Here is a 458451-nt window from a genome sequence, read left to right on the forward strand (position 1 = left end):
ATGCTTTGCACCGATTTTAAAAACAGCAGCAGTGGGTTGCCTTCGGGTTCAATGCCGTACACGCTGACATTGGTTGAAATGGTGGGCAGCAGCATGTCGCCGCTGATCATCAAGTCCAGGCTTTTGCACACCAGGGCAATGTGTTCAGGGCTGTGACCAAAACCCGCGTGGCATTGCCACACATGGCCGCCAATGGTGATTTCGTCGCCATGTTGAATGCGTTGGTAATTCAGGGGTGGTTCAGGCACCAGCCTTGAAAACATGCCGCCGCGTGCCTCCAGGGTTTCGTCGGCTTTTTTCTCGTTCACCAGACCATGGCTGGCCATGAAGGTACCCAGGGTGTTGCCGTCAAAGCCAGGCAGGTTGGCACACAAGCCCCGCGCCATGAAGTATTCGCCAGTGGACATGTGCACATGCACCCCGTGGCGGCGCGCCAGCGGGCCAGCCATGCCAATGTGGTCGGGGTGGGCATGGGTGCAAATGATTCGACCCAAGGGTTTGCGCACAAACAGGGTTTGTTCGATTTCTTCCCACATGGCGGCAACGTCGGGCAAACCTGCTCCGCAATCCACCAGTGTGTATTGGTTTTCTTCCTCGATCAGCCACACATTGATGTGGTCGAGTGCAAAGGGCAATGGCAAACGCAGCCAGAGTACGCCGGGTGCTACCGGGGTTGGCTGGCCCAAAACGGGCGGTTCAAACAAACGTTCAATTCCCATGTGTTTTCTGGTGACTTTTCAGTCATTTGTGTGGGTGAAGGGGCTGATTGTAGGGCATCATTTCGGAAAAGCATAACTTCTGCGGAGACTTTGATATGTTGAATTTGCCAGGACTTCAGTTTGATCTTGGAGAGGACATCGACGCTTTGCGCGATGCAGTACAAACTTTTGCCCAAGCTGAAATTGCCCCATTGGCTGCAGAAATGGACAAAACCGACCAATTTCCCATGCATTTGTGGCGAAAAATGGGCGATATGGGACTGTTGGGTTTGACCGTTGAGGAAGAGCTGGGCGGCAGTGGCTTGGGTTATTTGGCCCACATGGTGGCCATGGAAGAAATTTCGCGCGCCAGTGCCTCGGTGGCATTAAGCTACGGCGCGCACTCCAACCTGTGTGTGAACCAGATTCGCCGCAACGGCAGCGACTGGCAGCGTAAAACCTTTTTGCCCAAACTGATTTCCGGCGAGCACATTGGGGCGTTGGCCATGAGCGAACCGGGTGCGGGGTCGGATGTGGTGAGCATGCAGTTGCGTGCCGACAAAAAGGGCGACAAGTATGTGCTGAATGGCAACAAAATGTGGATCACCAATGGCCCCGATGCCGATGTGCTGGTGGTGTATGCCAAAACTGATCTGGCCGCCGGGCCACACGGTATTACAGCCTTTTTGATCGAAAAAGGATTCAAGGGTTTTTCGATTGCGCAAAAACTGGACAAGTTGGGCATGCGCGGCAGCCACACCGGCGAGCTGGTGTTCGAGGACTGCGAAGTACCCGAAACCCATGTGCTGGGCAAAGTGGGTCGTGGTGTGAATGTGCTGATGAGCGGGCTTGATTTCGAGCGTGCGGTGCTTTCCGGAGGCCCGTTGGGCATTATGGCGGCGGCCATGGATGTGGTGGTGCCCTATGTGCACGACCGCAAGCAGTTTGGTCAAAGCATTGGTGAGTTTCAACTGATTCAGGGCAAGCTCGCTGACATGTATTCTGTGATGATGGCCACGCGTGCTTACGTGTACCAAGTGGGCAAAGCCTGTGACAAGGCCACGCCTGAAACCGTGCGCAGGCTGCGCAAAGACTGCGCGGGTGCCATTTTGTTCTCAGCGGAAAAAGCCACCTGGATGGCGGGTGAGTCGATCCAGATTCTGGGCGGCAACGGCTACATCAACGAGTACCCGTGCGGACGTTTGTGGCGCGACGCCAAGCTGTATGAAATTGGCGCAGGCACCAGCGAAATTCGCCGCATGTTGATTGGCCGCGAATTGTTTGCTGAAACCATCTAAACGCTTATTGAAGCGGGGCAGGCCCGGCGGATTTGAATACCCGTTTGTCCTGCCCAATCACCACTTCACTTTCCCACAAGTAACTCAGCCTGGGGTGCGCGGTTTGCAGCACTTTCAGCGCCTCAGAATCTCCCCGCAAATGGTAGTTCATCCAGGCCAGTGAGTACTGCGCTGCAATTTCTCGCCCCCAGGTGGAGGTGGGCAGCAGTGGGTAGTTGGTGTGTTGGGCGTGGCTGGCAGCATCGGCCACAATGAAGGCGCGGTCGCTGGTCAGCTTGTCGTAAACCGGGCGCACCACGGCGGGGTTTACCGCAACGATTGGGGCAATGGGCCCATCGTGATCACCGGTTTGAATCATCACCGGAATGGGGTTGCTGTTGAACACCGATTGAATTTCACTGATTGGCGCGGCAGCCACAGCAGCCTTCAAACGCGGCTCCACTGCCTGTAAACCCATGGTGGCAATGGCGCCCATGCTGTGGCCGATTACACCAATGCGGGCGGAGTCGATAAACTCGCGCACCGGCGAATTGTTAAGCAGGTAGCTCAGGGCGTCTTGCGCTTCTTCAATGTTATTGCTTGGGTCACCCTGTACTTCGTCAGCAGAGCGGCCCTGTCCGGAAAAGTCGAACGCAAACACCAAATAGCCTGCGTCGGCAAACAATTGGTGCCACCAGCGGTACATGGCGGTGTTGGTGTTCAAACCTTCCAGTGCCAGAATAACCGGGTATTTTTGGGCGGTGGCCTGGGTTTGCCCACGTTTGGGCAACACAATTTCGCCGTGCAGGCGGGTGCCATAGCGGTTTTGAAATTCCACGGGAACCAAGGCCACCGACTTGTTGTTTTCGGGGTGGCCGTACCAGTGGAATACCTGGTCGATGCGTGAACCGTCTCTGAGCTGCGCAGCCATGGCGCGAATTTGAAATTCAAGCAAGGCGGGGTCGGTGATGTCGCTCAGCGTGTAGCCCAAAGCAATCGGGTCTACAACGCCGACCAGTTGCTGACGCGGTAGCATGTCGCTGACCATGCCCAGTTGAAACAGCACGTCGTCGCTTGGCACAGGGCTCTCGGGCGGGTTTTCACCCTGTACAGACATGGGCCAGCCAAATGCTTCAGACGATTGAACAGTGTTGCGTGTTGCGCTACCAGCGCTGTTTTCACCATTGCAGGCCCATGCCAGCAGGGGCAGCAACGCCAGGCACATCAATTTCAAACGACTTCGCATGTCAACTTCCTTGTTCAACGTCTCAATCATACTAAGTTGGCGCAGGTTTTGGATTTTCTTGGGCAAATACAGAAGGTATCTCGTAGAATCGGTGGTTCATCAATTGGAGTGAAAGCAGCTTATGAGCAGCCTGCCCTTGGACCTGAAAACCCTGGAAGAAGACTTTGGTGAGCTGAGTGAAACCAGCCACCTGAGTGAGGATGAGGAGCGCGAGCTGTCCAAAAAGGTGGCCAGCGATATTTTGGCGGGCTTTGACAAGCACTATCGCCTGTTTCGCTATTGCGCACAGCAAACCAAAAAGTTGTTTGAAGAAGGCGACTGGCACCTGATTCAACAGCTGGCCCGCGACCGTATCGATTTTTATGACGAACGTGTGAAAGAGGCTGTGGATTTGCTTCGCAGAAATTATGGTTCGCTGTTGATGAGCGAATCGGTGTGGGCAAAAATCAAAACCCGATTCGTGACTTACCTGGTGGATCACAAACAGCCTGAACTGGCGGAGACATTTTTCAACTCTGCGGTGACAAAAATTTTGCACCGGGATTACTACCACAACCGTTTTTTATTCGTGCGCCCAGCGGTGAGTACTGATTATGTGGAAAGTGATCCGCCCTCGTATCGCAGCTATTACCCGGCCAACCCGAAAAGCGGTGGCTTGCGTAAAACTTTAAAGCGATTGGTGCGCGACTTTTCATTGAATGCCGATTTTGTGGATTTGGAACGCGACCTGCGCTATGTGGTACACGCTGCAAGGCAGGTAATGCCGCGCCCCATTAAGGTAGACCCGGATTGTCAAATTCAGGTGCTCTCCAGCCTGTTTTTCCGCAACAAAGGTGCGTACATTATTGGCAAGTTTATCAATGCCAACATGCCGCAACCTTTTGCCATTCCCATTCTGCGTGATTCGGCCGGCAAACTTTACATTGACACTGTTCTGTTCAATGTTCAGCAAATTGCCACTTTGTTCAGTTTCACGCGGGCTTACTTCCTTGTGGACATGGAAACCCCAGGCGCGTATGTACAATTTTTGCGCACCTTGTTGCCCAACAAGCCCAAGGCCGAGATGTACACCATGCTGGGTTTGCACAAGCAGGGCAAAACTTTGTTTTATCGCGATTTTTTGCACCACCTGAAACACAGCCACGATGAGTTTATTGTTGCGCCCGGTATCAAGGGTTTGGTGATGGCGGTGTTCACGCTGCCCTCTTACCCTTATGTGTTCAAACTGATCAAAGACAAAATAGCACCCAGCAAGGAAATTGATCGCGCGGGTGTAATGCGCAAATACCAGTTGGTGAAAGAACATGACCGCGTGGGCCGCATGGCCGACACCTGGGAATACAGCCATGTAGGTTTGCCGCTGAACCGTTTTTCACAAGAATTGATTGACCACTTGAAGGACACTTGCGAAAGTTCGCTGACCTTTGAGGACGACACGGTGGTGATCAAGCATGTGTACATTGAGCGCCGAATGACACCGCTGAATATTTACTTGCAACAAGGCACGGACTCAGATGTGGAGCATGGCATTGCCGAATACGGCAATGCGATCAAACAGCTTGCGGCGGCGAATATTTTCCCGGGCGATATGTTGTTCAAAAACTTTGGTGTTACCCGCTTGGGCCGAGTTGTGTTTTACGATTACGATGAAATTGAGTACATGACCGATTCCAATTTCCGTCGCATTCCGGAAGCGCCCAATCCGGAAGCAGAAATGTCTGCGGAGCCGTGGTACACCGTGGGCCCGAAAGATGTATTCCCCGAGGAGTTCGGGCACTTTCTGTTGGGTGACCGCAGGGTGCGCAAGGCGTTTTTAAGCAAGCACCGCGATTTGCTGGAATATGAGTTTTGGCAAGAGCGCAAAGATCGCATTACCCAGGGCCATATCGAAGATATTTTCCCGTATTCCGAAGCGGTGCGATTTACCAACCGGTTTATCAAGAAGCGGTGAGCGGCCAGGGTGGTTTCTTGCCAACTCGGCGTGGGTTACTTGTGTCGCCTGTAATTGGTGACTTTTGATCTGAACTTGAATGGTCACCGCTGCCCGAAAACTTGGCATATCGGCCTGTCTGCTTGAGCCTGCACTAAGCCAAGCCCTCCAAAAGTAACGGTCGGGTCTTGGCTTTCGCGCAAAGGCGCGATCGCTTGTCTCGGCACGCCAAGCCGGCAAGTTTTCTGACTGGTCATCGTGCGACCCATTGCAAGTTCAGCTCCTGAGTCACCGGCGCCGGCGTCTCTCCACCACCGCGCAACTCACTGCTGGGTTCAACGCCCAATCGGCGGCGGTGTTTCGATCGCCTCGCCTTCAAGAAAACCTGCCCGTTTGAATTCAACCGCCACGGTCGGCCATCGGCCGGCACCGAGACTCGGCCCGCCCTTTTGCCGAGCGAGGTGAGTCAGGGTGAATCTCAAAAAGGGAAATACAGGTTTTCAGGCGAGAGATTGAAACCCAAGCCGATCGGGCTGTTAACCGAAAGGCGAGTTATCGGAACCCAAGCCGATCGGGCTAAATAAGCCCGCCCTCGCGTGTTTATGCCCCGCGCTTGGACAGCATCAACGCACTCGCCGCAATTTTCTCCGGCTGAAATTTGTTGACCGGCACATCCTGCTCATAGCCAATGGCCACGCCACACAGCAAGTTGTATTGCTTGGGAATGTCAAAGTGCTTGTCCAGGGGGGATCGGAACAAGCCCAGTGCGCCTTGTGCACAAGTGCCCAGACCTTCGTTGGTGGCCGCCAACATCAGGCTTTGCAGAAAAATACCGGCGTCAAGCGCGCTGTAAATGCCCACGCCTTCGTGTACAAACACAAATGCAGCGGCGGGCGCCCCAAACATGCGGAAATTTTCGGCCATCGCCTGGTCGCGTGCTTTCAGGTCGTTGCGGGCCACGCCCAAAACGCCGTACAAGCCTTTGCCACATTCCACCCGGCGGGCCTGCAAATCCTTGGGGTAGTTCATCACGGGTTTCACATCGCCATCAGGAATGCCCTGGCTACGTGTCAACAATCCCTTGATTTGGGCCAGCTTGCCGCCGCGCTGCTGTTTGATGGTTTCCTGAAATCGACCATACAGTTCGCTGCGCAAGCTTTCCAGTACATCGCCGGTGGCCAGTGCGATGCGGTAGGGGTGGGTATTCGACCAACTTGGTGACAGTGCAGCCTGTGAAAGTAGGCGTTGAAGTGCTTCTTCTGGCACGGGTTTGGGGTCAAAAGCACGTACGCTGTGCCGCTGTTTCAGTGTTTCAAGAAATTCCATTTTTCCTTGCTCTGTGTAATAGTTAGCCCAGTTTAGAGTATTTCTTACTAGCCAACAGACCCGGCTCGCCACTATTCTCTCAACTGACAATATGAAAAGTCACATAGACGGTCACATTAGGGGGACAAAAAAATGAACAATCCACACGTAGACGTACTAATTATTGGCGCTGGTTTGTCTGGCATTAGTGCAGCATGCCACATCAAGCAGAACTGCAAAGGCAAGACCATCAAAATTCTGGAACGTCGCAAAGCCATTGGCGGCACTTGGGACTTGTTCCGCTACCCCGGTATTCGCTCTGATTCCGACATGTTCACGCTGGGTTACAGTTTCAAGCCTTGGAAAGGTGAAAAGGTTTTGGCCAACGGTCAGGAAATTCGCGAATACGTGACTGAAGCCGCCAAAGAGAACAACGTCACCAAAGACATTCAGTTTGGCCTGAAGGTGATCTCGGCCAACTGGGATTCCGATGCGAACCAGTGGACCGTGGAAGGCATTATTGAAGAAACTGGTGAAAAGCAGGTGTTCACCAGCAATTTCTTGCTGGGTTGTACCGGTTACTACAATTACGACAAGGGTTACAGCCCGGAATTTCCCGGCATCAAGAATTTCAAGGGCACCGTGGTGCACCCCCAGCAGTGGCCAGAAAAACTGGATTATTCCGGCAAGCGCGTGGTGGTGATTGGCAGTGGAGCAACCGCCATTACGTTGGTGCCGGCCATGGCCGACGATGCTGCGCATGTGACCATGTTGCAGCGTTCACCCACGTACATTGCATCGATTCCTTCCGTCGATCCGGTTTCCGTGGTGCTGAAAAAATTCATGCCCGACACCTGGGTCTACAACATTGGTCGCGCACGCAACATTGGCTTGCAGCGCCTGATTTTCAAGTTGAGCAAGCAACGCCCCCAAGCCATTAAACGCTTGTTGTTGGGTGCAACCCGTGCGCGCATGGGCAAGAATTTCGACATGAAGCATTTCACGCCGAGCTACAACCCATGGGATCAGCGCCTGTGTGTGGTGCCCGATGGCGACCTGTTCAAGGTACTGAAAAAAGGAAAGGCCGACATTGTGACTGACCACATCGACACCTTTGTCGAAAACGGTATCAAGCTGAAAAGCGGGCAGGTACTGGAAGCGGACATCATCATTACTGCAACCGGCCTTGATCTGCAAATTCTGGGTGGTCTCACAGCGCATGTGGACGGCAAGCCTGTGAATGTGGGCGAAGTCATGAGCTACAAGGGCGTGATGATGAGCAGCATCCCCAACTTTGCCATGGTGTTTGGTTACACCAATGCATCGTGGACGTTGAAGGCCGATTTGGCAGCCGAGTTTGTGTGCCGTGTGTTGAATCACATGGACAAGCACGACTTTGCCCGCGTGGTGCCCAATGCAGACGGCGTAGAAACGGATGACACCCCCATGTTTGATCTGGATGCAGGTTACATGAAGCGTGCCGCCGACCGTTTGCCCAAGCAAGGCCCTGCCGCACCTTGGACTGTGGTGAACAACTACCTGGCCGACCGCCCGGTGTTGAAGAAAGGCAAGCTTGAAGATGGCGTGCTGGAATTTGCGAAAGCAGGGGCAGCAACGGGCAAGAAAACATCAAACCGCAAAGCGCAGACCAAGCAGGCTGCGTAAGCAATCACTTTTCCGATTAAGAAGGGCTGCGGTGCCGCAGCCCTTTTTCAGTTGAATCCACTGCCATAACTCAAGCGATTCAAACCCCGCGTAGCCCGAACCGCGCGTTCGCCCCGGAATTGCACAACCTCTTCCTTGTCCACCTCGAACTCGCCGCCCAAGGGTGTTTCCAATGTGCCGGTGTCAAAGCTGTCCAGGCTGCGGTTCAGGCCCAGCAGGTCGTCGCGGCCAATGGTCAGCAGTGCCTTGCCCAGCGGGAAGTTACCCTGTGCGCGAATGTCGTCTCGCAGGGTGCTCACTGCCAGAATTTCTTCCCCGTTTACAAAGTAGTCGATCGGGCGCGGCACGTCGGGGAAGCGCTCAGCCAAAGCGGGCTGTGCACACAGGGCAGCGGCAGATATGAAAATCGGGGCAACAAATTGTTTGAGCATGGCGACTCCTGGTGGCGGCTGAATGTGGCAAATGCGTCATCACCTAGAGTGATGCTTTGGTGGTGATGTTGTCCATCGGGCTTACCCTTCGCTCGAAAGTGGTATGCCGCATCATGGCTGCACTCAAATTCGCCTAAGATGGGGTGCCTTTATTCACAGCCATCCAATTGAACAAGCCTGCCGACCAAGATGAATCGCTGAAAGAACTGCCCTACGCGTGGCGGCGTGTGGTTTTGTTCGCCGACAACATGGCGCAAGCCACTGTGGCCGATGCAATTGGGCGTAGCCCGAAACAGCAGCTCACCTGGATCGGCTTGGCTGCGTTGCCCCTGTTGTTGCCTTTTGGGATTCCCGGAATTGCCACCACCTTGGGTTACCTTACCTTTTTGCTCGGTGTGGGGTATGCGCTGGGCTTTGGTGTGCCAATTCCCAAGAAGATCGGTGAAAAGCGACTTCCACCCAAAGCGACTGGCGTACTCAAGAAGTTTCTGGGAATCTTTATTCGCAGGGTGGCACCCCACAGCAAGCCAAGACTTTTTCTCATGAGTCATCCACGCATGCGGCCCATCAACGGCATGGTGCTGGCATTTGCCGGGCTCACCATGGCCGCACCTGTGCCCTTTGCCTCATTCGACAATGTGTTGCCCGCAGCGGCCATGGTGTGCATTACCTTTGGTTTAAGGGTTCGGGATGGCCGGTTGGTGCTGGCGGGCTATGTTTTCACTGTGCTGGCCGCATTGCTCGTGGTGTTGCTGTGGTGGCGTGGCTATGCCGTGTTTGTGTGGGTTTCAAAGCAACCATGGGCCAGCCAGTGGCTGGGTTGGCTTTTTTCCTGACAAGGCGCAAGCTTGGGTCGGAACTACGCCCCAAGTTCGATAGAATCACAGGAACGCCCTCAATATGGAGCCAAAAATCACCATGACTACCAAACAAACGATTGATTTCTTTTTCGACCTGACCAGTCCTTACAGCTATGTGGCTGCTGAGCAAATCGAAGAAATTGCAGCCGCGGGCAATCGCACCGTAAATTACAAGCCCACCTTGCTGGGCTTTGTGTTCAAAAGCACAGGCAACACGGCACCCATGATGAACCCGGCCAAGGGCAAATACTCGGCGAAAGACTTTGCCCGCACCGCGCGCTTCCATGGTTTGAAAATCAACTGGCCCAAGAAGTTTCCGATCAATGCCACCACGGCTTCACGTGCCATTTTGCAGGTGCTCAATACACAGCCTGACAAGGCAGGTGAACTGACCCGCGCCTTGTACAAGGCGTATTTCGTGGAGGGCTTGGACATTACTGAAGACGCAGTGGTTGCCCAGGTGGCCAGCTCGATTGGTCTGGATGGTGCGGCGTTGGTCGAAGGCAGCCAAACCGATGCACTGAAAGAGCAATTGAAAAATGCTGTGCAGGAATCCATCGACGCGGGCATGTTCGGTGCCCCGTATTTTGTGGTGGATGGTGAGGCCTTCTGGGGGCAGGACCGCATGGAGCAATTGCGCCGCTGGGTTGCACAAGGGCCGTTCTGAACATGGGCGTGCTCGATTCCAACAACGTTAAAAATCGCCCTGATTTTGCAGCCAATCAAGCCGCGCTTAAAAAGCTGGTTGACGAACTGAAAGCCAATTTGGCGGTGGTGGCACAGGGCGGCGGCAAAGTGGCCAACGACCGGCACACCGCACGCGGCAAGCTGTTGCCCCGCGAGCGTGTGGCTGGTTTGCTGGATCCCGGCTCGCCTTTCCTTGAACTTGCACCACTGGCAGCATGGGGCATGTATGGTGGCGCCGCGCCCGGTGCGGGGGCCATTGCCGGCATTGGCCGGGTTAGCGGTGTGGACTGCATGATTGTGTGCAACGACGCCACCGTGAAAGGCGGCACGTACTACCCGCTTTCCGTGAAAAAGCACCTGCGTGCGCAGGAAGTGGCGGCCGAGAACAACCTGCCTTGTATTTACCTGGTGGATTCGGGCGGGGCCAACTTGCCCAACCAAGACGAAGTGTTTCCTGATCGCGACCACTTCGGTCGTATCTTCTTTAACCAAGCCAACATGAGTGCCCAAGGCATTGCACAAATTGCCGTTGTCATGGGCTCTTGCACAGCCGGTGGCGCCTACGTTCCGGCCATGAGCGATGAAGCCATCATTGTGAAAAACCAGGCCACCATTTTCCTGGGTGGCCCGCCCTTGGTGCAAGCCGCCACAGGCGAAATTGTAAGCGCCGAAGAACTGGGTGGTGCCGACGTGCACACGCGGCTTTCTGGCGTAGCCGACCACCTGGCTGAAAACGATCAGCACGCCTTGGAAATTGCGCGTCGCATTGTTGCCAATTTGGGGCGCCCTGAAAAACGCTACCCGTGGGTACTGAGCGAGTCGAAAGAGCCCTTGTACAGCGCTGAAGAAATTTACGGCATTGTGCCGACCGATGCGAAGAAGCCGTTCGATGTGCGCGACATCATTGCCCGTGTGGTGGACGGCAGCGAGTTCGATGAATTCAAAGCCCGTTTTGGCAGCACGCTGGTGTGTGGTTTTGCGCGTTTGTATGGCATGCCCGTGGGCATTGTTGCCAATAACGGTATTTTGTTTTCTGAATCCGCCCTCAAAGGCACCCACTTCATTGAATTGTGTTGTCAACGAAAGATTCCCCTGATTTTTTTGCAAAACATCACCGGTTTCATGGTGGGCAAGAAAGTGGAAAACGAAGGCATTGCACGCCATGGCGCAAAAATGGTGATGGCGGTGGCCTGCGCCAAAGTGCCCAAATTCACCGTGGTCATTGGTGGCTCCTTTGGTGCCGGCAACTACGGCATGTGTGGCCGTGCATACAGCCCGCGCTTTATGTGGATGTGGCCCAATGCCCGCATCAGCGTGATGGGTGGTGAACAGGCTGCAGGTGTATTGGCCACAGTAAAGCGCAACCAGATCGAAGCCAAAGGCGGCACTTGGAGCAAGGAAGAAGAAGCCGAATTCAAGGCCCCCACACTGAAGCAGTTTGACGAGCAAAGCCAGCCTTACTACGCCACAGCAAGGTTGTGGGACGATGGCTTGATCGACCCCGCAGACACGCGCCGTATTTTGGGCATGGCCATTTCAGCCAGCCTGAATGCCGACATTCCCGAAACAAAATTTGGCGTGTACAGAATGTAAATGCGCACAACAATAAAAACGGAGACACCGCAATGACTGAGCAGTCCAATGAAAAACCCGTGATTGAAACCCGCAAGGGAAAATCCGTGTGGCTGACACTGAACCGCCCTCAAATTAAAAATGCGATGAATGGCGAAATGATCGCCATGCTGGTGGAAGCATTTCAGCGTTTGGGCAACGACCCGGATACCCGCGCCATTGTGTTGGCAGCGAATGGCGATGCATTTTGCTCAGGCGCCGACCTTGGGTACATGATGCAAATGGCCCAGCAAGCCGCCAGCAACCAGCAAAGCGGCATTACCCTGACCAGCCTGTTCCGTGGCATTGCCGAATGCCCCAAGCCCGTGGTGGCCCGGGTGCATGGCCTGTGCCTTGCGGGCGCCACAGGTTTGGTTAGCGCAAGCGACATTATTGTGGCCAGCAACAATGTGAAATTCAGCCTGCCCGAAGTCAAGCGCGGTTTGATTCCAGCCACCATCAGCCCCTATGTGGTGCAGGCCATGGGTGTGCAGGCCGCACGGCGCTACTTCATCACCGGCGAAACATTCACGGCTGAGAAGGCCTACGCCTTGGGCATGGTGCATGAACTGACCACGCCCGACACGCTGGATGCCAAACTGGAATCCATTCTGGCCGAGCTGGACAGTTGTGCGCCCGATACCATGGCCGCCTGCAAAAAGCTGGTGCGAGACGTAAGCCGCATGGACATCACCGCCGATGAAACACATGCCGAAGTGGCCGCACGTCTTGCCGCCGTGCGCGGCAGCGCCGAGGCCGCCGAAGGCATGATGGCTTTCATGGAAAAACGCAAACCGAAGTGGGTCGGCTAACAGGGTTATTCAAAAAATGTTCACCAAAATACTGATTGCCAACCGGGGCGAAATTGCCCGCCGAATTAACCGCACAGCGCAGGCCATGGGCATACACACGGTGGCTGTTTATTCCACTGCCGATGCGCAAGCACTGCATGTACAGGAGTGCAACGAAGCGGTGTGCCTTGGCGAACCCGAGGCTGCGCAAAGCTACCTGAACATCGAGAAAGTGATTGCCGCTGCAAAGCAAACCGGTGCGCAGGCCATTCACCCTGGTTATGGTTTTTTGTCCGAGAATGCCGCGTTTGCGCAGGCTTGTGCCAATGCGCACATCACATTCATCGGTCCGGGTGTGGAAGCCATTCGAATCATGGGCAGCAAAAGCGAAGCCAAGGCCTGTGCGCAGCCCGCGGGCGTGCCGCTGATTCCCGGTTATTTCGGTGCCGACCAATCGCTGAGCACCTTGCAAACCGAGGCCGAGCGAATTGGCTTTCCGCTGATGATCAAGGCGGTGGCTGGCGGTGGTGGCAAGGGCATTCGCATTGTGAACAATGCAGGCGATTTGCAGGCGGCACTTGAAAGCTGCCAACGCGAAGCCAAAAACGCATTTGGCGATGCCACCGTGATGCTTGAAAAACAAATCATCAAACCCCGCCATGTGGAAGTGCAGGTGTTTGCCGACACACACGGCAACGTGGTGCATTTGTTCGAGCGCGATTGTTCAGCGCAGCGCCGCCATCAAAAAGTAATTGAAGAAGCCCCTGCGTTTGGTCTCACTGAAGCGCAACGCGAAGCCTTCGGGCGCACAGCGGTACAAGTGGCCAAGGCCGTGAGTTATGTGGGCGCGGGCACCGTGGAGTTTTTGCTCGATGCGCGCGGCGAGTTTTATTTCATGGAAATGAACACGCGCTTGCAAGTGGAACACCCTGTCACCGAGATGATCACCGGCTTTGATTTGGTGCAGTGGCAAATCGAAATTGCAGCGGGGTTGCCTTTGCCCGCTACGCAAGAAACCATTCACATCGATGGCCATGCGTTTGAAGCACGCTTGTATGCTGAAAACCCCGATCAAGGTTTTTTGCCAGCCATTGGCACCGTTGAGTTGTGGGAAGCACCCGATGCGATCGAGTTTCGCACGGGTACCCACGCAGGCAGAACCGCGGGCATTCGCCTCGATTCTTCCATGCGTTCGGGCTTGGCGGTGTCGCCTTACTACGACCCCATGGTGGGCAAGCTGATTACCTGGGCGCCCACCCGTGAAGCGGCGTTGAAAAAACTTGCCGATGCATTGGCGCAATTGCGTTGTGTGGGTGTAAAAAACAACCTGGCTTGGTTGCGTAGTTTGTGCTTGCACCCCGAATTCGCAGCCGGTGGCTATGACACAGGGCTGATCGACAGAATGACTGAGCGAACAAACACAGAGCACGGGCAGCAAATTGAGTCAGTCACATTGCAAGCGTTGGCTGGCCTTGCACGCTGGGCTTTGCACCAGCATGCGAACAACAAGAACAGCAGCGACCCCCTTGCCATGCTCGACGGGTTTTATTCCAGTGCCCCCCCGTTGCGTGAAGACCGTTGGTTAAACCGCGATATTGCCTTGGCCACCCACACGCATGTGTCGGTTCAAGGGCAGCAGGCGACGATTCAATGCGCAGGTTCCGCTTTGTTTGCAACGCTGACAAATCATGGCAATGGAAGTGGTTTGGCTCGAACCAAAGGCCTTGTCAACACAGGCCCACACGCAGGCAGCCCTTTCGATTTGATTTGGCATGGCGACAACCTCAGCATTCATGTGGGTACGGAACAAACCAACCTGCACTGGCAAAACCCGGCGCACATTCGCGCCGATCAGGGGCACGACGCACACGGTGTGGCAGCACCCATGCCGGGCAAGGTGTTTGCAGTGTTTGTGAAAGTGGGCGATGCTGTTAAAAAAGGGCAGCCCCTGATTGGTCTGGAGGCCATGAAAATGGAACACACGCTGAACTCCCCTTGCGATGGTGTGGTGCAAGCCATTCCACACCCCGTGGGTGATCAGGTGACCGAGGGCACCGAGCTGATTCATTTCTCCGAAGACACGAATTCAAAATGAGCATGATCAAACTTCCAGCCCAAGTGACCTTGGTTGAAGTGGGCCCCCGCGATGGCCTTCAAAATGAAAAAACGCCCATTTCCACCGCAATCAAGGTGGAGCTGTGCAAACAGTTGATTGAGGCGGGTATTCACCGGCTGGAAGCTGCTGCTTTTGTGTCGCCGAAATGGGTGCCGCAAATGGCCGACGGTGCTGATGTGTTGGCAGGGCTGCAAGCCATGACCGAGTTGCAGGGCCGTACCGTGTCTTATTCTGCCTTGGTGCCGAACCTGAAGGGCATGGAAGCTGCCATCGAGGCGGGTGTGCAAGAGGCGGTGGTGTTCACCGCTGCGTCTGAGGCCTTCACGCAAAAAAACATCAACTGCACCATTGCAGAAAGCATTGAGCGATTCAAGCCCGTGGCTGAACTGGCGCGCGCGCACAATATTCATTTGCGCGGTTCCATTTCCTGCGCACTGGGTTGCCCCTACCAGGGCGAAGTACCCGTTCAAAGCGCCGCCGAGGTGGCCTTGCGGCTTCGCGATATTGGTGTGCAAGAATTTGATGTGGCCGACACCATTGGTGTGGGCACGGCCTTGCGTGTTAGCCAGGTGTTTGAAGCCGTTGGCTACAGCGTGGGCCTGCAACATGTGGCAGGTCATTTTCACGACACCTACGGACAGGCTTTGGCCAATATTTTGGCAGCCTTGCAGTTGGGTGTTTCAACATTCCACAGCTCAATTGCCGGGCTGGGTGGTTGCCCGTATGCCAAAGGGGCAACCGGCAACGTAGCCACTGAAGACGTGGTGTACCTGTTGCAGGGAATGGGCATTGAAACCGGTCTGAACCTGAACAAACTGGTGCAAACCGGCGCATGGATTTCCGGCAGTATTGGCAAGCCCTACATAAGCCGTGCGGGCCGTGCGGTGTGGAATAAACTGAATCAGGAAACACAAGCGTAAAGCGCGTTGCCAGACCGGCCTATTTTTTGCGCAATCTTGGAATGGCCATGAACACTGCCACACCTTGCCCCTGGCTGTTTCGCCCGGTGTAAAGTTCAATGCGAATGGCCTTGGCCCGAATTTTCATGTGAGCAAGGCCGCGCCCACGGCCCAGCGTGTTGTGCGGCATGCCCACGCCATTGTCGCTAATGTTCAATAACACCTTGTCCTCGGTTTCAGCCCACCGAACACTTAATTCAATCTTGGTGGCTTTGGCGTGTTTCAGGCTGTTTGCGAAAACTTCCTGCACTATTCGCAGCAAATCGAACAGGTCGCGAGAGCTGTAACCTTCCAGTTTTGGAATGTCCGCGACACTCCACAGCAAGTTCACGCCGCTGGCTTTCAGGCGACGCTCGTAGCGCCACCGGAAGTTGCCCAGCAGAGCAAGCAAATCATCGCTTTGGGGATCAAGGGAATCAATCGCCATACGCAAATCGTCCAGGCATTCCTGCAGCACATCGCGCATTTCATCCTGACCCAATGGCTTGGTCTCACTCAGGTTCAGGGCTGACACCAAACTGGAACCCACGCCGTCGTGAATGTCTTGCATGATTCGCCGGCGTTCGTCGTCTTGTGCGCGTTGCTGCTCAATTTTTCGCAGTAAATTGAATTGGCGAAATAGCTGCTGTTCGCGAATGGCCAACTCGGAATTCAGCGAGTCGTTGGAGGTTTTCAGTTCTTGCAACAAAGCGCGATAGCGCCTGAAAATAATCCAGCAGGCTGATACAAAGAGCAAAATGCCGGTGTACTGCGACAACAGGATTGACTCAATCGGCAGCAAGTTCAGCATGGTGGCCAAATCACGAATGCTGAGCAGTACAAACAACAGGGAGCTGCAACCCAGAATGGCCCCTTCAAAATTGCGTGTACGCCAGGAATGGCTCAACAACAGCACATTCAATATAAACACCACAGGAATGATCGGCAGCAACAGCCAAAAGGTGAAGTTCAGGATTTGATCGCTACCCGCAGCAAAGGTAATCAGCGACACCGCCACTGCGTAAGCCAGCAGACCCTTGGGAATCCAGACCCAGCCCAGGTGCATGTAGCGAATCAGAAACAGCCCATACAAACAGGCAAACCAGGCATGCAGGCTGTGCACCAACTGGCCCCACTGTGCATGGGGCAGGGGAATCCAGTCCATGAAATAGCCCGTGTTGCGAACGGCAAATACAATCACGGCAAGACTCAAGAACAAGAAACCTTCCTGTTCCCGAAAAATTCTCGCGAACACCAGCAGCAACAGGCCACTGGCAAAAGCCACAAGGGTGGCCAGCATGGATCCAGTGACCTGCCACCGGTATGACGATTCATACATGGGTTCGAGCAATTGCCGGGGCCCCATCCAAACCCGGCCCAAACCACTGCGGTAGTTCTTGTAGCCCGCTACCTGAATCAACAGGGTGTTGTTGCCAGTGGTGAGCAGGTCGGGTGAAAACTGAAACAGATAAGGGTAATTCCAGTGCCGGGTAATCTCGCCTTCCAGGGTGCCCAGTCCGCCGATCCAGTGGCCATTCAGGTAGGCGTGGGCATTCATGATGGCCTTGGGCATGAATACAGAATCGGGGGCTGGTTTGCCCGGGTCAAGCTGAAAATCAATTTGATACCAGCCTTGCCCTTCAAACCCGGGTTGGGTGACATCCCAAGAGTCGGGTAGCACCACGGTTTTTTTCGTATTCAGCGACATGACGTCTGCAGCGCTAAGCGTGGCGTCGCTTGAGAACAGCACTTTGGCCTGTTCAAACAAATGGGCTTGTTCTTCGGTGTTGGCGTTGCCCAAGGCGGGTAACGGGGCTTTGAATGTTCCCCACAAGGCCACTGCCAGGGTGAGCAGAAAAAGAATGGAGAAACGCCAGGAAAACAGGCGATCAGTGATTTCCGGATTCGGACTCAAAGGTCAAGAAGCCCCAACAGGGTGGCTTCATACACCGCCTCAGACCGGCTGTGCACGTGCAGCTTCTTGTAGATACGCTTCACGTGGGTGGCCACTGTGTGGGTAGAAATTCCCATTTGCGCTGCAATTTCCTGCGCAGTGAAACCGCGGGCTACTTGTTGAATTACTTTCAATTCCCGGTCTGTAATACTGCAGGCTTTTTGTGATTCATCCTGCCCGGTTTTTGCTTGTGCAAAGTCGCTTTCTGCAGGCCGTGCTGTTTGCATTTTTGACAGCAACTGCCGAGCAATCAAGGGGCTGATGGGCGAGCCACCGTTGGCCACTTCAAGAATGTGCTCAATCAACTCGTCGTTTGAATAATCTTTCAGCAGGTAGCCGCTTGCACCCGCCTCAAGACTTCTCACCACATGGTCTTCATCACCAAAAGCGGTAATCACCAGGCATTCTGTTTCGGGTTTGTGTTTGCTTAGCCATTCAATGACTTCAATGCCCGATGAGTCCGGTAAACCCAGGTCAATCAGGGCTACCTTTGGGTTGGTCATGAACAACAGGGAGTACGCGTCTTGAACTGAGCTGGCCACACCCAGCAATTTCATTTGTGGCGAGGAGTCGATCACACGGACCAAGTGGTCTTGCGTGGCCGGTTCGTCCTCGACCAAGATCACGCCGATTGGCTTGGCTTCAAAGTGATCAAGGTCTCGCGCGTTCATGATTTGCCGGTTTAAGTGTCCAAAGGTAATCTGAGCAGAAAGCGGGTACCTTGCCCAGCTTCGGTGGTCATTTCGATACTGCCACCCAAAGCAGCTGCACGTTGTTTCAGGTTTTTAAGGCCCCTGCCATGCTGGCTTCTTTCCAGCACAAATCCTACGCCGTTGTCTTGAATCTGAACACCCACATATTTTGGTCCCCTGGAAACATGCAGGCTGACTTCGCTGGCATTGGCATGCTTCAAAATATTGGTAAAAATCTCTTGAACAATGCGCAAAACATGCAGGCAGTTGCGGGCATCCAGGTAAGGAATGGGCGGTATGTCTTCATCAATCACCCAATGCAGCCGTATGCCTGCACTGCGCATATTGTCGGCGATCCGGTAGCGAAAAGCGCCCAGCAGGGTGGTGAGGTCCTGTTCAATCGGTTCCAGCGAGTCGATTGTTAGCTGCAAATCCCGCAATCCGGATTCAAGCAGGTTCAAGGTGTTTTTCCGATTGAAGTTGGAGGACTGCAAATGGTGAATTGCAGCCACCAGGTGGGCCCCCAGGCCATCGTGCATGTCGGCCATCAAGCGTTGGCGCTCGGCCATTTTTACTTTCTCTTCATCAATTTTCTGCATGCGTAGGTACTGCGTTGCCAATTCGACTTCGCGTTCCATTAGCCTGTTTTGCAGCGTTTCATTGAAGCTGTCGGATTCAGCCAGTAAACCGCTGTAGCGATCAATCAAGAAGTAGCTCATGGCCAAAAACATGGCAATGCCCATGTATTGGTTCAGAAAATAACCGTCGAATGGAAGAATTCCCGCGAGAAACAGGAGGTCAGAGGTGCTCAGGGCCATGTAGCAGAGCAAACCGAATCCGAAAGCGTGCGGCGCCAGGGATTGTTTGCTGTTTCCATGTCGCATCAGCAGTATCACGTTCCAGCTGTACATGCACAAACCGAGAATGCCGTAGTAACCCACCAGGCGCAGCGCCCAGTTTTCATTAATGATGAGCAACACCGGAAAACTCAGGGAGTAAGCCCACCATATTTTCCATTCCAGCCTTTGTTTGGGCACCCGGCAGTAAAGCAGTATCAGCAATACAATTGCGCTGGCAAACACCAACAATCCGCCTTGGGTAATCTGGATCCACAAACCATGTTCAAATGGCGGCACGGTGGTCAGAAATGCAAGGTTCCGAATGCCCCACAGAAAACAGGTGGCGGCAAGCAGCATGAGCAGTCCGCTGCGGGTTTTGCCCATACCGATCAGTATGGTCAGCACAATGCCGGCACCCAACACAAAGGCGGTGCTCAGGTAGACCGAAGTCACCTGAACCTCGTAACGTGAACGGTAGGCTTCGCGAAGGTTTTCATCGGAGCCGAGCCAAATGGTGGACAAGCCAGCCAGGTAGTCGGGAAAGGCGCGTACTTGAATGGCCAGGGTGTTTTGCCCCAGCTTTAGTACATTGGCCCCAAGGTTCACTATTTGCGGGCGATTCCAGTTTCGCTCGGCAAACTCACCGGTCATCGGGCCGTAAAACCCAATGCGCTCACCATTCAGGTACACCTCCGCATTCATGGCAAAGCGCGGAATGTACAGCGCCTCAATACGACTCTCGGGTAACACATCGAAATCCAGCTCATACCAGTAAAATCCGCCAGGGCCCCGCAGCATGTCGTCAATTCTGTGGGGCAGCTGTACCACGGGTGCTGTGGCCAAGTGCGCAGGTGGCGAGGTTTGGTAGTCGGTGTGTGCGGCGAAGCTTGCCATGGTTAATTCAATGGCACTGGGATCGGTTGGCGTGGCTTTGGCGATTTGGTAATACAGCATGGCCGCGCCACACAGTGCAATCAGCATGGCCAATGCATAAAACAAAGCAAGTCGTTTTGCCCAGTTGTCTGTGGGCGTCAGTGGTGCGCTCGCCATTGTTTCAGCAGTCTTTCAGATTGATCAAACCCAAAGCGTTGGCGCGATGAACCGCACTGGTGCGGGAATTCACTGCCAGCTTTTTGTAAATACGTTTGACGTAGGTGCTGATGGTGTTGATGGACACGCCCAGAAGGTCGGCGATTTCCGCTTGCATGAAACCCTTGGCCACCATTTCCAGCACTTGCTGTTCCCGTTCAGACAAGGGTGTGAATGCGTGATTCACCGTGGCTTTGCTGGTAGGCAGTTGGTCTGGGGTGGACACGCCGCGAAAACGGTTCAGCAGTCGCCGTGCAATCACCGGGCTAATGGGTGATCCACCCGCGCGCAGTTGTTTCAAACGATCAAGAATGTCGGCAGTGCGTGTGTCTTTGGTCAGGTAACCCGTGGCCCCGGCTTCGATACTGGAAATAACATGTGATTCATCACCAAACACGGTCAGCACCATGCTTTCGCAACCGGGCATGTGTTGGTGAATGTGGGCAATCAATTCCAGGCCACTGCCATCGGGCAAGCCCAGGTCAACCAGCACCACCTCGGGTTGCAATTCGTTGACCACGGCCATCGCTTCCCTTAGCGTATAGGCCTGACCGACCAGGTGCAACTCAGGGTGGGTTTCAATGGCCAGTCGCAGTGCTTGCTGAATTCGGTCATCGTCGTCGACCAGCATGACGCGGATGGTCTCTTGTCCAATTTCTGTTCGGCTTTGTATGTTCATTGGATCAGTTGGTTGACTTCAATAATCGGCATCATCACCGCCAGCACAATCAATAACACAATCAGGCCCATCACCAAAATAAGTATGGGCTCCATCAGGCTGGTCAGCCACATGGCCTTGCGTTCTACCTCGGTGCGCTGACTTTCCGAGGCACGTTCCAGCATAGCAGCCAGTTGCCCGGTGGCCTCGCCGCTGGCGACCAGGTGGGTCAGCACGGGCGGAAACAAACCGCTTTTGCCCATGGCTTTGCTCAGGCCGCTGCCTTCTTTCACGCGCTCTTGTACATCGACCATGGCCAGTTGCAAGGCGCTGTTACCCAATGTGCGGTTGGCGGCAGCCAGCGCCTTCAAAATGGGAACGCCGCTGCCCACCAAAATGGACAGGGTTGAGGCCAGGCGCGCTGTATTCACTGCACGAATAAAGGGCCCCACCACAGGAATAGTCAGCACCGTTTCATCAAATCTTAGTTTGAAGGCTTTGTTTTTCAGTGCGTTGCGAAACAGGTAAACAGCGATCGCAATGATCAAAGCCATCAACCAGCCCCAATCGCGCAGCAGATCCGACAGCGCAATCATCACCACGGTGATTGTCGGCAATTCTTGATTGCTGTTTTCAAACACCGACACCACTTGCGGCACCACATAGGTCAGCAGGCCGATCACCACCATCAAGGCGACCAAGGTAACAATTGCCGGGTAAATAAATGCAGCGCTTACTTTTTGCTGCAAAGCCTGGCGAGCCTCCAGTGCGTCGGCCAGTTTGGACAGTACGCCGCCCAGGTCGCCGGTATTTTCGCCAGCGGCCACAGTGGCCACGTACATTTCGGGAAAGGCTTTCGGGTACTGTGCCAAGGCTTGGCTTAGTGGTGTGCCGGAAACAACTTCGGAACGAATGCTGTTAATGCGTTCACGAATCAGGGGTTTTTCAGCCTGCTCCACCAGTGCGGCCAAGGCTTGCGCCAGCGCCAGGCGGGCTTGCAACAGGCTGGCCAGTTGGCGGGTCATCAGCACCACTTCACGGTTGCTCAATTCCCGATCAAAGCGGCCCGCTTTTTTGCCGGTCATTTTGGCGCTGCCCACCTCAACGACTTCAATGGGTGTCATGCCTTGCATGCGCATTTGGTTGCGCGCAGCCCGAGGGGAATCGGCTTCCATCGAGCCTTTGACTGTTTTACCTTGGGCGTTTAACGCCTCGTATCGAAAAACTGCCATGGGTTTTTAGTCTCGCGTCACTCGAAGCAATTCTTCAAGCGTGGTGGTGCCGCCTTCAACCCAGCGTTGGCCGTCTTCACGCATGTTCTTCATGCCTTTGGCCTGCGCACGCTGGCGCATTTCTGCTTCTGAATTTTCATTGTGCACCATGGTGCGCAATTCATCGTCGATGGTGAAGAGCTCGTAAACGCCGGTGCGGCCAATGTAACCGGTGTGCCCGCATTGGTCGCAACCGTTGGCATGCCAGTGGGTGTGGCCCTGTTCATCTACCGTGCTGGTCTTGCAATTCGGGCAAAGCCTGCGCACCAGGCGCTGGGCCAACACGCCCAACAGGCTTGAAGACAGCAAGAAGGGTTCTACACCCATGTCGACCAGGCGGGTTACCGCACTGACCGAATCGTTGGTGTGCAAGGTGGCCAAAACCAAGTGGCCCGTCAGCGAGGCTTGTACCGCAATTTGTGCGGTTTCCAGGTCTCGGATTTCACCAATCATGATCACATCCGGGTCTTGGCGCAAAATCGCGCGCAAGGCCTTGGCAAAGGTCATGTCGATTTTGGCATTCACCGGGGTTTGGCTAATGCCGGGCAAATCGTATTCCACCGGGTCTTCTACGGTCATCACATTGGTGGTGGAAGAATCGATCCGCGACAGTGCCGCATACAGTGTGGTGGTTTTACCGGAACCCGTTGGGCCAGTTACCAAAATGATGCCGTGCGGCATATTGCACAGGCGGTCCATTTCTTTCAAGGTGTGCTCGGGCATGCCAAGGCGGCTCAGTTCAAGCCGACCCGCTTCTTTGTCAAGCAAGCGCAGCACTGCGCGTTCGCCATGGCCTGTGGGCAGCGTAGAAACCCGCACGTCCATGGGTTTGCCGCCAATGCGCAGGGTGATGCGGCCATCTTGGGGCAGGCGTTTTTCAGCAATGTCCAGGCTGGCCATAATCTTGATGCGGGAAATCAGCGCCGAGTGCAATTCACGGCGAGGTTGCAGCACATCGCGCAATGTACCATCCACGCGGAATCGCACAGCCGAATGCGTCTCAAACGCTTCAATGTGAATGTCGGATGCGCCATCCCGGCTGGCCTGTGTCAGCAGCGCATTGATCATCCGGATAATTGGTGCGTCGTCCTCGGTTTCCAGCAAGTCTTCCACGGCGGGAATGTCTTGCATCAACTGGTCAAGGTCCAGGTCGCCAGCCACTTCATCGGCCACGGCTGCCGCACTTGTTTCCTGGCTGGAATAGGCCTGGTTGATTGTTTTTTCCAGCACCACTGCGTCTTCGCAAAACACCCAGTCAATGGGGCAGGGCGCCACGCGTTGCGCTTCAATCAGTGCATGGCTGGGCGTGCGCGGGCTAAACGCCAGGCGCCATTGCTCGGCATGTGCATCAAGGCACAACACCTGGTTTTGACGCGCAAAGCCATAGTGCAGGCGGCCAACAGTTTGTGGGTTGAAGCGCAACTCACTCAAGGCCTGTTACCCCCGCTGGGCGCGGTGCCCGGGCTAGAGCCCGTGTTGTTGCTATTGGTGCCACCACGAACGATTCGCCCACCATTTGAACCCACATCGGGGTTGCTGCTGCTTTCAGCCGCGCGCGGAATCACCAGAATCCGGTTGCTGGGCGTCAGGTTGATGGAATCACCATTGTTCTGCGTCGGGGCCACTGAATTGGGGCGTGCCACATCGGCCGGGCGGCGGCTTGGCAACACAGGCGCTTCCATATTCGGTAAGCCAAACCGGCGCTCGGGCTGGTTCTCTTGTTGCAACTGGCGCATGTAATCGTATCGGTTGGTCACAATGCTTTGGGCCTGGTCTTCATTTCGAACCACCACGGGGCGCAAAAACACCATCAGGTTGGTTTTCTGGCGACGGCGGTTGTCGTAGCGGAAAAACTGCCCCAGCACAGGCACATCGCCCAGGCCCGGCACTTTTTCCTCGTTGCCGGTTACCCGGTCTTCAACCAGGCCACCCAGCACAATGATGTTGCCGCTCTCAACCAGCACATTGCTTTCAATGGACCGTTTGTTGGTGATAATGCCCGACACATTGGTGCTGTCCACCACCGAACTGACTTCCTGAAAAATACCCAGCTTCACGATACCGCCTTCCGACACCTGCGGTTTTACACGCAAGGTCAGGCCCACGTCTTGTCGCTCAATGGTCTGGAACGGGTTGACCGTGGCGCCGTTGCCACCGCTGTTGGTGAATTGCCCGGTAATGAAAGGCACGTTCTGGCCGATCACGATTTTGGCTTCTTCGTTGTCCAGCGTCAGAATATTTGGCGTTGAAAGAATGTTGGCGTTGGCTTTGCTTTCCAGTGCGCGGGCCAAAGAGCCCAAATTGGAAATGGTGCCAATGCCGGGAATGTTCACTTGCCCATCAATAACCCCGATGTTCAAGCCTCGGCCCACTGATCCCAAATTGGCAGCTGCACCCAAGATATTGCTGCCCGAGCCGGGTGCGTTAAAGTTGGTTCCACCAATTACGCTGACTCCGTCACTTCCAACACCGGACAGGCCTTGAAACTGAATGCCGAACTCGGCTGCTTTGTCGGTGGACACTTCAACAATCAGTGACTCCACAAACACCTGCGCGCGGCGAACATCCAGTTTCTCAATAATCGAACGCAGGTTGCGATAAATCGGTTCAGGCGCGGTAATGATCAGCGAGTTGGTCGACGGATCTGCCTGCACAATGCCACCGTTGTTCAAGTCCACATTGCCTGAAGCCGCGCTAAGTTGTCCGCTGGACGTGCCGCCACCCAGTGAGGAACCCAAACTGCTTCCGCCCCCCAGGCCTGGGCTGCCGTTGGTGATGTTGCGGGTGCTGTTGTTTGATGAGTCGCCCAGCCCACCGGCCAGGCCGCCACTGGACTGCGAACTCAGGCCAGACGAGCTGTTGTCGGAAATCGGGCTGCTGCTTAGTACCGCCTGCAATGTTTTGGCCAACTTGGCGGCTTCCGCGTTTTTCAGGTAAACCACCCACACATTGCCGGGCTGCTTCGTGGGTTGATCCAGTTTGGCAATCAGGGCTTTGGCCAAATTCAAGCGTGCCTTACTGGGTGTGCGCAACAGCAGTGAATTGGTGCGTGGGTCTGCCATCACTGACAAACGTTGGCCAGCATCCACTGCCGCACCGGTTCCCCGGTTTCCTTCGTCCAGCATGCGGGCCAGGATCGCTGCCAGGTCCACAGCCAGCGCGTGTTCAAGGGGCACCACCTCCAGGTCGCCAGAATAGGGGCCATCGATACTGGCAATAATGCGGGCGATTCGCTGCAGGTTGTCTGCGTAATCGGTGATCACCAGGGTGTTGTTATTGGGGTAGGCCGCAATGGTGTTGTTCGGTGCAATCAGCGGGCGCAGCACGGGTACCAGTGCCGTGGCCGATTCATAGTTCAACTGAAAAACCTGGGTCACAATGGCATTGCCGCTTTGGTTCATGGCCTTGCGTGGGTCCACGCTTTCAGCCTGTACTTTTGCATCGTTCTCGGGCAATACGCGTGCCACACCGCCGCTTTCTACAATTGTAAAACCTTGCAGGCGAAGCGCTGCCAACAGGGCATTTTTCGCATCTGCGGCACTCAAGGGTTCAGGTGAAACCAGGGAAATGGTGCCACGTACACGCGGGTCCACCACAAAGGTTTGATTGGTAAACGAGCCGATTGCACGCACCACGGCGTCAATGTCGGCGTTCACAAAGTTCAATGCAAATTTGTCTTCCTGGCTGTTTTGCACCCGTGCCGTGCTTTGCAGGCTCAGGTTTTGTGCATGGCCTGCAACACCCAACCCAAGGCCCATAGAAGCCAGCGCAATACTCAAAAGCGAGCGTTTCATTTGTCCCATGCGTGCAGTGTTCAAGCTCACTGTTCCTTTTATTTTTGCTTCTTTCATCAAAATACACCCAAGCGATAGCGATCGCCTTCAAGTCTTCCCATCTGGCTGAGCAATCCAGTCAACGCGTCTTTGCTGCGTTCTTGTGCACTGGCATACCCATTGAATACAAATCGTTGTCCGTTTGTCCACTGGCCAGTTCCCTCCAACATCAAGGGGCCTTTGGCGGTCGCCAGTGTCATGTCTATTCTTGTATCAGGGTTTCCTGTCACGGTGATGACATATTCGCCCAAGGGCCTGATGCTGGCTAGCGCGGATTGTGCGTCCAGCCATTTCAAGGTGGCATTTACTGCCTTGCCACTTTCCCAGTCAAGCCAGCTTAACTGCAACAGGCCCTCGGGTCGAATGGTATTGAATGGCGCCCCGGTTGCGCCCAGCCAGGCTGCGGGCAAGCGAAGTTCGCCACCTTTGACAGTAATACCTGCGCCATTGAATCCCAGATGCAAAGGTTGCACGAATTTTGGATGCTCGATGGCGATTGCAAGCCAGTTTCCGTCAAGCCCAATCTTGAGTTGCCACTGCACAGGCTCGGGTATCGAGTACAAGCGGGAACCATCAGAAAGACCCAATTGCATTTTCCCAGCCCACACGGAGCCACTGCTACTCAACACACGCACCTTGCCGCCACTGGCCGACTCAATGTTGTCGGATATCGCATACACCGGGTAATTCCAAACCAGCACCACCAGGGCAAGCAATACAAATGGCCACCCGCTACGCCAAAGCTTCATCGCGGCGTGCCCGTATTTCCCTGCGCGGCTGGCAGAAAGGTGACATAACCTTTCAGTACACCTGCTTCCGGCTTTTCCACTTCAGCCACGTTCATGTTGATGCTTGAAATAGATTCTGCCCGCGACAGCCAGGCCAGAAAACCGCTGGCCGACACATTGTTGAACTCCACACGAATGTCACCTTCTTCGGTGCGAACAAGTGTGGTTTGCTCAGCAATTCCCTGTTCCTCCAGCAGTTGCTGCAGGCGGGCTTGCAAATCGCTTTCTGGCACCACCACGCGCGATCTTGCACCGCGTAGCGCATCCAGGTCTTCGGCGGCACGCATTACCTGGCCGGCTTTGTCCACCAGTGCTGCTTGATTGGCGGGCCCTTGTTGCACCGTCAGCAAGGCGGGTTCAATCAAAACAAACCAGGCAATCAACACGGCAGCAAGTGCACCGCCGTAAGTCACCAGTTTTCGTTCGCGGCCATTGAGCTGGTCGAGTTGGGCCTGTGCCTTGTTCAGCAAATCATTTGGTTTCATCGCGCAACCCCCTTCTTCACCTGCAACACAGGCAAATTGGATTGCGCACCGATCAACCACTTTGCGTCCAGTCTTCGCGCTTTCAGTTTTTGCAGGGCCGCGCCTTGCTGGTCCTCGGAAATATTGGCATTGAACCGAACATTCAGTGTGTTCTCAGCCCAGGCAAAATCGACCATGCTGTTAAACGGTGCCTGCTCCATGGCCAAGCCCACCTCGTGTAGCAGGGCGCTTGCACCTTGGGCGTTGCTGGTGTCGAGCCCGGCGTTCAGGTTGCGTTTTTCACGTTCAATCAACAACAAGGGGTCAGCCACCATGGGTGTGTTGGGCAGTGCTTTCGCATAGCTTTCGGCAATTTGGGCTTCAATTGCGGCATTGGCACTTTCAACCTTGAAGGCCAGTGCATTCAAGCCCAGTACTGCAACGAACAATAGCGTCAAGGCTGGTGCAAGCAGTTTACGAAGACCCGCCTGATTCGCCATGGGGCGCATGCCCATTTTGCGAAGTTCATCTGCATTCAGCAAACTTTTGTTCAGCAATCGGGGCAATGGTTCTGTGGGCGCGCGTTCCGCAGCCCGAATTTTATTTTCGCCCAAGGCGCCATCGACCTGCTTGCCAAGCCAGGCATAGTCGGTGTTGTTCAACTCAATCACTGGGGAACCCAGCAGTTGCAGGCGGCGTTGCAGCATTACCTTCAATACCGCCGGTTGGGCAGCGGGAGTCAACAGTGGCGTGTCGATGCCGTCGAGCAAAATGAAATCCTGCCCACTCAACCAGGCGGCCCCCTCGCTGCCGGTGCGTTCCCGCAAAGTCTCGCAACTCAGCCCGGCCAACTTCAACTTTTGTTGTGCGCAGGCACTCACAATGCTGCGTGCCCGGATTTTTCCCAACACGGCAGCCAACTTCGCACCGCCAGTGTGGTTGGGCAGGTTCGCCCAAAGGCTTACATGGTTTTCCTCTGGCTCGTTCAACAGGTAGGGCTCGACCAGAAAAGGCAGTGCCTCTTTCAGCTTGTTGCCGCTCAATTTTGGGGGTACCACGGCAAACAGGCCCACTTCTGTGGGGTTGACCAGCACCAGGCAGGGCAGGTCTTTCGGCAGTTTGTTCAGCGCTTCTTCGCCACCGTGCAGTTTGTCGCCATTTCTGGCCAGTACTTCATAGCGCAGCCGAATCATGCGGCCTTCTTCTTCCGCGCGGGTTTGGTCCAGGGCTTTGGGCCACCAAATCACCAACAAGGGTTGGTTGTTATTCAATTATTGTCTCCACATCACATACACGCGCTGGTCTCGTCGCTCGAGCAGGGCCCGGGTTCGAATCAACGCCTCCTCCACCTGCGCAGTACCTTCCGCCAGGAAGAAATTGCTGCTCACGGTTATTAAATCATTGTTTATGGTCACATTCGCATTCAAGGCAGCCCGAATATCCGCCACATTGCGGAAAGTGACCCTTTCACGTTGAGCCAGCAACCGTTGTGCATCGCTAAAACTCATCTCTTCTACTACCGCGTAAAGCACCTCGGCAGATGCAGTATTGGCATTCACCTGGCTTGCCTGGGGCAAAATCACCACATAGGGGCGAAGCTGATTCCATGTGTCTTCTGAAATGCCGTACTTGCCCCGAAACTCCTCCCACCGCAAAGCAGGGTCAATGGGCAGCGCGTTTGGATCAATGCCCTGTTCTTCAGGATTGGCCAGCTTGGGCATGAACATGGTGCTTAAGGTTTGTACCAACAAATTACGCTGGTCTGCGGGCACACTGAGCAGGTCGCTTAGCTTGGTAAAGCCCGCCAGCCAGGTCTTTTGGCGGGAATTGTCAGCGCCCAGATTGCGCAGGTTAAATCGGCCCTGCGCGTCTTCAATTCGGCCTGTCAACACCACCTCGCGGTCATCCACGTCAGTCGCATTTTCTTCTTTGCGCATCAAGCCTTCATTGATGCGGCTCTCAGCCAGTGGAACCGCCCAAGGTTCGGTCAGCGTGTCAGTGGTCGACACCCGGCCATCTTCACGCAAAATAACTCGGGCCCAGTCCACGCCACTGCGGCTAACAGCATCCGCCTGGTCTCGGGCGGCAGCCACTGAAATGGTTTTGGCGGTTGCAAACAGATTCCAGATCAACGGGCTCACTGCCAGGGTGCACAGCACCACAATGAACAGTGCCATGACCACTGCGGCGCCCTGTTGCCTGTGTTGTAGCGCGTGTTGCATCAATACACCCCACCTGTCAGAAATACCCGCGTAACCACCTGGTTGTTGGGCTGTGTCAAACTGATTTCAACGGCCCGTACCAGGCTTTGTAAAGTCTGTCCTGTCGTCGTGCCAGGCGTTCCGGGGTTCTCACCATCATCTCCCGCAGGGGGTTGGGCTGTTGGCGTGCCTGTGTTCAACTGCAGTGCAGGGCCCTGCAATTCAAGGTCAGTGCGTTCCTGCACCACATGGTTGCCAAACACCACTGGGCTGCTCCAGCCACCCGGTTCCCGTAGCAAGCGCACTTGCATGCCCCGGGTGGCAATGGGTTCGCTAATTGATGCTTGGTCTGGGTTGGACGGGCGGCGGGCAATTCTCAACAGCGTGGCGCCGTCGAGTACCCATTCCACACGTTCACGATAGGCAGGTTCGCTGGTGTTGCGTTGGGTAAACTGAATGAGCAAGCCGTTGCCTGTCACCTCAATCAAATCGCCCTCAGGCGTGGGCCCATCCAGTGTCAATTCAAGGGCAGCAAGGTCTTTTTCCAATTGGGAAAACACGGCTGTCACGGTTTGCACCTGTTCATCCACAGCAGTCACCCGACCGGCCGAGCGGAGTACTTCTTGCAAACCCTGCCAGGACAAAATCGAAATCACCGACACGATTCCCAATGCAATCAGTACCTCGAGTAGCGTAAAGCCTTGGGCTTTTTGCTTGCTCATGGCGCACTGCTCAAGAAAATCACCAAACGAGCCAACTGGTTGCCCTTGTCGCCTTCAAATGCGTCTAGAACCTGAATTTCGACCCGACGAAAATTTGGATTGGGCGTATTGGAAATGTCGACCCGACACACAAAACGGAAATTGCCCTGTGGGCAGGCGTGCTGTGCGGTTTGGGCGCTGGGGAAAACGCCTGACACGCGAATAAAGTTGGCCGCATTTTTCGCGCTCCATTGCGCATACTGCCGCTTGATCATTTCATCTTGCTGAATGTTCAAGTTGCCAGCGGCTTTCAGGCATGCGATCAAGGCGACGGCAATAATGGTCATGGCCACCAGTGCTTCGATCAAGGTAAAGCCACGTTGCTGCTTCATGGGTTCTGGTTGTTCCGGTTCAACACCCTGATGGGTTTGCCTACCTTGAACACGCCACTGGCCTGGCTTTCTAGCACCACCTGCACCTCGTTTCGTTGAAGAACAATGGCCTGGCGTTTCAGGCCTGTCTGGCTTTCCAGGGTCAGAAAGCGGTTTTCAAGTCCCTCGTTGATCAAGGTTACTTTAAAAGGGCCGTTGTCCCACTGGCGCGGCCGCAACAGGGGTTCGGTCGTCACAGGCACCCAGCGGCTGCCCGTGAATTCCTCGAAGGCATAGCCCTCATCGCCCGCAACAAAACGAATGTCTTTGGATTTGAGAAGCGATTCTTGCTGCGCAATCCGAAGAAGCTGTGCCAGTTTCTTGGCGTCTGACTCCAGGTAATTGGAGTCGCCAGGGGTGCCGCGCACTACAATAAGCCCAGCGGCGATCGACAAAACGACGATCACCACCAGCAGTTCAAGCAGGGTAAAACCCTGCTTAGAGGCTCCAGGAACCAATGTCGGCATTCACGCCCTCGCCGCCGGCCTTGCCATCTGCGCCAAAGCTCATTACATCCACTTCACCGTTAATGCCCGGGCTCAAAAACTGGTAGCTGCTGCCCCATGGGTCAACCGGCAAACGAGACAAATAGCCGCCCTGTTTGTAGTTGCGTGGCACTGGTTCTGTGGTGGGGGCGGTAACCAAAGCCTGCAGGCCTTGTTCCGTGGTGGGGTATCGGCTGTTATCCAGGCGGTACAGGTTGAGCGCCTGCATAACGGACGCAATGTCCTGCTTGGCCGCAACAGCGCGGGCCTCGTCAGGGCGTCCCATGATCTTCGGAACCACCAGCGTTGCCAGAATTCCCAGAATAACGACCACAACCATGATTTCAATCAGGGTAAAACCCTTGTTTGATTTTTTGCCTTGAAGCGAATTTAGTTTTTTCATATACAACCGTAGAGAAGATCCAGAATTATCCTTGTCGAAGGTTACACCTATTTTATGAATATTTGACAGCAGCCCGCCTCACCCTTGCCACCAGCACAACAACCCCCTTGTTTTCGGGTAACCAGTAAAACCATTATCTTTGTCACGTAAATAGGGTCTTTCGTAGGTGTTCTTGCATGAGCATACTGCTGGTGTGGGTGATTCATATCACCGACAACCCTTGAAGCATGGCTTAAAAACCGGGCACCCTTGCGGGTTGTCCGGTTTTTTTTTTGAATTTCTGCCTTTTCGCAGGTTATGATGCTTTTCAGCATGTCACTTCACTTTGCCCCATGAAATTTGCATTGAAAACCCCGGTTGCCCAATTCAGCTTATCGCCAAGGCTTGTTCAGGCTTTGCGCATGGTGTTGTGGCTAGGTGCCGTGGGCTTGGCGGTGTGGGTGCTTATTAAACTGTTTGCGCCTGCGCCTGTGGTCGCACCCGCTGTGCCCGCACAGGCCTCAGCGAAATATCAAATAGACCAGTCCCCGGAAGCACGGTTAATGGGTGTCGAGACCGCGGGCGGTTTGACACCACCCTCTGTGAATTTGTTGGGTATTTTTGCCAACAGCGAAGGCAAAGGTGCCGCTGTCATGTCAATTGAAGGTCAGCCCGCACAGTCAAAGCGTGTGGGCGATGAGGTTGCCAATGGCTGGACTCTCGAAGAGGTGGGGCCAACCTTCGCAGTCATGCGGCGCAGTGGTCAACGCCATCAAGTGAACTTGCCGATTCTTGGCGCCGACCCCAATTTGCTTCGACGCGTGCCTGCGAACGGCTAAGAGCCTATTGAAATCAAGGTTTGAGTCAAAGCCTTGCCATCCGCGTCCTGAATTTCGATTTTTGCGGGCTGCCACTTCAAATCTTTGGCATACCAAATGCGCACAGTTTCGTCGCCTGCTTCTTCGGGTTTGGTCTCAAATTGCAGCGTGCTGACCCTGCGCTCACCTTTGCCCAGGTCCAATGTCAGGTCTTCCAGTTTTTTCAGCACAAACACTTCCTTGGCAACCCGGCCCGTGCTCATCACACGCATTTCCAGGGTGTCTCCGATATTCAGGTCTGCATTGCAGCGCAAACGCGCTGAAATTTGATAAATCATGCTGATTCGGTCTTGAAGGCCTTTCTCGTAGGGTGCAGATTCCCCGTTGCGCTTGAACACAACCTGCTGGGTTTCTGCGTTCAGCATGCTTTCGGCAACCGGTTTTTTGCCGCGTTGTTCAGCATAGTAAAAGGGGGTCAAGCCCAATTGCGAATCAACAAGCCCCTCACTTTTTTGAGTCAGTTGACCTGAATAAAGCAAGGCCAAAAAACCTTTTGCCTGCGAAGTCGACTGCAGTTTGTATTGCGTACCAGCCACACGCATTTTGTGGGTGCTTATTGCCAGTTCCCCGGGAATTTGGCTGTGGGTCAGTGAAAAGCGCAGGTCCGAGTCAATCACCTGTTTTCCCATGCCTTTGCAACTTGCATCGGCAGCCCAAGTGCCGCTTGCAAAGCCCATGCTGAGCAATGCAGCCAAGGTCATTTTGACTGTTGTTTTTCTTAAGTTGTTCATCGCTTCACAATACCTTCCAGATAACCTTCGTCTTTGCTGAAAATGCTCAAGCATTCCCGCCTGGGTTCCTGGCCCAAAGGCGCAGCCGATACATGCACCCATTTGCCATATTCCAGAATCAGTTGATCAAATTCACATGGCAATTGTGCAATTGCCAAGGCCAAATCGCAGGGGCTACCAAATTCAGGGCAAATCACATCGGCCGCCAGGCCCATGCAATGCTGCGAATTGGGCACACCACCTACCTTCTCGTTCAGGGCTTCAGCCCTGAAACCACTGTTGATCTTTAACGCACCATGACCAATATTCAGGGACCGCTGAATGCTCCCAAGCAAGGCAGACAGCCGGCTCAGGTTGACCAGCAACTCGGGTGGGCAGTTGTTGTCTAGACCGCACCGCAGGGCGGTGTCAGAATGGCACAAGGTGTCCTGACAAAATTCAGGATGAAAACTTAACTTCAGGTTCATTCGTTTTGCGCATTCGTTATATTCGTCGTCCCCATGCAGGTTTGTCCGGCAAAGTGTATTTGCTCGACCTGGACAACACCCTTCATCATGCATCTACCCACATTCTGCCCGAGATCAACCGGCAAATGACACGCTATCTGGCCGAGCACCTGGAGTTGGAGCACCAAGAAGCCAGCGAGTTACGCACCCGTTACTGGCTTCGTTATGGTGCAACCCTGTTGGGCATGATGCGCCATCACAAGACAAATCCCCATCATTTTCTGGCCAGCACACACCGTTTCGAGGGTTTGAAAAAACTCAGTTCTCGCCACGGCAGCGTTCCCCACCGTTTGAGCAAGTTACCCGGCCTGCGCATCATGCTGACCAACGCCCCCCGCGCCTATGCCGTTGCATTGTGCAAGGAAATGGGTTTGTACAAACATCTACACGCCGTTGTCGCGATCGAAGACATGGTGGTTCATCAAACCTGGCGGCCCAAGCCCGCCGCCATACTTTGGCCAAACCTGAAAAGCAAATTAAAGGGCAAGCGGGCCATGCTGGTCGACGACACCTTTGGACACCTGCAACAAGCGGCAAGGCACGGTATTCAGACCAGCTGGATCACCTTTCCGGGCTTGGGTTTCAAGCCCCGGCAGCTCACTGGCAAAGTCAAACATCGAATACGCCAGTTTGAAGCAATTCGCACCGCAAAATTTTAGCCGGTCCAATGTTCTACTGGCTGCAAACCCCGCACTTGGCGTCTTTGCGAATTTTCATTTTGGTGAACTCGCAGCTGCGCGAATCGTAAATTTGCAGGGTGCTGTACATGGGTTGACCAAAACCAGCAAGAATTTTCAGTGCCTCGCTGGCTTGCAGAGTGCCGATTACGCCAGTGAGGGGGGCGAAGACACCCATGGTGACGCAGCGAACCTCAGAAACATCGTCACCTTCCGGAAACAGGCAGTGGTAGCACGGCGCCTCAGGATTATTCAATTCGAACACGGCCAGTTGACCGTCCAGCCGAATGGCAGCGCCCGATACCAAGGGCTTGCCAAACTTCACGCAGGCGCGGTTCACTGCATGGCGGGTTTTAAAGTTGTCGCAACAGTCCAGCACCACATCGACCTTCGCAACCAGTTGCTCCAGCTCCTCGCCCTCAAGGCGGTGGGCAATCGGCACGATGGTGCTGCAAGGGTTGAGTTCATTCAGGTGGGTTTTTGCGGACTCAACCTTGGCCATGCCAACACGGGCAGTGGTGTGCAACACCTGCCGTTGCAGGTTGGTCAGGTCGACCTCGTCGTCATCGGCAATGTAAATGGTACCCACGCCCGCACTGGCCAGGTACAGGGCGCTGGGGCATCCCAGTCCGCCTGCGCCCACCACCAGCACCTTGGCACCGGCAATGCGTGATTGCCCTTCAATGCCGATTTCATCCAGAAGAATATGACGGGAGTACCGAAGTAACTCCTCGTCATTCAGATCGCGCAGTTCCATGCCGGGCTGCTTCTTACTTGCCTGCGTTGGCGGTTTGAGCAGCCTTGCGGTTTTGCACAACAGGCTTGCCTTTTAGATAATTCAAGGCTTGTTGTAGCTGGTAGTCGTCTTTGTCGCCAAAAACGATTGGCTTCATGTCCGCGTTTTTGTTGGTGTCTGAGCCTTTCGAGCTTGGCGTTTCCTCGCCCTTCTCGTTGCTCAAGTGGCGGGTCAGGTCGGCCTCGCGAACGCGTTCAACAATGTCGCCTTCGGGGGTTTCAGTGACCACGTAATCGGGTTCAATGCCCTTGGCTTGAATACTGCGGCCGCTCGGTGTGTAGTAGCGTGCAGTGGTCAACTTGATGGCCGTGTTGTTGTTCAGCGGCAAAATGGTTTGTACCGAGCCCTTGCCGAAAGTCTGGGTTCCCAGCACTTTGGCACGGCCGTGGTCTTGCAGGGCGCCCGCTACAATTTCAGAAGCCGAGGCCGAGCCGCCATTCACCACCACAATCATCGGCACCGTTTTGGCGATTGGGCTGAGCTCTTTCAAATAATCTTTTTCCCGGCCACGCAAGTAGTCCTCGGGCCCGGCCACCAGCTTGCGCTGAGAATCTTCGGTGCGGCCATCGGTGGATACAACCAAGGTATTTTGTGGAAGAAAGGCCGCACTAACGCCGACTGCAGCGTTAAGCAAGCCACCCGGGTCGTTGCGCAAATCGAGTACCAAGCCCTTCATGGGGGTTTTGGTTTGCAGGGTGTTAATTGCCTTCACCAGGTATTCGCCGGTGTGTTCCTGAAACTGGGTAATGCGAACGTACCCAATGCCATCGTCCAGCATTTTCGACTTCACACTTTGCACCCGAATAACGTCGCGAATAATCTTCACTTCGATCGGTTTGTCTGCATTTTTGCGCAGCAAGGTCAGGCGAATTTCGGTTTTGGGTTTGCCGCGCATCAGGTTAACGGCGTCGGACAGGCTCATGCCTTTTGTCGGTTTGTCGTCAATCTTCACGATCAAGTCGCCGGCTTTCACGCCCGCTTTTGCGGCGGGAGTGTCTTCAATTGGCGAAATCACTTTCACAAAGCCGTCTTCGGTGCCCACTTCAATGCCCAAGCCGCCAAATTCACCTTGCGTGCCTACACGCAATTCCTTGAAAGCCTCAGCGTCCAGATAACTGGAATGCGGGTCCAGGTTGGCCACCATGCCGCTGATCGCGCCGTTGAACAGCTTGTCATCGCCCACGGGCTCTACGTAAAAGCTTTTGATCGCGCCAAAAACTTCGGTGAACTGGCGTAGCTCACTCAAGGGCAGCGCTTCGGGCTGCTGCCGTTGGGCCACTGCGCTGATTCCAACGCTGACCAACACGCCGGCCACTACACCGACGGATACCAAACTGATTTGACGCAATTTTTGACGCATAATGCCTACCGACCTTTGGTCCACGAAACAGGATCGAAGGGTTGTCCCTGATGCCTTAGTTCAAAATATAAACCTGTATCAAGATTACCACTGCTGTTGCCAGTTTCAGCAATGGTGTCACCCGCTTTAACGGAATCCCCTGATCTTTTCATTAATTTACCATTGTTGCCATAAACGCTCAAAAACTGGTCGCCATGGTCAATGATCACAATTTCACCAAAACCGCGCAGCCATTCCGAGAACACGACCCGGCCTGCCGAAACCGCCCGAACTGCTTGCCCGGCCTCGGTGGCAATGAATATTCCTTTCCAGGACGGACCTTGCCCGTCTTTCGACCTTGTCTGGCCGAATTGCCCCGCCACAGTGCCTTGCACAGGTAACACCAGTCGCCCTTTCAGTTTTGCAAACTCACCCGTACTGGGCATGGGGGGCGGGGAAGAATAATCCGGTTTACTCGGTGTTTTGGCTGTATTTCCTGACTGCCCCTGTTGTTTTTGCTGTTGCGCAGCCAAGGCTTGCTTGCGTTTTGCCTCTTCAATGGCGCGGGCCAGCTCGGTAATCACGTTGCTTAATCGAGCCTCGTCCCGTTGCAGGCGCTTGCGTTCAAGCTCCTGGTTTTTCAGCTTCGAGCTCAGGTCCGCGATCAACTGATTGCGTTCCTCGCGCTGTGCAACCAGCTCCCGCTGGCTTTTGTTTTGGTCGGCAATCGTGTTTTCAAGCCGGTCCTGTTTTTTCTCAAGACCCTGTCGAATCGCCTGCAGTTCACGGGCTTGGGCGGCCTGTTGGGTCGCCAAATCACGCTCTGCGGCTGAAATACGTTCGTACCAATAACTTTCCCGTGCAGCCTCGCTGGCCGACTTTCCAGCCAACCAGGCTTGCGTCGGGTTGATTTCCACCCTGCGGTACTGGTTGCGCATCACCTCGGCCAAGCGCGCTTGCGTACTTTCCAGGTCTTTCTGAAGCTGCGCTTCCTCCTGGCCAAGCTTCTTGATGTCTGTTTCCAGCGCATCCCGGTCTTCGTCCAGGGCTTTTAAACGGGTTTGAGTTTTTTCAAGTCGCTGTTCAAGCAGGTCAAGTGCCTTCGCAGCCTGCTTTTTTTCGCCGCTGGTTTCATTGATCTCTTTTTTCAATGCATCCAGTTTGCGTCGTACCTCGTCGCGTTCCTGCTTTGCGCCCGCCGGGTCGCGAAGGCCGCTCTGTGCCCAGGCGGGCTGGGCGGACGTCAGGGAGAGAATGAGCACCAAAGCGCCAATTCCCCCGCCTGTACAAAAAATTAACCTGAAATAGTTTCGCACCTGTGCTTACTTGGCCTTTCCCTGATTTTTTACGGCAGCCATGGCTGCTTCAATTTCGGCTTGGTCGCCCAAGTAATAATTGCGAATCGGCTTCAGGTTTTCATCCAGCACATACACCAAGGGGCGAGCGGTCGGAATATTTACCTTCAAAATGTCTTCTTCGCTCAGGTTGTCCAGGTATTTGATCAGCGCGCGCAATGAATTGCCGTGGGCTGCAATCAATACCTTCCGGCCAGCCTTGATGGCAGGTGCAATGCCGTCTTTCCACAGGGGAATTACGCGGTCAACCGTGTCTTTCAGGCACTCGGTCAATGGAATTTCCTCAGGCTTTAGCTTGGCGTAACGTGGGTCTTTGCCAGCAAAACGGGGGTCGTCCACTTTCAGTGGGTTGGGTGCAATTGCATAAGCACGGCGCCAAATCAACACCTGTTCTTCGCCAAACTTGGCAGCGGTCTCTGATTTATTCAGGCCTTGCAAATCGCCATAATGGCGCTCGTTCAGGCGCCATGCGTGCACCACCGGCAACCACATTTGGTCCATTTGATCCAGGGCAATCCACAAGGTGCGAATAGCGCGTTTCAGCACAGAGGTATAAGCCACGTCAAAGCTGTAGCCCTCGGCTTTCAGCAGGTCGCCTGCCTTGCGTGCTTCTTCGCGACCTTTCTCGGTCAGGTCCACATCGGCCCAGCCAGTAAAACGGTTTTCCAGGTTCCATTGGCTTTCGCCATGGCGCATCAATACGAGTTTGTACATGTTTGTGGCCTTTAAGTTTGCTGTCTAATTAGGCAAACCTCCATTTTAGCCTCGATTCAAGGGGATATAATGACCAATTCATCAAGACCCACTCATTGCAGGATTTATGTCGCAGGAATTTCTGATTCAAAACAGTTGGCTCATCGCCTTGGCCTTTGGTTCTGGCCTCATGTTGATTTGGCCTTTGTTAACCAAAGGTGGCGGCACTCGCCTTACCGTGCCCCAAGCCACACTGTTGATCAACCAAAAGAAAGCAGTATTGGTTGACATTCGAGACGACGATTTCGTTAAAAATTCGGGTGTTGTGCCCAACTCAAAACGAATCGCCATCAAAGACCTGAAAGAAAAAGCGGGCACTTTGGCCAAAACCAAGGAAACACCGTTGATCGTGTTGTGCCAAACCGGTGCGCGTTCTGGTGCAGCCGCCACAGTACTGAAGACCGCCGGTTACACCGACGTATTTGTGCTCGATGGTGGCCTGAACGCCTGGAAAGAAGCAGGCTTGCCGGTTAAAAAGGTGCAAGACGTTGCTGAGGTAGCGCCTAAAACCAAAACACCCAAGGCAACCAAGCAGGTCAGCAAATCATGAGCAATATTCAAGCCCCAGTCCGTATGTACACCAGCGCGGTGTGTCCGTTTTGCGTGCGTGCCGAGCGCTTGTTAAATGAGCGTGGTGTGCAGAATATTGAAAAAATCCGGGTTGATCTGGATCCGTCGCAAAAAGAAAAAATGATGGCTGAAACAGGCCGCCGAACTGTGCCGCAAATTTACATTGGCAGCACACATGTGGGTGGCTGCGACGACCTGTTCGACCTTGACCGTGTCGGCAAGCTGTTGCCTTTGTTGGGGCAGGCGGTTTAACCGGCCTGCACTTGCCTCGTTACTTTACTCATTCAATCCATAGGAGCCAGCAAATGGCCGAACAGAATTCAGAAGCAGTATTTCAAATGCAACGCGTGTACATCAAAGACGCTTCTTTGGAATTGCCCAACGCCCCCCAAATTTTCCTGGAAAAGAATCCACCCAAAATTGAAGTGGCTGTGGATGTGGGCGCACAGCGCCTGGCCGAAAACATTTTTGAGTCCGAAGTAACAGTCACAGTGACTGCCAAAATCGACGAAAAAGTGGCGTTTTTGGTTGAATGCAAACAGGCGGGCATCTTTGAAATTTCAAATGTACCCGAAGATCAGTTTGACCCCCTGTTGGGCATTCTGTGCCCCAACATGATCTATCCCTATCTGCGTGCCAACGTGGCCGATTTGATTACCCGCACAGGTTTCCCGCCCGTGCATTTGTCAGACATCAACTTCGAACAGTTTTACCAGCAACGCCTGGCCGCAGCTCAAGAGCAGGCTGCCAAGCAAAACGGTTCCGGCATTATCACCACAGCCTGATCGGTGGCGCGCATGAACATCACCGTGTTCGGTGCGGGGGCATGGGGCACCGCAGTGGCTGCCCACATGTCGTTTGCGCACAATGTGGTGTTGTGGGGGCGCGATACCGATGTGCTGCAATCCATCGCCACCCAGCGAGAAAACCCGCGTTATCTTGCGGGCATCAAACTTTCTCCAACCCTCAAGGTTCAGGCTGATTTTTCGGCCGCCGCCCGGCATGTGCTTGGGCAAACCGATGCACTTTGGGTGCTGGGTACGCCCATGGGCGCGTTGCGTGAAACTCTGATGCAGTTGTTGGAAATTGCCCCCATTGAACAGTGGCCCCCGCTGGTGTGGTTGTGCAAAGGCTTTGAAGTGGGCAGCGGTTTAATGCCACACCAAGTGGTCGAAGAAGTGTTGGGCAAACCCTATGGCGGCGCGCTTACTGGTCCGTCTTTTGCAGCCGAAGTGGCGCGCGGCTTGCCGTGTGCACTGACTGCGGCCAGCGCCGACGAGGCCACGCGGCAAGCGATGGGTCGTGCCGCACACCATGCGGCCTTGCGGGTCTACGAGCTCGACGATCTTGTGGGTGCTGAAGTGGGCGGCGCGGTCAAAAACATCATGGCCGTTGCCACTGGTATTTGCGATGGCATGCAACTGGGGTTGAACGCCCGCGCAGCCTTGATTACCAGGGGCATGGCTGAAATTAAGCGCTTGGCTGTGGCCTTGGGCGCACAAGCTGAAACCTTGAACGGTTTGTCGGGTTTTGGTGACTTGATTTTGACCTGCACTGGCGATCTGTCGCGCAATCGGAGGGTTGGTCTTCTATTGGCTCAAGGCAAGTCCTTGGACACCATTCTCAAAGAACTCGGTCAGGTTGCCGAGGGCGTTAAATGTGCGCCGGTGGTCAAGCAGCTTGCTGCGCAGTTGGGTGTCGACATGCCAATTACTGCGGCGGTGAATTCCGTGTTGTTCGACGGGTTGAGTCCAGTGGAGGGCGTGATGCGATTGCTCTCGCGCGAGGCGAGGTCTGAAGATTCAGTGTAATTGGGCGCTGAACTTGAAGGGTCACCGCGGTGTTTCCTTGCCAACTCAGCGTGGGTTACTCGTGCCGCACTGAAAACCGCTGAATCCCTTTTTGAATTCATTCTTGCTCACCGAGCTCGGCAAAAGGGCGGGCCGAGTCTCGGTGTCGGCTTGAAGCCGACCGCTGCGAATAAACTCAAACGGGGCGGTTTCCTTGAAGTGCGTCCCAAGCAATCCCACTGCCGAGTTGGCTTAAACCTCCCGTGCGCGACCACTTGCAAGTTCAACGCCCAATCGGCGGCGGTGTTTCGATCGCCTCGCCTTCAAGAAAACCTGCCCGTTTGAATTCACCCGCCACGGTCGGCCATCGGCCGGCACCGAGACTCGGCCCGCCTTTTTGCCGAGCGAGGTGAGTCAGGGTGAATCTCAAAAAGGGAAATACAGGTTTTCAGGCGAGAGATTGAAACCCAAGCCGATTGGGGCAGCTAACCAGCAGTTGAGTGAGCAACAACCCAAGCCGATCGGGCCGTTAACCAGCGGTGAGCAAAACGCTCAGCTTCCGCCTTCAAGCCCCAACTGTCGCCAAGCCTCATACACCATCACCGCCACCGAATTGGACAGGTTCAGCGAGCGGCTCTCCGGGCGCATTGGCAATCGAAGCCAGTTTTCCCGGGCAAACCAGTTTCGCACGTCTTCTGAAAGCCCCCGGGTCTCGCTGCCAAACATCAGGTAATCGCCAGCTTGAAATTGCACATCAAACGGCGAATTCTTTCCTTTGGTGGTCATCGCAAAGCTGCGTTGCGGGTCGGGTTGGCAGCGGTCTAAAAAGGCCTGCCAGCTTGGGTGCACCAACATGTTTGCATACTCATGGTAATCCAGCCCGGCGCGGCGCATGCGCGCATCTTCAAGCGGAAAGCCCAAGGGTTCAACCAAATGCAGTTGCACGCCCGTGTTGGCACACAAGCGGATAACATTGCCCGTGTTGGGCGGAATTTCAGGTTCAACCAATACCACATTAATCATTCTGGGGTCCTGCACACTGCCATGGTTACAATTGACTCAGCGCCAGCCTTGCGAAGGGCGGCCGCGCAGCTTTGAAGGGTGGCGCCGGTGGTGATTACATCATCGATCAAGCCAATCCGGATCCCTTTGGGAATCAAGCACGTTGCCCTGAATGCGCCCTCCAGGTTTTGAAGCCGGTCTTCCCGGCTCAAGGCCGCTTGTGCGCCAAGTTCCTTGGTTTTGATCAGCCAACCGTTGTGGACAGGTCGATGAATATGCCTGCCCAAATGCCGAGCGATCAAAGCGGCTTGATTATAGCCGCGCTGCTTTAATTTGTCCGGGCTCACCGGCACCGGAATCAGTACGTCAGGCAACTCCATGCCCAATTCCATCACCCTGGTTCCCAGCCAATGCCCCAGAAATCGCGCCATGCCATGGTTGTTACCGTACTTCAGGCGTGCAATCCATAGATCAAATGGCGCCAGGTAATCGCTGCACACCACGCATTCCAGGGGTGCCTCGGCCTTGCATTCAATCAGCGGCTTGCAATGTCTGCAATGTGTCCAGCCAAATGCTTGCGGCCGGGGGCCAAGCGCCAGCGCACAGCGTTTGCATCGAAGCGGTTCCTGGTGGTCAATCATGGGTTGGCAGCCACCACACACAAAGCGACCCAGTGCATGGGTTTGATCTTGCAATGGGCTTTGGCAGGCCACGCAGCGCCCGGGCACCATCGCGCCGCCCATACTCAAGCAACTTCTATAGAATAGAAAGCACCAACTTTTTGCTGAAATGGCTAGCCGCACAATGTCCTCGCAGTTCTGGAAAATTCCCCGATCAAACGCCGCATTGGCCCACCAATGGTCACGGCGTGTTCACCAACCCTTGCCGTTTATCCTCGAAGAGGTCAACCAGCGCATGGTGAACCGAGCGCAAATCATGCGCCCGGTCGAGGGAGGGGTAGTGCATCAGGGCTGGTTACACCCATCGGCACTGCTGCCGGTCAAAACCTTGTTTGTAGGGCGTGCATTCTCGGTATTTGCGCCGAAAGCCATTGATTTGCCTGTGGCGCAAGTTGAACAGGCCGCAGCATCTTTTCTGGCCAAGTTGTGGCCTGGCAGGGCTGCGCCCAAGCCGTCTGCGGCAATACCGTTGCCCATTAACAGCCCGTTGCCCTTGCCAAACGAAAGCCAGGCCATGGTTTGGTCGCCCTTGTGGTTGCATGCCGCAGGCGATCCCGGGCAATGTCTGTCCGAGTGGTTGCGGGTATTGAAACCAGAGGGTGGCGTGTTTTTCAGCTGTTTTGGACCGGATACAGGGCGTGAATTGCAGGCAGTTGCGCAAGTGTTGGGCGAATCTCTGCCTGATTTTGCCGACATGCACGACCTTGGCGACCTGATGAGCAAGCAAGGCTTTTCCGACCCGGTGATGGAAATGGAAAAATTGACGCTGACTTACAGCTCGCCCGCAAAACTACTCGATGATTGGCGCGCACTTTCAGGCAATCACCTGGAGCCGCGTCAAAAAGGTTTGCGAACTCCGCGCCAGCTGGAAAAAGCCCTGCAGGGGTTGGAGCAACTGCGAAACCCCGAAACCGGGCGTATTCCGCTTACCCTCGAATTGATTTATGGGCACGCCTGGAAGGTTAAAAGAAAACCCAAAACCGATGTTGCAACCGTGAAAATATCGGACATTAAAGGGCGCAAAGGATCGAATTAACGTGCTGCTGCGCAACATTTTCAAATGTAGCGCATTGTTTTCAACTTATTTCTGGGAAATCAGGCGTGGATTGCACCTGTCTTATTGCTTGCTTTGGAGCCTTGGGCCTATAATTCGAAGGTTTTAATGCACTCTTTTGGGGGTGCGTCGGGTCTGAATGACTGCTCTCTAAGAGGTAAATGGGCATGATTCCAGAAATTTCAAGCTCAGCTAATGCACCACACGGCGCGCCACAGGTAGCGTCGCAAAGTAGTAAGTGGATATTCAGGCGCAATTGTTCGCTCAGTCCCAAACAGCTTTTGCAGTGGTATTTAAGTTTGTGTGTAATCACCTTGGTGATTGCCACGGGTTTTTTGCTGGCAGGTTTCTGGATAGTGTTGCCGTTTGCCGGGCTTGAGTTGTTGTTGGTGGGAACGGCATTTGTAATCTACGCGAGGCATGCTGCCGATTACGAAATGATCGAACTTCAGCCTAATCAGCTAAAGCTGGTGATGGTCGATGGCACCAAGCTGACCCAGCTTGAATGGTCACCCCAATGGGCCAAATTAAGCTACAACGGAAAATACAAAGCGCCGCTGTTATTTAGTCACAGGGGCCAACAAGTAAAAATAGGCAAATTTATTGCCGAGAAAGACAAGTCAGCGCTGCACCGTGAATTAAAGGCAGCGTTGGCCAGGGCAGCATGTGCAATATAGGCATGCGGCTTCCACCAGTTTGATATTTTTTTTGAGATTGAGGATCGCCATGTTGAAGTCGTCCTTGGGTATTCGCAAAGCAGTGGCAACCGCTGCCGCAATTGCGATGACATCCTTCGGAGGTGCTGCGTTTGCCGAGAATGTTTCTGGGCAACCCCTGCAATACAACCTCGTTGAACCGGTTACCGAAATCGCGCGTCAAATCTATGATTTGCACACGTTGATGTTGGTGATCTGTCTGGTTATTTTCGTTGCCGTGTTCGGCGTGATGTTTTACTCAATCTATGCGCACCGCAAATCAAAAGGCGCAAAGTCAGCTTCTTTCCACGAAAGTGTAAAAGTTGAAATTGCGTGGACCATTGTGCCGTTCCTGATCGTGATCGGTATGGCATTGCCCGCAACCAAAACCGTGGTTGCCATGAAAGACACATCGAATGCCGATCTCACCATCAAGGCCACTGGTTACCAGTGGAAGTGGGGCTACGAATACCTGGCCGGTGAAGGCGAAGGCATTTCTTTCCTGGCCACCCTGTCGACTCCGCGCGATCAAATTGAAGACCATCAAGGCCAGGCTGTGGCCCGCGGTGAAAACTACCTGATGGAAGTAGACAACCATGTTGTAGTGCCCGTGAACAAGAAAGTTCGCGTGGTTACGACTGCAAACGACGTGATTCACGCCTGGATGATTCCCGCTTTTGGCGTGAAGCAAGACGCGATTCCCGGTTTCGTGCGCGACACCTGGTTCAAGGCCGAGAAAGAAGGCATTTACCGCGGTCAGTGTGCTGAGTTGTGTGGCAAAGACCACGCTTACATGCCCATCGTGGTTGAAGTCGTGTCCGAAGAAAACTACTCCAAGTGGGTTCAAGCCAAGCTGGAAGAAATGAAAGCCAAGCAGGACGATCCAACCAAGGAATGGACCAAGGAAGACATGGTTGCCCGTGGCGAACAGGTATACAACGCCAACTGTGCTGCCTGTCACCAGGCTTCCGGTGAAGGCATCCCCGGTGCATTCCCTGCGCTAGTCGGTGCGCCTTCAGTGAAAGGCCCGCAGGCGGATCAAATTGCGATTTTGCTGAACGGCAAGGGTGCAGGCATGCCTGCATGGAAGCAGTTGAGCGATGTTGAAATTGCCTCCGTGATTACTTACACACGAAACGCTTGGGCCAATGCAGGCACAGGTACCGACCCGGTTGTTCAGCCAAGTGCTGTTACGGCTGCACGTTAATATTGCTTAGGAGATTTATTACATGAGCACTACCGCGGCAGATTTAACCCACGGACATGGTCACGACCATGACCACGCGCACGACCACCCGCATGGTTGGCGCCGTTGGTTGTACGCAACCAACCACAAAGACATCGGTACCATGTACCTGATTTTCTCATTCATCATGTTGCTGGAAGGCGGCGTGTTGGCCCTGATGTTGCGTGCTGAATTGTTTGCACCCGGCCTGCAACTGGTTCAACCCGAGTTCTTTAACCAGCTCACAACCATGCACGGTTTGATCATGGTGTTTGGTGCGGTAATGCCTGCGTTTGTAGGTTTTGCCAACTGGATGATCCCATTGCAAATCGGCTGTTCAGACATGGCGTTTGCCCGAATGAACAACTTCAGCTTCTGGCTGATGGTGCCTGCTGCGATCATTTTGACCGCTTCATTCTTTATGCCGGGTGGCGCAACCGCTGCTGGTTGGACCCTGTATGCACCTTTGTCCGTGCAAATGGGCCCCGGCATGGACGCCGCCATTTTCGCGATGCACATTCTGGGTGCCTCGTCGATCATGGGCTCAATCAACATCATCACCACCATCCTGAACATGCGCGCTCCTGGCATGACCCTGATGAAGATGCCGATGTTTGCCTGGACCTGGCTGATCACTGCTTACCTGCTGATTGCTGTAATGCCCGTGTTGGCCGGTGCCATCACCATGGTGTTGACTGACCGCCATTTCGGCACGTCATTCTTCAACGCTGGCGGTGGCGGTGACCCCGTTCTGTTCCAGCACGTTTTCTGGTTCTTCGGTCACCCAGAGGTGTACATCATGATCTTGCCCGCGTTCGGCATCATCAGTCACATCGTGCCCACCTTCGCCCGCAAAACGCTGTTTGGTTACAGCTCCATGGTTTACGCCACATCGTCGATCGCGATTTTGTCGTTCATCGTGTGGGCTCACCACATGTTCACAACCGGCATGCCTGTAACCGGCCAGTTGTTCTTCATGTATGCCACCATGCTGATCGCGGTGCCCACCGGCGTGAAAGTATTTAACTGGCTGGCCACCATGTGGAAAGGTTCGATGACATTCGAAACCCCCATGCTGTTTGCCGTCGGTTTTATTTTCGTGTTCACCATGGGTGGCTTTACGGGTCTTATTCTTGCCATTGCACCGGTTGATATTCAGCTGCAAGACACCTACTACGTGGTGGCTCACTTCCACTATGTGTTGGTAGCGGGTTCACTGTTTGCCTTGTTTGCAGGTACCTACTACTGGCTGCCCAAGTGGTCTGGCCGCATGTACAGCGAGAAGCTGGGCAAGTTGCATTTCTGGTCATCGCTGATCAGTTTCAACGTGACCTTCTTCCCCATGCACTTCTTGGGATTGGCCGGTATGCCACGTCGCTACGCCGACTACGCCACACAGTTCACTGACTTCCATGCCCTTGCCACCATTGGTGCGTTCTGGTTCGGTTTGTCACAGTTGATCTTCCTGTGGTGTGTGCTGCGGGCATGGTTGTTCCAGCAGGGTGAACAGGCTCCTGCAAGCCCATGGGAAGGTGCAGAAGGTCTGGAGTGGACAGTTCCATCACCAGCACCGTTCCACACTTTTGAAGTTCCACCCACAGTGAAGTAATTCACCGCGGGGTTCACAACGGGGGTTTGGCTCAGTCCAACCCTCCGTTGTGTAAAAAGGCTTCCATGCAGAGGCTTTTTCACACAACGAATTGGTTCAGTAAGGAAGTAAGCGTGACACCTGAAGAGAAAAAGAAATCCAGGCAAAACAGGCGTACCGGTTTGATTTTGCTCTCGGTGGCGGCTGTTTTTTTTATCGGTATCCTGATCCGCAAAGTGATGGAGCCGAGCATTCTGAATCTGATGAATTGATTGTTTGATTAGCAGTAGAGGTGAAGCAGCATGGCACAAGGAAATAACCAGAGAACAGGTGGTTTGCACAAGCAAATGCTGATGCGTCTGCTGGTGATTGTGGTGGCCATGTTTGCCTTCGGTTACGCACTGGTGCCAATTTACAAGGCCATATGCGAGATCACCGGGATCAACGTGCTCACGCCGCAAACTAAAAATGCAGCCGAGATCGCCAAGAACACCCAGGTGGACACAAGCCGAAGCATCGAAGTGATTTTTGATGCAAATGAGCGGGGCAAGTTTCAGTTCAAGCCCGAGACCAATCGAATGATGGTCCACCCCGGCGAGTTGGTGACGATGAATTACGTGGTTCACAACAACCTGCCCAACGATACGGCGGGTCAAGCGATACCCAGTTATTTGCCCAGCAAGGCAGCTGCGCATTTCACCAAACTTGAATGTTTCTGCTTCAAGCAGCAGCCGTTCAAGTCGGGTGAAACCAAGGAATTTCCGGTGGTGTTTGTGATCAACCCCGAGTTGCCACAAGATGTACACACCATCACGCTGAGTTATACATTTTTTGAAGTGGCCGGCGCGACAGCCATGGCTGCAGAATAATGTCGGAAGACATCAAAGAGGCCGCATCGCGTAAAGCGAGCAAAGCCACTTTTCTGCAAACCTTGTCGGCTGTGCTGTGGTCGTTTTTTGGTGTTCGCAAGGGTAAAAGTCACTCTGATGACATGCAAAAGTTAAATCCGGTCCACGTGATCATCGTGGGCCTGCTGGCAGCCGCAGGGTTTGTGATCGGGTTGCTGGTGTTGGTGAATTTTGTGGTGAGTTCCGCTTGAGCCGTACGGAACCCGCTGTTGCAGTATTGAAGCATCTAAATTAAAGAAATAGGAGAAACCACCATGCGTGCGAATGCACCATATTACTTTGTGCCCGGCTTGTCCCATTGGCCTGTGCTTGGCGCAGTGGCCATGTTCTTTTTTGTCCTGGGCATGTCCCAGTGGGTAAATGGCGCTGAAGCAGGCCCTTACCAGTTTGCACTCAGCATGGGTATCCTGATTTATGTGTTGACCGGCTGGTTCAAGCACGTGGTGGGTGAATCTCAAAGCGGCCAGTACAGCGATCGGGTCGATGTATCCTTTCGCTGGTCCATGGGCTGGTTCATTTTCTCTGAAGTCATGTTCTTCGCAGCGTTTTTCGGCGCATTGTTTTATGCCCGTCAAATTGCATTGCCCTGGCTTGGCGACATCGACAACAAGGCGTTCTTGTGGCCTGACTTCACTGCCAACTGGCCCAATACAGGCCCCGCTGGTACTGTGGATGCATTCCAAACCATGGGCCCTTGGCCAATTCCAACCATCAACACCGCATTGCTGCTGACCTCAGGCTTGACCCTGACTTGGGCTCACCATGCCTTGATCGCCAACAAGCGTTCTCAGTTGATTTGGGGCTTGGCGCTGACCGTATTGTTGGGCGCAATCTTCATGGGCTTTCAGGCCTATGAATACATTCACGCGTACCGCGACCTGAACCTCAAACTGACCTCTGGTATTTTTGGTTCAACGTTCTTTTTGCTGACCGGCTTCCACGGTTTCCACGTCACCATCGGCGCAATCATGTTGTTCTTCATCATGATTCGTTGCATCAAGGGCCACTTTACCCCCGACAGTCACTTCGCATTCGAAGCGGCTGCCTGGTACTGGCACTTCGTGGACGTGGTATGGTTGGGCTTGTACGTGGTGGTTTACTGGCTGTAAGCAGGGTTTATTCCCACCAGGCTGTAAAAACTACAAATAGAAAAGCCACTGGAAAACTCCGGTGGCTTTTTTTTGGATTTTGAACTTATCGAATGCCTGTTGACTCTATCCAGCCCATGTACCAGGCAAGCAGAATCAGAAGAAATAGCGCAATGGACAAGCCGATGCGCATGGTTAACGCGTTTACAGTACGGCTGGATTTGCTTTTGTCTTTCATGAGAAAGAAGAAAGCTGAACCCAAGCTTGCCAGAATGCCCAGAAATGCCAGGCCAATGATCAACTTCATGGTGAACACCTTTTTAAAACTAACCGTGTACAGCACACAAGTGGAAGTATGTCATGGTTAATGCAGTGAAAACACCCGGCAAAGTCAAGCTGATCTTCACCCTGTTGATCGGGTTTGGCTTGGTGTGGCTGACCTTCAGTTTGGGGCAGTGGCAAACCGGGCGCGCCCAGGAAAAACAAACCCTGTTTGATGCGCAGGCCCGTGCGCTGGCCGCCGAGCCTGTGTCTCCGGCCAGTGGCCAGTTGGACTTGGACAATTTGTCCTACCGAAAAATCGATTTGAAGGGTAGGTTCGAGGCCAAAGCCCTGATATACATAGACAATCGTCAGGTAAATGGTCGACCAGCGGTGCAGGTAGTGCAAGGTTTCAGGCCAGAGGGTGCCAGTTTTCTAATACCGGTGGATCGTGGTTTGTTGTTGCGCAACCCCGCAGAGCCCCGGTTGGCACCCGATATGCCCGCCAATGCCCCAATGGCCGGTGAACTGTTTGATTTGCAAGGCACCATTTTGCCGCGCTTTGCCCAGTCTGCTGAATTGCGTGGCATGGCTTTGGGCGAAGCTGAAAGCATCGTCATGGCTCAAAGCAATGGTTTTGATGTGTGGTCGAATTTTAGTGTGAGCGAATTTGAAAAGCTGAGCGGCGAGCCGGTGAGCAACTTTGTGGTAACCCAGCAGCCGGTCGCGCAAACAGCAGGCCAGCAACAGCAAGCCAGCATGGTGGGGGGCTTTTATCACCTGGCAGTACCGCTGCAAGAACAGGTGGCCAAGCACAAGGGTTACGCATTTCAATGGTTTACCATGTCGGCGGTGTTGGTGTTGCTGACTCTGTTTTTTGTCTACCGAGAGTTTTTTCGAAGCGAGTTTTACAAGGAAAATAAAAAATGAACGCAGCCAGCGCACCCGCGAAGCTGAACAAAAGCCGGATCACCATTTTGTTGGTATTCCTGACATGCGCCTTGCCCATTGTGGCGGCTTTCTATTTGTACTTTTTCAACAAGCCAGATGGCACCAACAATTACGGCACCATTCTTGATCCGCAGGTGAACGTGTCCACTGATGTCTTCAAAAACATCAATGGCGATGATTTCAGCATGAAGCAGGTGGCCGACAAATGGGTGCTGATTCAGGTCATCAACAGCGATTGCGATGAAGTGTGTCAGAACACCATGTACTTCCAGCGCCAGGCCCGTGCGTCCAAAGGCAAGGAGCAAGGTCGGATTGAACGAGTTGTTTTTGTAACCGACAATGGCCCGCTTGAAACCCTGCTGTTGCGCCAATTCCCGGATGTGCATTTTGTACGCGCCAGCGAAGATCAACTTAAAAGCTGGTTGCCACTGGAGCAGGGCATTGTGGGCAACAAAGGCAGCGCTGACATTGGTACCGTGCGCGATCACGTGTTTGTGGCCGATCCATTGGGCCATGTAATGATGCGTTTCCCACCCAACAACACCCTGCAATTCGACAAGTTTCGCAAAGACATCAGCCGCCTGTTGTGGGCTTCAAACATCGGATAAAACGAGAGCAGCATGAGCAGTTACAAGCGTTTGGTCGCATTCACCACAGTACTTACATTCCTTTTGATCATGTTGGGCGCGTTTGTGCGCTTAACGGATGCGGGTTTGGGTTGCCCAGACTGGCCGGGCTGCTACGGCAAGCTCACGCCGACACATGCCGCCGAGGAAATTGCGCAGGCTGTTGAAGTTCAGGGTGGAACGCATGGGCCGGTTTCCATGCCCAAGGCCTGGAAAGAAATGGCGCACCGGTATGTGGCCACCTTTCTCGGCTTTCTGATTATCGGCATTATGGCCATGGCCTGGAAAAAAAAGGCGGAGCTCAGGCAGTCGCCGGCCCTCGCCACATGGCTGTTTTTTGCAGTGTGTCTGCAAGGTGCTTTTGGCGCCTGGACAGTCACCATGTTGCTCAAGCCCGCCATTGTGACCGGGCACCTTATTGGCGGCATGACCATTCTTGGCATGCTGACCTGGTTGTGGTTGCGTCAAACCAGCCCTGCACGCAGCCTTGCACCCCCCCGTGATGGGGGCGGTTTGCGAATTCTGGCGCGAGTGGGTTTGGTGGCAGTGATTGCTCAAATTATTCTCGGTGGCTGGGTTAGCACCAACTATGCTGCGGTGGTGTGCACTGATTTCCCAACCTGCCAGGGCAGCATGTGGCCGCACATGGAATTCAAAGACGCATTTCACATTATTCGGCACTTGGGTGAAACGCCCAACGGTGAAATTCTGAATGTGGCCTCGCTCACTGCGATTCACTTCATTCACCGCATTGGCGCCGTGGTGGTTACCGGTATTTTGGGTGTTCTCGCGTTTGCCCTGTGGCGCAACCCGGGCACCAAGCCTTTGGCCATTAAAGTGGCGGCGGTGCTGACTTTGCAAATTGCCATGGGTATTGGTAACGTGGTGTTTCAATTGCCTTTGTGGTTGGCCGTGGCGCACAATGGGGGCGCCGCGCTGTTGCTGGTCACCCTGATCTTGGTAAACTATCGGGTTGCGGGCAATCGCCATCGAATTTCATAAGGCCCAACATGCCATCAGCTCCACCCAAAGCAGACAAAGCCAAAACCGTGAGCAGTTTTGCTCACGTGGCCAAACAGTACTGGACATTGACCAAGCCACGTGTGGTGGCCTTGATCGTATTCTGTGCGGTAATTGGCATGTTTTTGGCAACCCCCAGTTTGCCCAATGTCCAGGTTCTTATTGCTGGCACCTTGGGTATTTGGCTGGTGGCTGGTGCTGCGGCTGCGTTCAATTGCCTGGTCGAGCAGCAAATTGATGCCAAAATGGCGCGCACGCGTGCCCGCCCTTTGCCACGGGGTGAACTGAATTCTGTCCAAACGCTGGTCTTCTCCAGCATGGTTGGCGGCGTGGGTGTGTGGATTTTGTATGTGTTCGTGAACCCGCTCACCATGTGGCTTACCTTGGCCACCTTCGTGGGTTACGCAATCATTTATACCCTGTTGCTGAAACCCAATACCCCTCAAAATATCGTGATCGGTGGCGCATCGGGTGCCATGCCGCCGGTGTTGGGTTGGGCTGCGGTTACCAACAGTGTGTCTGCCGAGGCACTGGTTTTATTCCTGATTATTTTTGTGTGGACCCCGCCACACTTCTGGGCGCTCGCCCTGTACCGCACGCAAGAATACGCGCGCGCGGGCCTGCCCATGTTGCCGGTAACCCATGGCGCTGCATTCACACAGTTCCATGTGTTTTTGTACACCATCATGCTGGCAGCCACCACGTTGATTCCCTTTGCCATGAAAATGAGCGGCCTGATATACCTGATCAGCGCGGTCGTGCTGAATGCAATTTTCATTGGGTATGGCTACAAGATCTGGAAAAACTACAGCGATGCCTTGGCCAAAAAGGCATTTACGTATTCCATCGCCTATCTGGCGTTTTTGTTCGCGGCCTTGTTGGTCGATCACTATGTAACGGTGTAAGCAGTATGCGCAGTGTATTCAAGCAGTTTCAGCAGGTAAGCAAGGTGTTGGTTTTTGGCGCAGTGGCGCTACTGGCCGCCTGCAATACGGGCCCCGCCACTTTCACGAATACCGACATTACGGGTTCATCCCTGGTGGCCAACTTCAAGCTGAAAGACCTATCGGGCACTGAACGCACCATGGAAAGTTACAAGGGCAAGGTGGTGGCCATGTTTTTCGGCTACACCCATTGTCCCGATGTGTGCCCCATTACCATGCAGCAATGGAGCTAGGTGAAGGCCAAACTGGGCGAAAAGGGAGACAACTTGCAGGTGTTGTTTGTGTCTGTTGATCCCGAGCGCGATACACCCGAACTGTTGAAAAAATATGTGCCCCAGTTTGATCCTTCGTTCGATGCGCTGACCGCCGAGTCATCTGAAGAATTAAAGCCTTTGCTGGCTGGCCTGCGTGTGTTCGCTGGAAAAGTGGAAGGCAGTACGCCAGACAATTACCTGATGGACCACACCTCGGCCAGTTATGTGTTTGACCAGCAAGGTCGTGCCCGTTTGCTGGTTCGTCACAATGCCGACTCCGCGCCTGTGGTCAGCGACGTTGAGCAAATTCTCGACGGCAAGTAACTAATCCTTTCGTGCGGTAATTACACTGCAGCTTAGTTGCGTCAGCTTCAGTGTGAGTTCTTTCTCAAATTGGGCAATTGTGCGCCGCTTGTTTTGTGGCTGCGCGCCAGCCTGTTTCGACATCACGGTGTCTTCATCAACACTGAAGATCACTTCCCATTCCAGCAAAAGTGGTTCATCTTCTGTCGCGTTGTTGAGCAAGGCAATGACGGGTCTGCCTTCGAATAACTCGTTCTGAATCAATTCAAGTGTGGTTTGCACGGTGTTGCCCGCATACCAGTTGGCATTCAACTCTGCCTTGCGCAGTGCTTTAAGCAGTTGGGCCGGTGAAGTGCCCATGGTGCCGCTGAGTAGGTCGGGGCATGCTGCCCACCGCATTATTTCGAGAATATATAGGTCGTTTTGGGGATGGCCGTGCCGGTCTTTGGGTATGTGATTCCAGCCAATTTGATGGTGGTGAAGTACCATGCCTATCGCACAAGGTCCGCTTGCGCGCTCAATGCCTTCCGGTGCCGAAAATTCATAAAACGGGCTTAGGTCAAACTTGGCTTGTGCCTGGAGTTCGCGTGGGGCCTTTGTACCGACAATGGGTTTGGCTTCAGAAAAATCAATCTCGAAGCGCGTGTTGCCGTTCATAAAAACACATGTCCTTTGCTGCTTGACTCAACCCACATCTTATTCAGGGAATGTACGGATTCATGCCGTGCATAGTTCTATGCACAAAGCTTATTCCGTTGTGCAGAACAGAGGCTCGAACTTACTCGGTGGGCAGGTTGGGGGTGTTGCTGGTTTGCAAAGGTGCAGGCAGGCTGCCCAAAGGGGAAGGGGCGCCCAAGGTGGAAAGCAGGCCATCCAAGGCGTCAGTCACGGGGCTCAATACTGCGTCGAGTGGGCCGGCTTCTGGCTCGGGCTCAGGCTCGGGTTCAGGCTCCGGGTTTGTGTTGGGCGGTGGGTTGCTGGCACTATTGCCTGGGTCGTTGTTGTTGCCCGATTCGGCGCTGCTGGTGGTGTCAGTGGTACTCGTGTTGTTGTCTTCGTTGTCGCTGTATATGGCGGCAGTGGCACCCAAAAATACAAGGCTTTCCAGCACGGGGTAGCCAGTGGAGTCACCGCCTTCGGCACTTGTGTCAAACAGGCCGAACAGGTCAGGCGTGTCCGTGGTGCTTGCAGCATTCTCGGGCGGTTGGCTTTCAAAATACACGCCTTGGCCGTACAGGTCGGTGGCAATCCACTGCGGTACCTGGTCCAGTGCAACCACTTCAAGATTGAATGTTGCGGCCGCACCATTTTCAATCACCAATGCGTCTTTTACACCAGTGAATTGAATAATTGCTTTGCTGGCAGGGTCGCTGACCACGCGGTCGCCCGGCAATAACATCATGCCGGGTTGCGCGGGCAGGAAAAAACCATCCCGAACCAACTGCACATTGCCGTTGACCTCGGTAATTTTTGCCTGTTGTTCAATGGACGTGGTTGCTGCGTTCATGAGCACTAAGCGTAATTGTAGGGGCCACCCACTTCAAGGGCTTTTCCAAAACTGGGCATGGCATGTATGCGTTTCACGTAGGCCGCAATTTTGGGCATACTTTTAATGCTGTCCGCCCGGCTCATTGCAGCTTCAAGCGGAAAACTCATCATGAAGTCAGCACCCGTCATCTCGCTGCCGCAAAACCACTCATTCTTGGTCAACACGCTTTCAATGTAGGCGAACTGCTTTTCAAGATTGGGGTTGATGAAATTGCTTTTAACCTGCTTGGAAATGCCGCGCGCTATTGGCAGCACGATCGGCTTGAGCAATGCGGGTACCGGCGCGTTTTCAATTTTGTTGAACACCAGCGTCATGACCAGCGGTGGCATGGCTGTGCCCTCTGCAAAGTGCATCCAGTAGGTGTAATCGCGGTGTGCCTGTGTGCCAGCTTCGGGGCGCAATTTGCCGCCTGCCTTGTCGATCAGGTATTCCACAATGGCACCGCTTTCTGCCACGGTAATGTCGCCATCGGTAATCACGGGCGATTTCCCCAAGGGGTGAATCTTCAGCAGTTCAGGCGGGGCCAGGTAGGTTTTTGCATCACGCGCATAGCGCGTTACCTTGTAGGGCAGGCCAAGTTCTTCAAGCAACCAGATAATTCGTTGCGAGCGTGAGTGTTCCAGGTGGTGTACTTCGATCATGGTCATAAAAAAGGGCTTGTTGCCAAGCCCTTAGTGTAGGTTAGTTTTCACCCGAAATGATTACTGCTTTGTTTTAAACCTCACCGTGTTCGTACTTCAACAAGGCCGTTTTCATTTTTTTCATGGCCTGGGTTTCAATTTGGCGCACCCGTTCAGCCGATACGCCCAGCTCGGCGGCCAGATCATGCAGGGTTTTGGCGTTGTTGCCAGCCAACCAGCGGCTGGAAATAATGCGTTGGCTGCGTTCGTCCAGACTGGCCAGTGCCAGGTCCAGCCCTTCACTGTGCAGGCGTTCCATGTTGGCGCCTTCCAGCACTTCGGTGGGTTCGGCACCCTCGGCGGCCAAATAACGCACAGGGTTGTAGCTGTTTTCCTCGCTGTCTGCGTCTACAACAGGGTCCAGGCTGAATTCATGGCCCGCCATGCGGCGTTCCATGTCGTACACGTCTGCAGGGCGTACATTCAGCTCACTGGCCACCTCGTTGATTTGGTCGGGTGACAGGGTTTGGCCGTACTTCTTGAAGCTGTTCAGGTTGAAAAACAGCTTGCGGTGCGCTTTGGTGGTGATCATTTTCACCATGCGCCAGTTACGGATAATGTATTCGTGAATTTCGGCCTTGATCCAATGCAGGGCAAAGCTGACCAGGCGCACACCACGCGACGAGTCGAATCGCTTTACAGCCTTCATCAAACCGATATTGCCTTCCTGAATCAGGTCAGCATGGGGCAAACCATAGCCCAGGTACTGGCGTGCTACGGCAACCACCAGGCGCAGGTGGCTAAGCACCAGGCGGCGGGCAGCTTCCAGGTCGTTGTCGCGCTGCAGGCGTTCGCCCAACTCCACTTCTTCCTCTTGCGTCAGCATGGGAATTTGGTGGGTGGCGGAAATGTAAGCATCCAGGTTGCCAAGCGGGCCACGGGCGACCAACGCCCATGGGTCGCGCACAGCAAGGCTGTTGCCCATGGCGCGGGTGTTAGCAAGAGTTAACGCAGTGGTCATGATTGCGGTTTTCTCCGAATTAATGAACCAATTTCCAGTTAATTTTAGCACTCCTTGCTACAGAGTGCTAATCGCCCGGAAAGTTCACGAACAGCTGGCTTGACCTGACAGAAACTTTAAAGCACATTGGTATGGCGTCGGTGACCGGTGTGAGCCTTGGGCAATGCAACTATTTTTGGGTGGTACAGCTGTGCAATCTTTTGGACTGATGCTATTGCTAGTCTGCGTTTCTGCCTGTGCTGCGAGTACGCCACGCACAGCGCAGCAAATCTGCGCAAGCACGGAGGCCGGTGCAATGGGCCAGCTGGAATGTGAATTCAAGACGATGGTGTTTGAAGTGAAAACCGAGATCAAGGAGTTCAAGATTCTCGGCGAGGTGCATCAAATCAAGAAAATCGAACTGGTCGATCCCGATGGGGCTCGCATGAAGCTCACCGAGCTGGCAAAGAAGTATGTCGAATTTAAAACGATCCGGATCTTGATGCCGGGGACCATGGTCACCATGGAGTACCTGGAGGATCGCATTAACTTTCAGTTCGATGAGCAGGGCATGCCAAAAAGTGTGACACGTGGATGACAAAAAATCACTGCGCACCTGGGGCATTAATTTGAAGTAATAGTTGAAGCAGGGGTTGTAATGAAGTACTCGGCAATTCTCGGTGTTGCAATGGTGACATTCAGCGCCTACGCACTTTCTGTTGATGTGTTGGCGCAAACAGTCAAGACGAAATCCAAAACGATAGCAACTGAAAGCGTAGACGCCGCAAGGCCACTTGTGCCCGAAGAAAAGATTCTTTTTCTCGAGCTGGCAGACGAGAGCTTGCGGGTTCTTCCCAATGAGGCAAGTCAACCTTTGGTTAAAAAGGTATTGGCTGATACAAAAATCAATGCTGCAGTGGGCGGGCGACTACTCAAAAGATTCTGGGTGGTTAATGCAAAGGACATGCGTACTACGGCAGACCGGGCTCAAGTTCTCAAGCTGCTTCGCGCAAACTCTTCGGTGCGTTCGGTGTCCGAGAACCGAATTTACAAGCCTTTTATTTTCAATGACCCGGGATATCCCAATCAAAAAAATCTATACACCGGCGCGAATCAGACATCGAGCCCTGTGTACGACTCTGAATTTGTAAAGCTGCTGGAGCGCACGCCATCTAGCGCAGAGTCGATGGTTCGGGTTGCCGTTCTCGACACGGGTATTGCACCAGCCCCAGATTTAAATAATCAGTTTGATGTCGAAGCGAATTTTGTGGAAGGTGTTGATTACGATTTCAACAATGAGCGCTTTGTCAGCAACAGTGCACTATTTGCCGATGCAACCGAACCCGCCACATCTGGCGCAAATGGCGGTGAGCCTTTTTATCACGGCAGTAAAGTTCAATCGCTGATTAATGCAGCGGCTGACAACAGCAGCGGAATCGTTGGAATGGACCGTGAGCTTAGGGTCAGTCAAATTCGCGTGTTGAGTGACAGCGGCGGGGACTCCGTCAGCGTCATGTTCGGCGTGCTGTGGTCAGTTGGCCTGTACGACAGGTTTGTGGTTGAGTCGGGCGAAGATCCAAACTTTGAGTTTTTTGCGCGTTTGCCCCCCAACAACAATCCGGCCAATGTGGTTAACCTGTCATTGGGGGGCAATGCAAGCTGTTCCTCTTTTGAGCAGGCTGCCATTGATTTTGTATTGAACAACAGCAGTACCTTGATCGTAGCTGCCGCTGGCAACAGCGCGCTGTACGGTGAACAAGTGCCTTTCGCGCCAGCCAATTGCAACGGTGTCATTTCGGTGGGCGCATCAACCACACGTTTTGGCGATGCGTCATACGGCAATGTAAGCCCCGCGTTGATTACGTCTACATTGGGTGGCGAACCCAGTGTGGGAGACAACCTGCCTGTGACCGAGCCCAGCATTCTAAGGTCCATGAATGGCGTCAGTTTCGCATCAGGAACCAGCTTTTCAACCGCGTTGGTCAGTGGTGTTCTGGCGACCGCGCTTCGACTGGGTCTCAGTGAAGGGGTCACCTCCGCCAGCCTCATTCAAGCGCTGAAGGACACCGGCCATGAGTTTCAGGATCCTGAATCCTACTGCGTTCAAATTAGCGATCCCGTGAGTAATCCGCGACCCTGCGGCACCATTCTGAATACATCAGCATTTCTGTTGGCGGTGACTGGTGTTGACATTAGTGGCACAACAACTTCACCACCGGCGTCCGACGAAGTTGTTGAGCCTGCGCCGGACGAGGACACCTCAAGCAACCAGCCCATTAGCGATGGTGGTGAACTGCCCAGTGAACCAGAGGAATCCAACCCAACAGAAACAGCCAGTTTTCAGTTCTCTGGCACAGTCAATAACGTCGATGCGTCTTCAATTGGTCTGGTGGCCAATGATCCCGCTGTGGATCCCTCAAGCTACTCTGTGTCGTTTGCACGGGATAGCAGTAGTTTTGTGATCAACCTCTCAATTCCGGGTGTTTATCGTTTGAGCTTCGAGGCGGATCGGGTGAGCGAAAGCTCGGAAGTTCAAGCGGCCTCTGCGGGTCAAACACTTTTTGTGAGCGACGTGACTCTGGACTCGGACTCTCGCCAAATTACCGCAACTGACCCGATGGCTCAGGAAACTGCGGATGGTTCGCCTTCCTCTGGAACCACCGCATCATCAGGCGGTGGGGGCGGCGGTGGCGCAATTAACCTAATGGGCTTGCTGGGCATGTTACTGCTGCTGGGCATCGCGAAATTTAGCGGGCCCCAGAAACTTCAACTTTGAACTCCTGTACCGCAATGTGGTGATTTGATTTTCGTGCATTTTGAATTCTTTACATAACTAAACATTTCATTTAATAATCGCACGAATAATTCGCATAAAAATTATAAATATCGCCACGTTGATAGCCGTACTTTTAGGGATAGGGGTTTGAAGAATTTATTGATACTGGAGGATCATCCGACTTCGGCCATGGTCGTTGAAGAAATTATTGGTGCAGTTGTTCCCGGGCTAACGACCCGCATTGTCGAATCGGTGGATCAATTGCACCACATCGAGCCTGCCGATTTTGATTTGGTGGTGTCCGACCTGGTGTTGCCCAACAGCAAGCCTGCCGAGGTAATTGACTTGGTCTCACAGCGCTTTCCGAGTTCATTCCGTATGTTTTTTACAGCGTTGAGTGATGTAAAAATTGAACGACAGATCGTCGACTCAGGCGCATTGCTGCTCTCAAAAAGTCAGCACTACAAAGAGCTCATGGTTCAGGTTCAATCTTTCCTGAAACGCGATTCAGTGAACCTGAATTCAATTTCTCAACGCAACGAGTTTCAAAGCCTGATTCAAATGCCCGGTAGCCCCAAGCCCTTGACCATCAAGCAGGCGCAGGTCATGGAACAGGTGTCCCTGGGTAGAACAGGCAAGGAAATTGCAAAGATACTGGGTATGAGTCCCGACACGGTAAACGCACACATCAAGGAGGCCTTCGGGCGGCTGGGTGTTCAAAACCGTGGCGAGGCAGTGAGCAATTATTCGGTTGCAAGAAAGCTGGCGGCCCGCCTGCATGGGGAGGTCGCACTGGCGCACTTGCAGCCCAACGCCGATTAAACTGTTTGCATGAACCTGAAACGCTATTTGCTGGTGCGAATGATCACCCTGGGCCTGTTGTGCTGGGTGTTGATTTCCGCCTATGTGGTGTTGCGCACGGCCAATGAGGTAGACCAGGCCTTGGCCAGCGACGCTGCCCGCCTGCACGAGATGGTGGAATACTCCATGTACAAGCGGCAAATCAACCCGGAAATTGAAGGGTCGCCGGTGTTGGTGGGCAGCCAGTATGGCTTGTTGCTGGCACCGTACTGCATTCGCTATGAAGGCTGGAACGGGCAGGTGCGGCAAGAGGGCTGTGACAACCTGGTTCGCCACCCTGTTGAAGCAAAGTTAATGCAGCTATTGGGTGTGCAAATTGAATCCGCACCCCAGGCGGTGGGGTTGTGGGGGCAGCCGTTTGGCGAGTTGACCATTACTGCTGATCCGCAATTGGTGCTGGCAAAGTTTTGGCACACTCTGCGAGACTTGCTACTGCTCAGTAGCCTGATTGTAGCCAGTCTTGCAGCCCTTTCCTATGCGGTGATCGGGCGCGCCTTGCAGCCAGCAGCCACCTTGGTGGAGAAAATTGACTCCATTGCCATTTCCGAGGACAGCCCGCCCCCCGAGCAATTGCCTGATGTACAGCCTCGCGAGTTTGGCCGCATTGCACAAGGGGTGAATCGCCTGAATGATCGCCTATGGCGCCTGACCCAAACCCGCCGCAGCCTGATGATGAAATTGCTGAACGTCCAGGAAGAAGAACGGCGGGAATTGGCGCATTGGGTGCATGCAGATCTGGGCCAGTCATTAAGTCTGATCGCCGTCAATTGCGCACAACTGCGTGCGCAGTTAAAGGGTGGCTATACCGGGGTGCAGGAAAAGCTGGAAGAAATTGATCTACAAATTGAAGGTGCATTCGAGCGCATGCGCGCAGTCTTGGTGAACAAGTGCCCGCCCGTGTTGGAGGGTGCCGACTTGGGCATGGCCATTCAAGACCTGTGTACCCGCTGGGAGATTAATGCCGGCAGCGGTTGGACTGTGAACCTGAGTCTTGACCCTGTTGCGCTGGGCAAGTTGGACAAAGACCGCGCGCTTTGTGTTTACCGCACGGTCGAGGAGTGCCTGGCCAACGCTCGGCGACATTCAGCGCCTGGCGGTTCTGCCGTGAAAGTAAGTTTAATCTTGGATAAAAAGGTGTTGGAACTTCGTGTTGAGAACACCATGCATCCATCTTCTAAAACACCTGCGCCCTCGGGCGGCATGGGTCTGAATTTGCTGGCTGAACGGGTGCGGGTGCATGGCGGTGTGTTCAACGCCCAAATTGAAGAAGGGCAGTTTGTGGTCTCAGCCCAATTTCAGCAACAAGGTGCCGCATGAATAACACCGACTGCAATGTTTTGCTGGTAGACGACCACGCCGTGGTGCGCGCAGGTTACCGGCACTTGCTGGAAACGCAAGGCGGTTTTAGTCAGGTTCGCGAAGCGGAAAACGCACAAGAAGCTTTTGCCGCCTGCCAGAAGGAATTGCCGGTCTTGATCATTTGCGACATCAGCATGCCCGAACCGGTGGGCTCGAGTTTGATTCAGCGGGTGTTGGGGCGTTGGCCTGACGTAAAGTTTCTCATGTTCACCATGCACAATTCGATCGAATTGGCCCGCGCGTGCATGGACGCTGGTGCAAAAGGTTATGTGACCAAAAGCAGCCGGCCCGAGGTGCTGTTAAGGGCGATCGGTGAGGTGTTGGCTGGGCGCACCTTCATCAGTGCCGACTTGTCGCGTTTAATGGCGCTGTCACGCTTGCGTGACAACCGGGGCGGGCTGGGTGAACTCAGCAGCCGGGAGTTCGAGGTGTTGTGTTTGCTGGTTGCGGGGCAATCTGCCGAGCAAATTGGTGAGCTGCTTTTTCTCAGCGCAAAAACCATTCACAACATTCATTACCAAATCAAAAAGAAATTGCAGGTCAGTAATGACATTGAACTGACCAAGCTGGCCATTGGGTGGGGATTAACCAGCCCTTTGATTTAATTGACACCCCCTTATGTTCTGATCTGACCTTGTTGTTTTGAATCCATTGTGTTGAAAAAAAAGTAATAAAAACAAAACACTAATTAAATTCAGAGCGGTGGGGGGGACTATGACTAAAGATATTTCGCGGTCAGCATGGGGCATGTGTTGTGTAACTTTGGTATTGAGCCGTTGTTTAGGCGGAGGTGATGCGGTTACGCCGAATGCTGGTAATCGAAGCCCCGTAGCGCCAAATGAAGAAGATACCCTTGCTACCCAAACTTCAATTCCCAGGGCTCAGTGTCGTGAGGGTGATCGGGCTGAGTCTGCACTTCAAGGTCAGGTGCCATTGAGCGAGAGGCTGGCCGGGTTTCAAGGAAGTAATTGCAATATTGATTTGGTGTCGCAGTACGAGGGTGAGGGCGCAAGTTGGATGCATACCTCCTATCGCAACTGCTCCTATTATGGCCAGGCATTCGCGGCCACAGCAGTGTCTTCGCCCAGTGTTCCCAGAGCAAATTTGCAGCGACCCGGCACGGTCGTGATGGACGTGAGCGATTCAAGCAACCCCGTCGATGCTGGGCGCCTTACCAGCGTGTCAATGCTTGATCCATGGGAATCCTTGAAGGTCAACGTGCAGCGTGGTTTATTGGCGGATGTCAATGGCACAAGTGCTGGCGGTGGCCCAGAGTTTGATGTTTACGACATATCCAAAAACTGCGTGCAGCCAAGGTTGCTCTTCAGTGGTCCTTTGGCAGACGACACCGTAATTGGTCATGAGGGCGAATGGGCTCCTGATGGCTTGACGTATTACGGTGGTGATCTGAATCAGGGGCAATACTATGCAATTGATGTAACAAATCCATCGTCACCCGAATTCATCACGAAATTTACCCCGCCTGTCGGTGTGCATGGTTTGTCAGTTAGCGCGGACGGAACACGTGGTTACGTCACCTTGTCTGGTACCGCGCGCAATGAAGGTAACAATACCAACGGTTTTGCGATTTATGATTTCACGCCGATTAGTCGGCGGATGACAGACCCAAGTCCGGTACTTTTGGCAGAGGTTTACTGGGCAGATGGATCGGTGGCACAACACACAATTCCTGTGAAAATTGCCGGCAAAGACCACCTGATTACTGTGGATGAACTGGGCTCTGACGGAGTCAATGCCGCAGCGAGTCGCATTGTTACCTGTGGCTCAGGTCGCTTGCCGTTTGGAATCCCGCGCATATTTGATGTCAGTGACATCAGCAACATTCGATTGCTGTCCAAGCTTACGCTTGAAATTAATCAGCCTGAAAATTGCGTTGAAGCCTCTGCAGACACAGCGGGGTTGGCCCTGTTTGGATATGACAGTCATTATTGCCAGGTAGATGATCCAAATGACGCGAAACTGATGGCTTGTAGCTACTTCAACTCGGGGCTAAGGGTATTCGATATTTCAAAACCAAATTTGGTTAAAGAAATCGCTTACTTCAATCCAGCAATGAGTCCAGGTCAAAAAGGTGGTTCTACTTTCAATGTGACGGGTAATTGTTTTGGCGCAGATTGGACTTCTTCGCAGCCACGATTCATTCTTGAAAAAAATGAGATCTGGTTTACTTCGCAGTGTGCAGGTTTTCAAGTGGTCAAATTAGATCCCGCAGTGTTGCCCAAATAATCGTGAATATGGGCAAGTATGGATTGTTTTTCCTGGGGCTTTTGCTGGGGTGGTGGCTTGCTCCCCAGGCAGATACCCGCGCACCTTTATCTCCTGAGTCCGCAGTAGAGAATCGGATTGATATTGATATCGGGTACGCGCAAAGTATGTTGGTGCATCACCAGCAGGCCTTGATCATGGCAAGTTTGATGCAAGGCGATCAACAGTCTGCAGTTCAAGGATTGGCTAGCCGCATAGTTCGCGAACAGTCCATGGAGATGGAGAGCTTAAAGGGCTGGTTGGCTGGTCAGCGTGCGGCCTCTTTGCCTGCGAGCGGTGATTTGATGGGGTGGATGAAAAACAATTCCCAGTTGTTGAATGTCAATGAAGCACTGTACCTGGAGCGTTGTGAGCGAAGTCCGTTGGGCATGGCTGGTCTGGTGGAATCTTCATCAATCAAGAAATTGGGGGATGGGTCGATGACGCTGAAGGAAAGGGAAGCGAGTTTTCTAAAATTGATGATCGAACATCACCAGGGCGCTGTCAGCATGTCGACCCTGCCATCGCGTGCAGCAGGCACCCCATTTATTCGAAACCTGGCGCAGCATGTTTTGCAGAGACAAACGCAAGAACTTGCACAGATGATGGCGATGCTGGAACAATAACAACTTAGCTCGGGCAAAATTCCTGAGCAGGGTTTAGTAATCTAATGACATGGCAAAAACACCTGCCTGCCCAAACAACAACATTGGAGAAGTAGACATGAGCTGGACCACCCCACAATTTGTAGACATGCGTTTTGGTTTTGAAATCACCATGTACATTGCCAACCGTTAATTTTTTCGGTTGTTGCTTCAAGAAAAAGGAAGGTCAAGCAGAGTTGGCCTTCCTTTTTTTTATGCGCGACGCAGCTGCTCGGTCGAATTCATGGTGAGTTTAAGGCCTTGCTCCAACAAGGACTTTGCAATGCTTTCGTCGCCAAAGCCGTAGGGTGCGGCCGGTGCATGGTCATACAGCAAACCCAGGTAAAGGTAGGCTGCACCGTCGTTTGGTGCCAGTGAAATGGCACGTTCAAATGACGCTTTTGCATGGGCCTGAAATTGCAGCGCGCAAAGCCCACCCAACGATTTTGCATATCCCGTCAGTACAATACCGTTCCAAAGCAGAACCTTTGCGTCATTTGGGTATTGATGCGCCAATTCCTGTGTGGTTTCAGCCAGGTGACACAACATGGCGTCGCGAGTGCGGCCAAAGTCACATCGAAGTGCTTGGGCCCAACTGGATTGAATGGTTTCAATACATTGATTCGTTGCGGTTTTTGTACGCGCTGTGCGGGATGCCGCACTGGCGTCAATTACGTTAAATACGCGTCTCATAGGTGACTCCTAAACGACGTTAATCCTGGTGATATGTTGCATGATGGCAACCGTTTCGTTGATTAACGCGGAAAATTCGTTTAGGAGTACAAACGATCAAAAAAACTTGCTTAGCCGGGTATGTCCAACGACCCAACTGACTTTGGCGACACCATGACACCCCAAGGCATGTTGCCCTCCGGAATGTCTTTGATCACATTGCCTGTGGCGTAGTCCAGCACCAAAATATTGTTGCTGCGACCGCAGGCCACTATCAATTTTTTGTCATTGGGTGTGAAGCTGAAGTGCCAGCAGCGTTCGCCCACTGGCATTTCGCGTTTAAGTTCCAGCGTTTTGGCATCAAATACCTGAATCGCTTTGCCACGCGCCAGCGCCACTACAATTTCAGAACCGTCGCGGGTGTAGGTAACACCGTAGGGAACTTCGCCGGTGGCGGCCTCGTTAATCACATTGTAGTTTTTGTCCAGAATCAGCATTTTGTTACCGTATTCCAGGGTCACCACAAACTGTTCGCCATCGGGTGAGCGCTTCACGCCACGGGGCCGAATGCCGTAGCTTTCCGTGTCGATCTGTTTGATTTTCTCACCGGTTTCAATGTCGTGAACCGACACATTTTCATCGGCTTCATTGGTCACAATAATGTGTTTGCCATCGGCAGAAAACTCGATGCCCTCGGTTTCAAACCCGGCTGTAATTTCCTTGATTTTCTCGCCTTTCACCAAGTCGATAATTGCCACCTGTGCGGGTAGTTCATCCCCTTCCTCGCGTTCTTTCTCAATGGCCTTGGCTTCCGCAGAGCCAGGCTTGGGTGGGGGGCCACCTTTCGATGCCGGTTCATAAGCCACAAAGGCCAGGTTGCCAAGTACGCGTACAAATTCGGGGTTAATGCCCACGGGCACGCGGCGCACCACCTGGTTGGTTGCGGTGTCAATGATGGCCAGGTCTTTGGTTTCTTTCACGGCCACCACCAGCAGTTTGCCGTCGTCGGTTAAACCCACACCGCGACCACCTTCGCCCACGTTAATTTCGCCAATCTTGGAATAGTCGGCCAACGAGTAAATGGTCACCGGGCCGTCTTGGTGTGTAATGTAAGCCACTGCCTGCGGCGCAACCTGCTCGACCGGAACTGCAGCTTCAGGGGGCACAGTTTCTTCTTTTTTAGAACAGGCCGCCATGGCCACTGTCATGCCCAATGCAACCACACTTACTTTGAATTTCATGTCTTGTTTTCTCCCTGCTGAATGCTTCGACGCTACGGAAGTTTCCCTGTTTTGTCTCGGGAATATTTCCTGAAATATGAATTGTCATTGTGACAGGTCATGTGGGCAATTCCTTCCAAACGTTGATTTAACGCCGTTTCTGCAAGCATTTTGAACCTTTGTGACAATTTGGTTTCAATACACTGTGTAGTGTGACCCGTAACCCTTTTGTAAAGAAGTGCAGCCATGAAGTATGTTCAAGAAAAACAAAACCCGGTTTTGGAGTCACGGTTGATGCCACGCGTGGCATTGTCCGCCTCCATGGGTTTTGCGGCCTATTGGACCTACCTGTACTTCAGCCAGACCAGGCACATATTCAGCCCCGCTTTGAAGCACCACGAAGTACTGACCCACCATGCGCACGAATTCACCGAATTGCGTTTGCAGGTGGCACCGGGCATTGAACTGGAAGGTTGGGTTCGCATGCCTACGGGCATGGGCGGCGCAGGCAGCAAAGCACCCTGTGCCATTTATTTTGGTGGCCGCAGCGAAGACGTGCGCTGGTTGCTGAACGAAGCACAAGGTTTTAAAAACCTGCCCTTGGTGTTCTTCAATTACCGGGGCTACGGCAACTCCAAGGGCAAGCCCATGGAAAAGCATTTGGTGGCCGATGCACGCGCCATTTACAAATGGGTGGCTGAACAACCTTGGTGCGACCGCAATCAAATTTCGGTCATTGGGCGTAGCCTGGGTACAGGCGTGGCCATGCAGTTGGCAGCCAGCACACCCGTGCACAAACTGGTGTTGTTTACGCCTTACGACAGTTTGATCAGCATTGCCAAAAAGAGAGTACCCCTGGCACCTGTCTCGCTGTTGTTGCGCAGCAAGTTCAAATCGCATGAATGCGCTGTGAATGTGCGCAATCCGACCTTTGTGTTGCTGGCTGAAAATGATCAGGTGGTGCCGCACGATTCTTCGTTGCGGTTAATGCAGCACTTTGCAGTGAAACCCTTGGTGGCTACAGTGAAAGGAACTGACCATGTCAGCCTGCCGCACGACACCGATGCGCAAGGTTTGGTCAGTCATTTTTTGACGACGTAATTCACCCACTCCCGGTATTCGCTCGGCGTTTTGCCGGTCAGTTTTTTAAATGCACGCGTGAAGTTGGCGCGGTCTTGGTAACCCACACGCTGGGCTATTTCATCCACGTTCAGCTTCGTGGTCTCAAGCAACAGGCAGGCATCGCGTTGAATGACCTCGCCCAGTAAATCGCTGAAGTTTCGCCCTTCGTTTTGTAATTTACGCTTCAAGGTGCGTACCGACATGTGCAGGGTCTCGGCCATGTCTTCAAGCTGCGGGTAGCGGCCGTCCCGGCAAATCAGCAGGTTTTTCACGCGCCCGCTTAAATTGTCGCCTAGGCCCAGGGCAATCAATTCCTGCTCGCATTGTTGAATCACCATTTGCGCTGTGGTGGCATTGGCGGTGGGCAAAGGCAGGTCAAGCCATTTGGCGGGAATTCGAATTTGATTGCCTGCCGCATTGAAACGGCACTTGGGCAGGCTGCTGGCGTAACTCGCGTAATAGGGCGGTTCAGGCCAGTCAAACCACAGCTCGATACCACTTGCCTCGCTTTTGCTGCCCATGGGGTTGAACAGGCTTTCGAACAGGCGCCACACTTCAATTACAAAGTTTTCGATGGCGAATTTGCGCACGGGCTCAAGCGGCATGGCCTCGCGAACATGGCACACCAAAGTGCGTTCGTCTTCGCTGGTGTCAATGGTGTAGAAGGGCACTTTGGTGGGCAAAAACCGAATGCCCAACTCGATCGCTTCACGCAGGGTGGCGCAACTCATCAAACCAAAGCCGATCATGCCGGCTTTGGTCAGGCTGCTTTGCAAACCCATCTCGATGGCAATGTGTTCGCTTTGAAACAGCGCCAGCAAATTCATCACAATAATGCCGTGCTGTGCCGCGGCAATGCGGCTGTTGGGCACCTGTAACTGGGCAAGGGTCAGCCCGCTGTGTTCCAGAATTTGTTCAGCCGCGAAACCACGCTGCACCGCATAGTTCACGAAAAACAGCGGATAGGCTTGCGCCACCGTGGTTTGTTCCAGCAGCCTAAGCTGCGGCAGGTCTTTCAGTTCCATGCCCAGTAAACCAGGGTGGCCGCTGCCACCAGCAGTTGCACGCTGTTAATGATCACGCTAAGCCGGTGCTTGCTGTTGAATTCAGCACCAGCGGCTTTGTCGCCCGCCAGTTCCCGGTCGCGCAGCTCATTGATTTGAAGCATCAACACTTGCCGGGTGTACACACTGGCTAAACCCACCAAAGCCGAGGGGAACAACACCCAAAAGCTGCCGCCCGAAAGCCCTGCAAAAATTGCACTGAGAAAGCCAAACACGATCACGTACAGGTAGTACCACGGGAACACTGCCCGAATGAATGGCCCAGCTTGTTCCATGGGCAGCTTTGTGAATACCAACGGGGCAAACAAGGCCGAGAACGCCAAAATACCGCCGAACAAACCACCCAAGGCCAGGGTTGTGAGCGCTTGAAACCATTCCATGTTGTACTCCTCTGCTGCTAATTCAATTAGTGGTCAGTGCATGGCCTGCGCCACGAGTTTGACTCCAAATGCAGAGCATACTTTGCTCACGGTCTCAAATCGCGGTGAGGCATTTTTTCGAAGCGCTTTGTAAAGCGCTTCGCGAGTAATTCCCGTGCACTTTGCAACATCACTCATACCTTTTGCACGAGCGATATCGCCCAAGGCAGCGGCTAAAAGGGCGGGGTCATTGCTCTCAAGAATATCCGTCAAGTACGCGGCGATGGTCTCTGGGCTATCTAGGTGCTCAGCGATTGAGAAGTCGTCAAGCTCATCGAGTGTCAGTTTGATTTTTGTCATTTGAGAAACTCCTTATTCAATCGAAGTCGCCCAAGAATCGCGCCTTTCACAATTTTGTCTTCGAGTGATTCTAGCCAGTCTGTGAACGTGGGAAGACTTTTTAGTTTAAACATCAGTTGAGTTATTGTAATCGATCGATTACATGCATGGAAGAGTCAAAAAGACCATTTTTGTAACTTTAAAAAGCAAACAGTTCATGAGCTTGGCCCAAATTGACTCCAAAGTCGTCACTTTTCACACTCACGCCTGTTGCACCCAAGCCCCTACACTGCAACTCATCGAAAACCACTACAACACGAGACAGCACACATGGCCAGCTCAAAAAAAGAAGTACAAAATATTCTTGAAGTTGCAATCGTCGGCGCAGGCGTTTCAGGCTTGGGCATGGGTATTCAACTGCTGAAAGCAGGTGAAACCAATTTCAAGATTTTCGACAAAGGCCACGATGTGGGCGGCACCTGGCGCGACAACACGTATCCCGGTTGCGGTTGCGACGTAAAAAGCAGCCTTTACAGCTATTCCTTCGAGCCTTGGGCCGAGTGGAGCAACAGCTACGCCAAGCAAGGCGAAATTTACAAATACCTGCGCCACTGCGCCACCAAGTACGGCGTGTACCCTCACATTCAATTCAACACCAGCATCAGCGGTTCTGTGTTTGATGAAGAGGCTGGGCTTTGGAATATCACCACAGCCGATGGTAAAACCATTCAGGCTCGCAATGTAGTCACCGCGGTTGGCCCGTTCAGTGCACCCAAGGTGGCTGAATTCAAAGGCGCTGAAAAGTTCAAAGGCAAAACCGTGCACACAGCTGCATGGGACCATTCTGTTGAACTGGAAGGCAAGCGTGTTGGCCTGATTGGTACTGGCGCCACAGCCGTGCAGGTTGGCCCAGCCATTGCAGACAAGGTGAAAAACCTGGTGGTGTTTCAGCGCACAGCCAACTGGATTATGCCGCGCCCAGACCGCAACATTGAAGAAGCGGAGAAAGCACTGAACCGCAAAACCCCGCTGAACATGAAAATGAATCGCTTGGGTGTTTACTGGTTCAATGAACTGACTGCGCCGTTTTTGATTTTGAAGTACGACATGTTCAAGGCCCAGCCTGAAAAAATGTCCAGCAGCTATTTGGCTCGCAAGGTGAAAGACCCCGAGTTGCGCAAGAAGCTGACCCCCACTTTCAAGTTCGGTTGCAAGCGTGTATTGGTGAGTTCCGATTGGTACCCCACCATGCAAAAAGAGCATGTGCATTTGGAAACCAACGCCATTGATTGCATCACTGAGAAAGGCATTCGCACAGCCGATGGTGTGGAGCATGAGCTCGACGTGATCATTTACGCCACAGGCTACGAAGTACGCCACACTGGTTCGCCCATCGATACCAAAGGCATTGGCGGTGCAAGCCTGCACGAGAAGTGGAAAGACGGCTCAGAAGCCTACCAAGGCATTTCAACCGCTGGTTTTCCAAACCTGTATTTCCTGGTTGGCCCCTTCACCGGCCCCGGTCACACCTCGGTAATCGCTTACGCAGAGGCACAAATCGGCTATGTCATTCAAGCGATTAAACTGCGTCAAAAACGCAAGTTGAAAGCAATTGTCGTGAAGCCCGAGGTTGAAAAGAAGTTTGTGAACACCATGGACTTCCGCAGCGACCACACTGTGTGGAAAAGTGGTTGCGCCAGTTGGTACCTAAGCCCCAATGGCCGCAACAACACGCTGTACCCCGGCTTGAATGCCGAGTACCGCATGCGCGTTGCACGCTTTAACCCGGCTGAATATGTGCTCACCGGCAGCAATGGCAAAACCGTGAAGCCGAAGGTGACAGACCATATCAGCACAGGTTTAATGGCACTGAAGGTGGCCTGAAAAAAAACAGTCAATACTATCCAGAATGGATAAAAGTATTGATATTGAAATCTAACAGGCAGACACTGATCGTTCCCCCAAAAAAGGAGAACGCCCATGTCGACCCAAGGCACCAAAGCATCTGACTTATTCGTTCGGGCCCTGGAGGCCGAAGGTGTCAAGCACATTTTCGCAGTACCCGGCGAAGAAAATCTCGACATGGTTGAAAGCCTGCGCAACAGCAGCATCAAGCTGGTGCTTACCCGCCACGAGCAAGGGGCGGGTTTCATGGCCGCCACCTACGGGCGTTTAACTGGTCGTGCCGGTGTGTGCATGGCCACACTGGGGCCGGGCGCCACCAACTTCACCACCCCGGCAGCGTATGCACACTTGGGTGCGTTTCCGCTCATCATGATCACCGGGCAAAAGCCCATCAAAAAGTCCAAGCAGGGCCAGTTTCAAATCATTGATGTGGTCAATCTGTTCGATCCGATCTGCAAAATGAGCAAGCAGATTGTTCATGGCAACACCATTCCCGCTTTGGTTCGCGAGGCATTCCGCATTGCCGAAGAAGAACGCCCCGGTGCTGTGCTGCTGGAATTGCCCGAAGACATTGCCGCTGAGCCCACCAGCGCACCGATTATTCCCCGTAGCGAAAGGCACTATGCCGTGGCCGACGACGTGGTGCTCAACGAAGCGGTGTCCATGATCCGCTCCGCCCGCATGCCCTTGGTGTTGCTGGGCGCGGGTGCAAACCGCAAGCAGGCACGCTTGGCCTTGCAGGAATTTATTGAAACCACAGGAATTCCTTTTTTCAGCACGCAAATGGGCAAGGGCGTAGTCGACGAAGGCTCACCCCATTTCTTGGGCACCGCTGCACTTTCTGATGGTGATTATCTGCACTGCGCCATTGAGCGGGCCGACCTCATCATCAATGTGGGCCACGATGTCGTCGAGAAGCCACCGTTCTTCATGGCCGTTGGCGGAAAAGAAGTAATCCATGTGAATTACCGTTCAGCCAAAGTCGATCAGGTGTATTTTCCGCAGTGCGAAGTGGTGGGCGATGTGGCCCGCTCGGTGCAAAAACTGACCCAGAAAATTGGTGGCAAAGTGGTGTGCGATTTGGCTTACTTCAACCGCATTCGCGAAGAAGTTGAACTGCACATCAAAGAAGGCGCCGACGACGACCGCTTTCCGGTTATTCCCCAAAGGCTGGTGGCTGAAACCCGCCGTGCCATGGGCGCCAAAGACATCATTGCGCTGGACAACGGCATTTACAAACTGTGGTACGCCCGAAATTACAAAGCTTACGAGCCCAACACCGTGCTGCTGGACAACGCGCTGGCCACCATGGGTGCAGGCCTGCCGTCTGCCATGATGGCGGCCATGCTGTACCCCGACAGGCGGGTGATGGCCATTTGTGGCGACGGCGGGTTCATGATGAATTCTCAAGAAATTGAAACTGCCGTACGCCTGAAGATGAACCTGGTCGTTACCATTTTGAATGACAGTTCTTACGGCATGATCCGCTGGAAGCAAGAGCACGCTGGCTTTGCCGATTGGGGGCTTGAATTTGGCAACCCCGACTTTGTGAAGTATGCCGAGGCCTATGGCGCAACAGGCCACCGTGTGGGCAGCGCAGCCGACCTGGTGCCCACCTTTGATCGGGCATTTCAGGCGGGCGGTGTGCACATTGTGGACGTTCCCGTGGACTACTCTGAAAACAAACGCGTGCTGATCGATGAATTGGCCGCAAAGGTGTGTTTGATATGAGCAACTCAGTGAACAACGCCACTTTGGAAGTGGTCAATCCCTTTGATTTGAAGCCGATTGGCGAAGTGAAACTGGTCGATTGGCAAACCATTGATGGTTGGTTAAACACCGCCCACCAGCTGCACAAAACCCGCTCGGGATGGTTGCCCGCCCACAAGCGCATCGCCATTCTGAAAAAAACAGCGCAGCTTATGCAAGGCCGGTTCGATGAACTGGCTTTTCAAATTGCCAACGAGGGCGGCAAGCCCCTGATGGACGCCAAGGTGGAAGTAACCCGCGCCATTGATGGTGTCGAACTGTGCATCAAAGAGCTGGGCCACCTCACAGGCAGTGAAATTCCCATGGACCTGACCGCCGCTGGTTCTGGCCGCATGGCGTTTACCACCCGTGAACCCATTGGCCCTGTGGTGGCGGTATCGGCATTTAACCACCCCCTGAATTTGATTGTTCACCAGGTGGGCCCCGCCATTGCCACCGGCTGCCCTGTGCTGGTGAAGCCAGCCAGTGCCACCCCCTTAAGTTGCCAGGCCTTTGTGAGCATGTTGTATGAAGCGGGCCTGCCCGAGGAATGGTGCCGCTTTGCGCCCTGCAAAAGCGATGTTGCTGAACAAATGGTGACCGATCACCGCGTGGCGTTTTTCAGTTTCATTGGTTCTGGTGCTGTGGGGTGGCGGCTAAAAAGCAAATTGGCCCCTGGCACGCGCTGCGCACTTGAGCACGGCGGTGTTGCTCCAGTCATTGTTGATGATTGCGCCGATCTCGACACCATGATCCCCGCGCTGGTCAAGGGCGGTTTTTATCATTCGGGGCAGGTGTGCGTCAGTGTGCAGCGCGTTTATGCGCCAGAAGACATGGCCACAGCCTTGGCGCAAGCCATTGCTGACAAGGCTTCCCGGCTAAAAGTAGGCAATGCAATTTTGGCCGACACCGAATGCGGCCCCTTGGTCAACCCGAATGAAGTCAAGCGCGTTGAGCACTGGGTAAATGAAGCTGTAACAGGTGGTGCACAGGTGTTGTGTGGTGGCCAAAGGCTGGGTGACACAACTTATGCACCCACCGTGCTTTTAAACCCGCCCCGCGATGCCAAAGTCAGTACCCAAGAAGTGTTTGGCCCCGTGGTGTGTGTTTACGGCACCGAATCGCTGGCCGATGCAATTGAACAAGCCAACAGCTTGCCAGTTGCGTTTCAGGCGGCGGTGTTTACCCAGAAGTTAAAAGTGGCCATGCGCTGCGTGCGTGAAATTGATGCCACCGCAGTCATGGTCAACGATCACACGGCGTTTCGCGTTGATTGGATGCCTTTTGCTGGGCGGCGGCAGTCGGGTTACGGGGTTGGCGGAATTGGCCCCACCATGCACGACATGACGCAAGAAAAAATGGCGGTCATCAAGTTGTAATTACAAAGTAAATTCAAAACACTATGGCACTGAAAAAAATAAATCTGAGTGACGTCACCGTGCTGATCCGCACGCGCAGGCGTGAACTGGGGCTGACCCAGAAGCAGCTGGGTGAAAGGCTTGGCATTGATCAGCGCACGGTGTCGTCTCTGGAAAAAAACCCGGGGTCGATCAGCGTGAACCGCCTGTTCGCCGTGCTCGACGCCTTGCAGGTCAGCATGTATTCCCCCACCGATCCCCGCGATGAAAGCAGCCTGGCCCGGCTTACCGTCGACCAGTTGTTTAGAAACGCAAAAATCGTCTGAACCGCATATTCTGAAAGCCGGGTGCTCACCCCATCACCCGGCTACCATCACCCAAACTGATTCAATTCGCTGAAATCCAGGCAGGCAAGTAACTTCGCACGGTTATTCGCCCGCGCTGCTTTCATGAATTTCGTTCAAATTCCCGTTTTTGGTCAATCGGTCAAGCCTGGTTTGGGGCTGCGGTTTCGCGGCAACTATTGGGCTTTTTTTGACAAACGCACCGAGTTGTCGCCTTGGTTGGCCTTGCACCGCGAGTCCATTAACGACACCGAACTCGATGAGCTCATGCTGCACGGCTTTCCGCGCACGCGCACCGGCGACACTGTGGATTGCAAGGTGCTCAGTCATTTCGGATTGGTGCAGGGCGATTTGTATGCAGACGTCTTTTTCGTTGGCCGCAGCGAAAGGCAACGCACCGCCGCATTCACTGGCGATTTGCTGGTGGTCAAATTTCCGCTTTCAGCAGATCCGCAAAAAGACCTGCTTAACTCCAACAGCATTTACTGGGCCAACGAAGCCAAATTGCAAGCCCACCCTGTGGGCAGTGCCGAGCACGAACGTGGCAAAGCGCTGGTTGAAATGGCCAGTATTTTGCTGGCCCGCTGGCGCGAACACGATTCACAAAACCTTGAATTCAAGGTCAAGAGCAGAATTGTCGAATTGTGGAATGAAGGCAAAGCGCTTGGTCAAGGCGCGGGCGCCGCAGCCATGGGGTTTATTCAAGGCCTTTGGGACTTGATCAAAATAAGTGTTGAGTTCACAGCCAATGCAGTAAAAGCCACCTGCGCTGGGTTCGAGACGCTGATCAATTCCAACTTTGCGCAAATTCAGCAAATGTTGATTGGCGCTGGCATGGCCGCTTACGGCACAGCACAAGAAATGATCGCCACCTTGAAAGAGGGCATGCGGCTGTTCAACCTGATCGGCTCAGACCACCTGCTGCGTGCGGGTTTGTTCGAATTTCTCGATGGCTATTCCGAAAGCGTGCCCCACCTTCGGCGCTTGAGCAATGCGGCCACCGTGGTGGTGGTCATTGGCATTGAAGTGTTGCTGGCCTTGGCCACATTGGGTGGAAGCATTGCTGTGGGGGTTGCGCGGGCCGGTGCCAATGTTACCCGCGCAGCAAGCCACGTTGGCCCCTTCACCATGGCGGCAATTCGGCATTTGGCCAATTACGCCAAGGCGGTAGAAAAAGCAAAGGCCCACAAGTTGCGCGCCACTGCGGGCTCGCCTTCTGCACCCGCGCCCGCCAAACGGGGTGCCGCACCCGCAGGTGAAAAAAATACCGACACCAACAAAACACCCACCCAAACTTCGCAAGGGGCAAGCACACCCAAAGTAGCCGACACCACAACAGCGGGCGAACCCATCAGCATGATCAACGGCGAGGAGTTGTTGCAGCTGCAGGATTGTTCGCTACCTGGGTTGGTGGGCTTGAACTGGCAACGCACTTACCGCAGCAGCCTGGCTGAACAGGGCTTTAATGCAGGGTTGGGCGCGGGTTGGGCGTACCCGCTTGCGCAACGCATTGAAACCGAACCGGCTGGCCTGAACTACATCGACGACGAAGGCCGCACGGTTTACTTCAAACCCTTAAAGGTAGGCCAGCGCTGCACCAACACCAGTGAATTTTTAACGCTGGTACGAACGGGCGAACATTCATTCCAGCTGCAAGCCAGCAACGGTTTGGGCCTGCGAAGGTATTTTGAACACGGGGCATTGGTAAGTATTGCCGATGCCTTTGGCAATTTCCTGCACATCGACTACACCGATGGAAAAGCCACACGAATTCAAAGCAGCCAAAGCACCTGGGTGCTGGGCTACAACACCCAAGGTTTAATTGAGCACATTGCGCAACTGGCGCAAGGCGGTAACAACCAGCTAACGCTGGTGCAATACCGTTACAACCTGCAAGGCCAACTGGTGGGTGCGCTGGATGCCGCTGGCTTTGAGGAACGCTACACCTACAACAGCGGCAATGTGCTCACGCAGCGCACCTTGAAAAGTGGCTACAACATTTATTTTGAATGGGAAAAAACAGAGTCAATTTCCCGCTGTGTGCGCCAGTGGGGCGACCCTGTTCTAGGTCAGCCCACTTACCGCTACCAGTTTGAATGGGGTACTTACAACACCGCCATCGACAGCCGCGGTGGGCGCACCGCCTATCAGTTCAATGCACAGGGTTTGCCGGTGTTCGAGAAGAACCCTGAAGGCGCAATTACCCGCACACGCTACAACAACAACGGGCAAGTGTTGGAACGCGTAGATGCACTGGGTCACCGGGAGCAGTTTCAGTACAACAGCCAAGGTTACTTGGTGGCTTACACCAACAAGCTTGGGCTGGTGCACCGGTTTGAACTCAACCCGCAAGGGCAGGTGCTAAAACACACCGATGCCGCAGACCATGTGCGCTTGAACACCTACACCCCCGAGGGTTTGCCAAGCAGCCACACCAACGCAACCGGTGCCACCACCCGTTACCGGTACAACGCCCTGGGCTTGCTGTGCGAAGTGATCAACCCCTTGGGCCACAGCACCCGGCTGTTGTACAACGCCCAAGGGCAGTTGCAGGCGCAAACCGATACCTTGGGCAGCAGCACCACTTACCAGTTCGACGCATGGGGCAGGTTGGCCAGCGTTTGCAACCCGCTGGGGCGCACAGCCGATTACGCCTACGATTTAATGGGCCGCTGCACCCGGGCCAGCAACCATGAAGGGTTGACCACGCAGTACAGCTACACCCCACTGGGGCAACTGCAATGCATCACCGACCCCACAGGCCGAAGCACGGTGTATGAATACGCAGACCGCTTAAGCCAACCCACCGCACGCACTGATGCACAAGGTTTTACCTTGCGTTACCGCTACGACAGCGAACGCAATTTGGTCGAACTTCAAAATGAAAATGGACAAAGCTGCCATTTTGAATACGACCTGGCCGAGCGCCTTGTGAAAGAAAGCGGCTTCGACGGCCGCGTGCAAACCTACCAGTACAACGCAGTGGGTTATCTGCTCGAAAGGCAGGAATGGGGCGTATCGAGCAATCAACCGCTGGCTTGCACGCGTTACACGCGCGATGCATTGGGGCGTTTAACCAAGGCAGCGCATAGCGATGGCGAAGAAGCTTCCTTTGCCTACAACCTTCAGGGCCAGCTGATACAGGCCAACAACGCACAGCGCAATCTTCAATGGGAAGTCGATGCCGAAGGCCGCGTGCTGGCCGAGCTGCAAGACCAACATCGCATTGAACACCAATACAACCCGGCTGGCTGGTTAAAGCAAAGCAGTTGGAGTGCCATGGCAGGCGGCGCAATTGCCGCGGGCAATTTGGCCTACCAATACAATGCGCTCGGCCTGCTTGGCGAAATCAATTTCAATGGCGAATTGTTGGCGCAGTTTGAGCGCGACACCCTGGGTCGCGAAGTGGTGCGCAAGCGAAGCAATCAGGTGCACACCCAAAGCCTGTACGACCCACAGGGCAGGTTGGTGGGGCAGGTCAACCGGCGTGAAAAACCGGGTGACCTTTCACCCACCGTTTCCCGCAGGCGCTACTGCTACAACCAGCGCAACCAACTGGTGCGCATTGACGACCAAGGCCACGGCACCAACCTGTACCACTACGACTTGCTGGATCGCCTGCGCGTGGTGGAAGGCCCCAACCCCGAAGCGTTTTTGTTCGACCCCGCCAGCAACCTGCTTGAGGCACTCGACGGGCAAGACGCCACCGATGCGCAGGCCAACAAGGCTTTGCCTGAACCCACAAGCCCCAACGCCCGAAGGCCGCAACAAACGCCGGGCAATCGCTTAAAGCGCCAAGGCGACAGGCTGTTTAGTTACGATGCACGTGGCAACCGCATTGAAGAAATTATTGAGCGTGGCGCACGCCAAGGGCAGGTAACACGCTACACCTACAACGCCCAAAACCAGCTTGTTGAAGTGAATGTGGCGGGTGCTGTAACCCGCTACGCCTACGACGCACTAGGCAGGCGTATTTCAAAAACCAGCGAGGGTAGCAGCACCACCTTCTTCTGGAATGGCGATGTGCTGTTGGGTGAGGTGGGCAGCAACGGTTCCCGCACCTATTTGTTCGAACCGTTCAGCTTCAAACCGCTTGCACTGCTTCAAAACGGTGACGTGTTTCACTACCACACCGACCACATTGGCACCCCGCGAGAAATCACAAATAGCAAGGCGGAGGTGGTGTGGTCTGCTCGGTTTAAAACTTACGGCGCACTGGCCCTTGCAGCCGTGACCGAAGTAGACAACCCCTTGCGGTTTCAGGGGCAGTATTGCGACGAAGAAACAGGGCTACACTACAACAGGCACCGGTACTACGACCCCGAATGCGGACAGTTCACCACACAAGACCCGATTGGTTTGATGGGTGGGATGAACGCCTACCAGTACGCACCGAACCCAATGACATGGGTGGATCCGTGGGGGTTGCGTTGTAAAGATGCGAAATTCGGACGTGTTCCAAATCAGGTTACGACCAGTAGCGGTGTGATTTTTTATCCGAATCCGAATCGAACTACTACGATTTTGGGTAGCTACCAAAAAGATATGAACGACATAATTAACAACCAGTTGGAATACCCGAAAACTACAGACTTTGCCGAGAAAAAAGGTGCTTTTAACGTATTAAATGTTCCTGACGATATGTATAAAAATCCGGAACAGTTTTGGAATGAAGTGAATCGACCATTCTTGGATGAGGCGATTAGTAGGGGTGACGATATTGCTTTGGCAACTAGACCCACTGCAGATGTTTTATTCAAAGCGGATAACTCATTGACTGGGTATGGTCGTGAGATAAAGCATCTTTCTGAGGCGGGTTATGAGGTTGACCCGAGAACTGGGTATATGACAAAAAATTAACGGAGCTCGCATGAAAAAATCACTGATTGCTTTGATTGATTCGTATGACGATTCGATAATTTCGCTTGGATTAAAAAGAATTCCAGTAAGTTTGAGTGGTGAGATCAAGTTCGAGGGAGGGGGTTGGGTCTTGGTCTTTATGACGGATCGATACTACTCTGATGGTTTGGTCATAAACCTTATTGATGTTGGTGCGAAAGAATACTCGTTATCTATTTTGAAAGAAGCAGTCAAAGAGTTTGAATCCGATTCGGTCGCTATTCTCAGAGAGCAAAGCACAGATTACCCAATGTTTGCTGAAATCCGAGACGACAACTTGGAGGGTGTCGAAGCAACGTTAATAGACCTAATTAAGTTCTTAGTAGAGAAATTTACGTTAATCAAAAAAAATCAAAGAAAAATCGATTCAATCTATGACACGCTCGCTAACAAAAAATTACGTGAAATTGGGCTTCGATTTGTGGGGGAGTAGTGTCTTTATTTAAGTGAAACGCCCCGAGTTAACTAGACACTTGTAGGTCTCGCAACCCAGCTTTCAGATCGCAATCCCGACACCCTGGAAAACTCACGCAAATTGTTTGTGACCATGATCAGTCCCTGGCTGCGTGCGTGCCCCGCAAGCATCACATCGTACGAGCCTATAGGGGTTCCACATCTCGCGAGTTCGGCTTTTATTTGCGCGGTTTGTATAGCAGCCGCCTTGTCATATTCCAGCACATCAAGGCGCGCCATGAAACCTTCGATAACGTTCAGGTTTCGTTCCACGTTACTCGACTTTTCTGCGCCGAAGACCAGTTCCATCGCAGTAACAGCACTAATGCAGAACTGGCCGTAATGATGCTCGAATGCGCGTTTAACTTCAGCAGGTTGGTTTTTTATTGCGTAAATACAGATGTCGGTGTCGAGCATGTACTTCAACATCAAAATGATTCTCTTTCTTGTGGTTCAGGCTGATCTCGATCCGACATGAAGTCATTGGTCACCCCCAGACCGTTGAACCAACTGTCCCAAGACTCACCCGCTGGTGAAATAATGCGGGTTCTGCCTACTGCAATTACGTCGACAACTTTCACATCTGCTGGCAAAGCCACGGCTTTGGGTAAGCGCACTGCTTGAGTGCGACTGCTCATGAATACGGTTGATTTTTCCATAATACCCTCATGGGATATGCAAAGTGAATATCCCATTTTATTGCTTGCTAATCCCATCGTCAACTCCCCCATTCATACACCCGTTATTACCTCAATCGCAAACGTTCCGAGGTAGTACCCATGAAGTTCTTTAAAATCTTAAGCGCAGCACTAAGCACATTCGCATTCACCAGTGCCGCATTCGCCTGGGGTGGTGGTGATTACGGCTATTGGGAGCGCAGCAAACAAGAATATTGGGATGGCCCTTGCCGCGTCAAAATTGAGTCAAAACCTTACGAGTACAAGAAAGAAGTGAAGTGCGAAGATGGTTTTTCACCCGTGGCCGATGCGCCCTGGAAAGAGGAATATCAAGACGGTGAATGCAGGGTTAAACGCGAGGCGAAGTACGACGAGTTCAAAGAAGAAATCAAGTGCCGTTGATTTTTTTCAATATATTGCGAAGTGACAGCACAGCGGTCACTACAACTGCGGGTGCGGTGTCATTCATGTTCATGGCGCGCATGCACTTTTCCAGCCAGTCTGGCTTGTCCAGTAGTTTACCAATTGCCTTTTCAAGGTCTTGTCGAATGCTCGCGCCGTAGGCAGTTTCAGCCTTGGTGCATGCTTTTGCAAATGCGTCGTGCGCTGGCTTCATCATGGCCAAGTCAATCAGATCACGATTGAATACGCCTTCATCTGCCCAACGGTCTGAGTTCGCCAGCAATTTGCTTGCGACCAAATCAGCACGGCTTAAGGCTGTAACGCCACACACCGTGTCATCGTCGCTTGGCGTATCAAACTCAATTCGACCTTCCAGCACAATTTCAAATTTAATCATGTGCTGCCCCAAGCCAATGGCAGTTCGAATACCGTATTGATCTGCACGCACTTCACGCAACTGGGACACCAGGGTGGTGTTGTCTTTAAAGAGTACCAACACATTCAGTGGGCTTTCAATAACTCTGCATTCATCAAGCGAAGCACTTGCTCAATGGCTTGGTGGTGTGTGCGTTTAAACATTCAAATTTTGTCCTTTGAGCCAGGTTCAAACGTCGCACGCAGTTGATCAATCAACTTTCTTTCTTTCGCAGAAACTGCTGCTTCATCAATATGCCGCCAGTTGCGTACATAAATGTCCCAAGCCTGTTGCGGTGTAAGCCAATCCGTGCCCTGCACATGCCAGGCCAGCAGTTTCAGTTGTGGATATTTTTTTAAATCGATGTTGCCGGAAACCGCATCGGCCGCAGTGGTGCCCTTTGCAACAATTCCGCACGTCAAGCCCAATGCTGCAACCGCGGCCCAATAGGCCCCGGCAGCCACAGAGGCTTCGCCCAGTTCAATTCGGTGCAGGGTCGTGCGGGAAAGGCCGGCAGCAGTGGCCACCGCATCGGCACTTAGCTTATTGGCCTTGCGGTGTTGCTTCAATTGTTGCCCCAAGGCAAGCAATTGCTCGCGGGGCGCTGAGGTTTTTAGATCAAATTTGGCTGGCATCTTGTTTCCCATTCTATACAAAAATCAAATTTTGTATAGAACCAGAAACAAGTTGTGGTTTATTCCACCGAAAAGCTTGATCCACACCCACAGGTGCTTTTCGCTTGCGGGTTGTTGAATACAAAGCGTGAAGCCAGGGTGTGGGCTTCGTAGTCGATCGTGGTGCCCTCCAGGTACGGGGCGCTCACCGGGTCTACATAAATGTGAATGTAGGGGTTGATTTGCAGCAGAATGTCGTCCTCGTCGGTTTCGCGGGCCAGGTCGATTTTGTATTCAAAGCCCGAACAGCCGCCCCCCTGCACATACAGGCGGATCATCGCCGGTTTGTGCATGTTGTCGCGCAGGTCAAGAATTCGTTCCTGGGCTGCGTCGGTCAGGGCAATGTTACAAGTGGGGGTTGCGGCTTCGGTGCTCATGTCAAATCAGGTCGGTTTCCGCTTTCTCGGTCTCACAGCTGGAAATCCTCCAACTGCCGTCCGGGCGCTTCTGCAACACGTAGTATACGTTCCACAGGGTTTTTTGGCGGTCGATCATTTGCACAGCGTGTAGAGCGTTGCTTCCATCGGTCTCGAATTTCACAAAACGCACGGTCACCGGTTTCACGACCACGTCGTAGCCCTCACGCACCATTTGCATGAAAGTTTCGGCATCGCCAAACATGGTTTGTACATTGGGAGTTGCGTAGGAAAAGGCCTTGGGGCCATCGTCTTGCCTGAAGGCTTCGAGCTGGGCTTCGATTACTGCACGGGTTTCTCGCCTGTCACCGGTTTCGTCCGCATGGGTCAAGCTGGCTGTAAACGCTGCTACAAGGCCTGCTGCAAAAATAAGCAGCCAGAGTTTCCATATTCGTTGTCGAAAGCTGTTTTCTTTGTCTAGTCTGTACTTACGCCTGGGAACTTCTTTGGTTTGATTCGACATTTACTAACTACCTCCAATGGAATCAATCGCTTGGCGTTCAAGTTTGCCACGAACATTCCGGCCGAACAAGTCAAAATATCGAACCCGCCTGAAACGCCCATCCCGCTTTGTTGAACACTTGTTCAGGATGACATATTTCTTTAAAAAAACTCACACAACCTTGTAATACAGCGACCAGACAATCCTCGAGTCTTACATGGAGGTCGAGATGTCATCAATCACTAAAAAAGAGCTGGAAGTGCTTTCCAGCCCAACATTCCAGCAAATCATTAATCATCACTTGGAAAACCCCTCACGCCGGAGCATTTTGAAAGGTTCCGTGGGCGTAGCCGCATTGGGTTTTCTGGGTTTGTCCGGTTGCGGTGGCGGTGGTGATGGTGCGGTAGCCAGCACACCCGGCGCAACACAACTGAACGCCGTGGGTTTCAGTTCCACACCATTGAGCATTGCAGACTCCGTTCAAGTGGCTGAAGGCTATCAGTTCCAGGTGCTGTACAAACTGGGCGACCCCATTGCTTCGGGCGTTTCCGAGTACATGAACGACGGCTCCGACGCAGCCAACAACCCTTCTGAATTCCAGTTCCGCTCTGGCGATCACCACGACGGTATGTACTTTTTTGGTCTAGGTGCTGATAACACATGGGATCCAGAGGCGGGTGACCGCGGCTTGCTAGTCATTAACCACGAGGCGATTACCGAGCTTTTCCTGCATGCCAACGGCCCAACCAGCGTAGCGGGTGTGCGCGATTCAAACGAAGCGCTGAAGGAAATGTACATTCACGGTGTGTCGGTTGTCGAAGTGCGCCGTGGCAGCGATGGCCAGTACAGCGTGGTGCAAAACAGCGCATTCAACCGCCGCATTCATACATTGACCGACATGGAAATCAGTGGCCCCTTGCGCGGCGTAGCAGCCATGGTCACCAAGTACTCTACAAACGGCACCCGCACTCGCGGCACCATTAACAACTGTGCTTCCGGCTACACGCCTTGGGGCACTTATTTGACCTGTGAGGAAAACTGGGCTGGTTACTTCGGTAACAGCAACAACACAGGTCGCAGCGAGAACGATCAAGCCTCCATGCGTCGTTATGGTGTTCGTACATCCGGCAATGGCCGCGAAGGTTGGAACACGGCCAGCGAAGTCGGCCAGGTTGGCGAACCGTTTAGCCGCTGGAATGTTGGCATTGTGGGCGCGACAGCAGCCGACGACTATCGCAACGCAGCATTCACCTACGGCTGGAACGTAGAAATTGACCCATTCCGCCCAACCACCACACCGAAAAAGCGCACCGCCATGGGCCGTTTTGCTCACGAAGGCGCATGGGTAGGCCCAGTTGAGGCGGGCAAGCCCGTGGTGTTCTACATGGGTTGCGATTCCCGCTACGAATACATCTACAAGTTTGTATCTACTGCCAACTGGGACCCAGCCGACATGAATGGTGGTTTGCAGTCTGGCGACAAGTACCTCGACTTCGGCAAGCTGTACGTGGCCAAATTCGATGCTGATTTCACGGGCGACTGGCTCGACCTGGCCACAGTGGCCAACGGCACCATGATCACTTCAGTGCGTGGTTCTGGCTCGCTGAGCACAGCTGCCATTAACTACACTGTGACCGATGCCAACGAACAATTCCTGAACACACGCTTGCTGGCAGACATTGCAGGCGGTACACCCATGGATCGTCCAGAGTGGGGTGGTGTCAACCCACGCAACGGCGAGGTTTACATGACCTTGACCAACAACACCAGCCGCCGCGTGGCCGACCCAGCCAATCCACGTGTTTACTTTGATCGGGATGACGATGCGGATGGCATTGGTGATTCTGGTTCACAAGGCAACGTGAATGGTCACGTAATCCGTTGGAAAGAAGACGGCAGCGAGCCGGCTGCCACCGGATTCGAGTGGGACATCTACCTGTTCGGTGCAGAGGACGACGACATCAACAATCCGAACGTCAACCTGTCTGGTTTGACTGAAGAAAACGTACTGTCTAGCCCAGACGGTTTGTGGTTCTCTGAAAAAACCGGCGTGCTCTACATTCAAACCGACGACGGCGCCTTTACCGACACCACCAACTGCATGTTGGTGGCTGCGGTCCCAGGCGAAGTAGGCGACGGCGAAACAGTGACCGTCGACAACACCAAGGCAGGCGGCGGAACAGTGTCCACGCGAATTGGTACCGTTGGCACATTGCGCCGCTTGGTAGTGGGCCCTCGCGACTGTGAAATCACAGGTTTGACTGAATCTCCCGACGGCAAAGCGCTATTCATCAACATTCAGCACCCAGGTGAGGACACGGATGACTTGAATGCACCGACCAGCTCATGGCCTTATGCATTGGCTGGCGGCGGGTTTGGTAACCCGGCAGCAGGCGAAATGCCCAACGCAGGAAGTCGTCCACGTTCAGCCACCATTGTGCTGACACGTACCGATGGCGGTGTGATCGGTCAATAAACCAGTCAGCAGTTCATGTAAGTTGATGCAGTACCCCATTCACCCCGCAGTGTGCACGCGCTGTGGGGTGAATCCGTTCTAAGTCTTTCGCGGTAAGAAGTAGTGGCCGGTTCGGCTTACAAAAGCAGGGGACAAACTTGAAGCAGTGTGTTGTCAAATATTCCATAGTCGCCTTGTTGGCAGGTGCCGTGTGTACCACAACAGCTTTTGCTCAAACAGCCGCGCCCACGCCCACACGCTGGGTTATCAACGCAGCTGGCGCAACGCCCAATGCCATGCCCAGCGGCATGATGCAGCAGCTTCAAACCACACTTGGCGTGCCTGTAAAAATGGTGCGCCCTTTGCTTCAGCCCAACAGCTACCTGGTTGAAATGCAGAGTCTGCCCGTGCTGGGCAGCCTGCAAACGCCGCAAGCCATTCGTACTGCGCTTCAGGCCCTGCCCGGCGTGCGTTTTGCAAGCCCCGATATTCAATTGCAGCGCACCGCAGTGCCTGCGCCCAACGACGGCAGCTACGCAGCCAACCAGGCCAGTTACATGAACACGGGCGCCTATGCTTCGCTGCGCATGCAAGAAGTGTGGGAGCAAACACGCGGAAGCAGCAACGTGGTAATCGCAGTGCTCGATTCGGGTGTGTTGTTCGAGAACCCGGAACTGAAAGGCCGCCTGTTGCCGGGCTACGACTTTGTCACCCGCGCCACCCCACCCACAGGTGAACGCGAATTGGGAACCGTCATCAATTCGGGTTCCAACGATGGCGATGGTCGCGACCCCGATCCCTCTGATCCTGGCGATGCGCCGCCCCCCGGCTTTACCTGCCCCGATGGTTCAACCACCAGCTCATGGCATGGCACCACTGTGGCGTCGGTGGCTGCAGCCCAATCCAACAACGGCCAGTTTTTGGCGGGCATGGACTGGAATGCCAAGGTGCTCCCCGTGCGGGTCTCTGGCCGGTGTGGCATTGCCACCAGTTCCGATATTGTCGATGCCTTTTACTGGGCCACAGGTTCTGGCCGGGTCGACCCCACCATTGGCGTGAACCCCAACCCTGCCAATGTGATCAATTTAAGTTTTGCCACCGACACCCCCTTGCTTGGCGGCGGTTGCGCCGCCGCTGACATGGTGGCTTTGGCCATTGCCGACGCGCGGGCTCGCAATGTGTCGGTTGTCATTTCTGCAGGCAATAATTCCGGTGGCGCGGTGCAGTACCCTGCCAATTGCGCAGGCACCATTGCTGCAGGCGCGGCTGAGCAAGATGGCCAACTGGCCACTTACACCGCCAAGGGTGGCAGCAGCAGTTTTTTAACCTTGCATGCACCAGGCAACAGCAACGGGCGGTATGTGGGGGCCAGCAACACCGGTGAATCCACGCCCAACCCAAATGGCAGTAGTGCATTTTTGTTCGCAGGCACCAGCTTTTCCGCACCCATGATTGCAGGCGCCATTTCTTTGCTCAGGGCCGCACGGCCCAGCCTTACGCCCAGCGAAATCGAGACCATTTTGCGCAACAGCGCCTTGCCTTATCCAGCCAACGCAGACTTCACACAAGGCCTATTTGGTTTTGCACGCCGCAACTGCACCAGCACAGCCTGTGGCGCAGGTTTGTTGAATGTGGTGGGTGCTTTGCAAGCCACGCGTGAATCAAGCAATGCCTTGCCCGTGGCCAATGTGCAGCAATCTGCAGTGGTGGCCAGCAACGGGCCGTTCACGCTGAATGGTGACTTGTCGACCAACAGCGCCGGGAGTAGCGCCAACCTAAGCTACAGTTGGCAACAGGTGTTTGGCAACCCAGTGGCGCTGGCTGGCACCACAAACAGCAGCTTACAGGTGCAATCGGGCATGGCGGGCAATATTGCCGAATTCGCACTTACGGTAACCGACACGGCGACCAACCGCAGCAACACCAGCGTGGTTCGCCTGGCCAATGTCAGTGCCAACGAACGTACATTTACCCCCAGCGTCGATTCTTCTGGTGGTGATACCTCCACAAGCACAAGTCCGGTTTCTGCCACGCAGGGCGGTGGCGGCGGGGGTGGTGGTGCCATGGGCCTTGCAGGTCTGTTGGGGCTAGGCATCTTACTGGCGGTTTGGCGCCGTATCCTTGGGGTGAACTGATCAAGTTGGGATAGAATCGGGAAAACCTTGGTCATACCTAACCCAACAAGCAGCCAAGAGATTCCATGTCCAACCCCGCACAGCATCAAAACAATCACGCCATTCGGTGGGAGTACGCCGCCGTAGTTGGCATACTGGCCATTTGGATCAGCATGTTGAGCCTGAAAATTGGCGTGGGCCTTATCGCTGGCCTGGCCATTTTTGCGCTTACCCGTTTTACCCGCCGGGGCTTTGTGTACCTGCTGCAGCCCCACATCAATAAATTCAACGGCCCCTTCATGCGTGGGCTGTTTGGCTGGCTGCCCACATTTTTAACCACTGCGGTGGTGGCAGCAGCGGTGGTGTTGTTGGGTATCGGGGTTAACAGCGGCGTGCGTTTTGTGCTGGCCACCATGGCGCAGCAAGGTCCGCAATTGATAGAAGAAGCACTGCGCAACCTGAACTCGGTCACAGCCAGCCTGCCAGACGCCATTCGTGAACACATTCCCGGTAAGCCCAGCGAATTGTTCCGCATGATCAGCAAAGACGACAGCGATTTCGTGGGCTACATTCGCAGCTTTGGTGGCGCCAGCTTTTTCATATTCCTGCAGTTTGTATTCGCGCTTATTTTGGGTGTGTCTGCCGCTTTAATGGCACCCGCTTCGCCTGGCCACAGTGGCCCCTACAAACCCCTGGCACAGGCCTGGCTAGAAACACTCGAACGTTATGTGCGCTGCTTCACCTTGCTCATGGGCGCGCAGGTGTATGTCAGTATCTGGAATACCTTCTGCACCGCCGTGTTCATCTACGGCATCTTGCCCGCATTCGAGGTGGTGCTACCGTTTCGCGAACTGCTCTTGATGTTCACCGCCGTGGCCAGTCTTATTCCCGCAGCCGGCAACATCATGGCCAATACCCTTATTTTGGTGCTGACCATTCGCTACGGTGTTTTTGTGGCCATGGGGTCGGTGCTTTACCTGTTCATCATTCACAAGCTTGAATACTTCGTGAATGGCTACATCATTGGCCGCAACGTGCGCGCCAGCGTGCCCGAAATGCTCATCGCCATCATTCTCGGCGAGGTTGCCTTTGGTTTACCCGGGCTAATTACAGCGCCAGTTACTTATGCATTTCTTAAAATGCACTGGCAGCGGTGGGGGTGGGTTTGAGTTTTGTTCAACGGGTCAACCCGGCCTGGTTTTTAGCGGGGGCAGCGTTTTTTTTGCCGATTAAACCTGCGCCTGTTAATTTGTTGCTGGCGTTGGCTTTGGTGTTTGTGCTGGTCAATCAATCAACGCGAAGTCGCCTTGCAAGTTTATTCAAACACCCAATTTCTCTTGCAGCCTATGCACTCATCGCATGGCTGCTCATTACGCTTTTTTTCGAAACAAGTAATTTTGATTCAGCGCGCGACTATCTCAGCAAATATCTTCGGCTTTTGCTTCTGCCTTTCCTGGCTGCAGCCTTTCTAAACAAGCAAGAAACCGTCACCGTGCTTGATGTTTTTTGCATGGGTGTATTTGTTAGCGTACTTGGCAGTTTTGCTGTGGCGTTTGGTTTTTTTCCATGGCCCGAAGGTTCTGAATCGCCTTTGTTATTCAAGCTGCACATTACCCATAACTTTTTCATCGCCCTTGCAACTGGTTATGTGGCCTATCGATTGCGCATGCAATGGTCAAACATCCAGGTGTGGGTTAAAGCAGTGGTGTTGGTGGCATTGGCACTGACCTTGTACAACTTCTTCTTTATGGTAGAAGGTCGGTCTGGCTGGGTTGCCATGGCAGTGCTTCCTGTAGTTGTTGCTTATCAACGTATCGGGTTCAAGGGATCCTTGCTTGCAGCTGTAGCGGTGTCTGTTGTTTTGTGTGCCTTGTATTTTGGTTCAGACTTTTTCCATACACGGGTCAATGCAGTGTTTATCGAAGTGCAACAATGGGTCGATGGGCAAGCCATTGCGCAAGACACCAGCAATGGGCGCAGGTTAAGCTTTTGGTTACATTCACTCGAAGCTTTTGTGCAAGCGCCGTGGTTCGGTTACGGCATGGGTGGTTTTGAGTCGGCTGTAACGCCCCATGCACAAGCTGCCGGTTTCACATTTGAATTCAATAATCCACACAATCAGTACCTGTTGTTCGCAGTGCAAGGTGGCCTACTTGCCTTGGTGCTTTACGGCATTTTTATCGGTGCGGTATTGCTGCGCAATCAATCACAGCACCTTGTATTGCTTCATGGATTCATATTGGCCTACGTATTGCTGAACATGCTTAATTCGTTTCACTACGATTTTGCAGAAGGTGTGTTCTTTGTGCTTGGTTTGGCCGCACTGGCTTTTCCTGTAGATCAATCATGAGCAAGCCAAACAACTCAAAATCTGTCTTGTTTTTAAGTCAATGGTTTCCGCCTGAACATGCGCCCATGGGTTATATGCTCAAAGAGCTTGCGGAAAACCTGGCCGCACAGGGCTGGGAAGTTGAAGTTGTCACTGGCTTTCCCAATCACCCCAGTGGCAAAGTGCAGGCACCCTATGTCAAGCAGCGCATTCTGCGTGAAATGATGGGCAATATAAAAATTACCCGGCTTTGGTTGTACACCTCTGAAACACGAAGCTTTATTAGTCGTGCACTGAATTTTCTAAGCTTTGTGCTCAGTAGCTTTTTCTACCTGTTAAGTTGCAAAAAACCCAACTTGGTGTTTGCGGTGCTTCAACCATTGCCGTTGGGCGCCACGCTTACCCTGCTGGCCAAACTGCGTGGTTTCAAACTGATCTTTAATGTTCAAGATCTACATCCTGATGTATTGGTTGATCTTGGTTTGATCAAAAGCAAACCTGTTATCAAGGCATTGAAGTGGATTGAACAAACCGCTTACCGGCAAGCCGACGGTTTGGCAGTAATTTGTCAGGGTTTTAAAACCCATGTCGAACAACATGGTGCTTCAGGTTCAATCGCAGTCATTCCAAACTGGATCGACATTGACGAAATAAAACCCCAGCCCGAGCAAGGGCTGCTTGTTCGTCAAATGGCCCGTATTCCCAGCCATGCAGCTGTGGTGCTTTACGCCGGAACCATCGGTCATGTGTCTGGTGCGCAAGTGGTTGTGCAAGCTGCAAAACTGGCCGCTTCCAACAGCAATTTACATTGGTTGTTTGTAGGCGATGGCCCCTTGCTGCCTCAGTTGCATCAGTTGGCGCAAGAATTGCCAAACGTGCACTTTCTGCCATTTCAACCGCGGGAACTGTTACCCGCAGTTCAAAATTGCGCAACCATTTCAATGGTCAGCTTGTTGCCGGGTAAGGGTACCTTCTCTGTGCCCAGCAAAGTACTGGGCTACATGGCGGCTGGCAAAGCCGTTGTGGCCAGTGTCGATGTACAAAGTGAAACTGGTCGCTTGGTTCAGCGGGCCGAATGTGGTGTGGTGGTTGAACCCGGTAGCCCGCAAGCCTTGTTGCAGGCTGTTGAGCAGTTGCTTTCCAATCCGCAAGGCATGTTCATTGCAGGAGCAAACGGACGCCAATATCTTGAACAACACTACAGCCGCACACAAGTGTGCGCACAGTATGCTGATTTTTTTCAGCAAACCATTCAAGGGCCGGTGCAATGAACACGCCTGCGCCTATTCAAATTCGTCCGGCCCAGCCCAATGACATTTCACAAATGGTGCAAGTACATTTGCAAGCGTTCCCCGGTTTTTTTCTCACATTAATGGGGCCACGCTTTCTAAGCCTGTTGTACAGCGGTTTTCTGAATCACCCCAGCGGAATTTCATTGGTGGCTTGCCCCCAAAACAATGCAGCCGAAGTGCTTGGATTCGTCGCAGGCACTACCCAACCGCAGGGGTTTTTCTTGCAACTGCTCAAGCAACGCTGGTTGGCGTTTGGGCTGGCTTCCCTGTGGCCTTTGTTGCGAAAACCAAACCTGGTGTTTATCAAACTGTGGTCAGCCTTGTTTTATCGTGGCGAGTCTCTGCCCGATTTACCCAATGCGGCTTTACTCAGCAGCCTGGGTGTTCAACCTGCTGCGCAAGGTCAGCAAATCGGCCAACAATTGGTCAACGCATTTCTGGCCCATGCGCAAACTGCCGGGGCCCCTGCCGTGTACCTTACAACCGACCAAAGTAACAACACCAAAGCCAATCAGTTTTATACACGGCTTGGCTTTAGGCTGGCGGGCACCTGTAAGCGTCCGCATGGTCGTATACTCAACCGATATTCAATCAAGTTAAACGCATGAGCACCCAACCATTTTTGCCTTTTGCATTGCCAGAAATTGGCGAAGAAGAAATTCAGGAAGTGGCCAACTGCCTGCGTTCAGGCTGGTTAACCACCGGTCCAAAAACCCGCCAGTTTGAAACGGATTTCGAAGCCATGTTGAACGCGGCAGGCGGTGGCATGGCGACCGGCGGTCAGCCCGTTCAAGCCATCGCTGTAAACTCTGCCACCGCAGGTTTGCATTTGGCGCTTGAGGCAATTGGTATTGGCCCCGGCGATGAAGTAATCGTGCCCACGCACACCTTCACCGCCACAGCCGAGGTGGTGCGTTATCTGGGTGCCGACCCAGTATTTGTCGATGTGCTTCCCGGTAGCTTGAATATCAACCCAGCCTTGGTTCGCAGCGCAATTACTCCCAAAACCAAAGCAATCATGCCTGTGCATTTCGCGGGCCTGGCCGCCGACATGGCGGAAATCATTGCCATTGCCCGCGAACATGATTTGAAAGTAGTGGAAGACGCCGCGCATGCTTTGCCTTGCCTGGTCGACGGCATTGCGGTGGGTAATTTGCAAACCGATGCGGCCGTGTTCAGCTTCTACGCCAACAAAACCATTACCACCGGCGAAGGTGGCATGGTGGTTTCGCGCAATCCAGAATTGATCAAACGTTGTAAAACCATGCGCCTGCACGGCATTAACCGGGATGTATTTGATCGTTTTACATCCAAAGCGCCCAGCTGGTACTACGAAGTGGTGGCGCCCGGTTTTAAGTACAACCTGACGGATTTGGCCTCTGCCATTGGTATTCATCAGCTAAAAAAAGCCGAACTGTTTCGCGCAAAACGCCAAGCCATTGTTGATCAATACAATCAAGCCTTTAAAAACCTGCCGGTTGTTTTGCCTGAAGGTGCAGCCAGCAATGGTCTTCATTCCTGGCATCTGTATGTGCTGCGTTTAAGCGATGCATGCACGCTTACGCGCGATCAATTTGTTGAGGCACTGTACGCCCAAGGCATTGGTTGCAGCGTGCACTACATCCCTTTGCATTTGCAGCCCTATTGGCGAGAAAGCTACCACCTTAAGCCCGAGCAATTCCCGGTCAGCCAAAAGGCGTTTGAACGCATGGTGTCCATTCCCCTGTATTCAAAAATGACACAAGCGGAAGTGGATCGGATAATTGTTGCTATTCAACAAACCCTGGCTTGAATCACGTGCTCAAACGAACCTTCGATTTCGTACTCGCGTTGTTTGGTGTGCTCTTGCTGAGCCCCATGCTCTTGCTTGTGGCTTTACTGATCAAACGCGACTCGCCTGGCCCCGTATTTTTTCGGCAAGAACGAATTGGCCGACACGGCAAGCCTTTTCGAATCCACAAATTTCGAACCATGACTGTGGCGCAACCGGGTGCGGCCATGCAAATTACAGTGGGTAACGACTCGCGAATTACCGAAATTGGCACGTTTCTTCGACATTACAAAATTGACGAGCTGCCCCAGCTAATCGACGTACTGCAAGGCAGCATGAGCCTTGTGGGGCCACGCCCGGAAGTACCCAAATACGTGGCCTTGTACCCAGAGCCCACCAAAAGTATTGTACTTTCAGTGCGACCTGGCATTACTGACCTGGCCAGTATCGAATACCGTAGCGAAAGCGAGCTACTGGGCAAAAGCAGCAACCCGGAACAAACCTATGTTGAAGAAGTAATGCCCGCGAAACTGGCCTACTGCGTACAGTATGTGCAGCAGCAAAGTGTGTGGCTGGACATTCAAATTATTGTGCGCACCTTTCTCGCTATTTTGAAATAGAAGTCAGGGCGTCATAAGTCTCACTTTCTGCCTGATAGCCGTCTACCAAGCGAAGCAACAGGTTCTTCAGTTCGGGTACATCGCGCGTTTGCAATATGTTTTGCAAAGCTTCAACTTCTTCATCAAGCGCACTGTTACTAATGCTTTTCTCGTTGGCTTTCATAATGCGTGGGTGCCCGGTTGGTTTGGGATCGTTGCCTATCAATAATTCTTCATACAGTTTTTCGCCTGGGCGCAAGCCAGTCACCTTAATTTCAATATCGCCTTCAGTTTGTCCGGGCTCCTTCACCGTGTAGCCCGCCAAAGTGATCATGCGTTTTGCCAGGTCGATAATTCGTATGGGCTCACCCATATCAAGCACAAACACATCACCACCTTTGGCCATGGCACCAGCCTGAATCACCAATTGTGCCGCTTCGGGAATGGTCATGAAAAACCGGGTCACCTCGGCGTCGGTAATGGTAACCGGCCCAAGTTTCGCAATTTGTTGGCGAAACAACGGCACCACTGAACCGCTTGAACCCAGCACATTGCCAAACCGCACCATACTGAATCGGGTTTTCACATCGGGTTCATCTGCCAGGCTTTGTAATGCCAATTCAGCAAGCCGTTTGCTGGCGCCCATAATATTGGTGGGGCGTACCGCTTTGTCGGTACTGATCAAAACAAAATCGTCCACCCCCAACTCATTGGCTACCTTGGCGGTTAACCGGGTTCCAAGAAAGTTGTTTCGAATGCCTTCAAACGGGTTTAACTCAACCAGTGGCACATGCTTGTAGGCTGCAGCGTGGTACACGGTGTGGGGCTTAACCGCGCTGAACACTTCACGCAGTCGGTGGGCATCGCGCACATCGCCCAACACAGGCGACAGCTGAACCTCGCGGTAAAAGGAATTCACTTTTTGTTGTAGCTCGTGGTGCAGGGCGTACAGCGCAAACTCATTGTTCTCGAATAGCACCAAGCGGGCAGGGCGGGTTGCCAATATTTGCCTGCACAATTCTGATCCAATGCTGCCTCCTGCACCCGTTACCAGCACCACCTTGTTGTGGTTCTTCAGGTTAAGCAGCTCTACGTTTGGTGGAATGTGATCCCGGCCTAGTAGGTCGTCGATATCCAGCTCACGAATGGAAGAATGTTGACTATCTAGGGTTAGGCCCGCCGTTTGAATGTGAACGGGCAAGCCTTTGCATTGCTCAATAATTTGTCGGCGGGTACCCTGCGCACCGCTGCCCAAGGCTATTACCAGGTCAGACACCTCGTAGTTCTCAATGATTTTCCGCAATTCATTCAGCGAGAACACGCGATAGCCCGCCATGTTTCTGCCAATTAGCTGGGTATCGTTTGTTACAAAACCAATTTGAATGTATTCAGGCGAGCCTTTCAATGCGTTGGCCAATTGCACCGCATCATCCCCGGTGCCTACAATCAGCAGGCGGCGACGAAGTACCCGTAAGCGCGGGTCGATGTTGCTTGAAAGCAGCCAAAACCGCGCAAACATGCGCACGCCCACAATAAAGGCACTCAAAATGAAAGGCTGCAGAATGCCAATTGACCGCGGGTTGGGTGGAATATAAAAAGCCAGCACCACAGTTGTGTAAATAGCGGCATACACAACCACTGCTTTCAAAATTTGCTTGATCGCCGCTAGGTCGGTGTAGCGAAAAATTGCCCTGTACAAGCCGAAGTGAATAAATATTGGCAAAGCCAGCAAAGGGCCAAACCAATAGGGAATCCATTCATTGCTGTGGGGCACGTGCATGCCATCAATGCGCAGGCTGAACGCCAGCCAGGTGGCTGCAATGCCCAGCGCGAAGTCTGCAGCCATTACCAATATTTGCTTGGCCCAGCGCGGTAGGCCGATTAGGCGTTCAGATTTCAAAGTGACCTTTGAACAAAAGTAGATTGATCAGAAATTTACTCGATGATAATACTAGATGCTCTGCGCAATGCGTCTTGCCGATGTTACAGGGTAAAATAAAGCAATCCACAAAATGACCCGTTCAATCAATGGCAACTCAAAATGCGGTACTTCTGCTGGTTTTCAACCGGCCAGAAGTCACCGAGCAAGTTTTTCAAGCTGTACGGGAAGCCCGTCCACCGCGCTTGTACATCGCGGCCGATGGTCCGCGCCCTAGTCGACCAGACGATCAGCACACAACAGCACAAGTGCGCGAGGTCTTTGCTCAAGTTGATTGGCCTTGCCAGGTGCATACTCGATTTCTGGAAGAAAACCTGGGCTGCCGTAATGCAGTTTCAAGTGCAATCGATTGGTTTTTTAGTCACGAAGAGCAGGGTATCGTGTTGGAAGATGACGTACTGCCTTCCCCAGTATTCTTCGAATTCTGCGACACCATGCTCGAACGTTACAAACACGACGAGCGTGTGTTTTCTGTAGTTGGCAACAATCTGGTTGAGCCATGGTACAAGCACCCGGAAAGCTATTTTTTCTCAAAAGTGTTTTTCGTGTGGGGGTGGGCAAGTTGGCGAAGGGCCTGGCAGCACTACGATGTAAATATGGCACGCTGGCCCACTACTAAAAAGAAGCAAAATTTGCTGCCGTTAATGCCTAAACACAGGCTTCACGCTGGCTACTGGAAGCTTGTATTTGATCTGGCTTACAAAAATCAAATTTCAACCTGGGATCATCAGTGGACCTACACGCATTGGGAAAACCAAGCGTTGTGCGTTACTCCCTCCCAAAATCTTGTTCGTAATATCGGGTTTGGTGTTGATGCTACGCACACATCAGGAAGTGATCCCGAGTATATAAAGCGATTGCAGGTGGCATCGCAAATAAACACAGGCAATACAACCTCCGCTGTAACCGATAACGTTCAGTACTATGAACATATGTCCCAACGAGTATTGGGCATTTCGGTGCTCACTTGGATAAGGCTCTCGCTTAGGCGGTTCCCCAAGTTCTTTAGCCAACTGAAGAAAATATCAAATAAGCTTCGAGCTGCGTAAGGAATTGAAGATGCCAAGTAGTAATTGCCTGGTTAGTATTGTGATGCCCACGTGGAATAGCATGCGTTACATCCAAGAATGTATTGCAAGTTTGCTGGCACAAACACACAATAACTATGAATTACTTGTGTGCGACGGCGGCTCAACAGATGGCACATTGGAATATCTTGAATCAATTGGTGATCCGCGGATACAAATTGTCTCAAGGCAAGACACTGGCTTAGTCAATGCTTTAAACATCGGTTTTTCGAAGACAAGTGGCGACATATTGTGTTGGCTTAATTCCGACGATCGCTACTTGTGCAACAACACCCTGGCTCGGGTGGTCGATAAATTAAAATCTGGTGATCTTCAGTTTGTTATTGGCGGGTGTGCCATGTTGGCAGAAAACGGTCGAATAATGCGTTACCTCTTGCCATGGATCCCTCAACCGCCTTTCAAATACCGCGGGCATAGCAATTGTTTTACAGGCAGTCTTTTTTTTAAAAAAGCAGCTTGGGCCAAATTCGGGCAATTTTCCGAGCAGAATAAATATGCATTTGAATATGAATTGGCTCGTCAGTTGATGGCATTTCCCCAGCAGGGTTGCATTCTGACAGGCGCCCCTGTCGCAGGCTTCAGACTTCGACCCGATTCCGTCAGTGGTGCAAATAGTCACGCAATGGCGCTCGAAAGAAATACGGTTGTTGGAAATATCGTCCATGAAAATGCACCGCTGAAGCATCAGTTAATCCGTTTGTACTCCTATGCAATACTAGGCTTGCTGCCCACGTTCATTCGATACCTGCGCGCAAATCGCAACACAATGGCAGTGCGCAATGTTTGGAAAAATTAAGCAAACACTAACTGGTTTGTCTCAGCGCCCCAATTTAATGGCTGCCTTGCGCAATCTTGGTTGGTTGGGGTTTGATCGTGTCTTCAGATTGGGGGTCTCATTTGTTGTCACGCTGTGGCTGGCCCGGTATCTTGCCCCGGAATTGTTTGGGGTATACAACTATGCAATCGCCTTTACCGCTTTATTCTCAGTACTAGCTGCGCTTGGATTGCAGGGCGTAGTTGTTCAATTGTTAATTGATAAGCCAGATCAAATCGGTGAAACACTGACAAGTGCGTTCGTTCTCCAATTCATCGGAGGAGTAGTTTCAGTACTGGCTGGTCTCGCAATTGCGATTTTCCTACATGACTACGAAGACAGTATTTTGGTCGCTGTCTTATCCCTTAGCGCAATCAATTTGTTTCGTTTTACAGACACGATTCGATTCTACTTTGAGGCCAAAGTGCAGTCGAAGCAGTTAGTTATATTCGAAGGAGCTGTATTTTCATTGATCGTGCTATTAAGAGTCATATTTATAGTTACGGCATGGCCTTTGATGTATTTTATCTGGTTACTTGTATTGGAGGCTTTCTTAACTGCGGTTGCATTTGCAGTATTGTTCTTCAAAAATTTTGATGTCAGAAAACTTGCTTTTGTGCGTGATAGTTTTTTTGGGCTTTTAAAAATGGCATGGCCATTAACATTGGCCATGATGGCTACGATGCTTTACATGCGGACGGATCAGGTTATGTTGGCGTCCATGTTGGGTCAGCAAGCCGTGGGTATATATTCTGCGTCTGTCCGACTCACTGAAATTTGGTATGTTTTGCCCAGCATTGTTGTCAGTTCAGTATTCCCGAGAATTTTACTTGAAATGCGGAGTAATCTAGATCGTGCCAACCGAGCTACAGATCTGCTGCTGTTTGGTTTTGCAGTAGTGTCACTTCTGGTCGCTGCCGCGGTATCAATATTTTCGATAAACATCGTTTCATCTCTATTCGGACTCGATTACCTTGAAGCAGCTCCGGTATTGAGCATTCATATATGGTCTTCACTGTTTGTATTTTCAGGATTGCTAAGTAGTCGCTGGCTAGTCGCTATGTCAATGCAACAATTTGTACTGATATCAACCGCGCTGGGTGCGATCGTTAATATTGGATTGAACTACTTGCTAATCCCCTTGTATGGAGTCGCGGGTGCTGCTTGGGCCACATTGATTGCCCAGCTTGTTTCCAGTGTGCTGATTAATGCATGTCACCCCGTTTCTCGTCGTTTTTTCATTGCCCAGATTTCGGCCTTGAGTCTAGTTTCCGGTTTAAGTTTGCTGAGATGGTGGCGACTAAATTCAAGTGCAGCTAACTCTTTGGGTGGCAAGAATTCAGAATGACTCTCTGATAAAGGTTTTCGTGAAGACGGGCAACGTTAGTGTCCAATACCTTGTCTCGGATAGAGTTGGCCACGCGAGTTTGAGAGTCCTGAAGGCGCGACAACGCAATCGCTTGAATAATACATTTTTGCAAGTCAAGCGTATCGTACGGAGTCGCTAGATAGCCGTTATTGCCATGGTCCACAATATCTTTCAGGCCACCGATATTGAATGCGGTTATAGGCGTTCCGCACGCTAGAGCCTCTGTTGCGGTTTGTCCGAATACTTCTTGTCTGGACGGAACAACCATTACGTTCGCCGCGCTGTACGTCAGACGTAGTGAAGCATCATCATGAAGATGTCCCATGTAATGCGTAATGAATCCTTGAATGACTTCTTGCGAAGGTCGGCTTTGTCCAAATATCACAAGTTCATATTCATTTCCGCTTTCTCTTAGGTGTTCTAGTGCATCTCTCAATAGTGAGAAACCTTTTCTCTTGTCTGCGTGGCCGCCAAGCGCGCCAAACAAAATTAGCTTCTTGTCGATCGGTAGCTTCAGTATCTGTCTTGCAGCGACGCGATCAATTGGGGTCCATGATGTAGTATCCAGTCCATTCGGAATTATTTTGGTCTGCCATTTTGAAGTCAATGGGCTGCGTTGAGTACAATCGGCTAACCATTTACTAGGAGCAACAATCGTGATGTTGTCACACCAGTATTTGTTTTTTCTGTTCCAAACCCAACGATCAAGGACATGATTTTTACTCAATGCAGGTAACGCAACTTGTACTGAATAACCCGTTTCCCAGTCATCGTTTTCCGAATAATGCTCTGCGCCGCAGAATGGCCACATATCGTGGAAGGTCCAAACGATTGGTTTTTTGATCGCACTAATGTCTCGGATCGAGAGCATTTCTCTATTGATCCAGTGAAGGTGAACCAAGTCAGCGTTAGATCTATTTATTCTTTTTACCCATTTGGACGGTAACAGGGCAAATGAAAGAAATGATCGCTCGCGCTTTTTGGAAAAGAACTTTGGTAGCTGACCGAGATAGGGGCGAATTTTAGTCAAAATCCTATCGAGACGACTTTCAGGTTGAAAGACCGTCGGTAGATCGGAGATTTTTTCATCAACCCATAATTCTGAATCTATACCGATCTTTAGTAGCGCTTGATGTAGGCGCATTGAGGCCCTTGCAGCACCTCCATTCAAATCGCTCGATGAAAGATGCAAGACTTTCAATTGACGTTGACCTCCAACTTAAATCCGAATGCTTATAATTCTGAATGCCAAAGTAACTAATGGACCTACTACCTTAGCAACAACGTTTGCTGTAAAAGCCAACCTCTTTTTGAGTTCTCCTTTGCGAACAAACATATGGGCGTGAGGCGTACCCTCTACCGTTCCAATGTAAACCATCCCCATGGTACTCATCACATATTTAAAAGTGTGGCGTAGATAGAATGTACGTGGCAAGTGGCAATCAATCACAGGAAAAAAGCAGTTCGCAAAAACTGCAATTCCTCCAACGTGTAGGTGCTTACAAATTTCGTAAGCTAAAGTAATCGGGTTCTCAACATGTTCCAGAATGTCCTGCGCAACAATGCAGTCATAGTTTTCTTGGAGGTTTGGGCGCATGTTGATTGATGGAATCGACGAAACGCGATACGTGCCAAATTTCGAAGGAAAAGGTTCGATTACATCGATCTCTATTGTTGGGTTGGTTTGTGCGATTTTTAACGCAAGCTCGCCAAAGCCACCTCCAAAGTCAGCCACTCGTTTTGCTTTTAGTTTTGAGATGGCAATAGCGATGGATTGCCTGTGTGCAGCACTTTCAGGGTCAACAGAGGTGAAAATGCCGTTCACTATCCATACAGGGTGTGAATAGAATTCACCGATATTCTGCTCTGAAAGTTTTTTGCGATTATTCAATTTAAGGTTATGCCAAACCTTATCGAGCTCATCACACACCCATTGAACGTCGGGAGTTTCCTCCGGTAGGTCTTTGAGATAGTTAGCCTCGTTTGTTGAAAGAAATTGCTCAGGAATCTTGAATCCCCAGATATCAAGCTCATTCGACGCGTCGGTGTTGAAATTCACTTTTGGCGACTCCATCGCTGAGTTATTAATGAGAATCTATATCGGAGCGATGCCATCAGCCTGTTGATGGTCCAAGAATGCATCTGAATTTCGAACACCTGATCAAGTGTCCATTTGTCAGCTTTTTCCGAAGCGGCTACTGGTTCCGGGTGCTTTATTCGCCAATCGAGCTCCCCTGTTTGAACATTGGCAAGCTTGCTCTCTGCACTTGTGGTGTGTGTTGCATTGGGGCCGAAACCAATATTGGTCACCAAATTACGTTTTGGAATACAACTAAGCCAACCGTTCTTGAAGCAAGTAAATACCCATTGGTAGTCCCAAGTGTCTATCTCGCCTTGGTGCACCTTCGCAAACACTGTGCTCCAGTATTTGACCGCTTTTCGATTGTCTGCAAAAACTTGAGTTTCAAGAAATTGTGGGCCAAGGCTTGGCCAATCAGACATTCCAACATCGTATTCTTTCCACGCTCGTCGCCATGTGGCCCAACCCCAAATGTGGCTAAACTTTGAAAAGTAATAGCTTTCTTCAGGTGTCCAAGTTGAGGAAATAAAATTGTCCCCGGTTATAGAGCCTACCTTGGGTTCGTCGCGATACTTCTCGAGAAGTTCATCACAAAATCTAAAAAAATCTGGCGCAGGCAAGCAATCATCCTCAAGAATGATTCCTTCAGGTTCATTGTCAAAAAACCAATCAATTGCACTGCTTACCGCTTTTTTGCATCCCAGGTTTTTGCTGCGCAGTAGGGTCTTGACCTCGCAGGGCCAGTCCACTTCTTGTGCTATTTTGCGGGTGTGCTCACAAATGTCGGCTTCGCCTGCACGGCTTTCTCGTGGCCCGTCTGCCGCAATGTAAAGCCGTGCTGGCCTTGCCTTGCGAATGGAATCGAACACTCTAGCGGTAGTGTCCGGGCGGTTGAAGATCAAAAATAATATCGGGCTTCGAGTCATCAATATTATGCAGGCAGATTTTTGAAGTATTCGATCGTTTTTTTCAACCCATTTTCCAAATTCACCTTTGGCTCCCAACCCAGCTTGTTTTTAGCCAATTCAATATTGGGTTGACGCTGCTTGGGATCATCTTGCGGCAATGGCATAAAGGTCAGCTTGCTGCTTGAACCTGTTAGTTCAATTACTTTTTCGGCCAACTCAAGCATTGTGAATTCACCTGGGTTGCCCAGGTTCACCGGCCCGGTAACACCGGGATCGGTGTTCATCAAACGAATAAAACCTTCAATCAAATCGTCTACGTAGCAAAAGCTGCGGGTTTGGCTGCCGTCGCCAAATATCGTAATGTCTTGCCCCTTCAAAGCCTGCACAATAAAGTTGCTCACCACTCGGCCATCATTGGGGTGCATACGCGGGCCATAGGTGTTAAAAATGCGGGCAACTTTAATTTCCAGGTTGTGCTGGCGGTAGTAATCAAAAAACAAGGTCTCGGCGCAGCGCTTGCCCTCGTCGTAGCAACTGCGAATGCCAATCGGGTTTACGCGCCCCCAATATTCCTCTGGTTGCGGGTGTACTTCCGGGTCGCCATACACCTCGCTGGTGCTGGCCTGGAAAATTTTTGCTTTAACACGCTTGGCCAGGCCAAGCATATTGATTGCGCCGTGCACACTGGTTTTGGTGGTTTGCACTGGGTCGTGCTGATAATGCACCGGGCTTGCAGGGCAGGCCAGGTTGTAAATTTGATCTACCTCGATGTAAAGCGGAAACGTTACATCGTGCCGAATCAATTCAAAGTAGGGGTTGCTCAGCAAGTGAGCCACATTTTCCTTGCTGCCCGTAAAGTAATTGTCTGCACAAATTACCTCGTTTCCCTCGGCCAGCAGTCGCTCGCACAGGTGCGAACCCAAAAAACCTGCACCACCAGTTACCAATATTCTGCTTTTCATTCGTTCGTGTTCCGCTTTTGTGCTTTGCGCAATCCGTTATTCTAAAGCCATTCAACATTCACAGGGCGCTAGCCCAGCATACTCATGAAAATAGCAATTGCAGGCACGGGCTATGTAGGTCTTTCAAATGCCATGCTTCTAGCCCAGCACAACGAGGTTGTGGCCTTGGACATTATTCAGGCGAAGGTGGATTTGTTAAACCAAAAAAAGTCACCCATTCACGACGCTGAAATTGAAGACTTTCTGACCAACAAGCCACTGAACTTCAAAGCCACCACCCACAAAGAAGAAGCCTACGTGGGCGCAAGCTTTGTAATTATCGCCACCCCCACCGATTACGACGCGCAAACCAACCACTTCAACACCAAATCGATTGAAGCGGTGGTGGCCGATGTGCTGGCCATTAACCCACAAGCCACCATGGTGATCAAAAGCACCATACCTGTTGGTTACACCGAGCAACTGCGCAAAAAGCTGAATACAAGCCAAATCATATTCAGCCCTGAATTCTTGCGTGAAGGCAAAGCCCTGTACGATAACTTGTACCCCAGCCGCATTGTGGTGGGTGAACAAAGCGAGCGTGCCCAGCAATTCGCAGCCCTGTTGCAACAAGGTGCCATCAAGCAAAACATACCCACCCTGTTCACTGGAAGTACCGAGGCAGAGGCCATCAAACTGTTTGCCAACACCTACCTGGCCATGCGCGTGGCCTACTTCAACGAGCTAGACACCTATGCCGCAACGCACGGTTTGGATACTCGCCAAATTATCGATGGCGTAAGCCTGGACCCCCGCATTGGTAACCACTACAACAACCCAAGCTTTGGTTACGGTGGGTACTGCTTGCCCAAAGACACCAAACAGCTGTTGGCCAATTACAGCGATGTTCCGCAGAACATGATTCAAGCGATTGTGGAAGCCAACACCACGCGTAAAGACTTTATTGCAGCCGACGTGGTGGCAAAGAACCCGAAGGTGGTGGGTATTTACAGGCTTGTTATGAAGGCTGGAAGTGATAACTTCAGGTCATCTGCAATTCAGGGAATCATGAAACGCATCAAGGCCAAGGGCATTGAGGTGATTGTGTACGAACCCGCGCTGCAAGAACCGGAATTTTTCCGAAGCAGGGTGGTGAACAACCTGGAACAGTTCAAACAGCAAGCCGACATTATTCTGTGTAACCGGCATGTTCAAGCACTCGCCGATGTGGAGCACAAGATATACACCCGTGATTTGTTCGGAAGCGATTAATTTCGAAGCCAACGCTAGCGATGTTCAAAAGGATTCAACTGCACCACACCAAACCTGTGAAAGTCTTTGGTGTTGCGGGTCACCACAGTCAACTTATTCGCCAAGGCGGTAGCTGCAATCATGGCGTCTTCCAGTGCTGTGTCGGTTTCTCTGTGCATCAATTTCGCCCATACTCGAAAGCACTCTGCATCCATGGGCAGCGCTTTAAAGGTTGCCTGCAATTTATTCAGCCACCGTTCTATTTCCTCGGCTTTGTTCTCATCTTGCTCTCGGGTTCTTTCGATTCCGCTTTGAATTTCGGCCAAGGTAAATGCACTGAGGTAAAGCAAATGCTCGGGAATGTTCTTGATCCAAGCCAGAACTGCGCCGTGGGGTTTTGCCTTTCGGAGTTCGGAAATCACGTTGGTGTCCAGTAGGTACATGGTTCAGCCTTCCAGTCCGCTTAACTTTCGGCGCTTTAGATGCCTCCTGGGTGGCACAAGGTATTCCGTACGTGCTTCCTCGGCAAGTAGCAAGCTTTTCAGGCTAGGTTGGTTTTGTTGGGTCAGTCTGATCCATTCCGCGATAGGCACTAGCACTGCTTGTTCTTCACCGCGTCGGCTAACAGCTTGTGGGCCATCGCGAAGGCAGGTGTCGAGCAGTTCGCTGAATCTGGCTTTTGCGTCTTGAACGGGCCATGTTTGCATTCAATTTCCCTCAATGACTAGTTATCTGACTAGTTTAAATAAGCGAGTATCTTCACGCAACTGCTAGAGGCAATAACCCCCCATTCTGGTTACGTACCCAGCCCCATTTTTGCCTCTCGCCCCACCCAGTGCTAGCGTGTTCGTTTATCTCAAACGCACAGGCTTAGACCATGCACCGCATTCTGCTCGCCTTGGTATTGCTGCTGCCCCTTGCACCCCTGCCCACGGAGGCTTTTGTGTTCAAAAAAATTGTGTATTGCTCACCAATTGAAGGGCTTATTCATTGGCAGGGAAAGCCGCTGGCCAATGTTATTGCCACACGTGAACTGTACAGCGGAGGTTTTGAGGGGGGGAAGTTCACCGACACAGCCACGACCGATAGTGAGGGGCGCTTCAAGTTTGAAGTGGTTCAGGAGCGCAGGTTTTTGAGGCCAGATTTGCTGTCGGCGAATCCACGGGTGAGTCAATTTTTGATCGTAAAGCATCAGAGTTTTGACTATTTGGTTTGGACCTTCGACAAGCTCGATTCCAATTTTGGGACTGAGTCTGCCGGGAGTGTTCTAACGCTTGATTGCGATCTTTCTTCTGCCAAGGAAGAGTCAGATCTACGTATTGTTCGCTGTAAAAATAATGGGATAAGAAAACTATGATTGAATTAAACCCAACTCAAATTCATGATCTGTGCCGTATCGCGTATAACTCTGAATCTGTGAGCCGTCGTCTATTCAAAGGGCAGGTGGAGCGAGAATTGTCCTTCGTCGACAAGGAATCCGTCAAAATCATCACCGCCACCTCTGGCCTCATCACCCCTGTTGCCAGCGGCTTTGGTTTCATGGCCCAACTCAACGGTGGTCGTTCTCGCGAAATCGTCATCGCCACCCGTGGCACAGCCACTTGGGCTGACGCTGGTACCGACATCAACGCAATCCCAACTCTTGGGCTCACCGGCCACGCCATCCACAAAGGTTTCGGCACCACCTTTAAAAGCTACGTTCAGCAGCTCAACGAATTCATCAAGCAACAAAACTTGGGTTTCAAGCCCACTGCGGTCCACTGCATGGGCCACAGCCTGGGCGGCGCGCTGGCCAACCTCAATGCTGCGGCTTGCGCTGAGCTCGGCTTGAATTCATACCTGTACACCGTGGCTGCACCGCGGGTGGGCATGGTGCCGTATGCCGAACACCTCAGCAAAAAAATGAATGCAGCGCATGTATATCGCGTAGCCAACGAGGCCGACATTGTCACCATGGTGCCGTGCTACCCCTTTGTTCATGCACCCTACGTGCATGGCACCTACTTGCTCGATGCCGGTTGGTTGAACATCAACCCCGCTATGCACAAGCTTGCCACCGGCTACAGCAGCATGGTCAACAGCACCTGGAAACAAATGCAAAGCCACACGCGTGGCAAGCAACAGCAACTTGAAAACTCCATGTACCCGGCCAACAACGCTGAGGCAGGGCGGTTCGAACAACTCGCCAAAATGCCCGGTGCCATGTTCAGCGGGCGCTTGCTGAAACTTATCAACAAAGCCATTCACGACATGCTTTCCCGCTTGGGCGCACAAAGCCTGCTCAGCGTTGGCCACTACGGCACAGGCGCATTCACCGTGCTCGATCAAATGGCTGAAATTCTCGCCCGCTACGCACAAGCCAGCTACAAACAAAGCAAAGAAGTTGCAGGCATGCTCAACGCCATCATGGCTTACCTGGGTCGCCCAACTCACGCCTTGGCCGATGCCTCGGTGGCCACCATCCGCTGGGTATTCGGGCTGCTGCACCAGTCAGTCAACACCATGGCCAAACAGGCCATTCAACTGGTGGGGCGATAATTTTCGCAAGTTATTGCTGCGTTTTGATGTGTATTCCAACCCAGGTAACCGCAATCTGACAGTTGTGTCGTTGATTGATGAACAGGTCAGAATAATTTCAGCCCTCGGTTTTTTGTTTCAGGGTTATTAAAAAACTGATTCACCTCCGTGGTAAAACAAGCCACTCCACCAAATTACAGCTGTCACTTAGCCCATCTTGGCTGTTCTGTAAGTAAAGTTACGCCCCCTCATTTAGGTCAACAAGTAAATGCATCCACCAGCATGAATGCAGAGTAACAAAGGGCGACAAGCGATTTTGAAAGTTGAAAGAGGGTTAAATCTAGGTGGTATACTCGAAAGTATATGACAGTCACAAAACTGCCATGCTGCGTGTGCACAATTGCTGGGCGCTGTGGCAGGAATGCAGTTTGCTTAACACCTACAAAAATTTGTTGTCAACGGAAGTCATTCGCTGCCGTTTGGCCCTATTGGAATATTAAAACCAGTCGATCGGTCTTTTTTCGGGTCGGCAACACCAACACATCGGGAGCATCATGCAATCCATCGAGGCTATTAAAGTCTTCTGGCCAGCAGCGTTAACGGGAATTATTTGCTCCTTACTGGCCAGTCTGCTTATTGTGGCCACCAAGCGCTGGCATGGCGCTTTCAGTATGGACGGCACCAATGGCGTGCAAAAATTTCACACTGCGCCCACGCCGCGTATTGGCGGTATTGCACTGGCCGCTGGTTTCCTGGGCACCTGGTTTGCACTTCCTCATGGTTTTACTCAAGGCACAGCCACACTGCTGGGCTTGATTCTAATTGGTGGTATTCCTGCATTTGCGGCTGGTTTGCTTGAAGATTTCACCAAAACAGTGTCGGTTAAAGTGCGCTTGTTCGCCACTGCAGCCAGCGGTTTGTTGGCCGCGCTAATTACGGGCTATTGGGTGAACAGCGTTCACATACCTGGCATTGATTCGCTGCTGGCATTTGCCCCGGTTGGTATTTTGTTTACTGCTTTTGCAATCGCTGGTATTGCAAACAGCGTGAATATTATCGATGGGTTCAATGGCTTGGCCAGCGGCGTTGTTCTTCTTATGTTGCTTACCATTGGCGTTATCGCGTACCGGGTCGACGATACCGCCGTGCTGAACCTGGCCATACTTGGCGCGGCTGTGGTTGCCGGTTTTATGGCGGTTAATTACCCCAAGGGCTTCATTTTCCTGGGCGATGCGGGCGCCTATAGCCTGGGCTATTATGTGGCCGTGCTGGCCGTGGCCTTGGCCATGCGCAACCCGGCAGACGTCAGCCCCTGGGCCATGTTGTTGGTGTGCGGTTACCCGTTTATTGAAACCTTGTTCACCATTTACCGCCGTGCCAGCCGCAAGCGCAAGCACAACCCCGGTTGCCCCGATGCCTCCCATTTGCACAGCCTTATTTACCGCCGTGTAGTTAGCCGCAAGCTGTTGCCTTACGCCCCAGCCTGGAAGCGCAACGCCTATACCTCGCCTTTTTTGTGGGTTTACTCATTTATTCCCATGTTGGGCGCAATTTTCTGGCCGGAAAGCCTGGGAATGGTGGTGGCTTGGCTGTTGATCAGCTTTGTGGTTTACCAGCGCATGTACCGGCGCATGTTGCGCTTAAGCATTTACTTCAGAAATCGCAAGGAAATGGCGAGCTAAAGCAGCTTTCTGCTACCCTTTAAGCCAATATGCCAATTGTAGTTTTGACCCGTCATTTCAATTAATAGAGTTAAACGATGTATTTATCAGCTTTCGGCCAAAAGATCCGATACGCAATGGTTTGTGTTGCACTGGTGGTCAGCGGCAGCGTATTTGCACAAGCACCGCTGGGTTTGGCTGGCTTTGTAAACGATCAACAACCTAACCGTTCAAATACTGACCGTTTTAACGCGCAACCTAATAACTTGCCTGCGAATGCTGGTGCGGGTCTTGTTGGCAAAGCCAATTCGGAAGCAAACCCGGCGAACAATATTGATGGCCAGAATGGCGAGGAAATGCAGCAGCCCCAAGCGCAGCCTTTGCCCAATCGACCCCTTAGCTTGTTTCAGCGTTTCGTATTTGAAAACACTGGCAAGTTGCTTTATCCATTTGGCACGTCTGCACTCAAGGCCGACTTAAAACAAACGCAAGCTGAAAACGCACCAGTTTCCGCCGACTATGAAATTAGCGCTGGTGATCAAATTTTGGTGCGGGTGTGGGGCGCTATCGATGTGAACCACACCGCCGTGGTCGATCGCGATGGTCAGCTCACCATTCCTTCAGTGGGCACCTTCCCGGTTGCCGGTGTGCGTGCCCGCAATCTTGATCAATTCCTTACTGCTGAAATCAGCAAGTACTACAAAAACTTTAACTTAAGCGCCACCCTGGGCAAGCTAAGTGGTGTCAGCATTTACGTGGCGGGCCAAGCGTTGGCCCCAGGTATGCACACGGTAAGCAGCACCAGTACTTTGGCCTCAGTTGTGTTTTCTGTGGCGCAGCCTGGTGTCAACGGCAGCTTTCGCAATGTGCAGCTGAAACGCGGTGGTGTTACTGTGGCCACCTTCGACCTTTACGATTTGCTTCGCAAAGGCGAACTCAACGACGACCGTAAACTCCGGGCGGGCGACGTAATCTTTATCGGTCAGGCTGGCGCTCGCGTAGCGCTGAATGTAGCCGGCCCTTCCGCCGCAATATTCGAATTAAAGCCAAGCGAGGGGTTAAGCGACATTCTCGATATTTCTGGTATCGACCGCACCTTGCTTCGTCAAGATTCCGTTCTCATTGAAGGGTTTAATCCAGATAACTTCAAGGCACCCCGTGCAGTGGAGCAGCTTAGCTACAGCCGCGCCTTGAACCAGGCCGCCCTGAAAGACGGCGACATTGTTACCCTGTTCCAAACTCGCCGAGAATTTACCAACGCAGTTACCTTGAAAGGCAATGTGGCCACGCCCGCCCGCTACCCGTATTTCGAGGGCATGCGAATTGCCGACCTTATACCCAATACCGATGCCTTGATTCAAGACAGCTACTTTAAAAAGAAGGGCGCGCTGGTTCAATTCAACAAAGACGACGCCGAGCGATCAGTTAAAGATCCAACGCTGAAAAGTCAATTGAACATTGACGATTCCAAACTGTTCAACAAAACCGACCAAGGCGAGGAAGGTGAGCAAAAAATTGAAGTAGTTGAAGACACCATTTCAAACATGCTTTCCCAAATTAACTGGGACTACGCGGTTATTGAGCGGCTCGACCGCCAAGAATTGCAAACCCGCTTAATTCCGTTCAACCTGCGCAAGGCCATGGCTGGCGACCCCAACCAAAATCTGCCGTTGCAGGCTGGCGACGTGGTTACCGTATTCAGTGCCAACGATGCTCAAATTCCACGTTCGCGCCAAACTGCGTTAATTAAAGTGACCGGCGAGGTAAAAGCCCCCGGATACTACCAAATTGCCCCGGGCGAATCGCTGCGAGATGTCATTGTAAAAGCTGGTGGCTTGGCAGAAGACGCCTACCTGTTTGGTACCAAACTAACCCGCCGGTCAATTGCGGTTGAGCAAGAACAGCAAAAACAGAAGGCACTTGAACAAGCGGAACGCATGTTGGTGTCTGCCCAGGCCAGCAATGCAGCTTCCGCTATTTCGGCTGGCGATGCCGCCAACGCTCAAAAGCAAGCCCAAATTCAAGGGGCATACCTAGAGCGCCTGCGTAAAATGAAACCCGAAGGCCGTGTGGTGCTCGACATTAAACCAGATGCACAAGGCATTGCTGAATTGCCACCGTTGGCGTTGATCGATGGAGACGTGGTGTCCATTCCTTCACTACCCGGCCAGGTGGCAGTGTTGGGCTCCGTTTACAGCCAGGGTGTGTATGCGTTCGAGTCGGGTAACACGGTGTTCGACTACCTGGGCTTGGCTGGTGGCGCAGCAAAAGGCGCAGACGATGGCTCAATTTTTGTAATACGCGCCAATGGCACCGTAGACAGTGCGCAGCAAGGCTGGTTGCCTTTCGTAAGCGGCTTGTACGGTAAACGCGCCTTGCCCGGCGACGCAATTTATGTTCCCGAAGATTTCGAACGTGTGTCGCTAACCAAAACCCTGATCGACATTTCCCAAATTTTCTATCAGGTTGGTTTGGGTGCCGCTGCGGTTAACGCCATTCGGGATTAACGGGAAACACGCATGAATTCGAATATTGATTCCCAGCCAATTGGCGATTACGACGACGATGAAATTAGCCTGGTTGAGCTGGCCACCACCCTGGGCGAAGAAAAAAAGCTGATCTTCGGTTTGCCTTTTGTAGTGGGCATTGTGGCCATTGTGGTTAGTTTGTTTCTAACGCCGATATTTACCGCAAAAACCACGCTGCTGCCACCACAGAACAGTGGCGGCGGTGGTGCAGCCGCTGCCTTGGCCAGCTTGGGTGGTTTGGCCGGTTTGGCTGGTATTAGCACGGGCGGAACAACAGCCGACACGGTTATTGCCATGCTGCAAAGTCGCAGTGCGAAAGACCAAATTATTGATCAGTTCAATTTGGTCGAATATTACGAAGCCGAACTGCGTACAGACGTATATGGAACGCTGAATGAAGTGGTTCGGGTAAGCAGCGACAAAAAATCGAATTTGATCACTATCGAGGTCGACGACAAAGACCCCGATCTGGCTGCCAAAATGGCCAATGCCTATTACGGGGTGTTGAAAGACCTGATGACCCGTGTTGCAGTTACCGAGGCACAGCAACGCCGCCAGTTTTTTGAAGACCAGTTTGCAAAGTCGAAAGAAGAACTTTCTGCGGCGGAAGTAAAGCTTAAAGAAACCCAAGAACGCACCGGTTTGGTTGAACTAAAAAGCCAGGCCGAGGCCACCATTGAGGCTGTGGCTCGCCTGCGTGCTGAAATTGCACAGCGGGAAGTGCAATTAAGCGCCATGCGCACCTTTGCCACGCCCGAGAATTCAGATTACCGCCGTGTTGTGGCTGAATTGAATGGCCTGCGCGTAGAACTTAAGAAGCTGGACAAAGGGGGCACAGGCGGCGAATTGGGTTTGGTGTCGGCTGGCAATTTGCCCGAACAGGGCCTTGAATACGTTCGCGCTTTGCGCGAAGTGAAATACCAGGAAGCGGTGTTTGAAATTATGGCCAAGCAGTTTGAACTGGCCAAAGTCGACGAAGCCAAAGACGGCGGCAATGTGCAGCAGTTGGACATGGCCGCTGTGCCTGAGCGCAAAAGCAAGCCCAAGCGCGCCCTGATTGTGGTGCTAAGCGTGTTGGCAGCGGGCTTTTTGGCAGTGCTAATCGCCTTGTTGAAGGGCGCCATGCGCAAAGCGGGCAGCGATGAAGAATCAGCCACACGCCTTCAGGCTTTGAAAAAAGCCTGGCGCCTGCGTGGCGAATAGTGTTGTAAGTAAACTATCTCCCTTTAAATATGGGGTGGTGTTAACGGCAGTTTTGTTGTAAGTTTTATGTTGCGCGCGTTTATTAATCCTATCCAAGGAGAATTCTCTATGAAAAAATTTCTAGCTATCCTGGCTATTGCCGGAATGAGCATGGGCACTGCTTTTGCCCAAAACACAAACTCTATCCCAACTGGTCAAGCCAATGCAAACCCCAACGCAGCAAATGCTGGCTCTCCATGCGGTGGAGCAGGTGCAGGCGCCGGCGGTGCTGGTGCGGGTGCAGCTGGTGGCTTGACTACCGCTGGTGGCTTGGCAACAGCTATTGCTGTTGCCAACGACAACAACAACATCCCCGTGTCTGTTTCAGCATCGCAATAAGCTGCAACACATAAAAACGCCTCCTGACAGGAGGCGTTTTTTTTTGCCCAACTCATTCGTATTTGCAAAGTAACCCACAGTGCCAACAATGAATCGCAACCTTGTATTGCCCCTTGCCTGCCTTGGCTTAAGTGCATGCGCGTCAAATTTTACAGCTGCATACAAAATGGCTCAGGCATTAGACACAACCAACCCCACGCGGTTTGAGCAATTTCAAATGAACCCCAATTTGCAGTACCTGGAAGCGCACACCGTGGGCGCCCAGGCCATGATGGTGTTGGGCTACGTGGCCACGCCCAAACAACAGCCCCCGGTGCAAACCTGGTACGACTCGCAACGCGAATTGCTACGGCTGCAAAACGGGTTCTTGGTCAGTATTACCGGTGTAAACAACTACATAAGCACCACCGAATACACTTGGGCTGCCCCTGACCAGCAAGGGGTGCAATTGCCCACCAGCAAAACTTACAGCCAGCCCGATCAACAAATTTTTAATAAAACTGTGGCCTTGCGTTTTCAGCTAGTGCCCGAATCAACGGTTAATACAAGCAACAGCGTGTTGCGCAAACGCCTATTAGAAGCCGCACAACAAGGCAGGCAATCTTTGGTGTGGTTTCAGGAAGTACCGCAGCCCAACAGTGAAACTCCTTACAGCCTGCATGCATTTGCCAGCAACGGAAGCCCCGTGTATGGCAGCCAGTGCCTAACCCCCAGTGCCTGCATAGAATGGCTGCACCGAACCAACACAGCACCCAAGCCATGAAACTTAAAACAACCGCAGCCCTGGCCTTGTTGATTGCCCAGTTTGGTTGGGCCCACGCGGAAAGCATATACACGCCAAAGCAGGGCGAGCGCCTTTCAGAGCTGCTTATGCGCGAGCAATTATTGCCGGGCAGCGCCACCAATAGCGAAGGGCAAACCCTGCAACTGGGCAGCATGCTGTTAAAGCGTGCTGAACTGTACAACAAACAAGCACTTCAAAAAACGCAACTTATTACGCTGCTTGGCATGCAGCCTGCAGGCAAAGTGCCTGCTTATTTAAAACCATTGGTGGAAAGTTTACCCACCACGGGCCGGCAACTGCTGCCCACGCAAGACGGCCATGAAATGGCAGCCAAAATAAACCTGGACCCGGTGTTGCAAGCCAATGATTCTGTAGTACTGCAACCCACAGCCAACCACATTGCCGTGCTGGGTACGGGTGGGCAGTGTGTGGCTGCGTTTAAACCGCAGGTGTCGGTAATTGCTTATTTGCAGCAATGCTTTCCAAAAAGCAGTTGGTACACCTTTGGCGAAGGTTTTGACCATGCCTGGCTGGTACAACCCACCGGGCAAATGGTTAAGCTGAATGTGGCGCTGTGGAACCAAACCGAGCAAACCCTGCCGCAACCGGGTGCGTGGGTGTGGGCACCAGCACGCAATAGCGGCTGGGCCGAGCAAGAAAGCCTGCAACTGCTTGAGTTTTTGCAAACCCAAGGGGCATTTAAACAGGCCAACAACGCTACACCAGTGGTGGCAGCACCCACGGAAACTATTACACCGGCCAGCAATACGCCTTTCAATTACACCGTGCGCCCCACCCGCAGCGATTGGGGCACAGTGGGCCTGCTTCAAATGCCCAGCGCCCGCATGGCCGAGGAAGGCACCATTAGCCTTACCGCCAGCCGGGTTGAACCTTATTCTCGTTACTCATTCATTTACCAACCCTTTGAATGGCTGGAAGCGGGTTTTCGGTATTCCATTATTACCAACCGCCGTTTTGGTTCTGATGCCTTCAGTGGCGACCGCAAATACCAAGACAAAAGCGTAGATGTGAAACTACGCCTGTTAAATGAAACAGCTTACCTGCCTGAATTGGCCGTGGGTCTTCGCGATATTGGCGGTACGGGTTTGTTTTCCAGCGAATACTTTGTGGCCAACAAACGTGCGGGCCAGTTCGACTTTACCCTTGGTTTGGGCTTTGGCAACATGGCCACCGGGGGCGGTATATCAAACCCTTTCGGTTTTATTACCGATGAGTTTGACACACGCCCCAACATCGACTTTGGCGTGGGCGGCCAAGCCAACAGCAGTGCTTATTTCCGTGGCGAGGCCGCACTGTTCGGCGGTGTTGAATGGCAAACTCCTTGGCATGATTTGATTTTGAAAGTGGAACTGGATGGCAACGACTATTCCAATGAACCGCTGAGCAACCCGCAGGCACAAAGCAGCAACATTAATTATGGTGCGGTGTACCGCATTAATGACTACATCGATTTCAGCGTAAGCGTGCAACGCGGCAACACCATGGGTTTTGCCTTGTCGTTTAAAGAAAATGTAAGCAAATATGCAGTGCCCAAAATAACTGACCCCAAACCTGTGGTGGTTACGCAAGGCCCACGCCCTGCCAGCACCAATTGGGAAAAAACCGTAAAACTGGTGGAAGAGCAAACCACCTGGAATGTTGAAAGCGTTCAACAACGTGGCAGTGAAGTGCAGCTTACGGTTAAAAATGCCGACGTTACCTACCCAGCCAAGGCTGTGGACAAAGCCACCGCAGCCCTGCATGAAAACGTGGCAGAAGGCATTAACTGGTTCAGCTTTACCTACAAAAATCGTGGTGCAAATATTGCAGAGCATGTAGTAGACCGCAACAAGTGGGCTGAAGACAAAACCCAACTTCCTGTGCAACAAACAAACGGTAACCCCGTGGCGGCCGTTGAACCCAATGGCTACCCTTACAAACCCCTGCACACGGAATACGACCCTTGGTACAACGGCGCGGTTGGCCTGGGTTACGAGCAAACTTTTGGTGGCGCCAATGGCTACCTGTTTCAGTTTACGGCCTACGCCCGGGGCGAAGTTGAGTTAACAAACAGCACCTGGATAACTGGCCGTGTAGACCATGTATTGGGCGGCACATTCGACAAGTTTACGCAAAACAGCGTTAGCAACTTGCCGCCTGTGCGTACCGATTTCCGCGAGTACTCAATCGCCTCGGACACCAAACTGAGCAACTTGCAACTTAACCACGTGGGCCAGCTTTCACAAAACCATTTTTATAGCCTGTATGGCGGGTATTTGGAAAGCATGTTTGGCGGCGTGGGCGGTGAGTATTTGTACCGCCCCATGAATTCACGTTGGGCCTTGGGGGTAGATGCCAACCGCGTAAAACAGCGAGCCTTTGAACAAGACTTTGATTTCAGAAATTACACCGTGAACACCGGCCACATTACGGCTTACGTGGACACAGGTTTTGAAGACATACTGGCCACGGTCTCAGTGGGCCAATATTTGGCTGGAGACAAAGGCGTTACGGTAGACCTTTCACGCGTGTTTGACAACGGCGTTAAAATTGGCGCCTATGCCAGTAAAACCAATGTGTCGGCTGAAGATTTTGGTGAAGGAAGTTTTGACAAGGGCATTTACCTGCGTGTGCCTTTTGATGCGCTATTTAGCAGCACCGTACCGGGCGATGCCAGTTTTAACTGGGTGCAGGTAACGCGAGATGGTGGGGCGAAGTTGAGAAGGGCTTTGAGTTTGTTTGAAGAAACAAGTGTAAGGAGCCCTAGGGCGTTGCAATTTAAACCAGCGCTGCCGTAATTTGTTGTACGGTTTTTTGCACTGAAAACTCGCGTTCAAATAATTGTTTGCAACGGCTTGGTAATCCACTATCGGTTTGAATTGAGTCTAGCAAAATGCTGCATAACTGAAGCAACTCTTCAATAGAGTTGCTTTCGCAGACCTGCCCAACCATTTCTGTACGAATTAACTCGGCCAAATCATTTCTACTGTTGATGTTGGCCAACACTGGCAAACCGCTTTGCATGTAGGTTAAAAACTTGCCAGGTATATTGTGCGATTTGTGTCTTGGGTCTAGGGCAACGATACCTGCACTGCATTGGGTATATAGGTCGGGAATTTCGTCTGGGTGTATTTCATCAAAGAAAACAACATTATGAAGCTGCTTTGTTTGTACCGCCAATTTTAGTTTGGTAGCCTCGCTACCGCGCCCAACAAAAACAAAGCCCATATCAGTGCGTGTTAAAAGCCTTTCGGCTAAATTCAGCAAAATGTCCATGCCCTGCGCCACCCCCATGTTCCCGGCGTACACAAACACTTTGCGGCCTGCCAGCTGTGTTTCATTTACACGGATGGTGCATTTGGTTTGTGTGGGTTTGTCGAGCCAATTTTGTAGTACCTGGAGTTGCCTGCCGCGCTGTTGCTGCCACCTGTCAAAGTAAGTTCTATTTCCTGGTGTTTGCACTCCAATTATGTTGGCTACAGAATATTGATAATTAGCAATCAACTTAAAAAACAGGTACGGAAGACCACGTCCCATCAGCCCCATGTCTACTGCCCATTCGGGAAATATGTCCCTAATAATCAGGTAGCATTTACAACGACTCGACTTTTTAAGCGTGCTTACTAGCGGTCCGTGGAATATGGATGGGGCGTACCACACAACCCCTTCCCACCGGCAATTCGCTAATGGACTTCGTTTCAAATTACGAAGCATGGCAAATGGCATAGCGAACTCGGCAAGCGTGCGCCTAACATAGCCAACGTCCTTGGTTTTGGGGGCTTTCAAGCGCAATACCTGTGCACCATCAAATTGCTCGAGTTGAAAGCGTGTTTGCAAGGCAGGCTCGGGCAACAGAACAGTGACCTCATGCCCTTGGCGGGTAAATTCCCGCACCAGGTCTCGCAATTGAACTGCGCCAGAAGTGCGCATTGGCGGAAAGGTATCCGCAACAAGTACCAGTTTCATAAGGCGTGGTTCAGTACTTTTTCCAAACTACGCGGTTTACGTAGTCGGTGTAGCTGTGAATAATGCGAACAACTTTGTCGCTTACATTGGGTGCACTGTAGTCGCTAACAAGTTGTAGCAAGCGCTTATCGCCACGCGGTTGAGTTTCCAAAATAGCCAAACCTTGTTGTACGCGCTCTACCTCCAAACCGACCATCATCACTGCAGCTTCTTCCATGCCCTCTGGGCGTTCATGGGCTTCACGAAGGTTCAATGCCGGGAAGTTAAGAATTGACGATTCCTCGTTGATGGTTCCGCTGTCTGAAAGCACAGCCTTGGCTTGCATTTGCAGGCTAACATAGTCGTGAAAACCCAGTGGTTTCATCAACCGTACCAGCGGGTGAAATTGCGCGCCTGTTGTGTCAACACGCTTTTGGGTACGGGGGTGTGTTGACACCAACACCGGCATTACGTACTGCTCTGCAACTGAATTGAGCACCTCAACTAGCTTGGTGAACGACGTGTCTGATTCTATATTTTCTTCCCGGTGAGCACTCACTACGAAGTAGTTCTCAGCCTTAAGGCCCAATCTGTTTAACGCATCAGAAGCCTTTATTTGTGGCAGGTAGTGGTGCAGCACTTCAAACATCGGGCTGCCGGTTTTTATGATTTGGTCGGGCGGTAGCCCCTCGCGCAAAAGGTAGTCGCGGGCAATGGTGCTGTAGGTTAAGTTAATGTCCGCCGTGTGGTCTACAATGCGGCGGTTTGTTTCCTCGGGTACCCGTTGATCAAAACAGCGGTTGCCCGCTTCCATGTGGAAAATTGGCACCTTACGCCGTTTGGCAGGTATTACTGACAAGCAACTGTTGGTGTCGCCCAGTACTAGCATGGCATCGGGCAACACTTCGCCTAACACTTTGTCAACCGAGGTAATCAGGTTACCAATCGTGTTTGCCGCACCAGTGCTACCTTCTGCGCTGTTCAAGAAATAATCAGGCTTGCGTACACGCAAGTCGTCGAAAAAAATCTGGTTTAGTTCGTAATCGTAATTCTGGCCCGTATGGACCAACACGTGTTCGCAGTGTTGGTCGAGTGCTGCCAACACACGAGAAAGGCGAATTATTTCAGGCCGTGTGCCCACTACAGACATCACTTTGAGTTTTTTCATTTTGTTAAACCTTACTGGCAACCGTGTCGGGTCGCTCTCGATCAAAGTTCTCGTTGGCCCACAGCATCACGATCATCTCGTCGCTGCCAACATTCGTAATGTCGTGCGCCCAGCCTGGAATTGTGTCTACCACCTGCGGTTGGTCTCCGCTTGTCAGCAGCTCGACTGTTTCATTGGTGATCAAATGGCGGAATTTGAACAAAGCCTGACCTTTAATCACCAAAAATTTTTCAGTTTTTGAATGGTGGTAGTGACCACCCCTGGTAATGCCGGGGTGTGCCGTGAAATAACTAAACTGGCCACTGTCTGGAGTTTTAAGCATTTCTACAAACACCCCACGGGGGTCGGCATGTTGCGGCACTGGGTAGGAAAATTTTTCGTTAGGCAGATAGCTTACATAGGTTGCGTAAAGCGCCCGAACAAATCCGTTACCAACCCGCTCGGTGAGCAATGTAGTGCGGTAGTTTTCAAAGGCCTTTATCTGCTCAGCCAATTCACCGAGGGTGCATTCATATTCTGGTTTCACCGCGCCTATTGAAAGCCCTGTGCATGGCGATTCAATTGCATTTATAAGCGCCGTAACTACGTCGTCTATGTACGCCAGTTTTAAGCGGGCTGAAGGATCGTTGATTTGAATTGGCAAACTACGTGCAATGTTGTAGCAGAAGGTCGCCACAACAGAGTTGTAATTGGGCTTGCACCATTTACCGAACACACCCGGCAAGCGGAATATAACAGCAGGATTACCTGTGGCTGCCACTAATTTATGGACTGCTTCCTCGGCAGCAAGCTTGCTATGGCCGTACGGGTTGTCCAGTTCTGCCTGCGTAGATGACGCCAAAATGAATGGAATGCGTCGCCCGGTGGTTTTAATTGACTGTGCTATAGCTGCGCACAGCGCTTCAGTTAACCTTGCATTAACCGTGGCAAATGCGCTTATATCCGTTGGGCGGTTTTCCCCTGCCAAATGCACCACTGCATCTGCCTGCGCTACTAGCTCTGGCAAGGCTTCTGGATTGTCGCCACGCACAAAACTACTAACGGCGTACCCAGGTAGTTCACCGAGCCGTACCAATAGGTTTTTACCGATAAACCCGTTTGCACCGGTTATTAATATGCGGCGGGTGGTTTGGGTCATTCCTTTTACTCCTCCGGCTCGGCGTGTTCACCTCGCACTGTGGCTTGCATGAAGCGCAGTTTCATTAACAGGGTTTTCATGCCTTCGATATCAAGCCGTGTTGTGTTGTGTGAATTGTATTCTACGGCCTCGGAAATTCTTACCTCGCCCTGTTCAACGTACTTACCATAGTTCAAATCGCGCAAATCGGGAGGCACGCGGTAGTATTGCCCCAGATCTTGGGCGGCAACCATTTCCTCCCGACTTAGCAAGGCTTCAAACAGCTTTTCACCATGGCGTGTACCAATTACATTGATCGGGTGCTTGGGCGCACCCAATAAACTGGTTAGTGCCTGTGCAAGCACTTCAATTGTGGCGGCGGGGGCTTTTTTCACAAAAATTTCACCAGGCTGTCCATGTTCGAAAGCAAACAACACCAAATCGACCGCGTCGTCTAGCGTCATCATGAAGCGTGTCATGTTTGGATCGGTAATAGTAATTGGCTGTTCGGCACGAATTTGATTTGTAAACAACGGAATAACCGAACCACGCGAGCACATCACATTGCCATAGCGGGTCACGTTGATTACAGTATTATTGCTGCTGCGCGACTTGGCCACGGCAACCTTTTCCATCATTGCTTTGCTAATCCCCATGGCGTTGATGGGGTAAACCGCTTTGTCAGTACTTAATACCACAACACGTTTAACGCCGCAGCTGATGGAGGCCTCAAGCACGTTTTCGGTGCCCAGCACGTTGGTTTTAACCGCTTCTATTGGATGAAATTCGCAAGATGGAACCTGCTTAAGCGCTGCTGCGTGATAAATGAAATCTACACCCCGAACCGCAGTAAGTACGGATTGGTAATCGCGTACATCCCCAATATAAAACTTCAGCTTGGGGCTGTTGTACTTCTTGCGCATGTCGTCTTGTTTCTTTTCATCGCGACTGATGATGCGAATCTCCGACAGATCGGATTCTAAAAAACGACGAAGTACAGCGTTGCCGAATGAGCCGGTGCCGCCGGTGATAAGAAGCTTCTTCTCAGTGAACATAAGTTAGGCCCTTCAGGGTCAAAAAAAACTACTCTACATTTCAGAAAGAATCGTAAAAGACTGGAACATTCTAAGATTCGCCGTTAGCGAGGTATCTCCGTCAAGATAACGCGAAGCATAATCATGTGCGGCTAGGCGGAGATTTTCCTGCTCTTGAGGTGTACGTACTGCTGCATGTTCAATCGCCATACGCCAGCTCTTAACGTTATCAAGAGATAATGTTTTAACGGCACCCGCATCGTCAGGATGCCATGGGGTTCTATCGCTGAGTAGGACTGGCGTTCCGGCGCGAAGGGCCTCAAAGATGACATGTCCAAAATTCTCACCTTGGGTGGGGAAAATGAAGAGGTCGTATCGCGCGAAAGTGTTCGAAATCTCGTCTGGCGCTATTGGCCCACGATATTGCACCTCTATATTATCCGGCAAAGTACTTAGTCGGTATTGCGAAATTCAGTTTTCAACTGTTACCAGTCTCGCTTGATCCAGCCCGAAACGGCTGGATTGCTCATTTTTCACGGTTTGCATGATGTTTTTCATCCAAGCCATCACCGCAAATAAGGGTAAATAAAGGGCAATCGCCCTCATCAGCCACTTCAGGTTAAAGCCTGCCGCACACAGCACCACATGCAGTGCATCACCAGATGCCCCTTTGAGCCACGTTCTTCGCATTCCGTGATCCGCTTTCAAGTGCCCGATCGTCGGTTCAATGGCCTGCCTGCGTCTCAGTCTCTTTCTGTCCGCTTTGATCATCGATTTGTATTTGCCTCGGTGGATGATTTCCACATCTGGATTTGCATAATCCACCCCACGGTAACCCAAATCCACGTACACCTGCTTGATCGGTGTGTTGTGCTCTTCGGTGAGAATCCTGGCTTGTTCTAGTTGTTCTGCCAGCGTGTGACCATCGAAAGGGTTGCCAGGAAATGTTCTCGCACCAACAATCAAACCCCTCTTGTGAGTCACTGCAAAGCCAGCTTTGACCCCAAACTCATAGGGCTGTCGGGCCTTGCCCTTTCCAATGCACTCTACTTCAGGGGCATGTAAAGCGTACAGCTTGTTCTTGTCTTTCGGTTTCTGATTCACAAGGCGCTGCGCTCGTTCAAGCAAGGTGTTCATTCTTTCCAGTGCCGCTGAGCTTTCCAGATTCAGGACTTTGAGCTTGCGCTGTACTTCCCGAATCACAATGCCCACAACGGTTCGCTGACGTTTCAATGTTCGCCTCAGGCGTCTGAATTGTTTGGCATGGGCATAACCGGCTGCTTTGCGTTTCAGTTGTTTGCCTTCCATGGCAAAGGTCTGCTTGAATTTGATTCCAACGTGTTTGGCGTTCTTGATCAACTGGTACCGGGCGATTTCCAACAGCCTGCTGTCAGTCGGATAGGCCACTGCCTTCTCAACCACAGTGCTGTCGACAATGACTCGTTCAAACTCGCTTGGGCGAATGGCTTTCATCTTCACCGCTGCATCAATGGTCGCCTTGAACAACTCTTCAACCCCAGCCTCTCCAAGCATTTGGCGAAACCGGGTGATCTGGGCCGGATCACATGGAAACTTGGTCTGGTAATACTCCATGCCGCTGAAATACTGCCACTGCACATTCTCGGTCCAGCGCACCACCAACTCCCGGTCACTGACATCATAGGCGTGTTTCAAATACAGCAATGACACCATCAACCGGATTGGCAACCGAGGGCGTCCGGCGTTGCTCACCCCCGCACCTGCTATCTGTAGATTCTGGCCAAACATGTCGTCTGTGAAAAACTGACGACCTTTACGGTCACGATGTTCAAACACCGGCCTCAAAGACTCTTCCAACCCATCCCAGGGCATCTTCTGCGACAACACCGCCAACGGGTGACGAAGGTCAATCATCTGATCCAAACGGGAGCGGAAAAAATCGTCAGTGGCCATCAACATAAAGGGACAAAATCCCTCAGATTTCTAATACCCATATTTTACTTTCTGGGGGATTCGCAACCCACTCAGACATGCAAAACACCAGAAATCATGCGGGTTTCGAACATTTTGCAAGGCCGACTACTTACTATCGTTTCACATTTCTGCCAATAGTATTTGTCTTCGATCGGGCCGAATATGTCGAGATCTACTATCGCATGCACGTCGCTCAATAGTTCTAACAACCTATCAAGATTCTTTATAGGAGAGATCCTCGAGATAAAAATTGCATTTAGTTTATTGGCTTGCTTACCAATTCCACTGGGAAACTCCCTGAGAGAATCTGCAACAACTGGATCTGGCGCAATATGGATACGCAACTCAGAACCCGGAAACTGCCGAAGAATGTCACGTGATTCTAAGTCTGTTGATGCGTGCCAGTGGACGACCCGATAAAGACCAAACATTCGAGCGAACCAGATAAATATCCGTTTCTTAGCTGCCTTTACAGAAAGTGCACCAGACGAGAATTCCCCCCTTGGGGCAATCAGAATGGGTAGATCGGGTGCGATCCAAGACCGTAATAGTTGGGGAAGTATAGAAGATCTTGGACTAAAGAAACTGTTGAGATATAAAAGATGAGCCGGCCGTTTTTCGAGCGCCATTCGTAGGCCACTGGGGCCAAAAGCATCAGGTGTTGCGTAGAAAACTGCTCCATCTGGTGTTTCCATCCAACAGTTCGTCTCAATATGCGGATATGGCTCTGAAGCGCCAATATCTCGATCTCGGGTGAAAATCGAAAGGGCAACTTCACTGGCAATCTGCTTACGCATGTTAGCAAGCGTGGTGATCGGTCCGCCACCTTTGAAGCCAGGGAGGAAATAGTCGGAAACACAAAGTACATTCATCATTGAATTTAAATATTTATTTTCGATATTTTTGAATAAGCTTTTAAGTTTTATCGCTGAAACAATTGTTCTAATTAGTGTATTTCTTGGTTGGTGAAGGTGGCTATCTTTACTATTTGGTCAATGCATGACCGCCAGTTATGCTTGGATTTCACAATTTCTCGACGCTGTTCAAGCCTTGCTAATGATGAAATCTTCTTCTCGTGGGTAAGCACATTGGACAAATCTGAAAGATCATCCGAAACAATTCCCATGTGCTCGCGCAAAGAGGACGGAAGCGCATAAAAATCGTTTCCGACGACCGAGCCCGGAGCGCACACGACGTTGAACAGTTTCGATGGAAAAAAATATTCTTGTTTAAGCCCTTCGCTGTAACGCAGACAGAAATTCCATCGTGCTTTGAGTTGCCATTGCAAGATGATTTCTTCAGGCTGCAATCCGTGAAAAACGATTTTGTCCGAGCACTTCGCTGCCTGTTCTACATGATTTTTGAGCGAGCCTCGACCAAATACGTGCAATGTGTGCTCGATCCCACAGGTCAGCCATTGATTAATTAAACGATCAATGCCGTTGTGGGGCTCAAGGGCGCCGGCGAATACACCGATGTCAGCCAACGGTCCTTGTCGAGCGTACATGAGTTGTGCTGCAAACGCAGTAAGTCCACCTTGAAAGACAAAACAACGTGAAGGATCGAACTTGAAGTCCGTGATTATCGATGAACTGATCGGTACGATAAGATCAAAGGAACGCGATAAGCCTAGAGAAAGCCGCTCGGAAAGGGAGCGTAAGCCACGTCGAGAAATCTGGAATACACCTTTATCTATGTGAATATCCTGAATAATAGTGGCCAGAAAGCACTTCGGCCTAAACAACCGGAACAGCAAAAGGATGAGATTCTCAAAAAAATACGAGTTATATTGAATGCATAACGCTGGCCGTGAGCGAAGCAACCGCATCAAGAGTCTGGCTGAGAAAACCAGATGCTTCAGTACCGGAGCGTTTAGATATCCGATGTACTCCACCGCATTCTCATGCCGGGATCTGGTGATCAGTTCGCCACGGGGCCAAGCTGGGATAGGAGACATTGAGTAGCTGGTCGTGTCACCACATGTGTGATCTTGCAATTCCTTAATAATCTGTCGTTGCACTTGGTCTCCTGCTGCTGACGCAGCGAGATTACCGAAGTTCGTTGTAGGCGAGAAATGACCGATAAATACCGTCTTCATAGTATTCCATCCTCAAGCGGTATAGCAGACCCGTCGTGGCTAACCTCAGCAATTTGCTTGCGTAAGCGTTTCTGATTGTTCCAGAGACCGTCCATCAATAATATTGCAACAAAGTCGACAATTTTGAGGTTATTCATCGTTCAAATCGCTATCTCGATCTAACTAACTGGCTTTTGCTTTGCTTTATTTGTCGTAGATCGACCATCAACCTGTCCGAGTATTCCGAAAAGCAAAAGATAAGTACCTAAAAGACGATAGTCGTCGATCACAGTGTTGATCAAGAAAGGAGCTATGAATACTAAGAATAATAACACTTGCGACTTGCGACGGGGTAAGACGAAATATAAGAGCAATGGAAGAGCCAAAAACCCGTAGGATAAATTAATGCGTATGAGGTCGGAGTGCGGTCGAAATTCCGCACCTTCTTTTTGAAGATGGTATCCCGATCCAATCGGCATAAAATTGAAATTCTCTAAGAAATATTTGTACTTGCTAGAGCGACCACCGCCTAAGTCCTCCTCCTGGTCGAAGCGCGCATCAAAGATTGAATAGGCTTGTTTAACCTCCTCGCTGTAAAACAAAACTAACGTCCATAAGACCAGACACGAGCTGATGATCACTAGCAATTTCTTGTACCGTGGCACTTTCAGACTGCTACTAAAGTAAAGAAGAATCACAGCAGCAGCTACGTAGGCGCCGCGTGATTGGGTAGCCAAGATACACATGATTGCCATAGTCGAGCAAACGATTCCCCAGTTTAATTTGCGCTCGATAGACAAGTATCCAACAAAGGTGAAGCATATTAAATATGCTGCCGAATTCGGATCTGAGAAGAAGTATGCAAAACGGAGAATATCTAAATTATTTTCAAGCTGATCTAGAGATTCAGGGTAGATCATGGCCATGACTTGCTGATAAATGCCCGGCTGCAAGTAAAAAAGTAGCATAGTGCCAAACGTCCAAACGTAAAAACATCGCAGGACCTTCACCAGAATCGGTCGAACATTTTCGGTATCAAACCGAAAGAACGAGTAAAGCAGAATCGTGAAGAGCTGAATTGCACGCTTAAGACTTTCGTCAGGAGCCAAATTCTGTCCAGTTGCTGCTCCATAGAGCACACTACAAAGCATCAAAACTAACAGCCCTATAGCGATCAATAAACGCTTCGATGGCAGAGGTCGAAAGCAAAAATCTATCAGAATAATAAATAGGGATATTGGGACTCCAAATGCAAACATTAGCCTAGGAAAAAACAGCAGATCTACAAAAATAAAAGTATGAATCAAAACAGTCAGATTCGATGATTTTGCGTTGTTCAATACTAATATTTGCTTCATTGGTTTGTGTGCTTTTGCAAAATTACATTTATTTTAATCTTTGGGTAATTTAAAGACTCTTAAAAACCCTAGTACAAATCTATCAATGATTTTAAAGGCAGCAAAATAAAGTGATTTTTTTATTCCTGGTATATAAGACTCGTAATATTGAATAAGCATAAAATTATATTTGTAGTTTCGGATGCGCGTTAACTTTCTTATGGTGTTTGTCTCGGTCAAGTGGCATGCCAAGGCTTCTTCAGTCTGTCGATAATATTGAAAATTTATCTCGACGGGCTTGAATTTTAGGGGTATTTCAATAATTTTTCCTTCGCTTGGCTTTGGCGTTATTGCGTACCTCCTCTCTTTTAAAAGATCAATTGGTTTTATATTGTGGAAGTCAATATGCAGATCTGATTTCTCAATTAATTTACCTTCAAATAAAAAATCACAAATCGGTTCCATAAATGCATCGTAATTTGCAGACTGCTCAATACTGTCGGCTAATTTAAACTGATGATTTATATTTGAATTGGAATATAATGGTACTTGTAATACTTTTAGTCCGTTGGTTGAGTGAAAGCCTCCAATATCTGCACAGTTGCTTGTCAATGACCTGTAAGGGTAGATGAAAAACTTATTAGATTGCGATATATATGCCGAAAAATATTTTTTCCAAGATGATTCGGGCCATTTTTTAACAGTATTTGGCAGGTTGGTAATATCTTTTATCGATTTTGAGTTTGAGTTGTCTTCATACCATTTTCTAAAATCAACCCATTGGTCCCGTGTCCAAGCTTGCCCCCATGAACTGGGCACTTGCATAAAATACTGATCGCATTCTATCTCCAAGGGGCTAAATGGGGTGTTTGCATATTCGTTATAGGCTTGCGCATAAAGGGATATCCCTGCTACAAAATTTTTACCATGATAAAAAGAAAGACACTGCTTGGCAAATATATAAAATAGTGGGGCCACAACAAGATCATCCTCGAGTAAAATTATCGCCTCGTGGGTAAGCACCTTGTCTCCGCACCATAAAATATGCTTTCTTAGTCCGAGATTTTCATTGTGTTTTACTACCGTCTTCTGTCCACCTTTAAATTGAAATGAGTCAGCACACCTGTCGACCTCTTCGGTATGGCCTCCATCAAGAGATATTATTAGATTCACCTTGTTTGGGTATACTGCTTTATTTAATGAATTCAAAAGTCTTTCCAATGACAGGTGTCTTTTGTATCCGGTTACATAGATTGCTGGTTCGTATATTTTCATTTTACTTTTATGTTTTAATTGTTATCTTGGTTTAAATCAAATTTTGTTGAAAATAAAAAAATGATGATAGGGGTTTTCCCATACACGATACGTTTTAACTAATTCAATCGAATCGTTTTTAAGAAATTCTTTCATTACTTTGTTCAACTCATAGCCTGATTTATTTATTTCCCAGTAGTGTTCGCCATCAAAAGTATGGATAGGAGCTTTTAATCTTGGCTTAGGTATTGAAAACTTTATAGGACCAATCTTTGGCAGAGTCATCGAAATGGACCATCTTGTCGAGCAGTTTGGCAGCGAAATAATCACAGTTTTTTTTGCAACTCTGCACATTTCCGAAAAGGCATTTATACTCTTTTCGAAAGGAAGATGTTCTAGCATCTGAAATGCACACACGATGTCATAATCCCCATCCTCAAATGGCATGTCGAAAACTGAACAAATATGATCAGGATTGAGATCTTGATCGATATCCAATGTTTCAACACGAATTCCTAACACTTGTGCAGTCGCTTTAACCACTCCAGGTCCAGGTCCTATTTCAAGCACGCTACTTGGGGATAACCTGATAATTTCATCCAATTGATGCCATATACTTGACCATCGTTGCTTGTTTAGATATCTATTGAATTCATAATGTGATTTTTGAACTTGTTTTTGCATATTCTTGATTACTTCGCCCGATGTAAAATCCATATGATCATTGCAATATATGCGGTAGCTCCGGCAACTGAAAAAAGGGCTATTGCCCAGAGTTCACTGTTAAGCCAGTAGAATCCAATAAAAAGACCGAGTAATTTACTCCCGGTGCTTAAAAGTTCGTAAAATAGGAGCCCACGCTGAATACCGAGAACCGGCACAGCGGCAACGGCCGGCTTGTTGATGAAGTTGAACAAAAAGAACAAAGCCAACCAACGGGCATAATCGCCTGAAGTAGTCCAGCTGCTTCCAAATACAGCACCAAATAGCCACGGGCCGAAGAGAGCGACTAATCCGAAAGGCACAGCACTTATACCGAGCAACATAATTGTTGCGTTCATAATTTGACGGTGTAAGTTTTCACCACAATGATTAGCCTCAACTATCTTTGGGTAGAACACGTCGTTCACAGCTTTACCAACTAGGTTCGAAGGTACTCCCATGACCATGTTGGCCAACGTATAGAAGCCAGCCGCAACTGGACCGAATAAGGCGGCAAGCATGAATACTGGAAAGCTTTGTGAGACGGCGTTGATGAAGTTCTGGGGTGCACGGTACAAAGGAAAGTCTTTATATTTAATTATTATTTCCATCAATACCGTGTGTTGTATTTGGTCTTTTACGGGTCTTTCTACCTTGTGTAGTTTGCGTGCTTTGAGAAATAGGGTGGCAGTATGAAGAGCGTTACTTAAAATTGTAAGTGTGATCAGCAGGGCTGCACTTGGGTGCATGTAACCTAAGCTCTTGGCAGTATTCAAGATCAACGAATGTCCCACAGCGTTCCGTGCCACCACGCTGAAACTTTTCTTTCTTATCAACCACTGTTGTGCAATTTGCACCCAATTAGCGAAGAGCATCGCCAGAGGGATCATGAGCAGGTAATCTCTTATGGGTTGGGCACCAAATATCGATACAATTGAATTCCCACCTGCCCATATTAGAGCAGCAGTTAGCAATGAAACTAAAATAGACAAGTAGACCGATATTCTTACCAATACTAACGCATCGCGGTCCTCCTTTGGCAAAACTATAGCGATTGGGTATCCGAATGCTGCGATCGGTATTGCAACAGTAACTATTGCCATAAAAGTACCTAGCAGTCCGAAAGCTTCAGGCCCATAAACACGCGTAATAAATGGCGCAAAGGCCATCGTTATTACCTGCGCCCCAAAAGCACCTGAAGCAACGGTAACTACATTACGAACAAAACGGCTGTGCCATAACCTATTTAGCCCTATTCGTGATAAGGGGCTAAAGCTATTCATGCAAGCCAATCCGTGAAAAAGCTTCATCAACGGTTGTCAATTCAGTCATGCCCGAACAAGTCTCGTGTGTACATTTTTGTTAGGTTGTTCGCTAGTTCCTGTGCGCATCGGTTGGCAATGATCACATCTGCTTCTTGAACAAATACCTGCAAGTTATTCAACACTCGGAGTGGTGGAATGAGGTCGCCTGCAGAGTTGGTTCGTACACAATCACATCAATGCCCTTGGCCTTGATGCGTTTCATAACGCCTTGAATGGCGCTAGCACGGAAGTTGTCGCTACCCGCCTTCATTACTAGGCGGTAAATGCCCACCACAGGTTTTCTGCCGCTGTTTGCAGCTTTGGTTTCGGCCAGTTGGACAACTTCTTGCGCAATGAATTCTTTCCTCGTAGTGTTGGCTGCCACTAGTGCTTGGATGATGTTTTGTGGAACTTCGCGGTAATTGGTCAGCAGTTGCTTAGTGTCTTTTGGCAAGCTGTAGCCGCCATAACCAAGGCGCGGATTATTGTAGTGTTCGCCCACTCTAGGGTCTAGGCAAACACTTTGAATAATCTGCTTGGTGTTCAGGCCGTGGGTAGAGGCGAAGGTGTCAAGCTCGTTAAAATAGGCCACTCGCATTGGCAAGTAGGGGTTGGCAAACAATTTAATGGCTTCAGCTTCTGTGCTTTCAGTGAACAGTGTCGGTATGTTTTGCTTCACCGCCCCTTGCTGAAGCAATGCAGCGAACTGTTCTGCTTCAAGATCGCGTGCTCCCACAACAATATGGGGTACGGGTTATCGTGAAGGGTTTTGCCTTCTCGCAAAAACTCGGGGCTAAAAACAATATTTTCGGTGTTGAAACGTTGCCGAAGGCTCGGGGTGTAGCCCACGGGCAGGGTGGGCTTTATGACAAGTGTGGCGTTTGGGTTGATGGCCAACACATCGGTTATCACGCCTTCAGTACTGGTGGTGTTGAAATAATTTGTTTGAGGATCGTAATCAATGGGCGTAGCAATAATTACAAATTCCATTCCTTTATATGCATCTTCCTTGCTGGCAGTGGCTTTGAAGTTCACTTGCTTATGGGAAAGGAAGTGTTCTATGTCAGCATCTTCGATTGGTGACTTCTTTTGATTTAACTAATCAACTTTGGCTTGAACAATGGCTAGCGCGACCGCCTCGTTGTGTTGTGCCAGCAACATGGCGTTAGAAAGGCCCACATAGCCAGTGCCAGCAATTGCTATTTTCATGTGGTTCCTTCTTTGCTGTTGGAATTCTGCTTTGTTTCTTGATTGAGTTGTTCTATCTCGATCTTTAATAATTCGTACTCTTCCATTTTCCGTTTCAAAAAAGCGCTAGTAAGCCTCGCTTTTTCAGCAATACCCCTTGGGGTTAGCACGTATACATACCCAAACTTATTCTTGCTGTTGGCGAAGTTTTGCATCTTCACCAGGCCTTTTTCAGTCAATGCCTTCAGGCAGTAGTTAAGCCCGCCCACGCTTACGCCCAGCTTTTCAGCCAGTTCGCGTTGGGTAAGGTCTGGGTTTTCTTCCAGCAGCCGCATAACGCGGTAGTAGGTGTCTTCTTGAAGTTTGGCTTGGCGACTGGTCATGTTGAGAGTGTTTTGGGCACGCTACCGCCGTGCTGTTCAACGATCAGCAAGCGCGGGTTAACACGTAGCTTAACCAAGTTTTGTTAAAGTTTGAACAATCAAAGTCTGTCGAAGGCAGTTTTTTCACAGGTCCCCGCAATTGCGGGGAAGGAGCAGTTTGTAGGCTCGGCTTTAGCGCAGCACCAAATCCGAAATGGCCCTTTGAATACCAACACTATTCTGTTTAAGTTGGATTAGTCTTCTTTCAAGTATTTGCAGGTATTGCTGCAGGTGTTGCTCTTCAAACGGTTTAAGGCCTGTTAGCGTGGCTAAAACACCTTTCGCGCTTGTTTCAAGCATATCGATTTGCTTTGCAAACCGCTGGCTGACCAGTTTGCCGGGTAGCCCACATGCGTGTGCAAAGCAGGCTAGGTCGTAGGTGCTGGGTAGGTTGCCATTGTCCAGAAATTCATCTCCTAGCCCCATGGCCCAGTCGTGAGCAAAGTCGAACAGCAGCACATTCACCAGATCGTAGAAAGGGCTCAATTCAATACCTTGCGTATCCACGAAAAAGCTGAGGTTTTTTGCATGGCAATCGGCATTGCCCACCAACAGGTTAAAAATTGTCCAATCCAGCAGTTGCAAGGTGTGCTTGGCGGGTTGTTTGGCCCACTGTTGTGTGGCAAATAGCTCAGGAAAAGAAACGCCATCGCGAATGTGGCGGGTGTGTTTACCATGGGCAAGCGGGCGTTCGTATTTTTGCATGGCATCGCGGTTCAACAATTGACAACCGTCGATTGTGTGTTTGCGTTGTACCAGGGTGTGGTCATGGTTGAAACGCCTGTCAAAACGTTCAACCAACAACGCACTGTGCTCGCCAATTTGTATTTTTTCAGCCCGGTTAACTGGCAAGCCAACTGCTTTGGCCAATTGAAGTGTAAACAACTCATTAACAACCAAGCCGGGTGCTTTAGCTGACTCAAATTTTAGCAGGTGGGTCGATGCCCAAGCCCCGTCTGCAAAGCCCAGACCTTGTGTGGGGTGTTTCATCACATTAAGTTTGTCTTGTACGCCAGCGGCTGACAGGCGTACTTTTCCGTTCCAAACAGCCAGGTTTCTGTCGTTCTCGTTGAGTCGTTTTTCTAGCTCGCACAAATCAAGGGGCTGGAATTGTGCCGGTTGTTGGAGTTGTTCAATATTTGCTGCCAAAGCCAGTGAGCCCGGGGCTTCAAGGCCAAGTGTGCCCAGAATTGCAAAGTGGTTTTCTTTGCTGATGGCGAGGTACTGCAGGGCTTTGTCGAACACGTTGCCTTCAGGGAACATGTTGCGTAGAAAAAGGTTGGCTTCTTTTTCGCTTGCCGGGCCGTGCAACGGCAGGTGCGGTGAAAGTGCGAAGCCTTGTTCTCGCCATTCTGGGGAGTATTCAAAGCGATGAATGCGCGTGTACTCAAAATGTACGGTGGCCACATGCTGTTGGCCCATGTACAAGCCAAGGGTTTGGTGTTCAGAACCAGCCATCGTTACCCCCGGTTGGCGTGTTCTGCAGCTGGGCACGTAGTTGCACACCCAAGCTGTTCAGAATTTTGAAAACCGTGGCCAGCTTTAAGGTTGCGGTTTTATTTTCGGCGGCAACAAAAGTACCAAGGCTGACGCCACCGAGTGCAGCGGCCTGCTCAATGGTTAAACCCTGTTGAGTACGGGCTGCTTTGATGAACAGGCCAAGTGATGCCGGGTCGCATGGGCTGCTGGAACTGGGGCTAGGGGTTGGATTGACTTTTTTCATAAATTCTACTCAATTAGAATTATTTCCAATCATACTATCTAATGTGTAAAAATTCCAGCGTATTAGAATATTTCATTCAGGCAGTTCCACGGTTTATTTAAATTCCACTATATTGGAATATATTCAAACCCCAATACAAGGGGTTGCGATACCCGAGCCGGGCGTTGTTGGTACACCAGGCAGGCCTGTAGCTGGCCTTGCGCGATGAAGGGCTGCAGGTGTTGTAAAAGCTCAATTTCTGCAATAAAGTTTTTGCAGTAGGTGCGTGCTACTTCATGCAGAACTTGTACAAATTTGGTTCGGTTTTCAGCCAGCGCAGTGAATTGTTGTTGGTTCAGGTTCAACACTGCATGCACAGCCTCGAGCCCATATAACTGCTGAAGGTAATTGTCCATGTCGGGGCGTGGGTGTTGCACCCATTCGCCAATGTGTTGGGCGCGCAAAGCCCAGCGCAAGCCTTGCAATCGGTTATTGGGGTCGGCTTGTTTTTTAATGTGTTGAAGTGTTTGAATAAGCGGCCAGCAACTAGCGTGGTGTACCAAGGTGTCTGCAAATGGCTTGCGGCCTTGAATTGCAATTAACGCGCGCTGGCCCGGTGTAAGCGGCGGGGGAGTTCGCAAGGGTGGTTTGACCACAGGGTTGTCGGGGTTGGCAAAGCTGAGCGAGCCCAGTTGTTGGCCGTTGAGTTGTTGCAGTTGGGTAAGGTGGTCAGCGTGCAAACTGGCGTGCTGTGCAAACACCGGAAACAACTCAGCCTGTTGGTAAAAGTTGGTGCTGGGTGGCATCAGCAAACTGACCCACTGTTGCTGCGGGCTGTTGCTGCTGTAATGAAACCAAAACCCATTGCTTGCGTGGCCCAACCAACCGCAGGGCTTGCCGCTGTTGAACACTTGCAGTAGTTGAATGGGTGTGGTGCCGCTCACCGGGTTTGAAAGTGTTGTTGTGCGTTGCTCAAGGTGGGCCATTGCACAGGTGCGGCGCTCAGCCCAAGCCCAAACACCCGAAGCACCGCCATTGCGGTTGAAAATGAAACGTCTTCCCCGCGTTCAATTCGAAAAATGGTGTCGCGGCTAACCCCGGCCAATTCAGCCAGGGTGTCGGCAGTCATTTTTCCGCCCTTGGGGCCGGCTTGCAGGCGTTGGCTGCGCACCAGGGCGGCCAGGTCAAGCTGATTTTTCAGCAAGGGGTACTCATTTGGTTTGTCGATTAAATGCATTGAAAATGTAAATTTAATTAAAACGATGTATTAATCATACTAAAAGTTGGTCTTGCACGCTTGGAACTTTTACCCCGGCACCTTAAGCTTTCGCTTTGAATTCAATTAAAGCAAGGCACCTAGCAATGACTAAAGTGGCGTTAATTACCGGCGTAACCGGGCAAGATGGTTCGTACCTGGCTGAATTTTTGTTGAGCAAAGGCTATGAAGTGCATGGCATTAAGCGCCGTGCTTCGCTGTTCAACACCCAGCGCGTGGACCACATTTACGAAGACCCGCACGTAGAAAACGCCCGCTTTAAACTGCACTACGGCGATCTTACCGATTCTTCAAACCTGACCCGGATTATTCAACAAGTGCAACCCGACGAGGTTTACAACCTGGGTGCACAAAGCCATGTGGCGGTTAGCTTCGAGGCCCCTGAATACACGGCCGATGTTGACGCCATGGGCACGCTGCGCCTGCTGGAGGCGATCCGCTTTTTGGGCCTTGAAAAGAAAACCCGTTTTTACCAAGCCAGTACTTCCGAATTGTATGGTTTGGTGCAAGAAACTCCGCAAAAGGAAACTACACCCTTTTACCCGCGCAGCCCGTATGCAGTGGCAAAAATGTACGCCTACTGGATTACCGTGAACTACCGCGAAAGCTATGGCATGTATGCCTGCAACGGTATTTTGTTTAACCATGAAAGCCCGCGCCGTGGCGAAACCTTTGTAACCCGCAAAATTACGCGCGGCATGAGCAACATTGCGGTTGGCCTGGAACAGAGCCTGTATATGGGCAACATGGATTCTCTGCGCGACTGGGGCCACGCGAAAGACTATGTTGAAATGCAATGGCTGATGCTGCAGCAAGAAACCCCCGACGATTTTGTAATTGCCACCGGTGTGCAGTACAGCGTGCGTCAGTTTATTGAAATGACTGCGGGCGAGTTGGGTGTAACACTGCGCTGGGAAGGCAAGGGCGTGGATGAAAAAGGCATCGTGGTGAAGGTAGAAGGCGACAAGGCCCCTGCATTGAAAGAAGGCGATGTGGTGGTGCAGGTTGACCCACGTTACTTCCGCCCCGCGGAAGTTGAAACCCTGCTGGGTGACCCAACAAAAGCGCGCGAAAAGCTGGGTTGGGTGCCGCAAATAACGCTTCAGGAAATGGTGCAGGAAATGGTGGAAGTGGATTTGAACGCAGCACGCCAGCATGCATTGTTGAAGCAGCACGGTTACAGCGTTGCAGTGAGCCGCGAATGAACAAGGGTGCAAAAATTTATGTGGCAGGCCACAGGGGCATGGTGGGCAGCGCCATTGTGCGCCGCCTGAATGCCTTGGGTTACACCAACATTGTTGTGCGCACTCATGCTGAACTTGACCTGTGCAACCAGGCTGCGGTCAATGAATTTTTTGGAGCCGAGAAGCCCGATGCCGTTGTGCTGGCTGCAGCCAAAGTGGGTGGCATACACGCCAACAACACGTACCCGGCTGAATTTATTTTTCAGAACCTGATGATGCAATGCAATGTGCTGCAAGCCGCGCACGCCAGCAATTGCCAGCATTTGCTGTTTTTGGGTTCAAGCTGTATTTACCCCAAGTTGGCTGAACAGCCCATGACAGAAACTGCATTGCTAACCGGCACCTTGGAAAGCACCAACGAGCCTTACGCGGTTGCAAAAATTGCAGGCATTAAATTGTGCGAGAGTTACAACCGCCAATATGGCCGCAATTACCGCAGCGTAATGCCCACCAATTTGTACGGCGAGAACGACAACTTTCACCCCGAGAACAGCCATGTAATTCCCGCCATGATGCGTCGCTTTCATGAAGCCAAATTGCGTGGCGACACCGAGGTGGTGGTGTGGGGCACCGGCACGCCAATGCGCGAATTTTTATATGTCGACGACATGGCCGCAGCCAGTGTGCATGTGTTGCTACTGGATGAACAAACCTACAAGGCGAATACACAGCCGATGCTAAGCCACATCAATGTGGGCACAGGCGTTGATTGCACCATTCGCGAACTGGCCGAGACCATGCAACGTGTGGTGGGTTTTGAAGGTAAGTTGGTATTCGACACCACCAAGCCCGATGGCACGCCGCGCAAGTTGATGAACGTGGATCGTTTGAAAGATCTGGGTTGGCAGTACAACATTGATTTGGAAACCGGTTTGAAAAAAACCTACGACTGGTTTTTGAATAACGTGGAAGGACTAAGGCAGGTATGAACAACAGCAATCGAATTATCCCCGTGATTCTGTGCGGCGGCGCAGGCACCCGCTTGTGGCCTTTGTCGCGCAAGAACTTTCCGAAACCATTTTTGAAAGTGGGCGCAGAAAGCCTGATTGCGCAAACCGTGCGGCGTGCCGCGGCGGTGGTGAAAGCTGCGACATCAGAAGACATTTTGCTGGTGAGCAATGAAAGCTATCAATTCCTGCTGCAAGACGAATGCATGCCCGTGCTACAAAGCGAAGGCGGCAGCATCATGGCTTTGCACCAGTTGCTGGAACCACAAGGCCGCAACACGGCACCCGCCATTGCTTTGGCAGCACAGTGGGCACAGGCGCGTTACCCCGGCGAGAACCCGGTGTTGCTGGTGTTGCCTGCTGACCATTTAATTAACCCGGTTGCCGAGTTTGTGCGTGTTGCACAGCAGGCGGTGGCAGCTGCCCGCAAGGGTTGGCTAACCTGCTTTGGTATTACACCCAGCACGCCTGAAACCGGCTTTGGTTACATTCAGCAAGGCGCACCGGTAGATGAAATTAACGGCGCATTTGCGGTGCAGCGTTTTGTTGAAAAACCCAAGCTGGAGGTGGCCATGGAGTACTTGGCCAGCGGCCAATATGTGTGGAACGGTGGCATGTTTGCCCTGCGCACAAGCGACCTGTTGCAGGCTTTGGAAAAAAATGAGCCCGCCGTAGCCACCCAAGCACAAACCGTGTGGGCAGGTGCGAAGGAAAGTAAAAATGCCAAGGCCAGCGGCAGTGTGTTTACGTTTAACAAAGACGAATTTGCGAAACTGCCCGACATCAGCATTGACTACGCTGTGATGGAAAAAGCCAGCAATGTGGCTGTGGTGGCAGCCAGTTTTCAGTGGAGCGACATTGGCAGTTGGGCCGCGCTGGCCGAGCAATGCACACCCGATACCCAAGGCAACACGGTTCAAAAGGAAGGCGAAGGTCAGCTGATTTCAATCGACAGCAACAACACGCATGTGCGCTTGGGCAACCGTGCTGTAGCCACTTTGGGTGTTGAGAATTTGCTGATCGTAGACACGCCCGACGCATTGCTGGTGGCCGACAAAAGCCGCCACCAAGATGTTAAAAGAGTAGTTGAAACCTTGAAGGCGCAAGGCAGCGAGCTGGTGAATTTTCACCCCACAGTGCACCGCCCTTGGGGCACCTACACAGTGCTGGAAGATTCCACGGGCTACAAAATCAAACGCATTGAAGTAAAGCCGGGCGCATCGCTTAGCTTGCAAATGCACCACCACCGCAGCGAGCACTGGATCGTGGTCAGCGGCACGGCTGAAGTCACCAATGGCGACAATGTGTTTTTGGTGCGCAAGAATGAATCAACCTACATACCCGCGGGCAACAAACACCGCTTGGTGAACCCGGGTGTGTTGAACCTGGTAATGATCGAGGTGCAAAGCGGCGACTACCTGGAAGAAGACGACATTGTGCGCTTCGATGACGTGTATGGGCGGGCTTGAATTACAATCAAACGAAAAACATGGGAACCGAACGCGTATGGAACGTTTGAATGAAAGGTCTGCTGATTTTCTGAAAGCCAGTCAAAGGTTGTCTGAGGCTTGCGCGCAACCCCTGGATTCATTTATTCGCGACTCGGTTATTCAGCGCTTCGAGTTTTGTTGGGAGCTTGCGTGGAAAACATTGAAGCTTCGGCTTGAAATGTTGGGAATTGTGGCTTTGAATCCTCGAGATGTATTCAAGGAGGCCTTGGTGGCCGGGTTGATACATGATGGAAACGCATGGAGCGAAGCCCAACGAATGAGGAATCTGTCTAGCCATACTTATGATGAAAAATTGGCCGATCAGGTATATGGGTTTGTGAAAAATCGCGGCGACCTGTTGTTTCAGGAATTGGCCAATGAAGTGCGGCAATGGGGTAGGGCCGAGCGATGAAGTATGGTCTTTCCGTTCAGGTGATTGATCAGCTCAGGGCCGTATTTAGCCGCTATCCCGACATAAAGCTGGTGTATTTATTCGGCTCACGTGCGGCAGGAAATTTCAGGGACGGAAGCGATATAGACCTGGCAGTTCTTGCGCCTACCATGACCGAATCGGCTTTCACTGCCCTGTGGAACGAGATCGATTCGCTGCCGCTGGTTTTCAAGGTGGATTGCATTCACTTTGAGCAATTGGAAAATGCAGCCTTAAAACAAAAAATTCTCGATAGCGGTGTTAGGTTTTATCCAGCCTGATTTTCCAACTCTGGCATTTAACTTGACATCAACTCACTCAAGGTAGTGCGCAGCTGAACCCCACTCAGCGGTTTGTGCAAAATCTGGAAGCCAGAACTTCTGGCCTCTTGAATTCGACTGGGTGCGGTATCGCCAGTCAATATTACAGCGGGTACATTGCCTAGCTGTGCCTGTAATGCCTTGATCGCCTGCACGCCAGTGCTTTTGTTGCGCAGGCGGTAGTCGGCCACAATGGCGTCGGGCATGCGGCCACGCGCCATTAAAATGCGCAGGGCAGTTTCAGCGTCTTCGGCGGCAATGGTTGAGCAGTGCCAACGGCTTAGCATTTCGGTCACGCTGGCGCGCACCAAATCATCATCGTCAATCAACAGCACGGTTTTACCGGTCAGCGGTGTTTTGTTGCTGGCCAGTGTGCGGCCAGGTTCGTCGAGCAGGTGGTTGGCATCGCCTTGGGGCACTGTGACGTAAAACATCGAGCCCTTGTCCACGGTGGAATTCACGCCAATGTCGTGGCTCAGCAATTTGCCCAGGCTGTGGGCAATGTACAAGCCCAGCCCCAGGCCTTTGGCCTTGTCGCGCTCGTGGTTGCCCAATTGGTAAAACTCTTGAAATACGGTTTCTTGTGCGCTGGCGGGTATGCCAATGCCGGTGTCGTGTACCTCGATCCGAATGTGCGTTCCTTTGGTTCGGCAACCCACCAACACGCGACCTTCGGGCGTGTACTTGATTGCATTTTCAATGTAGTTGCGAATGATCAGCTCGAGCAAGGCGGGGTCGGTGTAGGCGCAGGCCTTGGTTTTTGCCACGCGAAGATCCAGCCTTTTGTGTTGCGCTTGGGTGGACAGTTCATTGCAAATACGTTTCAGCAAAGGTGCCAGCTGAACGTGGCGCGGCTTGGCAGTAATGGCGGCTGCGTTTATTTTTGCAGAATCAAGCAAGGCATTGAGCAAGTTGCGCAGGCCGTGGCCTGCCTCTTGAATTCTGTCCAGCAAACCTTTGCTGGGGTGGTTGGCCAGGTCTTCGCCAAGTGCATCAACCAAAAGCTCAATGGCTTGCACGGGTTGCCGCAGGTCGTGGCTGGCTGCCGCCAGAAAGCGGGTTTTGGCGATGCTGGCTTGCTCGGCCACGCGTTTTTGCAAAGTGAGTTCGCTGATTAATTCTGCGTTTTGAAACCGCAGGCGAATCGATTGAATCACCATGTTTTGCAAGTTGCGGCCGTAGTGAATATTGATCAGCACATACACAAAGGCCACGCTGCCAAGTACCCAGAAAAAGGGTGTGTTTTCCCAAAAGCAACGCGCAATGAATGGCAGCGAGGCAGGCAGTGCAAATGCCATGTACGCAGGGGTGTAGCAAGCATGGGAAGACACGGCACCGGCCACCATGGCTGCGATGAAAATGGTCAATGCCATAAGTGCCATGGGTTCGGTTGAAAAAAACACGACCCCCGCAAACCCCCACAAAATGCCCGACGCGGCTGTGAACTGAATGGCCACGTTGACCCAGTATTTGGGATCGAAATGAGCACCAAGTTTGTTGAAGTGCCTGCGCACCCACCAGCGCAAACCGGTCAGCAGGTAAACCGCCAACAACCACAGCAACAATGCGCTGCCTTGGCCGGTGTGCCACAGCACGGCAACCAGGCCAGCCGACGAAGCCAATACCCCGTACAACACGAAGGGCAAGTGTTCAAATAAAAGCTTGGTTTGCTCGCGCAAAATGGAGAGTTGGTGCGGGTCTTCGGGTTTCATAAATAATGCAATAAGTAGTTAGCACTAAGCATAAGTGGTGAAGTGCGCGGCGTGCAATGTCTAAATGGGTGACCCCCGGTTTTTGTAACCCAAATTGTGGCTTCTCACCTGCCAAGGTTTCCACGTATGTTGGGTGCCCCACACCAACCAACTGCACCGGAGGTTTGTTTGCTTCTACTTATTCCACGCCTTGCTGTGTGCATGGCAATACTGTTGACTGCTGCGTGCGCAAGCAAAACGCCCTTGCAAGCCGAGGGCCTTGCCACCACGGGCAAGCAGTACACCAGCACTTTGAAAAAGGTCAACGGTTTTGCACTGGCGCACACCCTTGAGTTCACCGCTGATTTGTTGCCCAACTTGCCACGCGACAACACAACCTTGGTGCAACACACCGAGACCATGCAGAAACGAGCCGCCTTGTTGCACGCCGCAGGCGATTACCTGGATACGCAGGCCCTTTACTTTGCCGAGCTAAGTGCACTGGCCAAAGGCGACACCAGCACCGGCACCACGCGTGCGCTGAAAAAGCTGGTGGAGGCCTTGAACAAGTCACCTGACTTGGGCGGCATACCGAGAGTACAAAAAGATGCCTTGGCTGGTTTGGCCGGGCATGTGGCCAGCTGGAAGCATGGTGCACAAGTGCGCGAAGAATTACAGCGCAGTGCCGAACCAGTAGCGCAAGCACTGTTGTTGAACCAGCTGATTCTGGAAGAACAGATTCAGTGGATTACCCAGCGCGAGACCTTGGCGCGCCAGGTGGAATACCGCGAGAAAGTATTGAAGCCTTTTTTGGGCGACAAGAAGTTGGGTGAAACATGGAAAAAAGCCTGGATGGAAAATATTAAAAAGCCACCCACCATTGAGCTGCTGGAACAAGCGAAAGCCGCCAGCATCGACATGCAACAGGCTTGGGTGAATGTGCTGCGCGGCGAAGGAAGTTTTGAGCATTTGCAGGGCGTTTTTGATCAACTCAATTCAAATATTCAGGCAGCCACCACCCATGAGCCCAACCCCCATGAACCCCGATGATTTCAAGTTGATGCAGCACAATGTGCATGCCGTATTTTCTGCCTTGTATTTGATCGATGTAGACCACTTGAGTAGCGATGAGCGCAAACAGCATCAATATGCTTTGGCCGCTGCCTACCTGGCCTATGTGAATGCCGAGAATACAAAGTTTGATGAATTAAGCAGCAGCGCAAAAGGCGAGCTGGCCGAATTAAACGGGCAAGTAATCCGCATGCGTGAAGGTGTGGCGGGGCTGGCCACGCCCACCGAAAAACTGGGCGTGTTGGCCAAGGGGCTGGATGCCTTGGCGCGGTTGGCGCAAACCCTGCAAATTCCGTAAACTGGCGGTAGAACAACAAACGCAGGTTAAAAAATGAACCGCAAAGGCATTGTGTTGGCAGGTGGGCAAGCCACCCGCTTGTACCCGGCCACTGCCGCTGTCGGCAAGCAACTGCTGCCAGTTTACGACAAGCCCATGATTTACTACCCGCTGAGCACCCTGATGTTGGCTGGTGTGCGCGAGGTGCTGGTGATTTCAACCCCACACGACACCCCTCGGTTTGAGCAGTTACTGGGCGATGGCAGCCGTTGGGGCATGCGAATAGACTATGCCGTGCAAGCCAGGCCCGGCGGGGTGGCGCAATCGCTGATTGTGGCCGAGCCCTTCTTGCAGGCCGAGCCCTGTGCCTTGGTGTTGGGCGACAATTTGTTTTATGGCCAAAACCTGGTGCGCCAAATGCGCTATGCCTATGGGCAGAAGAAAGGTGCCACCGTGTTTGCCTATTCGGTGGCCAACCCGCAAGCCTATGGTGTGCTCGAACTGAACAGCGAAGGCACTGTAATTGGTGTGGAAGAAAAGCCCGCACAGCCAAAAAGTAAACAGGCAGTAACCGGCTTGTATTTTTTTGATGGGCAGGCCGCTGAAATTGCGAAAGGCCTAAGCCCATCGGCACGCGGTGAGCTGGAAATTACCGATGTGATTCGAACTTACTTGACCATGGGGCAACTTGAAGTGCAGCACATGGGGCGCGGCCAGGCCTGGCTAGACACCGGCACGGCAGACAGCCTGTTGGATGCTGCCAATTTCATTCAAACCATTGAGCGCAGGCAAGGCCTGAAGGTAAGTTGCCCCGAAGAAATTGCATGGCGCAACCAGTGGATTACTTCTGCGCAATTGGCTGCGCTGGCAAAACCACTTCGCAACAGCGGCTATGGCGACTATCTGCTCGGCTTGCTTGTGGCGGGGGGTTGAACAACTTCGTAACTTGCTCGAATGATTTTCTGAAATTCGGGCGAAATGCTGTGCCAGTCGACTAAATCGACTTTCCAGGGTAAATCAGATTCTGAAAAGGCTTCTGCCAAACTGGCACGGGTGTCCAAGGGAATTGGTTTGTTGTCGACCAAGGCCAAGTCCAGGTCTGAAAAGGGTTTTGGATTGCCCTTAACCCTTGAGCCAAAGGCCCACACTTCACAATGCGGCACTATCTCGCTGAGAATTGTTTGAACCAAGGCAAGCTCTTTGTCTTGTAGTTTCAATTGTTCCTCGAGTGAAGTTGCGCATTCAGAAATTTGGCTTCTTGCAAGAAGGCAGGAATTTCGGCCACAACCTGCAAAGCCACCGATTCGTCATAGGTGTGGCTGGTTCTTGCGCGCGTTTCCCGGTACTTTTTCCATTGTGTCCAGTCGCTCAGAAGCAGGCCTTGTTCATTGCCCGTGCGGATTAGGTCTTGGAACGCCAACTCATCAATTTCGGCTGGGTTGGGTGATGTGGATTCCAGAAACCGTTTCAGCATTTTATGGCCAAGCTCGTAGGTAAATTCGAAGCGTTGAATCAAGCCATCCCGAATTTGGGTGTCAGTAATGTCTTTCTCATAGCGCTGAATACCTTCATCGAGTCGAAGTATGGCATTGTCGAAGGAGCTGAGTTCTAGGATCATTCTGGAATTATCTATTGGTGATACACATGAATTGTAACCTTACCCCTTTAAACGGTTTATTGCTTTTAACGCCTGCGGTGTACACCGATGCCCGCGGCCATTTCTTTGAAAGCTTCAATGCGAAAACATTCAAACAGGTGGCTGGTATTCAGCCCGAGTTTGTACAAACCAATGAGTCGCTGTCAAAGCGTGGTGTGTTGCGTGGTTTGCATTGGCAAACGGCACCCAAGGCGCAAGGCAAACTGGTGCGGGTTGTGCATGGTGCGGTGTTTGATGTGGCCGTGGACCTTCGCGAGAATTCGGAAACATTTGGCCAGTGGTATGGCTGTGAATTAAGCGATGCCAACCATGTGCAGTTGTGGATACCGCCCGGGTTTGCGCATGGCTTTTTGGCGTTGACGGATACCGCCATTACCAGTTACCAGGTTACCGAACACCACAGTCCGGAACATGAACACTGCATGGCTTGGAACGACCCAGTGTTGAATATTGAATGGCCTTTGAAACAGGCCGGTGTGGTAAAGCCAACCCTGTCGCCGAAAGACGAACAGGGTGTGGCGTTTACAAGTTTGCGCTAGTTACAAATCGACGCTGACAATGGCCTTGATGGTTCGCGGTGTGCCCACGCCAATCAAGCCGTTGCCTGCAGTGCTGTAGTAGTTTTTGTCGGTGGGGTTGTCTACCACCAACTGGAACTGCGTGGGTGTGCTGCCAATTACAGTTGCATAACGCACGCCCAGCGAGGCCACGGTGTAGCCGCCGATGAATGCCTGGTTCTGGTCATTCACAGCACGTTCGCCGGTGTAGTACAGGCCACCGTTGAAGCTTAAGCCGGGCACGCTGATCAGGCGATATTCCGCAAACAGGCTGGCGGTTTTCTCGGCGGTGTTTTCAGGGACCTTTCCAACTGTGGCCGGGTTGCCGTCGTTTTGTAGTTCAGCGTCCATCAGCAGGGCCGATGCTGCAATTGAAAGCTGCTTGCTCAGCTCGCCAGTCCAGGCCATTTCGAACCCGCTGTAGTTGGCTTTGCCGTTCAGGCCAAACACCATTGTGTTCGGGTCTTCAAAAGTCGAGGCACGATCAATGTCGAAGTAGGCAATTTGCGCCAAACTGTTTTGACCGATCTTGAATTTTGCACCCACTTCGCGTTGCTCGGATTTTGCCGGGTCGAGCAACTGAAATGCATTGGCAGAACTGGCGGGTGCCTGGCCCGATTCTTCCAAACCTTCCACATAGCTGGCGTACAGCGACAAGTCCTGGTGGGGCTTGTACATGACTGCAAAGGAGGGCGTGGTTTCTTGCGCGTTGTACAGGCGCACAGTGCGTGTGCCATCGGCGGCAACTCTCAGGTCTTCGGTGCGGTAGTCGCCTCGGCGAAGGCCCGCCAGCACTTGCCACTGTTCATTTAACTGCATGCGGTCGAACACATACAGGCCTTGGTCATCAATGGTGACTGCCGAGTACGCACCTGTGAATGACACGTTTTGTGGGGCTATGTCGCGTGGGTTGTATAGGTTTTGACTGAAAATGCTTTGCGGCGCGGTTACACCCGGTGTGTTGCTGGTGCGGCTGTTGGTGGTGTAGCCAAACGACAGGTTGTGCTTGATCGAGCCGGTGGCCAATTCACCGTAAATTTCACCCCGGTAGTTGGTGTTGTCGAACTGTTGATTGCGGCTGTAGAAGATTTGCAGTTCACCTTCGCCGGTGTTCAGGTCGTAGTTTTGAAAGCGTGAAAATGCGCGGTCGCGAGTGGTTTCAGCGTAACCGGCTTCAAACAACACGCCCCAGGAATCGCTGAGTACATAGTCCACACGCGCCAGGTAGTTTTGTGCGTTGGCGTCGTATTGCTGCCATTCACCGGCCAGGTTGGTTTTGTTGTCGGGCACGGGGGGCAAAGTAACGCTGCCGTTGACCGCAGGCAGCAAACGGATCGAGGCTTGTTCGCTGACCGATTTTTCGTAATGCTCAACATCGAATCGAAAGCTGAGGCGATCTGTAATTTTCCAGTCGTAAGCGATGCTGGCCAATTCGCGTTCGCCACTGTATTTGTTCACGCCAATGTCTTCAGAACCCTTGACCAGGTTTACCCGCAGGCCCTGGTTGTCGTTCTCGCCAAACTTGCGGCCCCAGTCCAGGTGCGTGGTTGCCGCACCGTATTCATTCACGCTTTGGTTCAGGCTTAACACGGGTTTGTTGCCAGCGCGTTTGGTCACCAAATTCACCACGCCCGAGGGTGGAATAAAACCGTAGTACAGCGATGAAGCGCCCTTGAGCACTTCAACCTGTTGCTTGTTCTCTAGCGGTACATCGACCAGGTTGATGATGGGCAGCGAGCCGTTTAAACGGTAGTTGCCACGGTTTTCAACCAGAATGCCGCGAATGGCAATGTTGTCATAAGTCGATCCGTTCAATTGCGAACGGGTAACACCTGCCGTGTTGCGCAGTGCGCCAAACAGGGTGGTGGCCGATTGTGCGTCGAGCACTTCGCGGGTGACCGAATTAACCGTAAGTGGTACGTCAATGGGGGCCGAGTCACGGAAGGTGCCAACCTGCACGGCGCTGCTGGAATAGCTGCCTTGTTCGCGGGCTTGTACTTCCACTTCTTGAAGTTCGGTGTTGTTTTGTGCCAGGGCGGTGGCTGGCAGGCCCAAGCTGAGCAGGGCCAATGCGATGGGTTTGAGTTTCATGATGATTGCTGTGATGGATTTTATTTTATGAAGGTAAGATACTAAACGATAATGACTCGTATTACTAATATCAATAGCACAAACCGTTGTTTCTCCTGCGCTTTCCAGGGTTTAGAATGTGGCCTGTGCCTTACTTTGAAGAATACAAAACCATGGCCCAGTGGTATGTGATGTACACCAAGCCCCGCCAGGAGTCTGTGGCGCTTGAAAACCTGCAACGCCAGAATTACTCCGTTTTTTTTCCGCAAGCCCGCGTGCAAAAACGCAAGGCGGGGCAGGGCAGCGTGCAGGTGGTCGAACCCCTGTTTCCCCGCTATATGTTTGTCAATCTCGAAGTGGGGGTGGATGATTTTTCCAAGCTGCGTTCAACCAAGGGTTGCATGGATTTGGTGAAGTTTGGCGGTAAACCCGCCATTGTGCCGCTTGAGCTGATAGGGCTGATTCAAGGCCAGGTCGATGGTGACTTTGTGCTCGATTTGCTGGCGCTTAACAGGCTGGAAGTGGGCGGCGAAGTGCGCGTGGCCGAGGGCCCGTTCGAGGGCATGATGGGAAAAATTGCGGGGCAGAAAAGCGATCAGCGAGTGATCGTGTTGCTGAATTTTTTGGGTGCGGAACGAAGCGTGGAGCTGGCCCGCAGTCAGCTGGACAAGGCCTGAGTTTCACCTAGCACAGACTTCAGCTTGTTCAGGAAGTATTCGGGTTGGACTGGCTTGAGCATCCAGCCTTGAACGCCCAATAGTTTGGCTTCGGTCACCAGGCCTTTGCCCGCCAAAGCGCTCATGACAATGATGGGCGTGTGCTTGGCCACTTGACGCACACGGCTGCAGAATTCGAGTCCGCTGATTCCGGGCATGTCGATGTCGGTTACGATGAGGTCGGGTATGCCATGGTCAACCATGTATTGCAAGCCTTCCTCGGCGCTCGCTACGGTTTGTGCTTCAAACCCCGCTTGGCGAATAACTTCCGCATAAACACTGCGAATGGATCGTGCGTCGTCGAGCAACAAGACTGTTTTCATACTGACTTTCCATTTTTCTACGCGGAGTAGAAATGTTAAATCAGTATGGGGTATAAAAGACAACTTTTAACGATAATTAACCCTTATCGTCTTCGGACTTATTTGGTGCGGTTCCAGTCGTTGACACAACCCACTTGCACCGTGTTTCGGGGTACTGGGCCAGTTTGACTCAGGGTGCGGTTTTCGCCCGGCATAATGTAAAGCTCGGTCATTTGAGCGCCCACAAGCACGCGACAACGCTTGGGGTGTTCTTTGTGCTGGTTCTCGATGTAGATCACGGTTTCTTCGCAAGACTGTGTCACCTTGGCCTTGGTGGAGCCGTCGGAGAGGTCTTGCTCTTGCTTGCCTTCGATGTTGCACATGGTGGCCGAGGTGCTGCTGTTTTCGGCTGCCTTGTCGTTGTTCGGCGCTGGTACTACAGCCACGCACGCGGCGGCAAGTGAAGAGACCACGGCAATCAAGCCGAAGCGTGTAAGTAGTTTTCCATTGATAGTCATGTTCTGTCCTTGATAAATTAAAGGCGGGCTGCTGCCTGTGATAATTGAAATACTGCGCCGCGCACAATTGGCATTGTGACTTATTGTGTATTTTTTTAATTCAGGTTTTATTCTAAGCAATTTACTGACCAATCATGACTTTACTTGTTACAGGTTCTGCAGGTTTTATCGGCTCGTGTTATGTACGACAACATTTTGAGCGCAGCAGCGAGCCTGTAATCAGCCTGGATGCGTTGACCTATGCGGGCCACTTAAGCACGCTAGGCCCGGTGTTGAACCGGCCGGAACATACCTTTGTGCATGCATCGATTGGTGATATTGACAGTGTGCGGGAAATTTTTTCGCGACACAAACCCAGAGCCATATTGAACTTTGCGGCTGAAAGCCATGTGGACCGGTCCATTTTGGGGCCGGGCGCCTTTATTGAAACCAATGTGGTGGGCACCTACCGATTACTGGAGTGCGCACGTGAATACTGGAATGGCTTGGACGGCGAGGCGAAAAATGAGTTTCGCTTTTTGCATGTAAGCACCGACGAGGTGTATGGCACCTTGGGGCCGGAAGATGCGCCCTTTGCTGAAACCACGCGCTATGAGCCCAACAGCCCTTACTCGGCCAGCAAGGCCGCCAGCGACCATTTGGTGCGCGCCTGGCACCACACTTACGGTTTACCGGTGTTGACCACCAATTGCAGCAACAATTACGGGCCTTATCACTTTCCGGAAAAGCTCATCCCTTTGTGCATCATGAATGCGCTGAACGGCAAGCAACTGCCAGTGTATGGCGATGGCCAACAAATTCGCGACTGGCTGTTTGTTGAAGACCACACGCGTGGCATTCGCGCTGTGCTTGAGCAGGGCAAACTTGGCGAAACTTACAACATTGGTGGCTGGAACGAGAAGGCCAACCTGGATGTGGTGAAGTTGATTTGTGCTTTGCTGGATGAACTGAAACCGCGTGCGGATGGTGTTTCCTATGCAACGCAAATTGCGTTTGTGACAGACCGCCCCGGCCACGATCGCCGCTACGCAATTGATGCACGAAAAATTGAGCGCGAGTTGGGTTGGAGGCCAGCTGAAACATTCGAAACCGGGATTCGGAAAACCGTGCAGTGGTATTTGGCGAACCAGGCTTGGGTTGCCGAGGTGACCGCAGAACGGTGATTTTTGAGCTGAACTTGAAGGGGCACGGCGGTGGTTTCTTGCTCACTCGGCATGGGTTACTTGTTTCGCACTGAAAACCGCTGAGTCCCTTTTTGAATTTATTCTTGCTCACCGAGCTCGGCAAAAGGGCGGGCCGAGTCGCGGTGTCGGCTTGAAGCCGAACGCTGCGACTAAACTCAAACGGGGCGGTTTCCTTGAAGTGCGTCTCAAGCAATCCCACTGCCGAGTTGGCTTAAACCTCCCGAATGTGACCACTTGCAAGTTCAGCTCAGCGTCACCGGTGGCTGGGTTGACAGCCCAATCGGCGGCGGTGTTTCGATCGCTTCGCCTTCAAGAAAACCTGCCCGTTTGAATTCATCCGCCACGGTCGGCCAAAGGCCGGCACCGAGACTCGGCCCGCTTTTTTGCCGAGCGAGGTGAGTCAGGGTGAATCTCAAAAAGGGAAGTACAGGTTTTCAGGCGAGAGATTGGAACCCAAGCCGATCGGGCTGGACAAACCAACGCGGTGATTATTCGCACCAGCGCGCTTCAGTTAAACTACAGCAACAGTTTTCAGGAGAACTTTGCTTTGGGAATTCGCGTACTCGTGCTCGGCGCACAAGGCCAACTGGGCCACACCATTGGTCAACACGCCAAGCCCGCCTTGATGGAAACCATGGACGCCTGCATCAGCTACGGTCGCGACAAAGCCGACCTGGCCAAGCCCGACACCCTGATCAATGCCCTGAAAGACGTTCGCCCCGACGTGGTAATCAATGCGGCCGCCTACACCAACGTTGAAAAAGCTGAAACTGAACTCGAACTTGCACACGCTATTAACGCAAAGGCTGTCGGTATTTTGGCCGAGCAATGCAAAAAGCAAGGCGTGGCGCTTGTGCATTACAGCACTGATTACGTGTTTGATGGCAAAGCCAATCAACCTTACACAGAGACCGATGCCACCAACCCGTTAAGCGCCTACGGAAAATCGAAACTTGAAGGCGAAAGATACCTGAAAGAAGTGGGTGGCAACTGGGTGGTGTTTCGTACCAGTTGGGTTTACGGGCAACGCGGCAATAACTTTTGCAGAACCATGATCAAGCTTGCGCAAGAGCGCGACAGTTTGAAAGTGGTCGATGATCAAACCGGTGCGCCCACACCCGCAAACTGGCTGGCTGAACTGGGGTTAACCGTGGCAGGTGTTGTGGCCATGCAGCGCTACAAAACCACGGGCAAACTGGCCCCTACTTTTTTGCCCGATTTTCCTTCTGAAATTCCAAGCGGTGAAATTTTTCACGCCAGTGCGGCGGGTGTCACCACGTGGTTCGACTACGCCTGTTTGGCCATTGAACATGCACACAAGCAAGGCATTGTTCAGCGCATGCCCAACATTGAACGTGTAAAAACTGACAGCATGAATTTTGCGGCACAACGCCCAGCGTACTCAGTATTGAACAACCAAAAATTGATGGACACCTTCCGTGTGAATCCACCCGAGTGGACGAAAGGCGTTCGTAATTTTATGTTGAATTATTAAGGATTCAGCAGTCGGTGCTGAACCAGAGAGCGTTCAAATGCGTTGCACTGTTTCATTTTTTCAATCACTGCATCAAGTTCATCGTATTTGAAACCCGCAGACCAGGCTTGAATTCTTTCCATCGCCGAAACAAACGGGCCTGGATTTCCTTCACGACTTAGTGCGCGTAGACAATCCAGATATTCGTCGCGGAACAGAGTGGGGATAATTATTCTGCAGGCACCCACCACGGACAATTCAGAGTTCATGACCAAGCGCGCCAAGCGACCATTTCCATCATTGAAAGGATGAACTTCTGACACAAGAAACATCGCATACAATGCCCGGGGCAAACCAGCTGGAATGGTAGGTAGCAAGAGGGATCCTTGTGTCAATGTGCCACGTACTAATTCAGGTTCGACAAACTCAGTGTTGCCTGCGCGATTTCGTTTCAGTTTGAATTCGCCCGGCTCTACTTCAGGCCGTTCTCGCATTTGGTCCCAGTGAAGTTTGCGAAGTTGTGTTTCAACTGGTGGACCACTGGCCAAAACCTGGTGCATCCAGGCAGGTGTCACTGCCTGCCGAAAGACGCCAAGAATATCGTGTGAGTCTTTGGGGCGATTTGGCATCGGTTTACCGGAAAGTACGATCTCGAGTGCTTCTTGAATATCAAATTCAGTGCCTTCAATAAAATTGGAAAAGTACGATTCCAGAAATGCAAAGAGAATCATCGCCTGGGGAGTTCGGGCCACTTCATCCGCTTGGTGTATGGGTTGCGATCGCAGTACTGCTGCCAAATTCTCGAACATTTCAAGTCGGTCCGAATCATAAGGAGGTGCAGCCGTAAGCGCACGCCCCTTGGAGGTGATTAGCGTAGACGTGCGGGTTCTTAAAATGCTGCCAATCAGTGAATCGAGAATATTGAATTCTTTGATCATTCCCAATCTGTTGGCAAGAGGATTCGCTGCCTCCCGCAGCGCAGTCAGCACGTGTTCTCCGCGTGCCTTACAAATGCTTAGCAGACGATTTTCTACCTCCTCGCGGCCAACTGCTTTTTTATTGCTACCTCGGCTCGGGGTTAAATTTTCAAGCAAACAACGTGCTTCAGACGCGTAATAAATTCCGTGTCCTTGAATAGGCATGTCACCCTGCTGGGGTGGCGCACCTTTCAAGGCAACAATTTGCAATCCTGGAAGTTGAACCTTTCGACTGTACGTGTGGGTAATGTAAAGCACGCCTTGGTCGGGCATGCCACCATTGAAGGCGCTGCGAAACGAGATGACCGCATTCGGGAAAAGTGAACCAGTTACTCGGATCCGTTCACGCGCGATCAAAGCAGGCCAGCTTTCTTCTGGCAAATTGCTTAGCATGCCTTTGGCGATCTGTTTGAGTCCACCCGCCTTCAGCTGGCGCTGAACGCCTCGAACTTGCGCAGAAGTTAACTCCTTGTAAAGAACAAGTGAGTAATCCGGATTTGTCGCGTTTTTGACAGCCAATTGTTAACACCTAAAAAATTGTCGTGTTTTTGAGTGTTAACAGTATATCTTTGTCGTGTTTGGGGTGGTTAGTATTGTTTTAGATGTTCAGTGAATACGCAGCACCGTGCTTTTCACAGAGGCCCATGCGCCAACCATCACAAGTACCACCCAAACCAGGATTAGTCCCAGTGCGGTAATGCCATTGGGCTGCTCAAAGCGGAAATCACGATCAAATTCGCGAATGAATGTGCCCGCAGCTTCGTCGGCCAACCCCATGGCACCGCTCACCACCGCATAAGCCAAACCAAAGGCCACCAGCGCCAGGCTGACTGACCACCACAATGTGGGGCGGCCCACTTCAGTGTCGGTTGCGCCCAGCGATTTCAGCACATGCACTTCAGCCTGGTTACGAATCAATTGCAAGCGCACGGTATTGAATGTCACCACCAGCACCATGCCGGCAATCAGCACTGCCAAGGCCATGGCAATAATTTGCGTGCCGTTCAATACCGATTGCAGTCGGCGAACCCATTGCGCGTCGTACTGCACATGCTCCACACCCGTGAAGTTTTGCCACTGTGTAATTTTATTTTCGATGGCTTGTGTGTCGGTGGTGGCATCCACTTCCAGCACCACCACCACGGTGTAGGGCAGGGGGTTTTCAGGCAAGGCCTCGGCCAGGTCAGGGGTTTGGCTTTGGGTGCGCAAACGTTCCATGGCTTGTTCAGGCGTCACAATATTCACACTGTCCAGATCGAAATCGCGTTTCAATTGCGCGGCGGCGCTTTTCACTGAATCAAGCGTGGCATCGGGTTTGAAATACAGGCTGATTTCAGGGTCGCCCACCCAGCGATCCATGCTGGGCACAATGGCGCTTAGGCCTTGTGCAATTGTCCAGGGCATGGCCAAAGCAATGGCCAGCACCAGGGCATTGAACAGGTGGCCAAGTGGCTCATCAAGCCAAAGCTTTAAACCGGCAGAAATTGAAAACCACTGCAAACGTAACCAACGCATGTGTTGTCTCTTAAAAGTGGATCAAGCCCCGTAGGCCTTGTTCAGAAAGTCTTTGGAAAAGGATTGAACGCCTGCTTCGCGCCCACCGTTGTGCGACAAATCCGCGGGTGCTGGCAGCACCGCGCCTTCGCCCAGCTTCAGGCGATGGGTAACACGGTTGAACCGGTGCGCTTCGTGGGTGGCCACAATAATGGTGACTCCCGCACGGTTGAATTCTTCAAGCAGACCCACCACCCGGGCGGCCGATTCATCATCAAGCTGGGCTGTGGGTTCGTCGGCCAACACCAGGGCAGGGCGATTCACCACCGCGCGCGCAATTTGCAAACGCAGTTGTTGCCCGCCCGACAATTCACTGGGCAACATGCGGTCGGTGTGGCTTAAGCCCACACGGGCCAGGGCGGCTTTTACTCGGCTTTGAATGTCGGTCTCGGAAAGACCCACCACGCGCAGGGGCAGGGCCACGTTGTCGAAGCAACTGCGGTTGTGCAGCAGTTCAACGTCCATGCCGGTGTAGCCCACATTGCGGCGGTAGTGCGCGCGTTCGCGGCGATTCAGGCGCGCGATCGAGCTTTTGCCCACCAGAATATCGCCTGTGCTGGGTTGCTCGAATGTCGCCAGCAAGCGAAGAATGGAGCTTTTGCCAGCGCCAGAATGGCCTTCCAGCAAGGTGAACGAGCCCTTGGGTAGCTGAAAGTTCACGCCCTTCAAGGCGGCGTGGGTGCCGTACTTCAAGGTGACGTTTTTAAATTGGATCATGCGGTTTGATTTCCGTCGGTGTCGATGCCAACCAATGCGTTGGCAAATTCTCGGGGGCTGAAGGGGCGTAAGTCGCCCAGTTTTTCACCCACGCCGATAAAGGCCACGGGTACGCGGGTGCTCATGCTCATGGCGGCCAGAATGCCACCTTTGGCGGTGCCGTCTAGTTTGGTGACCACCAGCGCAGTCAGGGTCAGTGCATCGTTAAATGCCTTGATTTGCTGCAGGGCATTTTGACCATTGGTGGCATCGACCACCAATACAATTTCGTGCGGTGCGTCCATCTTGGCTTTGCCCAGCACTTTTTTCACCTTTTTCAATTCTTCCATCAGGTGAATTTGTGTGGGCAGGCGGCCTGCGGTGTCTACAATCACAATGTGGCTGTTGCGGGAAATGCCCGACTGCACCGAATCAAAAGCCACGGCTGCGGGGTCGCCGCCTTGCGCGGAAATGACATCGACACTGCTGCGGTTGGCCCACACATCCAGCTGCTCGCGTGCGGCAGCACGAAAGGTGTCCCCAGCGGCCAACAGAACGGAATAGCCAATTTCGGCGTAATGGTTGGCCAGTTTGCCAATGCTGGTGGTTTTGCCGGCACCGTTCACACCCACCACCATCATGACCAGGGGGCGGGCGCGGTCTACGCCCATGCTGGTTTCAAGGGGGCGCAGCAAATCAAATACCGCATCGCGCAACACAAGGCGCACTTCCTCCGGGCTGGTCAGGCCTTTCTGGTACACCGTGTCCCGCACCTTCTGCATAAGCAGTTCAGTGGCGGGCAAGCCGCAGTCGGCCAGTAGCAGGCGTTCTTCCATTTCTTCGAAAAAGGCTTCGTCGACCTTTTCGCCGGTGAACATGGAGGTGAGGCCGGAACGGGTTTTGGTTAACCCCGATTTCAAACGACCAAGCCAGTCCTGTCTCTGCCCAGGAATCTGCATGTAAAACTCCAATTGAGGAAACTAAGCGGTGTGAACGACTGTCACACAGCGAGATGTTGAATGACTTATTCTACCATTGAGCTTAAAACGCACGTTTGCTGTAAAAGGTGTCTTGAATGATAAAAACAGGTTTTCAACTGAATCGCCGTTGTGTGGCACTGCTTGGCGGCGCCGCGCTGCTGGCTTCCAGCATGTTGCCTTTGGCCCATGCGGCCGATGGCGATATAACTGAGTACAAATTGAACAATGGTTTGCGTGTGGTGGTGAAGGAAGACCACCGTTCGCCCACCGTGGCGCACATGGTGTGGTACAAGGCTGGCTCGATCGACGAGTACAACGGCACCACGGGTGTGGCCCACGTGCTTGAGCACATGATGTTCAAGGAAACCAAAAACCTGAAGGTGGGCGAGTTCTCCGAAACCGTGGCCGCCTTGGGTGGCCGTGACAACGCCTTTACCAGCCGCGACTACACCGCTTATTTTCAGCAGTTGCAGGCCAAAGACTTAAGCAAGGTGATGGCCCTTGAAGCCGATCGCATGGCCAATTTGATTCTTAGCGAAAGCGAGTTTGAAAAAGAGATCAAAGTGGTGATGGAAGAGCGCCGCTACCGCACCGACGACCAGGCCACCGGGAAGCTGTACGAGGCTTTCATGGCAACGGCTTTTATGGCCAACCCCACGCGCACGCCGGTTATTGGCTGGATGAGCGACCTTGAAGCAATGACTTACAAAGACGCGCGCAAGTGGTACGACACCTGGTACACCCCGCAAAATGCAGTGCTGGTGGTGGTGGGCGATGTACAGCCTGCCCAGGTGAAGACCATGGCCGAGAAAACCTACGGCAAGGTAAAACCCAAGAAGCTGGAAGAACGCAAGCCGCAAGAAGAACCCAGGCAGGAAGGCATACGCCGAGTGCAGGTGAAGGCACCCGCTGAAAATCCCTACCTGATTATGGGGTTCAAGGTGCCGAAGTTAAACGACGTGTTGAAAGACCGCGATGCCTATTCTTTGGCTGTTTTAAGTGCTGTGCTTGATGGTTATTCCGGTGCGCGACTGAATCGTGAACTGGTACAAAACCAGAAAGTGGCCCTGCAGGCCGGTGCCAGCTACGACATGACGGGCCGTGGCCCTTCGCTGTTTTACCTGGATGGCGCACCTGCGCCTGGCCAAACTGTGGAGGCCTTGGAAAAGGCGCTGTTGACTCAGGTGAAAAAGGTGGCTGATGAGGGTGTCAGCGACGCTGAGCTGGCGCGTGTAAAAGCCCAGTTGATTGCCAGCCAGGTGTACAAGCGCGATTCCGTGTATGGGCAGGCGGTTGAAATTGGCCAGAATGTGACCATTGGTTTTGAGGTGGACGACATTGACCGAATGATTGAGCAAATTAAAACTGTGACCGCGCAGGAAGTGCAGTACGCCGCGCAAAAATTCTTCGATCAGGATCAGTTGACTGTGGGTACCTTGTTCCCGCTGCCAATTGACCCCAACAAGAAAGACGCGCCGCCCAAGGGCTTGAATCACTAAGCACCAAGCAGGAAAAAGAACCATGTTGAGTAGCAAAAACAAAGTATTTATTCGCGGCCTGTTTGCCGCAGGTGCCACAGCCGCCGCCGTGTTTGCAGCCCCGGCCAATGCCGCTTTGCCCATTGAAAGCTGGACCGCAGCCAGCGGTGCGAAAGTGATGTTCATGCGCGCCGAAGCGCTGCCCATGCTCGATGTTCGCGTGGACTTTCCGGCAGGCAACCGCGCCGACCCCAAGGGCAAGGAAGGCTTGGCCAGCGCCACTGGTGACATGATTGGTCGCGGGGCTGTAGGCCTTTCCGAGAATGAAATTGCCGATGGTTTTGCTGACACCGGTGCTCAGTTCTCCGGTGGTGCCAGCAGCGATTCAGCTGGTGTGCAATTGCGCACACTGACCTCCGAGCCCGAGTTTTCAAAAGCAATTTCCCTGATGAAAACCGTGCTGCAAAAGCCGGTGTTCAATGGCGATATTCTGGCGCGTGAAACAGCCCGAAGTGTGGCTGGCCTGAAAGAGGCTTTGACCAAACCCGACACCTTGGCCGACCGTGCCTTTGCCAGTGCGCTGTACCCCAACCACCCCTATGGTACCCACACCACCGAGGCCAGCCTGAAGGCAATTAGCTTGGCCGATGTAGAGCAGTTTTACAAAACCCGTTACCTGGGCAACAAAGCGGTGGTGTCGCTGGTGGGCAATATTACCCGCGCACAGGCTGAGCAATTGGCCAATGACTTAACTGCCGGTTTGCCCAAGGGTGAGCTGCCAGGTAACCCCTTGGGCGGTACTGATTTTCAGGAATTGCAAGCGGCCATGAAAGGCCAGACCATTCAAATTGACCACCCCGCTGCCCAAAGCCATATTTTGATGGGCTTGCCCGCCATGCGCCGTGGCGCACCAGATTACTTCGACCTGCTGGTGGCCAACCATATTCTGGGTGGCGGTGGTTTTGTGTCGCGCCTGATGGATGAAATTCGCGAGAAGCGCGGGCTTGCATACAGTGCTTATTCTTACTTCATGCCAGCTGGCGATGCAGGCCCATTCCAGGCGGGTGTTCAAACCAAGAAAGAGTCCACCGCACAAGCCGTGCAAATCATGCGCAAAACCATTCTGGACTTTATCGAGAAAGGCCCCACCCAGGCTGAATTGAATGCAGCCAAGCAAAACCTGGTGGGCGGCTTTCCCCTGCGCATCGACAGCAATAGCAAGTTGCTGGGCAATATTTCAATGATGGGCTTGCACGGTTTGCCTTTGGACTACCTGGACAATTGGACTAGCGAAATTGAGAAGGTGACGGTTCAAAGCGCGCGCGAGGCCTTTGCCAAACACGTGAATGCCGAGAAATTGGTGACTGTGGTTGTGGGCGGAAAGCTTGAGTAATTTAACGTGAGTAAGCTCAGGATTATTGGCGGTGCTTGGCGCAGGCACATGCTGCCCATTGCCCCTGTGGAGGGCTTGCGGCCCACACCCGACCGTGTGCGTGAAACCGTGTTCAACTGGCTGGGGCAAGACTGCACCGGCATGGCAGTGCTCGATTTGTATGCCGGCACGGGCGCATTGGGCTTCGAGGCTGCATCGCGCGGGGCGGCCAGCGTGGTGCTGGTTGAGCAGCAACGCAATGTGGTGGCCCAGTTGCAGGACAACAAAGCCTACCTGTTGTCCAAGTGGCCAACTGCAGAGGGCAGCCCACCTTCCATTCAAATTGAAGCCAATGATGTGTTGGCCTGCCTGAAGAGGCTGGCTGGTGCTGGAAAGCGTTTCGATTTGGTCGCGCTTGACCCACCCTTTCGCAGCGAATTGATGCTGGCCACCTTGCCCTTGATCAAGGCGGTGCTCAAACCCGGCGGGCTGGTGTATGCCGAATGGCATGAAAACCTGTTCTCAGACCCGGCCATTGTGTGCAAGGCGTTGAGTGTTCAAGAAATTGATGCTTTGCGTCATTTAAAAGCGGGCCAAGTGCATGCGCATTTGTTCGCCCTGCCTGCTGTGTGATACAAAGCGTGGATAGAGCAGTATCACGCGAATAAAACCCTTTGATATGGAGATCAGCGATGCGCATTGCTGTATATCCCGGAACATTTGATCCGCTTACCCGTGGCCACGAAGATTTGGTGCGCCGCGGCGCGAAGATTTTCGACAAGCTGGTGGTCGGTGTGGCCGATAGCCCCAACAAAAAACCCTTTTTCTCCATGGATGAGCGCGTTCAAATTGCGCGTGAAGTACTCAGCCATTATCCCAATGTGGAAGTAAGAGGTTTTCGCGGTTTGTTGAAAGACTTTGTTCGCGAGAACAATGCCAACGTGATTATTCGCGGTTTGCGCGCGGTCAGCGATTTTGAGTACGAGTTTCAAATGGCGGGCATGAACCGCTATTTGCTGCCCGATGTGGAAACGATGTTTCTGACACCCTCGGATCAATATCAGTTTATTTCCGGCACCATTGTTCGGGAAATTGCTTCCCTGGGCGGCGATGTCAGCAAGTTTGTATTTCCATCTGTTGAACATTGGTTGAACCAGAAGCTGGGACTGATCCCGCAGCAGGTGATCAACAAGTAAAGTGAGCGTATGGCCCTAATCATCACCGATGAATGTATTAATTGCGACGTGTGCGAGCCCGAGTGCCCGAACGGCGCAATTACCATGGGTGAAGAAATTTACGAAATCAACCCTGGTAAATGCACCGAGTGCGTGGGGCATTTCGATGAGCCGCAATGCGTGGTGGTGTGCCCGGTTGAATGCATACCCAAAGACCCGGCTCACCCCGATACCCAGAAACAATTGCTGGGCAAGTTCTTCAAACTGCACCCCGATAAAACGCCTTATTTGCCTAAAGTTAGCGATTGAGCGCAACTGCAGAAGCAACCCCCTTCGTCTTATTATCGAATTCCCCTCTGATTGTTCAAAAAGCCGTTTCTATAATTAATTCTTATAGAACTGGACTTTGTACGACATTTGTCGTACATTTTTGGAATATCTGTGGGATATACATTCGCAAAGAAAGAAATTTTGTCAGCGCTTAAAAGTGGCAATTACCAGCACGAGTCGCGCGGAGATATTGACGTAAAGAATTTACTCGCCATGGGTAAAGTGACGGCCGATCAAGTGGCGGCTTTGGTTGCCAGTAGCAATGGCAGCATGCATTCAGAATCGCCTCACCATGTGTTGAAGAGCGTATCGGTGCATGTGATTACAGTTAAAGATTGGTACATCAAGTTCTACTTTTTAGAGCCCGACGCTTGGTTTATCAGTGTTCATAAATAGATCTGGATTGAGTCATGAAACTGTTCATTGATGGCGAAAAAAGCCGCGCAATTTGTAATCACTGCAAGGACATAGTCTCTGTTACCTTTGTGCGCCGGGATGTACCATTTAGTGATAGAAAAGGTGCCGCTCAAGATATTCTGGTGGGTGTGTGTGATGTATGTGATCAAGTGGTTTCAATTCCAGCGCAGTCCACCCCGGCCATTTCTGAATCAAGGAAAAAAGCGCTGAAGTCGATTGAAGTGCGATTGCCCGCGATCTATCTGGACGTGCTGGATTTGGCCGCTTTCACTCTAGAGCCTGAGTCAACTCCAGAATTTCGCAAAGATTTGGTCTGTTACTACATTCATGATTTGGCCCAAGATCCGAATCGGCTTGAGCGGGTATTTAGTGCGCACAAGCTTTCGGTTGTGAATTTCTCTTCAAAGAAGTCAAAAATTCCGAGCAAGCGATTGTCGATGAAAGTTTCTGGAAAATTGAAAGCGGAGCTCCAACGTCTGGAGGTAGAGACTGAACTGAGTACCACAGATCTTTTGAAGTCTGTGGTGTGTGATATTCAGCGTGAGGTTTTGGAAAAACCGAAATCAAGTAAAATAAAAACCTTGCAGTTTCTGGCATCAGTTGCTGTTTAAGGTATCCCTGTCTGAATTGGACACAACACCAAACTCGAGTTCTCTGCAGGGTGGTCGTTCAACACCCTGAACCAGCCCTCCTGCCAGGCCCAGTAAGGCTTGTCTTCCCGAATCTTGGCTTCACCTGCTTCGCAATTCAATTCACGAACCTGTGCCTCGGCGGGAATGCCTTCGCTGCCCTGTATGGTTTCGGGTTGCAATTCAAGCAAACTCTCTGATGCTGTGTAGTTCATGTTGAATGTCCAGGCTTGGGCATCTTCATGGGTGTAGGTCCATTCCGCCTTGTTCATTGACCAGTCTTGGGCGGGCAATTCACCTTCAAATTGTTGGGCAGAAAATGCAGCCTGGTGAGTTTCAGGCAAGTCGTCGCGACGAATATAAGTGCGAAGATTGTCACCATTCAATTTGATGAAGGGCGCGCCTTCGCCATTGTTGGCTTGCAGAATTCGAAGCGCCAGAAAATCCTGTTCAGCCGAACCCGTCCAGGGAAATCCGTTCCATTGACCATCCAAATCGATCTTCAGTTTTTTCAGAATAATCTCGCGCATGGCGCCTGCTTCGGTTTGCGCGTTCATGGCCAAATACAACTGATTGTTTTCTTGTGGGGTTTTTATGCCCAAGCGCCAGCCAAGGTTGAACTGATTTTCTGTGCTGTTGCTGCCCAGCTGAAATTTAAGCTGTTCAATTTTCCCGTTGATTTCTTGTTGGGCTGCTGTGTTGCGCACAGTGAACTGCGCCTGTTCCAGCTCCAGTTTTTTTAGGTTGAGATTTGGCGTGAAAAAGCCAGGGTTGGCCACTTGTGTGCTTTGCCATGCGCGGGCAGCCAGCGCCACCGGAAGAACCGGTGTGCAGTCCAGATTAATTTGGGTGCAATCTGCTTCTTTTTCTGCCTGAACGGCCAAGCCTTTCACGCTCAGTGACTCAACCTGGATTCGCCCTTGCTTGATGGATTCGAAGGCGTTCATGCCCAGCCTGATCAACGCCAGTTGCAGGTTTTCCTTGCGGGTGGGATCGTCGATTTCTATTTCAGAAATGATGAGTTGTGGTTTCAGGGAAAGTGCAAGCACCACGCGTTTTACGTCAATACGCTGGTCGGGATACTGGTTGCGAACGCTGTTTAGTTTGGGTTCCCAAACAAAGCGGGGCACCACCACGCCGTGGGACAACATGATGCCCAGCAGGACGATCACAAAGGCGAGAATGGACAACTTCAGGGCTTTGGACATGGCATGGTGCAGCGAGTTGAAACTGCTAATACCGTAGCACAGAAATGAGACTGCCAAAAAACAAGGCCCCGAAGGGCCTTTGTTTAAACGCTGGGTTAGACGTTGAACAGGAAGTTCAGCACATCCCCGTCTTTCACCACATATTCTTTGCCTTCGGCCCGCATTTTGCCAGCTTCCTTGGCTCCGTTTTCGCCTTTGAACTGAATGTAGTCGTCATAGGCAATGGTTTGGGCACGAATAAAGCCGCGTTCGAAATCGGTGTGAATGACACCCGCGGCCTTGGGGCCCGTGTCGCCAATCTTGATGGTCCAGGCACGCACTTCTTTAGGGCCTGCGGTGAAATAGGTTTGTAAGCCCAGCAGCTTGAAGCCAGCGCGAATCACACGGTTCAAGCCTGGCTCGGTCATGCCCATGTCGGCCAGGAATTCCATTTTGTCGGCGTCGTCCAAATCAGCAACTTCAGCTTCAATGGCTGCGCACACTGCAACCACAGGCGCATTCTGTTTGGCTGCATATTCTTGCAGGCGCTCCAGGAACGGGTTGTTCTCAAAACCATCTTCAGCCACGTTGGCCACGTACATGGCCGGCTTGGCAGTGATCAGGCCAAAGCTTTTGATGGCAAACAATTCCTCGGGGTCCAGGCCCAGTGCGCGCACCGGTTTGGCTTCGTTTAACTGGGCTTCACAGCGTTGCAAAATAGCCAGAATTTTTGCGGCTTCTTTGTCGTTTGCGCGGGCCTGTTTGGCATAGCGGTGAACCGCTTTTTCAACGGTACCCATGTCAGCCAAACACAATTCGGTTTCAATGGTTTCAATGTCGGAAAGTGGATCGACTTTGCCATTCACATGAATCACATTCTCGTCTTCGAAGCAGCGCACCACATTCACAATGGCATCAGTTTCGCGAATATGGGCCAGAAACTGGTTGCCCAAACCTTCGCCTTTGGACGCCCCGGCCACCAGGCCCGCGATGTCTACAAATTCAACCGTGGCGGGCAAAATACGCTCGGGTTTTACAATGTCGGCCAGCTTTTGCAGGCGCTCATCGGGCACCTCAACCATGCCCACGTTGGGCTCGATTGTGCAGAACGGGTAGTTTTCTGCTGGAATGCCCGCTTTGGTGAGCGCGTTGAACAGGGTGGATTTACCGACGTTGGGAAGGCCAACGATGCCGCATTTGAGGGTCATGAGAATTCGCTAAGTACTTAATAGAATGGGGTGAATTGTACCTCGAATTGGAACCATGCCGCACCGTACGGTGACTCATCTATTTGTATTGGGGGGACTATGACAACAGAGCCAGTGAATGCTCAGCGCCACGAGATGAACGGAGTTGATGGCCCAAATATGCTTCATCCAATTTACTTGCCGCAAAACAGTGTGGCTCGAAACTCCGTGTTGCATCAGCAATTCCTGAGGTTTCTGGAGTTTGCAAAAAAAGAATTGCTGAATCCCGACGCAACGGTGGCGTTTCTGAAAGAGGAAACTTACCTGAAAAGCAATGGCGTGAACGTGGTTGTTCACCCCAGCCGGTGGCCTGCAGCGTTTCAACCGGAAATGAACAATCTGGTGATCAATCCTGAGTTGCTCGGGCTGGGTCAAACCAATCCGGATACGCTGGTATTTGCGGTAACCGAAATTTTCGATCAGATCATTTACGCCCAGTTGTATTCGCAGTCCGTTGATAGCCATGCAATTCGAATTGTGCCGCCCCCCACCCCTGATAATCCGGACAGTCTTGAGCGTCTGATTAATATCAAAGCGGCCAAACAAGATGCGATCAAAGTGGCTGTGATGGGCAGTACCGATAACACCGCTGCGAATGCGCCCCGACAAATTGTGATTGATCCCTACAGCGCGTGGCAGATTGCTGCACCTTTGCACGTGATTGAGGCAAAGGCTGTTGAGGCATTTTCACAGGCCATGCGCGAGCGCGAAAGGTAAAGCAATGCCAACACAGCCAGCACAAGCTACCCCCAGTTATCGCGACATTGCCCTGGGGCTGGGCCAACCGACCAAACCTGCAGGCAAGCCAATCGAAAGTGCGCCGGTGCTGGCTATAAGCCCGAATGAATTGAACTTGCCTGGTAGCCCACCAGCGCCGGGTACCTTGGCTCAAAACTTTAACCAGGAGGTGGCAGGGTATTTTGTGCGGGTGCGTGCCAAAAATCTGCATAAGAATCCGCTAAGTCCGCACAGCGAGAGGATGGTAAAAAGTTCGGAACACCCGGTGGCTGCAATTCAATCGCTGCTCTCCGAGCCAGACTCCATTCCTGCGCGATGGTCGCTGGACCTGCGGGGAAGATCAGGCCGTAAGAAGCTGAGCTATCTTCAGGCGCTTGGCGAAGAATGGGAGACCAATCCGGATGTTGTTAATGTTCATAACAAACTCGCGCGGCACGAGGATTTACTCCGAACCTATTCCGATCAAATACTGACGTCAGCAGGGCGCCCAGTGTTGCAGCGCTTAAATCATGTTGTGCTTGAGCATCCGGATGCCTTTGACGATTTGAGCAGCCTGAGCCACGCTGTCTTTGATATGACAGGTGAGCGGGTCACCGAGCCCGCGGCGTTGTGGCATTTCCTCACGGGCAGAAACCAGGACGGTGAGCCGATGGGCAAGAATTTCCTTGTGACTGTTTTCAAGGTAAACGACCAAACCCGACTCCGGTTTTTATCGGTCAGCGGCGATATAGAGCCTTCATTAATCGATGGTTGTGTTGCTCTCGATGTGATGGGCGATTTGTCTGGGCACAGTCGATTGCGTGCCACCCCCTTGATTCCTTCCGACAACCTGAACACCTGCACTGTGCAAGCAAACCTGACGCAGTTGTGCACAGAGTCAGATGAGCCTGACATTCAATACCTGGGCTATCGGGACTTGTTGGTGGGTATTCCCGCGCAGCGTCAGGAGGCCCGAATGATGCCCAGAACCTTGACGCCGGGGCGCGGTGGTTTGCATGATCGTGCTCGCGACACGGAATACACCGCGCTGAATGCTTTGATGATAATTCTGCAAAACAACAGCGACTGGGCGAGTCAAACCCTGGACATCACTATGTTTTCCCGTTTGCCCATGTGCCACGCTTGCCAGAATGCAGCCAGCTTTGCCATGCTCGATCCGGTTTTTCGCAGTGTGCGATCCTTCAAGGTGTATGGCGCAGCCTAGGTATTTATTAACCTGCGTTCAGTTTGTGGAGCCAGCTTGAAAAGTCGTCCGCCATTCGTTCACTTTCACGAATTGCGGCTTGCCAAATCGGTATGCGAATGCGGTGATCAAAGTTGTAGCGTTTGAAGTCGCCGCGGTCCGGGATTTTTTTCGCCGGTAGCCGTTTGACAAATTCAGGCGATGGGCACACCAGAATCACATTGCTCATCCATTCGGGCTTGGCTTTGCGCACTTTCAAAAACTTGTCGAGCCAGCCGGGTGTTACCGTGGGTGCAAAGTGGGGGTACAGCACCAGGCCATCCAGGCGGTGGTAGGGTAGGGCCAGGTGGTAGTCGGTCAGCCCGCCGTCCCAGAAGGGGCCTTCGTGGTACTTCACTTCTGGGTGGTCTTCGTGCAGGGCTTGGGCAATTTTGTACACTGGGTTCAACACGAAAGGAATGCTGCCACTGGCCAGCAATGCATCGTGAATGTTCAGCGCATCAAGGTCTTCAATGTGGGTTGGAATTCGGTCGAAGGGTTGTTTTAACCAGTCGGTGTGCGCGCCCGGGCTTTGAAACACCCACCGTTCGAAGTAGGTAGACAATTTGTTGCGGTTTACGCTGTTGGCCAGTACGGCGCTTGCAAAGCCGCGTTTGCGTGCACGCAGTTGCTGCGCATGGTGCAAGGGGGTCAGCCCTTTGTTTACCCACACCAGCAATTCTTTTCCAGCGGGTTGCACCATGTGCTGCGCTTCCTCGGAAACCACAGCCTGCACCATCGCGTGGCACACGCGGCTTATTTCGTGGCGGTCAACGCCCTTGCTGTAATCTTGCGTTTCCACATACTGTTGGGCAAGGCGCTTCAAGGTGGCTGCCGGGTTGCTGCTGGCCGCAGCTGCCATGCGCCACGCACCAATGGAAGCACCAATCAGCTGCAAAGGCTTAATACCTTTTTCAGCACGGGTTCGTAAATGGCCTTCACCCAGCCAGTCATTGAACAAGTACTGGTCAAGCCCCTGCAAAATCAACCCTTTCGGACCGCCCGCAGCTGCGGGTATCGCGCAAATGTCTTCAGGCTGCAAGCCCTTGTTCGCAATGTGCGCCTTGGCGCGGTCGCCCAGAATAATTTGAATGCTGCTTTTCATGCGCACTCCGTGTGAATGTGCGTGGTGGCCTGGCCAATTTGACCTTTCAAAATCAGTTCCGTGTGCTTCAACAATACATCAATGCACTTGTCTATGGCTTGTTGTTGTTCAACACTTGGGCGGTGCAACACAAAATCAGCAACACCCTGTTGAAGATTCAGGCTGCGCGGGTGGCCAATGCCAATGCGTGCACGCCAGAATTCATTGCTGCCCAGGTGGGCATGCATGTCTTTCAAACCGTTGTGCCCGGCAAGCCCACCCCCTTTTTTCATTTTGATCTGACCAGGCAATAAATCAAGCTCGTCGTGCGCCACCAAAATTTCGTCGGGTTTTATTTTGAAGAATTTGGCCAAGGCGCCCACGGCCTGGCCCGACCTGTTCATGAATGTGGTGGGGAACAGCAGCCACACGTCTTCCCCTGCAAACTTGATGCGGGCCATGTCGCCAAAAAAGCGCTTGTCAGTTTGCAAAAACACATTGTGTTTGCGGGCCAATGCTTCCAGATACCACACGCCAGCATTGTGGCGCGTGTCTGCATATTGTGGGCCTGGGTTACCCAGACCGACGATCAATTTGATGGGGGTGTTGCTGGACATGAAAAATACAGCCCTGTGAATCACAAGGCTGTATTTTCGCTGATAGTTCGGCTGAAACCAAACAATGGCGGGGATTATTTCACTTCAAGCGGTATGGGCGTTTCAACCCGTCGCCACGCACTGACCAGTGCCATCAAGCTGGCGGTGGTGATGTTGTCGTGAAAACCCACGCCAAATTTGCTGCCCGGCACATTCGGAACGCTCACTTCAATAATGGCCATGGCCTTTGATTTGGCACCTTGGCCTACACTGCGTTCTTCAAACCCAACAATGTCCATGGGCACACCAAGGGCTTGTACTGCGGCATCCAGCGGGCCGTTGCCCACGCCTTCAAGCCGTGTGGTTTCGCCATGCTGTTGCACGGTAATTTCAATGCCCTGGCCACCTTCTGCATCAAACACTTTGTGGCTGATGTAGCGCGGTTGGCTTTCATCATTTTGCAAATAGGTTTGTTCAAACAAGGCCCACAAGGCAGGCGATGTCATTTCCGCAGCCGTGTTGTCGCTGACCTTTTGCACCACTCCTGAAAACTCCACTTGCATGCGGCGTGGCATCACCACGCCATGTTCGCGTTCAAGAATGTAAGCAATGCCGCCTTTGCCCGACTGGCTGTTCACGCGGATCACGCTGTCGTAGGTGCGGCCCACATCGACCGGGTCAATGGGCAAATAGGGCACTTCCCAAATGGCATCGGGCTTTTGAATATCAAACCCTTTTTTAATTGCATCCTGGTGCGAACCGGAAAAGGCCGTGTACACCAAATCGCCCACATACGGGTGGCGGGGGTGAATGGGCAGTTGCGTGCAACTTTCTACCACGCGGGCCACGGCGTTGATGTCGGAAAAATCAAGGTTCGGGTGCACGCCTTGGGTGTACATGTTCAAGGCCAGGGTCACAATGTCGACGTTGCCGCAGCGTTCGCCATTGCCAAACAAACAGCCTTCCACACGTTGTGCGCCAGCCATCATCGCCAATTCAGCGGTGGCCACGCCGGTGCCACGGTCATTGTGTGGGTGCACGGAAAGCACCACATGTTCGCGACGCGCCAGGCGCCTGTCCATCCACTCAATTTGGTCGGCGAACACGTTGGGTGAGCTCCACTCCACCGTGGTGGGCAAGTTGATGATGATTTTGCGATTCGGGCCCGCTTCCCATGCCTCAATGGCGGTGTTGCAAGCCTGCAAGGCCACATCCAGTTCGGTCATGTTGAAACACTCGGGCGAGTACTGCAAAACCCATTGTGTTTCGGGGTGTGCATCGGTGAGCTCTTTCACTTTTTGCACACGTTTTTTTACCATGTCGATCACTTCTGGCACAGTCATGCGGAACACCGTATTTCTCCACACGGGTGCGGTGGAGTTGTAGATGTGGACGATGGCGCTTTTGGCACCAATCACCGATTCCACTGTTCGCTCGATAAGATCATCACGAGCCTGGGTCATGACCATGGGGGTAACGCCTGCCGGAATCAAATCATTGTTGATTAAATGCCGAACCACGTCGAAGTCGATTTGCGAGGCGGCGGGAAAGCCCACCTCGATCTCCTTGAAACCAATGCGCACCAATTCCTTGAAGAAGTCCAGTTTGGTGGCCACACTCATGGGCTCGAAAATCGCTTGGTTGCCGTCGCGCAAATCGGTGCTTAACCAGATCGGCGCATGTTCAATGGCCTTGTTGGGCCATGTTCTGTCGGGCAGGTCCACTTTGTAAGCGGGGCGATATTTGGTGGCGGGGTTCTTCAACATGCTGCATTGGCCTGAAACGTTAATCCATGAAATACAGTGTAGGTGCTTTGGTCTGGAATATGATTGCGTTTGTTGCTTTGATATTTCCATTTATTGGCAGATAATTGCGTATAAATTAAATTTTTAAGTGAAAAAATACAAATGCAAGAACTTGACCGCTATGACAAGCGAATTTTGACCCTGTTGCAGACCGATGGGCGCATGAGTAACCAAGACTTGGCCGACGCCATTGGTTTGTCGCCATCGCCGTGTTTGCGCCGTGTCAAAGCGCTGGAAGAAGCGGGGCTGATTACTGGTTACAGGGCTTTGGTGGATGCGAAAAAGTTGGGCTTCAGCCTGATGGCGCTGATTTACATTTCAATGGACCAACACACGCCTGAACGCTTCGCCAGTTTTGAGGGGGCCATTGGTGCAATACCGGAGGTGCTGGAATGCCTGCTGATTACCGGGCAGCAAGCAGACTACCAGTTGAAGGTGATCGTGGCCGACATGGACGGCTACCAGAATTTGTTGCTGAACAAAATTACCCGCATTAAAGGGGTAAGCGGTGTGCACACCAGCTTTGTGTTGCGCCGGGTCGTTGATAAAACCGAGGTGCCAGTAGGCTAACTTGAAAACTCAGTTTTGAAGCATGTTTTGAATCATCATGCCGCCGCCACCAATCAGCACGCCGAAGTAAACAATGGAGGCCAGATTGGCCAAGTGCCCCAGCAGCACGGCTGCACCATCGCGTTGAATCAGCCCCACAGCCAGAAACAGCAGCGCAATTCCGGGTACGGTGTTGGAAAACGGAATAAAGCCAAACGGTGCCATCAACAACACAGCGCCCAAAATCAAACCGCCGTCGTTGATGATGTTCATGCCATGGCCTGTGGTTAGCCAAGCCATGCGGTGGGGTTTGCTGATTTTTTCAAGGCGCGGAATCCACACCAAGCCTTTTTCAAGGGCGTTGCGCAGTTTGTCGGCGGGCAGGGCCCGTTCTTTGAAACGCTTGGGCAGCCATAAGGTGCGCCCGAAAATTCGGCTGATGCCGATCAGCAAAATGGCAGCGCCAAAAATGGTACTGACACCGGGAATCGACACGGGCACCATGAACACCAGCGTGAGAAACGCCACCAGCAGCAACATGCCATCTCGCCCTACCAAGTCAAGAATTTCGCCGAGGCTGACTGTGCTTGTTGGCAGTTGGGCAATGACTTGCTTGATTTGATCGCCCAATGGCAATTCTTCAAAATTCGGTGTGTTGTTCACTTCGGGTTTATTCAGTGAGGTTAGGCGAGCCAACATTGTGCCCATAAAAAAAGCCGCTGAACAAAGTTGCAGCGGCTTTTCTAAGGACTAACTTGCAACAGCGACTTACTCGTCGCCGCCCTTTGCAGCGCCAGCCTTGATTTTTACTGTAACAACGGACAAGTCTTGCTGGCCGTGGTTGGGGATGCTTACGCCTTCAGGGAACTGAAGTTCAGTCACGTGGATAGAGCGCTTGGTAACATCCAATACGCTGCAATCTACTGCGATGAATTCTGGCAGGTCTTTGGGCAAGCATTCGATTTCGATCTGGTTGGCTACAAAAGTAACCTGACCGGCATACAGCTTGACCGCTGGGCTTTCCAGGTGACCAGAATAGTGCAAAGGCACATTCATGTGGATTTTCTGGTTGCCGTCGATGCGCTGGAAGTCGATGTGCAGCAGCTGTGGCTTGTAAGGGTGTGACTGGAAGTCGCGCAACAAAACTTGCTCGGACTTGCCATCAATTTCCAGATCCAGAATGCTGGAGTGGAATTTTTCCTTTTGCAGGGCGTGCCACAGGGGGTTGTGCTCGATTTGCACAGCCTGAGCTTCCTGATTTGCGCCATAAACAATGCCAGGTACCTGGCCAGCACGACGCAGGCGGCGGCTCGCTCCGGAACCCTGCTCTGTGCGGGATGTTGCAACTACTTTCATGTTGATTCTCCAAATTTGACTTCACCGCGACCAGTGAAACCAAGTTATGCGGCACTTAAGGGCGACCGCAAAAAAGCCCGATAAATCTTAGTCAATAAACAGCGAACTGACTGAATCGGAACGAACAATGCGGCGAATGGTTTCAGCCAGCAGTTCATCAACGCTCAGTACACGAATTGTGTTGCTGTTGTTGGCCTCGTCAGACAAAGGAATGGTGTCGGTAACCACCAGTTCATCCAGATCCGATTCTTCAACACGCTGAATGGCACCACCCGACAAAACAGGGTGGGTACAGTACGCCACCACTTTCTTCGCGCCATTGGCTTTCAGGGCGGCCGCGGCTTTGCACAGTGTGTTGGCGGTGTCGACCATGTCATCCATGATCACGCAGGTGCGGTCTTTCACGTCGCCGATAATGTTCATGACCTCGGCCACATTGGCGCGGGGGCGACGCTTGTCGATAATCGCCAGGTCGCAGTTCAGGCGTTTGGCCAGTGCGCGGGCACGAACCACACCACCCACGTCGGGCGAAACCACCATCAGGTTGTCGAGGTTTTGTTTCCACACGTCGCCGAGCAACACGGGCGATGCGTAAATGTTGTCCACGGGAATGTCGAAAAACCCCTGGATTTGATCAGCGTGCAGGTCCATGGTCAGGACACGGTCTACACCCACAACCTGCAACATATTTGCGACCACTTTGGCGGTAATGGCCACTCGCGAAGAGCGCACGCGGCGATCTTGGCGGGCATAGCCAAAGTAGGGAATTGCAGCGGTAATGCGGCCGGCTGATGCGCGCTTGAGCGCGTCGATCATGACCATCATTTCCATGAGATTGTCGTTGGTGGGGGCGCAGGTGGACTGCAGCACGAACACGTCTTTGCCGCGCACGTTTTCGTTGATCTCGACCATGACTTCACCGTCTGAGAAACGACCTACGGTGGCTTTGCCCAGCGGAATGTTCAGCTGCTTGGCCACTGATTCGGCCAATGCAGGGTTCGCATTGCCAGTGAAGATCATTAAACTGCTGTCGGTTGCCATTGTTTACCCCAGGGCTTGACGTGTGCGTTGGCGAAATAAAAAAGGGCCAACCTGTGGCTGGCCCTTTGGTTTTGGCAGGGGAGGAAGGACTCGAACCCTCGCATGCCGGAATCAAAATCCGGTGCCTTGACCAACTTGGCGACTCCCCTAAAACTTTTATCGATTCAGCCGGATTTAAGCTGGCATTCAAACCACTGCCCTTGCTGCAATTCAGGTGCATCGGCGACTGCTGCCACGGCGTTGCTGAGCTGGCTTGGGCTGGCAAACAAAGCAAACATGGCGGAACCGGAACCTGACATTCGAATCAATTGCGGGTTGAATTTTGCAACACAGTTTGAGAAAACACCAAATTGATGCTCCCATTCCGGGTAGTTGCGAGACACAACAGCTTGCAAAGCATTCTGTGTGTGGGCCTGTAAACAAGCCATCAACTCACTATTCATTCGGCTGGCCGAATCGAAGACCGCTATTTTGACGTCACTTGAGTTGCGTGTCAATTGCGGATCGCTAAATATTTTGGGCGTGGGGCAAGAAAGTAGTGGTTTGTAGACAATTAAATGCCCGGAAATGCCCTGAATCGGGGTGATGCGCTCGCCAATTCCTTCCACAAAAGCACAGTTGTCCTGAAGAAAGAAGGGAACATCTGCGCCCAAGGTCAACCCGATCGCAGCCAATTGTTCGGGCGAGACCGGGTAATTGTGGTGTTGTTGCAGCAAACGGAGCACGGTTGCTGCATTGCTGCTTCCCCCGCCCAGCCCGGCTTGTTCAGGTACTTGTTTGCTCACCTGAATGATGACTTGGTAAGCCATGCCCAAATTCGCATGGGTATAAAAGGCCTTGCAGGCACGAACGGTCAGGTCGACTTCGCCTGGGATGTGGGTAAGATCGCCGCTTCGTTGAATGACAAGTTGGCCGGTGGGGCTGGGTTGTACGGTAATTGTCAGCTGATCACCCAGCGTAATGGGGCAAAAAATGCTCTGAAGCAGGTGGTAGCCATCGTCTCGTCGGCCCGTGATGTGCAAAAACAAATTGATTTTCGCCGGGGAAAAGGCCGAGCGCTTCGCCGTGTCGGAAATGTTCACGTTTTACTTGCCCAAGGTGCCCTGAGGAATCAGGTCAATGCGACCCGAGGTATTGTTTTCGACAAACACCACGCGGTAACGACCATTTTGATTTTCCCAGGCCCAGTTGGTGGGCAAGGTGGGTAATTCATTGGGGTTGGGATTTTCCATCCATTGCACCAGGGCTTCGGCAGGCAATTCGACTGGAAACATCAGGTCGAACAGGCTTTGCCAGTCTTTGGCCAAATACACACGACCATCTGCAGCCCGCACTTCGTAAAAACTACCCAAGCGCTTTGCACTGCCCAGCGAGGGCCCCAAGGTGGAGTTGACCTCCAGGTAAGCAATTTCAGGGGCCTGGCTTGGGCCTGTGCGGCCAGATCGCCATTCATAGGTGCCTGAAATGGAATCGGCTTCAATTTTGCCGTCGGGCTGTTCAACTTTCCAGATCAGCCCGAAGCGCCCGTAATGGCAACTGGACTGAATCGACTTGCAATCGACTTCAGTGCTTGAGTCTCGACCCAAGGTGCTGCACGCACCCAAGCTTGCGCTGATCAAGCCGATGCAGGCCAGGCGCAGTGTTGATAAAGCCATGAACTTAAATTTCCTCAAGCCGTTGAACCAGTTTTTTCAATGCTTTGCTGTCGGGGTAACGAACGGTTAACTGTTCGCCCAGTTGACGTGCTTCCTCTTTTTTGCCCGATTTCGCCAAAACCTCGAGCAAGTGAAGCCCGATTTCCTCATCCTGACGCATTTCGAAGGCTTTTTTCAAGGTGGCTTCGGCACTGTCCAGTTTGCCCAGGCGGTAATGTACCCAGCCCAGTGAATCAAGAATGAAGGGGTCGTTGGGAGCAAGTTCAACTGCCTTTTTAATTAACTCATAGGCTTCTTCCAGCCGAACATTGTTCTCGGCCCAGGTGTAGCCCAAGGCGTTGTAGCCGTGTGGGTTTTCCGGGCGAATCGCAATGAGTCGTTTCAGGAATTGCTCAACACGAGGCAGGTCGTCCTGTCGTTCGGCGACCATGGCGCGTTCGTAGAGCAGGTCGGGTTGGTCGGGAAAACTCAGCAATGCCAGCTCAAGCTCTGTGGCCGCCTCGGCAGGTGCTTTCTGCGATTCGGCCAGTTGTGATTTTGCCAGGGCCAGGCGCACAGATTCGTCTTCGTTTTTTGGCTTGAACTGGTTGAGCACCCGCTTGGCTGTTAAGGCATTGCCCTGTTTTTCAAACAAGGCAGATTTCTTGAGTTGAACATCCAGGTTGTCGGCCGCATTGGGGACTGTATCCAGCCACTTCAGGGCAGCCACATAGTCTTTCCGTTCAAGCGCCATGTCGGAAAGCGTGGCGTGAATCAGTGTTTCGTTCTGACGTTCTGCCGGTGCGGTTTTGGCCAGATAAATCTTGAAGTGCTGTTCGGCGGCTTTGTACTCTTTTAGCTGGGTTAATACAAAGCCCTGGCTGGAGTACAGCGGAATGTTGTCAGGTTGCAGCGTGATCATTTCTGCAAAACGTTGCCGTGCTTGTGGCCATTGCCCAAGCTGGGTGTGGTTGCGGGCCAGGTATAGCCGTGCACCAAACCAGTTGGGGTGCAGTTGGGCTTGTTCGTTGACCAGCTGCATGGCTGCGTCCAGATTACCGTCGCGTTTTTCCATGAACTGGGCCAGCAGCACGTAAAAACGTTCTTGGGGCGATTTACGCAGCACATTTTCCATGTGCCCCACTGCCTGTGGGTACAGCTCGGAGTTGTTGGCCAGTTGGGCCAGCAATGTTTGCGCTTCAAGGTCGTCGGGATTGTTGCCGAATAGTTCGATCCCGGTTTGGTAGGCTTTGTTTTTGTCGGGAATGCGTTGCAGCATGTCCAGTGCAATTTTTTCTGCGCCAGCACCACCGAGTCCCGGATTGGATTTCTCGGCGGCCTGGATGTCTGCCAGAAATGCCTTGAGTGCGGGCATGGCTTCATCGACACGGTTGGTGCCCAATTGCAGCAACATGATGGAACGGTTGGCTTGTTTGTCGTCGGGGGAAAGTTCAGACCATACCTGAGCAGCATTCAGAGCCAGATCCAGCTGCCCCTCTGCCAGGCTGATTTCGACGGCGCGCTTGGCAAGGTTCGGGTCGCGCTGTTGTTTGGCCGCTTCGGTGTAGGCCAGTGCGGCAGAATAAGTGTCACCGCGCTGGCTCGCAATTTCTGCGGTGAGCAAGGCAAACAGGGGGTCTTGTTTGACCATTTCGGCCACACGGGCTTCATAGGCTTTTTGCTCGGCAGACATTTGCTGCTGCCTTGGTTCGCCCTGTTCGGCTGGAACAGTGGCGCAACCGGTGGTCAGGCTGGCGGCCAGAAAAAATACCGGGCCTGCGATGGTCCATTTAAAACAAGTCATACTGTTGAACCCAAAGAAAACTGGTGAATCCACATTCATTTTTATCACATTAACAGATGCGCGTGCGCGCTTTAGCTTATGCCTGAATTACCCGAGGTAGAAATCACCAAAAGAGGCGTAGACCTTCATTTTACAGGGCACCGCCTGCTTGCTTGTACCGTGCGGCAACCGCGCTTGCGCTGGCCTGTGCCTGAGGAGGTGCAAAGTTGTGTGAAGCACATATTGCGAAGTGTTGAGCGCCGATCGAAATACATGCTGATGGATTTTGGTGAACAGGTGTTGGTGGTGCATTTGGGCATGTCGGGGTCCATGAAAATTGTCAGTGCTCAAACCCCTTGGGAAAAGCACGACCACATTGAATGGAATTTCGGTGAAAAGGTCCTTCGATACAACGACCCGCGCCGGTTCGGCAGTGTGGAGTATGTGAGCAAGGCACCCGGTTGGGAGCATGCTTTTGTTCGTTTTTCGAAGTTAGGTCCCGAGCCTTTTAGCGATCTTTTCACGCCCGAGTCATTTTTCAAGGCGACGCGGGGCAAAAAGGTGTCGATCAAAGCCTTGTTGCTCAGCGGCCTGGCGGTGGTGGGTGTGGGCAATATTTACGCTTGCGAGGCCTTGTTTCGCAGTGCAATTCGACCGGGTAAGGCAGCAGGCCGTTTGAGTCGGGCTGAAGTTTCGGCCTTGCATGCGGCAGTGGTCGCTGTACTGGCGGAGGCCATTGAGCGCGGCGGTTCAACTTTGCGTAACTTTCAGGCCATTGATGGTGAGTTGGGGCATTTTCAGTTGCATTGTGATGTCTATGGCCGCGAGGGGCAGCTTTGTAAGCGCTGTGGGGCCACGGTGAAACGCCGTGTGATGAACCAGCGCAGCACCTTTTATTGCGCAGGGTGCCAGAAATGATTCCTTTGAAAGGAGAGGTTTTTGCCGGGGTGCTGGTGCGTTGGCAAAAGCAGCATGGTCGACAAACCTTGCCGTGGCAGCACACGGGCGATGCCTACAAGGTGTGGCTTAGCGAGGTGATGTTGCAGCAAACCCAGGTGACCACGGTATTGGCTTACTACGCGCGTTTTTTGCAGGCTTACCCCACGGTTGCAGATTTGGCGGCAGCACCCGAGCAAGAGGTGATGCAGTTGTGGGCGGGTTTGGGTTATTACACGCGTGCCCGTAATTTGCATGCGTGCGCAAAGCAGGTGGTGGCCCGGTTTGGCGGGCAGTTTCCGCGCACTGTGGCCGAGCTTGAAAGTTTGCCCGGCATTGGCCAGTCTACGGCAGGTGCAATTGCCTCCCTGGCCTATGAAGTACCCGCCCCTATTCTTGATGGCAATGTGAAGCGTGTGTTTTGCAGGTACTACGGTGTCGAGGGTTACCCGGAACAAAGTTCGATTAAAAAAAACTTGTGGGCAATTGCCAGCGACAATGTGCCAGCCCAGCAAGCTGGCGTTTACAACCAGGCCTTGATGGACCTTGGGGCCACTTGCTGTGTGCCACGTAACCCGGCTTGTTCAGCATGCCCATTGATACCAAGCTGCGTGGCCTTGCGCAAAGGCATGGTGGGTTTGCTGCCCACACCGAAGCCCAAAAAGCCCCGGCCTGAATTGTATTTTCTGGGTTTGATTGTGGAAGACGAACGCGGCGCTGTGTGGCTGGAGCTGCAAACAGCAAAGGGTGTGTGGCAAGGCTTGTGGACAACGCCGGTTGCGGCATGCAGCAGTCAGCCGGAGTGGCCTGAATTGAATGCGTGTGTTCAGCCATGGCTTGACGATTACGGTCTGAAAGTGTTCAAGGCCGACATTTACACACAGTTAACCCAGCTTGCGAACCAGCCTTGGCTGGTGCACGAATTAACGCATCGCAAAATGCATTTCAAGGTGGTGCATGTGAAGGTGCCTGGTGTTTGGGCGCAATGCCATGCTGTCACTGACAAGCCTGTGCCCAAAATTGTGCACAAACTGTTGGATCAAGTGAAGGTGTTAGCCCAGGCTCCGGTGTCGCAACAAAACACTCTCGATCTCGGATAAAGGGGTATTGGTAAACCGCTTGGCCAGCGTTTCGGCCACATACACCGAGCGGTGTTGCCCGCCGGTGCAGCCAATGGCCACAGTCACATAGCTACGCTGCTCATTCAGGTACGAGGGCAACCACTTTCGCAAATAGGTTTCGATGTCGTTGATGAGGGCCTCACTGCGCGTGTCGGTTTGAATGTAGCGTTGCACTTCCACGTCTTTGCCTGTCAGCGGGCGAAGGTTTTTGTCGTAGTAGGGGTTGCTCAGGCAACGGACATCAAACACCAGGTCGGCATCGCTGGGCAGGCCTTTTTTAAAGCCAAAAGTTTCAAACACCAAAGTGAGTCTGGCCGATTCTTCTTCCACTGTTTCCAGTACCCAGCGGCGCAGCACATTGGGTTGCAAGGCGGAAGTGTCAATGCAACTGGCAATGTTTCGCAGCGGCTCAAGTGCTTCTCTTTCCGCGTCCACGCATTCTTGCACGGTGGCTTGTTCGCCCAGGCGTGTGCTCATGGGGTGGCGCCTGCGGCTTTCCGAATAACGGGTAATCAGTGTTTCGTCGTCGGCATCCAGAAACAGAATACGCACATCGGTGCCGGCGGTTTTCAGGGTGTGAACAATCTGGGGCACATCGATGATGTCGCGCCCGGTGCGGGCATCGGCCGCAATGGCAATTTGACTAATGCCTTCGGAGGACAAACGTTGAATGACCTGCGGTATGAAAGAAGGGGGCAGGTTGTCGACGCAGTAAAAGTGCGAATCTTCCAGCGCGCGAATTGCGACTGATTTGCCAGAGCCGGACAAGCCGGTGACCAATACAACTTTCATGTCAGTCATGGCCCATGTCCGTTTCAGTGTCGGGGTCGACTTGAAGGTGGTCAATGCCACCGAGTTCACTGAGCATGGCTTTTTGTTGCCGCACCATGAACTCGTCGAGCGTATTAATGCCCCGCATTTGCAAAATGGTGTTGCGCACCGCAGCTTCCAGCAAAACTGCAAGGTTTCGGCCCGCGGCCACGGGCAAGATGGCTTTGCGAATGGGTAGTCCAAGCACTTCCTGGAATTGCGGTTCGGTGACCAGTCGTTCCTGATGCAATTCCAAAGACGCTTTGCGCACCAAATGCACAATCAGCTTGAGCCGCATTTTACGGCGCACTGCCGTTTCACCAAAAATTGCCTTGATGTCGAGCAGCCCAACCCCACGCACTTCCATCAAGTTGCGGATCAATTCGGGGCAACGGCCTTCAATAAGGTTGGGGGCCACGCGCGAGAATTCCACCACGTCGTTGGCCACCAAGCCATGGCCGCGAGAAATCAATTCAAGACCGAGTTCGCTTTTGCCCAATCCCGATTCACCACAAATGAGCACGCCCATGCCGAGCACGTCCATAAACACGCCGTGCATCATGGTGGTGGGGGCCAGCCATTTGTTGATGTACACGCGCAGAAAGTCGATAATTTCTGCGGCAGACAGCGGTGTGGCCAGCAACGGGATGTTGGATTCGTCGCAAGCCGCTTTGAGCAATGCGTGTGGCTGAAAAGATTCGGCGACGATGATGGCGGGAGGGTCGCCTTCGATCAGTTTATCAATTTGATGTTTTTTGCGAGCATCGCTGATGCGGGCGAAGTATTCGATTTCCTGGCGACCAAAAACCTGGATACGGCCAGGGTGAATGGTGTTGAGGTGACCTACGAGATCGGAGGATGCGAAGCACTGAAGATCAAGGTGACGATCACCACCGTTTAAACCGGCAAGCCAGTCGAGTTTGAGTTTGTTGCGGTTGGCTTCGATCAGTTCTTTCAGTTGCTTCACAGGCTTAACTCGCGGGTTGGTAAGGCTCCCAGTTGGCGATCAATTGGTGAGTGGCACCAGGATCGGATTCTGTCATGAGTTTCTCACGGAAATCCTTGTCAGACAGCATTTGAGCCAGTTCTGACAGTATATCCAGATGATGCTGGTTTGCGCTTTCAGGCACCAGCAAAAACATGAGTAGCTTGACGGGTTGGCCGTCAGGGGCATCAAACGGAATGGGATCTTGCACACGCACAAGGCTGGCGATGGGTTCGCGCAGGCCTTTGATGCGGCCATGCGGCACCGCCACCTGCTGGCCAAGGCCAGTGGAGCCCAAACGCTCACGCGCAAAAAGACTGTCGAACACCTTGGACCGTGCAATGCCCTGGTTGTTTTCAAAGACCAGTCCGGCCTGTTCAAACACGCGCTTTTTGCTGGTGACCTGTGTGTCCAACAATATGTTGGATGGTGGAAGTAGATTTGCGATCAAGTTCATCGCTGTTGATTCCTGAGACCCGCTTCTAATCGTGGGGCCGATTATACGCCATAAAAACACAAAAGGCGGATTGAAGTCCGCCTTTTGAATTTCCCTGAAATTACAGTGGTTTATTCAGCTTCTTCTACCACTTGGTGTTTTATGGGCGTGTGATTGTGATTGGTAAGTTTGTCTTTGTGCCGCAATACCTGGCGATCGAGTTTGTCGGCCAGCGCATCAATGGCTGCGTAGAGGTTTTCATGACTTGATTCAGCGTGTATGTCTTTGCCGCGAACGTGCAGCGTAACATCTGCCCTTTGAACCAGCTTGACCACCGAGATGGTCACCGATGCATCAATGACGTGATCAAAATGCCTTTTCACCCGGTCCAGTTTTTCAATTACATAATTTCGAATAGCTGGGGTAACTTCCAGATGATGACCATTGATGTTCAAGTTCATAAGGTATCTCCTTTCGTTGCTGCGGGGGGAAGCTTTAACTTTAAAGCGACTTACGCATGTTCACCGGGGGTATTTTCAGTGATTCCCGGTATTTAGCGACCGTGCGTCTTGCGACCACGATGCCCTGTTGACCGAGTAGGTCGGCGATTTGGCTGTCAGATATCGGCTGCTTGGCGTCCTCCGCAGAAATCAGTTGCTTGATGAGTGCACGGATGGCCGTGCTGGAAGCTTGCCCACCTGAATCGGTGGAAACATGACTTCCGAAGAAATACTTTAGCTCAACCAACCCATAGGGCGTCAACATATATTTTTGCGTGGTAACCCTTGACACGGTCGATTCATGCAGTCCCAGTAAATCAGCAATTTCCCGCAGAACCAAGGGTTGCATTGCGATTTCGCCATGATTGAAGTAGCCGATTTGTCGTTCTACGATCGCTTGGCTCACCCGTAAAATAGTGTCAAATCGCTGTTGAACGTTTTTTAAGAGCCACCGGGCCTCTTGAAGTTGCGCGCTGAGTTGTGCGCTTTGACCACGGTGAGACCTCAGGATCGAGGCGTACATTTCATTGATTCGAATTTTGGGCATCACATCGGGGTTGAGCTGCACATGCCATTGTCCACTGAGTTTTTTAACAATGACATCGGGCACCACATGATCGTCGTCAATGCGCCGAAAGCGCGCGCCGGGAAAAGGTTCTAGCGAGCGGATTATTTGATGGCAGATCTTTAAAGTGTCTTCGTCGACATTCAGGGCTTTCTTCAGTTTGGTGAAGTCACGCTGGGCGAGCAAACTCAAATGGTCGCGGATAATGTGTTGGCAGTTGCCGTACAGGTTTGTTTGGCAAGTAATGTCCCGGCGCTGGGCCAGTTGCAGCAACAGGCACTCTGCCGCATTGCGTGCGCCCACGCCGGGTGGGTCGAAGCTTTGCAGCAGGCGCAGTGCCGCGCTCAGTTCTTCAAACTCCAGGTCGGGTTCGTCCTGCAAGGTTTCCCACAGGTCTTCAAGTTCAACGGTCAGGTAGCCATCGTCGCTAAGGTAGTCGATCAGCCACAGCACCAGGTTTTTGTCGCGTTCGCTGGCCTGCGTCATGCGCAGCTGGTCGATGAGGTGCTGGTGCAGGCTGCTGTCGGGCGCAGCCAGTTGAAGGCCGGGTTTTTCTTCGTCGCCATCGGCACCTGCGCCGCTGTTGTCGCGCCAGTCACCTTCCCAGTTGTCCTGAATGGAGTCGATGGTCTCGCGTTGAACAATTTCTTCGCTTTGGTTGTCTTGTTCAGCTTGTTGATCGCTGACGGGCTCACTGGCTTTGCGTGGGTCCGGTTCGGCTTCGAAGCTGTCGCCCTGTGGCTCGTGCAATTCGCCATTGCTGCTGTCCAGGCTGAGTGTACGTTCGCCTTCAACAGCCTCTTCATCGGCCAGCTCGAGTAGCGGGTTTTCGGCCAGTGCCTGTTGAATTTCCTGCTGCAGTTCGAGTGTGGACAGTTGCAGCAATCGAATGGATTGCTGAAGCTGCGGCGTGAGCGTGAGATTTTGGGAAACTTTAAGCTGAAGGGATTGTTTCATGGGGGCTCAGCTTTACATCCGGAAGTGTTCGCCGAGATACACGCGGCGTACATCGTCGTTCTTCACAATTTGTTCCGGACTACCCGAGGCCAATACTCGACCTGCACTGATAATGTAAGCACGATCGCAGATGCCCAGCGTCTCGCGCACGTTGTGGTCGGTGATCAACACGCCAATTCCTTTCGATTTCAGAAAGGCCACAATGCGTTGAATTTCCAGCACTGCGATTGGGTCTACGCCTGCGAAAGGCTCATCCAGCAAAATAAAGCGGGGTTGGCTGCCCAATGCGCGCGCAATTTCAAGTCGGCGGCGTTCGCCACCTGAAAGTGAGGCGGCCAGCGAGGTGCGAATGTGCGCTATTTGCAGGTCGTTGAGCAAATCTTCAACCGCTTGGTCCACCGTTTTGTCTTTGGGTGGATTAATTTCCAGGACAGCGCGAATGTTTTCTTCCACCGTCAACTTGCGAAATACGGAAGCCTCTTGGGGAAGATAGGAGAGTCCCGCCCGAGCACGTTCATGAATGGGTTGAAGCGTGATGTCACTGCCTTCGAGGCAGATATTGCCTTCGTCGGCGCTGACCAGGCCCACGATCATGTAAAAGCAGGTGGTTTTGCCAGCACCATTGGGGCCCAGCAAGCCAACCACTTCACCGGTGTCCACATGCAGTGAGACGTCTTCAATTACACGCTTGCTGCGGTAGGCTTTGCGCAGGCTGAGTGCCTGAAGTCGGCCCTGACCAGTCAAGGTTTGAGCGGGGGTGTTACTCACTTGCTGCCCCCTTTTGGCGCTGGTTCGGGCGCTGGTGCAGGTGTTTGGGTTTTCGGCTTGATGACTGCCTGCACGCGAGAGGATCCGCTGCTGTTGGGCGAGCCCACCACATTCAAAAATTCGGTGTTCTGTTCATAAGTAATTTTGGTGCCGGAAATTGATTCAGTCAGCTGACCATTGGTGCTTTTCTGAATGCTGGCTGCGCCGGTCAGCGTAACAATCGATTTGTCGCCGTCAAATTCAATCGTGTTGCCAGTGCCGTTGATCAGCAAGACTTCATTGGGGCGTTCAGAGTCGCGTTGTTGTTTGAAGCGGGCGGGTTTTCCTTCCACTGTGGCGAATTGGGTGCCGTCGCTGCGTTCAGTCAACGTGAGTTTGTCGCCGCGAATCACAAGGCTTCCGCGCGTTAGCAACACATTGCCTGTAAACACGTTCACGTTTGACTTTTCGTTGTACGTCATCTGGTTGGCGTCGATGGTGGTAGGTTGCCGTTTGTCAGCTTCCAGTGCGTGCACGCTGACCCCGAAAGCCAGTGCCTGTGCTGCCAGTGCCATGGAAATCCAGTTGGAGCATTTCATCGTTTTGCCTCTATGCGAAATTTGACCGAGCCTTGCGCTATCAATTCGCCTGTGTCGTTGTTCAATGTTGCACCCTGTGCCTCAAACCTTTGGCCAGGCCGGGTTACCAATACATTCTTGTCGGTGGAAATTTCGTTGGTGATGTTGTCAATTCGTATTTCTTCAGACTTCATGGTGGTCACAAGCCCTTCGTCTTGGCTGGTCACTACCACATCCTCCCGGAGGTAAATTTCATCCGTATCGAGCAGGTACACGCCTTTCCGGGCGTTGCCATTGACCATGCCGTTACCCGCTTCAAATTGCTCAAGCTCTGGCTCGGTGATGTTCCACACATTGCCTTGTGGAATGTGCTCTGCAGATTTGCTGCGAATAATTGAATACTTGTTCTCGGCCAAGTCATGGCTTTGCACCGAGAAGTTGCGCAGGTAATAGTCGCTGCTGGTGGGGTCGTTTTTGCCACTGACACTGAACAGGCTGAGCTCGGACTGAATTGCAAACCAATACGACGTAGCTGCCAACGCGAACGTTAACAGCAGCGGTATGAACTGCGAAATCAGATTGAAAAAAGCACTGACGGGTTTCACGTTGCTTCCCAAGGGTTCTGGTAGCCAGGCTGGTGACTCAGAATAAAATCACACAGCTCGCGTGCTGCGCCGTCACCGGGTGGGCGTGTGTTGATCCAGTTGGCTGTAGTTTTCATGGCGGCCGGGGAGTGTTGGGTACTTGCTGCCAAGGCAACCTGTTGAAGCACTGGATAATCGGGCCAGTCGTCGCCGAAAAAACCGCATTCATTCCATTCCAGCCCCAGCAATTGGCGAATGTCATCATAGGCTTGCAGTTTGGTTTTGCAACCTTGGACCAACTGGTAGATGCCGAGGTCTTTTGCACGTTTCTCGACAATGGCGCTGGAGCGCGCCGTGATCCAGATCACTTTGATGCCGTGGTCCATCAGCAGCCGAAGTCCTTGACCGTCGAATACGCTGAAGCGCTTCATGACTTCGCCTTCGTTGCCAAAATACAGGCCACCGTCAGTCAACGTGCCATCAACATCAAAGCCCATCAATTTGATGTGCGATGCGGCCTCTGTGGCGGTGGGTTTGCGGTCGGTAAATTGATTCATCAAACCACCTTGGCTTCAAACAGGTCATGAAAGTTCAAGGCGCCCACAATGTGCCCTTGCTCGTCGGTCACTACGACTTGGCTAATGTGGCTGACTTCCATCATGCGCACCGCCTCTACTGCCAGCTTGTCGGGCGCAATACATTTCGGCGCACTGTTCATGACTTCGCTGACCAGCAAACCGCGCAGGTCGAGGCCTTGTTCAATCAGGCGGCGCAGGTCACCGTCTGTGAAAACACCGAGCAATTTGTTGCCGGGATCGACTACGGCGGTCATGCCCAAGCCTTTTTTGGTGATTTCCAGAATTGCATTGGAGATGCTGGCCGAAGGCGACACTGAAGGTATGCGATCACCTTTGCGCATGACATCGCTGACATGGGTCAGCAGTTTGCGGCCCAGGCTGCCACCGGGATGCGACAGGGCGAAATCTTCTTCGCTGAAGCCCCTTGCTTTAAGTACAACCACGGCAAGTGCGTCCCCCAGTGCCAAAGCAGCAGTGGTGCTGGCTGTTGGGGCCAAATTCAGGGGGCAGGCTTCTTTTTCAACACCGCAGTCCAAGACCAAATCAGCCTGACGCGCCAGGGCGGAGTCGGGTTTGCCGGTCATGGCGACTATTTTTGCGCCACGGCGTGCAATGGCTGGCAGCACGGCCACCAATTCCTCGGTATTGCCAGAGTTGGACAGGGCAATGACCACGTCTTCTTGGGTGATCATGCCCAAATCGCCATGCGAGGCTTCAGTGGCATGCACGAAAAAGGAGGGAGTGCCCGTACTGGCAAAGGTGGCTGCAATCTTCTTGGCAATCAGCCCCGACTTGCCCACGCCAATCAAAATCACCCGACCCTTGCAGTTCAGGATGGCGGTGGTGGCTTGGCTGAACTGGTCATTCAAGCGCTCGGACAATGCCGAAACTGCTTGGGCCTCAATGGCCAACGCTTCTCTGGCCATGGCCAGAAAATCGTGCTTGTCATTATTCGACGGTGTTGTTGACATGGTGGACCCTGATAGACTTAAGCAACAAAGGTGCTTGAGGCTGTGCTCTTTTCAGGGCAGTATAGCAAAGCGCGTGCCAATTCTCTTCACTTCCTAAGCATTAAACGTGCCTAACGCTCTAGAGCTTTCTTTGATTCTTATGCTGGTCGCAGTGCTGGCGGTCTCGCTTTTCCGTCACTGGAAGCTGCCCGCCATGCTGGGCTATCTGTTTGCGGGCACGCTGATTGGCCCGTATTCGCTGGGTATCGTTCCAGACACACCGGAAACCCGCCACTTGGCCGAGTTTGGTGTCGTATTCCTGATGTTTTCGATAGGCCTTGAATTCAGTCTGCCCAAATTACACGCCATGCGCCGAGTCGTTTTTGGTTTGGGTTTTGCCCAGGTCAGCCTGACGATGCTGGGCGTTATGGGATTGGGTTTGCTGGCGGGCTATTTTCTGGAAGTGCCATTGAGCACCGCGTTTGTATTGGCGGGGGCGGCCGCCATGTCATCGACCGCGATTGTCAGCAAGTTGTTGTCAGAACGGCTTGAACTGGATTCACCCCATGGTCGACAAATCATGGGTATTTTGTTGTTTCAGGATTTGGCAGTGGTTCCACTGTTGATCATTATTCCCGCGCTGGGGCAGGAGGCTGAAAACCTGTCAGCCACTTTAAGCCTTGCCGTGGTGAAAGCTGCGCTGGTGTTGGGGCTGATGTTGGTATTCGGTCAACGCATGATGAACTGGTGGATGACTTTTGTGGCCCGAAGCAAGTCGCAAGAGCTGTTTGTCCTGAATGTGCTGCTGATTACCCTGGGCTTGGCGTGGCTAACAGAACTTGCCGAACTTTCCCTGGCGCTTGGTGCATTTCTGGCCGGTATTTTGATTGCTGAAACCCAGTACAAGCACCAGGTTGAAGAGGACATCAAACCCTTCCGGGATGTGCTGCTGGGTCTGTTCTTCGTTACCACGGGCATGCTGCTGAACCCACAAGTGGTCATGGAGAACTGGCACTTGGTCATTGTTCTGGCTGTGTTCCCGGTGCTCGCCAAGTTGGTCTTGATTGCGGTACTTGCCAGAGTATTCGGGGCAAATACGGGTACAGCCATGCGAACCGGTATTTATCTGGCCCAGGCGGGCGAATTTGGTTTTGTGTTGTTGGCCAACACCGGTTCGGCAGGTTTTGGTTTGGTACCTGATCCCTGGTTGCAAACCATCACGGCCAGTATGGTGCTTTCCATGTTGGCTGCGCCATTCATGATTCAGCATGCTGATCGCATAGTGCTTCGGTTTTCAAGTCAGGAATGGTTGCAAAAGTCGCTTGAGCTTCACCAGATCGCCCAGAAAAGTCTTGCCACGACCAAGCATGTTTTAATTTGTGGATTCGGGCGAAGCGGCCAACACCTTGCCCGGTTGCTGGACCGTGAGGACCTCGACTATGTGGCGCTGGACTTGGACCCAGACCGTATTCGCGAGGCCACTGCGGCAGGTGATTCGGTGGTGTTTGGCGATGCCGCCAAACGGGAAACGCTGCTTGCAGCAGGTTTGCTCCGCGCCTCTTGTGTGGTGGTTACTTTTGCAGAATACAAATCGGCCGAGAAAGTGCTGACTACTGTGCGTGCCTTGGCTCCCAATGTACCCGTGGTGGTGCGCACTTACGATGAAAGTGATTTGGAAAAACTGACCGCAGCTGGGGCCACCGAAGTGGTGCCTGAAATTCTGGAAGGAAGCTTGATGTTGGGTTCGCAGGCTTTGCTGCTGTTGGGGGTGCCTGTTTCCCGGGTTGTGAAACAGATTCGCGCCATTCGTGAGTCGCGCTACCAAATGTTTCGCGGTGTGTTCCGTGGTGTCGACGATGAAGCCGATACCCCCGAGAACCAATGGGTCCGTCTGCATTCGGTGTTCGTGGAACCAGGTGCCAGTGGCGTGGGCAAAAGCCTGACGGAGTTGGGCATTCTGGAACTGGATATTGAAGTCTGCGCCATTCGCAGGCGGGGCATTCGGGGGGGGGATCCTTCTCCCGATACGCAACTGGAGTCGGGAGATATTTTGGTGTTGAAAGGTCAGCCTGATTCATTGAGCCTTGCCGAATCCATCATTCTGGGCCGCAAGTCCATGGTGCGCTAAGCGCTTACTCAACGAATAATGTAAAGCGCAGCGCAGTTTGCGCCCTGTTCTTCATCCCACTGGCTTGCCAGTGTGGTGCACAATTCCTCCTCGCCACTGAGCACTTGCACGGCGCCACGCAAGGGGTTGCCATCGTCTAGTTTGCGATCAATTTCTGCGAGCTGGGCAACAGGTATGTTTTCTCCAATCAGCAGGGCCATTGCATTTTCTCTGGAGTTGGGGCCTTGCATGGTGTGGTTGAGCAGGTAGCGGCCGCTAAACTGATTGCCCATGGTGCTGCCTGTGGTGCAGTTACCGGATTCGTCGCTGCCACCGGTGAAATCTCCTTGAATGAAACCAGACAGTTGAAGGTGTGTAAAAACATTGCAGGATTCGCCGCCTTCGATCAGTCCATTGCCGTCACCTCCACTGTTGGAGAGTCCTGCAGCCGCTGCTGCAATGAAGTCACCCGGCAGCGCAGAATAGCGCGCCTGAAACGCCGACAAGGCAGTTTCCAGATTGGCAATGTCGGTGATCGTGGCTTGCACCCGAGCGCTGTTGAGTAACTCGCGTCCCTTTAGTACGCCGCCCGCCAGTATGGCAAGTACGGCCAGTGCGATTGCCAGTTCCAGCAGGGAAAATCCGTGTTGGATCTGTTTTCGTGAATGTTTCAATTTAGTTCTCCTGAATGTGTGGTGTGTCGAGTGCGCCGCGTTTCATCCAGAGCCAGTTCATGCGTTCAAATGAAAGCCAGACCGGATTGGATGCTGCTTGATCGGGGTTGATAAAAAACTGTTGATATCGGTTTTGATTAATCAGGTCGCCCTCGAGGTAGGCAAGCCAAACCGTGGTGGCATTGAGCAAGGTGTGTGCGCCGCAGCCCGCGTTGAGGTTTTGTGGCAAAGCATGCCCTTGCACAACCTGACACAGGTGAATGGCGGGCAATGGCCCCATGCCCACCGCGTAGTTGGCTGTGTAGGGTGCCATCACAATTTCAGTGAGTTGTTGTGGGCTGAGTTGCGCAAACGGTTGTGCCGACACCAAGGCGTTCTGGGCGGGCTCCCCGGCTTGCTCAAGCGTGGCCACGGCCATTTTCCACTGACCGTGAATTCCCCAGGTCGCCAAAGTTGCAAGCGGCAGCCAGCCCTCGCGATGAAGGCAAGCATCACCGTTGCGTGATTCGGTCCCGCTGGGCAGGGTAGACGGGCAGGGCAGCCTGCCCGTGGCCAACACAAAACCTTCAACTGATTCCAGAATGCGTCGTCGAGATTCAAGGTGAGCGAGAACTTTGTCCTTCTCTCGCTGATTGGCCAGAAGGTGCAGCACGGGTCCCAAAATAATGGCCATTAGCACTACCACCAGTGCCACTTCGATCAGCATGAAGCCACGAGTATTCATGGTGTACCTGTCAGCTTGAAACTGAATTGTTCAAGATTGGATTTGATGTTGTCAGGCCACGAAAATTGGCAGGTGCAAGCCGTGTTGTTTTGGCTCAGGGGGCACTGATTGCTGTGCACGGGACGGCACGATTTGTTGGTCGCCGCCACAGGTTCGAAATGGCTGACTGGCCACAGGTTCTGCAAGCTGGCTGGGCCCGCAAACACACAGGGCCCGTCAACTGTACTGGTGCAATGTGTTTGCATGTTGTGGCTTGCACAGTTGACATTGCCATTCAGGCACACAGCAGTCGAAATCCAGCTGCCCGGGTTGAGGCAGCTGCAGGTACAGCGCGTTTTGGTACATCGGCATTGGCAGCCCGAGTCGATGGGTTGATAGACCTTTGCAAGAGGGTCTTTGAGTGTCATGTTTTCATGTGGGCTCGCGTTTGAATTGAATTGGGGATTCAGTTGCTGCCAGGTTTTCAGTGTGCTTTTAAGTTGAGTCACTTGAACCCTTTTCATGTGGCTTTGCAGTTCACGAAGGTGAACGAGCACATAGGGCGGCGTGATGTCGTAATGGTGTTCCGCGGTTGGCGTGATTGTTTTGGCGACCACTGCAACAAGGTTTGTTTCTGTGCGATCGCTTTCAGCGGGAATGCGAATTTGAATTGCGGGCTTTGAATAATTCACCCACCGCCCCCAGCCCAGGGCATTGGGCTGAATCAATTGGCTTGATACTGCGTACTCCCAGTGTGTGTCTGTTGATAAGGTCAGTTCGTTGAAGCGGGCATCAATGCCGGCATTGAGATAGTTGACCGCAATCTTGCTGTGAACTGGCAGGTAGCCCCAGGCTTTATTCAAACAGCTGGTTCGTGCATATTCTCCAGGTAACAGGGCGGGGCAAGGCAAATGGCCCAAATGGCTTTGGCTATGCAAGCCCTGGCTGGCTGCAAATCCAAGCAAACTGGAACGAATGTGTTCAAGGGTCTGAGTTTCACGAGCCTGTTGTTGAAGCAGCAGGTTTTGCTTGAAGCTTGTGTTGTTGCGAAACTCAAGCGCAGCAAAGCCCAGCAGCATCATCAATAGCACGATTGCAAGCAGTGAATAACCTTGGTGCATTGGCTGTGTTTTCATGGCACCCATTTGCCTTGAACTGGATCAAAGTTTTTCCGACCTGTTTTCGTATTGATCCAGCCTTGCACCGTGTAAGGAATATCTGTGCCACTGGATCTGCTTTTCTCGGTAGGCGGGGGCGCAGGTATTTCCGGTTTGACAAACAAATTGTTGTCAAGCCATGCCTTGCTGTCAGGCAGTTCCAAATTGCTGCCTGAACTTACTTTTCCAAAGCACAATAGGTAAAAGGGGTTGTCGATCGACTCAGGTCTTGTTTCGATCAGGCAATGTCCGGCCCCTGGTTGATTGCTATGGATCCAGGCGTTCCAGCTTTGCCACAGACCGGTCTCTTCCTTGAAGTTTTCTTCAATGACCAGCGTTTGGTTTGGCCGAACTGTTTTTTGAATGTTCAGCTTTGGTTTCTGACTCAGCTTGTGCTCAAACTCCAGGTTCAGTAAATGAATAAGTACAGCCATTGCGGCCACCAGAATGACAAAGTCGAGAACAGGACGAATTGTGCGGAAGTGAACAATTTGTTGGGGGGTGCGGTGGGGTTTCGTCATTGGACTGTTGCCCCCACTGAGCACTTTGCCTGTTTTGGGTTATTGAGGGTGCATGCCTTTGGAACCCTTTTGCGATCTCGTTCCAGGTCTGCAATTGTCAGAATTTCACCTTGTTCGTTCCAGGACACTTTCAGCGAGGTCAGGTTGGCACGCTCGCTGCGGCCAAACTTGCTCAGTTGCTTTAGCCAATCGCCAAATGCCACAGTTTTAGCGTTGTTTGAATTGCGTTGATGTGCATGTTGGAATTGCTGCAATCTGACTGTGTCGAGCACCGGCTGTTGCTGATTGTTGTGCCAACTCATCAATAAAAAGGTTGCGAGTGTGCAAGCCAAAGCCACCCCTCGAATGGCCTGGTAATTTCCAGATGGCTGTGTCCACAATCCAAGATACAAACGCAAGCTGCTTTGCAATTCGCGGGTAGAGGACTTGTTTGCAGCAATGAATTTTTTGAGGTGTTTAAATTCGTGCTGATTGAGACGTGCCATTTGAACAGCGTGATTAAACTGCACCGATTTCGTCGCAGAAATGATTCGGCATTTTTTGCCCATTCCGCGTAGTTCAGTGAGTGCTTGCTGATGAAAAGCGGTTACTGGTGCCTCAATGATCCGAAGCGGGTTTTCTGCCACGCCGGCCCAGCGTTGCTCGGCCCAGAATGCAGCTGTGTTTGTGTTTTGAAATACGTTGAGGTAAACCGTGGTGTCCGCAAGGCTGAAACTGGAAAGCGCAATGGCACTTCCAATAAACTCGCTGTAGGGAAGTCGCATTTCCTCGATCCAGTGCTGGTCTTGTTGCCGAAACAGAAGGACTAGTTCCTGCTCAAGCACCCAAACATCTGCATGCGTCGCGGCTGAATTCATGACAAACCCGTCAGGTTGTTGTAAAGCGGCGCCAGCGTGAATTGATAAGCCAGAGCAAGGGTAAGTGCAGCAACAGCCAAGGCGACAGAAGGCAATGTGCTCTGCAAACGTTGTTGGGCTTCCCGCGCCTGCATTTCATAGACCTTTGCCGCCAGAAAAAAGCAGTAAGCCAGGTTGCCAGTTTGCTCGGCGAGTTGACTTTGACGTACCAGAAAACCTGGTGCCCCAGCCAAACTCATTGACTGGCTAAGCGACATACCCTGTTTTAGCTGTTGTTGAATGCGTTGCATTAAACCGTTGAGTGCAAGCAAGGTACGTGTAGACAGTTGACGTGCGCCCAGCCATTTTGATGCGGGCAGTGTGCGGTGTCGCAAACAGTGCATCAGGTCCAGGCCTGCATGCAGTTCACAAGCGATTACATGATAGAAATTGGAAGAAAGCCAGATATTGTGTGGCAGCAATGGCCGTTTTTCTTGCTGATTTCGAGACTGTTTTAATCGGAAGTATCCGGCAATTGCGAAGAGCAGCGCGCCCATCGAAATTAAATTGTCTGACCACTTGGCTGCACTTTCCGATGTGGCTGTTGTGTGCGCCAAATGAGGCGCGCTTACCTGGTGCAGCAGCACCCAACATGCGCAGGCCAATGTTAAAACCAGCAGTGGGTAAATCATGCTTTTGCCCAAGGCATGTTGTGCATCGCTGGTGGTTTTCCAGCGGTCCAGTTGCGTTTGCAATGCCATGCCAAGATCGCCGCTGGCCTGTGCACACACCAACGCGATTTCCAGATGCATGGGTACTTTGATAAACGAGGCACGAAATGCGGTTTGAAGGTTTTGTCCTTCTTGCAGGAATTGCGCAGTTCGAGACAAACCAAGGCGCAACAGTTTTCCTTGTGAGTGGTCGGTTTGCAGCTCGCTGCTCAGTGCAAGTGCATCGAGCGCGGGCATGCCGGATTGCAAGAGTTCTGCCCATTGCCCAAGCCATGTGCGCCATGTGGATGGCGTAATTTTGTCGCCAAGTGATTTATTGTTCATTGGCAAGCAGCGCGGTGGAAGATGGAAATTGAAGGTAATTCAAAGGCGACAGCAGAGACATGAGCTCGCCAATTGCTTTGCAGCTGAGCACCTCCTTGCGAGGTACGCTTTTCAGGTCAATAACTTCAGCCCACAGCTGACGTTGTCCGTTTGGGGCTGCTGGTTTTAGCCTCAGGGTTGCAACGCCGTTCAAGCAATTCATCAAACTTTCCAGGCGCACATTCAGTTCAGTGAGTCGACTGATTGCCCCAAGGCAATCGGGTGCGTGCACGGAAGCAAAAACCCGATGACCCGTGAGCGCAGCATTCAGGGTGAGCCCGGCGGTCTCTTCGTCTCTCACTTCTCCGACAAGAATGGTGTCGGGATCTTGACGCATGAGCGAGCGCAAACCCGATGCAAAATTCATGTGTGGCAATCGTGAGAGATCTGTTTGAACTGCATCCGGGTTGATGATTTCTACCGGATCTTCAAGTGTGGCAATACGACCGGCATGCGACCCCAGGCTGTTTAGCATGGCATGCAGCATGGTTGTTTTCCCACTGCCGGTGGCGCCCGCAACCAGAGTTAATCCGTTCTCGTGGGTAAGCAAGTGTTGAATATGAGCTAAGGCGGGGTTGCTTAAACCCAGTGCATTGAGGGTCATGCGGCTTTGCGTATTCAATAGCCGGACCACCATGTTTTCGCCGTGAAGGCTGGGGTGTGTGGCCAGCCGAAGGTCAATGTTGTTGCGGGTTAATCGTGCGTCTTGTGGGCGCCGCGTTTCCGCGATGTTCATTTTACTTTCGGCTTTAAAAGCTTGTATGAGCGATCGGCCGGTGTCGTTGGGAATCTCCTGAATTGGCCCCAATGCACCATTGACGCGCAAACGCACCGTGAAATTCTCTGGGGCAGGCGTGATGTGAATGTCGGATGCATTCTGGGCGGCAGCGTAGGCGATCGCGCTGTCGATATTCTTGAAAGCAGGGAGCTGCACCGTGTGTTTCATTGAATTTTTGCCTGAATCAAAGAGCGCACGGTGAGCAAGGGCAGAGAACATTGCTTGTATTCACACTGCGCTTCAGCCTGCGCCAAATGCGCAAGTGCATCTGTAAAAAGCCCTTGCTTGCTCTGATGAAGAGCCATGTTGTAAAAGGGCTCTGGGGTGTCGGGGTAGCGCTTCATTAGCAGGGCAAGCAAGGCATTCAGTGCTTTGGTCTGATTGGCTTGGTACAGGGTAAGGCCATCGGCCAGCGCTTTGTTAAGCTCTCCGAGCTCCTGGCCTGGCTCAAGTTGGCTTGCCGTGGCGCTTTCCAGTACGGTGGCCTTCAGCAATATCACCAGTTCAATGTGGCTTTCTCCCCGGGTTTGACTTTGGGTGATCAGGTCAATTGATTCCGGTGTGCCGGGAATGCCACGATCCAGGCGCTTGTTTTCTTTTTGCCGCAGGCCGCCAAGCAAAGCCATTTCGCCACTTTTCAAACGCAATATGGACTCGAGTTCACGGGTTTGCACCTCGGGTACCTTGCTGACAATATTGAGTTGTTGCAGGGCCGGGTTCGGGTCTTGAACGAAACCCACAATGCGGCTGAGTGTGGGCCGAACCCGCAGTTGAATTGCATTGTTGTCCGCTATTTGCGGTGTGACTGTCATTAAAAAACCAACCGGAACTGTTTGAACCTGGGTCGTGAACGTTGAAAAGGCAGGGCTGTTTTGTGTGGGTGCGCTGGTTTGAACATCGGTGGTGAAATACACCCTGTTGTCGATCACTTTCAGCACTGCGGCCTGTTGGTTCATGGTGACCACACGTGGAGAAGAAAGCACCTCTGTGCGACCAAACTCTTCGAGCAGTCGCAAGGCGATATTGGTGTCAGCGCCGCTGGTGTTCCGCAATGCTGTGAATGTGAAAGCCGGGTTGGTCAGATTCAACCCTTGTACTGCCAAACCTGCAGTGACGCCATTTTGACGAAGCACGTTCCAGTCGATTCCACGTTCATAGCGATCATTCAGCGATATTTCTGTAATCACGGCTTCGATCACGATTTGCCGATCCACTCTGCGCTGAATTTGTTCCAGCCACTGCACAACCCGGCGATGCTGGCTGGGTTTTGCAATCACAGAGATCGTTCCGGACTCGGGGTTTGCAATGACACGTCCCGACCGGGTTTCCTTGCGTGTGGTGGTGATGTCTCGTTTTTCCGTGGACACGGCAGTGGCGCTTTTCAGGTTGGGCGATAGTCTGCGGGGTGAGCTGTTTCTCGTGCTCGCATAAGTCCTGTCTTCTTCTTCATCGATTACCCGCTCACGCCTGGATAGCTCAATTGGTTTTGGTTGAACCTGAATGATCTGTTCGATTTGAGAGGAGATGTCTTGCCACAAGTCGTGTTGCTGCGAATTGTTCAGAACCAGCTCCGAGCGATTTCCGGTTTCCCGACGATCAGTTAACTCGCGCGGGCCACCTGCAATCGCCGAGCTCAGACTTGAGGAGTCATTCATTTGCCTGGCAATGGACAGGTAATCGAGGGTGTAAACCCGAAGCTGGTCAACTTCGCACCGCATTGAGAGCAGCTTTCCTTCAAACAACACATTGGCTCCGGCCTGAAACTCCAGGCTTTCAATGACCTGTTGAAGGGGCATGTCCCTTCCCACCAGGCTGACTGGAGTGTCGCCGCATCCATCCATTTCATAGCCAAGTTGCAGTTCGCGCGAGATCAATTCGAGCACTTGGCTGGCGGCAATGTTTTCAAGCCGGAATGTGAATGTTTCTTGATGTCTTTGCCAGGCGTTGCTGCGGTGGTGGATTTTATCGGCCCAAAAAACAGCATTCAGCTCTAGCGCGTGCCCGGCTTCGACTGTTGCGGTTGGTGAGTTGCTTGGGGGCGGGGCGGCCGCGCAAGCGTACAGGGCGGCGGTCAGGCCAGTTAAAAACACACGTGATAAGCGCACAGGTCGGCTTTTGGGGGTTTAGGTGCCGGGAATCATAATCGGCTGAAACCATTTCCACGCTTCGTGGTCATGCCTAGTGGGTGAGCCTGTCACCATTTGGATGGTGAGGGCATGTCCTTCGGGTTACAATAGCTTTCAAACTCGTATTCGTTTATTAAGGAGCCCCAATGGGCTTTGTTGCTCAATTAAAACACGTGGATTTCGGTTATAATGACCGCCTCATTCTTGAGGACATTTCTCTCGACATTCCGAAGGGCAAAGTGGTGTCGGTCATGGGCGGGTCAGGTTCTGGCAAAACCACGTTGTTGCGTTTAATGTGTGGCCAATACGCAGTCAACCGTGGAGAGGTCCAGGTTTTGGGCCAGAACGTGGTGACCGCGAGTACCCAGCAGCTTTACGCTTTTCGAAAAAAAATTGGTGTGCTGTTCCAGTTCGGAGCCCTGTTCACCGATTTGAACGTATTCGAGAATGTGGCCTTTCCGCTGCGCGAACACACCAATTTGTCCGAAGCAGCCATTCGGGACTTGGTGCTTTTGAAGCTGCACGCTGTGGGCCTGCGCGGCGCAAGTAACTTGTTTCCGTCTGAAATTTCAGGCGGCATGAGCCGACGTGTTGCCTTGGCGCGCGCCATTGCGCTAGATCCCGAGCTTATTTTTTACGATGAGCCTTTCGCTGGCCTCGACCCCATTTCTCTTGGTATCACGGCCAACTTGATCCGCACGCTCAATGACGCACTTGGTGCAACTTCGGTCGTGGTTACGCATGACATCCACGAATCGTTTGCCATCAGTGACCATGTCATCGTGATTGCCAATGGCAAGGTGCTGGCTCAAGGTTCTCCAGCCGAAGTAGAGGCCAACCAGGATCCTTATGTTCAGCAGTTCATCAAAGGTTTGCCCGAAGGCCCAGTGAAGTTTCATTATCCTGCACGCAACTTGCAAGAGGATTTCGCATGAACCCGGTCGTTTTAGTCTCTCGTCTGGGCGCTGGCGTAATTGCCACAATTGCGGGTTTGGGCGTATTTGCCCGATTCGTGGGTACCTTGTTCATGTTGTTGCCCAAAGCGTTGCTTCGCCCACGCTTAATCATTGATCAGATTCATTTCATCGGCAATTATTCCCTGGTCATCATTGTGGTATCAGGCCTTTTCGTGGGGTTTGTATTGGGTTTGCAGGGTTACTACACCTTGAACCGGTATGGCGCCGAACAGGCGCTGGGCCTGCTGGTGGCTTTGTCGCTGGTGCGGGAGTTGGGTCCGGTGGTGTCGGCCCTGTTGTTTGCCGGGCGCGCCGGAACCTCGCTGACTGCTGAAATTGGCCTGATGAAGGCTGGGGAGCAGTTGACTGCCATGGAAATGATGGCGGTTGATCCCAAGGCTCGCATTGTTACCCCTCGCTGGGTGGCCGGCTTGATTTCCTTGCCGTTGTTGGCAGGATTGTTCAGCGCGGTGGGTATTTTTGGCGGTTATGTGGTGGGTGTTTTATTGATTGGCGTAGATGCTGGCGCCTTCTGGTCTCAGATGCAGGCTGGTGTGGACGTACGCGACGACATCCTGAATGGCGTGCTTAAAAGCGTGGTTTTTGGTGTGGCCGTCAGTTCAATTGCCTTGTTCCAGGGCTATGCGTGTCAGCCCACCCCCGAAGGCGTTTCCAGGGCCACCACCCGAACCGTGGTGATTTCCTCTCTGACTATTTTGGGTCTCGATTTCGTGCTTACAGCACTCATGTTCAGTATTTAACGGATTGAAGGTATGAAAAAGAACACGGCAGTGAATTTTTGGGTGGGTCTGTTTGTACTGATTGGTGCAATCGCCTTGGTTTTTCTGGCCTTGAAGGCGGGCAATTTGAGCTCGTTCACCACGGGCGACCAATACCGGGTTACTGCAGAATTTGACAACATTGGCGGGTTGAAGTCACGTGCCCCAGTTAAAAGTGCTGGCGTTACTGTGGGTCGCGTGGCCAATATCAATCTCGATCCAGTCACCTTTCGCGCAGTGGTGGCTCTGGATTTGGAGGAAGGGTTCGAGTTTCCCAAGGACTCTTCAGCTAGAATCCTTACCTCGGGTCTGTTGGGCGAGCAATACGTGGGTATTGAAGCCGGGGGCGACCTCGAGAATTTAGCCAGCGGCGAGAAGTTTGCCCGTACGCAATCCGCTGTGGTGCTTGAAAACCTGATTAGCCAGTTTTTGTTCAGCAAAGCCGCGGAAGGTGACTCTGAAAAGTGATGAAGGGGATTTGAAGTGTTAACGTCCATTCGAAAAGTAATTTTGCTGCTTGGTGTGCTTGGCTTGTCCACAGCATGTACCAGCATGCGCGCTCCTTCCGAGTCAGATCCGTTGGAAGGCTTGAATCGCTCAATTGATGGCTTTAACCAAGTCGTCGACAAGGCGGTGATCAAGCCGCTTGCACAGGGCTACGACAAGGTAACACCACCTGAAATCAAGACAGTCATTGGGAATTTCTTTTCCAACCTGGATGACGTCAGCGTTGCGTTCAATAATTTGTTGCAGGGTAAGCCCAAGGCTGCCGGCAGCGATATCACGCGTTTTGCCTTGAACACCACGATTGGTATTGTTGGGTTGGCTGATGTGGCCACTGAACTGGGTTTTCAGAAGAACGATGAAGATTTTGGCCAAACGCTTGGCGTGTGGGGAATGGGCTCGGGCCCCTATTTGGTGTTGCCCTTGTTGGGTCCCAGTACGCTGCGTGATGCGCCGGCCCGTTTTGTCGATGCACCGCTTGATCCCCTTTATCATTACGACTACGTAAGAGTGCGAAACAGTTTACTTGTGGTCAATGTGGTGAATACGCGCGCGCGCTTGTTGCCGGCCACTGACCTTGTTGAGCGCATTGCGCTGGATCAGTATGCATTTGTGCGCGATGCCTATTTGAAACGCCGAGCCAGTCTGGTTCGGGATGGAGCCCCTGATCCCAATGAACCGCTTTACGAGGACTATGAAGATGAGTCGCGCAGTGAGACCATTGAGTCATTTCCGCCATTCAAATCAGCATTGCTGCTGCCTAAACCAGTTAATGAATCGTCCAGTACACAGCTAGATCCGGTCCTTCCTGAAGATTTGCAGCAAAGCGAACGGGCCAAGTCAGGTTTGGGTTTGTTGAACTGATTGGCGTTGGGTTGGTCAACCACCCTGTACATGTTGCGTTTTTAGACTAATGCTTAACGTTTTGGAAGAATCATGAATATTGCAGTAAACAAGATGTTTCAATGGATTGCGGCAACTGCGTTGGGTTTTGGGCTGATTGCCCAGCCCGCCTTGGCACAAGATATACCTGCCAACGAATTTGTTGAAAAATTCAGCAATGAGGTTTTGGTTGAGATCAAGGCGCGCAAGCAGGAACTTGTTTCTGATCCCAAGAAACTAGACGCGTTGATTGATCAGAAAGTCATGCCCAATGTGAATTTCCGAAAAATGACGCAGTTGGTGGTGGGCCGCCCCTGGCGCGGAGCCACGCCCGAGCAGCGTGAACAAATTACCAAAGAGTTCCGGACGCTTTTGGTGAAAACCTACTCGGGCGCTTTGTCTCAAGTTGGCGACCAAACTTTGCAGGTTGATCGCTTGCGCGCCCGTCCTGAAGATACGGATGTGATTGTGAACAGCCGCGTGATTCAGAAAGGCGCGCCACCTGTGGACCTGGCTTACCGTGTTGAAAAGAAAGACGGTAAATGGCAGATCTACGACTTGAGCGTGTTGGGTCTGTGGCTGGTGGATTCTTACAAAGCCCAGTTTGGTCCAGTACTGGCCAATTCTGGCGTGGATGGTTTGATTCAAACCCTGAAAACCCTGAACGCAAAAGGTTGATATGAAGGTGTCGGCTGATCAAATTACCGTTCGCAACGGAGATGAAGTGATCGCCGAGATCACCAAGGCCTTTGCCAAGGGTGATCACGTTATCGACTTTTCAGCGGTCAAGCACGTTGACTCAACCGCCTTGGTTGTCATTTTGGCGGCCAAGCGAGTGCTTAAATCAGACAAAACCCTTGAACTCCAACATCCTCCTGCGCAGCTGGACAGTTTGATCGCTGCCTACGGAGTACAATCTCTCTTCTCATAAAAACCTGTAGCACCGTTCATCGGTGCGAGAAGTCATGTCGTTTGCACTAGAGCTAAGCTCGGTTTCCAAGTATTTTGGCGAATTCCGTTCCTTGAACAATGTGTCACTCACGGTTCAGGAAGGGGAGTTCTTCGCCTTGCTCGGCCCCAACGGCGCCGGTAAAACCACCCTGATCAATATTATTGCTGGCCTAAGCCGGGCCAGTAACGGCTCTGCCAGGGTGATGGGCTTTGACGTGGTGGACCAGTTTCGCGATGCCCGCCGAAGCATCGGTATTGTGCCGCAGGAACTCGTTTTTGATCCCTTCTTCTCTGTGCGGGAAACCTTGCGTTTTCAATCGGGTTACTTCGGATTAAAAAGGAACGACGACTGGATCGACGAACTGTTGCATTCGCTCAGCTTGATGGACAAAGCGGACAGCAATATGCGCACCTTGTCAGGCGGCATGAAGCGCCGGGTCATGGTGGCCCAGGCATTGGTTCACAAGCCGCCTGTGATCGTATTGGATGAGCCAACTGCGGGTGTAGACGTTGAATTGCGTCAAACCTTGTGGAAGTTTATCGCTGGCTTGAACCAGAAAGGTCACACCATTTTGTTGACCACTCATTATCTTGAAGAGGCGGAAACCCTGTGTAACCGCATCGCCATGCTGAAAAAGGGCGAGGTGCTCACCGTAGACACCTCCCCCAATTTACTGAAAAAGCACGCCAATCAAACGCTGAATATGCAGCTCAATGGCGTGTTGCCGGCCGCTCTTCAAGCCAGGGTACTGAAGGCGAATGTCAGCGAAGGACGTTACCCCCTGGCCTTGAACGGCCCTGCTGAAATTGAGCAAATCCTGGCCCAATGCCGCCAAGATCACCTGGATGTTTTGGAGTGCAGCATTGAAAAGCCTGATCTGGAAGAGGTGTTTGTGCAGCTGATGAGTGGGGGTTCCAAATGACCGGTTGGCAAACCCTGTTCAAAAAAGAGATTTTGCGATTCTGGAAGGTCAGCTTTCAGACCGTGCTGGCGCCTGTTGTTACTGCCTTGTTGTATCTCATGATTTTCTCGCATGTGCTCGATGGCAAGGTAGAGCCTTATCCCGGCGTTAGCTATGCGGCCTTTCTGGTGCCCGGCTTGGTGATGATGTCGGTGTTGCAAAATGCATTCGCTAATTCGTCGTCCAGCCTGATCCAATCCAAAATTACCGGCAACCTGGTGTTTGTGCTGTTGCCGCCTTTGTCCCATTTCGAGTTTTTCTCAGCGTATGTGCTGGCCTCGATGGCGCGTGGCATTGCGGTTGGTCTTGGTGTTTTGCTGGTCACGGTGGCGTTTGTTGGCTTGCATGTGTACAACCCAGTCTGGATTTTGGTGCATGCCCTGGTGGGTTCAGCCTTGCTGGGCACCATGGGTGTTATTGCCGGAATATGGGCTGAGAAGTTCGATCAGCTGGCCGCTTTCCAGAATTTCATTATTATGCCGGCCACCTTTTTGTCGGGCGTGTTCTATTCGATCCACTCCCTGCCGGCCGTGTGGCAAACCGTGTCGCACTTCAATCCATTTTTCTACCTCATTGACGGTTTTCGCTACGGCTTCTTCGGGGTGAGCGATGTGAGTCCCTGGTTCAGCCTGGCAATTGGCCTGACTGCTTGGGCTGTTTTGACCGCAATTGCGATGCGGATGGTGACCTCCGGTTACAAATTGAGGGGATAATAGTGCTGTTGAATCAAAAGGATAGGAAAAATCATGTTGTTGCCTGAAACCGTTCGCGGCTATATTGCGCAGGGCTTGGAATGTGAACACCTCACCGTGTCTGGTGACGGCCAGCATTTTGAGGCGGTCATCGTGGCCAGTGCGTTTGAAGGGTTGCGCTCAATTCAGCGTCATCAAAAAGTGTATGCAGTACTGGGTGACAGAATGCGTGCCGAGATTCACGCGCTGTCGATGAAAACATTGACGCCCGGTGAATGGGCTCAACAACAAGCGTAAAAGGACTGCCCTTCAATGGATTCATTTTTGGTTCGTGGCGGTAAGCCGCTTCACGGAGAAGTGTCAATTTCTGGTGCGAAAAATGCGGCCCTGCCCATTTTGTGTGCCAGTTTGTTGACCGCCGAGCCGGTCACCATCACCAACGTGCCACGTCTGCGCGACATCAACACGTGTTTGCGTTTGCTGGGTTCAATGGGGGTGCAGTGCTTTTGGCATGGCGAAAACCAATTGGCTTTGCGTGCCGAAGAAATTTCTGAGCCCGTCGCCGGTTACGACCTGGTGAAAACCATGCGTGCCAGCATTCTGGTCCTTGGCCCCCTTGTGGCGCGTTTTGGCGAGGCCAGCGTGAGTTTGCCCGGTGGTTGCGCAATCGGGCAGCGCCCGGTTGACCAGCACATCAAGGGGCTGCAGGCCATGGGTGCTGAGATCACCATCGAGAAAGGCTACATTCATGCCAAGGCCAAGCGTTTGAAGGGCGCCCGCATTGTGACCGATATGGTCACAGTAACCGGTACTGAAAACCTGATGATGGCGGCTGCGCTGGCGGAAGGGACCACGATTATTGAAAACGCGGCCCGTGAGCCCGAAGTGGTGGACCTGGCCAACATGCTCGTGAGAATGGGCGCGAAAATTGAAGGCATAGGCACCGACACAATCACTGTGCATGGCGTAGAAACGCTGCATGGTTGCGAGTATCAGGTGATGCCCGATCGCATCGAAGCCGGTACATTCTTGTGCGCGGTGGCCGCGTGTGGTGGCAACATTACCCTGAACAACACCGATGCAGACAGTATGGACGCGACCATTGAAAAGCTGCGCACAGCGGGCGTAAGCATTGAAGTCGATGGCACAAAAATTCACGCCAGCATGAGCACACGCCCCAAGGCTGTGGGTGCGCGCACAGCGCCATTCCCCGGCTTTGCCACTGACATGCAGGCACAGCTCATGGCGGTGAATTGTGTGGCCGATGGCACAGCAGTGGTGAATGAAACCATTTTCGAAAACCGTTTCATGCATGTTCAGGAAATGGTGCGTTTGGGCGCGAACATTGAAATTGAAGGCCACACAGCGATTATCAAAGGCGTTGAGCGCTTGGAGGGTGCTACGGTGATGGCCACCGACCTGCGCGCTTCTGCCGGCTTGGTGATTGCCGGTTTGGCTGCCAGTGATGAAACGCGGATTGACCGCATTTATCACCTGGACCGCGGGTATGACAAAATGGAAGAGAAATTGCGCAAATTGGGCGCGGACGTCACGAGAGTAGCGGAATGATCACACTGGCCCTGTCCAAGGGACGTATTTTTGAAGAAACACTGCCCCTGCTCGAGAAAGCAGGTGTTGTGCCGTCTGAAGACCCTGAAAAATCGCGCAAGCTGATTATCGGCACCAACCGTGCCGACGTTCAAATCATCATTGTGCGCGCAACCGATGTGCCCACTTATGTGCAGCATGGCGCTGCTGACCTGGGGGTGGCCGGAAAAGATGTTCTTATAGAGCATTCTGGCGCAGGCTTGTACCAGCCGCTGGATTTGAATATTGCCAAATGCCGCCTGTGTGTGGCTGCGCCCGAAGGCTTCGACTACGCCAGCGCCGTGAAGCAGGGCGCACGTTTGCGCGTTGCCACCAAATATGTGAACAGCGCCCGTGAACATTTTGCCAATCGTGGTGTGCATGTTGACTTGATCAAGCTGTACGGTTCCATGGAACTGGCACCGCTGGTGGGCCTGGCCGACGCCATTGTGGATTTGGTCAGCACGGGCTCAACCCTGCGCGCCAACAAGCTGGTTGAGGTTGAAGAAATTTGCGAAATTTCCTCCCGATTGGTAGTGAACCAAGCGGCATTGAAAATGAAGTACGAGGCTTTGCAGCCAATTCTTGATGTGTTTACCCAAGCAGCAGCGTGAATTTTTAAAGGTAGTAAAAAATGTCTTCCCAAATTCGTCGATTGTCTACAGAAGAAGCCAACTTTGCCGAGCAGTTCCGTGCATTGCTCGCCTATGAAGAACAACGCGATCCCCATGTGGAAGGCGCAGTGGCCGATATTATTCATGCCGTGCGCAAGCGCGGCGATGAAGCCTTGCTGGAACTCACCGAGAAATTTGACCGTGTGAAGGTCGGCAGCGCTGCTGAACTGGAAATTGGGCAAGACGAGTTGAAGCAGGCTTTTGACACACTCGATTCTGCCCAGCGCGAGGCCCTGAAAGTGGCTGCACAGCGCGTGCGCGCATTTCACGAGCGTCAGGTTGCAGAAAGCTGGGAATTCACCGAGGCCGATGGCACTCGCTTGGGCCAGCGTGTAACGCCCCTGGATCGCGCGGGCCTGTATGTGCCCGGTGGCAAGGCGGCTTACCCGTCTTCCGTGCTCATGAACGCCGTGCCCGCGAAAGTGGCGGGCGTAAAAGAAGTGATCATGGTGGTGCCCACACCCAGTGGTGTGAGAAATCAAATGGTGTTGGCTGCTGCTCACCTGGCGGGTGTAGACCGTGTGTTCACCATTGGTGGCGCACAGGCTGTGGCTGCGCTTGCCTATGGCACACAGACCGTGCCGCGCGTGGATAAAATTGTTGGCCCTGGCAATGCGTATGTGGCCGAGGCCAAGCGCCGTGTGTTTGGCGCGGTGGGCATCGACATGATTGCAGGGCCTTCTGAAATATTGGTGATTTGCGATGGCAGCACGAATGCCGACTGGATCGCCATGGACTTGTTCAGCCAGGCTGAGCACGATGAAATGGCGCAGTCCATTTTGTTGAGTCCCAGCAAGGAATTCCTCGACAACGTGCAGGCCAGTATAAAGCGCCTGATGGACACCATGCCACGCGCCACCGTTATTGCTACATCGCTTAAAAACCGCGGTGCACTCATTCAAGTGCGCGACATGGATGAAGCCTGTGAGTTGAGCAATCAAATTGCCCCAGAACACCTGGAGTTGAGCGTGCAAGACCCCGACGCGTGGGTGGGTAAGTTGCGCCACGCCGGTGCCATTTTCATGGGCCCCTACAGCAGTGAATCGCTGGGCGATTACTGTGCAGGCCCCAACCACGTGTTGCCCACAGCAGGCACCGCCCGTTTCAGCTCGCCCTTGGGTGTTTACGATTTCCAGAAGCGCAGCAGTATTATTTTTGCCAGCCGTGAAGGTGCAAGCACCTTGGGTGAAGTGGCCGCTGAATTGGCCTATGGCGAAGGCTTGCCTGCACACGCGCGTTCTGCGGAGTACCGTGTTGGCCCCAAGTTCCGAAAGGCGGATTGAGCGCACCATGAGTCTTCTTCAAAAAACGATTCGTGCCGACGTGCAGGCCACCCAAGCCTATGTGGTGGCGCCCTCGGCTGGCATGTTGAAACTTGATGCCATGGAAAATCCGCAGGGCATGCCTGCCGCTTTGCTGGATGAACTTGCACAGCAGTTGAAAACTGCTGAACTGAACCGCTACCCAGCACCCAAAGCTTTGGATCTTGAGGCCGCTTTGCGCGCTTGTACGGCCATTCCCAAGGCGGCCCACGTGTTGTTTGGCAATGGTTCGGATGAATTGATTGATCTCATCATTCGGGCCTGCTGCATGCCCGGCGACGCAGTTTTGTCGCCCGTGCCAACCTTCGTGATGTATGCCGTGTACAGCCAGTGGAGCCATGCCCGCTTTGTGGGCGTAGACCTGAATGCTGATTTCAGCCTCAACATGCCTGCCATGTTGAAAGCCATTGCCACCAACCAGCCCAAAGTGGTGTTTTTGGCTTACCCCAATAACCCCACGGGCGTGGCGCTGCGCGAAGCCGAAATTGTGCAAATTATCGAAGCAACGCCTGGCTTGGTGGTGGTCGATGAGGCGTACGAAGCGTTTGCAGATGCCTCATTCATGGCGAGAGTCCTCGAGTTTCCAAATGTATTGGTGCTGCGCACTTTCTCCAAGCTGGGGCTCGCCGGTGCCCGTTTGGGCTACGCCGTGGCCAGCCATGCCTGGGTTGAGCAAATCGACAAAGTGCGCCCGCCCTACAATGTCAACGTGCTCACGCGCATCGCCGTTCAGTTCGCGCTGGAGCACTTTGATGCCTTCGCGGCACAGGCCGCCATGCTTTGCGAACAGCGCAATGTGTTGGCCGAGGCACTGAGAAATCTGAAAACAAGCAGCGGCGACGTTGAAGTGTTTGATTCTTACGCCAATTTTGTACTTTTCCGCGTCCCGAATGCGCTTGAAGTCTTTGATGCCCTGAAAAACAAGGGTATCTTGGTGAAATATGTGGGCAAAGCCCACCCCTTGCTCCAAAACTGCTTGCGCGTGACCGTGAGCACAGAACAAGAGAATCAGCAGTTTTTGGTGGCTGTGCAAGAATCCATCGACGAAGTGGCCGCGAAGGCCGCATAACTTTTAGACAATCATGAGAACCGCAGAAGTTACCCGCAATACCCTGGAAACCCAGATCACCGTCAAAATTAATCTGGACGGAACAGGTGAACGCCACCTCGACACCGGTGTGCCGTTTTTGGACCACATGCTGGAACAAATTTCGCGCCACGGCCTGTTCGACTTGCATATTGTGGCCAAGGGTGACTTGCACATTGATGCACACCACACCGTGGAAGACACTGGCATTACCTTGGGCATGGCATTCACCAAAGCTTTGGGTGACAAAAAAGGAATCGTTCGTTACGGCCATAGCTATGTGCCGTTGGACGAAGCCCTGTCACGTGTGGTGATCGATCTTTCTGGTCGCCCTGGTTTGCATCAGGAGATTCCGTTCACGCGTGCCAGCATTGGTGCATTTGATGTGGATCTTGTGTTTGAATTCTTCCAGGGCTTTGTGAACCATGCCCTGTGTACCTTGCACATCGACAACCTGAAGGGTGTGAATTCACACCACCAGTGCGAAACCGTGTTCAAGGCCTTTGGTCGTGCCTTGCGCATGGCGGTGGCCATTGATGAACGTCAGCAGGGTGCCATTCCGAGTACCAAAGGTGCTTTGTGAGTCTAGTTGCCGTTGTTGATTACGGCATGGGTAACTTGCGTTCGGTGGCCCAAGCCTTGCAGCATGTAAAGCTCGACAATCAGGAAATTCAGATCACCGACGATCCCGCCGTAATCGACCGGGCCAGTCGTGTTGTATTGCCGGGTCAGGGCGCCATGCCCGATTGCATGAAAGCCCTGCGCGAATCAGGCTTGATGGACGCGGTGTACCGCACTGCCGAATCAAAACCTTTGTTTGGCGTGTGTGTTGGCGAGCAAATGATGATGGAGCGCAGTGCCGAAGGGCCTGCAGATTGTCTTTCCCTGTTTCCTGGTGATGTGGTGAAGTTTGATCCCAGGCTAACGGTGGAGTGCGGATTGAAAGTGCCACACATGGGCTGGAACCAAGTGAATCAGCGCGTGAAGCATCCCATGTGGGAAGGCATTGAGAATGGTGCCTGGTTCTATTTTGTACACAGCTATCACGTCAACCCCTTGAATCCGGAACACGTTGCAGGTGAAACTGACTACGGTGTTCGCTTTACCTGCGCCATTGCACGGGATAACATCTTTGCAACACAGTTTCATCCTGAAAAAAGTGCGGAAGACGGCCTAAGGTTGTATTCCAACTTTTTGAGATGGAACCCCTGATTTTTTATCGATCATTTTTTTCACCCACTTGAATAGTTAACAACACAGTCTCATGTTACTCATTCCAGCAATCGACCTGAAAGACGGTCAGTGTGTTCGCCTGAAGCAAGGCAATATGGACGATGCCACCATTTTCTCGGCAGACCCGGTCGAAATGGCCATGAAATGGGTACAAAGCGGCGCACGCCGCCTGCACCTGGTCGACCTGAATGGCGCGATCGCGGGCAAGCCCGTGAATGAGGGGGTCATCATCGACATTCTTGACGCGGTGGGTGGGGCAATTCCCGTTCAGCTTGGCGGTGGTATTCGAGACCTCGACACCATTGAGCGTTACCTCGATGACGGTTTGAGCTATGTGATCATTGGCACAGCCGCGGTAAAGAACCCTGGCTTCCTGCACGATGCTTGCGGTGCTTTCCCCGGACAAATTATTGTGGGTCTGGACGCCAAAGACGGCAAGGTAGCCACCGATGGCTGGAGCAAAATTTCCGGACACGACGTGGTTGATCTGGCCAAGAAATACGAAGGCTACGGCGTAGAGGCCATTATTTACACTGACATTGGCCGTGACGGCATGCTCGGTGGCGTGAATATTGAAGCCACGGTTCGCTTGGCCAATGCATTGACCATTCCGGTAATTGCCAGCGGCGGCATTACCAATCTGGACGATGTGAAGCTGCTGTGCGGCGTTGAGCACGAAGGTGTAATGGGTGCCATCTGTGGTCGCTCGATTTACGAAGGCACGCTGGATTTCGCAAAAGGCCAGGCTTTGGCCGATGAATTGAACGGAAAGTCCTACTAATGCTTGCAAGCCGTATCATTCCCTGCCTCGATGTAACTGCGGGCCGGGTGGTCAAGGGTGTCAATTTTGTTGAGTTGCGAGACGCGGGGGACCCCGTTGAAATCGCACGCCGATACGATGATCAGGGTGCCGATGAGCTGACTTTTCTGGACATCACGGCATCATCGGATGACCGTGACCTGATTTTGCACGTCATCGAATCTGTGGCCAGTCAAGTGTTCATTCCTTTGACGGTGGGCGGCGGCGTGCGCAAGGTCGAGGACGTGCGCAGGCTATTGAACGCAGGTGCCGACAAAATCAGCATCAATACCTCTGCGGTCACCAACCCCGAGTTGGTGGCTGAGGCTGCGACCAAGTACGGTTCGCAATGCATTGTGGTGGCCATTGATGCCAAAGCAAAAAGCAATGGCGAGCCCGGCTGGGAGGTGTATACCCATGGTGGTCGCAAACCCACAGGCCTGGATGCCGTTGAGTGGGCGCGCAAAATGCAGGCCTTGGGCGCAGGTGAGTTGCTGTTGACCAGCATGGACCGCGATGGCACCAAAATTGGCTTTAACCTTGAATTGACCCGTGCTGTATCCGATGCGGTCACCATTCCTGTAATCGCCAGCGGCGGTGTGGGCAATCTTGATCATCTCGTTGATGGTGTTATCAAGGGCAAAGCCAGTGCAGTGTTGGCCGCCAGCATTTTTCACTATGGTGAATACACGGTACAGCAGGCCAAAGCCCACATGGCCAAGGCCGGCATTACTGTTCGGCTGTAAAGGGGCCATGCCATGAGTAAAGATGTAGTGATCACCGAGAACTGGCTGGACAGTGTCGGTTTTGATGACAAGGGTTTGGTCAATGTGGTGGCGCAAGACCATGCGTCCAAGCGCGTACTGATGGTGGCTTGGATGAACCGCGAGGCCTTGGAAATTACTGTCAACACGGGTTTTGCAACGTATTTTTCACGTTCGCGCGGTAAGCTCTGGCACAAAGGTGAAGAATCGGGCAACCAGCAAAGGGTCAAGGAAATTCGCCTGGATTGTGATGGCGACGTACTGGTGCTGATGGTTGAGCAAGTGGGTGGCATCGCGTGTCACACAGGTCGTGAAAGCTGCTTTTATTACGCGCTGGAAGGTGCTCAAGGTGAAAGGCCCAAGTGGGTTGCCAAAGACCCTGTGTTGAAAAACCCTTCCGACATGTACGGCAAAAAATAAGGAATGAACAGGCATGGCTGACCTTGAAAAAGCGTCTGGAGATTTGCTCGAACGTCTAACGCGGGTGTTGGAAGAGCGTAAGCAAGGCAACCCCGAGCAGTCGTATGTGGCGAAGTTGCACCACAAAGGGCAAGATGCAATTCTGAAAAAGATTGGCGAGGAGTCCTGTGAGCTGGTCATGGCCTCTAAAGACCAGAACCCCGACAAAGTGATCGCCGAAACGGCTGACTTGTGGTTTCACAGCATGGTATTGCTGGGCTGGCACGGGCTTCAGGCCTCGGATGTGCTGGCTGAACTTGATCGTCGCATGGGGTTGTCGGGTTTGGTCGAAAAGGCCAATCGACCCAAGTAAAAACACGCAAAAGGGACAAGACATGTCAGATTGTATTTTCTGCAAAATCATCGCTGGGGAAATCCCTAGCAGAAAAGTATATGAAGACGAGGATATCCTCGCGTTTCACGACATCAAACCTGCTGCGCCCGTGCACTTTTTAATTATTCCTAAAAAGCACATTCCCACGCTGACTGATGCCTCTGAGGAGGATATTCCTGTCATGGGAAAAATCATGACAATCGCTGGAAAACTGGCAAAGCAAGAAGGGTGTGACGATGGTTTCCGAACCATTGTCAACACGGGAAGGGTAGGTTGCCAAGAGGTGTATCATGTTCATGTACACATTCTTGGTTCAGATAAGCCATTGGGCGTCATGCTTGGCATGCCAGCCTTGTAACTGATCAAGATTCAGACACAAATCAGGAGTAGATTATGGGTTCATTTAGCATTTGGCACTGGGTAATCGTGCTGGTTATCGTGATGTTGGTGTTCGGCACCAAGAAGCTGCGCAATATCGGCTCGGACTTGGGCGGAGCTGTCAAGGGTTTCAAAGACGGCATGAAAGAAGCCGGTACGGAAGGCGAGCAAAATGCAGCCAAGCTGGCCGATGGCAATGCCAAGAAGTCCGATACGATCGACGTAGAAGCGAAAGAGAAATCTTCCAGCTAATTTCCCTTTTTTGCGGCGTGCAGCATGTTCGACATTGCGTTCTCGGAAATGCTTATCATCGCAGTGATCGCGCTGCTGGTGATAGGTCCTGAAAAATTACCCAAAGTGGCCAAAACCGTTGGCCACTTGTTGGGCAAAGCCCAGCGTTACGTCAGTGACGTCAAGTCTGAAATCAATCGGGAAATGGAAATTGATGAGTTGCGCAAGTTGCAGGCAGAAATGCAAACTGCTGCGCGCAAAGTAGAAGGCGATGTTCAAACCACGCTTCGGGATACTGAATCTGATTTGAACAAATCGGTGAAGTCCATTGAAGATGACATCGCCGAGCTGGAAAGCAGCAAACTGGCTGCTGAGACCACCAAGTCATCCACAACACAGTCACCTGCCAAGGCGGCAGATCCAGCGCCAGAGCATGCCGTGGGACCCGCTCCCAAGGTCGAGGCCAAATAACAAGGTGCATGGGTAATGAGTCAGCAAGAAAATTTTGTCAGTCACCTTGTAGAGCTGCGCGACCGTTTGTTGCGCGCTGTAATCGGGTTTTTGATTGTGTTTGTGGCCTTGATGGCCTACCCAGGCGCGGCCTACATTTTTGATTTATTGGCCTTGCCGATTCAAAGTGCATTGCCCGAAGGTACCAAGATGATCGCCACTGGCGTGATCACCCCATTTATGGTGCCGGTTAAGTTGACCGCCATGGTGGCGTTTGTCATTTCTCTGCCTATATTGCTTTACCAGGCTTGGTCTTTTATTGCGCCGGGTTTGTACGTGCACGAGAAAAAAATGGCCTTGCCCATTATTTTCTCCAGCACCGTGCTTTTTTTGCTGGGCATCGCGTTTTGTCACTTCATCGTGTTTGGCAAGGTATTCGCCTTCATTAACGACTTTGCGCCTCAAAGCATCACGCCCGCGCCAGATATCGAGGCCTACATGAGCTTTGTACTGACCATGCTCATGGCCTTCGGCATGACGTTTGAAGTGCCGATTGTGGTGGTTGTATTGGTGTATCTGGGCGTGGTTACCGTTGAGAAACTGGCGGAAGTGCGCGGATATGTCATTGTGGCTGCATTTGTAATTGCGGCCATTGTGACCCCGCCCGACGTGATGTCCCAGTTGTTTCTGGCAATTCCCATTTGCATACTGTACGAAGTGGGCATTTTGTTTGCCAAGGTGATTGGCAAACAGCGTCAGCAAATTATGGAATAAACCGGGTACGAACAGCCCGGTTTTTTTACCGTCGTTTCAGGAAGTCACCGGGCTTGGGTCGAACACCAATCTCAATTGTGATGCTTTCTTTCTTGCCATCCCGCAATAGCTCTACCGATTTTTTCTCACCGGGCGCATAGGCCGCAATCTGATTCAGCATCTGCGTGGTGTCAGTAATCTTTTTGTCGTCCAGTTTCAACAGAATATCGCCCACCTTCAGGCCCGCTTTGTCTGCGGGGCCATCTTTCACAATGCCGGCAATAATGACACCGTCTTTTTGAGGCAGGTCGAACGCTGAGGCCAGTTCTTCAGTGATGTTTTGCTGTTCTACGCCAATGTAGCCGCGAGTTACTGTGCCTGTGCGTACGATCTGATTCAGCACACCCTGCACAGTTTTTGCAGGAATGGCAAAGCCGATACCCAAAGAGCCGCCAGAGCGACTGTAAATGGCCGTGTTGATGCCCAACAGGTTGCCCGCAGTGTCCACCAGCGCGCCGCCCGAGTTACCTGGATTGATTGCCGCATCGGTCTGGATGAAGTTCTCAAAGGTGTTGATGCCCACGTGGTTGCGACCCAAGGCACTCACAATTCCCATGGTCACGGTTTGGCCCACACCGAAAGGGTTGCCCATGGCCAGCACAACATCGCCCACCCTGACTGCCTCTTCGGCCGCAAATTTCAGGCTGGGCAGGTTGTCGAGTTTGATTCGAAGTACTGCCAGATCGGTTTCCGGGTCGGTTCCTACCAGCTCGGCTTTGGTGGTTCGGCCGTCGTTCAGGCTGACTTCGATTTCATCGGCCGCCTCAACCACGTGCTGGTTGGTCACAATCAGCCCTTCGCTGTTGACGATCACACCCGAACCCAGGCTGGAAGCCTGCTGTTCTTCTTCAAACTGTTCTTCAAGTTCATCCCCGAAAAACTTCCGGATTTCCGGGTCTTCGAAAAAAGGGTGTTTGGGCATGTTGTTGGCCCGTTTGCTGGTGAAAATGTTCACCACCGCAGGCATGGCCTTGTCCACGGCTTCCCGATAGCCGACAACGCCTTGTGGTTGGGCGGTTTGGTAAGCTGGCTTTTGAAGCCAGTTGGGCGTCCATTCAGGGCGCAGTACTTCGGTGATGAAATACAATGCAAGAAGTACGGTTAAGGCCTGAGCGAAGGTCAGCCAGAGTTTTTTCAACATATCAAGAATGCAGGGGTGCGCCGTTGGCTTCAGTGGATCGGAATGTGCTGGAACATGACTTGCGGGAATTGCTGGATCAGGCTCGCATGTCAGATTATTGCCCAAATGGTCTCCAGTTGGAAGGCAGGCCCCAGATTCAACGGGTTCTGACGGGGGTTACAGCCTCGAAAGCGCTGATTAAGCTGGCCGTTGAGTTAAATGCTGACGCCGTTTTGGTACACCATGGCCTGATGTGGAAAGGCGATCCGCAAGTGATCACGGGCTTTCGCAAAGAGCGCCTGCAGTTGGCTCTGGCCCATGGCCTGAATGTATTTGCTTACCATTTGCCGCTGGATAAGCACCCGGAGTTGGGTAACAACGCCCAGCTCGGGAAAATGCTCGGTTGGCCCAGTACGCGTGTGGTGGGTGACAAAGGACTGATTCACATGGGTGATCTACCTTCGCCCCAGCCTTTGAAAGAATTGGTGGGTCGGGTGTGCAGCGTGCTGGGGCACCATGTTCAAGTTGAGGGAAACGACGATCCGGAACGGTTGGTCAGTACGGTGGCTTGGTGTACGGGCGGCGCGCCGGGTTATGTCGAGGAGGCTGCATTACAGGGGGCAGACCTGTACCTGACCGGGGAGCTGTCGGAACCGGCTGTTCATGTGGCACGCGAATGCAATGTCAGCTTGTTGGGGGCAGGCCACCATGCAACGGAACGATGTGGCGTGAAGGCCTTGGGCGAATGGATTGCACAGCGCTACGGTATTGAAGTGATTTTCCGGGATTTGTTTGTTGCTGTTTAGATGTTTTCTAATGTATGGCAGCAAATGTATCTGTACATTCAGCATTTGATGGAAATTCTCCCCAAAACTGTTCCTTGTTTTCAGCTTGCTAGGGTACAATCTCCGGTTGCATGGATCACTGGATTTTACTTTCGGGGTTATTTTGATGAGCAATAATCAACCTGTAGACAAAGAACGTCGCGTATGGATGATCGCTTGCGGCGCAGCGGGTGGTGTAGCGGCTGCGGCAACTGGCGGCGCGTTTCTGACTTCAATGGCACCCTCCGAGCGCGCGAAAGCAGCCGGTGCGCCCGTTGAGCTTGATATTTCTGGCATGCAGCCAGGCGACATGAAAACTGTCGAATGGCGCGGAAAGCCAGTTTGGGTGGTTCGCCGTGATCCTGAAATGCTCGAGGCTTTGCCCGAGCTGAATGATCAATTGGCCGATCCCAATTCCGAGCGTAGCCCTGATCAATTGACTCCAGAGTATGCACGTAACATTCATCGCTCAATCAAGCCCGAATATTTGGTGGCGGTGGGTATTTGCTCACACTTGGGCTGCTCGCCCTCTGCCCGTTTTGAGCCAGGTCCTCAGCCGAGCTTGCCTGATGACTGGCAAGGCGGCTTCTTCTGTCCTTGTCACGGTTCAACCTTCGACCTGGCCGGCCGCGTATATGCTGGCAAGCCAGCACCGTACAATCTGGAAGTGCCACCCCACAAATATTTGTCAGACACCAGGTTGTTGATCGGTGTAGACGAGAACAACGCCTGACATCTGAGAGCGAGGAGTAGTAATTATGGCGGCAGACAAAAAAGTCGAAACGACAGGCGTGTTGGGCTGGATTGACCAGCGCTTTCCCCTGACATCGACCTACAAAGCGCATTTGTCAGAGTACTATGCGCCCAAAAACTTCAACTTCTGGTATTTCTTCGGCTCACTGGCCTTGTTGGTGCTGGTGATTCAGATCGTGACTGGTATTTTCCTGGTCATGCACTACAAACCCGATGCGGCCAAGGCTTTCCAGTCTGTGGAATACATCATGCGTGATGTGCCTTGGGGCTGGCTGGTGCGTTACATGCACTCCACAGGCGCTTCCATGTTCTTCGTGGTGGTTTATCTGCACATGATGCGTGGCCTGTTGTATGGCTCTTATCGCAAGCCCCGTGAGCTGATCTGGATCTTCGGTGTTGCAATTTTCCTGTGCCTGATGGCTGAAGCATTCTTTGGCTACCTGTTGCCATGGGGTCAAATGAGCTACTGGGGTGCGCAGGTAATCGTAAACCTGTTCTCGGCAATTCCTGTTATTGGCCCCGATTTGGCCATCTGGATTCGCGGTGACTATGTGGTTTCCGATGCAACCTTGAACCGCTTCTTCTCTTTCCACGTCATCGCCATTCCGTTGGTATTGCTCGGCTTGGTGGCAGCTCACCTGGTGGCTTTGCACGAAGTGGGTTCAAACAACCCCGATGGTGTTGAAATCAAGGAAAAGAAGGGCGCTGATGGCAAGCCTTTGGACGGTATTCCATTCCACCCCTATTACACAGTGCACGACATTCTTGGTGTGGGCGTATTCCTGATGGTGTTCTCCGCCATTGTGTTCTTCGCTCCCGAGATGGGTGGTTACTTCCTGGAATACAACAACTTCATTCCGGCTGACCCACTGAAGACGCCTGCTCACATTGCGCCGGTGTGGTATTTCACACCGTTCTACTCCATTCTTCGCGCCATCACATTCCCGTTCCTGGGGCTGGATGCGAAATTCTGGGGTGTAGTGGCCATGGGTGGTGCGGTTGTGATCCTGTTCTTCCTGCCTTGGCTGGACAAGAGCAAGGTGAAGTCAATCCGTTATCGCCCAGCGCTGCACAAGTGGATTTATGCGGTGTTTGTGATCAACTTCATTGTGTTGGGTTACCTGGGTGTGAAGCCGCCATCAGACATTGGTCAAATCGTTTCCCAGATCGGTACCCTGTATTACTTCCTGTTCTTCCTGGCCATGCCATGGTGGTCCAAGCTTGGAACATTCAAGCCTGTGCCCGACCGTGTTGTGTTTCAACCGCACTAAGTCATGCGCACTGAGCTGACTGGACGACGAACTGGACAAGATAGGGATTAAATAATGAAAAAACTACTGGCTTTGTTGGCGCTTGTTCCTTCACTGGTTTTCAGTGCGGGCAGTAACTATCCACTGGATAAAGCGCCTGATCTGACGAATGACATGGCAGCGCTTCAGCGCGGTGCCAAGTTGTTCTCTAATTATTGTTTGAATTGTCACTCTGCTGAAAGCATGCGTTATAACCGCTTGCGCGACATCGGTTTGACAAACGAGCAGATCAAGGAAAACCTGATGTTTGCCACGGAAAATGTGGGCGACACCATGACCATTGCAATGGATGCCAAAGATGCCAAGCAATGGTTTGGTGCGGCACCTCCCGATCTGTCGTTGATCGCGCGTTCACGCGCATCTTCGAACGGCCCGGGTGCTGATTACATCTACACCTATTTGCGCACGTATTACCGCGACCCATCCAAGCCAACAGGCTGGAACAATATGGCCTTCCCGAATGTGGGTATGCCTCATGTGCTTTGGGAATTGCAGGGCGAGCGAATCGCCAAGTACGAAGAGGTGGCTGATCCGCATGATGCAGAAAAGAAAATCCAGCAGTTCGTTGGATTCGAGCAGACAAAACCTGGCACCATGAATCAGGTTGAATATGATCAGGCCATGGCCGACCTCACCAGTTTTCTGGTGTTTATGGCTGAGCCTGTGCGCGAAGATCGCTTCAAGTTGGGCGTAATTGTGCTGTTGTTCTTTGGCGTGTTTACCATTTTTGCATGGCGCTTGAACGCCGCATACTGGAAAGACATCAAGTAAGCTATTTGGCTTAATCGTGTACAGGCTGGGGCGTTTGCTCGCCCCGGCCATTTTTTGTTTTGGGATGACAACATTATGATGGTTCTTTACTCTGGAACGACTTGCCCGTTTTCTCAACGTTGCCGGTTCGTTTTGCATGAAAAAGGCATGGATTTCGAGATCAAGGACATTGACTTGTTCAATCGGCCTGATGACATCAGTGTGATGAATCCTTACAGCCAGGTGCCAATTTTGGTAGAACGTGATTTGATTCTGTATGAATCAAACATCATCAATGAATACATTGACGAACGTTTTCCGCACCCTCAGTTGATGCCTGCCGATCCAGTCATGCGTGCCCGTACCCGTCTGTTTCTGTTCAACTTTGAGCGCGAACTTTTTCAACACGTGAGTGTGTTGGAGAAAGCTGGCAATCCAAAGGCAATGGACAAAGCCAAATCGGCCATTCGCGAACAACTCACGCAATTGGCGCCCGTGTTCTTGAAAAGCAAGTACATGTTGGGTGAAGACTTTTCAATGCTGGACGTTGCTTTGGCCCCCTTGCTGTGGCGCCTGGAGCACTACGGTATTGAACTACCCAAGTCTGCCGCACCACTGATGAAGTACGCTGAGCGTATTTTTGCCAAGCCCGCATTTATTGATGCATTGACACCCTCTGAGAAGGTGATGCGTCGTTAATTGGATGCGGATTGAGTAGCAAGCCAGAAACGTCGAGGACAAAGCAGTGACTGAAGTATCTACAAAGCCTTATTTGATTCGAGCCATTCACGAATGGTGCGTCGACAATGGCTACACGCCTTACCTTGCCGTTGCTGTGAACGAGAAAACCCAAGTGCCCAAAGAATTTGTGAAGGCCGGGGAGATTGTGTTGAATACTTCTCCCTTGGCGACGAACAAATTGAATTTGGGCAACGAAGCGGTTGAGTTCGAAGCACGGTTTGGCGGCGTGGTGCGTGAGATTTTTGTGCCGATTGAACAGATCAGTGCTATTTATGCCCGCGAAAACGGTCATGGTATGGCGTTTGAAGTGCTCAAGCCATTGGCCGAGATTGAGGGCGATGGTAGCGAAGCAGTTCAGTTTGTTCTTGATGAAGACGACGAGCCGGTCTCTGATGATTCGGGTGCCAAGCCAGCAGGTTTGCGCTCTGTTTCAGGTGTTTCAGAGGACTCTAAGCCATTGTCTGTAACTAAATCAGATAAATCTGATGAAAAAACACCAAAAAAACCCGGTCAGAAGAAAAAGAATCATCTGACTCGAGTAAAATAGCGCTTCTCTTAAGTGCCGCTTTAGCTCAGTTGGTAGAGCAACCGCCTTGTAAGCGGTAGGTCGTCAGTTCGAATCCGACAAGCGGCACCATTCTTCTCCCGGTATCTCGGGAAATCATCCTGGTTTGTTTTTGTTTTGAATGCGCCACATTCGGATTTCTTGTCAACTCGGTGTGGGTTACTTGTTTCGAATGTCATTGGCGACTTTTTCGCTGAACTTGAAGGGTCGCCGCTACCCGAAAACTTGGCATTTCGGCCTGTCTGCTTGAGTCTGCACTAGGCCAAGCCCTCCAAAAGTAACGGTCGGGTCTTGTCTTTCGCGCCAGGGCGCTATCGTTTGTCTCGGCGCGCCAAGCCGGCAAGTTTTCTGACCGGTCATCGTGCGACCACTTGCAAGTTCAGCTCCGCGTCACCGACCTCAGCGTCTTTCTACCACCGTCGCCGATTGGGCTATTAAACCAGCTGACAAGCAAGCAACACCCAATGCCGACTGCGCTTAAACCCTTTACACTGTGCGCATTGAATTCAATGCAGCCAAACACCATGCCCAAACCCAAGAAGAATCCCTTAGACGCATTGGAGCTTAAGCCAGGCCAGTCGATTGAACTGTTGAAGGCGCTCCACATTGTGACGCGTGATGGCGGGATTAACCAAGACAGCCGAAGGAAGCTGAAGCAGGTGTACCACCTGACTCATTTTATTGAGCCGCTGATTGAAGAGGTGCGCAAAGCCAATGACGGTGGCATGTACCTGGTCGATCATGGCGCAGGAAAATCCTATCTCGGTTTCATTTTGTACGACTTGTACATTAAGCAAAATCCGGAAGGGGCGGTGGTGGCGGGCGTTGAAACCCGACAGGAGTTGGTGGACAAGTCGAATACGCTTGCGGAACATCTTGGCTTTGATACGGGTATGCAGTTTATTAATTTGCCAGTGGCGCAGACCACAGATCACCCTGATTTGCCTGAAACAGTCGACATTGTCACTGCGCTTCACGCCTGCAACACGGCCACCGATGATGCAATTTCATTTGGTTTGAAAAAACAGGCGAAGTTCATGGTGCTGGTGCCGTGTTGCCAGGCGGAGGTGGCTACTCATTTGCGCAAGAACAAAGCCAGTCAACTCGGCAAAACCAGTTTGGTCGAAATGTGGCGTCACCCGCTGCACACTCGCGAGTTTGGTAGTCAGTTAACCAATGTGTTGCGTTGTTTGCAACTGGAGGCACATGGTTACCAAGTGACCGTGACAGAGCTGGTGGGGTGGGAGCACTCGATGAAAAACGAGCTGATTATTGCAAAAAAACACCAGCGGTCGAATCCAAAAGCGGCCCAACGATTGCACGATATGTTGGCGGAGCTTGGATTGGACGGAGAAGAGGGCTTGCAGCAACGTTTTCACGTACCTGCCTGAGCTATTCATTCGTTAGTTGGTGTTTCTCAAGCCTTGCCACTCGTTGCGCTGCGTATTGGGCAGCCCCAGGAGTTGCAGGGCGTGTTGAGCTGTGTCGGTGACCATGGCATCGATACTGGCAGGGCGCTGGTACAGCGCAGGCACGGGTGGCATGACAATGCCACCCATTTCAGTCACGCTGACCATGTTGCGCAAGTGAGCCAGGTTCAGTGGCGTTTCGCGGGGTAGTAACACCAGGCGACGTCGTTCTTTCAGCACCACATCGGCTGCGCGGGTAATTAAGTTATTTGACAAGCCATGTGCCACGGCTGCTAGCGTGTGCATGGAGCAAGGTGCAATCACCATGCCCATGGACGGGTAAGACCCACTGGCGATGCAGTTGCCCACTTGTTTCGGCGAGTGCACGACGTGTGCTTTGGCTTCAATTTCTTCTTTGGTCAAATCGCTTTCGCTGGCCAGCGTGAGCCAGCCGGAAGAAGACACCACCAAATGAATTTCCGTGTCGCCACGTGCCCGCAGTAAATCAAGGATTTTCAGGCCATACAAGGCGCCACTGGCACCTGTGATGGCAACCGTGATCGATTGTGTGAACTGTGGGGGAAGGGTGCTGCTCAAGATGGGGTGCCCGGAAGTGGCCGCACGGAGAATGGTGCGACCTGTTTCACGATTTATTCAGACTTGGTGGATGCATTGGCGGTTGCAATCAATGCTCGCAATTCGCCGTTTTGATACATCTCGGTCATGATGTCGCAACCGCCCAAAAACTCACCGTTCACATACAGCTGTGGGATGGTTGGCCAGTTGGCGTATTCTTTGATGCCTTGACGAATTTCGGGGTCGTCCAGTACGTTCACTGTGACTACTTTTTCCGCTTCGCAGGCTTTCAGGATTTGAATGGCGCGACCAGAAAACCCGCACATGGGGAACTGGGCTGTTCCTTTCATGAACAAAACCACGGGGTGGCTGGTGACGGTTTCGTGAATGGAATCGCGAACGCTCATAAAACTTCCTTTCAAAGAGATAAATTGCTACAACCCTGTAGTGTAATGGATGTGGGTATAAAACGCTCGTTTTCAATGCCTTGCGTGCATTTGCTGTGCAAATTAGATGTGGGCAAATACAAAACGGGGGGTACCGGCCAAATCGGGCAAGCCCTGAACATGCACATATGGCGGCTGGGAGAACAAGGCTTTCACTGCTTGTTGCTGGTTATAACCGTGTTCTACGAGTACACCGCCGCCTGCGCGCAACAGGCTTGGGCTGTGCCGGGCTATTTCACGGTAAAAGTGAAGGCCGTCTCCGCCGTCGGTCAAGGCTTGTTTGGGCTCGAACCGCAAGTCACCTTGCGAAAGGTGTTCGTCGCCCTGTTCAATGTAGGGCGGGTTGCTGCAAACCAGGTCAAAGGCCAGTGGTGGCGTTTGATTCAACAGATTCGCAAACAGGTCAGATTGTACAAAACGCACATTTTTTGCACCCAGTTCATTGGCATTGTATTGCGCAACCCAGAGCGCGTCGGCCGAGATGTCGGTGGCTGTTATTTCGAGTATGGGGTTTTCAAGCGCGAGTGATAATGCGATGGCGCCACTGCCGCAGCCAATGTCGAGTACGCGCGTCAGCAGGTTCTCGGTGGATTTGCTTTGTAGAAAGCCCAGTGCGTGTTCAACCAGTTCTTCGGTTTCCGGGCGGGGAATCAGCACGCGGGAATCAACAAAAAAGTTGCGGGAGTAAAATTCTTTTTGTTGCACAAGGTAGGCGATGGGTTCGCCATGTTGGCGTTTGGCTGCCAGCGATTTAAATGCGCTGAGCTGATCCATGGGTAATGCCCGATTGCCTTTGGTGACCAGGTTCACACGGTCAAAGCCGGTGATAAAGGTCATTAATACTCGAAGTTCGCTGGCTGGCAACCCGGTCTCTTCGCGGGTTTGTTGCAATACCGATTCAATGGTGGGTTGGGGCAATGTACTCATTCTTTGGCGGTTATTTCAGCCAGCAGTTCTGCTTCGTGGAAGGCTGTCAGGCCGTTCATCAGATCAGTTAAATCCCCGTCCATGATGTAGTCGAGTTTGTACAGGGTCAAGTTGATCCGATGGTCGGTCATGCGCCCTTGTGGGAAGTTGTAGGTGCGTATGCGCTCGGAGCGGTCGCCAGAGCCTACCAGGCTGCGCCGCTCGGAAGCTTCTGCGGCCTGTCGCTCACGGTCGATTTTGTCCTGAAGGCGAACATTCAGCACTTTCATGGCCTTGGCCTTGTTTTTGTGCTGGCTGCGTTCGTCCTGGCATTCCACCACAAGGCCAGTGGGCAGGTGGGTGATTCGCACCGCCGAGTCGGTTTTGTTGATGTGTTGACCGCCTGCGCCGCTGGCGCGGTAAGTGTCGATTCGCAAATCGGCCGGGTTAATTTCAACGACTTCTGCTTCGTCGGGTTCGGCCATCACTGCTACGGTGCAGGCTGAGGTGTGAATACGTCCCTGGCTTTCGGTGGCAGGCACGCGTTGAACGCGGTGACCGCCCGATTCAAATTTCAGGTGTTTGTACACATTCTCGCCAGCCAGGCGGACAATCACTTCTTTGTAGCCACCCAATTCCGATTCACTGGCGCCCATGATTTCTATTTGCCAACCTTGACGCTCAGCGTAGCGGGTGTACATGCGAAACAGGTCGCCAGCAAACAGGGCTGATTCATCGCCCCCCGTGCCAGCCCGAATTTCAAGCATGGCATTGCGGTGGTCGTTGGGGTCTTTGGGTAGCAACAGGCGTTGAAGATCGGCTTCGAGTTGCGCAAGTTTGGTTTCGTTCTGGGCAATTTCTTCGCGGGCCATGTCGCGCATGTCGGGGTCGGAAAGCCATTCGCGAGCGGTGTTCAGGTCGGCTTCCAGGCTTTGATATTCAGCAAAGCGCTCGGTGGCAGGCAGCAACTCAGAGCGTTCACGCGTGATGGCTTTGAACTGCACCATGTCGTTGGCAGCATTCTGTGACGACAAAAAATCTTCAAGGTCGGCAAGGCGCTCGGCAAGGCGCGTTAGCCGGTTCCGCATGCTGTCTTTCATCTATTTGTCGGTATTTTTAATGTTGAATAGCTGGGGTAGCCACTTTAACAGGGCTTCGCGTTCAGCCGGGCTGGCTTGGTGCAAGGCTTGCATGGGGCCGTGCATGAATTTGGCGCTCATGCGGTGGGCCATCAGTTGAAGCACTTCATCTGCTGGAGTGCCTTTGGCAAGCTGTTTACGGGCATGGTCCAGTTCTAGTTGGGCGATGTCGTCGGCTTTCTGGTGAATGTCTTGTATGGTGGGGACCAGCGAGCGTTCGCTCATCCAGCGCATAAACCCCTGAACTTGCGACTCAATAATGGCTTCGGCCTGTTCGACAGCGGCTGCGCGTTGTTCTCGGCCTTCCTGAACAATTTGGCTCAGGTCGTCAACACTGTAGAGGAAGACGTCGTCGAGCTTGCTGACCTGGGCTTCGATGTCGCGTGGCACTGCAAGATCGAGCATGAAGATGGGTTCGTGTTTGCGCTTTTTGCAGGCTGCTTCAACCATGCCCAGACCAATGATGGGCAAAGTGCTGGCAGTGCAGGAAATCACGATGTCGCTTTTCGCAAGTTGCTCGGGCACTTGTGCAAGGCCAATGACACCGGCTCCATGGGTTTGGGCCAGTTGGTTGGCGCGGTCTGCACTGCGGTTGGCAATGGTGATGCTTTTTGGGTTTTGTGCAGCAAAGTGGGTGGCACACAGCTGGATCATTTCGCCTGCGCCGATGAACAGCACATTGCGTTTGCTGAGGTCACCGAAAATACGGCTGGCCAGTTTCACGGCAGCGGAGGCCATGGACACCGAGTGTGCGCCAATCTCGGTGTGCGAGCGCACTTCTTTGGCCACAGAGAACGTGCGCTGGAACAGCTGATGCAGCATTTGGCCCAGCGTGCCTGCTTCTTCGGCGGTACGGGCGGCTTGCTTCATTTGGCCCAGAATTTGAGCCTCGCCCAGCACCATGGAGTCGAGCCCGCTGGCCACCCGAAAGGCGTGTCGCACCACTTCCTGTTGCGGCAGTATGTACAGGTGCGGGCCAAGTTCGGTGGTGGGAATGTTGCGGTTGGTTGCGAGCCATTCCAGCAAGTCGGTTTTGAGCTGTTCAATGTTGCTGGCTGCGCAATACACTTCTGTGCGGTTGCAGGTAGAAAGAATGGCCGCTTCAGGGGCTTGAACACGGTGCGCCAGTGCGCGCAAGGCCTCTTGCAATTGTTCGGCCGGAAACGCCAAGCGCTCGCGAAGTGCGAGCGGTGCGGATTGATAATTCAGGCCGACTGCGAAAAGCTCCATAATACCTACTGGGCGGAAAACTCTTCATTATAACCCGCTATGGCGAATACGCCCTCAATCGTTCTCGGCGAGTTGGCGTTTGATTTTTGCGAGGTCAGCCGATTTGCCTTCGTGATCAACTTGCTCCAACTTGTAACCAAAGCCGTACACGGGTGTTAATCTGAAACCTTGTTCTGGCCGCAAAGCCAGCTTGGAGCGCACGCGGGATATGTGAGTGTCCATGGTTCGGGAGGGCAAGTCGGTGTCGCGCCCCCACACGGTTTCCTGAATGTGTGAACGTGACAGTGGTTTGCCCAGATTGCGAAATAGCAACAAGGCCAAGTCGAATTCTTTCTGGGTCATGACCACGCGTTTGGTGTGGCGCACGATGGTTGAAAACTTGGGATGAAATTTCAGGTCGGTAATTTCAAATACCTCGGGCGCGGTCAGTTCAGGGTAGGCGCGACGCAACAGGGCATTGACACGGGCAACCAGTTCGCCGCGACGAATGGGTTTGATCATGTAGTCATCAGCCCCTGCGTTAAGGGCTTCAACAATATTCTCTTCGTCTGTTTTTGAGGTAATAAAGAGTACGGGTACTTTGATGTGCAGTGTGTCGCGGATCCAGTGCATCACCTTGGGGCCTGAGCTGTCGGGCAACACCCAATCGAGCAGCACCAGGTCGAAACTGTCGCGGTACAGCGCAGTCTGGAAGCTTTTGAATGTGGCAAAGCAATGGCATTTGTGGTTTACGGATTCGAGCACCCAGCGCAACATTTCGCTTTGTGTCAGGTCGTCTTCAAGTATAGCGATGCGCATGGGTGTGGCTCCTGCTTTTGGGATATTGTTACCACAATGTTAATTTGTGTGTTGACAGTTTAATCCTTTAAACAGACTGTGAAACACAATGTTGCTTTTTTGTTAAATTGCAAGTTGGGCTGATTTATCAATCAGGAATCCGAACGCTTTCCTGTTCCAGCTTCATGGCGTGGGTGGCGTGGGCGCCAGCAAAAATGACAGCCACGATGCGAAGCGCCTTGTCATAAATAGCCTGCCGTTGATCGGGCTTCTCGACATATTCAACGGCCATGAACAGCACATTTTGAGCCAAGACCTCGAGCACTTCGATCATTTCTTCTTTGGGTAGGCCAGGCAGCAGGGCGGCAATTCGATTGTCGCTGCAAATGTCTTCACTAATCGCTCGAATTGTTTTCTTCAGTCCATCCCGCATGCGCTCAAGTGCACCGAATGCCTCGGAAGCGCCAACCACCACGGGTTTTGGATTGTCGGCTGCCCAGTCAAAAAACCGTTTGACCAGCATGGGGCGAATATCGAGGTCCGCTTCTTTGGCGGTACTCATGCGTACTTCAGTGAAGGCGTCCAGTACAGCTTTTTCTACTTCCAGAATGACCGCCGTGCCGAGGTCGGCCAGGTCTTCGAAGTGGCGGTAAAAAGCGGGTGCAGACAGTTTCGCCTCGCGGGTAATTTCGCGAATGCCAAGGCTGGAGAAACTTCGCCTTTGATAGCTCAGGTTTAGCGCAGCCTCAATAAGCCGGGTGCGTCCATGGACGGTTGATGCAGAGGATGTCATAAGCGACTGATTATAACCAAAACCCGAACAGCTGTTATGAATCCGTGATTTAGAAGTTTTATCCAATTGATGACAAAGGGTATTGACGAGCATGTTAACAGTTGTTAACATGCGAAGCATCAGGGATAGACCAAGCCCCACACTCAATAATCAGAGGGCACTTTTGAACGGGAGACCTCACATGTTGCATTACCTTAAATTCACAACATTTCCTGTGATCGCCATTGGCGTCATGCACGCCATGATGCAAGGCGGTGCCTGGATGTACACCGGTATTGCTGCTTTGGTATTGGTGGTTGCACTGGGTGATATTTTGTTGCCAGACGACCGCAGTGAACCACGCATGGAGGGGGAGTTTTTTCTGAACCTGATGCTGTGGCTGACCCTGCCGATTTTGATGTGGGTGACGTTGTGCTTCACTTGGGCGGTGGGGCCTGTGGACGTGCTGGGCATTGACGGGTTCATGAAAAGTACCTTTGGGTATGATCGTTTGCAGTTGCAGGCTGACACCACGTGGTACCAGTGGTTTGTTGGTGCAGTGGCCGGAGCGTTCTTGTTTGGTGCTGGCGGCACAAACGTGGGCCACGAGTTGACCCACAGAACCTACAGCCTGCGCGATATGATTTTGGGACGCTGGATGTTGGCGTTTACTTGCGATGCTTCCTTTGCGATTGAGCATGTGTACGGCCACCACAAAAACCTGGGTACACCCGCTGACCCAGCCACGGCGCAGCGCGGTGAAAATGTGTATGGCTTTGTACTGAAAAGTACCATTGGCGGTTACAAGTCGGCATGGAGACTGGAAAAGCAGCGTTTGGCGAAGTTCAACCGGTCGGTGTGGAACCCTGTTCACAGCCGCATGATGCGTGGCAATTTGATGAGTCTGAGTTTGTTTGCCGCTTCGTTTTACATCGGCGGCTGGGTTGGCATGGTGATGTTCTGGATCATGAGTGCGGGCGGCAAAACCCTGCTTGAAATCGTGAACTACATGGAGCATTACGGCATTGTTCGTCGCCCGGAAGACAAGGTAGAGCCACGCCACAGCTGGAATACCAATGCCTCGGTATCGACAGCACTGTTGTATGCGCTGACACGCCATTCACACCACCATGCTGAGGCAGACCAGGAATACTGGAACTTGCGCAGTTATCGCCATGCGCCCATGTTGCCAACGGGATATTTAGGAACAATTTTGCTGGCCTTGGTGCCACCGCTGTACAAAAAGGCAATGACACCTTTGCTGAATCACTGGGATGAAACTTTCGCTACGCCTGAAGAGAAAAAACTGGCCATTGAGGCCAGTGTAAAAAGTGGAATGAAAGGTTTGAAGTCGGCTCAGTTGGGGCAGCAAGCCAACCAACAATTCAACCGCGCTGCAGCGTAAAAGGAGAGAACCATGAAATTGCTTGAATGGTTTGGATTGCAGGGTGGCGCAGCGGCTGGCAAGAGAGGGAAGGTGACTCACAAGGTGAGTGTGGCCCCGGGTGGTCAAAGTTTTGAAGTAGAGAAAGGTCGCAAGGTGATTTTGAATTCGGCGTTGTCGGCTGGTTTGGGGTTTCCGCACAACTGCAGGGTGGGTAGCTGTACCCAGTGCAAGTGCAAACTGAAAAGCGGCAAAGTGCGTGAACTGACCGACTCCAGTTATGTGTTGAGTGCTGAGGACTTGAAAGCAGGCATGATTTTGGCCTGCCAGTCGATTCCGGAAACCGATCTGGAAATTGAGGTGGAATTGACCTCGGGCGGTGATCGACTGGTGGAAACGCGCGGCACGATTGTGGGTCAAAAAGATTTGACGCACGACATCGTTGAGTTGCGTGTTGCGCTGGATGACCCCATGCCTTTCAAGGCGGGTCAGTATGCCGAAATTCGTTTGGAAGAGTTTAGCTTGTCGCGCAACTACAGCTTTGCCATGGCACCCAAAGGGCAAGAAGCCAATGAACTGGTTTTCCATGTGCGCAAAGTGCCAGGTGGCAAATTCACTGAGTGGTTGTTTGCTGCCAACCGACAGGAAACCCGACTTAGCATGAGTGGTCCGTTTGGCGATTTTTATCTGCGTTCGGCCGAAGGTGAAAAACCAGCGCCGATTGTGTGTGTTGCAGGTGGCAGTGGCATGGCGCCAATTTTAAGTTTGCTGGATCAGGCCAAATGGGCGGGTGAAACACGCGATGCAGTTTATTTGTTCGGTGCACGCACCCAGCAGGATTTGTATGCGGAGGAAGAAATTGCTCGCATTCAACAGGGTTGGCGCGGTTCGCTGAATTTCAAGCAGGTGTTGTCTGAAGAACCCGTGAACACAAGCTGGGCAGGTGCGCGTGGTTATGTCACAGACGAATTGGACAAGCTTCAGTTGAACTGGTCGGAAGTTCAAGCTTACTTGTGTGGTCCGCCCGCGATGATTGATGCGGCAATCGCAAAATTTTCCAAGCTGGGCGTGAAAGCTGGAAACATCCGTTATGACAAGTTTGAGTGACAATCAGTGAAGTAATAAAAAAAGCCACCGATGAGGTGGCTTTTTTATTGCACCAATTTTTGAGTCAAACAGGTAAATTGCCGGTGATTGCATCAAGCGGCAAAGTGTCGGCGGGGTTGGGCGCTGAGCCAATTGGCAGTGATCCCAAGGCATCGAACAAAGGGTCTGAAATCACTGATAGCGGGGTGTCACCCAAGGCATCGGCCAGTGGATCCAGTACGGCATCCAGCGGCGTGCCGGTCGTGCCTTCGTCAACTGGGGCTTCTGGCTCGTCTGGGTTGTCTACAGGTTCTTCTGGTTCTTCGGGTTCATCTGGCTCTTCCGGGTTCTCAGGATTCTCCGGATTTTCATTTTCGTCTGGGTTGTCGGGGTTATCTACCGGTTCTGTGGTTTCATCACCGTTGTCCACGCGCACATCGGTGAATGCAGAACCTTCTGCATTGGTGTCGTCTCCGGAGGATGCAGCTAGCGCTGCCACACCTACGCCACCACCAATGGCGGTGGCAATGCCGCTGACACTGCCTGCTGTGCCTGCTGATAGAAGACCTGCCCCAACCAGGCCACTGAAGCCAGTGCCGGCGTCGGCTAGCAAGACTGCACCGTCTGTGCCTTCGCTGATTGCGAAGAGCTCGACGCCTTCTGTCAAAGAGGTTACTTCAATCACTCCGCCTTGCGCAGCGGAGTTGGTGGCAATTTGAGCGGCTGATTCTGGGGCCAGGGTAACCAGTGAGTCGGCTTGTCCTGTGCCTTGTCCCGGTAATTCAATGTCAACAGCTACCAAGTCTTTGTTTTGAAGAACGTCGCCAGCAAGAATTGCATCGCCTTGGCTCAAGGTGAGTTGCTCGCCTTGGCGTTGAACCAAAAGTTTGTCTGTCTTGGAGGCAATGGTGCCAATTTTTGCGGCCGTGCTCATGAGGTGATGTCCGTTGAGTTGTCGGTAAAGTTATTATTTTTACTGCGTTGTGCATTGATTTGGATTCAAATAAAAAACCCCTCCGAAGAGGGGTTTTTTGGTTTGCTCAGTGTGTGATTAACCGAGTCCGCCTGTCAGTGGGCTGATTGCGTCCTGAAGCGGGGCTGTCACAGTGCTGATGGGTGTGCCATCTGTTGCGCCAAGCAAGTCCTCTACTGGAGAAGTGTCGCCACCACCCATCACTGCTTCAGCCAATGGATCGACAACAGCATCCAGCGGAGTTCCGGTGGTGCCGCCTGTGTCGTCACCGCCACCTGCCACTGCATCGGCCAATGGGTCGAGAACAACATCCAGCGGAGTTCCGGTGGTGCCGCCTGTGTCATCACCGCCACCTGCCACTGCATCGGCCAATGGATCGAGAACAACATCCAGCGGAGTTCCGGTGGTGCCGCCTGTGTCATCACCGCCACCTGCCACTGCATCGGCCAATGGGTCGAGAACAACATCCAGCGGGGTTCCGGTGGTGCCGCCTGTGTCACCGCCGCCTGTGTCGTCACCACCGCCGGACAATGCATCACTGATTGGGTCGGTCACTGCTTCAAGGGGGGTATTCGCACCGACATCATCAATCACGCCTGCCACGTTTTCAGCAAACACGGCGGGGTCCGAGTTGTCCATCAAGGCATCGGTTAGTGGTGACAATGGTGTTTCTGGTGTTTCACCGCCGCCGTCCAATGCACCTGTAAGTGGATCGAGTACAACATCCAGAGGTGTACCAGTTGTACCGCCTTCCTCGGGAGGAGGTTCTTCTGTATCGGGGGTGCTCTCGCCGCCCAGCAATGTGCCGACTGTCGTGATCAGTTCCTCGCCAGGGCCGGCCATTTCAGCATTGTCGATAATCGCATCACCTCCATCAGAGATGCCAGATGACAAGGCCGACACGACCATGTCAGACACGGCTGATGTTGCTGGATCAAGAGGTGCAAGCGCACTGTCTTCATTGGTCAAGTCCGTGAGGCCTTCACCAGCTTCGTCCAGGGTGCCGCTCAAGCCTGTCGAGCCACCTGATTCTTCATCGGTGCCAACGATTGGTGCGAGGATTCCCGAGGTCAGTGGGCTCAGTTGGCTTTCGTCAGCCGCCAGCGTGTCGCCGACACTGCTTAAGCCTGAGGCAACGCCGTCGGTGCCGTCCTCTTCGCTAAAGCCGAGTGTCTGAGCCAATGGGTCAACCACTGGGTCAAGCGGAGTTTCTTCCGCACCTTCAGCCAAGCCTTGTGAAAGATTGCTGACTACGCCGACCAAGCCTTCCTGGTCATTGGTGTAGCCCTCTTGTGGCTGACCTATTGTTTCAGCCAGGACTGTTGACAAGCCGGAGGGGTCTTGCTCGGAGAAGCTTGCGATCCCGTCAGAAACCGTAGTCAGCCCATCGGCCAGTGCGCCTGTCGCAGCGGTCAATGGAGCCAAGGGGGTTTCTTCCAAACTTTGGTTCAAGGAATCAATACCGCCGATCAGGCCTGATGTGTCGCCGTCTGCATCGCTGTCGGAATCGGAATCGGAATCTGAATCGGAGTCGCTGTCGGAGTCAGAATCGCTGTCGGAGTCAGAGTCGCTGTCGGAGTCAGAATCGCTGTCAGAGTCGGAATCGCTGTCGGAGTCAGAATCGCTGTCGGAGTCAGAATCGCTGTCGGAGTCAGAGTCGCTGTCGGAGTCAGAATCGCTGTCGGAGTCAGAATCGCTGTCGGAGTCAGAATCGCTGTCGGAGTCAGAATCGCTGTCGGAGTCAGAATCGCTGTCGGAGTCAGAGTCGCTGTCGGAGTCAGAGTCGCTGTCAGAGTCGGAATCGCTGTCGTCGCTGGGGTCGACGGTGGTGGTTGTGTCATCGCCATCATCACTTAAGGCCAGCGCGCCAAGGGCTGCGCCACCAATTGCTGCGCCCACGCCTGCGCCTGCACTGCCGCCTGCCAACAAACCAGCACCAACCAGGCCGGACATGGTTCCTTCGTACGGAGTCAGAATGGCGGAACTCACATCGTTGTCGATGTCATACAGTTCAACGCCTTCGCTAAGAGCAACTACTTCAGTACGTGTAGCGCCATCTGCAACTGTAGAGGCAATTTGCTCAAGCTTCGCAGATGCATTCGGTGCCAATTGCAACAGGGTGTCGCCGTGTCCGGCTGACACTGCTGGCATCAAGACTTCAGCAGTTTGTGTTCCAGTGTTGGTGACCACATCGTTCCACTTCAGTGCGTCGCCTTGGCTGAGGTTTACAATTTGGCCACCACGTTCAACTTGCAGGCCACCTGCTGTTTTAATAATGCCCACATTGGGATTTGCGTTTTCCATGATTTTAAGTTCCTTGGCGCTAGAGAGTTTGTTCGGCAAGTTCACTGCTATAAGCGTTTTACTCACAGCAGTTTCAATTGGATTCAGGAAAGCGAAAATATCCGCTGGAATATATTTGCTTCTCGGGCAAGGGTTGGTTTAATTGTTAAATTTGGTTGTAGTTGTTTTGAATGAATTGTTTGTGGGTGTTGATAATTGAGGCTTTTTGTGCCACCTGGGCTTTGTGAAATTCACGCCGTTTTTTATTTTAAAATCTCAGGAAACGGCATCTTGTTGCGTGTAATTCTGTAAGTGAAGAGGAAGGCTGGGGACTCATTTGGGTGGGGGGTTCTTAGAATTATTCCGATAACAAATTTCTGATTTAAATTGTTGGCTGAGCAATTTATTCAGGACCAGCGTAAATTTCTGCATTTTTATTTGATATTTCAGTCTGACCATTTCTTGATGCCTTTTTGGGGTGTCAAAGTATCAATTCGGGAAGCGTTGACCAATCTGTCCAGGGAAGCATGAGGAAGTTTTTGAGTAAGCACAAATCTCCGGTTGTGCGGTGGCTTTGTATCGCATTCAGTTCAATGGTTCTGCAGCTTGGCACCGTGCAGGCGCAGGATATAGTCACGGAGTTTGCGCCCCCGGTGGTTAATTATCAGGTTCCGGATGAATTCAAGGATTTGATTGAGCGGTCTACCCGACAAATTCGATCGACTGCGCAGGTCAATGACAACGGGGACGCTTGGCAATTATTCCGGAGATTGAGGCCTGCTATTCGCGACGCGTTGGGTACCCAGGGGTATTTCTCCCCATCGATTCAACGAATGGTTGACGACACGATTCCAGAGGACGAAGCGCCTCCGTTAAACATCACAATTGCACCTGGGGTGCAGAGCAAAGTGATCTCTGTTGACATCGAGTTTGATGGAGAGATCAACAAAGATGAATTTACTGCAAGGCGTGAGCGCCTTAAGACCTTGTGGCTGCTGGGGGTTAATCAGCCCTTTAATCAATCAGATTGGAGCGCTAGCAAAGACAACCTTCTACGTGATCTGCTGGCCAAAGATTTCGCGGCCGCTACTCTTTCTGAAAGTTTGGCCAATGTGGATCCGGAAAACAACACGGTTGCCTTGAGCGTTGTGTATGACAGTGGGCCAGTGTTCACTTTCGGAGAGCTGCAAATTGAAGGATTGACCAAGTATCCCAAGGATCTGGTTTCGCGTTACAACACGATTCGTCCAGGTGACCGGTATGAACAGGAGCGTTTGCTGCGGCTATTGTCGGATCTTCAAGGCACCACTTACTTTTCGGCTGTGGATGTGAAAATTGATGCGGATGATCGTCAGCCGCGCAACGTTCCCATTGACATCACTGTGATGGAGAGCGACAGCAAGCGTCTCGGGTTTGGTGCAGGTTACAGCTCCAATACTGGATTTAGAACTGAAGCGACTTATCAATATAACAATCTGTTTGATCGGGCTTATTCACTGGTGACTGGCGTTCGATTGGAGCAAAAACGTCAATCTGCCTATGCAGACCTGTTTCTTCCGCCGTCAAAGCGCGGGATAACCGATTCTGTGGGTGTGGCGTTTGACCACCAGGAAATATCGAATCTGGAGGTTGACCGTTCCTCGGTTGGCGCTATCCGGGAATTCAACAAAGGCAACAATGAGTATCGGCTTGGCTTGAATTTTCAGCTTGAGGAGCGAAGGGCGTTGGGTGTGAATTTTGGACAAACGCAAGCCCTCGTTGCAAGTTCTTCGTGGCTGCGAAACGCGGTAGATAGCCGTTTGAATCCCACCGAGGGCTATATTGTTTTTAGTCAATTGGCGGTAGCCTCTGAACAGTTTGCTTCTGATCAGGATTTTATTCGCTTGTACTCGCGGGCACAAAAATTCTGGTCGCCATCCCGGGAGAATCTGTTCTCTGCAAGGTTCGAGGCCGGTACGGTGGTGGCCAGCGCCCGGCGCGATATTCCCCAAGACTATTTGTTTCGCGCGGGCGGCACCAATAGCCTGCGTGGATTCGATTTTCTTGATCTGGGTGTAATTGATCAAGGAATTTTGGTGGGTGGTCGACGTTTGATGATTGGCAGCCTGGAGTACACACGCTGGTTTGATGGTGGACCACTTGGTGCGGCGGTTTTCACCGATGTGGGCGATGTATCAGACAACTGGAGCGACTTTGATCCCAAACCGGCCATTGGTGTTGGCGTTCGCTACAAAACACCGGCAGGTCCGATTGCTTTTGATGTGGCCAAAGCAGCCGATCAGGATAATCTGAGAATACATTTTGCGCTGGGGGTGGCATTTTGAAGCGCGGGGTTCTTGCATTATTTCTATTGTTGGTTCTGGTCACTGCTGCGGTTTCTGCAGGAATTGTCTGGCTGATTCATTCCGAAAAAGGTTTGCAATTTGCAGCTGGAACAGCGCAAAACTGGATCAATGCTAGCGATGATCCCAAGCTGGAGTTTGGTGAAATCCGCGGTACTTTGTGGACAGGGTTCAATATTGAGTCTGTTCAATGGCAGCAGAATGAAACAAGGCTGGAGGCTGAGCAAGTTCAGCTGCGTGTTGACTGGTCTGAGTTGTGGTATCGGGTTATTCGAATCAAGCACCTGTCTGCAAAGGTGGTGCGTGTAGACGCGCCGCCTTCCGACGCTGACGAACCGTTCATGCTTCCTGACAAAATTACTGTGCCAGTCGATATTGAACTGAATCAATTTGCCGTGGAGCAGTTGCTGATCAATGGGGAGGTGCTCAGGCAACTGAATGCCACTGCAGCGGTCAAGTCGGGTCAGTTGCAGGTTGGCAATTTCTCAATCAATGTACAGGATACGCAGATTGCCTCCGCGTTCAATCTGATCCTGGAGAAGCCCTATCAAATTGACGGTTCAGTGAATGCGCAGCGCGGTTTTGACGATTTGCTGCTAGATGCGCATGTTGCTGCCAAGGGTTCTCTTGAGCGCCTTGAGTTGGCGATTGATGCCAAGGGAGAAAACCCCGAGAGGGCCGATCAAAGCCAAAGTGTGCAGGCTCAGGCAGTACTCACGCCGTTTCGTTCAACGCCGGTTGAGACCGTTCAATTAGACGCCCGAAATTTCAATCCCGCACATTGGCTCAATGGTGCTCCCCGTGCGGCACTTACCATTGTTGCGAATGTTCAGCCGAACGAGGATTTTTCCGAGACTGTCGGCGATATTTCTGTTCGCAATGCGCAGCCTGCCACTTTACAAGCAGGTGGTGTACCCATCTCTGTCATGCAAACTCGGTTCAAATTGACTTTGAGTGAGCAACTTCCCCAGCAGTTGAATGTTTGGGTTGATGAGCTTCTTTTTGCAGATGGAAAACGCCAGGCCGGGCAAGCCAAAGCGGTTCTTCAGTGGCGCGCCCCCGAGCGTGTCGGTGACGATGTTGCCAGTATGGATCCTTTGGCCGGAGACATGAACTTTGAACTCAACGCGAACAATGTCGATGCGTCGGTGTTTGAACAATTGCCTCAACGGCTGGCGCTGAATGCAAGCATTCAAGGCGCAAAAACGGGTCAACGCTTGCAGGTGACCAAGCTTGTACTGCGTGATCGTGGGGCGGAACTTCGGGGTCAGGTTTCAGTGGACTTGTCCGGGAAGATGCCAGCCGATATTCAACTCGATCTTTCAAAAATCAACCCAGCCAATTACATCCCGAACGCCAGCCCTTTCATGCAGGGCGATTTGAATGGCAAGGCAGCTTTTCGTGGCGTTTTGGCCCAGGGCGGCAGCACCATTGATCCGTTTGGTGAACTCAATCTTGATTTGACCAATTCCCGATTGGCCAACGCACCGCTAACCTTGATTGCCAAGGCCAAAGGTGGCGCTTCGCGTTTGACTAAGTTGTTTCTTGATCTTGATGTTGTTGGCAATACAGTACGGGCGACTGGAAGTTATGGAACTCAGGCGGACTTTGTTGACCTGGATGTGAATCTGGATGAACTGCCGCGTTTGGGTAAGCTGATTCGCATGGATATTTCAGGTGTTGCGCGTTTGCAGGGCAGGGTGCGCGGGCTCGACGGTGATTTCTCGGGTGAAGGCAATATCGATGTACGGCAATTGAAGTTGGGCAGCACGCTGCAAATCGAAACAGTGTCTGGGCAGTTCAACCTTGGATCAGCTCCGAATGCTGCCTGGGTCGGCGATATTGTGGCGAGCAAGATCAAGGTGCCGGGTGAAACTGCCAATACCTTGAATGAGTTGACACTGACTCTTCGCGGTGTTCGTAGTCGCCACGAATTGAAAGGCGTGTTTTCCAGTGGTTTGCAGCCTTTTAGTCGCCAGCGTCAACTGAAAGGTGAGTTTGCGTTCAACGGCGGAGTTGGCGAGTTGAAAGTTCCAAAGTCAACTTCGGGCTGGAAGGGCCAATTGACAAAAATGAAAGTGGAGGGCATGTGGCTGCCTGCCCGCAGCCTGGCTTTGCAAGCCCCGGCACCGCTCACGCTCGCCCCGGGATATGTCGAGTTGCTTGATTTGGTGATTAAGGGTGAGGACACCTCTGTCATCAACAACAGAATTCTTCGCATTGCAAACCGGGAAGTGCGGGCCGAAGGCGAAATGCCGCAGTTCTCATTTCCTCGGATGTCCCCGATCTTCCGCAAGCAATTGACTGTGGAACCGCGGAATCTGGTTGCAAGTGTGCGCTGGAATTATCTGGCCAATCCAAACAAGGTGGATGGTCATGTGGACATCCAACATGTGTCTGGCGGTTTGCAAATACTGGAAGACTCGCAAGTGGATGTAGACATTCGCACCATGATCGCAAGTCTGGATTTTAATCGTGAGGCTGCAAGTATCGATGTCAATATTCTGGCGGATGATTTTGGTGCGGTGTCTGCCAACCTCCGGCTGCCGGTTCAACAAAATCCGCAGACCAAGACATGGGCCATTGCCGGAGATGAGCCCATGCAGGGCTCAGTAGCCGCGGGTTTTACTGAACTGAATTGGCTTGGCCCCATGATCAGTGGCGGTGTGCGAACCAGTGGCACAGGCCAGATTGCCATGGCCATTGCTGGTACCGCGAACAACCCGGATGTTCAAGGGCGTTTGTTCGCAATGGATCTTGATGTTTTTCAGCTTGATCAAGGCGTTCGCCTTGAGGACGGCAATGTGGTTGTTGATTTCACCACGGACAAGGCCAGTATCGATACCTTTGAGTTCACTGTATACAATCGCGTACCACCTCGCCGTTACATTGAACAATTGGGGCCACTGATTCAGGGCAATGGAAAAGTGAAGGCGGAGGGGGTCTGGAATTTGACCGGATTGAACGGTGAAATAAGGCTGTCGATGGACAGGGTACCTTTGTTGCAACGCCCGGACCGATGGATGATGGTGAACTCGAATGTGACTCTTCAGCAGCCTGTCGTAGACGGAGAACCCTTGAAAATTCGGGGTGAAATCGACACCTTGGGTGCTTATTTTGAAATGCCTGAAAGTGGTCCTCAAACTCTGGGCGATGACGTGTTTATCCAGGGTCGCAGTGAGTTGGCCGGACAAGGACTTCCAATTGATTTGCAACTTCGGGCAAACCTGGGTGATCGGTTCTACATTAATGCAGAAGGATTGAGAAGCAGGCTTGAGGGAGGATTGCGTTTGGTCATGCTGGAAGGTGTTGGTGGAAGTGGCCAGCGTCGATCGGGCAGACGTTTGAGCGCGACCGGGACCATTCAAACGGTCGGCGGAACCTACCGTGCCTATGGACAAGACCTTGCCATTGATCGAGGCGTTGTTAATTTCCAGGGGCCACTTGATAACCCGGGCTTGAATGTGCGAGCAGTGCGCAAAGGTGTGGCGGTTGAAGCGGGTGTTGAAGTCACCGGCACTGCGCAGCGACCCACTGTCAGGCTGGTGAGTGAACCAGCAGTGCCTGATTCGGAAAAACTGTCATGGATGATCCTTGGTCGCGGTAGCGGCTCTGCGGACCGTGACTCAACTTTGCTACTGACAGCGGCTGCTGCGATTTTCGGAGATGATGACGAAAGCACGACCCGTAAAATTGCAAAATCCATTGGCATTGATGATCTTAGCTTAAGCACGGGTTCGCTGACCGCAGCAGATTCCCGCGCGGTGGGCAGCAAGGTGGCAATTGCACCGGGTGCAGATGCATCTGCCAATGTGATTGGATCTGATGACCCTTTGTTGTCGCAGCGGATTGTGTCGTTGGGCAAACGGTTCAGCGATCGCGTGTACTTCAGTTTTGATCAGTCGGTCACCACCGCAGCCAGTATCATCAAATTGAACTATCAGTATTCCCGACGGTTGAGTTTTATTGCCCGGGCAGGCGCAGACAATGCAGTGGATGCTCTTTATCAATTCTCTTTTGACTGACAGCAAAACAATATGATCAATTCGGGCAGGCTTGAAAAACTCGGCAAACATTTCTCAGGGTTGAATCCTGTCGAACACAACGATACCTGTGTATTGATGTTGTCGCATTCCAATGGGCAGGCGCGTGCGACTGTCGAAGTTTTTGCCAGTCAATCGTTTGAAGCCAGCTGGAGCGCATTGCATGCCCATGTCACCGCGTCGTTTCGTAAAACATCGGTCGACGTTGAACATGTGCGTGTGGATTGGGTGTGCGAAATTCAGAAAGTGACATGGGCCGAGTTGAAGACACTGCTTTCAACAACAAAACGCAATTACTTCAGCCTTGGCATTGCACTGGATCCGCAATTCAAGCATTCCTTTTTGTGGGGCGAGCTCAACGGCAATGCGATGTTGTACGGTGGCTCCGAAGAAGAATTTGCCAAACTCCATGTCGGAAATTTTGAGAAGTATGCGCGCAAAAAGTATGGCAAGTCGTTTGTATTGAATCACGCGGGTGAGCAACCGGTGTACTTGTTTTCCACCCAAGGTGCTTACGTGGGCACCGATGGGGTGGTGCACACCCTGGAGCCCGCTAGCGTGGCGGTTGGACGGCGTAAGTTGCCCGACCTGGAGGCGGAGTCGTGCGGGCAGCTGGTATTCAATGCCAGTGAATTTTTGGCGCGACAGGTCAAAGACAGCGGTTCATTTGTGTATGGCATTTTTCCCTGTTTCAACAAGGAAATTCCAACGTACAACACCCTGCGCCATGCCAGTTCCACCTATGCAATGATTGAAGCCTGGGAACTGACACAAAGTTCATTCCTGAAGTCTGCAATTGATCGGTCACTGCATTGTTTGACGACTGAACTGATTAAGCGCGTGACGCTGAGCGGCGGAATTCAAGCCGCGTTTCTGGTTGATACCGGCAATGAGATCAAGTTGGGTGGCAATGCCGTGTGCATATTGGCCCTGGCCAAATACACAGAACTGACAGGCGAAACCCGTTACATTGAGTTGATGGAACAACTGGCCCAAGGAATTGTGGCCATGCTCAACCCTACGACTCGTCAATTTGTGCATGTGCTGAATTATCCCGATCTTTCCGTGAAGGAACAGTTCCGGATAATTTACTACGATGGCGAGGCCGCATTCGCCTTGATGCGTTTGTACAAAATTACGCGTCGCCCCGTGTGGCTTCAGGCGGTGGAACTGGCCTTTGAATATTTCATTGAAGCGCGCCATTGGAAAGCGAACGACCACTGGATGAGTTATTGCGTCAATGAGCTCACCTTGTATCGCCCCAAACGCGAGTATTTCGAGTTTGGCATTCGCAATTTTTCGAGTCATCTGGATTTTGTATTAAACCGCATCACCACTTTCCCTACATTGCTGGAGTTGATGATGGCGGCCCAACAAATGCTCTCGCGTTTGCAGGGCATGCCAGAGTTTGTTGATTTGTATGCGCAAGTGGATGTCGAGAAGTTTTACCGTGCCATGCACTGGCGTGCGAACTACTTGTTAACCGGGTATTTCTGGCCAGAATGGGCCATGTACTTTGCAAAACCGGACACCCTGAATGGTGCCTTTTTCATTCGCCACCATGCTTACCGCGTTCGCATTGATGATGTTGAACATTACGTGTCGGGTTTGGTGGCTTACCGGAAGTTTTTGCTCAACAGCCCCGACAAAACACCGATAGGTGTTTTGGATCAAGCCGCTGCATCGGCCACTGGCAGTACGCAGGCTGACGGCCCGATTCTGGCCTGGGCGGGTGATGTGAACCTGGGACGAAGAATGCACTACAGGGCCCATACGTTGGGCTTTGATAAAGTGTTGTCACAAGTGCCGGTTTTAAAGGCCGCAGATTTAACCGTTGTGAATCTCGAGTGCGTAGTCTCGAATCAGGGCGAGCAAGGTTTCGACAAGGGCGAAAGTGGTCCTTATTATTATCGGGCACGACCTGAAATGTTGAATATTCTGGTGCAAGGCGGTGTAGATGTGTTGTGCACTGCGAACAACCATTCCGGTGACTACGGGCACGATGCACTGCTGGATCAATTGCATTGGGCGCATGTGGCGAGTTTGGGTTTTGTGGGCACAGGCCACAATAGTCAATCTGCATTCAAACCCCTGATTCGTCAGCTTGGCGATGTGCGCATAGCACTGTTCAATTTCGACCTCACTCAGAAACGTTTTGCCGCAACAGGCACCCAGCCGGGAACGGCTTACCTGGATCCAATCGCCCCTGAAAGCTGGAAAGCGCAGGTAGAGGATTGCTTTCAGCGTGCGCATGAGCAGGCCCATCTGGTTGTTGTGGCTTTGCATTGGGGCAACAACTGGAGCACACAGCCTGACCCGCGCACACGCACCTGTGCACATGCCTTAATTGAATGCGGCGCAGACTTGTTGCTGGGTGCATCGGCCCACGTGCTGCATGGCGTTGAAGTGCATCGTGGCGTGCCCATTGTTTACGATGCGGGAGATTTCCTGTTTGACTCCATTCGAAAGTGCGTCACCAGCGGTGTTTTTCTCTGTGAACTGGGCATGCATGGCGTTCGGTCTGTTGTTTATGTACCGGTGGGCTCTGAGTTTGGCTACACCCGCCAGTATCACGGGCATGAGGCTGTGTCTGCTTGCGAAGACTTTGAGCGCAAATGCCAGGCCTTGGGAACTCTGGTTCAGAACCAGGGAGAGCGGGTGCTGATCGTTTTGCCGCAAAAAGAACAAGTGCCTGGCGGCGTGCGAACGTTGCACGATAAATTACCCGCTCCAGCCGATCCCAAAATGATCGGGTCTGTGCCATCTCACCTGGACATCTGTTGTGTGCCCAGCGTACCAACGGATGCCCTGATTAACCTTAATACTGAACAATGTCAGTGGGGGCCTGTGCGCTTAATGGGCATTCGGATTCATCCACATGAATTAAACCAGCGTGGGATGTTGTGGGTTGAAACCTTTTGGTCTGCGGACAGCGTCTTGACCAAAGACGCCCGGTTGAATATTCGCGCCCAGAACAGTTGGGACCAACAATTGCCCAACTGGGGGCAGGGGATGGAGCACGACCCTTGTGACTGGATGGCTCCCACTTCCCGCTGGGAGCCAGGCAAAATTTACCGGGACTTGGCAGGCCTTCGCCCACCGGCCAGCAAAGCGGTGAAGAACGGTTTGCTCGAAGTAAAAATCCAATGGTTGGCCAGCGATGAATTGGGCAATCGCGAACTGGTGTTGAGTCAACAAGCTGTGCGCGTGCTGTTGAAGTATCCCGACAAGCCTTGCCAGCTCAATGAACCCCTGAAGCAGGTTTCGGTGTGGCTTCTGAACCAGGACATGGGTTTTCAGCGCACAGGTGTCGAAAATGCAGCATTGCTTCGCAATGAGGTTTTCCATGGACAGCTGGGTGTTTCGACCACGCTGTTAACCTGTCGCTACAATCCACGCCTTCATGAATCTGCCCAACAGTTGATGTCTGCGGGTGCCTTGCCAAAGCGTCAAGTTGTCGAATCTGTTTATGATTTTCTTCAGCAGGCAGACACAGTGGATGCGGTGTTGAACACTGGCGAACAGGTGCTGAAGAGTTCACAGTTTCGCGTGGAGTTTGTGCCAAATACACATGATGTTCGCATCAACGATACGCGCGGCGATCGAGTGATGTATTTGGCGCGCAACCCCGCCAACAAAGCGCTGAATTACATCAACCACTTTTGTGGTGGTGTGAAGTTTCGCAAAGACAGGTATGACTCCCGAGGTTTCCTCAGTTGCATTCAGTACCTGTGCAAAAGCACCGGGCTTGCGACGCATGAGCATTACCTGCGGCCCAATGGCAGTTTGGCCATTGCGAAATACCATCAATTGGTTGACGGTAAAATGGTGTTGCAGAACATCCGCTTGCATGGCCCGGGTGGTGATTTGCTGGCATCGTTGCCCAATGAACAGGCTTTGATTGCCCATGCCCTTTGCGCCATGCTTGAAAGGCGTGGTGGAAAGCATGTGTTGATCGTGGACAAGAACCGGCTTTTGTACAAACCTGCCCTGATGGCGCAGCAACGCATTCATCAGCAGATGCCAGGGCAAGTGGCCGTGGTGCCGGTAGTGCATGCCGTCCACACCTCGGGCTACAAAAATATTGCTCATGGTCCGACTAACTCCAATTTTCGGGATATCTTGCATGACATTGATCGTGCAGATGCAATCGTTGTTCTGACCGATCAGCAGAAAACCGACATTCAAAACCGTTACGGACAGGGGCGTTTATTCTCGATTGGTCACTCGTACCAGCCTGTTGAGCCGCCTGTGCCGTTTTTTCAAAGAGACCGTTTTCGTTTGGTTTGCGTGGCACGCTACAGCCCGGAAAAAAATCAGCACATGGCGATCTCCGCGTTTTCAAAAGTGGTGCACCGTTACCCCCAGGCGTCACTGGATTTTTACGGATTTGGTAATCCAGGCGACCCTACCTTGCCTGGGCTGGAGTCATTGATTCAGTCCCTCGGCCTGCAAGGACGGGTTCGCCTGAACGGCTGGACCGACAAGCCAGCTACCCAATATGAAACTGCAGGCCTATCCGTTTTAAGCAGTCAGGGAGAAGCCTTTTCGCTGACAATCATGGAAAGCCTGTGTCATGGTTGTCCGCCAATTGCTTTTGACGTGCCCTACGGTCCTTCTCATTTGATCGACCACGGCAACACCGGCCTGTTGGTGCCGTTTGGCAATGTGGATGCCATGGCCAATGCAATACTTTCACTGTTTGACAATCCTGCTTTGCATGAAAGGCTGTGTGAGCAAGCCCGCCAGAAATCCTTGCGTTTCAGGCCTGAGGCAGTTGCCCTGCAATGGCAGGATTTGTTTTCATCTTTGGGGCTTGTGGACAAAGGGGGGCACCCGTGATCAGTTGCCGATGGATTCAATCCCTGATTGGGCTGCTTGTTTTTTGTTGTGTAAATGCATTTGCACAAAACGGGCACTTGTCATTTCCAGTTCAGGTGGTGATGTTGACCGAGTCCCGGAAGGCCGCTGACTTGATTGACGAGCGCCGTGTGCTGCAATGGATTGAACATTTAAATGCCAGTTTTCGTACTCGCGAGGGCGCGATCTTGGTGAATTTTGGTCCTGTGGTTTTTCGCAAGTATTCGGAAATTCAAGACAGTCAATGTGCGCTTGCACAGGCGGGTGATCGGGCCTCCCCCTATGAGGGTGACGTGGTGGCGCGTTGGGTCAATGAGTGCCATGATGAGGTTGTGCGTAGTGCCACCCACATCAATGTTTACATCGTCGACAGCTACAGCACGGGCAAAGGTTTTTCCCATCAAGATGGGCATGGTCGGCGCAACAGCAATCGCCCCTATGTGTTGCTGGATTGGGAGCGGCTTTTAAGTGGCTATCAAAGCCCGCTGGAGCATGAAATGGGACATGCTTTTGGTTTGGGGCACGTTTGTGCACCGGGTGCCACAGTGAGAACGCCAACAAATATCATGGCGAGTGCCGACTGCAAAAAAGGCAGCGGGGGCTTGCGCAATATCGGATTTGATTCGGACCAAGCCAACACCATCCGAAAATATGCAGAACTCATTCACAAAAAACTTAGCCAATAAAAACTGACATGACCGCCGTTCAAAACGCAATTTCCTTACTCACAGTCTTTGACTGGATCGCCGTGGCATTTTTTGTCATTTGCTTTCGTGGTTACAACTATGTATTCGATGGCCGCACCCGTTTTGGTCGGCGTGGCCTGTCGCAAAAAACGCATGAGTTTCGAAAGCTGTGGGCCCGTGAAATGCTCGGGCGCAGCAACCGGGTGGGTGACACGGCGCTGATCGGTAACCTGGTCAACAGCGTAACCTTTTATGCCAACACCACCATTTACATTATTGCGGGTCTGTTTGCATTGCTGGGTACGCTTGATCAACTGGTGAATATCACCAGCGATTTGCCGTTCAGCCGGGAGGTTAGCCGTGGTTTGATGGAGATTAAAGTGCTGTTGGTGCTCACCGTGTTTGTGGTGGCCTATTTCAAGTTTACCTGGAGCCTGCGGCAGTTCAACCTGCTCACTATTTTGGTGGGTGCTGCACCAGACGGAAATCCCGACAAGGATTACAACGAAGCCTATGTGTCACGCATGGCCCGCATTAACAGTTTGGCGGGCGATGAGTTCAACCGTGGTTTGCGCAGTTATTACTTTGGTATTGCATCGGTCACCTGGATGATTCACCCCGGCTTGCTGATGGCATTCAGCGCATTGATCGTGTTTGTGCTGATCCGCAGGGACTTCTATTCCGAAGCCCTGCAGATCATGTCGAAATAAACCAGGCTGTGAATTACCAGCTGCTGGTTTCGCGTTCGGGGCTTGCGCTGACTTTGTGAATGGTCAGGTCTGCGCCATTGAACTCTTCTTCGTCGCTTAGTCGAATGCCAACGGTTATTTTGAGCAATCCATAGACCACAAAGCCGCCCAGCAATGCAAACGCCACCCCGGCCAGTGTGCCGATCAACTGGCTCATGAAGGACACACCACCCATGCCGCCCAAGGCCTGCTGGCCGAACACACCGGCTGCGATGCCGCCGAATGCACCACAAATGCCGTGCAAGGGCCACACACCCAACACATCGTCTATTTTCAAGCGGTTCTGCGTGAAGGTGAACATGTAAACAAACAGCACGCCAGCCATTGAGCCCACCGCCAGCGAACCCAAGGGGTGCATGATATTGCTGCCCGCACACACTGCCACCAGGCCAGCCAGTGGGCCGTTGTAGGCAAAGCCCGGGTCATTGCGGCCAGCTGCCAAAGCACCCAGCGTGCCGCCCACCATCGCCATCAGGCTGTTCACAGCCACCAGGCCTGAAATGCCTTCAATTTTCTGGGCGCTCATGACGTTAAAGCCAAACCAGCCCACTGCCAGTACCCAGCTGCCCAGCGCCAGAAAGGGGATTGATGAAGGTGGGTGTGAGCTGATGCGACCATCCTTGGTGTAGCGGCCACGGCGTGAGCCCAGCAGCAACACGGCAGCCAGAGCGATCCAGCCACCCACTGCATGAACCACCACACTGCCAGCGAAGTCCATGAAGGGCGCACCAAAGCTGGTGGTCAGCCATTCTTGAAAGCCATAGTTGCCGTTCCACACCATGCCTTCAAACACTGGGTAGACCAGCCCGACCAGCGCGGCGGTGGCCACCAGCTGGGGCACAAAGCGTGCACGCTCGGCGATGCCGCCCGACACAATGGCGGGAATGGCTGCAGCAAAAGTCAGCAGGAAGAAAAACTTAACCAGTGAGTAGCCGTTGCCTTCATTGAGTACGGTGGCCGGTTCGTAAAAACCAACACCGTATGCAATGGCATAACCAATGAAAAAGTAGCTGATGGTACTGACCGAAAAATCGGCCAGAATTTTGACAAGCGCATTGACCTGGTTTTTGTGGCGCACTGTGCCCACTTCCAGAAATGCAAAACCGGCGTGCATTGCAAGCACCATGATGGCGCCTAGAAGCACAAAAAGAGTGTCCAGTGCGAGAGTGATTTGTTCCATTTTGGTGAATTTTCAGGTTTGTGGTTGAAAGTGGGGCATTAGCTGCAAAAACAATGCCCGTTTCAAAAGCCAAAAATGCACGCTATTGGTGCACCCCTGGTTTTCTGCGTTCTTCTTCCTGTTGGCGCTTTTTGTCGGGTGACTGATTGCTTCCATACCAAAAGCCAAGATTCCAGGGGAGTTGCTGATTGGCCTGAAATTCGGTGACCCGTCCTTGCAAATGCTGAATTTGCTCCAGCGCCTGTTCGACGGTGCAGGGTGGTTGGTTTGCCAGGTGTGCAATGGTTAAATTGCTGGCGATGAGCCCAATGTGTTGAAACGCTTGCATGACATGTTGTGTCAATTCACTGTGCGGTCGCAGTTTGACTTCGCTGTAATCGTCATTGAATTGCAGGCATTGCTCCAGTTCAATGGCGTGGCCAAATTCAGCCTGAATCATTTGGCGCAAAGGCTCTGTTTTAAGCTGTTCCGTGGGCATGCCAGTGGAAAGGCAATGTGTGGTGAAGCTGGTCAGGTGGCTGGCAATTTTATCGGCCACGGCAGCAGCCAGTGCAGCGGGCGTCACTGTTTTTTCAAGCAAAGCCTTGGCCATTTCACCGGCCTGGTCTTGGTATTCCCGGGTTGCATAGCGATCCTCTGTCACCGACAGTCCCCAATCAGTGGCCACATGGTTTTTAAGTGCTTGCACATGGTGAATTTCAAGGTCTTTCGCCTGTTTGGTGCCAAGGTGGCGGCTGTCTTGTTGCCGAACAAGCTGAAGCAAGTGCTGGTCGATCAGGTCATTTTTGGTTTGAATGACCAAGCCGGCCAGCCCTTGTTGCTGCTCAACAAGGTCGCTCGCGCAGCTCAGGATATTCAGTGTGGTCCCCTCGATGCACACGTTTAGTCCTTCTGCAAGGCTCAGCACGGCGCCGATTCTTTTAGGAAGTGAAATGGTCTCGTTACCTAAATGGCTGGAAATCAGGTGCAGGTTGCGCCGGTTTTCATTCACCATCAGTGGCGTGAGGCTGGTCGGCCTGCAATTCACTTTGGTGGCTTCAAAATCGCGGAGTGAATTCAGTGCTGCATTTTTTTGCGCCCCAGCGGCCGCATGTTGCTGAATGAACTGACGAATGCCCTGAATGGATTGCGAGAGGTGCTCTGAATAAGGTTTGCTGTTGGTGGGTGTTGCGGTGAATTGAGCCCAGGCCTTGCCGGTGGGGGGAATTGCAGGTAACTGGGGTGTGTGCGCCTGGGTGGTGGCTGTTGGGCCGGTATAGCCTGTCTGCCTGCTCACCTGTTGCCACACGGAGGCGTTTGACAGTTCAATGTGAAATGACATGCTGGTAAATGGGGATCCGATTGAACTTAAGTGTTCTACTCGCGGCAACAGTTCCAAATCAAGGTGCTTTCAGGGCTCCCCATAGAATTGCAAACAAACCATCGAACTGATCGATCAGGCGGTCGGTTTCTTTGCGCAAAAAGTGCATTTGCGCCACACGGCCAAACACGCCCATGAATACATCCAGCAGCATTTTGCTCGACACGCTGTTGTTCAACGCACCTTTTTGCTGGCCCTCCTTTAGCATGCCCAAAAATGCGCCCATCAACTCCGGGCTTTCATACACGGGCAAGTCGTGATAACGGCTGGCAGGTATCGACACAGTGAGCAGCAAGATCACCTTGGGGTGCTTGTCAAAATAGTCCAACATCACCCACAGTGTCTTTCTCAGGCGTTCACGGTAATCCTCAATACCCTCCAGGTGGTCGATCATTCGGTCGGCCAGGCGGCTCAAGGTGGTGTCCAGTACATAAGCGACCAATCGTTCTTTGCTGCCAAAGTACTTATAAATGGTTTGCAAGCTCACGTTGGCCGTACGTGCCACTTCAATCAGCGGTACGCTATTGAAATCGTGATTGGTGAACAGTTCCAGTACAGCATTTTCAATGCGGTCCAGTGTGGCTTTGCGCATTTTCGCCGGGTTCACATTCAGATCAATTTTGCCAACAGCAGTGCTTGCATTCATTTTGATTAACCGGGTGTGAAGTGGGTTTCATGAATTATTCACCAAATCATCATATTAATTACAATGGCGAATTGGAAAATCGGTAACCCAAATTACCATATGCATAGAGGCGGTACTCTAAAGTAACTTCATGGGTTGATTGTGCGTTTGCACATCGCCATTCTGGATTGTGACGAATTCACGATACTTTCGGTAATTTCGATTACCGAATCCCGAAAATCCAGGAGGCACAGATGCCATCGGCACTGATATTTGACGCAGTAAGAACCCCACGGGGCAAAGGTAAGAAAGACGGTAGCCTGCACCAGGCCACACCAGTATGGTTGCTAAACAACCTGCTGACCGCTTTGCAACAGCGCAATGACCTCGACACCAGCCTGGTGGACGATGTGGTGCTGGGTTGTGTAACCCCAGTAGGCGAGCAGGGTGCCGACATTGCGCGCACTGCGGTGCTGGACGCAGGTTGGGCCGAAACGGTGGCGGGTGTTACCCAGTCGCGTTTCTGCGCTTCAGGCCTGGAGTCAGTAAACCTGGCTGCAGCCAAAGTGGGCAGCGGCATGGAAGACATGGTGGTTGCTGGCGGCGTAGAAAGCATGAGCCGCTGGACCATGGGCAGTGATGGCGGCGCGTGGTTCATGGACCCCCGCATCAACGACAAACTTGGCTTTATTCCCCAAGGCATTTCCGCCGATCTGATCGGCACGCTGGAAGGCTTTAGCCGCACCGATGTAGACACCTACGCGGTAGAAAGCCAGCGTCGCGCTGCGAAAGCGCAGGCTGAAGGCCGCTTCAACAAGAGCCGTGTGCCCGTGAAAGACCTGAACGGTTTGATCATGCTGGACCACGACGAATTCATTCGTGGCAACGCCACCGTGGAAAGTCTGGCCACGCTGCAACCCTCGTTCGCAATGATGGGCAGCATGGGCTTTAACGCCACGGCTCTGCGCAAGTACACTACGGTTGAAACCATCAACCACATTCACCACGCTGGTAACAGCTCGGGCATCGTGGACGGTGCAGCCTTGGTGCTGGTTGGTAGTGAAGAGGCTGGCCGCAAGGCTGGCATGAAGCCACGTGCACGCATTCGTGCAGCGGCGGTCATCGGTTCCGAGCCAACGATCATGTTGACTGGCCCAACAGCAGCCTGTTTGAAAGCGCTGCAAAAAGCAGGCTTGAAAGCGTCCGACATCGATTTGTGGGAAATCAACGAAGCCTTCGCTGTTGTGCCCATGCAAACAGCACGCAACCTGGGTGTCAGCCTGGACCGCGTGAACGTCAACGGCGGTTCAATCGCCATGGGTCACCCACTGGGTGCAACCGGCGCAATTATTTTGGGCACCTTGCTCGATGAGCTTGAGCGGCAAGACAAAACCTTGGGCCTGGCCACACTGTGTGTGGGCGGCGGCATGGGTATTGCCACCATCATCGAACGCATTTAATCGGCCGAAGGAGAAACAACAATGAGTGCAGTGAAATTTGAACTCGGTCAGGATGGCATCGCAGTGGTAACACTGGACATGCCTGGTCGTTCCATGAACGTATTGAATGAAGAATTGATGGGCCCGTTTGCGGAAGCCCTGACCCGCATTGAAACCGACGCCACTGTAAAGGGTGTTGTGCTGACTTCTGGCAAGCCAGAATTTTTGGCCGGTGCTGATCTGGACACGGTTTACAAAATCACCGACCCACAGCAGGCATTTGATTTGGCAGAAGCCTTCAAGACCCTGTTGCGCCGCATGGAAAAATGCGAGAAGCCGATTGTTTGCGCCTTGAACGGCACTGCATTGGGTGGCGGACTGGAACTGGCCATGGCCTGTAACCACCGTGTTGCATTGAACAACCCCAAAGCCAAATTCGGTTTGCCCGAAGTGAAGCTGGGCCTGTTGCCCGGCGGCGGTGGCACACAGCGTTTGCCCCGCATGATCGGTATTCAGGGCGCGTTGGAAATGATGACTCAAGGTTCCGAGCTGCGCGTTGAGCAGGCTGTGAAGAAGGGCATTGTGCAGGAAACTGCGGACACGCTTGAGGAAATGATTGCCAAGGCCAAAGCTTGGGCAGTGGCCAATCCAAAGGCATTGCAGCCTTGGGACGTCAAGGGCTTCAAGTTCCCCGGTGGCGATTCCAAGCACCCCGCCATTGCGCAAATTTGGGCGATTGCACCGAGCATGGCCAACGCCAAGGCGTTTGGCAATTACCCAGCGCTAACCCACATTGCAAGCTGCGTGTTTGAAGGCGGTATTACCGACATCGACACTGGCCTGAAAGTGGAAAGCCGTTACTTCGCTGCTTGCGTGTTGTCGCAAGAAAGCAAGAACATGATGAACACGCTGTGGTATCAGCTGAACAGCATCAAGAAAGGCCAAAGCCGCCCAAGCGCACCTGCGAAAAGCAAGGTCAAGAAAATTGGCGTGCTGGGTGCAGGCATGATGGGTGCCGGCATTGCGTATGTGTCTGCGAAAGTGGGCATTGAAGTGGTGCTAATCGACGCCACGCAAGAAGGCGCCGACAAAGGCAAGGCCTACAGCACCAACCTGCTGGACAAAGCCATTGCCAAGAAGCGCAGCACACCCGAAAAGAAAGACGCACTGCTGAGCCTGATCACCGCCACCACCGACTATTCCAAACTGGAAGGTGCTGATTTGGTCATTGAAGCCGTGTTTGAAGACCGTGGTGTGAAAGCAGACGTAACCGCCAAAGCAGAAGCAGTGATTCCTGCCACAGCAGTGTATGCATCCAACACGTCCACCTTGCCAATTACCGGCTTGGCCGAAGCGTCCAAGCGCCCCAACCAGTTCATCGGTTTGCACTTCTTTTCCCCCGTGGACAAAATGCCGCTGGTTGAAATCATCATGGGTGAAAAAACCGACGATGAGACACTGGCCAAAGGCTTCGACTTTGTTCAGCAAATCGGCAAAACACCGATTGTTGTGAACGACAGCCGTGGCTTCTTCACCAGCCGTGTGTTCGGCACATTCCTGATGGAAGCCGCAGCCATGGTGGGCGAGGGTGTTCACCCACGTTCAATCGAAATGGCGGGTCTGGAAGCCGGCATGCCCATGCCACCTTTGGCGCTGTACGACGAAGTGTCATTAAGCCTTAGTTTGCTGATCATGAAGCAAACCAAGAAGGACATGGAGGCTGCGGGCCAAACATTCCCTGAGCACCCAGGCTACAAAACCCTGACCACCGTGGCTGAAAAGCATGGCCGTATTGGCAAGAAAGACGGTAAGGGTTTCTACGATTATTCCCCAGCAGGCAAAACCCTGTGGAAAGGTTTGAACGAAGAATTCCCATTGGCCAAAGCGCAGCCCAGTTCACAGGAAATTCAGGACCGTTTGATGTACATCCAGGCCAATGAAGCCGCGCGCTGCTTGCAAGAAAAAGTGCTGCGTTCAGTGGCCGACGGTAACATCGGTTCCATTTTCGGTTTGGGTTTTGCGCCGTTCACAGGCGGCATGTTGCAGTTCATTAACGCGCAGGGCTTGCCCCAGTTTGTAAAGCGTTGTGAAGAGCTGGCTGCGCAATATGGCGAACGGTTCAAGCCTGCCAGCATGTTGGTCGAGCTTGCTGCCCAAGGCAAGAAACTCGAAGACAACCTGAACTAAACGATTTGAATCAACAGGAGCAGTAACCATGGTATTCAAAGCAATCATGAATGGCTTGATCAAAGCCAAGGCCATGCCGCAAATTTCCGCAACCGAGCGCCAGGCGCTGGAAGCGGGTACGGTGTGGATCGACGGGCAGGTATTTTCCGGCAAGCCCGACTTTGCAAAAATGTTTGCCGAACCCTATTCGAAATTGAATCAGCGCGAGCGTGATTTCATTGATGGTCCCGTGCAGCAATTGTGCGAAATGTGCGATCCGCATGAAATTGCGACGACACGCGTTATTCCGAAAAACGCAGTCGACTTTTTGGCGTCGGCAGGTTTTTATTCTTTCCTGATCCCACAAAAGTTTGGCGGTCTTGAGTTTTCGGCCAACGCCATTTCAACCATCATGTCGGTGATCACGGCGCACAGTCCCTTGCTGTCCACTTTGGTGGTCATTCCCAACAGCTTGGGTGCAGCCGAATTGATCAAACACTACGGTACACAGGCGCAGAAAGAGCACTACCTGCCACGCCTGGCCAGTGGTGAATATCTGCCGTGTTTCGGCTTGACCGAGCCCACAGCAGGTTCAGACGCAGCTTCCATTCTGGCGCGTGGTGTGGTGTTCAAAAACGCCGAAGGCAAGGTTCAGATCAAACTGAACTTCCGCAAGCGTTACATCACCTTGGCACCTGTGGCCAACCTGATTTCGCTGGCTTTCAAGCTGCAAGACCCCGAGAACCTGCTGGGTAAAGGTACCGACGCTGGCATTACAGTGGCCTTGGTTCACCGCGGCATTCCCGGCCTGGAAATGGGCAAGCACCACCAGCCAATTGGTGATGCGTTCTACAACGGTCCAATCATTGGTCGCGATGTTGTTATTGACGCTGATGAAATTATTGGTGGCGCAGAATGTGCAGGCCAAGGCTGGCGCATGCTGATGGAACAGCTGGCTGGCGGCCGTGCAGTTTCATTGCCTGCTGGTGCAGTGGGTGGTGTGCGTGCAGCAGCCGCCGCTTCCGGTGCATATGCCCGGGTGCGTCAGCAGTTCGGCATGCCCATTGCTGAAATGGAAGGTATTCAGGAAAAGCTGGCTGAAATTGCAGCCATGGCTTACCTCAGTGAAGGGGCGCGCATTTATGCGGTTAGTGCACTGGACAACAACGAGCAGCCACCCGTGGTCTCGGCTGTGTGGAAGGCCTACCTCACCGAGCTTTCACGCGAACAAGCAAAAAATGCCATGGATGTAATGGCCGGCGCTGGCGTGATGCAAGGCCCCAACAATGTGATTGGTCGCGGCTATTGTTCAGCCCCGGTTGCCATCACCGTTGAAGGCGCAAACATCATGACCCGTTCGCTGATTACCTTTGGTCAAGGTGCTGTGCGTTGCCACCCCTATGCGTTCAAAATTGCGAATGCACTGGAAGCCAACGACCTGCCCACATTCAGCAGTGCGTTGAAAGGCTGGATTGGCCACATGGTAGTGAACACCAGCCGCTTGGTCGGCCTTACGCTGACTCGCGGCCACCTGGCCAGCACGCCCAAAATTGATGGCGTAACGCCTTACCTGCGCAAGCTGGCTTGGGCGTCGTCACGCTATTCATTCCTGACCGACATGGCCCTGATCACCGTGGGTGGCAAACTGAAAGCACGCCAGCAGCTTACAGGTCATTTTGCGGATGCCCTGGGCTGGCAATTGTTAGCCATCTCGACCATTCGCCGCTATGTGGCCGAAGGCGAGATCAAGGAAGACTTGCCGCTGGTTCAGTACGCTTGTGAATATGCTTTGGCGAAAGTGCAAAAGGCATTCGAATCCATTTATGCAAACTTCGGCAACAACACAGTGGGCTTTTTGCTGCGCACCGTGGGCTACTTCAGCCTGCGCGTGAATCCGATCGTGGGTTCAGGTCTGGATCGTTTGGTGCCCACTGTGGCCAAAACAATCACCAAGAGTGGCGCACAATTTGGCCGTATTACTGGCGACTTGTACATGCCCAAGTTCAACCTGGCTGATTTGGACAACGACGAAGTGTTGGCCAACACCACAGGCGTCAAACGCTTGATGGCAGCATTCCAGGCTGTGCAAGAAGCCGAAGTGGTGCAAATGAAAGTGATTCAGGCGCGTCGCTCCAAACTGGTTGACAAAGGTTCTGTGCAAGAAATGGCAGAAGCAGCATTGGCCAAAGGCATTATTACAGCGGCAGATAAAAAGCTGCTGGACCGTGCCAACCGCATTAGCCTGGAAGCTATCATGGTCGATGAGTTCACACCGCAAGAGTTCTTCGGTGACAACTCGGTGACCTATGCGCCAGGTTTTGAATGTGCCAACGTGCCCAATGTTAGCCACGGCGCGGCGGTACAGGGTGAGCGTTTGAGGGTTGTGAACTCTTAAGGCGCGTGCGAATGTGAGCGGTGCCCTGGCTTGGCTTGGGGCACTGTTCGCTTCGCCCGGCTTTGCAAGGTTTCCCGGCGGATTCGCAGCGCGGGGCGATTGCGAAGCAATCGATGCGAAGACGCCGAGGCGTTTCGCATGCCCCAAGCCAGAAGCATCAAGCCGGAACTAGAAACCTTGCTTAGGGAGAGGCGAATAGCGCTCCGAGTCAAGCTGTGTCATTCCCGTTCAAAATCAACAAAGTTATTCACAACCAATCAATCACCGAGGCTGCTACACATGTCACCCATTCAAGACCCCACCTTGCTCGAAGGCATCACCGTGCTGGATTTGTCGCGCAACTTGCCCGGGCCTGCCACGTCGCTGATCTTGCAGCAAATGGGTGCCACGGTCATCAAGATGGAGCCTCCTCACGGGGACGATGCCAAAAGCATGCCCATGCTTTACGCCGCTTTGAACAGCAGCAAAAAAATCGTGACTGCCGACTTTCGCACCCCTGAAGGCATTCAGGCATTGAAAGACTATGCAGCCAAAGCCGACGTACTTATTGACGGTTTTCGCCCCGGCGTGATGGCAGACATGGGTTGCGGCTACGACACCTTGAAAGCCTTGAACCCCAAGCTGGTGATGTGCTGCATTACCGGTTACGGGCAAAAAGGTGCGCTGGCTGAAAAAGCCGGGCACGACATCAATTACATGGCCCTGAGCGGCCTGCTCGATGGCTTGCAAACCGCTGAGGGCGACATTCCGGTGCCCGCCGTTCAGTTCGGTGATTTGTTCGGAGGAACGGCAGCAGCGGTGCAGGGTATTTTGGCGGCCTTGTTGAAGGCACAACGCACTGGGCAGGGTAGTTTTGTGGATGTGTCCATGACGCACAACCTGTGGAAGCAAAACATCATGCCCGAGAGCATGGAGCAAATGTGGATCATGCTCAGCGGCAAACCGGCCAAACACCAAGACGATTTGCTCAGTGGCGGGCTGGCTTGTTACAACGTGTACCGCACGGCTGATAATCGCCATTTGGCGGTGGGCTCACTGGAGCACAAATTCTGGAAAGTGGCCTGCGAAGCCATGGGCAAGCCCGAGTGGTCCAATATTCACTGGAGTCGTGGCGCCATGCCCAGCACCCCGGCAGCCCTGCAAATGCTCGCAGACATGAAATCTCTAATTGCTTCCCAGCCGCTTGCGCACTGGGAGCAGGTGTTTGGCAATGTGGATGCCTGTATTACCCCCGTGTTGACTCGTGCTGAAATCAAGCAGAGAAATTTGCTGCGTATTTGATGCTTTTTCTGGTGTAAAAGTAACGCCGGTAAATCGAGTACAGCGCCTAAAATGCTGAAATCTTTGGGTTAACTTACGTGATTCTTACCAAAATCCCGGGAAGAATGGTATTGTTGATTCTGCCGGAAGTCTTATACAACACTTATAAAAACCGAGCCCACGCAGGCTCCGCCGGGGAGACATAAAAAGCCACTCGAAGTGGCACCTCCTTGGCCGCATTCGCTCGGTTTACAGGAGATCAGTTACATGTCAGCACGTCCCGATGAGGCCGCCCCAAAGGTGTCGCCCGATCAATTCAATGGTTTTGTCAGCAAAGAAGCGCAAGAATTATTTGAGTCCCGTTATTGGACCAAAAGTTATCCCCCCGGCGTGTCCGGTGACATGCCTACGCTGCGTTACAACAGCATGCTGGAATTGATTCAAGAGTGCTTGAAAAAGTTTGCTGATCGTCCGGCTTTCGTGTCTGCAGGCACAGAATTTTCATACAAACAGGTCGATGATCTGTCAGACCAGTTTGCGGGTTACCTGAAATCCATCGGTGTCAAAGCTGGCGATGTTGTGGCCATTATGTTGCCCAACTGCGTTCAGTTTCCCGCATGTTTCGTGGGTGCCATGAAGCTGGGTTGTACCTTGACCAATGTGAACCCCCTGTACACCGTGCGTGAACTGAACCACCAGTTGAAAGACTCTGGTGCAACCACCATTGTGGTGTTCGAGAACTTTGCCAACACCTTGCAGCAATCGCTTGAAGGCACCCAAGTCAAGAACATCGTCATTACACAGCTGGGCGACTTGCTGGGTGGGCTGAAGGGCTTGATCGTCAACTTCGTGATGCGCAAAATCAAGAAGATGGTGCCAGCCTACAATTTGCCCCAGGCTGTGCCAATCAAAAAGGCCCTGGCTGCAGGCAAAGGTGTTGCATTCCCCAAGCCGACTCCCAAGTTGGACGACGTGGCCTTGCTGCAATACACCGGTGGAACCACAGGTGTGTCCAAGGGTGCCATGCTGACTCAACGCAACTTGATGAGCAACATGGAACAAGGCTTGGCCTGGATGAGCGAAGCCATTGGCAAAGACCCCATTTGCGTGGTCACCATGCTGCCGCTGTACCACATCTACGCCCTGGCCGTGAACTGCATGCTGTTCATGACCTTCGGTGCGCGTAACATTCTGATTGCGAACCCCCGTGATGTGGGCACCGTCATGAAGGTGCTGCGCAAGGAAAAATTCCATGTCATTACGGCGGTGAATACGCTGTTCAATGCGTTCCTGAACAACGAAGAATTCTGTAATCGCGATTTCTCGGACATGAAGTTTGCAATGAGCGGCGGCATGGCACTGCAACAGCCCATCGCCGAGCGTTGGTTCAAAGTCACCGGTTGCGCGATCTCTGAAGGCTTCGGCATGACAGAAACCTCACCGGTCGTTACTGTGCCGCCTCTGCACGGTGGCGAACGCCCAGCCTTCCGTGGCAATGTTGGTTTGCCAATTCCCGGTACCGAAGTGCGCTTGAAGCGAGACGATGGTTTGTGGGGTGGCTTGAATGAGCCTGGTGAAATTTGTGTGCGTGGCCCGCAAGTCATGTTGGGTTACCTGAACCGTCCTGAAGAAACAGCCAAAACCATTGACGCTGAGGGCTGGTTGGCCACAGGCGACATTGGCACCATGGACGAGCAGGGCTTTGTGAAGATCGTGGATCGCAAGAAAGACATGATCATCGTGAGCGGCTTCAACGTGTTCCCGAACGAGATTGAAGACGTGGTTGCGCAGCACCCTGGCGTGCTGGAATGTGGCGTGGTTGGTGTGCCCGACCCGGTAACCGGTGAGAAGGTCAAGCTGGTTGTGGTGAAAAAAGACGCCAGTGTGACCAAGGAAGATTTGATCGCGCATTGCCGTCAAAACCTGACTGGTTACAAAATCCCGTCATTCGTTGAGTTCCGCGACGACCTGCCTAAAACTCCGGTGGGTAAAATCTTGCGTCGTGAGTTGCGCGACAAGCCGAAAGAGACTGCATAAGTTTTGTCGGACTCAATAAAAAAGCCACCTGCAAAGGTGGCTTTTTTTATGCATCGAACGGTTTAGTTGCGCACGTACATTTCAACGCGGCGGTTTTGTGTACGGCCTGCTTCAGTGTCGTTGGTGGCCGCTGGAAAACGCTCACCCAGACCCGCAGCAGTTAGTCGCGCTCCGGAGATTCCTTTGGTGGTCAGGAAGCTGGTCACAGACTGCGCACGGCGCACTGACAAATCCTGATTGTATTCATCGCTACCGGTGCTGTCGGTGTAGCCGATCACACACACAATCGTGTTGGGGTTGTCACGCAAGGTGGCAGCAATTTGATCCAGTGTGCCTGCAAACTGGGGCTTGATTGCTGTTTTGTTGGTGTCGAACAAAGCAGCACCGGGAATGTCCAGCATCACTGAGCCGTCACGTTGTTCGCGCACAGCGATCTGGCTGCCCACCAGGTAACCAAACAGACCGCCCAATGCGGCACCACGCACAGTGTCCTTGCCATCAATGCTGTTGCCTACAATGGCGCCACCAATTGCACCTACGGCGGTACCGATTGCTGTTTTGGTGTTGTCTACCTTGCGCTCAGGGGCTACAGGGCAACCCGCAACCGCCACGGGTGATCCGGGGGCAGGTTGTTGTGGCGCTTGCGGTTGTTGGAAAACGCCGCCACCATTGCTGGCACAACCTGCTGCGAACAAAGTAAGGGCAATTGCTGAAAGTTTGAATTTATTCATGGTGTCATTCCTCGAGTTTTGTATTGACTTGTTTTCTGTCTGTTTAATTCTAACGCCTTAACCTTTTACAGGTTGACTATAAAAATTTCATGGCGCTACACTCCAACATGCTTAAATCATTAACGATACTTCTTGCGTTTCAGGCCTTGGGCGAGTTGCTCAGCTTCTCGTTGTTTCCATCCATTCCGGGTCCGGTGCTGGGTTTGATCGCCTTGCTGGCATTTTTCTTCATCAAGGGCGGTGTGCCTGCCGATATTCAATCCACAGCCAATGTGTTCACTGCCAACTTGGGGTTGCTGTTTGTACCCGCGGCGGTGGGGGCGGTCGTATTTTGGCCAGTGTTGGCTGAATTCGGGGTGGTGATTCTGATTACCTTGCTTGTAAGTGTAGTGGTCACCTTGGTGGGTACGGCATGGTTGCTCGATCGGCTCGCCGCCAGGTTTATGCCTGGTGACGTCAGTGAGGCCCCCAAGAATGACTGAATCGGCCCGTCGTGTTCTGGAGCTTCCCGAGATCTGGGTTTATCTCAGCGGGAATCCGCTGAGCGCGTTGTTTTTGACCCTGCTGGCCTATCAAATTGGTTTGTGGTGCTACAAAAAAAGCGGGCAGCACCCGTTTACCAACCCGGTCATGATTGCTGTGTTGTTGCTGGCCGCATTTTTACAAATTACAGGTTTAAGTTATCAGCAGTATTTTGAAGGTGCACAGTTTGTTCACTTCTTGCTGGGTACAGCCACTGTGGCGTTGGCGGTTCCAATTTACCAGGGCCTTACCGCGGTGAAAGGTCAAACCGTGCGCACGCTGGTATTGTTGAGCGTGGCTCTGTTGGTGGGTGGTGCCTTGTCGATTGGTAGTGCTTTGGGCACTGCCTATTTATTGGGAGCCAACCTCGACATTGTACAAAGCCTGTGGGCGAAGTCTGTTACGGCACCAATTGCCATGGGCGTTAGCGAGCGCATTGGGGCCTCGCCAACACTCACCGCCTTGTTTGCCATTGTCACAGGCATTCTGGGTGCAGCAGTTGGCACTTGGTTGTTCAATTCCATGGGTATGAAGCGTTGGTGGGTTCGTGGTTTTACCATGGGCCTGGCCGCGCATGGTATTGGTACAGCGCGTGCGTTTTCAGTGCACCCCGAGGCGGGTCGCTATGCCAGCCTTGGCATGGGCTTGCACGGTATTTTTGGTGCGCTGTTAATTCCGTGGGCGTTTGGGTTTTTTAGCTAAACACCCGGGTACTTAGAAACAGGCCGCCCATGCAGCCACATACACAGCCCGCATGTCGGGGCTGGCGTAGCCCAGCATCACCAGCAAGGCGAACACCACCAACACCACTTTGGCCCAACGTGGCATCAGTGGTGTGCTGGTCTGTGAATTCTCAAGCGGCTTGTGTTGCGGGCTCATTCGGTGTTGCGCTTTGTTCCTTGATAGGCCAGTTTACCGCAGCTGCGATCACACTCAAAGCAACGCAGATCCACCACACCATCATGTAACTGCCGGTGGCATCAAACAACAAGCCCCCAAGCCAGCCACCCACAAAGGCACCAATTTGGTGGAACATGAATACCAGTCCACCCAGCATTGACAGGTTTTTAACACCAAACATGGACGACACCGTGCCTGTGGTTAAAGGCACAGTCGACAGCCAGAGAACCCCCATCGCAGCCGCAAACAAATACACGCTCCAGGTGCTTAAGGGCGCCAGCACAAAAGCCACAATGAGCACACCGCGCAAACCATAAATGCCGGTCAGCAGCATGGGCTTTCTGAATTTGCCGCCCCACAGCCCGGCAAGATAACTGCCCAGAATGTTGAACAGGCCAATCAAGGCCAAAGCAGTGCTGCCCACACTGGCGGGTATGCCACTGTCTTGCAGATAGCTGGGCAGGTGTACGCTAATGAACAAAATTTGAAAGCCGCACACAAAGTAGCCCACGCTCAACATGAGGAAGGCTCGGTGCTGAATGGCTTGCCCCAGCGAAGCCCACATGCCCAGCTCTTTGCCCGCAGGCGTTTCCTGATGGCTGGCGGCAGTGTTCGGGCACTCGGCGCTGCAAGGCGTGTCGTCGGTATTCAGGGGCTTGGCTTTTGGCTCGATCAATTGCCATGCCAACACCAAAATGATGACGGCAAAGCAGGCCAGAATGGTCAGTGCCGAAGACCAACCAACCTGGTTGATCAAAAACAGGCCTCCGGGCAAAAATGCAAACTGTCCCAGTGAGCCCAGGGCCATGGAAATACCCATGGCCATGCTGCGTTTTTCAGGGGGCATGGCACGGCTGACCGCGCCAAATACAACCGGAAAAGTGGTGCCGCTTAAGCCCAGTCCGATCAAAATACCAGCGCTGAATGTCAGCATGCCAGGGCTTTCAACCATGGCCATTAAAAACAAACCCAGCGCATACAGTGCGCCACCAAGAATCATGGTGATGGCTGAGCCCAAGCGATCAGCCATTCGGCCTACAAATGGCTGCGCAATACCCCAGACCAGGTTTTGCATGGCAATTGAAAAGGCAAATACTTCGCGCCCCCACTCGTTGCTTAAACTCATGGGCTGCAGGAAAAGCCCGAATGAATGGCGTATGCCAAGCGAGATGGTCATGATAAAAGCCCCACACCACAGAATGGTGAGGGGTGATACGGCTTTGTGGGGGGTCAAGCGCATGGTGATTGCAAATTAAGGTTTGATGTAATCAAAGCCCTGTTGGGTTTGCAGGTCGGCAACACGCACCACACCCGATGGTGTGTAGTTGGCATCCAGCACAAATTGGTCTTTGTTCAGTTTGCGGTTTTTCAAAGTGATTTCGCAAATCTCGAACACCACACCGCGCGCGGTCAGTGCACTGACCAAGGGGGCGTATTGAGTGCCCGTTTCAGCGTGTTTGGCACCCTCCATGAGAAAGTCCACGCCATTGGCATGGGTCACCACGATAATCGTGGTTTTGGGCGACACGTCCAGGTGGTTTCGAATATTACGCAGCGCCTTCAATGGTTGCTCGGCACCGTCAATGTGATAAACCACCTTCGAGGTAATGTCCTGTGTGTTCATCCGCTTCACAGGGGCAGATTCCTGTGCGTACACCGTGCCAGTCAACATCAAGCCTGCTGCAAAGGCCACCACGGTATTTCTGATCAAAAGCCAAGTCATTTTTTCTCCTTCAATGTCGGTTAACCCCGCCTTATCCCACGAAAAGGTGGGGTCGTTGAGGTGACTCCTTAGAGGGATGTTTAACCCATCGCCCATCTGGATACTGAACTGTACCGAATTGGAATGGATGAGCAACAGTATGAAACCCAACACCGTATTAAACACCGCTTTGTCGGTGAGCAAAATTGGTGTTTACGCGGCTGTCGTCCTTGGCGCTGCGGCTTGTTCATCGCTTCGACCCTTTGGCCAGGAGGACGAGTTTCGTGCCAAATTGAAGGCGCCGGACATCACTGGCGCCAGTTCGACAGCTTCCCAGGTTACCTTGCCGATTGAGCGCTTGCCCTCCGACACGTTCTGGGTTCGTCCCCAAATCTCGGAAGGTGATTTGCCTGATCGACGTGTCGACAACCTGTCGGTCACAGAACGCGGTTTATTTGATGTGTTGCAGCTGATTTTCGCCAGCACCAACATGCCATTGAGTTTTGAGGGTGGGGCGGATGCAGCGTCCCGTTATGGGGTGGTCACGCTGAACAACTTGAGCGGTAGTCTGCCGCAGGTCATGAACAAGTTGGGCGAGATCATGGGGTTCTTCTGGACTGTGACCGAGTCGGGTGTGCTGAGGATCATGCCCGAACAGCAGTTTGTGGTCACCATGCCACCCGTGCTGAATGAGGACAGCATGGCTGGCATTACCAACACCATGCAGTATCTGGGCGCGCGTGACGTGTACCTGGATCGCATTAACAGGTCGCTGGTTTTTCGTGCCAATCGCCGTGCATTAAGCGACATCCAGAATTATCTGGAGCGGGCACGGGCCACACGATCGTTGATTGTGTATGACATGAATGTGTTGCAGGTTGATCTGAATGACTCCAACAACATGGGTGTGCGTTGGGAGTTGTATAAAACCGGAAACGGGATCAACACGGCGCCGGATTCGGCACTTGCAGGTGCCTCAAGTACGGCAGACCGAATTACCCAGTTGACCCGTACCGCGTCGGGCATTGAAACCCTGATTTTCGGTGAAAACTTTTCAACCAATTTTCTGATTGATTTTTTAAAGTCGCAAGGCGACGTAAAAACGTTGAGTCAACCCAAAATTGGTTTAATGAATGGCACCAACGGCAATATTCGTGTGGGGCAATCCACCACCTTCGTCTCGCGCGTGGGGTCTCAAATTGTCAATGGCGTGGCGCAGTCTACTGCGGACACGCAAAACCTGCGGACTGGTCTTGAAGTCTCGCTGACTGGCGAGGCGCACGACTCAACCATTTACACCCGCATCAATATTTCAATCACTGAACTGTTGGCGTTAAAGCGCTTCACTGCCTTGGGCGTCGATCTGAATCTGCCCGAAGTGGCCGACCGTGAGCTGAAAACACAAGTGCGTTGTCGCCCTGGTGACACGATATTGCTGGGTGGCATTACCGTGTCCAGGGCGCAAGACGATTTTCAAAGTGGTTTGGGCACGCGCAGTCGAACCGAGGCCACGAAACAAACTGAACTGGTGGTGACCATTCGCCCACGCCTGTTGCTGTTCGGGGAAGTGGCCAAGCAGGAGCAGCCTGCAGCACAAACGCCTGTGTTGGAACCTGTGGAAACGGCGACACGCGCTTTGCGTTTGTCCACAAGCCTGGGCTTTGTTCCGGCACCAGTTCAAATGATTTCCAAGCTGACCCAGGTTCAGGAGCGGTAATTCATGCAAATCTACTCAAACCGAATTCTGATGTGTACCTTGATTGTGCTTCTTGTTGCCCGGTCTGGCGTGGCCTTGTCCCAGCAAACAATCGCAAATCCATTGATTCGTCCAGCCGTGTCGCAAGCGATACCCTCAGGCAGTGGATCGGGGGCGACTAATGCGTCACAAAGTCAGTCTGATCCCGATGCTGGCGGTGGTGCCGCTGAGCTGCGCAGGCAGGCCGAGCGCAGAATTACCCAGGAAGACCTGAACATTCGGCAGCAAGCCTTGAACTCTCCCGTATTGCCAGTTCCGCTGATCAACCTTTTTGCCAACATGCAGGTCACTGCCCATTTCCAGGGGGCCATTGTCATGCGCAGGGTTGAAAACGATTTTGCGTCTCCGCAGGTGATTCAGTCTGCGGCTGTTCAACAATCGAGCAACGGCCGTGGCGAATCTCCTCCCGCTGTGGTTGTACCTCGTCCCGTGTCTCGCTCATCGGGCGCACTTCGATTGCGGGTAGGAAAAACTGAAAATGTCAGTGGTTATCCCTTGCGAGCCATGGTGAACGGGCAAGACATCACGGTTGATTGGCGTAGTGAAAATGGTGCCTGGGTCAACGTTTTTTATGGTGCGCTTGAATCCAGTGCGGGCGGCCTTCCTCAGGTACCCAGTGATTCTCAGTTATTGAAAGTGGAAACCGATCGGTTTGATCATTTGGTCCCTGTATTGCGAACTCAAACCTTCTCGCCTTCCGGTACCTTGGGCGGCCAGCAGGGCGGTAACTTGGGCTCTGGGTTTGGCGGTGGAAACGGCGGTTTCGGTGGTGGCCCGGGTGGCAACAATCAACCAGGTTTTGGTACTGGCTTTCCCAACTGAAGGAAACATGCAGCATGAAATCACTTGAGGCAGATTTGATGCAAGCCGGGCTGGATGATCATCAGCTTAATTTGCTTCGCCAACAACACACCCATCTGCGTGGAGAAGGGCGCTCGGCGGAATTGGGCAGCCTTGCTTTGCGCTCACGGTTTTTGAATCTTGATGATCTGATCGATTCGGGTTCTCAGGAAGACTCCAATGTGATTGGCGACCACTTCACGCTTCAAACTATTTTGCCGCTTGAGTTCTGTCGGCGTTTTGTTTGTGTGCCCACCGAGTTTTCAAAAGGTGTGCTGACCTTGCGTTGCGCCCAGCCACTGAAGGCAGCGCAACAGGATCGAATACGTCAGATTTTGCGGGCCCCCGTTTCGGCATTGAAATTTTTACCTTCCAGCCGCCAGGAAGTGTGCGAGCTGTTGCTGCGAATTGAGCAATCGGGTTCAGTAAATGGTTTGATCACAGTTCTTCGGCATGAGGGGCTTGAAGCCGGGCGCCTACGCAGCCTGGTTTATGCGGTGCTCAAAGAGGCTTTGTCCTTGCGTGCCAGCGACATACACCTCAGCCGCAAAGGCGACCCCGATGCCTGGATCGCGTATCGGGTGGATTCGGTCATGCGCCAAACCCACTTGTTGCCTGAGTTGCTAATGCAATCGCTGGTGGCCCGGATCAAAATTGAAGCGGGTATGGATGCATCCAATAGCCGCACGGCTCAAGATGGTCGTTTGACCGTTGAGCATGAAGGCAGGGTGGTGGATTTTCGAATTTCCACGCAACCGCTAGTAGATGGCGAGTCCGTTGTGCTCCGTGCATTGGATGCATCTCTGTTGCCCAGTCTGGGGGCTTTGTTTCCAGGCCAGCCCAAGATGACGGAGTTGATCCGAAGCATCACCAATCAAACCGGGAAAACCGGTGGATTGGTATTCATTTCCGGTGCGACAGGCTCGGGCAGAAGCACCACGCAGTACACCGTGGCTTGCGGCTTTCGGCGTGATGCCATGAATGTGATCACGGTAGAAGATCCGGTTGAATACATTTTACCCTTCGCCAAACAAATTCAATTGCAGGCCTTGGTGAAGCAAAAGGCAATTGAACTTGAACGTTCGATTTTACGCCAAGACCCGGACATCTTGATTTTTGGTGAGGTGCGGGATGCCGATTCTGCGCGTGCCGCCCTGGCCTTCGCCGAAAGTGGTCACTTGGTGATTTCTACCATTCACGCCAACAGTGTGTTGCAGGTGAGTGAGCGCTTTTTGTCCATGATTGACCCGGCCCACCGTGCTGATTCCGAGTTTTTGCTTGCGCATTTCTTGCGGGTCGTGATTCACCAGCGTCTGGTGCGTCGACTTTGCTCATGCGCAAAACCTGTTCAAGGGGAAATACTGGACATGTTCCATTCACAGGCGTATCGACTCACGGGCGGCTTGATCCTGCCGCGCGTAGGTTTGCGTCAAAAGGTCGGTTGCACGCGTTGTGCCGGTTTGGGGTATTCAGGTCGGGTTGCTGCACATGAAACCATGCATGTGCCTGTTGACGAGTCAATGCGTGGCCGTTTTGTGAAGGCATTTAAAAGTCACAATCTTGAGTTGCCTGTTGATTTATGTACTGAGAACGGTGTTGATTACACCAGCCGGCTACAAACCCTGCAAACCCTGTTGGATCAAGGCTTGGTCGATTGGCCCAGTGTCCTTCAGGTTCTTGGTGTGGCAGGGGATTAAGCATGTCCATTTCTAACTTCCGGGTCGATTACCTGGCTCCCCAAATGCTGGATGCGACTGCACGACCTGACGACAGGCTAAGTGGTTACTTTCGCCATCAATTGGTGATTACTGCGTCTAGAAAACGCGAGGCAATTCAGCAAGTGATTGACCGTGGTGGCGTTGTGCTGGATGTATTTGAACTGCAAGCCAAAGGGCGTCTGTCCCGCCTGTTTGGTTCGAAAGTGAGTCGCAGTTACAAACAAAAATTTTTGCAGGCGCTTGCGTTTAATGTGCGTTCAGGCTTGTCACCCGAGAAGTCACTGGAGCAGGTAATTTTGGGTGAATTGGGTGAGCCGCGTTTGATGTTGAACCAGGCTTTGAATGCATTGCGGCAGGGTTTCGGATTTGTGGCCGCAGTCGAACTGCTGAACTGGTTTGATGATTCTACGCTGGCGGTATTGAGCGCAGGCGAGGCCGCCGGCCAGTTGAGCGAGGCCCTTGAAACAGCCGTGAGTTTTTATGAAAAAGGCTCAGCCACTTTGAAGTTGATGTTTGGTGCGGTCACCTGGACTGCACTTGATCTGATTATGGCGGTGTCTACAGTTGTTGGCATGCGTTTTGGTTTGATTGAGCAGTTAAAGGCAACGCCACTCATGAGCGAAGATCCCGCCAAGGTTGCGCAATACAACAGCTCCCTTGCATTGGCTGAATGGGTCAACAATGGTTTGCTTGTATTTTCATTCCTGTTCTTTCTCATCCTGATCTACTTCACCATGCTGGTGTTGTCACCTGACCAGAAAACGCGTACGCAGGCGTTTGGCATGCTTGAGAAAGTACCGGTGATCGGCGAGTTGCTGATTTCCTCTGGCATTGCCGCGACCACACGGGTGTTGGGTTCTTTGTTGACTGGTGGTGTGGCATTTCTAAACGCTGTACAAATTGCGCGCAAAGGCACCATTACGCCCACCGTGTCCCTGTTCTGGAAAACCATCACCGATCGCAGCGAGATTGGCGAGCAGCCTGCAGTGGCATTCAATCATCCCTTGCTCGACAGCAGTGAGCGCCTACTGATTCGCGCACACAAAGATCAGGCGCAACTGGCTGAGTGTTTGGCCTCGATTTCACAAACCCGCGATGACAAAGCCAACAGTGCGGCACGCAAATTTGCGGTGATTGCGTTTGTGGCCTCACTGGCTTATTCGGGCATCGCAGTGCTGTTCGGTTTGGCAGTGGTGTATATGCAAAACGAAGTTGTGCTGTCAGGAGCCTAAGTCATGGAAGCCATCAAGTTAAAAAGTATTTATTCCATCTTGATCGCAGGGCGTTTGCCCGTGGGTACCGGCAGTGCACAAAAGGTGGTCATGAATCAGGCCTATGCAATTTTGGGCACCAACCGCCTTCATGCCTATTGTATGGAGCGCTCGGGACATGTGTATTACTTTGCCATTGAAAGTGCCTGGCTAAGTTCAGCACCTGGCTTCAATTTGCCCTTCGTTGATGTATTGCCCGACGGCCCTTTGCATGTAGGCGATGCGATCTATTTGATGCACGGCGCGGATTACTCAGCCGCCCTGATCATCGAAGGTGGCAGCGTGCGATTGCTTTGCAATGATCAAGATGTGTTGAAAGACTATCTGATTGGTCTGGACCTGCAAATTGTCGAAATTGATCACAAGGGTGGTAAACCGCTCAGCAGTATTCCGCAGGCCATTCAAGGCATTACCGAGCGTTTTAGTGCATTGATGATGAAGGGATCAATTGGCGTGCTGATCTCGGCATCCATGGTTTTTCTCGGTTCACAGGCAGCAAGTGCCTACACCAATAGCCAAGCCGCCAGTGGCCTGAATGCACAGGCTGTTGAGAATGACCTGAATGCCACACTGGTTAAGCTCAGCGTTCAACAGCCACTTGCCCGGCAAATTTCCCGAATACAAAAAGTGTCAGCGACTGTGGTGCGCTCAGGTGGCTGGATCGAGAAATACAAGATGAAAGGTGAAGACGACGAGTCTTTTGAATTGGTACTGCCGAGTTGGGTAAGCCAGGATTACCTCGATTCCCTGGGGCGCGACGTGATCACCGATCTTAGGGATATGGAAGGGCTGCTAAGTGTACGTAAACAAGGCAAGAAGGAGTCAGTCAAGTGAAACTGGATATAAAGAACAACAGCTCATTGTGGATTGCCGAGGCCAGCCGACTCATGGGCCTTGCGCCGGTTTTCGCCATGATGTGTGCCGTAATCATGGTGATTTTGGCTGCATTTTCGGTGAACGATTTTCTTCGCGCAACCGAGCTTGAACGAAAAAGTCAGGAGTTGCCTGAGTTCACTTTAAAGCGTGTGCCAGTTGGCAAGGTGGTCTACGAGGAGTATGCCCGAGTGCTTTCCAGGTTAAGCCCGGACGTGCAAGTGCTTGCCAATCGCGACAGCATTAAGATTGATATTGCCGACCCCTCCAAATATGCCGAATTCATGTACGTATTGAATAGCGTACAGGGCATTTCAAAAGACGTGGTGTGGCATGCAGAGGAAATATGTCTGGCGGGCTGCTCGGGGCACGCTTCGCTGGCCGTTGTTAAAGGTATGACAGAGAAAGTGGAAGTCAAATTGAGAGGACAAGGCGATGAGTGAATCCGACAACAAAGTTGGCGTACCGTTTGCCAAACAAAAAGTGACCCTGGGGGTTGCGGCCTTGGGCATGGTGGGTTTGGTGTCATGGGCCGGTTGGACTGCATTTCAGGGTCCTTCCAATACAGGTGTTTCTCCGGTGGCCAGCGCATTTGCTGCCGGCACTTCTGCCAACAAATCTGACCGGGAAGTGGCCAGTATTAATGGTATGAAAATTACTGAAATGGAGTTGGGTGGCATGCTGCAGTCGGGCGTGGACCGCGCAATTGTGATCGACCGTTACATCAACAAAGTGGTGGCTGCGGAGCGCGGTCGCGAGATGTATGTGGAAGAGGCCAAAGCTGCCCTACGCGCAGCTGAGCGTGAAGTACTTTCTACTTTGTACACCACCAAGCGAATGGAAGAGTTACGCAAAGCTGTAAGCGACGACGAAGTAAGGGCTTACTACGATGCCAACGTACTAGACCAAAACTTTCAGCAGTGGAAAGTCAGTTATTACCTGAGCAATGATCAAAACGATGTGCAGCAAACCCTGGAGAAATTGAAGAAGGGCGAGAAGGACGCGCTTGATCAGTTAAAGCCACTGGTGGAGCAGGGTGACGGCTATGCCGTAGCTCAGGCGCTGCCTTACAACCTGGGGCGAGTGGTATCGAAAATGAAGAAAGGTGAGTTCAGCGAAGTGCTTAGATTGCGAAATGGCCTCTTGGTTTTGAAGATTGAGGACAGCAAACAATTTAAAAAACCCACCATGGAAGAATTGAAGCAAGACATAGTTCAGGCCCTTGCTTTAGAAAAATTCAATGCCGAACTTGAGCAGGCCCGCAGGCAGGCCAAGGTGGAGTTGAGTTAATTAAACAAGGCCTGAGCAACACAGGTAATCAAGGAGAACATCATGAAAGGTATTTTTAATCCCGTCGCCGGATTGCGAAAGCAAAAGCAATCGGGTTTCATTCAAGCGGCCTTGCTCTTCGGCATTGCCTTGATGACAGCCGTGCTGGGTGGCTTTGCATTGGCCAATCGAAGCCCAACCTCACAAACCGATGTGGAGCAAGCAAAAGTCAATGCCTCGGTTATTTTGAAACAGGCCAGTGATTTGCGCGATGGGGTGGCCAGGTACTCAAGCGATTTTGGTTCATCTGCAGTGTTGACCATGGATTTTTCGAATTCATCAGGGCAAGGTTTGTTTGATCCTGCGGCCCGGTACGCATCGCCACAAATTATGCCGACCTCTGCATTTGCAGCGGGTGCAGACACCAGCATCAAGCCGCCTTCAGCGCCATCGGCTGGGCACTGGTACATCAACAAGGCAACCGCGGGTAAATTGTTGGCGACAACTGAAGAAGACCCCATGGTGATTTTGCCTGACCTGCGTGAGGATGTGTGTGGCCGAGTCAACACGCTCTTGTACGGCAGTAACATCGTTCCTTCAGCAAGCAACGCTTTGTCGGACTGGCTCGCTGGCACTGACGGCGGAATTTCAGCAATCTCGACTGCTGCTCCGGCGGATGTATCGGGATGGCCAGAAGGCTGTATCGAAACCAGCGACAATAAGTTTGTGTATTTCAAGGTTGTTCAAGAAAACTAAGCCACCAAGACATCACCAAGCCCGCAATTGCGGGCTTTTTTTACGTTGTATTTCACCAAAGCAAGGGATGTGGGCTTGCTTGAATTCACCCGTTAACCCGGTATGCACCGAATTCCGTGCCAAGAACCGAGGTGAAAAAAGTGAATTGGAAAGCCATTCAACAGCAAAGCGGATTCATCGCTTCCTACATTTTGTACGGCATTGGTTTGCTGGCCATTGTGGGCGCGGCCTATGCGCGCTTGAATACCAGCGCACAGCAGGGTCAGTCTGTTCAAGACACCGTCAGCGAGGTTGCCGTACAACTCGAAGTCATTAAGGGAAAAATCATGCTTTGTGCGGCGGTTTATCCCGATGGCGACCATGAACAGTTCGACACACGGCATGCCTACCCGGCACCAGCCACCACGGGCAACGCTGCAGTCATTTCATCTGTTGTTTGTCCTGCACCCAATGGCGATTTGTCGCTTGCCCTGATGCCCGACGGAATTCCCTTGCCGGTCAGTCCTCCTGATTTCGACGAGTGGGTGTACGAGCACACGGAAACCGGGGGAATACGGCTGCGATTAATACCCCGTGTAAGCGGTGGTGCAGCAGCAACCCGAGAGCGCCTGTTGCGTCAGTACGAGGGGTCAGTCATCGCCTCGGGCGATGAACTTGTATTTGCGGTATTGAACTAGGAGTTCACATGAAGAAAAATAATTCCGGAATCAACACCGCCAGTTTTCAACCGAAACCCATTGTGCTGGCTGTTCAAAAGGCCCTGCCGTATTTGGTGGCCTTCAGTTTGAGCGCAGCTGCTGTGTCTCCCGCGGTGGGCCGCTCGGGCGATTCCGCTGCTGCCTTCACCGCGACCCAGCTAATACGTCAATTCACACTGAAAAACACAGTGGCGCAGGTCAGTCAAGGCATGCAAGGACATGTCGAAGAGGTCAACGGCGTGCTGCGCGCCAAGGAAATGGGTGCCAGACCTACCGGGTATCCTGCCGACATGGGGTCTGTGCCATCCTCGGCCAATTTGCCACAACGCGACGGTGCAGGTCGCCCTCTTGGATACTGCGCTTGGGACAACAATTCATCAACATCCAACAGCAGTTTTCTGGCCGGGCAGGGCGTACCCAACCCACTCGTGTACGCCGTGGTGTCTCCAGGTTTGAATGGCAGCATGGAAACCAGTTGCACGTATGTTCTGGCCAATCTTGGTGGTCTGGGCGACGATTACGTGCAGGTCACCGCGCCATCGCAAACATCTTCGAGACACTTCAGAAGTGCCGTCGGCACTTATGCAGACTTAACCGCCATGCCTGGTGAGGAAGGCGACGTTCGATTGGTGCTGGATACCAACAAACTTTACAGCTATGTAGGCGGTGCTTGGCAGCCGGTGGATGCCAGCAAGTTTAATGATGATTCGGCCAGTAACGGGGCAGGCGCCATTGCCTACACCACTGGCAAAGTCACAGTGGCTGATTTTCAGGCAGCCAGTGCAACTATCACAGGCGCTCTGGCCGGAAGTACGGCCACATTTTCAAGCAGTGTAACTGCCTCTGGTTTTATCGGAAACGGTGCCGCTTTGACTGACCTGAATGCAAGCAATGTCAGCAGTGGGGTTTTGGGTGCTGCATTTGGTGGCACAGGCGTTGATTCAAGTGCGGCCGCGCAGGGTAGTTTGCTGATTGGTACAGGCGCAGGTTTCGCGTTGGGTGCTATCAGTGCTGGTGACGGAATTGGCGTATTGAACGGTGCTGGCAGTATCACCATTTCAAACACAGGTGTGATTAGCATTGCCGGCACAAACAACCAGGTAATCGCAAGCGCCATGAATGGCGATGTGGTGCTGAGTTTGCCACAAGACATAGCCATGACCAGTACGCCCACTTTTGCGGGCGCATTCTTCAACGGCAATGTCGATGTCGCCTCGATCAGCCAGGCCGGCGTACCCGCCACATTGGCTTTTCAATACGCCAGCGATACAGGTTCAACTTTTTATGCCGAACCCAATCTGGGGTTGGGAACTGGTGCATTGGCTGGTCGCAAGAATGCGGGCAATGTGGCGGTGGGCAACGGCGTACTCGGACAAATGACTACGCTCGGCTATGGCGAGGAGTCGGGTACCTGGAACACGGGCGTGGGTTATCAAGCCTTGTACACCAACGATTACGGAGATGAAAATACGGCGTTGGGTTACAAGAGCATGTTCAGTAACACCACGGGCTACTACAACACGGCATCGGGTGCCTGGTCGATGTATGCGAATACGACGGGCAGTTTCAATACGGCCAGCGGCTACTACAGTTTGCAGGCCAACACCACAGGCTTTGACAATGTGGCGGTGGGCGCCTATGCACTCATGACAAATACCTCGGGCAGCAGCAACGTGGCAGTGGGGGAGTTTGGGTTGGGCCGCAACACAACGGGGTACTACAACACGGCTGTGGGGGATGCCGCCCTGCATGGCAATACCACTGGTTTTTACAACACAGCGATTGGTGCGTATGCGGCTGACAATATCAGCACCAGTGCTTATGTCACTTCGATTGGCGCATTTTCAATGTACAGGGCAACCGCCACCGAGAGTGTCGCTGTCGGCACCAATACCTTGTATTACTCGGAGGGCCAATACAACACGGCTGTGGGCAACAACACCTTCGGCGAATTACGCACAGGGGGCTCCAACACAGCACTGGGTCACTACGCTATGCCTGCGTTAACCACAGGCGATACGAACATTGCTATCGGTCATCGTTCTGGTAACACCATCACAACAGGCAGCCGCAACATCTTGATTGGCGACCACGCGGGCAATGGCACTTTGACCAGCAACAGCAACATTGCGTTGGGTAACAGCGCAACAATTGGCGATGCACTGTCTTATGCAGTCACCATTGGCAATGATTCGTCGGTCACCACATCCAACACAGTGGTGCTTGGGCGCACCACGGATAACACTGTAATTGGCGCAACCGCCGACGATGGCAGTGGTAACAAACTTCAAATTACCGGTGGTTTGCGGGCCTCTGGCAATGTGTTTCTGAATACAGGCAGTGCCGCCAACTACACGCAGTTAAGGGACTTGCGGGTGATGTCTTCAAACAACGATGCTGGCTGGGATCATCTGCGGATTTATTCCGGTGCCCGTTCAACCACCATAGATGTTGGTGGAGCCGAAGATGGGCTTATTTTCCGTGTGGGTCAAGGTGGATCCGGCGGGGTAGGCGACCAAACCTACAACACAGTGCTCACCCTGAAACCGGATCAGTCAGCTGTATTCGCAGGCCGTGTTGATGTTCAAAGTTTGTACGTCAATGGTGAGCAGGTGGCACCCGTGAACAAGGCAAACATTGATGCAGCACTTACCTTCGCAAGTACTGTAGGCGCAGCATTTCCACAAAGCAGTTTGGCCCTGGGCATTAATGCACTGGGTGCTGATCCACGCGCAGGCAATATTGCAATTGGCGAGGGCGTACTTACAAGCCTGTCACCCAGCGCTGTTTCTACCGAGGGAATTTTTAACACAGGTGTGGGCTTTAATGCGCTCACCGTGAACAGCACAGGTTCGTACAATACAGCGATAGGCACGTACACACTGAATGCCAACACAAGCGGCTACAACAACACCGCTGTGGGTGTGTATGCCATGGTGAATACCACCACGGGTTTCGACAATACCGGTGTGGGCCGAAATGCATTGAACCTGAATACAAGCGGTAGCCGCAACAATGCCGTGGGTGTGAATGCGCTTCACAGCAACACCACAGGTGTGCAAAACAATGCAATCGGTACCAACGCGATGTTCTCGAATACCACGGGTTATCAAAACGTGGCCTTGGGTGACAATGCCTTGTACACCAATAGTGTGGGGTATCAAATTGTGGCCATTGGTCAAGACGCCCTGTACAACAACACCACCGGCTATCAAAACGTTGCGATCGGTTTTAATTCCCAACGCAGCACTACCTCGGGCTATCGAAATACCGCGGTGGGTATTAATTCGCTACTGAACAACACCGATGGTTTCGAGAATAGCGCATTTGGCGTGAACGCCTTGTTGGCCAACACCAGCGGCGACTACAACAGCGCCTTTGGTGTAAACAGTTTGTTAACCAACACCACAGGTGAACGAAATGTGGGTGTGGGATTCAACACCTTGTTAAGTAACACCACGGGCGCGAACAACGTGGCGGTGGGAGTCAATGCGTTGTTGAAAAATACCACGGGCAATGAAAATACGGCTGTGGGCGACAATGCCCTGTTCGAGAACACCACAGGGCATTCGAATGCTGCTGTCGGTCGTGGCGCCATGAATAACAATACCACTGGTTATTACAACATTGCCATGGGTCGAAACGCCCTGCTCACCAACACCACCGGCTACAACAACAGTGCTTTGGGTTACAACAGCCTTATTTTTAACACCACGGGTTACAACAACGCAGCATTGGGTCGCAACGCATTACAAAACAACACCACGGGGTTTAATAACACAGCGATTGGCACGTTTTCCATGTTTGGCAGTACCACTGGCCTGGACAACACTGCAGTGGGCTTGAACTCCCTGTACTCCAATACCGCTGGTAATGCCAACGTTTCCTTGGGTAAAAACGCTTTGCTAGGCAATACAACCGGCAGCTACAACATGGGTGTCGGCACTTCTTCCGATGTATTGGTAAACAGTGTGAACTACGCATCTGCGGTCGGTGCCTTTGCGCGTGTCACCACATCGAATACTCTCGTGCTGGGTGCTTTGGGTGTTGCCAAAGACGGTGTCGTATCTTCAACGGACGATCAGGTCGTTATTGGCGCCACATCGCGCAGCGACACCTATGTGAACACCAAGTTGCATGTCAATGGTGCCGCCAGCTTCAGCGGGCAAATCGCAGCAACTGGCGGTGCGCTGGTGTCGAGTAACCAGTACTTGCGTTTTGGTGAGCCGACAGAAACCTCTGATCCAATGGCCATATATAGAACCAATGCTGCAGCCGATCAAAGCAGGTTGAGGATAGGTATTGGTGACAACGCAAGTACATTTGGCGGGGTCAACGCCGATGAACTGCAGGTGGGCTTGTTGGGGCTCGACTTGGTAAGCTACACGCCCGTGTTCAGAATTGCAGGCAGTGGCGATGTGATTGCCAACGGCTATGTTCAAGCCACCGCATTCAATGTCAGTTCAGATCGGCGTTTGAAAACCAATATTCAGGCACAAAATTCCGATTCGGTATTAAGCAGGCTTGAGCAACTACAAACCTACAGCTACGAGTACCTGGCCAAACCCAATCTGGGGCGACGCATTGGTGTAATTGCGCAAGAAATCCAAAACCTGTTCCCCGAGGCTGTGGCAACCCGGGCCGACGGCATGATGTCCGTGGATTACAGCGCATTGGGTGCCATGGCAGCCATGGGTGTTGGTCAGTTGAGTAAACAAGTCAAAGTGCTTGATAAAACGGTATTGGAACAAGGGCAGCGGATCGATGTGCTCGATGATCGAGTGAATCAACATGACATGCGCATTACTTCCCTGGAAGGATGGAAAACCGAGGCAGTGAAACGCATGGATGGCATGCAAAACGCGATCGATTTGAATATCCAGAAAATTGCCGAAAACGCCGTGGCCATTCAAACCAATTCAATTGCGATCGAGCGTTTGGACGATGCTTTATTTACCCTCGATGGGCAAGTGAAAAACAATTCAGATTCAATCAACCACATCAATTCACGCTGGGTAAAAAACTTTAGCGAATCGACTGACGGTTCTTTGCTCACGATCAATGCAGTGGAACTGAAAGTGAGCAACTTCACGGCGCAGCAGGTGCGTTCGAACTCAGTTTATTCTCAGCGGCTTGAAGCGGAAATGGCGCGAATCACCGACCTGGAGGTCAACAATCTTCGAGCCAACTCAGCAGTTGCCAACACCGTACAGGCTGAGCAATTAAATACTGGATCTGTTCAGGTTTATGCCGGAGTGGGTTTGCCTGCCGTGCTGTTTGCTGCCAAATCAGACGGTCATTACACCGTGAGTACCAGTGCACTCGATGGTAGCTATGCCACGGCTACTGTGATTGTGAATGCGGGACAAGCCAAAGTGATCTCGGTGGCCAGCGAGGGCATTGAATTGTATGCAGAAGGCAATCAGGTCAAGGTGATTGCCGCAGGCAAATCGATCAAAGCGAGTTGGATCAAAATGGGTTAACCGCCCTGGGTGAATGCGAGCTTTGCAGATTGGAATATGCTGCTTTGGAATGATCTTGAAACCAGGGCAGGGAGTGGGCATGATCCACGCACAAAGTACATTGCAGACACAGCAGTCACACACAGAAGTACATTGCAACCCCGAGTGGGTGCAGCTGCAAAAAGAGCTGGGTTTCAGTTTGTTGCTCGGTACTCGGAGCATGGGTGATCTGCACGTGATTGGTTTTCCACCGCAGGGCAATGCCCTGCATTTTCAGGTGGCAAATTTCCCTTTGTGTATGGGCATGGCCTTGCACGGGGAACAGCTCGCAGTTGCTTGCCAAACTGATGTGCGCGTTTATCACAATATATTGTCCTTGCCTGGTATCGAGAGCTCGGTGTATCAGCGTTGTTATAGTCCGCGCAGTTTGCTGTTTACAGGCGATCTCGATGCGCATGAACTGGCTTTCACCGCCGATGGAGAAGTGCAGTTTGTTGCGGCGAAATACAGCTGTATTGTTGCCCCCAGTGCGTCCCATAGCGTGCGCGAAGTGTGGCGCCCCCGGTTTATTTCAGCCTTGTTGCCCGAAGACCGCTGCCATTTAAATGGCTTGTGTATGGAAGGTGGCGAACTGAAATACGTGACCTGTTTTGCGGTTACAAACGAAACAGCTGGTTGGCGGGGGCAGCCCTTCAACAGCGGGGTTGTGTGGTGTGCGCAAACTCAGGAGGCAGTGTGCACGGGTCTGGTTCAGCCACACAGCCCACGAATTCACAACGGTGACTTGTATGTGCTGAACAGCGGTGCTGGCGAATTCGGTCGCATCGATCAACGCACTGGTCAATACGACTGCATTGCTTTTGTGGGGGGCTATGGCAGAGGCTTGAGTTTTGTGGGTGATTACGCCGTATTTGGCATCAGCAAGCCCCGGCACGATGGCTATATTCCCAATTTCCCGCTTCACGAAAGACTCAAGTCGCTTGGGCTGGCGGACCGTTGTCAACTGGTTGCGGTCAACCTTAAAACAGGCGATGTCATGCAGGCAATTACTTTTGAAGGTGAAGCCCGGGAGCTCTTTGATACCGTGGTCATTCCCGATTGTCGACAAGCGGCAGTCCTGTCGCTGGATGAAGCCCAGCATCCAGGTCTGCGGGTGATTGATCAATTAATTTCAGCCCCTGCTGCTGAAGTGGCGCGTGGCGAGGTGAGTGTGTGTTAACCGGTGTACCGGCTGCGCAACGGCAGGCAATCAAAGGACACTCGCCAGGCGTGGTTTGGCTGACAGGGTTAAGCGGCGCAGGCAAGTCCACACTGGCTACCGCGTTGGAGACAAACCTGATTCGCCGGGGGGCGCACACCATGCTGCTGGATGGCGACAGCCTGCGTAGAGGCTTAAACTCTGACCTTGGCTTTTCTACCCATGATCGCGCGCAAAATGTTTTGCGTGCAGCACAAGTCTGTAATTTGATGGTCGATGCAGGTTTGCTGGTTATTGTCGCCATGATTTCTCCGCTTGCACAGGCGCGCGAATTGGCCCGGGCACAATTGAGGCACACTGCGTTCCTGGAGGTGTACATCAATGCGCCGCTTGCTGTTTGTGAACTGCGTGATCCAAAAGGTTTATACAAACGGGTGCGGCGTGGCGAAATAGACCACTTCACCGGTGTCGATTCGCCGTACGAACCACCGCTGTCACCGCACCTGGAGTTGCACACCGACGCCATGTCGCCTGATCAGTGCGTTGATCAACTTGTCTCTTTGCTCAAAAGCCACCGACTACTGCCACCGGATTGACTTTTTCACGGTTTCAAGGGAGTCTTGCAGACTGTCTCATGGCATGTGCGCACTATGGCTATAAAAATGGAGGCCTTCCCGGCCCCGGACAAGCTGAAAAATGCAGCATCCGAAACTGAAAAGCTGCAAACCAAAGAGTTGGCAGAATTGGAAGCAGTTGACCCGGGTCTAATCAAACAGGCCGATCAAAAGCAAACGGTTTTGGTCACCGGGCACGCAGGTTTCATTGGCTTTCATACTGCAAAAGCGTTGCTTGAACGTGGCGACAAAGTCATCGGTTTTGATTCCCTGAACAGCCACTACGACACCCGGCTTAAGCGCGAGCGCCTCACCATGCTTGAGGAAATCGCCAAGGTCACTGGCAGCAAATACCACACCGTGCGCGCCGACTTGTGCAACGGCACAGAACTGCACGAATGTCTTGAGACCTACAAGGTGCAGCGGGTCATTCATCTGGCCGGTCAAACGGATAAATTTTTGTCACACGACAACCCCGCCGAATGCGTGCAAAACAACATCAACAGTTTTGTGTCGCTTCTGGAGGCCTGTCGTCACTTCAAAATTCATCATTTAACCTACGCCAGCAGCCACGCCGTGTATGGTGCAGGTTTTCAAAAACCCATGAGCGAGCGCGACAGCGCCAATCACCCGCAGCGTCTTGATGCCGCAACACAACGAGCCTGCGAGTTAATGGCGCATTCGTACAGCCACCTGTTTAATCTGCCCACAACCGGTTTGCGCTTTTTCTCGGTGTATGGCCCTTGGGGTCGGCCCGACTCTGTGTTGTTTGCATTTACAAAACGCATTCTCGAGGGCAAGCCCATTCAAATTTACAACGATGGGCGAAATACCCGCGACTACACCTACATTGCCGATTTGGTTGAAGCCATGTTGCGGGCAAGCGACACACCTGCTGAGCCGAATCCGGCCTGGCTGGTTGAAGCGCCCGACCAGGCCAGCAGCAATGCACCTTGGCGTATTTTGAACGTAGGCAACAGCTTGCCCGTGTCCATTGAGGAATTAATTGCAGCGCTTGAGCGTGCTTTGGAGAAAACCGCAATCAAGGAGTACATCACAGGGCCTATTCTGGAAAAAAGCCAAAGTTGCGCCGATGTAAGCGCTCTGGAATTGGCCACCCAATTCAGGCCGTCTACACCCTTGGCGCAGGGAATCGCTCAATTTGCGGCTTGGTATCGCATGTACCATCAGGTTTGAATTTTCTGACCTTGTCGGCGTAGTGTCGGTAATCCGACACTTCAATCGCATCCATTTCCTGTCACACCCCGGTAATAAAGGGATAACACACCGATACCGTGGCAGGAGACAAACCATGACAGCAGTACCTTTTCGCAAACTTTGGATGTTCGCCTTGGTGGGTGCCTCCGTGGGCCTGGCCGCCTGTGGAAGTGACGATTCCGCCCTGACAGCGGCAGCCCCCAACAATCCGACCAGCCCAAATGAACAGGTAGAGCCCGCCATCGCGGTCGTGGCCAACTTCAAGAATCCCGATGCGGTGCAACGTCAGTTCACCTCCACGGCGTGTACTGACAATGCTACCCAACCCCGGGCTGGCGGCAACAGTTACAGCGTGAACCTGCAATCGGCCAGCGGTCACAATATCGCCTTCACTGTGTTTGAGCCCGCAGAGTTCAATTGTGCATTAGGTAACCCAGTGGTGCTTGAAGGGCACGGGTACGGCGGCTCACGCGCCACAAGTCCTCGCGGCATTATGGGCAAGCTGATCGAAGCGGGCGCGGGTGTCATCAGTATTGATCAGCGTGGATTTGGTGAAAGTGGCGGCTCCGTGCGCGTGATGGACCCTGACTTCGAGGGTCAAGATCTGCTGCAAATTCTGGACTGGGCTGAAGACAATCTGGATTGGCTGCGCTACAGCAACAACAAGTCCGCTGGCGATCGCGAATTCAATATGGTGGCTGGCGCAACGGGCGGCAGCTACGGTGGTGGTTATCAATTGCTAATTCACAATGTGGATCCCTTGAAGCGGCTTGATGCGCTGACCCCCGACATTACCTGGAACGACCTGCGCTATAGCCTGAACCCAGGTGGCACATACGGCATTGAGAATTCCGCACCCACAGAAGGGAGTATCAAACCCACAGGCACCGTGAAATCAGGCTGGGCCTTGTTGCTGGTTGCGGGTGGTGAATCCGGTTCCTTGAGTCCCAAGCTACAGGGAGGCGACCCCATGGCCCTGCAAACCAGCGGTCAGGACAACCTGATTCGAGAAACTTTGTTGCGCGGTGCCACCGCCAATCGTTTCCCTGAAGGTGCGCTGGAGTTTTTCCGTTATCACAGCCCCAGCTATTGGTGTGATGCCGAGGCCGCAGGTGCGCAAACCTTCCTGCAAAGCGAAGTAACACCCGGTCTTGCCCAGAAAACACCAGACCCTGTGGATATTCTGTTTACTCAAGGTTTCCGCGACACCTTGTTCAACTTTAACGATGGTTTTCACAACTTTGCCTGTTATCGCGCACTGGAAGACGACAAAGGCAAGAAAGCCGATGTACGTTTCCTGACCCACCAAAGTGGCCATATTTTGCCCCTGTCGCCTTCTACTGTTCCTGGCCTTGCTGACTTGACTGAGCAAGGTGCGCAAAACGGCCTGAATGAAATTGAATTCCAGAAACCGGGTGGCCCTTTTGCGTGCGGTGACCTTTCCATTTCTGAAGCCCAGTTTGCGTTTCTGATTGAAAAATTATTTACACCTCAGGAAGTTGCAGCCATTAAAAACGCCAGCGATTCCAATGCATTCACCACCTTGGCGGCCAACAAGGGCAAAGTGTGCCTGAGCTTGAACGACGATATTGGACAAGGCAAGGCATCAGAGAACGCTGCTGTCTGGGTGAACGAAAACACACTGTTTTCCAAATTGGGACCTGCGGCCAAAGGGCAGGCTACGAAAGCCAACTTGCAACCCATCACAGTTGATTTCACGCCTGGTGCCGATCCGCTGACCGTGCTGACCAGTGCTGCCACTGGAATTCTGCGCTATCCGTTTGCACCCGCTGTTTTGCCGATTGAATTGCCTGCCGGAGTGAACACCGTGGCAGGTATTCCAACCGCCACCTTTGAAATTGCCCCGCCGGTGGACATGCTCATGAACCCCGTGTGCAATGAAATTTACGCCGCTACAGCCATGCTGCCCCTTGGGTTGGCCGGCTTGGAACCTGGTTGCGATCCCATGCTGTTTGTTGGCCTTGGTGTCAACAGAAATGGCGCTTGGCGTTTGATCGATGATCAGATAACACCCATTCGCGGATTCGGTAAACGCCATGTCGAAATGACCGGTGTCGCCGAACGCCTCGCCGAAGGCGAAACACTGGGCTTGCTGGTTTATGGGTACCATCCGCAATATTTGGCAACCGCCTCGCGAGACCTGGTTACCCCCGTGGTGGCCCTACGTGGCACTTTGAATTTGCCCACATTGCAAAATTTAATGCCATAATCCGGCTGTTAATCGATTACTAGCAGCGCCCACTCCATGTGGGCGCGCTCATTTCCAGTGAAAAACCAAGCCAAAGCAGCAGCGATAGAAAATACCCAGGGTGTGCGCCCAGCAATGCAAGCGCGCAGTCTTCAAAAGCGACACGACCTGCTCAAGGCCGGAAGAAAGCTGTTGCACACCCGCGTGCTCGAGGAAATTTCCATCAAAGACATTTGCACCGAAGCAGGGTGCACCGTGGGTTCTTTTTACAGTCGCTTTGAAGACAAGGAAAGTTACTTCGACGCATTGATCGCTGAAAGTTGCCAGGAGTTGCTCATGAGCGCAGCCAGCCAGTTTGACGACCGGAACTGGGTTGGCGTGGAAGGTAAATTGATTTGCGATGAGGTGGTCAGTTTTCTTGTAAGTATTTTTCAGGGTGAATACAGCTCAATTTTGACGGAAGCTTTTATTCGTGAATCCAAAGGGTTTATTGAATCCACACCCATGCGAGATGTCGGTTTTGGTTTTATCACCACGGTTTCAAAACCACTTCTGCAACATATCGATAGCACCGTTCACCCAGACCCCCTGCGGGCCTTGGCGTTTGCCATTCAGGTGGTTTATGGCGCACTTCACAATGCCCGCTTGCGCGACGCAGGCCCCATCAAGTTCCGCACTCAAGAATTTGAAACGCGAATTCAGAATGTGGTAAGTCGCTACCTTGGAATCAAGTCCTGACAAGCCTTGTAGTGAAATTACTACTAAATTACGATGATTGACAATTCGCGCAACATTTCATGTTACTCCAGTGGTACATTTTTAGATAAGGCGCTCTAAATAACTAAAACTGTAATTACGGTTTTATTTTTCCGAAAGCTGCTTTACACTAAGCAAAAATTAGCAAAAAGCATCAATCAAGGTGCATTACTGGAGGTGACATGTCTTACTTTTCTCAAGGTTCTCGAAGTTCCCCATAACTAAATGTTGGTTCGCGCCTTTTGCAGGCCGGAACAACTATTCGATTTTTCAGTTGATTTTCCGACATCCTTGGTTTGAGGGTGAATCGGCAATCGCAGGTGTATTGCACCTGTCTACTCGATAAATATTTGGGGGCTACATGAACAAACATTCTTTTTCTAAAACAAGAACACACGTTGCCGTGCGCAACATGATCGCAGCAGGGTTGTTTGCTGCGGCGGTAATGCCCGTGCAGGCGGCGCAATTCAAGGTTGGCGATTTTGACCTGAGCGTGAACTCAACCGTTAGCGCGGGTACCAGTTTCCGGGTTGAAAATCGGGATCGTACTTTGTACGGATCTAACAATGTATCCGCAGATGGAGCACGTGGTCAGGGCTTTTCTAACACCGGCGATGACGGCAACCTGAACTTTGAAAAAGGCGATCAGTTTTCCACCATCATTAAAGGTGTTCACGATTTTGAACTGAAGAAAGACAATTACGGCTTCTTCAGCCGCGTAAAGTGGTTTTACGACCAGACATTAAGCAAAGAAGATGTGTTCCATGGTCACGAGCCAACCAGTAACGTTCAGAACCGCAGGCTTGAAGACAGCGGTTTTCACCCCTATGCGCGTTTCGACGGCATCGATGTGCTGGATGCGTTTGGTTACATCAACACCAATGTTGGCGGTATGCCGTTGGATCTCCGTTTGGGTAAACAAGTCATTAGCTGGGGTGAAAGCACCTTTATTCTTAGCCCGATTGCTGGTTTAAATACCATCGACGTGTCTGCTTTCCGCAGACCTGGTGCGGAGTTGAAAGAAGGCTTTACTCCTTCTGAAATGCTTTATGCCAACCTGGGTTTGACCGATACCACCAGTTTGGAAGGTTTCGTTCAACTGAAGTGGCGTAAAACAGTGCCAGAAGGCTGTGGTACTTATTTTTCATCCTCTGACTTTGCCTCGGATGGTTGTGATCGTCTTGTGTTTGGTGGGACAGCCCCTTCGCCTGGTGACGGATCACAGTTTGGTACGACATTCATTACACGGGGCGTAGATCGTCAGCCGGACGATGGCGGTCAATTCGGTTTTGCATTACGAAGCTACTTTGACTCACTTGATGCCGAGTTGGGCGCTTACGCGATGCAGTATCACAGTAGGCTGCCGTTGGTTAGTCTTTTGAAGAACTCCGCAGGGGTTCCTGCCGCCGGGCCTACATCTGATGGAAGATACGTGATTGATTATCCTGAAGATCTTCAGGTCTTTGGTCTAAGTTTTGCGACCAACGTGGGTGGCTGGGCCTGGTCAGGTGAAGCTTCGATGACTAAGGATCTGCCAATTCAGATCAACGCGACGGATTTATTGCGTGCTGGCTTAACAGGCGGTACTGGCGCAGGTCCGGGTGCCACCGTGCCTACAGCATTAAACCAGCGAGTAGCAGCCACATCAGGAGGCCAAATAGCGAACGGCTTCGATCGCTTTGACGTAACCCAGATTCAAAACACGTTTATTAAAACGTTCGACCGTGCTTTGGGTTCAAGCCAAGTGGTGTTTGTTGGTGAGGTAGCTGCAGTATTTGTTGACGACTTGCCTGCAATTAATACAAATGTTGGGGTAGGCGGCTCAAGCAGTGGAATTCGGTACGGACGTTCTGCCGTATTCGGCGGCGGTTCAGATGCCGGCAACAGCATCAATGGCTTTGTAACTGATTTCGCTTGGGGTTATCGCATGCGCGCGGCCGCAACATACCGCGACGTGTTTTTGGGCACCGACCTGATTCCATCTATTGCCTGGTCGCATGACGTGGATGGTTGGTCACCAGAACCTGGTCAGGCATTCAACGAAGGTCGTCAGTCTGTAGGTTTGGGTTTGGGTTTTGAATTTGATGCGAATACCAAAGCGTCTATTACCTACACCACGTTCACCAATGCAGCTGATTTCGATGTACTGCGTGATCGCGACTTCGTTTCATTGACTGCATCTTACTCATTCTAAGAACAGAGACACACTGGAGGAATTTTTATGTTGAAGTTTCAAACAAAAATCACAGCACTGGCTCTGGCAGGCTTGTTCGCTGTTGGCACCGCGCAAGCGGCTGTCAGCGCGCAAGAAGCCGCAAAGCTGGGCACAACCCTGACTGAATTTGGTGCTGAAAAGGCGGGCAATGCCGCCGGCACCATTCCAGCCTACACGGGTGGTTTGACCAAGGCGCCTGCTGGCTACAAAACAGGCCAGCACTTGGTTGATCCGTTCGCCAGTGAAAAGCCATTGTTCACCATCACTGGTGCCAATGCTGAGCAATACAAAGCCAACCTGTCACCAGGTCAGCTGGAAATGCTGAAAAAGTACCCCACATTCAAAATGAATGTGTATAAATCCCATCGCTCTACTGCGTATCCCAAGAAAGTTCTGGACGCAGCCAAGAAGAACGCCACTAACGCAAAAACTGAAAACGACGGTAACTCCATCGTTGGTTTTGAGCAGGCCATTCCATTCCCGATTCCACAAAATGGTGTTGAGATAATCTGGAACCACCTGACTCGTTATCGTGGCGGTGCGGCCAAGCGCGATTTCGTGCAGGTGCCCGTTGAGCGCGACGGCTCTTTCATTATTAACCGGATTGAAGACACGCTGGTGTTCCCTCGTAACCTGCCCAATTTCTACAAGGCTGGTGAAGATGACAACATCAACTTCTACTTCTATCAAATCCTGAAGAGCCCTGTTTCCGTATCAGGTAACGTGCTGTTGGTACACGACACACTGGACCAAGTGAAGGAAGGACGTCGTGCCTGGGCCTACAATGCGGGTCAGCGTCGTGTACGTCGCGCACCCCAGGTGGCCTACGACTCACCAGGTACAGCGGCTGATGGCCTGCGTACAACCGACAACTACGATTTGTACAACGGTGCACCAGACCGTTACGAGTGGAAGTTGAAGGGCAAGAAGGAATTGTTTATCCCTTACAACTCCTATCGTTTGGCCAACAACAAACTGACCTACAAGGAAATTCACCAGCCACTGCACATGAACCCCGAGTTCCTGCGCTATGAGTTGCACCGTGTGTGGGAAGTAGAAGCAACCTTGAAGGATAGCGCACGTCACATTTACGCCAAGCGCGTGTTCTTCGTGGACGAAGACAACTGGCAGGCCTCTGTTATCGATCACTACGATGGCAAGGGCGCACTGTGGCGCGTTGCTGAAGCCCACAACATCCAGTACTACAACGAAGACGTGCCTTTCTACACCGCAGAGGCGCTGTATGACTTGCAGTCAGGCCGTTACCTCACCATTGGTTTGACCAACGAGGCAGCACAGCCATTCGTGTTCGACTTCACGCCAGACCGCGCAAATTACACACCAGCCGGCCTGCGTCGACTCGGCGTACAGTAATCGCTAGGTAAATTCAGGCTACAGGGGGCATGCGCTCTTTGTAGCCTTTTTTTAATTTCAAAGGATTTTCAATGTTTCTCCGGAATCGTTTTTCTAACAGGGCAGTTTCCACCCTGCTGCTCGGCGGCGTTGTATGCGCTGGCCTGATTGGTTATGGCGGCCTGTCTTCGGCCAAGGTCGATTTGTTACAAATACCGGCAATTCCAAGTGTTAATGCAACCCGATCTTTGCTGCTGGATGTTGAACGCGTGGGCAACAAGCTGTTTGCAACCGGTGAGTTTGGGCAAATATTGAAAAGCGAAGACAACGGAAAAACCTGGATTGCAGGCAAGGTGCCTGTGTCGATTACGCTGACATCGGTTGCTTTTGACAACGACGCTCTTGGCTATGCCGTTGGGCACGATGGCGTGGTTCTGAAAACTGAAGACGGCGGAGTGAATTGGACAAAGCTGATCGACGGCGCAACGATTAACCAGTTCGTGCTGGACATTGCTCAAGCAAAAGCAGATGGCTTGCAAGAACAACTGGATAAGCTGCCCGAGAACGCTGCGCCTGAAGAGCGTGAAAGGCTTGAGATTGCAGCAGAAGAAGCCATGTTTTCTCTGGATCTTGCGCAAGGCGATTTCGAAGTTGGTCCATCCAAGCCTTTGCTGGATGTGATCGTGAATGGCAATGGCAATGTATTTGTAGCGGGTGCATATGGTCAGTTGCTAAAAAGCACCGACCAGGGCGCCACCTGGGAATACCTGGGTGACCGCACCAATAACCCCACCAACTACCACTTCAACACCATGATGTTGAGTAAAACCGGAGAAATCTGGGTGGGTGGTGAGCAGGGTACCGTGCTGGTGAGTGCTGACGAAGGTGAAACCTGGGCAACACGTAAAATTGATTACGACGGGTCTGTATTTGCCCTGGTCGAAGCGCCCGACACGCGCACTGTGGTCGCCGTTGGCCTAAGAGGCAACGCGTTTCGACTTCCTTTTGGCAGCAGTCAGTGGGAATCAGTAAACACAAATTTGCGGGAAACATTCAGCGGCGCAACTGTATTGAACGATGGCTCCGTTGTGGTGGTCGGCTCGCGCGGCATTTTGGCGCGCAGTACCGATGACTTCCGGTCCATTCAAGTCACGCGTCGTTCCGACAAACTGCCTTCGGCCAGTGTTGTGCAATTGAATGACCAGGAAATTCTGTTGGCGGGTATGCGCGGTTTTAAAACCTTGTCCCTGTCTGAATTCAAGTAAACAGACCCCTCAAACGGATCCAATTAAAAATGACTTCTCCAGATAAAGACATTAAGGCGAATGCGCCGTTAGCCGAGCGGCTGGTTTTCAACAATCGCGTGCTCGTCATTCTATTAATGGTATTGGCTACAGCTATATTGGCATGGCAGGCAACGCAACTGAAAGTGGCCGCCAGTTTCGAAAAAATGATTCCGACCAAGCACGAGTATGTGGTCAATTTCCTTGAAAACAGAGACGATCTAACCAGCCTTGGCAATGTGGTGCGCGTGACCGTACAAGCCAAGGAAGGCGATATATTCACGCCTGAGTACCTGGAAACCCTGAAGCAGGTTACCGACAAAGCCTTTTATATTCCTGGTGTGAACCGGCCTGAAATGGCGTCTTTGTGGACCGCAAACACACGCTGGACCTCAGTAACCGAGGAAGGTCTTGAAGGTGGTCAGGTTATTCCTGCCACCTACAACGGCGATGCTGAAAGTATTGCGCAAGTGCGTCAGAACGTAGAGCTTTCCGGTCAAATTGGTCGATTGGTGGGCAACGATTTCAAAAGCACTATTGTGTATTTGCCACTGTTGGAAATTAATCCGGAAACCGGCAACCGACTTGATTACAAAGAATTCTCAGAGCGCATTGAAACAGAGCTGCGCGACGAATTCAATTCCGACAAAATTGAAATTCGGGTGACCGGTTTTGCGAAAATTGTGGGTGATCTAATTGAGGGTGCAACTCAGGTTGTCATGTTCTTCGGCGTGGCGGTGCTGATCACTCTGGTTATGCTGTTCTTGTATTCCCGCAGTGTGAAAAGTACCCTGGCCACCCTGGCTTGTTCAATCACCGCAGTGATTTGGCAGTTGGGTTTGCTCAATGCGTTGGGTATGGGGCTTGATCCTTACTCCATGCTGGTGCCTTTCCTGGTGTTTGCCATCGGCGTGAGCCATGGCGTGCAAATCGTCAATGCAATTGCGCACAAGCAAGGTGACGGCCACAACAAACTCAATGCAGCGCGTCTGGCATTCCGCGGTTTGTACATCGCGGGCCTCACCGCCTTGTTGTCCGATGGTTTCGGTTTTGCCACCCTGATGGTGATCGATATTCCAGTCATTCGTGATTTGGCCATTGCCGCGTCTGTGGGTGTTGCCGTCATTATTCTCACCAACCTGGTTTTGTTGCCGCTCATCATGAGCTACACGGGAGTAGACAACAAAGCGGTTGCCAAGCTGCAGGAAGCTGAGTCCGGCAGCAACAAGTTGTGGCATTTCATTTCCGGTTTTGCCCAGGCCAAAATGGCCAAAGGCGCTTTGGCAGTGGGCTTGGCCCTGCTGGCATTGGGACTTTGGGGAAACTCCAACGTACAAATTGGTGATTTGGACAAAGGCGCACCTGAGCTGCGTGCGGATTCCCGCTACAACCTGGACAACGCCTATGTCACCGACAACTACTCCACCAGCACTGATGTGTTTGTGGTCATGGTTGAAACCAAAATGGACGGGTGTATCAAGTACAACACGTTGGCCGCAGTTGATTTGTTCCAATGGACCATCGAACAGGTGCCTGGCGTGCAAAGCAGCGTTTCATTGGCTGATCGTTCCAAGTTTGTTATCAGCGCTTACAGCGAAGGTGACATTAAATGGAATGCACTGAACCGCAACCAGTTTGTGTTGAACGGTACCATCAGCGGCATGAACTTGTCCGATGGTTTGTTCAGTTCCGATTGTTCCTTCATGCCCATTATTGTGTTCCTTGAAGATCACAAAGCCGATACCCTGAAGCGGGTCGTGGCTGCTGCTGAAGACTTCATTGCCAAGAATGACACGGGCGACGCCGTATTCAAACTGGCTGCCGGCAATGCCGGTATTGAAGCGGCCACCAACGAAGTGGTTGAGCGTGCTCAAACCGAAATGTTGATCTGGGTGTACGGCGTGGTCGCCATTCTGGTGTGGCTGGCTTTCCGCTCGGTGCGCACCGTCATTTGCATTATTGCTCCCTTGGCACTTACTTCGCTGTTGTGTTCGGCGCTCATGGTTGCACTGGGTATTGGCGTGAAAGTCGCGACATTGCCGGTAATCGCACTGGGTGTGGGTATTGGTGTGGACTATGGCATTTATATCTATGGCAAGCTCGAGGAATACCTGAAGCAGGGCATGCCGTTTGCCGACGCCTACTTTGAAACCCTGAAGTCCACGGGTAAAGCAGTTGTGTTTACTGGCCTGACGCTGGGTATTGGTGTCGCAACCTGGGCATTCTCACCCATCAAGTTTCAAGCTGACATGGGCTTGCTGTTAACCTTCATGTTCTTGTGGAACATGGTGGGTGCAGTGGTATTCCTGCCTGCGCTGGCCTACTTCCTTGATCGTCGGGGCGAAAAAGTGTAATTGTAGTAAGAAAGCTGTAAGTTATTGAAAAAACGGGCTTTATCGGCCCGTTTTTTCATTTCTATACAGTTCATTTGAGGGGGTTGTGTACAACTGTTCTCACCCCCACAATCGAGTCTCAGTTACTCGGAGATTTGATTGTTGGACCGCGTCGATAACATACAACTGGTCAGTGGACGATTACAGGATGTGTTCGATTGCCAGCAGCGAACCTATCGGTTTAATCCCAATCCCAGCAAACAAGAGCGCATTAGTAACCTTGAGTTGCTCGAAGAGATCATTCTTCGCAACGAAGGCGAGTTACTGGATGCCATGTCGGCTGATTTTGGTCATCGGTCCCGCCATGAATCCACCATGCTGGACATTGTCAGCAGCTTGGCCGCAGTCCGTCACAGCCGCAAACATGTGGGCTTGTGGATGAAGGTGCGCAAAGTGCCCACACCTTTGCAACTGCGCCCGTCTGTGTCTTACATCAAACCCCAACCTCTGGGGGTGATCGGCATTATTACTCCCTGGAATTTTCCGGTGTACCTCAGTTTTGCAGGCCTGGCATCTGCTTTGGCTGCGGGCAACTGCTGCATGCTTAAACCCAGTGAGTACAGTCCGATCACATCCGCTCTGATCGCCCGTTTGCTCGAAAACAATTTTGGTGAAGAGCACGTTGCTGTGATTGAAGGCGATGAAACCGTGGCGGCTGCTTTCTCCCGCTTGCCCTTTGATCACCTGTTGTTCACGGGTTCTCAAAGGGTAGGGCGTATGGTGGCCAAAGCCGCAGCTGAAAACCTGACCCCGGTCACGCTTGAAATGGGTGGAAAGTCGCCCCTGATTGTTGCGCCCAGCGGCAACGTAGCGCAGGCAGCGGCTTGTGCGGCTCATGGCAAAATGATCAATGCTGGGCAAATCTGTGTGGCACCCGATTACGCCATGGTGCATGAAAGCCAGCTCAGGCGTTTCATCTCTGAAGTCAAACGTGCTTCCCACAGGCAATACCCCACAGTTCGCAACAACCCCGATGTGTCCTGTGTCATCAACTCAAAGCACATGGAACGTTTGGGCGATCTGGTTGAAGATGCCCGGAAAAAAGGGGCGGAAATCATCGAAATCAATCCGGCGCACGAAGTGTTCGAGCCCGCAGCCAAGAAATTTCCCCTGACCCTGGTGGTCAACCCAAGCCGCGAAATGCGGGTCATGCAAGAGGAAGTGTTCGGTTCTATTTTGCCAATTCTTTCTTACAACACGCTGGAAGAGGCAGTGGCCCAGGTTCAATCGAAAGAAAGGGCAATTGCGCTTTACCTGTTTGTCAGCAAGCAGGCTGAAAAAGAACTGGTGCTAAGCCAAACAGTGTCGGGTGGTGTTACTGTGAACGATGCCATGTGGCATGTGCTGAACGACAACATGCCTTTTGGTGGTGTGGGTTCCAGCGGCATGGGCGCGTATCACGGCTTGGTGGGTTTCAATGCAATGTCCCAACTTAAACCAGTCCTGGAGCAATCCAGGTTCAATGCGGCACCTCTGCTACGCGCTCCCTATGGCACAGTGTTCGAAAAAGTTGTTAAAGTATTAAAAAAAATCGTCTAAAGGGAGTTTTAAATGCGTCGGGTGGTCTTCAACCAAAAAGGTGGGGTTGGCAAATCCACCATCACCAGCAACCTGGCGGCCATTTCGGCCAACAGCGGCTTGAAAACCCTGTTGATCGATCTTGATCCTCAAGGCAATAGCACCCAGTACATTATGGGGCGCAGCAGTGCCCCTCTAGAATATTCCCTGGCTGATTTCTTTGATCAGGCCTTGAACTTCAAAATTCGTCCCAAGAAAAGTGCGGAATTTGTGGTTGAAACCCCTTATGAAAACCTCGATCTTCTAGGTAGTCACCCCGCGCTCGAAGAGCTTCAAGTCAAGCTTGAGTCGCGTTACAAAATTTTCAAACTGCGCGAAGCCCTCGACGAGTTAAAGGGTCAATACGATCGCGTCTACATCGATACGCCCCCAGCGTTGAATTTCTTTTCGCGCTCGGCACTTATTGCTGCTGATTCGGTGTTGATTCCCTTTGATTGCGATGAATTCTCGCGCCGCGCATTGTATAACCTGATGGACGCGCTCAATGAAATTCGTGCAGACCACAATCCTGCACTCGATGTCGAAGGTATTGTGGTCAATCAATTTCAACCCCGTGCAAGCCTGCCGCAAAAACTCGTCGCCGAGTTGCTGGCAGAAGGCCATCCGGTGTTGAATACTTGCCTTTCTTCTTCCGTGAAAATTCGTGAAAGTCACGAAGCGGCCAAGCCAATGATTCACTTTATGCCGGCACACAAGCTGAGCCATGAATTTGTGGCCATGCACGCTGAAATTGAAGCGGCTGCTGCAAAGCGCAAGAAGAAGGTCGCCTAGGTTTTAAACTGCCTTTGTCATATCTTTGAAACCTGAAAGCTGCACACTCACGTTTTGGAACCAGTTCAACGTGAGTGTATTCAATGCGCCAAGCCATGGTTTGGGTCAACAAGCTGGGTGGGCAGTTCAAGGCAGCCCGCCAGCAGCGACTCCAGAAAAAACTCCAGAAACGCTTGGGTAAGCTGGTCTCCTACGGCTTGTCTTAGGGGCTGTCCCGATTTAAGTTGCCTCACCCGTTGTGTTCAAATCTCTTGGCCCATCTCAAAACCCCCTGCTGCGTAAACTTGCACGGGGGCTTGCCCGCTTGTCCAGTGCCATGGGCTGGTTGTCCGTTCGCTACCCCATCTACACGCTCGAAGACCGGCTACAGCAATTCAAGGCTTTGAATCTGTCGTTTCCCGCGGGAACATTCGTTCGATTCAATGAATTCTTTGTCCCTTATGTGTTCTCAAATTCAGACCGTGACGGTGCTTTTGCACTGGGCACTGTCACCGAATTTCAGCGCGGCCCGCAGTTGCAATTTCTCAAACGCCTGGCGCAAGGGCGTCTGTCAGAAATGGGTGGACGTGGGTTTGTCGACATGGACCATCTCATTCGTCTGCTTGATTTTGGTCGTGCCGCACCCGAAATATGGGCCAACATGCCCAAAAGCAGTCAAGCGTGGGTCGAAGGTTTCGTAGCCGGGCTTAACTGCGTGCAGGCGCAACGAAAGCGTGGAGTCGATGAAAGGTTTCTTGGAATCACCCCCGAACCCTATACCCCTTTGGATATTCTCTTGTTTGGTCGGCTTGCTGGCGCCGATGTGAACTGGCCCATTTATTTTTCATTGATCGAGCATTGTTTGTCCGGAGATTTCATTGAATGGTGGAACCGGTTGCGTCGGGTCGGGGCAGGTGTTTCCACCAGTTTCGATGGCCCTGAACCCGGCAAACCCAGTACAGCTCAGCAAATCGGTGACTTTCTTAACAGCTTGTCCCGCTCAGGCAGCAATTCAATTGTGGTGCATGGCACACGCACTCAAAGTGGCAAACCACTCATGGTGAACGACCCGCACTTGGGGCAGCACCTGCCCAATGTGTGGATGATGGTGGGGCTGCGCACGCCAGGCTACCAATGCGTCGGTTTGATGTTTCCCGGCGTGCCCATTTTGGGGCTTGGGCGAAATTCTGATCTGGCCTGGGGTGGTACAAACTTGCGGGCAGCATCATCTGACCTGGTTCGTCTGGACGAAACCACCATTCGAAATACAGTCGAGCAACTGGTAAAAATCAAGGTCCGGTTTTCGTGGGCAAGAACCAGAAAACTGAGGTTTTCTCCCCACGGCCCAGTGCTCACCGATTGCGCCGCTTTGGGGCGATTGTGCGGCAAAGACAACCTGGCCTTGCGTTGGGCGGGGCATTGGCCCACCGACGAGATCACCAGTTTCTTGCACGGCATGCAGGCACACAATGTGGCGCAGTTGCAAAAAGCCATGCATGGAGTGGGCGTCACACCGCTTAATGTGCTGGGCGCAGATACCACCGGCAATATTGGGCACGTGTTGGCGGCTACTTTGCCCAAACGCCCCGGGTTTCCCGAAGACGACTGGGTATTGCCCGAGTCCATGGCCAGTGAACATTGGTCGGTGCAAGTGTGTGCACGCGATTTCCCAAGCGTGATCAATCCCGCCGCCGGGTTTATCGTGTCTGCCAACAACCGGCCTTCGGAAGTCACGGGTTTGGGCTTCTTGTTCAATGGCGATGATCGTGTCATGCGTGCACGGGCCTTGTTCAATTCACAAAAACGCTTAAGTCCCCAGGCATTGTTAACCTTGCAGTTGGATGTAACTTCTCCGTTGGCGGATCAATTGTCGAGCCGTCTGGCAGATTTTTGTCGTCCGCACTTACAAAGCAGTGAACAAAAAGTGCTGTGCAATTCGATCGACCTGTGGGGTGGTGCCTACACGGCAGACAGTTTTGCTGCCCTTCAGTTTGAGTTTTTGTTGGCCGCTTTGGTGAAGCAGTTGTCGGTTTTGCGCCACGCGGGCCGAACGCCCAGCTTGATGGATCAGTGGTCTTATCTGTCTGCCTGTTTGATGGAAGACCTTGAAAATCTCACAGACACTGAACGGGCAAGCGTGGTGCCATTGTGTGTTGATGAGGCAAACCGCAGGGCGCAGCACTGGCAACTTTGGGGTAATTTGCACAAAATCCGATTGCGCCATGTGTTGGGCCATGTTCCCTTGCTGGGCAAGCTGTTCTCGTCCAAATCGTTTCCTGCTGCGGGTTCGCGTGAAACCTTGATGAAAAATGCACACAATCTGATTCGGGGTTTTGATGAAACCAGTTACGGGTCTCAAAGCAGGCATCTCTCTGACCTTTCTGATCCTGACGAGAATTATTTTGTCTTGCTAGGTGGGCAAGACGGTTGGGTTGGCAGTCAATTGCTTATAGATCAAATCCCGCTTTGGCAAACCCGTCAGAGTATTCAGATGCCGTTGCGGCCAAGCCGCATTGAACAACTTTTTCCCCACTGCGCAAGCAGGTTAGAATAAATTCTCGATATCGCATTAATTTCCTACCGCACAGGATGTCCACCCATGAAAACCATCATCATTAGCAGCCGCAAAGGCGGGGCTGGCAAAACAACGCTCTCTTTGAATCTTGCCGCCTTGGCAAGCCAACAGGGCAAGAAAAAAGTAGCTTTGCTTGATCTTGATCCACAAGGTTCCAGCCGTTTTTGGGATTCGCTGCGCGAGGCCGATTACCCCGATGTGCGCAAGGTGGGTTTCAATGACATCGTCATTGTGCTTTCGGAACTTGATGATGAGGGATATGACTATGTTTTCATCGACATGCCCCCAACAGATAAAAAATGGGTCAAAGACGCCATGGAGCATGCTGATCTGGTGCTGATCCCGACCAAGGCCAGTCCGCTTGATATTCACAGTGCAAGCAGTACCCTTGAATGGGCCTCTGATGCTGGCAGCAAAGTAACCTGGGTCATCAACGGTGCATCGGTCTTTAGCAGCACACCCGAAATTGTATTTGAGCAACTCAAGACCACAGCCAAAATTTGCCGCACTATTGTGCACGAGCGCAACGATTTTGTGATCAGTGTTGGTTTGGGTAAATCCGTTAACGAATTTGCACCCAACTCCAAGGCTGCGGCGGAAATTGAAAGCTTGTGGAAAGACGTCAAAGGCTTGCTTGGCAGGGGCTAAGTACCGGCGCTGCACCAAAACAGACCATGTCGTCATCGGGTTTCTGGCACCCAAATTGCTAAATAACTTCCAGCTATCAAAAGGAGGGGGCAATGACCACGGTGCTGATTATCGATTCGGACAAGGATTCTCGCTTGGCGCTGGAAGCTCAATTAATTGCGTCTAACCAGTTCGAGCGAGTCTTGTCCTGCCCAGGCCTGCAAACAGCCGAAGCTTCAATCGATGCATATGAAGTAAAGGTCATGTTGGTCGATGCCGAGCAGGCCAGCCAATCTCCCTTGCTTCAGCATATCAAGGCAAATAACCCAGAGCTGGGCGTTGTTTTGCTTCAGGGTAAAACTGGCGTTATCGATAGTGCAACCTTGCTGGAATTGGGGGCACATGCACAAACTTCACGCCTTGCCGCGCCCATGGAAATTATTGTCAGTGTGGCCAAGGCTTTGGTGGGTCGTCTAAAGCCTGGCAAGCGCATTCTTGAAAAATTTCTCAAAGACGGTAAGTGAGCCTGTACTGAAAACCTGATCTAGACGCTGAATCGCCCTTAGCTTCAGATATCAAATTCACTGTTTTTCGTGCAGAATCAAGCTTGTTTGTCTTTGCTGCACCGACATGTCTTTAAAAGATTTCAACCACGCTTCCTCGTCATTTCGCCAACGCGGAGCCATGACCATTCTCACAGTGTTCATCATGCTGATGACAGTGGGTGCCTTGGCTGTGTTGGGTTTGGGTCAAATTGTTTGGGAAAAAGAGGAAGTGCAACGAATCGCAGACCTTGCTGCCAAAGCGGCAGCCAGCGATATTGGCAATGCTCCCCAGGGTTTTACAGCAGCGGTGGATTACGCAAGGCGCAATGGTCTTGATGACACCACTGACAGCATCTCGATCAGTTGCAATGTTCGCGGCACAGACACCTTATTGCCCGCTAACGCTTGTGACCGTTCTGTGTTGGTGCGCGTGGTGCGCAATGTGCCTGCTGCGTTTCTGGGTACCGAGCCTGTTGTGGCTGTGGCCGAGGCCACAGTGGCACCGGTCATCTCCGGTTTGGTGGGCACCAATTTGTTGGCATTGAATTTGAATGGTTCCAGCCTGTCTCCATTGATGAGTGCGATTGGTACTCAATTGAATCTTAATTTGTTGGGATTTCGGGGTCTCTTGGCCTCCAATGCCCAAGTGGACTTGCTGCAATTGGGCGTTGAGTTGGGTGCATTCAGTGCGGGCGATCAATTGGATATGGCCCGTTTGTTGAATACGCAGGTTACAGCAGCAGGTTTGCTGGATGCCGCACTGAATGTCGCCGGTCCGGAGGCACCTGTCATTGCAATACCCGGTAGCGGTCCGGCAGATACAGTCAGTTTCTTGTTGAGAGATATATTGGCCGCAGACACCAGCGGCGACTCCGAGTTCGCAGGTGCGTCGGTGCGTTTGGGTAATTTGGCTTTCGCATCCAGCTTTGCCGCGGCTCGCGGCGTGGGTGGAAATGGTATTCGCCTGAATTTGGGCAATACTTTGAATGTCTCAGTGCTTAGTCCTCCCCAGCTGTTTGTGGCCACTAAGCTGAACAATGACGGCAGGGTTATCGCTACTGCTCGCACTGAACAAATTGCAGTGTCTACACGAATCAGTGGTTTGTTGGATTTGCAGGTAACAGCAGGTGGCGGTTCAGTTGATATTAAAGACATTGATTGCAAACTACCCCAATCCGATTCTGCTGTTATTGTCGATCTCGATTCAACTCCTATTTCCTCGGTTTTGGTATTTCCTTCGCTACCTTTGTTGGGGCAAGGACAACGCACCGTCCGTGCCAATGTGGGAAGTGGTAGTGCAAACGATGTTTCAATGGTGGGTTATCCAGATCCCATCGTGACAACTTCCTATAGTTTCGAGGCGTCCCAAGGCGTTGGCAATTTGCTTGTTAATTTGAATACAGGCGTCAGTGCGTTAAATGGAATCTTAACTGTGCTGGCCACCAACCCTACTTTGAACAGCGCTCTAAATTTACTGGGAGCCAGTCTCGATGAAATTCTTGAAGTGTTGGGTCTTGAGACCAATGAAGTTTACGTACAAGTCGACAACATGGATTGCTTCAGCACAGCAGTGCTCACCCGTTGAGTTAAACTTCCCCTACATCAATAAAACGAGGGGTTAAGGCATGGGCGAACAACGGGTTTGGTATGGACTTCAAGCTGGTCTGGTGGTTTTTTGGCTGATCGTGCCCTTGGTCGGGCTGTTGGGGTTCCATGTTCCCTTCCTCACCTTGTTCGCAGCGATCATTTTGCTGGCGCATGTGCTTGAAATTCCTCTGGCAATCAATCGCTTGCGCGCATTGAATTTGCCAGTCGGTAAGGTGGTTCTAAAAACATTGGTGTTCGGTTTTACCTGGTGGCTGCCTTTGAGCAAAGGCTATACCAAAGAATAAAGTCAAGCCGCTCTGGCGGCTTACTTCACGCGAATCACTTTCAAGCCGTCTGGCAGCTTTGGTTTGATGCCATTGGGCATCCAAAGATAACCAATGCCGCCAGGCTGTTCTTAAGCGTGGTAAACAACTCTTCCTTGTTGCCAACTTCTGTCGGTGGCGTGCCTTGGCCGGTGTACCGTCGCACATGCCAATATCCCGTGTAGTCCAGCTCGTTCAAATCCATGATTCGTTCTAAAAACGCATCGCGATCGTTGGTGCCGGGGGCTAAGTTCAAAGGCGTCAATCGATAGCCATTGACCTGGCTCAATCGCCCTTTGTAAATGCTGCGCAGTTCACGAATTGCAATTTCATTGATAGGCAGTGTGGCAGACGACACCACATACACCTCTGCAGAGGCTGCGCCAACCACGCCCAACATTAGGTACAAGCCGATCGACGCGGCGGCCTTAACAAAACTGGCGGTGCGCGTAATCATTGCCACACCCAGTTGTAAGACACGCTCAGGAAATTAAACGTGGTGTTGGGAATGCGGTTGTCAGACAGCTGCGGGCGCGTGTTTTTTTCGACGACGTGCTGCAATTCAAGCTTGATCGAGTCCGATGGGCTCAGATTGTATTTGCCACCAATCGCGAATGAGTACTGATCATCGAATTCTGAAATGAATCGACCGTAGCTTCCATAAACTGCGTGTTGTTTAAATACTTTGCGGATCAAAAGAATGTTGCCGCCATGCTCCTCATACTTGGGAGCCGATTGCGTAATTCTTGGCAAGCCACTGCCTGTGATAATTCCGCTTTGGGATGCTGCCAATTCAGTCTGGCTCAACTCTCCGCGCAAGGTGTAAAGATCCCATCGGTATTCAGCACCAAGGTTTGTGAATCTGGCGTTTGCGTCAAGCCGTCCGTCTGTTAATGGAACACCGCCAACTTGAGTCAAGACCCGGTCTACTTCCGCACCGTGGTGTGCAATTTGGATGCGGTAACGTTCACCTTGAACGCTGAGTCCCAGGCCGCCAATTTCAAATGAATTCAGCGGAAAGTCCTGGTTAAATCCAGCAAGCCGCTGAACAATATCCCGCTTGCCTGTGATCGCTTGAAATCCCCAATATCTCCCGCCAGCATCCTCAAAGTTGTAATTGGCTGAGAATCCATCCAGCGATAGAACGCCCGCGTTGTAGTAAACCTCTGGGCTTAAGTTGGCTGGCACATAGGTGTGCCCAACGTCGAGATTCTCGGAGTCAAGATAGTAATTAAGTCGTTGGCGACCTAATTTAAAGTGCCAGTTGTCATTGGGCTTGAACTTCAAGAATGCCCAGCGATTGTCAAACTCGACACTTTCATCACGTCTTTGCTTGGGGGCGACCACGTACTGCACCGTTGCACTGAGCTGATCTGAGAACTGCACATCCAGTTGCGCACCCAAAATCGAATTGACCTTGAACGTGCCGTCTTCATTGATGAAGCGCAGGTATTTTTGTTCGTTATCACCCTGCGTGTATTGAATCGTGCCAAATCCGCTGAGCGAATAGTCCACCGCCATAGCCTGCGCATGGCATAGCGCCAGGGCAACCGCAAGTGCGGTGACCTTCAACAGCTTGGTCAATGTGGCGGAAAGGTTCAAAAGCAGGCTCAACACATATTATTTTTAGAGTGCAGCTATTATCCGGCGCTTGACGGTCAGAAAACAATCAAAGACCCGAGCGTTCCCGTTTCGTTGTCGACAAAAGGCGACAACAAAATGCTGAAGAAAGCATGGTTTGGTCTGTCAGTACTCGGGGGGGGGGGCGTAAATTGGGATGGTGGTGGCCGAGGACAGAATCGAACTGCCGACACAAGGATTTTCAATCCTCTGCTCTACCGACTGAGCTACTCGGCCACGCGTTTTCGGTGGTGTTCACTACCGAAGCCCGCAAGTTTATCCGAAACTTTGACGTTGCGCAAACAAGAAATGCAAAATCGCTGTAGCATGTTCAATAATTCACGATGCCGGCCATTTAAAGACCATGAGCAACCCAGTAAGCACGCAGTTTCAGAATACATCCAGTCATGATGTCGCCATCATTGGTTGTGGCGTGGTTGGCCTGGTGGCTTCACTGGTGCTGGCCAGTTCTGGTTTCAAGGTACTGGTGGTGGGGGCTCGTCCGCCCCAGTTTCAGCCCAATCCCGATCAGCGTTTCGATCCCCGGGTATTTGCCTTGTCGCATCGCAGCCAGCGGGTACTCGACCGCTTACGTGTTTGGGACAACATTCCCAGCGAAAAGGTACAACCCGTCACCGAAATGCAGGTATGGGGCGATTCCAATGGTGATGCTCAAGGTCACCTGCGTTTCAATGCCAGCGACACGGGTGTTGATTACCTCACCTGGATTATTGAGCAAAGCTGTCTTTTCGAAGTGCTGTTTTCAGCAATGCGCTATCAGCCCGGCATTGACTGGCTGGATGCGAAAGTCGAGGGACTTTCCCGCGAAAAAGAAGGTTGGGCTGTGGTCACCAACCTGAAAACTGTTCGCGTGCCTTTGCTGATCGCTGCTGACGGCGCTCAAAGCCAAACCCGCAAGCAGGCAGGGCTTGATTTCACGCTGGATGATTACAGCGCCGAGGGTGTTGTAACAACCTTTGCCATTGAAAAGCCACATCACGGTGCAGCCCGTCAATGGTTTGTTGGCGATTCTGTTTTGGCCATGTTGCCCTTGCCTGGTCCCCATGTCTCCATGGTGTGGTCCATGCCCTTGTCCCAGTCTCAGGCCTTGGTTCAACTCAGCCCATCCGACATGGTCAATCGCGTGCAATCCCTCTCCGGTGGAGCAGTTCAGGAACTGTATGGCGACTTGGTGCCTGTGGGTAAAACTTATGCCTTTCCGCTGAAACATGGCGTTGCGCCTGTGTGGTTTGACAATGGGGTTGTGTTGATGGGCGACGCTGCGCATGTTATTCACCCATTGGCAGGGCAGGGTTTGAACCTTGGATTGGAAGACGCCGCCGAGTTGGCCAATTTGCTGACTTCTCGCAAGCGGCTTCTGGCCGTGCAACGCTTGGGCCTCGCAGACGAGCAATTGTGGCGCGCTTGGGAACGCCGCCGCAAGGCTGCCTGTAAACCAGTGCATTTTCTAACAGATGGATTACACACCTTGTTCCGACTTGATTTGCCCGGCGCAGCCTGGGTGCGCAACAAAGGCATGCACCTGGTCAACCAGCTACCCATGCTCAAGCGTTGGTTGTCTCAACAGGCCATGCGGTAAATTCGTTCTTATATTCCTGACGCAATGAACAAATTGCCTTCGGGCCTGTCCTAACTACAATTCATCATTTTTACCCAAGCAGACCTATGAAATTCAATTTACCTTTGTCCTTCCGCAAACGCAGCAGTGCTGTTGTGTTCTCTGTAATCGCGTTGTCAGCAGGCGCATGGGCATTGTCCCTGTCTGTGCAACCCGCACAGGCCGCTGCAAGCAAATCGCAGATTGAACGCATCACGGCAGCCGTGAACGAGTCGTTGGGCGCGTCAGGCGTAAAAGTGGTTTCAGTCAATGACATTGAATTCATTGATGGCTTGTTTGAGGTTGTTGTGAATCACAACGGCACCAAAAAAATCATTTACACCAATGCAAGCGGTAGTCACCTGATTTTGGGTGAACTGATGGAAAGCAAATCCATGGCGAATTTGACTGAAGCCAGGCTGGACAAACTCAATGCCATCAATTTCGAAAAAGATCTGCCTCTGGGCCTGGCCTTGAAATCAGTGTACGGAACGGGTAGCCGGAAAATCGCTGTATTTGAAGACCCCAACTGTGGCTATTGCAAGCGTTTCCGCAAAGAAACCCTGTCCAAGTTGCAGGACACCACGGTTTACACCTATGTCTATCCTGTGTTGGGCCGCGACTCGGTCGACAAAGCGCAAAAAGTAATGTGTGCCAGTGACAAATCCAAAATGTGGGATGACTGGATGCTGAAAGACCAGTCCCCCACAGGAAACGGCAATTGCAACCCGCCGATCGATGAGTTGGTCAGCTTGGGTCGAGGCATGGGCGTATCAGGTACACCCACCGTATTTTTCCAGGACGGCACACGCGTTAGTGGCGCCATTCCATCTGCCGACCTGAATCGCCGCATCGCTGCGGCTTCACGGTCTAAATAATTACTTCGGCTCCCGGGGTTCAGCTTCCGCTTTCGGGCAGGGGCGTACCCTTGGGCCAAATCAACCACATCTTCAATGGCTGGCGAGTCAAGCCGGCTGCTGTACCCGCTTCCTCGCCGGTTCCCCAAAAATAGTCGGCACGCACCCGTCCCCGAATGGCCCCCCCGGTGTCTTGCGCCAGTGTTCCCTGTGTAATTGGCGTGTTGTTCACGGGGTTGCTTGATTCGATCCAGATCGGGCTGCCATAAGGTACTTTTTCCCGGTCTATGGCCAAGCTGAGTTTGCCAGTCAGGGGCACACCCATGGCGCCCACTGGGCCTTCCTGCGGTCGCAGTACCTTGTTTTCTTTGAAAAACACCACGCTTGGGTTGGCATTCAGCAAATCATCCAGCTTGCCAGGGTTGGCTTTCGCCCAATTTCGGATGCCGGGAATTGTGGCTTGGGCTGCGGTCAATTCTCCGCGGTCCACCAGCACTTTGCCAATGGATTTGTAAGGGTGGCCATTCTGCTCGGCATAACTCAGCCGAATCACGCTGCCATCGGGCAAAGTCACCCGGCCCGAACCCTGCACCTGCAGTAAAAATGCATCCAGTTTGTCATCTACCCAAACAATCGGTTTCTCGCGATCAGGTCCCAGGCGTTCCCATTCCGCCCTGTCGAAGAAAGGTACCAGCGTATTGCCCTGAAGGCGGCCGCGCAGGCGCTTGCCTTTCAGTTCCGGGTATTGTTCATCCAGCTTCACCGTGATCAAATCCGCAGGTACACCGTAAAGGGGGGCTTTGTAAGCGCTTTGTTCTTTGCGCGCACCTTTCAGCATGGGTTCGAAATAACCGGTTAGCAAGCCTTCTTTCTTGCCGTCTTCCTGTTGAAATTGCCACACATCAAAGTTGGCTTCCATCCAGATTTGTGCCGGTAAAAGTGTATTGCCACTTAAATTTTGTCGGGCTTTGCGGCAAGCGTCCAGCAGGCCGGTAGGCGTGGCTTTGCGTTTTGCAAGGGCATTGCCGTTGACTGAGCATTGCTCTGCAAAGGCCTCCAGAAAGCGGCTGTGGTTGCTTGTGTTCCAACCGGGCAAGCTTGAAAAATCTGACTTCACAAACAAGGGCAAAGCCGGTTTGTCGTCTTTTTTCTCGGTTTGCGCCGGTTTTTCTCCTGTCGGGCATGAACATTCAGCCGCTTTCGGAGTCGGAGAAGTAGCGCATCCAGATAAAATCAGGGCGGCCAGCATGGTGCTGGGCCACCAACAACGGAGTGAATTGAACATGTGGTTACTCATTGCAGAAATGGTTTTGGCTTTGGGCCTGATCGTGTTCATTATGTGGTGGACTTTGAGGGCCAGGGTGGATCATCCTGTGGAAAAATCGGATACGGAGTCTTCCAAAACAGACGCACCCCCAAAAAAGGATTAGTGCAACACCCGCGGCATTGACAGCAAAAACTCGGGCACGGGCACATCAAATTGCTCGCCGCCTTCACCCACAAAAGTGTAACTGCCCTTCATGGTACCCACCGGGGTGGGCAGCGGGCAGCCGCTGGTGTACTCGAAACTCTCGCCAGGGCGTAGTGTGGGTTGTTCGCCGACCACGCCATCGCCTTTTACTTCTTGAACAATGTTGTGGGCGTCAGTAATGATCCAGTGGCGACTCAGCAATTGTGCTGTTCTTTCACCCACATTTTCTATTTCAATGGTGTAGGCGAAAACATAAGGACCTTTGTCTTTGTCGCTTTGCTCCTCAAGAAACTGGGTGCTGACTCGGACTTCAAACTGATAGGGTGACGGGCTACTCATGCGGTGTGGCTTGTTTCTGTTGCTCTGGGCATTAAGTATGACTTCAAACCCCCGTTTTCACAAATCCGAAGCCGCTTTCAAAGCCATTTGCCCGGGGTAACTTCGTTTAAACTCTTGCTTTGTGTCTGAATTTTTCTTCGAAGGCCTGCCATGAACCCGTTTGTTATTGCTCCCAGTATTCTTTCAGCTGACTTTGCCCGTCTGGGCGACGAGGTGAAAAATGTCATTGCAGCGGGCGCAGACTGGGTTCACTTTGACGTCATGGACAATCATTACGTGCCCAACCTCACCATTGGCCCTTTGGTTTGCGAGGCCCTGCGCCCCCACACCACTGCGATGATTGATGTGCACCTGATGGTGCGTCCGGTCGATCGGATCATTCCTGATTTTGCCAAGGCGGGTGCCAACTTGATCAGCGTGCACCCAGAGGGAACGGATCACCTTGACCGAACGCTTGGCCTGATTCGCGACTCCGGTTGTCAGGCAGGCATTGTGCTCAACCCGGCCACCCCGATTTCCTGGGTGGATCACGTCATGGACAAACTCGACCTTATTTTGGTGATGTCGGTAAACCCTGGTTTTGGCGGGCAAAGTTTCATTCCACAAGCCTTGGTGAAGCTGACCGAATTGCGCAAGCGAATTGATGCACATGTGGCCAAGGGCGGTCAAAATATTCGCCTTGAAGTGGATGGTGGCGTGAAGCCTGACAACATTGCGCAAATTGCACGCGCAGGTGCTGACACCTTTGTTGCCGGCTCGGCCATTTTCGGCAAACCCGACTACAAAGCCGTCATTGACCAAATGCGGGCAGAGTTGGCCACTACGAGATAAGCGACCATGACCAAGAAAGCAGTATTGTTCGACCTCGACGGAACGCTTTTGCACACGGTGCCCGACCTGGCTGCCGCGGTGAATGCCATGTTGGCGGATTTGGGCAAACCCGTGTTACCCGAGGAAACCGTTGCAGTGTATGTGGGCAAGGGCGCAGAAAATCTGGTCAACAGAAGCCTTACGGGCAGCATGACCGAGAAGGCCCCCCCCGAACTGTATGCCCAAGCCATGGCCAACTGGCAAGGTCATTACACCCACATCAATGGCAATCACTCGGTGTTCTATTCGGGCGTGAGGGAAGGGCTTGATCTGCTGAAGAATGCCGGTTACAAACTGGCGGTGGTCACCAACAAGCCGGAACGTTTCACCAAGCCACTTCTTGAGCGCACTGGCATTGCCCATTACTTCGAGGTGGTCGTAGGCGGAGATACCTGCCCCGTGAAAAAACCCGACCCCATGCCCGTAACCCACGCCTGCAAGTTGCTTGGTGTGGAGCCCTCGCAGGCCCTGATGATTGGTGATTCCGTGAACGACGCGCTTGCTGCAAACGCAGCCGGCGTAGAGTGTTGGCTTTTGCCCTATGGTTACAACGAAGGGCGATCTGTTCACGACACACCGTGCGATGGCATCGTGAGCACGATCGAGAAAGCTGCACAACGCCTGCTGGGCACACGGGTACCACAATGATTTCTAAAGCTGAATTTGATGCATTCGCAACACAGGGGTATAACCGCATTCCGCTGATTGCGCGTTGCTATGCCGACCTCGATACACCCTTGTCGGTGTACCTCAAGCTTGCCAACAAGCCAAATACATTCTTGCTTGAATCGGTGGTGGGTGGCGAACGCTCCGGCCGTTATTCGTTTGTAGGTTTGCCTTCCACAATCACCATCAAGGTGGTTGAACATTCCGTGGTGGTACAACAGCAGCACCCGGACGGCACGCTGGACACGCTTGAGACATTCAACGGCGACCCGCTGCAATTTATCGAGCAGTACCATGCCCGTTTCAAAGTGCCGCCTGTCAACAGTAGTCCCCGTTTTTTTGGTGGGCTAGCCGGCTATTTTGGATATGACACGGTTCGCTACATTGAGCCTCGACTTGAGGCCAGTCGCAAAGCCGACGATTTGGGTATTCCCGATATTTTGCTGATGTTCACCGACCGCATGGCGGTGGTCGATAACATTCAAGGCACCATTCAGCTCATCGTGTTTGTCGATCCAGCGCAAACCAATGCCTATGAAAACGGCGTTGCCGAGGTCAAGCGACTCATGGGCCAGCTTCGCCAGCCCATCGCCATTCCGGTCTCGGGCAGCAGCGAAAGTACCCCGATTGAACGCAGCATGAGCAAAGACTATTTCTTTGACATGGTGGCCAAGTCCAAAGAATACATCGCTGCCGGTGATGTCATGCAGGTGGTCTTGGGGCAGCGGCTGAGCAAACGCTTCACGCAAGACGCACTCATGCTTTATCGCGCCTTGCGTTCTCTGAATCCATCGCCTTATTTGTTCTATTACAACTTCGGCAGTTTCCAAGTGGTGGGTTCATCGCCCGAAATTCTGGTGCGGCAAGACCAGGTCGAAGGCAAAGCGCCTTTGGTCACCTTGCGCCCCATCGCCGGCACGCGCCCGCGTGGCAAATCACAGCAAGAAGATTTGGCACTTGCCGAAGAGCTGCTGGCCGATCCCAAAGAAATTGCAGAGCATGTCATGTTGATCGACCTGGCTCGCAACGATGTGGGGCGTATTGCACAGGTCGGTTCTGTGCAGGTCACCGAGAAAATGATTATCGAGCGCTATTCTCATGTCATGCACATTGTCAGCAATGTGCAGGGCGACTTGAAGCCTGGTATGGGGGCCATGGATGTGCTCCGCGCCACTTTCCCCGCGGGCACGCTTTCCGGTGCACCCAAGGTGCGCGCCATGGAAATCATTGATGAACTCGAACCCACCAAGCGCGGCGTGTATGGCGGCGCCTGTGGCTATCTCAGTTTCACTGGCACCATGGATGTCGCCATCGCCATTCGCACTGGCGTGGTGAAAGACCAAACCTTGTATGTTCAGGCAGGTGCTGGCGTGGTCGCCGATTCCGTGGCCGAAAGCGAATGGCTCGAGACCGAGAACAAGGCGCGTGCGGTCATGCGCGCAGCCGAACTTGTGCAGGCTGGTCTGGACGGTGAGTTGTCGTGATTGTCTCTACCCGCAAGGGGCTGTGGTGGGTGCGTGTGTTAAAATTTTGACAAATCACGCACTTGTTTCTTCCCCCTATTCGAAATGCAGGCCCGCCATGCTGTTGATGATCGACAACTACGACAGTTTTACCTTCAATCTTGTCCAGTACTTGGGTGAATTGGGTCAGCAAGTGCATGTTGTTCGCAACGATGCCATCACAGTCGATGAAGCACTAAGCCTCAAGCCCCGTGCGGTGTGTGTTTCGCCTGGCCCCTGTTCACCAGCGCAGGCCGGCGTGTCCATTGAAATCATTCAGCGAATGGCCGGTGTGGTTCCCGTTTTGGGTGTGTGCCTGGGGCATCAGGCCATTGGCGAAGCCTTCGGTGGCAAGGTTGTACGTGCCAAAACCATCATGCACGGAAAAACATCCCCGGTTCATCATCACAATGTGGGTGTCTTTGAGGGCTTGCCCAACCCGCTTATCTGCATTCGCTATCACTCATTGGCAATCGAGCGGGAAAGCTTGCCCGATTGCCTTGAAATCACCGCAGAAACAGCAGATGGTGAAATCATGGGTGTTCGTCATAAAACGCTGGATATCGAGGGTGTTCAGTTTCATCCTGAATCCATCCTGAGTGACCGCGGGCATGATCTGCTCAAAAATTTCCTTAAGCGCGTTAACTAAACCCTTAACCTCCAAATCTCATGTCCCAGTCATTTAATTACCCCGCCATTTTGAATCAACTGCTTGCTGGGCAAGACTTGTCGCATGAACTCACCCGAAATGCATTTCAGCAACTATTGAGTGGTGGTTTGACCACTGCGCAAATTGCTGGTTTGCTGGTTGGCTTGCGTGTCAAAGGCGAAACAGCCGAAGAAGTGGCTGCCGCCGCACAAGTCATGCGAGATCTGGTCACTCCGGTCGAGTTGCCCGCAGGCACTGAGGTTGTCGATCTGTGCGGCACGGGTGGCGATGGTGCGCAAACATTTAATATTTCAACTGCCTGCATGTTCGTGCTGGCAGCCGCCGGCGCCAAAGTGGGCAAGCACGGTGGTCGCAGCGTGTCCTCTAATTCGGGCAGCGCCGATGTACTTGAATTGCTTGGCGCCAACATCAATCTGAAGCCGACCCAGGTTGCAGAATCGATCGCCCAAGTGGGCATTGGATTCATGTTCGCACCGAATCATCACAGTGCCATGCGTTTTGCGGGCCCGGTCCGCAAAGAACTGGGTGTGCGCACGGTGTTCAACATTCTCGGCCCACTCACCAATCCAGCCAATGCCAAGCGCCAGGTCATGGGTGTGTATAGCGCCAATTTGCTCGACTTACAGGCCGAAGTGCTCAAGCGTTTGGGGTCCATTCAAGCGCTCATCGTGCATGGTGAAAATGGCATGGACGAACTGTGTATTGAATGCGACTCAAAAATTGCTGAGCTACGCGATGGTGAAATCAAGCACTACAGCATCAAGCCCGAAGACTTTGGTCTTGCACGCGCATCACACAGCAGCCTGCATGCAGGTTCTGTCCAAGAGTCTCGCGACAAAATTTTCCATGCATTGAATGGCAAGGGCGGTGCAATTGGTGACATCGTGTTGCTCAACAGCGCAGCAGGTCTGTATACAGCAGGTGTTGCAGGTAGTCTGAAAGAGGGCATTGATGTGGCGCGCTCCACCGTGGCCAGTGGTGCAGCAATCCGCAAACTCAATGAGTTCGTCGACTTTACCAAGTCGATTGAGCAATAAGGCAGAACCATGAGCGATATTCTTGACAAAATTTTAGCCACCAAGCGCGAAGAAATTGCACAGGGCAAGCAGGTTTTGTCTGAAGTGCAATGGTTGACCAAGGCCGCAAAGCTGGCCCCAACGCGGGGTTTTGCCAACGCCATGAAAACAGCGGTGGCCAAAGGCCTGCCCGCAGTCATTGCGGAAGTAAAACGTGCCAGCCCCAGCAAAGGCATTCTGCGCGAACCTTTTGATCCCGTGGAAATCGCAAAAAGCTATGCCGAGCATGGTGCAACTTGTTTGTCGGTGCTCACTGACATTCAATATTTCAAAGGCGCGCCCCAGTACCTCGACATGGCCCGCGAGGCGAGTGGTCTGCCCTGCATCCGCAAAGATTTCATTATCGACACCTACCAGGTTGTACAAGCCCGGGGTCTGGGCGCCGATGCCATTTTGCTGATTGTTTCAGCCTTGGAGTTGCCTCAACTGCTGGAACTCGAGCAATGCGCCAATGAGCTGGGTATGGATGTACTTGTCGAAGTGCATGATGCACAAGAAATGGACATTGCCTTGCAATTAAAAACACCACTGATTGGTGTAAACAATCGCAATTTGCGCACTTTTGAAACGTCATTGCAAACCACGCTTGATCTGAAAGGTCGAGTGGGCCCAGAGCATTTGCTGATCACCGAGAGTGGTATTGCTACCCGTGACGATGTGGCCCTAATGCGTGCCAATGATATTCACGCATTTTTGGTTGGCGAGGCGTTCATGCGGGCAGCCTCGCCAGGGCGGGCACTGGCAGATCTTTTTTATTGAAGCCAAGGGGCAGGCACAACCTCGCCCTCGCTTTGTTCCGGTTTTTTGATTGTCCATTCATTGGATGCCGGTTCGGCTGGTACCAAACTAAATTCCATCAGCCGATCTGCGCGAAATGCAATTGCGCGCAGTGGTGTTCCGGGCCGGCTTGCTGCCAATAGCCGTTTGTAGTTGGTTTCGGTCAGTTTTTTCTCACCCAATGCCACCAGCCAATCGCCTGCTGAAATGCCACTCGCGTGGGCAGGACCACCGTTAATCACCTGCTTTACCAACATACCTTCAGGTTTAAATTGCCCGTGTAACCCAAGGTAAATTTGCTAATCATTTTGAGTTTGACTCAGGCTCAAGCCAAAGGTCTTTAAGGCATCGTCCAATGGCAGCTCGTCGGTGCTCTGTGTCCATTGTTCAATTTCCCGGTTTAGCTCAATTCCTGTGGCTTCCAGCACCAGGCCTGGGAACTCATCCTCCTTCAGTCCCTCGCCAGTCAATCCTTTGCGTTGCCACATCAAGCGCATCACATCGTCCAGGCTTTTCTGGCCGCTGCTTTGTTTTCGAATTGCGGAATCAATACACAAAGCCACAAGTGAGCCCTTGGTGTAGTAACTCACAATTGCGTTGGGTGCATTTTCATCTTGTCGGTAGTATTTGGTCCAGGCATCAAAAGAGCTGTCCGACACAGATTGATTCATGCGTCCAGGGCCCTTTCTCACCTGTGTAATGTTCCTGCATACGCTTTTCAGGTATGCCTCTTCGTCCAACTTGCCCGCACGTGCCAACACAACATCATCGTAATAGGATGTAAAACCCTCGAAAATCCACAACAATCGTGTGTAATTTTCTTGGGTCAGATCATAGGGAACAAATGCAGCTGGTTTCATGCGCTTCACATTCCAGGAATGAAAGTACTCATGGCTGCAAAGTCCCAAAAAGCCTTCATAGGCTTTGGACGTTTTCTCAACACCACATTGAGGCAATTCGTTCGCGTTAAAAAGCAATGAGGTGCTGTTGCGGTGTTCCAGACCACCGTAACCATTGTCGGTCGCATGCAGCATAAACACATACCGCTCAAAAGGCGCACGTTTGGTGTCCGGTTCAAACAAGGCGATCTGAATTTCGCACACAGGCTTCAGGTCGTTGCAAATCCGTTGCAAATCCAGGTCGGCGTCTGCGCCATACACTGCAAATACATGCTCAACTCCCAACACAGAAAAGCTTTCTACCCGCAAGGCACCCATTTCAATTGGGTGGTCGATCAGGCAGTCAAAATCCGTCGCTATAAATTTGACTTGACCCCCTGCCCGAAGAATCGGGCAGCCATGTGGGTCTTTCAAGGTTCCAGGCTGGCTGGGTAAGCCGCAGGCGACCAGCCAGTCCTGTAAGTCGTCGCTAGGTCTGGAAATGGTCAACTCAACCGGTTCTTGTTCAAATCCCTTCGGGCACAGAAACAGGCTGGTGACGTTGAAAAAACCATGGGTGTCGTCCAGGTGTGCGCCGCGCACTGACAAATCCCAGGCATACACTCGCCATTCGCATTGAATTAAAAGTGAATGCGCGGCAAGCCCAATCTGCGCGCCATCGACATGTACTCGCCAGCTGTCCTTCCTTTCCCGTGTGACCGTGGTTTCAACCTGTCCTACACGGGCCCGCACATAAAGCACGTTCCGTGCAAATTCACGAATCAGGTAACTGCCAGGAATCCAGGCGGGCAATGTTAAGTCAATCCAGCGCTCGTCGCCAGTGCCTTGCAGTTGGTCCCGTGCAATCTCAAATTGCAATTGAACGTCGAAATAGTGGCCTTTCGGGTCTGCCACCGTGACCTGGTAATGCAACATGGTAATCGTCTGTGTATTAAATTTTGATAAGCACGCGGCCCGTGTTGGTTCCTGCCATAATTTGGGCAGCTGCTTCAATCGCACCTTCCAGTGGAAGTGTGCGTGAGAGTCCTTCCAACTTTTTCAGATCAAGGTCGGCAGCTAGTCTGCGCCAAGCTTCCTCACGCACTGGCAAGGGTGCCATCACCGAGTCAACGCCCGTCAAGGTAACGCCCCGTAAAATAAACGGTGCCACCGAAGAAGGCAAATCCATGCCTTGGGCCAAACCACATGCAGTCACCGTGCCACCGTATTTGGTCTGTGCACAGGCATTGGCCAGGGTGTGTGATCCCACGCAGTCCACAACACCAGCCCAGCGCTCGCGTTGTAAAGGTTTTCCGGGCTCACTCAACAACTTTCGGTCCATGACTTCGCTCGCGCCCAAACCTTTCAGGAAATCAGTTTGTTCAGGTTTGCCGTTGGTCGCCACTACGGTGTAGCCCAGCTTGCTCAACAGTGCGATTGCAATACTGCCGACGCCGCCAGTTGCACCAGTCACTAAAATTTCACCGCTACCAGGTTTCACGCCGCCTTTTTCAAGGCCCAGCACACACAACATGGCGGTGTAGCCCGCGGTACCGATCGCCATGGCCTGCGAAGGGCTTAAACCCGCTGGTCGTTTAATCAGCCAATCCCCTTTCAGTTTTGCTTTTTCGGCCAGGCAACCCCAGTGCGTTTCTCCCACGCCAAATCCATTGAGAATTACTTCGTCTCCAGGTTTGAATCCAGGGTGGGCGCTTTCCACTACGGTACCTGCACCATCAATGCCCGCAACCATGGGCCATTGGCGCACCACAGGGGACTTGTTGCAAATTGCCAGACCGTCTTTGTAATTGAGTGTGGAATGGGAAATTCGAACCAGCACGTCACCAGCTTCAGGCAACTGGCTTTCGTCCAGTTGCTCAATACTGGCCTTGAACTCGCCTTGTTCGTTTTTTTGAAGAAATACCGCTTTGAACATACTTTGTCCTTCCTTGCTTTTTGGTCAGTCCTGAAAAATAGACTACACCATTTAAGCAAAGCAGGCGGTCACTAATAATCCAACAATTGCACCCAATGTCAGGTGGTTTCTCAGACGCAGGTAAGCATCGAACGCCTTCATGGGCTTTAAAAAGCGCTGGTCTACCACCCATACCAAAGCCAGAATCAGGGCAAGAATCCAAAGGGTGGATTCAGGGGGCGAGAATGCGCCAGCCAGCCAAGCCAACAGTGAGGGCGTTACTCCCCAGATAAAACTTCGTGTTTCAAATTCCGATTGATCCAATCCGGCAAGGTAAACAGGTTGGTCCTGGCTGCTGAGTGAAATAGCCAGTCCCCAATGCACAGCGCCCAAAAACGAAACAATGCACAATGCGTAAATCAGGTTGTAATTGGCAAAGCGCTCCGCAATCTCGGTGCCGCTGTATATGCCGGTCAACGCAGCCAATCCCAAAAATGGAATAAGCCCTGCGTAACCGAGCACATTCATCCAGTGAGTTTTCAATGTTGGTGCCATCGTCATTCCACCAATATTGCGCCATGTACAGCTTCTTCAAGGCTTCCGGCCATCAAGGTGGTCTCCCTGTAAAAACGTGAAAAGCTCTGCTGAAAACGAGAAGGGCTGGGTAGCAGTTTGTCTTCCGCGTTCCATCGAACCGGAAAACAACGGCCCATCATCACATAGCCTGAATTCAATGTTTCCCTCAACTCAAACTCGGTGCCTGTTTGAATAAAGCGAGCCAGCATGGTTGCGCAGTGAGCAATGTCATCGGTGTTCACAACCCATATTTGATCGCAACCGGTTTCCATGGCATTCAGCACGAAATCCCAGCGTTGTTTGCTCCAGGGGTGGGTTTTGTGAAATGCGCAGTCAATCAAGCCCACGCGCAACTCGCCGGTTTGCGTCAAATCAAAGCAGGCTTTGAGCTCCCAAGGGTGCACCAAATTAATCTTCTTGAAATTGCCCATCAAGCTACTGCATGAGTCAACGCCAGCCTGTTGACGAAGGTCCACTGTCTTGCGTTTTAGCGTGTCGGTCAACAGTTCAAGATCAAAGTTGTGGCATCCCGGTTCCTGCGCGCCAATCGCGGGCGCATTTCTTTCGCATCCCACATCGCGTTTGCTCCGGGCAATCGATTCCAAGTCTTCATAATCGGTATCAATGGCCGTCCCGCTGCAATTCCACATCGGCGCATATTTCTTGACATTGTCCGAGTTGAAAACATAGGGTTTGTGGCTAAACGTCCCAGCCACCCATTGCCAGCTCAAGTGGTTAGATGCCAGGTCTCCGTCCAGCAGGTGGGCGTACATCCAGTCAGCGCCCACTTTCCAGTGCACTTTTCGCATGTGAACCACATAGGACGCTATCCACATCCGGACATGGTTGTGCAAATAGCCAGTCTCATAAAGAAGGGCAACTCCAGCATCGATTGCTGCAACTCCGGTTCGGCCTTCCCGAATGTCGCCTGGCAACTGCGAGCTGTACTTGCCCGACCACACTGGTCTGCGGACATCGCTCAATATTCCGTTACCCAACTCAGCATGTGCATGTTTGAAGAACTCCCGCCACGCAAATTCAAAGATCAGCTTGTCCTCGAAACTCAGGCGATACTTCTCCATCAATATTTGGGTCGCCTCTCGCACACTCAAGTAGCCATGAGTAATCCAGGGGGAAAGTCGCGTTACTGCGCCATCCAGAAAATTCCGGGTGCGGCTGTACCTTGCCGGGTCCACTGTCGCGAGTGCGTTCAGTGCAGCAAGGCGGCTGGGTTCAAATTTGACGGGTGTTTGGTGCTGCATGACTGTGGCTCTTTATGGGATTGAATGGGGTTTACTTCACAAGAGGACGGATATTCCTGAACCCGCCGTCCACATTCAACACTGCGCCTGTCATGCGGCTGGCCCCTGCGCCTAGCAACCAGTACATGGCCTGCGCTACCTCACCGGGCTGGTTGACGCCCTGCAATGGGTATTGCTTGGCGCTTGCTGCACGCATCATGTCACTTTTCAAAAAAGCCGATGCAATCGGTGAGTCGGTCAGGCCCGGGGCCACCACATTGATTCGAATATTGTCAGCCGCGTGTGTGGCCGCAGCCGACTTGGCCAAACCCTCAATGCCCGCCTTTGCAGCAGCGATCGCCTCGTGATTGGGAACACCAATACCAGTGGCGCAGGTGGACACCAACACGGCAGAACCGCCTTGCGCATTGGTTTTTGCATGTTTTAAAAACGCACGCAACCCATACATGGCTGAAAACAGGTTGACCTGCATCACGCTGTCAATTTGAGCGTCGGTGGTTTTGGTTAAAGGGGCAACCAGGATAGAACCCACACAGTGCGCGTAGCCATCCACTTGTTTTCCCAGGCTGTTCACCGTTTCAAATGCGGCATTTACGGATCCAGAGTCGCAGGCCTGCGTCTCTAATATATGTACACCTGGTGTATGGCCATATAGCGCCTCAAGTACCGATGCATCCCGACCTGCCGCAATCACCTCTTGTCCAGAATCCACACACAACTGAATCAATTCCTGGGCGATTGCACTGTTGGCGCCCATCACGAATATGCACTTTGTCATTCTTTACTGCCTGTTTTGTCCAAGGTGAAGCTATTTTGTCCTAGACAGAAAATAAAGTCACGTCTTGATTCAAAACTCTTTAAGGTCGGTGAATACTCGAATTTCAGCGGTTAGACTTTCTCCATCCCTATTAATAAGCAGGAGACTGACCATGACATATGAAACCATCCTCGTAGAAACCATCGGCAAGGTGGGCTTGGTGCGTTTGAATCGCCCCCAAGTATTGAATGCACTGAATGACCAACTGATGACTGAGCTCGGCGACGCCCTAACGGCTTTCGATTCCGACGACAACATTGGCGCAATGGTAGTTACAGGCAGCGACAAAGCTTTCGCTGCCGGTGCGGACATCGGAGCGATGTCCTCATTTACTTATATGGATGTGTACAAAAGCGAATACATCACGCGCAACTGGGAAACCATACGCAATGTACGCAAACCAGTGATTGCAGCGGTACGTGGGTTCGCTTTGGGCGGTGGTTGTGAATTGGCCATGATGACCGACTTCATCATTTGTGCGGACACGGCGAAATTCGGTCAGCCAGAAATCAAGCTTGGCATCATTCCTGGTGCCGGTGGTACGCAGCGCCTGCCGCGTGCAATCAGCAAAGCCAAAGCGATGGATCTGTGTCTGACTGGCCGTTTAATGGATGCAGCTGAGGCGGAGCGAGCCGGGCTCGTGTCGCGTGTTGTTCCTGCAGACAAGTGTCTGGATGAAGCCATTGAGGCCGCCACTATTATTGCAGCGTATTCAAATCCGTCGGTCATGATGGCCAAAGAGAGCATTAACCGAGCATTCGAGGGCTCTTTGTCAGAGGGAATGCTGTTTGAGCGTCGCATGTTCCACAGTTTGTTTGCCACAGAAGACCAAAAAGAGGGCATGTCTGCCTTTGTGGAGAAGCGCAAACCCAATTTCACCAACAAATAAGACCCAATTTTCGAATTAATTTGAATTAATTTGTAATTAAATTGGTGCCGGCAGCCATTTAAGGTGCGGTCAAACCAAAAAAATTGAAATATTTTCAGGGCTCCTTCGGGAGCCTGTTTTTTGTGCAATTCTGGAAAAAATCCTTGTGCTTCAGAGGCTTGTTTTGGTCTGCGTGTGGGGTGTTTGGAACACACTTTTGACGCGTTGCAGAAAAATACAAATTTCTTCGCAAAAGTGTTTGACAGGTTTTGGATTGATGTGCATAATCTCGTTTCTCTGCTGCACGACAAGCAGGACGAAACGAAGCAAGCAAGCGGTTCTTCAAGGTTTTAAGTAGTAGTGAAGAGCAGCAAGGTTAGCAGAAATTTCGAAGCGATCTTTAACAAGTTAACAGCCGATAAGTGTGGGCACTGACCAGATGGGTTTAAGGTTTGTTCTTTTCTCAAAAAGAATGACTTTGAATCACGATTCAGAGTTAGTGCTCACGGAATAAAGTAAGTGAAGTTCAAATCGTCAAGGTTTGAATAACATCTACTCCGTCGAGTTTAGTAAATTTTGCAGAGATTGAACTGAAGAGTTTGATCCTGGCTCAGATTGAACGCTAGCGGGATGCTTTACACATGCAAGTCGAACGGTAACAGGATAGCTTGCTATCGCTGACGAGTGGCGAACGGGTGAGTAATACATCGGAACGTGCCCAGTAATGGGGGATAGCTCGGCGAAAGCCGGATTAATACCGCATACGCCCTGAGGGGGAAAGTGGGGGACCGCAAGGCCTCACGTTATTGGAGCGGCCGATGGCTGATTAGCTAGTTGGTAGGGTAAAGGCCTACCAAGGCGACGATCAGTAGCTGGTCTGAGAGGACGATCAGCCACACTGGGACTGAGACACGGCCCAGACTCCTACGGGAGGCAGCAGTGGGGAATTTTGGACAATGGGGGAAACCCTGATCCAGCCATCCCGCGTGTGCGATGAAGGCCTTCGGGTTGTAAAGCACTTTTGGCAGGAAAGAAATTGCACGGGTTAATACCCTGTGTAGATGACGGTACCTGCAGAATAAGCACCGGCTAACTACGTGCCAGCAGCCGCGGTAATACGTAGGGTGCAAGCGTTAATCGGAATTACTGGGCGTAAAGCGCACGCAGGCGGTTGTGTAAGACAGGTGTGAAATCCCCGGGCTTAACCTGGGAATTGCATTTGTGACTGCACGACTAGAGTGTGTCAGAGGGGGGTGGAATTCCACGTGTAGCAGTGAAATGCGTAGATATGTGGAGGAACACCAATGGCGAAGGCAGCCCCCTGGGATGACACTGACGCTCATGCACGAAAGCGTGGGGAGCAAACAGGATTAGATACCCTGGTAGTCCACGCCCTAAACGATGTCAACTAGCTGTTGGGGCCTTCGGGCCTTAGTAGCGCAGCTAACGCGTGAAGTTGACCGCCTGGGGAGTACGGCCGCAAGGTTAAAACTCAAAGGAATTGACGGGGACCCGCACAAGCGGTGGATGATGTGGATTAATTCGATGCAACGCGAAAAACCTTACCTACCCTTGACATGGCAGGAACTTTCCAGAGATGGATTGGTGCTCGAAAGAGAACCTGCACACAGGTGCTGCATGGCTGTCGTCAGCTCGTGTCGTGAGATGTTGGGTTAAGTCCCGCAACGAGCGCAACCCTTGTCATTAGTTGCTACGAAAGGGCACTCTAATGAGACTGCCGGTGACAAACCGGAGGAAGGTGGGGATGACGTCAAGTCCTCATGGCCCTTATGGGTAGGGCTTCACACGTCATACAATGGTCGGTACAGAGGGTTGCCAAGCCGCGAGGTGGAGCCAATCCCAGAAAACCGATCGTAGTCCGGATCGCAGTCTGCAACTCGACTGCGTGAAGTCGGAATCGCTAGTAATCGCGGATCAGAATGTCGCGGTGAATACGTTCCCGGGTCTTGTACACACCGCCCGTCACACCATGGGAGTGGGTTCTACCAGAAGTGGCTAGTCTAACCGCAAGGAGGACGGTCACCACGGTAGGATTCATGACTGGGGTGAAGTCGTAACAAGGTAGCCGTACCGGAAGGTGCGGCTGGATCACCTCCTTTCTAGAGAAAGAGAAGTAGATCAAGTCTTGAATTTGTTTGGTTTTAGTGCTCACACTTATCGGTTTGTTTAGACGCAAGATACAAGCAGCAAAAAGAGAGGGCCTTTAATTGCGGTGCGAGAGCATTGTTTAGAGGTCAGGGCCCTGGGGCTGAAAAGTTTTTCGGGGTCTGTAGCTCAGTTGGTTAGAGCACCGTCTTGATAAGGCGGGGGTCGATGGTTCGAGCCCATCCAGACCCACCATTGGTTATTGTAGTGCAAACACCTGGGGGTGTAGCTCAGCTGGGAGAGCACCTGCTTTGCAAGCAGGGGGTCATCGGTTCGATCCCGTTCACCTCCACCAAGTTTTTGTGCTGTGTTTGGGATGTTTTTGTATCGAGTGTTTAAATAAGATTGGCTGTTAGCGAAGTTGGCAAGTAAGTGATGCGAACAAAAAAGTTGCATCGCCCTTGCGGTCAAATGAATAAGCGCACGGTGCTTGGCACTGCGGTGTTTATCCATTTGGCTGTAAGAGTCGCCAGGCCCCCAAGGGGTTTGGACTTGTTCTTTAACAATTTGGAAATGATGAGATATCGAGATAGATACTCCTTAAAATTTAAGGTGTAGCTATTTTGATTGATGCGATTGCATCATCGTTCTTCTCAAGAAGTGGGTGTGTATCGTTCCTGATATGCACCGGCGCTTGAAATTTAGAATACACACAAACTACTTTGCTTTTTATGGTGATTACAGTGTTGTTTCGGGTGAGTAACTTGAAGCAGGGCTTAACGCTATAGAGTCAAGCGAATAAGTGCACATGGTGGATGCCTTGGCAGTCATAGGCGATGAAGGACGTGGTAGCCTGCGAAAAGCTACGGGGAGCTGGCAAACAAGCTTTGAGCCGTAGATGTCCGAATGGGGAAACCCACCCTTTTAGGGGTATCGCACAGTGAATACATAGCTGTGCGAGGCGAACCTGGAGAACTGAAACATCTAAGTAGCTACAGGAAAAGAAATCAACCGAGATTCCCAAAGTAGTGGCGAGCGAAATGGGAACAGCCTGTACGATTTAGCATTTGAGTTAACAAAACGGTCTTGAAAGTCCGGCCATAGAAGGTGATAGCCCTGTATGTGAAAACTCGATTGTGGAACTAGGCGTACGACAAGTAGGGCGGGGCACGAGAAACCCTGTCTGAACATGGGGGGACCATCCTCCAAGGCTAAATACTCATGACTGACCGATAGTGAACTAGTACCGTGAGGGAAAGGCGAAAAGAACCCCGGGAGGGGAGTGAAATAGATCCTGAAACCGTGTGCATACAAACAGTCGGAGCGGACTTGTTCCGTGACGGCGTACCTTTTGTATAATGGGTCAGCGACTTACATTCAGTGGCAAGCTTAACCGAGTAGGGAAGGCGTAGCGAAAGCGAGTCCGAATAGGGCGTCTAGTTGCAGGGTATAGACCCGAAACCCGGTGATCTAGCCATGGGCAGGTTGAAGGTTGAGTAACATCAACTGGAGGACCGAACCCACTAACGTTGAAAAGTTAGGGGATGACCTGTGGCTGGGGGTGAAAGGCCAATCAAACCGGGAGATAGCTGGTTCTCCCCGAAAGCTATTTAGGTAGCGCCTCGAGTCTCACTACAGGGGGTAGAGCACTGTTATGGCTAGGGGGTCATCGCGACTTACCAAACCATGGCAAACTCCGAATACCTGTAAGTGCAATCTCGGGAGACAGACATCGGGTGCTAACGTCCGGTGTCAAGAGGGAAACAACCCAGACCGCCAGCTAAGGTCCCTAATTGATATGCTAAGTGGAAAACGAAGTGGGAAGGCTAAAACAGTCAGGAGGTTGGCTTAGAAGCAGCCACCCTTTAAAGAAAGCGTAATAGCTCACTGATCGAGTCGTCCTGCGCGGAAGATGTAACGGGGCTAAGCAGATAACCGAAGCTGCGGATGTACACGTAAGTGTATGTGGTAGGGGAGCGTTCTGTAAGCCTGCGAAGGTGTGTTGTAAAGCATGCTGGAGGTATCAGAAGTGCGAATGCTGACATGAGTAGCGATAAACAGAGTGAAAGGCTCTGTCGCCGTAAGCCCAAGGTTTCCTACGCAACGTTCATCGGCGTAGGGTTAGTCGGCCCCTAAGGCGAGGCAGAAATGCGTAGTCGATGGGAAGCAGGTTAATATTCCTGCACCGACGTGTAATGCGATGGGGGGACGGATCGTGGAAAGTGGTCCAGGTGTTGGATATCCTGGTCCCTGCATCATAGAGGACAGTTAGGCAAATCCGGCTGTCATATACTCAAGGGTGTGGGGGGAAGTAGCTACGGCTACGAACCCATTGGAAGTGGTCCCAAGAAAAGCCTCTAAGCTTCAGTTACACGTTGACCGTACCGCAAACCGACACAGGTGGGCGGGATGAGTATTCTAAGGCGCTTGAGAGAACTCAGGAGAAGGAACTCGGCAAATTGGTACCGTAACTTCGGGAGAAGGTACGCCCTTGTAGCTTGACCATGAACAATGGAAGGGTGAAGGGGTTGCAATAAAATGGTGGCTGCGACTGTTTAATAAAAACACAGCTCTCTGCAAACACGAAAGTGGACGTATAGGGAGTGACGCCTGCCCGGTGCTGGAAGATTAAATGATGGGGTGCAAGCTCTTGACTGAAGTCCCAGTAAACGGCGGCCGTAACTATAACGGTCCTAAGGTAGCGAAATTCCTTGTCGGGTAAGTTCCGACCTGCACGAATGGCGTAACGATGGCCACACTGTCTCCTCCTGAGACTCAGCGAAGTTGAAGTGTTTGTGATGATGCAATCTCCCCGCGGCTAGACGGAAAGACCCCATGAACCTTTACTGTAGCTTTGCATTGGACTTTGAACCGGTTTGTGTAGGATAGGTGGGAGGCTTTGAAGCAGGAACGCTAGTTCTTGTGGAGCCAACCTTGAAATACCACCCTGACATGTTTAGGGTTCTAACCTGGATCCGTGATCCGGATTGGGGACAGTGTTTGCTGGGCAGTTTGACTGGGGCGGTCTCCTCCTAAAAAGTAACGGAGGAGCGCGAAGGTACGCTAAGTACGGTCGGACATCGTACTGATAGTGCAATGGCATAAGCGTGCTTGACTGCGAGACTGACAAGTCGAGCAGGTGCGAAAGCAGGACATAGTGATCCGGTGGTTCTGTATGGAAGGGCCATCGCTCAACGGATAAAAGGTACTCTGGGGATAACAGGCTGATACCGCCCAAGAGTTCACATCGACGGCGGTGTTTGGCACCTCGATGTCGGCTCATCTCATCCTGGGGCTGTAGCCGGTCCCAAGGGTATGGCTGTTCGCCATTTAAAGTGGTACGTGAGCTGGGTTTAAAACGTCGTGAGACAGTTTGGTCCCTATCTGCCGTGGGCGCTGGAAGTTTGAGGGGGCCTGCTCCTAGTACGAGAGGACCGGAGTGGACATACCTCTGGTGTACCGGTTGTCACGCCAGTGGCATTGCCGGGTAGCTAAATACGGAAGAGATAAACGCTGAAAGCATCTAAGCGTGAAACTTGCCTTAAGATAAGATTTCCCTGAGGACTTGATCCTCCTGAAGGGCCGTTGAAGACCACCACGTTGATAGGCTGGGTGTGGAAGTGCAGTAATGCATTAAGCTAACCAGTACTAATTGCCCGTGCGGCTTGGCTCTATAGCATTGAGCCTTGCTAATAAGATACGCACATGAAACAACACACAGTAAATCTACCGGAGGCTCGCGCCTCCATGAAAATCAAGGTAGTTTGTGCACAAAGATATACCCGCAACACGCATCGACAAGATAGTCTTTCTATCGAGATAACTCATCAGTTCCGAATCGAGCCAATCAGCCGCAACGCTGGTTAGCTAACAAGTAAGTGCAATCTTTGCACCGCACTTACAGCCAACCCTCTTTGCCTGACGACCATAGCAAGGTGGTACCACCCCTTCCCATCCCGAACAGGACCGTGAAACGCCTTAGCGCCGATGATAGTGTGCATTCGCATGTGAAAGTAGGACATCGTCAGGCTCTCCAATACCAAAAAACCCCGCTCTCAATACGAGGCGGGGTTTTTTATTTCTTCTCTATACTTTCCAGAACGAACCTGTTTGTCTGGAAGATATTCCTGTCTCGTATCTACCTGTATCAATTCCTATATCTTTCCTGCTTTCCCTTTGTTTCTTTTGGAATTGAAGTTGAATTGTCTTTCTGGCTGTTGGTCTCGTCTTGTGTGTTTGCTCTTGTTGATTTTCCCATTGGCTTCACATGCGCTTGAAGAGGGCTCTCGTCATCAGCAGCTTAATGCTCATTTCCAGCAAACACTTGCCAAGCGAATACCGCACCTTGAGTCCAGATTGCATGCACTACTTTCAGCCGCATCGAATGATGAGGAGAAAGCGTGGTTAATCTACCGGTGGGTTACCCACCATTTTAAACATGATGCTCGGCTTGCCCGTCGAATTGGTGACCCCTCCCAGTACCCACTTGAAACGCTTCACAAGCTAGGCGGCGGTAGTTGTGCTGTGTATGCCAATGTCACACATCGTTTGATGAATATGGCAGGCCTTGAGGTCAAGACCATTTACGGATTGGTGAAAGGTGGGCCGGCAACCGCGATGCGGATGGGGAAACCGGTCAATCACGTTTGGAATGCTGTCAAAATAAATGGTGTCTGGAATGTTGTGGACGCTACCTGGGGGGCTGGTTATGTAGGTCAACAAGGATTCCGTTCGGAGCACAGTGATCTGTTCTTTCTTCTGCCGGCAGAAAAAGCAATGCTAAGCCATTATGACCAAGCAGATGAACTGGGTTATCAGCAGGTATTTTCCCTTGATCAAACGCTGTTTTCCAAGCTGCCGGAGGATGCCTTGTACGCAGCGGCTGTGGGCATGGATCCCCAACTGATACTCGACGCAGCGCGCAGAGCTTCTCGCTTGATTCTTGTGTCTACTTTTGATTCCACACCTGGGGTGTTGCGAGTGATGTCGGCCCCTGTGAACGGTGTGCTTGAACGGGTAAAGCAGCGTTTTGTGATTGAATCCGCGGTTTTCGAAGAAATGATGCTGGTTCAAGGCAGGTCATGGGTGCCACTCAAGAAGAGTGGCAAGGTCTATTCATTGACTGTGGTGCCAGATCAAGGGGAATTGCTTTTGATGGGGCGTCGCCCAAAGCAGCATGAGTTTGAGGCTTTATTGGGTTACCGAGTGAAATAAGTCAGTCGCTTCCCAGGAAATCGTGCGTAATTGCCAACCAGGCTTTGACGCCGAGCGGCAGTATTTTGTCGTTGAAATCATAGGTGGGGTTGTGCAATGTACATGGGCCAATGCCATGGCCATGCGTGCGGTGGCCGCCGTCGCCGTTGCCGATCCACAGGTAGGCGCCGGGTTTGTGCTGCAGCATGAATGCGAAATCTTCTGCGCCCATTGTGGGCGGAAGACTGGAATGCACCGTCGAGACCTCGGGCACTTTATTTAACGCGTTTTTCGCCAGTTCAGCCATGTCGGCTGAATTGATTGTGGGTGGGTATTTGCGTTCAAATGTCATTTCCGCAGAAGCACCAAAAGCTGCACAAAGGTCTGCGCTGATTTTTCTCATGTGCTGTTCAATCAAGTCCAGCGTTTCAATGCTGAACGTACGTACGGTGCCCTGCAAGATTGCATGGTCAGGTATGACATTGATTGCTTCGCCTGCCTTAATTTGCGTGACAGACAACACTGCGGGATCAACCGGCTTGCATGTGCGGCTGATGATAGTTTGAAATGCGAGGATAAGTTGTGCGGCGATTACCACTGGATCGACGCCGAGATCAGGCATGGCGGCATGCGCACCTTTGGCTTGAATTTTCACTGAAAACTCATTGCTCGAGGCCATAACCGCGCCAGAGTGCGCTGCAAACTCTCCTTCTTTCAGCCCCGGCCAATTGTGCATGGCAAACACCGCATCAACAGGATATCGATCAAAAAGACCATCGTCGATCATGCGCTGGGCGCCGGCTCCGCCTTCTTCTGCCGGTTGAAAAATGAGGGCCACGCTGCCCTTGAAGTTCGTGTTTTCGGCGATTTCCTGAGCTGCGCCCAACAGCATGGCCACGTGGCCATCATGACCGCAGGCATGCATTTTCCCGGGATGACGCGACGCATGCGGAAATTGGTTACGTTCTTGAATGGGTAGCGCGTCCATGTCAGCGCGCAGACCAACCATTTTTCCTGATCCCCGCTTGCCGTGTATCAGGCCTACAACGCCTGTTTGACCAACGCCTGTCGCTACTTCATAACCCAGTTCAATAAGGCGTTTCGCGACGATCTCTGCAGTACGGTTTTCTTCGTAACGCAATTCGGGATGGGCGTGGATGTCTCGACGGGTATTTACCCAGGATTCAATTTTGCTCGGATTCACAACAAACTTCGCTGTTTTGGTACAGGCAATAAGAATCGCAGGTTTTCTCCATCGTGGCAATCACCGTGCTTTACTATGGGTGTTCTTCAAAGTAGGTTTGGTGCGAATGATTCTGCGGCGTGCATTTTTGGGGTTGGCGTTGGGGTGTGCGTTTTTATTGGGCGCTTGCAGCACTGGAGCCTATTTTTGGCAAGCGACTGCAGGGCATTTGAGTGTTTTGGCGGCTGCGGAAAACATTGACGAGGTCTTGTCCAGGCCAGATGTTCCGGAGAAGCTGCGTACTCAATTGCAGTATGTGCAAGAGATTCGGGGGTTTTCTGTCGACAGTCTTGGACTTCCCGATAATCGCAGCTACAGAACTTACGCTGATTTGAATCGTGCGTATGCCGCGTGGAATGTGGTTGCCTCTCAGCCAGACAGTTTGACTCTGGAGACCTGGTGTTTTCCTTTGATCGGCTGTATTTCTTACAAGGGGTTTTACTCGGAATCCGATGCAGTCGAACTGGCAAGTGTTCTGCGCGAGCAAGGTCTGGATGTTGCGGTTCTGGGTGTGCCGGCCTATTCAACCTTGGGCTTTACGCCAGACCCTGTTCTCAATACTTTCGTGAATTATCCTGCGGGTGAGTTGGCCCGGCTGGTGTTTCATGAGCTTGCACACCAGGTGGTTTACATTGCCAATGACACGATGTTCAACGAGAGTTTTGCGACTGCTGTGGAGGAATTGGGTGTGAATGCATGGCTCGCCCAGCCGGGCCGAGAGACTCTGAAATTGCAATATGACACGTTCGACTCACGCAGAAATGCCTTTAGACAGATGTTGGCGCAAACCCGCAATGACCTGGAGCAGATTTATCGGAATAGTCAGGGCAAGGACAAACAGCAGGTGTTGATTTTGAAGCAAAAGCGTTTCGATCAGTTGCATGCTGATTATGCCCAGTTGAAAGCATCCTGGGGCGGCTGGAGTGGTTATGACCGGTTTATGGCCGAGGATTTAAACAATGCGAAGTTGGGTGTGTCTGGCCTGTACACGCAATATGTGCCTGCGTTTAAAGCGTTGCATATTCTGTGTGGTCAAAGTTTCGGGCGATTTTATGAGGCAACAGGGGCCTTGGGTGATTTACCCCTTGAGCAACGTGAAAAACTGCTGGATGAGCTAGAGCGTGGTCTTCCTTTGTCCTACGGTTTTCAGTGCTCATGAAGACAGGGCGAGCCCGTTTTCCAAGACGGGTCGACCGTCTTCGAAGACCAGAAATGACTGGGGTGTAAAAGGTGTCCACACTTCATCGTTGGTGAGTGCGGCGGTTGCAATAACAGCAACCCGGTCGTTTTGTGTGGTCACGGCCCCAAAGTCGACTTGAATGTCGCAGTCAACCAAATGTGCGGCCTTGAATGGATGTGCGCGGACAATGTATTCAAGTTTGGTTGAGCAGTGCGTGTACATGGCGTGGCCATTGGATAACAGCATATTGAATGTACCGTGCTTTGAAATTTGAGCACACACGGGGCGAAGCACGGCATCTATTTCGGCAACGCTGGGGCGATTCTCTGCCGTGCGATAGCCGAATTCATTCTTCAGGGTTTGCAGCAATAGGCAGAAGGCGAGTTCGCTGTCAGTTTCTCCTATGGGCAAAAAGTCGCCCTGTAGCGTTGGGTTGAATTCTTTTAAGTCGCCGTTGTGAGCGAATACCCAGGCCTGTCCCCAAAGTTCGCGAATGAATGGATGGCAGTTTTGCAGCTTGACCTGTCCGACGGTTGCCTTGCGAATATGGGATATGACGTTGTAGGAGCGAATCGGGTAGTTCCGGATTAATTCTGCGACTGGCGAATCGAAGGCGGGGCGATGATCAATAAAGCATCTCGCGGCAGAGCCTTCAAAAAATGCGATTCCCCAGCCGTCGGCATGCTCATCCGTCAGGCCGCCGCGTTTGGCAAAGCCTTCGAATGAAAATTGGATGTCGGTTGGCGTGTTGCAGTTCATGCCGAGCAATTGACACATGGTTTAATTGGTAAATTGTTGATTAATTAATTTTTATTTTAAGAGACTTTTCATGTCTGAGAAGGATGATTTTTACAAAGACCTTTTAACAGAGGTTTTTAATGTTGGAGTTTTGGCTGCTCAGCCTGAACAGGCCTTGCAAGAGGCCTGGCAAGAACAGATCAGGCCTTGGTTAAGTCAGTTGGCGCCAGAGCGGGAGCGCGTCTGGGTATTTGGCGCGGGAAAGGCGGCTGCATCCATGGCCAAAGCGCTTGAAGGTGTGGCTGGTACTTCGGAAAAACTACAGGGGTTTGTCGTAACCCGACGTGGTCATGAAGTAAAAACTTCGACCATTGAAGTGGTGCAGGCTGCGCACCCAGTGCCGGATGAAGATGGGCAGCGGGCTGCGCGACGATTGCACAAAGCAATTTCGGAAGTGCCTTCCAGCGATGCCGTGATCGCTCTGGTCTCGGGGGGTGGTTCCAGTTTGTTGAGCGTGCCCGTGCGTGACATTCCTTTTGTCGATTTGCAGCAGTTGAACCGTGCCTTGTTGGCATGCGGAGCGCCGATTGATGAGATGAATATTGTTCGAAAACACGTGACACAAACGCTGGGTGGTCAGTTGGCTCAGGTTTGCCGTGCGCCGGTATTTCAGTTGTTGATATCCGATGTTCCGGGAGATGATCCCTCATCGATCGCGTCGGGTCCCTTCAGTCCCGATGAGAGTACTTTTCATGACGCAATCGAGGTAATCAAGCGTTGGGCAGTGCAGGTGCCTCATTCCATCACAAAGTACCTGGAGAAAGGGTTGAGGGAGGCGGTGCCGGATACGCCAAAACGAAGCTCGCTGGTTTTTCGTAAAGTGAAAACACACTTGCTGGCCAGCAATTTGAAGTCACTGAATGCGGTGACCCATCATCTTGAAGGAAAAGGGTACAAAGTGCTGAACCTTGGGGATACCCTGGAGGGGGAGGCCCGAAATGTAGCGCAGGTACATGCAGCCATTGCCAGGCAGGCTGCGACGGGTCAAGGTGGTTGGCCTGCAGCGCCGCTGGCTATTATCAGTGGTGGCGAGTGTACGGTAACCCTGAATGACACCCAGTTGAGGCAGGCTCGAGGTGGTCGTAATTCTGAGTTTTTGTTGGCCTTGGCTTTTTACCTTCGTGACTTGAATTCAACAGTTGAGGTTGCCGCAATTGCCGCAGACACCGATGGTATCGATGGAATTGGTGGCCATGCCGGCGCATTGATGTTGCCTGGTGATCAACAGCGCAGCAAGGCTGCCAAGCTTGCACCGCAGTTGCATTTGGACCAGCACACCAGTTACGACTATTTCAAGCGACTGGATCGCTTGTTGACGACCGGGCCAACAATGACCAATGTGAATGATTTGAGGATTATCTTGATCGGCAAGCCCTGAGAAATTTAGAACAATCCGCGTGAGGTAAAATACAAAAAACGTTGTCAACTTTCACCGCCCTCTCATGATTCAGACCATTCAGATTGCCCCGCCCGATGACTGGCATTTGCACCTTCGCGACGGGGAGGCCCTTGAACATGTGGTTGCGGCCACTGCGCTGAATTTCCGACGCGCGATTGTCATGCCCAATTTGAAGCCGCCGGTTACCACGGTGGACCAAGCCGTAGCCTATCGCCAGAGAATTCTTGATGCTGTGGAAAAGGCCTGCCTGACCGGCGGCTATAGCGTTCAGGACCAAGACGTCATGCGCCAGTTTGAGCCACTGATGGTGCTTTATCTGACTGGCGCCACCAGCCCGCAGGAAATTGAGAAGGCTGCGGGCAGTGGGGTGGTCAAGGCAGTGAAGTTGTACCCAGCCGGGGCTACAACGAATTCAGAAGCGGGTGTGTCGGACCTGTTGGGTCAGTGTGGTGCTGTGTTGCAGGCGATGGAGCTTCATGGTTTGCCTTTGTTGGTCCACGGTGAGGTGACGGACATCAATGTGGATGTGTTTGATCGCGAGGCTGCATTTGTTGAAACGGTCATGAGGCCATTGCGCCGACAGTTTCCTAATTTGCGGGTGGTCTTTGAACACATCACCACAGAGCAGGCGGCTACCTTTGTGACAGAGAATTCAGGGCGTGACGCGCAAGGCAGGTTGCTTCTTGCAGCAACCATTACACCGCAACACTTGCTGTACAACCGCAACGCTTTATTCAAGGGGGGGTTGCAGCCACATTGGTACTGTTTGCCCGTGTTGAAGCGTGAGGTGCATCGCAAGGCCTTGCTGAGCGCAGCGACAAGTGGTTTGCCCCAGTTTTTTTTAGGAACAGACAGTGCACCACATGCCAAGCATTTGAAAGAAATGTCTTGCGGTTGCGCGGGCTGTTATTCAGCACCTTATGCAATGGCCATGTACGCAGAGGCGTTTGAACAGGTTGGTGCGTTGGAGAACAGCGAACTGTTCGAAAAATTTTGTAGTTTGAATGGTCCGGCATTTTACGGTCTGCCTGTGAACGAGGGGGCGTTTGAACTGCAACGCAAGCCGTTTGAAGTGCCTCAGAGGCTGCCGTTTCTGACCGAAAGCGGCATTGTGCCCTTGAGGGCCGGCGAGGTGCTTGACTGGACAGTCACGCGACTTCGATGAGTGTGGTGGAAACTTCGAGTGTCAACCCGTGGCTTTGGCCTTACGGTGGGGACAGTGCCAGTTTCTGTTTTCACATCGATCGAGCGGGTGATGTTTCGCGTCTTTTGAATCATCAACGGGATCGGTCTGTTCATGCGCTTCCCCGATTTCAGCACTCAACAGATAATTTGGGGGCGCTTGAATATGAGTGGTTTGTTCAAAGCGGTGAAATTCCTACGCGGGATCTTTCCCATGACTGGTACAACGGTCAAGTGTGGTTGGCTTTTCCCCAAGTAAAGCAGCTGATCAATTCACGTCACATTGAAGACGCCAATTACTCTGAAAATATTGCGGTGGACTTCTCTGCAAATGGTCGAAGCCGTTTGCGGGATGCCCTGACTTTGTTTGACGAAAGCGGTGCACTTTTTTTGACCACGGAGTTTTCGCTGTGCAATGCCCTGGTGAACCACGACTGGAAAACTTTGCTGCTTGATCAGCGAGAGAAATGGCACGATCGCGCCAAGGTGCTTTTGCTGGGGCACGGTTTGCTCGACTCCATGCACAAGGCTCACAAAGGTTTGTGTGCCAAGGTGATACCGGTCCAGGTGCCCTCACTCGATTTAAGTTCGGCTGAGTTGCAAAGATTGGCGTTGTTGGTGGTTGAGCAACTTCGTGGCCCGGGCAATTTGAGTCCTTTGCCGGTGATGGGTGTGCCTGGTTGGTTTCAGGATTCCGATGTGCCCGGCTTTTATGAAGACCCGACTGTTTATCGCGCGAAGCCAACACGTCAGGTTTCTTCATCTCATGAAAGATTGGCTTTTGTTTGGGATGGGTCTACACTTGCTCTCGGAAAGTGCGTCGGACAGTCGCTGCCTGAATTTCAGGGAGAGGAAAGTCCGGACTCCAGTGAGCACGGTGCTGGTTAACGACCAGGCGTTATAGGTTTTGGCAACAAGACTGAAAGCGACGGAAAGTGCAACAGAAAACACACCGCCGATGGAAAGGTAACTTTCACAGGCAAGGGCGAACCGGAGGTGTAAGAGACCCCCGCAGACTTGGCGACAAGGCTGGCTAGGTAAACCCCACTTGGAGCAACACCAAATAGGCGCGCAGGCGCTTTATGCGCCAACGGCGCTCCCCGAGCGCGCGGGTAGGTGGCTTGAGCTGAGCAGCAATGTTCAGCCTAGAGGAATGATTGTCACTTTGGCTGCAAAGCCATTGAACAGAATCCGGCTTACAGGCGCGCTTTCTACTTCCCTTCATCAAGATTTAATCCCTCGATATTTCTTAAGACATTACTTTCAGTGTTGTCTTTATGCCCTTATTTTTTCAACTGTTTTTTTCTAATTAATTTCTTCAAAGTGCTTCTAAGTCCTTGGTTGCAAAGCGTTTTCTCGAGAGAACTGCTTGACCACCCATTTCATAATGCGTAAAGTGGTGATTCGTGGGGATTTGTGTGATTTTGTGGGAAATTAATTCGCGTGTATCAAGGCAGTTCTTCCTTATCCATGGATGCAAAAGGGCGCATGAATGTGCCACAGAAGCATCGTGATGCGCTGCAAACGCAGTGCGAGGGAGCCTTGACGCTTACAAAACACCCCAACGGCTGTTTGTTGATGTTTCCGCGCCCGATTTGGGAGCAGCATCGAGAAAAAATTGCCGCTTGGCCCATGTCTGCCCGTCCTTGGCAACGTATTTTCCTGGGCTTCGCCACCGATGTTGAAGTCGATTCAGCAGGCCGCATTCTCGTGTCGCCAGAATTGCGTGAAGCCGCTTCACTGAGCAAGGAAGTGATGTTGTTGGGAATGGGTAGTCACTTCGAGATCTGGGATTCCACGTTGTTGAAGGTGGAAGAGGAAAAGGCAATTGCTGCGGGCATGCCTGAATCACTGAACGAATTCAGTTTCTGAAGGTGGGTATCGATGAACACATCCCCGTGCTTCTTCAGCCCACGGTTGAGGCGCTGTTGCACAAGCCTGATGGCGTCTATCTGGATTGCACCTTCGGGCGAGGTGGGCACAGCCGCGCTTTGCTTGATCGCCTTTCTGACAGGGGGCGGCTCATCGCCCTTGATCGGGATCCCCAGGCGGTACAAGCCATGAGTGAAATCAAAGACTCTCGTTTTCAAGGTGTTCGCAGCGCGTTTGCTGATCTTGAGTTGGCGCTTGATTCGCTTGGTATTGATCAGGTGGACGGGGTGTTGATGGACATCGGCGTGTCGTCACCCCAAATTGATCAAGCCGAGCGGGGATTCAGCTTCCGTAGAGATGGTCCGTTGGACATGCGCATGGATCCGCAGACTGGAGAGTCAGCGGCCGATTTTCTTGCTCGGGCTGATGCCCGGGAAATCAAAGAGGTGATAAAGAATTATGGGGAAGAACGGTTTGCTGTTCAGATTGCAACAGCGATTGTTGCTCGCCGCGCGGAGCGGTCGATCACTACAACACTCGACCTTGCCCAGATCGTGGCAGGGGCAGTTCGCACGCGGGAGCCGGGCCAGGACCCTGCAACGCGCACCTTTCAGGCTTTACGGATTCACGTCAACCAGGAGCTTGCGCAGCTCGAACAAGGTTTAACTGCGGCATTCAAGCGATTGAAGGTGGGGGGCAGGCTGGCGGTGATCAGTTTCCACTCGCTGGAAGATCGAATTGCTAAACAGTTCATTGAGAAGCTGGCGAATCCAAAGTCGCAGCAGGACGCACGGCTGCGGAAATTGCCATTGCCTGAGCCCACGCCATTGATGAAAAAGCTGGATCGGATCAAGCCCACCAAAGAAGAGTGTGAGTTGAATCCTCGTTCGCGTTCGTCGGTATTGCGTGTGGCTGAGAAGTTGGCTGAGTTGGCGGATCGTGTTCCTGTCGGAGGCAAAGCATGGGGCGCTTGAATATTCTGTTGCTGACTTTGGTTATTTTTTGCGCCATGTTGGTGGTTGAGCAGCAGCATGCTGCACGCACTTTGTTTGTGGCACTGGGTCAGGAGCAACAGGCTGAGCACCAGATTGAAGTTGCCTTCTCGCGTTTGCAATTGCAGCAAGTGGCACTGGCCAAAGGTGAACGTGTTGACGAAGTTGCACGAACGCGCCGGAATATGAGTCCGCCTGTACCCGGGTCTGTTGTGTTCATGCAGCTGGAGGGGGGCTTTCAACGTGAGTAAAGCTGTCCGTTTCGGTGGGTCAGAACTATTGGAGATGCGATTGCCAGCCTGGCGATCGCGTTTTGTTTTGGTGTGCATCTTTCTGGCATTTGGTGGATTGATTGCGCGCGCAGCCTACCTGCAAATCATGTCGAACGACTTTTTGCAGGAGCAGGGTGCGAAGCGACTTGAGCGCACCTTACCGCTACAAGCCAATCGAGGAAGTTTGCTGGATCGAAACATGGTGGTGTTGGCGCAAAGCGTTCCAGCCCAAGCTGTGTGGTATGACGGCCGCCGAATTGGTGACGCGAAAGATGAGAGTTTGCGTAAACTGGCTGCGGTATTGGGTTTGAAGCCCGATCGAATGATTGCTCAGATGCGCAAAGACAGCAAGCGCGCGTTCGTTTACCTGGATCGGCAAGTGGATTCCGATGTTGCAGCGAAAGCCAAAGCCTTGAAGATTCCGGGCTTGGGATTTGTGACTGAAAGCAAGCGTTATTACCCGCAGGGCGAGACCATGGCCCACTTGGTGGGCTTCACCAGCATTGAAGACAAAGGTCAGGAGGGTGTTGAACTTGCGTTCAATGATCGACTGACAGGTGAAGATGGCGAGCGAAATGTGTTGCGTGATCGTTTGGGCAATGTGATTGAAGATATTCGCGAATTGCGCCCTCCCGTCAATGGACAGGATTTGGTCTTGTCTGTGGATGCGGATGTGCAGTACATCGTGTTGTCTGAATTGAAAAAAGCAGTGGAGCAACACAAGGCGAAGGCTGCTGCGGCAGTGGTGCTGGATGCAAAAACCGGCGAGTTGCTGGCCATGGCCAATATTCCCACGTACGACCCCAACAACAGGGGGCAGTTGCATGGGGAAAAATTGCGTAATCGGGTCTTCACTGACATGTTTGAGCCAGGCTCCACTCTGAAGCCTTTTGGTGTGGCGCTCGCAATGGATCAGGGAAAGGTAAAGGCGAGTACAAAAATTGACACTGGCAATGGACGCATGTCGATCGGGCCGGCAACGATTAATGACACCAAGCCGCACGGTGTTATCACTGTTGAAGAAATCATTCAGAAATCCAGCAACGTAGGTACATCCAAAATTGTGCTTGAGCTGGAGAGAAAAGATCTGTGGGACTTTTTTAATCTGCTTGGATTTGGGCAGACTCCATCCATTGCGTTTCCTGGGGCCGTGGCTGGCCGTGTACGCCCTTGGAACAAATGGCGACCCATTGAGCAGGCCACCATGTCATACGGGCACGGTATTTCCGTGTCCTTGATTCAGTTGGCGCAGTCCTACACCATTTTTGCAAACAAGGGGAATTTCGTTCCGGCCTCGTTGATCAAGCGTGGGCCGCAAGATCCTGTGCTGTCTCATCGTGTGGTTGATGCGAAAGTGGCGGATAGCATGTTGCACATGCTAGAGCTTGCCTCTGGCCCCGAGGGCACGGCCCCCAAGGCGCAGGTGCAAGGCTACCGCGTGGCGGGTAAAACAGGCACTGCACACAAACAAGAGGGCGGTCGTTACGTTAACAAGTATGTGTCCTCGTATGTTGGCTTGGCGCCGGTTTCTGATCCGCGCGTGATCGTGGCCATTATGGTGGATGAGCCCAAGGGCGGCGTGTATTACGGTGGCCTTGTTGCTGCACCGGTTTTCTCGGTGATTACGAAAAGCGTGCTGACGCGTTTGAATGTGCAGCCAGATGCGATTGAGTCAACAGAACAATTGCGCAAGTTTGTTGCTGCGCCAAGCGCAGCAGGGAGTCGCCTATGATCAGCGCCTACCTGCATTCGGTGTCAGAAGTCTTGGCTGAGCTTCACGAGCGTGGATTTTATGCAGATTGCTCGGGCTTGGTGACAGACCATCGTCGTTTGACTGGGCCTCGCGATGTCTTTCTCGCGGTGCCAGGCGAAAAATTTGACCCGCGCAATTTGGCCGATGATTTGTTGCTTGAGCAGCGTTGCGGTTTGGTGTTGGTTGATTACGATGATCAGCGAGCTTATCAAAGCGCCAGTGTGTTGCCCGTGTTGCACCTGAAAACAATGCTGGCTGACCTGGCTTTTGGTTATTACGAAACCCCCAGTGATGCCATGACGGTTATTGCGGCGACTGGCACCAACGGGAAAACGACGGTAACCCGTTGGCTGGCACAAGCCTTGGGCCGTCTGGGTAAAAAGGCGGCAGTAATCGGCACGTTGGGATATGGCGAGCCTGATCACTTGAAAGCGCACACGGGCCTAACCACACCTGACGTGGTCGGTGTTCATCATTTGCTCCATGAATTGCGTCGAGAAGGTTTTGATACCGTTTGCATTGAAGCTTCATCGATTGGGCTCGAGCAGCGACGGTTGGCGTGTGTAAGTATTGATGTGGCGCTGTTTACCAATTTGTCGCGGGATCACCTGGATTACCACGGCGATATGGCGGCTTACGGTCGCTCCAAAATGATTCTTGCCAGTTGGCCGACTCTACGATTGGCTGTGGTCAATTCAGATGATTCTTTCGGCCGGGAATTTCTCGCGCATGTTCAGGGGCGAAATATTGAATGCACCGCTGTGGGGCATGCGGATTCCGCCGAGTGTCAGATCTTGAATGTTGCCCACCAAGAGAAGTGTCAGCGCATTGAGTTGAGATTCAATGGCGTTAGTACTCAGATTGATACACCAATCATTGGTGAATTTAATGCCGACAACATGGCCTTGGTGTTCGCCACATTGGTGCGACTTGGCTACGATGCAAGCCAGGTGAAAGATGCTTTGAGCGTGGTAACACCCGCGCCTGGACGCATGCAGCATATTGAAGGTCGACCTGCGGTGGTGGTTGACTACGCGCACACGCCGGACGCTTTGGAAAAAACACTGCTGGCGCTTCGTCCCTTTGTCAACAAGCGGAAGGGCAAGCTTTGGGTGGTATTCGGTTGCGGTGGCGATCGTGACTGCAGCAAGCGTTCTTTGATGGGTGCTGTGGCCGCAGCCAATGCCGATTCAGTGGTGCTGACCTCGGACAATCCGCGCAGTGAAAAACCAGAAAGTATTCTTCAGGAAATTTGTGCGGGAATTGCGCAAGCGGAAATGGGCAAAGTTCATGTTGAGGCAGATCGGCCTGTAGCGATTGAGTTTGCAATTCGCAACGCCAATGCGCAAGACGTGGTTTTGTTGGCAGGCAAAGGGCACGAAAGTACTCAAACGATTGGCACACAGGTTATTGCGCATTCCGATGCGCAGTGCGCTTTGGCTGTGCTTGGCAAGCGAGGTGCCCATGCTTGAGCTGAATTGGGCTTTTGAACACGTTGCGGCTGCTTTGAGTAGCCAGTTGACTCAGCCTGCACCCGCGGTGCAGGGCGTTGTTCGATTGATTCAAACCGACAGTCGCCAGGTTGCCAAAGGTGATCTGTTCGTGTGTCTGATTGGTGAGCGATTCGATGCTCATGATTTCGCAGCACAAGTGATAGATTCGGGCGCGGCTGCGCTAGTAACAAGCCGCGTACTTGATTTGCCGATTGCCCAGTTTGTGGTCAGCGATACACGACTTGCCTTGGGTGCCTTGGCGAGCGCATGGAGAAGGCAATTTGAATTGAAAGTGTTGGCCGTGGTGGGCAGCAACGGGAAGACAACCAGCAAGGAAATGTTGGGCAGTATTTGTAAGGCGCAGTGTGGTGAAGAGCAGGTGTTGGTGACCGCTGGCAATTTGAATAATGAAATTGGCGTGCCGCAAACCTTATTGAAATTACGACGCCATCATCAAATGGCTGTGATTGAAATGGGTATGAATCACCCGGGCGAAATTGCTTATCTTTCGAGCCTGGTGAAGCCTGATGTCGTGTTGTTGACGAATGCGCAGCGTGAACATCAGGAGTTTATGAAAACCGTGCTGGCTGTGGCCCAAGAAAACGGTAGTGCATTTACCCACCTGTCGCCGGAAGGTTGTGCTGTGTTTCCGGTGAGCAACGAGTTCGATGACTGTTGGCAAGCGCAGTCAACCGGTAAAAGCGTTTTGCGTTTCGGACATGACGCTGATTTTGAATTGTTGCCCGCAGTCAGTGGCAATGACCAATCTTCTGCCGTGCTGAAAGTGCTAGACAAATTTCTTGAGCTGCGGCCCTGTTTTATGGGTGAGCACAATTTTGCAAATGCAGCAGGAGCCGCTGCTGCTGCCCATGCGGCTGGCTGCTCCACTGACGCCATACAAGCGGGTTTGAATTCATTTCAGCCGGTGAGCGGACGCTTGCAGATTGCATTGAACAGCCCATCGCTTCTACTGATTAATGACAGCTACAACGCCAATCCCGATTCTGTGAATGCAGCCAGCAAGGTGCTCAGCCAGCAGGCTGGAAATACTCTGCTGGTGCTGGGTGATATGGGCGAGGTAGGCAATCAGTCGGATGAATACCATGCCGAAGTGGGTCTCTTTGCAAAACAGGCAGGTGTAAAGCGTTTGTACGGATTGGGCGAAGCGACTGTGCACTCTGTGTCTGCGTTTGGTGACGGCGCGGTGCATTTTAAAAACATAGAAACCTTGATAGAAAACACAATGAATACAACAAAGCAAGGTCATTGGTCTGTGCTGGTCAAAGGCTCCCGTTTCATGAAAATGGAGCGTGTTGTTCAAGCGCTGGTTCAACATCACTCCGGGGAGGCTAACCATGCTTCTTGAACTTACCCAGTGGCTTGCGCAAGATATTCGCGCATTTGGTGTTTTCAATTACCTGACCTTGCGTGCCGTGTTGGCATGCGCCACCGCGTTGTTGGTGGGTTTGGTGGCTGGGCCGATGGTGATACGAAAGCTGACTCAGTACAAAATTGGGCAGTCAGTGCGTGACGATGGTCCGCAAACACATTTGGCCAAAGCTGGCACGCCAACCATGGGGGGGGCGCTGGTGCTGATCGGTATCGGTATCTCAACTTTGTTGTGGGCAGACCTCTCAAACCGCTTTGTGTGGGTGGTCATGTTGGTGACCTTCGGTTTTGGCTGGATTGGTTGGGTGGATGACTACCGCAAGGTGGTCTACCGCAACCCCAAGGGTTTGCCTGCAAAATGGAAATACTTTTGGCAAAGTGTAGTCGGCCTGATTTGTGCGTTTTATCTGGCATTCGCGGTGTCTGCCCAAAGCGGACAAGAGGTGCTGGATATTTTCGTAGCCTGGGTTGAAAGCGGCTTCTCCATGCATTTGCCAAACAATGCAGACCTGATTGTTCCTTTCTTCAAATCCATCAGTTACCCATTGGGCGTTTGGGGATTCATTGCACTGACCTACTTTGTCATCGTGGGCACCAGCAATGCCGTGAATTTGACCGACGGTTTGGACGGCCTGGCGATCATGCTAACTGTAATTGTCGCCTCTGCTTTGGCAATTTTTGCTTATGTAGCCGGCAACGCGGTTTACTCAAAATACCTGCTACTTCCTTACATTCCCGGCGCTGGCGAACTGGCGGTATTTCTCGCCGCCATAGCCGGGGCTGGTTTGGCTTTTCTTTGGTTCAATGCATACCCCGCTCAGGTTTTCATGGGCGATGTCGGGGCACGCGCACTGGGTGGCGCCTTGGGGACAGTGGCTGTCATTGTTCGTCAGGAAGTGGTGTTGTTCATTATGGGTGGTGTGTTCGTGGCTGAAACTGTTGCGGTCATGATCCAGGTGCTTTACTTCAAATACAGCGGCGGGAAACGGGTATTCCGAATGGCGCCACTGCATCACCACTATGAACTCAGTGGCTGGAAAGAAACCCAGGTTGTCGTGAGGTTCTGGATTATCACGATGATTCTTGTACTGATTGGTTTGTCGACTTTGAAACTACGTTGAAATTGAGTTGGAATAAATGAATTTGCTTCTTGATCAGTCGGTTTTGCAAGTCGGGCTCGGAGAGTCGGGCTTGGCTTGCGCGCGCTGGGCGCTTGCGCAAGGTGCCCGGCTGACCGTCATTGACACGCGAGAAACGCCCCCTGGCTTGCAGGAGCTGCAAACCATGCAGTCCGATGTGCAAGTATTTAATTCTGTTGCGGATTTGAACTGGGATTTCAATCGTGTGGTGGTGTCGCCAGGCTTGCCGCCTTCTCACCCATTGATGGTGGCTGTTCTCGCGCAGGCTGAGTTGCATGGCACGGTTGTAGATTCTGAACTTGATCTGTTTGCTGATGCGCTGGAGGCCTTGCAACAAGAGCGGGGCTACAAGCCGCAGGTAGTGGGTATTACAGGGACAAACGGCAAAACCACCACCACGCGGATGGTTGAGTGTTTGGCGCAATTTGCTGGGAAAAAAGCGGTGGCTGCCGGCAACATCAGCCCGGCTGCCATGGATGCTTTGCGTGAACAATTGGAAGCAGGCGATTTGCCCGATGTGTGGGTACTCGAGTTATCAAGTTTCCAGTTGCATTGGACAAAGCGTTTGATGTTTGACGCATCGACGGTGCTCAATATTTCGCAAGATCATCTTGACTGGCATCCTGACATGCAGGAATACGCCGAGGACAAATTCAGGATTTTCTCGGCTGGTGGCGTGTGTGTGCTGAATCGCGATGATGCGTTGGTAGCCAGCGCCACATTGCCTGCTGGTACACAAGCAATCACTTTTGGAACGAGTGCGCCTGTTCATGCCAACGATTTTGGCTTGATTCGGGAAGGCGGCATGTTGTGGTTGACCCAGTTGGTGGGCGATCAGGAAACCCCGGTATCTAACCGGCGCAGGAAGCAAGAGGAGGTTGAGCCCAGCCAAAAGCTGTTGATGCCGACCGAAGCGCTTCAGGTTGTTGGTTTGCACAATGCGGGCAACGCACTGGCTGCCTTGGCACTGTGCCAGGGATTGGGCATGCCCATGGCCAAACTGTTGCATGGTTTGCGCAGCTATCAGGGCGAGCCGCACCGTGTTCAACACGTGGTTCAGATCAATGGCGTTGATTATTTTGACGACAGCAAAGGCACCAATGTGGGTGCCACCGTGGCAGCATTGAATGGGCTTGCCAAATCCACGGTATTGATCGCAGGGGGCGACGGCAAAGGGCAGGACTTTTCGCCGTTGATACAACCCGTGGCCAACTATTGCAAACATGTCGTGTTGATCGGAAAAGACGCCGACAACATCTTGAACGCGCTTGCAGCCGCGCAAGTGCCCTGTGAAAAAGCAAGCACTCTGGAACAGGCTGTTGAGCTGGCAGCCAGCAAGGCAAGAGAAGGCGATTGCGTTCTGCTGAGTCCCGCCTGTGCAAGCCTGGATATGTTCAAGAATTATGTGCACCGTGCCGAGGTGTTTGTGGATGCTGTTCGAGCCATTGCGGCTGACAGGGGGCAACCATGCTAGGCAAGTGGGGCAAGAAAGACCAGAACAGCATGCAATTCAAAAGCCTGATTCCCGCCACGGCTGCGGGCGGTGGCATGTCGTCTTCGTCCATGTATCGGGTCAATCGTGGGTTCGCAGTATCCCAGGCCATTGATCAAGGATTGATCTGGGCTGTGTTGGCCTTGTTGTTTCTCGGCCTCGTGATGGTGTATTCAGCCACGGTGGCTTTGCCCGATTCCAACAAATACGCCAATTATCAAACCACTCACTTTTTGGTTCGACATGCCGTGTCCATTGCCGTCGCGTTTGCAGCGGCGTTCTGTGTATTTCAGATTCCGATGAAAACCTGGCAAGATCTGGCGCCACTGGTCTTTCTGTGCTGCATCGCATTGCTGGTACTCGTGTTGATTCCAGGCATTGGCAAGGAAGTAAATGGTGCAAGGCGTTGGCTGTCGTTGTATGTACTGAATATTCAGCCCTCTGAATTGATGAAAATGTGCGCGATTATTTACGCAGCCGATTACACCGTGCGCAAGCAGGCTTACATGCAGCGTTTTGGAAAGGTGTTGTTTCCCATGTTCATGGCCATGTTCCTGGTGGGCATGCTGCTCTTGCTTGAGCCTGACATGGGCGCCTTCATTGTGATTGTTACGGTGGTATTTGGAATTTTGTTTTTGGGGGGCATTAACGCCCGCGTATTTTTTGGCGTCCTCTTTGCCCTGAGTGGCGCATTCGCCATGTTGATTGCATTCAGCGATTATCGTCGTGCGCGTTTGTTGGCCTACCTCGATCCCTGGGAAGGCGACAACGCCTTGAATAAAGCGTATCAACTGTCGCACTCCCTCATTGCGTTCGGGCGGGGCGAAGTGCTTGGAGTCGGGCTGGGAGGCAGTGTGGAAAAACTGCATTATCTGCCAGAGGCACACACCGATTTTCTGCTCGCAGTGATCGGTGAAGAACTCGGATTTGTAGGTGTGACAATCGTCATTCTGCTGTTTATGTACATCGTTAAGCGATGCTTCGCGGTGGGTGCCCAAGCGATCGCACTGGAGCGCACGTTCTCTGGCTTGGTGGCCAAGGGTGTGGGTATCTGGATTGCTGTTCAGTGCTTTATCAATATGGGCGTGAACTTGGGCGTACTGCCGACCAAGGGATTGACATTGCCATTGATGAGTTACGGCGGTTCTGCAATCTTGGTGACCTGTGCGTCCCTGGCTCTTGTGCTTCGAATTGATCATGAAAACCGAACCATGATGCGGGGAGGTGCCGCATGAGCAAGGCGCAGAGATTGGCATTGATTGCTGCAGGTGGAACTGGTGGTCATATTTTTCCTGGCTTGAGTGTGGCTTCCGAATTGAAGGCGCGCGGCTGGCAGGTTCAGTGGGCTGGAAACCCCCAGGCCATGGAAGGTCGACTGGTGCCTGCGCACGGTGTTGAATTGAACACCTTGGTGTTCTCCGGCTTTCGCGGCAAGGGGCTTTTGCAACAGGTGTTGATGCCGCTGAAACTGCTCCGTGCTTTCTGGACTTCCGTGCAAATCCTTCGTCGAACCAAGCCGTCTGTGGTGTTGGGCATGGGCGGATACGTGGCCTTTCCACTGGGTATGATGGCCAGCCTGTTCAATATTCCATTGGTGGTGCATGAGCAGAACTCGGTGGCAGGCCTGACCAACAAAGTGTTGGCGAAACTGGCAGACCGCAATCTGGTTGCCTTTCCCTATGCCTTGCCCAACTCGAACTGGGTGGGTAACCCAGTGCGCGAAATGATCTACAGCCAGCCCGAGCCAGCTGCGCGTTTTAAGGGGCGCACAGGCCCACTTAAATTATTGGTGCTGGGTGGAAGTTTGGGTGCGCAAGCCTTGAACGATGTTGTACCCAAGGCCTTGGCTTTGCTGCCTGCTGATAATCGGCCCGAGGTGGTACACCAAGCCGGTGAAAAGAATTTACCCGCCTTGCGCGACAACTACGAGAAAGCCGGTGTGACTGCTCAGCAAGTTGCTTTTATTGATGATGTTGCAGGTGCCATGGCCCATGCGGATGTGGTTATTTGCAGGGCCGGTGCCATGACCGTGGCTGAAGTGGCTGCCATTGGTGTTGCTGCCCTGTTTGTTCCTTTTCCGCACGCGGTGGATGATCACCAAACGCACAATGCAGGTTTTCTGGTGAAAGAAAACGCCGCATGGTTGCGCCAGCAACATGAACTGGATGCCACCTGGCTGGCCAACTGGATGCAGCAAACCAGCCGGGGCGACTGCCAGGCGCAAGCGGAGCGAGCAAGGGCTCTTGCCAAACCACAAGCCACTCAAGAAGTGGCGGATTACATTGAACAGGTTGCGAAGGTATGAAACACAAAGTCAAACACGTGCACTTTGTTGGTATTGGCGGTTCTGGCATGAGCGGAATTGCCGAGGTATTGATCAACCTTGGATACAAGGTTAGTGGTTCAGATTTGTCCGATTCAGCCGTCACTCAACGACTGGCCAAATTGGGTGCCAAGGTATTCACCGGGCATGAACGCGAAAACATTGCTGGTGCAGATGCAGTAGTCACCTCTACAGCCGTGGGCGGCAGCAACCCGGAAGTATTGGCCGCGCGCGCCGCGCGAGTGCCTGTAGTACCCCGGGCCGTGATGCTGGCGGAATTGATGCGCTTGAAACAGGGCATTGCTGTTGCAGGAACGCACGGTAAAACCACCACCACCAGTTTGGTGGCCAGTATTTTGGCTGAAGGCAAGCTTGACCCCACCTTTGTGATTGGTGGGCGTTTGAACTCGGCGGGTGCCAATGCCAAATTGGGTACAGGCGAATTCATGGTGGTTGAAGCCGACGAATCGGATGCCTCGTTTTTGAACTTGATGCCTGTGATCGCAGTGATTACCAACATTGATGCAGACCACATGGAAACCTATGGGCACGACTTCGCACGTCTGAAGCAAGCCTTCGTCGAGTTCACTCAGCGTTTGCCTTTTTATGGTGTGGCGGCGGTGTGTGTCGATGACCCTTGCGTACGCGAAATCATGCCGTTTGTCTCCAAGACCATCGTGACTTATGGGCTGTCGGAGCAGGCGCAAATTCGGGCGGTGAACGTACAAGCCTGCCAGGGGCAAATGAAGTTTACGGTGCTACGTGAAGATGAGGCGCCGCTCGACATTACATTGAATTTGCCTGGCGACCACAACGTGCGCAATTCGCTCGCTGCAATCGCTGTGGCCACGGAAATTGGTGTTTCCGATGAAGCAATTGTCGCTGCCCTGGAAAAATTCAATGGGGTTGGCCGTCGCTTTCAGCATTACGGCGAAGTGGCCGCCAAAGAGGGAGGCCACTTCCTGATGGTCGACGACTATGGTCATCACCCCGTTGAAATGGCTGCTACACTCGCGGCCGCGCGTGGTGCCTACCCTGACAAGCGCTTGGTGCTTGCCTTCCAGCCTCACCGATACACACGTACTCGCGATTGTTTCGAGGACTTCGTAAAAGTGTTGGGCACACCCGACCTCGTGATTTTGTCCGAGGTTTATTCCGCCGGTGAAGCACCGATTGTTGCTGCAGATGGTCGATCACTGGCCCGTGCCGTGCGTGTAGCCGGACGAACTGAACCCGTATTTGTAGAAGACATGAATGAGATGGAAAGTACGATTTTGAATATTGCCCGAGATGGCGATTTGGTGATCACCATGGGCGCTGGCTCAATCGGCGCCTTGCCCAGCCGTTTGGTGGCCAACGCTCAAGGAGGCAAACCATGAGTGCTCGCGTGGATGCAAAAAGTCTGGGGAAAGTCGTGGTGCTGTTTGGGGGCCGCTCGGCTGAACGGGAAGTGTCGCTGAAGTCGGGCAGCATGGTGTTGGCCGCCTTGCAGCGCAACGGCGTCGATGCGCATGGTTTTGACCCTGCTGAACGCAGCATGGTGGAACTGGCGCAGGGTGGATTTGATCGCGCGGTGATTTCCCTGCACGGCCGTTTCGGTGAAGACGGCACAATTCAAGGCGTGCTGGAGTGGTTGAACATTCCATACACCGGTAGTGGTGTCACTGCATCGGCTTTGTCCATGGACAAAATCCTGACCAAAGCAGCATGGATCAGCCAAGGCTTGGCTACACCTGATTACGTTCGCCTTGAGCCTGGCTTCAATGTGAATGAAGTGGTGCAACGCTTGGGCTTGCCCTTGATTGTAAAACCAGCGCAGGAAGGTTCAACCCTGGGTTTGACCAAAGTAAAAACAGCAGATCAACTTCAAGCCGCCTTTGAGCTGGCTTACAAGTACGACCCGAATGTGCTTGCCGAGAAGTTTGTGAGCGGGCAAGAGTTGACCGTTCCTGTGATGGGCGAAGGTGCTGGTGCGCATGCGCTACCCGTGATTCGCATTCAGGCCCCCGATGGCAACTACGACTACCACAACAAATACATTGGCAACGAAACCAAGTATTTCTGTCCGAGTGGGCTGGATGCCGCTTTTGAATTGGAAGTACAAGCCCTTTGTGTAAAGGCATACCAAGTGTTGGGCTGTGCAGGCTGGGGCCGTGCAGATGTATTGGTTGATGAAAGTGGAAAGCCTTGGTTGCTGGAGATGAATACATCGCCAGGCATGACGGACCACTCACTGGTGCCCATGAGCGCACGAGCCAGCGGTGTGGAGTACGACGATCTTGTGATGCAAATTGCCGCCAGTGCGCGATTGAAAGCATCTGGATTGAACGTGGGGGGTACACGCTAAATGCTGGGCGCCATCTGGAACGACGACAAACTCATGAGCATTATTGCCGGGCTGTTCTCAGCGCTGGCTTTGGTGTTGCTGGGCTACGCGTGTATTCAGTGGTTAATACAGCGCCCGGTATTCGAGCTAAAGCGTGTCGAGTTGATGGGTGACGTAGAGCGCGTGAACTTGATCGGATTCAAGGCCAATGTGTTGCCGAAAATTGAAGGTACTTTTTTCTCGGCCAATTTGCAAAAAGTGCGTGAACAAGTCGAGGCTCAGCCATGGGTTCGCAAGGCAGTTGTGCAGCGTACCTGGCCCAGTGGTTTGCGCATACAAATTCAAGGCCACACGCCACTTGCTTTGTGGGGTGAAACACGACTGGTCAACACCTATGGTGAAGTGTTCTCCGCCAACCTGGCCGAGGTGGCGGAAGACCAGCAGCTGGCTGTGTTGAATGGGCCTGCAGGTAGCGAATTACTCGTCTCCAAAATGTATGTGTCAAGTATCGAAAAACTGAAAACGCTGGGCATGTGGCCTTCACGTGTGGAGTTATCCGATCGTTATGCCTGGTCAATAGAAACCGACACTGGCATCACCATCGAACTGGGGCGAGCCCAAGAGAATTTCAGCATTGAACAGAAATTGGATCGACTGCTGGCGGTTTATCCAAAAATTACAAGCCAGGTGATGGCCGCAGTGGAAAGAATCGATCTGCGCTATCCAAGGGGTGTTGCAGTAAAGGGCGAGCGTTTGGCGGTTTCAAAACCCGCAGGCGCTTCAAGCGTGAAATTGAACTGAATTTGAAATACTGAAACTAGGCACCATGAACAAAGAGCCAAAAGATTTGATAGTTGGGCTGGACATTGGCACTGCGAAAGTTGTGGCCATGGTTGCGGAGCTGTTGCCAGATGGCCGCTTCGAAGTCATTGGCGTGGCGCAACATGAATCGCGAGGATTGAAAAAAGGTGTGGTGGTCAATATTGAGTCCACCGTGCATTCCATTCAACAGGCTTTGGAAGAAGCCGAGTTGATGGCGGATTGCAAAATTAAAACTGTGCTCACAGGAATTGCGGGTAGTCACATTCGCAGTTTCAACTCGTCGGGCATGGTTGCGATTAAAGAACGCGAAGTGACCCAGGCTGATGTGGCGCGCGTCATTGAAACCGCCAAGGCAGTGAACATTCCAACCGATCAGCAAATTCTGCATGTGTTGCCACAGGAATTTATTGTCGACGGGCAAGAGGATGTGCGCGAGCCACTGGGCATGAGTGGCGTTCGGCTGGAAACCCGAGTGCACATTGTGACGGGGGCAGTGTCTGCTGCACAAAACATCGTGAAGTGTGTTCGCCGCTGCGGCCTTGAGGTGCAAGACCTGATGCTGCAACCGCTGGCCTCCAGCATGGCTGTGTTGACCGAAGATGAAAAAGAATTGGGCGTGGTGCTGATTGATATTGGCGGTGGTACCACCGACATCGCGGTGTTCACTGGCGGCGCAATTCGCCACACAGCAGTCATTCCAATTGCGGGCGATCAAATCACCAATGACATTGCAATGGCACTGCGCACACCCACACCCGATGCAGAAGAAATCAAGATTCGCCATGGTGTGGCCAAGCAAGTGCTGGCCGACCCACACGCCAAAATTGATGTACCCGGTATTGGCGAGCGTGATCCACGAACTTTATCAAAACAAGCGCTGGCTGCTGTCATCGAACCGCGTCTTGAAGAGTTGTTCTTGATGGTGCAGCAAGTGTTGCGTGAATCGGGTTACGAAGAATTGTTGTCCTCTGGTGTTGTGTTGACCGGTGGCACCAGTTTGATGCCTGGTATTGCAGAACTTGGTGAAGATATTTTCATGAAGCCCGTGCGTATTGGCGTGCCCGATTACGCAGGTGGTTTGGCTGACATGGTTCGCACACCACGTTTTGCAACAGCCATGGGTTTGCTCCACGAGGCACGCGCGCAGCATTTGCGTGGTCGCCGTGTGGCGTCACAAGGCGGTGGCTTGAAGCAGACAGTACAGAAAATGAAAGAGTGGTTTTTAGGTAATTTTTAATCGTAGTTTTTAACTTTAATTTTTTCGGCGATGTTCAATTTTTGCTAGATAGGAGGCAAACACCATGTCATTTGAAATTCTCGAGACAGAAACTCAAGGGACTGTCATTAAGGTTGTAGGTGTAGGCGGCGCAGGCGGTAACGCGGTGGCCCACATGATTGCGCAAGGCGTACAAAACGTCGAATTCATTTGCGCCAACACCGATGCACAGGCCTTGGCCAAAACCAAAGCCAATGTGCTCATTCAGCTGGGTAAAACTGGTTTGGGTGCGGGCGCAAAACCCGAGGCTGGCCGTCAGGCTGCTGAAGAAGACCGTGACCGCATTCGCGATGCACTGCGTGGCGCGCACATGGTGTTCATCACGGCAGGCATGGGCGGTGGTACAGGTACTGGTGCTGCACCTGTGGTTGCTGAGGTAGCTCAGGAGCTGGGTATTCTGACGGTGGCTGTTGTGACCAAGCCTTTTGAGTTTGAAGGCAACAAGCGTTGCAAGGCCGCAGAAGAAGGTCTTGAAAAGCTGTCCAGCAAAGTGAATTCACTGATTATTGTGCTGAACGAAAAGCTACTCGAAGTGGTTGGCGACGATGCCACACAAGAAGACTGCTTTATTGCAGCCGACGATGTGTTGCACAACGCCTGCGCGGGTATTGCTGAAATCATCAACGTAGAAGGCAACGTGAACGTCGACTTCGAAGATGTGAAAACCATCATGTCGGAAGTGGGTAAGGCCATGATGGGTACAGCCACCGCCAACGGCCCTGAGCGCGCGCGTGAAGCGGCTGAGCAAGCCATTGCATCGCCATTGCTGGAAGGTGTCGATTTGTCGGGAGCTCGTGGCGTGTTGGTCAACATCACTTCAAGCAAGAGCCTTAAGCTGAAAGAAACCAAGGAAGTCATGAACATCATTCGTGCCTATGCTGCGGAAGATGCAACGGTGATTTTCGGTACCGCCTACGATGAAACCATGGGTGACGATTTGCGTGTCACAGTGGTTGCTACAGGTTTGGGCCGCAAGGTGGCCAAGCCGACTTTGGTGCAGGCCGAGCAGTATCAACCCATGGCACGCACCGGTACGTTTGATGCGGTCAGCGGTCAGCAAGGTGAAACGGATTACGCCATACCGGCTGTGTTCCGCAATCCGCGCGACAACGCTGCATCACGTGTACAAGCTTTGCAGGACAGTGGCATGGACCGGTTTGATATTCCCGCATTTTTGCGCCGTCAAGCGGACTAAACGCGGCACAGTATTCAACGCAAGCGATCAGTTTTTCGAGAACATTTTCGGAAAGTGAATGTCCTATCAACACCCTCGGTAGTTCGCGGGTGAAGTTTGCAGTTTTGCCGAAGACTGCAAATCCGCGATCTACTCAGGGTCGCTTGTGTGGTGTATTTTTGAGGTTTTAGGAGAAGCATTAAAATGACAATCAAGATCGGTGACAAACTGCCCAACGCAACGGTGTATGAGTTTTTCCACGAGGAAACCGAAGGGTGTGCTTTAGGACCCAACAAATTTGAAGTGGAAAAAGAGTTGGCCGGTAAAACGGTTGCGATTCTCGCTTTGCCCGGCGCTTACACGCCAACCTGTTCTGCGAAGCATGTGCCTGGTTTTATCCAGAATTTCGACGCATTCAAAGCAAAGGGCGTTGATGAAATTTGGTGCATTTCCGTGAACGACGCGTTTGTGATGGGCATGTGGGGCAAGTCCATGGGTGCAGAAGGCAAAGTACGCATGTTGGCCGACGGATCTGCTGAACTCACCAAGAAAATTGGCCTGGAGCTGGACCTGACTGCTCGCGGCATGGGAATTCGATCCAATCGCTATTCCATGCTGGTAAAAGATGGCGTGGTAACCCAATTCAATCTGGAAGCACCCGGTGTTTTCGAGAACAGTACTGCTGAAAAGCTGTTGTCGCAAATTTAAGAAATAACTGTAGAAACGGGGTAAATCGTGCAATTTTGCGACACTTTTACTCCTTTTTAACCCTAATTGGAGTTTGACCTCCATAAAAAATCTTGGGTTGACCTAAACGGGTGGTTACACTTCCGTGACAATTCAAGGAAAGTTGAGTGAAACAGAGAACCTTAAAACAAGTGTTGAGCGCCACGGGAATCGGCTTGCATTCTGGCAAGCGGGTGACCATGACGCTGCGACCTGCGCCGCCTGACACGGGTATTGTGTTCAGGCGCGTTGATCTGCCAGAGCCCGTGGACTTCCCGGTTAATGCCCTGGCGATTGGCGACACGCGCATGGCCTCCACGCTTGAAAAGGACGGCGCCAAGGTTTCAACCATCGAGCATTTGATGTCCGCCCTGTGTGGTTTGGGCGTTGATAACGCCTACATTGATCTCACGGCGGTTGAAGTGCCCATTATGGATGGCAGTGCCATTTCGTTTGTTTTTCTCATTCAGCAAGCCGGATTGGTTGAACAGTCCGCCTTGAAAAAATTCATCCGTGTGAAGAAAGCCGTGGAAGTGCGGGAAGGCGAGGGCGCAAGCCTGAAATATGCCAGCTTGACGCCCTACGATGGTTTCCGCCTGAAATTTGAAATTGATTTTGGTCACCCCGCGATCGATAAAACCGGGCAAATGGTTGAAATCGACTTCTCCAGCACATCATTTACCCGGGACATCGCTCGGGCGCGAACCTTTGGTTTCACACAAGACGTCGAAACCTTGCGTAATCTTGGCCTGGCCCTTGGGGGTAATTTGGACAACGCGATTGTGATGGACGAATACCGCATCTTGAATTCGGACGGTTTGCGTTACGACGACGAGTTCGTGAAACACAAGGTATTGGACGCAATCGGCGATCTCTATGTGATTGGGCACCCCATTATCGGCGAGTACCAGGCGTATCGATCCGGCCATGGTCTAAACAATCAGTTGATTCGAGCCCTGATTAAAGACCCCTCTGCGTTTGAAGTGGTGACCTTCGAAAGTGTCAGGGAAACACCTACTGTATTTAGGGCAGATTGGGCAGTTGCCTAAATGTCCGAATGTAAAATAGTATTAATCTCAACAAAATCTGGTGGTTTTGGGATACATTCCAGAAATTACTTGAATTTGTGATGTTTGTTCAGTGCTTGAGTAGCCGCTTTCAAAGGCGAATCCCCAAGCCGGTTTTCAAGGTCTAGCCACGCTTTTCTAGCGGCATCCGAGAAAACAGCCCTTTTTGGGCGACGCTCCAACTGCTTCGATGTCAAAGGGTTGGTTTGTATTTGAAGCTGAATTTCGTTTATATTCATGCCCGAGCCCTGCAGATGCTGAATCAGGCTGGGTAAGGATTGCCTCAGGCGCGTCAGCGCCGCCGGGGTCGACACGAAAATTTTTAGTTTGTCTTTTTTGATTGGTCCAACACTGAAGGTCACGCCACGAAGCGTGGGCCAAGTGTGAATAATCTTCTCAAGTCGACGCGATTGCGCCGCTTGGGTGATTAACGAGCTTGTTTGTGGTTCCTGCATCAGGCTTGCCAAGGGAGATAATGCGGAATGCTTTGGTTTCACCGGGTGTTCTCACTAAAACCCGTTAAAAACGGGTGAATTCGGTTCGCTACGCGGATTGAGGAGGTTATACATGCAGTTAATTCTTATGCGGGGTCCTTTCTCTCGCACCAGTGTACTCAGTATAAAGACCAGCCACGTTGCTTTGTTGCTTGTTTTGCTGGTTATGTTGGCGGGGTCGTTCATGGCCGCCGGCCTGTATTTGGCTGCGCGCTTCGGCGAAAGTATTCCCGTCGTTCAAGACATTGTATACACGCGCCAATTGGCCAAGCACCATGATGTGGCGGATACCGGAAGCCCGCTTGATGCCATGGCCATTCGCCTCGCCGAGATGCGAGCCCAACTTGCGCGCCTGGATGCTGTTAGCGTTCGATTGTTGAAGTCCAATGGACTTGACACCAAGGTGACCCTCACAGAGCAACTGGGCCAGGGTGGTCTGCAGCAAAAAGATGAAAAGTCGTTGAATTACCGGGAGGTTAAAACAGCCATTTCAGATGTTGCCAGCCAAATTGAACGACAGGCCGATGTATTCAGCATTATTGATACGGACCTTCAGACTGCCCGCGTAAAATTCCTCAGTGTTCCCAATGAATCCCCGCTCACCGACACCATCGCTGTCAGTAACTTTGGTAACCGGATTGATCCTTTCACCGGGCGCCGCTCTACCCACGAAGGCATTGATTTCATTGCCCCGACCGGAACGCCCATTCTGGCTGCTGCTGCCGGTGTAGTGGTCGAAGCCAAATGGCATCCGGGTTACGGCAACATGGTAGAAATTGAACACAACAACAAAACTACCACCCGTTATGCCCACGCTTCCAAGCTGTTGGTCAAGCCCGGAGACATCGTGCGACTTGGGCAAAAAATTGCGTTGGTTGGCAGTACAGGCCGATCTACAGGCCCCCACCTGCACTTTGAGGTGCGTGTCGATGGGGTACCTCAAAATCCGAATAAGTTTCTTGAAAAGAATGGCCTTCCCCGTCCTGGCCCTTCAACTGTTGCCGCCTTGAACGGCTTATTCTCGGAAAGCGCTGCAGGCCCGCTGGACTAAGCTTCGCGTGCTAAACTTCTAGGCTGTTTTTGGAATCGACCGGACCCAAAACCCGGTCGATTGACTTTCTGGCCCCCAAAGGGTCGAACCAGCCGACATTATGATCACAGACACTCTGAAAAAGCTTTTTGGCAGCCGCAATGAACGGTTGTTGAAAACCTACCGTAAAACCGTCAACCAAATCAATGCACTAGAGCCAACCGTTCAGGCTTTGAGCGACGAGGCCTTGCGCGCAAAAACTGCCGAATTCAAAGAGCGCCTGGCCAAGGGCGATGCGCTGGAGAGCCTGTTGCCTGAAGCCTTCGCCGTTGTGCGCGAAGCCAGCGTGCGGGTGCTCGGCATGCGCCACTTCGATGTGCAGCTGATCGGCGGTATGGCCCTGCATCAAGGCAAAATTTCAGAAATGCGCACCGGTGAGGGTAAAACACTGGTGGCGACCTTGCCAGCCTACCTCAACGCGCTGGAGGGCAAAGGTGTTCACGTGATCACCGTGAACGATTACCTGGCCTCTCGCGATGCTGCCTGGCTGGGCAAGCTGTACGGCTTTCTGGGCTTGAGCGTGGGTTGCAACCTGTCAAGAATGCCGCATGACCAAAAGCAGACTGCATACGCATCGGACATCACCTACGGTACCAACAACGAATTCGGTTTTGATTACCTGCGCGACAACATGGTCTACAGCGTTGGCGAGCGTGTGCAGCGTGGGCTGAACTACGCGATCGTCGACGAGGTCGATTCAATTTTGATCGATGAGGCTCGCACGCCCTTGATCATCTCGGGCCCAGCCGATGATCACACCGAGATGTACCGCAAGCTGGACGGCTTGCCGAAGCAATTGGTGCGCATGCAAAGCGAACAAAAGCCTGGCGAAGAGGAAGTGCCGGGTGACTTTTATGTCGATGAGAAAGGTCACCAAATCCAGGTGAGCGAGACGGGCCACGAGAAGGCTGAGCAAATTCTGACCCAGATGGGATTGTTGCCAGAAGGTGCCAGCCTTTACGATGCGGCCAATATTTCATTGATGCACCATGTGATGGCTGCGTTGCGAGCTCACAATCTGTTCCACAAAGACCAGCACTATGTGGTCCAGAACGGCGAAGTAATCATCGTTGACGAATTCACCGGCCGCTTGATGCCAGGTCGCCGTTGGTCCGACGGCTTGCACCAGGCCGTGGAAGCCAAGGAAGGCGTTCGTATTCAGGCCGAGAACCAAACGCTGGCCTCAATCACGTTCCAGAATTACTTCCGCATGTACAAGAAGCTGTCTGGTATGACCGGGACAGCCGACACAGAAGCGTTTGAATTCCAGTCCATTTACGGCCTGGAAACTGTACTGATTCCAACACACCGCCCTATTCAGCGCAAAGATTCACAAGACAAAATCTACAAAAGCGCCCGTGAAAAATACAACGCAATTCTTGAAGACATCAAGGACTGCTACGAGCGTGGCCAACCTGTGTTGGTGGGTACCACCTCCATCGAGAATTCCGAGCTGATCGCCAGTTTCCTCGAAAAAGAGAAGTTGCCCCACAATGTGCTGAATGCCAAGCAACACGAGCGAGAGGCCGAGATTGTGGCCCAGGCAGGGCGCCCCAAAGCCATTACCATTGCAACCAACATGGCTGGTCGTGGTACCGACATTGTGCTGGGCGGTAACCTGGAACGTGAGCTTGCAGGCATTGAAAACAATCCCGAAATTGACGAGGCCGCCAAGCCTGCCTTGATCGAGAAATCACGCGCCGAATGGAAGCTTCGCAATGAATCCGTGTTGACCTCGGGCGGCTTGCATATTATTGGTTGCGAGCGCCACGAAAGCCGTCGAATTGACAACCAGTTGCGTGGTCGTGCCGGTCGCCAGGGCGACGCCGGTTCTTCGCGTTTTTACTTGTCGATGGAAGATCAGTTGCTGCGTATTTTTGCGGGTGACCGCGTACGCGCCATCATGGAACGACTGAAGCTGCCAGAAGGTGAAGCGATTGAAGCGGGCATTGTGTCCCGTTCCATTGAGTCGGCCCAACGCAAAGTTGAAGGCCGCAACTTCGATATTCGCAAGCAATTGCTCGAATATGACGATGTCTCGAATGAGCAGCGCAAGATCATTTATACGCAGCGCAATGAAATTCTGGAATCTGCTGAAATTCGCGAAACCATTGGCAACCTGCGCCACGGCGCTTTGGAAGCAGTCTTCCGCGAGTACATCCCTGAAGAGTCCGTAGAAGAGCAATGGGATCTGGAAGGCTTGGAGACCGTGCTGCGCAATGAGTATCACCTGGAAGCCACCTTGCGCAAATGGCTGGAAGAGGATGCGAAAAGCTCGGATGAAGACTTCCTGAAGCGAATTCTTCAAATGGCCGATGAAATTTACGAAGCCAAAGTTCAGTTGGTCGGCGTGGATTCCTTTGCCAAGTTTGAAAAAACATTGTTGTTGCAAAGCATTGATACGCATTGGCGCGAACATTTGGCTGCACTGGATTACCTGCGTCAGGGTATTCATTTGCGTGGCTATGCCCAGAAAAACCCTAAACAGGAATACAAGCGTGAAGCCTTCGAGTTGTTTGGTGCTTTGCTGAATCGCGTACGCGATGAAGTGGCCAAAGTGCTGCTCACCGTGCGTGTTCAATCCGCCGAACAGGTTCAGCAGGCTGAGCAGCAGTTGGAGCAGCAAGCTTCGTCCCATTTGGACAAGGTTCAGTATCAGCACGCCGAACTAACAAGCGATGATGAGGATGCCTCGGCAGGTGATGAACAGGGGGCAGCAGCTCCCGCCAACGTGCCACGCCGCGTGAGTGAAAAAGTGGGCCGCAACGACCCTTGCCCGTGTGGTTCAGGCAGGAAGTACAAGCAGTGCCACGGAAAAATTGCCTAATTGTATTGAAGTCAACGTGCCAGGGAGCCGACCGCCATGCCCGTGAATTTGAATGTACCCTTAGCTGAATCACTGTTCCCCGTTGCCGGGCTGGACATGGGTTATGCCATGGCCCAAATTCGCAAGCCCAACCGAAAGGATGTGTTGGTCGTGCGTGTGGCCGAAGGCAGCAGCGTGGCGGGGGTGTTTACAAAAAACCGTTTTTGCGCAGCTCCTGTGCAGGTGTGCCAAGCCAATTTGAAGGCTGGCAAAGGCATTCGTGCCCTGGTGGTGAACACCGGCTGTGCCAATGCAGGCACGGGTGAACGTGGATTGGCTGATGCGCGTGCAACCACTGCCAAAGTGGCTGAATTGCTGGGTGTGCAACCCGAGCAGGTGTTGGTGTTTTCAACCGGGGTTATTCTTGAAAACTTGCCGATGGACCGTTTGCTGCTGGGCATTGATCAAGCCGTTGCCGGTTTGGGCAAAGCCGATTGGCTGGATGCAGCTACAGCCATTATGACCACCGACACATTGCCCAAGGCAAGCAGCCGCAAATTGAAAGTGGGTTCCGGTGAAATTTCAATCACCGGTGTGTCCAAAGGGGCTGGCATGATCCGCCCCAATATGGCGACCATGCTGGGCTATTTGGCCACCGATGCGACCGTTGCACAGCCTGTGCTGGAAAAGTGGACCACTGCGATGGCAGATGCCTCGTTCAATCGAATTACGATCGATGGCGACACATCAACGAACGACAGTTTTGTGGTCATTGCCACGGGTAAAAGCAAGGCAGTGAATATTCAAACCGGTAATGAGCCTGAAGCCGCAGCCGTGTTCGAAGCATTAAAAGCTGAATCGATCAAGCTGGCCCAGGCGATTGTGCGCGATGGTGAAGGCGCCACCAAATTCATTACGGTGAAGGTGGAGCAGGCCGGTAACGAAGACGAAGCCTTGAAAGTGGCCTATGCAATTGGCCATTCGCCCTTGGTGAAAACCGCATTCTTTGCATCGGACCCCAACCTTGGTCGCATTTTGGCAGCGGTAGGGTATGCAGGCATTGATGATCTGGATCAAACCAAAATTCAACTTTATTTGGGCGATGTGTATGTGGCCCAAAATGGCGGTCGCCATCCGGACTACCGGGAAGAGCAAGGCCAGGCCGTGATGAACGACGCTGAAATTACCGTGCGTGTTCAGTTGGGGCGTGGCGATGCCAGTACCACGGTGTGGACCACCGATTTTTCGCATGAGTACGTCACCATCAATGCGGACTATCGCAGTTAAGCGCGGCTGAACCATGAGCACCCAACACAACGATAGCAAGGCCATTCTTGAGCAACTTGGCCGAATCGCCCAGGCCTTGGAACAGGGGGTGATGAAAGCCCCGAATAACTGGAATGCCTCCACGGCATTCCGCTTGCACCACAGGGCTGGTCAATTGCGCCTTGAGCCTGTAAAAACAGTCGAGTCGTTGGATGCCGCTGTGCTCAAGAATATTGGCCCGCAGCTAGAAAAGGTCGACCAGAACACCCATCAGTTTGTGAAAGGCCTGCCCGCCAACAATGTGTTGTTGACTGGTGCGCGTGGCACAGGCAAATCCAGTTTGGTGCGTGCCATGTTGAGCCGCTATGCACCACAGGGTTTGCGGCTGATCGAAGTGGACAAGTCTGATCTACTGTTTTTGCAAGACGTGGTGGATTTGGTCAATGGCCGGCCTGAACGCTTCATTGTGTTTTGCGACGATCTTTCTTTCGAGGAAGGTGAGGCTGGTTACAAAGCATTGAAAAGCGTGCTGGACGGTTCGATTGCCGGTACTTCCGACAACGTACTGATCTACGCCACGTCCAACCGCCGCCATTTGCTGCCGCAAATGATGAAAGACAACCTTCAAACCCAACACTTGGACAACGGCGAAATTCGCCCAGCCGAGGGCATTGAAGAAAAGGTTTCTTTGTCCGACCGTTTTGGTGTGTGGGTTTCATTTCATGCGTTCAACCAGGATGAATACCTGGCGGCTGTGCAAGTGTGGCTGGAGCATTTCAACATGCCATACACCGACGAAGCTCGTCATATCGCGCTTCGCTGGACCATTGAGCGCGGCAGCCGCAGCGGTCGCCTAGCTTACCAGTTTGCCAAGCACTGGGCAGGCTCCAAAGGTTTGTGAGCCGAGTTGAGGGTACGCACTTGAAACCCAGAATCGACGTTGCTGTGGCCGTGGTCTTCAATGCCAAAGACCAGGTGCTGTGGGGTTGTCGGCCAGAAGGAAAGCCTTATGCCGGTTACTGGGAGTTCCCCGGCGGCAAGGTTGAGCCTGATGAAACAGTGTGGCAAGCCCTTGTACGTGAGTTAAAGGAAGAACTGGACATCACCGCGAAGGAAGGTGGCCCGTGGTTCCGCATTGAACACGATTACGAGCACGCCAATGTGCGTTTGCATTTGTACCGCGTGTGGCGTTTTGAAGGCACACCCAAATCGCTTGAGCAGCAGCAATTCACTTGGGCCAGCCTTGACAGTTCAGATCTTTCCCCGATTTTGCCTGCGACCGAACCCCTTTTGCCTAAATTGGCTCAGCCCACGGCAATGGCGTTGAGCAATTACGAGGCTGGGTTCGAGGCCTGTGTCAAACGGTTGGAACAAGCCTTGAGCGTCAACAGGGTGCCAGTTTATGTTCAATTTCGAGAGAAGCAGCTGAACGGGGATGTTCTGATTCAGGCATTCGAACACTGTTACAGCCTGTGTCAGAAAACCGGGCAGGCGATGCTGTTGAATTCCGATACCTGGTTAAACCTCCGAGAACATCTGGATAACTTGCCATGCCCGCTGCATTTGACGCAAGCGCATTTGCTGTCCGGTCAGTTTCACGATTTGCAATGTGCCGGTGCGTCTGTGCATGATGCAGACAGTCTGCGAATTGCCTTCGATCGTGGCTTGAGTTACGCCGTGTTGGGTGCGGTGAAGCAAACCGCTTCGCATCCCGGGCAGCCTGGTTTAGGCTGGGCACAATTTCTTGAAATGGCTCAAGCTGCGCGTTTGCCGGTGTTTGCAATTGGTGGTTTGGGTTGGGAAGATATGTGCGACGCCCGTTTGCACGGCGCTCACGGTATTGCCATGCTAAGTCAGTTCAAGGCTTAGGGCTTGGCATTACAAATTACACAGTCTGATTTTGAGTTCGATCGGTTCCAGGTAGGGGTTGTTTTTGCTGACCCCGTTGGCGTTCGGAATATTGAAGCGAATCCACAGCATGTATTTGTTGGCGCTGAACTCGGGCACAACTTCAAGCTCGCTAGGTAAATCAACCCGTAACAGCTGAAATGTTTTGCCGCTCATTTGCTGCGTGTAGTTTCCTTGCTCGGCCGTGACCGCACTCATTTCACCGCTGTGGCGCAGTATTTTCAATACCAACTCAATAGCTTTGGCCAGGGGGCGCATGGGTTCAAACCAAGCCTCCATGTCGACTCGGCGTGCCTGGGCAGATCGGGATTGCCAGCGGTGGTAGCCAGGCAAATCAAATTCGCAAACACCGCCTGGTATGGAGCAACGGCTGCGAATAATCATGAGGAACTCGTTGTCACGCAGGTGATAGCCAAGCCTGCCATTGCATTGGTTTAGCTGAGTCGCGGTTGAATCAATACTCGCGAGCGTTTCTTCGAGCATGTTGCGGTCAACACCTGGGTGGCCACGAAATTGCACCAGCGATGCGCGTTGCCGGTCAAGTTCTTGAAGCAAATCGCTTTTCAAGTCGGCTCTTGAGCCTACTTCAATGATTTCAAACAGGGTGAGCAGCGCGGTGTGATGGTCCAGGCGATGGTCTTGAGACATGAAAAAGCCAAACTTGGCGAATAGATCTTCAAGGCGCAACAGCGTGCGAATTCTCTCGTTGAGTGGAAACTCGTAAGTGGTGATTTGAGTGACCTGATTGGTGGTATGTTGTTCGTCTGTAACTTGAGTCACCGAGCCATCGCAATTAAAAGGAACATCAGGTGTGATTGTGGCGCACCTGTGGTTTTCATGCAAATAGCAAGGTCACTTTTGCGCTTTTTTTATTAATTTTTGGTGCATAAAGTCGATTTTTTCGATCAATTCGGGTAGCTCGCCTTTGTTTTCGATCACCTGCGTTGCTCCCGCCAGTCGTGTCTCTCGTGTGGCCTGGTTTTGCATGACCGCGCGCACCTGAGCTTCCGGCCAGCCATTGCGTTGAATGACGCGTTGAACTTGTTTCTCTACAGGGCAGTCCACCACGACAATTTCGTCCATTAGCTCACCCCAGCCGCCTTTCTCAAACAGCAGTGGCACCACCAGTACAAAGTACATGGGGGCACCCGCGTCGAGTTGTTGTTGAACAAGCTGGCGAATTTTTGGGTGAAGAATTTTTTCAAGCGCCTGGCGCTTTTCTGGTTCTTTGAACACCAATGCCCGCATGTGGTCTCGGTTCATGCTGCCATCGGGACGCAGGGCCTCGTTGCCAAATGCGCGTTGTATGTCGGGTATGGCCAGTCCCCCCGTTTTTGTCAGGCTGTGGGCGATTTCATCGGTGTCGATGACCGTGGCCCCCAGTGCTTGAAGCCGGTCGGAAACCGCTGTTTTCCCTGAACCGATTCCACCTGTCAGGCCAACTACCAGTTGTTTGGGTTTTTTTAAGGCGATGTGCATGGTTTGCTTAAATCCATTTGGTCAGGTCAAAGCCTGCCATCCACGCCAAAGCACCCATTACCAGGCAGGGGCCAAAGGGAAATGCGTCGGTTTTTTTCTTTCCGCGAATGGTTTGAATGATCAGGCCAAACACAATGCCCGAAACCGAGGCAAACAACACCACGCTGAATAGCGACGTCACGCCCAGCCAGGCACCGATCGCCGCCAGTAATTTGAAATCGCCGTAGCCCATGCCTTCTTTGCCGGTTGCCAGCTTGAACAACTGATAAATCAGCCACAAAACAAGGTAGCCCAGTGCCGCACCCGATACGGCGCTGGCCAGCGGCACAAATGCGAAGAAAAGGTTGAACAGCAAACCGGCCCACAACAAGGGTAGGGTAATGCTGTCTGGTAACAGGTAAGTATCAAGGTCGATAAGCGCCAATACCAACAAGCTGGCTGCAAACACCATAAGGGCAAGGCCCACAACGCCGGGAGGATTGAGCCAGGCAATCGCCAGGAAGAGGCCGCCACACAACAGTTCAACCACTGGGTAGCGCATGGAGATTTGGCTTGAGCAATGGCCACATTTGCCACGCAACAACAGGTAAGAAAGCACCGGAATGTTGTGCCAGGCCTTCAGTGGGGTTTTGCAGGCGGGGCAATGGGATGCGGGCAGAAACAGGTTGAAGCGCGGAAATTCCTCGGGCTCGCGACCTTGAGCCTCGGCAAGGTCTGCGTCCCATGCGCGTTGCATCATGATGGGTAATCGGTGGGCCACTACATTGAGCAACGACCCGATACACAGTCCCAACAGTGCGCTAAGCGCCAGCCATTGGGCGGGCTCCAAACCATTCAGTGCGGTCAAACAATGTCTCCCATATTGAAGATCGGCATGTACATGCCCACAATCAGCACGCCCACCAGTATGCCAATAATGCACATAATCATGGGCTCCATCACGGTGGACAGTGTATCCACTTTGTCATCCAGGTTGGTCTCATACTGATTGGCCAAGCGTTCCAGCATCGAGTCCATTCTTCCTGATTCTTCACCAATGCGAATCATCTGGATGGATTCTGGCGGAAAAAGCCGACTGCCTTCCATGCTGTCTGAAACCCGGGCGCCCGAGGCCACGGCTTGTCGTATTTCAAGGGTGGCGTCCTGAAAACTTTGAATCTGAGACACGCTGGCCACCGACTCCAATGCAGAGGTAATCGGTACGCCCGATGCGCTCAAAGTGGCAAACGTGCGTGTCCAGCGGGCATGGACCGCTGTTTTCATCAGATCGCCGATAAGCGGCATGCGCAACAGAAGAATGTCCATGGCGTTCTTGAATCTTTGATTGCGACGGTACATTTGTAACAGGCTGTATATTCCCAGTACCAAAGCGCCGAGCACAATCAATCCGTATTCCTGAAGAAAGTCGGAGGCTTTCAACAAGATGGTGGTGAGCAAAGGCAGTTCGGCGTTGAACTGGGAGTAAATGGACTTGAACGAGGGCAGCACAAACAGCAACATGCCCACGGTGACCCCAATGGCCACCAGCACCACAATGCTTGGGTAGATCATTGCCTTGCGAACCTTTTGCCGAATGCGCAAGGTTTTTTCAATGTGGGTGGCCAAGCGACCCAATGCTGTATCCAGTTCACCGGCATTTTCACCCGCGGCCAGTGTGTTGCAGAACAAATTGTCGAAACAGCGGGGATGCTTGCGCATGGCTTCGCTCAGTTTCAAGCCGCTTTCTACGTCGGCGCGAATGGCTCTAACCACAGTTTGAATGGCTCGTTTGGATTTGCTGGTCATGCCGCCAGCAATCAAACCGAGGCTTTGCCCCAGGGGTACGCCCGACTGGATCATTACGGCCAGTTGCCTGACAAAAGAGGCCACCATGACCAGTTGAATATTGCTGCCTGTGTAGGGTTTGGCTTTTCGAAGCGAACTGGCCTTGACCCCCTGTCGGCTGAGTTGGTAGCGGGCGTGGTCAATTGATTTGGCTCTGATTTCACCTGACCGGGCCTTTTGTGCCTTGCCTTTGGGTTTCTCCGTCCACAGAAAAAGCAGCTCCCCAGAAGGGGATTTTTCTCTCAGGTTTGCATTCATTGTGCGCGCTCGCAAGCAGATTAATCGGCTTTTGTCGCGCTCAGAATTTCCTCAATGCTGGTGATGCCCAAGCGAACCTTGGCAACGCCCGATTCGCTCATGCTGGCAATGCCCTCTTGGCGAGCCAGGCGCTCCATGTCCAGTGCAGAGGCACCCGAAATAATGAGTTCCTGCATGGCCTCGGACACAGGCAGCACTTCGTAAATCCCGGTGCGACCTGAGTATCCTGTGCCATTGCAGGCCTCGCAGCCCACCGCGCAGAAGGGTGTCCAATCCTCTTGGGGGACCTCTTTTAACAGGCCAGAGGTGGTCAACGCTTGAAGCCCAAGCGGGTGCGGGGATTTGCAATTGCACAGTTTGCGCACCAAGCGCTGCGCAATGATCAGGCTGACCGAGGAGGCAATGTTGAAGGTTTCAACGCCCATGTTTTTCAGGCGGATGATGGACGACACGGCGTCGTTGGTGTGCAAGGTCGAGAGCACCTTGTGGCCTGTTTGAGAAGCCTTGATCGAGATGTCAGCGGTTTCGAGATCGCGGATTTCGCCAACCATGATCACATCGGGATCCTGGCGGAGCAAGGCGCGCAGGGCCTTTGCAAAGGTCAAGCCAATTCGTTCGTTGATGTTGACCTGATTAATTCCGGGCAGGTTGATTTCGGCGGGGTCTTCTACGGTGCTGATGTTGATCGAGTCATGGTTTAACATTTGCAGGAAGGTGTACAGCGACACGGTTTTGCCACTGCCGGTGGGGCCTGTGACCAGAATCATGCCATGTGGTTTTGCCAGTGCCTTTTCGACTGCGGCGCGTTGGGTGTTCTCAAAGCCGAGTTGTTCAAGTTTTAACAGTGACTTGCTCGAGTCGAGCAGGCGCATCACAATTTTTTCACCGAACAGGGTGGGCAGGGTGCTAACCCGGAAATCGATTTTGCGTTCATCGGCGCCCAAGGTAAGTCGAATGCGACCGTCCTGAGGGACCCGTGTTTCAGTGGTGTTCAAGCGGCTCATGATTTTGATTCGAGCTGCGATCTTTGATTTGGCAGCCAGTGGTGGCTGGGACGTTTCCTGAAGCAGGCCGTCGATTCGGAATCGAACCCGGTAACTTTTCTCGTAGGGTTCAAAGTGAATGTCTGAAGCGCCTTTCTTCAGGGCATCGCTGAGCACGCGTTGAACAAATCGCACAATTGGCGCATCGTCCACATCGGGCGAAGTTTCTTCGTTGTTTGAATTGCCGGCATCGGATTCAACTTCGGTCAGCAAGCTTTCGTCCATGCCCTGTGAGGGGTCGTTTTTCTCAATCCGGCTCAGTAGCTTGTCGTATTCAACCACCACGGGCTCCACCTGCAGTTGGGTGCGGAATTTCAGTTGCTGAATCGTACTGAGGTCGGTGGGGTCGGCCATGGCCACGCTGAGTGATCCGTGGCGACGATTCAGTACAAAAGCCTCAAGCCCTTTCTCGGCCTGAATCAAATCTGTTTCAAGCCCTTCACGAGAATCGTCAAACTGGCTCAAGTCGAGCAATGGGTAGCCGAAATGCTGGGCGACCGTGCTGGCAAGCAACTCCGCGCTTACCACGCCATTGCTCACAATCCATTCCGCGACCGATCTGCCTTGGGCTTCTTCAGCGGTCAATTGTTCAAGCTGCGCGCTGTCCAGAATTCCTTTGGCGGTCAATGCCCGTACAAGTCCCGAGCTTTTGACAATTGCACTACTGATGCTCATAGATCAAGGTCCTTGAAAGTGAACGGTTTGGATCAACAGCTGTATTGCCCAACTATGCGTATTCAGTATGTACTTATCAATCACCTAGGCGGATGTTTTTGTGCCAGTCAGGTGTTGCGATTCACCGCAACGTCGCACAACAGGGTCAGCGCCTCGGTGTACGGGTTCGGTGCCAAGGTGCCCAATCGGATTTTGGCTGATTCGGCCAGTGCATGTGCCTTGTGTCGGGTGTAATTCAGCGAGCCGGTCTGTTCAATGCTCGCCATGATTGCGCTGACATCCTGGGTTCCACCGTTGGCAATGGCATCCCGAATTTGAGCCTGCACTTGTGGCGCTGCATGTTGCATGGCGTGAATCAGGGGCAGGGTGGGTTTGCCTTCACGCAGGTCATCGCCTACATTTTTGCCCAGGGCGGCACTTTCGCCAGCGTAATCCAGTACATCGTCGATCAGTTGAAAAGCGCTGCCCACTTCGGCGCCGAAACGACCTAAATTCTCGGTGGCTTCAGTGTTCTGGCCGGTCACAATGCCAGCCAGCCGGCAAGAAGCCTCAAAAAGCTTGGCGGTTTTGAAGTCAATGACCTGCATGTACCGGGCTTCGGTCACGTCCGGGTCTTTGCAGTTGAGCAACTGGAGCACTTCACCCTCGGCAATCGTGTTCGTCGCTTCCGAGAGCACGTCCATCACGTCCATCAGGCCGATCTTGACCATCATTTGAAACGAGCGGGAGTACAGGAAGTCGCCCACCAGCACGGCGGCAGAGTTTCCATATTCTGCATTCGCAGTCAGGCGGCCGCGGCGCATGTCGGACTCATCGACCACGTCATCGTGCAGCAGGGTGGCTGTGTGGATGAATTCAACGATTGCTGCCAATTCAATGGCTTGCGACATTTGTAGGGGGTTGGCACCCAAGGCGCGGGCTGTCAGAATAACCAATGCTGGCCGCAAACGCTTTCCGCCTGCGTTGATGATGTAGTCGCTGATCTGGTTGATCAGGCTAACCTCGGAATGCAGGCTGGTGCGAATGATTTGATCAAGTTGTTGCATGTCGGCTGCAATGGGCAGCAACACACTTTTCACACTGGGCGCAGGGCTAGGCATGGGTTTTGAGGCATATGTAGGTTAATTGCGTTGCGCATATTGTACTTGAGGGTGTTTGCGAAAAGCCGCACAGGGTTTACAGAATGTACCAACTTTGCGCACAAGGCTTTGACATCATTGAATTTTCCGAGCATAATTGCGGGCTATCCGAATTTTTTCGGGTTCAAATCTTTGAAAGTTTGATTAAAGACTTTGGTTAAATTTAAGGGTCAACTATGTACGCGGTCATAACAACCGGTGGCAAACAATATAAAGTTGTCGCTGGTGAAAAACTTAAAGCAGAACAGATACCTGCTGACATTGGCCAAGAAATCTCTCTGGACGAAGTGCTTGCCGTTGGTAGCGGTGACACAGTTAAAGTGGGCACTCCACTGGTTCAAGGGGCTTCGGTCAAGGCAGTTGTTTTGGCACACGGTCGTCACGATAAAGTCAAGATCTTTAAGATGCGCCGTCGCAAGCACTACCAAAAGCGTCAAGGCCATCGCCAGAACTACACTCAAATCCAGATCCAAGCCATCAACGCTTGATAGAGGAGAATGACTCATGGCAAGTAAGAAAGGCGGCGGCTCTACGCGCAACGGACGTGACTCAGAAGCCAAGCGACTGGGCGTTAAGGTGTTTGGCGGTCAGGCGATCAACGCCAGCGGCATTATCATTCGCCAACGCGGTACACGTTTTCATGCTGGCGACAACGTCGGCATGGGCAAAGATCACACATTGTTCGCCCTGACTGATGGTCAGGTGCAGTTCTCAGTGAAAGGCGCCTTGCGTCGCAAAACTGTGAGCGTGGTCAACGAAGGCTAATATCTTCGTTTGCACCGCACACCGTGCTTGGTCCAATAGCCCTGCATTGCAGGGCTATTTTCGTTTTGGGTCAAGTACATTCAAGTTTTAAGTAAACAAGCAAACTCAGCAGCACAATTTTCGGGACAAGGCATGAAATTCATCGACGAAGCAACAATTGAGGTGTTTGCAGGCAAGGGCGGCAATGGCTCGGGCAGCTTTCGTCGTGAAAAATTCATTCCCAAGGGCGGCCCTGATGGTGGTGACGGCGGCAAAGGCGGCAGCGTATTTGCCGAGGCTGATCGCAACCTCAACACCTTGATTGATTACCGTTTTTCCAAACAGCACCGCGCCAAAGGCGGTGAAAATGGTCGTGGGTCCGATTGCTATGGTGCGGCTGGCCTGGACGTTGTGTTGAAAATGCCTGTAGGTACCACGATTGTGAATGCTGAAACAGGCTTGGTTGTTGCTGATTTGACCGAGCACGGTCAGCAAGTGTTGATTGCCAAGGGCGGCGATGGCGGCCTGGGCAATATCCACTTCAAAAGCAGTGTGAACCGCGCACCGCGCCAGTTCACCAAAGGCAAAGACGGCGATTCAGCCCGCTACAAGCTCGAGTTGAAAGTGCTGGCCGATGTGGGCCTGCTGGGCATGCCCAATGCAGGCAAGTCGACCTTGATTTCTGCGGTATCGAATGCACGGCCAAAAATTGCAGATTATCCATTTACCACTTTGCACCCCAACCTGGGCGTGGTGCGCATTGGCCATGCGCAAAGCTTTGTAATTGCTGACGTGCCGGGTTTGATTGAAGGGGCAGCGGAAGGCGCAGGCCTGGGTCACCAGTTTTTGAAGCACCTAAGCCGCACGCGCGTGCTGTTGCACCTGGTGGATTTGGCCCCGTTCGACGAAAACGTAGACCCAGTGCATGAGGCTGCAGCCATTGTAGAAGAGTTGCGCAAGTACGATGAAGACCTGTGGGCCAAGCCCCGCTGGTTGGTGTTGAATAAAATCGACATGATTGCGGAAGAAGACCGCAAAGCGAAAATTGACGATTTTGTGAAGCGTTATCAGAAGAAAACGGGATGGCAAGGTCAGGTTCACCCCATTTCCAGCTTGACCGGCGAAAACACGGCCAACCTGATGCGCTCGGTTTACGAAAACCTGGTGCAGCAAATGCAGGTGGAATTTCCGCCCGAGCCCGATGCGCGTTTCCGCGAAAGCACAGGTACACTCATCAATCCCGAAAAAACTGGCGACGATCAGGAGTAACTTCCGTGGCAGGGAAATCTCTGGCAAATCAACGTGTAGTAGTCAAAGTGGGCAGCTCCCTTGTTACCAAGAATGGCGAGAGTGTGGACATGGAGTCCATTCGCGCCTGGGCAGCTCAAATTGCTGAGCTAACCAATCAAGGTTGTGAGGTGGTGTTGGTTTCATCTGGCGCAATTGCCGAGGGAATGAAACGCTTGAAGTGGGCCAAGCGCCCACGCGAAATTCACGAACTTCAAGCCGCTGCGGCGGTGGGGCAAATGGGTTTGGTGCACGCCTACGAGATTGGCTTTGCGGAACACGGTTTGGTGTGCGCGCAGGTGCTACTGACCCACGCCGATTTGGCCGACCGCGAACGTTACCTGAATGCGCGGTCCACGCTGTACTCTTTGTTGGGTCACAAGGTTGTACCTATCATTAATGAAAACGACACGGTGGTCACAGACGAAATCCGTTTTGGTGACAACGACACCTTGGGTGCACTGGTCACCAACCTGGTCGAAGCCGATACCCTGGTCATTTTGACTGACCAAGTGGGCTTGTACAGCGCCGACCCCCGCAAGAATCCGGATGCAAAGTTCATTGTTGAGGAAACTGCGGGCAATCCTGAACTTGAAAAAATGGCAGGTGGTGCCGGTAGCAACGTGGGCACAGGCGGCATGATTACCAAAATTCTGGCAGCCAAACGTGCAGCACGAAGCGGCGCAGCCACGGTGATTGCCAGCGGCCATGAACCCAATGTGCTGGTGCGCCTGATGAAAGGCGAGCCTGTGGGTACCTATCTGAAAGCGCCTTTGGGCCGCTTGGCCGCCCGCAAGCAGTGGATGGCCGACCATTTGAAATTGAAGGGCTCGCTGTTGCTGGATGCAGGCGCAGCCGAGGCCTTGCGCAAGAAAAAGGGTAGCCTGCTGCCAATTGGCGTAACGGGTTGCCAGGGCAATTTCCAGCGCGGCGATGTGGTGGCATGCTTAAGCCCTGAAGGCGAGGAAGTGGCACGTGGCCTGGTTAATTATTCTGCTGCCGAGGTTAAAAAAATTGCCAAGCAGCCCACCAGCGCGATAGAGTCCATCCTTGGTTATTTGGACGAACCCGAGCTGATTCACCGCGACAACATGGTGATATTGGCCTAACACGAATTGGAGTGCGCCTATGGAACTGTCGATGTGGAAAAGCAGCGGGCAGTTTTTTGACTGGAAAGGCCACTCTATCTTTGTGCAAGACACCGGCGCGGCCAACAAGCCAGTGCTGTTGTTGATTCATGGCTTTCCAACTGCCAGCTACGACTTCCATTTAATGTGGCCTGAACTGGCTGAATCACATCGCTTAATTGCCTTCGACATGCTGGGTTATGGGTATTCCGACAAACCCCGTACTTGGCAGCACTCCATTTTTAACCAGGCTGACATTGCCGAAGCCCTGCTAAAAAGCAAACGCATTTCCGCATGCACGATGATTACCCATGACGTGGGTGACACTGTGGGGCAAGAAATTCTGGCCCGCCATGCAGAAGGCCAGTTGGGCTTCAGGCTGGAGCGTGTGGTGATGTTCAATGGCGGGCTTTTTCCAGAAACTCACCGTGCCATTCTGGTTCAGAAGCTGTTGCTCAGCCCGATGGGTTTTGTGTTCACCCGGCTGATGAAAAAAGAAAAGCTGGCAGCCAGCTTGCGCAGCGTGTGTTCCGAGGGTTTGAGCGATGCTGACATTGACGCTGCCTGGACATTAATGGCCCACAAAAAAGGCAATTTGTGCATGCACCTGTTGATTCAGTACATGCGCGAGAGGCGCGAAAATCGTGACCGTTGGGTGCAGGCTTTGCAAAAGGCCGACATGCCTTTCACCTTGATCGATGGCGTTGAAGACCCAATTTCCGGCGAACACATGGTGCAGCGGTTTGAAGAATTGGTGCCTGGCAAACAAACCATTCGACTGGCTGGTTTGGGGCATTACCCTCATCTTGAAGACGCCACTGCCGTGTTGGCTGCGTTGAAACCCCTGATTGTCCAATAGCCTTGCAGTGATTAACCCAAAATGGTTGTTTTTGCTGTGATTTGTCTCAATTGATACGCTTTGGCTTTTGCAAAAAGGCGCGACGATGTCATATGAGGTGGATTACGCATTTCTCTCCAAGCTGGAAGGTGGATGCAGAACAGGAGCTTACATTCCAGATTTGGAGAAGAGTAAAAGTGGCGTAACTGTTGCGACAGGCTTTGATTTGGGTGCGCGTAACGAGGATGATCTGCGACGACTTGGTATTCAAGGTTCTTTGTTGAAAAAGCTTCTACCTTATTTAGGCCTGAAAAAGCAGGACGCTGCCACGGCTCTCAAGAAAAGCCCTCTGAGCATTTCCGCGGCCGAATGTTTACAAATTGATAAAGTTGTCAAAACCCACTACTTAACTCAGCTTGCAAAACGTTACAACAACGCGATTTCAAGTGGTGCCGTGAAATTTGAAGACTTAAAGCCCGAGTTTCAAACAGTCGTCACCTCCGTATCTTTTCAGCATGGATTGGAACTGTCCCGTTCAGCGCCAAAGTTCTGGGCTTCAATTGTGGCCCAGGATTGGAAACGGGCAATCAAGATACTGAGAGATTTTCAGGATCAGTATCCAACAAGAAGAAATAAAGAAGCGGATTTGATGGAGAAGGCACTTTGAGAAACTTCGTCCTATTTCTTTTGGTCGTTCTTATTGGATGCTCAAGTGGGGAATCCCCAGAAAATGATTATGCTTGGCTAGACCCAGATGTGCTGAAGAGGGTAAAAAACTCATCTCAAGAATTACTGCTATCCCGGCCTCAAGTCGAATTTGCAAATGGGGTCACAGCAAGTAACTGTATTGAGTATTTTCGGCAAAAAGGTGAAGTTACCGAGACTGCCGCGAACTACGCTGGGCGCTCCCATTATTTAATTTGTGACGCATTGAAACTGGCCGACACATGGCCACCAAAGCTCGAGGATAAGCCGATTGAAGAAGACCTGTCTTTGTGTTCGACCTTAAGTTTGAGTAGTTTTGAACATTCCCTTCGACCACGTATTGAAGCGGATGGCGCCACGCTGACTCAGTTGTTTGGCGAGGAAGCGATAGAGGGATTGAATGCCTGTAGTTTCCAAGGAGAGGGTCGAAACTTTGTGCTGAATGCGGTTTTGCTTGTTCAGGAAAAGGAAAGACCAAAGAGGATGTGGGTGTGGGTGATCGATGAAATACTGGACGCGACTTATCGCTCTTATGTTCCGGTGTGGTTTGTTTTCGACGAGTCTCAGAATAGGTGGATCGCCGATCAATAAAAAAAACGCGAACCATGTGGTTCGCGTTTTTTTATGTCGACTCAGGTTTTTCTTGGGTTTCCTCGGTTTTTACGGCAGGTTCCCAGTGATCGCCCCTAGGCAGTCGCCTTGGGTCATTTCTGGAAAACAGCAGCTTGGCCAACTCTCCCAATGCTTGTTTGTACACTTCCCGTTTGAAATCAATTACGTTTTCAAGTGGAACCCAATACTCGTTCCAACGCCAGGCATCAAATTCGGGGTGTTCTGTGGCCCGCAGGCTGACATCACAATCCCTTCCAACCAATTTCAACAAAAACCAGATTTGTTTCTGGCCTTTGTAGCTTCCGCGCCATTCCCGTCGAATCCAGTGATCGGGCACGGTGTACCGCAGCCAATTCCTGGTTCTTCCTATAATTTCAACATGTTCTGGCAACAAGCCAACTTCTTCGTGGAGTTCCCGGTACATGGCTTGTTCAGGCGATTCACCATGCTTAATTCCGCCCTGCGGAAATTGCCAGGAATGTTCACGAATTCGCTTACCCCAAAAGACTTGCTTTCGGGAATTGGTCAAAATAATGCCGACGTTGGGACGGTAGCCTTCTTTATCAAGCATACGCGCCCCGCAGATTTCTTTACAATTCACAGTCATTATAAGCACCAGCCTGCGTTTGTACACCTAGGGTATCCGCGCTGCGGGCGGATAAAAGTACAATCGCAGTTCTAACCAATTCATTACTCACGAGTTTTTTGCAAATGCGCGCCACCCAGTTTTTTTTGAATACCCTGAAAGAAGCCCCCGCTGATGCGGAAGTGATCAGCCACCAACTGATGATGCGGGCTGGCATGATCAAGCGTTTGGCGGGCGGCATTTACACCTACATGCCCGTGGGCTTGCGTTCTATCCGCAAGGTTGAAAACATTGTTCGGGAAGAAATGAACCGTGCCGGTGCCCTGGAGTTGTTAATGCCAGCAGTGCAGCCCGCCGAGTTGTGGCAGGAAAGTGGACGCTGGGAAAAGTACGGCCCTGAGCTGCTGCGCATGAAAGACCGCCACGACCGCGACTACGTGATCGGCCCCACGCACGAAGAAGTGATTACCGACGTGGTTCGCAAGGAAGTGAAAAGCTATCGCCAGCTGCCCTTGAACCTGTATCAAATCCAGACGAAATTCCGCGACGAAATCCGCCCCCGCTTCGGTGTGATGCGTGGTCGAGAATTCGTGATGAAAGACGCTTATTCATTCGATCGCAATCAGGAAGCTGCGCTTAAAACCTACGACGTGATGTACGACGCTTACCGCCGTATTTTTACTCGCTTGGGTCTGAATTTCCGGGCAGTGAATGCCGACACTGGTTCAATTGGTGGAAACCGCAGCCATGAATTCCACGTGATTGCAGACACCGGCGAAGACGCGATTGCGTACTGCCCGAGTTCAGACTATGCCGCCAACGTGGAGTTGGCCGAGGCCGTGTGTACGGCCCAGCGCCCAGCTGCAAGCAAGGCCATGGAGAAAGTGCACACACCGGGGAACTCTACATGCGAGGCTGTGGCCGCTCAACTTGGTTTGCCGCTGGCTGCCACGGTGAAAAGCGTGGTGTTTGCCAACGAGTGGGAAGACAAGGCACTTGATAAAAATGAAACCAAGCCGGTCAAAAAGGTACAAATTATATTGGCCTTGGTGCGCGGCGATCACGAAGTGAACGACATCAAGCTGGGCAAGCTGGCCGGTGTACAAGAATTGCGGCTGGCCACCGAGGCTGAAATTGTGGCTGTTTTTGGCACCAAGCCTGGTTACCTGGGCCCCGTGGGCCTGAGTGGCGATGTACGCGTGGTTGCCGACCGCAGCGTAGCCGCCATGGGTGATTTTGTGTGCGGCGCCAACGCAGCAGACTACCACTATGCAGGTGTGAACTGGGGGCGCGATTTGCCTGAACCCGAAGTGGCCGATATTCGCAATGTGGTGGAAGGCGATGCCTCGCCAGATGGAAAGGGTGTGTTGGCCATTTGCCGTGGTATTGAGGTGGGCCATGTGTTTTATTTGGGCACCAAGTATTCTGAAGCTTTGCAGGCCAAATTTCTGGAAGAAAATGGCAAGCCTGCCGTGATTGAAATGGGCTGTTATGGCATCGGTGTTACCCGTATTCTGGGTGCAGCCATTGAGCAGAATTTCGACGATCGCGGTATTATTTGGCCAATCAGCATTGCCCCATTTGAAGTGGTGTTGTGCCCAATTGGTTACAAAAAGAGCGAAGAAGTAAAAGCCGAGGCCGACAAGCTGTATCAGCAATTGAAGGACGCGGGCGTGGATGTGATGCTGGACGATCGCGATGAGCGCCCCGGCGTGATGTTTGCAGATTGGGAGTTGATTGGTGTGCCGCTGCGGGTTACTTTGGGTGACCGTGGCTTGAAAGAAGGCAAAGTGGAGTTTCAATCGCGCGATGGCAAGGTTGAAAAACGCGATGTCGATGTTGGGGAAATTTTTGAGCAGTTGCGCGTTGAGCTTGCCAACAGGCAAGTCAGTTTGTAATCCCTTGGCCCGGCTGGCACATATTGCCCGCCGGGTGTTGGTGTTGCTTGGGTTTGTATTGGCTTTGGCCGGGGTTTGGTCGCCTGTTTTTGCCAGCCAGCAATATGAACCCATGGCAGACCATGTGCGCCTGGCACTTCGCACGGCCTTAAGTGCTCCTGCTGCACCCCGTCCAATTTTTGAATCTGTAAGCCACCGCATTGACTGGATGGCAGAAATGTCGCGCCGCCTGGCGCGCAGAGTGCCTGATTTTGCTGAGCGCACAGAACTGATTAAAACGATTCGCTATGAAGCGCAGCGAGTTGGTATTGACCCCCAAATTATTTTCGCCTTGATTGAAGTGGAAAGTAACTTCCGTGCAGATGCGGTAAGTCACGCCGGGGCGATCGGCTTGATGCAGGTGATGCCCTTCTGGACCGATGTGTTGTCGCGGGGAGGTTCTCGGGAATTGTTTGAACCACGGGTGAATATCCGTTATGGCTGCCTTATCCTGCGCCATTACCTGGACATTGAAAAAGGCGACTTGGACAGGGCGCTGGGGCGCTACAACGGCAGCCTTGGGAAAATGACCTACCCGAATCTGGTGTACGACCGGCTGGACCGCAACTGGGGTTACAGCTATGTTGAACCGCCGAAGTCAGCACCGCGTATTGCGGGTGACTTTTGAGCTGAGCTTGAATCCGCAGTTGATCACATGCCCGGAAATCCACCGCCCGGCGGCATGCCGCCACCAGGAAAGCCGCCTTTGCCGCCGCCACCCATTTTCTTCATCAATTTGGCAAGCCCGCCTTTCTGCATGCTCTTCATCATGTCGCGCATTTGCTCAAACTGTTTTAGCAGGCGGTTCACTTCCTGAACTTGCACGCCCGCACCGGCGGCAATGCGACGCTTGCGGGAGGCTTTTAAAATGTCTGGTTTGGTGCGTTCCTGAATGGTCATGGAGAAAATAATGGCTTCGGTGCGCTTCATCTGTTTTTCTGCGGCGGTGGCGTCTACGTCGCCTGCGCCTTTCATCAACTGGCTGGGCAGCTTGTCCATCAGGCCTTGCAGGCCACCCATGTTGCGCATTTGGCTGATTTGCGCCAGAAAGTCGTTCAGGTCAAATGCCTTGCCGCTTTTTAGTTTCTTGGCGAGTTTTTCTGCTTCGTGCTGGTCAATGCCTTTTTTGGCTTCTTCCACCAGGGAAACAATGTCGCCCATGCCCAGAATTCGGCCCGCCACGCGGTCGGGGTGAAACTTCTCAAAGCCGGTCAGCTTCTCGCCCACGCCCATGAATTTGATGGGTTTGCCTGTAATTTGGCGAACCGACAAAGCTGCACCGCCGCGTGCGTCGCCGTCCATTTTGGTCAGCACCACACCCGTCAGGGGCAGGGTTTCATTGAAGGCCTTGGCGGTGTTGGCTGCGTCCTGGCCCAACATGGCGTCGATTACAAACAAGGTTTCCGTGGGGTTCACCGCCGCATGCAAGGCCTTGATTTCGTTCATCATGGCTTCATCAATGCCCAAGCGGCCTGCCGTGTCCAGGATCAGTACATCAAAGAACTGGCGTTTGGCGTGGTTTAGCGCGGCCAGCGCAATATCGACTGGTTTTTGAGTGATGTCGGAAGGAAAAAACTCGGCACCTGCCTGCGCGCTGACCGTTTTTAGCTGCTCAATCGCGGCGGGGCGGTACACGTCGGCCGACACCGTCAGCACTTTCTTTTTCAGGTTGTCTTTCAGGTACTTGGCCAGTTTGCCGGTGGTGGTGGTTTTACCCGCACCTTGTAAACCCGCCATTAAAATGACCACCGGTGGCTGGGCTGCCAGGTTGATCTCTTCGGTTTTCTCGCCGATCAGCTTGATTAGCTGTTTGTGAACAATACCCACCAGCGCCTGGCCGGGGGTCAGGCTGTTCAAGACCTCCTCGCCCAACGCCTGTTCCTTCACCTGATTGATGAATTCTTTGACCACGGGCAGGGCCACATCGGCCTCAAGCAGCGCAAGGCGAACTTCACGCAACATTTCCTGCGTGTTGGCCTCGGTAATGCGGGCCTCGCCTTTGATATTTTTGACAACGCGCGTTAGGCGATCGGAGAGGTTTTCAAACATCGTGTGGTGCCCCTGACTCGTGCTATGAATCGAGTAAACTGATTGGTATGAACAACACAATATTGTACGCGCTCGCAGTGCCCCTGCTGTCTGCCTCCGGTGGATTGGCGGCGCTGAACGTTTTCGGCAAATGGTCAGCACCTGCCGGGCTGAACCGTGCGTTGGTGGCCTTGGCGCTGTTGGTGTCGGGTTATTTGCTGGGCTCCCTGTTGTTTCAAGCCGATGGCATGCACTTCGGCTTTGTGCTGGGTTTGATGTGTGTGGCCTGGCTGGCCTCGCTGGTGGCCTTTGTTGAAAGTTTTTTCAACCGAGTGCCCTTACTTGAATTAATTGTGTTTCCGCTTTGTGCGGTGGTCTTTTTGCTGCCCTTGTGGATGGGTGAAGATGCCGCCATTCGCATGGCTGGAGACCATTTGTTTCAGCTGCACCTGCTCATTGCGCTTGCTGCCTATAGCTTGCTGGGCATTGCTGCCGCCCATGGGGTGGTGATGGCTTTTCAGGAAAAAGCCCTGCATCAGCCAGTTGCCAGTACTCAGGAAAACCGCATGGTGCGTGAGCGCCTTCTGGATCAGTTGCCTTCCTTGCTCACCATGGAGTCCATTTTGTTCCGGCAATTGTGGGCGGGCTTTGTTTTACTCTCGCTGACCTTGATTACCGGTTTTCTCTTTTCTGAGGAATGGAGCGGCAGCAGTTGGCGTTTTGATCACAAAACCCTGTTTGCCATCATTTCATGGTGCTCGTTTGCCGTGTTGCTGGGCGGGCGCGTGGTGTTTGGCTGGCGCGGCAAGGTTGCTTTGCGCTGGTGTTTGGGCAGTTATGCCGTGTTGGTACTTGCGTATTTCGGCACCCAGTTTGTACTCGAATTTATTTTGAAAAGGGCAGTTTGATGGGGCGTATTCTGTTTTTTCTGGGCTTGGCATTGGTGGCCTGGATTCTTTTCAAAAGCTGGCAGCGCAAACAATTGGGTGAAAAACCCAGTGTGAACACTCAACAAAAAGGCAATCTTGGCCGTAAAAAACAGGAAGAGATCATGCCTTGCCAACACTGCGGCGCATACAGCCCCATGTCGGAAGGCGTGATGATGCAGGGTCGTTTTTATTGCGGCATGGAGCATGCCAAAGCGGCTGGGGAAAAAGTTCACTGACACCGAAGGGGCATGCCATGTGGCTTGATGAGGGCTGGATAGAGGAAGACTGGGTTCACCGCCTGCAAAGTCCCAATCAGGATGCCCGGCCAATGGGTACAGTGATCGACACCTTGGTTGTTCACTGTATTAGCCTGCCCGAGCGTGGGCGCGACACCTCGTTAATTACAGACCTGTTTCTGAATCGGCTCGATTGCCATGCGCACCCCTCGTTCGGTGAGCTAATCGGCCTGCATGTTTCCTCGCATTTCCTGATTGATCGGGACGGGTCCATTACCCAATTTGTGTCGTGTGAGAAACGTGCATGGCATGCCGGAATTTCCTCGGCCATGTACCGCAGCAATTTCAATCATTTTTCAATTGGCATTGAATTGCTGGGTGACATTTACACCCCATTCGAGGGGGCGCAGTACGCCAGCTTGAAGCGCCTGGCTTTGGAGTTGCAAGCACGTTATCCACTGAAATATGCAATGGCGCACAGCGAGATAGCCCCTACCCGAAAAACCGATCCAGGACCCTTCTTCGACTGGAAAGGTCTACGCAAATCAAACACCTACGAACTTCAGATTAACGGCCTTTAAAAGGCCGTTTTTTTGTTGCACTGCAGTTATCCAGAGCTTGTCCACAAGTTGTTCACAGGGGATAACTCTGTGCACAAGTTGGGGATAAGAAAGTGTTTGCCAAATCGTGTTTCGACCACTACAATTAGTTCCAAGCCACATACAAAACACAAGATATAGTGGTTGCCGGTTTTACCTCCGCTACAAAAACAAACCCTCAAGAAAAGATTATTCCAGGAGAAAGATGCATGCTAACCAGCCAGGAATCCACTGATTTGGCGACAAACTTGCCGACGTCTACAGCCAAGCCTGCAAACGCAGCGCCGGTGGTCGACAGCGCGTATGCAAACTACAAAATTATTCGCCGAAATGGTGCCGTGGTTGGTTTCGAGCCCAGCAAAATTGCTGTGGCCATGACAAAAGCCTTTTTGGCTGTGAATGGAGGCCAAGGCGCAGCCTCTGCCCGCATTCGCGAGCTGGTTGAGCAGATGACCAGCGGCGTGGTAAACGCACTGGTGCGTCGCCAGCCTTCTGGTGGCATTTTCCACATTGAAGACATTCAGGATCAGGTTGAACTGGCCCTGATGCGTTCAGGCGAAGCCGAAGTGGCCCGCGCCTACGTGTTGTACCGCGAGCGCCGTACACAGGAACGTGCAGCCAAGCAAGTTGAACAAGCTGAGCAGCATGCGCTGAACGTGATCGATGGCGACATGAAGCGCCCACTCGATGTTGAAGCGCTGAAAGCGTTGATTGAAAGCGCTGCGGTTGGCCTGAATGAAATTGACGTTGCACACCTTCAGAAAGAAACCCTGAAGAATTTGTACGACGGCGTGAAAATCGACGAAGTGTTCAAGTCTGCGATTTTGGCCTCTCGCGCCATGATCGAGAACGAACCCAGCTCCACATTGGTCACTTCCCGCCTGTTGCTGCACACGATTCGCCGCGAAATTATTGGCCGCGAAATTGCGCAAGACGAAATGGCGCAGGTGTACCCCGAGTACTTCCCGCAATTCATCAAGAAGGGCATTGCTGCCGGCTTGCTGGACAACCGCCTGGCCCAGTTCGACATGAAGAAACTGGGCGCAGCCCTGAAGTACGAACGCGACTTGCAGTTCGATTACCTTGGCCTGCAAACCCTGTACGACCGTTACTTCTTGCACGTGGAAGGTACCCGCATTGAAATGCCACAGGCGTTTTACATGCGCGTGGCCATGGGCTTGGCTCTGAACGAAGTAGATCGTGAAGCACGTGCCATCGAGTTTTATGAAGTGCTGTCGACATTCGACTTCATGAGTTCGACTCCAACTCTGTTTAACAGCGGCACCATTCGCTCGCAGTTGTCTTCCTGCTACCTCACCACTATTGGTGACGACCTGGATGACATCTATGAAGGCATCAAGGAAAACGCATTGCTTTCCAAGTTCGCTGGCGGCTTGGGCAACGACTGGACACCCGTGCGCGCCTTGGGCAGTCACATTAAGGGCACCAATGGCAAGTCACAAGGTGTGGTGCCATTCCTGAAAGTGGTGAACGACACCGCAGTGGCAGTGAACCAAGGTGGCAAGCGCAAGGGCGCTGTATGTGCCTACCTGGAAACCTGGCACCTGGACATTGAAGAATTCCTGGAACTGCGCAAGAACACGGGCGATGATCGCCGCCGCACACACGACATGAACACCGCGAACTGGATTCCCGACCTGTTCATGAAGCGCGTAATGGAAGGCGGTAACTGGACCTTGTTCAGCCCATCGGACGCACCTGATCTGCACGACCTGTACGGCAAAGCCTTCGAGAAAGCCTATGTGGGTTACGAAGAAAAAGCTGCACGTGGCGACTTGAAATTGTTCAAGACCGTGGAAGCGGCCAAGCTGTGGAGAAAAATTCTCTCCATGTTGTTTGAAACCGGCCACCCATGGATCACGTTCAAAGACCCTTGCAACATTCGTAGCCCCCAGCAACACGTGGGCGTGGTGCACTCGTCGAACCTGTGTACAGAAATTACACTGAACACCAACGAGAACGAAATTGCAGTGTGTAACTTGGGTTCGGTGAACCTGACCCGCCACCTGAAGCCTGCCGAAAACGGCGAGCTGGTGCTGGACCACGACAAGCTGCAGAAAACTGTGGGCGTTGCCATGCGCATGCTGGACAACGTGATCGACATCAACTACTACGCTGTGGCCAAGGCGCGTAATTCCAACCTGCGCCACCGCCCCGTGGGCATGGGCATGATGGGTTTCCAGGATGCGCTGCACATGATGCGCAAACCCTATGCTTCACGTGACGCAGTTGAATTTGCCGATGAAAGCATGGAAGCCATTTGCTACTACGCTTACGAAGCATCTACAGAACTGGCTGCCGAACGTGGTGCCTACAGCACCTTCAAGGGTTCGTTGTGGGACAAGGGCATCATGCCTTTGGATTCACTGAAGCTGCTGGAAGAAGAGCGTGGCGGTTACGTGGAAGTGGATACAAGCAGCCGCATGGATTGGGATGCACTGCGTGCTCGCATCAAACAGCACGGCATGCGCAACTCCAACTGCGTGGCCATTGCGCCCACTGCCACCATTTCGAACATTATTGGTGTGGCGGCTTCCATTGAGCCCACATTCCAGAACCTGTATGTGAAGTCGAATCTCTCAGGTGAATTCACCATCGTGAACGAACACCTGGTGCGCGATTTGAAGCGCCTGGGCATTTGGGACGAAGTGATGATTTCTGACCTGAAATATTTCGACGGCTCAGTGATGAAGATCGACCGCATTCCGGAAGACCTGAAGCGCCTGTATGCAACCGCTTTCGAGATGGACCCACGCTGGTTGGTTGAAGCCGCAGCCCGTCGCCAGAAGTGGATTGACCAAGGCCAAAGCTTGAACATTTACATGGCTGGCGTAAGCGGCAAGCGTTTGGACGACACGTACAAGTTGGCTTGGTTGCGCGGTTTGAAAACCACGTATTACCTACGCACCATTGGTGCCACGCACGCCGAGAAATCAACCTTGGCAGGCGGTGAGCTGAATTCAGTGAATGCCGAAGGTGGTGCATCTGCAGCGTTTACTTCGGCCCCAGCCACCGGTTTGGTGCCCAACCTGCCCGAGCAGGAAATTGAAGGCAAAGTGTGCACCATGCGCCCTGGCGATGCAGGTTTCGACGAATGCGAAGCGTGCCAATAAGTTGCCAATAAAAGGCCAATAATTTAGACCAGCGAGTTGGGCAGGTTACCAAGACTTGCCCAACACCATAAAAATGAACATAATGGCACTGTGACTTCATACAGTGTATTGGTTAAGGAGTTAGAAAATATGCTGTCTTGGGACGATGAATTTGATTCAGCCATGGGCAAAACAGCAGCAGCCAAGCCTGCTGTGTCTGTTGCGCCAGCCATGGGTTCTGTGGCTTCCGGTTTCGCAGCGCCAGCAAGCCAAGGCTTGTACCAGCAAGCTGCACGCCCTGTGCAACAACCCGCAGCTGAAGGTGCAAAAGCAGGCCGCGTGAACGCAGCCGACAAGCGCGTGATCAACGGCACAACCGATGTGAACCAGTTGGTGCCGTTCAAGTACAAGTGGGCTTGGGAAAAGTACCTGAGCCAGTGCGCCAACCACTGGATGCCGCAAGAAATCAACATGGACCGCGACATTGCGCTTTGGAAAGACCCCAATGGTTTGACCGAAGACGAGCGCCTTATTGTGAAGCGCAACCTGGGCTTTTTTGTAACAGCCGATTCACTGGCTGCCAACAACATTGTGCTGGGTACCTACCGCCACATTACAGCGCCCGAGTGCCGCCAGTTCTTGCTGCGCCAAGCGTTTGATGAAGCCATTCACACCCACGCTTACCAGTACATCGTTGAAAGCCTGGGTATTCCAGAAGCTGAAACCTTCAACGCTTACAACGAGATTTCCTGCATCAAGGCGAAAGACGATTTTCTGCTGCCTTTCATTGATGTGTTGACCGATCCTTCATTTAAAACCGGCACGCTGGAAGCAGACCAAACATTGCTGAAAAGCCTGATCGCTTTTGCATGCGTGATGGAAGGCATGTTCTTCTACGTGGGCTTTGTGCAAATTCTGGCGCTGGGCCGCCAGAACAAGATGATTGGTGCTGCTGAGCAGTTCCAGTACATTTTGCGCGACGAATCGGCACACTGCACATTCGGTATCGACTTGATCAACACCGTGAAACTGGAAAACCCACACCTGTGGACTCCGGAATTCAAGGAAGAAATCAAGGCCATGTTCCGCAAGGCTGTTGAACTTGAACACGCCTACGCCGTAGACACCATGCCACGCGGCGTGTTGGGCCTGAATTCTGCCCAGTTTATGGAATACATGAAGTTTATTTGTAACCGTCGTTCCAACCAGATTGGCTTGGGCACCTTGTACGAAGGCGCAAACAACCCATTCCCATGGATGAGCGAAATGATGGACTTGAAGAAAGAAACCAACTTCTTCGAGCGCCGTGTGACTGAGTACCAAACCGGTGGTGCGTTGAGCTGGGATTAATCCACACTCACAGTTAAAAAGTGAACTTAACAGCTTAAAACTGAACTGTTTTCAGCTAAGAGTGAACTGAGTCAGCATTTCGGATCGGGGTGCAGGAGTGAAAACCGAAGCACCCCTTCCCAAGTCAAGTTAGATCAGCGAGCTTAATGATAAAAGTTTCGATTTGTTGGAATTGTTTTGAAACTCGGGTTTTCATCAAACAGGTGAAAGCCCTAAAAGTCCCAGTAAGCTGAGTGAGGCCCATTGTTCGAAAGAACCTTGGGCTTTTTTATTGAATTCAGAAAATTGTGATTTCCACCGGAAAAGGTGGGATTGATAGACATGAAAAAGGCCGGAGGAGGGCGGCAACCCTCAACCAGCCTTTGACAGACAAACCTCTGTCCGAAGTCGTCTGTCACTTTGACCGTACAAGTCAACGCTAATGTTCTTACGAGCAGGGTTGATACGTCAAGGGTTTTGTAGCTTCGGACTTAATTCATCTTTTTTATAAGGAATGTAAAGATGAAAAAAGTAATTGGCAAACCAGGTCAAAGCACTGGCAATGGTGGTGGTATTTATCAAGAGCACGGGCCACGAGGAGGTCCAAGACCAAACTATGCGACGGTGGCAGACAATAAACCATTGCCGCCTACGTCTGGCCCCAATAGTACTTGGGTTCAAGTAAGCAAAACGCCAAATAGTAAGAGGTAATTGAGGAAATAGGTCCCCGCGCTCTGCCGGGGACCTATTTAGTCGGTATTGCGAAATTCAGTTTTCAACTGTTACCAGTCTCGCTTGATCCAGCCCGAAACGGCTGGATTGCTCATTTTTCACGGTTTGCATGATGTTTTTCATCCAAGCCATCACCGCAAATAAGGGTAAATAAAGGGCAATCGCCCTCATCAGCCACTTCAGGTTAAAGCCTGCCGCACACAGCACCACATGCAGTGCATCACCAGATGCCCCTTTGAGCCACGTTCTTCGCATTCCGTGATCCGCTTTCAAGTGCCCGATCGTCGGTTCAATGGCCTGCCTGCGTCTCAGTCTCTTTCTGTCCGCTTTGATCATCGATTTGTATTTGCCTCGGTGGATGATTTCCACATCTGGATTTGCATAATCCACCCCACGGTAACCCAAATCCACGTACACCTGCTTGATCGGTGTGTTGTGCTCTTCGGTGAGAATCCTGGCTTGTTCTAGTTGTTCTGCCAGCGTGTGACCATCGAAAGGGTTGCCAGGAAATGTTCTCGCACCAACAATCAAACCCCTCTTGTGAGTCACTGCAAAGCCAGCTTTGACCCCAAACTCATAGGGCTGTCGGGCCTTGCCCTTTCCAATGCACTCTACTTCAGGGGCATGTAAAGCGTACAGCTTGTTCTTGTCTTTCGGTTTCTGATTCACAAGGCGCTGCGCTCGTTCAAGCAAGGTGTTCATTCTTTCCAGTGCCGCTGAGCTTTCCAGATTCAGGACTTTGAGCTTGCGCTGTACTTCCCGAATCACAATGCCCACAACGGTTCGCTGACGTTTCAATGTTCGCCTCAGGCGTCTGAATTGTTTGGCATGGGCATAACCGGCTGCTTTGCGTTTCAGTTGTTTGCCTTCCATGGCAAAGGTCTGCTTGAATTTGATTCCAACGTGTTTGGCGTTCTTGATCAACTGGTACCGGGCGATTTCCAACAGCCTGCTGTCAGTCGGATAGGCCACTGCCTTCTCAACCACAGTGCTGTCGACAATGACTCGTTCAAACTCGCTTGGGCGAATGGCTTTCATCTTCACCGCTGCATCAATGGTCGCCTTGAACAACTCTTCAACCCCAGCCTCTCCAAGCATTTGGCGAAACCGGGTGATCTGGGCCGGATCACATGGAAACTTGGTCTGGTAATACTCCATGCCGCTGAAATACTGCCACTGCACATTCTCGGTCCAGCGCACCACCAACTCCCGGTCACTGACATCATAGGCGTGTTTCAAATACAGCAATGACACCATCAACCGGATTGGCAACCGAGGGCGTCCGGCGTTGCTCACCCCCGCACCTGCTATCTGTAGATTCTGGCCAAACATGTCGTCTGTGAAAAACTGACGACCTTTACGGTCACGATGTTCAAACACCGGCCTCAAAGACTCTTCCAACCCATCCCAGGGCATCTTCTGCGACAACACCGCCAACGGGTGACGAAGGTCAATCATCTGATCCAAACGGGAGCGGAAAAAATCGTCAGTGGCCATCAACATAAAGGGACAAAATCCCTCAGATTTCTAATACCCATATTTTACTTTCTGGGGGATTCGCAACCCACTCAGACATGCAAAACACCAGAAATCATGCGGGTTTCGAACATTTTGCAAGGCCGACTAAATATATCAATTACATCCTCGATAGAGTCCCCGATGAGCAAAACTTTTTCTTCACGTTTCACAAGCAGCAAGGTTACTTCGCTGAGCAGGAATTTCGCATCGCACTAACCGAATCCCATGAAAGTTTTGATGACAAACCTCAGTTCGTTCAGTTTGATTTGAACAAGGCCCTGGAAAAGATAGTGCTCTCTCCATGGGCAGAGAAGTGGCAGTTAGATGCGTTAAAAGAAGTACTGAGATCTTTCATGTTGGATCCCAACCTGATCGGATATTCATCAATATTGAGAGTTGGGAAATGATCTTTCCCTTGATTAATTCGATCTTGCTTGCGACATTATTTCAACGCGATCATATTTGGTTCCGGTTGTGGTTACCGGTTAGTGTTCTGGTGTATTACAAATTTGTAATTCAATTGAGAGGATCTGGTCATTCGCCCCTGCGTAAAGTGTGAGTCATGCCAACGCTTGATTGAAAGCAAAGGCAAAACCCAAACTGATACACTTAAGGAGAATTACCATGAAAACACGTCAATTGATCGCGTCCACAGTGCTTGCTATTTCCGCAACAGTTCCAGCTTTTGCCTTGGCTAGTGGCCCTACAGATCACGGTGATGGCACTGACCACGTGGCATTGATCAGCCAAGGTAAATTGGCTACCCAAGCAACGGTGCTAAATGAGTATCAACAAGCGGTAAAAGCAGATCAGTTCAATCCACTGGCCGGAGATTCGACAGTGTTGGCACACGAATTCGAATCGTCCAAGTCACGGGCTGAGGTACTGAGTGCGATCAAAAGCGTTGATCTTACCGAAGGCGATGCAAGCTGATGAAAGGGATAAGGGTTGGTGTTAATTCGACGCCAACCTGTGCTTAATTAACCAATCACTTCAGCAGTTTTTCAGCTTTCCGAAGTTTTTCTTTGGCTTCCAAATAACCTGTTTTAAATACCCAATGACGATCATTCAAACCCAGTTGACCAACATTGGTTAACTGAGGGGCGATGATCATTGTTGCCTGTAACATCTCCAGTTCTTTGATTCTAAAACTCGATATCAAAAAGGTTTGAAACATCAAATCGGTAAGCGTAGAGACCTCAGCAAGCTCGGGGGGATACACCACGTCTACGGCAAGAATTGGAAGATCACTCAAGCGTTTTGCCGGAACTATCGGCAGTGGAGAACTGGCCTGACCATCGATGTAAAGACGGCCATTAATGGAAGGTGGCGTGAAGATACCTGGAATTGTTGAAGATGCCCGCACTGCCTGGGCGACATCACCTGCATTAAAGACCACGGGGCGACCTGTTTGGAGGTCTGTGGCCACTATGGCAATTGGTTTCGGGAGATCTTTAAATGTTTGAATGCCGAAATCCCTGCGCAATTGCCGTTCAAGAAACTGACCCGAAAAAACTCCAGCCTCGCCCTTTAAAACTGGCTGTCCCAGATTCGGTAACACGGGTACAAACAGATCCCTGCTACTTAGTGAATCAGCACGTTGCATCATTTGATCGGCTGTATAGCCCAGGCCCCAATAAGCAGCCACGACAGCACCCGCACTGGTGCCAATCACCATTCGGGGCTCAAGCCCCAATTCCTCCAGGGCTTTAAGAACTCCGATGTGGGCAAAGCCACGAACCCCTCCACCGGAGAGAACCAAAATAAAGCCCTCCTCCATTTTCTGTGTGCGGGTTGCATGCTCGGCGCTAAACCAGGGTTCCTTCTTTACCTTAACCGTTGGTTTGTGACTTTCCGGATGAACAAAATTTCCGACTGTTTGACAGGCACAAAGCACCATTGCGGAACCCAGCAAACTCAATATCAATCCCAATTTACCAACAATGACCGATCCATTGGGAAGTCCAGGTTTGTTTTGCAATGGTGCTTCTCCTGATTACTATTTCTTCTCGATGTGGGTGATGTTCATGTTTTGATCCACAGCAAATAGAACATTGTCGCCCTTATTCAGGCCTTCCAGTTGGGCGGCCTCTTTGGCCGAGAAAACCATAGTCATAGGCGGCATTTGAAGGGTCTTGATTTGGCCATGCTTTAAGGTGACCTTGCCGGTTTTCGAGTCAATTTTTTTCACCTCACCCTGCGTCATTTCCATGGTTTCGGACTGCTTCATCTGCATGCCTTCCATGGACTTTGGATCCGTGGGTTTACTTGAATGGGAACCGTGATCTCCTCCGGCAAAGACCGAAGTCGAAATTGACAGCGCAACGATTGAAGCAAGTTTGATTAAATGGGTTTTCATGATTTTTTTCCTTTCAGTTTTTGTTAAGTCGGGTGTTTTTTCAAAATTGATCTTGATAGGTTTTCACTTCCGCATAAACAGAAGCGCTCCCATCCTTCTTCAGGAGTAATACCTGATACGGCATGAATTTGTTGCCATATTCCATGCCAGGAGAGCCAACTGGCATCGCTGGAACGGACAGGCCAAGTGAATCCTCGGGTGTTTCGTTCAGAAATTCCCTTATGTACTTGGCTGGAACATGGCCTTCAAACACAAAGCCATTCGCCGATACTCCTGTGTGACAGGATTGGTAATTGTTTTCGATACCGAACTGCGCCTTAATGCTGTCTAGGTCTTCGTGATTCGAATACTTCACGGAAAACCCCGATTTTTCCAAGTGTTTAATCCATTCGCCGCAGCAACCGCAGGTCGCTGTTTTGTGTACATGAATGGGTAAAACTTGATTGGCATCGGATTCTTGTGCAGCCACTGAGACTTTCTCAACATTTGAGAAAGTCTCAGGTTTGATGGCAGCAAAAACACCCAATGCCAAAATTGCAGTTGCAATACCAACAAAAGCAATTCGCTTCACTTTTCAGCTCCAGAGGATTTGGCTACGCGCAGTGGTCCGCGCATACCTGCATCAAAGTGGCCTGCAATCAAGCAGGCAAACTCAAACTCGCCACTTCGGTTGAAAGTCCACACCATCTCAGTGGTTTTGCCCGGAGCCACATGTGCCATATAGGGCTCTTCATGCTCCATGTTTGGAAACTTCTTCATTAAGTCTGCATGCTCCAGGTTCTTGTCTTTTGTCCCCAGAACAAACTCATGCATCAGCTTTCCTTCGTTCTTGACAATAAACTTCACTGTTTCACCTTCCTTAAACTGCAAGGAGGATGGCTCAAAGCGCATGTTGTCGGACATCACGACTTTGACCGTGCGGTCTATCTTGGTCGGAGTGCCGGCAATGCCCCAGTCGGTTTGCTCAAAAACTGGTTGTGCATTGGAATCTGCCTTTTTATGCTCTTGAGTGCCGTGCGCCAATACGGCCACGGGCAATAAAAGCCCAGCACCAAGCAGCAGCGATAGAGAATGATTTGCGAACGATTTTTTCATGGTTGACTCCTTAGTGGCCCGAATGGCCTTGAGGTTTTCTGACCTTCAACTCGATTGTTTCCTGAGGTCGATTACTGGATTTCATGGCGGGCTTTCCCGCCTTGTCGGATGTTACGGGCTTGGGCATGTCTGGGCCTTCGTATTCAAAAGCCACGGTTTTGCTAGGATGTTTGTACCAACCGGGGTCTGAATAATCCCCAGGCTTTTGGTCTTTGCGCACTTTCAACATACTGAACATGCCGCCCATTTCCACTGAGCCAAACGGGCCATCGCCTGTCATCATGGGGATGGTGTTATCTGGAATCGGCATCGTCATCTCAGTCATATCGGCCATACCCCGTTCACCCATCACCATGTATTCGGGAACGAGCCCTCGGGCTTTTTTCGTTATTCCCCGGTGATCCACGCCGATCATGGTGGGAAGGTCGTGTCCCATCGCGTTCATCGTGTGGTGGCTTTTGTGGCAATGAAAGGCCCAGTCGCCTTCCTCATTGGCTAGAAAATCAATCTGCCGCATTTGCCCAACGGCGATGTCGGTAGTCACTTCGGGCCAACGGCTGCCTTTGGGTGTTGGGCCGCCGTCGGTGCCGCTCACCTCGAATTCATGGCCGTGCAGATGAATGGGGTGATTGGTCATGGTCAAGTTACCAATTCGTATCCGAACCTTGTCGTTTTTTCGAACACACAAGGGCGAAATTCCGGGAAACACGCGGCTGTTCCACGTCCACAAATTAAAATCGAGCATCGTCATGATCTTTGGTGTGTACGCACCAGGATCAATGTCGTAGGCATTCAGCAGAAAACAGAAATCTCGGTCCACGTTATCAATCAAGGGATGTTTGTTTTTGGGGTGAGTCACCCAAAAACCCATCATGCCCATGGCCATTTGCACCATCTCATCGGCATGCGGGTGGTACATGAAGGTACCGGGACGCTTGGCCTCGAACTCATACACAAAGGTTTTGCCGGAAGGAATGGCCGGCTGGTTCAGGCCTGCAACACCGTCCATGCCATTGGGCAGGCGCTGGCCATGCCAGTGCACGCTGGTGTGCTCGGGTAGTTTGTTCGTCACAAAAATACGCACGCGATCACCTTCCACCACTTCAATGGTGGGGCCTGGGCTTTGTCCGTTGTAGCCCCAAAGGTGAGCGACCATACCTGGTGCCATCTCACGCACCACGGGTTCTGCTACCAGGTGGAATTCCTTCACGCCATTGTTCATGCGCCAAGGCAAGGTCCAACCATTCAAGGTGACCACTGGGTTATAGGGGCGCCCAGTGTTGGGGGTCAATGGGTCCATGGTGTCAGGCGAGGTTTGAATGACGGGCTCGGGCAGCGCGGCCATGGCCACTTTGCTGACACTGGCTGCCGCCACTGCGCCACCGGCCATGCCGGCAAACTTAAAAAAATCTCTTCTGGAATTCATTGCTCTTACTCCAAATCTTTTAATGACCAGCAGCGGCTTCAGCCGCTGGACTTTGGGTGCCCATGGAAAGCTTTACATTGCTTGGACTGCCCATCAATGCAGCATCCAAGGCCAGTTGAGCTCGCAGAAAGTTCGCTGATGCGTCAATGGATGACTCGATGGAACGCACCTGATTGCGACTGTCGGCAAGTAGCTCGAAAGTACCAATCAACATGCCGTTGTAACGCAGTGTGTTTTGCTCGGCCAAGGTATCGAGCATTGGAACCACCTCAGTTTGATAGTGCTTGGCAATGTCATAAGCTGTGCGGTAATTGGTGTAACTTTCCCGCAGGTTTGAATCAACATTCCTCATGACCGCCTCAAGCGTGTTGGCCTTGGCCAGTAACTCGGCAGAAAACGCGTCACGCCGCAAGCCACCCCAATCGAACAGGGGCAATCGAATGTCCAGTTCATATCCCTTTGGGTTGGTTTTGGAGCCGGAGTCTCTGTCAAATACAGAATCGCGGCGAATCCCAGCCTCAATGTCTACAAAGGAGCTCACGGTTTCAGCACCAGACACTTTCAGCGCCGCGTCGTAAGCTTGCTTGGCCATTTGAACATCCAGCCGCGAGGTGGCCTGTTTGGACACTTCTTCAGGCTTTTTCACAGTAGCGGGCAAGTCTGGCAAGCGATCTGGAAGTTTTAGCTCCTCAAATTGCTGTGCGTCCAGCCCAAGCACGCGAGCCAGTTTTTCCCGGGTAGATGTAGCCTCTTGACGTGCCATGGCCAAGCCAAGCGCGGCATCGGAATAAAACATTTGCTGACGAATACGTTGAATAATCGTGAAGTTACCCACTTCTTCCATGCGTTTGGCCAATTCGGCACTGGCTTGAGCATTCTCGAATACTTGCTCCGCATATTGCTGTTTTTGCAGGGCGACCACCGCATCAACCCAAGCTGAGCGCGCTTGAGCCACTTGCCCAATCACATCACCAGCCAACTGCAGTTGAGCTCGCTCAATTCGAAAAGTTGCAGCCTGTTGACGCCAAGGAAGAGTGATTAAATCCAACAGGCCAAAACTGAACAATCGCCCAATTTCAAGTTCATCTCCAACGGTAATTCGTTCAAAATTGAAAATTGGATTGGGGATTCGACCCGATTGGGCGGCCAATGCAGACTCGCTGTAACCCCGAGCCAACAGCGCCTGAAATTCAGGGCTGTTCACCAACATTAGCTCCACTGTGGAATTTAATCCGAGCGGGGTTTTCAACAACTCATCTGCTTGCGCGCGCAACTGATTGCGCTGCTCATCGTTCAGAGCAAGAACCACTTTCTTTTCGGTCATCGACGCAGTGGTTTCATTCAGGTTGGCCATGGACTGATCCATGTTCACTGTGGCGCAGCCGGTCAAGCCTGCAATCGCTAAAGCAATTGCTGTGTATTTCAAAGTTCTCATCGGTGCCCCCCTTGGTGAGCTTCGCCGGGGCTCATGGGCTTTTTCATTTTGCCCATGTCATGTCCCATGCCGCCATCCTGCATGGGTTGCTGGTCTTCACCATTTTTCAGGTAAGGCTCACGGGCGTAATATTGCCAGCCACCAATTTTCTCTACATTCTGATTGGCCCCCACCCAATCACGGTCGCCTTCTTTGGGCTTCCATGCTGAGTAGTTCTCAAAAGCTGATTGATATTCAATCTGCAAACCTTCCGACTGGGCGTTTGCAAATCCTGTGCTTGCTGCGAGAATTGAACCCGCTAACAACAACTGCATAACCGTACGCATACACGTACCTCCACCAAATGAATTGAAATCATTAAACGAAATTCAGGATTGGCTTAGGCCAGGATGGGCGGTCGGTAAGGCAGCGCCAGGTCGGTACTGGGCAGGATTGAAGAGAAAGGAACGGAGATGAGAAGGTTGGATTGGATCAAACCAACTTGAACAACTGGAAGGTCGAGCTTGGCTTTGTAAATGGCATCACAACTGCAACAGGGCCTTTCATTGGACTCTTGTTCGTCCGAAACAGCATGGTGGGCAGTTTGGTCTGACATGTGCTCGATGCAATGCTCGGACGAAAGTGATGAAGGATCCGACTCATCCGAGGTTTGCTTGAAGGAACCGGTATGACATCCGACCATGACCGCAAACGCCGTACCCTGAAAAATAACAGAGGCGGCGATTACAAACATCAACAGTGATTTGATCACTTTGGTCATGGTTGTGCGGTCTGGTGATTGTTCAAAAGAATAACATCGCTTTCGCAGATGTCAAACCTTGCCTTTAGTTCGAATTAGCCAAACGACGCTCTTCTACAGTTTGGCTTTGCAATTCACGCAACACCTCTTGGCGGGTTTTTCCAGACCTAGAGTTGCCCCAATCACCGTGTGTGGTCCCATCACCGCTGGCTTCAGAACCAATAATGTTTGCGCTGTAGCCGCGAAATCCCTTGCTGGCGTGTGACGCAGATTTCGCTGGATCTTTGTATCCCAGATGGGGTTCATACACCGCATCGCCTTTGCCGGGGTGGAAGGCAGCATCTGCAAGGACCAATGAAGGTGCAGTAATGGCGAAGGTGGTAATCAGAACAGCGGCAATTTTAATATTTTTCATGATGATCTCCTGATTGATTCGAATTGGAGGGTTGTTTTTCTAGACCCATGCCCTTAGTCTAGTCAGGGGCACCTGTCAGCTACCTTCCCGGTACATTACAAATATGTAATCTTCACCAAATTCGGGGTGGTTATACTGGGCACCTGCATAACAACCAAAAAAAGTCGATGAAACTGCTTTTGATCGAAGACGACCTGCGGCTGGCCGATTACCTAAAGAAAGGATTGACCGAGGAAGGTTTCGTTGTCGATTTGGCACGCAACGGGATTGACGGTTTGCATTTGGCCACCCAAGGCCTTTACGACGTGATCATTCTTGATGGCATGTTGCCCGACATTGATGGTTTGGCCGTATTAAGTGCGTTACGCCAATCCAAAAGTATTCCGGTACTGATGCTTACCGCCCGCGCCATGGTTGAAGACAGGGTGAGCGGCCTGAAGGCCGGTGCAGATGACTACCTGGTAAAACCCTTTGCGTTTGCCGAGCTGGTGGCCAGGCTTCACGCCCTGGGGCGCCGAACTTCAACAGTTGCAGCAGAAAGCCAAACCACCGTATTGACCTTGCTGGACCTGGAGTTGGATGCGGTGCGCCGCACGGCCAAACGCGGCGGCAAGGATTTGCGGCTAACGGCCAAAGAATTTTCATTGCTGTGGCTGCTGCTTCGCCGCAAAGGAGAAGTGATTAGCCGCACCGAAATTGCAGAACTGATTTGGGACATGCATTTTGACAGCGAAACCAATGTGATCGATGTGGCCATTCGCAGGTTGAGGATCAAGCTGGACGACCCTTACGAAATTCCGCTGCTTCATACCATTCGGGGCATGGGGTATGTTCTCGAGATTCGGGCGCAGGGCAAGGAGTGACCGTGAAATCAATTTCCAGAGCCACCATCGGTTTGACCAGCTCCGTCAGTGTACTGGGCGTGGTTTTACTCGCAGTGCTTGTGTATTGCTGCATCCACTTTTGGCAGGCCAAGCAACAGGAAGAAACCGCCAACCGCGCGCTTCATGCAGTTGAACACCTTTTACTAAAACCTACTTCCGAGTATTCACCCGAAGACGTGAAACATGGCCTGGAAGAAGTGTTGGGAGGGCAAGGTCGAACCCAAGCCCGAGTTGTTGACAGCCGGGGCAATCGCATGTTCGGGCCAGAGGTGTTCTTCAATGGAGAGGGATCTATTCGGGAATTCTCTCAAGTGTTTGAAACCGAACTTCCCCAACTGCAAGCCAAACGGGTTGAACTGGCAGTAAGCACCGTAGATGACGAACGTTTTCTGAACTTCATTTCAGGAATTTTTGCATCGTCCATCGTGTTGTGGATTCTGGTGTCGGTGTTGATCAGTATGCGACTGATTCGCCTGGTTTTGCGCCCTATCAATCGACTGACAGAACGCATTCACAATTTGGGGCCACGCTCGCTTGATGTTGTGCTGGACGACCACAAGGCCCCGCTTGAATTGCGACCCTTCATCGACGGATTCAACCGCTTACTGGGGCAACTGCGCGAGAACCGGGAGCAATTGAAACTGTTCAATAGCAATGTTGCACATGAATTGAATACACCACTGTCGAGCTTGACCATTAGCCATGAGCTGCTTCAACGCCGCAAACTGATTGAAGGTGAGGACCTTCAAAAAATTGTCGGTGATCACCTCGACGAACTCGATCGTATGGCACGAATTATTCGCAGCATGCTGTTTCTGGCCAATGCAAACCAGGGCAGAAAACTGCAACTTCAACCTGTGCCAAGTCTTCGTCAGTTGGTGGTATCAGTCGCAGAGTACCTTGAACAGTTGGCCGAAGACAGAGATCTTCGCATCACAGTTAAAAGCGATGCCACGGTGGAGGCTGAAACCGAATTGATTAAACGAGCAGTGAGCAATTTGCTGTCCAATGCAATTCGGTATGCGCAGGCCAACACAGAAATTACCGTACACATTACCTTAGAAGCAGAGAGGGTGTGGATCAAGGTTTCGAATGAAGGCCCGACAATTGACCCACTCAAATTGAATCGTTTGTTCGAACCCTTTTTCCGTGCTGAAGAGGGGCGAAGTGACACTGGGAGCAATCACGGACTTGGCCTGGCCATTGTGGCTGCAATTGCGAAACTGCATGGTGGTGATGTGTTTGCAAGCAGCGAAAATCAAGTAACGGTGATTGGCTTTTCGATTCAAACGAAACGACAATCGGCATCAGGATAGGCAAATAATATTGTCGAAAAGATGCTGTTCATCAATTTTCATGGCACTTAGGTTTTGTTGCCGCTTTTTATCACCTCACGCTGGAATCGGGACAGGAGAATAATTCGTCGGTATTGCGAAATTCAGTTTTCAACTGTTACCAGTCTCGCTTGATCCAGCCCGAAACGGCTGGATTGCTCATTTTTCACGGTTTGCATGATGTTTTTCATCCAAGCCATCACCGCAAATAAGGGTAAATAAAGGGCAATCGCCCTCATCAGCCACTTCAGGTTAAAGCCTGCCGCACACAGCAGCACATGCAGTGCATCACCAGATTGTAATGACCCAGTGAAATTCTGCTCAGGTGATAATGAAGGAGAAATCACAGATGAGCATAGAAATGAACGACGACATCAAGCGCTGGACAGCCAAGCGCAAAGCAGCCCTGGTCATGGATATTATTCAGGGCAAGACCACTGTCTCAGAGGCCAGCCGAACATTTGATTTATCACCCTCTGACATCGAGAACTGGGTCGATGAGGCCAAACGGGGCATGGAGAATGCTCTGAAGGCTAAGCCCTTTGAAGTCAAAGAACTCTATGAAAAGCAAATCAAGGACCTTCAGGAAGCATACGGGGAGGCCATGCTGGAGTTGCGTGCCAGAAAAAAGCTTCAGTCCCTTCTGGGCGAGGAGGACGACAAATGATTCTCCAAATTCGGCAGGGACTCCTTGAAGACGGTTTGAAGGTGAGTATCGAAAAGTTGTGCCGATGGTTTGAAGTGCCGCGCAGAACGGTCTATTACAGGCCCACCAAAGCAGCACCCAAGGTCAACGAGGCTTATGTCAAACCCATCAAGGCCATGATTGAAGAGAACCCAGCCTTTGGCTATCGCACCGTGGCGTATTTGCTGGGTATGAACAAAAATACCGTGCAACGCGTGTTTCAGTTGATGAGCTGGCAGGTACGCAAGCGACCCGTTGGCTTTCGCCCGCGTGTACAAGCTTTACCTGCGGTTGCGCAACGGCCCGATGAACGTTGGGCCACAGACCTATGCCGTGTTTGGTGTGGCAAAGACGGCTGGGCTAGCCTGGCGTTGGTGATTGATTGCCACACGCGAGAATTGCTTGGTTGGCACTTGAGCAGAAGCGGTAAATCAGCCACGGCAGAGTCTGCGCTGGAGCAAGCCCTTATCAGCCGCTTTGGCGTGCTTGGAAAGGTCTCAAAACCCTTCCTGCTGCGCTCGGACAATGGCTTGGTGTTCTGCTCCAGAAGCTACACAGCACTGGTGCGCAGTTACGGTTTGCAACAGGAATTCATCACACCTTACAAGATGCCCCTTTGAGCCACGTTCTTCGCATTCCGTGAGCCTTACCTTTGTTTATGCGTAATGTACCGGCCTGCCAATCAATGTCATCCAGTTCCAGATTGGTAACTTCACATTCGCGCAGGCCCAGGTCGACCAGGCAGCGCACCATTGCATAGCCACGCCTGTGCGATGGGATCTCCGGTGGGAAAGCTTCCAACAATTGCTCGATCTCACTTTGCGACAGAGTTTGCGGTAAAGACGCCAATCTCCAACAAGCCGGTGAGGCGATGATAGGCAGCAAATGTTCCACACGAGCACCGCTTATTGCCAAGAATCGTAGGTAGCCACGAAGTGCACCGGCAAGTGAAGACGCACTGGCAGGGCTTATGCGTTTGAGTTCACGCGAAATAAATTGTCTTAGCTCGTCGGCGCTTGGAACCGCCATCTCGTTAGTGTTAGCGTCTACTGCCAATCGCATACGCAGTAATGAGCGGATGACACTCAAGCGTCGCGTTCTCGTACTCTCAGCCAAGCCTCGGGCATCCTTCATGTAAATATTGAACTGTGCAAGCTGGGTTTCAACCCTGTCGTGACTTGTGTCGTTTGATAGAACTCCCTGATCCACCAGAGTACTTAGCAATTGGCGCAGTGCCGCACGAACCTGATGCCGGCTGCGTTGTACGGGAGTGGAACATTTGCAGATAGGCAGGTGCTTATCAAGGAAGCATTGGACTACGTCGTCGGTAATATCTTCAGCGAACAATCGGCAGTGATGTGTCCAGTGCGCAAAATGCGCTACGCAGTGCACATACACACGAACAGTGGCGACAGCATATCGTCGGCTAACCAAGCGTTGCACATAGGCTGGGACAAATGTTGCTAGGTCGCTTTCGCCAAGCCAAGCGCTAGGTACAGGGTGAAGCGAATTGCACAAATCCATTGGAATCTCCTGAAGTGGGGTTGCCACTACAGGAGATTCCTATTCTTATGTGAAGTCTAGCCTCCGTAAAAAAAACTCGAAGTCGCTTGCTGTGTAAGTTCGCCCCTTTGACTTCGATAGATAGATTCACATAAAAACGCAGTTTGCATAATTACGATTATGCAAATCTTCTCATAATCGCAAGAACTGGTTGTTTGCCGGAAGCCTGCGCTCGGGCCAACGCAACGCAGCCATCATGAGCCTGGTTCAATCGGCTAGGCTCAATGGACTGAACCCGCTGGTGTATCTCAAGGACGTGATGGATCGACTGCCCACGCAGCCGTACAGCAGGATCAACGAGTTGCTGCCGCACAACTGGAAACCTGCGTCGGCATCAATCGAAAGTTAATGCTTGGTCTCTGGATTGCCTAGATTGGCCTCTACTGCATCCCAAGCGTGAGGCCACTGCAAAGTTCGTTGAGGCATGGTGTTGATATTCAGAATGATGTCAGTCAAGTTGCAGGACTGTAGACCACCGCCCACCTCGATCATTGCGCGGTAACAAAAAACCAAATCATTGAGCACACCCAGTACACTTCGACTGTCCGTCTTGGCAAACAAGCCAGAGTGATAAGGAGTTAGTGCGGTGTCGATGGCGGCATCTGAATAGCCTCGCATCTCCAAAAGTTGAGCGATACCGGTCAGCATCATGTTGGGCAAAGTCTTGGCTGTCACCGGTTTCTTGCCCTGGTACATGATGAACGACAGATAGGTGTTCTCGCTCATGAAGACAAAGCAATTGTGCCGCCCAACCTTGAATCGGTTGATGTACCAATTGCCCAGCGGTGCGGAGGAGGGTTCAGCCTCAACCAGAGATGCCTTGGACAGTTTCAAAACCTTCTGAATCTCAGCGGTGCACTTTAAATAAAGCATTGGATGGTGGGCCTGGACAGGAACAAACATGCCGGCAGTTTAAGCAATGCGAAACGGAATGTCCAAATCCAAGTCAAGACGGGTTTGCTGGGGGCTTACAACGGTTCGCTACTACCAACGCGTGGGCATGTTGGCACAGCCTGCCAAGCCCCTGCACGGTATTCGTAAATATGGTGTCGGCGACGTTAAGCGGATCCGCTTTATCAAACGCGCCCAGTTATTGGGTTTTACTTTGGCAGAGGTGTCTGAACTGCTGGTTTTGAGCAACGCTAGTTCCTGCCGCGAAACCCAAGATCTGGCCGAAAGCAAGCTGAAATCTGTTAGCGAGAGAATCCGCGACCTGACTAAAATGCAAGATACTTTGTTGCAGCTTGTGGCTCGGTGCAATGCAGCAGACGACTCGACCAGTTGCCCCATTATTGACGCATTGGTGGGTGAAGATTAATTCCATCATGCAGGCCTAAAGGGTTACCTATACTGCGTCGATTTGTGTAAAGTTTGCCGCGAATTTATAGACCTACTGGATTAGGTGACAATGACGAAGCCATCAGCCAACGCAAGCTAGATTGATGCTAATGACCATCTTGAATGGTAAGACAAGGTTGATATTAAATTTGTTTCCAGCTTTGTACGCAGAGACAGACAGTGGTCGATTTTTGTTCTCACGTGGCGTTGAGCCTAGTAAAAAGCGACTAGTGCGTTTATCTGCACTTCTCTAATTGAACGTTCGATACCTAACTAAATTATTAACGATGTTTTTATGATTTCGCATTGGGCTATTGTGTTGTGACCCAAGCATTTGGCACGCAAACGTTGCAATTCGCTCCGAAGTGCTTGAAGTCTGCTGATCCTTTTGTCGATCTCAATCAATTTGTCGTCAATAGCCTCGTTAATTGGCTCGCATGACTCACGGGGTGAATGTTTGAGTTTCAGTAAAGAGCGTATTTCATCCAATGAAATGTCGATACCGCGACAAAACACCACAAATGCTAGATCTTCGAGATGATGCTCGCCGTAAACCCGGTAGTTGGAGGCGGTTCGGTCTGGTGCACAAAGCAGGCCTTCCTTCTCGTAATAGCGTATTGCCTCCACCGTTATTCCCAACTTCTCGCTTAACTCACCGATTTTCATCAATTTCTCCTCGGGGTTGACTCTAAAGCTACTTTAGGGTTTTTAATGAATGTATTGCAATTTCACGAGGAGATCAAGATGCCAGGTTGTTCAACATGTCACGACCATCAGCCGGCCCAATCAGTTTCACCAACCTATAAAAAAGTGTTATGGGTTGCTCTGGTTGTGAATTTGGGTATGTTCATCGTTGAGGTGGCTTCAGGTTTGAAAGCGGGCTCTGTCTCCCTGTTAGCGGATTCACTTGATTTTTTTGGCGACGCAGCGAACTACGCTGTTTCCCTTTTTGTGTTGGGCATGGCGCTGTCGATTCGTGCCAAAGCGGCCCTTGTTAAAGGTGCAACACTCGGAATTTTCGGGGTAGGCGTTTTGGCCTACACGGCGTATCGCCTTTGGACAGGGCAAGTTCCTGAACCTTTGACCATGGGCGTGGTAGCGGTGTTGGCACTCGTTGCCAATGTAGCTGTAGCTTTGATGCTTTACAAATGGCGTGAAGGCGACTCGAACATGCAATCAGTGTGGCTTTGCAGCCGCAACGATGCCATTGGAAACGTAGCCGTGGTTGCAGCCGCCGGCTTGGTTGCCTGGACCGGCAGTGCATGGCCTGATTTGGCGGTAGCGGTGTTGATGGCCACTTTGGGTATTACCGCAGCTAGAACCATCATCACTCAAGCATGGCGCGAATTGAACCAAACCAGTGTGTGATACTCTTACGCTCATGAAAAAATTTTTCCTTGTCCTTCTTATGTTGGTACTACCGCTTCAAGCAGCGCTTGCAGCGGTGGAAACCTATAACGGACACGGCGTAGAACATGAATCTGCGATTGAGGCAGTGCTTCATACCCACGATGGGCATGATCACCACGCCGCATATCACGAACCAGACAATAACAAGCAGCAAGACCAAACCTGTGATGGTGATCACCACCATTGCCACGCCCACAGTGTGAGCGTGCTGCCCAGTTTGTTGACTTTCACCACACTTCCCAATGCCTTGGACCAAGCACCCGAAGAGTTCAACGGCTTTCAATCTTTCTCGTCAAACCGCATAGAACGCCCGAAGTGGGTCTGAACAAAACCTGAATTAACCGCCCCTTGGTACCTGCTTGTGCAGGCTAAAAAGGGCAGTTCATCTGTTTTGTTTGGAGAATTTACCTATGTATTCACCACATCGTGTGGTGTCCACTTGCCTGGCTTTATTGTTCTTAAGCGCTGCTCTGCCTGCGTTTACTCAGCAAGCCATGCCTGTGGAAACCCCAGTGACTGTTCAAGATGCCTTTGAATCGGCCTTGAGCATTGATCCTGAAGTGCAGTCGGCACTGAAGCGCATTGAAGCATTCAAAGCGAGAAGGAGTGCGGCCAGCGCCTTGACTGCCCAACCACTTTCACTGGAAGGGTCGTATCGATCGGATCGGAACTACAACAACCAGGGCTTGCGAGAAATCGAGCTGGGTGTGTCAGCACCCATCTGGAACTGGAATGAGCGGGCGCGTACCCAATCATTGCGAGACACCGAAATTGAGTTGGTGCAGTTGCAACTTGAACAGAAAAAACTTGAGCTCGCTGGTCTTGTACGTCAAACGATTTGGAATACTTTGGCAGCGAACCTTGATGCTGAAATTGCGCAGGCGCGACTTAAATCTGCGAAAGAGTTGATGGTGGATGTTGAAAAGCGGGTGAAGGCTGGTGATTTGGCCCAAACCGATTTTTATCAGGCTTCTGCCCTGTATGAACAGACCCGAGCAGAATTTGCTCGAACTCAAAGCGCTTTAAGTGATGTGAGTGCAGATTACGCGGCCACCATCGGTTTGCCTGTTTCAGTGCTTTCACAGATTCAAACCGAGAGCACCGACATTCCCAATGGGCTGAAACCGCTGGATCATCCCGCGATCAAACTGGCGCAGCTTAAGGTGTTGGCCCAGCAACAACAAAGCGATTTGGTGCAAACCCAAGCGCGGGCGAATCCTGAGGTGGGTTTGGCCATCATCAGCGACCGTGGCGCATTCACCTCGGCCAGCGAGAAGTCTTTGGTGGTTTCCACGCGAATTCCTTTGGGTAACTCGTCGGAATACCAAAGCCGGGTGTTGCAGGCAGAAAGTGAAAGCATTGCCGCCGAAGCGGTACTGACAAAAACCCAGCGGCAAATAGTTGTTGTTGGCCGTGCCGCCGAGAGCAACTTGGACCTGTTCGCGCAAATCAGGGTGTCAGCCCAAGAGCAGGCCAAGCTGGCCGCAAAAACCTTCCAGTTGTACAAAAAGTCATTCGATTTGGGTGAAACCGATTTGCCCACTTTGTTGATTGCCGAGCAAAAGGCCTTTGAGGCCGACAAACTGGCCCGGAAATCTGCCATTGAATATGCCGCAAAAGTTTCTGCCTACAAACAGGCCCTGGGACTTCTACCATGACCAATATTGAGATCAACGTAATGAAACAGAGCAAATTTTTAACCAATGTATTGTCAGCCGCAGTGCTTGCCGGCTCGCTCATCTTCTCCACGACAGCTTATGCAGGCCCTGGTCACGATCATGGCGATGAAGCACCGCTTGGAGTTGGTGAAGCGTCGCCCCGCGTGGTCATGGAATCGGAATTGTTCGAAGCGGTTGGCATTTTGAAAGGCCGCATGCTTGAAATTTACATTGATCATGCAGCCACCAATGCACCCGTGCAAAACGCCAAGGTGGAATTGGAACTGAACGGTCAGCAAGTGCCAGTTGAGTTGCACAGTGAAGGCGAATTTGATGCGCAGTTACCCGAGGGAATCGAGGATGGGACAGTGGCTGTCAGCATGACTGTATCCGCAGGCGAAGACATTGATCTTTTGGCTGGGGATCTGATTGTTGGTCACCACGATGATCTCGATAGTGTTGAAGAAGTGCAGTCACGTCTTTCGAAAATAGTCTTGTATGGAGTGGGTGGTTTATTGATTCTCGCTTTGATTGTGTTTGGGTATGTTCGTCTGAAATCAAAGGGAGGCAAATAATCATGCTGAAGAAAAATTTTATTCTCTCGGTGGTGGCGTTTGGCTTGTTGGCACCGCTTCCCTTGTACGCAGGCCCTGGGCACGATCACGGCGACGAAGCAGCCGTTGCCAGCACTGGGGATGGTCCCAAGCGACTTGCTACGGGTGAAGTGTTCCTGCCAAAACCGGCACAACGGCAGTTGGATTTGCGAACACAAATTGTGCAAGTAAAACCACAGGCCAAGGTAATTGAAATGAATGGTCAAGTGGCGCTGGATCCCCAATCGGGCGGTGTGGTGCAAACCAGCCTGGGAGGTTTTTTTGTGCCTTCCAGCAATGGTGTTCCGAAACTTGGGGAGCCGGTAACGAAAGGACAAATTTTGGGATTTATCCAGACTCCCCAAGCCCCCCTTGAAAAGTCTGCCCAACTGGCGCAATTGTCACAATTGAAATCTGAATTGGCGTTGGCCAAACAACGCTTGGATCGGTTAACCCTACTGGCTGACACCGTACCCAAGAAAGAAATTCAAGCCACCCAAGCGCAGGTACATAGCCTTGGTGAGCAAGTGTCTGCGGTATCTGGCGGTATTGGCTCGCGCGAGGAGCTTCGTTCTTTGTCAAACGGTGTTGTTGCTTCGACAGCAGCTATTGCTGGCAAGGTTTTTTCTGAAGGCGATGTGCTGTTTGAAATCGTGAATCCCAAAGTGGTCCGAGTTGAAACCACTTGGTTTGAACCAAATGCCGTACCAGAATTTTTGTCTGCCCAGGTTCGCGCAGGCGAGAAGACTTTGAAACTCAACTATGTGGGTGCAGCCAGTAGCGTAAAAAATCAGTCGCTGTCTTTGGTGTTTGAAGCCCGCAACGTTGACGGTCCGCGGTTTCCAACAGGCCAGCTCTTGACCGTTTACGGTGAATTGGCCGAGAAGCTTGACGGTATCGCCATACCCAGTGCGGCCGTGGTTAAAAATGCGGCCAATCAAACCATTGTCTGGGTCAAGAAAGAGCCAGAACTGTTTGAGCCCAAGGTGGTGTTAACCGAGCCGCTGAACGGCGTTGAGGTGTTGGTAAGAAGCGGCCTGACCGGTGATGAACGCGTGGTTGTTCAAGGCTCGACCTTGATCAACCAGGTTCGATAGGGGGGCGTCGACATGTTTCAAATGTTATTGGACAGCAGCCTTAAAAACCGGCTGCTGGTACTACTCGGCGCGCTTATTTTGACCGTGTATGGGGCATATACGCTGACCCAAACACCGGTTGATGTATTTCCTGATCTGAACAAACCAACGGTGACCGTGATTACTGAAGCGGGTGGTATGGCTTCGGAGGAGGTCGAACAATTAATTACGTTTCCTTTGGAAACAGCTTTGAACGGCCTTCCGGGTGTGGAGGTCATTCGCTCGGTATCCAGTGCCGGACTCTCGTTCATTTACGTGACTTTCAATTGGGACACTGAGATTTATCGTGCGCGTCAAATGGTGTCTGAGCGGCTTTCCAGCCTGGAAGAATCCATTCCTGCTGGCGTGGCGCCGGTGATGGGGCCGGTTAGCTCGATCATGGGCGAAATCATGCAAATTGCCATACCGCTTGATTCGAGCAAGACCACACCCATGCAAGTGCGCGAGTATGCAGATTGGGTGCTTCGGCCTCGATTGTTATCGATTCAAGGCGTGGCACAGGTGATCCCGATTGGTGGCGAAGTACGCCAGTTCCAGGTTCAACCAGATTTGCAGCGGATGGTGGATTTGGGCATTACGATTGAGGATCTGCAGCAGGCATTGAGCGGTTTTGCATCCAATACATCGGGCGGATTTTTGGCACTCAATGGCCGTGAGTACTTGATTCGAAACCTTGGAAGAACGTCGTCTTTGGAGGACCTTGCCAAGGTAGCCGTGGGTTCGGAAGATGGTGTGCCAGTGCTGCTCAAGCAAGTCACCAAGGTTGATTTTGCGGCTGCAGTTAAACGGGGTGACGCCGGGTTTGAGGGCAAACCCGCTGTAATTTTGGGCGTGCAAAAGCAGCCAAGTGCCGACACCATTGCCTTGACCAAAAGGATTGAAGAAGCCCTGGTTTCCATGGGCAGCAGCTTGCCAGCCGGGATGGAAACACCACGTGTGACTTTCAGGCAGGCCAGTTTCATTGAAGCCTCAATTTCCACCTTGCAAGGAAAGCTGATTGGCGCTTCGATATTTGTCGCTGCTGTGCTGTTTTTCTTTTTGGGTACGATTCGCCCGACCGTAATTGCACTGGTTGCCATCCCCGTGTCTATTTTCATCACAGCACTGGTGTTTGAGTATTTCGGGCTGTCAATCAACACCATGACGCTTGGCGGTTTGGCCATTGCTATTGGTGGTTTGGTCGATGATGCCGTGGTAGACGTAGAAAATATTCTTCGCCGGTTGAAGGAACAACGGGCGAAACACCCTGGTGTTGCTTTCGACCTGGTGGGCCTTGTACGCAAAGCATCTCTGGAAGTACGAACCGGCATTGTGTACGCCACGGTCATTATTGTGCTGGTGTTCATTCCACTGTTCGCATTGCCCGGTATTGAAGGCAAGTTGTTTGTTCCGCTGGGCATTGCATTTATCGTGTCTACCCTCGCATCGCTGGTAGTTTCGGTCACAGTAACGCCTGTGCTGTCTTATTACCTGTTGCCAGGCATTAAGGATCTTGACCATGGCGATACTCGCGTGTTGGCTTGGTTAAAGTCCAAGTACCAGGTTGGCTTGTCTGGAGTGCTCAATAACCCGAAAGCGGCAATCTGGGCGGGTGTGATTGCGGTAATTGTTGCAGGCGCATCTGTACCATTTTTCGCTAAAACATTCCTTCCGCCTTTCAATGAAGGCACCTTGCTGATCGGTATGAGGTTAAATCCTGGCGTCACCTTGGAAGAGTCCTCGAAATTGGCCTCTCAAGCGGAAGTGTTGCTCAAAGACATTCCAGAAATTACACACATTGGGCGGCGAAGTGGTCGTGCGGAGCTGGATGAACATGCCGAAGGTGTGCATGTGTCCGAACTGGATTTGGGGTTGATTCCTGCCGGTGACATGACTCGCCCCATGGCGGAGTTACAAGCGGAAATACGCGAACGACTCCAGAACTTGCCGGCGGCTATTGCGGTAGGGCAGCCCATTTCACATCGCATTGATCACATGCTTTCCGGTGTACGTTCGCAAATCGCGATCAAGGTATTCGGGGAAGACTTGGATACCTTGCGTGGCACCGCTGAAACTCTGCGTGCAGAGCTGTCAACAATCGATGGACTGGTTGACCTTGAAGTTGAGAAGCAGGTGCTCGCACCAGAGATCAAAGTGCGGATCAACTACGATGCCGCATCCCGGTATGGTGTGTCTTCATCGGAAGTGTTGCATTCTCTACAGGCTTTGATTGAGGGCGAGAAAATTACTCAGGTGGTTGAAGGCAACCGGCGTTTTGCCCTGGTTTTGAAACTGGCAGAAAAAGACCGCAGTTTGGAGCAACTCAAGACTCTACTGATACCGACCCCCTTGGGTGCAGTTCCGTTGTCTGTTTTGGCGGACATTGAAGACAGTGATGGTCCCAACCAGATCAGCCGGGACGACGGGAAACGGCGAATTGTGATTTCTGCCAACGCCCAAGGCAGAGCGCTTTCTGAAGTGGTTGAAGACATTCGTACCACAGTTGCAAATACTGATTTGCCGGAAGGTTATTTCATTACCTTGGGCGGCCAGTTCGAGGCACAAGAAGAAGCCACACGCTTAGTCGGTTTTCTGTCAATCATTTCACTGGTGCTGATGTTTGCGGTGCTTTACAGCCGTTATCAATCGGTTCGCCTGTCGGCCATCATCATGGGCAATATTCCTTTGGCCATGGTAGGCGCGGTTCTTGGTTTGTGGTTATCCGGACAGCCTTTGTCAGTGGCTGCATTGATTGGTTTTATCACGCTTGCTGGTATTTCAGTTCGCAACGGCATTTTGAAGGTGAGCCACTACATCAACTTGATGCGATTCGAACACGAGCAGTTTACGCAGTCCATGATTGTGCGCGGATCGATGGAACGGTTAAGTCCAGTCTTGATGACAGCTTTGGTCACTGCATTTGCCTTGGCACCACTGCTGTTTGAGGCGGAACGCCCGGGCACCGAAATTTTGCACCCGGTTGCAGTTGTAATTTTTGCTGGTCTGATCAGTTCAACCTTGCTGGATACCTTTTTAACGCCAGCATTGTTTTGGGTTTTTGGGCGCAAAGACGCCGAAAGGTTAATGGAGCAATCCGATGCTCAAGCACTGTAAGTTTTTTTAACAAAAAGGAGATGAAAATGAAATCAATCAAATTGCTGACAACAACTTTCGGTCTAGTTTTGGCCTTGAGTTCAGGTTTTGCTGTGGCCCAGGAAAAAGATGAACACAAACTTGAGCCCAAGCATGGTGGTGTAGTGGTTGAATCCAATCACATCGAGTATGAATTGGTGGTGAAGCCGGAAAATGTTCAATTGCATGCAGTTGATCACGGCAAGGTGATGGACTTGAGCAAAGCCAAGGCCAAAGTGGTGTTTCTGGTGGCCGGTCAAAAAATGGAAAGAACACTGGCGGGTCAGGGGGCGCTTTTGTCGGGTGAGGGTGTTGACTTGAAGGGCTCTGCCTACACCGCTGTGGCCACTGTGGAATTCGCCAACAAGAAGAAAGCCACAGTTCGATTTAAGCAAAAGTAAAGGGTGAGGCGATGGCAATGATCTGACGATATTTTGTTCAAGCCTTGCCCACCGTCTTTACATTTTTACTCCGAATCTGGGTACCGGCGAGCATCCTCGCCGGTATTTATGAGCGCCGACTAAGAATTTTCGCAGCTATTGGAGAAGTAATCATCTGAATGACTGCAAAAAATGCGGCTGGAATCGCTATTTCCGATGGAAGACCAGATGCCGCCACAAATGCAGCAGCTATGCTGAATTCCTTTTTGCTTACTGTAAAAAGGTATGCGATCACTTCTTGCCGGTCAGAAGTTAGTAATCTTGCTGTCATTCCTACTGCGTAGCCAATGAGATTCAAACATAAGGCTGCCCCAGCGATAACAAAGGCGTACAAGCCATAACCGATGATTTTTTCCGCGTTCGGTCCCACGACAGCCAGAAGAATCAGAAGATAAATGACGGATCCAATCCCTGCGTAAGTTGAATCATAGCTTGAGATGAGTTTCGTGAATCTCGTACGCAAGCTCACACCCAAAACGGTGGGAATAAGGACAATCAATACCAGTTCGACAATAATCGATACAAGAGGAACTTCCAGTTGTATGCCTGTCAGTGATAAAAACAGGAAAGGGACGATGAACGGAGATAACACGGTATTAATGGCGTTAAAAACCGCTGCAAGGGCAACATTGCCCCGCGCCATCAGCACGAGTAAAGGAGATGAAACGTCGGTTGGTAGCGTACCAACCAAAGTTTGACCCGCAGCCAGTGGACCGACTCCAAAGAAAAAGCGACCCGTTAACATTCCAGCAATAGACATGGGTATGTAGACCAATCCCAGCGCCAAAATCTGCCTTGATGGTTTGCGAAGTACTAACCGCACGTCATTCGCATCAAACGTCAGACTAATGACAAACATCAAAAGTGCCAGCATTGGTCCGATTGCGGGCTCCAGAAACTGGCCCGATGCTGGGACCAATAACCCCAGTAATGCAATTCCAATCACAAACCAAACAAGGTTGGATTCAATGATGAAGATCAGTCGGCTCATATTCGCAAATCTAGTTTGAAGGTTTGACGCAAAATGTTTGCAAGTGCGCTGTTGGAGTGGTTTCGCTTTTAATGAACTTGGGCCAAGCGATGGACCGCGTTTGTCCTGTTGTCTCGATTTGAAATACCACCTAACTCCGGGTGCGAAGCGCTACTATCTGACTTTTTGCTGCCAGCTCGCTTAGTACACCACATTCGGCTGAAACGCCGGGATTTAAGCATCGGTTACGCAGCCAAGTGAGATCCTTTTCCAGCAACTTCAGTTTCTGCATTTGAAGGCGCGCGTCAGCCAAGTGCTTGTCCAAGCAGTCGTTGACTTCATGACATGGCGTGCCAGCATCGTCTTGGATCGCGATGAGTCGGGCGATTTCCTGCAACGTCAACCCCAATGCCCGGCAGTTGCGAATGAAAGCCAGTCGCTCTAGAGCTTCCAAACCATAGACCCTGTAGTTTGATTCGGTTCTTGTTGCATTGCCCAACAGGCCCTTTCGCTCATAAAAGCGGATCGTTACGGGCTGGCAACCAACGGCTTTTGCTAAATCTCCGATCTTCATCCCGCCTCTATTGACTCTACACTAACTATAGGGTTTAGCATCCTTACATCCTGAATTCTTAAGTCGCCACATGACCACTGAAAACAATCATCAAGAGAGCACCTTTTCTATACCGAAGATGGATTGCCCTTCGGAAGAAAATCTGATTCGCATGGCATTAAGTAGTATTGATAATATCGAGTCGCTGCACTTCGATCTGTCCCGACGAGAACTCAAGGCCCGGCATCAGGGAGAAGCTAATCGCTTGCTGGAACGCCTGCAGCCACTTAACCTAGGTGCAATTTTACTGGATACTCAACCGGTAAGCGTAAATGCTGAGGCAGGCTTGCTGGTGAGTGTCTTTTCCGTACCGAAGATGGATTGCGCCTCCGAAGAGAATCTGATTCGAATGGCGGTCCAGGATGTGCCCGGTGTGCAATCGCTGTCGTTCGATTTAAGCAACCGGGTCGTTAAAGTAACCCACAATGGCTCGCCCAATGAGTTGTTGCAAAAGCTCGAATCGCTTAAGCTTGGAGCTATTTTACGAGAGTCTAAGCAGGCAACTTCCTCGCCTGCCTCTACCGCTGCGATTGATGATGCCGCCCAGGCGCGTACTTTGCGCCTTTTGCTCGGTATTAACGCTTTCATGTTTGTGATTGAGTTGACGACGGGCCTAATCGCTCAATCGACTGGCTTGATCGCCGACTCTCTTGACATGTTCGCCGATGCTGCTGTGTATGGTTTGGCACTTTATGCTGTGGGACGTGCGGCAAGCATGAAGTCTCGCGCCGCGCATCTCGCGGGCTGGTTGCAGCTACTCTTGGCCGTCGGGGCCTTGACTGAGGTTGCCCGGCGCTTTGTGTATGGTAGTGAACCAGAGTCCATCCTGATGATCGGAATGGGCGTCATAGCCTTGATTGCTAACGTGAGCTGTTTGCTTCTGATATCAGGCAAACGCGAAGACGGCGTTCATATGAAAGCGAGTTATATATTTTCCGCGAACGATGTGGTTGCCAATCTCGGCGTTATAGTGGCCGGTGCCCTGGTAATGTTTACTGCTTCTCCTTACCCGGACCTTGTTATTGGCACCATCATTGGTGTGATCGTTTTAAACGGTGCGCGTCGCATCCTGCAGCTAAAATGAAGATCCTCCGTCCTTGGTACTGGATCGCCTTTGCAACGCTATTTGCAGTGTTGGACCAGGCATCCAAAGCAGTGATTGAAATTTGGTTGCCTCTACACAACTCAATGCCAGTTGCTGCGCATTTCAATTTGGTTCATGTGCTCAATCCCGGTGCCGCGTTCAGTTTTTTGGCTGATCAGGCAGGTTGGCAAAGGTTATTTCTTGCCGGCATTGCAGCTTTCGCGTCTGTATTTCTGGTAGTTTTGATCGTTCGAAAACCAAGGTTCATTGAGGCGACTGCCTATTCCCTGATCTTGGGCGGTGCGGTGGGTAATCTCGTCGACAGAATTGTTCGGGGTGCTGTGGTCGACTGGATCGACTTTTATGTCAATCATTGGCACTGGCCGGCCTTTAATTTGGCCGATGTGTGGATTGTCATTGGTGCTGGCTTATTGATATTGTCGGGTTTCAAGCAGAGGGCTATCACTACAGCGCAGTAGATTCTCTCATGTCTGATATGTTAATTCGCCTGTACTACAGGCAAGTCTGGTAACAGCTCAGCGGAATGCGGGGCTAACCCGCTGGAGTATTTGAAGGGCGTGATGGACCGACTGTCCACGCAGCCGTACAGTCGGATCAACGAACTGCTGCCGCATAACTGGAAACCCGCCAACTAATCAAGACGGGTTTGCTAGGGGCTTACAGCAATTCGGGAAAAGCAGTGGTCCATTAACTAATACCGATTACCCCGTAATACGAGGGCCAGTCGAGGATGTCTGAGTTAGCATTTCGAACGTTCGCGCTTAACATCGCTCAAGAAAAGTTCGGCCAATACAATTCTTAAAATTCAATGTTTCCAAGTGCTGTTCATTTCAGAACTTTTCGCACTTTCGACCCTGCCAATAAGAGTGCCAGATCATTTTTATTGGGTCGTATACCCAGCCGACGAAGAACGGCTAACCCTCTATCTACAGGCATATTTCTCTTCCCTTTTTTTATCGAACAAATAAACCCTCTAGATACGCCCAGATCTCTGGCAAGTTGGGCATCGCTGCCAAGTTGTTCTTTTTTCTTGAGAAGTTCAAATAGAACCGGCCAAGAAAGATCTGGTGATGTTTCTGTCATTTCTTGCTAATTTCCGTATCTGTAATTAATGCTGAAAAATCACCTAGGTCAATGTTTTATAAAGGAAATTTTACTTTGACAATGTAGTGCAAATTGAACTACATTGCTACAAAATGTTTGAAGTAATTAGGACCAAATACAGTCGCAATTTGGTCAAATTCAGTATGTGAGATTGCGAAGGTCTAGGCCCACCTTATGAGATTCGGTGGGGGTAAGAATTGAAAAAACCGGAGGCAGAATGAGAAAAGCGATGTAACAAAAGTCACATCGCTTTGGCGAATACGTGAATACCCGCAGTGAGAAAGCCAAGTATTCCAATTCCCAAAGCGAAAGTCAAGTTTGAGCCCAAACAACCGAAAGCCGATTTCGGTTGTTTGCAGGTGGTGTTCGTCCGTAGTCTTTGGGAGACTGTTTTGATCACAAGTCAGCAATCAATTTTTGAAATCTTGGGTTTGGTAAAGGAATCTGAGTATCCAAGCACAAGTCATACTGTCAAAAGCGGCGCCGGGTTGCGTCCGAATGAATCCTCTCTATCTAACCTTTTTCCTTCGAAGTCCGATGCTCGCGATAGCGTTCTTGAACCCATAAGACGGCTTAATAGAACACGACAGGGAATGCAGCTGAGTCACTTTTCATCCAGAAAGATGGATAGGGTGATTATGTGCGAGAGCTCTATCGAAGCCGATCTTGCCTTGGTGTTCGAGTGTGAGCCAGATGTCGTAGCCTATTGCGAGCAGCCTGAAACAATTCCTTTGCGGCTTAAAGGACGTTTAACTTCGTACACGCCCGATTTTCTCACACAGCAAAAAGACGGCGTTGAAACGATGTGGGAGGTAAAGCCGTCCCATTGGCAACTATCACCTTATTGGGTCGATAGATTGTCCACTGCGAAGCGAGTGTGGGAGGAGAGGGGGTACCGGTTTCAGGTAGTTACCGATCATGATCTTAGAAGCTCTCACCTCATCGCCAATTTACGCCTTATTTATCCAAGGCTGGGCGCGGTCACTCCTGCAGAGCTATTTCAAGTTAAAGTTCTTGTTGATCAAACCAGCCGAACTTTGAACGTTCGTCAGCTCATGACCTTGTGTCAGGTAAGTTTTGGTGTTGTTGCCGCATATGTCTACGCTTATTGCTGGGAAAAATTGGATCAGCAGCTTTTTGATATGTCTTTTCCTGTAGCCGGAGGGCTGCAATGAATCTCCAACAAGATTTTCAGCTTCCTGATCTCCATTCGATCTACCTAATAAGCGGACGACGGGCCATGGTTGTTCACGCTGATGATTCGATAATTAGATTCGAAACAGAGCTATACAACCGCACGATAAGCCTGGAGCCTGTCGCTTTCAGGACAGAAATTCAATCAGGGGAAATTCGTCTATTGCAGAAAATGCCATTCAACAAGGAGTTGCAGGCCTTTAGTGGAATGACTGAAAAGCAGGAAAAAGCTCACCAGCGGAAGTTACATTATGTGAAATTTTTTACAAAGCATTGTGGACAAAATCTTCCCAGACATGGTTTTGAAGATCTAAGGCACAAAGCAGCCGCTTTGATTAATGACCCTAGTCCTTTCGGTTACGTGCAAATGTCGAAGCACTGTAAAAAATATTGGGCTTCGGGTCAAAGTGAAACTTCCCTTATCGGACCACAGCAAATGTTCGGACGCAGGGCGTCTAGGCTTTCCGAAGAAGTGCACGACATCATCGCCACTTGCATCAATGAACATTACTTGCAGCCAACGCGTCCGTCGCTGCAGCATCTGACCCGAATCATTCGCGGGAAAATCATAGAACTGAATAGTGGTCAGTACAGAACAAGGCCGCTGCAAATACCTTCATATGGCACAGTCTGCGCCGCGGTAGATCGAGTTGACGATTTTCATCTGACATCGCGTCGAGAGGGAGTGTACATCGCATCGAAAGAAAACAAACGCGGACGCCCGATTGAATACGAACAACGGATAGGGGCTCGAGTGGAGGCTGATACACAGTTGTTAGACATCATGGTCTATCACGAACAATTTGGAATCGCCCTTCGTCCCTATCTAACTGCCCTTATCGATGTGGCTAGTCGTTGTGTTATCGGGTGGGATATCTCGTTTAGCCATCCATCAGCCCCCAAAACTCTTAGAGCACTTTGTCAGGCAATGGTTGCAAGCCCAGATGTGGAAACTCGAGCGGTGCCAGAGACATTAATCGTTGATAACGGTAAAGAGTTTGTTAATACAAACATGATGTCTTTGTCGAAAGATATAAGCATTTTATATAGACAGGCATCGCCAAGAGCACCGGATCAAAAGGCTTTTGTTGAGCGTGTCTTTCATACATTTAATCAGCAGTTTTTCCATGCACTGCCTGGTACAACAAAGTCGAGTCCCGCTCATCGTGGCGATTACAACTCGGGAGCCGAGGCAGCAATCAACATATTCGATTTAAGACGGTTGTTTGGTCAATATTTGAGCGAGGTCTACCACTATGGAAAGCATTCAACGCTTGAGTGTTCTCCGATTGAGAAGTGGAGAGAGCTTGGGAGGCAGGTGCCTCCACGTACCCTTACCGAGGAAGAGGTTCGATTTAAGAGCTGCATTCGGATGAAATGCAGTATCCATCATGGCCGCGTGAAAGCAGAAAATATGCAATGGGAAGGACCAGGACTTCCGCAACTTGCCACGCGGCTTAAATCGGGCAGGAGTAACTTGAAGGCAATTTTGCTGATTGATACCAATCAAATTGGTAAGGCTTGGGTGCAGGATCCAACTGGCAAGTCTCCACTACAAGAAGTCACCAATACTCTTCCAGATTTCTATCACTCATTAAGTTTGGCGGAATTCAAATTGGCTCAAGAGTTTCGTAAAACAGAGAGTAACGGAAAGGCAAACGACAGGGACCGCAGCAGTCTTGATCTTGCAGTATCCAGGCTTTTTCGCGAAGTTGCTGAGGTCGCTAATGGGGGGCGTGGGAAGAAGGAAGCGAGAAAACTCTCGAAGGTAGTGGAGAAATTTCCCAGCGATCAACCAGTCAATTCTGTTAGCTCTATGACAAATGATTCCAATCGCTTGCAAAGACAAATATCAATGTCTTTAGAAGAATCCGATGAGGCTGATCATTTAACTGGAGCTCTGGACATCACATTCGAGCAAGACTTACCTAAATCAGCCGAACGCAAAATGAAAAAAATCTACCAGCAAAGGAGCGAATCATGATCGTGGAGTCCAGGCCCCAAGAGCGAGGTCGTACGAACCTTCCAACCGAACATCTTCGACAATCTCCTTTTAAAGATGCGTTCGACGACCAGAGTGAAATACTTAGCGATGAGCAAGCTGAAGCCAAAAGCTGCCTGTCTAAAGTGATTTGCCTTCATCCTGAATATGACAAGGCGATGGCGAAAATCCGAAAGGTCATCCGCTACAACATGAGCAGTCATGCCCCGGAGCCAAGCAGTATTTTAGTTCTAGGGCAATCTGGCACCGGTAAGACAACATTGAGGGATACGATCGCCTCTATGATGCAAGAGCCGTATGAAACGATTGAAAATGGATATTTGGTCAGAAAGATCCCCTTCTTTGACAGCTCTGTTCATACCGATGCTACGCCGACCGCCATGTCCAATGAGATTTTGCGGCACATGGGTATCGGTGCTGTAAAGTCGTCGGGCGCTGTGGATCGTGTCCGGGCATGCCTAAAGCTCGCAGGTACTTTTGCCTTTAACTACGATGAGATTCATAACTTAGCGGGTAACCAGTCTGCCAATTCCATTTGCTGTGCGCGAAACTGGCTTCGGGATCTTATTACCAATACCGGTGTGATGGTAATCGGCTACGGAACACCCAATTGCAAGCAAATGTTCCTTGGGGAGCCGCAATTATTAAAACGCTTTCCCATCATTTTGGAATTAAATCTCTTTGAATTTGATGTCAGGCCCGGATCTGTTTTTAGAGAGGTGTGCGAAGCATTTGAGGACGAAATAGGAGGCTTTGGTAAATTATTGCGCTATAACCAACCCCGCATGAATGAGAGCTTCTTGGTGGCGATGTATGCGGCTTCAGGTGGATCAATTAATGCTATCAAAAAAATCTAAGAAAGTGCGGTGAATGAGGCTTTTCTTGGTGACGGTCGGCTGGATCATGAAAAGTTTGCGATTGTAGTTGATGACCTTACTTTTCACACTAGTCTATCTGCGCCAGAAAATGCTTTCAGGTTGGATTCGAGATACCTAAGGACATGTATCCGAAATGCGTTACTCAAGCGGGGGTACTGAAAATGATCCGTGCCCCTTTACCTATCGAATGGGAAAGCCCAAAAAATATATTGATGCGATGTGCGCATGCAAACTTTTTCGATCAAGTAGCTGACGTTCTCGGTAAGGATGTGTGTGAATTAACTGGAATGTTGGACCTCTTATGTGGGAGCTATACAGGTGTCAACGAGTTAATGCGAAATATTCAAAGGTCTTTTGCATCGAATCTTGTTGACTACAGACCACTTTTCTATAGGCAGGTGGCTGGTATTACCGAGCAACGCCCCTTTGTAGTTCGCTCAATTGAGGTTCCTTACCAAGAACTCGAGTTGGTGAGGCATAGGGTCTGTTTGCTATGCCATCAAGATAAATTTCATAGCAAAATTTTTGCGGATCTTCGGGCATTCACTCATTGTCCTGTCCATCGCAATCAATTCATACAAGAGTGCCCTAATTGCGGCACGTCGTATGAGTGGCAAGGGTTCCAGTTTAAAAAATGTTCACGCTGTAAATACACTTTCAAAAGCAAAGATCGAAAGAAGCAGTCCTTAGGGTCGGAACTGGAGCTTTATTCCATGATCCTTGAAGGAAAGAATGACGATGTTTCAGCTGCTCTCTACCTGCTGAGACATCTGCGAAAGTACTTCGAACCGGAAGTTGTCAGGTCAGGTATTGTGCTGGGAATCGCACTTGATTTTCTGGCTGGCCGTAATGATCAACTTTTAAACAAATTGCAGGCTGTCTATGAGGGGGGCAGAGACCTACCCACCCGGTTCTTGATGTCCTGCTTTAGCGTATCGTCAAGTTTGGAAGTGAAAGAACGGGCGTCAGCCATCGTTCGTGCGGATGCCCCAGTTTGTGGTGCATCGAAATATGCTGGTCCTAAGCAGAATTGGTTTCGTCTTGAACAAGCTGAATACTCATTGAATATCACCAACAGCACGCTCCGAGCTCTCCATAGTTCTGGTTTCTTGAATATTAAGCAGTTACCCAAGTCGGTCAACATCGTTCTAATTGATTCTTTGCTCAATTTGATGGCCAGGGTAGTAGAAACCATTCCTGCTATTAAGAGCTTGAAGGTTAATCCGCTCAAGGGTATTCATTCTCAGCATTTACAAAAGAATCTCGAGAGTGTTCGAGCAAGCGCAATGGTCGTTTATGAAGCCAACTGGAGGCTTGGTTTAAAGGGCTTAAGATTCGCTAAACTCTGCGCACCGTCAAAATTTACAAGTGGGAATAGCCATTTACTTGACATCAGTCAGTTTGCAGCGAGAGCTAAAACATATCCTGATGCACTTCGCCGAGCTTGTAGATCAGGCTTTATTTCATCGGAGAACATTTTAAAGAATGGTCATAAAAGCTACACGTTCAAGATTGATTTCGTTGATGCATTCGTCTCGGAATTTTGCTTCATCTCGGAACTGAATTCAAAGTTAAAAGGCAGGGGTAGAACAATACTTTCTGCAATTCTAAAGTCGCGTGACATCAGACCACTTTCAGGCCCTGAAATTGATGGTGCCCTAGTGCCGATATACAGGCGGTCTGATGTTGAACATCTGAACTTAAATGCTCTTCTTAAAAACCCTATATTTGAAAGTAATGCGGGTAGGAAACACGAGGGGGTTGAATTGTTTGATCGGTCTCGCTGGGCATCAACCAAGCAAGCAAAAGAAATGTTGTCTGTGAACGACCAAGAAATCAAAGCACTGGTGGATCTTGAATATTTGGTTGAGTCAACTCCGCCAGGTCGCAAAAAGGACAACTTTAAATATTTTTCACATCAGAGTGTTATGTTCACAGCCAACTTTTTTAGTGGGGCAGTTCCTGTCAAAGATTTGATAGCTGAGCTTGGGATCTCAAAGCGTGAGTTTTATCTTCGCTTTGTATCGTCGGGTATTTTGAAGGTTGTTACCATTGCTAAGCGAGTTTTGATCGGTGGCGAAGATGTTAGTTTCGTTCGATCAGATTGTGCGAAATTTATCAGTCTTAGAAATGCGGATTCTTTAACAAACTCCACATCGCGACATTTTTTAAACTTGGTTAATACCGACCGAATAAGACCCGTTTCGATTGAACAGACTCTAAGCGCGACCCACATAAATCTTGTTGAGAGGTCCATGGTCAATTTGCTTGCTGTCGAAATGCCAGAGAAGCGAATTTTTTAGTTCAGCAATGTATGTCCATCGAAAATAGATTTTTCTATTAACGACGGTTTTTAATGTCGTGAAGACTTAGCGAATTCGTTGTGGGAGATCGATGTAATGGGAAGAGAGATACGTGGGGGTTTGGTTTCGGTCTCTGAGGTTAAGGAGATGGTCTTAGAATCTGGTACTTTGGTCTCCGTTAGAGAGATTGCAGGACTAAGCGAAACCTCGATTCAATCCGCTAGGTCAATGACTGCTCGCTGGAAGAAGAGCGAAAAAATTTTTGCTCTGAAGGTAGGTAGGAAAAATTATTTTCCCCTATATGCCTTGGATCCTCAAAGTAATTGCAAGCCTTTGCCGTCGATTCATCAAATTATTAAAATTCTGAGCGTCAAGATGGGGCCTTGGCAAATGGCATTCTGGTTCATATGTGCATCGCGATTTTTGCAGGGTAAAACGCCCAGCGTGCTTGTATCTTCCGATCCAGATCTTGTGATTGCTTCCGCTAAATTTGAAATTGACGGTTGGTTACATGGCTAGGGAGAAATTAGGTATGAAACACGCTGAATCACCGCTTGCAATCGATTCTGCATTACTGGCTCAAGTACAAACTGCGGCAAAGGCCGCCAATAGAAACGTTTCTGAACAGTTAGTCCTGTGGGCAAGTCTAGGTCAAATACTTGAGTCAATGCTCACCAGTTCAGAGATTTCAGCGCTAATGGCTGGCGCAATTGAGATAAAGGTAGAGGTGTGCAATCGAAGCATGATCGATGCTAGAGGCAATGTGGATATTGTCGAGCTTGCAATGTCTCATCAAAGCGAAGCCGGGTTTAATAAAGTTGCTTCTCAAATCAAAAAAGAAGTAAAAGGTCCTTTGTATGAGACTGTGGATGATCGATCTGATTTGTTAAGACAGATCTCGCCAGATGGCACGGTGGAGATTGGTATTCTCAAAAATAATAACTTTAAAAAAATAAGGTCCGTCTAGATCCCTTTCGCATAATCACTTCCATCCGAGAGGTCTCCTTGCGTGATGTAGGCGTTTCGGCCTTTCAATTATGATTTTTTCAGATCAGCCAACACCCGAGCACAATCAATCTCTCCCACAACTCCGTCTCTGCCCAGATAAGCGAGCCTCTCAATGATTCTTTTTAGTCGGTATTGCGAAATTCAGTTTTCAACTGTTACCAGTCTCGCTTGATCCAGCCCGAAACGGCTGGATTGCTCATTTTTCACGGTTTGCATGATGTTTTTCATCCAAGCCATCACCGCAAATAAGGGTAAATAAAGGGCAATCGCCCTCATCAGCCACTTCAGGTTAAAGCCTGCCGCACACAGCACCACATGCAGTGCATCACCAGATGCCCCTTTGAGCCACGTTCTTCGCATTCCGTGATCCGCTTTCAAGTGCCCGATCGTCGGTTCAATGGCCTGCCTGCGTCTCAGTCTCTTTCTGTCCGCTTTGATCATCGATTTGTATTTGCCTCGGTGGATGATTTCCACATCTGGATTTGCATAATCCACCCCACGGTAACCCAAATCCACGTACACCTGCTTGATCGGTGTGTTGTGCTCTTCGGTGAGAATCCTGGCTTGTTCTAGTTGTTCTGCCAGCGTGTGACCATCGAAAGGGTTGCCAGGAAATGTTCTCGCACCAACAATCAAACCCCTCTTGTGAGTCACTGCAAAGCCAGCTTTGACCCCAAACTCATAGGGCTGTCGGGCCTTGCCCTTTCCAATGCACTCTACTTCAGGGGCATGTAAAGCGTACAGCTTGTTCTTGTCTTTCGGTTTCTGATTCACAAGGCGCTGCGCTCGTTCAAGCAAGGTGTTCATTCTTTCCAGTGCCGCTGAGCTTTCCAGATTCAGGACTTTGAGCTTGCGCTGTACTTCCCGAATCACAATGCCCACAACGGTTCGCTGACGTTTCAATGTTCGCCTCAGGCGTCTGAATTGTTTGGCATGGGCATAACCGGCTGCTTTGCGTTTCAGTTGTTTGCCTTCCATGGCAAAGGTCTGCTTGAATTTGATTCCAACGTGTTTGGCGTTCTTGATCAACTGGTACCGGGCGATTTCCAACAGCCTGCTGTCAGTCGGATAGGCCACTGCCTTCTCAACCACAGTGCTGTCGACAATGACTCGTTCAAACTCGCTTGGGCGAATGGCTTTCATCTTCACCGCTGCATCAATGGTCGCCTTGAACAACTCTTCAACCCCAGCCTCTCCAAGCATTTGGCGAAACCGGGTGATCTGGGCCGGATCACATGGAAACTTGGTCTGGTAATACTCCATGCCGCTGAAATACTGCCACTGCACATTCTCGGTCCAGCGCACCACCAACTCCCGGTCACTGACATCATAGGCGTGTTTCAAATACAGCAATGACACCATCAACCGGATTGGCAACCGAGGGCGTCCGGCGTTGCTCACCCCCGCACCTGCTATCTGTAGATTCTGGCCAAACATGTCGTCTGTGAAAAACTGACGACCTTTACGGTCACGATGTTCAAACACCGGCCTCAAAGGCTCTTCCAACCCATCCCAGGGCATCTTCTGCGACAACACCGCCAACGGGTGACGAAGGTCAATCATCTGATCCAAACGGGAGCGGAAAAAATCGTCAGTGGCCATCAACATAAAGGGACAAAATCCCTCAGATTTCTAATACCCATATTTTACTTTCTGGGGGATTCGCAACCCACTCAGACATGCAAAACACCAGAAATCATGCGGGTTTCGAACATTTTGCAAGGCCGACTTTTTAGGTCTCTCAGTGAGCGCGGGTCGGCGCTCAGAAGGTCAAAAGCTGCCGATGAGTATTTTAAATCCGCTTTTGTCAGCATAGACCTGACAATCGCTTGAAACTGAGAATGGGTGGGGCGCTTCACTTCAATAACAATGAAGCGGTCTAGCAGTTGATTACTTAGGCCGGAACGATCGTTTGCTACGGCAACCTTTATCCAGTTTTGGGTGCCAAACTCGTGTCGCAAATTATTGCATTTGAATCGATTTCTCGAATCAAAAAAATCTAACAACACAGGTCCCCATGGGTGATTACGGTGCAAGTCGGAAAGGTTGGCATTGATCTCGTCAAGGAACACATACATAAAGTCCGTGTTCTCAGTGGCCAGCTTGTAAAGTAGCTCGGACACTTCGGCATCTCTCCACCCACGGTTTGAACCACAAAAAGAGAATGGGCTGTCTTCGCTGGCGATACTCACCCGATAAAAGGGAAATTTTAGTGCACTAGCCACAGCCTGTTGAATATGGGTTTTCCCAACCCCGGATGGACCGAGTAGTAGCACGGGAGAAAAGTTTCCTGATTCAACTTGATACCCGATCTCATCGATGAATTGAGAAAAGTGAGGAAATTCCTCTCGAATAGATCCCAAGTCAGCTTGGTGGGGGGCAAAGCGTCTCGCGGACTTCGTTCGGAGCTTCATCTCATTTAGTGTTGATCGATTCTGATTGGTTTCTACAATCTGCGAAATCTCTACAAGATCAGATTGGTTTACGACGTTGGTGGTGTCCTCTGCGGCCTTGCCTTCCTTTCCCAGCACCTTTTCCCTCAGAATGCTACCCATTACGGATCTAATTCGAATAATTTCAGTGCGACAATCTTTTAGAAGCGCCTTGATATGACCTTTGTCCCGTTTGTCTTGGCAATCCTCCAGCGCCCGAAGCAAATCAGTTAATCTGCTGGCCCCACCCTCTGCGATAACCTCTGCCATGGCTTTTAACGCGATGCCTGAATCTCCAGCCTTACCAAAGCAAATTCTTAGAGATCGTGTGGCTAGTAAGTGAACAATAAACGCTGAGTCGGCATCATCCAGGCTCATACTCCGCAGCTCTCGAATAATTCCTTCGATAGAATCGCTGCCTGATTTCTTTTGCAGATCGACAGGTAAAAACAGCCCTGAGTCTTTTCTTTCAAATTGGCCCACAGATCACCTTTACGAACCATCTCACTGTTGTCATCAGTCAGCTCGAACCCGTCCGAAAACCAACGCGTGTTGCTGGTAAGCGCTCACAAAGCCCAGAAAAATTAAGGCTTTCTTTAAATGCAGTTTAAAGGGTTTCTGTGCGACTGGATATCAAGGTGTAGGTTTGGTATTAGATTGGCCGTTTGGGTCCATCGTGGCCGATTCTGAAGGTCACGTCTTGAGTTCACTCTAAGCTGTAAATTTAGTTCATTCTTTAACTGTTAGAAAACCCTGCAGTTCACTTTTAAGCTGTAATTCAGTTCACTCCTTAACTGTGAGGGTAGCAGGAGAGCACGTATTTACGTAAGTTCAGTTCACTTTTTAACTGTGAGTGTCGTTAATTTTCTCGGTTATACATGCAGTGATGTAAAAGAAAGCAGCCTTCGGGCTGCTTTTTTTATTGGGCCTGTAATGCATCACCCTGTGTGGGTGACGGAAATGTAAATTTCTACCCTCTATGCCTGGTTGACTACACTTCTTGATTATTTAAATTCTTGAGAGTGGTACGCCATGTCAGCAGATCTGTTTTTGAAATTGGGCAATGTGAAAGGTGAGTCGGTTGACTTAAAGCATGCGGGCGAAATGGAGCTGTTAACAGCACGCTGGGGTATGCATGTGGCGGTGGCGGCAAACGGTGGCGTGTTGGCCCCGGCAGGCCGTGCTGAGGTGAAAGGATTGCGTGTAGAAAAGCGGGTTGACCGGGCTTCCCCAACGCTGCACGCGCAAACTTGTGTGGGTCAGCTTTACGACACCATGGTATTGACCAAAAGGAAGTCGGGCCTTGTGCCTTTGGAATATTTGCGCATTACTTTCAAAGATGTGATCGTGAGCGACATTGATATTTCGCTGGGTGCTGGCGACGATGGCGACCTTGAAGTGGTCACCTTTGCGTTCACGGAATACACGGAAGAATACAAACCGCAGAACGGCGATGGCACGGGTGGCGCTGCTGTCACCGCCGGGTTCAATTGCATTAAGTGCGTGAAGATTTAACTTCGTTCTGGAGGCGTTCATACGCCTCCACATGTTGATTGAACAAGCGCAGGTTCAGTTTGCGGATTGGGGCGGGGAGGTGATATTTCACGTAGTCGTGGCGCCATTTAAGGCGCTCATCGAAGTCATACACCCGGAGTGGCCCTTTGGCTTGGTGTTTTTCAATTTTAATCAGACAGAGAGCCTCTGCCAATGAAGCACCCAATAGTGAATAGATAATAATCGTGATTGCCATAGAGCACGTTCTGACAATAAGAGCCTTCTGTGTGTCGCTGTTTACGTCGCCAACATCCACGAGTGCCAGCAATAACAGTGTGCCACCGAGGGCGGAGAATGCGATAAACAAGGGGGTTAGTCGTTTCATGCCTGGCGGCGAAAGAAAGGCGTGTTCGTCTAGGTCCAGATCCAGTGTTAGCCAAGATGCCTCAGTGGAGCTGCCACTTCCAACTCTGGGTATGTGATGATGGGCGTTACGGTATGCCCAAAAGAAACTGATCAACAAAATCATCACGGCAAAGATTGAATTGAAGAATGTTGGGATGTTTTGCGTCGCAGATAGCGAACTCGCTGTAGCAAACAGCAGATCGGGTTGCATGGTGAATGGTGCGTAACTGACAATTCCAATGAGTGACTCGACGATGTATACCCTCGGGGATAGGCTTGATCTGAACAGAAAGTGATAAGCCCATCCTGAGTAAAGAATCAGCACTATCGGAAAGCCTGCAACAAGAAGCCCCCAAGAATGGCTGAGTGCATGGCGCATAGGGAATGCCAAGGCAAGCCAAAGAAGTGAGCTGAATAGCAAAATGGATATAAAAAACTGATTGCGAGTTACTCGACCGGTAAACACTTTATTTAACCCCTAATGCGTCTTTTGCCGCTTTGTTTACCTGTTTGTCCGCCCCAGAGAGGCTGTAGACGACACCGGCAACCACAGAACCAAATAACCCCAACAGTACAAGCGGGGCCCCTGCCACAGCTGCCGGCGCTATAAATACAGCCAACGCCATAGCTGTTGCTCCACCCGCCATGGAAATCAGGTTTCCTGTTTGGTTTGTGGCCGAATCAACTCCAAACTGTGTGAAGTTGAATCGCTGGTCCAACCGGGCATTGTGGTTGTAGTTGTTGATGACATCGCTGATTAACGTTGGGCCGAAGCTTAGAACACCGCCCACTTTGATTGAGCTTAGCCACGGTGCCCCCGTCAGCCTGCGAAGCTCCCACATTTCATCAGCCGCTTGTCTACTCAAGCTAAGAACTTTGTCATGTTTGAATGCCGTTGGTCCTATGGACTTGGTGCTCATGTTTTTACTGATTTGCTGAAACTGGTTTTTCTCCAGCAATGTAATTTGTTTTGCGTTGGTTTGACGAACACGTATAAGCACATCAGCGTGTTTGCCAAACTGGTTGGGGCCTTTCAAGCCAACAGCTTTCAGTTCAACACCATTGCCCAGTTTCACGGTGCGCGATTTCCCACTCGCAAGCACAGATCGCAACTCGGTTTTCATTTTTGAAGTAAAGCGCGCTTTGGCAGCAGCTTCAATCAAATTGGCCAGATTACCGGGCAAGTTGGTTGCACCAAACAACTGACCCAGCAAGGCGGCGTTGAATGTACCTTTTTCAAAGGCTGTGACTAAGGCGCTGGTTTGCTGTGTATTCAGTTGGGCTGTCATCAACATGATGCCTGCCATGGGGTCTTGCTGCATTACCTCGGGCACCATCGCCAGGCTTACTTGAACATCGGGCTCAAAGTGCCCCAGAAAATCCATTTCTTGATGCAGGTAAAGCGGGGCGGAACCGTCGTGGCTATTCAGCGCGCGCGTGTAGGCCAGTTGCAAAGACTGGGCTTTGCGCTGAAGGTGGTCTTCGTGAAATGTGCGGGCTTGGGCGTTCATGCGACAGCAAAATAAAAACGAGGCAGGCGGCAGTATGCGGGAAAGGTGGGAAGGGGTAGAAATGTAAGGTTTTGTCTGAAGGGGAAGGGTGATAGATTGTCAGCATCGCGATTTACAGTGCAATTGCGGATCGATCAAAAATGAACAGTTGAGCGAGGTTACTGGTTGAGCGCATCTAACTTCTACAACCTGAAAGCGGAAGAATGCTTTGCGCAGTACCAGGCGCTCAGCTTCGAGCAAGTGCACAGGGATTGGCTAGATCTTCTGCCTGCCAAGGCTGGCATGGCGCTTGACGTGGGAGCAGGTAGCGGGCGCGATGCAACAGCATTGGCCGCTAAGGGTTGGGACGTGGTGGCAGTTGAACCGGCCAGTGAGTTGTTAGCGCTTGGCAAATCCCACTCGCAAGGCATGCCCGTGCATTGGCTTGCGGACACTTTGCCCGAATTGGGAAAGGTGCGCGCCCTTAGTCAAACATTCGATTTGATCTTGGTATCGGCTGTCTGGATGCACTTGTCTGAAAGTACGCGCGAAAGGGCCTTTCGCATACTGGCAAATTTGTTGGCACCCGGCGGTTTGTTGGTGATCAGTTTGCGGCACGGTCCAAGTCAAGATCAGCGAATATTCCACAAGGTATCGGTTGCCGAGCTTGAGCAGTTTGCCAAGCAGCAGGCCTTAAAGCCAAGGCGTGTTTCCAGAACCAGTGATGCCATGCAACGCAAAAAGGTGAATTGGGAAACCGTGGTGTTTCAGTTGCACGACGATGGTACAGGTGCGCTGCCAATAGTTCGCCACATCATTGTGAATGACAGCAAATCGGCTACGTACAAACTGGGTTTGTTACGTTGTATTACCGTCATTGCCGAGACATTGCCTGGCTTGGTGATGCGCCGCAATGACACCGAAGTGACTCTACCCCTCGGTGCGCTGGCATTGGTGTGGTTGCAACTTTATTTGCCTTTACTGGCGCGCAAAAATATTCATCAAAACCCGCAGGGCACCTATGGCTTTGCGAAGACCGCGTTTTTTGAACTTGGAAAACTGTCAGGTTTTGATTTGCAAATGGGTGGCAGGTTTGAGGATGGCAAGGCTGCTTGGGTGCATCAGGCGTTAAAAGATGCCGCTGCAAATATTCTGAAAATGCCCACCACGTACACCACTTGGCCTGGAACAGATTCCCCTGTGTTTTCTGGACAAACATTTCGAACCCGAACAACCGGCTCGAACTTGTGCCTTGATAAAGAATATTTGAGTAGCTTTGGTGAATTCAATGTACCCACTTCAATTTGGGACTGTTGCAGCCAATACGCCTGCTGGATCGACCCCGCTTTGGTGAACGAATGGGCACTGGTAAGCAAAAGCTGGAACAAGGGAGTAGCCGTTAGCACCATTCGCGATGCCCTTGAATTGAACCCGCCGAAGCGTTGCGTTACAGAAGCCCGCAAACTTGCCATTGCGCTGATTGAATCGAATGCCGATTTGCGCTGCGTGTGGACTGCCGGAAAGTTGAACGATACCAACCTAGCAATTGACCACTGTTTTCCGTGGGCACGCTGGCGTAACAACGACTTGTGGAACTTGTTGCCAGCCACTGACAAAGCCAACAACAGCAAGTCAGACAAATTGCCTTCAGCACCCCGGATGGAAAGCAGCAAACCTGCTATTACCCGCTGGTGGCAGGAGGGATATTTGCAATCGCCGTTGAGCGAGAGTTTTTGGGTGCAGGCCAAGGCAGCTTTGCCTTTCAGCGAGCAGCTAAGTGAAGTGGACGGACTTTTCGATGCGATGTGTTTGCAGCGTGCGGTGTTGAGGAAGAATCAAAGATTGGAAGAGTGGCGGTAGTGAAATGTGGCGGCTGGACTTCTACTTTTCGGCCGAAGCGGCCGTGAGACTTTCGACTTGGACCGTCTCCAAAGTGGTCTTGAGCCGACGTGGGATAACGCCGCGTTAATAAGGCGGGAGTAATGTGTGCCAAACTTGAGCGAAGCGAAACCAGCACGTTGCGGAGTCGCTCTTAAACGCATTGTGATGCGCTTACGCTTCTGCAATTGGACAGAAACGTTCAAAAAGCTCTTCAGCTTTGCAAAAACCATGAGTTAGGGGATAAACCTTTTTCTCTTCATTGATGTAAAAGAGGGCGGGAAACCCACTAACTTGAAAACGACGCGTAATTGCTAAATGTTCCTGAAACTGAAGTTCAGTTTCCTTGGAGTGAAGGACACCTAAAAACTGCTCCTCGCATAAACCTATTGTCCCAGCACAATCAATCAGCGTTTTATCTAAAGAAGGGTTCCTGGCTTCACGGTAATAAGCAGATTGAATAGCTCTCACCATATTTTGAGAGTTCTTTACGGCTAACTTTTCAGCTGATATCACTGCCCTACAAGCTTGGTAGGTTGAACGATAAGGTGTATTTCGATCCCAATAACTGTGATTAAACGTTACCTGAGAAACCATTTCTATTTTATGCCAATAAGAAGAGATCGCTTCTTTTAGGTTTTCGTTCATGGGTTCTGTTGTATCAGGAGCTAACCCCCCCATGATCCAGTCCACTTCCGCTAAAGGATACTGTTCTAGAAATCGATCTAACTCCGGCTGAAACCCATAACACCAAGCACACATAGGATCCATTACGTATAAAAATCGCATACTCTCTCCATCTACTCCGTAGAACGGGGGACTCTGGCACATAACTTGACTTATCGAACGATAGCAGCAATATCTATTCATCCGAATATCGCGAATTATTTCTTTAACTGAATTATTTCAAATGCTTGCTAAGCATTGCATGAACGGGATGAAAATTAATCCTGGTCATTCGCCACCAAATTGTGAGCCTGGAACTCGATTCCTAAGATCAGCGTCATGATCGACTGTCGCCTAAGTTTCGAAGTCTGCTTTCGCTAATAACTCAGATGTTTCAGCGGTCAGTCCCAATATCCGCTCCAGCCGATAAGCTGTCCCTCAAACCACCGTCAAAAACTCCGCCACCACAACCATTTCTTCTGCATCCTCGGCACTCAGTACAATCGCTTCGTGTTGGTCATTCGTTGATTCTGGTTTCAACACAATCACGCTGGTCACCACGCCATCTTCACCATAATGCTTTTCGCTTTTGTAGCGTTTAATGGTGTATTGCCCACCCAGTTCAGGGTCTGAAATACGGCGGTGTTGTACCACCACAATTTTTCCGTTGCGTGTGCCCTGCGGGTTGAAGTGAAACAGGCACCACGCGCCGGGATGTATGCGTTTGTTCATTGAGTCGCCTTCCACGCGCGCTACAAAATAGCCTTCGCTGGCGTGCAGGTGGGTGGGCAACACAACATGGTCAAACGTGTCGGCTTCCTGGTATTCGCTAAACTGCCCAGCGGCAAATTTCAAATCGAAAATGGGTACGCTGTTGGCGGCTTCCTGGCCTGCTTGCACAATGGGTAAGTCCAGCCCTTCGTATTTGTTCAACATTGGCGCTACCTCCACTTTGTTCAGTTCAGTCAACAGCGCTTTAAAATGTGCGCGTGTTTCCTCGTCGGTAAAGTAAACGTAACACCCTTTCATGCCGCGGGTCATCAGGGTTTTGTAGGTATTCTTGATCACTGCGTCGGCCAAGGCCAAATTATTGGCTCGGTTTGTTTTCAGTCCTCCTTTAAACCCTTTGATGCTCTGGTCCATGTTGCTGCGCTTGAATGCGTCGGTGATCACTTCGCCATTACGCACTACAAAATCGGGGCCAACAATGACACCCACATAGTCCAGCTCTAGCCCTTGGCAGGTGTGTATGCAGCCCACTTGTTCCACGCTGTTGGGCTTGATTATCCAGGTGCTGCCATCGTCGTCCAGGTTCCATTGGGCTTTGTAGCCGTATTCGGGAAATTCAATATCGAAGGCTTTGGGGGTCTTTTTGCTTTTCCAGTCCCAGCAGTAACCAGCCACCACGCGGGCTTTGTTGTTCACTTCGTTTTTCTGGCGTATGGCGTTGTGCAGGGCGGTGGGTGAATCGAATACTTTGAAATCAAAGTCCAACCCGTCCATGTTCAGGTTGGCGGTGGATTTGATGTGCAGGTGGTGGTTTAGCCACGCAATGTAGCCATCGCTGCCATTGCAGCGAAATTGCGAACGTAGTTCTTGTTCAATTACTTCGGTGCCCAAGGCCTTCGCCCATTTGCGAATTTCCGCTTTGCTGCCAATGTCTTTGAAGGTAACGCGCTGATCTTCGTCCAAGAAGAAAATGCACAGCTTGCTGGCGTGGATCAGTTCCTTAATTTGGTTCTCGCCCAAATTGCCGTATAGCCCGCTTTTTTCATTCAAGCGGTGAGCTTCATCCACCAGTAACACATCAAACTGATTGGCTTGGTTGTCTACATACCCGCCCGATCCACGAAATAAATTCGCGATACGTGTTTTTTTGAGTGTGCCGGTCAGCTTGGCTTCAAACACGGCGCGGGGTGCTGCGTTTTTCGATACGTATTGGCACACCTTGCCACGTTGCGTAAATTCACTCAGTAAGTTAATGGCTACCACCGACTTGCCCGTGCCAGGGCCACCCTCCACAATCAACACGCGTTTTTTCTCATCATCGCGTGCATGGGCCATGTCCAATGCCATTTCATACACTAGCTTTTGGTCGTCGATCATCAAAAACTCGCGGTTGCCCAACAGCATATTGGCTAAGCTGTCTGCGAGGTTTTTGGAAGGGCGAATTTTTCCGTGCTCAATGCGGTACATCAAGTCGCTCTGGTCGCCGTACTTCACATGCTTTTTTAAAAACTCGGAAAGCTTGCGTGCGTCTTTTGAAATGAAGACAGGCGCACGGTCGGTGTGTGCTTTGTAAAACGGATCGTTGATTACTTGGGCATTGTTCAAATTGTGCAAATACGCGCAGGCACTTAGGCGTACCTGTTCGTTTTGCACCACCTCGGAATAATCTTCGATCAGCGCGGCATAAGTCCACGCTTGGTAAGAAGGGTGGGGCGTGTTGATGTTGCCCTTACCTAGCCAGGTGTTCACTACGGCGTCTTGCTTGGTGGCTTGCACATCACTCCACTGCTTCAATTCAATAATTACGGCGCATTCTTCAAGCTGGGCGTTGCGGCCAGTCAAAATAAAGTCGATGCGTTTGCCCGTTAGCGGAATGTTGTATTCGATTGAAACCAGCGAGTCGCCGGGAATGTCGGGATCGTTCAACACTTGGCGCATTTCTTTCATCGAGTTGCGCCAAGAATTTACTTCTGAGTCCCCCGCTCTGCGGAACAGCTTGCGCTGAAATTCGCGGTGAATGACTTCGTGAATTTGATCGTCCAACACGTCGTCGAGGAATTTCGATTTGCTGGCGGTGTAAACGATCATCGCGGGAGTGGTTTGTTCTTATGCTTTGAATGTATCAGGAAACCTTCGTTGAATGAACTATTTGAGGTGGGGTAATTGGGGGCTACAAATGGGTGGGGAGGGCAAGCAAAGCTTTAGAACTGAATGCCAGTAATTGTTACAGAAGAAGCTTGACCTTATTGAAATGGGTGGTTGTTGGTGGTTCGTAACAAAAGCACAGAGAGTTTGACTTACGCACCAAAAAAGGTAGATTTAAGCGAAAGTGATTTTTCCATTAAGCAATTCAAATTGAATTGCGTTTCTTATCGTCAGGCCTCAGGTGATGAGCCAGTTAGAGCGTGGCTAAAGGCCTTGAAACCCGATGCTGATAGGAAAATCGTAGGCGCTGATATTTTGACTGTTCAGTACGGGTGGCCGTTGGGTTTGCCGCTGGTCGATAATTTGGGCGGTGGTATTTGGGAGGTTCGATCAAAGTTACGCAATCGAATTGCCAGGGTGTTGTTTGTGATTGAAGACGGCGCAATGATTTTGCTTCACGGTTTTATCAAAAAGGTTCAGAAAACACCAGTGCAAGAATTAGAGATCGCTAAGGATAGGCTGAGTAAGTTAAGGGGCTGTAAATGAACAAACACGTGGGCTCAAATTTTGAAGACTTCTTGAAAGAAGAAGGTATTTTCGAAGAAGCGGAAGCTTTGGCCATTAAGAAAGTGATTGCTTGCATGATTGAGCAAGAAATGATTTCCAGGTCGATACCAAAAACTGAAATGGCGCGGAAAATAGGAACAAGCCGAAGTCAGTTGGACCGACTTCTTGATCCTGAAAATACATCAGTCACTTTGGCAACGCTTGTCAAATCGACAGCAGCGATCGGAAAAAAAATGGTGATCACTTTTGAGGATGATCCACAAGCCGTAGTTGCCTAACCTTCCACCAAACTTTTCGCCACTGCCTCGGCCACTTCAATGCCATCCACACCAGCAGACAAAATTCCACCTGCGTAGCTGGCCCCTTCACCGGCCGGGTACAGGCCTTTCACATTCAGGCTTTGGAAATTGTCGCCGCGTGTAATGCGCAAGGGCGACGATGTGCGGGTTTCAACACCGGTCAACACTGCGTCGTGCATGTCGAAGCCTTTAATTTTTTTTCCAAACGCGGGCAGTGCTTCGCGCATGGCGGTAATGGCATATTCAGGCAGGGCTTGCGCCAAATCAGTCAGGTGAACCCCAGGTTTGTAGGAAGGTTCTACGCTGCCCAGTTCTGTCGATGGTTTGCCTGCAATAAAGTCGCCCACCAGTTGGCCAGGCGCTTCATAGGTGCTGCCGCCCATCACAAAGGCATTCGATTCCAGCTTGCGCTGAAAGGCAATGCCTGCCAGCGGGCCGCCGGGGTAGTCGGCTGGGCTGATGCCCACCACAATGCCCGCATTGGCATTGCGTTCGTTGCGGGAGTACTGGCTCATGCCGTTGGTGACTACGCGGTTTTCCTCCGAGGTGGCCGCCACCACCGTGCCGCCGGGGCACATGCAAAAGCTGTACACCGAACGGCCATTGGCAGCATGGTGCACCAGTTTGTAATCGGCTGCGCCGAGCAGCGGGTGGCCTGCATGTTGGCCCAGGCGGGCGCGGTCGATCAAGCCTTGTGGGTGTTCAATTCGAAAGCCCACGGAAAATGGTTTGGCTTCCATGTACACGCCGCGTTCGTGCAGCTTGGCAAAGGTGTCGCGTGAACTGTGGCCCAGCGCCAGCACCACATGGTCGGCGCGCAGTTCGTAGTGCTTGCCGTCTTGAAAGTTCTCGATGGTCAGACCACGAATATGGCCGTCTTCAATGTGGAAGTCGCTGACCCGTTGCTCAAAGCGAATTTCGCCACCCATGGCGATAATTTGCTCGCGCATGTTCTCAACAACCTTCACCAAACGGAAGGTGCCAATGTGCGGCTTGCTCACCAGCAAAATTTCTTCGGGTGCGCCGGCTTTCACAAATTCGGTCATCACCTTGCGGCCCAGGAAGCGCGGGTCTTTGATTTGACTCCACAATTTTCCGTCCGAAAACGTACCCGCTCCGCCTTCACCAAACTGCACGTTCGATTCGGTGTGCAGCACGCGCTTGCGCCACAGGCCCCAGATGTCTTTCGTGCGTTCGCGCACTGGTTTGCCGCGTTCAATCACAATGGGTTTGAAGCCCATTTGCGCCAGCATCATGGCGGCAAAAATACCGCAGGGGCCAAAGCCGATTACCACGGGTCGAATGGCAGGGGCTTCATTCAATTTCACCGGCAACTGGTAAACCATGTCGGGCGCAGGCCGAATGTGCGAGTTGGTGCTGAACTTGTCAAGAAGTTGGGCTTCAAGCCGTGCACTATTCAGTTTCACGTCCACGATGTACACCAGCAGCAGCTTTTGCTTGCGGGCGTCGTAGCTGCGCTTGTAAATGCTGAAGCCTTGAAGCTGGTCGGCAGAAATTTTAAGCGTGCTGCAAATTAAGGCGGGCAGGGCGTCTTCGGTGTGGTCGAGTGGAAGCTTCAGCTCGGACAGGCGGATCATGGCGTGTGTACCTTGTGGATCTGTTTTTCGGATCAAGGGCGTATTTTATGCTTTTGCCTGCCAAAGTGCACTGATTCGCGCGGCTATTTTTTTGCCGTGTGACTGTGCAATTTCTTCAATGGTTAGTTCGGGGCGAACAGTGCGCGCTTGCGTTAAAGCATGTTGGGCACATTCTGCGTTACCCAATGTGTCGAACGCGGCAGCTTGGGCCACATGAGCCAGATGAAAGCGCGTGTCATGCTGAACAGCTTTTTGGGCTTCTTCCAGGGCCTCGTGGGGGCGGTCTGCACGCAGCAGGAAGCAGCTTAATATCCACAACCAGAAGCCGAGTCGCCTGTCTTTTGGGCTAATGCGCATGCCGAGCCGCATTTGGGCGATGCCCTTTTCAAGCTCGTTCATCATTGCCAAAGCCGCACCGTGGGCCACCTGTGCTTGTGCGTTGCTTGGGTTCAAACGCAAGGCCGCCTGCAAGGTGGTTAGTCCTTGCCGGGTTTGTCCCAGGTCGCACAGCGCGCAGCCTGCGTAACCCATGACTTCGGAATTTCCTGAGTCCAGTTCAATCGCTTTTTGTGCGGCATTCAGGGCGTTGGCCTGAACTTCGTCAGAGTGGGGAAGCAGGCCAATGTTTCGTGACAGTGCTGTGAGCAAGGCGAAATGTGCCTGAGCCAGCCCAAAGTCACGGTCTATTTCCAAACTGTTTTCGAGTTGATGCCGCGCATTGCGCAAGCCGGTTTCGCTCCAGCCGTGCTGGCCCAGTGCGCCCATGGCTTCTTGGTAGTGTGCCCAGGCGTCGAGGTTGTGCGGGCGTTGCCGGCGAATGTGTGCAATCTCCGCTTTGATCAGTTCGGGCTCAAGCTCGCTGAGTACCCCTCTTGCAATGTCTTCCTGCAGGTCGTGGCCGTCTTGGGGAGAACTCTCGAAACGACCACTCCAGAACACCTGCCCAGTGTGTGCGTTTGCCAGTTGTACATTCACACGTATCAAATTGCCCACGGGCCGAATGCTGCCCAGAACTGCGTATTGCACTTGAAGTTGTTCCGCGATTTCGCCCAGACTGGCTTCAGAATGCTGAAACATTTGTGTGGATGCTTGTGAAATGATCAAAAAGCCGGGCACTCTGGCCAGCAATGCAATCACGCCTTCAAGCAAACCTTCAGCCAAAAATCGCAAATCAAATTGTTCGCCCAGAATTTTGAAAGGCATGACAGCAATTGTGGGGTGTTTGCTTTGCGAGGCGACTTGCACGTCGGCGGTGGATTTGACCGGAAGGCTGAACTGGTAACCACGCCCAGTCAACGTGGCAATGGCTTGGCTACCCAGCACCTTGCGCAAAGCCGATGTTTGTACCGTCAAATTATTTTCTTCAACCACCACACCCGGCCACACGGTCTGAAGAATTTCATCTTTGCTAAGCACCCGTTGGTGGTTGCTCACCAAGCACAACAAGAAATCGAAGGTGCGTGGGCCCAAATGAACGATTTCACCTTGACGCAACAGAATTCGTTCGCCTGTGCGCAATTCAAAGTGACTGAAAAAATAGGAAGGGCTCAAGTGACATTCCTGCGGTGGGCTGTTAGTAAAATATAGCAAACATTTAGGAATTCCTAGGGATTAAAAACCAGGTGGTGCTGCACAGTGAAGGCATTGAGTCGTTCATTGTTTTTACACCACCGGAGTTTGCCATGTCTGTTTCTGTACCCAATGCCCAGCGTGAAGTGCGCGCCCTTTACAAGGAAGATCCCGGTGCTGCAATGGTGACAGACCATGCGGTGACCCGCGGAGTCGATCCTTCCGATCCTTTTCATTCTGTTGTTGAACCCATGGATGGCTGTGGGGTGGCAGTGCCAATTGGTGTACACCGCGCCTTGGGTGGTTTGCACGATGCGCCCACTCCGGGCGACATGTTGTGTGCGGCGCTTGCTGCCTGTCAGGAGTCTTCCATGCGCATGGTCGCAAATGTGCTGGGGGTTGAACTGGAGTTTCTGGAAGTTCGCGTGACCGCTGATGTGGATGTGCGTGGTGCGTTGAACATGTCGCCCGATGTGCCGGTTGGCTTTCAGCGGATGCGGTGTGCGGTCCAGTTCAAAGTCACGGAGGGCACTCATCCTGACATGGTCAAAGCGCTCACCTTCGCGGCCAAGCGCTGTTGTGTGGTGCAACAAACGCTGAAAAATCCACCCCAAGTTGAAACCAGCTTTCAGCTCAACTAAACTCGATTCATCCTTCATCTATTTCAGGATCGCCATGGCCTCTGTTCAGCCCTATTTCAAAGAGGCCGGCTCCGGCCCCGCTGTGCTGTGTTTGCATGCCAATGCCTCCCATTCTGGCCAGTGGAAAGGTTTGATGCATTTGCTTTCGCCAGAGTTCAAGGTGATCGCGGCCGATTCTTATGGCTCGGGACAAACACCCGACTGGCATTCCGATCGCGTCATTTCCCTTCTTGATGAGGTTGAATTATTGGCGCCCGTGCTTGAACAGGCTGGTGAGCAATTCACATTGGTGGGACATTCTTACGGTGGCGCGATTGCCCTGAAAATTGCGCTGATGTTTCCTCATCGAGTGCGTGCCCTTGCGTTGTTTGAGCCCACTTTTTTCTCTGTGGTTGAACATGAAAGCCCCTCGCCAAACGAGGTGGACGGTATTCGCCGTGCAGTGGCCAATGCCAGCGCGGCTTTGGAGGGTGGTGATTCAAACCTGGCTGCGCAGCACTTCATTGATTTTTGGATGGGGCAGGGCAGCTGGGCAAAAACACCAGAAGAGCGCAAGCCAACGGTGGCGGCCTCGGTGCGCAACGTGCGCCGCTGGGAGCACGCTTTGTTCAGCGAACCAACCACCCTGGAAGCATTTCGGGGCATACAAGCCCCGGTGCTGTGCATGGTCGGTGGCAAGTCGCAATTGTCTGCACATTCAGTTGCCAACAGATTGGTTGCGACCTTGCCGAGGGTAGAGTTGGTGGAGTTTCAGGAGTTGGGCCACATGGGCCCAGTGACGCATCCAGATGTGGTCAATGAAGTCATTTCACGTTTTGTGAAAAAGTCCGGTTAATACCATTGCTACAGGCAGATATTTTTTGAGAATGCTGACCATGGCTTGTGCATCTGCGTCTTTGGTGCGTACTCCATGGTGTTCAAGGATGGCCTGAACGATTTGAAAATAGCCTTCGTAAGCCATCGTGAATATCTGAAGGGTTTTTTCTTCAGGGAGTAATTCACATGCTTCGAGGTAATTCTTTGCATTGTCCAAAAAGCTCTTAACTGCTCCTGTTGTGGGCAATACTTCCTCAAACGCTTTGATCTTGATCAGGTTTTCATATTCAGCCGGTCTTGGCATCAGGCAATACCATTAGTTTTGGAGCTTCATTAATTTGTCGGCAGATTGGATCGTTTTGAATCAACCTTTTCCATTCACTGGGTTTGTAAATAGTGAAGTTGATAGGTCTGCCAAGTGAGCCTTCCATTGTATGAATCGGTTCGGCAATATCCAAAACACTTAACTTGCCGATGATCATCAGATCTATATCACTCGAGCTAGAGTCTTTTTCTGTTGCGATCGAGCCGAACACATATGCTTCGTCGATTAATTTTGAAAAAGGTGCAAGCACATCGCGAATTGGTTCTGTGATGCCAAATGTTTTTTTAGCAATCGAGGTCAACTCGGAATAAAGGAAGTGATCTTTGTTCGCATAAATTTGACGAAGGCGTCCGTATTCTCTGTTCTCCTTCAGAATACCTGCCGCCAACAAACGTTCGATTTGTTTTTGTGTGCTTCCTCGCCCTGTGTTTGCAATGTCTAGCAGTGCACCCAATGAATATTTGCGTTCTGGATTCAGCAGTGTGGCTCGAAGCACTCTCTGCACTGTGGGTGTAAACATGAAGTCGATCGAACTCATATATCCATATATTAGGGATTAATATCCACATTATATGGATTTTTAAGAAAATCCACAAACTATGGCGTTAAATCCATAGTTTGTGGCTTAAAGCGACTTACCGGCAATGCTTGCGCAAAGCCAGCAGCGGTATGGCATACAACACCGCAAAGCCTGTATTCATAACCGCGTTTTGCCAAAAGCCGCTGTACAGTGAAAACGCGGTGTCGGGCACATACCAAGCCAACACGGATATCGCAATCATGTTGCATGTTGACTTGGCGTCTTTGGCTGAAAGCCTGCGTACCAGCATGAACATAAGCGCACCCCAGCCCACCATCACCGAGCCCATCACGGCGTGGGCCAGTTCAATGTAGGCAGAGGCCTGAGGGTCAAAGGCAGCAAATTGTGCAGGGTTTTGAAATACCAACAATCCGAATGCCTGCTGGGTAAGCCCGGGCGCGAGCACCATGAGAAGGCCAAACAGTACAGTGAATTCAGTGGTGTAGGTTAGCCATTTGATCCAGAAGGTTGGAGTGCTGGTCGGTGTGTGGGGCATGGTCGTGGTTTGCATGTCGAATCTCCTTGCGTGGTTGAAAGTGGTCGGGTTCAACGCCAGTTTCAACAGGAAGGGTCATTGCATCAATAACCTGCCAGGTCATAGATTCCAGTAATTTTCCGTGGCAGTATTGGCACATGCACGCACACGCCCCTACCAAACATGCCGGAATTTGCCTTCGCGATTTGCGTTCAAGGCAGAAGGAGAGTCAACTCGATTTGGCTTTGCGTGTGGGCGTGTCTCAGCGACATTTAAGTTGCATTGAAACCGGCAAGGCCAGTGCCAGCAAAGACATGTTGCTGGCCTTGCTTGAAGGTTTGGATGCGCCACTTAGCGAACGGAACGAAACTTTGGTGGCCGCGGGTTATGCGCCGGTGTTTGGCAACAGGCCGATCGATCACCGCGACATGCACACCATCAACGAGGTGATTGATTTAATGCTGACGGCGCAACATGCCGCGCCCGCCATGGTGTTGGACAGTCAATGGAATTTGGTGAAATTCAACCCCAGCTTTGTGCGCCTGTTGCAATTGCTCGAGTTTGATATGGCTGCTTTGCAAGCCACGCCCAATGTGCTGCTGGCATTGACGGCACCGGGTGGTTTGGCCACGCGCTTGCTCAACCCCGCAGAGGTATTGGGCGACGTGCTTCGCAGGGCGCAACGTGAAGCATTGCATGTGCCCTCCCTTCAAGCCATGCTGCAACACATTCCGCAGTCCATGTTCGATACAAAGCAGCCGCAGAGTTTTAACAACCCCACTTTGGTAACGCGATTCAAAAGCACTGCGGGCGAACTGCGATTCATCTCAACCTTCACCAGCTTTGGGGCTCCCTTGGACATCACCGCCGCGTCGTTAAGAATTGAGCATTTGTTCCCGGCTGATGATGCCACCCGCAAGGTGTTTTCATGATCAAAACATTTCTGCTTTTTGCGGTCACTGCATTCTTTGAAATATTGGGTTGTTATTTGCCTTACCTTGTTTTGAAAGAAAACAAGTCAGTGTGGTTGTTGCTGCCGGCTGCAATCAGTCTCGCCTTGTTTGCGTGGTTGCTTACCTTGCACCCCACCGCGTCGGGCCGGGTTTATGCCGCTTATGGCGGTGTGTATGTGGCCATGGCCTTGGTCTGGCTTTGGGCTGTGGATGGGGTAAAGCCCACAGCATGGGACCTTGCAGGCGGAGCGGTCACTTTGCTGGGCATGGCCATTATTGTGGCTGGCCCACGTCATATTGCGTAAAAAAATGGGCGATGAGTACCTTATGATCCGATTTTTTCTAGTGCCAGTTTTCCTGGCCTTGGCTGTGTTTGCCATTTGGTGGTTTTCGCAAACGCCCAGCCACAATCGGCAATGGGCTGACGATGTTGCCCACATGCTGCAGGCCGATGTGAATGGCGACAAGGTCGTGCTGAAGAATGTGCGCAATTTTGAATGGCGCACAGAAACGGATTACACGCCGCGTTGGGAAACACGCGAATACGATTTAAGCCAGTTGCAAACAGCCGACTTGGTGCTGTCGTACTGGATGGGGCCGAAGATCGCCCACACCTTGGTGTCGTTCGGTTTTGCGGATGGGAAGTACCTGACTTTCTCGCTGGAAATTCGAAAAGAAATCGGCGAGAAATTCTCCGCATGGAAAGGTTTTTTTCGGCAGTACGAAGCCATTCTGGTGGCGGCTGATGAAGCGGATATTATTCGCACCCGGAGCAATGCGCGTGGCGAAGATGTTTACATTTACCGCATGGCGATTCCGCCTGAGCAACTGAAAACCTTGTTTTTGGCCTATATCGACCACGCCAAATCACTTGAAAAAACACCCGAGTTTTACAACACCTTGACCAGCAATTGCACCACGGTGGTGTTTGACATTGCCAAGCGGATTGTGCCCGATTTGCCGATGGATTATCGCTTGTTGCTCAGCGGTTACTTTGCCGAATACGCGCATGAGCAAGATGGTTTGGTGGAAGGGTTTGGCTACGCCGAACTTCAGGAAAAAGGCTACATTGTGCCGCGTGCCAAATCCATGCAGCCCGGCGAAAACTTCTCGGAAGTGATTCGCCGTGGCGTGCCCGGAATGTAGCAAAGCGCGCAATCCGATTAATCAGCAACCACCTGCCCAGCGTGGGTCTTTAATGCTGTAGCTGCGCGGTTTCATGTAGTCCACTGGGTCGCGCAGGTAGTCCACTTCAGGTGGCTTCGGTAGTTTGGCAACTGCGTCAAGCCAGGTGGTTTCATAGGCTGAAGCACCACCACCAATGCCGGGTGTCCAGGCGTCGTGGTGCGTGGGCAAGGCCACCTTGGGTTTGGTCAGGGCCACATAAGCCAAGGCATCGCGGTAGGCGCTGGTCACCAGGCCAAAACCCACAATTGCATTTAACTGCACATCCACACATTCCGGAAGTTTTGAAAGGGCATTCGCTACCGCTTCGCTTTCCGCATTGCCTGCTTTCATGATGCCGGTGGAGTCGTGCCAGAACCACGCAAAGTCGCCCGCGCGGAAGTGGTAAGCCCAAGTGCCACCGGCAGGTTGACCCACGCCGCCATCATCACGCAGGGTGCCGACAAAGCGCAGTGCCTCGGCCATGCTGGTATTCAGGTAAGTGGGAAAGGTCAATACGTCAGGAATGTACACCAGCGGCATGCCACCACTGAGCAAGTCGGTAGGTTCGGCGGCCGAGTGGGTGTGTTGCACCACATGCACCGGGGCCACATCTTCCCAAATCTGAATGGCGCGTGTGTTGCCGGCACCAGGGTTGGTTTGGTCACCCAGGTTCAGGCAGGGAAAGTTGTTGGCAATGCCTTCACTGGCCGCACGTTCGCGGGCAATGTCGCACACTGTGCTGCCCGCCACCAACAGTGCATTGCTAAGGCCCGCCACATAGCCAGCATCGGCGGCATGGTCAAAGTGCCCATGGCCGATGAATATGGCTTCGGGCTGAATGGCCGCCAGTTCTTCTCGGCCAATGGGCACATAGTCAGCGTGCAGGCCGACAATTTCCCAAGCGTCCATCAAGAACAAATGGCCTTTCATGCTGACAATAAAGCTCGATACGCCCACCCACCAAAATTTCACTTGCTCTGGGTCCATGGCATTCGCGCCAAGAATGCGTTCGCGTGTGGCTTGCAGTTCAGCGCTGGGTGCGCGGGCAGCAGGCAGGGGTTTGAAGTTACTTGCTTCAAATACATTGGGGCGGGTTTCGCTGGGCGAGGTTCGGCCCGTGGCTGTGGTCTCTGAACCGGAGTCACCGCCCAAGCAGGCTGACAAAAGTGGTGCAAAAAGCAGGGCACAGGCCCACAGGCCTGCACGTGAAATAGAAGGTGTCATTGTTGTGGGTGTTGAATGTGTCTCCAACACCTTGTACTGCCAACAACGTTGTTTTAGATGCCCTTCACCAAGGGTGAGAAAAAGCGAATGATTTTGACCAAGTCTTCTTTGGCCTCGGGCAAAGCAATGTTCATGGTGGGCCAAATGTGAGGCATGCCAGGGCGAGTCAGCAGGGTGATCTGTCCGCCCACTTTGTCCACCGCGTCGCGCAGCAGCACGGAATCATCCAGCAGGCATTCGTTTTCACTGGCGGTTACCATCAGTGGTGGTAGGCCTTTCAGTTTGCCCAACAGGGGCGAGGCCCGCTCGTCGGCCGGGTCATGGCCGCACATGTACAAATTGGCCGCATGCTCGATCATGTGGGCAGACAACATGCTGTCGGTTTTGTCATTGCCTTCAATTGAAGGTGACAGGCGACGCATGTCGGTGGCAGGAGAAATCAACAGGCCGCCATGGGCAGGCAGTTTGTTTTTAACCGCATGTTGCAGTACCGCCAAGCTTAGGTTACCGCCAGCAGAATCGCCGGCCACGAAAAGGGGTTCGCCAGCGGGTGTGTCAGCCACCAAGGCTTCAAAGGCTGCAATACAGTCGTCCAGCGGCGCAGGAAAAGGGTTTTCCGGTGCAAGGCGGTAGTCCACCATGAACACTCGAAATCCCAAGGCATTGGCCAAGGCGCCGCAGAAGGGGCGGTACATGGGTGGGTGCCCAGCCACAAAGCCGCCGCCGTGAACGTAGAGCAATGCGCCCTTTGGATTAACCGGAATCAGCCACTCGCCGGGTACACCGTCCAGTTGCCCTTTGATGTGTTTCAAGCCTTTGGGCACGGGCGCCAGCAAGTTGGATGCGGCGGTCACCATGCGAAACCTGCGTACAAAACCAGCACCATTTCCCCTGTAACTTTTCAGGGCAATGCTTGCAATTTTGTTCATCACTTTGGCTTGAATCGAGGGCATGGTTTTCCTTTTCGAAGGTGGGGTGAGTATTTATAGCACTGCCAGCGCTGATCAGTTTACCTTGAGTTTTCAATGCACTTGATAAATTCGGACAAATCCGGAGTCGATCCACAAACGCTATTTTCAGGGCTGAAAAAATCGGCACAATAAAAAAAGAGAAAAACCAAACGGAGACACCATGGCGATATTCGACGAAGACATTTTGATCATTGGCGCAGGTTTGTCAGGCATTAGTGCCGCATGCCATTTGAAAAAGGAATGCCCCAACCGAAAGTTCACCATCCTTGAGCGCCGTACCACCATTGGCGGCACTTGGGACTTGTTCCGTTATCCGGGTATCCGATCCGACTCTGACATGTTCAGTTTCGGCTTCAAGTTCAAGCCTTGGAAAAATGCGCACTTTTTCTCGCAGGGCAATGACATTCGCAGTTATGTGCACGAAGCTGCCACAGAGAATAAGGTGTTCGATCACATTCGTTTTCAGCGCAAAGTGAGCGATGCCAATTGGGACAGTGAGGCCCAACGCTGGGTAATCAATGCCGTGAATGAAGCCACTGGCGAGCCCGAGCAATACCGTGCCAAATTCATGATGGCCTGTGCAGGTTATTACAACTACGACCAAGGCTACCGCCCCGATTTCCCGGGCGAGAAAAACTTCAAGGGTTTGATTGTTCACCCCCAGCACTGGCCAGAAAACCTGGACTACACCGGCAAGAAAGTGGTGGTGATTGGCAGTGGTGCCACGGCGGTTACCTTGATACCGAGCATGGCTGACAAGGTCGAGCACATCACCATGTTGCAGCGCTCGCCTTCGTATATTTTCTCGCTGCCCTCGGTGGATGCACTCACCAAGGTGTTGCAAAAAACCTTGCCTTCCAAATTGGCGTACAAGCTGAACCGCACGCGCACCATTGGCTTGGCGCACTTCATGTTCAAGGCCAGCAAAAGCAAGCCCGAGGTGGTGCGCCGCTTTTTGATCGCGATGATGCGCAGGCAACTGAAGGGCTCCAGTGTAGACATCAAGCACTTCACACCCAACTACATGCCCTGGGATCAGCGCCTGTGCTTGGTGCCCGATGGCGACTTTTTCAAAGCCCTGCGCGGCGGCAAAGCCAGTGTTGCCACGGACACGATCAAGCAATTTGTAGCCAATGGCATTGAATTGAATTCGGGTGAAGTGCTGGAAGCGGACATTGTCGTGACCGCCACTGGTTTGAATGTGCAAATGGTGGGCGGCATGAAAATTTCGCTGGATGACGAGCCAGTCAACCTCAGTGAAAAAATGTTCTACAAAAGCGCCATGTTGCAAGACCTGCCCAATGCCGCTGTGGTGCTGGGTTACACGCATGCCTCATGGACTTTGAAATCCGACCTGGTCAGCGGCTTTGTATGCCGCCTGCTGAACCACATGGACAAAAAAAGCCATGCAGTGGCGGTGGCCAAAACTGCGGATGTGCAGCCTGTTGAAGGTTTCACGGTACTGGGCGGTTTGAATTCGGGCTACTTGAAGCGAGTGGCAGACCAGTTGCCGCGCCAGGGTGAAACCCACCCGTGGCACAACCGGCAAGACTTTTACCATGACACCAAAACTTTGCTGGAAGACCCGGTGGATGAACCGGGCATGATCTTCGAACCCGCGAAGGTTGAAAAAGCCAAACCAAAGTTGAAGGCGGTGGCTTAAATTTAATTGTCGCTGTCGACCAGGGTGAAGCGCTGGGTCATGCGCTCACCCACCTGTACCATTTCAAAAAACACGTTCATGGGGCGAGTCCAGGCGGTGTGTGCGTCGCCGCTCAGGGGGCGGTAAACCACCACTGGGCTCAAATCGCTTTCCTGAATGGCCTGGCAGATGATTTCATACAGCCCGCCTTTGTAGTGGCGGTAACGTTCGCCGGTTTTCACGCTGTGTGTTTGTTCTGGCACGTGACTCATGGGTGTCTCCTTTGTGGTTCAAAGTCATATTTCTTGAATATTCAAGGTCATATCGTTAAACTGTACGGCTGTCCTTGAAGAATTGAAAGGAGTTCCTGAATGCCTGCAAGCAAGCGAGCAACCGAGGAAACCAGCAAGCCGGTGAGCAAAACCGTGAGCAAGCCCGTTGCCAAAGCAGAGCCGTCTGAAAGTAAAGCGGCACGCCCTGTAGCTACAACCCGTAAACCATCCAAAACTGCGCTTTCACCCTCCGAGGTAACGCCGTTGGCCCTGCTTACGCCCAGCAAGCCTGCGCGTCGCCGCAGGTCGGGTGCTGCCAAGCCCAGAAAACTCAAGGGTGCCACAACCACTTGGCCATTTCCAACAGGCTCACGGCCTTAACCTGCTGAACGCTTCACTATGCTTCTAATCGATATTTTGCGCTTACTGCTGGAAACAGCCGCCAGCCTGCTGACCTTTTGTCTGTTACTGCGCGCGTTGATGCAGTGGGTGCGTATTCACCCCAGTAATCCCTTGTCGCCTTTTATTTTTTCGATGACCGATTGGTTGGTGAAACCGCTGCGCAAGGGTGTGCCCGGTTATGGCGGCATTGACTGGGCGTCCATTTTCGGTGCTTTTGTGGTCTCGTTTGTGTTGCACATAGTATTGGTGCTGCTCACGGTGGGGCTGTCCAGTGGTGGGCCGGGTGTGGGCTCATTGATAACGCTGACCATACCCATTGCCATTTTCTGGGTGCTTCGCAATGTCGCTTACCTGCTCATGGGTATTGTGCTGATTCAGGTCATTTTGAGCTGGGTGAATCCGTTCTCGCCGATCGCCTCTATCCTGAACGAGCTTTCCCGCCCGTTTTTGGAGCCATTGCGCCGGGTTCTGCCCACAATTGGTAACGCGGATTTGTCACCTTTGGCGTTTTTGCTGATTTTGCAAATCGTGATGATGGTGCTGCAAAGTTTGATGCCCGGATTCTGATCGCGCTGCGCAGTCAATAAAAAAAGCACCCCACGGGGTGCTTTTTTTGTTTCAAGTGCTGGTTGTGAATTAGCGAGTTACCCGAGAAGTGCCACCGCCACTTACAATTCGAACCCGGTCACCTGGGCGGAAATCTTCGCCAGCGGCATCCTGAACATAGGCGCGCAAGGTGCCGTTGTCCATTCGAACGGTGATTTCAAGACCTTGGCGCGTGGACGCATTGCGTTCAATGGCTTGGCCTGCTACGCCACCAGCCACTGCACCCACAATGGCACCCACTGCACGGCCGCTACCACCACCGACATTGCTGCCGGCAATACCACCGATGATGCCGCCTGCCGCTGTGCCCACACCGTTGGTGTCGCCTTGAATGGTCACTGTGCGTACGCTTTCTACTGTGCCTTGTTCGATAATTTGGGCGCGACGTGTTTCACCTTCGCGGTACACCTGACCCGAACTGCTTTGGGTGGCACAACCTGCAAGCGCTGAAAGCGCAATCAGGGCCACTGCGCCGGTACTTCTAAAACTGAACTGAATTGACTTGGCCATGACTAGTTTTTCCTTTCAAGTTACCAGGGTTGTTGGCCGAAAGCGGCTGCAAACCTGGATGCGATTTCTTCCCGGCTGTATTGGTAAGTTTGTGGGCCTTTGGCTGCAATCTTCAAAGAACCCATCAAGCTTGCCAGTTTGGCCGCATTGACTACGCCCATGCCTTCTGTAAGGCCATAGAGCAAGCCGCCGCGGTAAGCATCGCCGCAGCCAGTGGGGTCGGCGATCTGTTCTGCTTTAACGCATTGTATGTTGTGTCGTTGACCCTGTGTAAATACCCAGCTGCCTTCCGCGCCGCGTGTGACTACCAGTGCTTCCAGCTTCTCTGCGATTTGTTCCAGACTCAGGCCGGTACGGTCGCACAACATCTTGGCTTCATAGTCATTGACCGCTGCGTACGTGGCAAGTTCCAAAAACCGGTCAAGTTCAGGTTTACCGAACATGGGCAGGCCCTGGCCAGGATCAAACAAGAACGGAATACCCGCTGCCGCGAATTGCTCGGCGTGTTGCATCATGCCGTCCCGACCATCGGGGGCAATAATACCCAAAGCGATGTCTCCCGCATCGGCAACCTGGTTCAAGTGCGAGTGGCTCATGGCACCGGGGTGAAAAGCGGTAATTTGATTGTCGTCCAGGTCGGTGGTGATGAAAGCCTGTGCGGTAAATTCTTCGCCAATCTGCTTCAGGCAACTGGTTTCAATGCCCAAAGTTTGCAAGCGTTGAAAGTAACCACCGGCATCGTGCCCAATGGTGGCCATGGGCACAGGTTTGCCGCCCAGCATATTCAGGCTGTAGGCAATGTTGCCGGCGCAGCCACCCCAGTCTTTACGCATGCTGGGTACCAGAAACGCCACGTTCAGAATATGTACCTGGTCAGGCAGAATTTGATCTTTGAAACGGCCTTCAAAAACCATGATGGTGTCGAATGCAATGGAGCCGCAAATTAAAACGCGCTTGGTGTTGGTGGGGGAATTCATGTGAAACAGTCCAGTAGTTAAAAATTGGCTTGGCGTTTATTGTTCGCTTGGGCCTTGGTCGAATAATTCAAGCCGAAAACCGGTTGCGGCGCTTTCGGGCAGTTGGGTGTTCAGCGTGCTCAGGTTCAAGTATGCCAGCACTTCCACTGTTTTTTTACCAGCAATTAACGGGGCTTGGCTGGCTGCGCTTTCATCCCTCAGCTGATAGTCGCTCGGGCTTAGCGATTTGCTGGCCAGTACCAGGCCTTGTGGGTCGAGTAGCTCTACTTTCAGGTGCGGCCACCGGGCTGGCAAGGGGAGCGGGTTGTGCAGTGTCAGGTCAACCCGCAAATTGTGTTCATCGAGCGCTTGCAAGCCGCTGCCCTCTACCTGTAAGGCTTGAGTAGCCGGGCTTGCAAACAGGCGCTGCATGCCTGGTGCGGCGGTGTTAATGTACGCAGCCAATTCTGGTGCCTTTTGCAGCAAGGGCACCCGTTGCCACCACAAAGCCTGAAGACCAAGCATGACAAGCAACGCCACGCAGGCGACTTTCAGGGCCGGGCTGCTGTGCTTGAAATTCAGCAATGGTTTTTTTGGGGCGGTGTTGGCAAACAATTCTTCAGAGCCGGTGCCGTCTCCACCGGTCAGGTTGTGATCGCTGGTGTAGCCGCTGTTGCCTTGCCGGGGACTCAAATCAAGTTTTTGCCATGCCTCAGTGTCAGCCGAGGTGAGGTGTTCAATACCCGAAAACACGGTTTGGCACTGCCCACAGCGCACCTTGCCTTCATGCAGTTGCAGTTGGCCAGAGGTGACTTTGAACAGCGTGTTGCAGTTGGGGCAGCGTGTGGCAAGGCTCATGGCGCTAGTTTAACCTTGCCGGACGAAGGGTTTGCCTTCAGTCGGCGGCTTTTTGACCATGCAGGCATACCCAGCCATCGCGTTCAGCCCACACCGCCAGGTTGATCCATTGGCGGTAGTGTTCAATTACTTCCTCGGCTTGCCGCGCCAACACGCCTGAAAGCACCAGTTGCCCGCCCGCTTCAACATGGTTGCACAGCGAAGGCGCCAGTACTTTCAGCGGGTTGGACAGAATATTGGCCACGACCACCGGGAACTGGCGCTTGGCCAAGGGGAAATCGGGCAAACCACAGGGCATTTCAACACCGTTGTTGCTGGCGTTGTAGGCGGTGCTGTCCACAGCTTGGGGATCGATATCCACACCAATGGCCTCGGATGCACCCAATTTGAGCGCAGCAATGCCCAAAATGCCGGAACCACAACCGTAGTCCAGCACGTTTTGGCCTTTCAGCGGAAACTCGCTGAGCCAGCGCAAACACAGAGCCGTGGTAGGGTGTGAACCCGTGCCAAAAGCAAGGCCGGGGTCGAGTACCAAATTGATTCGGTCGTCAATGTTTTGGGGTTCGTGCCAGGAAGGCACGATCCACAGGCGGGCGGAAATGGGAATGGGGTCGAATTGGGATTGCGTTAAACGAACCCAGTCTTCCTGAGGCACTTCGGTGTACTCAATTTCTGCTTTTCCCAGCAAATTGGCGGGGATTTCGCCGAAAATTTGTTCACCTTCGGCCTTGTTGCGAAACAGGGCCACCACATTGTTCAGGTTCCACGCCGCTGATTCAGGTTCCATGCCGGGCTCGCCAAACAAGGGTTGCTCGTCTTCGCTGTCGGCATTGGCGTCTTCAAGGCTGACGGCCAAGGCCCCCAACTCCATGAGCAGGTCCGACACTTCGTCGGCTTGCTCAAAGGGCAGGGTGAGTTTGGCTTGTATCAGTGGTGTGGCCTGTGCAGTCATATTGATTTACTTAAAGCGCGCTTCGAGTTTGTGCTCAAGGTAGTGAATGCTGGTGCCGCCCTCAACAAAGCGGGCGTCTTCCATCAATTCACGGTGCAACGCGGTGTTGGTTTTAATGCCGTCGACCACCAGTTCTGCCAGGGCTTGGCGCATGCGGGCCATGGCCTGCTTGCGGTCTTCGCCATAGGTGATCACTTTGGCGATCATGGAATCGTAATGGGGTGGAACGTTGTAGCCGCTGTACACGTGTGAATCGACGCGCACACCGGGGCCTCCCGGTGCGTGCCAGTTCTTGATTGGGCCGGGTGAGGGCACAAACTTGAACGGGTCTTCGGCGTTGATTCGGCATTCCATGGCGTGGCCACGGAATTCAATGTCGCGCTGGCGGAATCGCAATTTCTGGCCAGCGGCAATGCGAATTTGTTCCTGCACAATGTCAACACCCGTGATCATTTCTGTCACTGGGTGCTCAACCTGAACACGGGTGTTCATTTCAATGAAGTAGAACTCGCCGTTTTCATACAGAAACTCGAACGTGCCTGCGCCACGGTAAGCAATTTTGCGGCAGGCTTCTGCGCAGCGTTCACCAATGCGCTCGATCAGGCGGCGGGGAATGTTCGGTGCCGGTGCTTCTTCAATTACTTTTTGGTGGCGGCGTTGCATGGAGCAATCGCGCTCACCCAGCCACACGGCATTTTTGTGCTCGTCAGCCAGGATTTGAATTTCAATGTGGCGGGGGTTTTCAAGGAATTTTTCCATGTAAACCGCTGGGTTGTTGAACGCTGAACCTGCTTCGGTTTTGGTCATGGTGACCGCATTCAACAGTGCCGCTTCCGTGTGCACCACGCGCATGCCGCGACCACCACCACCGCCGGCAGCCTTGATGATGACCGGGTAGCCAACCTGGCGTGCAATTTTCACGATTTCGCGGGGATCATCGGGCAATTCGCCTTCCGAGCCGGGCACGCAGGGCACGCCAGCAGCGATCATGGCACGCTTGGCGGACACCTTGTCGCCCATCAGCAAAATGGATTCCGAACGTGGGCCGATAAATACGAAGCCGCTTTTCTCTACCCGATCGGCAAAACTGGCGTTCTCGGAGAGAAAACCGTAGCCCGGGTGAATCGCTTCTGAATCAGTGACTTCAGCCGCGCTAATGATGGCTGGAATGTTCAGGTAGCTTTCTTTGGAGCTGGGTGGGCCGATACAAACAGATTCGTCGGCCAGTTTTACATACTTGGCATCCACGTCGGCGGTGGAATACACCGCCACGGTTTTAATGCCCATTTCCTTGCAGGCGCGCAGAATGCGCAGGGCTATTTCGCCGCGATTGGCGATCAGTATTTTTCCAAACATGGTGGCAGCTCCTGTTCTATTCAATCACGAATAGAGCTTGACCAAACTCCACAGGTTGTCCGTTCTCGACCAGAATGGCCTTCACAACACCAGACTTGTCGCACTCAATTTCATTGAGCAGCTTCATGGCTTCAATAATACAAATGGTTTGGCCTTCTTTCACCGTGCTGCCAATTTCAACAAAATTGGACGCGCCCGGGCTGGGCGCACGGTAGAAGGTGCCGACCATGGGCGAGGTCACTTTGTGACCAGCGTCAACGGGGGCGGCGGCGGGCGTTTCCGCGGCAGGTGCTGCTGCGGGGGGCGCCATGGCTGCTGGCGCCTGCTGCATCATTTGCTGCGGCATGGCCATGGTGTATTGAGGCTGGCTTTTGACGATACGTACCTTGCCTTCGCCTTCAGTCACTTCCAGTTCGGAAATATCTGATTCAGCAACCAGGTCGATCAATGTTTTTAACTTTCTGAGGTCCATTTACTTGCTCCATCTAGGGAGGTTGGTTTTATATGGCAGTACCCAACCAAGCGCGAGGTGAATTGAGCCTAACTTCGCTTAGTGTGCACTGAAAATCAATTATTTTCCACCGTGGCGGGCATTGGTGAACCTTGCTTCATGGTTCGCCCAGATTTGGCGTTGCGTGAGCATACCCGATTTTAGCGTTGCAGTGCGTTAGTGATAGTACTCATCTGTATCCTGCCGGCTTCTGTGAGTATTTTATTACCATTTTCGTCCAAAATGACGGTAAATGGTAATCCTCCTTGTTGATTGCCAAGTGCTTTCCCCAATTCTGTGCCTGCCATCCCTGCAAGCACGATCGGGTAATTTACTGGGGTTTTTTGGAGAAATTGATCGACGTTAGAGGGGGAATCGATTGCAATACCAATCAACTCGATATTCTGCGCCTGCAGTTGTGGGTACAACTCGTCAAGTTCGGGCATTTCTTCCACGCAGGGTGGGCACCAGGTCGCCCAGAAGTTAAGCACCACAACCTTGCCTTTCAAGGCGCCCAGGTCGAGTGAGCCGCCCTGTGGGGTGTCAAATGTGTAGCCAGTCAGTGGGTAGTCGGGACCGTTTTGTGGCTTCAGACCAAAATACAGGCCAATGGCCAGGGCGAGAACTGCGGTCACAATCGGGATTAGTTTGTTTTTCATGGTGCTTCTATCAGGCGGGTCAAGCCCGCAATGTCGGTTTGAAAAGGGGTGTCGTCGGGTGCTTGCCTGTTCAGCAAGCCGCGGCGCTGGATTGGGCTGGCCACGCCCAGCTGGAACCAGCGCTGTTTCCAGCGAAAAGCCACAGCGGGGAAGGACTTGCCAGCCAGCAAGGCATCTTCACAGGCGTCGAAGTTGATGTTCTGGTTTAACAACCAATAGTCCACTTCTTTTTCATCGTCGGCAAACGCAATAATGTGCACATCCGAATGGGCGCTGCCTGTGCCGTTCACCGCTGCGCCATACACAATGGGCTCGAATTGCTGAATACCTTGCATGAATTGGAGGGCAACTTCGCGCAATTCGTTCAGTTCGCCAGGCTGGCTGTCGGCTTGAAACAGGGCCTGGTAGGCGCGTAGTTCGTCTTGAATGTCTTGATCTGAGGGAAGGCGTTCGCGGGGAACCCTTTGTTTTCCAAGCAGGGCTTTGATCGCCTGATTGCGTGCGGTGGGGTAGTCGAGGCCCTCCTCGGCGATCAGTCGGGCTGCAGTCATCGCAATTTCAATGCGAAGTTCGTCTTGCGGGGCGAAGAATTCTTCCATACCGGCAGTGTATCCAAATTCACAGGCACTACAATATGGGCTTGTTCTGAAAGGAAGAAAGAATGCACATCCACATCCTCGGGATTTGTGGCACCTTCATGGGCGGTGTTGCCCAGTTGGCCAAGGCCTTGGGCCACACCGTAACGGGCTGCGATGCCAATGTATATCCACCCATGAGCACTCAGCTTACCCAGGCGGGGATCGAGTTGACCGAAGGTTTTGGTGTGGAGCAACTGGCCATCAAGCCCGATTTGTGGGTGGTGGGCAATGTGGTGTCGCGCGGTAATCCGTTGATGGAAGCCATTTTGAACACAGGCTTGCCCTACACCAGTGGTCCCCAGTGGATTGGCGAGCATATTTTGCGCGGCCGAAAGGTGTTGGCCGTGGCGGGTACACATGGCAAAACCAGCACCAGTTCCATGTTGGCCTGGGTGTTGCAACAGGCTGGTTTGAACCCGGGTTTTTTGATTGGCGGCGTACCCGGCGGTTTTGGTGTGTCCGCGACCTTGGGGCAGGGCGACTGCTTTGTGATTGAAGCCGACGAATACGACACCGCGTTTTTCGACAAGCGTTCGAAATTTGTTCACTACCGGCCCGTGGTGGCCGTGCTGAACAACCTGGAGTTCGATCATGCTGATATCTTCCCCGATCTGGCTGCGATCGAAACTCAATTTCACCATTTGGTGCGCACTGTGCCTTCTGAGGGGCGGGTGGTGTGCCCGGCCAACACAGAATCGCTCGAGCGCGTGTTGAAACGCGGTTGCTGGACTCCCGTGGAGCGTTTTTCCGCAGAGGGGGCTGACGCGCCGTGGCAAGCCAGGGTTTTAGGTGCCTCTAAATTTGAGGTGCTAAAAAATGGCGAACTGAAGGGCCTTGTGGAATGGGGCTGGTCAGGTTTGCACAATGTGAACAATGCACTGGCGGTGATCGCTGCTGCCCATGCCATGGGTGTGAAGGTCGCTGATGCCTGCAAGGCCTTGAGTGAATTTCCCGGCGTGAAGCGCCGCATGGAATTGCGCGGTGAAGCAGCGGGCGTGAAGGTGTACGACGATTTTGCACACCACCCCACGGCCATCGCTACCACGCTGGAAGGCGCGAAAGCTCGAATGGCAGAAATTGCTGCAGCGGAAGGCAAACCTGTGGGCCGCCTGATTGCCTTGTTTGAACCGCGGTCCAACACCATGAAAATGGGAACCCTTGCACAGGCTTTGCCAGCTTCTTTCGACGAAGCGAAATTTGTGGTGTGCTACACCGCGGGCATTCAGTGGAATGTGCGCGACACCCTGGGCAGTTTGGGCTCGCGCCTTTTCACCAGCGATGAGTTGAGCGAGGTCATTGATCATGTCGTGGCGCAAGCACAGCCCGGTGATTGGGTGGTTGCCATGAGCAATGGTTCTTTTGGTGGTATTCACCAAAAGTTGATCGACGCCTTGGCCTTGGGAGTACGGGCTTGACGCCTTTCGTTTTCAGCAGTCCCGGTGACTTTGCGCGCACGGGTGGGGTGGCCGATCTGGTGGTGTCTCTGCACGGGTGTCGCTCGTCGTCCAAGTCAGTGAAGGCACAAAAAATGATCGATGCCTTCGACCAAGCGGGTTTGAGTAGTCATTTGTGGGTGCCAGATCTGCCCGCGTCGCCTGCGCAGGCGTTGGCCTTGATTGAGCAGCACCTGGATGCCCGCTTGCAAAGCCAGCCCCATTTGTCGCTGACCTTCATTGGTAGCTCACTGGGGGGCTATTACGCCACGGTGCTGGCCGAATTGCACACCCAGGCCTCTGTTGTTTTGCTGAACCCGGCCATCAAACCCTATGACGATTTGCAAGATCAAATTGGTAAAAAGAAAGTTTATTTTTCAGACGAAGAAATTGAGTTTGTACCCGCTTACCTGGGCGATTTAAAAGCCATGGAGCAAACCAGGCTGACCGATCCGCAGCGTTACTTTTTGGTCGCAGCCCGCGACGACGAGGTGCTGAACTGTGACACCATGCTGGCGCGTTACCGTGGAGCGCACCAATTGCACTTGTTGGGTTCTGACCATGCCTTGAGCGATTTCGATGAAATTTTGCCCTTTGTGAAATTGGCCGTGGGTTTGCCATGAGCGGTGTTGGTGCTTGGACAAGGCATTGCCCGCCAAGCTGGCCGGTGTGGGCCCGAAACTGGGCGAGCACCCCAGGTTCGCTCACCCAGCGTTTGGTGCGCCTGAACAAGGGGTTTAAAGTAGAGCCTGTTGTGCAGGGCAAGGTGTTGATTAAACACGGGCCGGGCTCAAGGGGACGCAGTGTAACGGGCCAAATGATGCGGCAACGGCTGGTTCGCCTGCATGTGGACAATGCGCCTGTGGTGTTGGCGCAAACACTGGTTGAAACCGATGGCCCTGTGAACGACTGGCATTTTTGGCGGGGTTTGGGCACCCGTTCATTGGGCACGGTGCTGTTTTCCGACCCACAGGTTAAACGTGGTGAACTTTTTTTTGCGCGGTTGCCTTTGCGGCAGCCGTGGGTGCAGCGGCTGCTGACCCCAGCCATGAAAGTCGAAATGAACCGGCATGGTTCCGGCCGTGTGTGGTATGCCCGTTGTGCGCGCTTTTCGCGCAAACCGAATCGAACACCGTTGTGGGTCATGGAGGTTTTCCTGCCCCAACTTGAATACTATCTTTAGGACTGTTGATGAATTTGTATTACGAAGAGGCCGGAGCCTTTAAAGTGGGCCGAGTGCTTCAAGAGCAGGGCAATGCCTATCAGGTGGAAACCTTGCATGGCAAGCGCACCAAGGTGAAATCCAACAGTGTGATGCTGAAATTTGATGCGCTGGAATGTGCAGAATTCCACGCGCAGGTAGAGGCTTTGGCCAAAGAGGTGGACACCGAGTTTTTGTGGGAATGTTCGCCTGAAGGTGAGTTTGATTTCATGGCAATGGCCCTGGAGTATTTCGGTGAAAAACCGACCGTGGTGCAACAAGCGGCCACGTTGGCGGCCTTGCACGCGGCACCTATTCACTTTCACCGCAAAGGCAAGGGCATGTACCGTGCCGCCCCGCCCGAAATTTTGCAGGCCGCATTGGCAGGCCTCGAGAAAAAACGCCTGGCCGCCGAGCAACAGCAGGCGTGGGCAGATGCCTTGGTGCGTCGCGAATTGCCCGATGGCTTTGCCAAACAAGCTGCAACCTTGCTGGTTCGTCCTGATAAAAACAGCGCTGAATACAAAGCGTTGATGTTGGCGTGTACCGAGGCGGGTCGATCGCCCGATGTGTTGCTGATTGAGTGCGGCGCATTCAAATCAGTGCACGACATGATGCGAGCCCGCTTTGCCGCCATTTACTTTCCCAAAGGGCCAGAAATTGATTTGCCACCGCCGGAAATGCCCGCCGATTTGGCAGACCTGCCTGTCGCCAATGTGCGTGCTTTTTCCGTGGATGACATTTCAACCACGGAAATTGACGATGCCTTTAGCGTGGTTTGGCTGGATGAAAAACGTGCGCGCATTGGCGTGCACATTGCCGCACCTGCGCTGCTGATTTCTCGCGGAAGCCCTTACGACCGCGTGGCCCGTGAGCGCCTATCGACCGTGTATGCCCCGGGCGATAAAATCACCATGCTACCTGATCAGGTTGTGGAATTGGCCACGCTGGCCGAAGGTCGCACTGTACCGTCGGTCAGTATTTACGTTGAAGTGAGCACTGAAACTGGCGAGCTGATCAGTGAGCCCTACAGCGCCATTGAACAAGTGCCCATGGCTGCAAACCTGCGCCACAATCACCTGGACGCAGCCTTGTCCAAAGAAGTTCTGGAAGACCCTGAGTTGAATGAACTTGACGCGGTGGGGGAGTTTTTTCCAGCGTTGAAAATGTTGTGGAAAAGTTCGTGTGTGTTGCGAATGGAACGTGAAATTGTTCGCGGCCAGCCTGAGAAACACACGCGCATTGATTTCAATTTTTATGTGAGTGACGACGGCACGGTTGAAATTCAGCCTCGCCGCCGGGATGCGCCACTTGATTTGTTGGTCGCGGAGTGGATGATCTATGTAAACCGTGAGTGGGGCGGCATGCTTGATGAATGCAAGGTCACCGGCATTTACAGGGTGCAACCACCCATGGGCCGTGTGCGCATGTCTACCCATGCAGCGCCGCATGTGGGTTTGGGTGTGCCCCAGTACGCATGGAGTACTTCGCCCTTGCGCAGGTATGTGGATTTGGTGAACCAGCAGCAATTGATTTCACTGCTGCGCCAAGACCCGCCCGTTTACACCGCAACCGACGCTGAATTGCTTTCTGCGGTGAACAGCTTCGATGTCACCTACAAAGCCTATGCCGAATTTCAGCAAAACATGGAACGCTACTGGTGCTTGCGCTGGATTCAGCAAAAAGGGCGCAAGCAGTTTGATGGTGTGGTGGTAAAAGACGAACTGGTCCGTCTGGACGACATTCCCCTGTTTGTTCGTCTGGTGGGTGTCACTTCGCCGGGTCGTGGTGTGCAGGTGGAGGTTGAACTGGATCAGGTGGACGAACTGACCCTGACAGTTTCATGCAAGCTTTTGGCATTGAAGAAAGGCACGCCCACTCGTTTGCTGGACGATGAGGAAGAAGAGGAGGGTGCAGAAACACCCGAAATGCCAGAAGCGCCAGTCGATGTCATCGAAGCCGGGGAATCCGAGGGTGCCAGTGCAGCGGGAAGCCCCCAGGCGTGAATACCCTGCGTGCACCTCTCGGCGACATTAACTTGAAGAAGGCACTGGTGTTGTCGGTGCTCCTTCATGCTTTGTTGTTGCTGGTGCACTTTTCAAAACCGCAGGCAGACACCGCATTCAGTCGTCCGCTGGAAGTGATTCTGGTGAATGCGCAATCGCAGAAAACGCCCAACGACGCAAAGGTGCTGGCGCAGGTGGCGCTTGATGGTGGTGGGCAGGCTGACAAGGGCAGGGCGACCACTTTGCCCGGTCAAGCCGAAGACAAAGTCAACCAGCGCGAGTTGATTGCCAGCCAGGATCGCTTGAAAGAGCTGGAGGCTTTGCAGCGCAATTTGGCGGGTGCAGAATTGCGCACCACACCGCAAAACGAAGTGCTGGACACACGCCCTGGCAACGACCCAAAAAGCCAACGTGCACTTGAAATCAAAAGGTTGCAGGCGCAAATTGCCGACAACATCAAAAGCTACAACGAGCGGCCCAGAAAACATTTTTTCTCGCCGCGCACCTCGCCCTATGCCTTTGCCATTTACGAAGAAGCGTGGCGTGCCAAGGTGGAGCAAGTGGGCAATCAAAATTATCCCGATGAGCTCAAAGGGCGCATTTACGGCAAGCTGAGGCTAACCGCCTATGTGCGTGCGGATGGTACGCTTGAAGATGTGGAAGTGGACCGTTCTTCGGGGTCTGCTGTGCTTGATCGTGCCGCCTTGCGAATTCTGAGAATGTCCACGCCATTTCCACCTTTCCCTTCGGAAATGAGAAAGAAAGCAGATATTTTGGCGATTACCCGCACCTGGGTGTTCAGCCGTGACACCATCAGCACTGAGTATTAAGCCATGGAGATTCTTTGTTGAATGCGTTGAGTCGTCAAGCAGACCGCTACGTGGTGATCGGAAATCCGATTGCACACAGCATGTCGCCTTTCATTCATGCCGATTTTGCCGCACAGCTTGGTTTGCCATTGCAATATGAGCGCGTGCTTGCGCCGCTGAATGGATTCAGGCAAACCGTGGCTGCACTTCAAGCAGCCGGTGTGAAGGGCGCAAATGTCACCGTGCCTTTCAAGCTTGATGCTTTTTCAATCGCCAGCGAGTTGCCCAATACACTGAGCACGGCGGCGATGTTTGCACAGGCTGTCAACACGCTGAAATTCAATGCTGACGGTACTGTGCTGGCTGACAACACCGATGGTGGCGGCTTGTGCCGGGACTTGGCACGACAACTCAAAACACTCGGATTGCGTCTGGATCAGTGTCAGGTGTTGATGGTTGGTGCTGGCGGTGCAGCCAGCGGTTGCGTGGCTGCCTTTCAAGCGGCTGGCATTCAACACCTGACTGTGCTTAACCGCACAGTGTCCAAAGCGCGTGAGTTGGCAGAACGTGCCGAAGCAATTGATTTGCCTGCAGCAGGTGGGGCGCTGGACACGCCGCCCTCGCATTTTGAAATACCGGGCGCTCCGGTGCTTATCGTGAATGCCTCGTCAAGCAGCCTGAAAGGCGATATTCCCGTTCTTCATGCGGATTGGTATGCGCGGGCGGTGTTGGTGTACGACATGATGTACGCTGCAAAACCCACACCGTTTATTCGCTCCCTGCACCACCAGGATTTGGCCTGTAGCGACGGTTTGGGCATGCTGGTTTTTCAGGCACAGTTGGCCTTTGAGGTGTGGACCGGGCAGTCGCCCGATGCACTGGAAACTTTGACCAAAGTTCGGCAAGCCTTGCTTGCAAAAGCAAAACAACAATGACCATGGCTCGCAGAAAATCTTCCAAAGGCGGTAGCAAGCGCAAGTTCAGCCTGAATCCTTTGGCGTGGATGTGGCGGATATTTTTCTGGGGCTTTTGTGCGCTGGTATTGCTTCAACTTTGGTACCTTGCACAAATTGCCGTGTGGACGCATGTGAACCCCAGCAGCACCAGTTTCATGCAAACCCGTTTGGCTGAAATACGCAAGACCGAACCAGGTTTTCAGTTGAAACACGAGTGGGTACCCTACGACAAAATTTCCCTGAACCTGAAACGTGCCGTGATTGCAGCCGAGGACAGTGGCTTCATGACACACAAGGGCGTTGAAATGGAAGCCATTCAATTGGCAATCAAGCGCAACGAGCGGCGGGGCAGGGTAACGCATGGCGGCTCAACCATTACCCAGCAGTTGGCGAAAAACCTGTTTTTAACCAGCAAGCGCAGCTACATTCGCAAGGGGCAGGAGTTGGTCATTGCATTGATGATTGAGGCTTTGTGGGACAAACGTCGAATACTCGAGGTGTATTTGAACGTGGTGGAATGGGGCAACGGTGTTTACGGTGCAGAAGCCGGTGCGAAACACCATTATGGTGTCAGTGCCGCTCAATTAAGCAGTTATCAAGCAGCCCGCATGGCGGGCATGTTGCCAGCGCCACGCTATTTTGACAAACGCAGAAACTCACCGTTTCTGGCACGCAAAACCGGTACGCTGCAAAAGCGCATGTACCAGGTTACTGTGCCCAAGTAAAAGCCTGGCGTTTCAGTTAAGCAAGGTTTCCCAAAGCGTTCGAATGGGTTTGCGCATCATCATCAGTGCAGGGTCGCTGGTTCTCGATTTGTCGTGCCCGGCCAGGCGCAAGGCGTGTTGCTTTGCGCGCAACTGCCGGTAAGCATCGGCCACATAGTTGGCCAAATCTGCGGGCAACAAACCAAGTTCTCCTGCCTTCTTCAGCAGCGCAATATTGCCCTTGTTTTTTGTCAGTTCCGGGTGCTTGTTCGCATAGCCCAGCACCAAAGCCTGCACCATAAACTCCACGTCCACCATGCCACCCAAATCGTGTTTCACATCAAACAGTTCACTGTTGTTGGGGTGTCCCTCCAGCATTTTTTTGCGCATGGTGATCACTTCTTTTTTCACATCATTCCAGTCGCGGGGCAGTTGTAAAATTTCTTCCCGCAGCGTTTCAAACTTTTTACCTATTTCAGCATCGCCCACGCAGAAACGCGCTCGGGTCAAGGCCTGGTGTTCCCAAAACCAAGCACCCACGCCACCTTCACGGCGCTGGTAGTCTTCAAACGATTCCACACTGCTCACGAGCAAACCCGCCTCGCCATTGGGGCGCAAGCGAAAATCAGTTTCAAACAAAGTGCCTGCGGCGGTTTGGGTGGTCAGCCAGCGGTTCATGCGTTTGGCCAATTGGGCATACAAATCGGGCGCACGGTCGTCATCGTCTTCGAACAGAAAAATAAGGTCAAGGTCAGAGGAATACCCCAACTCCTTGCCGCCGTGTTTGCCATAAGCCACCACTGCAAAACGCGGTTGTGCCCGGTGCCTTTTGGGAAGCTGATCCCAGGCTCGTTCCAGAATGATTTCAAGCGTGCAATCGGCCAGTTCAGACAACAGGTCCGAGACATGCTCCACTGTCAGCAGGTTTTCAAGGTCTTGTGTCAGTACCCTGAATAGTTGGGCATGGTGTTGTTCACGAATCAGGTCCATTTGCCGTTCAAGATCGGGCTGCCCGTCGGGCAACTTGGCTTGGTCCAGCAGTTCACGCAATTGCTGTTTCCATTGGGCAAAATCGGGGGGCGTCAACAAGGTTCGGCTGTCCAGCAATTCATCGAGCAGCAAGGGGTGCTTGATTAAAAAATTGGCAGCCCATGGGCTTGCGGCAAGCATGCGGCTTACCCGCATGCGGGCAATCGGGTATTCATCCAGAAGGCTTAAGTAAGCTCCCCGGCGCGACACGGTTTCGATCAAGTCGCAGCAGTAACGCCAGCAGGAGTCTGGCGCGGAAGAGGCTCCCGCGGCGGCCAGTAATGTGGGCATCAGGCGGTCAACTCGCTCCCGGTGTGCGCTGGGCAAAGCCTGGTATCGGCTTGATTCAATCAGGTGTTGGTAGCGGTCTTGCGCCGCTTGCGGGTTGGTGAATCCCTGGGTGAGTGTGTCAGCCCATGGCAGTTCAAGACTGGGTGTTTCTTCGTCTTCCTGCTTGTCGCCAAACACCACGTCAAAATGGCTGGCCACGTAATTCATGTGGCGGTTCAAAGCCTTCATGAAATTGCCCGGATCTTGAAACCCCATGGATCTTGCAATGCGCAGCACCTCGGTGGGGCTGGCGGGCAGGCGGTGGGTTTGGGCGTCGTCTACATATTGCAGGCGATGCTCCAGGTTGCGCAAAAAGCGGTAAGCGGCCACCATTTTGTCGTGGTCTTCTTTGGTAATCAGCCCCAACTCCACGCACACTTCCAGCACATCGACTGTGCGCCGCAGCTGCAGCTTGGGTTCTCGGCCACCGCGAATTAGCTGGAAAGCCTGCGCAGTGAACTCGATTTCACGAATGCCGCCACGCCCGAGTTTCACGTGTACCGAGCCTGGGTGCTGGCTTTCGCGCTTGTTCACCTCGTTGCGGATTTGAACATGCAAGGCGCGCAAAGCACGTATTGAACCGAAGTCCAAGTATTTCCGAAACACAAAAGGCCGAACAATATTGTTCAGGTTGTCCAGGTTTTGCTGAAAGGCTGCGTCTTGCTCTGGGTCGACGGCCCAGTTCACCACGCGGGCCTTGATCCAGGCATAGCGTTCCCATTCACGCCCCTGCACCACAAAATATTCTTCCAGCATGTCCTGGCTTACCACCAGTGGGCCCGAATCGCCGTAGGGGCGCAGGCGCATGTCCACGCGGAACACGAACCCTTCGTCGGTCACCTCTGAAATAATCTTGATAACCCGTTTGCCCACTTGTGTAAAAAATTCGGCGTGCGACTGTGTTTTCCCGGTGGGTCCGCCCAGTGTTTCCCCGTCCTGGTTGTACAGAAAAATCAGGTCAATGTCGCTGGACGCATTCAGCTCAAGCCCGCCCAGCTTGCCCATGCCCACCACCATCATGCAGTCGCCATCGGCGGGTTCGCCAAAACGATCCGCTTGCAATTTGTGGCTGAATTTCAGTGCAATTTGCACTGCGGCATCGGCCAGAAACGACAGGGCCTCGGTTACTTCGAACAGGTCGACCTTGCCTTGCAGGTCGCGGCGCATGATTTCAATCATGCTGCGCTGTCGAACCAATCGAAGTTCGGCCATCAAGGCCTTTTCATCGTTTAACTCGCGTGCTTTTTCCAGCCAGGTTTCAACGCAGTTTAAAAGATGGTTTTCATCCTGCTCAGTGCTGTCCCATTCCGGGAAGCGATTCAACCAGCGCTTGGCGTATTCAGAGTGAGTGGGCCAAACCCGATGATAGAAATCCAGTGGGTCGTTCATGCGTGTCGTTATAAAGGGAAGCTTGGTTCTACAATAGCGTACTACAGGTGTTGACGATTATCGGGGCGGTATTTCTTGCAGGAAGGAACAAATCAGGCACTGGTGCGACAAGTCACGGGCAACCCCACGCTTCGGCGTGCAGGGGCGGTGTTGTTTTGGGTGTTAATTGCGGTGTATACCCCCCTGTGCATGGCTTTGCTGGCAGTTAAGTGGTTGGTGTTGCCTGAAGTGGATCGTTACCGCCCCGAGATTCAGCAGTTTTTACAAAACCAAACCGGCACCCCAATTGAAATTGGCGAGATACAAGCCAGTTGGCGAGGCTTTGGCCCCTTGCTGGTGGTTCAAAACGTTCGTTTGCCCCAAGCCAGTGGTGCCCCCGGGTTTACTGCCGAACAAGTGCAGTTAACCTGGTCGTTGCCCAGTATTCTTGCATTCAACCCCCGCTTGAAAAACCTGGAAGTACAGTCGCCAGAACTTAGTGTGGTGCGCAATTCCCAAGGCATTTTTGAGGTGGCCGGCATTCCCATGCTGGACGACGGAACTGAAGGTAACCCTGGCCTGGACTGGTTGCTGGCACAACAACGCGTGTTGCTGACAAATGGCGTTTTGAACTGGACAGACGCCATGGGACAGTTTCCCCAGGCGCAAGCCATCGAGACTGAGCTGCTCATCGAGAATGGTATAAGTCGCCACCAGGCTGGCCTTACTTTCAAGCTGCCTGTGTTGGCCCAAACACCGGTCAATGCCCGTTTGAACTTTAAAACGCCCTTGCTTGAACGCCAGTTGGGCGATGTGAGCAAATGGAAAGGCAGCTTTTATCTCAATACGCTGGTGGACCAAACGGAACCGCTGGAGTCGGTATTCAAAACTTTTGGCCTGGATGTGGACTTAACCCAGCCACAGGGAAGATTGTGGATTGATTTTGAGGATGGTTTGGTGCAACGCTCACTGCTGGATGCGCGGGTGGGTAAATTGCGTTTTTCCAATCCCGAGGTGGATGCTGCGCCTTTTGACATGACCAACACCAGCGCGCTGATTGAAGTTCAGGGTCAACATGCATTGTTTGAACCGAATGCCATTTCGATTCGACAATTGAAGGGGCAGATCGCCGGTCAAAAGCAGTTCGGCCCCACCGACCTGTCGCTCAAGAAGCAAGCCAGCGCCGACGGGGTTGACTGGGGCATACAAATTCAACAGCTGGACGCGGCCCAGGCGCAGGCTGTGGTGCTGGAATTGGGCCCGCACTTGGGTCAACTTCAGCGGCTTGAAACCCTGAAGTCTTTTGAAGTGGCCGGAATGATCAACCGGGTGGCTTTGGATTGGAGAACCGCAGGGGACAAGCCTCATGAGGAATCCGTGTCGTTCAAGTCCGATGTTGATTTCAGCAAACTCACTGTGCTGTATCGCGACACGTCGCCAAAATCAAATGGCAGAATCACCGGTTTTAAAAACCTCAGCGGCACATTCAAAGGCAGTGACTCCAAGGGAGAATGGACCTTGGGGGGCAGTAATTCTGAGATTTCATTGCCTGAAATATTTGCAGCAGAAACACTCGCTTTCGACGCCATTGAAGGCCGGGGCGCTTGGCGAGATGTGTTCACCGCCAATCAGCCGGCAGAGTTTTCAGTGGAGCAACTGACGGTCAGCAACTCTGATTTGCAGGCGCAAGTTGAAGGCAGTTACCAATTTCGCCGGAATGAATCGGACGTCATTGACATCAAGGGCACCCTGCCCATGGCCAATATTGAGCGGGTGGCCAATTATCTCCCCTTGGTGATTGGGGCCAGTGCACGGGAATGGCTGACCGAGAATTTGAAAGCTGGCATGGCAAAGAATGGTCAGTTTGAACTGTCTGGCCGATTAAGCGACTTTCCCTTTGCAGATCCCAAGCACCCCGGTGTGTTCAAGATCGAAGTGCCTTTCGAAAATGGTGAGCTGACCTATGCCCCGGGTTGGCCAGGCATTCAAAAGGTGGACGGCAAGGCCACCTTCATTGGCAAGCGCATGTTGATTCAGGCTGATATTGCTGAAACTTCAGGGGTAAGTCTGAAAGCTGTTCAAGCCAGCATTGACAACCTGGATGCCTGGGAACCACTGCTGGAAATCAAGGGACAAGGTCAGGGCGAATTGAGCAAAATGGTGGCTTTTGTGAATCAAAGCCCGGTTCGGGAAATTCTGAACGAAGCGCTGATTAATGCCCAGGTTGAGGGCAATGCCAATCTTGATTTGCGCCTGTCCATTCCGATTGCAGCTCCCGAGAAAACCCAGGTGAAAGGAGATTTGCAACTGAAGGGCAACTCCATACGTGTGGTGCGGGGTATGCCGGTGGTCAGCAATGTGGATGGGCTCATCCAGTTTTCCAACAAGGGTTTGTTCATCGATCAACTTCAAGGCCAGGCCTTGGGTGGCCCGGTTGTGGTCAAAGGCACCACCGACGCAAGCGGACGAATGGAAATCAGGGCCAATGGCACAGCGCGTGCCAAGGGACTTGCCCAATATTTGAACCCGTTGAGCGAACCTTATTTGGCCGGTAGTGCACCGTATACGGTGGTGGTGGCAACACGCGACAATGGTGTGGCAGTTGATGTCAACAGTCAGTTGCAGGGGTTGGAAGTGAAGTTGCCAGCGCCTTTTGCCAAAAAGGCAGATGCCCGCTTGCCATTCAAGCTGAACCAAACCGCCACTGCGCAGGGCGAACGTTGGCAAGTTGATTTGGGTCTGGATACCAAGCCACTGGCACAGCTGCGTGCCGCAGTTCTTGATGACGGTGGTCAAGCTGGTATTGATTCCTTGCAGTTTGCGATCGGCGCGCCTTTGGCTGCTCCCGCTGCTGGCATACAGGGCGATATTCGGGTGCCGACCATTGATTTGGACACGTGGCGCACCATTTTCAACGACATCACCTCGGCATCTGGCAACACGGGCTTGATGGGCGAACTGATGGGTGACCCCACCACCGAAACCAATGTGAAACTGAAAGTTGGAATTCGCACAGAGCGTTTGAATGTGGGCAGCAAATCATTCGAAGGCGTGTCAGTGGCCGCGCGCACTGTTGAAAAGCGATGGCAGTTTGATGTGAAGGCCAAAGGTGTCGATGGTTATCTTTCCTGGATTTCAGACAAACAACGCCCGGATGGCGCTGTGTTGGCGAGATTTAAAACCCTGGTTATTCCGAAAACGCTGGACAGCGGTATCCGTGATTTGGTCGAAGAACCGGCTTCCAGTATCCCAGCCCTGGATGTGCAGGTGGACAATTTCAGTTTGAATGACCTGGTTTTGGGTAGCCTTAAATTGATCGCGGTGAATCAAAGCCGTGAGGAACAGGCGCGTGCAGTGCTGGGGCAACGCCCAAAAGAATGGAAGCTGGAAGAACTCCGCATAGAAAACCCCGAATCGATTATTCGGGCAAAAGGGGTTTGGCAGTATGGCGAAAACCTGAAGAATCAGCGCACCGACATTGACGTTGACCAAACCGTGAAAAATGCGGGTGGGTTGTTAACCCGACTTGGCATGGCTGGGGTTTTTCAAGGTGGTGAGGGTACGCTGGTTGGGCGATTGCGCTGGGATGATGCCCCCACGAACATTGATTACGGCAGTTTGAGCGGTCAATTCAAGCTGAAAAGCAGCAAAGGGCAATTTTTGAAGGCGGATCCCGGTGTTGCCAAATTGCTGGGCGTGCTTTCACTGCAAAGTATCCCGCGCCGTTTTGCACTTGATTTCAAAGACGTGTTTTCAGAAGGTTTTGCGTACGACACCATGGAAGCTGATGTGACCCTGAAAGAGGGCATTGCCAGCACCCAGAACTTCAAAATGACCGGGCCCAGCGCCACCGTGTTGATGGACGGCAAGCTGGACCTTGAAAGTGAAACCCAAAACCTGAATGTGGTTGTGTTGCCTGATCTGAATCCAACGGGTGGTTCGCTGATTTATTCCGTGATCGCGGCCAACCCCGCGGTGGGTATTGCGTCATTGATTGCCGATTTTGTACTGAAAGACCCACTGTCAAAGATTTTCTCGTTTCAGTACAAAGTAAGCGGCCCATGGGTGGCCCCGGTCATTGAACGGGTTCGAAAGGGCGACCCTGTAACGCCGCCCACCAATGACTCCAACACAAGGAATTAGCATGAGCAAGCCCATGATGGTTGCCAGCCTGCAAATGATTGCCACCCCCGACCTTGAGCGCAATCTGGATATTGCGCAACGCCTGATCGGGCAGGCGGCAAAGCAGGGCGCACGCATGGTGTTGTTGCCTGAGTATTTTTGCCTGATGGGTCACAAAGACACGGACAAGCTCGCGATCGCCGAGCCCTTCGGCAGTGGCCCCATTCAGCAGTTCCTGGCTGATCAGGCCGCAGTTCGAAATTTGCACATTGTGGCGGGCACCTTGCCAATTTCCAGCCCGGTGGATGGCCGTGTGTACAACACCAGCCTGGTGTTCAACCCGCAGGGCGAATGCACAGCACGCTACGACAAAATTCACCTTTTTTGCTTCACCAAAGGGCAGGAAAGTTACGATGAGGCCCGTGTGTTGCTGCCGGGGAACACGCCAGTGGTGGCGGATGTGGATGGCTTCAAAATCGGTCTTTCAGTGTGTTACGACCTGCGATTTCCCGAGCTTTACCGCGCCATGGGCAAAGTTGACCTAATCGTGATGCCCGCTGCATTCACCTACACCACCGGCCGGGCGCACTGGGAGGTGCTCATGCGTGCCCGCGCCATTGAAAACCAGTGTTATGTGCTGGCGTGTGGCCAAGGTGGTCTGCACGAGAACGGACGCCGCACCTGGGGCCATTCCATGTTGGTGAACCCGTGGGGCGAGGTTGAGAATGTGCTGGAAGAAGGCGAGGGGGTTGTGCTGGGTCAGCTCGACCCTGCTAAGATAGTTGATGTGCGAAACAGCTTGCCCGCGCTTACGCACCGCGTGCTTTAAAGGATTCAAAATGAAAGTAGTAGACCCCGCCATTTCCAACCTGGCCACCGCTCAAAGTCTGTTGTGGACCCCCTACGGTATCGATGAGGGCCACATTCAAAAGGCCTTTGGTGAAATTTTCTCACACAAGGTAGATTTCGCCGATTTGTACTTCCAGTACGGCTGCATCGAAGGCTGGTCGCTCGACGAAGGCATTGTGAAATCGGGCAGCTACAACATTGAACAAGGTGTGGGCGTGCGTGCCGTGAGCGGCGACAAAACTGCTTTTGCCTATTCTGACGACATTGCATTCAAACCCATTTTGGCAGCTGCCAAATCGGTGCGTGAAATTGCAAGCCTGGGAAAAACCGCCAACCGCAACCTGAAAACAGGCAAAGGTTTTGCGGGTGCTGAAAGCAGGGCGCTGTACAGCCCCTTGAACCCCATTCCAACGCTAACCTCCACTGAAAAAGTGGACCTGCTCAAGCGCCTTGAACAATTCGCCCGCAAACGCGACAAACGCGTAAAGCAGGTCATGGCCAATATTGTGGGTGCGTACGATGTGGTGCTGGTCGCCCGAAGCGACGGTGTTCTGGCCGCGGATGTACGCCCCTTGGTGCGTGTGAATGTGAGCGTGGTGGTTGAGCAAAAAGGTCGTCGCGAGACCGGATCGTCGGGCGCAGGTGGTCGTTATGACTTTGGCCATTTCAACGACGCATTTTTAATGCACCATGCGCACACCGCGGTTGATCAGGCTTTGATCAATCTGGAGGCTCGCCCTGCCCCGGCGGGTACCCAAACCGTGGTGCTGGGTTCTGGCTGGCCCGGCATTTTGCTGCATGAAGCGATTGGTCACGGCCTGGAAGGCGATTTCAACCGCAAGGGCAGCAGCGCATTCTCCGGCATGATCGGTCAGCGTGTGGCGGCCAAAGGCGTCACCATTGTGGACGATGGCACCCTGGCCAGCCGCCGTGGTTCGCTGAATATCGACGATGAAGGCAACAAAACCCAGTGCACAACCTTGATTGAAGACGGTATTTTGAAGGGCTACATTCAAGACATTACCAATGCGCGCCTGATGAAAATGCCAGTGACTGGCAATGGTCGCCGCGAAAGTTTTGCTCATTTGCCCATGCCCCGCATGACCAACACCTACATGCTGAACGGCGATAAAACCCCTGAGGAAATTATTGCCAGTGTCAAAGATGGTGTGTATGCCGTGAACTTTGGCGGTGGCCAGGTAGACATTACCAGCGGCAAATTTGTGTTCTCGGCTTCGCTGGCCTACAAAATTGAAAACGGCAAAATCACCTATCCGCTTAAGGGTGCGACCCTGATCGGCAATGGCCCCGACTCGCTCACGAAAATCAGCATGGTTGGTAATGACATGGCGCTTGACGACGGCGTGGGTACCTGTGGCAAAGAAGGTCAAAGTGTACCCGTGGGCGTTGGTCAGCCCACCTTGCGCATCGACGGCTTGGTCATGGGCGGTACGCAGTAATGAAATTCCTTGATTTTTCAGTGGGATGCCAACCACATCCACCTGTGACTTGCTAGAATTCCGTTCAGCGCGCTTGCACAGCGGCCATGAATTGATTACATTTAAAAGATGAACACGATTTTCGCGCACTCTTTTTATGCTTTTTTTGGCTTCTTTGCCTGGTACGGGCAAGCGGCGGAAGAGGGTTGTGCGTAAAAACACATAGTTCAAATGAATCCCAAAACCGCCAGGCCCTAAACCCCTGGCGGTTTTTTTTTGAACCGACACTTTGAACAAAAAGCGCGCCAGCATTCAGGAGAATTGGCATGAACACGGTAACAGACGACTTGAGAATCAAAGAAATTAAAGAACTGACCACCCCTGCGGCCTTGATCGCAGAAGTGCCAATTTCCCCTGCCATTGCAGACACAGTGGCGGGTTCTCGCAATGCCATGCACAAAATTTTGCATGGTGGCGACGATCGCTTGATCGTGGTGATGGGCCCATGCTCAATTCACGATGTGAAAGCCGCCATGGAATATGCCAACAAGCTGAAGGTGTATCGCGAAAAATACGCGGAAGACCTGGAAATTGTGATGCGCGTGTATTTCGAGAAGCCACGCACCACTGTGGGCTGGAAAGGGCTGATCAACGATCCCAATCTGGACGGTAGCTTCGAGATCAACAAAGGGTTGCGCATGGCCCGTGAAGTGCTGTTGAACATCAACGGCCTTGGTTTGCCAGCGGGTACCGAGTTTCTCGACATGATCACTCCCCAGTACATTGCTGATTTGGTCAGTTGGGGTGCCATTGGCGCCCGCACCACTGAAAGTCAAATTCACCGTGAGTTGTCTTCTGGCCTTAGCTGCCCGGTCGGTTTCAAGAACGGTACCGACGGCAATGTGAAAATTGCCGTGGATGCGATCAAGGCTGCGCAGCACCCACACCACTTCCTGAGTGTCACCAAAGAAGGTCGAAGTGCAATTGTCAGTACCTCTGGCAACGAAGACTGCCACATCATTCTGCGTGGGGGCAAAGGCCCCAACTACGACGCAGCTTCTGTTGAAGCCGCCTCTGCAGACATCGGCAAAGCAGGCCTGGCTGCCCGCATCATGATCGATGCAAGCCATGGTAACAGCAGCAAAGTGCCCAAAAACCAGGTTGGCGTGTGTGAAAACATCGCCGAGCAATTGGCTGCGGGCGACGCACGCATTATGGGTGTCATGGTTGAAAGCCACCTGGTGGAAGGCCGCCAGGATCTGGAACCCGGCAAGCCATTGACCTATGGTCAAAGTATTACCGATGGTTGCATTGGCTGGGACGACAGCCTGCAAGTGCTGGAGACATTGGCCCAAGGTGTGCGCAAACGCAGGTTGGCTCAGGTTGCCTGATATCAGGGTTTAGCTGCCGACAACTGTTGGTTAAGAACAAATAATCCCGCCGGGTTTAAAACCCCGAGCGGGATTTTTTCTAAAGGTAATCGAAGCTTGGTGGTGGGCAAGCAGATCAAGGTGCGCCTCCCCCAGTACAATCAAAGTCATGTAGCAACTGGTTTACCTGCAGGCACCCCATGACTAGCAAATCAAAAAAAGATCAAAATTCTCAATACCTAGG

General features: G+C 52.2%; 440 protein-coding genes, 5 tRNA genes, 3 rRNA genes, 1 other RNA gene and 3 pseudogenes (2 of these 452 running past the window's edge). 264 read left to right on the plus strand and 188 right to left on the minus strand.

All coding sequences use genetic code 11. The annotated features are described in order from the left end of the window. On the minus strand, positions 1-719 hold the 5' portion of the coding sequence (locus P0D43_RS04120) for an MBL fold metallo-hydrolase (protein WP_341237130.1). It extends 304 nt beyond the left edge of the window; the window shows 719 of its 1023 coding nt (coding positions 1-719); its start codon is at positions 717-719; its stop codon lies beyond the left edge, outside the window. Positions 720-814: 95 nt separating this feature from the next. Between P0D43_RS04120 and P0D43_RS04125 the strand changes: the two genes are divergently transcribed. Beyond that, a complete protein-coding gene (locus tag P0D43_RS04125) occupies positions 815-1996 on the plus strand; it encodes an isovaleryl-CoA dehydrogenase (RefSeq protein ID WP_159567981.1) in 1182 nt (393 codons plus the stop codon). Between the two features lie 4 nt (positions 1997-2000). Here the strand turns inward: P0D43_RS04125 and P0D43_RS04130 are convergent, their stop codons facing one another. Beyond that, on the minus strand, positions 2001-3221 hold the full coding sequence (locus tag P0D43_RS04130) for an alpha/beta hydrolase family protein (RefSeq protein ID WP_394673311.1): 1221 nt from the start codon (positions 3219-3221) through the stop codon (positions 2001-2003). A 121-nt stretch (positions 3222-3342) separates the two neighbouring features. On the opposite strand from P0D43_RS04130, the gene aceK reads away from it, so the two are divergent. Next, complete coding sequence (gene aceK, locus P0D43_RS04135; RefSeq protein WP_201301381.1) at positions 3343-5172, plus strand: bifunctional isocitrate dehydrogenase kinase/phosphatase; 1830 nt, start codon at positions 3343-3345, stop codon at positions 5170-5172. 579 nt (positions 5173-5751) lie between these two features. Here aceK and P0D43_RS04140 read toward each other — a convergent pair. Continuing rightward, complete coding sequence (locus P0D43_RS04140) at positions 5752-6477, minus strand: nitroreductase (protein WP_394673312.1); 726 nt, start codon at positions 6475-6477, stop codon at positions 5752-5754. A gap of 132 nt (positions 6478-6609) precedes the next feature. Between P0D43_RS04140 and P0D43_RS04145 the strand changes: the two genes are divergently transcribed. Beyond that, positions 6610-8121: a flavin-containing monooxygenase gene (locus P0D43_RS04145; protein WP_394673313.1), complete on the plus strand. Its 1512-nt coding sequence runs from the start codon at positions 6610-6612 to the stop codon at positions 8119-8121. 47 nt (positions 8122-8168) lie between these two features. Here the strand turns inward: P0D43_RS04145 and P0D43_RS04150 are convergent, their stop codons facing one another. Further along, positions 8169-8552 (minus strand): hypothetical protein, encoded by a 384-nt coding sequence (locus P0D43_RS04150; protein ID WP_341237127.1) that lies wholly within the window; start codon positions 8550-8552, stop codon positions 8169-8171. Between the two features lie 167 nt (positions 8553-8719). Here P0D43_RS04150 and P0D43_RS04155 point away from each other — a divergent pair, with 167 nt between their 5' ends. The 6 genes from P0D43_RS04155 (at position 8720) to P0D43_RS04180 (ending at position 15537) form a co-directional block, all read left to right on the plus strand. Beyond that, on the plus strand, positions 8720-9388 hold the full coding sequence (locus P0D43_RS04155; protein WP_394673314.1) for an exopolysaccharide biosynthesis protein: 669 nt from the start codon (positions 8720-8722) through the stop codon (positions 9386-9388). Positions 9389-9470: 82 nt separating this feature from the next. Then, positions 9471-10079 (plus strand): 2-hydroxychromene-2-carboxylate isomerase, encoded by a 609-nt coding sequence (locus tag P0D43_RS04160; protein WP_394673315.1) that lies wholly within the window; start codon positions 9471-9473, stop codon positions 10077-10079. 2 nt (positions 10080-10081) lie between these two features. Further along, the gene (locus P0D43_RS04165; RefSeq protein ID WP_394673316.1) at positions 10082-11692 is read left to right on the plus strand and encodes a carboxyl transferase domain-containing protein; all 1611 of its coding nucleotides are present in this window, start codon (positions 10082-10084) and stop codon (positions 11690-11692) included. 32 nt (positions 11693-11724) lie between these two features. Beyond that, positions 11725-12522, plus strand: coding sequence for an enoyl-CoA hydratase-related protein (locus tag P0D43_RS04170; protein WP_394673317.1), 798 nt, complete (start codon positions 11725-11727; stop codon positions 12520-12522). 16 nt (positions 12523-12538) lie between these two features. Beyond that, the gene (locus P0D43_RS04175) at positions 12539-14596 is read left to right on the plus strand and encodes an acetyl/propionyl/methylcrotonyl-CoA carboxylase subunit alpha (protein ID WP_394673318.1); all 2058 of its coding nucleotides are present in this window, start codon (positions 12539-12541) and stop codon (positions 14594-14596) included. 5 nt (positions 14597-14601) lie between these two features. Next, positions 14602-15537: a hydroxymethylglutaryl-CoA lyase gene (locus P0D43_RS04180; RefSeq protein ID WP_394673702.1), complete on the plus strand. Its 936-nt coding sequence runs from the start codon at positions 14602-14604 to the stop codon at positions 15535-15537. 19 nt (positions 15538-15556) lie between these two features. On the opposite strand, the gene P0D43_RS04185 is transcribed toward P0D43_RS04180, so the two are convergent. The 15 genes from P0D43_RS04185 to gspG are packed head-to-tail and all read right to left on the minus strand — an operon-like array spanning position 15557 to position 31364. Further along, positions 15557-17470: a sensor histidine kinase gene (locus P0D43_RS04185; protein ID WP_394673319.1), complete on the minus strand. Its 1914-nt coding sequence runs from the start codon at positions 17468-17470 to the stop codon at positions 15557-15559. Continuing rightward, positions 17467-18180: a response regulator gene (locus tag P0D43_RS04190; protein WP_394673320.1), complete on the minus strand. Its 714-nt coding sequence runs from the start codon at positions 18178-18180 to the stop codon at positions 17467-17469. The genes P0D43_RS04185 and P0D43_RS04190 overlap by 4 nt, the downstream gene beginning before the upstream one ends. An 11-nt stretch (positions 18181-18191) precedes the next feature. After that, positions 18192-20090, minus strand: coding sequence for an ATP-binding protein (locus P0D43_RS04195; RefSeq protein WP_394673321.1), 1899 nt, complete (start codon positions 20088-20090; stop codon positions 18192-18194). 4 nt (positions 20091-20094) lie between these two features. Next, the gene (locus tag P0D43_RS04200; protein WP_341237119.1) at positions 20095-20808 is read right to left on the minus strand and encodes a response regulator transcription factor; all 714 of its coding nucleotides are present in this window, start codon (positions 20806-20808) and stop codon (positions 20095-20097) included. Beyond that, positions 20805-22019 carry a type II secretion system inner membrane protein GspF gene (gene gspF, locus P0D43_RS04205; protein ID WP_159567995.1) on the minus strand — a complete coding sequence of 405 codons (1215 nt, stop codon included), beginning with the start codon at positions 22017-22019 and terminating at the stop codon, positions 20805-20807. Before gspF ends, P0D43_RS04200 begins: the two co-directional genes overlap by 4 nt. A 6-nt stretch (positions 22020-22025) precedes the next feature. Then, positions 22026-23489 (minus strand): type II secretion system ATPase GspE, encoded by a 1464-nt coding sequence (gspE, locus tag P0D43_RS04210; RefSeq protein WP_341237118.1) that lies wholly within the window; start codon positions 23487-23489, stop codon positions 22026-22028. Continuing rightward, positions 23486-25882 carry a type II secretion system secretin GspD gene (gspD, locus tag P0D43_RS04215; protein ID WP_394673703.1) on the minus strand — a complete coding sequence of 799 codons (2397 nt, stop codon included), beginning with the start codon at positions 25880-25882 and terminating at the stop codon, positions 23486-23488. Before gspD ends, gspE begins: the two co-directional genes overlap by 4 nt. Before the next feature lie 26 nt (positions 25883-25908). Next, positions 25909-26640, minus strand: coding sequence for a type II secretion system protein N (gspN, locus tag P0D43_RS04220; protein ID WP_159567998.1), 732 nt, complete (start codon positions 26638-26640; stop codon positions 25909-25911). Then, entirely contained in the window at positions 26637-27164 is a 528-nt protein-coding gene (gene gspM, locus P0D43_RS04225; RefSeq protein ID WP_341237117.1) for a type II secretion system protein GspM, read from the minus strand. The genes gspN and gspM overlap by 4 nt, the downstream gene beginning before the upstream one ends. Beyond that, positions 27161-28414, minus strand: a complete 1254-nt coding sequence (gene gspL, locus P0D43_RS04230; RefSeq protein WP_341237116.1) for a type II secretion system protein GspL — start codon at positions 28412-28414, stop codon at positions 27161-27163. Before gspL ends, gspM begins: the two co-directional genes overlap by 4 nt. After that, a complete protein-coding gene (gene gspK, locus P0D43_RS04235; RefSeq protein WP_394673322.1) occupies positions 28415-29365 on the minus strand; it encodes a type II secretion system minor pseudopilin GspK in 951 nt (316 codons plus the stop codon). It lies immediately after the preceding gene. Next, entirely contained in the window at positions 29365-30066 is a 702-nt protein-coding gene (locus P0D43_RS04240; protein WP_394673323.1) for a type II secretion system protein J, read from the minus strand. The genes gspK and P0D43_RS04240 overlap by 1 nt, the downstream gene beginning before the upstream one ends. Further along, the gene (gspI, locus tag P0D43_RS04245) at positions 30063-30437 is read right to left on the minus strand and encodes a type II secretion system minor pseudopilin GspI (protein WP_394673324.1); all 375 of its coding nucleotides are present in this window, start codon (positions 30435-30437) and stop codon (positions 30063-30065) included. Before gspI ends, P0D43_RS04240 begins: the two co-directional genes overlap by 4 nt. Beyond that, on the minus strand, positions 30434-30943 hold the full coding sequence (locus P0D43_RS04250; RefSeq protein WP_341237113.1) for a prepilin-type N-terminal cleavage/methylation domain-containing protein: 510 nt from the start codon (positions 30941-30943) through the stop codon (positions 30434-30436). Before P0D43_RS04250 ends, gspI begins: the two co-directional genes overlap by 4 nt. Beyond that, on the minus strand, positions 30915-31364 hold the full coding sequence (gspG, locus tag P0D43_RS04255) for a type II secretion system major pseudopilin GspG (RefSeq protein WP_159568005.1): 450 nt from the start codon (positions 31362-31364) through the stop codon (positions 30915-30917). The genes P0D43_RS04250 and gspG overlap by 29 nt, the downstream gene beginning before the upstream one ends. A 332-nt stretch (positions 31365-31696) precedes the next feature. On the opposite strand from gspG, the gene P0D43_RS04260 reads away from it, so the two are divergent. Further along, on the plus strand, positions 31697-32182 hold the full coding sequence (locus P0D43_RS04260) for a type II secretion system protein N (protein WP_394673325.1): 486 nt from the start codon (positions 31697-31699) through the stop codon (positions 32180-32182). On the opposite strand, the gene P0D43_RS04265 is transcribed toward P0D43_RS04260, so the two are convergent. After that, positions 32179-32952 (minus strand): DUF3108 domain-containing protein, encoded by a 774-nt coding sequence (locus P0D43_RS04265; RefSeq protein ID WP_394673326.1) that lies wholly within the window; start codon positions 32950-32952, stop codon positions 32179-32181. The genes P0D43_RS04260 and P0D43_RS04265 overlap by 4 nt on opposite strands. Then, a complete protein-coding gene (locus P0D43_RS04270) occupies positions 32949-33419 on the minus strand; it encodes a D-Ala-D-Ala carboxypeptidase family metallohydrolase (protein ID WP_159568008.1) in 471 nt (156 codons plus the stop codon). The genes P0D43_RS04265 and P0D43_RS04270 overlap by 4 nt, the downstream gene beginning before the upstream one ends. 5 nt (positions 33420-33424) lie before the next feature. On the opposite strand from P0D43_RS04270, the gene P0D43_RS04275 reads away from it, so the two are divergent. After that, positions 33425-34117 (plus strand): HAD family hydrolase, encoded by a 693-nt coding sequence (locus P0D43_RS04275; RefSeq protein WP_394673327.1) that lies wholly within the window; start codon positions 33425-33427, stop codon positions 34115-34117. Between the two features lie 13 nt (positions 34118-34130). On the opposite strand, the gene P0D43_RS04280 is transcribed toward P0D43_RS04275, so the two are convergent. Genes P0D43_RS04280 through gpmA form a run of 4 tightly spaced genes read right to left on the minus strand, consistent with a single transcriptional unit; the run spans position 34131 to position 38339 of the window. Next, on the minus strand, positions 34131-34877 hold the full coding sequence (locus P0D43_RS04280; protein ID WP_394673704.1) for a HesA/MoeB/ThiF family protein: 747 nt from the start codon (positions 34875-34877) through the stop codon (positions 34131-34133). A 28-nt stretch (positions 34878-34905) separates the two neighbouring features. Beyond that, complete coding sequence (locus tag P0D43_RS04285) at positions 34906-36294, minus strand: S41 family peptidase (protein ID WP_371717155.1); 1389 nt, start codon at positions 36292-36294, stop codon at positions 34906-34908. A 2-nt stretch (positions 36295-36296) separates the two neighbouring features. Next, positions 36297-37532, minus strand: a complete 1236-nt coding sequence (locus P0D43_RS04290) for a peptidoglycan DD-metalloendopeptidase family protein (RefSeq protein ID WP_341237110.1) — start codon at positions 37530-37532, stop codon at positions 36297-36299. 60 nt (positions 37533-37592) lie between these two features. Next, positions 37593-38339 carry a 2,3-diphosphoglycerate-dependent phosphoglycerate mutase gene (gene gpmA, locus P0D43_RS04295; RefSeq protein ID WP_394673328.1) on the minus strand — a complete coding sequence of 249 codons (747 nt, stop codon included), beginning with the start codon at positions 38337-38339 and terminating at the stop codon, positions 37593-37595. Positions 38340-38445: 106 nt separating this feature from the next. Between gpmA and P0D43_RS04300 the strand changes: the two genes are divergently transcribed. Genes P0D43_RS04300 through P0D43_RS04315 form a run of 4 tightly spaced genes read left to right on the plus strand, consistent with a single transcriptional unit; the run spans position 38446 to position 40759 of the window. Continuing rightward, positions 38446-38928 carry a rhodanese-like domain-containing protein gene (locus tag P0D43_RS04300; protein WP_394673329.1) on the plus strand — a complete coding sequence of 161 codons (483 nt, stop codon included), beginning with the start codon at positions 38446-38448 and terminating at the stop codon, positions 38926-38928. Beyond that, complete coding sequence (gene grxC / locus P0D43_RS04305; protein WP_341237108.1) at positions 38925-39200, plus strand: glutaredoxin 3; 276 nt, start codon at positions 38925-38927, stop codon at positions 39198-39200. Before P0D43_RS04300 ends, grxC begins: the two co-directional genes overlap by 4 nt. Positions 39201-39253: 53 nt before the next feature. Then, entirely contained in the window at positions 39254-39733 is a 480-nt protein-coding gene (gene secB / locus P0D43_RS04310) for a protein-export chaperone SecB (protein ID WP_159568014.1), read from the plus strand. A gap of 12 nt (positions 39734-39745) precedes the next feature. After that, a complete protein-coding gene (locus P0D43_RS04315) occupies positions 39746-40759 on the plus strand; it encodes an NAD(P)H-dependent glycerol-3-phosphate dehydrogenase (RefSeq protein WP_394673330.1) in 1014 nt (337 codons plus the stop codon). Between the two features lie 531 nt (positions 40760-41290). On the opposite strand, the gene trmL is transcribed toward P0D43_RS04315, so the two are convergent. Next, a complete protein-coding gene (gene trmL / locus P0D43_RS04320) occupies positions 41291-41761 on the minus strand; it encodes a tRNA (uridine(34)/cytosine(34)/5-carboxymethylaminomethyluridine(34)-2'-O)-methyltransferase TrmL (protein WP_341237776.1) in 471 nt (156 codons plus the stop codon). Further along, a complete protein-coding gene (locus tag P0D43_RS04325; RefSeq protein WP_394673331.1) occupies positions 41758-42483 on the minus strand; it encodes a ComF family protein in 726 nt (241 codons plus the stop codon). Before P0D43_RS04325 ends, trmL begins: the two co-directional genes overlap by 4 nt. Before the next feature lie 46 nt (positions 42484-42529). Between P0D43_RS04325 and P0D43_RS04330 the strand changes: the two genes are divergently transcribed. The 8 genes from P0D43_RS04330 (at position 42530) to P0D43_RS04365 (ending at position 48999) form a co-directional block, all read left to right on the plus strand. Continuing rightward, a complete protein-coding gene (locus P0D43_RS04330; RefSeq protein ID WP_341237774.1) occupies positions 42530-43456 on the plus strand; it encodes a methyltransferase domain-containing protein in 927 nt (308 codons plus the stop codon). 185 nt (positions 43457-43641) lie between these two features. Next, positions 43642-44151: a DUF2244 domain-containing protein gene (locus tag P0D43_RS04335; protein ID WP_341237773.1), complete on the plus strand. Its 510-nt coding sequence runs from the start codon at positions 43642-43644 to the stop codon at positions 44149-44151. A 106-nt stretch (positions 44152-44257) separates the two neighbouring features. After that, a complete protein-coding gene (coxB, locus tag P0D43_RS04340; protein WP_236550832.1) occupies positions 44258-45376 on the plus strand; it encodes a cytochrome c oxidase subunit II in 1119 nt (372 codons plus the stop codon). Between the two features lie 22 nt (positions 45377-45398). Next, a complete protein-coding gene (ctaD, locus tag P0D43_RS04345) occupies positions 45399-47003 on the plus strand; it encodes a cytochrome c oxidase subunit I (RefSeq protein WP_394673332.1) in 1605 nt (534 codons plus the stop codon). Positions 47004-47068: 65 nt separating this feature from the next. After that, positions 47069-47254 carry a cytochrome oxidase small assembly protein gene (locus tag P0D43_RS04350; RefSeq protein WP_371717156.1) on the plus strand — a complete coding sequence of 62 codons (186 nt, stop codon included), beginning with the start codon at positions 47069-47071 and terminating at the stop codon, positions 47252-47254. A 30-nt stretch (positions 47255-47284) separates the two neighbouring features. Beyond that, positions 47285-47851: a cytochrome c oxidase assembly protein gene (locus P0D43_RS04355; RefSeq protein WP_159568022.1), complete on the plus strand. Its 567-nt coding sequence runs from the start codon at positions 47285-47287 to the stop codon at positions 47849-47851. Next, complete coding sequence (locus tag P0D43_RS04360; protein ID WP_394673333.1) at positions 47851-48081, plus strand: DUF2970 domain-containing protein; 231 nt, start codon at positions 47851-47853, stop codon at positions 48079-48081. The genes P0D43_RS04355 and P0D43_RS04360 overlap by 1 nt, the downstream gene beginning before the upstream one ends. Before the next feature lie 63 nt (positions 48082-48144). Next, positions 48145-48999, plus strand: coding sequence for a cytochrome c oxidase subunit 3 (locus P0D43_RS04365; RefSeq protein WP_394673334.1), 855 nt, complete (start codon positions 48145-48147; stop codon positions 48997-48999). Positions 49000-49084: 85 nt separating this feature from the next. Here the strand turns inward: P0D43_RS04365 and P0D43_RS04370 are convergent, their stop codons facing one another. Continuing rightward, positions 49085-49285 (minus strand): twin transmembrane helix small protein, encoded by a 201-nt coding sequence (locus tag P0D43_RS04370; RefSeq protein WP_159568025.1) that lies wholly within the window; start codon positions 49283-49285, stop codon positions 49085-49087. 53 nt (positions 49286-49338) lie between these two features. On the opposite strand from P0D43_RS04370, the gene P0D43_RS04375 reads away from it, so the two are divergent. The 5 genes and pseudogenes from P0D43_RS04375 (at position 49339) to P0D43_RS04395 (ending at position 53358) form a co-directional block, all read left to right on the plus strand. Beyond that, a complete protein-coding gene (locus P0D43_RS04375; protein WP_341237771.1) occupies positions 49339-50169 on the plus strand; it encodes an SURF1 family protein in 831 nt (276 codons plus the stop codon). Next, the gene (locus tag P0D43_RS04380; protein ID WP_159568027.1) at positions 50166-50798 is read left to right on the plus strand and encodes a cytochrome C oxidase subunit I; all 633 of its coding nucleotides are present in this window, start codon (positions 50166-50168) and stop codon (positions 50796-50798) included. Before P0D43_RS04375 ends, P0D43_RS04380 begins: the two co-directional genes overlap by 4 nt. Before the next feature lie 12 nt (positions 50799-50810). Next, positions 50811-51818 (plus strand): heme A synthase, encoded by a 1008-nt coding sequence (locus P0D43_RS04385; protein ID WP_159568028.1) that lies wholly within the window; start codon positions 50811-50813, stop codon positions 51816-51818. A gap of 8 nt (positions 51819-51826) precedes the next feature. After that, on the plus strand, positions 51827-52741 hold the full coding sequence (gene cyoE / locus P0D43_RS04390; RefSeq protein WP_159568029.1) for a heme o synthase: 915 nt from the start codon (positions 51827-51829) through the stop codon (positions 52739-52741). Between the two features lie 5 nt (positions 52742-52746). Continuing rightward, positions 52747-53358 (plus strand): annotated as a pseudogene (locus tag P0D43_RS04395) (SCO family protein). Here P0D43_RS04395 and P0D43_RS04400 read toward each other — a convergent pair. From P0D43_RS04400 to rpoH, 4 genes are all read right to left on the minus strand, one after another. Continuing rightward, a complete protein-coding gene (locus P0D43_RS04400) occupies positions 53359-53994 on the minus strand; it encodes a hypothetical protein (RefSeq protein WP_341237768.1) in 636 nt (211 codons plus the stop codon). It abuts the pseudogene before it with no gap. Between the two features lie 121 nt (positions 53995-54115). Next, positions 54116-54844 (minus strand): hypothetical protein, encoded by a 729-nt coding sequence (locus P0D43_RS04405; RefSeq protein WP_341237767.1) that lies wholly within the window; start codon positions 54842-54844, stop codon positions 54116-54118. Between the two features lie 5 nt (positions 54845-54849). Continuing rightward, positions 54850-55527: a glutathione S-transferase gene (locus P0D43_RS04410; RefSeq protein ID WP_394673705.1), complete on the minus strand. Its 678-nt coding sequence runs from the start codon at positions 55525-55527 to the stop codon at positions 54850-54852. 73 nt (positions 55528-55600) lie between these two features. After that, complete coding sequence (gene rpoH / locus P0D43_RS04415; RefSeq protein WP_394673335.1) at positions 55601-56527, minus strand: RNA polymerase sigma factor RpoH; 927 nt, start codon at positions 56525-56527, stop codon at positions 55601-55603. Positions 56528-56735: 208 nt separating this feature from the next. Here rpoH and P0D43_RS04420 point away from each other — a divergent pair, with 208 nt between their 5' ends. The 8 genes from P0D43_RS04420 (at position 56736) to pqqA (ending at position 64565) form a co-directional block, all read left to right on the plus strand. Further along, positions 56736-57104, plus strand: a complete 369-nt coding sequence (locus tag P0D43_RS04420) for an I78 family peptidase inhibitor (RefSeq protein ID WP_394673336.1) — start codon at positions 56736-56738, stop codon at positions 57102-57104. A gap of 60 nt (positions 57105-57164) precedes the next feature. Next, positions 57165-59282 (plus strand): S8 family serine peptidase, encoded by a 2118-nt coding sequence (locus tag P0D43_RS04425; protein ID WP_394673337.1) that lies wholly within the window; start codon positions 57165-57167, stop codon positions 59280-59282. Positions 59283-59429: 147 nt separating this feature from the next. After that, positions 59430-60104, plus strand: coding sequence for a LuxR C-terminal-related transcriptional regulator (locus P0D43_RS04430; RefSeq protein WP_394673338.1), 675 nt, complete (start codon positions 59430-59432; stop codon positions 60102-60104). 9 nt (positions 60105-60113) lie between these two features. Continuing rightward, positions 60114-61460, plus strand: a complete 1347-nt coding sequence (locus P0D43_RS04435; protein WP_394673339.1) for a sensor histidine kinase — start codon at positions 60114-60116, stop codon at positions 61458-61460. Continuing rightward, a complete protein-coding gene (locus P0D43_RS04440; protein ID WP_394673340.1) occupies positions 61457-62107 on the plus strand; it encodes a response regulator in 651 nt (216 codons plus the stop codon). The genes P0D43_RS04435 and P0D43_RS04440 overlap by 4 nt, the downstream gene beginning before the upstream one ends. A gap of 412 nt (positions 62108-62519) precedes the next feature. Further along, positions 62520-63749: an LVIVD repeat-containing protein gene (locus tag P0D43_RS04445; protein ID WP_394673341.1), complete on the plus strand. Its 1230-nt coding sequence runs from the start codon at positions 62520-62522 to the stop codon at positions 63747-63749. Between the two features lie 8 nt (positions 63750-63757). Continuing rightward, entirely contained in the window at positions 63758-64393 is a 636-nt protein-coding gene (locus P0D43_RS04450) for a DUF305 domain-containing protein (RefSeq protein WP_341238284.1), read from the plus strand. 97 nt (positions 64394-64490) lie between these two features. Next, the gene (gene pqqA / locus P0D43_RS04455) at positions 64491-64565 is read left to right on the plus strand and encodes a pyrroloquinoline quinone precursor peptide PqqA (protein WP_008247588.1); all 75 of its coding nucleotides are present in this window, start codon (positions 64491-64493) and stop codon (positions 64563-64565) included. A 59-nt stretch (positions 64566-64624) separates the two neighbouring features. Here pqqA and P0D43_RS04460 read toward each other — a convergent pair whose 3' ends face one another. Further along, positions 64625-65104: a hypothetical protein gene (locus P0D43_RS04460; protein ID WP_159568037.1), complete on the minus strand. Its 480-nt coding sequence runs from the start codon at positions 65102-65104 to the stop codon at positions 64625-64627. A gap of 110 nt (positions 65105-65214) precedes the next feature. Then, the gene (locus tag P0D43_RS04465; RefSeq protein ID WP_394673342.1) at positions 65215-66324 is read right to left on the minus strand and encodes a cytochrome D1 domain-containing protein; all 1110 of its coding nucleotides are present in this window, start codon (positions 66322-66324) and stop codon (positions 65215-65217) included. Between the two features lie 225 nt (positions 66325-66549). Between P0D43_RS04465 and P0D43_RS04470 the strand changes: the two genes are divergently transcribed. Then, on the plus strand, positions 66550-67404 hold the full coding sequence (locus P0D43_RS04470) for an alpha/beta hydrolase (protein ID WP_159568039.1): 855 nt from the start codon (positions 66550-66552) through the stop codon (positions 67402-67404). Here P0D43_RS04470 and P0D43_RS04475 read toward each other — a convergent pair. The 3 genes from P0D43_RS04475 to P0D43_RS04485 are packed head-to-tail and all read right to left on the minus strand — an operon-like array spanning position 67386 to position 69208. Beyond that, positions 67386-68450 (minus strand): AraC family transcriptional regulator ligand-binding domain-containing protein, encoded by a 1065-nt coding sequence (locus P0D43_RS04475; protein ID WP_394673343.1) that lies wholly within the window; start codon positions 68448-68450, stop codon positions 67386-67388. The genes P0D43_RS04470 and P0D43_RS04475 overlap by 19 nt on opposite strands. Next, the gene (locus P0D43_RS04480) at positions 68441-68869 is read right to left on the minus strand and encodes a DUF4149 domain-containing protein (protein WP_394673344.1); all 429 of its coding nucleotides are present in this window, start codon (positions 68867-68869) and stop codon (positions 68441-68443) included. The genes P0D43_RS04475 and P0D43_RS04480 overlap by 10 nt, the downstream gene beginning before the upstream one ends. Before the next feature lie 33 nt (positions 68870-68902). Next, positions 68903-69208, minus strand: coding sequence for an addiction module antidote protein (locus P0D43_RS04485; protein WP_159568042.1), 306 nt, complete (start codon positions 69206-69208; stop codon positions 68903-68905). Between the two features lie 309 nt (positions 69209-69517). Between P0D43_RS04485 and P0D43_RS04490 the strand changes: the two genes are divergently transcribed. The 6 genes from P0D43_RS04490 to P0D43_RS04515 all read left to right on the plus strand — a co-directional run bounded on the left by P0D43_RS04490 (position 69518) and on the right by P0D43_RS04515 (position 79875). Continuing rightward, the gene (locus tag P0D43_RS04490; protein ID WP_341238012.1) at positions 69518-71071 is read left to right on the plus strand and encodes an NAD(P)/FAD-dependent oxidoreductase; all 1554 of its coding nucleotides are present in this window, start codon (positions 69518-69520) and stop codon (positions 71069-71071) included. Between the two features lie 96 nt (positions 71072-71167). Continuing rightward, a complete protein-coding gene (locus P0D43_RS04495; protein WP_394673345.1) occupies positions 71168-72823 on the plus strand; it encodes an acetolactate synthase large subunit in 1656 nt (551 codons plus the stop codon). Continuing rightward, the gene (locus P0D43_RS04500; protein WP_394673346.1) at positions 72820-74220 is read left to right on the plus strand and encodes an aldehyde dehydrogenase family protein; all 1401 of its coding nucleotides are present in this window, start codon (positions 72820-72822) and stop codon (positions 74218-74220) included. Before P0D43_RS04495 ends, P0D43_RS04500 begins: the two co-directional genes overlap by 4 nt. A gap of 59 nt (positions 74221-74279) precedes the next feature. Further along, positions 74280-74525 (plus strand): helix-turn-helix domain-containing protein, encoded by a 246-nt coding sequence (locus tag P0D43_RS04505; RefSeq protein ID WP_394673347.1) that lies wholly within the window; start codon positions 74280-74282, stop codon positions 74523-74525. A gap of 123 nt (positions 74526-74648) precedes the next feature. Beyond that, positions 74649-79403, plus strand: coding sequence for an RHS repeat-associated core domain-containing protein (locus tag P0D43_RS04510; protein ID WP_394673348.1), 4755 nt, complete (start codon positions 74649-74651; stop codon positions 79401-79403). Positions 79404-79413: 10 nt separating this feature from the next. After that, positions 79414-79875, plus strand: a complete 462-nt coding sequence (locus P0D43_RS04515; RefSeq protein ID WP_159568050.1) for a hypothetical protein — start codon at positions 79414-79416, stop codon at positions 79873-79875. A gap of 32 nt (positions 79876-79907) precedes the next feature. Here the strand turns inward: P0D43_RS04515 and vapC are convergent, their stop codons facing one another. Together vapC and vapB are read right to left on the minus strand one after the other, a co-directional pair. Next, entirely contained in the window at positions 79908-80324 is a 417-nt protein-coding gene (gene vapC, locus P0D43_RS04520; RefSeq protein ID WP_159568051.1) for a tRNA(fMet)-specific endonuclease VapC, read from the minus strand. After that, a complete protein-coding gene (gene vapB / locus P0D43_RS04525; protein ID WP_159568052.1) occupies positions 80324-80554 on the minus strand; it encodes a type II toxin-antitoxin system VapB family antitoxin in 231 nt (76 codons plus the stop codon). The genes vapC and vapB overlap by 1 nt, the downstream gene beginning before the upstream one ends. 120 nt (positions 80555-80674) lie before the next feature. Between vapB and P0D43_RS04530 the strand changes: the two genes are divergently transcribed. Then, a complete protein-coding gene (locus P0D43_RS04530; RefSeq protein WP_159568053.1) occupies positions 80675-80974 on the plus strand; it encodes a hypothetical protein in 300 nt (99 codons plus the stop codon). On the opposite strand, the gene P0D43_RS04535 is transcribed toward P0D43_RS04530, so the two are convergent. The 4 genes from P0D43_RS04535 to P0D43_RS04550 all read right to left on the minus strand — a co-directional run bounded on the left by P0D43_RS04535 (position 80961) and on the right by P0D43_RS04550 (position 82942). Then, entirely contained in the window at positions 80961-81473 is a 513-nt protein-coding gene (locus P0D43_RS04535) for a nucleotidyl transferase AbiEii/AbiGii toxin family protein (protein WP_394673349.1), read from the minus strand. The two genes, P0D43_RS04530 and P0D43_RS04535, sit on opposite strands and share 14 nt — an antisense overlap. An 80-nt stretch (positions 81474-81553) precedes the next feature. Next, positions 81554-82024, minus strand: coding sequence for a helix-turn-helix domain-containing protein (locus tag P0D43_RS04540; protein WP_394673350.1), 471 nt, complete (start codon positions 82022-82024; stop codon positions 81554-81556). Between the two features lie 59 nt (positions 82025-82083). Further along, entirely contained in the window at positions 82084-82440 is a 357-nt protein-coding gene (locus tag P0D43_RS04545) for an iron-sulfur cluster assembly accessory protein (protein WP_341238236.1), read from the minus strand. Position 82441: 1 nt separating this feature from the next. Next, complete coding sequence (locus P0D43_RS04550; protein WP_159568057.1) at positions 82442-82942, minus strand: DUF4864 domain-containing protein; 501 nt, start codon at positions 82940-82942, stop codon at positions 82442-82444. Positions 82943-83150: 208 nt separating this feature from the next. Between P0D43_RS04550 and P0D43_RS04555 the strand changes: the two genes are divergently transcribed. From P0D43_RS04555 to P0D43_RS04590, 8 genes are all read left to right on the plus strand, one after another. Beyond that, the gene (locus P0D43_RS04555) at positions 83151-85397 is read left to right on the plus strand and encodes a PhoX family protein (RefSeq protein ID WP_394673351.1); all 2247 of its coding nucleotides are present in this window, start codon (positions 83151-83153) and stop codon (positions 85395-85397) included. Between the two features lie 137 nt (positions 85398-85534). Continuing rightward, positions 85535-87511 carry a S8 family serine peptidase gene (locus P0D43_RS04560; RefSeq protein WP_394673352.1) on the plus strand — a complete coding sequence of 659 codons (1977 nt, stop codon included), beginning with the start codon at positions 85535-85537 and terminating at the stop codon, positions 87509-87511. A gap of 65 nt (positions 87512-87576) precedes the next feature. After that, positions 87577-88659, plus strand: a complete 1083-nt coding sequence (locus P0D43_RS04565; protein ID WP_159568060.1) for an AI-2E family transporter — start codon at positions 87577-87579, stop codon at positions 88657-88659. Then, the gene (locus P0D43_RS04570; RefSeq protein WP_394673353.1) at positions 88656-89840 is read left to right on the plus strand and encodes an O-antigen ligase family protein; all 1185 of its coding nucleotides are present in this window, start codon (positions 88656-88658) and stop codon (positions 89838-89840) included. The genes P0D43_RS04565 and P0D43_RS04570 overlap by 4 nt, the downstream gene beginning before the upstream one ends. Beyond that, entirely contained in the window at positions 89837-91090 is a 1254-nt protein-coding gene (locus P0D43_RS04575) for a glycosyltransferase family 4 protein (protein WP_394673354.1), read from the plus strand. The genes P0D43_RS04570 and P0D43_RS04575 overlap by 4 nt, the downstream gene beginning before the upstream one ends. Next, complete coding sequence (locus tag P0D43_RS04580) at positions 91087-91719, plus strand: GNAT family N-acetyltransferase (protein ID WP_394673355.1); 633 nt, start codon at positions 91087-91089, stop codon at positions 91717-91719. The genes P0D43_RS04575 and P0D43_RS04580 overlap by 4 nt, the downstream gene beginning before the upstream one ends. After that, on the plus strand, positions 91716-92903 hold the full coding sequence (locus tag P0D43_RS04585; protein WP_394673356.1) for a DegT/DnrJ/EryC1/StrS family aminotransferase: 1188 nt from the start codon (positions 91716-91718) through the stop codon (positions 92901-92903). Before P0D43_RS04580 ends, P0D43_RS04585 begins: the two co-directional genes overlap by 4 nt. Before the next feature lie 5 nt (positions 92904-92908). After that, entirely contained in the window at positions 92909-93502 is a 594-nt protein-coding gene (locus P0D43_RS04590; protein WP_394673706.1) for a sugar transferase, read from the plus strand. Here the strand turns inward: P0D43_RS04590 and P0D43_RS04595 are convergent. Next, positions 93489-95327, minus strand: a complete 1839-nt coding sequence (locus P0D43_RS04595; RefSeq protein ID WP_394673357.1) for a polysaccharide biosynthesis protein — start codon at positions 95325-95327, stop codon at positions 93489-93491. The two genes, P0D43_RS04590 and P0D43_RS04595, sit on opposite strands and share 14 nt — an antisense overlap. A 182-nt stretch (positions 95328-95509) precedes the next feature. Between P0D43_RS04595 and P0D43_RS04600 the strand changes: the two genes are divergently transcribed. Genes P0D43_RS04600 through P0D43_RS04610 form a run of 3 tightly spaced genes read left to right on the plus strand, consistent with a single transcriptional unit; the run spans position 95510 to position 98670 of the window. Further along, a complete protein-coding gene (locus P0D43_RS04600; RefSeq protein ID WP_394673358.1) occupies positions 95510-96469 on the plus strand; it encodes a glycosyltransferase family 2 protein in 960 nt (319 codons plus the stop codon). A 43-nt stretch (positions 96470-96512) separates the two neighbouring features. Then, complete coding sequence (locus P0D43_RS04605; RefSeq protein ID WP_394673707.1) at positions 96513-97304, plus strand: glycosyltransferase; 792 nt, start codon at positions 96513-96515, stop codon at positions 97302-97304. Then, positions 97288-98670 carry a flippase gene (locus tag P0D43_RS04610; RefSeq protein WP_394673359.1) on the plus strand — a complete coding sequence of 461 codons (1383 nt, stop codon included), beginning with the start codon at positions 97288-97290 and terminating at the stop codon, positions 98668-98670. The genes P0D43_RS04605 and P0D43_RS04610 overlap by 17 nt, the downstream gene beginning before the upstream one ends. Here P0D43_RS04610 and P0D43_RS04615 read toward each other — a convergent pair. From P0D43_RS04615 to P0D43_RS04630, 4 genes are read right to left on the minus strand one after another with little or no spacing between them, the layout of a single operon-like run. Beyond that, the gene (locus P0D43_RS04615) at positions 98639-99892 is read right to left on the minus strand and encodes a glycosyltransferase (RefSeq protein WP_394673360.1); all 1254 of its coding nucleotides are present in this window, start codon (positions 99890-99892) and stop codon (positions 98639-98641) included. The genes P0D43_RS04610 and P0D43_RS04615 overlap by 32 nt on opposite strands. An 18-nt stretch (positions 99893-99910) precedes the next feature. Next, positions 99911-100750, minus strand: coding sequence for a class I SAM-dependent methyltransferase (locus P0D43_RS04620; RefSeq protein ID WP_394673361.1), 840 nt, complete (start codon positions 100748-100750; stop codon positions 99911-99913). Continuing rightward, entirely contained in the window at positions 100747-101697 is a 951-nt protein-coding gene (locus P0D43_RS04625; RefSeq protein WP_394673362.1) for a glycosyltransferase family A protein, read from the minus strand. The genes P0D43_RS04620 and P0D43_RS04625 overlap by 4 nt, the downstream gene beginning before the upstream one ends. 5 nt (positions 101698-101702) lie before the next feature. After that, a complete protein-coding gene (locus P0D43_RS04630) occupies positions 101703-102641 on the minus strand; it encodes a UDP-glucuronic acid decarboxylase family protein (RefSeq protein WP_394673363.1) in 939 nt (312 codons plus the stop codon). Positions 102642-102725: 84 nt separating this feature from the next. Here P0D43_RS04630 and P0D43_RS04635 point away from each other — a divergent pair, with 84 nt between their 5' ends. Next, entirely contained in the window at positions 102726-103892 is a 1167-nt protein-coding gene (locus tag P0D43_RS04635; RefSeq protein ID WP_394673364.1) for a nucleotide sugar dehydrogenase, read from the plus strand. A gap of 14 nt (positions 103893-103906) precedes the next feature. On the opposite strand, the gene P0D43_RS04640 is transcribed toward P0D43_RS04635, so the two are convergent. Together P0D43_RS04640 and P0D43_RS04645 are read right to left on the minus strand one after the other, a co-directional pair. After that, positions 103907-104314, minus strand: a complete 408-nt coding sequence (locus P0D43_RS04640) for a type II toxin-antitoxin system VapC family toxin (protein ID WP_394673365.1) — start codon at positions 104312-104314, stop codon at positions 103907-103909. A 3-nt stretch (positions 104315-104317) separates the two neighbouring features. Beyond that, entirely contained in the window at positions 104318-104578 is a 261-nt protein-coding gene (locus tag P0D43_RS04645; protein ID WP_394673366.1) for a type II toxin-antitoxin system Phd/YefM family antitoxin, read from the minus strand. A gap of 170 nt (positions 104579-104748) precedes the next feature. Here P0D43_RS04645 and P0D43_RS04650 point away from each other — a divergent pair, with 170 nt between their 5' ends. The 8 genes from P0D43_RS04650 (at position 104749) to P0D43_RS04685 (ending at position 115740) form a co-directional block, all read left to right on the plus strand. Continuing rightward, the gene (locus P0D43_RS04650) at positions 104749-105228 is read left to right on the plus strand and encodes a DUF6795 domain-containing protein (protein ID WP_394673367.1); all 480 of its coding nucleotides are present in this window, start codon (positions 104749-104751) and stop codon (positions 105226-105228) included. A gap of 59 nt (positions 105229-105287) precedes the next feature. Then, on the plus strand, positions 105288-106409 hold the full coding sequence (locus P0D43_RS04655; RefSeq protein ID WP_394673368.1) for a lipase: 1122 nt from the start codon (positions 105288-105290) through the stop codon (positions 106407-106409). A gap of 533 nt (positions 106410-106942) precedes the next feature. After that, entirely contained in the window at positions 106943-108070 is a 1128-nt protein-coding gene (locus P0D43_RS04660; protein ID WP_394673369.1) for a glycosyltransferase, read from the plus strand. A 116-nt stretch (positions 108071-108186) separates the two neighbouring features. After that, positions 108187-110556, plus strand: a complete 2370-nt coding sequence (locus P0D43_RS04665; RefSeq protein ID WP_394673370.1) for an SLBB domain-containing protein — start codon at positions 108187-108189, stop codon at positions 110554-110556. A 12-nt stretch (positions 110557-110568) separates the two neighbouring features. Further along, entirely contained in the window at positions 110569-111780 is a 1212-nt protein-coding gene (locus P0D43_RS04670) for a GumC family protein (RefSeq protein WP_394673371.1), read from the plus strand. A gap of 108 nt (positions 111781-111888) precedes the next feature. Further along, positions 111889-112158: a hypothetical protein gene (locus P0D43_RS04675; protein WP_394673372.1), complete on the plus strand. Its 270-nt coding sequence runs from the start codon at positions 111889-111891 to the stop codon at positions 112156-112158. A gap of 166 nt (positions 112159-112324) precedes the next feature. Then, positions 112325-112921, plus strand: coding sequence for a hypothetical protein (locus P0D43_RS04680; protein ID WP_394673373.1), 597 nt, complete (start codon positions 112325-112327; stop codon positions 112919-112921). Continuing rightward, complete coding sequence (locus tag P0D43_RS04685; protein WP_394673374.1) at positions 112918-115740, plus strand: YjbH domain-containing protein; 2823 nt, start codon at positions 112918-112920, stop codon at positions 115738-115740. Before P0D43_RS04680 ends, P0D43_RS04685 begins: the two co-directional genes overlap by 4 nt. Here the strand turns inward: P0D43_RS04685 and P0D43_RS04690 are convergent. The 19 genes from P0D43_RS04690 to P0D43_RS04780 form a co-directional block, all read right to left on the minus strand. Beyond that, the gene (locus P0D43_RS04690) at positions 115721-116908 is read right to left on the minus strand and encodes a glycosyltransferase family 4 protein (protein ID WP_394673375.1); all 1188 of its coding nucleotides are present in this window, start codon (positions 116906-116908) and stop codon (positions 115721-115723) included. The two genes, P0D43_RS04685 and P0D43_RS04690, sit on opposite strands and share 20 nt — an antisense overlap. 10 nt (positions 116909-116918) lie before the next feature. Next, positions 116919-118055 (minus strand): non-hydrolyzing UDP-N-acetylglucosamine 2-epimerase, encoded by a 1137-nt coding sequence (wecB, locus tag P0D43_RS04695; protein ID WP_394673376.1) that lies wholly within the window; start codon positions 118053-118055, stop codon positions 116919-116921. A gap of 4 nt (positions 118056-118059) precedes the next feature. Next, a complete protein-coding gene (locus tag P0D43_RS04700; RefSeq protein WP_394673377.1) occupies positions 118060-119193 on the minus strand; it encodes an NAD-dependent epimerase/dehydratase family protein in 1134 nt (377 codons plus the stop codon). Positions 119194-119198: 5 nt separating this feature from the next. Beyond that, positions 119199-120227 (minus strand): polysaccharide biosynthesis protein, encoded by a 1029-nt coding sequence (locus tag P0D43_RS04705; RefSeq protein WP_394673378.1) that lies wholly within the window; start codon positions 120225-120227, stop codon positions 119199-119201. Between the two features lie 33 nt (positions 120228-120260). Beyond that, on the minus strand, positions 120261-120635 hold the full coding sequence (locus tag P0D43_RS04710) for a glycosyltransferase (protein ID WP_394673379.1): 375 nt from the start codon (positions 120633-120635) through the stop codon (positions 120261-120263). 42 nt (positions 120636-120677) lie between these two features. Continuing rightward, positions 120678-122144, minus strand: a complete 1467-nt coding sequence (locus P0D43_RS04715) for an IS5 family transposase (protein ID WP_394672609.1) — start codon at positions 122142-122144, stop codon at positions 120678-120680. 65 nt (positions 122145-122209) lie between these two features. Next, complete coding sequence (locus tag P0D43_RS04720) at positions 122210-123034, minus strand: hypothetical protein (RefSeq protein WP_394673380.1); 825 nt, start codon at positions 123032-123034, stop codon at positions 122210-122212. Between the two features lie 71 nt (positions 123035-123105). Continuing rightward, positions 123106-124257: a hypothetical protein gene (locus tag P0D43_RS04725; protein WP_394673381.1), complete on the minus strand. Its 1152-nt coding sequence runs from the start codon at positions 124255-124257 to the stop codon at positions 123106-123108. Between the two features lie 158 nt (positions 124258-124415). Further along, entirely contained in the window at positions 124416-125594 is a 1179-nt protein-coding gene (locus tag P0D43_RS04730) for an O-antigen ligase family protein (protein WP_394673382.1), read from the minus strand. Between the two features lie 33 nt (positions 125595-125627). After that, a complete protein-coding gene (locus P0D43_RS04735; protein WP_394673383.1) occupies positions 125628-126782 on the minus strand; it encodes a hypothetical protein in 1155 nt (384 codons plus the stop codon). A gap of 102 nt (positions 126783-126884) precedes the next feature. Then, on the minus strand, positions 126885-127544 hold the full coding sequence (locus tag P0D43_RS04740; protein WP_394673384.1) for a class I SAM-dependent methyltransferase: 660 nt from the start codon (positions 127542-127544) through the stop codon (positions 126885-126887). After that, a complete protein-coding gene (locus tag P0D43_RS04745; protein WP_394673385.1) occupies positions 127520-128812 on the minus strand; it encodes a lipopolysaccharide biosynthesis protein in 1293 nt (430 codons plus the stop codon). Before P0D43_RS04745 ends, P0D43_RS04740 begins: the two co-directional genes overlap by 25 nt. A gap of 157 nt (positions 128813-128969) precedes the next feature. Then, the gene (locus P0D43_RS04750; RefSeq protein ID WP_394673386.1) at positions 128970-129455 is read right to left on the minus strand and encodes a hypothetical protein; all 486 of its coding nucleotides are present in this window, start codon (positions 129453-129455) and stop codon (positions 128970-128972) included. 53 nt (positions 129456-129508) lie between these two features. Further along, positions 129509-129910 carry a hypothetical protein gene (locus tag P0D43_RS04755; RefSeq protein WP_394673708.1) on the minus strand — a complete coding sequence of 134 codons (402 nt, stop codon included), beginning with the start codon at positions 129908-129910 and terminating at the stop codon, positions 129509-129511. A gap of 128 nt (positions 129911-130038) precedes the next feature. After that, positions 130039-130404: a MarR family EPS-associated transcriptional regulator gene (locus P0D43_RS04760; RefSeq protein ID WP_394673387.1), complete on the minus strand. Its 366-nt coding sequence runs from the start codon at positions 130402-130404 to the stop codon at positions 130039-130041. 171 nt (positions 130405-130575) lie between these two features. Next, positions 130576-131901 (minus strand): HipA domain-containing protein, encoded by a 1326-nt coding sequence (locus P0D43_RS04765; protein ID WP_394673388.1) that lies wholly within the window; start codon positions 131899-131901, stop codon positions 130576-130578. Next, on the minus strand, positions 131888-132166 hold the full coding sequence (locus tag P0D43_RS04770; RefSeq protein ID WP_394673389.1) for a helix-turn-helix domain-containing protein: 279 nt from the start codon (positions 132164-132166) through the stop codon (positions 131888-131890). Before P0D43_RS04770 ends, P0D43_RS04765 begins: the two co-directional genes overlap by 14 nt. Positions 132167-132273: 107 nt before the next feature. Beyond that, positions 132274-133131: a hypothetical protein gene (locus tag P0D43_RS04775; RefSeq protein WP_394673390.1), complete on the minus strand. Its 858-nt coding sequence runs from the start codon at positions 133129-133131 to the stop codon at positions 132274-132276. After that, positions 133086-133382 (minus strand): helix-turn-helix transcriptional regulator, encoded by a 297-nt coding sequence (locus P0D43_RS04780; protein ID WP_394673391.1) that lies wholly within the window; start codon positions 133380-133382, stop codon positions 133086-133088. The genes P0D43_RS04775 and P0D43_RS04780 overlap by 46 nt, the downstream gene beginning before the upstream one ends. 125 nt (positions 133383-133507) lie before the next feature. On the opposite strand from P0D43_RS04780, the gene gmd reads away from it, so the two are divergent. From gmd to P0D43_RS04805, 5 genes are read left to right on the plus strand one after another with little or no spacing between them, the layout of a single operon-like run. Next, positions 133508-134626: a GDP-mannose 4,6-dehydratase gene (gene gmd, locus P0D43_RS04785; RefSeq protein ID WP_394673392.1), complete on the plus strand. Its 1119-nt coding sequence runs from the start codon at positions 133508-133510 to the stop codon at positions 134624-134626. Next, positions 134623-135594: a GDP-L-fucose synthase family protein gene (locus tag P0D43_RS04790; RefSeq protein ID WP_394673393.1), complete on the plus strand. Its 972-nt coding sequence runs from the start codon at positions 134623-134625 to the stop codon at positions 135592-135594. Before gmd ends, P0D43_RS04790 begins: the two co-directional genes overlap by 4 nt. Further along, positions 135591-137081, plus strand: coding sequence for a mannose-1-phosphate guanylyltransferase/mannose-6-phosphate isomerase (locus P0D43_RS04795; RefSeq protein ID WP_394673394.1), 1491 nt, complete (start codon positions 135591-135593; stop codon positions 137079-137081). The genes P0D43_RS04790 and P0D43_RS04795 overlap by 4 nt, the downstream gene beginning before the upstream one ends. 37 nt (positions 137082-137118) lie before the next feature. After that, entirely contained in the window at positions 137119-137514 is a 396-nt protein-coding gene (locus tag P0D43_RS04800; protein ID WP_159568109.1) for an HI0074 family nucleotidyltransferase substrate-binding subunit, read from the plus strand. Next, positions 137511-137813: a nucleotidyltransferase domain-containing protein gene (locus tag P0D43_RS04805; protein WP_341238080.1), complete on the plus strand. Its 303-nt coding sequence runs from the start codon at positions 137511-137513 to the stop codon at positions 137811-137813. Before P0D43_RS04800 ends, P0D43_RS04805 begins: the two co-directional genes overlap by 4 nt. A 17-nt stretch (positions 137814-137830) precedes the next feature. Here P0D43_RS04805 and P0D43_RS04810 read toward each other — a convergent pair whose 3' ends face one another. Beyond that, positions 137831-139564: a hybrid sensor histidine kinase/response regulator gene (locus tag P0D43_RS04810; protein WP_394673395.1), complete on the minus strand. Its 1734-nt coding sequence runs from the start codon at positions 139562-139564 to the stop codon at positions 137831-137833. 168 nt (positions 139565-139732) lie between these two features. On the opposite strand from P0D43_RS04810, the gene P0D43_RS04815 reads away from it, so the two are divergent. Genes P0D43_RS04815 through rfbA form a run of 3 tightly spaced genes read left to right on the plus strand, consistent with a single transcriptional unit; the run spans position 139733 to position 141824 of the window. Further along, positions 139733-140593: a hypothetical protein gene (locus P0D43_RS04815; protein ID WP_394673396.1), complete on the plus strand. Its 861-nt coding sequence runs from the start codon at positions 139733-139735 to the stop codon at positions 140591-140593. Beyond that, a complete protein-coding gene (locus tag P0D43_RS04820; RefSeq protein WP_341238077.1) occupies positions 140565-140912 on the plus strand; it encodes a hypothetical protein in 348 nt (115 codons plus the stop codon). The genes P0D43_RS04815 and P0D43_RS04820 overlap by 29 nt, the downstream gene beginning before the upstream one ends. Positions 140913-140945: 33 nt before the next feature. After that, a complete protein-coding gene (gene rfbA, locus P0D43_RS04825; RefSeq protein ID WP_394673397.1) occupies positions 140946-141824 on the plus strand; it encodes a glucose-1-phosphate thymidylyltransferase RfbA in 879 nt (292 codons plus the stop codon). Here the strand turns inward: rfbA and P0D43_RS04830 are convergent. Then, positions 141791-142108, minus strand: a complete 318-nt coding sequence (locus P0D43_RS04830) for a nucleotidyltransferase family protein (protein WP_394673398.1) — start codon at positions 142106-142108, stop codon at positions 141791-141793. The genes rfbA and P0D43_RS04830 overlap by 34 nt on opposite strands. Further along, positions 142105-142509 carry a nucleotidyltransferase substrate binding protein gene (locus P0D43_RS04835; RefSeq protein WP_394673399.1) on the minus strand — a complete coding sequence of 135 codons (405 nt, stop codon included), beginning with the start codon at positions 142507-142509 and terminating at the stop codon, positions 142105-142107. The genes P0D43_RS04830 and P0D43_RS04835 overlap by 4 nt, the downstream gene beginning before the upstream one ends. Positions 142510-142535: 26 nt before the next feature. On the opposite strand from P0D43_RS04835, the gene rfbC reads away from it, so the two are divergent. Beyond that, on the plus strand, positions 142536-143087 hold the full coding sequence (rfbC, locus tag P0D43_RS04840; RefSeq protein WP_394673400.1) for a dTDP-4-dehydrorhamnose 3,5-epimerase: 552 nt from the start codon (positions 142536-142538) through the stop codon (positions 143085-143087). Here the strand turns inward: rfbC and P0D43_RS04845 are convergent, their stop codons facing one another. Further along, on the minus strand, positions 143088-145196 hold the full coding sequence (locus P0D43_RS04845; RefSeq protein ID WP_394673401.1) for a TonB-dependent siderophore receptor: 2109 nt from the start codon (positions 145194-145196) through the stop codon (positions 143088-143090). 116 nt (positions 145197-145312) lie between these two features. On the opposite strand from P0D43_RS04845, the gene P0D43_RS04850 reads away from it, so the two are divergent. After that, positions 145313-145852 carry a transcriptional activator RfaH gene (locus P0D43_RS04850; RefSeq protein ID WP_394673402.1) on the plus strand — a complete coding sequence of 180 codons (540 nt, stop codon included), beginning with the start codon at positions 145313-145315 and terminating at the stop codon, positions 145850-145852. Here P0D43_RS04850 and P0D43_RS04855 read toward each other — a convergent pair. Both P0D43_RS04855 and P0D43_RS04860 read right to left on the minus strand, forming a co-directional pair. Beyond that, positions 145834-146214 carry a response regulator gene (locus P0D43_RS04855; RefSeq protein ID WP_394673403.1) on the minus strand — a complete coding sequence of 127 codons (381 nt, stop codon included), beginning with the start codon at positions 146212-146214 and terminating at the stop codon, positions 145834-145836. The two genes, P0D43_RS04850 and P0D43_RS04855, sit on opposite strands and share 19 nt — an antisense overlap. A gap of 98 nt (positions 146215-146312) precedes the next feature. Further along, positions 146313-146711, minus strand: coding sequence for a hypothetical protein (locus P0D43_RS04860; protein ID WP_394673404.1), 399 nt, complete (start codon positions 146709-146711; stop codon positions 146313-146315). A 134-nt stretch (positions 146712-146845) separates the two neighbouring features. On the opposite strand from P0D43_RS04860, the gene rfbB reads away from it, so the two are divergent. Together rfbB and rfbD are read left to right on the plus strand one after the other, a co-directional pair. Beyond that, on the plus strand, positions 146846-147874 hold the full coding sequence (gene rfbB / locus P0D43_RS04865) for a dTDP-glucose 4,6-dehydratase (RefSeq protein ID WP_394673405.1): 1029 nt from the start codon (positions 146846-146848) through the stop codon (positions 147872-147874). A gap of 505 nt (positions 147875-148379) precedes the next feature. After that, complete coding sequence (gene rfbD / locus P0D43_RS04870; RefSeq protein WP_394673406.1) at positions 148380-149390, plus strand: dTDP-4-dehydrorhamnose reductase; 1011 nt, start codon at positions 148380-148382, stop codon at positions 149388-149390. On the opposite strand, the gene P0D43_RS04875 is transcribed toward rfbD, so the two are convergent. The 4 genes from P0D43_RS04875 to ftsY form a co-directional block, all read right to left on the minus strand. Further along, positions 149387-150865 carry a Fic family protein gene (locus P0D43_RS04875; RefSeq protein WP_394673407.1) on the minus strand — a complete coding sequence of 493 codons (1479 nt, stop codon included), beginning with the start codon at positions 150863-150865 and terminating at the stop codon, positions 149387-149389. The two genes, rfbD and P0D43_RS04875, sit on opposite strands and share 4 nt — an antisense overlap. 87 nt (positions 150866-150952) lie before the next feature. Beyond that, on the minus strand, positions 150953-151861 hold the full coding sequence (locus P0D43_RS04880; protein WP_159568122.1) for an ABC transporter permease: 909 nt from the start codon (positions 151859-151861) through the stop codon (positions 150953-150955). A 21-nt stretch (positions 151862-151882) separates the two neighbouring features. Next, positions 151883-152617 (minus strand): cell division ATP-binding protein FtsE, encoded by a 735-nt coding sequence (locus tag P0D43_RS04885; RefSeq protein ID WP_394673408.1) that lies wholly within the window; start codon positions 152615-152617, stop codon positions 151883-151885. After that, entirely contained in the window at positions 152614-153555 is a 942-nt protein-coding gene (gene ftsY, locus P0D43_RS04890; RefSeq protein WP_159568124.1) for a signal recognition particle-docking protein FtsY, read from the minus strand. The genes P0D43_RS04885 and ftsY overlap by 4 nt, the downstream gene beginning before the upstream one ends. Before the next feature lie 116 nt (positions 153556-153671). Between ftsY and P0D43_RS04895 the strand changes: the two genes are divergently transcribed. The 7 genes from P0D43_RS04895 (at position 153672) to P0D43_RS04925 (ending at position 158959) form a co-directional block, all read left to right on the plus strand. Then, a complete protein-coding gene (locus P0D43_RS04895) occupies positions 153672-155075 on the plus strand; it encodes a M16 family metallopeptidase (protein ID WP_394673409.1) in 1404 nt (467 codons plus the stop codon). A gap of 22 nt (positions 155076-155097) precedes the next feature. Next, complete coding sequence (locus P0D43_RS04900) at positions 155098-156447, plus strand: M16 family metallopeptidase (RefSeq protein ID WP_394673410.1); 1350 nt, start codon at positions 155098-155100, stop codon at positions 156445-156447. A 6-nt stretch (positions 156448-156453) separates the two neighbouring features. Then, positions 156454-157059, plus strand: coding sequence for a 16S rRNA (guanine(966)-N(2))-methyltransferase RsmD (gene rsmD, locus P0D43_RS04905; RefSeq protein ID WP_394673411.1), 606 nt, complete (start codon positions 156454-156456; stop codon positions 157057-157059). Positions 157060-157118: 59 nt separating this feature from the next. Then, the gene (coaD, locus tag P0D43_RS04910) at positions 157119-157622 is read left to right on the plus strand and encodes a pantetheine-phosphate adenylyltransferase (RefSeq protein WP_341237941.1); all 504 of its coding nucleotides are present in this window, start codon (positions 157119-157121) and stop codon (positions 157620-157622) included. A 9-nt stretch (positions 157623-157631) separates the two neighbouring features. Further along, positions 157632-157910, plus strand: a complete 279-nt coding sequence (locus tag P0D43_RS04915) for a YfhL family 4Fe-4S dicluster ferredoxin (RefSeq protein ID WP_394673412.1) — start codon at positions 157632-157634, stop codon at positions 157908-157910. A 132-nt stretch (positions 157911-158042) separates the two neighbouring features. Continuing rightward, positions 158043-158327: a hypothetical protein gene (locus P0D43_RS04920; RefSeq protein ID WP_394673413.1), complete on the plus strand. Its 285-nt coding sequence runs from the start codon at positions 158043-158045 to the stop codon at positions 158325-158327. A 14-nt stretch (positions 158328-158341) separates the two neighbouring features. Next, positions 158342-158959 carry a hypothetical protein gene (locus tag P0D43_RS04925; RefSeq protein ID WP_159568129.1) on the plus strand — a complete coding sequence of 206 codons (618 nt, stop codon included), beginning with the start codon at positions 158342-158344 and terminating at the stop codon, positions 158957-158959. Here the strand turns inward: P0D43_RS04925 and P0D43_RS04930 are convergent. Together P0D43_RS04930 and ychF are read right to left on the minus strand one after the other, a co-directional pair. Beyond that, positions 158956-160242: a hypothetical protein gene (locus P0D43_RS04930; protein WP_394673414.1), complete on the minus strand. Its 1287-nt coding sequence runs from the start codon at positions 160240-160242 to the stop codon at positions 158956-158958. The two genes, P0D43_RS04925 and P0D43_RS04930, sit on opposite strands and share 4 nt — an antisense overlap. 38 nt (positions 160243-160280) lie before the next feature. Further along, positions 160281-161372 carry a redox-regulated ATPase YchF gene (gene ychF, locus P0D43_RS04935; RefSeq protein WP_394673415.1) on the minus strand — a complete coding sequence of 364 codons (1092 nt, stop codon included), beginning with the start codon at positions 161370-161372 and terminating at the stop codon, positions 160281-160283. A gap of 99 nt (positions 161373-161471) precedes the next feature. Between ychF and P0D43_RS04940 the strand changes: the two genes are divergently transcribed. Both P0D43_RS04940 and P0D43_RS04945 read left to right on the plus strand, forming a co-directional pair. Next, positions 161472-162128 (plus strand): hypothetical protein, encoded by a 657-nt coding sequence (locus tag P0D43_RS04940; protein WP_341237945.1) that lies wholly within the window; start codon positions 161472-161474, stop codon positions 162126-162128. Between the two features lie 4 nt (positions 162129-162132). After that, positions 162133-163353, plus strand: coding sequence for a hypothetical protein (locus P0D43_RS04945; RefSeq protein ID WP_394673416.1), 1221 nt, complete (start codon positions 162133-162135; stop codon positions 163351-163353). A 7-nt stretch (positions 163354-163360) separates the two neighbouring features. On the opposite strand, the gene P0D43_RS04950 is transcribed toward P0D43_RS04945, so the two are convergent. From P0D43_RS04950 to leuA, 3 genes are all read right to left on the minus strand, one after another. Beyond that, entirely contained in the window at positions 163361-164476 is a 1116-nt protein-coding gene (locus P0D43_RS04950) for a patatin-like phospholipase family protein (RefSeq protein WP_394673417.1), read from the minus strand. Continuing rightward, positions 164473-165072 (minus strand): aminoacyl-tRNA hydrolase, encoded by a 600-nt coding sequence (gene pth / locus P0D43_RS04955; protein ID WP_341237948.1) that lies wholly within the window; start codon positions 165070-165072, stop codon positions 164473-164475. The genes P0D43_RS04950 and pth overlap by 4 nt, the downstream gene beginning before the upstream one ends. 74 nt (positions 165073-165146) lie before the next feature. Continuing rightward, positions 165147-166817 (minus strand): 2-isopropylmalate synthase, encoded by a 1671-nt coding sequence (gene leuA, locus P0D43_RS04960; RefSeq protein WP_394673418.1) that lies wholly within the window; start codon positions 166815-166817, stop codon positions 165147-165149. 141 nt (positions 166818-166958) lie between these two features. Between leuA and P0D43_RS04965 the strand changes: the two genes are divergently transcribed. Beyond that, a complete protein-coding gene (locus P0D43_RS04965) occupies positions 166959-167426 on the plus strand; it encodes an Lrp/AsnC family transcriptional regulator (protein ID WP_159568141.1) in 468 nt (155 codons plus the stop codon). A 9-nt stretch (positions 167427-167435) separates the two neighbouring features. Here P0D43_RS04965 and P0D43_RS04970 read toward each other — a convergent pair whose 3' ends face one another. From P0D43_RS04970 to P0D43_RS05000, 7 genes are all read right to left on the minus strand, one after another. Further along, a complete protein-coding gene (locus P0D43_RS04970) occupies positions 167436-168113 on the minus strand; it encodes an exopolysaccharide biosynthesis protein (RefSeq protein WP_394673419.1) in 678 nt (225 codons plus the stop codon). A gap of 60 nt (positions 168114-168173) precedes the next feature. Beyond that, positions 168174-168761 (minus strand): 50S ribosomal protein L25/general stress protein Ctc, encoded by a 588-nt coding sequence (locus P0D43_RS04975; protein ID WP_159568142.1) that lies wholly within the window; start codon positions 168759-168761, stop codon positions 168174-168176. Positions 168762-168848: 87 nt separating this feature from the next. After that, positions 168849-169802, minus strand: coding sequence for a ribose-phosphate diphosphokinase (locus P0D43_RS04980; protein WP_159568143.1), 954 nt, complete (start codon positions 169800-169802; stop codon positions 168849-168851). A 72-nt stretch (positions 169803-169874) separates the two neighbouring features. Further along, positions 169875-169951: transfer RNA gene (locus tag P0D43_RS04985), tRNA-Gln, on the minus strand. Between the two features lie 15 nt (positions 169952-169966). Continuing rightward, positions 169967-170884 (minus strand): 4-(cytidine 5'-diphospho)-2-C-methyl-D-erythritol kinase, encoded by a 918-nt coding sequence (ispE, locus tag P0D43_RS04990; RefSeq protein WP_159568144.1) that lies wholly within the window; start codon positions 170882-170884, stop codon positions 169967-169969. 3 nt (positions 170885-170887) lie between these two features. Further along, on the minus strand, positions 170888-171457 hold the full coding sequence (locus P0D43_RS04995) for a hypothetical protein (RefSeq protein WP_159568145.1): 570 nt from the start codon (positions 171455-171457) through the stop codon (positions 170888-170890). 4 nt (positions 171458-171461) lie between these two features. Then, entirely contained in the window at positions 171462-173240 is a 1779-nt protein-coding gene (locus P0D43_RS05000) for a tetratricopeptide repeat protein (RefSeq protein ID WP_394673420.1), read from the minus strand. A gap of 78 nt (positions 173241-173318) precedes the next feature. On the opposite strand from P0D43_RS05000, the gene mutM reads away from it, so the two are divergent. Both mutM and mutY read left to right on the plus strand, forming a co-directional pair. Next, a complete protein-coding gene (gene mutM / locus P0D43_RS05005) occupies positions 173319-174137 on the plus strand; it encodes a bifunctional DNA-formamidopyrimidine glycosylase/DNA-(apurinic or apyrimidinic site) lyase (RefSeq protein WP_159568147.1) in 819 nt (272 codons plus the stop codon). Next, positions 174134-175255, plus strand: a complete 1122-nt coding sequence (gene mutY, locus P0D43_RS05010) for an A/G-specific adenine glycosylase (RefSeq protein ID WP_394673421.1) — start codon at positions 174134-174136, stop codon at positions 175253-175255. Before mutM ends, mutY begins: the two co-directional genes overlap by 4 nt. Here mutY and rapZ read toward each other — a convergent pair. The 10 genes from rapZ to P0D43_RS05060 form a co-directional block, all read right to left on the minus strand. Beyond that, positions 175208-176077 (minus strand): RNase adapter RapZ, encoded by an 870-nt coding sequence (gene rapZ / locus P0D43_RS05015; RefSeq protein WP_159568149.1) that lies wholly within the window; start codon positions 176075-176077, stop codon positions 175208-175210. The genes mutY and rapZ overlap by 48 nt on opposite strands. Next, positions 176070-177053, minus strand: a complete 984-nt coding sequence (gene hprK / locus P0D43_RS05020; RefSeq protein WP_394673422.1) for an HPr(Ser) kinase/phosphatase — start codon at positions 177051-177053, stop codon at positions 176070-176072. The genes rapZ and hprK overlap by 8 nt, the downstream gene beginning before the upstream one ends. Before the next feature lie 4 nt (positions 177054-177057). Beyond that, positions 177058-177528 carry a PTS sugar transporter subunit IIA gene (locus tag P0D43_RS05025; RefSeq protein WP_040512070.1) on the minus strand — a complete coding sequence of 157 codons (471 nt, stop codon included), beginning with the start codon at positions 177526-177528 and terminating at the stop codon, positions 177058-177060. 110 nt (positions 177529-177638) lie between these two features. Beyond that, entirely contained in the window at positions 177639-177968 is a 330-nt protein-coding gene (gene hpf, locus P0D43_RS05030; protein ID WP_159568151.1) for a ribosome hibernation-promoting factor, HPF/YfiA family, read from the minus strand. Positions 177969-178008: 40 nt separating this feature from the next. Then, positions 178009-179529: an RNA polymerase factor sigma-54 gene (locus P0D43_RS05035; protein WP_159568152.1), complete on the minus strand. Its 1521-nt coding sequence runs from the start codon at positions 179527-179529 to the stop codon at positions 178009-178011. A 12-nt stretch (positions 179530-179541) separates the two neighbouring features. Further along, a complete protein-coding gene (gene lptB, locus P0D43_RS05040; protein ID WP_394673423.1) occupies positions 179542-180297 on the minus strand; it encodes an LPS export ABC transporter ATP-binding protein in 756 nt (251 codons plus the stop codon). After that, positions 180294-180875, minus strand: a complete 582-nt coding sequence (gene lptA / locus P0D43_RS05045) for a lipopolysaccharide transport periplasmic protein LptA (protein ID WP_394673424.1) — start codon at positions 180873-180875, stop codon at positions 180294-180296. Before lptA ends, lptB begins: the two co-directional genes overlap by 4 nt. Then, entirely contained in the window at positions 180872-181459 is a 588-nt protein-coding gene (gene lptC / locus P0D43_RS05050) for an LPS export ABC transporter periplasmic protein LptC (RefSeq protein WP_394673425.1), read from the minus strand. The genes lptA and lptC overlap by 4 nt, the downstream gene beginning before the upstream one ends. Continuing rightward, positions 181456-181995: a KdsC family phosphatase gene (locus P0D43_RS05055; protein ID WP_394673426.1), complete on the minus strand. Its 540-nt coding sequence runs from the start codon at positions 181993-181995 to the stop codon at positions 181456-181458. The genes lptC and P0D43_RS05055 overlap by 4 nt, the downstream gene beginning before the upstream one ends. Then, positions 181995-182987, minus strand: a complete 993-nt coding sequence (locus tag P0D43_RS05060) for an SIS domain-containing protein (RefSeq protein ID WP_159568157.1) — start codon at positions 182985-182987, stop codon at positions 181995-181997. Before P0D43_RS05060 ends, P0D43_RS05055 begins: the two co-directional genes overlap by 1 nt. Positions 182988-183126: 139 nt before the next feature. On the opposite strand from P0D43_RS05060, the gene P0D43_RS05065 reads away from it, so the two are divergent. After that, positions 183127-185094, plus strand: a complete 1968-nt coding sequence (locus tag P0D43_RS05065) for a monovalent cation:proton antiporter-2 (CPA2) family protein (RefSeq protein WP_394673709.1) — start codon at positions 183127-183129, stop codon at positions 185092-185094. Positions 185095-185102: 8 nt separating this feature from the next. On the opposite strand, the gene P0D43_RS05070 is transcribed toward P0D43_RS05065, so the two are convergent. From P0D43_RS05070 to P0D43_RS05105, 8 genes are read right to left on the minus strand one after another with little or no spacing between them, the layout of a single operon-like run. Continuing rightward, positions 185103-185747 (minus strand): type II secretion system protein, encoded by a 645-nt coding sequence (locus tag P0D43_RS05070; RefSeq protein WP_159568159.1) that lies wholly within the window; start codon positions 185745-185747, stop codon positions 185103-185105. Position 185748: 1 nt separating this feature from the next. Beyond that, positions 185749-186471, minus strand: coding sequence for a hypothetical protein (locus P0D43_RS05075; RefSeq protein ID WP_341237235.1), 723 nt, complete (start codon positions 186469-186471; stop codon positions 185749-185751). After that, positions 186468-187586, minus strand: a complete 1119-nt coding sequence (locus P0D43_RS05080; RefSeq protein WP_394673427.1) for a hypothetical protein — start codon at positions 187584-187586, stop codon at positions 186468-186470. The genes P0D43_RS05075 and P0D43_RS05080 overlap by 4 nt, the downstream gene beginning before the upstream one ends. After that, the gene (locus tag P0D43_RS05085) at positions 187583-188128 is read right to left on the minus strand and encodes a hypothetical protein (protein ID WP_394673428.1); all 546 of its coding nucleotides are present in this window, start codon (positions 188126-188128) and stop codon (positions 187583-187585) included. Before P0D43_RS05085 ends, P0D43_RS05080 begins: the two co-directional genes overlap by 4 nt. After that, positions 188125-188985, minus strand: a complete 861-nt coding sequence (locus tag P0D43_RS05090) for a hypothetical protein (protein WP_394673429.1) — start codon at positions 188983-188985, stop codon at positions 188125-188127. The genes P0D43_RS05085 and P0D43_RS05090 overlap by 4 nt, the downstream gene beginning before the upstream one ends. Beyond that, positions 188982-190019 carry a type II secretion system F family protein gene (locus P0D43_RS05095; protein WP_394673430.1) on the minus strand — a complete coding sequence of 346 codons (1038 nt, stop codon included), beginning with the start codon at positions 190017-190019 and terminating at the stop codon, positions 188982-188984. Before P0D43_RS05095 ends, P0D43_RS05090 begins: the two co-directional genes overlap by 4 nt. Further along, entirely contained in the window at positions 190009-191004 is a 996-nt protein-coding gene (locus P0D43_RS05100) for a GspE/PulE family protein (protein WP_394673431.1), read from the minus strand. The genes P0D43_RS05095 and P0D43_RS05100 overlap by 11 nt, the downstream gene beginning before the upstream one ends. Further along, complete coding sequence (locus P0D43_RS05105; RefSeq protein ID WP_394673432.1) at positions 191001-192941, minus strand: type II secretion system protein GspD; 1941 nt, start codon at positions 192939-192941, stop codon at positions 191001-191003. Before P0D43_RS05105 ends, P0D43_RS05100 begins: the two co-directional genes overlap by 4 nt. A 167-nt stretch (positions 192942-193108) precedes the next feature. Here P0D43_RS05105 and P0D43_RS05110 point away from each other — a divergent pair, with 167 nt between their 5' ends. The 23 genes from P0D43_RS05110 to tatC all read left to right on the plus strand — a co-directional run bounded on the left by P0D43_RS05110 (position 193109) and on the right by tatC (position 208780). After that, the gene (locus P0D43_RS05110; RefSeq protein WP_341237242.1) at positions 193109-193897 is read left to right on the plus strand and encodes an ABC transporter ATP-binding protein; all 789 of its coding nucleotides are present in this window, start codon (positions 193109-193111) and stop codon (positions 193895-193897) included. Continuing rightward, positions 193894-194679, plus strand: a complete 786-nt coding sequence (mlaE, locus tag P0D43_RS05115; RefSeq protein WP_159568168.1) for a lipid asymmetry maintenance ABC transporter permease subunit MlaE — start codon at positions 193894-193896, stop codon at positions 194677-194679. Before P0D43_RS05110 ends, mlaE begins: the two co-directional genes overlap by 4 nt. 12 nt (positions 194680-194691) lie before the next feature. Then, positions 194692-195165, plus strand: a complete 474-nt coding sequence (gene mlaD, locus P0D43_RS05120) for an outer membrane lipid asymmetry maintenance protein MlaD (protein WP_341237243.1) — start codon at positions 194692-194694, stop codon at positions 195163-195165. Between the two features lie 15 nt (positions 195166-195180). Next, positions 195181-196065 (plus strand): VacJ family lipoprotein, encoded by an 885-nt coding sequence (locus tag P0D43_RS05125; RefSeq protein ID WP_394673433.1) that lies wholly within the window; start codon positions 195181-195183, stop codon positions 196063-196065. Positions 196066-196137: 72 nt separating this feature from the next. Then, positions 196138-196761: a phospholipid-binding protein MlaC gene (locus P0D43_RS05130; protein ID WP_394673434.1), complete on the plus strand. Its 624-nt coding sequence runs from the start codon at positions 196138-196140 to the stop codon at positions 196759-196761. A 1-nt stretch (position 196762) separates the two neighbouring features. Beyond that, positions 196763-197014, plus strand: a complete 252-nt coding sequence (locus P0D43_RS05135; RefSeq protein ID WP_159568171.1) for a lipid asymmetry maintenance protein MlaB — start codon at positions 196763-196765, stop codon at positions 197012-197014. A 34-nt stretch (positions 197015-197048) separates the two neighbouring features. Next, positions 197049-197957: an ABC transporter ATP-binding protein gene (locus P0D43_RS05140; RefSeq protein WP_394673435.1), complete on the plus strand. Its 909-nt coding sequence runs from the start codon at positions 197049-197051 to the stop codon at positions 197955-197957. Then, positions 197954-198709, plus strand: coding sequence for an ABC transporter permease (locus P0D43_RS05145; RefSeq protein ID WP_159568173.1), 756 nt, complete (start codon positions 197954-197956; stop codon positions 198707-198709). Before P0D43_RS05140 ends, P0D43_RS05145 begins: the two co-directional genes overlap by 4 nt. 33 nt (positions 198710-198742) lie before the next feature. Further along, positions 198743-198985, plus strand: a complete 243-nt coding sequence (locus P0D43_RS05150; RefSeq protein WP_371717123.1) for a BolA family protein — start codon at positions 198743-198745, stop codon at positions 198983-198985. A gap of 15 nt (positions 198986-199000) precedes the next feature. Continuing rightward, positions 199001-200257: a UDP-N-acetylglucosamine 1-carboxyvinyltransferase gene (gene murA / locus P0D43_RS05155; protein WP_394673436.1), complete on the plus strand. Its 1257-nt coding sequence runs from the start codon at positions 199001-199003 to the stop codon at positions 200255-200257. After that, positions 200254-200889: an ATP phosphoribosyltransferase gene (gene hisG, locus P0D43_RS05160; protein WP_341237247.1), complete on the plus strand. Its 636-nt coding sequence runs from the start codon at positions 200254-200256 to the stop codon at positions 200887-200889. The genes murA and hisG overlap by 4 nt, the downstream gene beginning before the upstream one ends. Positions 200890-200909: 20 nt before the next feature. Continuing rightward, positions 200910-202232, plus strand: a complete 1323-nt coding sequence (gene hisD / locus P0D43_RS05165; RefSeq protein ID WP_159568176.1) for a histidinol dehydrogenase — start codon at positions 200910-200912, stop codon at positions 202230-202232. 7 nt (positions 202233-202239) lie between these two features. After that, a complete protein-coding gene (gene hisC / locus P0D43_RS05170) occupies positions 202240-203340 on the plus strand; it encodes a histidinol-phosphate transaminase (RefSeq protein ID WP_394673437.1) in 1101 nt (366 codons plus the stop codon). Positions 203341-203353: 13 nt separating this feature from the next. Next, positions 203354-203941 (plus strand): imidazoleglycerol-phosphate dehydratase HisB, encoded by a 588-nt coding sequence (hisB, locus tag P0D43_RS05175; protein WP_341237248.1) that lies wholly within the window; start codon positions 203354-203356, stop codon positions 203939-203941. After that, positions 203938-204570: an imidazole glycerol phosphate synthase subunit HisH gene (hisH, locus tag P0D43_RS05180; RefSeq protein ID WP_159568178.1), complete on the plus strand. Its 633-nt coding sequence runs from the start codon at positions 203938-203940 to the stop codon at positions 204568-204570. The genes hisB and hisH overlap by 4 nt, the downstream gene beginning before the upstream one ends. 52 nt (positions 204571-204622) lie before the next feature. Then, the gene (gene hisA / locus P0D43_RS05185) at positions 204623-205372 is read left to right on the plus strand and encodes a 1-(5-phosphoribosyl)-5-[(5-phosphoribosylamino)methylideneamino]imidazole-4-carboxamide isomerase (protein ID WP_159568179.1); all 750 of its coding nucleotides are present in this window, start codon (positions 204623-204625) and stop codon (positions 205370-205372) included. After that, positions 205372-206136 (plus strand): imidazole glycerol phosphate synthase subunit HisF, encoded by a 765-nt coding sequence (gene hisF, locus P0D43_RS05190; protein WP_159568180.1) that lies wholly within the window; start codon positions 205372-205374, stop codon positions 206134-206136. Before hisA ends, hisF begins: the two co-directional genes overlap by 1 nt. Before the next feature lie 12 nt (positions 206137-206148). Next, a complete protein-coding gene (hisI, locus tag P0D43_RS05195; protein WP_159568181.1) occupies positions 206149-206574 on the plus strand; it encodes a phosphoribosyl-AMP cyclohydrolase in 426 nt (141 codons plus the stop codon). A 13-nt stretch (positions 206575-206587) separates the two neighbouring features. Then, complete coding sequence (locus P0D43_RS05200; RefSeq protein ID WP_159568182.1) at positions 206588-206926, plus strand: phosphoribosyl-ATP diphosphatase; 339 nt, start codon at positions 206588-206590, stop codon at positions 206924-206926. A gap of 22 nt (positions 206927-206948) precedes the next feature. Continuing rightward, positions 206949-207305: a histidine triad nucleotide-binding protein gene (locus P0D43_RS05205; protein WP_394673438.1), complete on the plus strand. Its 357-nt coding sequence runs from the start codon at positions 206949-206951 to the stop codon at positions 207303-207305. 35 nt (positions 207306-207340) lie between these two features. Continuing rightward, positions 207341-207577 (plus strand): Sec-independent protein translocase subunit TatA, encoded by a 237-nt coding sequence (gene tatA, locus P0D43_RS05210; protein ID WP_159568184.1) that lies wholly within the window; start codon positions 207341-207343, stop codon positions 207575-207577. A gap of 24 nt (positions 207578-207601) precedes the next feature. Beyond that, positions 207602-208027 (plus strand): Sec-independent protein translocase protein TatB, encoded by a 426-nt coding sequence (tatB, locus tag P0D43_RS05215; protein WP_341237250.1) that lies wholly within the window; start codon positions 207602-207604, stop codon positions 208025-208027. Positions 208028-208042: 15 nt separating this feature from the next. Continuing rightward, a complete protein-coding gene (gene tatC, locus P0D43_RS05220) occupies positions 208043-208780 on the plus strand; it encodes a twin-arginine translocase subunit TatC (RefSeq protein ID WP_394673439.1) in 738 nt (245 codons plus the stop codon). Between the two features lie 25 nt (positions 208781-208805). On the opposite strand, the gene P0D43_RS05225 is transcribed toward tatC, so the two are convergent. After that, complete coding sequence (locus P0D43_RS05225) at positions 208806-209960, minus strand: Do family serine endopeptidase (protein WP_159568187.1); 1155 nt, start codon at positions 209958-209960, stop codon at positions 208806-208808. 32 nt (positions 209961-209992) lie between these two features. On the opposite strand from P0D43_RS05225, the gene P0D43_RS05230 reads away from it, so the two are divergent. The 8 genes from P0D43_RS05230 (at position 209993) to P0D43_RS05265 (ending at position 216273) form a co-directional block, all read left to right on the plus strand. Continuing rightward, on the plus strand, positions 209993-210745 hold the full coding sequence (locus tag P0D43_RS05230) for a Nif3-like dinuclear metal center hexameric protein (protein ID WP_394673710.1): 753 nt from the start codon (positions 209993-209995) through the stop codon (positions 210743-210745). Between the two features lie 145 nt (positions 210746-210890). Further along, a complete protein-coding gene (gene petA, locus P0D43_RS05235) occupies positions 210891-211496 on the plus strand; it encodes a ubiquinol-cytochrome c reductase iron-sulfur subunit (RefSeq protein WP_394673440.1) in 606 nt (201 codons plus the stop codon). Positions 211497-211521: 25 nt separating this feature from the next. Next, positions 211522-212787 (plus strand): cytochrome bc complex cytochrome b subunit, encoded by a 1266-nt coding sequence (locus P0D43_RS05240; RefSeq protein WP_159568189.1) that lies wholly within the window; start codon positions 211522-211524, stop codon positions 212785-212787. Between the two features lie 54 nt (positions 212788-212841). Beyond that, positions 212842-213597 carry a cytochrome c1 gene (locus P0D43_RS05245; RefSeq protein WP_159568190.1) on the plus strand — a complete coding sequence of 252 codons (756 nt, stop codon included), beginning with the start codon at positions 212842-212844 and terminating at the stop codon, positions 213595-213597. A 75-nt stretch (positions 213598-213672) separates the two neighbouring features. Then, complete coding sequence (locus P0D43_RS05250; protein WP_008247910.1) at positions 213673-214275, plus strand: glutathione S-transferase N-terminal domain-containing protein; 603 nt, start codon at positions 213673-213675, stop codon at positions 214273-214275. A 46-nt stretch (positions 214276-214321) separates the two neighbouring features. Next, positions 214322-214864 carry a ClpXP protease specificity-enhancing factor gene (locus P0D43_RS05255; protein ID WP_159568191.1) on the plus strand — a complete coding sequence of 181 codons (543 nt, stop codon included), beginning with the start codon at positions 214322-214324 and terminating at the stop codon, positions 214862-214864. 14 nt (positions 214865-214878) lie between these two features. Next, positions 214879-214954 (plus strand) — tRNA-Thr (locus P0D43_RS05260). A 452-nt stretch (positions 214955-215406) separates the two neighbouring features. Continuing rightward, positions 215407-216273, plus strand: coding sequence for a class I SAM-dependent methyltransferase (locus P0D43_RS05265; protein ID WP_394673441.1), 867 nt, complete (start codon positions 215407-215409; stop codon positions 216271-216273). Between the two features lie 12 nt (positions 216274-216285). On the opposite strand, the gene P0D43_RS05270 is transcribed toward P0D43_RS05265, so the two are convergent. From P0D43_RS05270 to P0D43_RS05300, 7 genes are all read right to left on the minus strand, one after another. Beyond that, positions 216286-216888 (minus strand): UbiX family flavin prenyltransferase, encoded by a 603-nt coding sequence (locus P0D43_RS05270; RefSeq protein WP_159568192.1) that lies wholly within the window; start codon positions 216886-216888, stop codon positions 216286-216288. Positions 216889-216941: 53 nt separating this feature from the next. Beyond that, a complete protein-coding gene (grxD, locus tag P0D43_RS05275) occupies positions 216942-217274 on the minus strand; it encodes a Grx4 family monothiol glutaredoxin (protein WP_159568193.1) in 333 nt (110 codons plus the stop codon). 102 nt (positions 217275-217376) lie between these two features. Then, positions 217377-218240, minus strand: coding sequence for a peptide chain release factor N(5)-glutamine methyltransferase (gene prmC, locus P0D43_RS05280; RefSeq protein WP_159568194.1), 864 nt, complete (start codon positions 218238-218240; stop codon positions 217377-217379). Then, the gene (gene prfA / locus P0D43_RS05285) at positions 218237-219319 is read right to left on the minus strand and encodes a peptide chain release factor 1 (RefSeq protein ID WP_159568195.1); all 1083 of its coding nucleotides are present in this window, start codon (positions 219317-219319) and stop codon (positions 218237-218239) included. The genes prmC and prfA overlap by 4 nt, the downstream gene beginning before the upstream one ends. Next, positions 219320-220588 (minus strand): glutamyl-tRNA reductase, encoded by a 1269-nt coding sequence (hemA, locus tag P0D43_RS05290; RefSeq protein WP_394673442.1) that lies wholly within the window; start codon positions 220586-220588, stop codon positions 219320-219322. A gap of 54 nt (positions 220589-220642) precedes the next feature. Beyond that, the gene (locus P0D43_RS05295) at positions 220643-221386 is read right to left on the minus strand and encodes a response regulator transcription factor (RefSeq protein WP_394673443.1); all 744 of its coding nucleotides are present in this window, start codon (positions 221384-221386) and stop codon (positions 220643-220645) included. Positions 221387-221513: 127 nt separating this feature from the next. Beyond that, positions 221514-222158, minus strand: coding sequence for a TetR/AcrR family transcriptional regulator (locus tag P0D43_RS05300; protein ID WP_159568198.1), 645 nt, complete (start codon positions 222156-222158; stop codon positions 221514-221516). A gap of 181 nt (positions 222159-222339) precedes the next feature. Between P0D43_RS05300 and P0D43_RS05305 the strand changes: the two genes are divergently transcribed. Continuing rightward, positions 222340-223542, plus strand: a complete 1203-nt coding sequence (locus P0D43_RS05305) for an alkane 1-monooxygenase (protein WP_341237261.1) — start codon at positions 222340-222342, stop codon at positions 223540-223542. A gap of 12 nt (positions 223543-223554) precedes the next feature. After that, positions 223555-224628, plus strand: coding sequence for a 2Fe-2S iron-sulfur cluster-binding protein (locus tag P0D43_RS05310; protein ID WP_394673444.1), 1074 nt, complete (start codon positions 223555-223557; stop codon positions 224626-224628). Positions 224629-224692: 64 nt separating this feature from the next. Here P0D43_RS05310 and P0D43_RS05315 read toward each other — a convergent pair whose 3' ends face one another. Together P0D43_RS05315 and P0D43_RS05320 are read right to left on the minus strand one after the other, a co-directional pair. Next, positions 224693-225541 (minus strand): hypothetical protein, encoded by an 849-nt coding sequence (locus P0D43_RS05315; protein WP_394673445.1) that lies wholly within the window; start codon positions 225539-225541, stop codon positions 224693-224695. Positions 225542-225658: 117 nt separating this feature from the next. After that, the gene (locus tag P0D43_RS05320; RefSeq protein WP_394673446.1) at positions 225659-227884 is read right to left on the minus strand and encodes a hypothetical protein; all 2226 of its coding nucleotides are present in this window, start codon (positions 227882-227884) and stop codon (positions 225659-225661) included. 572 nt (positions 227885-228456) lie between these two features. On the opposite strand from P0D43_RS05320, the gene P0D43_RS05325 reads away from it, so the two are divergent. From P0D43_RS05325 to P0D43_RS05345, 5 genes are all read left to right on the plus strand, one after another. After that, positions 228457-230187 (plus strand): autotransporter assembly complex family protein, encoded by a 1731-nt coding sequence (locus P0D43_RS05325; protein WP_159568202.1) that lies wholly within the window; start codon positions 228457-228459, stop codon positions 230185-230187. A 29-nt stretch (positions 230188-230216) separates the two neighbouring features. Then, on the plus strand, positions 230217-234230 hold the full coding sequence (locus tag P0D43_RS05330) for a translocation/assembly module TamB domain-containing protein (protein WP_394673447.1): 4014 nt from the start codon (positions 230217-230219) through the stop codon (positions 234228-234230). Positions 234231-234242: 12 nt separating this feature from the next. Further along, the gene (locus tag P0D43_RS05335; RefSeq protein WP_394673448.1) at positions 234243-239090 is read left to right on the plus strand and encodes a CapA family protein; all 4848 of its coding nucleotides are present in this window, start codon (positions 234243-234245) and stop codon (positions 239088-239090) included. A 77-nt stretch (positions 239091-239167) separates the two neighbouring features. Then, entirely contained in the window at positions 239168-239794 is a 627-nt protein-coding gene (locus tag P0D43_RS05340; protein WP_394673449.1) for a hypothetical protein, read from the plus strand. An 8-nt stretch (positions 239795-239802) separates the two neighbouring features. Next, positions 239803-240504, plus strand: coding sequence for a DUF599 domain-containing protein (locus tag P0D43_RS05345; protein ID WP_159568205.1), 702 nt, complete (start codon positions 239803-239805; stop codon positions 240502-240504). Positions 240505-240517: 13 nt separating this feature from the next. On the opposite strand, the gene P0D43_RS05350 is transcribed toward P0D43_RS05345, so the two are convergent. From P0D43_RS05350 to P0D43_RS05360, 3 genes are all read right to left on the minus strand, one after another. Then, the gene (locus P0D43_RS05350; protein WP_394673450.1) at positions 240518-241723 is read right to left on the minus strand and encodes an ammonium transporter; all 1206 of its coding nucleotides are present in this window, start codon (positions 241721-241723) and stop codon (positions 240518-240520) included. A gap of 82 nt (positions 241724-241805) precedes the next feature. Then, the gene (locus P0D43_RS05355; RefSeq protein ID WP_394673451.1) at positions 241806-243044 is read right to left on the minus strand and encodes a hypothetical protein; all 1239 of its coding nucleotides are present in this window, start codon (positions 243042-243044) and stop codon (positions 241806-241808) included. A 58-nt stretch (positions 243045-243102) separates the two neighbouring features. Further along, entirely contained in the window at positions 243103-243729 is a 627-nt protein-coding gene (locus tag P0D43_RS05360) for a TetR/AcrR family transcriptional regulator (protein WP_394673452.1), read from the minus strand. 233 nt (positions 243730-243962) lie between these two features. Between P0D43_RS05360 and P0D43_RS05365 the strand changes: the two genes are divergently transcribed. From P0D43_RS05365 to P0D43_RS05385, 5 genes are all read left to right on the plus strand, one after another. Then, positions 243963-245168: an acetyl-CoA C-acetyltransferase gene (locus P0D43_RS05365; RefSeq protein WP_394673453.1), complete on the plus strand. Its 1206-nt coding sequence runs from the start codon at positions 243963-243965 to the stop codon at positions 245166-245168. Between the two features lie 21 nt (positions 245169-245189). Then, positions 245190-247334, plus strand: coding sequence for a 3-hydroxyacyl-CoA dehydrogenase NAD-binding domain-containing protein (locus tag P0D43_RS05370; protein ID WP_341238066.1), 2145 nt, complete (start codon positions 245190-245192; stop codon positions 247332-247334). A gap of 28 nt (positions 247335-247362) precedes the next feature. Next, positions 247363-249708 carry an acyl-CoA dehydrogenase gene (locus tag P0D43_RS05375; RefSeq protein ID WP_394673454.1) on the plus strand — a complete coding sequence of 782 codons (2346 nt, stop codon included), beginning with the start codon at positions 247363-247365 and terminating at the stop codon, positions 249706-249708. Positions 249709-249987: 279 nt separating this feature from the next. Beyond that, a complete protein-coding gene (locus P0D43_RS05380; protein ID WP_394673455.1) occupies positions 249988-250989 on the plus strand; it encodes a CaiB/BaiF CoA transferase family protein in 1002 nt (333 codons plus the stop codon). A 246-nt stretch (positions 250990-251235) separates the two neighbouring features. Beyond that, the gene (locus tag P0D43_RS05385) at positions 251236-253005 is read left to right on the plus strand and encodes an AMP-binding protein (RefSeq protein WP_394673456.1); all 1770 of its coding nucleotides are present in this window, start codon (positions 251236-251238) and stop codon (positions 253003-253005) included. A 62-nt stretch (positions 253006-253067) separates the two neighbouring features. Here P0D43_RS05385 and P0D43_RS05390 read toward each other — a convergent pair whose 3' ends face one another. Then, a complete protein-coding gene (locus P0D43_RS05390; RefSeq protein ID WP_159568214.1) occupies positions 253068-253736 on the minus strand; it encodes an OmpA family protein in 669 nt (222 codons plus the stop codon). Between the two features lie 107 nt (positions 253737-253843). Between P0D43_RS05390 and P0D43_RS05395 the strand changes: the two genes are divergently transcribed. Beyond that, on the plus strand, positions 253844-254218 hold the full coding sequence (locus P0D43_RS05395) for a CidA/LrgA family protein (RefSeq protein WP_394673457.1): 375 nt from the start codon (positions 253844-253846) through the stop codon (positions 254216-254218). Beyond that, entirely contained in the window at positions 254211-254960 is a 750-nt protein-coding gene (locus tag P0D43_RS05400) for an LrgB family protein (RefSeq protein WP_341237191.1), read from the plus strand. Before P0D43_RS05395 ends, P0D43_RS05400 begins: the two co-directional genes overlap by 8 nt. A 12-nt stretch (positions 254961-254972) precedes the next feature. On the opposite strand, the gene P0D43_RS05405 is transcribed toward P0D43_RS05400, so the two are convergent. The 3 genes from P0D43_RS05405 to P0D43_RS05415 are packed head-to-tail and all read right to left on the minus strand — an operon-like array spanning position 254973 to position 256881. Next, positions 254973-255137, minus strand: a complete 165-nt coding sequence (locus P0D43_RS05405) for a hypothetical protein (protein ID WP_341237192.1) — start codon at positions 255135-255137, stop codon at positions 254973-254975. Beyond that, complete coding sequence (locus P0D43_RS05410; protein WP_159568218.1) at positions 255112-256398, minus strand: MFS transporter; 1287 nt, start codon at positions 256396-256398, stop codon at positions 255112-255114. The genes P0D43_RS05405 and P0D43_RS05410 overlap by 26 nt, the downstream gene beginning before the upstream one ends. Before the next feature lie 12 nt (positions 256399-256410). Beyond that, positions 256411-256881: a DsrE family protein gene (locus P0D43_RS05415; RefSeq protein ID WP_394673458.1), complete on the minus strand. Its 471-nt coding sequence runs from the start codon at positions 256879-256881 to the stop codon at positions 256411-256413. A gap of 139 nt (positions 256882-257020) precedes the next feature. Between P0D43_RS05415 and P0D43_RS05420 the strand changes: the two genes are divergently transcribed. From P0D43_RS05420 to P0D43_RS05550, 27 genes are all read left to right on the plus strand, one after another. Then, positions 257021-258577, plus strand: coding sequence for a hypothetical protein (locus tag P0D43_RS05420; RefSeq protein WP_341237193.1), 1557 nt, complete (start codon positions 257021-257023; stop codon positions 258575-258577). A gap of 3 nt (positions 258578-258580) precedes the next feature. Then, the gene (locus tag P0D43_RS05425; protein ID WP_341237194.1) at positions 258581-259438 is read left to right on the plus strand and encodes a hypothetical protein; all 858 of its coding nucleotides are present in this window, start codon (positions 258581-258583) and stop codon (positions 259436-259438) included. A gap of 14 nt (positions 259439-259452) precedes the next feature. Continuing rightward, on the plus strand, positions 259453-261153 hold the full coding sequence (locus P0D43_RS05430) for a GspE/PulE family protein (RefSeq protein ID WP_394673459.1): 1701 nt from the start codon (positions 259453-259455) through the stop codon (positions 261151-261153). 2 nt (positions 261154-261155) lie between these two features. Further along, positions 261156-262406: a type II secretion system F family protein gene (locus tag P0D43_RS05435; RefSeq protein ID WP_394673460.1), complete on the plus strand. Its 1251-nt coding sequence runs from the start codon at positions 261156-261158 to the stop codon at positions 262404-262406. A 3-nt stretch (positions 262407-262409) separates the two neighbouring features. Beyond that, a complete protein-coding gene (locus P0D43_RS05440) occupies positions 262410-263279 on the plus strand; it encodes a hypothetical protein (protein WP_394673461.1) in 870 nt (289 codons plus the stop codon). Beyond that, a complete protein-coding gene (locus P0D43_RS05445) occupies positions 263276-263761 on the plus strand; it encodes a hypothetical protein (protein ID WP_159568225.1) in 486 nt (161 codons plus the stop codon). Before P0D43_RS05440 ends, P0D43_RS05445 begins: the two co-directional genes overlap by 4 nt. Beyond that, the gene (locus P0D43_RS05450) at positions 263754-264608 is read left to right on the plus strand and encodes a peptidyl-prolyl cis-trans isomerase (RefSeq protein ID WP_394673462.1); all 855 of its coding nucleotides are present in this window, start codon (positions 263754-263756) and stop codon (positions 264606-264608) included. Before P0D43_RS05445 ends, P0D43_RS05450 begins: the two co-directional genes overlap by 8 nt. Before the next feature lie 42 nt (positions 264609-264650). Next, complete coding sequence (locus tag P0D43_RS05455; protein WP_159568227.1) at positions 264651-265343, plus strand: hypothetical protein; 693 nt, start codon at positions 264651-264653, stop codon at positions 265341-265343. Positions 265344-265483: 140 nt separating this feature from the next. Further along, the gene (locus tag P0D43_RS05460) at positions 265484-266020 is read left to right on the plus strand and encodes a hypothetical protein (RefSeq protein WP_159568228.1); all 537 of its coding nucleotides are present in this window, start codon (positions 265484-265486) and stop codon (positions 266018-266020) included. A gap of 8 nt (positions 266021-266028) precedes the next feature. Then, positions 266029-271524: a tail fiber domain-containing protein gene (locus P0D43_RS05465; RefSeq protein WP_394673463.1), complete on the plus strand. Its 5496-nt coding sequence runs from the start codon at positions 266029-266031 to the stop codon at positions 271522-271524. Positions 271525-271603: 79 nt separating this feature from the next. Then, positions 271604-272722 (plus strand): TIGR03032 family protein, encoded by a 1119-nt coding sequence (locus P0D43_RS05470; protein WP_394673464.1) that lies wholly within the window; start codon positions 271604-271606, stop codon positions 272720-272722. Further along, complete coding sequence (cysC, locus tag P0D43_RS05475) at positions 272716-273297, plus strand: adenylyl-sulfate kinase (RefSeq protein WP_394673465.1); 582 nt, start codon at positions 272716-272718, stop codon at positions 273295-273297. The genes P0D43_RS05470 and cysC overlap by 7 nt, the downstream gene beginning before the upstream one ends. Before the next feature lie 54 nt (positions 273298-273351). After that, positions 273352-274512, plus strand: a complete 1161-nt coding sequence (locus P0D43_RS05480; RefSeq protein ID WP_394673466.1) for an NAD-dependent epimerase/dehydratase family protein — start codon at positions 273352-273354, stop codon at positions 274510-274512. Positions 274513-274627: 115 nt separating this feature from the next. Further along, positions 274628-276763 (plus strand): CocE/NonD family hydrolase, encoded by a 2136-nt coding sequence (locus P0D43_RS05485; protein WP_394673467.1) that lies wholly within the window; start codon positions 274628-274630, stop codon positions 276761-276763. Positions 276764-276799: 36 nt separating this feature from the next. After that, positions 276800-277480, plus strand: coding sequence for a TetR/AcrR family transcriptional regulator (locus tag P0D43_RS05490; RefSeq protein ID WP_341237202.1), 681 nt, complete (start codon positions 276800-276802; stop codon positions 277478-277480). Between the two features lie 379 nt (positions 277481-277859). Beyond that, entirely contained in the window at positions 277860-279692 is a 1833-nt protein-coding gene (locus P0D43_RS05495) for a DUF1302 domain-containing protein (protein WP_394673468.1), read from the plus strand. Positions 279693-279719: 27 nt separating this feature from the next. Continuing rightward, entirely contained in the window at positions 279720-281087 is a 1368-nt protein-coding gene (locus P0D43_RS05500) for a DUF1329 domain-containing protein (RefSeq protein ID WP_394673469.1), read from the plus strand. A gap of 71 nt (positions 281088-281158) precedes the next feature. Beyond that, a complete protein-coding gene (locus P0D43_RS05505) occupies positions 281159-282331 on the plus strand; it encodes a hypothetical protein (RefSeq protein ID WP_341237204.1) in 1173 nt (390 codons plus the stop codon). Between the two features lie 29 nt (positions 282332-282360). After that, positions 282361-284703, plus strand: a complete 2343-nt coding sequence (locus P0D43_RS05510) for an RND family transporter (RefSeq protein ID WP_394673470.1) — start codon at positions 282361-282363, stop codon at positions 284701-284703. Between the two features lie 141 nt (positions 284704-284844). After that, complete coding sequence (locus P0D43_RS05515) at positions 284845-286281, plus strand: coniferyl aldehyde dehydrogenase (RefSeq protein WP_341237206.1); 1437 nt, start codon at positions 284845-284847, stop codon at positions 286279-286281. Positions 286282-286293: 12 nt separating this feature from the next. Then, a complete protein-coding gene (locus P0D43_RS05520; RefSeq protein WP_341237207.1) occupies positions 286294-287091 on the plus strand; it encodes a ParA family protein in 798 nt (265 codons plus the stop codon). An 83-nt stretch (positions 287092-287174) separates the two neighbouring features. Continuing rightward, complete coding sequence (locus P0D43_RS05525) at positions 287175-287297, plus strand: hypothetical protein (protein WP_256366096.1); 123 nt, start codon at positions 287175-287177, stop codon at positions 287295-287297. Positions 287298-287395: 98 nt separating this feature from the next. Beyond that, positions 287396-289624: a penicillin acylase family protein gene (locus P0D43_RS05530; protein WP_394673471.1), complete on the plus strand. Its 2229-nt coding sequence runs from the start codon at positions 287396-287398 to the stop codon at positions 289622-289624. 45 nt (positions 289625-289669) lie between these two features. Next, positions 289670-290293, plus strand: a complete 624-nt coding sequence (locus P0D43_RS05535) for a ParA family protein (RefSeq protein WP_159568242.1) — start codon at positions 289670-289672, stop codon at positions 290291-290293. Positions 290294-290385: 92 nt separating this feature from the next. After that, positions 290386-290796, plus strand: coding sequence for a hypothetical protein (locus P0D43_RS05540; protein WP_394673472.1), 411 nt, complete (start codon positions 290386-290388; stop codon positions 290794-290796). A gap of 106 nt (positions 290797-290902) precedes the next feature. Further along, positions 290903-292402: a pilus assembly protein TadG-related protein gene (locus tag P0D43_RS05545; protein ID WP_394673473.1), complete on the plus strand. Its 1500-nt coding sequence runs from the start codon at positions 290903-290905 to the stop codon at positions 292400-292402. 40 nt (positions 292403-292442) lie between these two features. Continuing rightward, positions 292443-292709 carry a hypothetical protein gene (locus P0D43_RS05550; protein ID WP_159568245.1) on the plus strand — a complete coding sequence of 89 codons (267 nt, stop codon included), beginning with the start codon at positions 292443-292445 and terminating at the stop codon, positions 292707-292709. Between the two features lie 40 nt (positions 292710-292749). Here the strand turns inward: P0D43_RS05550 and P0D43_RS05555 are convergent, their stop codons facing one another. The 3 genes from P0D43_RS05555 to P0D43_RS05565 form a co-directional block, all read right to left on the minus strand. Further along, the gene (locus P0D43_RS05555) at positions 292750-293184 is read right to left on the minus strand and encodes a hypothetical protein (protein WP_394673474.1); all 435 of its coding nucleotides are present in this window, start codon (positions 293182-293184) and stop codon (positions 292750-292752) included. Then, positions 293181-294329, minus strand: a complete 1149-nt coding sequence (locus tag P0D43_RS05560) for a hypothetical protein (RefSeq protein WP_394673475.1) — start codon at positions 294327-294329, stop codon at positions 293181-293183. Before P0D43_RS05560 ends, P0D43_RS05555 begins: the two co-directional genes overlap by 4 nt. 179 nt (positions 294330-294508) lie before the next feature. Next, positions 294509-294584 (minus strand) — tRNA-Phe (locus tag P0D43_RS05565). Positions 294585-294711: 127 nt separating this feature from the next. On the opposite strand from P0D43_RS05565, the gene P0D43_RS05570 reads away from it, so the two are divergent. Next, the gene (locus P0D43_RS05570) at positions 294712-295947 is read left to right on the plus strand and encodes an FAD-dependent monooxygenase (RefSeq protein ID WP_341237213.1); all 1236 of its coding nucleotides are present in this window, start codon (positions 294712-294714) and stop codon (positions 295945-295947) included. 86 nt (positions 295948-296033) lie between these two features. Next, on the plus strand, positions 296034-296843 hold the full coding sequence (locus tag P0D43_RS05575; protein WP_394673476.1) for a DsbC family protein: 810 nt from the start codon (positions 296034-296036) through the stop codon (positions 296841-296843). Between the two features lie 19 nt (positions 296844-296862). Here P0D43_RS05575 and P0D43_RS05580 read toward each other — a convergent pair whose 3' ends face one another. Together P0D43_RS05580 and apaG are read right to left on the minus strand one after the other, a co-directional pair. Beyond that, complete coding sequence (locus P0D43_RS05580) at positions 296863-298107, minus strand: murein transglycosylase A (protein ID WP_159568250.1); 1245 nt, start codon at positions 298105-298107, stop codon at positions 296863-296865. A gap of 141 nt (positions 298108-298248) precedes the next feature. Then, entirely contained in the window at positions 298249-298632 is a 384-nt protein-coding gene (gene apaG, locus P0D43_RS05585) for a Co2+/Mg2+ efflux protein ApaG (protein ID WP_159568251.1), read from the minus strand. 150 nt (positions 298633-298782) lie between these two features. Here apaG and rpe point away from each other — a divergent pair, with 150 nt between their 5' ends. The 6 genes from rpe to trpC all read left to right on the plus strand — a co-directional run bounded on the left by rpe (position 298783) and on the right by trpC (position 304175). Beyond that, complete coding sequence (gene rpe / locus P0D43_RS05590; RefSeq protein ID WP_159568252.1) at positions 298783-299463, plus strand: ribulose-phosphate 3-epimerase; 681 nt, start codon at positions 298783-298785, stop codon at positions 299461-299463. 6 nt (positions 299464-299469) lie between these two features. Then, the gene (locus tag P0D43_RS05595) at positions 299470-300150 is read left to right on the plus strand and encodes a phosphoglycolate phosphatase (RefSeq protein WP_341237215.1); all 681 of its coding nucleotides are present in this window, start codon (positions 299470-299472) and stop codon (positions 300148-300150) included. Further along, the gene (trpE, locus tag P0D43_RS05600) at positions 300150-301652 is read left to right on the plus strand and encodes an anthranilate synthase component I (protein ID WP_341237224.1); all 1503 of its coding nucleotides are present in this window, start codon (positions 300150-300152) and stop codon (positions 301650-301652) included. The genes P0D43_RS05595 and trpE overlap by 1 nt, the downstream gene beginning before the upstream one ends. 97 nt (positions 301653-301749) lie before the next feature. Next, positions 301750-302319: an aminodeoxychorismate/anthranilate synthase component II gene (locus tag P0D43_RS05605; protein WP_159568254.1), complete on the plus strand. Its 570-nt coding sequence runs from the start codon at positions 301750-301752 to the stop codon at positions 302317-302319. Between the two features lie 20 nt (positions 302320-302339). Beyond that, positions 302340-303377, plus strand: coding sequence for an anthranilate phosphoribosyltransferase (trpD, locus tag P0D43_RS05610; protein WP_159568255.1), 1038 nt, complete (start codon positions 302340-302342; stop codon positions 303375-303377). 9 nt (positions 303378-303386) lie between these two features. Next, positions 303387-304175, plus strand: a complete 789-nt coding sequence (gene trpC, locus P0D43_RS05615) for an indole-3-glycerol phosphate synthase TrpC (protein ID WP_394673477.1) — start codon at positions 303387-303389, stop codon at positions 304173-304175. Here the strand turns inward: trpC and P0D43_RS05620 are convergent. Genes P0D43_RS05620 through P0D43_RS05645 form a run of 6 tightly spaced genes read right to left on the minus strand, consistent with a single transcriptional unit; the run spans position 304169 to position 309602 of the window. Next, positions 304169-304450, minus strand: a complete 282-nt coding sequence (locus tag P0D43_RS05620) for a hypothetical protein (RefSeq protein ID WP_394673478.1) — start codon at positions 304448-304450, stop codon at positions 304169-304171. The two genes, trpC and P0D43_RS05620, sit on opposite strands and share 7 nt — an antisense overlap. Positions 304451-304492: 42 nt before the next feature. After that, positions 304493-306007: a M61 family metallopeptidase gene (locus P0D43_RS05625; RefSeq protein WP_394673479.1), complete on the minus strand. Its 1515-nt coding sequence runs from the start codon at positions 306005-306007 to the stop codon at positions 304493-304495. A 16-nt stretch (positions 306008-306023) separates the two neighbouring features. Continuing rightward, positions 306024-307007, minus strand: coding sequence for an MDR family oxidoreductase (locus P0D43_RS05630; RefSeq protein ID WP_394673480.1), 984 nt, complete (start codon positions 307005-307007; stop codon positions 306024-306026). Between the two features lie 51 nt (positions 307008-307058). After that, on the minus strand, positions 307059-307541 hold the full coding sequence (locus tag P0D43_RS05635) for a DUF3429 domain-containing protein (protein ID WP_394673481.1): 483 nt from the start codon (positions 307539-307541) through the stop codon (positions 307059-307061). Positions 307542-307543: 2 nt separating this feature from the next. Continuing rightward, positions 307544-308824 (minus strand): FAD-binding domain-containing protein, encoded by a 1281-nt coding sequence (locus tag P0D43_RS05640; RefSeq protein WP_394673482.1) that lies wholly within the window; start codon positions 308822-308824, stop codon positions 307544-307546. Between the two features lie 31 nt (positions 308825-308855). Further along, a complete protein-coding gene (locus P0D43_RS05645) occupies positions 308856-309602 on the minus strand; it encodes an SDR family NAD(P)-dependent oxidoreductase (RefSeq protein WP_394673483.1) in 747 nt (248 codons plus the stop codon). A gap of 151 nt (positions 309603-309753) precedes the next feature. On the opposite strand from P0D43_RS05645, the gene P0D43_RS05650 reads away from it, so the two are divergent. The 7 genes from P0D43_RS05650 (at position 309754) to P0D43_RS05680 (ending at position 317829) form a co-directional block, all read left to right on the plus strand. After that, entirely contained in the window at positions 309754-310530 is a 777-nt protein-coding gene (locus P0D43_RS05650) for an enoyl-CoA hydratase (protein ID WP_341237223.1), read from the plus strand. Positions 310531-311096: 566 nt separating this feature from the next. Then, positions 311097-312629, plus strand: a 16S ribosomal RNA gene (locus tag P0D43_RS05655). Between the two features lie 164 nt (positions 312630-312793). Then, a tRNA-Ile gene (locus P0D43_RS05660) sits at positions 312794-312870 on the plus strand. Between the two features lie 24 nt (positions 312871-312894). Continuing rightward, positions 312895-312970, plus strand: a tRNA-Ala gene (locus P0D43_RS05665). A gap of 433 nt (positions 312971-313403) precedes the next feature. Beyond that, positions 313404-316288 (plus strand): 23S ribosomal RNA (locus P0D43_RS05670). Positions 316289-316532: 244 nt separating this feature from the next. Next, positions 316533-316645: ribosomal RNA gene (rrf, locus tag P0D43_RS05675) — 5S ribosomal RNA — on the plus strand. The 16S, 23S and 5S rRNA genes sit together here with 2 tRNA genes alongside, the layout of an rRNA operon. An 80-nt stretch (positions 316646-316725) precedes the next feature. Continuing rightward, complete coding sequence (locus P0D43_RS05680) at positions 316726-317829, plus strand: transglutaminase domain-containing protein (RefSeq protein WP_394673484.1); 1104 nt, start codon at positions 316726-316728, stop codon at positions 317827-317829. 1 nt (position 317830) lies between these two features. Here P0D43_RS05680 and P0D43_RS05685 read toward each other — a convergent pair whose 3' ends face one another. Further along, positions 317831-319012, minus strand: a complete 1182-nt coding sequence (locus P0D43_RS05685; protein WP_394673485.1) for a M20 aminoacylase family protein — start codon at positions 319010-319012, stop codon at positions 317831-317833. A 106-nt stretch (positions 319013-319118) separates the two neighbouring features. Between P0D43_RS05685 and P0D43_RS05690 the strand changes: the two genes are divergently transcribed. After that, complete coding sequence (locus P0D43_RS05690; RefSeq protein WP_394673486.1) at positions 319119-320210, plus strand: aminopeptidase; 1092 nt, start codon at positions 319119-319121, stop codon at positions 320208-320210. Here the strand turns inward: P0D43_RS05690 and P0D43_RS05695 are convergent. Beyond that, positions 320205-321008: a class II glutamine amidotransferase gene (locus P0D43_RS05695; RefSeq protein WP_341236572.1), complete on the minus strand. Its 804-nt coding sequence runs from the start codon at positions 321006-321008 to the stop codon at positions 320205-320207. The two genes, P0D43_RS05690 and P0D43_RS05695, sit on opposite strands and share 6 nt — an antisense overlap. Before the next feature lie 52 nt (positions 321009-321060). Here P0D43_RS05695 and P0D43_RS05700 point away from each other — a divergent pair, with 52 nt between their 5' ends. From P0D43_RS05700 to lpxC, 21 genes and pseudogenes are all read left to right on the plus strand, one after another. Beyond that, complete coding sequence (locus P0D43_RS05700; protein WP_341236571.1) at positions 321061-322407, plus strand: glycerate kinase; 1347 nt, start codon at positions 321061-321063, stop codon at positions 322405-322407. A 64-nt stretch (positions 322408-322471) separates the two neighbouring features. Beyond that, entirely contained in the window at positions 322472-323593 is a 1122-nt protein-coding gene (gene pyrC, locus P0D43_RS05705) for a dihydroorotase (RefSeq protein WP_341236570.1), read from the plus strand. Beyond that, positions 323590-324291, plus strand: a pseudogene (locus tag P0D43_RS05710) (DUF3025 domain-containing protein); the annotation flags it as partial. The gene pyrC and the pseudogene P0D43_RS05710, both read left to right, overlap by 4 nt. Positions 324292-324422: 131 nt before the next feature. Beyond that, positions 324423-324825: RNase P RNA component class A (gene rnpB, locus P0D43_RS05715), an RNA gene on the plus strand. A gap of 228 nt (positions 324826-325053) precedes the next feature. Further along, positions 325054-325482, plus strand: a complete 429-nt coding sequence (gene mraZ / locus P0D43_RS05720; protein ID WP_159572460.1) for a division/cell wall cluster transcriptional repressor MraZ — start codon at positions 325054-325056, stop codon at positions 325480-325482. A 2-nt stretch (positions 325483-325484) separates the two neighbouring features. Then, entirely contained in the window at positions 325485-326456 is a 972-nt protein-coding gene (gene rsmH / locus P0D43_RS05725) for a 16S rRNA (cytosine(1402)-N(4))-methyltransferase RsmH (protein ID WP_341236568.1), read from the plus strand. Beyond that, positions 326444-326725 (plus strand): cell division protein FtsL, encoded by a 282-nt coding sequence (gene ftsL, locus P0D43_RS05730; RefSeq protein ID WP_394673487.1) that lies wholly within the window; start codon positions 326444-326446, stop codon positions 326723-326725. The genes rsmH and ftsL overlap by 13 nt, the downstream gene beginning before the upstream one ends. Positions 326726-326759: 34 nt before the next feature. After that, complete coding sequence (locus P0D43_RS05735; RefSeq protein WP_236550927.1) at positions 326760-328478, plus strand: penicillin-binding protein 2; 1719 nt, start codon at positions 326760-326762, stop codon at positions 328476-328478. Further along, a complete protein-coding gene (locus P0D43_RS05740) occupies positions 328475-329971 on the plus strand; it encodes a UDP-N-acetylmuramoyl-L-alanyl-D-glutamate--2,6-diaminopimelate ligase (protein ID WP_394673488.1) in 1497 nt (498 codons plus the stop codon). Before P0D43_RS05735 ends, P0D43_RS05740 begins: the two co-directional genes overlap by 4 nt. Beyond that, complete coding sequence (gene murF, locus P0D43_RS05745) at positions 329964-331358, plus strand: UDP-N-acetylmuramoyl-tripeptide--D-alanyl-D-alanine ligase (protein ID WP_394673489.1); 1395 nt, start codon at positions 329964-329966, stop codon at positions 331356-331358. Before P0D43_RS05740 ends, murF begins: the two co-directional genes overlap by 8 nt. After that, positions 331348-332502: a phospho-N-acetylmuramoyl-pentapeptide-transferase gene (mraY, locus tag P0D43_RS05750; protein WP_394673490.1), complete on the plus strand. Its 1155-nt coding sequence runs from the start codon at positions 331348-331350 to the stop codon at positions 332500-332502. The genes murF and mraY overlap by 11 nt, the downstream gene beginning before the upstream one ends. A gap of 16 nt (positions 332503-332518) precedes the next feature. Then, positions 332519-333994: a UDP-N-acetylmuramoyl-L-alanine--D-glutamate ligase gene (gene murD, locus P0D43_RS05755; RefSeq protein ID WP_341236564.1), complete on the plus strand. Its 1476-nt coding sequence runs from the start codon at positions 332519-332521 to the stop codon at positions 333992-333994. 29 nt (positions 333995-334023) lie between these two features. Further along, positions 334024-335247 (plus strand): putative lipid II flippase FtsW, encoded by a 1224-nt coding sequence (ftsW, locus tag P0D43_RS05760; protein WP_371717465.1) that lies wholly within the window; start codon positions 334024-334026, stop codon positions 335245-335247. Further along, positions 335244-336317, plus strand: a complete 1074-nt coding sequence (gene murG, locus P0D43_RS05765; RefSeq protein WP_159572476.1) for an undecaprenyldiphospho-muramoylpentapeptide beta-N-acetylglucosaminyltransferase — start codon at positions 335244-335246, stop codon at positions 336315-336317. Before ftsW ends, murG begins: the two co-directional genes overlap by 4 nt. After that, a complete protein-coding gene (murC, locus tag P0D43_RS05770; protein WP_341236563.1) occupies positions 336314-337714 on the plus strand; it encodes a UDP-N-acetylmuramate--L-alanine ligase in 1401 nt (466 codons plus the stop codon). The genes murG and murC overlap by 4 nt, the downstream gene beginning before the upstream one ends. Continuing rightward, positions 337711-338682, plus strand: coding sequence for a D-alanine--D-alanine ligase (locus P0D43_RS05775; RefSeq protein WP_159572478.1), 972 nt, complete (start codon positions 337711-337713; stop codon positions 338680-338682). Before murC ends, P0D43_RS05775 begins: the two co-directional genes overlap by 4 nt. Further along, positions 338683-339462: a cell division protein FtsQ/DivIB gene (locus P0D43_RS05780; protein ID WP_159572480.1), complete on the plus strand. Its 780-nt coding sequence runs from the start codon at positions 338683-338685 to the stop codon at positions 339460-339462. Between the two features lie 25 nt (positions 339463-339487). Next, positions 339488-340720, plus strand: a complete 1233-nt coding sequence (gene ftsA, locus P0D43_RS05785) for a cell division protein FtsA (protein ID WP_138519404.1) — start codon at positions 339488-339490, stop codon at positions 340718-340720. A 64-nt stretch (positions 340721-340784) separates the two neighbouring features. Then, positions 340785-341954, plus strand: a complete 1170-nt coding sequence (gene ftsZ / locus P0D43_RS05790) for a cell division protein FtsZ (RefSeq protein ID WP_159572482.1) — start codon at positions 340785-340787, stop codon at positions 341952-341954. A gap of 183 nt (positions 341955-342137) precedes the next feature. After that, complete coding sequence (locus P0D43_RS05795; protein ID WP_159572484.1) at positions 342138-342641, plus strand: peroxiredoxin; 504 nt, start codon at positions 342138-342140, stop codon at positions 342639-342641. Positions 342642-342787: 146 nt separating this feature from the next. Continuing rightward, positions 342788-343708: a UDP-3-O-acyl-N-acetylglucosamine deacetylase gene (gene lpxC / locus P0D43_RS05800; protein WP_341236562.1), complete on the plus strand. Its 921-nt coding sequence runs from the start codon at positions 342788-342790 to the stop codon at positions 343706-343708. Positions 343709-343773: 65 nt separating this feature from the next. Here the strand turns inward: lpxC and P0D43_RS05805 are convergent, their stop codons facing one another. Next, positions 343774-344181: a hypothetical protein gene (locus P0D43_RS05805; RefSeq protein WP_159572488.1), complete on the minus strand. Its 408-nt coding sequence runs from the start codon at positions 344179-344181 to the stop codon at positions 343774-343776. A gap of 112 nt (positions 344182-344293) precedes the next feature. Here P0D43_RS05805 and P0D43_RS05810 point away from each other — a divergent pair, with 112 nt between their 5' ends. The 5 genes from P0D43_RS05810 to P0D43_RS05830 all read left to right on the plus strand — a co-directional run bounded on the left by P0D43_RS05810 (position 344294) and on the right by P0D43_RS05830 (position 351251). Beyond that, a complete protein-coding gene (locus P0D43_RS05810; RefSeq protein ID WP_159572490.1) occupies positions 344294-345271 on the plus strand; it encodes a M23 family metallopeptidase in 978 nt (325 codons plus the stop codon). 100 nt (positions 345272-345371) lie between these two features. Continuing rightward, a complete protein-coding gene (gene secA, locus P0D43_RS05815) occupies positions 345372-348137 on the plus strand; it encodes a preprotein translocase subunit SecA (protein ID WP_394673491.1) in 2766 nt (921 codons plus the stop codon). 36 nt (positions 348138-348173) lie between these two features. Beyond that, positions 348174-349403 carry a bifunctional glutamate N-acetyltransferase/amino-acid acetyltransferase ArgJ gene (gene argJ / locus P0D43_RS05820; RefSeq protein ID WP_341236560.1) on the plus strand — a complete coding sequence of 410 codons (1230 nt, stop codon included), beginning with the start codon at positions 348174-348176 and terminating at the stop codon, positions 349401-349403. Positions 349404-349416: 13 nt separating this feature from the next. Next, the gene (locus tag P0D43_RS05825; RefSeq protein WP_159572496.1) at positions 349417-350283 is read left to right on the plus strand and encodes an ATP-binding protein; all 867 of its coding nucleotides are present in this window, start codon (positions 349417-349419) and stop codon (positions 350281-350283) included. Positions 350284-350303: 20 nt separating this feature from the next. Further along, a complete protein-coding gene (locus P0D43_RS05830) occupies positions 350304-351251 on the plus strand; it encodes a Nudix family hydrolase (RefSeq protein WP_394673492.1) in 948 nt (315 codons plus the stop codon). A 9-nt stretch (positions 351252-351260) separates the two neighbouring features. Here P0D43_RS05830 and zapD read toward each other — a convergent pair whose 3' ends face one another. From zapD to P0D43_RS05860, 6 genes are all read right to left on the minus strand, one after another. Beyond that, on the minus strand, positions 351261-352022 hold the full coding sequence (gene zapD, locus P0D43_RS05835; protein ID WP_371717467.1) for a cell division protein ZapD: 762 nt from the start codon (positions 352020-352022) through the stop codon (positions 351261-351263). Between the two features lie 120 nt (positions 352023-352142). After that, entirely contained in the window at positions 352143-352769 is a 627-nt protein-coding gene (gene coaE / locus P0D43_RS05840; RefSeq protein ID WP_341236559.1) for a dephospho-CoA kinase, read from the minus strand. Between the two features lie 7 nt (positions 352770-352776). Continuing rightward, on the minus strand, positions 352777-353616 hold the full coding sequence (locus P0D43_RS05845) for a prepilin peptidase (protein ID WP_394673493.1): 840 nt from the start codon (positions 353614-353616) through the stop codon (positions 352777-352779). After that, on the minus strand, positions 353613-354851 hold the full coding sequence (locus P0D43_RS05850; protein WP_341236557.1) for a type II secretion system F family protein: 1239 nt from the start codon (positions 354849-354851) through the stop codon (positions 353613-353615). The genes P0D43_RS05845 and P0D43_RS05850 overlap by 4 nt, the downstream gene beginning before the upstream one ends. A 20-nt stretch (positions 354852-354871) precedes the next feature. Then, positions 354872-356569, minus strand: coding sequence for a type IV-A pilus assembly ATPase PilB (pilB, locus tag P0D43_RS05855; protein WP_159572508.1), 1698 nt, complete (start codon positions 356567-356569; stop codon positions 354872-354874). Positions 356570-356676: 107 nt separating this feature from the next. Continuing rightward, the gene (locus P0D43_RS05860) at positions 356677-357669 is read right to left on the minus strand and encodes a polyprenyl synthetase family protein (RefSeq protein WP_394673494.1); all 993 of its coding nucleotides are present in this window, start codon (positions 357667-357669) and stop codon (positions 356677-356679) included. A gap of 215 nt (positions 357670-357884) precedes the next feature. On the opposite strand from P0D43_RS05860, the gene rplU reads away from it, so the two are divergent. The 7 genes from rplU to P0D43_RS05895 all read left to right on the plus strand — a co-directional run bounded on the left by rplU (position 357885) and on the right by P0D43_RS05895 (position 363000). After that, the gene (gene rplU, locus P0D43_RS05865) at positions 357885-358196 is read left to right on the plus strand and encodes a 50S ribosomal protein L21 (RefSeq protein WP_394673495.1); all 312 of its coding nucleotides are present in this window, start codon (positions 357885-357887) and stop codon (positions 358194-358196) included. Between the two features lie 16 nt (positions 358197-358212). Then, complete coding sequence (gene rpmA, locus P0D43_RS05870; protein ID WP_394673496.1) at positions 358213-358473, plus strand: 50S ribosomal protein L27; 261 nt, start codon at positions 358213-358215, stop codon at positions 358471-358473. A 132-nt stretch (positions 358474-358605) separates the two neighbouring features. Further along, positions 358606-359721 (plus strand): Obg family GTPase CgtA, encoded by a 1116-nt coding sequence (gene cgtA, locus P0D43_RS05875; protein WP_394673497.1) that lies wholly within the window; start codon positions 358606-358608, stop codon positions 359719-359721. Between the two features lie 5 nt (positions 359722-359726). Further along, positions 359727-360848, plus strand: coding sequence for a glutamate 5-kinase (gene proB / locus P0D43_RS05880; RefSeq protein ID WP_394673498.1), 1122 nt, complete (start codon positions 359727-359729; stop codon positions 360846-360848). Positions 360849-360867: 19 nt separating this feature from the next. After that, a complete protein-coding gene (locus P0D43_RS05885) occupies positions 360868-361725 on the plus strand; it encodes an alpha/beta fold hydrolase (protein ID WP_394673499.1) in 858 nt (285 codons plus the stop codon). A gap of 85 nt (positions 361726-361810) precedes the next feature. After that, entirely contained in the window at positions 361811-362371 is a 561-nt protein-coding gene (locus P0D43_RS05890) for a pesticin C-terminus-like muramidase (RefSeq protein ID WP_394673500.1), read from the plus strand. Next, on the plus strand, positions 362368-363000 hold the full coding sequence (locus P0D43_RS05895; protein ID WP_394673501.1) for a hypothetical protein: 633 nt from the start codon (positions 362368-362370) through the stop codon (positions 362998-363000). The genes P0D43_RS05890 and P0D43_RS05895 overlap by 4 nt, the downstream gene beginning before the upstream one ends. 31 nt (positions 363001-363031) lie before the next feature. On the opposite strand, the gene P0D43_RS05900 is transcribed toward P0D43_RS05895, so the two are convergent. Continuing rightward, a complete protein-coding gene (locus tag P0D43_RS05900; RefSeq protein WP_008250450.1) occupies positions 363032-363592 on the minus strand; it encodes an RNA pyrophosphohydrolase in 561 nt (186 codons plus the stop codon). A gap of 140 nt (positions 363593-363732) precedes the next feature. Between P0D43_RS05900 and P0D43_RS05905 the strand changes: the two genes are divergently transcribed. After that, a complete protein-coding gene (locus tag P0D43_RS05905) occupies positions 363733-365505 on the plus strand; it encodes a proline--tRNA ligase (RefSeq protein WP_394673502.1) in 1773 nt (590 codons plus the stop codon). After that, positions 365474-366172 (plus strand): lytic transglycosylase domain-containing protein, encoded by a 699-nt coding sequence (locus P0D43_RS05910; protein WP_394673503.1) that lies wholly within the window; start codon positions 365474-365476, stop codon positions 366170-366172. The genes P0D43_RS05905 and P0D43_RS05910 overlap by 32 nt, the downstream gene beginning before the upstream one ends. A gap of 23 nt (positions 366173-366195) precedes the next feature. Here P0D43_RS05910 and ffh read toward each other — a convergent pair whose 3' ends face one another. Next, positions 366196-367593: a signal recognition particle protein gene (gene ffh, locus P0D43_RS05915; RefSeq protein ID WP_159572526.1), complete on the minus strand. Its 1398-nt coding sequence runs from the start codon at positions 367591-367593 to the stop codon at positions 366196-366198. A 47-nt stretch (positions 367594-367640) separates the two neighbouring features. Here ffh and P0D43_RS05920 point away from each other — a divergent pair, with 47 nt between their 5' ends. The 5 genes from P0D43_RS05920 (at position 367641) to P0D43_RS05940 (ending at position 373799) form a co-directional block, all read left to right on the plus strand. Then, positions 367641-368480 carry a cytochrome c biogenesis protein CcsA gene (locus P0D43_RS05920; protein WP_341236553.1) on the plus strand — a complete coding sequence of 280 codons (840 nt, stop codon included), beginning with the start codon at positions 367641-367643 and terminating at the stop codon, positions 368478-368480. After that, positions 368480-368737, plus strand: coding sequence for a PP0621 family protein (locus P0D43_RS05925; protein WP_138519428.1), 258 nt, complete (start codon positions 368480-368482; stop codon positions 368735-368737). The genes P0D43_RS05920 and P0D43_RS05925 overlap by 1 nt, the downstream gene beginning before the upstream one ends. A gap of 17 nt (positions 368738-368754) precedes the next feature. Then, on the plus strand, positions 368755-369318 hold the full coding sequence (ampD, locus tag P0D43_RS05930) for a 1,6-anhydro-N-acetylmuramyl-L-alanine amidase AmpD (RefSeq protein WP_341236552.1): 564 nt from the start codon (positions 368755-368757) through the stop codon (positions 369316-369318). 227 nt (positions 369319-369545) lie between these two features. After that, on the plus strand, positions 369546-372470 hold the full coding sequence (locus P0D43_RS05935; protein WP_394673504.1) for a ribonucleoside-diphosphate reductase subunit alpha: 2925 nt from the start codon (positions 369546-369548) through the stop codon (positions 372468-372470). Positions 372471-372599: 129 nt separating this feature from the next. Further along, the gene (locus tag P0D43_RS05940; protein ID WP_159572534.1) at positions 372600-373799 is read left to right on the plus strand and encodes a ribonucleotide-diphosphate reductase subunit beta; all 1200 of its coding nucleotides are present in this window, start codon (positions 372600-372602) and stop codon (positions 373797-373799) included. A 747-nt stretch (positions 373800-374546) separates the two neighbouring features. On the opposite strand, the gene P0D43_RS05945 is transcribed toward P0D43_RS05940, so the two are convergent. Next, positions 374547-376013, minus strand: a complete 1467-nt coding sequence (locus P0D43_RS05945; RefSeq protein ID WP_394672609.1) for an IS5 family transposase — start codon at positions 376011-376013, stop codon at positions 374547-374549. 71 nt (positions 376014-376084) lie between these two features. On the opposite strand from P0D43_RS05945, the gene P0D43_RS05950 reads away from it, so the two are divergent. Beyond that, positions 376085-376435, plus strand: a complete 351-nt coding sequence (locus P0D43_RS05950; RefSeq protein ID WP_159572536.1) for a hypothetical protein — start codon at positions 376085-376087, stop codon at positions 376433-376435. 217 nt (positions 376436-376652) lie between these two features. Continuing rightward, a complete protein-coding gene (locus P0D43_RS05955; RefSeq protein WP_350104786.1) occupies positions 376653-376961 on the plus strand; it encodes a hypothetical protein in 309 nt (102 codons plus the stop codon). Positions 376962-377016: 55 nt separating this feature from the next. Here the strand turns inward: P0D43_RS05955 and P0D43_RS05960 are convergent, their stop codons facing one another. The 9 genes from P0D43_RS05960 to P0D43_RS06000 all read right to left on the minus strand — a co-directional run bounded on the left by P0D43_RS05960 (position 377017) and on the right by P0D43_RS06000 (position 383497). Further along, a complete protein-coding gene (locus P0D43_RS05960) occupies positions 377017-378009 on the minus strand; it encodes a patatin-like phospholipase family protein (protein WP_350104787.1) in 993 nt (330 codons plus the stop codon). Between the two features lie 18 nt (positions 378010-378027). Further along, entirely contained in the window at positions 378028-378387 is a 360-nt protein-coding gene (locus P0D43_RS05965; protein WP_394673505.1) for a copper-binding protein, read from the minus strand. 40 nt (positions 378388-378427) lie between these two features. Continuing rightward, positions 378428-378958 (minus strand): DUF411 domain-containing protein, encoded by a 531-nt coding sequence (locus tag P0D43_RS05970; protein WP_159572542.1) that lies wholly within the window; start codon positions 378956-378958, stop codon positions 378428-378430. Then, positions 378955-379482 carry a cupredoxin domain-containing protein gene (locus P0D43_RS05975; protein WP_394673506.1) on the minus strand — a complete coding sequence of 176 codons (528 nt, stop codon included), beginning with the start codon at positions 379480-379482 and terminating at the stop codon, positions 378955-378957. Before P0D43_RS05975 ends, P0D43_RS05970 begins: the two co-directional genes overlap by 4 nt. A gap of 10 nt (positions 379483-379492) precedes the next feature. Continuing rightward, complete coding sequence (locus P0D43_RS05980) at positions 379493-380908, minus strand: multicopper oxidase family protein (protein ID WP_040512439.1); 1416 nt, start codon at positions 380906-380908, stop codon at positions 379493-379495. 19 nt (positions 380909-380927) lie between these two features. Then, entirely contained in the window at positions 380928-382343 is a 1416-nt protein-coding gene (locus P0D43_RS05985; RefSeq protein ID WP_394673507.1) for a TolC family protein, read from the minus strand. Continuing rightward, positions 382340-382669, minus strand: coding sequence for a hypothetical protein (locus tag P0D43_RS05990; RefSeq protein ID WP_291745957.1), 330 nt, complete (start codon positions 382667-382669; stop codon positions 382340-382342). The genes P0D43_RS05985 and P0D43_RS05990 overlap by 4 nt, the downstream gene beginning before the upstream one ends. Before the next feature lie 53 nt (positions 382670-382722). Beyond that, entirely contained in the window at positions 382723-383103 is a 381-nt protein-coding gene (locus P0D43_RS05995; RefSeq protein WP_171099034.1) for a hypothetical protein, read from the minus strand. A 64-nt stretch (positions 383104-383167) separates the two neighbouring features. Next, on the minus strand, positions 383168-383497 hold the full coding sequence (locus P0D43_RS06000; RefSeq protein WP_159572550.1) for a hypothetical protein: 330 nt from the start codon (positions 383495-383497) through the stop codon (positions 383168-383170). 167 nt (positions 383498-383664) lie between these two features. On the opposite strand from P0D43_RS06000, the gene P0D43_RS06005 reads away from it, so the two are divergent. Both P0D43_RS06005 and P0D43_RS06010 read left to right on the plus strand, forming a co-directional pair. Beyond that, positions 383665-384360, plus strand: coding sequence for a heavy metal response regulator transcription factor (locus P0D43_RS06005; RefSeq protein ID WP_105029761.1), 696 nt, complete (start codon positions 383665-383667; stop codon positions 384358-384360). A 2-nt stretch (positions 384361-384362) separates the two neighbouring features. Beyond that, the gene (locus tag P0D43_RS06010; protein ID WP_159572552.1) at positions 384363-385697 is read left to right on the plus strand and encodes an ATP-binding protein; all 1335 of its coding nucleotides are present in this window, start codon (positions 384363-384365) and stop codon (positions 385695-385697) included. Between the two features lie 122 nt (positions 385698-385819). Here the strand turns inward: P0D43_RS06010 and P0D43_RS06015 are convergent, their stop codons facing one another. Further along, complete coding sequence (locus P0D43_RS06015) at positions 385820-386062, minus strand: hypothetical protein (protein WP_159572554.1); 243 nt, start codon at positions 386060-386062, stop codon at positions 385820-385822. A gap of 2 nt (positions 386063-386064) precedes the next feature. On the opposite strand from P0D43_RS06015, the gene P0D43_RS06020 reads away from it, so the two are divergent. Together P0D43_RS06020 and P0D43_RS06025 are read left to right on the plus strand one after the other, a co-directional pair. Beyond that, positions 386065-386382: a transposase gene (locus tag P0D43_RS06020; RefSeq protein WP_159572556.1), complete on the plus strand. Its 318-nt coding sequence runs from the start codon at positions 386065-386067 to the stop codon at positions 386380-386382. Then, positions 386379-387020, plus strand: a complete 642-nt coding sequence (locus tag P0D43_RS06025; RefSeq protein WP_159572558.1) for a DDE-type integrase/transposase/recombinase — start codon at positions 386379-386381, stop codon at positions 387018-387020. The genes P0D43_RS06020 and P0D43_RS06025 overlap by 4 nt, the downstream gene beginning before the upstream one ends. Here the strand turns inward: P0D43_RS06025 and P0D43_RS06030 are convergent. Then, positions 386995-387924: a tyrosine-type recombinase/integrase gene (locus tag P0D43_RS06030; protein WP_159572560.1), complete on the minus strand. Its 930-nt coding sequence runs from the start codon at positions 387922-387924 to the stop codon at positions 386995-386997. The two genes, P0D43_RS06025 and P0D43_RS06030, sit on opposite strands and share 26 nt — an antisense overlap. A 178-nt stretch (positions 387925-388102) precedes the next feature. Between P0D43_RS06030 and P0D43_RS06035 the strand changes: the two are divergent. Continuing rightward, positions 388103-388312, plus strand: a pseudogene (locus tag P0D43_RS06035) (transposase domain-containing protein); the annotation flags it as partial. Here the strand turns inward: P0D43_RS06035 and P0D43_RS06040 are convergent. Continuing rightward, entirely contained in the window at positions 388309-388866 is a 558-nt protein-coding gene (locus P0D43_RS06040; RefSeq protein WP_350109397.1) for a DUF6933 domain-containing protein, read from the minus strand. The pseudogene P0D43_RS06035 and the gene P0D43_RS06040 overlap by 4 nt on opposite strands. A gap of 28 nt (positions 388867-388894) precedes the next feature. On the opposite strand from P0D43_RS06040, the gene P0D43_RS06045 reads away from it, so the two are divergent. Continuing rightward, the gene (locus tag P0D43_RS06045) at positions 388895-389281 is read left to right on the plus strand and encodes a MerR family DNA-binding protein (protein WP_236550914.1); all 387 of its coding nucleotides are present in this window, start codon (positions 388895-388897) and stop codon (positions 389279-389281) included. 293 nt (positions 389282-389574) lie between these two features. On the opposite strand, the gene P0D43_RS06050 is transcribed toward P0D43_RS06045, so the two are convergent. Continuing rightward, positions 389575-389967, minus strand: coding sequence for a MerR family transcriptional regulator (locus tag P0D43_RS06050; protein ID WP_008249297.1), 393 nt, complete (start codon positions 389965-389967; stop codon positions 389575-389577). A 78-nt stretch (positions 389968-390045) separates the two neighbouring features. On the opposite strand from P0D43_RS06050, the gene P0D43_RS06055 reads away from it, so the two are divergent. The 7 genes from P0D43_RS06055 (at position 390046) to P0D43_RS06085 (ending at position 397610) form a co-directional block, all read left to right on the plus strand. After that, on the plus strand, positions 390046-390669 hold the full coding sequence (locus tag P0D43_RS06055; RefSeq protein ID WP_159572568.1) for a cation transporter: 624 nt from the start codon (positions 390046-390048) through the stop codon (positions 390667-390669). A gap of 40 nt (positions 390670-390709) precedes the next feature. Beyond that, complete coding sequence (locus tag P0D43_RS06060; RefSeq protein ID WP_159572570.1) at positions 390710-391036, plus strand: hypothetical protein; 327 nt, start codon at positions 390710-390712, stop codon at positions 391034-391036. Positions 391037-391121: 85 nt separating this feature from the next. After that, complete coding sequence (locus tag P0D43_RS06065; RefSeq protein WP_159572572.1) at positions 391122-392369, plus strand: TolC family protein; 1248 nt, start codon at positions 391122-391124, stop codon at positions 392367-392369. After that, the gene (locus tag P0D43_RS06070; RefSeq protein ID WP_159572574.1) at positions 392366-392944 is read left to right on the plus strand and encodes a hypothetical protein; all 579 of its coding nucleotides are present in this window, start codon (positions 392366-392368) and stop codon (positions 392942-392944) included. The genes P0D43_RS06065 and P0D43_RS06070 overlap by 4 nt, the downstream gene beginning before the upstream one ends. 2 nt (positions 392945-392946) lie before the next feature. Next, positions 392947-394059, plus strand: coding sequence for an efflux RND transporter periplasmic adaptor subunit (locus P0D43_RS06075; protein WP_394673508.1), 1113 nt, complete (start codon positions 392947-392949; stop codon positions 394057-394059). Between the two features lie 12 nt (positions 394060-394071). Beyond that, a complete protein-coding gene (locus P0D43_RS06080) occupies positions 394072-397191 on the plus strand; it encodes an efflux RND transporter permease subunit (RefSeq protein ID WP_394673509.1) in 3120 nt (1039 codons plus the stop codon). Between the two features lie 26 nt (positions 397192-397217). After that, entirely contained in the window at positions 397218-397610 is a 393-nt protein-coding gene (locus P0D43_RS06085; protein ID WP_236550915.1) for a hypothetical protein, read from the plus strand. Between the two features lie 106 nt (positions 397611-397716). Here P0D43_RS06085 and P0D43_RS06090 read toward each other — a convergent pair whose 3' ends face one another. After that, positions 397717-398640 carry a bile acid:sodium symporter family protein gene (locus tag P0D43_RS06090; RefSeq protein ID WP_138515477.1) on the minus strand — a complete coding sequence of 308 codons (924 nt, stop codon included), beginning with the start codon at positions 398638-398640 and terminating at the stop codon, positions 397717-397719. A 130-nt stretch (positions 398641-398770) separates the two neighbouring features. Beyond that, the gene (locus P0D43_RS06095) at positions 398771-399193 is read right to left on the minus strand and encodes a MerR family transcriptional regulator (protein WP_159572582.1); all 423 of its coding nucleotides are present in this window, start codon (positions 399191-399193) and stop codon (positions 398771-398773) included. 70 nt (positions 399194-399263) lie between these two features. On the opposite strand from P0D43_RS06095, the gene P0D43_RS06100 reads away from it, so the two are divergent. After that, the gene (locus P0D43_RS06100; protein ID WP_394673510.1) at positions 399264-400316 is read left to right on the plus strand and encodes a cation transporter; all 1053 of its coding nucleotides are present in this window, start codon (positions 399264-399266) and stop codon (positions 400314-400316) included. After that, the gene (gene lspA, locus P0D43_RS06105) at positions 400313-400795 is read left to right on the plus strand and encodes a signal peptidase II (RefSeq protein WP_394673511.1); all 483 of its coding nucleotides are present in this window, start codon (positions 400313-400315) and stop codon (positions 400793-400795) included. Before P0D43_RS06100 ends, lspA begins: the two co-directional genes overlap by 4 nt. Positions 400796-401162: 367 nt before the next feature. Here the strand turns inward: lspA and P0D43_RS06110 are convergent, their stop codons facing one another. Further along, positions 401163-401420, minus strand: coding sequence for a hypothetical protein (locus P0D43_RS06110; protein ID WP_159572587.1), 258 nt, complete (start codon positions 401418-401420; stop codon positions 401163-401165). Between the two features lie 296 nt (positions 401421-401716). On the opposite strand from P0D43_RS06110, the gene P0D43_RS06115 reads away from it, so the two are divergent. From P0D43_RS06115 to P0D43_RS06140, 6 genes are all read left to right on the plus strand, one after another. Next, the gene (locus P0D43_RS06115; RefSeq protein ID WP_394673512.1) at positions 401717-402616 is read left to right on the plus strand and encodes a TnsA endonuclease N-terminal domain-containing protein; all 900 of its coding nucleotides are present in this window, start codon (positions 401717-401719) and stop codon (positions 402614-402616) included. Next, complete coding sequence (locus tag P0D43_RS06120) at positions 402613-404619, plus strand: hypothetical protein (RefSeq protein WP_394673513.1); 2007 nt, start codon at positions 402613-402615, stop codon at positions 404617-404619. The genes P0D43_RS06115 and P0D43_RS06120 overlap by 4 nt, the downstream gene beginning before the upstream one ends. Next, positions 404616-405494, plus strand: a complete 879-nt coding sequence (locus P0D43_RS06125) for a TniB family NTP-binding protein (RefSeq protein WP_394673514.1) — start codon at positions 404616-404618, stop codon at positions 405492-405494. Before P0D43_RS06120 ends, P0D43_RS06125 begins: the two co-directional genes overlap by 4 nt. Positions 405495-405676: 182 nt before the next feature. Next, entirely contained in the window at positions 405677-407818 is a 2142-nt protein-coding gene (locus P0D43_RS06130; RefSeq protein ID WP_394673515.1) for a hypothetical protein, read from the plus strand. Positions 407819-407914: 96 nt separating this feature from the next. Next, positions 407915-408337 (plus strand): hypothetical protein, encoded by a 423-nt coding sequence (locus P0D43_RS06135; RefSeq protein WP_159572597.1) that lies wholly within the window; start codon positions 407915-407917, stop codon positions 408335-408337. A gap of 13 nt (positions 408338-408350) precedes the next feature. Continuing rightward, positions 408351-408785, plus strand: coding sequence for a hypothetical protein (locus tag P0D43_RS06140; RefSeq protein WP_159572599.1), 435 nt, complete (start codon positions 408351-408353; stop codon positions 408783-408785). Between the two features lie 182 nt (positions 408786-408967). On the opposite strand, the gene P0D43_RS06145 is transcribed toward P0D43_RS06140, so the two are convergent. Together P0D43_RS06145 and P0D43_RS06150 are read right to left on the minus strand one after the other, a co-directional pair. Further along, entirely contained in the window at positions 408968-410434 is a 1467-nt protein-coding gene (locus P0D43_RS06145; protein WP_394673516.1) for an IS5 family transposase, read from the minus strand. A gap of 65 nt (positions 410435-410499) precedes the next feature. Next, positions 410500-411741, minus strand: coding sequence for an AAA family ATPase (locus P0D43_RS06150; RefSeq protein ID WP_394673517.1), 1242 nt, complete (start codon positions 411739-411741; stop codon positions 410500-410502). A gap of 549 nt (positions 411742-412290) precedes the next feature. On the opposite strand from P0D43_RS06150, the gene P0D43_RS06155 reads away from it, so the two are divergent. After that, complete coding sequence (locus P0D43_RS06155) at positions 412291-412773, plus strand: type VI secretion system tube protein Hcp (protein ID WP_159572603.1); 483 nt, start codon at positions 412291-412293, stop codon at positions 412771-412773. Here the strand turns inward: P0D43_RS06155 and P0D43_RS06160 are convergent. Both P0D43_RS06160 and P0D43_RS06165 read right to left on the minus strand, forming a co-directional pair. Further along, entirely contained in the window at positions 412754-413623 is an 870-nt protein-coding gene (locus P0D43_RS06160) for a hypothetical protein (RefSeq protein ID WP_394673518.1), read from the minus strand. The genes P0D43_RS06155 and P0D43_RS06160 overlap by 20 nt on opposite strands. 1 nt (position 413624) lies before the next feature. After that, positions 413625-414668: a hypothetical protein gene (locus tag P0D43_RS06165; protein ID WP_394673519.1), complete on the minus strand. Its 1044-nt coding sequence runs from the start codon at positions 414666-414668 to the stop codon at positions 413625-413627. A 165-nt stretch (positions 414669-414833) separates the two neighbouring features. Between P0D43_RS06165 and P0D43_RS06170 the strand changes: the two genes are divergently transcribed. Next, a complete protein-coding gene (locus P0D43_RS06170) occupies positions 414834-416507 on the plus strand; it encodes a methyltransferase domain-containing protein (protein ID WP_394673520.1) in 1674 nt (557 codons plus the stop codon). A 192-nt stretch (positions 416508-416699) separates the two neighbouring features. Here the strand turns inward: P0D43_RS06170 and P0D43_RS06175 are convergent, their stop codons facing one another. Both P0D43_RS06175 and P0D43_RS06180 read right to left on the minus strand, forming a co-directional pair. Next, positions 416700-417314: a DsbA family protein gene (locus tag P0D43_RS06175; RefSeq protein ID WP_341236547.1), complete on the minus strand. Its 615-nt coding sequence runs from the start codon at positions 417312-417314 to the stop codon at positions 416700-416702. Positions 417315-417629: 315 nt separating this feature from the next. Further along, positions 417630-420008, minus strand: a complete 2379-nt coding sequence (locus tag P0D43_RS06180) for a DNA/RNA helicase domain-containing protein (RefSeq protein WP_394673521.1) — start codon at positions 420006-420008, stop codon at positions 417630-417632. A gap of 204 nt (positions 420009-420212) precedes the next feature. On the opposite strand from P0D43_RS06180, the gene P0D43_RS06185 reads away from it, so the two are divergent. Beyond that, positions 420213-420611, plus strand: coding sequence for a type II toxin-antitoxin system RelE/ParE family toxin (locus P0D43_RS06185; protein ID WP_394673522.1), 399 nt, complete (start codon positions 420213-420215; stop codon positions 420609-420611). Next, positions 420608-420910 (plus strand): helix-turn-helix transcriptional regulator, encoded by a 303-nt coding sequence (locus P0D43_RS06190; protein WP_159572615.1) that lies wholly within the window; start codon positions 420608-420610, stop codon positions 420908-420910. Before P0D43_RS06185 ends, P0D43_RS06190 begins: the two co-directional genes overlap by 4 nt. Here the strand turns inward: P0D43_RS06190 and P0D43_RS06195 are convergent. Then, on the minus strand, positions 420907-422529 hold the full coding sequence (locus tag P0D43_RS06195; RefSeq protein ID WP_394673711.1) for an NAD(P)/FAD-dependent oxidoreductase: 1623 nt from the start codon (positions 422527-422529) through the stop codon (positions 420907-420909). The two genes, P0D43_RS06190 and P0D43_RS06195, sit on opposite strands and share 4 nt — an antisense overlap. A 45-nt stretch (positions 422530-422574) precedes the next feature. Continuing rightward, positions 422575-424080 (minus strand): winged helix-turn-helix domain-containing protein, encoded by a 1506-nt coding sequence (locus tag P0D43_RS06200; RefSeq protein WP_394673523.1) that lies wholly within the window; start codon positions 424078-424080, stop codon positions 422575-422577. 131 nt (positions 424081-424211) lie between these two features. Here P0D43_RS06200 and P0D43_RS06205 point away from each other — a divergent pair, with 131 nt between their 5' ends. Both P0D43_RS06205 and P0D43_RS06210 read left to right on the plus strand, forming a co-directional pair. After that, entirely contained in the window at positions 424212-424739 is a 528-nt protein-coding gene (locus P0D43_RS06205) for an OsmC family protein (RefSeq protein WP_394673524.1), read from the plus strand. Positions 424740-424773: 34 nt separating this feature from the next. Then, positions 424774-425574: an alpha/beta fold hydrolase gene (locus P0D43_RS06210; RefSeq protein WP_394673525.1), complete on the plus strand. Its 801-nt coding sequence runs from the start codon at positions 424774-424776 to the stop codon at positions 425572-425574. Here P0D43_RS06210 and P0D43_RS06215 read toward each other — a convergent pair. From P0D43_RS06215 to P0D43_RS06225, 3 genes are all read right to left on the minus strand, one after another. Then, the gene (locus tag P0D43_RS06215) at positions 425548-425859 is read right to left on the minus strand and encodes a hypothetical protein (RefSeq protein WP_394673526.1); all 312 of its coding nucleotides are present in this window, start codon (positions 425857-425859) and stop codon (positions 425548-425550) included. The two genes, P0D43_RS06210 and P0D43_RS06215, sit on opposite strands and share 27 nt — an antisense overlap. After that, positions 425843-426418 carry a nucleotidyltransferase domain-containing protein gene (locus P0D43_RS06220; protein ID WP_341236540.1) on the minus strand — a complete coding sequence of 192 codons (576 nt, stop codon included), beginning with the start codon at positions 426416-426418 and terminating at the stop codon, positions 425843-425845. Before P0D43_RS06220 ends, P0D43_RS06215 begins: the two co-directional genes overlap by 17 nt. Positions 426419-426515: 97 nt before the next feature. Continuing rightward, positions 426516-426971: a hypothetical protein gene (locus tag P0D43_RS06225; protein ID WP_341236539.1), complete on the minus strand. Its 456-nt coding sequence runs from the start codon at positions 426969-426971 to the stop codon at positions 426516-426518. A 122-nt stretch (positions 426972-427093) separates the two neighbouring features. On the opposite strand from P0D43_RS06225, the gene P0D43_RS06230 reads away from it, so the two are divergent. Genes P0D43_RS06230 through P0D43_RS06240 form a run of 3 tightly spaced genes read left to right on the plus strand, consistent with a single transcriptional unit; the run spans position 427094 to position 429034 of the window. Continuing rightward, the gene (locus P0D43_RS06230; protein WP_394673527.1) at positions 427094-427867 is read left to right on the plus strand and encodes a helix-turn-helix domain-containing protein; all 774 of its coding nucleotides are present in this window, start codon (positions 427094-427096) and stop codon (positions 427865-427867) included. Further along, positions 427864-428193 (plus strand): YnfA family protein, encoded by a 330-nt coding sequence (locus P0D43_RS06235; protein WP_159572631.1) that lies wholly within the window; start codon positions 427864-427866, stop codon positions 428191-428193. Before P0D43_RS06230 ends, P0D43_RS06235 begins: the two co-directional genes overlap by 4 nt. Positions 428194-428215: 22 nt before the next feature. Continuing rightward, positions 428216-429034 carry a DUF4105 domain-containing protein gene (locus P0D43_RS06240; RefSeq protein ID WP_394673528.1) on the plus strand — a complete coding sequence of 273 codons (819 nt, stop codon included), beginning with the start codon at positions 428216-428218 and terminating at the stop codon, positions 429032-429034. A 21-nt stretch (positions 429035-429055) separates the two neighbouring features. Here P0D43_RS06240 and P0D43_RS06245 read toward each other — a convergent pair whose 3' ends face one another. Together P0D43_RS06245 and P0D43_RS06250 are read right to left on the minus strand one after the other, a co-directional pair. Beyond that, entirely contained in the window at positions 429056-430279 is a 1224-nt protein-coding gene (locus tag P0D43_RS06245) for an MBL fold metallo-hydrolase (protein WP_159572635.1), read from the minus strand. Between the two features lie 53 nt (positions 430280-430332). Further along, a complete protein-coding gene (locus P0D43_RS06250) occupies positions 430333-431232 on the minus strand; it encodes an alpha/beta hydrolase (RefSeq protein WP_394673529.1) in 900 nt (299 codons plus the stop codon). 178 nt (positions 431233-431410) lie between these two features. On the opposite strand from P0D43_RS06250, the gene P0D43_RS06255 reads away from it, so the two are divergent. After that, complete coding sequence (locus P0D43_RS06255) at positions 431411-432913, plus strand: flavin-containing monooxygenase (RefSeq protein ID WP_394673530.1); 1503 nt, start codon at positions 431411-431413, stop codon at positions 432911-432913. A 2-nt stretch (positions 432914-432915) separates the two neighbouring features. On the opposite strand, the gene P0D43_RS06260 is transcribed toward P0D43_RS06255, so the two are convergent. Then, a complete protein-coding gene (locus P0D43_RS06260; RefSeq protein ID WP_159572641.1) occupies positions 432916-433164 on the minus strand; it encodes a DUF1653 domain-containing protein in 249 nt (82 codons plus the stop codon). Positions 433165-433263: 99 nt separating this feature from the next. Between P0D43_RS06260 and P0D43_RS06265 the strand changes: the two genes are divergently transcribed. Both P0D43_RS06265 and P0D43_RS06270 read left to right on the plus strand, forming a co-directional pair. Beyond that, a complete protein-coding gene (locus tag P0D43_RS06265; protein ID WP_159572643.1) occupies positions 433264-433545 on the plus strand; it encodes a hypothetical protein in 282 nt (93 codons plus the stop codon). Between the two features lie 18 nt (positions 433546-433563). Beyond that, positions 433564-434133, plus strand: coding sequence for a YggT family protein (locus tag P0D43_RS06270; protein ID WP_394673531.1), 570 nt, complete (start codon positions 433564-433566; stop codon positions 434131-434133). Between the two features lie 69 nt (positions 434134-434202). Here the strand turns inward: P0D43_RS06270 and P0D43_RS06275 are convergent, their stop codons facing one another. The 8 genes from P0D43_RS06275 to P0D43_RS06310 form a co-directional block, all read right to left on the minus strand. Beyond that, entirely contained in the window at positions 434203-434682 is a 480-nt protein-coding gene (locus P0D43_RS06275) for a glycine zipper 2TM domain-containing protein (RefSeq protein WP_105027234.1), read from the minus strand. A 20-nt stretch (positions 434683-434702) separates the two neighbouring features. After that, positions 434703-435659 carry a carbohydrate kinase family protein gene (locus P0D43_RS06280; protein ID WP_159572649.1) on the minus strand — a complete coding sequence of 319 codons (957 nt, stop codon included), beginning with the start codon at positions 435657-435659 and terminating at the stop codon, positions 434703-434705. A 36-nt stretch (positions 435660-435695) separates the two neighbouring features. Then, positions 435696-436496: a zinc-ribbon and DUF3426 domain-containing protein gene (locus tag P0D43_RS06285; RefSeq protein WP_341236534.1), complete on the minus strand. Its 801-nt coding sequence runs from the start codon at positions 436494-436496 to the stop codon at positions 435696-435698. Positions 436497-436533: 37 nt separating this feature from the next. Further along, on the minus strand, positions 436534-437448 hold the full coding sequence (gene prmA, locus P0D43_RS06290; protein WP_341236533.1) for a 50S ribosomal protein L11 methyltransferase: 915 nt from the start codon (positions 437446-437448) through the stop codon (positions 436534-436536). Between the two features lie 6 nt (positions 437449-437454). After that, positions 437455-438804, minus strand: coding sequence for an acetyl-CoA carboxylase biotin carboxylase subunit (gene accC / locus P0D43_RS06295; protein WP_159572655.1), 1350 nt, complete (start codon positions 438802-438804; stop codon positions 437455-437457). Between the two features lie 16 nt (positions 438805-438820). Next, on the minus strand, positions 438821-439276 hold the full coding sequence (accB, locus tag P0D43_RS06300) for an acetyl-CoA carboxylase biotin carboxyl carrier protein (protein ID WP_159572657.1): 456 nt from the start codon (positions 439274-439276) through the stop codon (positions 438821-438823). A 179-nt stretch (positions 439277-439455) separates the two neighbouring features. Further along, a complete protein-coding gene (locus P0D43_RS06305) occupies positions 439456-439953 on the minus strand; it encodes a TlpA disulfide reductase family protein (protein WP_159572659.1) in 498 nt (165 codons plus the stop codon). Beyond that, the gene (locus P0D43_RS06310) at positions 439950-440552 is read right to left on the minus strand and encodes a hypothetical protein (protein ID WP_159572661.1); all 603 of its coding nucleotides are present in this window, start codon (positions 440550-440552) and stop codon (positions 439950-439952) included. The genes P0D43_RS06305 and P0D43_RS06310 overlap by 4 nt, the downstream gene beginning before the upstream one ends. A 62-nt stretch (positions 440553-440614) precedes the next feature. Here P0D43_RS06310 and mpl point away from each other — a divergent pair, with 62 nt between their 5' ends. Genes mpl through mtgA form a run of 7 tightly spaced genes read left to right on the plus strand, consistent with a single transcriptional unit; the run spans position 440615 to position 447721 of the window. Further along, positions 440615-442006 (plus strand): UDP-N-acetylmuramate:L-alanyl-gamma-D-glutamyl-meso-diaminopimelate ligase, encoded by a 1392-nt coding sequence (gene mpl / locus P0D43_RS06315; protein ID WP_159572663.1) that lies wholly within the window; start codon positions 440615-440617, stop codon positions 442004-442006. Next, the gene (locus tag P0D43_RS06320) at positions 442003-442647 is read left to right on the plus strand and encodes a YqiA/YcfP family alpha/beta fold hydrolase (protein ID WP_394673532.1); all 645 of its coding nucleotides are present in this window, start codon (positions 442003-442005) and stop codon (positions 442645-442647) included. Before mpl ends, P0D43_RS06320 begins: the two co-directional genes overlap by 4 nt. After that, a complete protein-coding gene (locus P0D43_RS06325) occupies positions 442644-443207 on the plus strand; it encodes a chorismate lyase (RefSeq protein WP_159572665.1) in 564 nt (187 codons plus the stop codon). Before P0D43_RS06320 ends, P0D43_RS06325 begins: the two co-directional genes overlap by 4 nt. Before the next feature lie 8 nt (positions 443208-443215). Beyond that, the gene (locus P0D43_RS06330) at positions 443216-445231 is read left to right on the plus strand and encodes a ribonuclease catalytic domain-containing protein (RefSeq protein ID WP_394673533.1); all 2016 of its coding nucleotides are present in this window, start codon (positions 443216-443218) and stop codon (positions 445229-445231) included. Next, a complete protein-coding gene (locus tag P0D43_RS06335) occupies positions 445228-446061 on the plus strand; it encodes an energy transducer TonB (protein WP_159572669.1) in 834 nt (277 codons plus the stop codon). The genes P0D43_RS06330 and P0D43_RS06335 overlap by 4 nt, the downstream gene beginning before the upstream one ends. 17 nt (positions 446062-446078) lie before the next feature. After that, entirely contained in the window at positions 446079-446975 is an 897-nt protein-coding gene (aroE, locus tag P0D43_RS06340) for a shikimate dehydrogenase (protein WP_394673534.1), read from the plus strand. After that, positions 446972-447721: a monofunctional biosynthetic peptidoglycan transglycosylase gene (gene mtgA / locus P0D43_RS06345; RefSeq protein ID WP_394673535.1), complete on the plus strand. Its 750-nt coding sequence runs from the start codon at positions 446972-446974 to the stop codon at positions 447719-447721. Before aroE ends, mtgA begins: the two co-directional genes overlap by 4 nt. A gap of 12 nt (positions 447722-447733) precedes the next feature. On the opposite strand, the gene glnE is transcribed toward mtgA, so the two are convergent. After that, positions 447734-450448: a bifunctional [glutamate--ammonia ligase]-adenylyl-L-tyrosine phosphorylase/[glutamate--ammonia-ligase] adenylyltransferase gene (glnE, locus tag P0D43_RS06350; RefSeq protein ID WP_394673536.1), complete on the minus strand. Its 2715-nt coding sequence runs from the start codon at positions 450446-450448 to the stop codon at positions 447734-447736. Between the two features lie 75 nt (positions 450449-450523). On the opposite strand from glnE, the gene P0D43_RS06355 reads away from it, so the two are divergent. The 5 genes from P0D43_RS06355 to uvrA form a co-directional block, all read left to right on the plus strand. Beyond that, positions 450524-454570 (plus strand): YhdP family protein, encoded by a 4047-nt coding sequence (locus P0D43_RS06355; protein WP_394673537.1) that lies wholly within the window; start codon positions 450524-450526, stop codon positions 454568-454570. A gap of 1 nt (position 454571) precedes the next feature. Then, the gene (locus P0D43_RS06360; RefSeq protein WP_371717406.1) at positions 454572-455378 is read left to right on the plus strand and encodes a carbon-nitrogen hydrolase family protein; all 807 of its coding nucleotides are present in this window, start codon (positions 454572-454574) and stop codon (positions 455376-455378) included. A gap of 10 nt (positions 455379-455388) precedes the next feature. Next, positions 455389-456858 carry a metalloprotease TldD gene (gene tldD / locus P0D43_RS06365; protein WP_341236527.1) on the plus strand — a complete coding sequence of 490 codons (1470 nt, stop codon included), beginning with the start codon at positions 455389-455391 and terminating at the stop codon, positions 456856-456858. A 305-nt stretch (positions 456859-457163) separates the two neighbouring features. Next, positions 457164-458228 carry a 3-deoxy-7-phosphoheptulonate synthase AroG gene (gene aroG / locus P0D43_RS06370; RefSeq protein WP_394673538.1) on the plus strand — a complete coding sequence of 355 codons (1065 nt, stop codon included), beginning with the start codon at positions 457164-457166 and terminating at the stop codon, positions 458226-458228. A 179-nt stretch (positions 458229-458407) separates the two neighbouring features. After that, positions 458408-458451: the start of an excinuclease ABC subunit UvrA gene (gene uvrA, locus P0D43_RS06375; protein WP_394673539.1), read on the plus strand. 5587 nt of this gene lie beyond the right edge of the window; 44 of the gene's 5631 nt are visible here — the first part of the coding sequence; the start codon lies at positions 458408-458410; the stop codon falls past the right edge of the window.

The sequence above is a fragment of the Limnobacter sp. genome (assembly GCF_043511195.1).
GTDB lineage: Bacteria > Pseudomonadota > Gammaproteobacteria > Burkholderiales > Burkholderiaceae_B > Limnobacter.

Excerpts from the sequence above, each read along its gene's own strand:
- P0D43_RS04125 (WP_159567981.1), top strand. The coding sequence starts at position 815 with ATGTTGAATTTGCCAGGACTTCAGTTTGATCTTGGAGAGGACATCGAC.
- P0D43_RS04130 (WP_394673311.1), bottom strand. The coding sequence starts at position 3,221 with ATGCGAAGTCGTTTGAAATTGATGTGCCTGGCGTTGCTGCCCCTGCTG.
- aceK (WP_201301381.1), top strand. The coding sequence starts at position 3,343 with ATGAGCAGCCTGCCCTTGGACCTGAAAACCCTGGAAGAAGACTTTGGT.
- P0D43_RS04140 (WP_394673312.1), bottom strand. The coding sequence starts at position 6,477 with ATGGAATTTCTTGAAACACTGAAACAGCGGCACAGCGTACGTGCTTTT.
- P0D43_RS04145 (WP_394673313.1), top strand. The coding sequence starts at position 6,610 with ATGAACAATCCACACGTAGACGTACTAATTATTGGCGCTGGTTTGTCT.
- P0D43_RS04150 (WP_341237127.1), bottom strand. The coding sequence starts at position 8,552 with ATGCTCAAACAATTTGTTGCCCCGATTTTCATATCTGCCGCTGCCCTG.
- P0D43_RS04160 (WP_394673315.1), top strand. The coding sequence starts at position 9,471 with ATGACTACCAAACAAACGATTGATTTCTTTTTCGACCTGACCAGTCCT.
- P0D43_RS04165 (WP_394673316.1), top strand. The coding sequence starts at position 10,082 with ATGGGCGTGCTCGATTCCAACAACGTTAAAAATCGCCCTGATTTTGCA.
- P0D43_RS04170 (WP_394673317.1), top strand. The coding sequence starts at position 11,725 with ATGACTGAGCAGTCCAATGAAAAACCCGTGATTGAAACCCGCAAGGGA.
- P0D43_RS04175 (WP_394673318.1), top strand. The coding sequence starts at position 12,539 with ATGTTCACCAAAATACTGATTGCCAACCGGGGCGAAATTGCCCGCCGA.
- P0D43_RS04190 (WP_394673320.1), bottom strand. The coding sequence starts at position 18,180 with ATGAACGCGCGAGACCTTGATCACTTTGAAGCCAAGCCAATCGGCGTG.
- P0D43_RS04195 (WP_394673321.1), bottom strand. The coding sequence starts at position 20,090 with ATGGCGAGCGCACCACTGACGCCCACAGACAACTGGGCAAAACGACTT.
- P0D43_RS04200 (WP_341237119.1), bottom strand. The coding sequence starts at position 20,808 with ATGAACATACAAAGCCGAACAGAAATTGGACAAGAGACCATCCGCGTC.
- gspF (WP_159567995.1), bottom strand. The coding sequence starts at position 22,019 with ATGGCAGTTTTTCGATACGAGGCGTTAAACGCCCAAGGTAAAACAGTC.
- gspN (WP_159567998.1), bottom strand. The coding sequence starts at position 26,640 with ATGAAGCTTTGGCGTAGCGGGTGGCCATTTGTATTGCTTGCCCTGGTG.
- gspM (WP_341237117.1), bottom strand. The coding sequence starts at position 27,164 with ATGAAACCAAATGATTTGCTGAACAAGGCACAGGCCCAACTCGACCAG.
- gspK (WP_394673322.1), bottom strand. The coding sequence starts at position 29,365 with ATGCAACACGCGCTACAACACAGGCAACAGGGCGCCGCAGTGGTCATG.
- P0D43_RS04240 (WP_394673323.1), bottom strand. The coding sequence starts at position 30,066 with ATGAGCAAGCAAAAAGCCCAAGGCTTTACGCTACTCGAGGTACTGATT.
- gspI (WP_394673324.1), bottom strand. The coding sequence starts at position 30,437 with ATGAAGCAGCAACGTGGCTTTACCTTGATCGAAGCACTGGTGGCCATG.
- P0D43_RS04250 (WP_341237113.1), bottom strand. The coding sequence starts at position 30,943 with ATGCCGACATTGGTTCCTGGAGCCTCTAAGCAGGGTTTTACCCTGCTT.
- gspG (WP_159568005.1), bottom strand. The coding sequence starts at position 31,364 with ATGAAAAAACTAAATTCGCTTCAAGGCAAAAAATCAAACAAGGGTTTT.
- P0D43_RS04260 (WP_394673325.1), top strand. The coding sequence starts at position 31,697 with ATGAAATTTGCATTGAAAACCCCGGTTGCCCAATTCAGCTTATCGCCA.
- P0D43_RS04265 (WP_394673326.1), bottom strand. The coding sequence starts at position 32,952 with ATGAACAACTTAAGAAAAACAACAGTCAAAATGACCTTGGCTGCATTG.
- P0D43_RS04270 (WP_159568008.1), bottom strand. The coding sequence starts at position 33,419 with ATGAACCTGAAGTTAAGTTTTCATCCTGAATTTTGTCAGGACACCTTG.
- gpmA (WP_394673328.1), bottom strand. The coding sequence starts at position 38,339 with ATGTACAAACTCGTATTGATGCGCCATGGCGAAAGCCAATGGAACCTG.
- P0D43_RS04300 (WP_394673329.1), top strand. The coding sequence starts at position 38,446 with ATGTCGCAGGAATTTCTGATTCAAAACAGTTGGCTCATCGCCTTGGCC.
- grxC (WP_341237108.1), top strand. The coding sequence starts at position 38,925 with ATGAGCAATATTCAAGCCCCAGTCCGTATGTACACCAGCGCGGTGTGT.
- secB (WP_159568014.1), top strand. The coding sequence starts at position 39,254 with ATGGCCGAACAGAATTCAGAAGCAGTATTTCAAATGCAACGCGTGTAC.
- P0D43_RS04315 (WP_394673330.1), top strand. The coding sequence starts at position 39,746 with ATGAACATCACCGTGTTCGGTGCGGGGGCATGGGGCACCGCAGTGGCT.
- trmL (WP_341237776.1), bottom strand. The coding sequence starts at position 41,761 with ATGATTAATGTGGTATTGGTTGAACCTGAAATTCCGCCCAACACGGGC.
- P0D43_RS04325 (WP_394673331.1), bottom strand. The coding sequence starts at position 42,483 with ATGGGCGGCGCGATGGTGCCCGGGCGCTGCGTGGCCTGCCAAAGCCCA.
- P0D43_RS04330 (WP_341237774.1), top strand. The coding sequence starts at position 42,530 with ATGGCTAGCCGCACAATGTCCTCGCAGTTCTGGAAAATTCCCCGATCA.
- P0D43_RS04335 (WP_341237773.1), top strand. The coding sequence starts at position 43,642 with ATGATTCCAGAAATTTCAAGCTCAGCTAATGCACCACACGGCGCGCCA.
- coxB (WP_236550832.1), top strand. The coding sequence starts at position 44,258 with ATGACATCCTTCGGAGGTGCTGCGTTTGCCGAGAATGTTTCTGGGCAA.
- ctaD (WP_394673332.1), top strand. The coding sequence starts at position 45,399 with ATGAGCACTACCGCGGCAGATTTAACCCACGGACATGGTCACGACCAT.
- P0D43_RS04350 (WP_371717156.1), top strand. The coding sequence starts at position 47,069 with ATGCAGAGGCTTTTTCACACAACGAATTGGTTCAGTAAGGAAGTAAGC.
- P0D43_RS04355 (WP_159568022.1), top strand. The coding sequence starts at position 47,285 with ATGGCACAAGGAAATAACCAGAGAACAGGTGGTTTGCACAAGCAAATG.
- P0D43_RS04360 (WP_394673333.1), top strand. The coding sequence starts at position 47,851 with ATGTCGGAAGACATCAAAGAGGCCGCATCGCGTAAAGCGAGCAAAGCC.
- P0D43_RS04365 (WP_394673334.1), top strand. The coding sequence starts at position 48,145 with ATGCGTGCGAATGCACCATATTACTTTGTGCCCGGCTTGTCCCATTGG.
- P0D43_RS04370 (WP_159568025.1), bottom strand. The coding sequence starts at position 49,285 with ATGAAGTTGATCATTGGCCTGGCATTTCTGGGCATTCTGGCAAGCTTG.
- P0D43_RS04375 (WP_341237771.1), top strand. The coding sequence starts at position 49,339 with ATGGTTAATGCAGTGAAAACACCCGGCAAAGTCAAGCTGATCTTCACC.
- P0D43_RS04380 (WP_159568027.1), top strand. The coding sequence starts at position 50,166 with ATGAACGCAGCCAGCGCACCCGCGAAGCTGAACAAAAGCCGGATCACC.
- P0D43_RS04385 (WP_159568028.1), top strand. The coding sequence starts at position 50,811 with ATGAGCAGTTACAAGCGTTTGGTCGCATTCACCACAGTACTTACATTC.
- cyoE (WP_159568029.1), top strand. The coding sequence starts at position 51,827 with ATGCCATCAGCTCCACCCAAAGCAGACAAAGCCAAAACCGTGAGCAGT.
- P0D43_RS04400 (WP_341237768.1), bottom strand. The coding sequence starts at position 53,994 with ATGAACGGCAACACGCGCTTCGAGATTGATTTTTCTGAAGCCAAACCC.
- P0D43_RS04405 (WP_341237767.1), bottom strand. The coding sequence starts at position 54,844 with ATGAACGCAGCAACCACGTCCATTGAACAACAGGCAAAAATTACCGAG.
- P0D43_RS04410 (WP_394673705.1), bottom strand. The coding sequence starts at position 55,527 with ATGATCGAAGTACACCACCTGGAACACTCACGCTCGCAACGAATTATC.
- rpoH (WP_394673335.1), bottom strand. The coding sequence starts at position 56,527 with ATGACCACTGCGTTAACTCTTGCTAACACCCGCGCCATGGGCAACAGC.
- P0D43_RS04420 (WP_394673336.1), top strand. The coding sequence starts at position 56,736 with ATGCTATTGCTAGTCTGCGTTTCTGCCTGTGCTGCGAGTACGCCACGC.
- P0D43_RS04425 (WP_394673337.1), top strand. The coding sequence starts at position 57,165 with ATGAAGTACTCGGCAATTCTCGGTGTTGCAATGGTGACATTCAGCGCC.
- P0D43_RS04435 (WP_394673339.1), top strand. The coding sequence starts at position 60,114 with ATGAACCTGAAACGCTATTTGCTGGTGCGAATGATCACCCTGGGCCTG.
- P0D43_RS04440 (WP_394673340.1), top strand. The coding sequence starts at position 61,457 with ATGAATAACACCGACTGCAATGTTTTGCTGGTAGACGACCACGCCGTG.
- P0D43_RS04445 (WP_394673341.1), top strand. The coding sequence starts at position 62,520 with ATGCATACCTCCTATCGCAACTGCTCCTATTATGGCCAGGCATTCGCG.
- P0D43_RS04450 (WP_341238284.1), top strand. The coding sequence starts at position 63,758 with ATGGGCAAGTATGGATTGTTTTTCCTGGGGCTTTTGCTGGGGTGGTGG.
- P0D43_RS04460 (WP_159568037.1), bottom strand. The coding sequence starts at position 65,104 with ATGAGACGCGTATTTAACGTAATTGACGCCAGTGCGGCATCCCGCACA.
- P0D43_RS04465 (WP_394673342.1), bottom strand. The coding sequence starts at position 66,324 with ATGAAATTCAAAGTAAGTGTGGTTGCATTGGGCATGACAGTGGCCATG.
- P0D43_RS04470 (WP_159568039.1), top strand. The coding sequence starts at position 66,550 with ATGAAGTATGTTCAAGAAAAACAAAACCCGGTTTTGGAGTCACGGTTG.
- P0D43_RS04475 (WP_394673343.1), bottom strand. The coding sequence starts at position 68,450 with ATGGAACTGAAAGACCTGCCGCAGCTTAGGCTGCTGGAACAAACCACG.
- P0D43_RS04480 (WP_394673344.1), bottom strand. The coding sequence starts at position 68,869 with ATGGAATGGTTTCAAGCGCTCACAACCCTGGCCTTGGGTGGTTTGTTC.
- P0D43_RS04485 (WP_159568042.1), bottom strand. The coding sequence starts at position 69,208 with ATGACAAAAATCAAACTGACACTCGATGAGCTTGACGACTTCTCAATC.
- P0D43_RS04490 (WP_341238012.1), top strand. The coding sequence starts at position 69,518 with ATGGCCAGCTCAAAAAAAGAAGTACAAAATATTCTTGAAGTTGCAATC.
- P0D43_RS04495 (WP_394673345.1), top strand. The coding sequence starts at position 71,168 with ATGTCGACCCAAGGCACCAAAGCATCTGACTTATTCGTTCGGGCCCTG.
- P0D43_RS04500 (WP_394673346.1), top strand. The coding sequence starts at position 72,820 with ATGAGCAACTCAGTGAACAACGCCACTTTGGAAGTGGTCAATCCCTTT.
- P0D43_RS04510 (WP_394673348.1), top strand. The coding sequence starts at position 74,649 with ATGAATTTCGTTCAAATTCCCGTTTTTGGTCAATCGGTCAAGCCTGGT.
- P0D43_RS04515 (WP_159568050.1), top strand. The coding sequence starts at position 79,414 with ATGAAAAAATCACTGATTGCTTTGATTGATTCGTATGACGATTCGATA.
- vapC (WP_159568051.1), bottom strand. The coding sequence starts at position 80,324 with ATGTTGAAGTACATGCTCGACACCGACATCTGTATTTACGCAATAAAA.
- vapB (WP_159568052.1), bottom strand. The coding sequence starts at position 80,554 with ATGGAAAAATCAACCGTATTCATGAGCAGTCGCACTCAAGCAGTGCGC.
- P0D43_RS04530 (WP_159568053.1), top strand. The coding sequence starts at position 80,675 with ATGAAGTTCTTTAAAATCTTAAGCGCAGCACTAAGCACATTCGCATTC.
- P0D43_RS04540 (WP_394673350.1), bottom strand. The coding sequence starts at position 82,024 with ATGCCAGCCAAATTTGATCTAAAAACCTCAGCGCCCCGCGAGCAATTG.
- P0D43_RS04545 (WP_341238236.1), bottom strand. The coding sequence starts at position 82,440 with ATGAGCACCGAAGCCGCAACCCCCACTTGTAACATTGCCCTGACCGAC.
- P0D43_RS04550 (WP_159568057.1), bottom strand. The coding sequence starts at position 82,942 with ATGTCGAATCAAACCAAAGAAGTTCCCAGGCGTAAGTACAGACTAGAC.
- P0D43_RS04555 (WP_394673351.1), top strand. The coding sequence starts at position 83,151 with ATGTCATCAATCACTAAAAAAGAGCTGGAAGTGCTTTCCAGCCCAACA.
- P0D43_RS04565 (WP_159568060.1), top strand. The coding sequence starts at position 87,577 with ATGTCCAACCCCGCACAGCATCAAAACAATCACGCCATTCGGTGGGAG.
- P0D43_RS04575 (WP_394673354.1), top strand. The coding sequence starts at position 89,837 with ATGAGCAAGCCAAACAACTCAAAATCTGTCTTGTTTTTAAGTCAATGG.
- P0D43_RS04580 (WP_394673355.1), top strand. The coding sequence starts at position 91,087 with ATGAACACGCCTGCGCCTATTCAAATTCGTCCGGCCCAGCCCAATGAC.
- P0D43_RS04585 (WP_394673356.1), top strand. The coding sequence starts at position 91,716 with ATGAGCACCCAACCATTTTTGCCTTTTGCATTGCCAGAAATTGGCGAA.
- P0D43_RS04595 (WP_394673357.1), bottom strand. The coding sequence starts at position 95,327 with ATGGCTGCAGACTTCGCGCTGGGCATTGCAGCCACCTGGCTGGCGTTC.
- P0D43_RS04600 (WP_394673358.1), top strand. The coding sequence starts at position 95,510 with ATGGCAACTCAAAATGCGGTACTTCTGCTGGTTTTCAACCGGCCAGAA.
- P0D43_RS04605 (WP_394673707.1), top strand. The coding sequence starts at position 96,513 with ATGCCCACGTGGAATAGCATGCGTTACATCCAAGAATGTATTGCAAGT.
- P0D43_RS04610 (WP_394673359.1), top strand. The coding sequence starts at position 97,288 with ATGTTTGGAAAAATTAAGCAAACACTAACTGGTTTGTCTCAGCGCCCC.
- P0D43_RS04625 (WP_394673362.1), bottom strand. The coding sequence starts at position 101,697 with ATGACTCGAAGCCCGATATTATTTTTGATCTTCAACCGCCCGGACACT.
- P0D43_RS04630 (WP_394673363.1), bottom strand. The coding sequence starts at position 102,641 with ATGAAAAGCAGAATATTGGTAACTGGTGGTGCAGGTTTTTTGGGTTCG.
- P0D43_RS04635 (WP_394673364.1), top strand. The coding sequence starts at position 102,726 with ATGAAAATAGCAATTGCAGGCACGGGCTATGTAGGTCTTTCAAATGCC.
- P0D43_RS04640 (WP_394673365.1), bottom strand. The coding sequence starts at position 104,314 with ATGTACCTACTGGACACCAACGTGATTTCCGAACTCCGAAAGGCAAAA.
- P0D43_RS04645 (WP_394673366.1), bottom strand. The coding sequence starts at position 104,578 with ATGCAAACATGGCCCGTTCAAGACGCAAAAGCCAGATTCAGCGAACTG.
- P0D43_RS04650 (WP_394673367.1), top strand. The coding sequence starts at position 104,749 with ATGCACCGCATTCTGCTCGCCTTGGTATTGCTGCTGCCCCTTGCACCC.
- P0D43_RS04660 (WP_394673369.1), top strand. The coding sequence starts at position 106,943 with ATGCAATCCATCGAGGCTATTAAAGTCTTCTGGCCAGCAGCGTTAACG.
- P0D43_RS04665 (WP_394673370.1), top strand. The coding sequence starts at position 108,187 with ATGGTTTGTGTTGCACTGGTGGTCAGCGGCAGCGTATTTGCACAAGCA.
- P0D43_RS04670 (WP_394673371.1), top strand. The coding sequence starts at position 110,569 with ATGAATTCGAATATTGATTCCCAGCCAATTGGCGATTACGACGACGAT.
- P0D43_RS04675 (WP_394673372.1), top strand. The coding sequence starts at position 111,889 with ATGAAAAAATTTCTAGCTATCCTGGCTATTGCCGGAATGAGCATGGGC.
- P0D43_RS04680 (WP_394673373.1), top strand. The coding sequence starts at position 112,325 with ATGGCTCAGGCATTAGACACAACCAACCCCACGCGGTTTGAGCAATTT.
- P0D43_RS04685 (WP_394673374.1), top strand. The coding sequence starts at position 112,918 with ATGAAACTTAAAACAACCGCAGCCCTGGCCTTGTTGATTGCCCAGTTT.
- P0D43_RS04690 (WP_394673375.1), bottom strand. The coding sequence starts at position 116,908 with ATGAAACTGGTACTTGTTGCGGATACCTTTCCGCCAATGCGCACTTCT.
- wecB (WP_394673376.1), bottom strand. The coding sequence starts at position 118,055 with ATGAAAAAACTCAAAGTGATGTCTGTAGTGGGCACACGGCCTGAAATA.
- P0D43_RS04700 (WP_394673377.1), bottom strand. The coding sequence starts at position 119,193 with ATGACCCAAACCACCCGCCGCATATTAATAACCGGTGCAAACGGGTTT.
- P0D43_RS04705 (WP_394673378.1), bottom strand. The coding sequence starts at position 120,227 with ATGTTCACTGAGAAGAAGCTTCTTATCACCGGCGGCACCGGCTCATTC.
- P0D43_RS04715 (WP_394672609.1), bottom strand. The coding sequence starts at position 122,144 with ATGTTGATGGCCACTGACGATTTTTTCCGCTCCCGTTTGGATCAGATG.
- P0D43_RS04720 (WP_394673380.1), bottom strand. The coding sequence starts at position 123,034 with ATGATGAATGTACTTTGTGTTTCCGACTATTTCCTCCCTGGCTTCAAA.
- P0D43_RS04725 (WP_394673381.1), bottom strand. The coding sequence starts at position 124,257 with ATGAAGACGGTATTTATCGGTCATTTCTCGCCTACAACGAACTTCGGT.
- P0D43_RS04730 (WP_394673382.1), bottom strand. The coding sequence starts at position 125,594 with ATGAAGCAAATATTAGTATTGAACAACGCAAAATCATCGAATCTGACT.
- P0D43_RS04740 (WP_394673384.1), bottom strand. The coding sequence starts at position 127,544 with ATGGATTTTACATCGGGCGAAGTAATCAAGAATATGCAAAAACAAGTT.
- P0D43_RS04745 (WP_394673385.1), bottom strand. The coding sequence starts at position 128,812 with ATGAATAGCTTTAGCCCCTTATCACGAATAGGGCTAAATAGGTTATGG.
- P0D43_RS04760 (WP_394673387.1), bottom strand. The coding sequence starts at position 130,404 with ATGACCAGTCGCCAAGCCAAACTTCAAGAAGACACCTACTACCGCGTT.
- P0D43_RS04765 (WP_394673388.1), bottom strand. The coding sequence starts at position 131,901 with ATGGCTGGTTCTGAACACCAAACCCTTGGCTTGTACATGGGCCAACAG.
- P0D43_RS04770 (WP_394673389.1), bottom strand. The coding sequence starts at position 132,166 with ATGAAAAAAGTCAATCCAACCCCTAGCCCCAGTTCCAGCAGCCCATGC.
- P0D43_RS04775 (WP_394673390.1), bottom strand. The coding sequence starts at position 133,131 with ATGGCCCACCTTGAGCAACGCACAACAACACTTTCAAACCCGGTGAGC.
- P0D43_RS04780 (WP_394673391.1), bottom strand. The coding sequence starts at position 133,382 with ATGCATTTAATCGACAAACCAAATGAGTACCCCTTGCTGAAAAATCAG.
- gmd (WP_394673392.1), top strand. The coding sequence starts at position 133,508 with ATGACTAAAGTGGCGTTAATTACCGGCGTAACCGGGCAAGATGGTTCG.
- P0D43_RS04790 (WP_394673393.1), top strand. The coding sequence starts at position 134,623 with ATGAACAAGGGTGCAAAAATTTATGTGGCAGGCCACAGGGGCATGGTG.
- P0D43_RS04795 (WP_394673394.1), top strand. The coding sequence starts at position 135,591 with ATGAACAACAGCAATCGAATTATCCCCGTGATTCTGTGCGGCGGCGCA.
- P0D43_RS04800 (WP_159568109.1), top strand. The coding sequence starts at position 137,119 with ATGGAACGTTTGAATGAAAGGTCTGCTGATTTTCTGAAAGCCAGTCAA.
- P0D43_RS04805 (WP_341238080.1), top strand. The coding sequence starts at position 137,511 with ATGAAGTATGGTCTTTCCGTTCAGGTGATTGATCAGCTCAGGGCCGTA.
- P0D43_RS04810 (WP_394673395.1), bottom strand. The coding sequence starts at position 139,564 with ATGAAACCCGAAGACCCGCACCAACTCTCCATTTTGCGCGAGCAAACC.
- P0D43_RS04820 (WP_341238077.1), top strand. The coding sequence starts at position 140,565 with ATGAGCCCAACCCCCATGAACCCCGATGATTTCAAGTTGATGCAGCAC.
- rfbA (WP_394673397.1), top strand. The coding sequence starts at position 140,946 with ATGAACCGCAAAGGCATTGTGTTGGCAGGTGGGCAAGCCACCCGCTTG.
- P0D43_RS04835 (WP_394673399.1), bottom strand. The coding sequence starts at position 142,509 with ATGATCCTAGAACTCAGCTCCTTCGACAATGCCATACTTCGACTCGAT.
- rfbC (WP_394673400.1), top strand. The coding sequence starts at position 142,536 with ATGAATTGTAACCTTACCCCTTTAAACGGTTTATTGCTTTTAACGCCT.
- P0D43_RS04845 (WP_394673401.1), bottom strand. The coding sequence starts at position 145,196 with ATGAAACTCAAACCCATCGCATTGGCCCTGCTCAGCTTGGGCCTGCCA.
- P0D43_RS04850 (WP_394673402.1), top strand. The coding sequence starts at position 145,313 with ATGTGGCCTGTGCCTTACTTTGAAGAATACAAAACCATGGCCCAGTGG.
- P0D43_RS04855 (WP_394673403.1), bottom strand. The coding sequence starts at position 146,214 with ATGAAAACAGTCTTGTTGCTCGACGACGCACGATCCATTCGCAGTGTT.
- P0D43_RS04860 (WP_394673404.1), bottom strand. The coding sequence starts at position 146,711 with ATGACTATCAATGGAAAACTACTTACACGCTTCGGCTTGATTGCCGTG.
- rfbB (WP_394673405.1), top strand. The coding sequence starts at position 146,846 with ATGACTTTACTTGTTACAGGTTCTGCAGGTTTTATCGGCTCGTGTTAT.
- P0D43_RS04880 (WP_159568122.1), bottom strand. The coding sequence starts at position 151,861 with ATGCGTTGGTTACGTTTGCAGTGGTTTTCAATTTCTGCCGGTTTAAAG.
- P0D43_RS04885 (WP_394673408.1), bottom strand. The coding sequence starts at position 152,617 with ATGATCCAATTTAAAAACGTCACCTTGAAGTACGGCACCCACGCCGCC.
- ftsY (WP_159568124.1), bottom strand. The coding sequence starts at position 153,555 with ATGCAGATTCCTGGGCAGAGACAGGACTGGCTTGGTCGTTTGAAATCG.
- P0D43_RS04895 (WP_394673409.1), top strand. The coding sequence starts at position 153,672 with ATGATAAAAACAGGTTTTCAACTGAATCGCCGTTGTGTGGCACTGCTT.
- P0D43_RS04900 (WP_394673410.1), top strand. The coding sequence starts at position 155,098 with ATGTTGAGTAGCAAAAACAAAGTATTTATTCGCGGCCTGTTTGCCGCA.
- coaD (WP_341237941.1), top strand. The coding sequence starts at position 157,119 with ATGCGCATTGCTGTATATCCCGGAACATTTGATCCGCTTACCCGTGGC.
- P0D43_RS04915 (WP_394673412.1), top strand. The coding sequence starts at position 157,632 with ATGGCCCTAATCATCACCGATGAATGTATTAATTGCGACGTGTGCGAG.
- P0D43_RS04925 (WP_159568129.1), top strand. The coding sequence starts at position 158,342 with ATGAAACTGTTCATTGATGGCGAAAAAAGCCGCGCAATTTGTAATCAC.
- ychF (WP_394673415.1), bottom strand. The coding sequence starts at position 161,372 with ATGACCCTCAAATGCGGCATCGTTGGCCTTCCCAACGTCGGTAAATCC.
- P0D43_RS04940 (WP_341237945.1), top strand. The coding sequence starts at position 161,472 with ATGACAACAGAGCCAGTGAATGCTCAGCGCCACGAGATGAACGGAGTT.
- P0D43_RS04945 (WP_394673416.1), top strand. The coding sequence starts at position 162,133 with ATGCCAACACAGCCAGCACAAGCTACCCCCAGTTATCGCGACATTGCC.
- P0D43_RS04950 (WP_394673417.1), bottom strand. The coding sequence starts at position 164,476 with ATGAAAAGCAGCATTCAAATTATTCTGGGCGACCGCGCCAAGGCGCAC.
- pth (WP_341237948.1), bottom strand. The coding sequence starts at position 165,072 with ATGTCCAGCAACACCCCCATCAAATTGATCGTCGGTCTGGGTAACCCA.
- leuA (WP_394673418.1), bottom strand. The coding sequence starts at position 166,817 with ATGTTGAAGAACCCCGCCACCAAATATCGCCCCGCTTACAAAGTGGAC.
- P0D43_RS04965 (WP_159568141.1), top strand. The coding sequence starts at position 166,959 with ATGCAAGAACTTGACCGCTATGACAAGCGAATTTTGACCCTGTTGCAG.
- P0D43_RS04970 (WP_394673419.1), bottom strand. The coding sequence starts at position 168,113 with ATGGGCACAATGTTGGCTCGCCTAACCTCACTGAATAAACCCGAAGTG.
- P0D43_RS04975 (WP_159568142.1), bottom strand. The coding sequence starts at position 168,761 with ATGAAAGTAGTTGCAACATCCCGCACAGAGCAGGGTTCCGGAGCGAGC.
- P0D43_RS04980 (WP_159568143.1), bottom strand. The coding sequence starts at position 169,802 with ATGGCAACCGACAGCAGTTTAATGATCTTCACTGGCAATGCGAACCCT.
- P0D43_RS04995 (WP_159568145.1), bottom strand. The coding sequence starts at position 171,457 with ATGGCTTTATCAACACTGCGCCTGGCCTGCATCGGCTTGATCAGCGCA.
- P0D43_RS05000 (WP_394673420.1), bottom strand. The coding sequence starts at position 173,240 with ATGACTTGTTTTAAATGGACCATCGCAGGCCCGGTATTTTTTCTGGCC.
- mutM (WP_159568147.1), top strand. The coding sequence starts at position 173,319 with ATGCCTGAATTACCCGAGGTAGAAATCACCAAAAGAGGCGTAGACCTT.
- mutY (WP_394673421.1), top strand. The coding sequence starts at position 174,134 with ATGATTCCTTTGAAAGGAGAGGTTTTTGCCGGGGTGCTGGTGCGTTGG.
- rapZ (WP_159568149.1), bottom strand. The coding sequence starts at position 176,077 with ATGACTGACATGAAAGTTGTATTGGTCACCGGCTTGTCCGGCTCTGGC.
- P0D43_RS05025 (WP_040512070.1), bottom strand. The coding sequence starts at position 177,528 with ATGAACTTGATCGCAAATCTACTTCCACCATCCAACATATTGTTGGAC.
- hpf (WP_159568151.1), bottom strand. The coding sequence starts at position 177,968 with ATGAACTTGAACATCAATGGTCATCATCTGGAAGTTACCCCAGCTATT.
- P0D43_RS05035 (WP_159568152.1), bottom strand. The coding sequence starts at position 179,529 with ATGAAACAATCCCTTCAGCTTAAAGTTTCCCAAAATCTCACGCTCACG.
- lptA (WP_394673424.1), bottom strand. The coding sequence starts at position 180,875 with ATGAAATGCTCCAACTGGATTTCCATGGCACTGGCAGCACAGGCACTG.
- P0D43_RS05055 (WP_394673426.1), bottom strand. The coding sequence starts at position 181,995 with ATGAATCAATTTACCGACCGCAAACCCACCGCCACAGAGGCCGCATCG.
- P0D43_RS05060 (WP_159568157.1), bottom strand. The coding sequence starts at position 182,987 with ATGTCAACAACACCGTCGAATAATGACAAGCACGATTTTCTGGCCATG.
- P0D43_RS05065 (WP_394673709.1), top strand. The coding sequence starts at position 183,127 with ATGCTGGTCGCAGTGCTGGCGGTCTCGCTTTTCCGTCACTGGAAGCTG.
- P0D43_RS05075 (WP_341237235.1), bottom strand. The coding sequence starts at position 186,471 with ATGAATACTCGTGGCTTCATGCTGATCGAAGTGGCACTGGTGGTAGTG.
- P0D43_RS05080 (WP_394673427.1), bottom strand. The coding sequence starts at position 187,586 with ATGAAAACACAGCCAATGCACCAAGGTTATTCACTGCTTGCAATCGTG.
- P0D43_RS05085 (WP_394673428.1), bottom strand. The coding sequence starts at position 188,128 with ATGACGAAACCCCACCGCACCCCCCAACAAATTGTTCACTTCCGCACA.
- P0D43_RS05090 (WP_394673429.1), bottom strand. The coding sequence starts at position 188,985 with ATGAATTCAGCCGCGACGCATGCAGATGTTTGGGTGCTTGAGCAGGAA.
- P0D43_RS05095 (WP_394673430.1), bottom strand. The coding sequence starts at position 190,019 with ATGAACAATAAATCACTTGGCGACAAAATTACGCCATCCACATGGCGC.
- P0D43_RS05100 (WP_394673431.1), bottom strand. The coding sequence starts at position 191,004 with ATGAAACACACGGTGCAGCTCCCTGCTTTCAAGAATATCGACAGCGCG.
- P0D43_RS05110 (WP_341237242.1), top strand. The coding sequence starts at position 193,109 with ATGGGCTTTGTTGCTCAATTAAAACACGTGGATTTCGGTTATAATGAC.
- mlaE (WP_159568168.1), top strand. The coding sequence starts at position 193,894 with ATGAACCCGGTCGTTTTAGTCTCTCGTCTGGGCGCTGGCGTAATTGCC.
- mlaD (WP_341237243.1), top strand. The coding sequence starts at position 194,692 with ATGAAAAAGAACACGGCAGTGAATTTTTGGGTGGGTCTGTTTGTACTG.
- P0D43_RS05130 (WP_394673434.1), top strand. The coding sequence starts at position 196,138 with ATGAATATTGCAGTAAACAAGATGTTTCAATGGATTGCGGCAACTGCG.
- P0D43_RS05135 (WP_159568171.1), top strand. The coding sequence starts at position 196,763 with ATGAAGGTGTCGGCTGATCAAATTACCGTTCGCAACGGAGATGAAGTG.
- P0D43_RS05140 (WP_394673435.1), top strand. The coding sequence starts at position 197,049 with ATGTCGTTTGCACTAGAGCTAAGCTCGGTTTCCAAGTATTTTGGCGAA.
- P0D43_RS05145 (WP_159568173.1), top strand. The coding sequence starts at position 197,954 with ATGACCGGTTGGCAAACCCTGTTCAAAAAAGAGATTTTGCGATTCTGG.
- P0D43_RS05150 (WP_371717123.1), top strand. The coding sequence starts at position 198,743 with ATGTTGTTGCCTGAAACCGTTCGCGGCTATATTGCGCAGGGCTTGGAA.
- murA (WP_394673436.1), top strand. The coding sequence starts at position 199,001 with ATGGATTCATTTTTGGTTCGTGGCGGTAAGCCGCTTCACGGAGAAGTG.
- hisG (WP_341237247.1), top strand. The coding sequence starts at position 200,254 with ATGATCACACTGGCCCTGTCCAAGGGACGTATTTTTGAAGAAACACTG.
- hisD (WP_159568176.1), top strand. The coding sequence starts at position 200,910 with ATGTCTTCCCAAATTCGTCGATTGTCTACAGAAGAAGCCAACTTTGCC.
- hisC (WP_394673437.1), top strand. The coding sequence starts at position 202,240 with ATGAGTCTTCTTCAAAAAACGATTCGTGCCGACGTGCAGGCCACCCAA.
- hisB (WP_341237248.1), top strand. The coding sequence starts at position 203,354 with ATGAGAACCGCAGAAGTTACCCGCAATACCCTGGAAACCCAGATCACC.
- hisA (WP_159568179.1), top strand. The coding sequence starts at position 204,623 with ATGTTACTCATTCCAGCAATCGACCTGAAAGACGGTCAGTGTGTTCGC.
- hisF (WP_159568180.1), top strand. The coding sequence starts at position 205,372 with ATGCTTGCAAGCCGTATCATTCCCTGCCTCGATGTAACTGCGGGCCGG.
- hisI (WP_159568181.1), top strand. The coding sequence starts at position 206,149 with ATGAGTAAAGATGTAGTGATCACCGAGAACTGGCTGGACAGTGTCGGT.
- P0D43_RS05200 (WP_159568182.1), top strand. The coding sequence starts at position 206,588 with ATGGCTGACCTTGAAAAAGCGTCTGGAGATTTGCTCGAACGTCTAACG.
- P0D43_RS05205 (WP_394673438.1), top strand. The coding sequence starts at position 206,949 with ATGTCAGATTGTATTTTCTGCAAAATCATCGCTGGGGAAATCCCTAGC.
- tatA (WP_159568184.1), top strand. The coding sequence starts at position 207,341 with ATGGGTTCATTTAGCATTTGGCACTGGGTAATCGTGCTGGTTATCGTG.
- tatB (WP_341237250.1), top strand. The coding sequence starts at position 207,602 with ATGTTCGACATTGCGTTCTCGGAAATGCTTATCATCGCAGTGATCGCG.
- tatC (WP_394673439.1), top strand. The coding sequence starts at position 208,043 with ATGAGTCAGCAAGAAAATTTTGTCAGTCACCTTGTAGAGCTGCGCGAC.
- P0D43_RS05225 (WP_159568187.1), bottom strand. The coding sequence starts at position 209,960 with ATGTTGAAAAAACTCTGGCTGACCTTCGCTCAGGCCTTAACCGTACTT.
- petA (WP_394673440.1), top strand. The coding sequence starts at position 210,891 with ATGAGCAATAATCAACCTGTAGACAAAGAACGTCGCGTATGGATGATC.
- P0D43_RS05240 (WP_159568189.1), top strand. The coding sequence starts at position 211,522 with ATGGCGGCAGACAAAAAAGTCGAAACGACAGGCGTGTTGGGCTGGATT.
- P0D43_RS05245 (WP_159568190.1), top strand. The coding sequence starts at position 212,842 with ATGAAAAAACTACTGGCTTTGTTGGCGCTTGTTCCTTCACTGGTTTTC.
- P0D43_RS05250 (WP_008247910.1), top strand. The coding sequence starts at position 213,673 with ATGATGGTTCTTTACTCTGGAACGACTTGCCCGTTTTCTCAACGTTGC.
- P0D43_RS05265 (WP_394673441.1), top strand. The coding sequence starts at position 215,407 with ATGCCCAAACCCAAGAAGAATCCCTTAGACGCATTGGAGCTTAAGCCA.
- grxD (WP_159568193.1), bottom strand. The coding sequence starts at position 217,274 with ATGAGCGTTCGCGATTCCATTCACGAAACCGTCACCAGCCACCCCGTG.
- prmC (WP_159568194.1), bottom strand. The coding sequence starts at position 218,240 with ATGAGTACATTGCCCCAACCCACCATTGAATCGGTATTGCAACAAACC.
- prfA (WP_159568195.1), bottom strand. The coding sequence starts at position 219,319 with ATGAAAGACAGCATGCGGAACCGGCTAACGCGCCTTGCCGAGCGCCTT.
- hemA (WP_394673442.1), bottom strand. The coding sequence starts at position 220,588 with ATGGAGCTTTTCGCAGTCGGCCTGAATTATCAATCCGCACCGCTCGCA.
- P0D43_RS05295 (WP_394673443.1), bottom strand. The coding sequence starts at position 221,386 with ATGCGCATCGCTATACTTGAAGACGACCTGACACAAAGCGAAATGTTG.
- P0D43_RS05300 (WP_159568198.1), bottom strand. The coding sequence starts at position 222,158 with ATGACATCCTCTGCATCAACCGTCCATGGACGCACCCGGCTTATTGAG.
- P0D43_RS05305 (WP_341237261.1), top strand. The coding sequence starts at position 222,340 with ATGTTGCATTACCTTAAATTCACAACATTTCCTGTGATCGCCATTGGC.
- P0D43_RS05310 (WP_394673444.1), top strand. The coding sequence starts at position 223,555 with ATGAAATTGCTTGAATGGTTTGGATTGCAGGGTGGCGCAGCGGCTGGC.
- P0D43_RS05315 (WP_394673445.1), bottom strand. The coding sequence starts at position 225,541 with ATGAGCACGGCCGCAAAAATTGGCACCATTGCCTCCAAGACAGACAAA.
- P0D43_RS05320 (WP_394673446.1), bottom strand. The coding sequence starts at position 227,884 with ATGGAAAACGCAAATCCCAATGTGGGCATTATTAAAACAGCAGGTGGC.
- P0D43_RS05325 (WP_159568202.1), top strand. The coding sequence starts at position 228,457 with ATGGTTCTGCAGCTTGGCACCGTGCAGGCGCAGGATATAGTCACGGAG.
- P0D43_RS05335 (WP_394673448.1), top strand. The coding sequence starts at position 234,243 with ATGATCAATTCGGGCAGGCTTGAAAAACTCGGCAAACATTTCTCAGGG.
- P0D43_RS05345 (WP_159568205.1), top strand. The coding sequence starts at position 239,803 with ATGACCGCCGTTCAAAACGCAATTTCCTTACTCACAGTCTTTGACTGG.
- P0D43_RS05350 (WP_394673450.1), bottom strand. The coding sequence starts at position 241,723 with ATGGAACAAATCACTCTCGCACTGGACACTCTTTTTGTGCTTCTAGGC.
- P0D43_RS05355 (WP_394673451.1), bottom strand. The coding sequence starts at position 243,044 with ATGTCATTTCACATTGAACTGTCAAACGCCTCCGTGTGGCAACAGGTG.
- P0D43_RS05360 (WP_394673452.1), bottom strand. The coding sequence starts at position 243,729 with ATGAATGCAAGCACTGCTGTTGGCAAAATTGATCTGAATGTGAACCCG.
- P0D43_RS05365 (WP_394673453.1), top strand. The coding sequence starts at position 243,963 with ATGCCATCGGCACTGATATTTGACGCAGTAAGAACCCCACGGGGCAAA.
- P0D43_RS05370 (WP_341238066.1), top strand. The coding sequence starts at position 245,190 with ATGAGTGCAGTGAAATTTGAACTCGGTCAGGATGGCATCGCAGTGGTA.
- P0D43_RS05375 (WP_394673454.1), top strand. The coding sequence starts at position 247,363 with ATGGTATTCAAAGCAATCATGAATGGCTTGATCAAAGCCAAGGCCATG.
- P0D43_RS05380 (WP_394673455.1), top strand. The coding sequence starts at position 249,988 with ATGTCACCCATTCAAGACCCCACCTTGCTCGAAGGCATCACCGTGCTG.
- P0D43_RS05385 (WP_394673456.1), top strand. The coding sequence starts at position 251,236 with ATGTCAGCACGTCCCGATGAGGCCGCCCCAAAGGTGTCGCCCGATCAA.
- P0D43_RS05390 (WP_159568214.1), bottom strand. The coding sequence starts at position 253,736 with ATGAATAAATTCAAACTTTCAGCAATTGCCCTTACTTTGTTCGCAGCA.
- P0D43_RS05395 (WP_394673457.1), top strand. The coding sequence starts at position 253,844 with ATGCTTAAATCATTAACGATACTTCTTGCGTTTCAGGCCTTGGGCGAG.
- P0D43_RS05400 (WP_341237191.1), top strand. The coding sequence starts at position 254,211 with ATGACTGAATCGGCCCGTCGTGTTCTGGAGCTTCCCGAGATCTGGGTT.
- P0D43_RS05405 (WP_341237192.1), bottom strand. The coding sequence starts at position 255,137 with ATGAGCCCGCAACACAAGCCGCTTGAGAATTCACAGACCAGCACACCA.
- P0D43_RS05410 (WP_159568218.1), bottom strand. The coding sequence starts at position 256,398 with ATGCGCTTGACCCCCCACAAAGCCGTATCACCCCTCACCATTCTGTGG.
- P0D43_RS05415 (WP_394673458.1), bottom strand. The coding sequence starts at position 256,881 with ATGACTTGGCTTTTGATCAGAAATACCGTGGTGGCCTTTGCAGCAGGC.
- P0D43_RS05420 (WP_341237193.1), top strand. The coding sequence starts at position 257,021 with ATGAAACCCAACACCGTATTAAACACCGCTTTGTCGGTGAGCAAAATT.
- P0D43_RS05425 (WP_341237194.1), top strand. The coding sequence starts at position 258,581 with ATGCAAATCTACTCAAACCGAATTCTGATGTGTACCTTGATTGTGCTT.
- P0D43_RS05430 (WP_394673459.1), top strand. The coding sequence starts at position 259,453 with ATGAAATCACTTGAGGCAGATTTGATGCAAGCCGGGCTGGATGATCAT.
- P0D43_RS05435 (WP_394673460.1), top strand. The coding sequence starts at position 261,156 with ATGTCCATTTCTAACTTCCGGGTCGATTACCTGGCTCCCCAAATGCTG.
- P0D43_RS05440 (WP_394673461.1), top strand. The coding sequence starts at position 262,410 with ATGGAAGCCATCAAGTTAAAAAGTATTTATTCCATCTTGATCGCAGGG.
- P0D43_RS05450 (WP_394673462.1), top strand. The coding sequence starts at position 263,754 with ATGAGTGAATCCGACAACAAAGTTGGCGTACCGTTTGCCAAACAAAAA.
- P0D43_RS05455 (WP_159568227.1), top strand. The coding sequence starts at position 264,651 with ATGAAAGGTATTTTTAATCCCGTCGCCGGATTGCGAAAGCAAAAGCAA.
- P0D43_RS05465 (WP_394673463.1), top strand. The coding sequence starts at position 266,029 with ATGAAGAAAAATAATTCCGGAATCAACACCGCCAGTTTTCAACCGAAA.
- P0D43_RS05470 (WP_394673464.1), top strand. The coding sequence starts at position 271,604 with ATGATCCACGCACAAAGTACATTGCAGACACAGCAGTCACACACAGAA.
- P0D43_RS05480 (WP_394673466.1), top strand. The coding sequence starts at position 273,352 with ATGGCTATAAAAATGGAGGCCTTCCCGGCCCCGGACAAGCTGAAAAAT.
- P0D43_RS05485 (WP_394673467.1), top strand. The coding sequence starts at position 274,628 with ATGACAGCAGTACCTTTTCGCAAACTTTGGATGTTCGCCTTGGTGGGT.
- P0D43_RS05490 (WP_341237202.1), top strand. The coding sequence starts at position 276,800 with ATGTGGGCGCGCTCATTTCCAGTGAAAAACCAAGCCAAAGCAGCAGCG.
- P0D43_RS05495 (WP_394673468.1), top strand. The coding sequence starts at position 277,860 with ATGAACAAACATTCTTTTTCTAAAACAAGAACACACGTTGCCGTGCGC.
- P0D43_RS05500 (WP_394673469.1), top strand. The coding sequence starts at position 279,720 with ATGTTGAAGTTTCAAACAAAAATCACAGCACTGGCTCTGGCAGGCTTG.
- P0D43_RS05505 (WP_341237204.1), top strand. The coding sequence starts at position 281,159 with ATGTTTCTCCGGAATCGTTTTTCTAACAGGGCAGTTTCCACCCTGCTG.
- P0D43_RS05510 (WP_394673470.1), top strand. The coding sequence starts at position 282,361 with ATGACTTCTCCAGATAAAGACATTAAGGCGAATGCGCCGTTAGCCGAG.
- P0D43_RS05520 (WP_341237207.1), top strand. The coding sequence starts at position 286,294 with ATGCGTCGGGTGGTCTTCAACCAAAAAGGTGGGGTTGGCAAATCCACC.
- P0D43_RS05525 (WP_256366096.1), top strand. The coding sequence starts at position 287,175 with ATGCGCCAAGCCATGGTTTGGGTCAACAAGCTGGGTGGGCAGTTCAAG.
- P0D43_RS05535 (WP_159568242.1), top strand. The coding sequence starts at position 289,670 with ATGAAAACCATCATCATTAGCAGCCGCAAAGGCGGGGCTGGCAAAACA.
- P0D43_RS05540 (WP_394673472.1), top strand. The coding sequence starts at position 290,386 with ATGACCACGGTGCTGATTATCGATTCGGACAAGGATTCTCGCTTGGCG.
- P0D43_RS05545 (WP_394673473.1), top strand. The coding sequence starts at position 290,903 with ATGTCTTTAAAAGATTTCAACCACGCTTCCTCGTCATTTCGCCAACGC.
- P0D43_RS05550 (WP_159568245.1), top strand. The coding sequence starts at position 292,443 with ATGGGCGAACAACGGGTTTGGTATGGACTTCAAGCTGGTCTGGTGGTT.
- P0D43_RS05555 (WP_394673474.1), bottom strand. The coding sequence starts at position 293,184 with ATGATTACGCGCACCGCCAGTTTTGTTAAGGCCGCCGCGTCGATCGGC.
- P0D43_RS05570 (WP_341237213.1), top strand. The coding sequence starts at position 294,712 with ATGAGCAACCCAGTAAGCACGCAGTTTCAGAATACATCCAGTCATGAT.
- P0D43_RS05575 (WP_394673476.1), top strand. The coding sequence starts at position 296,034 with ATGAAATTCAATTTACCTTTGTCCTTCCGCAAACGCAGCAGTGCTGTT.
- P0D43_RS05580 (WP_159568250.1), bottom strand. The coding sequence starts at position 298,107 with ATGTTCAATTCACTCCGTTGTTGGTGGCCCAGCACCATGCTGGCCGCC.
- apaG (WP_159568251.1), bottom strand. The coding sequence starts at position 298,632 with ATGAGTAGCCCGTCACCCTATCAGTTTGAAGTCCGAGTCAGCACCCAG.
- rpe (WP_159568252.1), top strand. The coding sequence starts at position 298,783 with ATGAACCCGTTTGTTATTGCTCCCAGTATTCTTTCAGCTGACTTTGCC.
- P0D43_RS05595 (WP_341237215.1), top strand. The coding sequence starts at position 299,470 with ATGACCAAGAAAGCAGTATTGTTCGACCTCGACGGAACGCTTTTGCAC.
- P0D43_RS05605 (WP_159568254.1), top strand. The coding sequence starts at position 301,750 with ATGCTGTTGATGATCGACAACTACGACAGTTTTACCTTCAATCTTGTC.
- trpD (WP_159568255.1), top strand. The coding sequence starts at position 302,340 with ATGTCCCAGTCATTTAATTACCCCGCCATTTTGAATCAACTGCTTGCT.
- trpC (WP_394673477.1), top strand. The coding sequence starts at position 303,387 with ATGAGCGATATTCTTGACAAAATTTTAGCCACCAAGCGCGAAGAAATT.
- P0D43_RS05620 (WP_394673478.1), bottom strand. The coding sequence starts at position 304,450 with ATGTTGGTAAAGCAGGTGATTAACGGTGGTCCTGCCCACGCGAGTGGC.
- P0D43_RS05625 (WP_394673479.1), bottom strand. The coding sequence starts at position 306,007 with ATGTTGCATTACCAGGTCACGGTGGCAGACCCGAAAGGCCACTATTTC.
- P0D43_RS05630 (WP_394673480.1), bottom strand. The coding sequence starts at position 307,007 with ATGTTCAAAGCGGTATTTCTTCAAAAAAACGAACAAGGCGAGTTCAAG.
- P0D43_RS05635 (WP_394673481.1), bottom strand. The coding sequence starts at position 307,541 with ATGGCACCAACATTGAAAACTCACTGGATGAATGTGCTCGGTTACGCA.
- P0D43_RS05640 (WP_394673482.1), bottom strand. The coding sequence starts at position 308,824 with ATGCAGCACCAAACACCCGTCAAATTTGAACCCAGCCGCCTTGCTGCA.
- P0D43_RS05645 (WP_394673483.1), bottom strand. The coding sequence starts at position 309,602 with ATGACAAAGTGCATATTCGTGATGGGCGCCAACAGTGCAATCGCCCAG.
- P0D43_RS05650 (WP_341237223.1), top strand. The coding sequence starts at position 309,754 with ATGACATATGAAACCATCCTCGTAGAAACCATCGGCAAGGTGGGCTTG.
- P0D43_RS05690 (WP_394673486.1), top strand. The coding sequence starts at position 319,119 with ATGATTCTGCGGCGTGCATTTTTGGGGTTGGCGTTGGGGTGTGCGTTT.
- P0D43_RS05695 (WP_341236572.1), bottom strand. The coding sequence starts at position 321,008 with ATGTGTCAATTGCTCGGCATGAACTGCAACACGCCAACCGACATCCAA.
- P0D43_RS05700 (WP_341236571.1), top strand. The coding sequence starts at position 321,061 with ATGTCTGAGAAGGATGATTTTTACAAAGACCTTTTAACAGAGGTTTTT.
- pyrC (WP_341236570.1), top strand. The coding sequence starts at position 322,472 with ATGATTCAGACCATTCAGATTGCCCCGCCCGATGACTGGCATTTGCAC.
- ftsL (WP_394673487.1), top strand. The coding sequence starts at position 326,444 with ATGGGGCGCTTGAATATTCTGTTGCTGACTTTGGTTATTTTTTGCGCC.
- P0D43_RS05735 (WP_236550927.1), top strand. The coding sequence starts at position 326,760 with ATGCGATTGCCAGCCTGGCGATCGCGTTTTGTTTTGGTGTGCATCTTT.
- P0D43_RS05740 (WP_394673488.1), top strand. The coding sequence starts at position 328,475 with ATGATCAGCGCCTACCTGCATTCGGTGTCAGAAGTCTTGGCTGAGCTT.
- murF (WP_394673489.1), top strand. The coding sequence starts at position 329,964 with ATGCTTGAGCTGAATTGGGCTTTTGAACACGTTGCGGCTGCTTTGAGT.
- mraY (WP_394673490.1), top strand. The coding sequence starts at position 331,348 with ATGCTTCTTGAACTTACCCAGTGGCTTGCGCAAGATATTCGCGCATTT.
- murD (WP_341236564.1), top strand. The coding sequence starts at position 332,519 with ATGAATTTGCTTCTTGATCAGTCGGTTTTGCAAGTCGGGCTCGGAGAG.
- ftsW (WP_371717465.1), top strand. The coding sequence starts at position 334,024 with ATGCAATTCAAAAGCCTGATTCCCGCCACGGCTGCGGGCGGTGGCATG.
- murG (WP_159572476.1), top strand. The coding sequence starts at position 335,244 with ATGAGCAAGGCGCAGAGATTGGCATTGATTGCTGCAGGTGGAACTGGT.
- murC (WP_341236563.1), top strand. The coding sequence starts at position 336,314 with ATGAAACACAAAGTCAAACACGTGCACTTTGTTGGTATTGGCGGTTCT.
- P0D43_RS05775 (WP_159572478.1), top strand. The coding sequence starts at position 337,711 with ATGAGTGCTCGCGTGGATGCAAAAAGTCTGGGGAAAGTCGTGGTGCTG.
- P0D43_RS05780 (WP_159572480.1), top strand. The coding sequence starts at position 338,683 with ATGCTGGGCGCCATCTGGAACGACGACAAACTCATGAGCATTATTGCC.
- ftsA (WP_138519404.1), top strand. The coding sequence starts at position 339,488 with ATGAACAAAGAGCCAAAAGATTTGATAGTTGGGCTGGACATTGGCACT.
- ftsZ (WP_159572482.1), top strand. The coding sequence starts at position 340,785 with ATGTCATTTGAAATTCTCGAGACAGAAACTCAAGGGACTGTCATTAAG.
- P0D43_RS05795 (WP_159572484.1), top strand. The coding sequence starts at position 342,138 with ATGACAATCAAGATCGGTGACAAACTGCCCAACGCAACGGTGTATGAG.
- P0D43_RS05805 (WP_159572488.1), bottom strand. The coding sequence starts at position 344,181 with ATGCAGGAACCACAAACAAGCTCGTTAATCACCCAAGCGGCGCAATCG.
- P0D43_RS05810 (WP_159572490.1), top strand. The coding sequence starts at position 344,294 with ATGCAGTTAATTCTTATGCGGGGTCCTTTCTCTCGCACCAGTGTACTC.
- secA (WP_394673491.1), top strand. The coding sequence starts at position 345,372 with ATGATCACAGACACTCTGAAAAAGCTTTTTGGCAGCCGCAATGAACGG.
- argJ (WP_341236560.1), top strand. The coding sequence starts at position 348,174 with ATGCCCGTGAATTTGAATGTACCCTTAGCTGAATCACTGTTCCCCGTT.
- P0D43_RS05825 (WP_159572496.1), top strand. The coding sequence starts at position 349,417 with ATGAGCACCCAACACAACGATAGCAAGGCCATTCTTGAGCAACTTGGC.
- coaE (WP_341236559.1), bottom strand. The coding sequence starts at position 352,769 with ATGCACATCGCCTTAAAAAAACCCAAACAACTGGTAGTTGGCCTGACA.
- P0D43_RS05850 (WP_341236557.1), bottom strand. The coding sequence starts at position 354,851 with ATGAATGCAAACCTGAGAGAAAAATCCCCTTCTGGGGAGCTGCTTTTT.
- pilB (WP_159572508.1), bottom strand. The coding sequence starts at position 356,569 with ATGAGCATCAGTAGTGCAATTGTCAAAAGCTCGGGACTTGTACGGGCA.
- P0D43_RS05860 (WP_394673494.1), bottom strand. The coding sequence starts at position 357,669 with ATGCCTAGCCCTGCGCCCAGTGTGAAAAGTGTGTTGCTGCCCATTGCA.
- rplU (WP_394673495.1), top strand. The coding sequence starts at position 357,885 with ATGTACGCGGTCATAACAACCGGTGGCAAACAATATAAAGTTGTCGCT.
- rpmA (WP_394673496.1), top strand. The coding sequence starts at position 358,213 with ATGGCAAGTAAGAAAGGCGGCGGCTCTACGCGCAACGGACGTGACTCA.
- cgtA (WP_394673497.1), top strand. The coding sequence starts at position 358,606 with ATGAAATTCATCGACGAAGCAACAATTGAGGTGTTTGCAGGCAAGGGC.
- P0D43_RS05885 (WP_394673499.1), top strand. The coding sequence starts at position 360,868 with ATGGAACTGTCGATGTGGAAAAGCAGCGGGCAGTTTTTTGACTGGAAA.
- P0D43_RS05890 (WP_394673500.1), top strand. The coding sequence starts at position 361,811 with ATGTCATATGAGGTGGATTACGCATTTCTCTCCAAGCTGGAAGGTGGA.
- P0D43_RS05900 (WP_008250450.1), bottom strand. The coding sequence starts at position 363,592 with ATGCTTGATAAAGAAGGCTACCGTCCCAACGTCGGCATTATTTTGACC.
- P0D43_RS05905 (WP_394673502.1), top strand. The coding sequence starts at position 363,733 with ATGCGCGCCACCCAGTTTTTTTTGAATACCCTGAAAGAAGCCCCCGCT.
- ffh (WP_159572526.1), bottom strand. The coding sequence starts at position 367,593 with ATGTTTGAAAACCTCTCCGATCGCCTAACGCGCGTTGTCAAAAATATC.
- P0D43_RS05920 (WP_341236553.1), top strand. The coding sequence starts at position 367,641 with ATGAACAACACAATATTGTACGCGCTCGCAGTGCCCCTGCTGTCTGCC.
- P0D43_RS05925 (WP_138519428.1), top strand. The coding sequence starts at position 368,480 with ATGGGGCGTATTCTGTTTTTTCTGGGCTTGGCATTGGTGGCCTGGATT.
- ampD (WP_341236552.1), top strand. The coding sequence starts at position 368,755 with ATGTGGCTTGATGAGGGCTGGATAGAGGAAGACTGGGTTCACCGCCTG.
- P0D43_RS05935 (WP_394673504.1), top strand. The coding sequence starts at position 369,546 with ATGCTAACCAGCCAGGAATCCACTGATTTGGCGACAAACTTGCCGACG.
- P0D43_RS05940 (WP_159572534.1), top strand. The coding sequence starts at position 372,600 with ATGCTGTCTTGGGACGATGAATTTGATTCAGCCATGGGCAAAACAGCA.
- P0D43_RS05945 (WP_394672609.1), bottom strand. The coding sequence starts at position 376,013 with ATGTTGATGGCCACTGACGATTTTTTCCGCTCCCGTTTGGATCAGATG.
- P0D43_RS05950 (WP_159572536.1), top strand. The coding sequence starts at position 376,085 with ATGCAAAACACCAGAAATCATGCGGGTTTCGAACATTTTGCAAGGCCG.
- P0D43_RS05955 (WP_350104786.1), top strand. The coding sequence starts at position 376,653 with ATGAAAACACGTCAATTGATCGCGTCCACAGTGCTTGCTATTTCCGCA.
- P0D43_RS05965 (WP_394673505.1), bottom strand. The coding sequence starts at position 378,387 with ATGAAAACCCATTTAATCAAACTTGCTTCAATCGTTGCGCTGTCAATT.
- P0D43_RS05975 (WP_394673506.1), bottom strand. The coding sequence starts at position 379,482 with ATGAAAAAATCGTTCGCAAATCATTCTCTATCGCTGCTGCTTGGTGCT.
- P0D43_RS05980 (WP_040512439.1), bottom strand. The coding sequence starts at position 380,908 with ATGAATTCCAGAAGAGATTTTTTTAAGTTTGCCGGCATGGCCGGTGGC.
- P0D43_RS05985 (WP_394673507.1), bottom strand. The coding sequence starts at position 382,343 with ATGAGAACTTTGAAATACACAGCAATTGCTTTAGCGATTGCAGGCTTG.
- P0D43_RS05990 (WP_291745957.1), bottom strand. The coding sequence starts at position 382,669 with ATGCGTACGGTTATGCAGTTGTTGTTAGCGGGTTCAATTCTCGCAGCA.
- P0D43_RS05995 (WP_171099034.1), bottom strand. The coding sequence starts at position 383,103 with ATGACCAAAGTGATCAAATCACTGTTGATGTTTGTAATCGCCGCCTCT.
- P0D43_RS06000 (WP_159572550.1), bottom strand. The coding sequence starts at position 383,497 with ATGAAAAATATTAAAATTGCCGCTGTTCTGATTACCACCTTCGCCATT.
- P0D43_RS06005 (WP_105029761.1), top strand. The coding sequence starts at position 383,665 with ATGAAACTGCTTTTGATCGAAGACGACCTGCGGCTGGCCGATTACCTA.
- P0D43_RS06020 (WP_159572556.1), top strand. The coding sequence starts at position 386,065 with ATGAGCATAGAAATGAACGACGACATCAAGCGCTGGACAGCCAAGCGC.
- P0D43_RS06025 (WP_159572558.1), top strand. The coding sequence starts at position 386,379 with ATGATTCTCCAAATTCGGCAGGGACTCCTTGAAGACGGTTTGAAGGTG.
- P0D43_RS06030 (WP_159572560.1), bottom strand. The coding sequence starts at position 387,924 with ATGGATTTGTGCAATTCGCTTCACCCTGTACCTAGCGCTTGGCTTGGC.
- P0D43_RS06040 (WP_350109397.1), bottom strand. The coding sequence starts at position 388,866 with ATGTTTGTTCCTGTCCAGGCCCACCATCCAATGCTTTATTTAAAGTGC.
- P0D43_RS06045 (WP_236550914.1), top strand. The coding sequence starts at position 388,895 with ATGTCCAAATCCAAGTCAAGACGGGTTTGCTGGGGGCTTACAACGGTT.
- P0D43_RS06050 (WP_008249297.1), bottom strand. The coding sequence starts at position 389,967 with ATGAAAATCGGTGAGTTAAGCGAGAAGTTGGGAATAACGGTGGAGGCA.
- P0D43_RS06055 (WP_159572568.1), top strand. The coding sequence starts at position 390,046 with ATGCCAGGTTGTTCAACATGTCACGACCATCAGCCGGCCCAATCAGTT.
- P0D43_RS06060 (WP_159572570.1), top strand. The coding sequence starts at position 390,710 with ATGTTGGTACTACCGCTTCAAGCAGCGCTTGCAGCGGTGGAAACCTAT.
- P0D43_RS06065 (WP_159572572.1), top strand. The coding sequence starts at position 391,122 with ATGTATTCACCACATCGTGTGGTGTCCACTTGCCTGGCTTTATTGTTC.
- P0D43_RS06070 (WP_159572574.1), top strand. The coding sequence starts at position 392,366 with ATGACCAATATTGAGATCAACGTAATGAAACAGAGCAAATTTTTAACC.
- P0D43_RS06075 (WP_394673508.1), top strand. The coding sequence starts at position 392,947 with ATGCTGAAGAAAAATTTTATTCTCTCGGTGGTGGCGTTTGGCTTGTTG.
- P0D43_RS06080 (WP_394673509.1), top strand. The coding sequence starts at position 394,072 with ATGTTTCAAATGTTATTGGACAGCAGCCTTAAAAACCGGCTGCTGGTA.
- P0D43_RS06085 (WP_236550915.1), top strand. The coding sequence starts at position 397,218 with ATGAAATCAATCAAATTGCTGACAACAACTTTCGGTCTAGTTTTGGCC.
- P0D43_RS06090 (WP_138515477.1), bottom strand. The coding sequence starts at position 398,640 with ATGAGCCGACTGATCTTCATCATTGAATCCAACCTTGTTTGGTTTGTG.
- P0D43_RS06095 (WP_159572582.1), bottom strand. The coding sequence starts at position 399,193 with ATGAAGATCGGAGATTTAGCAAAAGCCGTTGGTTGCCAGCCCGTAACG.
- P0D43_RS06100 (WP_394673510.1), top strand. The coding sequence starts at position 399,264 with ATGACCACTGAAAACAATCATCAAGAGAGCACCTTTTCTATACCGAAG.
- lspA (WP_394673511.1), top strand. The coding sequence starts at position 400,313 with ATGAAGATCCTCCGTCCTTGGTACTGGATCGCCTTTGCAACGCTATTT.
- P0D43_RS06110 (WP_159572587.1), bottom strand. The coding sequence starts at position 401,420 with ATGACAGAAACATCACCAGATCTTTCTTGGCCGGTTCTATTTGAACTT.
- P0D43_RS06120 (WP_394673513.1), top strand. The coding sequence starts at position 402,613 with ATGAATCTCCAACAAGATTTTCAGCTTCCTGATCTCCATTCGATCTAC.
- P0D43_RS06125 (WP_394673514.1), top strand. The coding sequence starts at position 404,616 with ATGATCGTGGAGTCCAGGCCCCAAGAGCGAGGTCGTACGAACCTTCCA.
- P0D43_RS06130 (WP_394673515.1), top strand. The coding sequence starts at position 405,677 with ATGATCCGTGCCCCTTTACCTATCGAATGGGAAAGCCCAAAAAATATA.
- P0D43_RS06135 (WP_159572597.1), top strand. The coding sequence starts at position 407,915 with ATGGGAAGAGAGATACGTGGGGGTTTGGTTTCGGTCTCTGAGGTTAAG.
- P0D43_RS06140 (WP_159572599.1), top strand. The coding sequence starts at position 408,351 with ATGAAACACGCTGAATCACCGCTTGCAATCGATTCTGCATTACTGGCT.
- P0D43_RS06145 (WP_394673516.1), bottom strand. The coding sequence starts at position 410,434 with ATGTTGATGGCCACTGACGATTTTTTCCGCTCCCGTTTGGATCAGATG.
- P0D43_RS06155 (WP_159572603.1), top strand. The coding sequence starts at position 412,291 with ATGTCAGCAGATCTGTTTTTGAAATTGGGCAATGTGAAAGGTGAGTCG.
- P0D43_RS06165 (WP_394673519.1), bottom strand. The coding sequence starts at position 414,668 with ATGAACGCCCAAGCCCGCACATTTCACGAAGACCACCTTCAGCGCAAA.
- P0D43_RS06175 (WP_341236547.1), bottom strand. The coding sequence starts at position 417,314 with ATGCGATTTTTATACGTAATGGATCCTATGTGTGCTTGGTGTTATGGG.
- P0D43_RS06180 (WP_394673521.1), bottom strand. The coding sequence starts at position 420,008 with ATGATCGTTTACACCGCCAGCAAATCGAAATTCCTCGACGACGTGTTG.
- P0D43_RS06190 (WP_159572615.1), top strand. The coding sequence starts at position 420,608 with ATGAACAAACACGTGGGCTCAAATTTTGAAGACTTCTTGAAAGAAGAA.
- P0D43_RS06195 (WP_394673711.1), bottom strand. The coding sequence starts at position 422,529 with ATGATCCGCCTGTCCGAGCTGAAGCTTCCACTCGACCACACCGAAGAC.
- P0D43_RS06205 (WP_394673524.1), top strand. The coding sequence starts at position 424,212 with ATGTCTGTTTCTGTACCCAATGCCCAGCGTGAAGTGCGCGCCCTTTAC.
- P0D43_RS06210 (WP_394673525.1), top strand. The coding sequence starts at position 424,774 with ATGGCCTCTGTTCAGCCCTATTTCAAAGAGGCCGGCTCCGGCCCCGCT.
- P0D43_RS06215 (WP_394673526.1), bottom strand. The coding sequence starts at position 425,859 with ATGCCAAGACCGGCTGAATATGAAAACCTGATCAAGATCAAAGCGTTT.
- P0D43_RS06220 (WP_341236540.1), bottom strand. The coding sequence starts at position 426,418 with ATGAGTTCGATCGACTTCATGTTTACACCCACAGTGCAGAGAGTGCTT.
- P0D43_RS06225 (WP_341236539.1), bottom strand. The coding sequence starts at position 426,971 with ATGCAAACCACGACCATGCCCCACACACCGACCAGCACTCCAACCTTC.
- P0D43_RS06230 (WP_394673527.1), top strand. The coding sequence starts at position 427,094 with ATGCACGCACACGCCCCTACCAAACATGCCGGAATTTGCCTTCGCGAT.
- P0D43_RS06235 (WP_159572631.1), top strand. The coding sequence starts at position 427,864 with ATGATCAAAACATTTCTGCTTTTTGCGGTCACTGCATTCTTTGAAATA.
- P0D43_RS06240 (WP_394673528.1), top strand. The coding sequence starts at position 428,216 with ATGATCCGATTTTTTCTAGTGCCAGTTTTCCTGGCCTTGGCTGTGTTT.
- P0D43_RS06245 (WP_159572635.1), bottom strand. The coding sequence starts at position 430,279 with ATGACACCTTCTATTTCACGTGCAGGCCTGTGGGCCTGTGCCCTGCTT.
- P0D43_RS06250 (WP_394673529.1), bottom strand. The coding sequence starts at position 431,232 with ATGCCCTCGATTCAAGCCAAAGTGATGAACAAAATTGCAAGCATTGCC.
- P0D43_RS06255 (WP_394673530.1), top strand. The coding sequence starts at position 431,411 with ATGGCGATATTCGACGAAGACATTTTGATCATTGGCGCAGGTTTGTCA.
- P0D43_RS06260 (WP_159572641.1), bottom strand. The coding sequence starts at position 433,164 with ATGAGTCACGTGCCAGAACAAACACACAGCGTGAAAACCGGCGAACGT.
- P0D43_RS06265 (WP_159572643.1), top strand. The coding sequence starts at position 433,264 with ATGCCTGCAAGCAAGCGAGCAACCGAGGAAACCAGCAAGCCGGTGAGC.
- P0D43_RS06270 (WP_394673531.1), top strand. The coding sequence starts at position 433,564 with ATGCTTCTAATCGATATTTTGCGCTTACTGCTGGAAACAGCCGCCAGC.
- P0D43_RS06275 (WP_105027234.1), bottom strand. The coding sequence starts at position 434,682 with ATGGCCAAGTCAATTCAGTTCAGTTTTAGAAGTACCGGCGCAGTGGCC.
- P0D43_RS06280 (WP_159572649.1), bottom strand. The coding sequence starts at position 435,659 with ATGAATTCCCCCACCAACACCAAGCGCGTTTTAATTTGCGGCTCCATT.
- P0D43_RS06285 (WP_341236534.1), bottom strand. The coding sequence starts at position 436,496 with ATGAGCCTTGCCACACGCTGCCCCAACTGCAACACGCTGTTCAAAGTC.
- prmA (WP_341236533.1), bottom strand. The coding sequence starts at position 437,448 with ATGACTGCACAGGCCACACCACTGATACAAGCCAAACTCACCCTGCCC.
- accC (WP_159572655.1), bottom strand. The coding sequence starts at position 438,804 with ATGTTTGGAAAAATACTGATCGCCAATCGCGGCGAAATAGCCCTGCGC.
- accB (WP_159572657.1), bottom strand. The coding sequence starts at position 439,276 with ATGGACCTCAGAAAGTTAAAAACATTGATCGACCTGGTTGCTGAATCA.
- P0D43_RS06305 (WP_159572659.1), bottom strand. The coding sequence starts at position 439,953 with ATGAAAAACAAACTAATCCCGATTGTGACCGCAGTTCTCGCCCTGGCC.
- P0D43_RS06310 (WP_159572661.1), bottom strand. The coding sequence starts at position 440,552 with ATGGAAGAATTCTTCGCCCCGCAAGACGAACTTCGCATTGAAATTGCG.
- mpl (WP_159572663.1), top strand. The coding sequence starts at position 440,615 with ATGCACATCCACATCCTCGGGATTTGTGGCACCTTCATGGGCGGTGTT.
- P0D43_RS06325 (WP_159572665.1), top strand. The coding sequence starts at position 442,644 with ATGAGCGGTGTTGGTGCTTGGACAAGGCATTGCCCGCCAAGCTGGCCG.
- P0D43_RS06330 (WP_394673533.1), top strand. The coding sequence starts at position 443,216 with ATGAATTTGTATTACGAAGAGGCCGGAGCCTTTAAAGTGGGCCGAGTG.
- mtgA (WP_394673535.1), top strand. The coding sequence starts at position 446,972 with ATGACCATGGCTCGCAGAAAATCTTCCAAAGGCGGTAGCAAGCGCAAG.
- glnE (WP_394673536.1), bottom strand. The coding sequence starts at position 450,448 with ATGAACGACCCACTGGATTTCTATCATCGGGTTTGGCCCACTCACTCT.
- P0D43_RS06360 (WP_371717406.1), top strand. The coding sequence starts at position 454,572 with ATGAGCAAGCCCATGATGGTTGCCAGCCTGCAAATGATTGCCACCCCC.
- tldD (WP_341236527.1), top strand. The coding sequence starts at position 455,389 with ATGAAAGTAGTAGACCCCGCCATTTCCAACCTGGCCACCGCTCAAAGT.
- aroG (WP_394673538.1), top strand. The coding sequence starts at position 457,164 with ATGAACACGGTAACAGACGACTTGAGAATCAAAGAAATTAAAGAACTG.